General features: G+C 76.3%; 442 protein-coding genes, 1 tRNA gene, 1 pseudogene and 1 riboswitch (2 of these 445 cut by a window edge). Of the genes and pseudogenes, 218 read left to right on the top strand and 226 right to left on the bottom strand.

The features are described 5' to 3' along the window. From BUE37_RS10015 to BUE37_RS09995, 5 genes are all read left to right on the top strand, one after another. On the top strand, positions 1-377 hold the 3' portion of the coding sequence (locus BUE37_RS10015; protein ID WP_073420053.1) for a DUF6394 family protein. The gene continues 10 nt to the left of window position 1, outside the view; 377 of the gene's 387 nt are visible here — the last part of the coding sequence; its start codon lies off the left edge, out of view; its stop codon occupies positions 375-377. A 13-nt stretch (positions 378-390) separates the two neighbouring features. Next, a complete protein-coding gene (locus BUE37_RS10010; protein WP_073420052.1) occupies positions 391-2,175 on the top strand; it encodes a potassium channel family protein in 1,785 nt (594 codons plus the stop codon). A gap of 33 nt (positions 2,176-2,208) precedes the next feature. Continuing rightward, the gene (locus tag BUE37_RS10005; protein WP_073420051.1) at positions 2,209-3,417 is read left to right on the top strand and encodes a low temperature requirement protein A; all 1,209 of its coding nucleotides are present in this window, start codon (positions 2,209-2,211) and stop codon (positions 3,415-3,417) included. A 96-nt stretch (positions 3,418-3,513) separates the two neighbouring features. Next, positions 3,514-4,050 (top strand): universal stress protein, encoded by a 537-nt coding sequence (locus tag BUE37_RS10000; RefSeq protein WP_073420050.1) that lies wholly within the window; start codon positions 3,514-3,516, stop codon positions 4,048-4,050. Beyond that, on the top strand, positions 4,019-4,336 hold the full coding sequence (locus BUE37_RS09995; protein WP_073420049.1) for a hypothetical protein: 318 nt from the start codon (positions 4,019-4,021) through the stop codon (positions 4,334-4,336). Before BUE37_RS10000 ends, BUE37_RS09995 begins: the two co-directional genes overlap by 32 nt. 16 nt (positions 4,337-4,352) lie before the next feature. Here BUE37_RS09995 and BUE37_RS09990 read toward each other — a convergent pair whose 3' ends face one another. Beyond that, on the bottom strand, positions 4,353-4,880 hold the full coding sequence (locus BUE37_RS09990; protein ID WP_073420048.1) for a putative immunity protein: 528 nt from the start codon (positions 4,878-4,880) through the stop codon (positions 4,353-4,355). Positions 4,881-5,126: 246 nt separating this feature from the next. Between BUE37_RS09990 and BUE37_RS09985 the strand changes: the two genes are divergently transcribed. After that, the gene (locus BUE37_RS09985; protein ID WP_073420703.1) at positions 5,127-5,801 is read left to right on the top strand and encodes a hemerythrin domain-containing protein; all 675 of its coding nucleotides are present in this window, start codon (positions 5,127-5,129) and stop codon (positions 5,799-5,801) included. Here the strand turns inward: BUE37_RS09985 and BUE37_RS09980 are convergent. Beyond that, entirely contained in the window at positions 5,771-8,101 is a 2,331-nt protein-coding gene (locus BUE37_RS09980) for an ATP-binding protein (protein ID WP_073420047.1), read from the bottom strand. The genes BUE37_RS09985 and BUE37_RS09980 overlap by 31 nt on opposite strands. Positions 8,102-8,185: 84 nt before the next feature. On the opposite strand from BUE37_RS09980, the gene BUE37_RS09975 reads away from it, so the two are divergent. From BUE37_RS09975 to BUE37_RS09965, 3 genes are all read left to right on the top strand, one after another. After that, positions 8,186-8,578: an ArsR/SmtB family transcription factor gene (locus tag BUE37_RS09975; protein WP_073420702.1), complete on the top strand. Its 393-nt coding sequence runs from the start codon at positions 8,186-8,188 to the stop codon at positions 8,576-8,578. Then, positions 8,575-9,192, top strand: a complete 618-nt coding sequence (locus tag BUE37_RS09970) for an SRPBCC family protein (protein ID WP_073420046.1) — start codon at positions 8,575-8,577, stop codon at positions 9,190-9,192. The genes BUE37_RS09975 and BUE37_RS09970 overlap by 4 nt, the downstream gene beginning before the upstream one ends. Before the next feature lie 87 nt (positions 9,193-9,279). Beyond that, entirely contained in the window at positions 9,280-10,818 is a 1,539-nt protein-coding gene (locus BUE37_RS09965; RefSeq protein ID WP_073420045.1) for an APC family permease, read from the top strand. On the opposite strand, the gene BUE37_RS09960 is transcribed toward BUE37_RS09965, so the two are convergent. Continuing rightward, positions 10,784-11,992: a lycopene cyclase family protein gene (locus tag BUE37_RS09960; protein WP_175562835.1), complete on the bottom strand. Its 1,209-nt coding sequence runs from the start codon at positions 11,990-11,992 to the stop codon at positions 10,784-10,786. The two genes, BUE37_RS09965 and BUE37_RS09960, sit on opposite strands and share 35 nt — an antisense overlap. 81 nt (positions 11,993-12,073) lie before the next feature. After that, on the bottom strand, positions 12,074-13,495 hold the full coding sequence (locus BUE37_RS09955; protein WP_073420043.1) for a cation:dicarboxylate symporter family transporter: 1,422 nt from the start codon (positions 13,493-13,495) through the stop codon (positions 12,074-12,076). Positions 13,496-13,622: 127 nt separating this feature from the next. Between BUE37_RS09955 and BUE37_RS09950 the strand changes: the two genes are divergently transcribed. Both BUE37_RS09950 and BUE37_RS09945 read left to right on the top strand, forming a co-directional pair. Next, complete coding sequence (locus BUE37_RS09950) at positions 13,623-15,245, top strand: sensor histidine kinase (protein WP_073420042.1); 1,623 nt, start codon at positions 13,623-13,625, stop codon at positions 15,243-15,245. Continuing rightward, complete coding sequence (locus BUE37_RS09945) at positions 15,242-15,949, top strand: response regulator (RefSeq protein ID WP_073420041.1); 708 nt, start codon at positions 15,242-15,244, stop codon at positions 15,947-15,949. Before BUE37_RS09950 ends, BUE37_RS09945 begins: the two co-directional genes overlap by 4 nt. A gap of 18 nt (positions 15,950-15,967) precedes the next feature. Here the strand turns inward: BUE37_RS09945 and BUE37_RS09940 are convergent, their stop codons facing one another. Both BUE37_RS09940 and BUE37_RS09935 read right to left on the bottom strand, forming a co-directional pair. Beyond that, complete coding sequence (locus tag BUE37_RS09940; protein ID WP_073420040.1) at positions 15,968-16,351, bottom strand: YchJ family protein; 384 nt, start codon at positions 16,349-16,351, stop codon at positions 15,968-15,970. 40 nt (positions 16,352-16,391) lie between these two features. Further along, complete coding sequence (locus BUE37_RS09935) at positions 16,392-18,032, bottom strand: glycoside hydrolase family 13 protein (RefSeq protein WP_073420039.1); 1,641 nt, start codon at positions 18,030-18,032, stop codon at positions 16,392-16,394. Positions 18,033-18,233: 201 nt separating this feature from the next. On the opposite strand from BUE37_RS09935, the gene BUE37_RS09930 reads away from it, so the two are divergent. Beyond that, positions 18,234-18,422 carry a hypothetical protein gene (locus BUE37_RS09930; RefSeq protein WP_073420038.1) on the top strand — a complete coding sequence of 63 codons (189 nt, stop codon included), beginning with the start codon at positions 18,234-18,236 and terminating at the stop codon, positions 18,420-18,422. A 181-nt stretch (positions 18,423-18,603) separates the two neighbouring features. Then, positions 18,604-19,632: an LLM class flavin-dependent oxidoreductase gene (locus BUE37_RS09925; RefSeq protein WP_073420037.1), complete on the top strand. Its 1,029-nt coding sequence runs from the start codon at positions 18,604-18,606 to the stop codon at positions 19,630-19,632. A gap of 4 nt (positions 19,633-19,636) precedes the next feature. On the opposite strand, the gene BUE37_RS09920 is transcribed toward BUE37_RS09925, so the two are convergent. Beyond that, positions 19,637-20,599, bottom strand: coding sequence for a YihY/virulence factor BrkB family protein (locus BUE37_RS09920; RefSeq protein ID WP_073420036.1), 963 nt, complete (start codon positions 20,597-20,599; stop codon positions 19,637-19,639). Between the two features lie 113 nt (positions 20,600-20,712). Here BUE37_RS09920 and BUE37_RS09915 point away from each other — a divergent pair, with 113 nt between their 5' ends. Then, on the top strand, positions 20,713-21,012 hold the full coding sequence (locus BUE37_RS09915) for a PspC domain-containing protein (RefSeq protein ID WP_073420035.1): 300 nt from the start codon (positions 20,713-20,715) through the stop codon (positions 21,010-21,012). Between the two features lie 30 nt (positions 21,013-21,042). Here the strand turns inward: BUE37_RS09915 and BUE37_RS09910 are convergent, their stop codons facing one another. Then, positions 21,043-23,760 carry a LuxR family transcriptional regulator gene (locus BUE37_RS09910; protein ID WP_175562834.1) on the bottom strand — a complete coding sequence of 906 codons (2,718 nt, stop codon included), beginning with the start codon at positions 23,758-23,760 and terminating at the stop codon, positions 21,043-21,045. Between the two features lie 193 nt (positions 23,761-23,953). On the opposite strand from BUE37_RS09910, the gene BUE37_RS23780 reads away from it, so the two are divergent. Further along, the gene (locus tag BUE37_RS23780) at positions 23,954-24,481 is read left to right on the top strand and encodes a VOC family protein (RefSeq protein WP_073420034.1); all 528 of its coding nucleotides are present in this window, start codon (positions 23,954-23,956) and stop codon (positions 24,479-24,481) included. Between the two features lie 73 nt (positions 24,482-24,554). Beyond that, positions 24,555-25,415 (top strand): SGNH/GDSL hydrolase family protein, encoded by an 861-nt coding sequence (locus BUE37_RS09900; protein ID WP_073420700.1) that lies wholly within the window; start codon positions 24,555-24,557, stop codon positions 25,413-25,415. A gap of 28 nt (positions 25,416-25,443) precedes the next feature. On the opposite strand, the gene BUE37_RS09895 is transcribed toward BUE37_RS09900, so the two are convergent. Next, positions 25,444-26,619: an MFS transporter gene (locus BUE37_RS09895; RefSeq protein WP_073420033.1), complete on the bottom strand. Its 1,176-nt coding sequence runs from the start codon at positions 26,617-26,619 to the stop codon at positions 25,444-25,446. A 43-nt stretch (positions 26,620-26,662) separates the two neighbouring features. Here BUE37_RS09895 and mug point away from each other — a divergent pair, with 43 nt between their 5' ends. Then, positions 26,663-27,175: a G/U mismatch-specific DNA glycosylase gene (gene mug / locus BUE37_RS09890; protein WP_073420032.1), complete on the top strand. Its 513-nt coding sequence runs from the start codon at positions 26,663-26,665 to the stop codon at positions 27,173-27,175. A 1-nt stretch (position 27,176) separates the two neighbouring features. Here mug and BUE37_RS09885 read toward each other — a convergent pair whose 3' ends face one another. Then, positions 27,177-30,053, bottom strand: coding sequence for an AfsR/SARP family transcriptional regulator (locus tag BUE37_RS09885; RefSeq protein WP_073420031.1), 2,877 nt, complete (start codon positions 30,051-30,053; stop codon positions 27,177-27,179). 175 nt (positions 30,054-30,228) lie between these two features. Here BUE37_RS09885 and BUE37_RS09880 point away from each other — a divergent pair, with 175 nt between their 5' ends. Continuing rightward, the gene (locus tag BUE37_RS09880; protein WP_073420030.1) at positions 30,229-31,560 is read left to right on the top strand and encodes an FAD-binding oxidoreductase; all 1,332 of its coding nucleotides are present in this window, start codon (positions 30,229-30,231) and stop codon (positions 31,558-31,560) included. 45 nt (positions 31,561-31,605) lie between these two features. On the opposite strand, the gene BUE37_RS23775 is transcribed toward BUE37_RS09880, so the two are convergent. Then, a complete protein-coding gene (locus BUE37_RS23775) occupies positions 31,606-31,758 on the bottom strand; it encodes a hypothetical protein (RefSeq protein ID WP_175562833.1) in 153 nt (50 codons plus the stop codon). Between the two features lie 262 nt (positions 31,759-32,020). Between BUE37_RS23775 and BUE37_RS09875 the strand changes: the two genes are divergently transcribed. Next, complete coding sequence (locus BUE37_RS09875) at positions 32,021-32,461, top strand: DUF5709 domain-containing protein (RefSeq protein ID WP_073420029.1); 441 nt, start codon at positions 32,021-32,023, stop codon at positions 32,459-32,461. Here the strand turns inward: BUE37_RS09875 and BUE37_RS09870 are convergent. The 6 genes from BUE37_RS09870 to paaA are packed head-to-tail and all read right to left on the bottom strand — an operon-like array spanning position 32,458 to position 36,738. Next, positions 32,458-32,856, bottom strand: coding sequence for a thioesterase family protein (locus BUE37_RS09870; RefSeq protein WP_073420028.1), 399 nt, complete (start codon positions 32,854-32,856; stop codon positions 32,458-32,460). The genes BUE37_RS09875 and BUE37_RS09870 overlap by 4 nt on opposite strands. A gap of 4 nt (positions 32,857-32,860) precedes the next feature. Beyond that, the gene (paaE, locus tag BUE37_RS09865) at positions 32,861-33,937 is read right to left on the bottom strand and encodes a 1,2-phenylacetyl-CoA epoxidase subunit PaaE (protein ID WP_073420027.1); all 1,077 of its coding nucleotides are present in this window, start codon (positions 33,935-33,937) and stop codon (positions 32,861-32,863) included. Continuing rightward, positions 33,937-34,440, bottom strand: coding sequence for a 1,2-phenylacetyl-CoA epoxidase subunit PaaD (gene paaD / locus BUE37_RS09860; protein ID WP_083628525.1), 504 nt, complete (start codon positions 34,438-34,440; stop codon positions 33,937-33,939). Before paaD ends, paaE begins: the two co-directional genes overlap by 1 nt. Then, the gene (paaC, locus tag BUE37_RS09855) at positions 34,437-35,345 is read right to left on the bottom strand and encodes a 1,2-phenylacetyl-CoA epoxidase subunit PaaC (RefSeq protein ID WP_073420026.1); all 909 of its coding nucleotides are present in this window, start codon (positions 35,343-35,345) and stop codon (positions 34,437-34,439) included. Before paaC ends, paaD begins: the two co-directional genes overlap by 4 nt. A gap of 50 nt (positions 35,346-35,395) precedes the next feature. Next, entirely contained in the window at positions 35,396-35,764 is a 369-nt protein-coding gene (paaB, locus tag BUE37_RS09850; RefSeq protein WP_342742277.1) for a 1,2-phenylacetyl-CoA epoxidase subunit PaaB, read from the bottom strand. Beyond that, positions 35,761-36,738 (bottom strand): 1,2-phenylacetyl-CoA epoxidase subunit PaaA, encoded by a 978-nt coding sequence (paaA, locus tag BUE37_RS09845; protein WP_073420025.1) that lies wholly within the window; start codon positions 36,736-36,738, stop codon positions 35,761-35,763. The genes paaB and paaA overlap by 4 nt, the downstream gene beginning before the upstream one ends. Before the next feature lie 109 nt (positions 36,739-36,847). On the opposite strand from paaA, the gene paaK reads away from it, so the two are divergent. Both paaK and BUE37_RS09835 read left to right on the top strand, forming a co-directional pair. Continuing rightward, entirely contained in the window at positions 36,848-38,185 is a 1,338-nt protein-coding gene (gene paaK, locus BUE37_RS09840) for a phenylacetate--CoA ligase PaaK (RefSeq protein ID WP_073420024.1), read from the top strand. After that, complete coding sequence (locus BUE37_RS09835; RefSeq protein WP_139252917.1) at positions 38,182-38,781, top strand: TetR/AcrR family transcriptional regulator; 600 nt, start codon at positions 38,182-38,184, stop codon at positions 38,779-38,781. Before paaK ends, BUE37_RS09835 begins: the two co-directional genes overlap by 4 nt. Before the next feature lie 6 nt (positions 38,782-38,787). Here the strand turns inward: BUE37_RS09835 and BUE37_RS24810 are convergent, their stop codons facing one another. Next, complete coding sequence (locus tag BUE37_RS24810; RefSeq protein ID WP_281248075.1) at positions 38,788-38,919, bottom strand: hypothetical protein; 132 nt, start codon at positions 38,917-38,919, stop codon at positions 38,788-38,790. 120 nt (positions 38,920-39,039) lie between these two features. After that, the gene (locus tag BUE37_RS09830) at positions 39,040-41,610 is read right to left on the bottom strand and encodes an ATP-binding protein (protein WP_073420023.1); all 2,571 of its coding nucleotides are present in this window, start codon (positions 41,608-41,610) and stop codon (positions 39,040-39,042) included. 203 nt (positions 41,611-41,813) lie between these two features. Between BUE37_RS09830 and BUE37_RS09825 the strand changes: the two genes are divergently transcribed. Further along, on the top strand, positions 41,814-42,695 hold the full coding sequence (locus BUE37_RS09825) for a hypothetical protein (protein WP_083628524.1): 882 nt from the start codon (positions 41,814-41,816) through the stop codon (positions 42,693-42,695). After that, the gene (locus BUE37_RS09820; protein ID WP_073420022.1) at positions 42,692-44,419 is read left to right on the top strand and encodes an NAD(P)/FAD-dependent oxidoreductase; all 1,728 of its coding nucleotides are present in this window, start codon (positions 42,692-42,694) and stop codon (positions 44,417-44,419) included. The genes BUE37_RS09825 and BUE37_RS09820 overlap by 4 nt, the downstream gene beginning before the upstream one ends. Here the strand turns inward: BUE37_RS09820 and BUE37_RS09815 are convergent. Then, positions 44,394-44,687, bottom strand: a complete 294-nt coding sequence (locus BUE37_RS09815) for a hypothetical protein (RefSeq protein ID WP_073420021.1) — start codon at positions 44,685-44,687, stop codon at positions 44,394-44,396. The genes BUE37_RS09820 and BUE37_RS09815 overlap by 26 nt on opposite strands. Positions 44,688-44,747: 60 nt before the next feature. Here BUE37_RS09815 and BUE37_RS09810 point away from each other — a divergent pair, with 60 nt between their 5' ends. Then, the gene (locus BUE37_RS09810) at positions 44,748-46,400 is read left to right on the top strand and encodes a bifunctional 3'-5' exonuclease/DNA polymerase (protein ID WP_073420020.1); all 1,653 of its coding nucleotides are present in this window, start codon (positions 44,748-44,750) and stop codon (positions 46,398-46,400) included. A gap of 19 nt (positions 46,401-46,419) precedes the next feature. On the opposite strand, the gene BUE37_RS09805 is transcribed toward BUE37_RS09810, so the two are convergent. Genes BUE37_RS09805 through BUE37_RS09795 form a run of 3 tightly spaced genes read right to left on the bottom strand, consistent with a single transcriptional unit; the run spans position 46,420 to position 49,753 of the window. Next, positions 46,420-47,271: an SDR family NAD(P)-dependent oxidoreductase gene (locus BUE37_RS09805; RefSeq protein WP_073420019.1), complete on the bottom strand. Its 852-nt coding sequence runs from the start codon at positions 47,269-47,271 to the stop codon at positions 46,420-46,422. Continuing rightward, positions 47,268-48,233 carry an alpha/beta fold hydrolase gene (locus BUE37_RS09800; protein WP_073420018.1) on the bottom strand — a complete coding sequence of 322 codons (966 nt, stop codon included), beginning with the start codon at positions 48,231-48,233 and terminating at the stop codon, positions 47,268-47,270. Before BUE37_RS09800 ends, BUE37_RS09805 begins: the two co-directional genes overlap by 4 nt. Beyond that, entirely contained in the window at positions 48,230-49,753 is a 1,524-nt protein-coding gene (locus BUE37_RS09795; protein WP_073420017.1) for a flavin-containing monooxygenase, read from the bottom strand. Before BUE37_RS09795 ends, BUE37_RS09800 begins: the two co-directional genes overlap by 4 nt. A 116-nt stretch (positions 49,754-49,869) precedes the next feature. On the opposite strand from BUE37_RS09795, the gene BUE37_RS09790 reads away from it, so the two are divergent. Beyond that, positions 49,870-51,102 carry a PucR family transcriptional regulator gene (locus tag BUE37_RS09790; protein ID WP_245794483.1) on the top strand — a complete coding sequence of 411 codons (1,233 nt, stop codon included), beginning with the start codon at positions 49,870-49,872 and terminating at the stop codon, positions 51,100-51,102. Between the two features lie 4 nt (positions 51,103-51,106). On the opposite strand, the gene BUE37_RS09785 is transcribed toward BUE37_RS09790, so the two are convergent. Further along, complete coding sequence (locus BUE37_RS09785) at positions 51,107-51,985, bottom strand: bile acid:sodium symporter family protein (protein WP_073420016.1); 879 nt, start codon at positions 51,983-51,985, stop codon at positions 51,107-51,109. A 264-nt stretch (positions 51,986-52,249) separates the two neighbouring features. On the opposite strand from BUE37_RS09785, the gene BUE37_RS09780 reads away from it, so the two are divergent. The 4 genes from BUE37_RS09780 (at position 52,250) to BUE37_RS09765 (ending at position 56,542) form a co-directional block, all read left to right on the top strand. Further along, positions 52,250-54,031, top strand: coding sequence for a serine/threonine-protein kinase (locus tag BUE37_RS09780; RefSeq protein ID WP_073420015.1), 1,782 nt, complete (start codon positions 52,250-52,252; stop codon positions 54,029-54,031). A 25-nt stretch (positions 54,032-54,056) separates the two neighbouring features. Continuing rightward, on the top strand, positions 54,057-54,695 hold the full coding sequence (locus BUE37_RS09775; RefSeq protein ID WP_073420014.1) for a DNA-directed RNA polymerase subunit alpha C-terminal domain-containing protein: 639 nt from the start codon (positions 54,057-54,059) through the stop codon (positions 54,693-54,695). A gap of 14 nt (positions 54,696-54,709) precedes the next feature. Further along, positions 54,710-54,985, top strand: a complete 276-nt coding sequence (locus BUE37_RS23770; RefSeq protein ID WP_073420013.1) for a hypothetical protein — start codon at positions 54,710-54,712, stop codon at positions 54,983-54,985. A gap of 152 nt (positions 54,986-55,137) precedes the next feature. After that, positions 55,138-55,292: riboswitch (cyclic di-AMP (ydaO/yuaA leader) on the top strand. Between the two features lie 248 nt (positions 55,293-55,540). Next, a complete protein-coding gene (locus BUE37_RS09765) occupies positions 55,541-56,542 on the top strand; it encodes a VldE C-terminal domain-containing protein (RefSeq protein WP_245794481.1) in 1,002 nt (333 codons plus the stop codon). 18 nt (positions 56,543-56,560) lie between these two features. On the opposite strand, the gene BUE37_RS09760 is transcribed toward BUE37_RS09765, so the two are convergent. Continuing rightward, positions 56,561-57,763 (bottom strand): ROK family transcriptional regulator, encoded by a 1,203-nt coding sequence (locus tag BUE37_RS09760; protein ID WP_073420012.1) that lies wholly within the window; start codon positions 57,761-57,763, stop codon positions 56,561-56,563. A gap of 102 nt (positions 57,764-57,865) precedes the next feature. Here BUE37_RS09760 and xylA point away from each other — a divergent pair, with 102 nt between their 5' ends. Genes xylA through BUE37_RS09745 form a run of 3 tightly spaced genes read left to right on the top strand, consistent with a single transcriptional unit; the run spans position 57,866 to position 61,259 of the window. Continuing rightward, a complete protein-coding gene (xylA, locus tag BUE37_RS09755; RefSeq protein ID WP_073420011.1) occupies positions 57,866-59,053 on the top strand; it encodes a xylose isomerase in 1,188 nt (395 codons plus the stop codon). Next, entirely contained in the window at positions 59,053-60,459 is a 1,407-nt protein-coding gene (gene xylB / locus BUE37_RS09750; protein ID WP_073420010.1) for a xylulokinase, read from the top strand. Before xylA ends, xylB begins: the two co-directional genes overlap by 1 nt. Beyond that, on the top strand, positions 60,456-61,259 hold the full coding sequence (locus BUE37_RS09745) for a sulfite exporter TauE/SafE family protein (protein WP_073420009.1): 804 nt from the start codon (positions 60,456-60,458) through the stop codon (positions 61,257-61,259). The genes xylB and BUE37_RS09745 overlap by 4 nt, the downstream gene beginning before the upstream one ends. A 40-nt stretch (positions 61,260-61,299) precedes the next feature. On the opposite strand, the gene BUE37_RS09740 is transcribed toward BUE37_RS09745, so the two are convergent. Together BUE37_RS09740 and BUE37_RS09735 are read right to left on the bottom strand one after the other, a co-directional pair. Next, complete coding sequence (locus BUE37_RS09740) at positions 61,300-62,949, bottom strand: AMP-binding protein (RefSeq protein WP_073420008.1); 1,650 nt, start codon at positions 62,947-62,949, stop codon at positions 61,300-61,302. Positions 62,950-62,956: 7 nt separating this feature from the next. Further along, positions 62,957-63,925 (bottom strand): cyclase family protein, encoded by a 969-nt coding sequence (locus BUE37_RS09735; RefSeq protein ID WP_073420007.1) that lies wholly within the window; start codon positions 63,923-63,925, stop codon positions 62,957-62,959. Between the two features lie 136 nt (positions 63,926-64,061). Here BUE37_RS09735 and BUE37_RS09730 point away from each other — a divergent pair, with 136 nt between their 5' ends. Then, positions 64,062-65,336 carry a hydroxyacid-oxoacid transhydrogenase gene (locus tag BUE37_RS09730; protein WP_073420006.1) on the top strand — a complete coding sequence of 425 codons (1,275 nt, stop codon included), beginning with the start codon at positions 64,062-64,064 and terminating at the stop codon, positions 65,334-65,336. 104 nt (positions 65,337-65,440) lie between these two features. Here BUE37_RS09730 and BUE37_RS09725 read toward each other — a convergent pair whose 3' ends face one another. Genes BUE37_RS09725 through BUE37_RS24965 form a run of 3 tightly spaced genes read right to left on the bottom strand, consistent with a single transcriptional unit; the run spans position 65,441 to position 66,890 of the window. Next, entirely contained in the window at positions 65,441-65,857 is a 417-nt protein-coding gene (locus tag BUE37_RS09725) for a PaaI family thioesterase (protein WP_073420005.1), read from the bottom strand. After that, the gene (locus tag BUE37_RS09720; protein ID WP_073420004.1) at positions 65,854-66,423 is read right to left on the bottom strand and encodes a dienelactone hydrolase family protein; all 570 of its coding nucleotides are present in this window, start codon (positions 66,421-66,423) and stop codon (positions 65,854-65,856) included. Before BUE37_RS09720 ends, BUE37_RS09725 begins: the two co-directional genes overlap by 4 nt. 56 nt (positions 66,424-66,479) lie before the next feature. After that, a complete protein-coding gene (locus BUE37_RS24965; protein WP_425432415.1) occupies positions 66,480-66,890 on the bottom strand; it encodes a WhiB family transcriptional regulator in 411 nt (136 codons plus the stop codon). A gap of 301 nt (positions 66,891-67,191) precedes the next feature. Between BUE37_RS24965 and BUE37_RS09710 the strand changes: the two genes are divergently transcribed. The 3 genes from BUE37_RS09710 (at position 67,192) to BUE37_RS09700 (ending at position 69,190) form a co-directional block, all read left to right on the top strand. Further along, a complete protein-coding gene (locus BUE37_RS09710) occupies positions 67,192-67,476 on the top strand; it encodes a hypothetical protein (RefSeq protein WP_073420003.1) in 285 nt (94 codons plus the stop codon). 111 nt (positions 67,477-67,587) lie between these two features. Next, entirely contained in the window at positions 67,588-67,929 is a 342-nt protein-coding gene (locus tag BUE37_RS09705) for a YciI family protein (protein ID WP_073420002.1), read from the top strand. A 10-nt stretch (positions 67,930-67,939) separates the two neighbouring features. Then, positions 67,940-69,190, top strand: a complete 1,251-nt coding sequence (locus BUE37_RS09700) for an RNA polymerase sigma factor (RefSeq protein WP_073420001.1) — start codon at positions 67,940-67,942, stop codon at positions 69,188-69,190. 36 nt (positions 69,191-69,226) lie between these two features. Here BUE37_RS09700 and BUE37_RS09695 read toward each other — a convergent pair whose 3' ends face one another. Genes BUE37_RS09695 through BUE37_RS09675 form a run of 5 tightly spaced genes read right to left on the bottom strand, consistent with a single transcriptional unit; the run spans position 69,227 to position 72,572 of the window. Then, positions 69,227-70,498: a D-arabinono-1,4-lactone oxidase gene (locus BUE37_RS09695; protein WP_245794479.1), complete on the bottom strand. Its 1,272-nt coding sequence runs from the start codon at positions 70,496-70,498 to the stop codon at positions 69,227-69,229. Continuing rightward, complete coding sequence (locus tag BUE37_RS09690) at positions 70,495-71,532, bottom strand: App1 family protein phosphatidate phosphatase (protein WP_073420000.1); 1,038 nt, start codon at positions 71,530-71,532, stop codon at positions 70,495-70,497. The genes BUE37_RS09695 and BUE37_RS09690 overlap by 4 nt, the downstream gene beginning before the upstream one ends. Then, the gene (locus BUE37_RS09685) at positions 71,529-71,996 is read right to left on the bottom strand and encodes a heme-degrading domain-containing protein (RefSeq protein ID WP_073419999.1); all 468 of its coding nucleotides are present in this window, start codon (positions 71,994-71,996) and stop codon (positions 71,529-71,531) included. Before BUE37_RS09685 ends, BUE37_RS09690 begins: the two co-directional genes overlap by 4 nt. Continuing rightward, on the bottom strand, positions 71,993-72,274 hold the full coding sequence (locus BUE37_RS09680) for a YciI-like protein (protein WP_073419998.1): 282 nt from the start codon (positions 72,272-72,274) through the stop codon (positions 71,993-71,995). Before BUE37_RS09680 ends, BUE37_RS09685 begins: the two co-directional genes overlap by 4 nt. Positions 72,275-72,293: 19 nt before the next feature. Next, positions 72,294-72,572 carry a helix-turn-helix domain-containing protein gene (locus BUE37_RS09675; RefSeq protein WP_073419997.1) on the bottom strand — a complete coding sequence of 93 codons (279 nt, stop codon included), beginning with the start codon at positions 72,570-72,572 and terminating at the stop codon, positions 72,294-72,296. A gap of 65 nt (positions 72,573-72,637) precedes the next feature. Between BUE37_RS09675 and map the strand changes: the two genes are divergently transcribed. Further along, a complete protein-coding gene (map, locus tag BUE37_RS09670; RefSeq protein ID WP_073419996.1) occupies positions 72,638-73,408 on the top strand; it encodes a type I methionyl aminopeptidase in 771 nt (256 codons plus the stop codon). Here the strand turns inward: map and BUE37_RS09665 are convergent. Further along, a complete protein-coding gene (locus BUE37_RS09665; RefSeq protein ID WP_175562832.1) occupies positions 73,392-74,594 on the bottom strand; it encodes an MFS transporter in 1,203 nt (400 codons plus the stop codon). The two genes, map and BUE37_RS09665, sit on opposite strands and share 17 nt — an antisense overlap. A gap of 103 nt (positions 74,595-74,697) precedes the next feature. On the opposite strand from BUE37_RS09665, the gene BUE37_RS09660 reads away from it, so the two are divergent. After that, the gene (locus BUE37_RS09660; protein WP_073419995.1) at positions 74,698-75,708 is read left to right on the top strand and encodes an NAD-dependent epimerase/dehydratase family protein; all 1,011 of its coding nucleotides are present in this window, start codon (positions 74,698-74,700) and stop codon (positions 75,706-75,708) included. A 26-nt stretch (positions 75,709-75,734) separates the two neighbouring features. Continuing rightward, entirely contained in the window at positions 75,735-76,247 is a 513-nt protein-coding gene (locus BUE37_RS09655) for a cupin domain-containing protein (protein WP_073419994.1), read from the top strand. 43 nt (positions 76,248-76,290) lie between these two features. Here the strand turns inward: BUE37_RS09655 and BUE37_RS09650 are convergent, their stop codons facing one another. From BUE37_RS09650 to BUE37_RS09640, 3 genes are all read right to left on the bottom strand, one after another. Then, the gene (locus BUE37_RS09650) at positions 76,291-77,229 is read right to left on the bottom strand and encodes an alpha/beta hydrolase (protein WP_073419993.1); all 939 of its coding nucleotides are present in this window, start codon (positions 77,227-77,229) and stop codon (positions 76,291-76,293) included. Positions 77,230-77,259: 30 nt separating this feature from the next. Then, positions 77,260-78,777: a flavin-containing monooxygenase gene (locus BUE37_RS09645; protein ID WP_073419992.1), complete on the bottom strand. Its 1,518-nt coding sequence runs from the start codon at positions 78,775-78,777 to the stop codon at positions 77,260-77,262. A gap of 201 nt (positions 78,778-78,978) precedes the next feature. Further along, entirely contained in the window at positions 78,979-80,337 is a 1,359-nt protein-coding gene (locus BUE37_RS09640; RefSeq protein WP_083628521.1) for a cytochrome P450, read from the bottom strand. A gap of 178 nt (positions 80,338-80,515) precedes the next feature. On the opposite strand from BUE37_RS09640, the gene BUE37_RS09635 reads away from it, so the two are divergent. Together BUE37_RS09635 and BUE37_RS09630 are read left to right on the top strand one after the other, a co-directional pair. Then, complete coding sequence (locus tag BUE37_RS09635) at positions 80,516-81,544, top strand: aldo/keto reductase (protein ID WP_073419991.1); 1,029 nt, start codon at positions 80,516-80,518, stop codon at positions 81,542-81,544. A 74-nt stretch (positions 81,545-81,618) separates the two neighbouring features. Then, positions 81,619-82,380 carry an alpha/beta hydrolase gene (locus BUE37_RS09630; protein ID WP_245794477.1) on the top strand — a complete coding sequence of 254 codons (762 nt, stop codon included), beginning with the start codon at positions 81,619-81,621 and terminating at the stop codon, positions 82,378-82,380. Positions 82,381-82,384: 4 nt separating this feature from the next. Here BUE37_RS09630 and BUE37_RS23765 read toward each other — a convergent pair whose 3' ends face one another. Together BUE37_RS23765 and BUE37_RS09625 are read right to left on the bottom strand one after the other, a co-directional pair. Then, positions 82,385-82,552, bottom strand: a complete 168-nt coding sequence (locus tag BUE37_RS23765; protein WP_175562831.1) for a hypothetical protein — start codon at positions 82,550-82,552, stop codon at positions 82,385-82,387. A gap of 71 nt (positions 82,553-82,623) precedes the next feature. Continuing rightward, positions 82,624-83,229 (bottom strand): TetR/AcrR family transcriptional regulator, encoded by a 606-nt coding sequence (locus tag BUE37_RS09625; RefSeq protein WP_073419990.1) that lies wholly within the window; start codon positions 83,227-83,229, stop codon positions 82,624-82,626. 79 nt (positions 83,230-83,308) lie between these two features. On the opposite strand from BUE37_RS09625, the gene BUE37_RS09620 reads away from it, so the two are divergent. The 7 genes from BUE37_RS09620 to BUE37_RS09595 are packed head-to-tail and all read left to right on the top strand — an operon-like array spanning position 83,309 to position 87,487. Further along, a complete protein-coding gene (locus BUE37_RS09620; RefSeq protein WP_073419989.1) occupies positions 83,309-84,448 on the top strand; it encodes an acyl-CoA dehydrogenase family protein in 1,140 nt (379 codons plus the stop codon). Between the two features lie 4 nt (positions 84,449-84,452). Next, positions 84,453-84,821, top strand: coding sequence for a YidH family protein (locus BUE37_RS09615; protein ID WP_073419988.1), 369 nt, complete (start codon positions 84,453-84,455; stop codon positions 84,819-84,821). After that, positions 84,818-85,165, top strand: coding sequence for a DUF202 domain-containing protein (locus tag BUE37_RS09610; RefSeq protein ID WP_073419987.1), 348 nt, complete (start codon positions 84,818-84,820; stop codon positions 85,163-85,165). The genes BUE37_RS09615 and BUE37_RS09610 overlap by 4 nt, the downstream gene beginning before the upstream one ends. A gap of 51 nt (positions 85,166-85,216) precedes the next feature. Next, a complete protein-coding gene (locus BUE37_RS09605; RefSeq protein ID WP_073419986.1) occupies positions 85,217-85,657 on the top strand; it encodes a universal stress protein in 441 nt (146 codons plus the stop codon). Continuing rightward, entirely contained in the window at positions 85,654-86,685 is a 1,032-nt protein-coding gene (locus tag BUE37_RS09600) for a zinc-dependent alcohol dehydrogenase (RefSeq protein ID WP_217651200.1), read from the top strand. The genes BUE37_RS09605 and BUE37_RS09600 overlap by 4 nt, the downstream gene beginning before the upstream one ends. A gap of 50 nt (positions 86,686-86,735) precedes the next feature. Further along, entirely contained in the window at positions 86,736-86,921 is a 186-nt protein-coding gene (locus BUE37_RS24435) for an HpcH/HpaI aldolase family protein (RefSeq protein ID WP_245794475.1), read from the top strand. Continuing rightward, positions 86,906-87,487 (top strand): aldolase/citrate lyase family protein, encoded by a 582-nt coding sequence (locus BUE37_RS09595; RefSeq protein WP_245794473.1) that lies wholly within the window; start codon positions 86,906-86,908, stop codon positions 87,485-87,487. The genes BUE37_RS24435 and BUE37_RS09595 overlap by 16 nt, the downstream gene beginning before the upstream one ends. A gap of 6 nt (positions 87,488-87,493) precedes the next feature. Here BUE37_RS09595 and BUE37_RS09590 read toward each other — a convergent pair whose 3' ends face one another. Continuing rightward, on the bottom strand, positions 87,494-88,696 hold the full coding sequence (locus tag BUE37_RS09590; RefSeq protein ID WP_073419985.1) for a hypothetical protein: 1,203 nt from the start codon (positions 88,694-88,696) through the stop codon (positions 87,494-87,496). Positions 88,697-88,827: 131 nt separating this feature from the next. Here BUE37_RS09590 and BUE37_RS09585 point away from each other — a divergent pair, with 131 nt between their 5' ends. Together BUE37_RS09585 and serA are read left to right on the top strand one after the other, a co-directional pair. Beyond that, the gene (locus tag BUE37_RS09585; RefSeq protein ID WP_245794471.1) at positions 88,828-89,805 is read left to right on the top strand and encodes a site-specific integrase; all 978 of its coding nucleotides are present in this window, start codon (positions 88,828-88,830) and stop codon (positions 89,803-89,805) included. Positions 89,806-89,906: 101 nt separating this feature from the next. Further along, the gene (gene serA / locus BUE37_RS09580) at positions 89,907-91,115 is read left to right on the top strand and encodes a phosphoglycerate dehydrogenase (RefSeq protein ID WP_073419983.1); all 1,209 of its coding nucleotides are present in this window, start codon (positions 89,907-89,909) and stop codon (positions 91,113-91,115) included. 54 nt (positions 91,116-91,169) lie between these two features. Here the strand turns inward: serA and BUE37_RS09575 are convergent, their stop codons facing one another. Then, positions 91,170-92,039: an alpha/beta fold hydrolase gene (locus BUE37_RS09575; RefSeq protein ID WP_073419982.1), complete on the bottom strand. Its 870-nt coding sequence runs from the start codon at positions 92,037-92,039 to the stop codon at positions 91,170-91,172. Between the two features lie 54 nt (positions 92,040-92,093). Further along, positions 92,094-92,801 carry a DNA alkylation repair protein gene (locus BUE37_RS09570; RefSeq protein ID WP_073419981.1) on the bottom strand — a complete coding sequence of 236 codons (708 nt, stop codon included), beginning with the start codon at positions 92,799-92,801 and terminating at the stop codon, positions 92,094-92,096. A gap of 310 nt (positions 92,802-93,111) precedes the next feature. Between BUE37_RS09570 and BUE37_RS09565 the strand changes: the two genes are divergently transcribed. The 3 genes from BUE37_RS09565 (at position 93,112) to BUE37_RS09555 (ending at position 96,031) form a co-directional block, all read left to right on the top strand. After that, complete coding sequence (locus BUE37_RS09565) at positions 93,112-94,023, top strand: sugar phosphate isomerase/epimerase family protein (protein ID WP_073419980.1); 912 nt, start codon at positions 93,112-93,114, stop codon at positions 94,021-94,023. Positions 94,024-94,110: 87 nt separating this feature from the next. Then, on the top strand, positions 94,111-94,992 hold the full coding sequence (locus BUE37_RS09560) for a patatin-like phospholipase family protein (RefSeq protein WP_083628519.1): 882 nt from the start codon (positions 94,111-94,113) through the stop codon (positions 94,990-94,992). A 1-nt stretch (position 94,993) separates the two neighbouring features. Further along, positions 94,994-96,031 carry a lysophospholipid acyltransferase family protein gene (locus BUE37_RS09555; RefSeq protein ID WP_073419979.1) on the top strand — a complete coding sequence of 346 codons (1,038 nt, stop codon included), beginning with the start codon at positions 94,994-94,996 and terminating at the stop codon, positions 96,029-96,031. Positions 96,032-96,067: 36 nt separating this feature from the next. Here BUE37_RS09555 and BUE37_RS09550 read toward each other — a convergent pair whose 3' ends face one another. Beyond that, positions 96,068-98,206, bottom strand: a complete 2,139-nt coding sequence (locus BUE37_RS09550; RefSeq protein ID WP_073419978.1) for an MMPL family transporter — start codon at positions 98,204-98,206, stop codon at positions 96,068-96,070. 311 nt (positions 98,207-98,517) lie between these two features. On the opposite strand from BUE37_RS09550, the gene BUE37_RS09545 reads away from it, so the two are divergent. The 7 genes from BUE37_RS09545 to BUE37_RS09515 are packed head-to-tail and all read left to right on the top strand — an operon-like array spanning position 98,518 to position 104,676. Beyond that, entirely contained in the window at positions 98,518-99,576 is a 1,059-nt protein-coding gene (locus BUE37_RS09545) for an ABC transporter substrate-binding protein (RefSeq protein ID WP_073419977.1), read from the top strand. A gap of 23 nt (positions 99,577-99,599) precedes the next feature. Then, entirely contained in the window at positions 99,600-100,433 is an 834-nt protein-coding gene (locus BUE37_RS09540) for an ABC transporter ATP-binding protein (RefSeq protein WP_073419976.1), read from the top strand. A 2-nt stretch (positions 100,434-100,435) separates the two neighbouring features. Continuing rightward, positions 100,436-101,224 carry an ABC transporter permease gene (locus BUE37_RS09535; RefSeq protein ID WP_073419975.1) on the top strand — a complete coding sequence of 263 codons (789 nt, stop codon included), beginning with the start codon at positions 100,436-100,438 and terminating at the stop codon, positions 101,222-101,224. After that, entirely contained in the window at positions 101,200-102,066 is an 867-nt protein-coding gene (locus BUE37_RS09530) for an ABC transporter permease (protein ID WP_083628517.1), read from the top strand. Before BUE37_RS09535 ends, BUE37_RS09530 begins: the two co-directional genes overlap by 25 nt. Next, complete coding sequence (add, locus tag BUE37_RS09525) at positions 102,063-103,148, top strand: adenosine deaminase (protein ID WP_217651199.1); 1,086 nt, start codon at positions 102,063-102,065, stop codon at positions 103,146-103,148. Before BUE37_RS09530 ends, add begins: the two co-directional genes overlap by 4 nt. Next, the gene (locus tag BUE37_RS09520) at positions 103,145-104,191 is read left to right on the top strand and encodes an isopenicillin N synthase family dioxygenase (protein ID WP_073419974.1); all 1,047 of its coding nucleotides are present in this window, start codon (positions 103,145-103,147) and stop codon (positions 104,189-104,191) included. The genes add and BUE37_RS09520 overlap by 4 nt, the downstream gene beginning before the upstream one ends. Positions 104,192-104,220: 29 nt before the next feature. After that, a complete protein-coding gene (locus BUE37_RS09515) occupies positions 104,221-104,676 on the top strand; it encodes a hypothetical protein (RefSeq protein ID WP_073419973.1) in 456 nt (151 codons plus the stop codon). On the opposite strand, the gene BUE37_RS09510 is transcribed toward BUE37_RS09515, so the two are convergent. Next, entirely contained in the window at positions 104,636-105,838 is a 1,203-nt protein-coding gene (locus BUE37_RS09510) for an acyl-CoA dehydrogenase family protein (RefSeq protein ID WP_245794469.1), read from the bottom strand. The genes BUE37_RS09515 and BUE37_RS09510 overlap by 41 nt on opposite strands. Before the next feature lie 159 nt (positions 105,839-105,997). Between BUE37_RS09510 and BUE37_RS09505 the strand changes: the two genes are divergently transcribed. Then, positions 105,998-106,627, top strand: coding sequence for a sensor histidine kinase (locus tag BUE37_RS09505; RefSeq protein WP_073419972.1), 630 nt, complete (start codon positions 105,998-106,000; stop codon positions 106,625-106,627). 33 nt (positions 106,628-106,660) lie between these two features. On the opposite strand, the gene gndA is transcribed toward BUE37_RS09505, so the two are convergent. Together gndA and BUE37_RS09495 are read right to left on the bottom strand one after the other, a co-directional pair. Beyond that, positions 106,661-108,112 carry an NADP-dependent phosphogluconate dehydrogenase gene (gene gndA, locus BUE37_RS09500; RefSeq protein ID WP_073419971.1) on the bottom strand — a complete coding sequence of 484 codons (1,452 nt, stop codon included), beginning with the start codon at positions 108,110-108,112 and terminating at the stop codon, positions 106,661-106,663. Positions 108,113-108,251: 139 nt separating this feature from the next. After that, entirely contained in the window at positions 108,252-109,292 is a 1,041-nt protein-coding gene (locus BUE37_RS09495; protein ID WP_073419970.1) for an NAD(P)-dependent alcohol dehydrogenase, read from the bottom strand. 177 nt (positions 109,293-109,469) lie between these two features. Here BUE37_RS09495 and BUE37_RS09490 point away from each other — a divergent pair, with 177 nt between their 5' ends. Further along, on the top strand, positions 109,470-110,366 hold the full coding sequence (locus tag BUE37_RS09490; RefSeq protein ID WP_073419969.1) for a helix-turn-helix transcriptional regulator: 897 nt from the start codon (positions 109,470-109,472) through the stop codon (positions 110,364-110,366). A gap of 49 nt (positions 110,367-110,415) precedes the next feature. On the opposite strand, the gene BUE37_RS09485 is transcribed toward BUE37_RS09490, so the two are convergent. After that, positions 110,416-111,297, bottom strand: a complete 882-nt coding sequence (locus BUE37_RS09485) for a nucleoside hydrolase (protein ID WP_245794467.1) — start codon at positions 111,295-111,297, stop codon at positions 110,416-110,418. A 64-nt stretch (positions 111,298-111,361) separates the two neighbouring features. Beyond that, a complete protein-coding gene (locus tag BUE37_RS09480) occupies positions 111,362-112,210 on the bottom strand; it encodes a helix-turn-helix domain-containing protein (protein ID WP_073419968.1) in 849 nt (282 codons plus the stop codon). 103 nt (positions 112,211-112,313) lie between these two features. On the opposite strand from BUE37_RS09480, the gene BUE37_RS09475 reads away from it, so the two are divergent. The 3 genes from BUE37_RS09475 (at position 112,314) to BUE37_RS09465 (ending at position 117,023) form a co-directional block, all read left to right on the top strand. Further along, on the top strand, positions 112,314-113,198 hold the full coding sequence (locus tag BUE37_RS09475; protein WP_073419967.1) for an oxidoreductase: 885 nt from the start codon (positions 112,314-112,316) through the stop codon (positions 113,196-113,198). 323 nt (positions 113,199-113,521) lie between these two features. Further along, entirely contained in the window at positions 113,522-115,600 is a 2,079-nt protein-coding gene (locus BUE37_RS24170; RefSeq protein ID WP_245794465.1) for a DEAD/DEAH box helicase, read from the top strand. Between the two features lie 133 nt (positions 115,601-115,733). After that, a complete protein-coding gene (locus BUE37_RS09465; protein ID WP_073419965.1) occupies positions 115,734-117,023 on the top strand; it encodes an acyl-CoA dehydrogenase family protein in 1,290 nt (429 codons plus the stop codon). Positions 117,024-117,055: 32 nt separating this feature from the next. Here BUE37_RS09465 and BUE37_RS09460 read toward each other — a convergent pair whose 3' ends face one another. Further along, positions 117,056-117,628: a TetR family transcriptional regulator gene (locus BUE37_RS09460; RefSeq protein ID WP_073419964.1), complete on the bottom strand. Its 573-nt coding sequence runs from the start codon at positions 117,626-117,628 to the stop codon at positions 117,056-117,058. A 44-nt stretch (positions 117,629-117,672) separates the two neighbouring features. Here BUE37_RS09460 and BUE37_RS09455 point away from each other — a divergent pair, with 44 nt between their 5' ends. Next, a complete protein-coding gene (locus BUE37_RS09455; protein WP_073419963.1) occupies positions 117,673-118,638 on the top strand; it encodes an SDR family NAD(P)-dependent oxidoreductase in 966 nt (321 codons plus the stop codon). Between the two features lie 2 nt (positions 118,639-118,640). On the opposite strand, the gene BUE37_RS09450 is transcribed toward BUE37_RS09455, so the two are convergent. Continuing rightward, a complete protein-coding gene (locus BUE37_RS09450) occupies positions 118,641-119,615 on the bottom strand; it encodes a zinc-binding dehydrogenase (protein ID WP_073419962.1) in 975 nt (324 codons plus the stop codon). A gap of 201 nt (positions 119,616-119,816) precedes the next feature. On the opposite strand from BUE37_RS09450, the gene BUE37_RS09445 reads away from it, so the two are divergent. After that, the gene (locus tag BUE37_RS09445) at positions 119,817-122,150 is read left to right on the top strand and encodes a glycoside hydrolase family 65 protein (RefSeq protein ID WP_073419961.1); all 2,334 of its coding nucleotides are present in this window, start codon (positions 119,817-119,819) and stop codon (positions 122,148-122,150) included. A gap of 6 nt (positions 122,151-122,156) precedes the next feature. Here BUE37_RS09445 and BUE37_RS09440 read toward each other — a convergent pair whose 3' ends face one another. Further along, entirely contained in the window at positions 122,157-122,396 is a 240-nt protein-coding gene (locus tag BUE37_RS09440) for a hypothetical protein (RefSeq protein WP_073419960.1), read from the bottom strand. Between the two features lie 131 nt (positions 122,397-122,527). Between BUE37_RS09440 and BUE37_RS09435 the strand changes: the two genes are divergently transcribed. Both BUE37_RS09435 and BUE37_RS09430 read left to right on the top strand, forming a co-directional pair. Further along, entirely contained in the window at positions 122,528-123,676 is a 1,149-nt protein-coding gene (locus tag BUE37_RS09435; protein ID WP_083628516.1) for an EAL domain-containing protein, read from the top strand. A gap of 80 nt (positions 123,677-123,756) precedes the next feature. After that, positions 123,757-123,930, top strand: a complete 174-nt coding sequence (locus BUE37_RS09430) for a DUF1059 domain-containing protein (protein WP_083628515.1) — start codon at positions 123,757-123,759, stop codon at positions 123,928-123,930. A gap of 132 nt (positions 123,931-124,062) precedes the next feature. Here BUE37_RS09430 and BUE37_RS09425 read toward each other — a convergent pair whose 3' ends face one another. Next, complete coding sequence (locus tag BUE37_RS09425) at positions 124,063-124,905, bottom strand: NmrA family NAD(P)-binding protein (RefSeq protein ID WP_073419959.1); 843 nt, start codon at positions 124,903-124,905, stop codon at positions 124,063-124,065. A gap of 86 nt (positions 124,906-124,991) precedes the next feature. Between BUE37_RS09425 and BUE37_RS09420 the strand changes: the two genes are divergently transcribed. Further along, positions 124,992-125,408 carry a MarR family winged helix-turn-helix transcriptional regulator gene (locus BUE37_RS09420; protein ID WP_073419958.1) on the top strand — a complete coding sequence of 139 codons (417 nt, stop codon included), beginning with the start codon at positions 124,992-124,994 and terminating at the stop codon, positions 125,406-125,408. Positions 125,409-125,427: 19 nt separating this feature from the next. Here BUE37_RS09420 and BUE37_RS09415 read toward each other — a convergent pair whose 3' ends face one another. The 5 genes from BUE37_RS09415 to BUE37_RS09395 all read right to left on the bottom strand — a co-directional run bounded on the left by BUE37_RS09415 (position 125,428) and on the right by BUE37_RS09395 (position 128,724). Beyond that, positions 125,428-125,631 (bottom strand): hypothetical protein, encoded by a 204-nt coding sequence (locus BUE37_RS09415; protein ID WP_139252911.1) that lies wholly within the window; start codon positions 125,629-125,631, stop codon positions 125,428-125,430. Between the two features lie 64 nt (positions 125,632-125,695). Continuing rightward, complete coding sequence (locus BUE37_RS09410; RefSeq protein WP_139252910.1) at positions 125,696-125,971, bottom strand: STAS domain-containing protein; 276 nt, start codon at positions 125,969-125,971, stop codon at positions 125,696-125,698. Between the two features lie 79 nt (positions 125,972-126,050). Beyond that, positions 126,051-126,653, bottom strand: a complete 603-nt coding sequence (locus tag BUE37_RS09405) for a GerMN domain-containing protein (RefSeq protein ID WP_175562829.1) — start codon at positions 126,651-126,653, stop codon at positions 126,051-126,053. Then, a complete protein-coding gene (locus tag BUE37_RS09400; protein WP_073419954.1) occupies positions 126,650-128,020 on the bottom strand; it encodes a sensor histidine kinase in 1,371 nt (456 codons plus the stop codon). Before BUE37_RS09400 ends, BUE37_RS09405 begins: the two co-directional genes overlap by 4 nt. Then, on the bottom strand, positions 128,017-128,724 hold the full coding sequence (locus BUE37_RS09395; RefSeq protein ID WP_073419953.1) for a response regulator transcription factor: 708 nt from the start codon (positions 128,722-128,724) through the stop codon (positions 128,017-128,019). Before BUE37_RS09395 ends, BUE37_RS09400 begins: the two co-directional genes overlap by 4 nt. Before the next feature lie 144 nt (positions 128,725-128,868). Between BUE37_RS09395 and BUE37_RS09390 the strand changes: the two genes are divergently transcribed. Beyond that, entirely contained in the window at positions 128,869-129,225 is a 357-nt protein-coding gene (locus BUE37_RS09390) for an STAS domain-containing protein (RefSeq protein ID WP_073419952.1), read from the top strand. Positions 129,226-129,289: 64 nt separating this feature from the next. Here the strand turns inward: BUE37_RS09390 and BUE37_RS09385 are convergent, their stop codons facing one another. The 7 genes from BUE37_RS09385 to BUE37_RS09355 all read right to left on the bottom strand — a co-directional run bounded on the left by BUE37_RS09385 (position 129,290) and on the right by BUE37_RS09355 (position 133,599). Continuing rightward, positions 129,290-129,553, bottom strand: a complete 264-nt coding sequence (locus BUE37_RS09385; protein ID WP_073419951.1) for a GlsB/YeaQ/YmgE family stress response membrane protein — start codon at positions 129,551-129,553, stop codon at positions 129,290-129,292. A gap of 131 nt (positions 129,554-129,684) precedes the next feature. After that, entirely contained in the window at positions 129,685-129,855 is a 171-nt protein-coding gene (locus tag BUE37_RS09380; protein WP_073419950.1) for a CsbD family protein, read from the bottom strand. A gap of 62 nt (positions 129,856-129,917) precedes the next feature. Then, complete coding sequence (locus BUE37_RS09375; RefSeq protein ID WP_073419949.1) at positions 129,918-130,364, bottom strand: DUF5313 family protein; 447 nt, start codon at positions 130,362-130,364, stop codon at positions 129,918-129,920. Further along, on the bottom strand, positions 130,361-130,840 hold the full coding sequence (locus BUE37_RS09370; RefSeq protein ID WP_073419948.1) for a MarR family winged helix-turn-helix transcriptional regulator: 480 nt from the start codon (positions 130,838-130,840) through the stop codon (positions 130,361-130,363). Before BUE37_RS09370 ends, BUE37_RS09375 begins: the two co-directional genes overlap by 4 nt. A gap of 55 nt (positions 130,841-130,895) precedes the next feature. Then, positions 130,896-131,288, bottom strand: a complete 393-nt coding sequence (locus BUE37_RS09365) for a DUF4326 domain-containing protein (RefSeq protein ID WP_083628514.1) — start codon at positions 131,286-131,288, stop codon at positions 130,896-130,898. A 68-nt stretch (positions 131,289-131,356) separates the two neighbouring features. Continuing rightward, complete coding sequence (locus BUE37_RS09360) at positions 131,357-132,715, bottom strand: circularly permuted type 2 ATP-grasp protein (protein ID WP_139252909.1); 1,359 nt, start codon at positions 132,713-132,715, stop codon at positions 131,357-131,359. After that, the gene (locus BUE37_RS09355) at positions 132,712-133,599 is read right to left on the bottom strand and encodes an ATP-grasp domain-containing protein (RefSeq protein ID WP_073419945.1); all 888 of its coding nucleotides are present in this window, start codon (positions 133,597-133,599) and stop codon (positions 132,712-132,714) included. The genes BUE37_RS09360 and BUE37_RS09355 overlap by 4 nt, the downstream gene beginning before the upstream one ends. Before the next feature lie 112 nt (positions 133,600-133,711). Here BUE37_RS09355 and BUE37_RS09350 point away from each other — a divergent pair, with 112 nt between their 5' ends. Continuing rightward, positions 133,712-135,667, top strand: coding sequence for a glucuronyl esterase domain-containing protein (locus BUE37_RS09350; protein WP_073419944.1), 1,956 nt, complete (start codon positions 133,712-133,714; stop codon positions 135,665-135,667). A gap of 50 nt (positions 135,668-135,717) precedes the next feature. Continuing rightward, positions 135,718-136,116: a nuclear transport factor 2 family protein gene (locus BUE37_RS23760; protein ID WP_083628512.1), complete on the top strand. Its 399-nt coding sequence runs from the start codon at positions 135,718-135,720 to the stop codon at positions 136,114-136,116. A 43-nt stretch (positions 136,117-136,159) separates the two neighbouring features. On the opposite strand, the gene BUE37_RS09340 is transcribed toward BUE37_RS23760, so the two are convergent. Both BUE37_RS09340 and BUE37_RS09335 read right to left on the bottom strand, forming a co-directional pair. Continuing rightward, positions 136,160-137,014 (bottom strand): mycofactocin-coupled SDR family oxidoreductase, encoded by an 855-nt coding sequence (locus BUE37_RS09340; protein ID WP_073419943.1) that lies wholly within the window; start codon positions 137,012-137,014, stop codon positions 136,160-136,162. 17 nt (positions 137,015-137,031) lie between these two features. Continuing rightward, entirely contained in the window at positions 137,032-137,859 is an 828-nt protein-coding gene (locus BUE37_RS09335; RefSeq protein WP_073419942.1) for a mycofactocin-coupled SDR family oxidoreductase, read from the bottom strand. A 90-nt stretch (positions 137,860-137,949) separates the two neighbouring features. Here BUE37_RS09335 and BUE37_RS09330 point away from each other — a divergent pair, with 90 nt between their 5' ends. The 3 genes from BUE37_RS09330 (at position 137,950) to BUE37_RS09320 (ending at position 140,646) form a co-directional block, all read left to right on the top strand. Beyond that, complete coding sequence (locus BUE37_RS09330) at positions 137,950-138,552, top strand: acyl-CoA-like ligand-binding transcription factor (RefSeq protein ID WP_073419941.1); 603 nt, start codon at positions 137,950-137,952, stop codon at positions 138,550-138,552. A gap of 63 nt (positions 138,553-138,615) precedes the next feature. After that, the gene (locus BUE37_RS09325; protein WP_245794463.1) at positions 138,616-139,653 is read left to right on the top strand and encodes an AAA family ATPase; all 1,038 of its coding nucleotides are present in this window, start codon (positions 138,616-138,618) and stop codon (positions 139,651-139,653) included. Positions 139,654-139,887: 234 nt separating this feature from the next. Continuing rightward, positions 139,888-140,646, top strand: a complete 759-nt coding sequence (locus BUE37_RS09320; protein WP_245794461.1) for a vWA domain-containing protein — start codon at positions 139,888-139,890, stop codon at positions 140,644-140,646. 31 nt (positions 140,647-140,677) lie between these two features. On the opposite strand, the gene BUE37_RS09315 is transcribed toward BUE37_RS09320, so the two are convergent. After that, positions 140,678-141,883 carry a homogentisate 1,2-dioxygenase gene (locus tag BUE37_RS09315; protein ID WP_073419939.1) on the bottom strand — a complete coding sequence of 402 codons (1,206 nt, stop codon included), beginning with the start codon at positions 141,881-141,883 and terminating at the stop codon, positions 140,678-140,680. A gap of 46 nt (positions 141,884-141,929) precedes the next feature. Next, a complete protein-coding gene (locus BUE37_RS09310) occupies positions 141,930-142,445 on the bottom strand; it encodes an Lrp/AsnC family transcriptional regulator (protein WP_073419938.1) in 516 nt (171 codons plus the stop codon). Positions 142,446-142,607: 162 nt separating this feature from the next. On the opposite strand from BUE37_RS09310, the gene hppD reads away from it, so the two are divergent. From hppD to BUE37_RS09290, 4 genes are all read left to right on the top strand, one after another. Then, positions 142,608-143,813: a 4-hydroxyphenylpyruvate dioxygenase gene (gene hppD / locus BUE37_RS09305; RefSeq protein ID WP_073419937.1), complete on the top strand. Its 1,206-nt coding sequence runs from the start codon at positions 142,608-142,610 to the stop codon at positions 143,811-143,813. 168 nt (positions 143,814-143,981) lie between these two features. Next, entirely contained in the window at positions 143,982-145,670 is a 1,689-nt protein-coding gene (locus BUE37_RS09300; RefSeq protein ID WP_139252908.1) for a CocE/NonD family hydrolase, read from the top strand. A 47-nt stretch (positions 145,671-145,717) separates the two neighbouring features. Beyond that, on the top strand, positions 145,718-146,416 hold the full coding sequence (locus BUE37_RS09295) for a HEAT repeat domain-containing protein (RefSeq protein ID WP_073419936.1): 699 nt from the start codon (positions 145,718-145,720) through the stop codon (positions 146,414-146,416). Positions 146,417-146,426: 10 nt separating this feature from the next. Beyond that, the gene (locus tag BUE37_RS09290) at positions 146,427-147,455 is read left to right on the top strand and encodes a MerR family transcriptional regulator (protein ID WP_073419935.1); all 1,029 of its coding nucleotides are present in this window, start codon (positions 146,427-146,429) and stop codon (positions 147,453-147,455) included. Between the two features lies 1 nt (position 147,456). Here BUE37_RS09290 and BUE37_RS09285 read toward each other — a convergent pair whose 3' ends face one another. Then, positions 147,457-147,858 carry a RidA family protein gene (locus BUE37_RS09285; protein WP_073419934.1) on the bottom strand — a complete coding sequence of 134 codons (402 nt, stop codon included), beginning with the start codon at positions 147,856-147,858 and terminating at the stop codon, positions 147,457-147,459. Between the two features lie 105 nt (positions 147,859-147,963). Between BUE37_RS09285 and BUE37_RS09280 the strand changes: the two genes are divergently transcribed. Both BUE37_RS09280 and BUE37_RS09275 read left to right on the top strand, forming a co-directional pair. Continuing rightward, positions 147,964-148,953 carry a helix-turn-helix transcriptional regulator gene (locus BUE37_RS09280; RefSeq protein ID WP_073419933.1) on the top strand — a complete coding sequence of 330 codons (990 nt, stop codon included), beginning with the start codon at positions 147,964-147,966 and terminating at the stop codon, positions 148,951-148,953. 175 nt (positions 148,954-149,128) lie between these two features. Beyond that, positions 149,129-150,412: a hypothetical protein gene (locus tag BUE37_RS09275; RefSeq protein WP_139252907.1), complete on the top strand. Its 1,284-nt coding sequence runs from the start codon at positions 149,129-149,131 to the stop codon at positions 150,410-150,412. Between the two features lie 167 nt (positions 150,413-150,579). Here the strand turns inward: BUE37_RS09275 and BUE37_RS09270 are convergent, their stop codons facing one another. Both BUE37_RS09270 and BUE37_RS09260 read right to left on the bottom strand, forming a co-directional pair. Next, positions 150,580-151,278, bottom strand: coding sequence for a hypothetical protein (locus BUE37_RS09270; protein WP_073419931.1), 699 nt, complete (start codon positions 151,276-151,278; stop codon positions 150,580-150,582). Between the two features lie 1,006 nt (positions 151,279-152,284). Further along, positions 152,285-152,605 (bottom strand): hypothetical protein, encoded by a 321-nt coding sequence (locus tag BUE37_RS09260; RefSeq protein ID WP_073419929.1) that lies wholly within the window; start codon positions 152,603-152,605, stop codon positions 152,285-152,287. 57 nt (positions 152,606-152,662) lie between these two features. On the opposite strand from BUE37_RS09260, the gene BUE37_RS09255 reads away from it, so the two are divergent. Genes BUE37_RS09255 through BUE37_RS09240 form a run of 4 tightly spaced genes read left to right on the top strand, consistent with a single transcriptional unit; the run spans position 152,663 to position 155,537 of the window. Beyond that, entirely contained in the window at positions 152,663-153,604 is a 942-nt protein-coding gene (locus BUE37_RS09255; protein ID WP_073420678.1) for an NAD(P)H-binding protein, read from the top strand. Further along, positions 153,601-154,377, top strand: a complete 777-nt coding sequence (locus BUE37_RS09250) for a CPBP family intramembrane glutamic endopeptidase (protein WP_245794459.1) — start codon at positions 153,601-153,603, stop codon at positions 154,375-154,377. The genes BUE37_RS09255 and BUE37_RS09250 overlap by 4 nt, the downstream gene beginning before the upstream one ends. 42 nt (positions 154,378-154,419) lie before the next feature. Continuing rightward, positions 154,420-154,905: a MarR family transcriptional regulator gene (locus BUE37_RS09245; protein ID WP_073419928.1), complete on the top strand. Its 486-nt coding sequence runs from the start codon at positions 154,420-154,422 to the stop codon at positions 154,903-154,905. Beyond that, positions 154,902-155,537 (top strand): maleylpyruvate isomerase family mycothiol-dependent enzyme, encoded by a 636-nt coding sequence (locus BUE37_RS09240; protein WP_073419927.1) that lies wholly within the window; start codon positions 154,902-154,904, stop codon positions 155,535-155,537. The genes BUE37_RS09245 and BUE37_RS09240 overlap by 4 nt, the downstream gene beginning before the upstream one ends. Before the next feature lie 38 nt (positions 155,538-155,575). Here BUE37_RS09240 and BUE37_RS09235 read toward each other — a convergent pair whose 3' ends face one another. Then, a complete protein-coding gene (locus BUE37_RS09235; protein ID WP_073419926.1) occupies positions 155,576-156,373 on the bottom strand; it encodes a MerR family transcriptional regulator in 798 nt (265 codons plus the stop codon). Positions 156,374-156,451: 78 nt separating this feature from the next. Between BUE37_RS09235 and BUE37_RS09230 the strand changes: the two genes are divergently transcribed. Next, positions 156,452-156,805: a nuclear transport factor 2 family protein gene (locus BUE37_RS09230; protein ID WP_073419925.1), complete on the top strand. Its 354-nt coding sequence runs from the start codon at positions 156,452-156,454 to the stop codon at positions 156,803-156,805. A 17-nt stretch (positions 156,806-156,822) separates the two neighbouring features. Here the strand turns inward: BUE37_RS09230 and BUE37_RS09225 are convergent, their stop codons facing one another. Then, the gene (locus BUE37_RS09225; protein WP_073419924.1) at positions 156,823-157,473 is read right to left on the bottom strand and encodes a GntR family transcriptional regulator; all 651 of its coding nucleotides are present in this window, start codon (positions 157,471-157,473) and stop codon (positions 156,823-156,825) included. 144 nt (positions 157,474-157,617) lie between these two features. On the opposite strand from BUE37_RS09225, the gene BUE37_RS09220 reads away from it, so the two are divergent. Beyond that, the gene (locus tag BUE37_RS09220; protein WP_073419923.1) at positions 157,618-158,364 is read left to right on the top strand and encodes an alpha/beta fold hydrolase; all 747 of its coding nucleotides are present in this window, start codon (positions 157,618-157,620) and stop codon (positions 158,362-158,364) included. Between the two features lie 39 nt (positions 158,365-158,403). On the opposite strand, the gene BUE37_RS09215 is transcribed toward BUE37_RS09220, so the two are convergent. Genes BUE37_RS09215 through BUE37_RS09205 form a run of 3 tightly spaced genes read right to left on the bottom strand, consistent with a single transcriptional unit; the run spans position 158,404 to position 162,982 of the window. Next, positions 158,404-159,378 (bottom strand): NAD-dependent epimerase/dehydratase family protein, encoded by a 975-nt coding sequence (locus BUE37_RS09215; RefSeq protein WP_073419922.1) that lies wholly within the window; start codon positions 159,376-159,378, stop codon positions 158,404-158,406. Continuing rightward, positions 159,375-161,999, bottom strand: a complete 2,625-nt coding sequence (locus BUE37_RS09210) for an alpha/beta fold hydrolase (RefSeq protein ID WP_083628511.1) — start codon at positions 161,997-161,999, stop codon at positions 159,375-159,377. Before BUE37_RS09210 ends, BUE37_RS09215 begins: the two co-directional genes overlap by 4 nt. After that, a complete protein-coding gene (locus BUE37_RS09205; RefSeq protein WP_245794457.1) occupies positions 161,996-162,982 on the bottom strand; it encodes a 3-oxoacyl-ACP synthase III in 987 nt (328 codons plus the stop codon). The genes BUE37_RS09210 and BUE37_RS09205 overlap by 4 nt, the downstream gene beginning before the upstream one ends. A 186-nt stretch (positions 162,983-163,168) precedes the next feature. On the opposite strand from BUE37_RS09205, the gene BUE37_RS09200 reads away from it, so the two are divergent. Continuing rightward, positions 163,169-164,077: an NAD-dependent epimerase/dehydratase family protein gene (locus BUE37_RS09200; protein WP_073419920.1), complete on the top strand. Its 909-nt coding sequence runs from the start codon at positions 163,169-163,171 to the stop codon at positions 164,075-164,077. Positions 164,078-164,084: 7 nt separating this feature from the next. Here BUE37_RS09200 and BUE37_RS09195 read toward each other — a convergent pair whose 3' ends face one another. The 5 genes from BUE37_RS09195 to BUE37_RS09175 form a co-directional block, all read right to left on the bottom strand. Then, positions 164,085-164,417 (bottom strand): hypothetical protein, encoded by a 333-nt coding sequence (locus BUE37_RS09195; protein WP_073419919.1) that lies wholly within the window; start codon positions 164,415-164,417, stop codon positions 164,085-164,087. 1 nt (position 164,418) lies between these two features. Continuing rightward, positions 164,419-165,261 (bottom strand): hypothetical protein, encoded by an 843-nt coding sequence (locus BUE37_RS09190; RefSeq protein ID WP_073419918.1) that lies wholly within the window; start codon positions 165,259-165,261, stop codon positions 164,419-164,421. A gap of 415 nt (positions 165,262-165,676) precedes the next feature. After that, a complete protein-coding gene (locus tag BUE37_RS09185; protein WP_073419917.1) occupies positions 165,677-166,033 on the bottom strand; it encodes a hypothetical protein in 357 nt (118 codons plus the stop codon). A 43-nt stretch (positions 166,034-166,076) separates the two neighbouring features. After that, positions 166,077-166,976: a helix-turn-helix transcriptional regulator gene (locus BUE37_RS09180; protein ID WP_083628510.1), complete on the bottom strand. Its 900-nt coding sequence runs from the start codon at positions 166,974-166,976 to the stop codon at positions 166,077-166,079. A gap of 130 nt (positions 166,977-167,106) precedes the next feature. Then, a complete protein-coding gene (locus BUE37_RS09175) occupies positions 167,107-167,628 on the bottom strand; it encodes a single-stranded DNA-binding protein (RefSeq protein ID WP_073419916.1) in 522 nt (173 codons plus the stop codon). Positions 167,629-167,793: 165 nt separating this feature from the next. Between BUE37_RS09175 and recD2 the strand changes: the two genes are divergently transcribed. From recD2 to BUE37_RS09155, 4 genes are all read left to right on the top strand, one after another. Continuing rightward, a complete protein-coding gene (gene recD2, locus BUE37_RS09170; RefSeq protein WP_073419915.1) occupies positions 167,794-170,061 on the top strand; it encodes an SF1B family DNA helicase RecD2 in 2,268 nt (755 codons plus the stop codon). Positions 170,062-170,173: 112 nt separating this feature from the next. Further along, the gene (locus BUE37_RS09165; RefSeq protein WP_073419914.1) at positions 170,174-171,643 is read left to right on the top strand and encodes a DEAD/DEAH box helicase family protein; all 1,470 of its coding nucleotides are present in this window, start codon (positions 170,174-170,176) and stop codon (positions 171,641-171,643) included. Continuing rightward, positions 171,640-172,704, top strand: coding sequence for a PD-(D/E)XK nuclease family protein (locus tag BUE37_RS23315; RefSeq protein ID WP_073419913.1), 1,065 nt, complete (start codon positions 171,640-171,642; stop codon positions 172,702-172,704). The genes BUE37_RS09165 and BUE37_RS23315 overlap by 4 nt, the downstream gene beginning before the upstream one ends. Then, entirely contained in the window at positions 172,701-172,964 is a 264-nt protein-coding gene (locus BUE37_RS09155) for a hypothetical protein (RefSeq protein WP_073419912.1), read from the top strand. Before BUE37_RS23315 ends, BUE37_RS09155 begins: the two co-directional genes overlap by 4 nt. A 10-nt stretch (positions 172,965-172,974) precedes the next feature. On the opposite strand, the gene BUE37_RS09150 is transcribed toward BUE37_RS09155, so the two are convergent. Further along, positions 172,975-173,520 (bottom strand): hypothetical protein, encoded by a 546-nt coding sequence (locus BUE37_RS09150; RefSeq protein ID WP_073419911.1) that lies wholly within the window; start codon positions 173,518-173,520, stop codon positions 172,975-172,977. 158 nt (positions 173,521-173,678) lie between these two features. On the opposite strand from BUE37_RS09150, the gene BUE37_RS09145 reads away from it, so the two are divergent. After that, on the top strand, positions 173,679-174,866 hold the full coding sequence (locus BUE37_RS09145; RefSeq protein WP_073419910.1) for a YncE family protein: 1,188 nt from the start codon (positions 173,679-173,681) through the stop codon (positions 174,864-174,866). Positions 174,867-174,884: 18 nt separating this feature from the next. Here BUE37_RS09145 and BUE37_RS09140 read toward each other — a convergent pair whose 3' ends face one another. Both BUE37_RS09140 and BUE37_RS09135 read right to left on the bottom strand, forming a co-directional pair. Further along, the gene (locus tag BUE37_RS09140; RefSeq protein WP_073419909.1) at positions 174,885-175,751 is read right to left on the bottom strand and encodes an enoyl-CoA hydratase; all 867 of its coding nucleotides are present in this window, start codon (positions 175,749-175,751) and stop codon (positions 174,885-174,887) included. Next, positions 175,748-176,461: a hypothetical protein gene (locus BUE37_RS09135; RefSeq protein ID WP_073419908.1), complete on the bottom strand. Its 714-nt coding sequence runs from the start codon at positions 176,459-176,461 to the stop codon at positions 175,748-175,750. The genes BUE37_RS09140 and BUE37_RS09135 overlap by 4 nt, the downstream gene beginning before the upstream one ends. Before the next feature lie 142 nt (positions 176,462-176,603). Here BUE37_RS09135 and BUE37_RS09130 point away from each other — a divergent pair, with 142 nt between their 5' ends. Both BUE37_RS09130 and BUE37_RS09125 read left to right on the top strand, forming a co-directional pair. Beyond that, positions 176,604-177,380 carry a cyclase family protein gene (locus BUE37_RS09130; RefSeq protein WP_073419907.1) on the top strand — a complete coding sequence of 259 codons (777 nt, stop codon included), beginning with the start codon at positions 176,604-176,606 and terminating at the stop codon, positions 177,378-177,380. Beyond that, positions 177,377-179,002: a thiamine pyrophosphate-binding protein gene (locus BUE37_RS09125; RefSeq protein ID WP_073419906.1), complete on the top strand. Its 1,626-nt coding sequence runs from the start codon at positions 177,377-177,379 to the stop codon at positions 179,000-179,002. Before BUE37_RS09130 ends, BUE37_RS09125 begins: the two co-directional genes overlap by 4 nt. 8 nt (positions 179,003-179,010) lie before the next feature. Here the strand turns inward: BUE37_RS09125 and BUE37_RS09120 are convergent, their stop codons facing one another. The 4 genes from BUE37_RS09120 to BUE37_RS09105 all read right to left on the bottom strand — a co-directional run bounded on the left by BUE37_RS09120 (position 179,011) and on the right by BUE37_RS09105 (position 182,375). Beyond that, on the bottom strand, positions 179,011-180,252 hold the full coding sequence (locus BUE37_RS09120) for an MFS transporter (RefSeq protein ID WP_073419905.1): 1,242 nt from the start codon (positions 180,250-180,252) through the stop codon (positions 179,011-179,013). A 106-nt stretch (positions 180,253-180,358) separates the two neighbouring features. Beyond that, positions 180,359-181,126 (bottom strand): SDR family NAD(P)-dependent oxidoreductase, encoded by a 768-nt coding sequence (locus BUE37_RS09115; RefSeq protein ID WP_217651197.1) that lies wholly within the window; start codon positions 181,124-181,126, stop codon positions 180,359-180,361. Then, positions 181,123-181,902 (bottom strand): crotonase/enoyl-CoA hydratase family protein, encoded by a 780-nt coding sequence (locus BUE37_RS09110; RefSeq protein ID WP_217651196.1) that lies wholly within the window; start codon positions 181,900-181,902, stop codon positions 181,123-181,125. The genes BUE37_RS09115 and BUE37_RS09110 overlap by 4 nt, the downstream gene beginning before the upstream one ends. A gap of 32 nt (positions 181,903-181,934) precedes the next feature. Further along, the gene (locus BUE37_RS09105) at positions 181,935-182,375 is read right to left on the bottom strand and encodes a DoxX family protein (RefSeq protein WP_073419904.1); all 441 of its coding nucleotides are present in this window, start codon (positions 182,373-182,375) and stop codon (positions 181,935-181,937) included. 124 nt (positions 182,376-182,499) lie between these two features. On the opposite strand from BUE37_RS09105, the gene BUE37_RS09100 reads away from it, so the two are divergent. Continuing rightward, positions 182,500-183,489 (top strand): zinc-binding dehydrogenase, encoded by a 990-nt coding sequence (locus BUE37_RS09100; RefSeq protein WP_245794455.1) that lies wholly within the window; start codon positions 182,500-182,502, stop codon positions 183,487-183,489. A gap of 69 nt (positions 183,490-183,558) precedes the next feature. After that, on the top strand, positions 183,559-186,093 hold the full coding sequence (locus tag BUE37_RS09095; protein WP_073419902.1) for an excinuclease ABC subunit UvrA: 2,535 nt from the start codon (positions 183,559-183,561) through the stop codon (positions 186,091-186,093). Between the two features lie 341 nt (positions 186,094-186,434). Here BUE37_RS09095 and BUE37_RS09090 read toward each other — a convergent pair. Then, positions 186,435-186,519 (bottom strand) — tRNA-Leu (locus BUE37_RS09090). A 112-nt stretch (positions 186,520-186,631) separates the two neighbouring features. Here BUE37_RS09090 and BUE37_RS09085 point away from each other — a divergent pair. Then, positions 186,632-187,330, top strand: a complete 699-nt coding sequence (locus BUE37_RS09085; protein WP_073419901.1) for an SHOCT domain-containing protein — start codon at positions 186,632-186,634, stop codon at positions 187,328-187,330. 115 nt (positions 187,331-187,445) lie between these two features. Next, positions 187,446-188,762: a M20/M25/M40 family metallo-hydrolase gene (locus BUE37_RS09080; protein ID WP_073419900.1), complete on the top strand. Its 1,317-nt coding sequence runs from the start codon at positions 187,446-187,448 to the stop codon at positions 188,760-188,762. A gap of 3 nt (positions 188,763-188,765) precedes the next feature. Here BUE37_RS09080 and BUE37_RS09075 read toward each other — a convergent pair whose 3' ends face one another. After that, positions 188,766-189,638 (bottom strand): LysR family transcriptional regulator, encoded by an 873-nt coding sequence (locus BUE37_RS09075; protein WP_083628508.1) that lies wholly within the window; start codon positions 189,636-189,638, stop codon positions 188,766-188,768. Between the two features lie 82 nt (positions 189,639-189,720). On the opposite strand from BUE37_RS09075, the gene BUE37_RS09070 reads away from it, so the two are divergent. The 3 genes from BUE37_RS09070 to BUE37_RS09060 are packed head-to-tail and all read left to right on the top strand — an operon-like array spanning position 189,721 to position 192,231. Continuing rightward, positions 189,721-190,455, top strand: coding sequence for an aspartate/glutamate racemase family protein (locus tag BUE37_RS09070; RefSeq protein ID WP_073419898.1), 735 nt, complete (start codon positions 189,721-189,723; stop codon positions 190,453-190,455). Positions 190,456-190,462: 7 nt separating this feature from the next. Then, positions 190,463-191,269 (top strand): SDR family oxidoreductase, encoded by an 807-nt coding sequence (locus BUE37_RS09065; protein ID WP_073419897.1) that lies wholly within the window; start codon positions 190,463-190,465, stop codon positions 191,267-191,269. After that, positions 191,266-192,231, top strand: a complete 966-nt coding sequence (locus BUE37_RS09060) for an NADPH:quinone oxidoreductase family protein (RefSeq protein WP_245794453.1) — start codon at positions 191,266-191,268, stop codon at positions 192,229-192,231. The genes BUE37_RS09065 and BUE37_RS09060 overlap by 4 nt, the downstream gene beginning before the upstream one ends. Before the next feature lie 4 nt (positions 192,232-192,235). Here BUE37_RS09060 and BUE37_RS09055 read toward each other — a convergent pair whose 3' ends face one another. After that, a complete protein-coding gene (locus BUE37_RS09055) occupies positions 192,236-192,439 on the bottom strand; it encodes a DUF5703 family protein (protein WP_073419896.1) in 204 nt (67 codons plus the stop codon). Positions 192,440-192,553: 114 nt separating this feature from the next. Between BUE37_RS09055 and BUE37_RS09050 the strand changes: the two genes are divergently transcribed. From BUE37_RS09050 to BUE37_RS09035, 4 genes are read left to right on the top strand one after another with little or no spacing between them, the layout of a single operon-like run. Beyond that, positions 192,554-192,814 (top strand): hypothetical protein, encoded by a 261-nt coding sequence (locus tag BUE37_RS09050; protein WP_073419895.1) that lies wholly within the window; start codon positions 192,554-192,556, stop codon positions 192,812-192,814. Positions 192,815-192,869: 55 nt separating this feature from the next. Continuing rightward, complete coding sequence (locus BUE37_RS09045; RefSeq protein ID WP_073419894.1) at positions 192,870-193,748, top strand: NmrA family NAD(P)-binding protein; 879 nt, start codon at positions 192,870-192,872, stop codon at positions 193,746-193,748. A 39-nt stretch (positions 193,749-193,787) separates the two neighbouring features. Continuing rightward, positions 193,788-194,276 carry a hypothetical protein gene (locus BUE37_RS09040; RefSeq protein ID WP_073419893.1) on the top strand — a complete coding sequence of 163 codons (489 nt, stop codon included), beginning with the start codon at positions 193,788-193,790 and terminating at the stop codon, positions 194,274-194,276. A 60-nt stretch (positions 194,277-194,336) separates the two neighbouring features. Next, positions 194,337-195,122: a DUF2470 domain-containing protein gene (locus BUE37_RS09035; protein ID WP_073419892.1), complete on the top strand. Its 786-nt coding sequence runs from the start codon at positions 194,337-194,339 to the stop codon at positions 195,120-195,122. 26 nt (positions 195,123-195,148) lie between these two features. Here the strand turns inward: BUE37_RS09035 and BUE37_RS09030 are convergent, their stop codons facing one another. Beyond that, positions 195,149-197,137: an AAA family ATPase gene (locus tag BUE37_RS09030; protein WP_073419891.1), complete on the bottom strand. Its 1,989-nt coding sequence runs from the start codon at positions 197,135-197,137 to the stop codon at positions 195,149-195,151. Next, entirely contained in the window at positions 197,134-198,114 is a 981-nt protein-coding gene (locus BUE37_RS09025) for an aldo/keto reductase (protein ID WP_073419890.1), read from the bottom strand. Before BUE37_RS09025 ends, BUE37_RS09030 begins: the two co-directional genes overlap by 4 nt. A 181-nt stretch (positions 198,115-198,295) precedes the next feature. Between BUE37_RS09025 and BUE37_RS09020 the strand changes: the two genes are divergently transcribed. The 6 genes from BUE37_RS09020 to BUE37_RS08995 all read left to right on the top strand — a co-directional run bounded on the left by BUE37_RS09020 (position 198,296) and on the right by BUE37_RS08995 (position 202,193). After that, on the top strand, positions 198,296-199,129 hold the full coding sequence (locus BUE37_RS09020) for an undecaprenyl-diphosphate phosphatase (RefSeq protein WP_073419889.1): 834 nt from the start codon (positions 198,296-198,298) through the stop codon (positions 199,127-199,129). Positions 199,130-199,170: 41 nt separating this feature from the next. Beyond that, on the top strand, positions 199,171-199,875 hold the full coding sequence (locus BUE37_RS09015) for a histidine phosphatase family protein (protein ID WP_073419888.1): 705 nt from the start codon (positions 199,171-199,173) through the stop codon (positions 199,873-199,875). Between the two features lie 40 nt (positions 199,876-199,915). Beyond that, the gene (locus BUE37_RS09010; RefSeq protein ID WP_073419887.1) at positions 199,916-200,467 is read left to right on the top strand and encodes a DUF3090 family protein; all 552 of its coding nucleotides are present in this window, start codon (positions 199,916-199,918) and stop codon (positions 200,465-200,467) included. Between the two features lie 16 nt (positions 200,468-200,483). Beyond that, complete coding sequence (locus tag BUE37_RS09005; protein WP_073419886.1) at positions 200,484-201,230, top strand: SCO1664 family protein; 747 nt, start codon at positions 200,484-200,486, stop codon at positions 201,228-201,230. 140 nt (positions 201,231-201,370) lie between these two features. Continuing rightward, positions 201,371-201,757 carry a VOC family protein gene (locus tag BUE37_RS09000; protein ID WP_073419885.1) on the top strand — a complete coding sequence of 129 codons (387 nt, stop codon included), beginning with the start codon at positions 201,371-201,373 and terminating at the stop codon, positions 201,755-201,757. 28 nt (positions 201,758-201,785) lie between these two features. Beyond that, positions 201,786-202,193: a VOC family protein gene (locus tag BUE37_RS08995; protein ID WP_073419884.1), complete on the top strand. Its 408-nt coding sequence runs from the start codon at positions 201,786-201,788 to the stop codon at positions 202,191-202,193. Here the strand turns inward: BUE37_RS08995 and BUE37_RS08990 are convergent. Next, positions 202,190-202,906, bottom strand: coding sequence for a maleylpyruvate isomerase family mycothiol-dependent enzyme (locus tag BUE37_RS08990; protein WP_073419883.1), 717 nt, complete (start codon positions 202,904-202,906; stop codon positions 202,190-202,192). The genes BUE37_RS08995 and BUE37_RS08990 overlap by 4 nt on opposite strands. A gap of 121 nt (positions 202,907-203,027) precedes the next feature. Between BUE37_RS08990 and BUE37_RS08985 the strand changes: the two genes are divergently transcribed. From BUE37_RS08985 to BUE37_RS08970, 4 genes are all read left to right on the top strand, one after another. Beyond that, on the top strand, positions 203,028-204,773 hold the full coding sequence (locus BUE37_RS08985) for a glycerol-3-phosphate dehydrogenase/oxidase (protein WP_073419882.1): 1,746 nt from the start codon (positions 203,028-203,030) through the stop codon (positions 204,771-204,773). Between the two features lie 26 nt (positions 204,774-204,799). Beyond that, positions 204,800-206,314, top strand: a complete 1,515-nt coding sequence (gene glpK / locus BUE37_RS08980) for a glycerol kinase GlpK (RefSeq protein ID WP_073419881.1) — start codon at positions 204,800-204,802, stop codon at positions 206,312-206,314. A 61-nt stretch (positions 206,315-206,375) separates the two neighbouring features. Next, on the top strand, positions 206,376-207,653 hold the full coding sequence (gene mshC, locus BUE37_RS08975) for a cysteine--1-D-myo-inosityl 2-amino-2-deoxy-alpha-D-glucopyranoside ligase (protein WP_073419880.1): 1,278 nt from the start codon (positions 206,376-206,378) through the stop codon (positions 207,651-207,653). Further along, complete coding sequence (locus tag BUE37_RS08970; RefSeq protein WP_083628507.1) at positions 207,653-208,714, top strand: HD domain-containing protein; 1,062 nt, start codon at positions 207,653-207,655, stop codon at positions 208,712-208,714. The genes mshC and BUE37_RS08970 overlap by 1 nt, the downstream gene beginning before the upstream one ends. 448 nt (positions 208,715-209,162) lie before the next feature. On the opposite strand, the gene BUE37_RS08965 is transcribed toward BUE37_RS08970, so the two are convergent. Further along, entirely contained in the window at positions 209,163-210,026 is an 864-nt protein-coding gene (locus tag BUE37_RS08965; RefSeq protein ID WP_073419879.1) for a PAC2 family protein, read from the bottom strand. A 151-nt stretch (positions 210,027-210,177) separates the two neighbouring features. On the opposite strand from BUE37_RS08965, the gene metH reads away from it, so the two are divergent. Continuing rightward, positions 210,178-213,978: a methionine synthase gene (metH, locus tag BUE37_RS08960; protein WP_073419878.1), complete on the top strand. Its 3,801-nt coding sequence runs from the start codon at positions 210,178-210,180 to the stop codon at positions 213,976-213,978. Positions 213,979-214,032: 54 nt separating this feature from the next. Here metH and BUE37_RS08955 read toward each other — a convergent pair whose 3' ends face one another. From BUE37_RS08955 to BUE37_RS08945, 3 genes are all read right to left on the bottom strand, one after another. Further along, a complete protein-coding gene (locus tag BUE37_RS08955) occupies positions 214,033-215,232 on the bottom strand; it encodes an acetate/propionate family kinase (RefSeq protein ID WP_073419877.1) in 1,200 nt (399 codons plus the stop codon). Further along, positions 215,229-217,346: a phosphate acetyltransferase gene (gene pta, locus BUE37_RS08950; RefSeq protein WP_073419876.1), complete on the bottom strand. Its 2,118-nt coding sequence runs from the start codon at positions 217,344-217,346 to the stop codon at positions 215,229-215,231. Before pta ends, BUE37_RS08955 begins: the two co-directional genes overlap by 4 nt. Positions 217,347-217,444: 98 nt before the next feature. After that, the gene (locus BUE37_RS08945; protein ID WP_175562828.1) at positions 217,445-218,917 is read right to left on the bottom strand and encodes an AAA-type ATPase lid domain-containing protein; all 1,473 of its coding nucleotides are present in this window, start codon (positions 218,915-218,917) and stop codon (positions 217,445-217,447) included. 166 nt (positions 218,918-219,083) lie between these two features. Between BUE37_RS08945 and BUE37_RS08940 the strand changes: the two genes are divergently transcribed. From BUE37_RS08940 to BUE37_RS08930, 3 genes are read left to right on the top strand one after another with little or no spacing between them, the layout of a single operon-like run. After that, a complete protein-coding gene (locus tag BUE37_RS08940) occupies positions 219,084-220,130 on the top strand; it encodes an amidohydrolase family protein (RefSeq protein WP_073419875.1) in 1,047 nt (348 codons plus the stop codon). After that, positions 220,130-220,894: a metal-sulfur cluster assembly factor gene (locus BUE37_RS08935; protein ID WP_073419874.1), complete on the top strand. Its 765-nt coding sequence runs from the start codon at positions 220,130-220,132 to the stop codon at positions 220,892-220,894. The genes BUE37_RS08940 and BUE37_RS08935 overlap by 1 nt, the downstream gene beginning before the upstream one ends. Next, positions 220,895-221,920: an NAD(P)-dependent alcohol dehydrogenase gene (locus tag BUE37_RS08930; protein ID WP_073419873.1), complete on the top strand. Its 1,026-nt coding sequence runs from the start codon at positions 220,895-220,897 to the stop codon at positions 221,918-221,920. 36 nt (positions 221,921-221,956) lie between these two features. On the opposite strand, the gene BUE37_RS08925 is transcribed toward BUE37_RS08930, so the two are convergent. Continuing rightward, positions 221,957-222,328, bottom strand: coding sequence for a nuclear transport factor 2 family protein (locus tag BUE37_RS08925; protein ID WP_073419872.1), 372 nt, complete (start codon positions 222,326-222,328; stop codon positions 221,957-221,959). An 87-nt stretch (positions 222,329-222,415) separates the two neighbouring features. Between BUE37_RS08925 and BUE37_RS08920 the strand changes: the two genes are divergently transcribed. The 10 genes from BUE37_RS08920 to BUE37_RS08875 all read left to right on the top strand — a co-directional run bounded on the left by BUE37_RS08920 (position 222,416) and on the right by BUE37_RS08875 (position 234,771). Beyond that, positions 222,416-224,740 carry a transketolase-like TK C-terminal-containing protein gene (locus tag BUE37_RS08920; protein WP_073419871.1) on the top strand — a complete coding sequence of 775 codons (2,325 nt, stop codon included), beginning with the start codon at positions 222,416-222,418 and terminating at the stop codon, positions 224,738-224,740. A gap of 237 nt (positions 224,741-224,977) precedes the next feature. After that, positions 224,978-226,300, top strand: a complete 1,323-nt coding sequence (locus tag BUE37_RS08915) for an ATP-dependent 6-phosphofructokinase (RefSeq protein WP_217651195.1) — start codon at positions 224,978-224,980, stop codon at positions 226,298-226,300. Positions 226,301-226,406: 106 nt separating this feature from the next. Further along, the gene (locus BUE37_RS08910) at positions 226,407-226,937 is read left to right on the top strand and encodes a hypothetical protein (protein WP_073419869.1); all 531 of its coding nucleotides are present in this window, start codon (positions 226,407-226,409) and stop codon (positions 226,935-226,937) included. A gap of 85 nt (positions 226,938-227,022) precedes the next feature. Next, the gene (locus tag BUE37_RS08905; RefSeq protein ID WP_217651194.1) at positions 227,023-227,772 is read left to right on the top strand and encodes a maleate cis-trans isomerase family protein; all 750 of its coding nucleotides are present in this window, start codon (positions 227,023-227,025) and stop codon (positions 227,770-227,772) included. Positions 227,773-227,803: 31 nt separating this feature from the next. Next, a complete protein-coding gene (locus tag BUE37_RS08900; protein ID WP_073419867.1) occupies positions 227,804-228,475 on the top strand; it encodes a VOC family protein in 672 nt (223 codons plus the stop codon). Further along, a complete protein-coding gene (locus BUE37_RS08895) occupies positions 228,472-228,717 on the top strand; it encodes a hypothetical protein (protein ID WP_073419866.1) in 246 nt (81 codons plus the stop codon). Before BUE37_RS08900 ends, BUE37_RS08895 begins: the two co-directional genes overlap by 4 nt. Next, entirely contained in the window at positions 228,714-229,952 is a 1,239-nt protein-coding gene (locus BUE37_RS08890; protein ID WP_073419865.1) for an alpha/beta fold hydrolase, read from the top strand. Before BUE37_RS08895 ends, BUE37_RS08890 begins: the two co-directional genes overlap by 4 nt. A 110-nt stretch (positions 229,953-230,062) precedes the next feature. After that, positions 230,063-231,397 (top strand): MFS transporter, encoded by a 1,335-nt coding sequence (locus BUE37_RS08885; protein ID WP_175562827.1) that lies wholly within the window; start codon positions 230,063-230,065, stop codon positions 231,395-231,397. A gap of 61 nt (positions 231,398-231,458) precedes the next feature. After that, positions 231,459-233,111 (top strand): FAD-dependent monooxygenase, encoded by a 1,653-nt coding sequence (locus BUE37_RS08880; RefSeq protein WP_073419864.1) that lies wholly within the window; start codon positions 231,459-231,461, stop codon positions 233,109-233,111. Continuing rightward, positions 233,092-234,771 carry a (2,3-dihydroxybenzoyl)adenylate synthase gene (locus BUE37_RS08875; protein WP_073419863.1) on the top strand — a complete coding sequence of 560 codons (1,680 nt, stop codon included), beginning with the start codon at positions 233,092-233,094 and terminating at the stop codon, positions 234,769-234,771. Before BUE37_RS08880 ends, BUE37_RS08875 begins: the two co-directional genes overlap by 20 nt. 18 nt (positions 234,772-234,789) lie before the next feature. Here BUE37_RS08875 and BUE37_RS08870 read toward each other — a convergent pair whose 3' ends face one another. From BUE37_RS08870 to BUE37_RS08860, 3 genes are all read right to left on the bottom strand, one after another. Next, complete coding sequence (locus tag BUE37_RS08870; protein ID WP_073419862.1) at positions 234,790-235,482, bottom strand: TetR/AcrR family transcriptional regulator; 693 nt, start codon at positions 235,480-235,482, stop codon at positions 234,790-234,792. Positions 235,483-235,685: 203 nt separating this feature from the next. Next, entirely contained in the window at positions 235,686-238,016 is a 2,331-nt protein-coding gene (locus BUE37_RS08865) for a hydantoinase B/oxoprolinase family protein (protein WP_073419861.1), read from the bottom strand. Further along, positions 238,013-240,130 carry a hydantoinase/oxoprolinase family protein gene (locus BUE37_RS08860; protein WP_073420669.1) on the bottom strand — a complete coding sequence of 706 codons (2,118 nt, stop codon included), beginning with the start codon at positions 240,128-240,130 and terminating at the stop codon, positions 238,013-238,015. Before BUE37_RS08860 ends, BUE37_RS08865 begins: the two co-directional genes overlap by 4 nt. Positions 240,131-240,461: 331 nt before the next feature. On the opposite strand from BUE37_RS08860, the gene BUE37_RS23755 reads away from it, so the two are divergent. Continuing rightward, a complete protein-coding gene (locus BUE37_RS23755; RefSeq protein WP_175562826.1) occupies positions 240,462-240,620 on the top strand; it encodes a hypothetical protein in 159 nt (52 codons plus the stop codon). 21 nt (positions 240,621-240,641) lie between these two features. Here the strand turns inward: BUE37_RS23755 and BUE37_RS08855 are convergent, their stop codons facing one another. Continuing rightward, on the bottom strand, positions 240,642-242,672 hold the full coding sequence (locus BUE37_RS08855) for an ATP-binding protein (RefSeq protein WP_217651193.1): 2,031 nt from the start codon (positions 242,670-242,672) through the stop codon (positions 240,642-240,644). A gap of 184 nt (positions 242,673-242,856) precedes the next feature. Here BUE37_RS08855 and BUE37_RS08850 point away from each other — a divergent pair, with 184 nt between their 5' ends. The 4 genes from BUE37_RS08850 to BUE37_RS08835 all read left to right on the top strand — a co-directional run bounded on the left by BUE37_RS08850 (position 242,857) and on the right by BUE37_RS08835 (position 245,803). Further along, positions 242,857-243,324, top strand: a complete 468-nt coding sequence (locus BUE37_RS08850) for a cupin domain-containing protein (protein WP_073419859.1) — start codon at positions 242,857-242,859, stop codon at positions 243,322-243,324. Positions 243,325-243,350: 26 nt separating this feature from the next. After that, positions 243,351-244,292 carry an NADP-dependent oxidoreductase gene (locus BUE37_RS08845; protein WP_073419858.1) on the top strand — a complete coding sequence of 314 codons (942 nt, stop codon included), beginning with the start codon at positions 243,351-243,353 and terminating at the stop codon, positions 244,290-244,292. Positions 244,293-245,117: 825 nt separating this feature from the next. Continuing rightward, positions 245,118-245,393 (top strand): hypothetical protein, encoded by a 276-nt coding sequence (locus BUE37_RS08840; RefSeq protein ID WP_073419857.1) that lies wholly within the window; start codon positions 245,118-245,120, stop codon positions 245,391-245,393. 173 nt (positions 245,394-245,566) lie between these two features. After that, the gene (locus BUE37_RS08835) at positions 245,567-245,803 is read left to right on the top strand and encodes a hypothetical protein (protein ID WP_139252904.1); all 237 of its coding nucleotides are present in this window, start codon (positions 245,567-245,569) and stop codon (positions 245,801-245,803) included. Here BUE37_RS08835 and BUE37_RS08830 read toward each other — a convergent pair whose 3' ends face one another. Then, entirely contained in the window at positions 245,804-246,772 is a 969-nt protein-coding gene (locus tag BUE37_RS08830; protein ID WP_073419855.1) for a helix-turn-helix transcriptional regulator, read from the bottom strand. A gap of 31 nt (positions 246,773-246,803) precedes the next feature. Then, positions 246,804-247,766, bottom strand: coding sequence for an AraC family transcriptional regulator (locus tag BUE37_RS24165; protein ID WP_073419854.1), 963 nt, complete (start codon positions 247,764-247,766; stop codon positions 246,804-246,806). Between the two features lie 1,182 nt (positions 247,767-248,948). Here BUE37_RS24165 and BUE37_RS08820 point away from each other — a divergent pair. Both BUE37_RS08820 and BUE37_RS08815 read left to right on the top strand, forming a co-directional pair. Continuing rightward, a complete protein-coding gene (locus tag BUE37_RS08820; protein WP_175562825.1) occupies positions 248,949-250,058 on the top strand; it encodes a tyrosine-type recombinase/integrase in 1,110 nt (369 codons plus the stop codon). A 17-nt stretch (positions 250,059-250,075) separates the two neighbouring features. Next, positions 250,076-250,768 carry an HAD family hydrolase gene (locus tag BUE37_RS08815; RefSeq protein WP_073419852.1) on the top strand — a complete coding sequence of 231 codons (693 nt, stop codon included), beginning with the start codon at positions 250,076-250,078 and terminating at the stop codon, positions 250,766-250,768. A 4-nt stretch (positions 250,769-250,772) separates the two neighbouring features. On the opposite strand, the gene BUE37_RS08810 is transcribed toward BUE37_RS08815, so the two are convergent. Continuing rightward, positions 250,773-251,948 (bottom strand): amidohydrolase family protein, encoded by a 1,176-nt coding sequence (locus BUE37_RS08810; RefSeq protein ID WP_073419851.1) that lies wholly within the window; start codon positions 251,946-251,948, stop codon positions 250,773-250,775. Between the two features lie 78 nt (positions 251,949-252,026). Further along, positions 252,027-252,710, bottom strand: coding sequence for an ArsR/SmtB family transcription factor (locus tag BUE37_RS08805; RefSeq protein ID WP_073419850.1), 684 nt, complete (start codon positions 252,708-252,710; stop codon positions 252,027-252,029). A 64-nt stretch (positions 252,711-252,774) separates the two neighbouring features. On the opposite strand from BUE37_RS08805, the gene BUE37_RS08800 reads away from it, so the two are divergent. After that, entirely contained in the window at positions 252,775-253,395 is a 621-nt protein-coding gene (locus tag BUE37_RS08800) for a hypothetical protein (protein WP_217651192.1), read from the top strand. Further along, positions 253,392-254,177 carry an isocitrate lyase/PEP mutase family protein gene (locus BUE37_RS08795; RefSeq protein ID WP_139252903.1) on the top strand — a complete coding sequence of 262 codons (786 nt, stop codon included), beginning with the start codon at positions 253,392-253,394 and terminating at the stop codon, positions 254,175-254,177. The genes BUE37_RS08800 and BUE37_RS08795 overlap by 4 nt, the downstream gene beginning before the upstream one ends. A gap of 183 nt (positions 254,178-254,360) precedes the next feature. Here BUE37_RS08795 and BUE37_RS08790 read toward each other — a convergent pair whose 3' ends face one another. Further along, positions 254,361-255,305, bottom strand: coding sequence for a RecB family exonuclease (locus BUE37_RS08790; RefSeq protein WP_073419848.1), 945 nt, complete (start codon positions 255,303-255,305; stop codon positions 254,361-254,363). A gap of 86 nt (positions 255,306-255,391) precedes the next feature. On the opposite strand from BUE37_RS08790, the gene BUE37_RS08785 reads away from it, so the two are divergent. The 7 genes from BUE37_RS08785 to BUE37_RS08755 all read left to right on the top strand — a co-directional run bounded on the left by BUE37_RS08785 (position 255,392) and on the right by BUE37_RS08755 (position 262,814). Next, the gene (locus BUE37_RS08785) at positions 255,392-256,327 is read left to right on the top strand and encodes a tRNA (adenine-N1)-methyltransferase (protein ID WP_281248069.1); all 936 of its coding nucleotides are present in this window, start codon (positions 255,392-255,394) and stop codon (positions 256,325-256,327) included. A gap of 109 nt (positions 256,328-256,436) precedes the next feature. After that, complete coding sequence (gene arc / locus BUE37_RS08780; protein WP_073419847.1) at positions 256,437-258,218, top strand: proteasome ATPase; 1,782 nt, start codon at positions 256,437-256,439, stop codon at positions 258,216-258,218. Between the two features lie 106 nt (positions 258,219-258,324). Continuing rightward, complete coding sequence (locus tag BUE37_RS08775; protein ID WP_139252902.1) at positions 258,325-259,215, top strand: septum formation family protein; 891 nt, start codon at positions 258,325-258,327, stop codon at positions 259,213-259,215. Between the two features lie 64 nt (positions 259,216-259,279). After that, positions 259,280-260,785: a depupylase/deamidase Dop gene (gene dop / locus BUE37_RS08770; RefSeq protein ID WP_073419845.1), complete on the top strand. Its 1,506-nt coding sequence runs from the start codon at positions 259,280-259,282 to the stop codon at positions 260,783-260,785. Next, the gene (locus BUE37_RS08765) at positions 260,786-261,769 is read left to right on the top strand and encodes an acyl-CoA dehydrogenase family protein (protein ID WP_073419844.1); all 984 of its coding nucleotides are present in this window, start codon (positions 260,786-260,788) and stop codon (positions 261,767-261,769) included. Positions 261,770-261,853: 84 nt separating this feature from the next. Continuing rightward, entirely contained in the window at positions 261,854-262,063 is a 210-nt protein-coding gene (locus tag BUE37_RS08760; RefSeq protein WP_073419843.1) for a ubiquitin-like protein Pup, read from the top strand. Between the two features lie 25 nt (positions 262,064-262,088). Then, positions 262,089-262,814, top strand: a complete 726-nt coding sequence (locus BUE37_RS08755; protein ID WP_139252901.1) for an endonuclease domain-containing protein — start codon at positions 262,089-262,091, stop codon at positions 262,812-262,814. A 15-nt stretch (positions 262,815-262,829) separates the two neighbouring features. Here the strand turns inward: BUE37_RS08755 and BUE37_RS08750 are convergent, their stop codons facing one another. After that, positions 262,830-263,456, bottom strand: coding sequence for a hypothetical protein (locus BUE37_RS08750; protein ID WP_073419841.1), 627 nt, complete (start codon positions 263,454-263,456; stop codon positions 262,830-262,832). Between the two features lie 180 nt (positions 263,457-263,636). On the opposite strand from BUE37_RS08750, the gene prcB reads away from it, so the two are divergent. Together prcB and prcA are read left to right on the top strand one after the other, a co-directional pair. Beyond that, positions 263,637-264,494, top strand: a complete 858-nt coding sequence (gene prcB, locus BUE37_RS08745; protein WP_073420666.1) for a proteasome subunit beta — start codon at positions 263,637-263,639, stop codon at positions 264,492-264,494. Between the two features lie 10 nt (positions 264,495-264,504). Beyond that, positions 264,505-265,353, top strand: coding sequence for a proteasome subunit alpha (gene prcA, locus BUE37_RS08740; RefSeq protein WP_245794597.1), 849 nt, complete (start codon positions 264,505-264,507; stop codon positions 265,351-265,353). Between the two features lie 21 nt (positions 265,354-265,374). Here the strand turns inward: prcA and BUE37_RS08735 are convergent, their stop codons facing one another. Beyond that, entirely contained in the window at positions 265,375-266,616 is a 1,242-nt protein-coding gene (locus BUE37_RS08735; protein ID WP_073419839.1) for an FAD-binding domain-containing protein, read from the bottom strand. A 93-nt stretch (positions 266,617-266,709) separates the two neighbouring features. Here BUE37_RS08735 and pafA point away from each other — a divergent pair, with 93 nt between their 5' ends. After that, the gene (gene pafA, locus BUE37_RS08730; protein ID WP_073419838.1) at positions 266,710-268,068 is read left to right on the top strand and encodes a Pup--protein ligase; all 1,359 of its coding nucleotides are present in this window, start codon (positions 266,710-266,712) and stop codon (positions 268,066-268,068) included. 11 nt (positions 268,069-268,079) lie between these two features. Then, a complete protein-coding gene (locus BUE37_RS08725) occupies positions 268,080-268,847 on the top strand; it encodes an SDR family oxidoreductase (RefSeq protein WP_083628639.1) in 768 nt (255 codons plus the stop codon). 16 nt (positions 268,848-268,863) lie between these two features. On the opposite strand, the gene BUE37_RS08720 is transcribed toward BUE37_RS08725, so the two are convergent. Next, the gene (locus BUE37_RS08720) at positions 268,864-269,916 is read right to left on the bottom strand and encodes a DUF3866 family protein (RefSeq protein WP_217651191.1); all 1,053 of its coding nucleotides are present in this window, start codon (positions 269,914-269,916) and stop codon (positions 268,864-268,866) included. Positions 269,917-270,046: 130 nt separating this feature from the next. Between BUE37_RS08720 and BUE37_RS08715 the strand changes: the two genes are divergently transcribed. The 8 genes from BUE37_RS08715 (at position 270,047) to BUE37_RS08680 (ending at position 278,344) form a co-directional block, all read left to right on the top strand. After that, positions 270,047-271,030: a helix-turn-helix transcriptional regulator gene (locus BUE37_RS08715; protein WP_073419835.1), complete on the top strand. Its 984-nt coding sequence runs from the start codon at positions 270,047-270,049 to the stop codon at positions 271,028-271,030. Next, positions 271,027-271,992, top strand: a complete 966-nt coding sequence (locus tag BUE37_RS08710) for a helix-turn-helix transcriptional regulator (protein ID WP_175562824.1) — start codon at positions 271,027-271,029, stop codon at positions 271,990-271,992. Before BUE37_RS08715 ends, BUE37_RS08710 begins: the two co-directional genes overlap by 4 nt. Before the next feature lie 49 nt (positions 271,993-272,041). Beyond that, positions 272,042-272,248, top strand: a complete 207-nt coding sequence (locus tag BUE37_RS08705) for a hypothetical protein (RefSeq protein ID WP_073419834.1) — start codon at positions 272,042-272,044, stop codon at positions 272,246-272,248. Between the two features lie 85 nt (positions 272,249-272,333). Continuing rightward, complete coding sequence (tatA, locus tag BUE37_RS08700; protein ID WP_073419833.1) at positions 272,334-272,639, top strand: Sec-independent protein translocase subunit TatA; 306 nt, start codon at positions 272,334-272,336, stop codon at positions 272,637-272,639. Positions 272,640-272,659: 20 nt separating this feature from the next. Beyond that, positions 272,660-273,586, top strand: coding sequence for a twin-arginine translocase subunit TatC (tatC, locus tag BUE37_RS08695; protein ID WP_073419832.1), 927 nt, complete (start codon positions 272,660-272,662; stop codon positions 273,584-273,586). A gap of 7 nt (positions 273,587-273,593) precedes the next feature. Next, positions 273,594-274,481 (top strand): diacylglycerol kinase family protein, encoded by an 888-nt coding sequence (locus BUE37_RS08690; protein WP_073419831.1) that lies wholly within the window; start codon positions 273,594-273,596, stop codon positions 274,479-274,481. Between the two features lie 208 nt (positions 274,482-274,689). Next, a complete protein-coding gene (locus BUE37_RS08685; RefSeq protein ID WP_073419830.1) occupies positions 274,690-277,536 on the top strand; it encodes a DEAD/DEAH box helicase in 2,847 nt (948 codons plus the stop codon). 118 nt (positions 277,537-277,654) lie between these two features. Then, positions 277,655-278,344, top strand: coding sequence for a DUF4333 domain-containing protein (locus BUE37_RS08680; RefSeq protein ID WP_073419829.1), 690 nt, complete (start codon positions 277,655-277,657; stop codon positions 278,342-278,344). Between the two features lie 24 nt (positions 278,345-278,368). Here BUE37_RS08680 and BUE37_RS08675 read toward each other — a convergent pair whose 3' ends face one another. Continuing rightward, entirely contained in the window at positions 278,369-279,286 is a 918-nt protein-coding gene (locus BUE37_RS08675) for a 5'-3' exonuclease (protein ID WP_073420664.1), read from the bottom strand. Positions 279,287-279,362: 76 nt separating this feature from the next. On the opposite strand from BUE37_RS08675, the gene BUE37_RS08670 reads away from it, so the two are divergent. The 3 genes from BUE37_RS08670 to BUE37_RS08660 all read left to right on the top strand — a co-directional run bounded on the left by BUE37_RS08670 (position 279,363) and on the right by BUE37_RS08660 (position 282,244). Next, a complete protein-coding gene (locus BUE37_RS08670) occupies positions 279,363-280,502 on the top strand; it encodes a M24 family metallopeptidase (RefSeq protein WP_073419828.1) in 1,140 nt (379 codons plus the stop codon). Further along, complete coding sequence (locus BUE37_RS08665) at positions 280,477-280,956, top strand: Lrp/AsnC family transcriptional regulator (protein ID WP_073419827.1); 480 nt, start codon at positions 280,477-280,479, stop codon at positions 280,954-280,956. Before BUE37_RS08670 ends, BUE37_RS08665 begins: the two co-directional genes overlap by 26 nt. A 142-nt stretch (positions 280,957-281,098) precedes the next feature. After that, positions 281,099-282,244 (top strand): Rv2578c family radical SAM protein, encoded by a 1,146-nt coding sequence (locus tag BUE37_RS08660; RefSeq protein ID WP_245794451.1) that lies wholly within the window; start codon positions 281,099-281,101, stop codon positions 282,242-282,244. Between the two features lie 13 nt (positions 282,245-282,257). Here the strand turns inward: BUE37_RS08660 and BUE37_RS08655 are convergent, their stop codons facing one another. Then, a complete protein-coding gene (locus BUE37_RS08655) occupies positions 282,258-283,121 on the bottom strand; it encodes a hypothetical protein (protein WP_073420663.1) in 864 nt (287 codons plus the stop codon). A gap of 136 nt (positions 283,122-283,257) precedes the next feature. Here BUE37_RS08655 and BUE37_RS08650 point away from each other — a divergent pair, with 136 nt between their 5' ends. Both BUE37_RS08650 and BUE37_RS08645 read left to right on the top strand, forming a co-directional pair. Then, positions 283,258-284,391 (top strand): carboxylate-amine ligase, encoded by a 1,134-nt coding sequence (locus BUE37_RS08650; protein WP_073419826.1) that lies wholly within the window; start codon positions 283,258-283,260, stop codon positions 284,389-284,391. A 41-nt stretch (positions 284,392-284,432) separates the two neighbouring features. Continuing rightward, positions 284,433-285,359 carry a lysophospholipid acyltransferase family protein gene (locus BUE37_RS08645; RefSeq protein WP_083628501.1) on the top strand — a complete coding sequence of 309 codons (927 nt, stop codon included), beginning with the start codon at positions 284,433-284,435 and terminating at the stop codon, positions 285,357-285,359. Positions 285,360-285,363: 4 nt separating this feature from the next. On the opposite strand, the gene BUE37_RS08640 is transcribed toward BUE37_RS08645, so the two are convergent. Next, positions 285,364-285,891 carry a GNAT family N-acetyltransferase gene (locus tag BUE37_RS08640; RefSeq protein WP_073419825.1) on the bottom strand — a complete coding sequence of 176 codons (528 nt, stop codon included), beginning with the start codon at positions 285,889-285,891 and terminating at the stop codon, positions 285,364-285,366. 77 nt (positions 285,892-285,968) lie between these two features. On the opposite strand from BUE37_RS08640, the gene BUE37_RS08635 reads away from it, so the two are divergent. The 4 genes from BUE37_RS08635 to BUE37_RS08620 all read left to right on the top strand — a co-directional run bounded on the left by BUE37_RS08635 (position 285,969) and on the right by BUE37_RS08620 (position 290,675). Continuing rightward, positions 285,969-287,477 (top strand): amidohydrolase, encoded by a 1,509-nt coding sequence (locus BUE37_RS08635; RefSeq protein WP_073419824.1) that lies wholly within the window; start codon positions 285,969-285,971, stop codon positions 287,475-287,477. Between the two features lie 186 nt (positions 287,478-287,663). Then, positions 287,664-289,313, top strand: coding sequence for an apolipoprotein N-acyltransferase (gene lnt, locus BUE37_RS08630; RefSeq protein ID WP_073419823.1), 1,650 nt, complete (start codon positions 287,664-287,666; stop codon positions 289,311-289,313). Beyond that, positions 289,310-290,104 (top strand): polyprenol monophosphomannose synthase, encoded by a 795-nt coding sequence (locus BUE37_RS08625; RefSeq protein WP_073419822.1) that lies wholly within the window; start codon positions 289,310-289,312, stop codon positions 290,102-290,104. Before lnt ends, BUE37_RS08625 begins: the two co-directional genes overlap by 4 nt. A gap of 40 nt (positions 290,105-290,144) precedes the next feature. Next, complete coding sequence (locus tag BUE37_RS08620; RefSeq protein ID WP_073419821.1) at positions 290,145-290,675, top strand: FxsA family protein; 531 nt, start codon at positions 290,145-290,147, stop codon at positions 290,673-290,675. A gap of 88 nt (positions 290,676-290,763) precedes the next feature. Here the strand turns inward: BUE37_RS08620 and BUE37_RS08615 are convergent, their stop codons facing one another. From BUE37_RS08615 to BUE37_RS08595, 5 genes are all read right to left on the bottom strand, one after another. After that, positions 290,764-291,108, bottom strand: coding sequence for an RNA polymerase-binding protein RbpA (locus tag BUE37_RS08615; protein WP_073419820.1), 345 nt, complete (start codon positions 291,106-291,108; stop codon positions 290,764-290,766). Positions 291,109-291,309: 201 nt separating this feature from the next. Next, positions 291,310-292,047, bottom strand: coding sequence for a thymidine kinase (locus tag BUE37_RS08610; protein WP_073419819.1), 738 nt, complete (start codon positions 292,045-292,047; stop codon positions 291,310-291,312). Then, positions 292,044-293,393: an MFS transporter gene (locus BUE37_RS08605; protein ID WP_217651190.1), complete on the bottom strand. Its 1,350-nt coding sequence runs from the start codon at positions 293,391-293,393 to the stop codon at positions 292,044-292,046. Before BUE37_RS08605 ends, BUE37_RS08610 begins: the two co-directional genes overlap by 4 nt. Before the next feature lie 46 nt (positions 293,394-293,439). Further along, entirely contained in the window at positions 293,440-294,327 is an 888-nt protein-coding gene (locus tag BUE37_RS08600) for a lysophospholipid acyltransferase family protein (protein WP_073420660.1), read from the bottom strand. Further along, positions 294,324-295,100 (bottom strand): glycerophosphodiester phosphodiesterase family protein, encoded by a 777-nt coding sequence (locus BUE37_RS08595; RefSeq protein WP_175562823.1) that lies wholly within the window; start codon positions 295,098-295,100, stop codon positions 294,324-294,326. Before BUE37_RS08595 ends, BUE37_RS08600 begins: the two co-directional genes overlap by 4 nt. Positions 295,101-295,207: 107 nt before the next feature. Here BUE37_RS08595 and BUE37_RS08590 point away from each other — a divergent pair, with 107 nt between their 5' ends. Continuing rightward, complete coding sequence (locus tag BUE37_RS08590; protein ID WP_073419817.1) at positions 295,208-295,639, top strand: hypothetical protein; 432 nt, start codon at positions 295,208-295,210, stop codon at positions 295,637-295,639. A gap of 73 nt (positions 295,640-295,712) precedes the next feature. On the opposite strand, the gene BUE37_RS08585 is transcribed toward BUE37_RS08590, so the two are convergent. Then, positions 295,713-295,952, bottom strand: coding sequence for a hypothetical protein (locus BUE37_RS08585; RefSeq protein WP_073419816.1), 240 nt, complete (start codon positions 295,950-295,952; stop codon positions 295,713-295,715). 601 nt (positions 295,953-296,553) lie between these two features. After that, a complete protein-coding gene (locus BUE37_RS08580) occupies positions 296,554-297,501 on the bottom strand; it encodes an ABC transporter permease (RefSeq protein ID WP_175562822.1) in 948 nt (315 codons plus the stop codon). Positions 297,502-297,571: 70 nt separating this feature from the next. Between BUE37_RS08580 and BUE37_RS08575 the strand changes: the two genes are divergently transcribed. Then, the gene (locus BUE37_RS08575; protein ID WP_073419814.1) at positions 297,572-298,426 is read left to right on the top strand and encodes an ABC transporter permease; all 855 of its coding nucleotides are present in this window, start codon (positions 297,572-297,574) and stop codon (positions 298,424-298,426) included. 56 nt (positions 298,427-298,482) lie between these two features. After that, positions 298,483-298,845 carry a VOC family protein gene (locus BUE37_RS08570; RefSeq protein WP_073419813.1) on the top strand — a complete coding sequence of 121 codons (363 nt, stop codon included), beginning with the start codon at positions 298,483-298,485 and terminating at the stop codon, positions 298,843-298,845. A gap of 535 nt (positions 298,846-299,380) precedes the next feature. On the opposite strand, the gene BUE37_RS08565 is transcribed toward BUE37_RS08570, so the two are convergent. Then, a complete protein-coding gene (locus tag BUE37_RS08565) occupies positions 299,381-299,977 on the bottom strand; it encodes an antibiotic biosynthesis monooxygenase (protein ID WP_073419812.1) in 597 nt (198 codons plus the stop codon). Positions 299,978-300,164: 187 nt separating this feature from the next. On the opposite strand from BUE37_RS08565, the gene BUE37_RS08560 reads away from it, so the two are divergent. Then, positions 300,165-300,869, top strand: a complete 705-nt coding sequence (locus tag BUE37_RS08560) for a M50 family metallopeptidase (protein WP_073419811.1) — start codon at positions 300,165-300,167, stop codon at positions 300,867-300,869. On the opposite strand, the gene BUE37_RS08555 is transcribed toward BUE37_RS08560, so the two are convergent. Continuing rightward, entirely contained in the window at positions 300,775-301,818 is a 1,044-nt protein-coding gene (locus BUE37_RS08555) for a DMT family transporter (RefSeq protein ID WP_073419810.1), read from the bottom strand. The genes BUE37_RS08560 and BUE37_RS08555 overlap by 95 nt on opposite strands. A 57-nt stretch (positions 301,819-301,875) precedes the next feature. On the opposite strand from BUE37_RS08555, the gene pdxR reads away from it, so the two are divergent. Next, positions 301,876-303,339 carry a MocR-like pyridoxine biosynthesis transcription factor PdxR gene (pdxR, locus tag BUE37_RS08550; protein ID WP_073419809.1) on the top strand — a complete coding sequence of 488 codons (1,464 nt, stop codon included), beginning with the start codon at positions 301,876-301,878 and terminating at the stop codon, positions 303,337-303,339. 3 nt (positions 303,340-303,342) lie between these two features. On the opposite strand, the gene BUE37_RS08545 is transcribed toward pdxR, so the two are convergent. Continuing rightward, on the bottom strand, positions 303,343-305,715 hold the full coding sequence (locus BUE37_RS08545) for a glycoside hydrolase family 65 protein (RefSeq protein WP_073419808.1): 2,373 nt from the start codon (positions 305,713-305,715) through the stop codon (positions 303,343-303,345). Next, positions 305,712-306,446, bottom strand: a complete 735-nt coding sequence (locus BUE37_RS08540; protein ID WP_073419807.1) for an HAD family hydrolase — start codon at positions 306,444-306,446, stop codon at positions 305,712-305,714. The genes BUE37_RS08545 and BUE37_RS08540 overlap by 4 nt, the downstream gene beginning before the upstream one ends. Positions 306,447-306,610: 164 nt before the next feature. Between BUE37_RS08540 and BUE37_RS08535 the strand changes: the two genes are divergently transcribed. Both BUE37_RS08535 and BUE37_RS08530 read left to right on the top strand, forming a co-directional pair. Then, entirely contained in the window at positions 306,611-307,156 is a 546-nt protein-coding gene (locus BUE37_RS08535; RefSeq protein WP_073419806.1) for a YbhB/YbcL family Raf kinase inhibitor-like protein, read from the top strand. A gap of 73 nt (positions 307,157-307,229) precedes the next feature. Next, positions 307,230-308,123, top strand: a complete 894-nt coding sequence (locus tag BUE37_RS08530) for a serine hydrolase (RefSeq protein WP_073419805.1) — start codon at positions 307,230-307,232, stop codon at positions 308,121-308,123. 12 nt (positions 308,124-308,135) lie between these two features. On the opposite strand, the gene BUE37_RS08525 is transcribed toward BUE37_RS08530, so the two are convergent. After that, positions 308,136-308,936 (bottom strand): GNAT family N-acetyltransferase, encoded by an 801-nt coding sequence (locus BUE37_RS08525; RefSeq protein ID WP_073419804.1) that lies wholly within the window; start codon positions 308,934-308,936, stop codon positions 308,136-308,138. 113 nt (positions 308,937-309,049) lie between these two features. Here BUE37_RS08525 and coaA point away from each other — a divergent pair, with 113 nt between their 5' ends. Both coaA and BUE37_RS08515 read left to right on the top strand, forming a co-directional pair. After that, positions 309,050-310,012: a type I pantothenate kinase gene (coaA, locus tag BUE37_RS08520; protein WP_073420659.1), complete on the top strand. Its 963-nt coding sequence runs from the start codon at positions 309,050-309,052 to the stop codon at positions 310,010-310,012. Between the two features lie 247 nt (positions 310,013-310,259). Beyond that, complete coding sequence (locus BUE37_RS08515) at positions 310,260-310,463, top strand: DUF5999 family protein (protein WP_073419803.1); 204 nt, start codon at positions 310,260-310,262, stop codon at positions 310,461-310,463. Positions 310,464-310,488: 25 nt separating this feature from the next. Here BUE37_RS08515 and BUE37_RS08510 read toward each other — a convergent pair whose 3' ends face one another. Next, positions 310,489-311,424 (bottom strand): hypothetical protein, encoded by a 936-nt coding sequence (locus BUE37_RS08510; RefSeq protein WP_139252900.1) that lies wholly within the window; start codon positions 311,422-311,424, stop codon positions 310,489-310,491. Positions 311,425-311,537: 113 nt separating this feature from the next. Here BUE37_RS08510 and BUE37_RS08505 point away from each other — a divergent pair, with 113 nt between their 5' ends. Further along, complete coding sequence (locus BUE37_RS08505; protein ID WP_073419801.1) at positions 311,538-312,179, top strand: DUF5701 family protein; 642 nt, start codon at positions 311,538-311,540, stop codon at positions 312,177-312,179. Positions 312,180-312,246: 67 nt separating this feature from the next. On the opposite strand, the gene gcvP is transcribed toward BUE37_RS08505, so the two are convergent. The 15 genes from gcvP to BUE37_RS08430 form a co-directional block, all read right to left on the bottom strand. Beyond that, complete coding sequence (gene gcvP / locus BUE37_RS08500; protein ID WP_073419800.1) at positions 312,247-315,249, bottom strand: aminomethyl-transferring glycine dehydrogenase; 3,003 nt, start codon at positions 315,247-315,249, stop codon at positions 312,247-312,249. A 302-nt stretch (positions 315,250-315,551) separates the two neighbouring features. Next, on the bottom strand, positions 315,552-316,127 hold the full coding sequence (locus BUE37_RS08495; RefSeq protein WP_073419799.1) for a MerR family transcriptional regulator: 576 nt from the start codon (positions 316,125-316,127) through the stop codon (positions 315,552-315,554). Between the two features lie 256 nt (positions 316,128-316,383). Beyond that, positions 316,384-316,863: a bifunctional nuclease family protein gene (locus BUE37_RS08490; protein WP_073419798.1), complete on the bottom strand. Its 480-nt coding sequence runs from the start codon at positions 316,861-316,863 to the stop codon at positions 316,384-316,386. Between the two features lie 90 nt (positions 316,864-316,953). Beyond that, complete coding sequence (gene ftsR / locus BUE37_RS08485) at positions 316,954-317,751, bottom strand: transcriptional regulator FtsR (protein ID WP_073419797.1); 798 nt, start codon at positions 317,749-317,751, stop codon at positions 316,954-316,956. 4 nt (positions 317,752-317,755) lie between these two features. Continuing rightward, entirely contained in the window at positions 317,756-318,274 is a 519-nt protein-coding gene (gene odhI / locus BUE37_RS08480) for an oxoglutarate dehydrogenase inhibitor Odhl (RefSeq protein ID WP_175562821.1), read from the bottom strand. 259 nt (positions 318,275-318,533) lie between these two features. Then, complete coding sequence (gcvH, locus tag BUE37_RS08475; protein ID WP_073419796.1) at positions 318,534-318,929, bottom strand: glycine cleavage system protein GcvH; 396 nt, start codon at positions 318,927-318,929, stop codon at positions 318,534-318,536. Between the two features lie 42 nt (positions 318,930-318,971). Then, a complete protein-coding gene (locus BUE37_RS08470) occupies positions 318,972-319,895 on the bottom strand; it encodes a DUF881 domain-containing protein (RefSeq protein ID WP_083628499.1) in 924 nt (307 codons plus the stop codon). Then, entirely contained in the window at positions 319,892-320,224 is a 333-nt protein-coding gene (locus BUE37_RS08465; RefSeq protein WP_073419795.1) for a small basic family protein, read from the bottom strand. The genes BUE37_RS08470 and BUE37_RS08465 overlap by 4 nt, the downstream gene beginning before the upstream one ends. A gap of 3 nt (positions 320,225-320,227) precedes the next feature. Further along, positions 320,228-321,160, bottom strand: a complete 933-nt coding sequence (locus BUE37_RS08460) for a DUF881 domain-containing protein (RefSeq protein WP_245794447.1) — start codon at positions 321,158-321,160, stop codon at positions 320,228-320,230. After that, a complete protein-coding gene (gene clsA / locus BUE37_RS08455) occupies positions 321,157-321,774 on the bottom strand; it encodes a cardiolipin synthase ClsA (protein ID WP_073420655.1) in 618 nt (205 codons plus the stop codon). Before clsA ends, BUE37_RS08460 begins: the two co-directional genes overlap by 4 nt. A 214-nt stretch (positions 321,775-321,988) precedes the next feature. Next, entirely contained in the window at positions 321,989-322,333 is a 345-nt protein-coding gene (locus tag BUE37_RS08450; RefSeq protein WP_073419794.1) for a TfoX/Sxy family protein, read from the bottom strand. Positions 322,334-322,403: 70 nt separating this feature from the next. After that, on the bottom strand, positions 322,404-324,470 hold the full coding sequence (locus tag BUE37_RS08445; RefSeq protein ID WP_073419793.1) for an elongation factor G-like protein EF-G2: 2,067 nt from the start codon (positions 324,468-324,470) through the stop codon (positions 322,404-322,406). A gap of 125 nt (positions 324,471-324,595) precedes the next feature. Next, positions 324,596-325,474, bottom strand: a complete 879-nt coding sequence (locus BUE37_RS08440) for a PP2C family protein-serine/threonine phosphatase (protein WP_175562820.1) — start codon at positions 325,472-325,474, stop codon at positions 324,596-324,598. 99 nt (positions 325,475-325,573) lie between these two features. Next, positions 325,574-326,566, bottom strand: coding sequence for a zinc metalloprotease (locus tag BUE37_RS08435; RefSeq protein ID WP_073419791.1), 993 nt, complete (start codon positions 326,564-326,566; stop codon positions 325,574-325,576). Between the two features lie 125 nt (positions 326,567-326,691). Next, positions 326,692-327,546: an alpha/beta fold hydrolase gene (locus BUE37_RS08430; protein WP_073419790.1), complete on the bottom strand. Its 855-nt coding sequence runs from the start codon at positions 327,544-327,546 to the stop codon at positions 326,692-326,694. A gap of 200 nt (positions 327,547-327,746) precedes the next feature. Between BUE37_RS08430 and BUE37_RS08425 the strand changes: the two genes are divergently transcribed. Continuing rightward, positions 327,747-327,956, top strand: a complete 210-nt coding sequence (locus tag BUE37_RS08425) for a hypothetical protein (protein ID WP_073420654.1) — start codon at positions 327,747-327,749, stop codon at positions 327,954-327,956. 91 nt (positions 327,957-328,047) lie between these two features. Here the strand turns inward: BUE37_RS08425 and BUE37_RS08420 are convergent, their stop codons facing one another. Beyond that, on the bottom strand, positions 328,048-329,586 hold the full coding sequence (locus BUE37_RS08420; protein WP_073419789.1) for a sensor histidine kinase: 1,539 nt from the start codon (positions 329,584-329,586) through the stop codon (positions 328,048-328,050). Between the two features lie 123 nt (positions 329,587-329,709). On the opposite strand from BUE37_RS08420, the gene BUE37_RS08415 reads away from it, so the two are divergent. Then, positions 329,710-332,256: an HAD-IC family P-type ATPase gene (locus BUE37_RS08415; protein WP_073419788.1), complete on the top strand. Its 2,547-nt coding sequence runs from the start codon at positions 329,710-329,712 to the stop codon at positions 332,254-332,256. On the opposite strand, the gene BUE37_RS08410 is transcribed toward BUE37_RS08415, so the two are convergent. The 3 genes from BUE37_RS08410 to BUE37_RS08400 all read right to left on the bottom strand — a co-directional run bounded on the left by BUE37_RS08410 (position 332,219) and on the right by BUE37_RS08400 (position 334,565). Then, complete coding sequence (locus BUE37_RS08410; protein ID WP_083628497.1) at positions 332,219-332,809, bottom strand: AAA family ATPase; 591 nt, start codon at positions 332,807-332,809, stop codon at positions 332,219-332,221. The genes BUE37_RS08415 and BUE37_RS08410 overlap by 38 nt on opposite strands. Positions 332,810-333,003: 194 nt before the next feature. Then, a complete protein-coding gene (locus BUE37_RS08405) occupies positions 333,004-333,594 on the bottom strand; it encodes a hypothetical protein (protein ID WP_073419787.1) in 591 nt (196 codons plus the stop codon). 77 nt (positions 333,595-333,671) lie between these two features. Further along, positions 333,672-334,565, bottom strand: a complete 894-nt coding sequence (locus tag BUE37_RS08400; protein ID WP_073419786.1) for an EamA family transporter — start codon at positions 334,563-334,565, stop codon at positions 333,672-333,674. Positions 334,566-334,626: 61 nt separating this feature from the next. Here BUE37_RS08400 and BUE37_RS08395 point away from each other — a divergent pair, with 61 nt between their 5' ends. Beyond that, positions 334,627-335,484: a LysR family transcriptional regulator gene (locus BUE37_RS08395; RefSeq protein ID WP_073419785.1), complete on the top strand. Its 858-nt coding sequence runs from the start codon at positions 334,627-334,629 to the stop codon at positions 335,482-335,484. Positions 335,485-335,500: 16 nt separating this feature from the next. On the opposite strand, the gene BUE37_RS08390 is transcribed toward BUE37_RS08395, so the two are convergent. Then, positions 335,501-335,698 (bottom strand): DUF1918 domain-containing protein, encoded by a 198-nt coding sequence (locus tag BUE37_RS08390; RefSeq protein WP_073419784.1) that lies wholly within the window; start codon positions 335,696-335,698, stop codon positions 335,501-335,503. A gap of 136 nt (positions 335,699-335,834) precedes the next feature. Between BUE37_RS08390 and BUE37_RS08380 the strand changes: the two genes are divergently transcribed. The 3 genes from BUE37_RS08380 (at position 335,835) to BUE37_RS08370 (ending at position 338,225) form a co-directional block, all read left to right on the top strand. After that, entirely contained in the window at positions 335,835-336,833 is a 999-nt protein-coding gene (locus BUE37_RS08380) for a serine hydrolase (protein WP_175562819.1), read from the top strand. A 64-nt stretch (positions 336,834-336,897) separates the two neighbouring features. Further along, positions 336,898-337,374 carry a hypothetical protein gene (locus tag BUE37_RS08375; RefSeq protein WP_073419781.1) on the top strand — a complete coding sequence of 159 codons (477 nt, stop codon included), beginning with the start codon at positions 336,898-336,900 and terminating at the stop codon, positions 337,372-337,374. A 41-nt stretch (positions 337,375-337,415) separates the two neighbouring features. Beyond that, positions 337,416-338,225, top strand: a complete 810-nt coding sequence (locus BUE37_RS08370) for a PadR family transcriptional regulator (RefSeq protein ID WP_083628496.1) — start codon at positions 337,416-337,418, stop codon at positions 338,223-338,225. A gap of 96 nt (positions 338,226-338,321) precedes the next feature. Here BUE37_RS08370 and BUE37_RS08365 read toward each other — a convergent pair whose 3' ends face one another. Then, positions 338,322-339,209, bottom strand: a complete 888-nt coding sequence (locus tag BUE37_RS08365) for an alpha/beta fold hydrolase (protein ID WP_073420651.1) — start codon at positions 339,207-339,209, stop codon at positions 338,322-338,324. Between the two features lie 129 nt (positions 339,210-339,338). Here BUE37_RS08365 and BUE37_RS08360 point away from each other — a divergent pair, with 129 nt between their 5' ends. Beyond that, a complete protein-coding gene (locus BUE37_RS08360; RefSeq protein WP_073420650.1) occupies positions 339,339-339,521 on the top strand; it encodes a hypothetical protein in 183 nt (60 codons plus the stop codon). Between the two features lie 403 nt (positions 339,522-339,924). Beyond that, positions 339,925-341,586: a CocE/NonD family hydrolase gene (locus BUE37_RS08355; protein WP_073419780.1), complete on the top strand. Its 1,662-nt coding sequence runs from the start codon at positions 339,925-339,927 to the stop codon at positions 341,584-341,586. Positions 341,587-341,710: 124 nt separating this feature from the next. Here BUE37_RS08355 and BUE37_RS08350 read toward each other — a convergent pair whose 3' ends face one another. Genes BUE37_RS08350 through BUE37_RS08330 form a run of 5 tightly spaced genes read right to left on the bottom strand, consistent with a single transcriptional unit; the run spans position 341,711 to position 346,730 of the window. Further along, on the bottom strand, positions 341,711-342,958 hold the full coding sequence (locus tag BUE37_RS08350; protein ID WP_073419779.1) for an ABC transporter substrate-binding protein: 1,248 nt from the start codon (positions 342,956-342,958) through the stop codon (positions 341,711-341,713). Further along, complete coding sequence (locus BUE37_RS08345) at positions 342,955-344,193, bottom strand: branched-chain amino acid ABC transporter permease (protein ID WP_073419778.1); 1,239 nt, start codon at positions 344,191-344,193, stop codon at positions 342,955-342,957. Before BUE37_RS08345 ends, BUE37_RS08350 begins: the two co-directional genes overlap by 4 nt. Continuing rightward, positions 344,186-345,076 (bottom strand): branched-chain amino acid ABC transporter permease, encoded by an 891-nt coding sequence (locus BUE37_RS08340; protein WP_073419777.1) that lies wholly within the window; start codon positions 345,074-345,076, stop codon positions 344,186-344,188. The genes BUE37_RS08345 and BUE37_RS08340 overlap by 8 nt, the downstream gene beginning before the upstream one ends. Next, positions 345,073-345,954: an ABC transporter ATP-binding protein gene (locus BUE37_RS08335; RefSeq protein WP_245794445.1), complete on the bottom strand. Its 882-nt coding sequence runs from the start codon at positions 345,952-345,954 to the stop codon at positions 345,073-345,075. The genes BUE37_RS08340 and BUE37_RS08335 overlap by 4 nt, the downstream gene beginning before the upstream one ends. Then, complete coding sequence (locus BUE37_RS08330) at positions 345,942-346,730, bottom strand: ABC transporter ATP-binding protein (protein WP_073419776.1); 789 nt, start codon at positions 346,728-346,730, stop codon at positions 345,942-345,944. Before BUE37_RS08330 ends, BUE37_RS08335 begins: the two co-directional genes overlap by 13 nt. Positions 346,731-347,038: 308 nt before the next feature. Between BUE37_RS08330 and BUE37_RS08325 the strand changes: the two genes are divergently transcribed. Next, entirely contained in the window at positions 347,039-348,631 is a 1,593-nt protein-coding gene (locus BUE37_RS08325) for an acyl-CoA synthetase (protein ID WP_073419775.1), read from the top strand. A gap of 28 nt (positions 348,632-348,659) precedes the next feature. Then, a complete protein-coding gene (locus BUE37_RS08320; RefSeq protein ID WP_073419774.1) occupies positions 348,660-349,040 on the top strand; it encodes a hypothetical protein in 381 nt (126 codons plus the stop codon). Between the two features lie 4 nt (positions 349,041-349,044). Here BUE37_RS08320 and BUE37_RS08315 read toward each other — a convergent pair whose 3' ends face one another. After that, positions 349,045-349,254: a dodecin gene (locus tag BUE37_RS08315; protein ID WP_073420648.1), complete on the bottom strand. Its 210-nt coding sequence runs from the start codon at positions 349,252-349,254 to the stop codon at positions 349,045-349,047. 207 nt (positions 349,255-349,461) lie between these two features. Between BUE37_RS08315 and BUE37_RS08310 the strand changes: the two genes are divergently transcribed. From BUE37_RS08310 to BUE37_RS08290, 5 genes are all read left to right on the top strand, one after another. After that, positions 349,462-349,974, top strand: coding sequence for an RNA polymerase sigma factor (locus BUE37_RS08310; RefSeq protein ID WP_217651188.1), 513 nt, complete (start codon positions 349,462-349,464; stop codon positions 349,972-349,974). Further along, positions 349,958-351,085, top strand: a complete 1,128-nt coding sequence (locus BUE37_RS08305) for a hypothetical protein (protein WP_073419773.1) — start codon at positions 349,958-349,960, stop codon at positions 351,083-351,085. Before BUE37_RS08310 ends, BUE37_RS08305 begins: the two co-directional genes overlap by 17 nt. 68 nt (positions 351,086-351,153) lie before the next feature. Then, on the top strand, positions 351,154-352,050 hold the full coding sequence (locus BUE37_RS08300; protein WP_245794443.1) for an ABC transporter ATP-binding protein: 897 nt from the start codon (positions 351,154-351,156) through the stop codon (positions 352,048-352,050). Then, a complete protein-coding gene (locus BUE37_RS08295) occupies positions 352,047-352,892 on the top strand; it encodes an ABC transporter permease (RefSeq protein ID WP_073419772.1) in 846 nt (281 codons plus the stop codon). The genes BUE37_RS08300 and BUE37_RS08295 overlap by 4 nt, the downstream gene beginning before the upstream one ends. Before the next feature lie 61 nt (positions 352,893-352,953). After that, a complete protein-coding gene (locus BUE37_RS08290) occupies positions 352,954-354,267 on the top strand; it encodes an alpha-amylase family glycosyl hydrolase (protein ID WP_073419771.1) in 1,314 nt (437 codons plus the stop codon). Here BUE37_RS08290 and cydC read toward each other — a convergent pair. The 5 genes from cydC to BUE37_RS08265 all read right to left on the bottom strand — a co-directional run bounded on the left by cydC (position 354,257) and on the right by BUE37_RS08265 (position 360,523). Continuing rightward, on the bottom strand, positions 354,257-355,888 hold the full coding sequence (gene cydC, locus BUE37_RS08285) for a thiol reductant ABC exporter subunit CydC (RefSeq protein WP_073419770.1): 1,632 nt from the start codon (positions 355,886-355,888) through the stop codon (positions 354,257-354,259). The genes BUE37_RS08290 and cydC overlap by 11 nt on opposite strands. Further along, on the bottom strand, positions 355,885-357,546 hold the full coding sequence (gene cydD, locus BUE37_RS08280; protein ID WP_083628495.1) for a thiol reductant ABC exporter subunit CydD: 1,662 nt from the start codon (positions 357,544-357,546) through the stop codon (positions 355,885-355,887). The genes cydC and cydD overlap by 4 nt, the downstream gene beginning before the upstream one ends. A 10-nt stretch (positions 357,547-357,556) precedes the next feature. Then, positions 357,557-358,591, bottom strand: coding sequence for a cytochrome d ubiquinol oxidase subunit II (gene cydB, locus BUE37_RS08275; RefSeq protein ID WP_073419769.1), 1,035 nt, complete (start codon positions 358,589-358,591; stop codon positions 357,557-357,559). Positions 358,592-358,593: 2 nt separating this feature from the next. Further along, positions 358,594-360,018, bottom strand: coding sequence for a cytochrome ubiquinol oxidase subunit I (locus BUE37_RS08270; RefSeq protein ID WP_073419768.1), 1,425 nt, complete (start codon positions 360,016-360,018; stop codon positions 358,594-358,596). A 136-nt stretch (positions 360,019-360,154) separates the two neighbouring features. Continuing rightward, the gene (locus tag BUE37_RS08265; RefSeq protein ID WP_073419767.1) at positions 360,155-360,523 is read right to left on the bottom strand and encodes a DUF2784 domain-containing protein; all 369 of its coding nucleotides are present in this window, start codon (positions 360,521-360,523) and stop codon (positions 360,155-360,157) included. Between the two features lie 184 nt (positions 360,524-360,707). Between BUE37_RS08265 and BUE37_RS08260 the strand changes: the two genes are divergently transcribed. Continuing rightward, positions 360,708-362,147, top strand: a complete 1,440-nt coding sequence (locus BUE37_RS08260; protein ID WP_073419766.1) for a hypothetical protein — start codon at positions 360,708-360,710, stop codon at positions 362,145-362,147. A gap of 48 nt (positions 362,148-362,195) precedes the next feature. Here BUE37_RS08260 and BUE37_RS08255 read toward each other — a convergent pair whose 3' ends face one another. Together BUE37_RS08255 and BUE37_RS08250 are read right to left on the bottom strand one after the other, a co-directional pair. Beyond that, the gene (locus tag BUE37_RS08255; RefSeq protein WP_073420644.1) at positions 362,196-362,777 is read right to left on the bottom strand and encodes a CDP-alcohol phosphatidyltransferase family protein; all 582 of its coding nucleotides are present in this window, start codon (positions 362,775-362,777) and stop codon (positions 362,196-362,198) included. Between the two features lie 5 nt (positions 362,778-362,782). Next, the gene (locus tag BUE37_RS08250; RefSeq protein WP_073419765.1) at positions 362,783-364,195 is read right to left on the bottom strand and encodes a hypothetical protein; all 1,413 of its coding nucleotides are present in this window, start codon (positions 364,193-364,195) and stop codon (positions 362,783-362,785) included. Between the two features lie 239 nt (positions 364,196-364,434). On the opposite strand from BUE37_RS08250, the gene BUE37_RS08245 reads away from it, so the two are divergent. After that, on the top strand, positions 364,435-365,520 hold the full coding sequence (locus tag BUE37_RS08245) for a phosphatase PAP2 family protein (RefSeq protein WP_175562818.1): 1,086 nt from the start codon (positions 364,435-364,437) through the stop codon (positions 365,518-365,520). A 38-nt stretch (positions 365,521-365,558) separates the two neighbouring features. Here BUE37_RS08245 and BUE37_RS08240 read toward each other — a convergent pair whose 3' ends face one another. Continuing rightward, complete coding sequence (locus BUE37_RS08240) at positions 365,559-366,122, bottom strand: GtrA family protein (protein WP_083628493.1); 564 nt, start codon at positions 366,120-366,122, stop codon at positions 365,559-365,561. Positions 366,123-366,286: 164 nt separating this feature from the next. On the opposite strand from BUE37_RS08240, the gene BUE37_RS08235 reads away from it, so the two are divergent. The 3 genes from BUE37_RS08235 to BUE37_RS08225 all read left to right on the top strand — a co-directional run bounded on the left by BUE37_RS08235 (position 366,287) and on the right by BUE37_RS08225 (position 369,263). Next, positions 366,287-367,342, top strand: coding sequence for a hypothetical protein (locus BUE37_RS08235; protein ID WP_139252899.1), 1,056 nt, complete (start codon positions 366,287-366,289; stop codon positions 367,340-367,342). An 80-nt stretch (positions 367,343-367,422) separates the two neighbouring features. Continuing rightward, positions 367,423-368,424: an ATP-binding cassette domain-containing protein gene (locus tag BUE37_RS08230; RefSeq protein WP_073419762.1), complete on the top strand. Its 1,002-nt coding sequence runs from the start codon at positions 367,423-367,425 to the stop codon at positions 368,422-368,424. Next, entirely contained in the window at positions 368,421-369,263 is an 843-nt protein-coding gene (locus BUE37_RS08225; protein ID WP_073419761.1) for an ABC transporter permease, read from the top strand. Before BUE37_RS08230 ends, BUE37_RS08225 begins: the two co-directional genes overlap by 4 nt. 8 nt (positions 369,264-369,271) lie before the next feature. Here BUE37_RS08225 and BUE37_RS08220 read toward each other — a convergent pair whose 3' ends face one another. From BUE37_RS08220 to BUE37_RS08185, 8 genes are all read right to left on the bottom strand, one after another. Then, positions 369,272-369,490 carry a hypothetical protein gene (locus BUE37_RS08220; RefSeq protein WP_073419760.1) on the bottom strand — a complete coding sequence of 73 codons (219 nt, stop codon included), beginning with the start codon at positions 369,488-369,490 and terminating at the stop codon, positions 369,272-369,274. A gap of 26 nt (positions 369,491-369,516) precedes the next feature. After that, the gene (locus BUE37_RS08215) at positions 369,517-370,482 is read right to left on the bottom strand and encodes an NADPH:quinone oxidoreductase family protein (RefSeq protein WP_073419759.1); all 966 of its coding nucleotides are present in this window, start codon (positions 370,480-370,482) and stop codon (positions 369,517-369,519) included. 85 nt (positions 370,483-370,567) lie between these two features. Beyond that, positions 370,568-371,353, bottom strand: coding sequence for an alpha/beta fold hydrolase (locus tag BUE37_RS08210; protein WP_073419758.1), 786 nt, complete (start codon positions 371,351-371,353; stop codon positions 370,568-370,570). A 97-nt stretch (positions 371,354-371,450) separates the two neighbouring features. Then, positions 371,451-371,759, bottom strand: coding sequence for a DUF4387 domain-containing protein (locus tag BUE37_RS08205; protein ID WP_073419757.1), 309 nt, complete (start codon positions 371,757-371,759; stop codon positions 371,451-371,453). After that, on the bottom strand, positions 371,756-373,138 hold the full coding sequence (locus BUE37_RS08200; RefSeq protein ID WP_217651186.1) for an acyclic terpene utilization AtuA family protein: 1,383 nt from the start codon (positions 373,136-373,138) through the stop codon (positions 371,756-371,758). The genes BUE37_RS08205 and BUE37_RS08200 overlap by 4 nt, the downstream gene beginning before the upstream one ends. A gap of 44 nt (positions 373,139-373,182) precedes the next feature. Then, complete coding sequence (locus BUE37_RS08195) at positions 373,183-374,841, bottom strand: FAD-binding dehydrogenase (RefSeq protein ID WP_073419756.1); 1,659 nt, start codon at positions 374,839-374,841, stop codon at positions 373,183-373,185. Continuing rightward, positions 374,838-375,815, bottom strand: coding sequence for an NAD(P)-dependent oxidoreductase (locus BUE37_RS08190; protein ID WP_175562817.1), 978 nt, complete (start codon positions 375,813-375,815; stop codon positions 374,838-374,840). Before BUE37_RS08190 ends, BUE37_RS08195 begins: the two co-directional genes overlap by 4 nt. Then, positions 375,812-377,224, bottom strand: a complete 1,413-nt coding sequence (locus BUE37_RS08185; RefSeq protein WP_217651185.1) for an MFS transporter — start codon at positions 377,222-377,224, stop codon at positions 375,812-375,814. Before BUE37_RS08185 ends, BUE37_RS08190 begins: the two co-directional genes overlap by 4 nt. A 100-nt stretch (positions 377,225-377,324) precedes the next feature. On the opposite strand from BUE37_RS08185, the gene BUE37_RS08180 reads away from it, so the two are divergent. The 4 genes and pseudogenes from BUE37_RS08180 to BUE37_RS08165 all read left to right on the top strand — a co-directional run. Next, entirely contained in the window at positions 377,325-378,059 is a 735-nt protein-coding gene (locus BUE37_RS08180) for a GntR family transcriptional regulator (protein ID WP_073419754.1), read from the top strand. Beyond that, positions 378,056-379,153 (top strand): tartrate dehydrogenase, encoded by a 1,098-nt coding sequence (locus BUE37_RS08175; RefSeq protein ID WP_073419753.1) that lies wholly within the window; start codon positions 378,056-378,058, stop codon positions 379,151-379,153. Before BUE37_RS08180 ends, BUE37_RS08175 begins: the two co-directional genes overlap by 4 nt. Before the next feature lie 7 nt (positions 379,154-379,160). Continuing rightward, on the top strand, positions 379,161-380,264 hold the full coding sequence (locus BUE37_RS08170; protein ID WP_073419752.1) for a glycerate kinase: 1,104 nt from the start codon (positions 379,161-379,163) through the stop codon (positions 380,262-380,264). After that, positions 380,261-381,466, top strand: a pseudogene (locus BUE37_RS08165) (MFS transporter); the annotation flags it as partial. The gene BUE37_RS08170 and the pseudogene BUE37_RS08165, both read left to right, overlap by 4 nt. Before the next feature lie 164 nt (positions 381,467-381,630). Here BUE37_RS08165 and BUE37_RS24425 read toward each other — a convergent pair. The 26 genes from BUE37_RS24425 to BUE37_RS08035 form a co-directional block, all read right to left on the bottom strand. Further along, positions 381,631-382,818, bottom strand: a complete 1,188-nt coding sequence (locus tag BUE37_RS24425; RefSeq protein WP_083628491.1) for an MFS transporter — start codon at positions 382,816-382,818, stop codon at positions 381,631-381,633. Between the two features lie 96 nt (positions 382,819-382,914). Continuing rightward, on the bottom strand, positions 382,915-384,030 hold the full coding sequence (locus BUE37_RS08155; RefSeq protein WP_073419749.1) for an FAD-dependent oxidoreductase: 1,116 nt from the start codon (positions 384,028-384,030) through the stop codon (positions 382,915-382,917). 28 nt (positions 384,031-384,058) lie between these two features. Continuing rightward, on the bottom strand, positions 384,059-384,982 hold the full coding sequence (locus BUE37_RS08150; RefSeq protein ID WP_073419748.1) for a ThuA domain-containing protein: 924 nt from the start codon (positions 384,980-384,982) through the stop codon (positions 384,059-384,061). Continuing rightward, entirely contained in the window at positions 384,979-385,755 is a 777-nt protein-coding gene (locus BUE37_RS08145; RefSeq protein WP_073419747.1) for a TIM barrel protein, read from the bottom strand. The genes BUE37_RS08150 and BUE37_RS08145 overlap by 4 nt, the downstream gene beginning before the upstream one ends. 1 nt (position 385,756) lies before the next feature. Beyond that, entirely contained in the window at positions 385,757-386,827 is a 1,071-nt protein-coding gene (locus BUE37_RS08140; RefSeq protein ID WP_073419746.1) for a sugar phosphate isomerase/epimerase family protein, read from the bottom strand. Further along, on the bottom strand, positions 386,824-387,231 hold the full coding sequence (locus tag BUE37_RS24160; RefSeq protein WP_073419745.1) for a C-glycoside deglycosidase beta subunit domain-containing protein: 408 nt from the start codon (positions 387,229-387,231) through the stop codon (positions 386,824-386,826). Before BUE37_RS24160 ends, BUE37_RS08140 begins: the two co-directional genes overlap by 4 nt. Further along, a complete protein-coding gene (locus BUE37_RS08130; protein WP_073419744.1) occupies positions 387,231-388,208 on the bottom strand; it encodes a sugar phosphate isomerase/epimerase family protein in 978 nt (325 codons plus the stop codon). The genes BUE37_RS24160 and BUE37_RS08130 overlap by 1 nt, the downstream gene beginning before the upstream one ends. Next, positions 388,205-389,155, bottom strand: coding sequence for a sugar phosphate isomerase/epimerase family protein (locus BUE37_RS08125; RefSeq protein ID WP_245794441.1), 951 nt, complete (start codon positions 389,153-389,155; stop codon positions 388,205-388,207). The genes BUE37_RS08130 and BUE37_RS08125 overlap by 4 nt, the downstream gene beginning before the upstream one ends. Next, complete coding sequence (locus BUE37_RS08120) at positions 389,152-390,123, bottom strand: sugar phosphate isomerase/epimerase family protein (RefSeq protein ID WP_073419743.1); 972 nt, start codon at positions 390,121-390,123, stop codon at positions 389,152-389,154. The genes BUE37_RS08125 and BUE37_RS08120 overlap by 4 nt, the downstream gene beginning before the upstream one ends. After that, positions 390,120-391,088, bottom strand: coding sequence for a sugar phosphate isomerase/epimerase family protein (locus BUE37_RS08115; RefSeq protein WP_073419742.1), 969 nt, complete (start codon positions 391,086-391,088; stop codon positions 390,120-390,122). Before BUE37_RS08115 ends, BUE37_RS08120 begins: the two co-directional genes overlap by 4 nt. Before the next feature lie 104 nt (positions 391,089-391,192). Continuing rightward, positions 391,193-392,617 carry an MFS transporter gene (locus tag BUE37_RS08110; RefSeq protein WP_073419741.1) on the bottom strand — a complete coding sequence of 475 codons (1,425 nt, stop codon included), beginning with the start codon at positions 392,615-392,617 and terminating at the stop codon, positions 391,193-391,195. Next, positions 392,617-393,399 carry a nuclear transport factor 2 family protein gene (locus BUE37_RS08105; RefSeq protein WP_073419740.1) on the bottom strand — a complete coding sequence of 261 codons (783 nt, stop codon included), beginning with the start codon at positions 393,397-393,399 and terminating at the stop codon, positions 392,617-392,619. Before BUE37_RS08105 ends, BUE37_RS08110 begins: the two co-directional genes overlap by 1 nt. Positions 393,400-393,434: 35 nt before the next feature. Then, a complete protein-coding gene (locus BUE37_RS08100) occupies positions 393,435-394,961 on the bottom strand; it encodes a GMC oxidoreductase (RefSeq protein WP_073419739.1) in 1,527 nt (508 codons plus the stop codon). Continuing rightward, positions 394,958-396,580: a GMC oxidoreductase gene (locus BUE37_RS08095; RefSeq protein ID WP_083628490.1), complete on the bottom strand. Its 1,623-nt coding sequence runs from the start codon at positions 396,578-396,580 to the stop codon at positions 394,958-394,960. The genes BUE37_RS08100 and BUE37_RS08095 overlap by 4 nt, the downstream gene beginning before the upstream one ends. Beyond that, positions 396,577-397,608 (bottom strand): sugar phosphate isomerase/epimerase family protein, encoded by a 1,032-nt coding sequence (locus BUE37_RS08090; protein ID WP_073419737.1) that lies wholly within the window; start codon positions 397,606-397,608, stop codon positions 396,577-396,579. The genes BUE37_RS08095 and BUE37_RS08090 overlap by 4 nt, the downstream gene beginning before the upstream one ends. Continuing rightward, positions 397,605-398,015 carry a C-glycoside deglycosidase beta subunit domain-containing protein gene (locus BUE37_RS08085; protein WP_073419736.1) on the bottom strand — a complete coding sequence of 137 codons (411 nt, stop codon included), beginning with the start codon at positions 398,013-398,015 and terminating at the stop codon, positions 397,605-397,607. Before BUE37_RS08085 ends, BUE37_RS08090 begins: the two co-directional genes overlap by 4 nt. Before the next feature lie 11 nt (positions 398,016-398,026). Continuing rightward, positions 398,027-398,413 carry a C-glycoside deglycosidase beta subunit domain-containing protein gene (locus BUE37_RS08080; RefSeq protein WP_073419735.1) on the bottom strand — a complete coding sequence of 129 codons (387 nt, stop codon included), beginning with the start codon at positions 398,411-398,413 and terminating at the stop codon, positions 398,027-398,029. Then, a complete protein-coding gene (locus tag BUE37_RS08075) occupies positions 398,413-399,420 on the bottom strand; it encodes a sugar phosphate isomerase/epimerase family protein (RefSeq protein ID WP_073419734.1) in 1,008 nt (335 codons plus the stop codon). Before BUE37_RS08075 ends, BUE37_RS08080 begins: the two co-directional genes overlap by 1 nt. A gap of 14 nt (positions 399,421-399,434) precedes the next feature. After that, positions 399,435-400,661, bottom strand: coding sequence for an ABC transporter ATP-binding protein (locus BUE37_RS08070; protein ID WP_073419733.1), 1,227 nt, complete (start codon positions 400,659-400,661; stop codon positions 399,435-399,437). Positions 400,662-400,689: 28 nt separating this feature from the next. Continuing rightward, positions 400,690-401,589, bottom strand: a complete 900-nt coding sequence (locus BUE37_RS08065; protein WP_073419732.1) for a thioredoxin family protein — start codon at positions 401,587-401,589, stop codon at positions 400,690-400,692. Further along, positions 401,586-402,665: a Gfo/Idh/MocA family protein gene (locus tag BUE37_RS08060; protein WP_073419731.1), complete on the bottom strand. Its 1,080-nt coding sequence runs from the start codon at positions 402,663-402,665 to the stop codon at positions 401,586-401,588. The genes BUE37_RS08065 and BUE37_RS08060 overlap by 4 nt, the downstream gene beginning before the upstream one ends. Before the next feature lie 157 nt (positions 402,666-402,822). Then, positions 402,823-403,656 (bottom strand): carbohydrate ABC transporter permease, encoded by an 834-nt coding sequence (locus BUE37_RS08055; RefSeq protein ID WP_073419730.1) that lies wholly within the window; start codon positions 403,654-403,656, stop codon positions 402,823-402,825. A 12-nt stretch (positions 403,657-403,668) separates the two neighbouring features. Beyond that, the gene (locus BUE37_RS08050) at positions 403,669-404,622 is read right to left on the bottom strand and encodes a carbohydrate ABC transporter permease (RefSeq protein WP_073419729.1); all 954 of its coding nucleotides are present in this window, start codon (positions 404,620-404,622) and stop codon (positions 403,669-403,671) included. 63 nt (positions 404,623-404,685) lie between these two features. Beyond that, entirely contained in the window at positions 404,686-405,990 is a 1,305-nt protein-coding gene (locus BUE37_RS08045) for an ABC transporter substrate-binding protein (protein WP_073419728.1), read from the bottom strand. A gap of 216 nt (positions 405,991-406,206) precedes the next feature. Continuing rightward, positions 406,207-407,475 (bottom strand): ROK family transcriptional regulator, encoded by a 1,269-nt coding sequence (locus tag BUE37_RS08040; RefSeq protein WP_073419727.1) that lies wholly within the window; start codon positions 407,473-407,475, stop codon positions 406,207-406,209. A gap of 63 nt (positions 407,476-407,538) precedes the next feature. After that, a complete protein-coding gene (locus BUE37_RS08035; RefSeq protein WP_073419726.1) occupies positions 407,539-408,795 on the bottom strand; it encodes an ROK family transcriptional regulator in 1,257 nt (418 codons plus the stop codon). 235 nt (positions 408,796-409,030) lie between these two features. Between BUE37_RS08035 and BUE37_RS08030 the strand changes: the two genes are divergently transcribed. After that, complete coding sequence (locus tag BUE37_RS08030) at positions 409,031-409,891, top strand: helix-turn-helix transcriptional regulator (RefSeq protein WP_073419725.1); 861 nt, start codon at positions 409,031-409,033, stop codon at positions 409,889-409,891. A gap of 9 nt (positions 409,892-409,900) precedes the next feature. Here BUE37_RS08030 and BUE37_RS08025 read toward each other — a convergent pair whose 3' ends face one another. Then, positions 409,901-410,869 (bottom strand): EamA family transporter, encoded by a 969-nt coding sequence (locus BUE37_RS08025; RefSeq protein ID WP_073419724.1) that lies wholly within the window; start codon positions 410,867-410,869, stop codon positions 409,901-409,903. Between the two features lie 73 nt (positions 410,870-410,942). Here BUE37_RS08025 and BUE37_RS08020 point away from each other — a divergent pair, with 73 nt between their 5' ends. Then, positions 410,943-411,482, top strand: coding sequence for a CGNR zinc finger domain-containing protein (locus tag BUE37_RS08020; protein ID WP_073419723.1), 540 nt, complete (start codon positions 410,943-410,945; stop codon positions 411,480-411,482). Positions 411,483-411,584: 102 nt separating this feature from the next. On the opposite strand, the gene BUE37_RS08015 is transcribed toward BUE37_RS08020, so the two are convergent. Next, positions 411,585-412,343, bottom strand: coding sequence for an IclR family transcriptional regulator (locus BUE37_RS08015; protein ID WP_217651184.1), 759 nt, complete (start codon positions 412,341-412,343; stop codon positions 411,585-411,587). 65 nt (positions 412,344-412,408) lie between these two features. On the opposite strand from BUE37_RS08015, the gene BUE37_RS08010 reads away from it, so the two are divergent. Further along, on the top strand, positions 412,409-413,398 hold the full coding sequence (locus tag BUE37_RS08010) for a PDR/VanB family oxidoreductase (protein WP_073419721.1): 990 nt from the start codon (positions 412,409-412,411) through the stop codon (positions 413,396-413,398). 40 nt (positions 413,399-413,438) lie between these two features. Then, complete coding sequence (locus BUE37_RS08005) at positions 413,439-414,644, top strand: cytochrome P450 (protein WP_073419720.1); 1,206 nt, start codon at positions 413,439-413,441, stop codon at positions 414,642-414,644. 25 nt (positions 414,645-414,669) lie between these two features. On the opposite strand, the gene purU is transcribed toward BUE37_RS08005, so the two are convergent. Continuing rightward, complete coding sequence (purU, locus tag BUE37_RS08000) at positions 414,670-415,542, bottom strand: formyltetrahydrofolate deformylase (RefSeq protein WP_073419719.1); 873 nt, start codon at positions 415,540-415,542, stop codon at positions 414,670-414,672. Positions 415,543-415,738: 196 nt separating this feature from the next. Then, a complete protein-coding gene (locus tag BUE37_RS07995) occupies positions 415,739-417,316 on the bottom strand; it encodes a tannase/feruloyl esterase family alpha/beta hydrolase (protein WP_073419718.1) in 1,578 nt (525 codons plus the stop codon). A 239-nt stretch (positions 417,317-417,555) separates the two neighbouring features. Here BUE37_RS07995 and BUE37_RS07990 point away from each other — a divergent pair, with 239 nt between their 5' ends. Then, entirely contained in the window at positions 417,556-418,185 is a 630-nt protein-coding gene (locus BUE37_RS07990; protein WP_245794439.1) for a putative quinol monooxygenase, read from the top strand. A gap of 35 nt (positions 418,186-418,220) precedes the next feature. On the opposite strand, the gene BUE37_RS07985 is transcribed toward BUE37_RS07990, so the two are convergent. The 13 genes from BUE37_RS07985 to BUE37_RS07925 form a co-directional block, all read right to left on the bottom strand. Next, positions 418,221-419,252: an amidohydrolase family protein gene (locus BUE37_RS07985; RefSeq protein WP_073419717.1), complete on the bottom strand. Its 1,032-nt coding sequence runs from the start codon at positions 419,250-419,252 to the stop codon at positions 418,221-418,223. Further along, positions 419,249-420,031, bottom strand: coding sequence for a DUF1932 domain-containing protein (locus BUE37_RS07980; protein WP_073419716.1), 783 nt, complete (start codon positions 420,029-420,031; stop codon positions 419,249-419,251). The genes BUE37_RS07985 and BUE37_RS07980 overlap by 4 nt, the downstream gene beginning before the upstream one ends. Then, the gene (locus BUE37_RS07975; RefSeq protein WP_073419715.1) at positions 420,028-420,978 is read right to left on the bottom strand and encodes a VOC family protein; all 951 of its coding nucleotides are present in this window, start codon (positions 420,976-420,978) and stop codon (positions 420,028-420,030) included. The genes BUE37_RS07980 and BUE37_RS07975 overlap by 4 nt, the downstream gene beginning before the upstream one ends. A 27-nt stretch (positions 420,979-421,005) precedes the next feature. Further along, a complete protein-coding gene (locus tag BUE37_RS07970) occupies positions 421,006-422,100 on the bottom strand; it encodes a 4-oxalomesaconate tautomerase (RefSeq protein ID WP_245794437.1) in 1,095 nt (364 codons plus the stop codon). Then, complete coding sequence (locus tag BUE37_RS07965) at positions 422,097-422,810, bottom strand: 4-carboxy-4-hydroxy-2-oxoadipate aldolase/oxaloacetate decarboxylase (RefSeq protein WP_073419714.1); 714 nt, start codon at positions 422,808-422,810, stop codon at positions 422,097-422,099. The genes BUE37_RS07970 and BUE37_RS07965 overlap by 4 nt, the downstream gene beginning before the upstream one ends. Continuing rightward, positions 422,807-423,460: a GntR family transcriptional regulator gene (locus tag BUE37_RS07960; RefSeq protein ID WP_083628632.1), complete on the bottom strand. Its 654-nt coding sequence runs from the start codon at positions 423,458-423,460 to the stop codon at positions 422,807-422,809. The genes BUE37_RS07965 and BUE37_RS07960 overlap by 4 nt, the downstream gene beginning before the upstream one ends. A gap of 90 nt (positions 423,461-423,550) precedes the next feature. Further along, complete coding sequence (locus BUE37_RS07955; RefSeq protein ID WP_073419712.1) at positions 423,551-424,228, bottom strand: GntR family transcriptional regulator; 678 nt, start codon at positions 424,226-424,228, stop codon at positions 423,551-423,553. A 148-nt stretch (positions 424,229-424,376) separates the two neighbouring features. Continuing rightward, entirely contained in the window at positions 424,377-425,639 is a 1,263-nt protein-coding gene (locus BUE37_RS07950) for an ABC transporter substrate-binding protein (RefSeq protein ID WP_073419711.1), read from the bottom strand. After that, positions 425,636-426,742: a branched-chain amino acid ABC transporter permease gene (locus BUE37_RS07945; protein WP_073420637.1), complete on the bottom strand. Its 1,107-nt coding sequence runs from the start codon at positions 426,740-426,742 to the stop codon at positions 425,636-425,638. The genes BUE37_RS07950 and BUE37_RS07945 overlap by 4 nt, the downstream gene beginning before the upstream one ends. Then, positions 426,742-427,623, bottom strand: coding sequence for a branched-chain amino acid ABC transporter permease (locus tag BUE37_RS07940; protein ID WP_073419710.1), 882 nt, complete (start codon positions 427,621-427,623; stop codon positions 426,742-426,744). The genes BUE37_RS07945 and BUE37_RS07940 overlap by 1 nt, the downstream gene beginning before the upstream one ends. A gap of 1 nt (position 427,624) precedes the next feature. Further along, on the bottom strand, positions 427,625-428,335 hold the full coding sequence (locus BUE37_RS07935; RefSeq protein ID WP_073419709.1) for an ABC transporter ATP-binding protein: 711 nt from the start codon (positions 428,333-428,335) through the stop codon (positions 427,625-427,627). Beyond that, positions 428,322-429,080, bottom strand: coding sequence for an ABC transporter ATP-binding protein (locus BUE37_RS07930; protein WP_245794435.1), 759 nt, complete (start codon positions 429,078-429,080; stop codon positions 428,322-428,324). The genes BUE37_RS07935 and BUE37_RS07930 overlap by 14 nt, the downstream gene beginning before the upstream one ends. 189 nt (positions 429,081-429,269) lie before the next feature. After that, positions 429,270-430,490 (bottom strand): MFS transporter, encoded by a 1,221-nt coding sequence (locus tag BUE37_RS07925; RefSeq protein ID WP_175562816.1) that lies wholly within the window; start codon positions 430,488-430,490, stop codon positions 429,270-429,272. 349 nt (positions 430,491-430,839) lie between these two features. Between BUE37_RS07925 and ligM the strand changes: the two genes are divergently transcribed. Next, positions 430,840-432,240 (top strand): vanillate/3-O-methylgallate O-demethylase, encoded by a 1,401-nt coding sequence (gene ligM, locus BUE37_RS07920; protein ID WP_073419706.1) that lies wholly within the window; start codon positions 430,840-430,842, stop codon positions 432,238-432,240. Between the two features lie 287 nt (positions 432,241-432,527). Beyond that, on the top strand, positions 432,528-433,886 hold the full coding sequence (locus BUE37_RS07915) for an aminomethyltransferase family protein (protein WP_073419705.1): 1,359 nt from the start codon (positions 432,528-432,530) through the stop codon (positions 433,884-433,886). Between the two features lie 67 nt (positions 433,887-433,953). On the opposite strand, the gene BUE37_RS07910 is transcribed toward BUE37_RS07915, so the two are convergent. The 6 genes from BUE37_RS07910 to BUE37_RS07885 all read right to left on the bottom strand — a co-directional run bounded on the left by BUE37_RS07910 (position 433,954) and on the right by BUE37_RS07885 (position 438,672). Further along, a complete protein-coding gene (locus tag BUE37_RS07910) occupies positions 433,954-434,811 on the bottom strand; it encodes a class III extradiol dioxygenase family protein (protein ID WP_073419704.1) in 858 nt (285 codons plus the stop codon). Further along, positions 434,804-435,172 (bottom strand): protocatechuate 4,5-dioxygenase subunit alpha, encoded by a 369-nt coding sequence (ligA, locus tag BUE37_RS07905; RefSeq protein WP_073419703.1) that lies wholly within the window; start codon positions 435,170-435,172, stop codon positions 434,804-434,806. The genes BUE37_RS07910 and ligA overlap by 8 nt, the downstream gene beginning before the upstream one ends. A gap of 50 nt (positions 435,173-435,222) precedes the next feature. Next, a complete protein-coding gene (locus BUE37_RS07900; protein WP_073419702.1) occupies positions 435,223-435,501 on the bottom strand; it encodes a muconolactone Delta-isomerase family protein in 279 nt (92 codons plus the stop codon). A gap of 1 nt (position 435,502) precedes the next feature. Further along, positions 435,503-436,234, bottom strand: a complete 732-nt coding sequence (locus tag BUE37_RS07895; protein ID WP_073419701.1) for an alpha/beta fold hydrolase — start codon at positions 436,232-436,234, stop codon at positions 435,503-435,505. 177 nt (positions 436,235-436,411) lie between these two features. Continuing rightward, complete coding sequence (locus BUE37_RS07890) at positions 436,412-437,074, bottom strand: response regulator (RefSeq protein WP_073419700.1); 663 nt, start codon at positions 437,072-437,074, stop codon at positions 436,412-436,414. Beyond that, positions 437,071-438,672, bottom strand: coding sequence for a GAF domain-containing sensor histidine kinase (locus BUE37_RS07885; RefSeq protein WP_073419699.1), 1,602 nt, complete (start codon positions 438,670-438,672; stop codon positions 437,071-437,073). Before BUE37_RS07885 ends, BUE37_RS07890 begins: the two co-directional genes overlap by 4 nt. Positions 438,673-438,942: 270 nt before the next feature. On the opposite strand from BUE37_RS07885, the gene BUE37_RS07880 reads away from it, so the two are divergent. The 5 genes from BUE37_RS07880 (at position 438,943) to BUE37_RS07860 (ending at position 444,990) form a co-directional block, all read left to right on the top strand. Then, positions 438,943-439,806, top strand: coding sequence for a methylenetetrahydrofolate reductase (locus BUE37_RS07880; protein WP_073419698.1), 864 nt, complete (start codon positions 438,943-438,945; stop codon positions 439,804-439,806). 90 nt (positions 439,807-439,896) lie between these two features. Then, entirely contained in the window at positions 439,897-440,805 is a 909-nt protein-coding gene (folD, locus tag BUE37_RS07875) for a bifunctional methylenetetrahydrofolate dehydrogenase/methenyltetrahydrofolate cyclohydrolase FolD (protein WP_073419697.1), read from the top strand. Then, complete coding sequence (pabB, locus tag BUE37_RS07870; RefSeq protein ID WP_073419696.1) at positions 440,805-442,601, top strand: aminodeoxychorismate synthase component I; 1,797 nt, start codon at positions 440,805-440,807, stop codon at positions 442,599-442,601. The genes folD and pabB overlap by 1 nt, the downstream gene beginning before the upstream one ends. Then, on the top strand, positions 442,598-443,494 hold the full coding sequence (gene folP / locus BUE37_RS07865; RefSeq protein ID WP_245794433.1) for a dihydropteroate synthase: 897 nt from the start codon (positions 442,598-442,600) through the stop codon (positions 443,492-443,494). The genes pabB and folP overlap by 4 nt, the downstream gene beginning before the upstream one ends. Continuing rightward, complete coding sequence (locus BUE37_RS07860) at positions 443,491-444,990, top strand: aldehyde dehydrogenase family protein (protein WP_073419695.1); 1,500 nt, start codon at positions 443,491-443,493, stop codon at positions 444,988-444,990. Before folP ends, BUE37_RS07860 begins: the two co-directional genes overlap by 4 nt. A gap of 152 nt (positions 444,991-445,142) precedes the next feature. Here the strand turns inward: BUE37_RS07860 and BUE37_RS07855 are convergent, their stop codons facing one another. Beyond that, positions 445,143-445,586 carry a MarR family winged helix-turn-helix transcriptional regulator gene (locus BUE37_RS07855; protein WP_245794431.1) on the bottom strand — a complete coding sequence of 148 codons (444 nt, stop codon included), beginning with the start codon at positions 445,584-445,586 and terminating at the stop codon, positions 445,143-445,145. A gap of 108 nt (positions 445,587-445,694) precedes the next feature. On the opposite strand from BUE37_RS07855, the gene BUE37_RS07850 reads away from it, so the two are divergent. The 4 genes from BUE37_RS07850 to BUE37_RS07835 are packed head-to-tail and all read left to right on the top strand — an operon-like array spanning position 445,695 to position 449,492. Beyond that, complete coding sequence (locus BUE37_RS07850) at positions 445,695-446,603, top strand: SDR family NAD(P)-dependent oxidoreductase (RefSeq protein ID WP_073419694.1); 909 nt, start codon at positions 445,695-445,697, stop codon at positions 446,601-446,603. Continuing rightward, positions 446,600-447,496, top strand: coding sequence for an amidohydrolase family protein (locus BUE37_RS07845; RefSeq protein ID WP_073419693.1), 897 nt, complete (start codon positions 446,600-446,602; stop codon positions 447,494-447,496). Before BUE37_RS07850 ends, BUE37_RS07845 begins: the two co-directional genes overlap by 4 nt. Beyond that, positions 447,493-449,040, top strand: a complete 1,548-nt coding sequence (locus BUE37_RS07840; protein WP_073419692.1) for an acyl-CoA synthetase — start codon at positions 447,493-447,495, stop codon at positions 449,038-449,040. The genes BUE37_RS07845 and BUE37_RS07840 overlap by 4 nt, the downstream gene beginning before the upstream one ends. Then, complete coding sequence (locus BUE37_RS07835) at positions 449,037-449,492, top strand: MaoC family dehydratase (RefSeq protein WP_073419691.1); 456 nt, start codon at positions 449,037-449,039, stop codon at positions 449,490-449,492. The genes BUE37_RS07840 and BUE37_RS07835 overlap by 4 nt, the downstream gene beginning before the upstream one ends. A gap of 41 nt (positions 449,493-449,533) precedes the next feature. Here the strand turns inward: BUE37_RS07835 and BUE37_RS07830 are convergent, their stop codons facing one another. The 4 genes in view from BUE37_RS07830 to BUE37_RS07815 are tightly spaced (at most 2 nt apart) and all read right to left on the bottom strand, a layout consistent with a single transcriptional unit that may run on beyond the window. Beyond that, positions 449,534-450,778: an MFS transporter gene (locus tag BUE37_RS07830; protein WP_073419690.1), complete on the bottom strand. Its 1,245-nt coding sequence runs from the start codon at positions 450,776-450,778 to the stop codon at positions 449,534-449,536. Positions 450,779-450,780: 2 nt separating this feature from the next. Then, positions 450,781-452,016 (bottom strand): 2-hydroxyacyl-CoA dehydratase family protein, encoded by a 1,236-nt coding sequence (locus BUE37_RS07825; protein WP_073419689.1) that lies wholly within the window; start codon positions 452,014-452,016, stop codon positions 450,781-450,783. Beyond that, positions 452,013-453,164, bottom strand: coding sequence for a 2-hydroxyacyl-CoA dehydratase family protein (locus BUE37_RS07820; RefSeq protein WP_139252897.1), 1,152 nt, complete (start codon positions 453,162-453,164; stop codon positions 452,013-452,015). The genes BUE37_RS07825 and BUE37_RS07820 overlap by 4 nt, the downstream gene beginning before the upstream one ends. Beyond that, on the bottom strand, positions 453,165-453,209 hold the end of the coding sequence (locus tag BUE37_RS07815; RefSeq protein WP_073419688.1) for a CaiB/BaiF CoA transferase family protein. It continues 1,194 nt past the right edge of the window; only the last 45 of its 1,239 coding nucleotides appear in the window; its start codon lies off the right edge, out of view; its stop codon occupies positions 453,165-453,167.

The raw sequence follows: 453,209 nt of genomic DNA, 5'->3' as shown, positions 1-453,209 counted from the left end.
AGAAGGTCGTCTTCGGCTTCTTCGTGCTGCTCGCCGCCACCATCAACTTCGGGTTCTTCATCGGCGACATCGACGACCCGGCCGTGCACAACGTCTACGAGCTGTTCGCGGCGCTGGTGGTCAGCCTCATCGCCACGGTGCTCAAGTTCGGCGACCGCACGCAGATCGGCGCCGTGCACCTGGCCACCAGCCTGGTCGCGGACCTGCAGCTCATCGCCGCCACGATCACCTGGGCGTGGGCGGTGCACGTCTCCGCCGAGGGTCTGACGGCCACCGCCACGGCGAGCATGGTGTCGCTGTCGGGCGGGGCGCTGGTGGCCAACATGGTCTCGGTGGTGCTGCTGGTGATCGAGACCGTGTCCTTCCAGCGCCACTGAGCGGACGCCGACCGTGGAGACCGCGCCGCCGCCCCCGGTGACCACCCGCGGCCGCCGCGTGCGCCGCCGTCCGGTCGTGCCGCGAGCGGAGGGCTCGGCGACGGTCTTCACCGTCCTGCGGCGGATGCGCGCGCCGCTGATCACGCTGATCGTCATCTTCTTCGTCAGCGTCCTGGGCCTCTCGCTGATCCCGGGCGTCGACGCCGAGGGGCAGCCGGCCCGCCTGAGCCTCTTCGACGCCTTCTACGTCATGAGCTACACCGCGACGACGATCGGCTTCGGCGAGATCCCGTTCGCCTTCAGCTACGCCCAGCGCATGTGGACGACGGCGACGATCTACCTGACGGTCGTCGGGTGGGCGTACGCGATCGGGTCGCTGCTGGCGCTGGTGCAGGACCGGGCGTTCCGCCAGGCGCTGGCGCTGCGGCACGTGTCGCGCAAGGTCACCCGGCTGCGCGAGCCGTTCCTGCTCGTCGCCGGCTACGGGCAGGCGGGGGAGAACCTCGGCGCCTCCCTCGACGCGCTGGGCCGCCGGTTCACCGTCGTCGACATCTCCGAGACCCGCATCGACGCCCTCGAGATCGCCACCTACCGCGGGGACGTGCCGGGGATCGTCGGCGACGCCCGCGACCCGCACGTCCTCGGCGTCGCCGGCCTCGGGCACCCGTGGTGCGAGGGCGTGCTGGCGCTGACCGGCGACGACGAGGCCAACCTCGCGGTGACGATGGCGGCGGCGCTGCTGCGCCCGGAGCTGCCGGTGGTGTCGCGGACGACGTCGCCGATGGTGGCCGAGCGGATGGCCGGCTTCGGGTCGCCCACCGTCGTCAACCCCTTCGACCGCTTCGGCGACCACCTGCGCCTGGCGCTGCGGACCCCGGCGTCCTACCAGCTGATGACCTGGCTGGAGAGCGGCCCGGGCGCGGAGCTCACCCCCCGGGGCACGGCGCCGGCGCCCGGCCGGTGGGTGGTCTGCGGCTACGGGCGCTTCGGCCGGCACTTCGCCGCCGACCTCCGCGCCGAGGGCCTGGAGGTGACCACCGTCGACCCCTCGCCCGAGGAGGAGCCGACGATCGTCGGCGACGCCGCGGACCTCGACGTCATCCGGTCCGCCGACCTCGCCGGCGCCGTCGGGCTGGTCGCCGGCACCGACAACGACACCACCAACCTGTCGCTGATCGCCGAGGCCCGGCGGATCAACCCCGGCCTGTTCGTCGCCGCCCGGCAGAACCAGCCGGCCGACACCGCGCTGTTCGCCGCGATGGAGGTCGACGCGCTGCTGGTCCCCACCGAGGTGGTCGCCCACGACGCCTACGCCCGGCTGAGCACCCCGCTGCTGTGGCGCTTCCTGCGCGAGCTGCCCGGGCAGAGCGACGAGTGGTCGGCCGGCGTCGTGGACCGGCTGCTCGACGCGTGCGGCACCCACCTCGAGGCGCTCTGGAAGGTGCGCCTCACGGCGGAGGACGCGCCTGCCCTCCACCCCCGGCTGGCCCGCGGCGGGTTCCGCCTCGCCGACCTGCTGCGCGACCCCGCCGACCGCGACCGGACGCTGCTCGCCGTCCCGCTGCTGGTGCTGCGCCGGGGCGAGGCCCTCCTGACCCCGGACGGCGACCTGGAGCTCGAGCCCGGCGACGAGCTGCTGTTCGCCGGCCGCGCCGCGGTGCACCGCGAGGTGGAGGCGACCCTGTTCATCGACGGCGTGGCCGACTACCTGGTCACCGGCCACCGGGTGCCGTCGAGCTGGATCTGGCGCAAGCTCAGCCGGTCGACGCCGGCCGCGGACGCTCCCGCCGCGCCCTGAGCGCCCGGCGCCGACGTCCACGAGGGGGAACGCATGACCGAGCAGGGCCCGGGCCGGCGCCTGGTCGACCGCCTCACCGGCCGCTCCGACGCCGTCCGGCCGCCGGAGCTGCGCACCGACGACAACCGCTCGGCGTCCAAGCTGGAGCTGTTCTTCGACCTGGCCTTCGTCCTCGTCCTGACCGAGCTGGCCAAGGCGCTGCGCGAGGACGTCACGGTGCACGGCTACCTCGTCTTCGCGGGGCTCTTCGGCGCGGTCTGGTGGTCGTGGGTGAGCTCCACGCTCTACGCCAACCGCTTCGACCACGACGACGTCGTCTACCGGGTCTACAAGCTGGCCAGCATGGCCGCCGTCGTGGGGCTGGCGGCCTCGGCGTCGGAGGCCACGGGTGAGCGCGCCACCGTCTTCGTCGTCTGCCAGCTCGTGCTCCGCGGCCTGCTGCTGCTGCAGTACCGCCGCGCGCACGTGCACGTGCCCGATGCCCGGCCGATCACCCGGCTGTACCTGACCGGCGCGGCCGCCGGTGCGGCGTTCTGGGCGGTGTCGCTGGCGGTGCCGCGGCCGGCCGCCTACGCGTTCTGGCTCGCCGCGGTGCTCGTCGAGGCGCTGGTGCCGCTGCTCGCGACGCGGACCTCGGCCGAGGTGCCGGTGCACGTCGAGCACCTGCCGGAGCGGTTCGCGCTCTTCGTCATCCTCGTGCTCGGCGAGCCGGTGGCGGCCGTGGCGCACGGCCTCTACGACGCGAAGTGGACGGCGAACTCGGTCGTCGTGGCGGCGCTGGCCTTCGTGCTCGCCGCGGCGCTGTGGTGGAGCTACTTCGACCTCGCCGGGGCGCGCGCCAAGCGCCTGCTCGACGAGTCCGGGGAGCCGCGCGCCACGCACGCCCTCGACGTCTACGTGTTCGGGCACCTGCCGCTGACGCTGGCGCTGGCGACCGTGGGCGCGGGGATCGAGCTGGCCGTCGTCGAGGCCGGCGACGTGCCGCCGGGCACGCGGCTGCTCGTCGCGGGGGGCGTGGCGCTGTACCTCGCGTCGGCGAGCGTGACGGCGTCGGCGATGACCGGCGACGTGCGCCGCGGGTGGTGGTGGCCGCTGGCCGCGGCGGTGGTGGCCGGCCTCGACGCGCTGCTGGACCTGCCGGCCGTCGCCGTCATCGGCGCGCTGGCCGCGCTGGTGGTCGTCGTGGTCGTGGCCGGCTCGGTGCAGCGGGCGACGGGGCAGCTGGAGGCCGAGGAGGTCTGACCGGTGCGGCAGGGACCTCCGGCCCTGCCGCCCGCGGTCCGGGAGGGCTGCACTGGGACGGGGGCCGGACGCCGACCCGCCGGGAGGTGCGCTGCCGTGGACACGACGCCGGGGCTCGACGGCGGGATCGTCGTCGGGGTGGACGGGTCGGCCTGCGCCCGGACGGCGCTGGCCTGGGCCGGCGCGCTCGCCGCGCGGGCCGGGCTGCCGCTGCTCGTGGTGCGGGCGTGGAGCCTGACCACGGCGCCGCGGCCGGCCACCTGGGAGTGCGGCTACGTGCCGCCGGTGGCCGACTACGAGGCGGCGGTGCGGCAGGCGCTGGCCGACGACGTCGCCGCGGCCGGGGTGCCCGCGGGCGTGCCGGTGGAGGGCCGCGCGGTGCACCGGGCGCCGGTGGACGCGCTGCTGGACGCCGTGGAGGGGGCCGCGCTGCTCGTGGTCGGCGCCCGTGGCCGCGGCGCCGCGCGCGGGCGGCTCCCCGGGTCGGTGGCGACGTCGGTGCTGCGGGCGGCGGCGTGCCCGGTGACCGTCGTGCGCCCGCAGGGGACGACGCACGGGACGACGCCCGGCCCGGGACCGGGCGGCAGCAGGGAGGAGCGCCATGACCAGGTCCAGCACGCCGGGCTCGGGTGACGACCGGCGCCGGGAGATGACGGCGGAGGAGAAGCTCATCGCCCAGTGGGAGGCGCAGCACGACGTCGCCGCCCGCGGGCACCGCTGCGACCCCATGGGGCTGCAGCACCAGCTCAGCCGCGAGCGGCTGGCCGACCGGGTGCGCCCGCCGCGCCGGGAGGCGCCGCCTGCCGGGGCGACGGCGAGCGCCGCCACGGCGCCGGCCGAACCCCCGCCGGTGCCCGCGGCGCCGACGGCGCGGCGCCACCCGTGGCGGCGGTTCCACCACCACGCCTCGGAGCACTGAGCCCCCCGCGGGGCGCCTACCGCAGGGAGCCGTCCAGCTCCCGGACGAGCGCGCCGACCCGCCCGCCGCCGGCCGGGGCGGGCGGGTAGCGGCGCAGCACGCCCGCGACGACGGGCCCGGCGGTGCGCCGGGCGCGGTCGAGGACGGCGGCGGGATCGTTGCCGTCGAGCTCGGCCGCGCGGGCGGCGTGCGCGGCGGAGCCCAGGACGTGGGCGACCTGGGTGGCCCGGGCGATCGGGTGCAGGAAGGCCGCGCCGGCCGCGGCCATCGCGGACCGGGCGGCCTCGGCGGCGGCGGGCTGCCCGGCCTCCCGAGCGGCGGTCGCCGCCCGCTGCGCGGCCCAGGCGGCGTCGCGCAGCGCCGTCGTGCGCTCGGCCCCGTCGGCGAAGGCCTGCGCGGCGTCGACCGCGGCGCGGGGGCGCGGGTCGTCCGGCCGGTCCCGCTCGAAGCGGGCGAGGGCGGGACCGGCGCACGCCGCAGCGAAGCCCGCGACCGCCCGCAGCTCGGCCCGGGTCAGCGCGACCTCGGGGGCGTCCTGGCTCACGCCGCCCGTCCTCGGGTGCGGGTGCGTCGAGGTGTCGCCGTGTCGCGCTGTCGACCGGTCGCCGTGTCGGGACGTCGCCGTGTCGGGACGTCGCCGTGTCGGGACGTCGAGGTGTCGCCGGGTCGAGGTGTCGGCGGATCGAGCTGTCGCCATGTCGACCCGCCGGGGTGCCGTGGGCTGATCGTGGGTCCGCTGTGGGGGCGCTGTGGGTGGGTCGTGCCCGCCGCCGCCGACAGGCTCGACGCCATGACGCACACCGCTCCCGCCCCCGCCGTCCCGATGGCCGACGTCCGTGACATGTACGTGGTCCACCGCGCCTTCCGCCGCGAGCTGCGGCTAATCCCCGGGCTCGTGCGGGCCGTGGCGCCCGGCGACACCGCCCGCGCCGCCGTGCTCGCCGCGCACACCCGGATGTTCCTGCAGGGCCTGCACCTGCACCACACCGCCGAGGACGACCTGCTCTGGCCCACGCTGCTCGAGCGCTGCCCGCCCGACGCCGCGCTGATCGGGCGGATGGAGGAGCAGCACGCCGAGGTCGAGCGGCTGACGGAGGCGCTCGGGCCGGCGCTGGACCGCTGGGAGGCCGAGGCGCGCCCCGCCGTCGCCGAGGAGGTCGCCGGCACCGTCGACGCGCTGCGCGAGGTACTGCTCGTCCACCTCGAGGAGGAGGAGCGCGAGATCCTCCCGCTGGCCCGGCGGCACGTGACGCAGGAGGAGTGGTCGCAGCTCGGCGAGCACGGCAAGGGCCAGATGGCGGCGCGCCACCTGCCGCTGCTGTTCGGCGCGCTGCTGGAGGAGTGCGACCCCGAGGAGCGGGAGATGATGCTGCACGTCGTCCCGTGGCCGGTCCGGGTCCTGCTGCGCACCGTGTTCGCGGGCCGGTACCGCCGCTACGTCAGCCGGGTGCGCGGGACCCGCTGAGCCCCGGGCCGGCCTCCGGGCCGGGTTCCCGGGCCGAGCTCCCGGACCAGGGCCGGGACGTCCTCCGGGCGCAGCAGCCGGCCGGCGTCCCAGGCCCGCCCGAACGCCTCTGCGCCCAGCGCGGCGCGCACCTCCGGCAGCACCTGCGCGGCGAGCTCGACGTCGGGCGGGAACGCCACCGCGACCGCCGCCGCCTCCGCCGTCGCGGAGCCGGCCGCGAACAGCCGGGCCGCCAGCTCCGGGCGCCCGCGGGCGGCGGCGACGGCGGCCAGCCCGGGCAGCGTGTAGGCGAGCGTCCAGGTGGTGCGCACCTCGGCGGCGAGCACCGCGGCTTCCGTCCACCGGGCCAGCGCGCCGTCCCCGTCGCCGGCCAGCCAGGCGAGGGAGGCCTGCACGTTGAGCACCGTGGCCAGCGTGAACGGGCTGCCCAGCTCCCGGGCCAGCCCCTCGGCCCGGGCGAGCTCGGCCGTGCCCCCGCCGAGCTCGCCGGCGCGCAGCAGCAGCTGCCCGCGGGCGGTCACCGCGTGCGCCCGCGCCCACGCCTGCCCGCTCGCCTCCGCCAGCCGGAGCGCCTCGTCGAGCTCGGCCGCGGCGGCGTCGAGGTCGCCGGTGAAGACGGCGGCCGAGCCGGTGAGCACCAGCGCGAGCGAGCGCAGGTCGGGAGCGCCCGCGGTCCGGGCCGCCGCGGCGGCCGCCTCCCGCGTGCCGGGGACGTCCCCGGCTGCGTACCGGAGCGCCGCCGTCGCCAGCAGCAGCCGGGAGACGTCGTCGGGGGCGAGCCCGTCGGGGGACACCCGGCCGAGCCACCGCAGGCCCTCGGCGGCGTTGCCGCGCACCGCCCAGTACAGCCAGGTCGCCTCCATGAGCGCGGCGACGTCGGCGGCGCGGCCCGCCGCGGTCAGCCGGCCGAGGGCGACGCCGAGGGTGCCGTGCTCGCGCTCCAGCCGGTCGAGCCACGCGCCCTGCTCCGCGCCGGGCAGCCCGGTGCGCGCCCCCTCGGCCAGGGCGAGCACCGCCGCGACGGCGCGGTCGGCGACGGCGTCCGCCTCCCCGGACGCGGCCAGCCGCGCCGCGGCGTACTGGCGCACCGGCTCCAGCAGGCGGTAGCGCGCGTGCGGCCCTCCCTCGGCGACGACCAGCGACTGCTCGACCAGCCCCTCGAGCGCGACGACGGCGTCCTCCCCGCCCGACACCGCCCGTGCCAGGTCGAGGTCGAAGCCGCCGGCGAGGACCGACAGCCGGCGCAGCAGCGCCTGCTCGCCGGCGGTGAGCAGGTCGTGGCTCCAGTCGAGCGCGGCGGCCATCGTCCGCTGCCGCTCCGGCAGGTCGCGCGAGCGGCTGCGGCCGAGGGCGTCGTCGAGCCGGCCGAGCAGCGCCGACGGCGGCAGGTAGCGGGCGTGCGCGGCGGCGAGCTCCAGCGCCAGCGGCAGGCCGTCGAGGCGCCGGCAGATCGCGGCCACGTCGGCCGCGGTCCCGTCGTCCAGGGACAGCGGCCGGCCCGCGGCGGCCGCCCGGTCGAGGAAGAGCCGGGCGGCGGGGGAGGCGGCGACGGTGCCGGCGTCCGCGCGGGCGGGGACCGGCAGGGGGCCGAGCGGGTACTCGCGCTCGGCCCGCACGCGCAGCGCGGCCCGGCTGGTGGCGAGCACGGTCAGGCCGGGGCAGCGGGCCAGCAGCGCGGCGACCTCGGGCGCGGCGTCCAGCACGTGCTCGACGTTGTCCAGGACCACGAGGCAGCGCCGGTCGCCCAGGCGTGCGGCGACCGCGTCGGCCGCCGGACCGGCCGGCTGCCGGCCGCCGAGCACGCGGGCGAGCTCGGGCAGCACCGACCGCGCCTCGCGCACCGGCGCGAGCTCCACCACCGCGACGCCGCCGGGGAACCCGGGGGCCAGCGCCCGGGCCGCCGCCAGGGCCAGCGTCGTCTTCCCGACGCCGCCCGGGCCGGTGAGCGTGAGCAGCCGGGTGGTCCCCGACCGCAGCAGCGCCGTGACCTCCGGCAGCTCGGCGTCGCGCCCCACCAGCGGCACGGCGGGCACCGGCGGGCCGGGCGGCGGCGCCGGGTCCGCGGCGTCCGGCCGGGCGGCCGCGGCCAGGTCCGCGCGGTCGGCGTCGTCGAGGCCGAGCGCGTCGCCCAGTGCCCGCAGCGTGTGCGGGTGGGGGCGGCGCCGCTCGCCGCGCTCCAGCGCGCCGATCGCCTTGCCCGTCAGGCCGGCCCGCGCGGCGAGCTCCTCCTGGCTGAGCGCCGCCCGCTCGCGGAGCCGGCGCAGCAGCGCGGCCAGGGGGCCGGGGGACGGGGCGCTCACCGGCCGGGAGGGTAGCGGCGTCCCGGCCTGCCCGGATGCACATAAGCATTGACTGATATCAGTCGGCAGTGAAACAGTGTGGAGGTGCACGCGTTCGACGTCCTGGGCGACCCGGTCCGGCGGCGGATCCTCGAGCTCCTGGCCGACGGCGAGCTGTCGGCCGGGGAGGTCACCGCCGTCGTCCGCCGCGAGTTCGGCATCTCCCAGCCCGGTGTCTCCCAGCACCTGCGGGTGCTGCGGGAGAACGGCTTCGCCCGGGTCCGGGCCGAGGGCGCGCGGCGGCTCTACGCCGTCGAGCCCGCGCCGCTGCAGGACGTCGACCGGTGGCTCGAGCGGTTCCGCCGTACCTGGGACCGGCACCTCGACGCACTCGCCACCGAGCTCGCCCGGGGGAAGCGCGAGCGCCGCGCCGCGCCCCGGGACGCCCCACCCCAGGACACCCCACCCCAGGACACCCCGCCCGAGGAGGAACCGTGAGAGACCTGCTGACCGAGATCGCCGAGACCGCCCGCGCCGTCGCCCGGGAGGGCGCCGGGGACGACGAGCTGATCGCCGTCCGCCTGCGCCGCGAGTACCCGGCCGACGTCGCCGACGTGTGGGACGCCGTCACCGACCCCGCGCGGCTGGCCCGCTGGTTCGCCCCGGTCAGCGGCGACCTCCGGCAGGGCGGCAGCTTCGCCGTCGAGGGCAACGCCGACGGCGAGATCCGCGAGTGCACCCCGCCCTCCACGCTCGTGCTCACCTGGGGCGGGCCGGTCAGCGTGGTCACGGTCCGGCTCGCCGCGGCGGGGCAGGGCACCGCGCTGGAGCTGGAGCACACCGTGCCCGCCGCGTTCGCCGGCAGCGGCGCCGGCGCGCTGTTCGTCGGCCCCGGCTGGGACGTCGCGCTGCTGGGCCTCGCGCTGCACGTCGACGGCGAGGACGTCGGCGACCCGGTGGCGTGGGAGGGCAGCGAGGGGGTGCGCGCGGCCAACGCCGCCTCGATCGACGCCTGGGTGGCCACCGTGACGGCGTCGGGCACCGCCACGCCCGAGGAGGTCGCCGGCGGCGAGGCGGCGGCCCGGGCCCAGTTCGCCCCCTCGGCCGGCTGACGAGCGCGGCGCGGTCCCCGGGTCGCCGGGGACCGCGCCGTCCGCCACAGTGGAGCGCCCGCACCCCCTCCCCGGAAGGCCCCCACCGTGCGCCCCTCGGACGACGGCGACCCCCAGCTCGCGGAGTTCGGCTACCGGCAGCACCTGGACCGCAGCATCGGCCGGTTCTCCAGCTTCGCCGCCGGCGTCAGCTACATCTCGATCCTCACCGGCACGTTCCAGCTCTTCTACTTCGGCTTCGGCGCCGGGGGCCCGGCCTACGTGTGGTCCTGGCCGATGGTCTTCGCCGGCCAGCTGATGGTCGCGCTGTGCTTCGCCGAGCTGGCCGCCCGCTACCCGGTGGCCGGCTCGCTCTACAACTGGACCAAGCGCCTCGGCAGCGCGACGACGTCGTGGCTGGCCGGCTGGGTGATGCTCACCGCCTCGGTGGTCACCCTCGCCGCGACCGCGCTGGCGTACCAGATCACGCTGCCGCAGCTGTGGTCCGGCTTCCAGGTGGTCGGTGACGGCACCGGCACCTACGACGTCGCCGTCAACGCGGTGCTGCTCGGCGGGCTGCTCATCACCGTCACCACGCTCATCAACGCCTTCGGCGTGCGGCTGATGGCGCGGATCAACAGCACCGGGGTGTTCATCGAGCTCGTGGCCGCCGTGCTCATCGTCGTCGTGCTGGCGCTGGCGATCACCCGCGGCCCGCAGGACGTCCTGTTCGACACCGCCGGCCGCGGCGAGGGGCAGTCGCTGGGCTACCTCGGCGCCTTCCTCGTGGCCGCGCTCGCGTCGGGCTACGTCATGTACGGCTTCGACACCGCCAGCTCGCTCGGCGAGGAGACCATCGACCCGGGCCGCACCGCGCCGCGGGCGATCCTGCGGGCGATCACCGCCTCCTTCGTGCTCGGCGGGCTGATCCTGCTGTTCGGCCTGATGGCCGCCCCGAGCCTCGCCGACCCGCAACTGGCCAGCAGCGGGGGCGGGCTGCAGTACGTGCTGCTCTCGGTGGCCGGCACGGGGCTGGGCAAGGCGTTCCTCGTCTGCATCGTCGTCGCGGTCACCGTGTGCTGCCTCGCCGTGCACACCGCGGCGATCCGGATGACCTTCGCGATGGCGCGGGACAACGCGCTGCCGGCGTCGGCCCGCCTGGCGCACGTCGACCCGCGGCGGCGCACGCCGGTCGTCCCCGCCGTCGTCGTCGGGGTGCTGGCCATCGGCGTGCTGCTGCTCAACGTCCGCCAGCCGCAGGTCTTCACCGCCCTCACCAGCATCGCCGTGGTGATGATCTACCTGGCGTACCTGCTGGTGACCGGCCCGATGCTGGTCGCCCGCCTGCGCGGCCGGTGGCGCCCGGCGCCGGGGCGCTTCTCGCTGGGCCGCTGGGGCCTGCCGGTGAACGTGCTGGCGGTGCTGTGGGGCGCCGGGATGGCGGTCAACCTCGCCTGGCCGCGGCGGGAGGTCTACAACGCCACCGGCGAGCAGCACTGGTACCTGCAGTGGGCCGCGCCGGTGTTCATCGGCGCGATCGTCGCGGTGGGCCTGGGCTGGTACCTGCTGCGTCAGCGGCGTCGCACCGGGGTGCTCCCGGAGCACGCCGCGGTCATCGACCCGACGCCGCCGCCCGCGCCCGCCTGAGCCCCGCCACCAGCCGGGCCGCGGTCCCGCCCGCGACGCCGCGCAGCAGCCGGGCCCGCTGCGCCGGCGACAGCGCCCCGAAGACCCGGGCCATCGTCCCGGCGACGGCGGACGGCGGCGAGCCCCCGTCCAGGTAGGGCGCCCACTCCTGCTCGGGGAGCGTGAAGAAGGCACCGAAGAACGCGTCGGTGGCCGCGGCGTCCATGGGCAGCAGCACCTCCAGGCCGAGGCCCAGCAGCGCCGCGGTGGCCCGCGGGCGCGCGGCGCGCACGACCGGGCGCGGGTCGCGGCCCGCGGCCAGCGCCGCGGCCACCCGCGGGCCCAGGCGCAGCGACGCCGCCACGCTGTAGCCGGTGGCCGGGTGCACCAGCCCGGCGGCGGCGCCCAGCGGGGTGCCGGGGCCTGCCGGGCGCGGGGCGGCGTCGAGCGGGATGGCCACCCGCTCGGCCCCGCCGGCCGGCCGCAGCCCGTGCGCCGTCAGCAGGGCCGCGAGCCGCTCGCGCAGGTCCGCCAGCGGCAGCGGCGGCCGGGCGGCCAGGGAGGTGGCCTCGAGCAGCACGGTGCCGTCGTCGAGGGGCAGGCCGTAGAGGAACGCCGGGGGAGCACCGGGGGCGGCCAGCGCCGTCCAGTCCATGAACAGGGCGCCGTCGGGCGGCACCAGGTCCGGCACGGGCCCGGCGACCACCTCGCCCCACGCCCGCTGCTGCGCGGTCGCGGGCCCGCCGCCCCGCGCGTCGAGCACGGTGCGGGCGGCCAGCCGGGTGCCGTCGGCGAGGACGGCGACCTCGCCGCCGTCGTCGTCGAGCAGGCCGCGGACCCGGCCGGTCACCAGCCGCCCGCCGGCGGCGGTGAACCGGTCGAGCAGGGCGGCGTGCACGGCGTCGTTGCGCAGCCGGGCGTAGCCGCGGGTCAGCTCCCGTTCGCCGCCGGACGCCGTCCGGACGACGGTGGGGGAGTACCGGGCGGCCATGGTCGTCCGCGCCGCGGCCGGATCGAGGCCGAGCGGTCCGGCCGCGGCGTCGAGCTCGTCGGCCCACAGGCAGTAGGTGGCCGGCCAGGGCCGCACCGCGGGGGCGACCAGCGCGGTCGACAGCCCCGCAGCGGCGCACGCGGCCGCCGCCGACAGCCCGGCCGGCCCGGCGCCGGCGACGACCACGTCGAGGGGGACTGCCACCGCCGCAGACGACCACACCCCCGGCTCCGGCGCGCGGCCGGGGTCGGGGGTGGGGTCGGGGATGTGACCGGGAGGTCCCGCTCAGCGGGTCGAGGAGAGCGCCTCCTGCCGCAGCTCGGCCTGCGCGTCGCGCCGGCCGGGGCCGGCGTTGGTGGCGTCGGCGGGCAGGTCCCCGTGGTCGTCGTCGAGCATCGTCGCCTCGTCGAACGGCACCTGACCGGACAGCGCCGCCGAGAGCTGCTCGCGGTCCAGCTCGCGGGTCCAGCCGGCCACCAGGACCGTGGCGACGGCGTTGCCGGCGAAGTTGGTGACCGCGCGGGCCTCGGACATGAACCGGTCGATGCCGACGATGAGCCCGACGCCGTCGAGCAGGTCGGGGCGGTGCGCCGACAGGCCGCCGGCGAGGGTGGCCAGGCCCGCACCGGTGACCCCGGCCGCGCCCTTCGACGCGATGATCATGAAGGCCAGCAGGCCGACCTGCTCGCCGACCGACAGCGGGTCACCCAGCGCCTCGGCGATGAACAGCGAGGCCATCGTCAGGTAGATGGCGGTGCCGTCGAGGTTGAACGAGTAGCCGGTCGGCACGACGATCCCGGCCACCGGCTTGCTCACGCCGGCGTGCTCCATCTTCGCGATCAGCCGCGGCAGCGCCGTCTCCGACGACGACGTCGAGACGATGAGCAGGAACTCCCGGCCCAGGTACCTGAGCAGCGAGAAGATGTTCACCTTCGCCGCCAGCCGCAGGAGCAGCCCGAGGACGACGAAGACGAAGACGGCGCAGGTGGCGTAGAAGCCGAGCATGATCACCGCGAGGCTCTTCAGCGCGTCGACGCCGGTCTCGCCGACGACGGCCGCGATCGCGCCGAACGCACCGATCGGCGCCACCCACATGATCATCGCCAGGACGCGGAAGACCAGCTTCTGCAGGTGCCCGATGCCTCGCAGGAGCGGCTCGCCGGCGCGGCCCATCGCCTGGATGGCGAACCCGACGAGCAGCGCCACGAGGAGCGCCTGCAGCACGGAGCCGTCGGTCAGCGACGACAGCAGCGTCGTGGGGACCAGGCCGAGCAGGAAGTCGGTGGTGCCGCCGCTCTCCTCGGCGGTCTCGGCGAGCTCGGAGCCCCGGCCGCGCAGCTCGTCGGACAGCGCCAGCCCGTCGCCCGGGTGCAGCACGTTGCCGACGACGAGGCCGATGGCCAGCGCCACCGTGGACATGAGCAGGAAGTAGCCGAGCGCCAGCCCGCCGACCCGGCCCACCTTCGCCGCCTGCCGGATCGACCCGATGCCCAGGACGATCGTGCAGAAGATGACCGGCGCGATCAGCATCTTGATCAGCGCGACGAACGCCGTCCCGATCCACTTCAGGCCGACGGCGAACTCGGGGAACACCAGGCCGACGGCGATGCCGAGGGCGACGGCGGCGATGACGGCGATGTAGAGCCAGTGGGTGCGGTCGCGCCTGGTGCGCGCCGGGGTGTCGCCGGCCGCGGTGCCAGCTGCCATGTCTGCTCCTGGGGGAGACGTCGGGACGGTCGGGTACCAGTGGGCCGGACCCCGTGACCGCCGTCACCCATGTGTTCATTGCGTACGTGAGCCACGTCGCAGCCGCGGGCGCGGGACACTCTCGGGCGTGCCCCGCCTCCTGCCCCGCCGCCGCACGGGCGGCAGCCTGGCCCGGCAGCTGCTGGCGCTGCAGGCGCTGGTGCTGCTGACCGTGGTGGCGGCCGCGGCGTTCGTCGCCTGGCGCGACGCCCGCGCGGCGCTGCAGCGCGGGGCCGAGCAGCGCACCACGGCCGTGGTGGAGAGCCTGGCCGACTCCCCGCTCGTGGCCGACGCCGTCACCGGTGGGGACCCGACGGCGGTGCTGCAGCCGTTCGTGGAGCAGGTGCGCGCCGACACCGGCCTGTCCTTCGTCACCGTCATGGCGCCGGACCGCACGCGGTTCACCCACCCCGACCCGCAGGAGATCGGCCGGCCCTTCCTCGGCACGGTCGGGCCGGCGCTGGCCGGCTCGACGTTCACCGAGACCTACACCGGCACGCTCGGCCCGTCGGTCCGGGCCACCGGCCCGGTGTTCGACGCCGACGGGGACGTGGTGGCGCTGGTGTCGGCCGGGCTCACCGTCGACGTCGTGGCCGCCGACCTCGCCGACGCCGTCCCCGGCATCCTCGGCACCGCCGCGGTGACCCTCGCCGTCGGCGGCCTGGGCAGCGCCGCGGTGGCCCGGCGGCTGCGGCGCCAGACCGGCGGCCTGGACGCCGCCACGCTCGCCCGGATGCTCGAGCACCACGAGGCGGTGCTGCACGCCGTGCGGGAGGGGCTGCTGCTCGTCGACGGGCGGGGCCGGGTCGAGCTGGCCAACGACGAGGCGCGCCGCCTGCTCGGCCTGGGCGGGGACCCCGCCGGCCGCCCGGTGGCCGACCTGGGGCTGCCCGGCGAGCTGGCCGCCGCGCTCGCCGACCCGCGCCGCGGCGTCGACGAGGTGCACCTGACCGACGAGCGCGTGCTGCTCGTCAGCCGGATGCCCACCCGGACGCCCGGCCTCGGCGACGGCTCGGTGGTGACCCTGCGCGACCACACCGAGCTGCAGGCGCTGGCCGGCGAGCGCGACAGCGTGCGGGCCTTCGCCGAGTCGCTGCGGGCGCAGGCGCACGAGGCGGCCAACCGGCTGCACACCACCGTGTCGCTGGTGGAGCTCGGGCGCAGCGCCGAGGCGGTCGAGTTCGCGACCGCCTCGCTGGCCTCGGCCCAGGAGCTCACCGACCGGGTCGTCGGCGCCGTCGAGGAGCCGGTGCTCGCCGCGCTGCTGCTGGGCAAGGCGGCCACCGCAGCCGAGCGCGGCGTGGCGCTCGAGGTCGACCCCGGCACCGCGGTCGGCGTCACCGGGCTGCCCGCCGGCGACCTGGTGACGATCGTGGGCAACCTGCTGGACAACGCCATCGACGCCGCGCTGTCGGGGGAGCCGCCGCGGGAGGTGGCCGTGGGGCTGGCCGTCGACGGCGACTGCCTGGAGATCCGGGTCGAGGACAGCGGCCCGGGGCTGAGCGCGGAGGAGGCGGCCGAGGCCTTCCGGCGCGGCTACTCGACCAAGGACGACGCCGGCGCGCCCGACGGGCTCGGCCGCGGGCTGGGCCTGGCGCTGGTGCGGCAGGCGGTGCACCGGCACGGCGGCACGGTGACCGTGCGGCCCGGCCCGGGCGCGGAGTTCACCGTCTCGCTGCCGCTGGCCGTGCCCGCCGAGGTGGCCCCGTGACGGGAGCCGGGACCGGCACCCCGGGCGGGCCGGCGCCGGTGCGGGTGCTCGTGGTCGAGGACGAGCCGGTCGCGGCCGAGGCCCACCGCGCCTACGTCGAGCGCACCGCGGGGTTCACCGCCGTGGCGGTCGCGGGCACCGGCGCCGCCGCGCTCGACGCCCTGTCGCGCACCGCCGTCGACCTGGTGCTGCTCGACCTGCACCTGCCCGACGCCTCGGGCCTGGAGCTGTGCCGGCGGATCCGGGCGGCCGGTGCCGACGTCGACGTCCTCGCCGTCACCTCCGCCCGGGAGCTCGCCACCGTGCGGGCGGCGGCGGTGCACGGCGTCGTCGGGTACCTGCTCAAGCCGTTCACCTACCCGGCGCTGCGCGACCGGCTGGAGGCCTACGCCGCCTACCGCGCGCAGCTGCGGGCCGGCGGGGAGGCGGCCGGGCAGGCGGAGATCGACCGGGTGCTGGGCGCCGTGCGCCCGTCGCGGTCGGCGCCGCTGCCCAAGGGGATGGGCCGGGAGACCCTGGACGCCGTGGTGGCCGCGGTGCGCCGGGCGCCCGGGGTGTCGGCGGCGGAGACGGCGGAGCTCATCGGCGCCTCGCGGATCACCGCCCGCCGCTACCTCGAGTACCTCGCCGAGACGGGCCTGGTCGACCGGGTGCCCCGCTACGGCGGCGCCGGGCGGCCGGAGCTGGAGTACCGCTGGCGGTGACCGCCCCGGCCGGGCCGCTCAGGCCGGGTCGCCGTCGACGTACACCCAGCGGCCGTCCCGCCGGCGGAAGCGGCTGTGCTCGGCCTGCACGGTGTCCTGCCCACCGGCGCGCGCGTGCGCGCGGAAGGTGACCGTGCCCTGGGCGTCGAACAGCCCGCCGCCGGTGGTGGCGAGCACCTCCAGGCCGGTCCAGCGCACGCCCGGGTCGAGCTCGAGCGTGCGCGGCCGGGTGGCCGGGTCCCAGGTGGTGAGCAGGTAGGCGGGATCGCCGACGGCGAAGGCGCTGTAGCGCGAGCGCATGAGCTGCTCGGCGGTGGCCGCGGCCGCGCTCCCGTCGTGGACGCGGCCGCAGTCGTCCGCGTAGGGCAGGCCGGATCCGCAGGGGCAGCGCGTGGGGGTCACGCCGCCAGTCTGCGGGCCGGTCCTCGGCTCAGTCCTCGGCTCAGTCCTCGGCGATCCAGACGGCCGTGTCCGGCGGGAGCGCCACCGAGCGGGCCGAGGTGTGCACGCCCGGGCCGGACTCCAGCAGCACCCGCCCGCGGGAGCGCACCAGCACCGGCTCGCTGCCCATGTTGACCACGCAGCGGACCGTGCGGCCCTCACCGGTGCACCGGACGGTGAGCACGTCGCCGCGGCTGCTGACCGTGGCCTCGCCGGTGCCCAGCGCCGGCTGCTCGGCGCGGACCGCGAGCGCCTCGCGGTAGAGGTGCAGCATCGAGGAGGAGTCGCGGGTCTGCCGGGAGACGGCGTACTGCCGCCACTCGGCCGGCACCGGCAGCCACGGCCTCGCCGCGCGGGCGGGGGAGAAGCCGATGCCGGGGGTGGCGTTCCACGGCATGGGGACGCGGCAGCCGTCGCGGCCGGCGCGCTCGCCGTTGCTGCGGTGGAAGATCGGGTCCTGCTTGGCCTCGTCGGGGACGTGCGCCTGGGGCAGGCCCAGCTCGTCGCCGGCGTAGACGTAGGCCGAGCCGGGCAGCGACAGCAGCAGCAGGGCCGCGGCGCGGGCGCGCGCCAGGCCGGTCTCGCCGCCGCCGAAGCGGGTGACCATCCGGTCCTTGTCGTGGTTGCCGAGCACCCACGACACCGGGGCGCCGACCTTGCCGAAGGCGTCCAGGGCGCTGCCGATCGCCTCGGTGAAGGCGGTGGTCTCCCACCGGGACTTGAGCAGCCGGAACGACAGCGACTGGTGCAGCTCGTCGGGCCGGGAGTACAGGGCGACCTCGTCGAGGTCGGCCAGGCACACCTCGCCGACCAGCATGGTGTCCGGGTACTCGTCGCAGACCGCGCGCCAGCGGCGCCACACGTCGTGGACCTCGGGCTGGTTCCAGGTCATGGCCTGCTCGGGGCCGTGCCCGAACAGGGTGGGGGAGTAGGTGCCGGGGTTGTCGCGCAGCCCGGCGTCCTTGTGCAGGCCGTAGGCGACGTCGACGCGGAAGCCGCTCACGCCGCGGTCGAGCCAGAAGCGCAGGGTCCGCTCGAAGTCGTCGGCCACGACCGGGTCGCGCCAGTTGAGGTCGGGCTGCTCGGGCGCGAACAGGTGCAGGTACCAGCGGCCGTCCGGGGTGCGTGACCAGGCCGGCCCGCCGAACAGGGAGCGCCAGTTGTTCGGCGGCTCCTCCGACGGCGGCCGGAAGTGGTAGCGCGACGCCTCGGGGCAGTCCGGGTCGGCCAGCGCCGCCTGGAACCAGGGGTGCTGGTCGGAGGTGTGGTTGGGCACGACGTCGAGCACGACCCGCAGGCCGAGCTTCCGCGCGTCCGCGACCAGGGCCTCGACGTCGGACACGTCGCCGTACTCGGGGTCGACCGCCCGGTAGTCCACGACGTCGTAGCCGCCGTCCGCGCCGCCCGAGGGGTAGTGCGGGTTGATCCACAGCGCGTCGACGCCCAACCACGAGAGGTAGGGCAGGCGGGCGCGCAGGCCGGCCAGGTCGCCGATGCCGTCGCCGTTGCCGTCGGCGAACGAGCGCAGGTAGACCTGGTAGACGACGGCCGAGCGCCACCAGGGCTGCTCCTGGACGGGAGCCGGCCGGGACCACGGCTGCTGGCCGGCGGCGGTGCCGGCAGCGACGAGTCGAGCGGACATGCGGGAAGGATCGGCCCATCCGGCCGTCCGGTCGCCCACCGCTGATCACGAAGGGTGAGACGCACCTTGTCAGGTGTCGCCGAATCGGCTGGTGGCGGTGTCGTCGGGCACATCCCGGATGCCCCGGACGGGTGACGGTGTTGCACCAGCCGTCCCACGAGTCACGAGCCGCCCGACGGGGCGGCACAGGAAGAACGCGCCATGACCAGCACCCCGGCCGCTCCCGCGGCCGACCGCGCCGTCTGCCACCGCCACCCCCGGCACGTCTGGATCGCCAGCTGCCCCGACTGCACCTCCTGGCACCTCGCCGGCCTGCGGGCCGGACGGCAGGACCGCCCGGCGGTGCCGCGCCCGCGCCCGGACGACGACGCCCGCACGCACGCCGCCTGACCGCACCGCCAGCTCGACCGCACTGCCGCACCACCGCACTGCCCGACGCGCCCCTCCGGCTCCCCCGGCCGGAGGGGCGCCGTCGTCTCCGGGGAAGGTCCTTGACGCCACCCTGGTTCACTGTGGTTGAACGTTTGACGACAGCGGGGCGGGTGCCCCGCGCGACCGGAGGAGGAGCGCCGTGCACCTGGGCGTCGACAGCTTCGTGGCGGCGGTGACGGACCCGTCCACCGGGCGGGCCGTCGGGCCCGAGGAGCGCATGGCCGACCTGCTCGAGGAGATCGAGACCGCCGACCGGGTGGGCCTGTACTCCTTCGGCATCGGCGAGCACCACCGCCCCGAGTACTACGACTCCGCGCCGCCGGTCATCCTCGCCGCCGCGGCCGCCCGCACCTCGCGCATCCGGCTCGGCAGCGCCGTCACCGTGCTCTCGGCCACCGACCCGGTGCGCGTCTTCCAGCAGTTCGCCACGCTCGACCTGATCAGCCGGGGCCGCATCGACCTCGTCGTCGGCCGCGGCTCGTTCACCGAGGCCTTCCCGCTGTTCGGCCTGTCGCTGGCCGACTACGACGAGCTGTTCGACGAGAAGCTCGACCTGCTCCTGCGCATCCGCGAGTCCGAGCGGGTCACCTGGTCGGGCCGGCACCGCCCGGCGCTCACCGGCCAGGGCGTCTACCCGCGCCCGCTGCAGGACCCGCTGCCGGTGTGGGTCGGCGTCGGCGGCACCCCGACGTCCTTCGTCCGCGCCGGGCTGCTCGGCCTGCCGCTGATGGTCGCGATCATCGGCGGCGAGCCCCGCCAGTTCGCGCCGCTCGTCGACCTCTACCGCCAGGCCGGCGAGCGGGCCGGCCACGCGCCCGAGCGGCTGCAGGTGGGGCTGCATGTCTTCGGCTTCGTCGCCGACAGCACGAAGGCCGCCGCCGACACCGTGTACCCGGGCTGGCACGAGATGTTCACGAAGGTCTCCCGCGAGCGCGGCTTCGCCCCGCCGACCCGTGCCCAGTTCGACGCCACCAGCGGGCCGAACGGGGCCTTCTTCATGGGTGACCCGGACACCGTGGCCGAGAAGCTGGTGCGCATCTCCGGCCAGCTCGGCGGCGTCGACCGGGTCTCGATCCAGATGACCAACCCCCGGCTCGCCCACGCCGACCTGCTGCGCGGCATCGAGCTGCTCGGCACCGAGGTGGCCCCGCAGGTGGCCTCCTCCTGATCGCTCAGGCGTCCTCCGGGTAGGGCGGGGCGCTGTCGGCGACGACGGCGCCCCGCTCGCCCAGCGGCCGGTCGGGCCCGACGGTCGAGTCCCGCCCGGTCTGCCGCTCGGCCTCGGCGTTGACCACCGCGCCGAGCACGACCAGGAACACGCTCAGCCACAGCCACACCATGCTGATCGCCACGCCGGCCAGGGAGCCGTAGGTCGCGGTGTAGTCGCCGAGGCCCTGCACGTAGGCGAACAGCGCCAGCGACGTCGCCACCCACAGGCCGGTCGCCAGCACCGCACCCCCGCTGATCCAGCGCCACCGCGCCTGCCGCCGGTCGGGACCGACCCGGTAGAGCACCGCGCACACGACCACCATGAGCGCGGCGACGCCGGCCCAGACCAGCAGCGGCTCCAGGTCCCGCACCGCGCGGGGCGCGGCGGACAGGACCGACGCCACCAGCCCGCGCACGGCGATGGCCGCGCCCAGCAGCACCGCCCCGCCCAGCACGAGGAGGAGGCCCAGCCCGCTGCGGCGCAGCACGCCCCGGGTCTCGCGCTCGTGGTAGGCCAGCGTCAGCGCGTCCACCAGGTAGGTGGCCGCCGTCGTCGCCGTCCACAGCGCGGCCGCCAGCCCGGTGAGCCCGCGGAGGGTGAGCACCTGGCCGGACGCGGTGGTGATCGTGGTGAGCTGGTCGGCGACGAGCGGCTCGAGGTCGTCGGGCAGCACCGCGGCCATGTCCGAGAGCTGGCGCAGCGCCGAGGCGGGGGAGTTGAGGGCGCCGTAGATCGACAGCGCCGTCACCAGCACCGGCGCGATCGACAGCAGCGCGAAGAAGGCGACGGCGGACACCTGCACCATCAGCCGCTCGCCGAACGCCTGGCGCAGCGACCGGCGCAGCACCTGGAGCCAGCCCCGGGGCGGGATCCGGTGGGGGGACGAGGCGTCGTGCGCGACGCCGGTGCCGGAGGCGTCGGCCATGGACGGAGTGTCCCGTCGGGGGAGCGCCCGGGCATCCCCGGAGCGCGCGGACCCGGGTCGGTCCAGGGGATCGCCGGATACCCCGCCGGTGCGCCCGGCGGCAGGCTCGGGACATGACATCGACACCGCAGACCGCCCTCCCCCCGACCCCCCGCCGCGAGCTCCGCCGCGCCCGGTCCGGCGCGATGCTCGGCGGCGTCAGCGCCGGCCTTGCCGACTACACCGGCGTCGACACGGTGCTGTGGCGCGTCCTGTTCGTCGCGCTGACCCTCGCCGGCGGCGCCGGGATCGTCCTCTACGCCGCCCTGTGGGTGCTGACGCCGCCGGTGCCCCTGGCTCCGGGCGAGCAGCCGCGACGGGTCGACGAGGCGGTCGAGCGCCTCTCCGGCCGGCTCGGCGGGACGCCCCGCTGACCGTCCCCCGGGCACCCTCCGGCCCGGCGCTCAGCCGGGCGGGAAAAGCCGGGCCAGCTGGACGCGTGAGCGCAGGCCCCGCTTGCGGTAGACGCCGCTCAGGTGGTGCTCCACGGTCTTCGGACTGAGGAACAGCTCCGCGGCGATCTCGCGGTTGGAGGCGCCGCCGGCCGCCAGCGCGGCGATCCGCACCTCCTGCGGGGTCAGCGGCTCGTCCGGCAGCGGCCGGCGTGGCCGCGCGGTCCGCCCGGTGGCCCGCAGCTCCTCCTCCGCCCGCCGGGCCCAGGCCGTCAGCTCCATCGCCGCGAACGCGTCGGCGGCCGCGGCGAGCTCCTCGCGGGCGGCCACCCGGCGGCCGGCCCGGCGCAGCCGCTCGCCGAGCAGCAGCCGGGTGTGCGGCTCCTCGAACCGGTCGGGCCCGGCGGCGTGCGCGGCCAGCGCGTCCCGGAACAGGGCGACCGCCGCGTCGTCGTCGGGGCAGGTCAGGGCGCGGCAGCGGGTCACGAGCGCCGCGGTGGCCGGGGAGGGGGAGCGCGACACGGCGGCGTAGTCGGCGGCGAGCCCGGCGGCCTCGGCCCGCCGCCCGAGCCCCGTCCACGCCTCCACCAGCAGCGGCGCCACCCCGAGCGGCTCGCCGAGCGCGCCGCTGCCGCCGTCGGCGGCCAGCCGCTCCTCCAGCAGCCGCGCCGTCGTGACGAGGTCCCCGCGGCACAGCGCGCAGGCGGCGGCGGACAGGGCGAGGTGTGCGGCGACGCCGGCCGTCCCGGCCCGGACGACGAGCGCGCGGGCCCGCCCGAGGTGCCGCTCGGCGTCGTCGTGCCGTCCGCGGGCGGCGTACTCCCAGGCGAGCAGCTCGTGCGCCGGCGCGGCGTCCGCGACGTACCCCAGCTGCCCGGCGAGCTCGACGGACTCCCCGGCGTCGGCGAAGGCGCCCGCGTGGTCGCCGAGCAGCTGCACCCGGCCGTGCGCGGTCATCGCCAGCACCGCGACCAGGACCCCGAGCGCCCCTGCGGCCCGCGCCTCGCGCACCCGCCGCTCGACCACCGGCACGAGCGTCAGGGGGTCGGCGACCCACCCGACGGCCAGCACCAGCAGGGGGAGCAGCCGGGCCTCCGCGCGCAGCCCGGCCGTGTCCTCCATCGTGCGCACCGACCGCTGCAGCAGCGCCCGGCCGGCGTCGGGGTCCCCGCCGGACACCGCGGCGAGCCCGGCGACCCACGCGGCGAGCGCGCGCTGCAGCGGGTCGGCGTCGTCCGCGACGGCGACCGCGCGCCGGGCCGCCGCCCGGATGCCGGCGACGTCGCCCAGCCGGTGCCCGACGACGGCGAGGTCGGTGAGCGCCCAGATCGCGGTGCGGCCCTCCGCGAGCCCGGCCGCGGCCTCGAGCAGGTCGCGGGCGGCGGGCACCGAGCCGGTGTCCTGCTCGACCCGGCCGAGCACGGCCAGCACCTCGCCGCGGACGGCCGGGACGGCCGGGCCCCGCAGGACGGCGTCCCCCAGGGAGCGGGCGCGCGCCGCGTCCCCGCCGAGCGCCGCGTCCCGGACGGCCCCGGCGAGCAGCGCGGCGGCGCGGGCGGCGTCGCCGGTGAGCGCGGCGGCCCGCTCCAGGGCGGCCGAGGAGGCGGCGAAGCCGCGGCGCTCCCGCGCCCGGCCGGCCACGGCCGCGAGCTCGCCGGCCAGGGCCTCGTCGGGGCCGGTGGTGGCCAGCGCCCGGTGCCAGGTGCGGGCGACCTCGTCGCCGTCGGGAGTGGCCTCGGCGAGCAGCCGGTGCGCGCGGCGCCGCTCCGCCGGGGAGGCCCGGCCCCACGCGAGGCCGCGCAGCAGCGGGTGCCGCAGATCGAGCACCCCGCCGGACCGCACGAGGACGCCGCGCCGCTCGGCCTCGTCGAGGGCCGCGTCGGCGTCCAGCCCCGCCCGGGCCAGGGCGGCGGCCACCGTGGCGGCGCGGCCGTCCTGGGAGGCGGCCACCAGCAGCACCGCCTGCCGCGCGCCCGCGGGCAGTGCGGCCAGTTCGGGCCCGAACGCGCCGGAGAGCCCCGGGCCGGCCGGCAGCTCGGCGGGCAGCGGCTCCGCACCGGACCGCTGTGCCGGGGACAGCGCCGCGGCCACCTCCCGCAGCGCGAGCGGGTTGCCGCCGAGCCGGGCGGCGAGCCGGCGGGCGACCGGCCCGGCGACGGTGCCGGCCAGCAGGTCCGGGACGGCGGCGGGGTCGAGGTCGGTCAGGCGCAGGACGTCGTCGCCGGCGACGGGCTCCGGCCCGGGGCGCCGGGTGACGACGACGGCGACCCGGTCGGCGTGCATCCGGCGCGCGGCGAACAGGACGGCCCCGGCCGACTGCGGATCGGCCCACTGGAGGTCGTCGACGGTCACCAGCAGCGGGGCCTCCGCGGCGGCCGCGGCGAGCAGCGACAGGGTGCCCGCGGCGACGAGGTGCCGGTCGCCCGGGACGCCGGCCGGGCCCCAGCCGAGGGCGGCGGCCAGCGCGGCCGCCTGGCCGGCCGGGACCTCCCCGAGCAGCGGCCGCAGCGGCGTCAGCAGCTCGCCGAGGACGGCGTGCGGCAGCGCCGCGTCGGACTCGATGCCGCGGGCGGAGACCCGGCCGAAGCCCGTCGCTCGGGCGGTCGCGGAGCGCAGCAGGGCGGTCTTGCCGACGCCGGGCCCGCCCTCGACCACGAGCAGCCCGGCGCGGCCCGAGCGGGCGCCGTCCAGGAGCCGGTCGAGGCGGCCGACCTCCGCCGCGCGGCCCACGAGGTCGGGGGTTCTCCCCGACGCGACCGCTCGCCCGCCGGCCGCACGCTCGTCCGGCAGGAGACCCTCGGGAGGACGCCATGACCACGACACCGGGCCGGACCCTATCGCCGCTCACGCTGCAGCTGAGGTGTCTCGCGCGCCTGTTCGGGGCGCCGCTGTACCCGCTGCCGCGGCCGCCGCGGGGGTCCCGGTGACCGCCCCCGCCGTCGACCACCTGACCCTCACGGTGACCGACCTCGACGCGAGCCAGCACTTCTACGGCGAGCTGCTCGGCCTGCTCCGGCTGGCCGACTTCGGGACCGTGCGGGTGCTCGTCCACCCCGCCACCGGCTTCACGCTGTCGCTGGCCCTCAACGGGGGAGCGGGCGGCCGCTTCGACGAGCGGCGCACCGGCCTCGACCACGTCGGCCTCGCCTGCGGCTCCCTGGCGGAGCTGCGGGCGCGGGAGGCGCAGCTGGCGGCCATGGGCGCGACGTACACGCCGATCCGGGAGATGCCCTTCGGCTGGCACCTCAACCTGCGCGACCCCGACGGCATCGCGCTGGAGTTCACCGTGCCGAACGCGGTGCTCGCCGCGGCGTACGCGGAGCTGCGGGAGCCCGGGCTGACGCAGGAGCGGCTCGACGTCCGGGCGCGCGAGGTGCTGGCCGCCGCCGGTGTCGACACCGGTGTCGACACCGGGGTCGACACCGCCGGTCTCGACGCGGTCGCAGGGTGAGCGCCGTCACCCGATCGGGTCGCCGTCGTTGAGCACGGCGTCGTCGTCCCCCGGCCCCGATGGAGTGGTCCGCTTGCGCCGCCTGATCGCCGTCCTGTTCGCCGCCCTCGCCGGCGTCGTCCTCCTGGTCCCGCCCGCGGCGGCCGCCCCGCCGCCGCGCGAGCCCCTCGACTACGTCGCCCTGGGCGACTCCTACAGCGCGGCCTCCGGGGTCCTGCCGCCGGACCCCACCGCCGCGCCGCAGTGCCTGCGGTCGACCCGCAACTACCCGCACGTGCTGGCGCAGGCGATCGGCGCCCGGCTGACCGACGTCACCTGCGGCGGCGCCGACACGAACGACTACTTCGAGGCGCAGCACCCGGGCGTGCCGCCGCAGCTGGAGGCGCTGTCGGCGGAGACCGACCTGGTCACCATGACCATCGGCGGCAACGACAGCGGCGTGTTCATCCAGTCGATCCTGCGCTGCTCCGCCGCCGGGCTGCTCACGCTCGGCCAGGGCAGCCCCTGCCGCGACACCTACGGCAGCTCCTTCGAGGACACGGTGCGCTCCACCACCTACCCGGCGCTGGTGCGGGCGCTGACCGCGGTGCGCGAGGCGGCCCCGCGGGCGCGGGTGGCGATCCTCGGCTACCCGTGGATCCTCCCGGCCTCCGGCGGCTGCTTCGACCGCATGCAGGTGGCCACCGGCGACGTCCCGTACCTGCGCTCGCTGCAGGCGACCCTCAACGACGCCGTCGCGCGCGCGGCGCGCGAGACCGGCGTGACCTTCGTCGACCTCGCGCAGGTCTCCGAGGGCCGGGACGCGTGCGCGCCGCTGGGCGTGCGCTGGGTGGAGCCGGTGCTGCAGGGCACCAACGCGGTGATCGTGCACCCCAACGCCCTCGGCGAGGCCGGCATGGCGGCCCGGGCGCAGGAGGTGCTGCGGCTGCGCTGACCCGGGTCGGCCGGGACCCCGTCCGGGGTCAGCGCCGCGGGAGGGCCAGGGCCGCCACGAGCCCGGCGGCCACGACCGCGGTGCTGACCCCGAACGCCACCTGGTAGGAGGCGAGGTCGGTCAGCCAGCCGGCCACCAGCGGCCCGGCGACGGCGCCCAGGTCGGCCGACATCTGGAACACCGCCACCACCCGGCCGCCGCGGGCGGGGCTCACGTCACCCACCAGCGCCGCCGGCACGCTGGCCAGCAGCGCCGCGGCCAGGCCGTAGGTGGCCATCGAGAGCAGGAAGACGCCGGTCTGCGGGGGCAGCACCAGCAGCGCCAGCGCCGCGGTGCCGGTGGCCGACCCGAGCAGCAGCGCCGGCCGCCGTCCCCAGGTGTCGGCCAGCCGGCCCGAGCGCAGCAGCGCCAGCGCCTGTGCCGCCGAGCCCGCCAGCAGGCCCGCCCCGGCCCAGGCGGCGCCGCGGCCCAGCTCCTCGGTCACGTACAGCGGCACCAGCGAGTTGCGCACCCCGAACAGCACCCAGCCGACGCCGAGGTTGGCGACCAGCGCCGCCACGTAGGCCCGCGAGCGCAGCGCCGCGCGCAGCGGCAGGGCGTCCGGCGCGGTCGGATCGGGAGCCGGGGCGGGCGCGCCGGCCGGGGCGCGGAGCAGGACGAGCGCGACGGCGCCGGCCACCAGCAGGGCCGCCGCGTAGAGGAAGAACGGCAGCCGCGGCGACACCTCGGTGAGCAGCCCGCCGGCCGCCGGCCCCGCGATGCCGCCGAGGATGAAGCCGCCCTGGTAGGTGGCGGCGGCGCGGCCGCGGTGGGTCGGCGGCGCCACCCGCAGCAGCAGCGCCAGCGCCGCGACGGTGAACATCGCGCTGCCCACCCCGCCCGCGGCGCGCAGCACGAGGAACACCGGGAACGACGTCGCCAGGCCCGCCGCGCCGGTGGTCAGCGCGACGATCGCCAGGCCGGACGCCAGCACCACCCGCTCGCCGAGCCGCTCGACCAGCGACCCGCCGCCGAACGCCGAGACGAAGCGGAAGAAGGCGAAGGCGCTCACCGCGAGCCCGACGGCCGTCGTCCCCACGCCGAAGGCGCGGGTGAACAGCGGGATCGCCGGGGCGACGATGCCGAACCCCAGCGCCACGACGAACGCGACGACGGCCAGCACGCCCACCTCGCGCGGCAGCGCCGCGTCCCCCCGTCCCCGCACCGGGCGATGCTCGCAGGCGCCCGTGCGGGGAGACTCCCCGGGCATGGGGACCGGAGCGCGGGCCAAGCCGCTGCGCGACGTCGTCGCCCCCGGCCTCGACGTCCTGTTCTGCGGGATCAACCCGTCGCTGCTGTCGGCCGAGCGGGGCCACCACTTCGCCCGGCCGGGCAACCGGTTCTGGCCGGCGCTGCACCTGGCCGGGCTCACGCCGCGGCGGCTGGCGCCGGAGGAGGACGGCGAGCTGCCGCGGTACGGCCTCGGCGTCACCAACCTCGCCGACCGGCCCACCCGCACCGCCGCCGAGCTCACGCCCGAGGAGCTCCGCGACGGGCTGCGGTCGCTCACCGCCCTGGTGGCGGAGTACCGGCCACGGGTGCTGGCGGTCCTCGGCGTCACCGCCTGGCGGCTGGCCACCGGCCGCCCGCGCGCCGGGTGGGGCCGGCAGGAGGAGTCGCTGGCGGGGGCGCAGACCTGGGTGCTGCCCAACCCCAGCGGCCTCAACGCCCACCACCAGCTGCCCGACCTCGCCCGGCTCTACGCCGGGCTGCGCCCGTGACTCAGACGGTCGCGCCCGCCAGCCGGCCGACCAGCGCCACCGCGCCGCCCGCGTCCAGCGCCGCGCCCTCGGCCTGCGCGGCCACCAGGTCGTCGGCCGGCAGCGCCGCCTGGGTGGCGGCCACGTAGCGCTGCCCGTCCATCGGGTCCATCCGCAGCGGGTCGTAGCCGACCAGCCGGGCGTTGGCCTGCACCGCGCCGAGCAGCACCCCGCCGGCCCACGCGTCGCCGGACGCCGTGGCCGCGCCGACCGCGGCGAGCAGCCCCGCCAGGGTGCCGGTGACGTCACCCTCGCGGTGGGTCAGGTCGACCATCCGCCACAGGTCGGCCAGCGCCTCGTCCGCGCGGCCGGCGTCGGTGAGCACCTTCGCCCGGATCCACAGCACCGACGAGTGCGCCCACGAATGACCCAGCCCCAGCGCGAGCTGCTCGGCCCGGCCGAGGTGCTCCAGCGCGCCCGGGACGTCCCCGGCCACGCGGGAGAACTGGCCGAGCGTCATCGCGATCTCGGCCTGCACCCACTCGATGCCCGACGCCTGCGCGAGCTCGAGGCCGCGGGCGATGTCCTTGGGCGTCTCCCCGTCGGGGTCGGCCTGGCCGAGCAGGGCCCGCACGAAGCCGCGCAGCACCAGCGCGAGCGCCAGCACGCCGTCGGACCCGTCGTCGGCGACGTCGACGATCTCGTTGGTGCGCGCCCAGATCGAGGCGACGTCCCCGGACAGGTAGGCCAGCAGCGCGTCGCCGAGCAGCGCGCCGCTGCGCACGGACGCCGGCGCGCCCGGGGTCGCGTCCAGGGCGGCGGCCAGCCAGCGGCGGCCCTCGGCCACGTGCCCGCGGCGGTACCACCACCACGACAGCGCCGACCCGATCCGCAGCGCGGCCTCGCCCTGCCCGGTGGCCAGCGCGTGCCCGAGCGCGGCGCGCAGGGCGGGCTGCTCGGCGTCGAGCCGGCGGGCGCTGGCGGTCCACTCGGGACGGCGCAGCGTGGGCTCGAGCCGCTCGGTCAGGTCGACGGCGAAGCGGGTGAGCCGGTCGCGCAGCCGCCGGCCGGAGGCGTCGTCGAGGCCCTGCTCGGCGTACTGGCGCAGCGTCTCGAGCATCCGGTAACGCCCGGCGCCGTGGTCGAGCTCCACCAGCGACTTGGCCACCAGCACCCGCAGCAGCTCCAGCGCGCCGCCGTCGACCTCGGGACCGGCCACGGCCTCGACCAGGTCGGGCCCGAACGTGCCCGGCAGCACCGCGACGGCGCGGTAGACGGCGAGCTCGGGCGGGGAGAGCAGGTCGACGCTCCACTGCACGGTGGCAGCGAGCGTGCGCTGGTGCGGCACCGCGGTGCGCCAGCCACCGGACAGCAGGGCGAACCGGTCGTCGACGCGGCCGGCCACCTCCGCCAGCGGCAGCGTGGTCAGGCAGGCGGCGGCCAGCTCGACGGCCAGCGGCAGCCCGTCCAGGGCGGCCACCAGCTCGCGGACCTGCCGCAGGTCGTCCTCCGACGGGTCGGCCAGGTGCGGGGCGACCAGCCGGGCGCGGTCGAGGAACAGCTGCTCGGCGTCGCTCCCCGGGGCGCCGGCCGGCATGGGCCCGCAGGGCAGCACCGCCTCGCCGGGCAGGCCCAGCGGCTCCCGCGAGGTGGCCAGCACCCGCAGCTCGGGGCAGCGCGGCAGCAGCTCCGCGCAGGCGGTCGCCGCCGCCTCCACCACGTGCTCGCAGTTGTCGAGGACCAGCAGCAGCGGCCGGTCCTGCAGCGCGGTGGCGACCGCGCCGAGCGGGTCGCCGCCGGCGAGGGTGACCCCGAGGACGCCGGCCACCTGCGCGGCCACCAGGTCGGGGTCGGTGACGCCGGCCAGCTCCACCAGCACCGCCGGCGGCGCCCCGGCGGGGCGGCGGCGGGCGGCCTCCAGCGCCAGCCGCGTCTTGCCGCTGCCACCGGGTCCGACGAGCGTGACCAGCCGCGGGCCGGCCAGCGCGGCGCCGAGCTGCGCGAGCTCGCGCTCCCGGCCGACGAACGCCGTCAGCGGGACCGGCAGCGGCGGCAGCGGGCGGGCGGCGGGCCGCTCGGGGGCCGGTGCGGGCTCCGCGGCCGCGGCGGGCGCCGGCCGGACCGTGCCCGACCCGGCCAGCGCCGGGTCCTGCCGGAGGATCTGCGCGTAGAGCGACTGGAGCGGCCGGCCGGGGTCGACGCCGAGGCCGTCGGCGAGCAGCCGCCGTCCCTCCTCGTAGACCTCCAGCGCCTCCGCCTGCCGGCCGCAGCGGTACAGCGCCAGCATCAGTGAGCCGCGCAGGCCCTCGCGCAGCGGCTCGGCGCGCAGCAGCTCCCGGACGTCGTCGACGATCTCGGCGTGCCGGCCCAGCCGCAGGTCCAGCTCGGCGGCGAGCTCGCGGGCGGCCAGCCGCAGCTGCTCCAGCCGCTCGGACTCCTCGGCGGCGAACGTCGCCGACACGTCGGCGTAGGCCGGGCCCCGCCACAGCGCCAGGCCCTCGGTGACCGCCTCGCGGGCGGCCGCCGGCTCGTCGCGGGCGGCGAGGTCGCGGGCGGTGCGCAGGAGCTGCACGAACCGGACGGCGTCGACGTCCTCCGGCGCCACCTCCAGCCGGTAGCCGGGCTCCCGGGTGACCAGCACCGTCCAGCGGCCGCCGGTCACGTCGGGCTCGAGCTCGCGGCGCAGCCGGGACACGATCGACTGCAGCGTCGCCGACACCGCGGCGGGCGGGTTGCCGCTCCACACCCGGTCGACGAGCAGGTCCACCGGCACCGTGCGGCCGGGGTCGAGGAGCAGCGCGGCGAGCACCGCCCGGTGCTTGGGGGACTGGGGGGCGAGGAGGGAGCCGTCGCGCCGGACCTCCACGGGGCCGAGCACGCGGAACGAGGTCGCGGACATCGCGGCGCAGCCTAGGTTCCGGAACCCGCGCGTGGTGCCCTCCGCTGCGTCCCTCGTCCGTTCCGTGACCTCCGGGTCCGCGCCCGTGAGCAGGCACCCAAGCGCGCACCAAGGACACACCAAGGACGGCGGCCGACGCTCTCCCCGCACCGCACCCCTGCACCCTGGAGAGACAGTGACGTCCGCGACCGCCGCCCCGCCCGCCCTGCCGCCCGACCTGACCGCGACGCTGCGCTCCCGCCTGTCGCACGGCGCCCGGCTGACCGAGGGGGCCGGCGCCGCCGGCGCGATGGTCCAGGCCGCCGAGGTGTCCGACGTCGTCGCCGCCGTGCGGCTGGCCGGCCGGCACGGGGTGGCGCTCGCCGTCCGGGGGCCCGGCCGGTCCGGCGGGCCGGGCGCAGCCGGGAGGCCCGGCCGTCCCGGCGGGCCGGCGCGGCGGCTGACCGTCGATCCCGACCGGCTCGCGCAGGTCACCGTCTCCCCGGCCGGCTGGGCCCGGGTGGGGGCGGGGGTGAGCTGGCGCGAGCTCGCCGGTGAGGCCGGCCGGCACGGCCTCACGCCGCTGACCGGTGGCTCGGCCTCCGAGCGGGTGGCGGACACGGTCACCGGCGGCGGCGTCGGCCCGCTCGCGCGCACGTACGGGCTGGCCGCCGACCGCGTCCGCGCCGTCGAGGTGGTCACCGGCGACGGCGCGCTGCGCCGGGTGACGCCGGACGACGAGCCGGAGCTGTTCTGGGGCCTGCGCGGCGGCGGTGCGGCGCTGGGCGTGGTCACCGCCGTCGAGCTGGACCTGCTCGCCGCGGGGCCGCGCTACGGCGGGCAGCTGCGCTGGGCGCCCGGGGACGCCGCGCGGGTGCTCGACGCCTGGCGCGCCTGGACCGCGACGCTGCCCGCGCAGGCCGGCACCTCGCTGGTGCTGTCCCGGCCGCGGCAGGGGGAGGGCGGCGTGGCCGTGCGCTTCGCCTGGGCGGGGGACCCGGAGGACGGCGTCGCCGTGCTCGACGGGCTGCTCGGCCCGCTGGCCGCCGGGGGCCGGCCGCTGGACTCCGAGATCGCGCCGCGTGGCCCGGCCGGGCTGGCCACGCCGCAGCAGGTGACGGACCCCGGCTCCTCGCTGCTGGCTGACCGGCTGCCCGACGACGGCGCCGGCGCCGTGCTGCGGGCGGTGCGCGGCAGCCGCCCCCGCACGGTGGAGCTGCGGCTGCTCGGCGGTGCGCTCGGGTGGGTGCCCGAGCGGCCGAGCGCGGTCTGCCACCGCGACTCGCGGCTGGCGGTGCTCGTGACCGGCGGCGCCGGCAGCGAGGACCGCGCGGCCACCCGCGCCTGCACCGACGACGTCGCGGCCGCGTTCGGCGCCGACCTCGGCGGCCGGGAGCCCGCGCACGGCTTCGCCGCGGTGCCCGACGTGCTGGCCCGGACGCCGACGCCCGCCGTCCGGGATCGGCTCGCCGCACTGGCCGCCGGCGCCGATCCGCACCGGGTGCTGGAGGGCGCGGCGCCGCGCTGACGCCGGCGGCTCGGGCGGCCGGCCGCCGCCGGGTCAGGCGGCGGGTCAGGCGGTGGCGGTCGTCGCCAGCAGGCGGCGCAGCGCCTCGTCGAAGTAGTCCTCGTACAGCTCCCGCACGAGGTCCATCCGGTCCTCGGCGACGGCGGCCTCGACCCGCCGGGCGTAGTGCTCGTGCAGTTCGGTCAGCGACGTGTCCACGGGGTCTCCTGGGAGGTGGGCTCGCCTCCAGTGTCCGGCCGCGGGCGCGGTCGGTGCCGCATGCGGGGCTGCTCGCTCCGTCACACCCGCCCTCACCCGGCCTCGCACCGTGGTGCCCGACCTCGCCCCGCAGCGCGAGGTCGGGCACCGCGCGGCGAGGTCGGGGGAGTGCGACGGGCCTCCCGCCGGCGGGACCGCGCGTGGCAGGGTGGGCGCCCCCGGACAGCGCCGTCCGTCCCGACCGCACCCCGAGGAGACAGGCGTGGACCGCGAGAGCTACGGCACCGACGGCACCGACCCCGAGGAGGCCACCGGTCTGCTCGAGCGGGAGGACACGCTGGAGGACGGCGACGACCCGCTCGACACCGGCTGGTCCCCGCCCGAGCGGCCCTGGGGCGTGCAGGAGTGGGGCACCACCGACCGCGAGGAGGCCTCCGGCGAGGGCCTCGACGGCCGGCTCGCCCGCGAGCTGCCCGACGGCTCCGGTGACGACGACGGTGACGAGCTCGGCGACCTGGCCGGCGGCGACGGCGAGCTGCGCGACGACGAGGTGGGCGACGCCCGCGCCGGCCGGCTGGCCGACCTCGACGACGACGGCGTGGTCGACGGCGAGGACGAGCTCCTGGCTGACGACCTCGGCATCGACGGCGGCGCGGCATCCGCCGAGGAGGCCGCCGTCCACGTGGTGCGCGGCGACCGCTAGCCCGGCGGCCGGGTGAGGCGGGCGGCGAGGACCTCCTCGGCCAGTACCGCCTGCCCGGTGGTGCCGCGGCCGAGCTCCCGGCCCGCCGCGTCCTCCGCCCGGCAGGCGCAGGTGATCCGGTTGCCCTCCACCGCGGTGCACGTGGCGGTCACCCGCACCCGGTCGCCGGGCCAGGCCGGCGCCAGGTGCTCCACCGACACCGCCGTGCCGACCGCCGCCTCGCCCGGCTCCAGGTGACGCAGCAGGAGCACCCGGCCGGCCTCCTCGAAGTGCTTCGCCATGGAGTACGTGGCGTAGACGGGGTGCACCGGGCCCAGCCGGTCGAAGTCGACCGTCATCGCCCCGGTGACGACGACGTCGAGCACGGCGACGTCGCCGACGGCGGGCGGCCGCACGGCGTCAGGCGTCGAAGTCGACGGTGACGGCGTCGGAACGCGGCAGCGTCTGGCACGTGAGCACGTACCCGGCCTCGACCTCGCGCGGCTCCAGCGCGTAGTTGCGCCGCATCTCCACCTCGCCGTCGGTGACCCGCGCGCGGCAGGTGCCGCACACGCCGCCCTTGCAGGCGAACGGCAGGTCCGAGCGCACCCGCTGGGCGGAGTCGAGCACGGTCTCCTCCCGCGGCAGCGCCAGCGTCGTGGACCGCCCGTCGAGGACGACGGTCACCTGGCTGCTCGGCCCCTCGACCGTCTGGTCGTCGCCGCGCACCGGCTCCGGCGGGACGTCGTCGACGAAGAACAGCTCCTGGTGCACCCGCTCGGCCGGGACGCCGAGCTCGGCCAGCAGCGCGCGGGCGTCGGTGACCATCCCGTGCGGCCCGCACAGCCACCAGTGGTCCACCCGCTCCACCTCGACCAGGTTCGACACCAGGCTGCGCAGCCGGTCGCCGTCGAGCCGGCCGCTGGTCAGCTCGGCGTCGCGCGGCTCGCGGGAGAGCACGTGCACCAGCTGCAGCCGGGGGCCGTGGGCGTCCTTCAGGTCGGCGAGCTCGTCGGCGAACATGACGGTGTTGGTGCGGCGGTTGCCGTAGAAGACGGTGACGGTCGACTCGCCGTCGCGCAGCACCGTGCTCGCCAGCGACAGCGCGGGCGTGATGCCGGAGCCGGCGACGACGAAGACGTGGTCGGCCGGCGTCGACAGGTCGGCGGTGAAGGTCCCCGACGGCGGCAGCACCTCGATGGCGTCGCCGGGGCGCACCTCGTGCACCAGCCAGGAGGAGAAGAAGCCGCCGGGCACCTCCCGGACGCCGACCCGCGGCGCGGCGCCCACCGGCGCGCAGATGGAGTAGGAGCGGCGCTCGTCGCGGTCGCCGTCCACCCGCCGGAGCGTCAGCGCCTGCCCGGGCCGGAAGGCGTAGTCCTCGGCCAGCTCGGCGGGCACGTCGAAGGTGACGGCGACGGCGTCGTCGGTGAGCCGCTCGACGCCGGCGACGGTCAGCGGGTGGAACTGCGGCCGGCGGCGCGGGGGCGCGCTCATCAGATCTCCTTCACGTGCTCGAACGGCTCCCGGCAGCTGCGGCAGCGGCGCAGCGCCTTGCACGCCGTCGCCCCGAACTCGCTGATCTGCTCGGTGTCGGCCGACCCGCACAGCGGGCAGGACGCCGTCCGGCGGGGAGGCCCGAGCTGCAGCGGCACGGGCCCGGCGGTGCGCTCGGGGGCGGGGCCCGGCGGGGCGATGCCGGCCTCGGCGAGCTTGCGGCGGCCGTCGTCGCTGATCCAGTCGGTGGACCAGGCCGGCGACAGGACGGTGCGCACCTCGACGTCGTCGAACCCGGCCGAGTGCAGCGCGTGCAGCAGGTCGGCGCGCATGACGCCCATCGCCGGGCAGCCGGAGTAGGTGGGGGTGATGTCGACGACGACGGTGCCGTCGTGCACCCGGACGTCGCGGAGCACGCCCAGGTCGGCGAGCGTCAGCGCCGGCAGCTCGGGGTCGGTGACGGTCTCCGCGACGGCGCGCGGGTCGGCGATCACGGCGCTCACCAGGTCGCCGCCGGGTGCTGGCGCGCCAGGCCCTGGAGCGTGGCGAGCAGCGCCGTCAGCTCCTCGCCGTGCCGCCCCTCCCGGCCGCGCGGGGCGACGTCGTCCGGCCACGGCGGCACGGTCAGGGTGGCGCGCTCCAGCACGGTGGTGAGCACCTCGCGCACCTCGTCGCGGACGGCGGCCGGGTCGACGGCGACGCCCGCGGCGACCAGCCGGGCCTCGACGTCGGTGGCGGTGAACAGGTCGGCCATCAGCGGCCACACCGCGGCGACGCCGTCCTGCGCGCGGCGGTGCGACTCGGGCGTGCCGTCGCCCAGGCGCAGCACCCAGCGGGCGGCGTGGTCGCGGTGGTAGGCCAGCTCGTGCACGCCCTTGGCGGCGATGGCCGCGAGCACCGGGTCGCGGGACTCCCGCAGCCGGGCGAACACGGCCAGCCGCACGGTGGACGCGACCAGCAGCCGCACCATCGTCCGCGCGAAGTCGCCGTTCTCCGCCTCGACCAGGCCGGTGTTGCGGAACTCGTCGGCGTCGCGGAAGTAGGCGAGCGCGTCCTCGTCGGGGATCGACGCCGTCGCCAGCGACCGGGAGCGGCCGAGGACGCCGACCGAGCCCGCGCGGGCCAGCAGCAGCCGGGCCTGGCCGAGCAGGTCCAGGCCGGTGTTGCCGAGGGCGACCTCCTCCTCGAGCTCCGGCGCGTTGGTCATCCACTGCGTGAGCCGCTGCGCGAGCACGAGGGCGTCGTCGCCGAGCATCAGGCAGTAGACGCCGAGGTCGGCGGGGTCGACGCCGTCGGGGACGGTGGTGTCGACGCCGGCCAGCGGCTCGTCGAAGCCGGTGCCGAACGCCCAGTGCCCGGCGTCGTCGTGCGCGTTGGTCAGCGCGTCGTAGACGGTCTCCTCGTGCATGCCTGCCCTCCCTGGGGCCATTAGCGCTACAAAGGCCAACAGGGGCCCGCTCACATGTGGGGGACGTTCTCCGGGATCTCGTAGAACGTCGGGTGGCGGTAGACCTTGTCGCCGCTCGGGGCGAACATCGGGTCCTTCTCGTCGGGGCTCGAGGCGGTGATGTCGGCCGCCTTGACCACCCAGATGCTCACGCCCTCGTTGCGCCGCGTGTAGAGGTCGCGGGCGGCGTGCACGGCCATCTCGTCGTCGGGCGCGTGCAGCGAGCCGACGTGCACGTGGTTCAGGCCGCGCTTGCCGCGCACGAACACCTCGTACAGCGGCCAGTCCCGCCTCACCGCGCGCGGGCGCGGCTCGACCGGCACCTCGGGTCCGGTGGGGACGGCGCCGTGCCCGCCCTCGGCGGTGACGTCGGTGCTCACGCGACGGCCCCCGCGTGCCCCTCGGCGTGCTTCGCGGCGTAGGCCGTCGCGGCCTCGGTCACCCAGGCGTTGTCGTCGCGGGCCGCGCGGCGGCGGGCGATCCGCTCGGCGTTGCACGGGCCCTCCCCGGAGATCACCCGCTTGAACTCCGCCCAGTCGATGGGGCCGGAGCGCCAGTGCCCCGACTCCTCGTCCCACCGCAGGTCGGGGTCGGGCAGCGTCACGCCGAGCACCTGCGCCTGCGGCACCGACATGTCCACGTAGCGCTGCCGCAGCTCGTCGTTGCTGTGCCGCTTGATGCCCCACGCCATCGACTGCGCCGAGTTGGGGCTGTCGTCGTCGGGCGGGCCGAACATCATCAGCGAGGGCCACCACCAGCGGTCGACGGCGTCCTGCACCATGGCCCGCTGCTCGGGGGTGCCGCGCATCATCGTCATCAGCAGCTCGTAGCCCTGCCGCTGGTGGAACGACTCCTCCTTGCAGACGCGGATCATCGCCCGGGCGTAGGGCCCGTAGGAGGAGCGGCACAGCGGCACCTGGTTGCAGATGGCCGCGCCGTCGACCAGCCAGCCGATGACGCCGACGTCGGCGTAGGTGAGCGTCGGGTAGTTGAAGATCGAGCTGTACTTCTGCCGGCCCTCGATGAGCCTGTCGGTGAGGTCGGCCCGGTCGGCGCCGAGCGTCTCGGCCGCGGAGTACAGGTACAGCCCGTGGCCGGCCTCGTCCTGGACCTTGGCCAGCAGCACCGCCTTGCGGCGCAGGCTCGGGGCGGCCAGTAGCCAGTCGCCCTCGGGCTGCATCCCGATGATCTCCGAGTGCGCGTGCTGGGCGATCTGGCGCACCAGCGTCTTCCGGTAGCCCTCGGGCATCCAGTCGCGCGGCTCGACGCGGTGGTCGGCCGCGATCGTGGCGTCGAACTGGGCCTGCAGGGCGGTCTCGTCCACCGCGGGCCGGTCGAGCGTCGGCGCGGACATCGGGTCTCCCCTCGAGCTATTTACTGACCGTGCGGTCGGTAATAGTGTGCCGCAGCGTGCTGCACGACACAAGCGGCGCGATCGGTGCACGGCCGACGAGGAGGCAGGCATGACGACGGCGACCGGCGATCTGCGGCGGCTGGGCGAGGCCCCCGACCCCGCCACCCTCGACCCGGCCGAGCGCATGGGCGTCGACGAGCTGCGGTCGGTGCAGCTCGAGCGGCTGCGGGAGTCGCTGCGGCATGCCTACGCCAACGTGCCGCACTACCGGCGCGCGTTCGACGAGGCCGGCGTCCACCCCGACGACTGCCGCGAGCTCGCCGACCTCGCGCGGTTCCCCACCACGAGCAAGGCCGACCTGCGGGAGAACTACCCCTTCGGCATGTTCGCCGTCCCGCGCGAGCAGGTGCGCCGCGTGCACGCCTCCAGCGGCACCACCGGCCGGCCGACCGTCGTCGGCTACACCGGGCGCGACCTGGAGACCTGGGGCGCCGTCATGGCCCGGTCCATCCGCGCCGCCGGCGGGCGGCCCGGCGACGTGCTGCACAACGCCTACGGCTACGGCCTGTTCACCGGCGGCCTGGGCGCCCACTACGGCGCCGAGGCGCTGGGCTGCACCGTCGTCCCCGTGTCCGGCGGCATGACGCCCCGCCAGGTGCAGCTGATCACCGACTTCGCGCCGCGCGTGATCATGGTGACGCCCAGCTACATGCTCACCGTGATCGACGAGTTCGAGAAGCAGGGCCTCGACCCGCGCGCCTCCAGCCTGGAGATCGGCATCTTCGGCGCCGAGCCGTGGACCGAGCAGATGCGCCGGGAGATGGAGGAGCGCCTCGACATCCAGGCCGTCGACATCTACGGGCTGTCGGAGGTCATGGGCCCGGGCGTGGCGCAGGAGTGCGTGGAGACCAAGGACGGCCTGCACGTGTGGGAGGACCACTTCTACCCGGAGGTCATCGACCCGATCACCGGCGAGGTGCTGCCCGAGGGCGAGGTGGGCGAGCTGGTGTTCACCTCGCTCACCAAGGAGGCGATGCCGGTCGTGCGCTACCGCACCCGCGACCTCACCCGGCTGCTGCCCGGCACCGCGCGCCCGGGCATGCGCCGCATGGAGAAGGTCACCGGCCGCACCGACGACATGATCATCCTGCGCGGGGTGAACCTCTTCCCGACGCAGATCGAGGAGGTCGTCCTGCGCACGCCGGGGCTGGCGCCGCACTTCGCGATGGAGCTGACCACCCGCGGGCGGATGGACCACCTCGTGGTGCGCGTGGAGGCCCGCCCGGACTGCCCGCCCGAGCGCCGCGAGCAGGCCGCCGCCGAGGTCACGACGGGCGTCAAGGACACCGTCGGCACGAGCATCGAGGTGCTCGTCGTCGACCCCGAGACGCTGCCCCGCTCCATGGGCAAGCTGCAGCGGATGACCGACCGGCGGGAGCGCGCGTGACGGAGGTGCGGGTCCGCCGGGGACGGCCCGGGCACTCGCTCGACAGCCTGCTCGACGTCGCCGTCGCGGTGTTCAACGAGCGCGGCTACGACGCCACGAGCATGGAGGAGCTGGCCGCGCGGCTCGGGGTCACCAAGTCGGCGATCTACCACCACGTGCCGAGCAAGGTCGAGCTGCTGCGGATGGCGCTGGACCGGGCGCTGGACGCGCTGTTCGCGGTCACCGCGGAGCCCGGGGCGGTCACCGGGCGGGCCATCGACCGGCTCGAGCACGTGGTGCGCGGCTCGGTCCGGGTGCTCGCCGCGGAGCTGCCGTTCGTCACCCTGCTGCTGCGGGTGCGCGGCAACTCCGCGGTCGAGGAGGCGGCCCTCGCCCGGCGGCGGGAGTTCGACCGGATCGTCACCGACCTGGTCCGCGCCGCCGAGGAGGAGGGCGACGTGCGCCCCGACGTCGACCCCGCCGTCACCAGCCGGCTGCTGTTCGGCACGGTCAACTCGCTCACCGAGTGGTACCGGCCCGGCGGCAGCCTCTCGGCCGACGACCTCGCCGACGCGCTGGTGACGACGGCCTTCCGGGGGCTGCGCACGCGCCCCTGAGGGCGGTCAGCCCCGGTCGCGGCGGGGGCGGTAGGGCGCGCCCGGGTTGAACACCTCGAGCGTGTAGGCGTCGAGCCGGCGCAGCAGGGCGCGGGCTCGGGTCACGGGGGTGGCGTGCTGGGTCATCGGCGGGGTCATGGCGTCTCCAGGGGGACCTCGGGGTGGGGACGTCGTCGTCTCGGCCGCACCCCACGCTCCCCGCGGCAGGTTGCGCCGCGGACACGTCCGGGTGAACGGGCGGTGGACCGCACCGTGTCCTCAGCCACTGCCCCCCAGCGCGTCCTCCAGCGCCGCCCACCCGTCCCGCCGGGCCCCGGCCGCCCGCTCGGCGGCGGCCCGCTCCGGGCCCAGCGCGGCGTCCACGGCCGCGGCGAGCTGCGCGGCCAGCGGGCGCAGGAACGGCCACACCCGCAGGCCCAGCAGCCGCCGGGTCGCGTCGGCGGAGCCCGCGAGGCGGGCCGCCTCCTCCGGCCGGCCGGTCAGCAGTGCCACCCCGGCCAGCGCCTCCAGGCAGTTCGCGAGGCCCTCCCGGTCGGCGAGCGCCCGGTGCAGCGCGGCGGCCTCCCGCAGGTGCGCCGCGGCGCCGTCCGGGTCGCCGCCCAGCAGCGCGTCGAGGCCGAGCTGGTCCAGGACGGCGGCGGCGAGGTGGTCGTCGCGGCTCGCCCGCGCGGCGGCCAGCGCCTCGGTGTGCCGGGCGGTCGCGGCGGGCACGTCGCCGGCCAGCAGGTCGACGTCGCCGAGCGGCACGAGCGTGAAGCCGACCGCCCACGGGTCGCCGCTGGCCCGCGCCGCGGCCTCGGCCTCCTCCAGCTGCGGGCGCAGCGACGGGTCCTCCGGCGGGCGGGTCATCGCCAGCAGCGTCAGGCCCTGGGCGAGCAGCCACGGGTCGCCCAGCTCGCGCGCCTCGGCCACCAGCCCGGTCAGCTGCGGCACGGCGTCCGCCGGCCGCCCCATCGCGATCGCGGTGCTGCCGCAGGCCCAGCGCAGCGATGCCGCCGCGGCGGGGGAGAGCCGGCGGGCCGAGGGCAGCGCGGCCGTGCGGTCGGCGAGGTCGGACATGGCCGCGAGCCGGCCGCGCGCCCACCACCACCGGGCCAGCGGCGCGGCCAGGCCGACGACGAGCTCGGCGCGGTCGGCGGCCACCGCCCACTCCAGCGTGGCCTCGAGGTCGTCGGCCTCGGCCTCCAGGCGGGCCAGCCACGTCGCCCGGTCCGGCCCGGCCAGCCCCGCAGCCGCGGACTCGGCCACGCCGGTGAGGTGGCGGGCCAGCCGCTCGCGGGCCGCGTCCTCCTCCCGGAGCTCGCGCAGCCGCTCGGCGGCGAAGGCGCGCACCACGTCGAGCATGCGGAACCGCGGCTCGCCGTCGGCGGCGTCCCCGGGGGCGACGAGGCTCTGCGCCACCAGCGCCGACAGCGCCTCCACGACGTCGACGTCGCCGTCCACCGCGGCGACCGCCTCGGCGGTGTCCAGCGTGCAGCCGCCGGTGCACACCGACAGCCGGGCCAGCACCAGCCGCTCCTCGGCGCCGAGCAGCTCGTGGCTCCACTCCAGGGTGGCCCGCAGGGTCCGCTGGCGGTCGGGCAGGTCGGCCACCGGCGCCCGCAGGTCCAGCGCGCTGCGCAGCCGGCGCAGCAGCGCCCGCGGCGGCAGCACCCGCACCCGCGCCGCGGCCAGCTCGATCGCCAGCGGCAGCCCCTCCAGCCGGCGCACCAGCTCGCCGACGGCGGCCGCGTCCTCGCCCTCGGCGGTGAACGACGGGTCGGCGGCCCGGGCGCGGGCGGTGAACAGCTCCACCGCCGGCGCCGCCGGGTCCGGGGCGCCGGGGGCGGGCACCGGGAGCGGCTGCAGCGGCACGTCGGTCTCGCCGCGCAGGCCGAGCACGCTGCGGCTGGTCACCAGGAGGTCCAGCCGCGGGCAGCGCTCCAGCAGCGCGGCGAGGACCGGCGCGACGCCGGACACCTGCTCGGCGTTGTCGAGCACGAGCAGCGCCGACACCCCCGCGAGCCGCTCGGCGACGACGTCGACCAGCGGGCGGGCGCCCTCCGGCCGCACCCCGAGGACCCCGGCGACGGCGACCGGCACCCCCGCGGCGTCCCGGACCGGCGCCAGGTCGACGAACCAGACGCCGTCGCGCTCCGCCCGCACCGCTCCGGCGCCGGCCAGCGCCAGCCGCGTCTTGCCGATCCCGCCCGGGCCGGTGAGCGTCACCAGCCGCACCTCCGGAGCCCGCAGCAGCCCGGTGAGCAGGGCGAGCTCCGTCCCGCGGTCGACCAGCGGCGTCGGCGGCTCCGGCAGCCACCCCGGGGCGAGCCCGGGCACCGGCGCCCCGGGCGCCGGGCGGGCCGCGAAGCGCTCGGTGAGCAGGACGGCGAGGTCGTCGGCGACCTGCTCGCCGAGCCGCGCGGGGTCGCCGAACGGCACCGTCGAGGCCCCGCCGGTGGCCTGCATCCGCTCGACCAGCGCGGCCAGCCGGGGGTCGCGGCCGGGTGCCGGGTCGCGCACGTACAGCAGCCGCGGCAGCCCGTCGGACAGGTCGAACTCGTCCTCGATCCCCGACACCGCCATCCCGGGCGCCACCCAGCCGTAGCTGTCGCCGTACAGGCCGACGAAGACGTCGCTCTGCCGCAGGTAGGCGCGGTAGAGGTCGCGCGGGGGATGCGGGCGGGCGCCCAGCTCGAACATCACCGGGGTCAGCCGCAGCGAGGTGACCGCGGCCCGGACGGCGGCCCGCTCGGCGGCGAGCTCGGTGAGCGTCGAGGACACGAAGACCCGCAGCCGGCGGTCCGGCGTGCCGATCGGTGCGGCCGGGTCGGGACCGGGCCCGGTCATGGCGCCTCCCGCGACGGGCGGCCCCGCGGCCGCTCCCGGGACCCGGAGCCTAGGGCCGGGGGCGGTCGCGCCGACAGGCCCGGCGGGCTCGCGCGTGTCCGCCCCGGCGTGGCGCGGGCGGGCGTCCGGAATGCCGGTGACAGCCGCGCGCGGCGGTGCTCCAATGGGCGCCGCACGGGGAGGCACCGACGTCGGAGGTCCTGGTGGACCCAGCCACCACCACCGTGCGCCCGGCGGCCGACCGCCGCCGCGAGCTGCTCCCCGCCATGCGCGCCCTGCTCCGGGTGTTCTGCGTGCTGACCGCGCTGGCCGTCCTCGCCCTGCTCGTCCAGCCCGGCCGGACGGCGGACGTGTTCGCCTGGACCATCGCCCCGCCGGCCACCGCCGCCTTCCTCGGCGCGGGCTACGCCGCCGGGTTCACCCTGGTGCTGCTGTCGCTGCGCGACCCGGTGTGGGCGCGCAGCCGGGTGGCGGTGCTGACGATCCTGGTCTTCACGCTGCTGACCCTGGTCGCGACGCTCGTGCACCTCGACCGCCTGCACCTGCAGCCGGAGTTCGCCGACGCGCCGCTGCTCGCCCGCGGCGCCGCCTGGTTCTGGACCGGCGTCTACGTCCTCATCCCGGTGGCGATGGCCGTCGTCCTCGTGCTGCAGGAGCGCGCGCCGGGCACCGACCCGCCGCGCCGCGCGCCGGTCCCGGTCCCGCTTCGGGCCGCCCTCGGCGCGGAGTCGGTCGTGCTGCTCGCCGTGGGCGCGCTGCTGTCGGTCGCCCCCGCCGACACCACGGCGCTGTGGCCCTGGCCGCTGACCCCGTTCACCGCGCGGGTGGTCGGCGCCTGGCTGATCGCCTTCGGCGTCGCCACCGCGCTGGCCGCGCTCGCCGGCGACCTCGAGCGGCTGCGGACCGCCGCCGTCGCCTACACCGTCTTCGGCGTCCTGGTCCTGGCGGTCGTGGCGGTGCACGCCGGCGACGTCGGGTGGGACCGGCCTTCGGCGTGGGCGCTGGTCGTCGTCGCCGCCGCCATCGCGGGGACCGGCGCCGCCGGCTGGCGCCTGGCGCCCGCACCGGGGAGGCACCGGCCATGAGCGGCGAGCGCGAGGCCTGCCTGCTCGTCGTCACCCGCGACGACGACGTCCGCGGCACCACCACCGCCGAGCTGACCCGGCGCTACGGCGGCGACTACGAGGTGCGCTCCTGCGCCTCCCCGGAGGAGGCCGCCGCGACGCTGACCGGCGACGGGCCGCCGGTCGCCGTCCTCCTCGGCGGGTTCGGCGACGCCGACCCCGATGGCCTCGCCGAGCTGCGCGCCCTGCACACGCGCACGCCCGGCGCGGTCTCGGTCGCGCTGGTCCGGTGGGGCGCCTGGGACACCGCGCGGCCGATCTTCGACGCGCTGACCGTCGGGCAGCTCGACCGCTGGCTCACCGCGCCGCAGGTCCGCGGCGACGAGGAGTTCCACCGGCTGGTCACCGAGGTGCTCGAGGAGTGGTCCTCGCGGCGGTCCGGCGGGTTCCAGGCGGTGCGGGTGATCGGCGAGCAGTGGTCGCCGCGCTCGCAGCAGTTGCGGGACAGCTTCTCCCGCAACCGCATCCCGCTCGGCTTCCTCGACGCCGGCTCCCGGGCCGGCGCCGAGGCGCTGGCCGCGCTCGGTCTCACCGAGCCGAGGCTGCCGGTGGTGAGCATCCGGTTCACCCGCGAGCCGGTCGTCCTGCAGGACCCCACCGACCTCGAGATCGCCGACGCCTTCGGCCTGTTCACGCCGCTGGACGCCGACGTCGTCTCCGACGTCCTCGTGCTCGGCTCCGGCCCGGCCGGCCTCGGCGCGAGCGTGTACGCCGCCTCGGAGGGCCTGTCGACGCTGGTGGTGGAGGGCGAGGCGATCGGCGGGCAGGCCGGCACCAGCTCGCTGATCCGCAACTACCCCGGGTTCCCCACCGGGATCAGCGGCAGCCGGCTGGCCTTCAGCGCCTACCAGCAGGCGTGGGCCTTCGGCGCCCGGTTCCACTTCATGCGCCAGGGCAGCGGGCTGGAGACCACCGCCGACGGGCTGCACCGCGTCGCGCTCAGCGACGGGACGACGGCGTGCGCGCGCACCGTGGTGGTGGCCACCGGCGCGAGCTGGCGCCGGCTCGGGGTGCCCGAGCTCGAGGCGCTCACCGGCCGGGGCGTCTTCTACGGCGCGGCGGTCACCGAGGCGCCGGCGATGCGCGGCCGGCACGTGTTCGTCGTCGGCGGGGGCAACTCCGCCGGGCAGGCGGCGGTCTACCTGGCCGGCTACGCGGACCGGGTCACCGTGCTCGTCCGGCGGGCCACGCTCACCGAGACGATGTCGGACTACCTGATCCGCGAGCTGGAGGCGCTGCCCCGCGTCGACATCCGCTACCGGGTGCAGGTGACCGGCGGCAGCGGCACCGACTTCCTCGAGTCGGTGGTGCTGGGCGACCTCGACACCGGTGAGGAGACGACGGAGGAGGGCGTGCTGTTCGTCCTCATCGGCAGCGAGCCGCGCACGGACTGGCTCGCCGGCACGCTCGCCCGCGACCGCTGGGGCTTCCTGCTCACCGGCAGCGCGCTGCTCGCCGACGGCGTCACGCCCGCCTGGCCGCTCGAGCGCCCGCCCGCGCCGCTGGAGACCAGCACGCCCGGGGTGTTCGCCGCCGGCGACGTGCGGGCCGGCTCGGTCAAGCGGGTGGCCTCGGCGGTGGGCGAGGGCGCCCTGGTGGTGACGCTCGTGCACGCGCACCTGGCGGCGATGCGGGCCGCGGAGGGGTCCGGCGCGCAGGTCAGCGCGCCGGCAGCGCGCGGCTGACGGCGGGGGAGGGGCGCAGCGCCACCGGCCGCCCGGTCCACTCCGCCCGGTCGAGGGTGTCGGTGAGCAGCTCGCGGCCCGACGGCGACAGCGCGGTCACCGAGCGGGCGTCGACGACGTCGACCCGCACCGGCTCCCGGCCGTAGCAGCGCCAGAACGCCTCGACGGCGGCGGCGTCGACCTCGCCGGCGAGCACCAGCACCCGCCCGCCGGAGGTGTTGAGCAGGCGCACCACACCCCGGCGCAGGGCGGCGGGGACGGCGGGCACGCCGCCCAGTGTGCCCGCCGCCTCCCCGGCGGCGTCGGTGTCCTCGGCGAGACTGGGGCGGTGGACCGGGTGCTGCTGCGCCGCGACGGCGGGGACGTCGTCGCCGCTGACTGCGCACCCGACGGCACCCCCGGCCCGGCCACCCGGCTGCCCGCCGACGACCTGCCGGCCTGGGTCGCCGCCCGCGAGGGCGGGGGCGCGGTCCGCTGGGTCTGGGACGACACGACGCGCTGGTACCCGGCGCTGCTCGACGCCGGCGTGCGGGTGGAGCGCTGCACCGACCTGCGGCTGACCGGCGCCCTGCTGCGCCGCTCGCCGCTGGCCGACCCCGCGCTGCTCGCCGGCGGCGACGCGGCGGGCTGGGTGGCGCTGGAGCCCCGCACCGGCGGCGACCCGGCGCTGTTCCCGCTCGAGGACCCGGCCGACCGGCTCGACCCGGCCGCCGAGCTGCGCCGCCAGTCCGCCGCCCTCGCCGCGTCGGCGCACGGGGGCCGGCTCGGCCTACTCGCCGCCGCCGAGTCCTCCGGCGCGCTGGCCGCCGCGGAGATGACCTGGGCCGGCCTGCCCTGGCGCGCCGACGAGCACGCCCGGCTGCTCACCGGCCTGCTCGGCGACCGCCCGCCGGCCGGGCTGCGGCCGCCGGTGCTGGAGCGGCTGGCCGGCGAGGTGCGCGCCGCGCTGCGCGCGCCCGACCTCAACCCCGACTCCCCGGCCGCGGTGCTGCGCGCGCTGCAGACCGCCGGCCTGCCCGTCGAGGACACCCGCTCCTGGACGCTGGAGCGCATCGAGCACCCCGTCGTGCCGCCGCTGCTGGAGTACAAGCGGCTGGCCCGGCTGCTCGCGGCCAACGGCTGGGCGTGGCTGGACACCTGGGTGCGCGACGGGCGGTTCCGGCCGGTGTTCCTGCCCGGCGGGGTGGTCACCGGCCGCTGGGCCTCGCACGGCGGGGGCGCGCTGTCGGTGCCGGTGCAGGTGCGCCCCGCGGCCGTGGCCGACGACGGGTGGTCGCTGGTCGTGGCCGACGTCGCCCAGCTCGAGCCGCGGGTGCTCGCCGGGATGAGCCGCGACGCCGCGCTCGCCGAGGCGGCCCGCGACCGCGACCTCTACGCCGGGATGGTCGCCGCCGGCGTGGTCGCCACCCGCGCCGAGGCGAAGGTCGGGGTGCTCGGCGCGCTGTACGGCGGCACCCGCGGCGAGAGCGGGCGGATGATGCCGCGGCTGGCCCGCCGCTACCCGCGGGCGATCGGCCTGGTGGAGGACGCGGCGCGGGCCGGCGAGCGCGGCGCGGTCGTGCAGACGCTGCTCGGCCGCGGCTCCCCGCTGCCCGGCGCCGCGTGGGCGGAGCGCTTGGCCGACCTCGGCGAGGCGCCCGAGCCCGGCGGCCGCGACTCCGACCGGGCCCGCCGCGCGTGGGGCAGGTTCACCCGCAACTTCGTCGTCCAGGGCACCGGCGCGGAGTGGGCGCTGTGCTGGCTCGCCGACCTGCGCAACCGGCTGTGGCGCCTGGGGGAGGGGTCGGTGCACCAGCGCCCCCACCTGGTGTTCTTCCTGCACGACGAGGTGGTCGTGCACACGCCGGCGGACCTCGCCGACCGGGTGGCCGGCGAGGTCCGCGCCGCCGCGGCAACGGCCGGGCGGCTGCTGTTCGGGGGCTTCCCGCTGGACTTCCCGCTCGACGTCGCGGTCGTGCGGTCCTGGGCCGACGCGGGCTGAGCCGCGTGGCGGCCCTGGCTCAGCGGCTGCCGAACAGCTTGCGGTCGTACCAGGCCGCCAGCACCGGGTAGCGCGCCGGCAGCAGGCGCACCAGCCGGTCGACGAGCACGGCGTCCCTGCCCACCCGCACCCGCGGCTTCCCGGCCTCGACGCCGTCGACGACGATCCGCGCCGCCTGCTCGGCCGGCATCTTCAGCAGCTTCTCGTCGTACACCCGCTGGCGGGCGACCTCGGCGGCCGACAGCTCGATGCCCTGCGCCTGCGCCTCCCGGGCCGTCGACGAGGCGATGTTGGTCTTCACCCCGCCCGGGTGCACCACGGTCACCTGCACCGGGTGGCCGCCGGCGACCATCTCGCTGCGCACCACCTCGGTGAACCCGCGCACGGCGAACTTGCTCGCGCAGTACGCCGACAGCGTCGGCTGCGCCATGAACCCGTTGAGGCTCGACACGTTCACCACGTGCCCGTCGCCGGACGCGACGAGGTGCGGCAGGAACGCCTTCGTGCCGTGGATGACGCCGAACAGGTTGACCCCGAGCGTGCGGTCGTAGGTCTCCCAGTCGGTGTCGAGCACCGAGCGGCCGCCGCCGGAGATGCCGGCGTTGTTGTAGACCTGGTGGACCACGCCGAAGTGGGCGGCCACCGCGTCGGCGTACGCGACCACGGCATCCCGGTCGCTGACGTCGACGCGGGCGGTGTGCACCTCGGCGCCCAGCGCCTTCGCCCGGTCGGCGGTCTGGCCGAGGCCGAGCTCGTCGACGTCGGACAGCGCGAGGCGCGCGCCCCGCTTCGCCAGCTCGAAGGCCAGCTGCCGGCCGATGCCGGACCCGGCGCCGGTGACGACGGCGACCTTGCCGCGCACGCTGCTCATCGGTTCTCTCCCGTTCGCTGGGCGCCCGCACTCCGGGCGGTGTCGGTGCGGCCCGCTCCGCGGGCGAGGTCGGTGGTGAGCTCGACGAGCCGGTCGACGACCCCGGGCGCCAGGTGGTGGCCCATGCCGGGGATCTCCACGTGCCGGGCGCCGGCGATGGCCTCGGCGGTGGCCCGCCCGCCGCTGGGGTGGACCATCCGGTCGACGTCGCCGTGCACCACCAGCGTCGGGGCGGTGATGCCGGCGAGCTCCGGCGTGCGGTCGCCGGAGGCCTGGATGGCGCCGATCTGGCGGGCCACCTCCTGCGACCGGGCGCCGCCGACGCGCTCCCACACCGCGGTGGCCCAGGCGCGCTCGAGGTCGTCGTCGGGTGGGAACCCGGGACCGCCGATGTGCGCCAGCATCGCCAGGTGCCGCTCGACGGACTCCTCGACGGTGCGCGGCGCCGCCTTGGCGAGCCGCAGGATCGTGGAGCGGGCCGGCTGGCCCACCCGGCGGTGCCCGGTGGTGGAGAAGATCGACGTCAGGCTGGCCACCCGGTGCGGGTGCCGGGCCGCGACCACCTGGCTGATCATCCCGCCCATCGACATGCCGACCAGGTGCACGCGGGCGATGCCGAGGGCGTCGAGCAGGCCGACGGTGTCGGCGGCCATGTCGGTGAGGTCGTAGGCGTCGGGGCGCGGGCGGGCCAGCAGCTGGCGGGTGCGCCCGGGCGGCGGGGTGGCGATCCGGCTGGACCGGCCGGCGTCGCGGTTGTCCAGCCGGACCACGCGGAAGCCGCGGGCGGCGAACCCGTCGACCATCCGCCGCGGCCACGAGGTGAGGTCCAGCCCGAGGCCGGCGACCAGCAGCAGCGGCTCGCCGTCCTCGGGACCGTCGAGGCGGTGGCAGATCCGCGGGCCGGCCGGCAGGTCGGCGAAGCGGTCGTCCTCGGTGGCGCGGGGCGCCTCGGTGGCGGTCACGCGCCCACCGCCGCGGCCGGCCGCGGCAGGCGGTCGCGCGAGGAGGTGAGCCGGAGCTCCGGGTCGACCACGCTGTCGGCCCGGAGCAGCTTGACGTCGTCGGAGTAGTCCATCGAGGTCAGCCACGGCATGCGGTCCCCCTGGCGGGGCAGCTGGGCGACCGCGCGCTGGATGTAGCCGGCGGCGAAGTCGAGGAAGGGCCGGGTGGGCATGCCCGGGTCGGCGAGGACCGGCCGCGCGGTGTCGAGGCCGCGCTCGTCCATGTGGCGCAGCAGCCGGACGAAGTGCTCGCAGAGCAACCCGATCTTCAGCGTCCAGGACGAGTTGGTGTAGCCGATCGCGAAGGCCAGGTTGGGCACCCCGGACAGCATCATGCCCTTGTAGGCGACGGAGTCCGACAGCGTCACCGGCTCGCCGTCGACCGTGATCGCGACCCCGCCGAACGCCTGCACCGACAGGCCGGTCGCGGTGACGATCACGTCGGCGTCGAGGTGCCCGCCCGAGGCGAGCCGGATGCCGGTCTCGTCGAAGGTCGCGATCCGGTCGGTGACGACGTCCGCCTGCCCCTCGCGGATCGCGCGGAACAGGTCGCCGTTGGGGACGGCGCACAGCCGCTGGTCCCACGGGTCGTAGGGCGGGTTGAAGTGCGTGTCGACGTCGAAGCCCGCGGGGAGCTGCTTGGTGTTGACCCATCGGATCGCCTTGCGGGCGGCCTTCGGGTGCTTCTGCGCGAACCGGTAGATGGCGCGCTGCTGGGCGATGTTCTTGCGGCGGACGAGCGCGTGCGCGCGCTCGTCGCCGAACCAGCGCCGCAGCCGCGCCGCGATCGGGTCCTCGCGGGGGACGGGCAGCACGTAGGTGGGCGTGCGCTGCAGCATCGTCACGTGCGCGGCGGTGCCCGCGATGGCCGGCACGATCGTCACGGCGGTCGCGCCGCTGCCGACGACGACGACCCGCTTGCCGGTCAGGTCGAGGTCCTCGGGCCAGAACTGCGGGTGCACGATCTCGCCGCGGAACCGGTCCCGGCCCTCGAACACCGGCGTGAAGCCCTCGTCGTAGCGGTAGTAGCCGCCGGCGCAGAACACCCAGCCGGCGGTGAGCCGCAGCTGCTCGCCGGTGTCGGTGCGCTCGACGTCGACCGTCCAGCGGGCGTCGGCGCTCGACCAGGACACCGCCAGCACCCGGTGGTGGTAGCGGATCCGCTCGTCGAGGCCGTTCTCGGTGGCCGTCTCGCGCAGGTAGGCGAGGATCTTGGGGGCGTCGGCGATCGACTGCCGGTCGCGCCACGGCTTGAACTCATACCCGAACGTCGACAGGTCGGAGTCCGAGCGGATGCCGGGGTAGCGGAACAGGTCCCAAGTGCCGCCCGAGGCGCCGCGCGCCTCGAGGATCGCGAAGCTCTTCGCCGGCAGCTCCGTGGTCAGGTACCGGCCGGCGCCGATACCGGAGATCCCGGCGCCGACGATCAGCACGTCGAGGTGCTCGACCGGCGTCTGCAGCGGTGGCTGGCTGGTGGTCATGCGGTGGCTCTCCCCGGGGACGGACGTGCGCCTGGTACCGACCATCCGTGGCGCAGGCCACCGCCCGCTAGGACGACGTGCACCCCGTCATGGGCCGCGTGGTGCACGATGCACCGGTGAGCGACGACTGGCCCCGGGTGTCCGAGCGCACCCGGGAGCTCTTCCGGCGCGGTGCGGAGGCGGCGCTGGACCCCCGGGCCGAGTGGATCGAGGAGCTGCACGCGGCGGCGCTGGGCAGCGACCGGATGCGCCCGGTGGCCGAGGACCCGGTGCTCGCCGAGGCGACCCGGCGGGCGAACCTGGCCAACCTGCTGCACTGGGCGGCGGCCAACGTGCAGCACCCGGGCCGCCGGGTACCGGCCAACCTCGGCCCGGAGGTGCTCGAGGCCTCCCGCGACCTGGTGCGCCGCGGGCTGGACCAGAGCGGGCTGGACGCCTACCGGACCGCCCAGGGCGTGGCCTGGCGGCGGTGGATGGAGATCTGCTTCCAGCTCACCGCCGACCCCGCGGAGCTGCGCGAGCTGCTCGACGTCTCGGCGCTGTCGATCACCGCGTTCATCGACGACACGGTCGCCGCCGTCTCCGAGCGGATGGTCGCCGAGCGCGCCGAGCTCACCCGCGGCGGGCACGCCGAGCGCCGGGCCACGGTGGCGCTGCTGCTGGAGGGCGCCCCGATCGCCCGCGCCCGCGCGGAGGCCCAGCTCGGCTACGGGCTCACCGGCCCGCACACCGCCGCCGTCGTCTGGTCGGGATCCGGCACCGCCGGGCCCGAGGACCTGGAGGCCGCGGCCGAGGCGCTCACCCGCGCGGCCGGGGCGCCGCGGCGGCTGACCGTGGTGGCCAGCGCCGCGGCGCTCTGGGTGTGGCTGCCGGTGGGCACCGCGCCGCGGGTGGCCGACCTGACGGCGTCGCTGGCGGGGACGCCGGGCGTGCGGGTCGCCGTCGGCCGGCCCGGCCGCGACGTCGAGGGCTTCCGGCGCAGCCACCTCGACGCCGCGACCACCCAGCGGATGCTCGCCCGGCTCACCTCGCCGCAGCAGACCGCCCGCTACGAGGACGTGCAGCTCGTCGCGCTGCTCACCGCCGAGCCGGCCGCCGTCGACGAGTTCCTCGCCGACACCCTCGGCGGGCTGCTCACCGCCGACGCCGAGGTGCGCCGGACGGTGCACACCTACGTGCAGGAGCTGGGCAACGCCTCCCGCACCGCCGAGCGGCTGTGGACCCACCGCAACACCGTGCTGCGCCGGCTGGCGCGCGCCGAGGAGCTGCTGCCCCGCCCGCTGGCCGACAACGTCCTCGGCGTCGCGGCGGCGCTGGAGGTGCTGCGCTGGCGCGGCCCGGGGGGCTGACCGCTCAGGCCGGCTGCGCCTCCCGGTCGGGGGCCCGCCGGCTGACCAGCCAGCCGACCACCGCCGCCACCGGGAACATCAGCACCCCGTAGACGGCGGCCGGGATCGCGAGCTCCACGCTGCCGAGCACGCTGATCGCCACCGCGATGGCCAGCGTGCTGTTGTGCACGCCGATCTCGAAGCAGCAGGCGACCGCCTGGCGGTGGCCGATGCCCAGCGCGCGCGGCACCGCGAACCCGAGCAGCAGGCTCAGCAGGCAGAAGGCGAGCGCCACGAGGCCGACCTGGCGCAGGTAGTCGCCGACGTCCTCCCGCTCGGCGAGCACGGTGCCCACGATGACCAGCGCGAGCACGAGCGCCGACAGCACGCGCACCGGGCGGTCCATGCGGTCGGCGAAGGCCGGGGCCGCGCGCCGCACGAGCATGCCCAGCGCCACCGGCACCAGGACGACGGCGAACACCTGCAGCGTCTTGCCGAACTGCAGGCCGATCGACTCGGCGCCGGCCGGGTCGAAGACGGTGACCGCGAGGTTGGTCAGCAGCGGCAGCGTGACGACGGCGAGCAGCGAGTTGACCGCCGTCAGCGAGACGTTGAGCGCGACGTCGCCGCGGAACAGGTGGCTGAACAGGTTGGCCGTCGTGCCGCCGGGGGAGGCCGCGAGCAGCACCATGCCGACGGCGAGCACCGGCTCCAGCCCGGCGAGCGCCACCAGCCCGAAGCACAGCGCGGGCAGCACGATCACCTGCAGCCCCAGGGCGACGACGGCCGCCTTCGGGCGGCGGGTGACCCGGGCGAAGTCGTCGACGGTCAGCGACAGCCCGAGGCCGAACATGATCACCGCCAGCGCGGCGGGCAGGGCGACGGTGCCGAGTGCCGAGTCCATGGGCGACCTCCGGGACGGCCGCGGCGCCGTTGCCGCGGAACTGTGCGGATCGTGGCGGACGGAGGGCTCCGGGGCGAGCCCTCGCCCGCTCGGGCCACCCGGGTGGTCGAGGCCTGTGACCGGGGTCGGTGGTTGGGGACGGTGCGGTCCGGGCACCCCTCCTGGAGCGCTCGCGGCGGCATCGCCGTCGCCGGGCCGCTCCCGGGGGGAGTCGACGGAGGCGGGCAGCTGGCCCGCGCACGCGGACGGGACGGAGCACGGGACGTGACCTCGCTGGGCACCGGGCGGCAGACGCTGGGGGACCGCTACGAGCTGCAGGAGCCGATCGCCAGCGGCGGCATGGGCCAGGTGTGGCGCGGCCGCGACGTGCTGCTGGAGCGGCCGGTCGCGGTCAAGGTCCTGCGCAGCGAGTACGCCGACGACCCGGTGTTCCTGGAGCGCTTCCGCTGCGAGGCCCGGCACGCCGCCGCGCTGAGCCACCCGAACATCGCCGCGGTCCTCGACTACGGGGAGACCCGCGACGCCGACACCGGCGAGTCCCTCGCCTACCTGGTGATGGAGCTGGTCGAGGGGGCGCCGCTGTCGGCGCTGCTGTCGGCCGACGGCCCGCTGGAGCCCGGCGCCGCCCTGTCCGTGCTCGAGCAGACGGCGGCCGGCCTCGCCGAGGCGCACCGCGCGGGCCTCGTGCACCGCGACGTCAAGCCGGCCAACATCCTCGTGCGTCCCGACGGCGGGGTGAAGCTCACCGACTTCGGCATCGCCTGGTCGGCCGAGAGCGTGCCGCTCACCGGCACCGGGCAGGTCATCGGCACCGCGCGCTACATGTCGCCGGAGCAGGCCGCCGGCGGGCGGGTCAGCCCGGCCAGTGACGTCTACGCGCTCGGCCTGGTCGGCTACGAGTCGCTCACCGGCCACGCGCCCTTCGAGGGCACCAACCCGGTCGCCGTGGCGCTCAAGCAGGTGCGCGAGCAGCCCGAGCCGCTGCCCGAGGACGTGCCGCCGGTCGTGCGCTCCCTCATCGGCGCGGCGCTGGTGAAGGACCCCGCCGAGCGGCCGGCCGACGCCGACGCCTTCCTCACCGCGGTGCAGGAGACCATCGAGGAGACCTCCGGCTCGACCGCCGTCGGGGCGGGCCCACCGACCAGCCCGGTGCCCGCCCTCCTGCCGGCCGACGACGACGTGCGGGAGCCGCCCAGCCGGCGCCGCGGCGTCCTGCTGCTGGCGCCGGTCCTCGCGCTGGTGCTCGCCGGCCTGCTCGCCGTGGTGCTGTGGCCCGGCGGCTCCGGCGGCGGGCAGGCCCCGGCGCAGGCCGCCGAGTCCTCGACGCCGTCGGGCGGGAGCGCCGCCGCGGCGTCGTCGGTCGTGCTGACCGCCGGCGACCACGTGGGCCGGCCGGTCGAGGACGTCGCCGCCGACCTCACCGCCCTCGGCCTCACCGTCTCCCGGGAGACCGAGCAGACGACGGCGGTCGCGCCGGGCACCGTCGCGGCGCTCGACCCCGTCGGCGTCCCGCTGCGGGCCGGCGACCGCGTCACCCTGTCCGTCGCGGCCGCACCGCCCGCCGCCGGGTCCCCGGCCGGGCCGGCGCCCGCCGAGGACACCGCACCGGCGCGGGAGCCGGCGCCGTCGGACACCGCCGCTCCGGGCAGCGAGTCGGCGACCGCGCCGGCGGCCCCGTCCGCGACCACGCCGCCGGGGCCCGCCCCGTCGCAGCCGGCGGACACCGGCACCGCGCCGTCGGGGGCCGGGGAGTCCGCGCCGGCCGGGTCGGCGCCGGGGGAGTCGGCGCCCGCGCCGGAGGGGTCCGCTCCCGCCCCCTCGGACCCGGTGGAGCCCTCGCCGACCGAGCCGGAGGCCCCGGCGCCGACGGCACCGGAGTCGTCCGAGCCGGTGGAGCCCGCGCCGTCGGAGCCCGCGCCGTCGGAGCCGGATGCCCCCGCGCCGACGTCGCCGGGGTCCCCGGGCTCGTCGTCCGCCCCGTCGGCGGGCCCGTCCGGTCCGTCGTCGGCGGGTACGCCCGGCCCGGACACCGGTGCGGCCGGCTGACCGGCGCCGACTAGGGTCCTCCGCCATGCCGACCAGGTCGCCGGGCGCGCCGGCGGGGACGATCGCGACGCTGGACCTGCCCACCCGCGCGGTCACCGCGCTGACCCGCGCCGGCATCACCGACGTCGCCGCGCTCGCCGGCCTGTCCCGCCGGGAACTGGCCGCCGTGCCGGGGCTCGGGCCGGGGCTGGTGACCGCCATCCGCCGGGTCGTGCCCGAGCCGCCGGCGCAGCTGCCGCTGCCCTCCGAGGACGACGGCGGGCCCGCCTCGCCCGAGATCCCGTCCTTCGCCTCGCTGCGCGACCCCCGCCGGCGCACCGCCTTCGACCTGCTGGTGCCCGAGGCGCCGCCCGATGCCCAGGTCGAGGCCCAGGCCGATGCCCAGGTCGGGGCCCCCGTCGAGGCCCGGGGCGCGGCCGCACCGGACGCCGGGCCCGCGGGCGCCCCGGAGGACGACGCGGACCCCGGCGACGACGAGCCCGAGCCGGCCCCCGCATCCCCGCGCGCGGCGACTCCCCGGGCGGCGGCGCCCCGCCCGGCCGAGTACGCCGACCTCCTCGCCTTCGGCGTCCGGGTGGCCCGGTCCGCCGTCACGCTGCCCGCCCGGCTGGCCGTCTGGTCGGTGCGCACGCAGGCCGACTGCCTGCGCCGTCTGCTCGGCTGAACGAGGAGGATCCCGTGTCGCTGCAGCGCCGGGGGGTCGCGCGCCTGCGCGCGGCCCTGGTCGGTCTGGCCCTCGCGGCCCTCGTCCCGGTCACCGCCGCCTGTGGGGGCGAGGGCGGCGGCGGGGGCGGCGGGGACGGTGTCGAGCAGGTCGAGGACGAGGGCGGCTCCGGCGGCTCCAGCGGCGAGGACCAGAACGAGCCCGACGAGAACGAGTCGGACGAGAACGAGCCGGACGAGAACGAGCCGGACGAGAACGAGCCGGACGAGAACGAGCCCGACGAGGGCTGAGCCCGAGGGCTGGGTCCGCGGGACGCGAGGCGACACGCCGACGACGCGCGCGACACTCGTCACGCCGGACCGGCGCGAGATTGTCACGGGGCGATAACGACGTCTACCGTGGCGCCGTCCGACCGGTCGTCACGTCCCCGTCCGGGGAGTCCGGGCGGATGCCGCCGAGTCGCCCTCCGGGGCGAGCCGGGGACCCACCGCACCACTGGGGTGAATCCCGCGGGGCCGGACACCGTCCGCCCGCAGGTAGGGCTGCTTCCCGCCCGAACCCGTCAGCTGACCCGGTAGGCGGCCATCGGGAGAACGGAGAGCCGCCGGATGGCGCGCGCCCTCAGCACGACCGCACCACCCCCGCGCCGGCTCCGCCGCACCGGGGTGCGTCCCCGGATCTGACCGCCCCGGCCGTCCCCGACGCCGGTCCCGCGACCGCCCGGCCCCGCCCGGACGCCGGTCGCCGGCCGACCGCGTCCCGCGGACCGCCGGAGCCGCCCGCACATCCGCCACGCCGTGCCCGCCGCCGGGCCGCGTGGCCGCACCCCTGGAGCACAGCCCCGCATGGACGCCCCCACCGCCGAGATCCGCACGCCGGAGCCGGCCGCCCCCACCGCGGAGATCGCCGTCCCCGCCGCGCCCCGCGGCGCCGGCCGGACCGCCCGCCGCGCCGCCCGCCCCGCCGCCCGCCGCTCCGCCGTCCGCCGCCCCGGGCTGCTGCTCGGCGTCGCCGCGGCCGGCGCGCTGGCCGCCAACCTGCTGCTCACCCCCGACCCGGCCGCCGAGGCGCAGGCCGGCACGTCGGAGTCGCTGAGCGTCGCCCAGGCGCTGGGGCTGTCGGCCGCCACCGGTCCCGCCGCCACCGAGCCGCAGACGGTGCAGCCGCAGGACATCGCGGAGCTCGGCCAGGTCGCCGCGAGCCGCGGCAGCCGCGAGGCCGCCGAGACCGCCGCCCAGCAGGCGCAGGCCGGCGCCGACCAGGCCGCCCGCGACGCCCAGGCCGCCGAGGCCGCCCGGCTCGCCGCCGAGGCCGAGGCCGCCCGCGTCGCCGCCGAGGCCGCCGCCGCCGCGGAAGCCGCCGCAGCCGAGGCGGCTGCCGCCGCGGAGGCCGAGCAGGAGTCCGCCGCCGCGTCGTCGTCCGCGTCCTCGTCGACCGCCTCGTCGTCGGCGTCGTCGTCCGCCACCGGGACGACCGCCTCCCGGGTGGCCCGGATCAGCAACACCTCCGGCCCGGTGCGGTCGGTGGTGCAGGCCGCGGCCGACGCCGTGGTGAGCAACGTGCCCGGCGCCGCCTCGATCACCCTCGGCGGCACCCGGCCCAGCGCGGCCGACCCGGGCGGGCACCCGTCGGGCCTGGCGCTGGACTACATGGTCATGTCCGACGCCGCCCTCGGCGACGCGATCGTGCAGTACCACATCGACCACTGGTCCGAGCTCGGCGTCGACTACCTCATCTGGGAGCAGCGGATGCTGTCCTCGCCGGGCGGCTCGTGGTCGCGCATGGAGGACCGCGGCGGCGTGACCGCCAACCACTACGACCACGTGCACGTCAACTACCAGGGCTGAGCCCCGGGGCCGGTCCGCTCAGGCCGGCAGCCAGCGCACCGGGTCCTCGAGCACCGCGTCGAGGGCCCGGAGCGCCGCGCCCGTGGCCCCCGCGGCCGGCACCGCACCGCCGGCGTCGACCACCGGCCGCCGCCAACGGGCCGACAGCACCCGGCGTGCCAGGTGCTCCTCCAGGCGCGGGCGCAGCAGGCCGGTGAGCTCGGCGAGGTGCCCGCCGAGCACGACGGTCGGGATGTCGAGGACGTTCACCACCCCGGCCAGGGCCACGCCCAGCGCCCACGCGGCGCCGTCGACCGCCGCCCGCGCGGCCGGGTCGCCGGCCTCCGCGCGGGTGCGTAGCTCGCCGGGGCCGGCGTCGGCGGGCACCCCGGCCGCGGCGAGCAGCGCCAGCCGGCCGGCGTAGCGCTCCAGGCAGCCGGTGGACCCGCACGGGCACGCCGGTCCGGCGGGGTCGACGCAGACGTGCCCGATCTCGCCGGCCCAGCCCGAGCTGCCGGTCATCACCCGCCCACCCAGCACCGCGGCGCCGCCGATGCCGATCTGGCCGGACAGGTAGACGAAGTCGCGGTGCGGCCCGGGGCGCCCCGGCGCGTCCTCGGCGACGCTGCGCGCGGCCAGGTCGGCCTCGTTGCCCAGCGCCGGCACCAGGTCCGCCGGGAGCGCGCCGGCCAGCAGCTCGGCCGGGCACACCCGCGACCAGCGCAGGTTCGGCGCGCGCAGCAGCAGCCCGCGGCCGGCGTCGACCAGGCCGGGCAGGGCCAGCCCCGCCCCGACGACGCGGGTGCCCGCGGGCAGCGCGCCCAGCACGTCGGCGGCCAGCCCGCCCAGCAGCGACAGCGCGGCGGCCGGGTCGCTGTCGCGCAGGTCCTCCTCGTGCAGCCGCTCCGCGAGCACCCGGCCGCGCAGGTCGAGCACCCGGACGGCGACCAGGCCGGCGTCGACCTGCATGCCCAGGCCCGCGGGCCGCGAGCCGGGCGCCAGGGGGGTGGCGGGGCGGCCGCGGCGGGCGGCGGGCCCGCGCTCCACCTCGTCGAGCAGGCCGCCGGCGACGAGGTCGTCGACCAGCCGGGCCGCCGTCCCCCGGGTGGTGCCGAGGGCCGCGGCGACGCCGGCCCGGGACAGCTCGCCGGGGTCGGCGCAGACGGCGCGCAGGACCAGCCCCAGGTTGGTCGCGCGCAGGGTCGACTGCCGGGCACCGCTGGGGGTACGGCCGTCGGACACGGGTTGAGGCTAGCGGCGTCCGTCGTTTATGTTCTACGGCAGCACAAAAGCGGTGGCCCACGTCACCCGGACGAGCACCCCGTGCCCAGCGGAAGGAACCCCATGGCGAACCAGCCCACCCGCGAGGACAAGTTCAGCTTCGGTCTGTGGACCGTGGGCTGGAACGCCCGCGACCCGTTCGGCGAGGCCACCCGCCCGGCGATCGACCCGGTGGAGAGCGTCGAGAAGCTGGCCGAGATGGGCGCCTACGGCGTCACCTTCCACGACGACGACCTGATCCCCTTCGGCACCGGCGACGCCGAGCGCACGAAGATCATCGAGCGGTTCAAGCAGGCGCTGGCCGACACCGGCCTCGTCGTGCCCATGGCCACCACCAACCTGTTCACCCACCCGGTGTTCAAGGAGGGCGGCCTCACCGCCAACGACCGCGGCGTCCGCCGGTTCGCGCTGCGCAAGATCATGCGCAACATGGACCTGGCCGCCGAGCTCGGCGCCAAGACCTACGTCCTGTGGGGCGGCCGCGAGGGCGCCGAGGTCGACGGGGCCAAGGACCTCTCGGCGGCGCTGGACCGCTACCGCGAGGGCATCGACACCCTGGCCCAGTACTCCGAGGACCGCGGCTACGGCCTGCGCTTCGCCCTGGAGCCCAAGCCCAACGAGCCCCGCGGCGACATCTTCCTGCCCACCATCGGGCACGCGATCGCCTTCATCACCACCCTGCAGCACGCCGACCTGGTGGGCGTGAACCCCGAGGTCGGGCACGAGCAGATGGCCGGCCTGAACTACACGCACGGCATCGCGCAGGCGCTGTGGCAGGGCAAGCTCTTCCACATCGACCTCAACGGCCAGCACGGCATCAAGTACGACCAGGACCTGGTCTTCGGCCACGGCGACGTGCTCAGCGCCTTCGCCACCGTCGACCTGCTCGAGCACGGCGGCCCGAACGGCGGCCCGGCCTACGACGGCCCCCGCCACTTCGACTACAAGCCGCTGCGCACCGAGGACCTGAAGGGCGTCTGGGAGTCGGCCGCGGCCAACATGCGCACCTACCTGCTGCTCAAGGAGCGGGCCGCCGCGTTCCGCGCCGACCCGGAGGTGCAGGAGGCCCTCGCCGACGCCGCCGTGCCGGAGCTCGCGCAGCCGACCCTCGGCGACGGCGAGTCCTACGAGCAGCTGCTCGCCGACCGCTCGGCGTTCGAGGACTTCGACGCCGACGCCGCCGGTGCGCGCCGCGGTGGCCAGGTCCGCCTGTCGCAGCTGGCCGTCGAGCACCTCCTCGGCGCCCGCTGATGCCTCTGGTCGCGGGGGTCGACACCTCGACCCAGGCCTGCAAGGTCGTCGTCCGGGACGCCGACTCCGGCACCCTCGTCCGCGAGGGCCGGGCGCCGCACCCCGAGGGCACCGAGGTGGCCCCCGCGGCCTGGGCGGCCGCGCTGGAGCAGGCGGTGGCGCAGGCCGGCGGTCTCGACGACGTCGCCGCGGTCGCCGTCGGCGGCCAGCAGCACGGCATGGTCTGCCTCGACGAGGACGGCTCGGTCGTGCGGGACGCCCTGCTCTGGAACGACACCCGCTCCGCCGGCGCGGCCGCCGACCTCACCCGTGAGCTCGGCGGCCCGCAGGCGTGGGCCGACGCCGTCGGCCTGGTGCCGGTGGCGTCCTTCACCGTCACCAAGCTGCGCTGGCTGGCCGAGCACGAGCCGGCCAACGCGGAGCGCACCGCCGCGGTCTGCCTGCCGCACGACTGGCTGACCTGGGTGCTGGCCGGCAGGCCGGGCCTCGACGCGCTGGTCACCGACCGCGGCGACGCCAGCGGCACCGGCTACTGGTCGGCTGCGACGGGGGAGTACCGCCCCGACCTGCTGGAGCGCGCCTTCGGCCGCACCCCGGCGCTGCCGCGGGTGCTCGGGCCCGCGGAGTCCGCGGGCACGTCCACCACCGGCGCGCAGCTGGGCCCGGGCACCGGCGACAACGCCGCCGCGGCCCTGGGGCTGGCCGCCGAGCCCGGCGACGTCGTCCTGTCGGTGGGCACCTCCGGCGTCGTGTCGATCGTGTCGGAGGTCCCCGCCGCCGACGCGACCGGCGCGGTCGCCGGGTTCGCCGACGCCACCGGCCGCTACCTGCCGCTGGTGGCCACGCTCAACGCCGCCCGCGTCCTGGACGCCACCGCGCGGCTGCTGGGCGTCGGCCACGACGAGCTGTCCCGGCTCGCCCTGTCGGCCCAGGCCGGCGCCGGCGGGCTGACGCTGGTGCCCTACCTGGAGGGCGAGCGCACGCCCGACCGCCCGACGTCGACCGGCGCCCTGCACGGCCTGACGCTCGGCACCTCCACCCCGGCGCACCTCGCGCGCGCCGCGGTCGAGGGGCTGCTGTGCGGCCTGGCCGACGGACTCGACGCCGTCCGCGCCACCGGGGCGGAGGTCCGCCGGGTGCTGCTGGTCGGCGGCGGCGCCCGCTCGGAGGCGGTGCGGGCGATCGCCCCGGCCGTCCTCGGGGTGCCGGTGCTCGTGCCGCCGCCGGGGGAGTACGTGGCCGACGGCGCAGCCCGCCAGGCGGCCTGGGTGCTGTCGGGCGCCGACGCCCCGCCGGAGTGGGCGCGGCCGGGCACCGAGGTGCACGAGGCCGACGTGACGCCGGGGGTGCGCGAGCGCTACGCCGAGGTGCGGGAGATGACCGCCGAGCGCCTGCGCGCCGGGTGAGCGGGGGGTTCCTCCCGGAGGGGCTGACGCCGTCGCTGCTGGCCCTGGTGCTGGTGGCGGCGCTGGCCGCGGGGTGGGTCGACGCCGTCGTGGGCGGCGGGGGCCTCATCCAGCTGCCGGCGCTGCTGCTGGTGCCGGGGCTGGCGCCGGTGCAGGCGCTGGCCACCAACAAGCTCGCCTCGGTGTTCGGCACCACCACCAGCGCGGTCACCTACCAGCGCCGGGTGCACCCCGACCTGCGCACCGCGCTGCCCATGGCCGCGGTCGCGCTCGCCGGCTCGTTCGGCGGCGCGTCGGTGGCGGCGCTGCTGCCGGCGAGCGTGTTCAAGCCGGTGATCGTCGTCGCGCTGGTCGGGATCGCGCTGTTCACCGCGTTCCGGCCCGCGCTCGGCGAGGTGACGGCGCTGCGGCACACCGGCCGCCGGCACACCGGCACCGCGCTCGCGATCGGCGCGGTCATCGGGTTCTACGACGGCGTGCTGGGCCCCGGCACCGGCTCGTTCCTCGTGTTCGCCCTGGTCTCGCTGCTGGGCTACGACTTCCTGAACGCCAGCGCCAAGGCGAAGATCGTCAACGTCGCCACCAACCTCGGGGCGCTGGCGTTCTTCGTCCCGCACGGGTCGGTGGTGTGGGGGCTGGGCCTGTCGCTGGCCGCGGCCAACGTGGTCGGCGGCTACCTCGGCTCCCGGACGGCGACCAGCCGCGGCACCGGGTTCATCCGCGCCGTCTTCCTCGTCGTGGTCACCGCGCTCGTCGTGCGGCTGGGCTGGGACGTGTGGACGGAGAACGTGCGCGGCTGACCGGGTCCCCGCGGGCGCGCCGCGGGGACCCGGCCGCACCTCACGTCCCGCGCAGCTCGCGGCGCAGGATCTTGCCGGTGACCGTCTTCGGCAGCTCGTCGAGGAGCACGACGCTGCGCGGGTACTTGTAGGCGGCCATCCGCTCCCGGCAGTGCGCGATCAGCTCGTCGGGCGTCGCGCTCGCGCCCGGCTTGAGGCTGACGAACGCCTTGACCGTCTCCCCGCGCTTCTCGTCCGGGACGCCGACGACGGCGGACTCCCGGACGGCGGGGTGCTCGGCCAGGACGTCCTCGACCTCGCGTGGCCACACCTTGTAGCCCGACGCGTTGATCATGTCCTTCTTGCGGTCGACGATGAACACCCAGCCCTGCGGGTCCATGAAGCCGACGTCGCCGCTCTTCAGGGCCCCGCCGGGCAGGTTGGCCGCCGTCTCCTCGGGCTTGCCCCAGTAGCCGGCCACCACCTGCGGGCCGTCGGCCACGATCTCGCCGACCTCGCCCAGCGGCACGTCCGCGCCGTCGTCGTCCTGGATCCGCACGATCGTGTTCGGCGCCGGGACGCCCACCGACAGCGCGCCCGACGTCGGGTCCACCGGCGACGGCGACCCGAACGGCGTCACCGTCATCGGCGACGTCGTCTCCGTGAGGCCGTAGGCGTTGTGCACCTGACGGCCGGTGGCCTCGAGGAACCCGCGCTCGGCGGCCGGGGAGATCGCCGCGCCGCCGGAGTAGATCGACGTGAACGACTCGAAGTGCGCCTTGGTGAAACCCGGGGCGTTGAGCAGCGCGCTGAACGCGGTGATCGCCCCGATGGTGAACGCCGGCCGGTGCTCGAGGAACGCGTCGAGCACCACCTGCGGCTCGAAGCGGTAGGCGAGCACCAGCGTCTGCGGCACCAGCATGCTCACCGCGACGTGCCCGATCAGGCCGGTGATGTGGAACAGCGGAGCGATCCCGAAGATCGAGCCGTCCCGGCCGGCGTGGGTCCAGTCGCGGTAGACCTGCGCGGTGAAGCAGACGTTGCGGTGGGTGTTCATCGCCCCCTTGGGCACGCCCGTCGTCCCCGACGTGTAGGTCAGGAACGCGACGTCGTCGGGCCCGAGCGCGGCCGCGGGCGGGGTCTGCCCGCGGTGCTGCTCGACGAACTCCAGCAGGTCCGTGGTGCCCTCGTGCCGCTGCCGGGTGACCCCGGCGAACAGCCGCTCGTCGTCGCGGGTCTGCAGGTCCAGCCCGCTGGTGGTGAGCACCAGCCGGACGTCGGTGCCCGGGACGACGTCGCGCGCGACCTCGTCGTAGAGGGTGTCCAGGCACAGCAGCACCGTCGCCCCGGAGTCGGCGAGCAGGTAGGACAGCTCCCGCGTCCGGCTCATGGGGTTGATCGACACCATGACGCCGCCGGCCTTCCAGGTGGCCACCATCGCCATGACGAACTGCGGCACGTTCTGCAGGTAGACCGCCAGCCGGTCGCCGGGGGAGAACCCGTTGGCGAGCAGGCCGGCCGCCATCGCGTCGGTCGTCTCGTCGAGCTCCCGGCGGGGAACGGCGCCGTCGAAGTACTGCAGGGCGACGCCGTCGGGGTCGCGCTCCACGCCCGCGCGGAACATCGACAGCGCGTCGGCGAACTCGATGTCGTAGTCGGCCGGCTGCCCGCCGTAGAGGGACAGCCAGGGCCGGTCGTCGTAGCCGCTCACGACGGGCTCACTTGAGGACGACGGGGTTGACCGGGGAGCCACTGCCCTGGTGCACCTTGAGCGGCGCGGCGACGTAGAGGCCGTCGTACTGGCCGTCCTCGGCGCAGTCGGCGGCGAGTGCCTCGAGGTCGGCGATCTCGGTGAGCGTGACGCCGAGGTTGCGCATGAGCGCGTTGTGCAGCACCAGTGCGACGCCGTTGTTCGGGTCGGTGGTGACCTCGTTGGCGATCGTGTCGGTGACCAGGTTCGGGATCTCCATGTCCTGGAACCACTGCACGAGCTCGGGGCTGTAGACCAGGCCCGGCTCGTTGAAGCCCTCGTAGAAGCCCTCGCCCTGCTCGAAGAACAGCTGCAGGAAGTTGGTGCGGATGACCAGGATGTCCCGCTTGCGGATCTCGGTGCCCTGCGCCTGCGCGCAGGCCACGAGGTCCTCGTGGGTGAAGGTCTCGCCCTTGTCGAGCGTGGGCTTGCCGCGGAAGCGGGCCATGTCGAGCAGCACCGCCCGGCCGACGACGCCGCGCTGGGCGATCGGCTCGACGCTGGCCTTGTCCAGGCCGCCGATCGTCGTCCGCGCGTCGTAGCCGTTCCAGATCTTGCCGCCGTACCAGACGTGGCCGAGCCCGTCGTACTGCGTGGAGCCCTGCAGGAACGCGTTGATCTTGTCGTCGGCGTAGTGCAGGCCGCCGGGGTACTGCGGCGCGTCGGGGGAGTCCCAGGTGGACTCGTCGAGGATCTGGGTGCGCTCGGCCGGGGTGCGGCCGGGCCAGACCGGGTCGCCCTTCGGGTCGCCGATCAGCCGCTGCAGCGTGAAGACCTTGCCCTGCCGGACGAGCCCGACGGCGGCGAGCACCTGCTCGGGGCCGAGGTAGTTCAGCGAGCCGACCTCGTCGTCGTCGCCCCACTTGCCCCAGTTGGTGGGCGAGTCGGCGAGGAGCTCCTCGAGGGAGGGGACGGTGGTCTCGGGCTCTGCGGTCACGGCTGGCCTCCATGGGCAGACGGGGAAACGGTTGCGGGGTGCACCCGACCCCGACCCTGCCGCGCTGTGGTCCCGGCCACAAGGCGGGTGCAACGATCCCTGCAACCGGATCCGCCGCCCAGCCGAGGAGCGCGTCATGACCAGCCCCGAGTCCGTCTTCACCTACGGCGCGCCCCAGCTCAAGTTCGGCAGCGGGGCGTCCGACGAGATCGGCTACGACCTCAGCCGCTACGGCGTGCGGCGGGTGCTCGTGGTGACCGACCCGGGGGTGGCGGCCACCGGCCTGCCGCAGCGGGTGGCCGACCAGATGGGCCGCTTCGGCATCGAGGCGCGGGTGTACGACGGCGTGCACGTCGAGCCCACCGACGTCAGCCTCACCCAGGCCATCGAGGACGCCCGCTCGTCCGGGCCGTGGGACGCGTTCGTGGCCGTCGGCGGCGGCTCGAGCATCGACACCGCCAAGGCGATCAACCTGCTCACCACGAACCCCGGCGAGCTCATGGACTACGTCAACGTGCCGGTCGGGAAGGGGCAGGCACCGAGCGAGCCGCTGCGGCCGCTGGTCGCCGTCCCGACCACGACGGGCACCGGGTCGGAGAGCACGACGATCTGCGTGATGGACGTGATCGCCCAGCGGGTGAAGACCGGCATCAGCCACGCGCGGCTGCGGCCCACCCTCGCCGTCATCGACCCCGACCTGACGCTCACCCAGCCGGCCGGCGTCACGGCGGCGTCGGGGATGGACATCCTCTGCCACGCGCTGGAGAGCTACACCGCGCGCTGGTACACGACCTACGACCGCAAGGCGCCCGAGCAGCGGGTGCCCTACTGCGGGTCCAACCCGATCTCGGACATGTGGTCGGAGAAGGCCCTGTCGCTGCTGGCCGGCTCGTTCCGGCGGGCGGTGCGGCACGGCGACGACACGCAGGCCCGCGCGGACATGGCGATGGCGGCCACCTTCGCCGGCATGGGCTTCGGCAACGCCGGCGTGCACATCCCGCACGCCAACGCCTACCCGATCGCCGGGCAGGTGAAGGACTTCCACCCCAAGGACTACCCGGCCGACGAGCCGATGGTGCCGCACGGGATGTCGGTGGCGCTGACCGCGCCGGAGGCCTTCCGGTTCACCTTCGACGCCTCGCCCGAGCGGCACGTGCGCGCCGCGCAGCTGCTCGCGCCGAACGCCGGGCAGCCCGACGACCCCTCGGAGTTCCTGCCCACCGTGCTCACCGACCTGATGCGCGACATCGACATCCCGAACGGGGTGGGCGCGGTCGGCTTCGGGGAGGGCGACGTCGGCGACCTGGTCGAGGGCACGATGAAGCAGCAGCGGCTGCTGGCCACCTGCCCGAAGGAGGTCACCGAGGACGACGTCGCGGGGATCTTCCGCCGCTCGATGTCGCTGTGGTGACCGCGGCCCGCTGACCGGACCTCGCTGACCGGACCGCGCGCCGCGGTGCCCGGCCTCGCCCCGCAGCGCGAGGTCGGGCACCGCGCGGCGAGGCCGGGGCGGGCTCAGCCGGCCGGGATGACGCTCTTGGTGACCTGCGCCGAGGCGACGAGGACGCCGTCGACGGTCGCCTCGGACCGCAGGAACGCCACCGCCCGCCCGCGGCGCAGCACCGTGCCGGTGACGTCGACGCGCGCGCCCGCCGGCACCGGCCGCAGCAGCGAGGCGGTGAGGTCGTGGGTGACGGCGTGCTCGGTGTCGGCCAGCTGCGGCAGCAGCGCGAGGAACGCCGCGACGTCGAGGAAGGTGTAGACGACGCCGCCGTGCAGCAGCGCGGCCTGGTTCTGCGCGGCCGCGTCGACGGGGAACCAGATGCCGGCGGTCGGGTCGGCCGGGTCGCGCAGCCGCATGCCCAGGTGCCGGTGCAGCGGGATGCCGAGGACCGCCCGCACCCGCGCGGCGGTCGCCTCCGGGGAGGTCACCGCGCCAGCAGGTCGAGGACCCGGCGCAGGAGCAGCGTCGCGGCGTCCGGGTCGTAGGAGGGCAGCGTGCGGTCGGCGAAGTAGTGCTGGTCGCCGGGGTAGGTGAACAGCTCGGCGTCGGCCGTGGACGCGGCGAGCGCGCGTGCGGCGTCGAGGTCGCCGTCGTCGACGAACAGCGGGTCGGCGTCCATGCCGTGCACCTGCACGGGGACGCCGGCCGGCCACGCGCCGAACTCCTCGGCCGGGAGGCAGGAGTAGAGGAGCACCGCGCCACGCGCGCCGGGGCGGGTCTGCGCCAGGCTCTGCGCGGGGAGCACCCCGAGCGACATGCCGGCGTAGACGAGTTCCGCCGGGAGGTCCGCGACGGCGGCCGCCCCGCGGTCCAGCAGCTCGCCGGAGCCGGTCGCCCGGGCGTGCCCGACGCCGGCGTCGACCGTGTCGAAGGTGGCGCCGGCGTACAGGTCGGGCGTGTGCACCGTGTGCCCGGCGGCCCGCAGGTCGTCGGCGAACGCGGTGACGCCGGGGGTCAGCCCGAGCGCGTGGTGGAACAGGACGACCTCGGCCATGCGGGCATCATGCCGAGCGCCCGCGGCGGGCGCCCGGCGGTCCGGGCGGCGGACCGTCAGGCGCTGAGACGCTCGCGGCGCTCGAGGCGCACCCGGCGGCGCTCGCGCTCGGACAGGCCGCCCCAGATGCCGAAGCGCTCGTCGTTGGCGAGGGCGAACTCCAGGCACTCGGCGCGCACGGTGCAGCCGGTGCACACGCGCTTGGCCTCGCGGGTGGAGCCGCCCTTCTCCGGGAAGAAGGCCTCGGGGTCGGTCTCGGCGCACAGGGCGTCGAGGCGCCAGGCGGCCGAGCCGCCCTCGGTGGTGTCGGCCCAGAAGGACAGCGGGGACTGCTCGGCGGGGGCGTCCGCCGCGACCTCGTAGTCGTCGTACACGTCCTCGGCGTCGTAGCCGAAGTCGGCCTCGTCGTAGGCGAGGGCGGGGCCGTCGGCGACGAGGCTGAGGTGGGGGCGCGAGAAGGTGTACACGGGAAGCTCCTCGGGAGTCGGGGTGAGGCGTCGTCCGCTGTGACGGACGGGTACGCCCTGGCTGCTGACAGTGACGTTACGGAGACCCGTCCCGTGATCGCACTGGCAGAAAACTGCGGAACGTCGGCGTCCGCTTGTCGTTACCTGCCCTCGACCTGACCCTCCGGCGTGTCGCCGCCGCCCGGTACGGGCCGTGCGCTATGGCCGCGACACGCGACCCTGCGTTCCGCTGGTGGACGTATCCGGGCCCCACCATGTGCGAGCCGCGGGCGAGTGTCCCGTGCTACGGGGAGGACCCACGATGTTCGGACGCGCCTGGAGCGCCTTCTTCCGCCACAAGTTCATCAGCTCCCTGGGGATCTGTGTCCTGGGCAGTCAGCTCATCGACCTGGGCCTGGAGTCGATCGGTGGACCGCTGCTGTTCATCGGGGCCCCCTGGTTCGTGTTCGCGCTCGCTGCCGCCATCGGTGGCAGCAGCGGGCGTCAGTACCTGCCGGGCACGGTCAAGATCGACGGCGTGACCTACAGCGCCAACAGCCGCGAGGCCAGCAACGCTCAGTGGCAGGTCGACAACCGGCGGACCTGAGCAGCGGCAGCCGGGAAAGTTCTTCCGGGCGACCTGTCGATCTGGTGCGGTGCTGCGTGTCGGAGAGGTGGAGGGCCCGAGAGGCGGGCTCCCCGAGCGCAGGAGGCGCAGATGAGCCGCTACATGATCCTGATCTACGAGGACGAGGCGTCCTACGCCACGGCGACCCCCGAGGTCATGGGCGAGATCTACCAGGAGCACGACCGCTTCTCCGCCGGCGTCGAGCAGCTCGGCGCCAAGATCCTCGGCGGCGAGGCGCTGGAGCCGACGCCCACCGCCACGAGCGTCCGCGGCGGCGACGTCACCGACGGGCCCTTCGTGGAGACCAAGGAGGCGCTCGGCGGCTACTACGTCATCGACGCCCCCGACCTCGACACCGCGCTCGCCGTCGCGCGCACCGTGCCGGCCCGCTTCGGCGGCGTCGAGGTCCGGCCCGTCATGGTGTTCGACTGAGCCGACCACCGTGACCGCCGACCCGGACGCCGACGCCGTCGCCGCCGCGGTCGCCGACGCGCACCGTCGCGAGTGGGCCTTCGTGCTCGCCGCGACGGTGCGCGTCACCCGCGACCTCGACGTCGCCGAGGAGTGCGTGCAGGAGGCCTTCGCCGCCGCGCTCACGGAGTGGCGCACCGCGGGGGTGCCCGCGCGGCCGGGCGCCTGGCTCACCACCGTCGCCCGCCGCCGGGCGCTCAACGTGCTGCGGCACTCCGGCGTCGAGCGCCGGCACCTGCCGCTGCTGGTCGAGGAGGAGGTCGCCCCCGACCCCCGCGACGACGGCGCGCACGGCTATCCCGACGACCGGCTGCGGCTCGTCGTCACCTGCTGCCACCCCGCGCTCGACCGGCCGGCGCAGGTGGCGCTCACGCTGCGGCTGCTGTGCGGCCTGACCACCGCCGAGGTGGCCCGCGCCTTCCTCGTCAGCGAGCCGACGATGGCTGCCCGGCTCACCCGCGCCAAGAAGAAGATCGCCGTCGCGCGCATCCCCTACCGGGTGCCCCCGCCGGCCGAGCTGCCCGCCCGGGTCGACGCCGTCCTCGCCGTCGTCCACCTGCTCTTCACCACCGGGCACACCGTCCCGGCCGGCGAGGAGCTGGTGCGCCGCGACCTGGTCGAGCGGGCGCTGCAGCTGTGCCGGATGCTGCGCGGCCTGCTGCCCGGCGACCCCGCGGTGGCGGGCCTGCTGGCGCTGCTGCTGCTCACCGACGCCCGCCGCGACACCCGCACCGCCGACGACGGCCGGCTGCTGCTGCTCGAGGAGCAGGACCGCGCCCGGTGGGACGGCGCCGCGATCGCCGAGGGCGTGGCGCTGGTGCGGGAGGCGCTGCGGGCCCGCCCGCCGTCGCGGTACGCGCTGCAGGCCGCGATCGCCGCTGTGCACGCCGAGGCGCCCACCTGGGCCGACACCGACTGGCGCGAGATCGTGGCGCTCTACGGCGTGCTCACCTCGGTGTGGCCCTCGCCGGTGGTGGCGCTCAACCGCGCGGTCGCCGTCGGCTTCGCCTCGGGGCCGGCGGCGGGGCTCGCCGCCCTCGACGCGCTCGCCGCCGAGCCGCAGCTGGCCGGCTACGGCTACCTCCCCGCCGCCCGCGCCGACCTGCTCCGCCGCCTCGGCCGGGTCGCCGAGGCGCGCGAGGCCTACGGGGAGGCGCTGCTGCTCACCGGCAACGCGGTCGAGCGGGACTTCCTCGCCCGGCGGCTGGCCGAGCTCGACTGAGCCCGGCCGAGCGGGCTCAGCCGGGTGGGCCCGCGCTCAGCCGAGGACCGTGCGCTCCAGGTAGGCGTTGCGGAACGCGCCGCGCGGGTCGAGGCGGCCGACCAGGTCGCGGAAGTCGCCCATCCGCGGGTAGCGGTCGGCCAGCTCGGCGGCGCCGGTGGTGAACAGCTTCCCCCAGTGCGGGCGGGCGCCGAACGGGCGCAGCGCCGCCTCGATCTCCGGCAGCAGCGCGGTGACGGCCGGCTCGTCGGGCAGCCAGGTGAAGTGCAGCGCCAGGACGTCGCCGCCAGTGGCCGGGCTCAGCCAGAGGTCGTCGCCGGCGATCGTGCGGATCTCGCTGACCTGCAGCAGCGGCGCGACCCGGTCGGCGAGGGCCCGCATCGCCTCGCAGGCGGCCCGCCCGTGCTCGGCCGGCACGAAGTACTCGCTCTGCAGCTCGTCGCCGTGGCTCGGGGTGAACTCGGCGCGGAAGTGCGGCAGCCGCTCGTGCCACTCACCGGGCAGGTCGAGCTGGTCGGTGAGGTTCTCGATCGGGGTGTCGCGCAGCATGTGCGTCGGCTCGGTGGCCGCCCGCGCGCCGAAGAAGTCCTCGGGAGCGGCGGCGTCGAGCTCGTCGGTGCGCGACTTGACCCACACCGAGGTGACCCGGTGCCAGTCGGTGAACACGCTGACGCTGTAGGCGGCGCCGGTGACCCCGGGGAGGTCGGCGAACAGCCGGTCCCAGGTGAGGTCGAGGTAGACGTTGGTGCGCACGGAGAAGGTCGGCTGGAAGCGCAGCGCCACCCGGGTGACCACGCCGAGCGCGCCGAGGTGCACCACCGCGCCCGGCAGGTCGGGGGAGTCCTCGCCGAGGACGACGACCTCGCCGTCGGAGCGCACCAGCTCCAGGCCGGCGACCGAGGTGGCCAGGGACCCGTTGCGGCTGCCCGAGCCGTGGGTGCCGGTGGCGGTGGCCCCGGCGATCGTGATGTGCGGCAGCGATGCCAGGTTGTGCAGCGCCCGCCCGTGCCGGGCGAGCTCGGGCACCAGCCGGCTGTAGGGCATGCCGCCGGGCACCCACAGGACGCCGGAGCCGTCGGGCTCGGCCCGCGCGAGCTCGACGCGGACGTCGAGGTCGTCGAGCACCACGAGGTCGGCGTCGGTGTCGGCGATGTCGTTGAAGCAGTGCCGCGAGCCCAGCGCCTTCACCCGCGGGGCACCGGCGACGGCCTCCTGCAGCTCGGCGAGGGTGCGCGGCCGGTGCACCCGGGCGGCGCGGTAGGTGAGGTTGCCCGCCCAGTTGCGCAGCGGGGTGTCGAGGGCGGTCACCGGACTCCGATCGGGGAGAGGACGCCGGCCCGCTCGAGCAGGCCGGCCAGGGCGCGGCCGTCGCCGGCCCGCACGACGGGGACGTCGCCGACCCGCTCGCCGGCCCGCTCGCCGGTCTCCGGCGACGGCGTGCCGGCGGGGGCGGTGGTGCGCAGCGCGATCGCCACGACGCGGCCGGGATGGGCGGTGGCGAAGTCGCGGTAGATCTCCGGGTCGTGCTCGCCGTCGTCGCCGACGAGGAACCAGCGCACGCCCGGCAGGTCGGCGGCCACCCGCTCCAGGGAGCCGCGCTTGTGCGCCCGGCCGCTGCGGAACCACGCGCGCGGGCCGATGCCCCAGTCGGTGAGCAGCAGCGCCCCGGCGGGGAAGCCGTTGCGCTCCAGGAACGCGGTGATCGCGCCGGCCAGGTTCCACGGGCCGTTGCTCAGGTAGACGACGGGGGAGTGCGGGTGCTCCCGGGCGACCCGGGTGAGCAGTGCGGCCATCCCGGCGACGGGCCGTCGGGTCGCGCTGTTGCCGGCGAAGGTGCGCCAGGCCGCGCGGAGGGGGTGCCGGATGCCGGTGATCCAGACGGTGTCGTCGATGTCGCACACGATCCCACGGCCGGCGTCGGGGGCGGCGACGTACACCGGTGCGGCCACCGGCGGGCGCCCGCCGACGTGCAGCAGCGCGTCGGCGCGGCCGGGCGGCAGCACGGCCGGCAGCGGGACGTCGAGCAGGCCCGCCTCGTCGGCGCGGGCGCGCACCCGGCTGCCGGCGAGCTCGACGTCGATCTCGCCGAAGGGCTGCTCGAGGGTGAACAGGCGCCGCCAGCCGGGCAGGTCGCGCCGGGCCGCGGGCGCGGTGCGGGCCGGGGCGAGCAGCAGCCGCCCGCGCACCCGCGCCCGGCCGCCGGCCGCGTAGCCGGGGTAGCCGAGCGCCGTCGTCGTCCAGCCCCGGTCGCGGGCCCACGCCGACAGCGCCCGGTTGCCGCGCAGCTTGACCGCGTGCAGGGCCCCGACCAGCCGCCCCGAGGGGTCGCCCGGCGCGGTCACCGGCCGAGGTGGGCGCGCAGCGCGGCGACCACCATGCGGTGGTCCTCCAGCTGCGGCAGCCCCGACACGACGACGACGCCGACCGGGCCGACCCCGCGGACGACGAGCGGGACGGCCCCGCCGTGCGCGGCGTAGAGGCGCGGGTCCAGGCCCGAGGACTCCTCGAACGTGGTGCCGCGCTCGATCCACGTCTGCCGGACGTACAGCGAGGCGTGCCCGAAGCGGTGCACCACCCGGGCCTTGCGCTCGATCCAGTCGGCGTTGTCCGGCGTCGCGCCGGTCAGCGCGGCGGAGAACAACCGGTGCCCGTTGCGGGCGACCTCGACGGCGACCGACGCGTCGGCGCGGCGGGCCGCGGCCACCAGCGCCGACCCGAGCTCCCAGGCGTCGTCGTTGGTGAACCGGTCCAGCTGCAGCTCGTCCTCCTCCGCCGCGAGCTCCGCGACGGTCGGGAAGCCGCTCACGCCCCGGCCCCGCCGACGACCACGTTCCACGGCCGCACCGACCACGACGTCACCAGGCCCCGCAGCACGTAGGGGTCGCTCGCGGCGAAACACTCGACGGTCTCCCGGTCGGCGTCCCACACCAGCAGCGCGCGGTCGTAGGGGTCGGGCAGCGCGCCGGCCAGCAGGAGCTCGCCGCGCTCGTGGGCCGCCCGGGCCAGCGCGAGGTGCTCCTCGCGCAGCGCTGCCCGGCGTTCCAGGTAGTCGTCGGCGAGGGTGTACTCGAGCAGCAGGTGCATGCCGCCACTCTCACACGCCTCAGGCGGACAGGGCGCTCCCGCGGTCCGGGACCAGCTCCCCGGTCAGCGCGGCGGCGAGCTCGTCGAGGGGCAGGCCGACCGCGCCGGCGAGCGCGGCCACGGTGAAGAACGCCGGGGTGGGCACCCGCCCGGACTCGATCTTGCGCAGCGCCTCCAGGCTCACCCCGGACGCCGCGGCGACCTCGGCCGGCGGGCGGCTGCCACGGGCGGCGCGCAGCAGGGCGCCGAGCCGGCGGCCGCGCTCGCGCTCCTGGGGGCTCAGCGGGGGGCGGACCATGCCGTGATACTAATACCGGGATAGTCATACCGGCAGTCGCCGGGCCCCCGACGGAGGAGAGAACCGTGATCGAGCTGCGCACCCCCGGCGAGCTGGAGGCGATGCGTGCCGCGGGCGCGGTGGTGGCCGACATGCTCGCCGCCGTCCGGGCCGCCGCCGTCCCCGGCGTCCGCCTCACCCAGCTCGACCAGGTGGCCCGCGACGTGCTCGCCGACGCCGGCGCCACCTCGCCGTTCCTCGGCTACGCGCCGCTGCCGACGACCCCGCCGTTCCCCGGGGTGGTGTGCCTGTCGGTCAACGACGTCGCGCTGCACGGCATCCCGACGACGCTGCCGCTGGAGGACGGCGACCTGCTCAGCGTGGACGCCGGCGCCACCCTCGACGGCTGGGTGGGTGACGCGGCCACCACCTTCCCCGTGGGCACGCCCCGGCCGGAGGACCTCGCGCTGGTCGCCACCGCGGAGCGGGCGCTGGCCGCCGGGATCGCCGCGGCGGTGGTCGGCAACCGGGTCGGCGACGTCTCGGCCGCGATCGGCGCCGTCGGGCGGGCCGGCGGCGTCGGCATCAACACCGACCAGGGCGGACACGGCGTCGGGCGCACCATGCACGAGGCGCCGCACGTGCCCAACGAGGGGCGCGCCGGGCGCGGGGTGCGGCTCGCGGCCGGCCTCGTCATCGCCATCGAGCCGTGGTTCCTCGGCGGCGGCAGCGACGACTACCGGGTCGACGCCGACGGCTGGACGCTGCGCAGCGCCGACGGCAGCCGCGCCGCGCACGTGGAGCACACGGTGGCGGTCACCGCGGACGGCCCGCGCATCCTCACCGCTCCCCGCTGACCGCCCGGTCCTGCCGCCGCAGCTCCCGCCACAGCCAGGCGGCGATCGCCGCGGGCACGACGGCGAACGCCGACACCGCCGCGACGTCGCCGACCCCCGCGCCGATCCACGCCAGCAGCAGCGGGGTGCCGAACCCGGCGTAGGCGAAGGCGTAGAACGCGCTGTTCATCGCCCCGCGGGTCTGCGGCGGGGCGAGCCGGGCGGTCAGCGTCAGCCCGGCGGTCAGGCACAGGCCCGCCCCGGCGCCGAGCAGCACCGACGCCGGCAGCAGCAGCGGCTCGGAGCGGGTGACGATCGCCAGCACGCTCACCGCGAGCCCGGCCGAGCCCATCGCCATGCCCAGCGGCCCGCCGCGGGCGATGCCGCGCCCCACCCGGGCGGCCACCGCGCTGGCGCCCAGCGCCAGCCCGCCGATCAGGCCGGCGTAGGCCGGGCCGACGCCGCCGGGCACCACCAGCAGCGGCAGCAGGGTCGCCGCGACGGCGGGGAAGGCGAACACCCCGACGGCGGTCGGCGCGAGCAGCGCCCGGAAGGGCCGGCGCGCCTCCGGCGGCAGCCCGAGGGTCATCAGCCGGCCGGGGCGCCGCTCGGTCACCGTCTCCGGCACGGTGAGCAGCGCGGCCAGGCCGACGGCGACCACGGCCACGTGCACCAGGTAGGGCAGCGTCGTCGGGGCGGGGCCGTACTGGGCGAGCACGCCGCTCATCGCGGGGGCGATCGCGAAGCCCAGCGACGTCGACACCGCCCCGCGGGTGGCCGCCGACTGCTGCCCCTCCGGCCCGGCGAGCTCCTGCAGCCAGGCGTTGGCCACCGAGAAGACGACGCCGGAGACCACGCCCTGCAGCAGCCGGGCCAGGTAGAGCAGCGGCAGGGACCCGGCGGCGGGCAGGAACAGGAGCGACACCAGCCCGGCGACGACGGCGAACGGCAGCACCAGCGCGCGGCGCCCGAAGCGGTCCGACGCCGCGCCGGACACGGTCAGCGCGGCGATCAGGCCGATCGCGTAGCAGCCGAAGACGGCGGTCAGGTCGGCGTCGGACAGGCCCAGCGTGCGCCGGTAGACCAGCAGCAGCGGGGTCGGGATGTTCGTGCCGAGGGCGACGGTGAACAGGCCGAAGGTCAGGGCGTCGAGTCGGCGGCGGGTCTCCCGCCGCGACCCGGCCCGCTGCGTCGCGGGGTCCGGCACCCGGCGGACGCTACCGCTCCGCAGGTCACCCGGGAGGTGTGCCGCCCCGCGACGGGGTAGTCGCCGGGGCGTGGGCCGTCCGGCCCGGTCGGGAGGTGGGTCCGTGCGGTTCCTGGTGCTCGGCGGGGGCGGGTTCCTCGGCGCGGCGGTGGTCGACGCCGCCGTGGCGGCGGGCGACTCCGTGACGGTGTTCTCGCGGTCGGGCCGCCCGCCGGCCGACGGCGTCGAGGTGCTGACCGGCGACCGCCGCGGCGACCTCGGGGTGCTCGCCGGCCGGCGGTGGGACGCCGTCCTCGACACGTTCACCGACGACGAGCCGGGGGCGCCCGCGGTGGCCGCGACGGCGCGGCTGCTGTCCGGGTCGGTGGGTGCCTACGGCTACGTGTCCGGGATGAGCGTCTACGCACCGGACGGGCCGGCCGTGCCCGACGAGACCGCGCCCGTGCGCGCCGCCGGGCAGCAGCCCGACGACGACCCGCTGCAGCAGCGGTCGCTGGCCAAGCTCGCGGCCGAGCGGGCGCTCGCCGAGCACTTCGACGGGCCGGTGCTCGTGCCGCGGGTGGGGATCATGGTCGGGCCGCGCGACCCCTCCGACCGGTTCACCTGGTGGCCGGTCCGGATCGCGGAGGCACTGGCGGGCCGGCGCGACCGCCGGGTCTGCGTGCCGGGCGACCCGACCCGCCCCGTGCAGTTCTCCGACGCCCGCGACGTCGCCGGCTGGGTGGTCGCGATGCTGCGCGCCGGCCGCGGCGGGGTGTTCGACACCGTGGGCCCCGGGCGGCGGCAGACCCTGGCGAGCGTGCTCGACGCCTGCCTCGCCGCGGCGGGCGGCGGCCCCGGCGACGTGGAGTTCGTGCCGGTCGGGGAGGAGGCGCTGCGCCGCGGCCTGGCCGGCGTCGAGGAGGAGCGGCGGCCGCTCTGGTTCCCGGAGGACCAGATCCCGCAGGAGGCCGTCGACTCCTCGGCCGCCCTGGCCGCCGGCCTGACCTTCCGGCCGGTGGAGGACACCGCCCGCGACACCCTGCACTGGGTGCGACGGGACCGCGGCACCTGGCCGGACCTCGACGTCGACCTGGACGCCGCCCGCGAGCGCGCCCTGCTCGCCGCGGACTGAACCCGGCCGCCGCGGCCGCTGCCAGGATGGGCCGGCGACGGGAGGAGGGACCCCTGTCCCTGCACCGGCACCACCCGCCCGACCTGTACCGCGGCACCACCGGCGAGGCCAGCGCCTGGCTGCGGCCGGCGGACCGCCCGCCGGACACCGTCTCCGCCGCCGGCGTGACCTGCGAGTTCCTGGCCACCGGCGAGCAGACGGCCGGCCGGCTCGGGCTCTACCGGTGGACCTCCGGCGAGGAGACGTCCGGGCCCGGGCCGCACGTCCACCGGTCGATCTCCGAGCAGTTCTCCGTGCTCTCCGGCTCGGTGGAGGTCGTCGACGGCCGCTCCTGGGTCGCCGCCGGGCCGGGTGACTTCGTGTACGTACCCGAGGGCGGCGGGCACGGGTTCCGCTGCGGGGACCGCGCCTCGATGCTGCTGGTGTTCGCGCCGGGCGGCCCCCGCGAGGAGTACGTCGAGACGCTGGCGCGCGGCGAGCGGATGACGCCGGAGGAGCGGGCGGAGTCCATGCTCCGCCACGACACGTACGGGGTGTGATGCGCGGCCGGCCCGGGCCGGTGCGGCCCGGGCCGGCCGGCGGTCAGCGGTGCAGCAGCTCGCCGAAGCGGGCGCAGCTCTCCTCGATCGCGGCCTGCGCGGCGGGGGAGACGGCGCCCATGTCGAAGAAGCCGTGGATCATCCCGTCGTAGCGCAGCACGTGCGCGGTGGCGCCGGCGGCCTGCAGCGCCTCCCCGTACGCCTCGCCCTCGTCGCGCAGCGGGTCGTACTCCGCCGTGACCACCACCGCCGGCGGCAGGCCGGAGAGGTCGGCGTGGTGCAGTGGGGACATCCGGGCGTCCCGGGCGTCCTCCCACGCGCCGCGGTAGTGGCCGTAGAACCAGTCCATCGTGTCCTTCTCCAGGAAGTAGCCCTTCGCGTTCTCCACGCGCGAGGGGTAGTCGCCCTCGGCGTCGACGGCCGGGTAGATGAGGAACTGGCCGAGCAGCGGCGTCCCGTCGTCGCGCAGCGTCTGGGCGACGACGGCGGCGAGGTTGCCGCCGGCGCTGTCCCCGGCGACGGCGAGGCGGTCGTCGCCGCCGAACTCGTCGAGGTGCTGCGCCACCCACCGGGCGGAGGCGACGGCGTCCTCGGCGGCGGCCGGGAAGGGGTGCTCGGGAGCGAGCCGGTAGTCGACGGCGACGACCACCGCGCGGGCGTGCCGGCAGACGTTGCGGGCCATGTTGTCGTGGGTGTCGAGGTCGCCGATCACCCAGCCGCCGCCGTGCAGGAACACGACGGTCGGCAGTGGGCCGTCGGCACCCTCGGGGCGGTACACGCGGGCGGGCAGGTCACCCGCGGCGCCGGGGACGGTGCGGTCCTCGACGGCGCCCACCGGCACGACGGCCTCGGGCGCGCGGGCGTCGCGGGTGAGCGAGAGGTAGTAGGCGCGCCCGGCCTCGGGCGTGCCCTCGTACAGCGGCGGTGCGCCGGACTGCTCGAGCATCGTGAGCAGGGCGGCGATGGACGGGTCGACCGGCACGGGGGTCCTCCTGGTCGTGGGGTGTCGGGGTCAGCGGTAGACGAGCGAGCCGTCGTCGAGGTCGGCCTTCGGCAGCGCCTCGGCCTCCTGCGCGTGCTCGAGCATGTGGGTCCACGGCTCGCGGTCGCCCTGCCGGAAGAGCAGGTGCTGGGAGCGCATGACGTAGCCGGCGTTGAAGTTCTCCGGGTCCGACCACGGCCGGATCTGCATGCCGGCGTCCTCGGGCCGCAGCTCCGGGACGACGCTGCGGGCGCCCTTCTCCCGCATCCGCTCGAACACCCGGGTGACCAGGTCGCACACCAGGTCCACCCGCAGCGTCCAGCTGTGCCGGAAGTAGCCGAAGACGTAGGCCATGTTCGGGACGCCGCTGATCATCACGCCGCGCCAGGTGACCCGCTCCGGGAACTCGACCCGCTCGCCGTCCACGGTGAAGGCGACCCCGCCGAAGGCCGACAGGTCGAAGCCCGTGGCCGTCACCACGACGTCGGCCTCGAGCTCCTCGCCGGAGGCCAGCCGGATGCCCTTCTCGGTGAAGGTCTCGATGGTGTCGGTGACGATCGACGCCCGGCCCTCGCGGAGGGCGGCGAACAGGTCGCCCTCCGGGACGACCGCGATGCGCTGCTGCCACGGCCGGTAGCGGGGCGTGAGGTGCTTGTCGACGTCGAAGCCCTCGGGCAGGAGCGGCTTGACCGACTCCATGAGGAAGGCGTGCAGCTCGTCGGGCGCCTCGTGGGACAGCCGCGCGAGCTCGTCGAACTGGGCGGAGTACGCGCGGCGGAGGATCTCGTGCGTCCAGTCCTCGGGGATGTCCAGCGCCCGCAGGGTCACCGCCAGTTCATGGGTGAGGGGCGGCGCGAGGAAGTAGGACGGCGAGCGCTGCAGCATCGTCACGTGCGCGGCGTCCTGCGCGATCGCCGGGATGAGCGTGGCCGCCGTCGACCCGGAACCGATGACGACGACCCGCTTGCCCGTGACGTCGAGGTCCTCGGGCCAGGACTGCGGATGCACCAGCACGCCGGCGTAGTCGTCGAGGCCGGGCCAGTCCGGGCGGTAGGGCTTGGCGTGGTCGTAGTAGCCCTGGCACATCCAGAGGAAGTCGGTCGTCATCCGCACCGTCCCGCCGGCGTCCTCGCGGCTCACCTCGACCGTCCACCGGGCGTCCTCGCTCGACCAGGAGGCGGCGGTGACCCGGTGCCGGTAGCGGATGTGCGGGGCGAGGCCGTCCTCCTCGATGACCTCGTCGAGGTAGGCGAGGATCTCCCCGCCGGCGGCGATCGAGGGGCCGCGCCAGGGCTTGTGCCGGTAGCCGTAGGTGAACAGGTCGCTGTCGGAGCGCACGCCGGGGTAGCGGTGGGTCCACCAGGTGCCGCCGCGCGCGTCCTGGGTGTCCAGGAGCACGAAGCTGCGGTCGGGGAACCGCTCGCGCAGGGTGTGCGCGGCCCCGATCCCGGAGACGCCGGCACCCACGATGAGGACGTCGACGTGCTCGACGTCCTCACGCGTGGGCTGCGGGGCCTCCAGGGTCGCCGTTCCGGTCGTCGTGGTCATCGGACCTCCCCCAGGAGCTGTGATCCAGGTCACGGACGCTACCGCCGGACCGCCCCACCGCGGCAAGGGGCGGACGGGCGGCCGCGCGCGCCGCCACCAGCAGCCGGGCGCGCCGTGACAGCCGTCGGGGGAGCGGCGACCGGGCCTCGGCGGCGAGCTGGCGGGCGGCGACCACCGACGCCGGCTCCCGCGCCTCGCCGGTCATCGCGCCCGCCGGCCGAGGTCGAGCGGAAGCGCGTCCAGGCCGTGCGCGAACGACAGCCGGCGGAACGCCAGCCGCTCCGGCGGGACGGCGAGGGCGAGGTCGGGGAAGCGCCGCAGCAGCGCCGGCAGCACCGTGGTGAGCTCCAGGCGGGCGAGCTCGGCGCCCACGCAGCGGTGGATGCCGTGCCCGAAGGCGAGGTGCCCGCCGCGGGGAGCGCGGTGCGGGTCGAGGTCGTCCGGGGCGTCGCCCGCCCAGCGCGGGTCGCGGCCGGCGGCGGCGAGGGAGACCAGGACGACGTCGCCCGGCGCCACGGCGGTGCCCCCGACGACGGTGGGCCGGCGGGCGAAGCGCGGGAAGGCCACCGAGACGGCCGCGATCAGCCGCAGCAGCTCCTCGACCACCGCCGCGACGTCGGCGGGCGAACCCCCGCGGACCAGCGCGGCCGCGGCCGGGTCGCGCAGCAGCACGACCGTGCCGAGGGCGATGGTCGACGCCGTCGTCTCGAAGCCGCCGGTCACCAGCCCGTCGGCGAGGCCGGCCAGCTCGTGGTCGGTGATCGCATCGCCCTCTTCCCGGACGATCCGGCCGATCAGCCCGTCGCCGGGGGAGCGCCGCTGGGCGGCGACCGCCTCGGCCAGCAGGCGCCGCTGGGCCGACACCGCGCCGAAGGCGCCGGCCGGGCCGCCGGTGGCGTCGAAGCGGCGGGTGGCCAGCCGGGCCAGCACCTGCTCGTCGGCGCCCTCGAGGCCGAGCAGGCCGGCGATCACCGACATCGGCACCGGGGTGGCGACGTGCCGGACGAGGTCGGCCGGGGACCCGGCGGCCTCCAGGGCGTCGAGCGCGCGGTCGACGGTGCCCTCGACCACCGGGACGAGGCGCTGCAGCCGGGCGCGGGTGAACTCCGGGGCGACGAGCCGGCGCAGCCGCGTGTGGTCCGGCGGGTCGGTGAACCCCAGCCCGCCGACGTCGGCGCCGGTGACGGGGCCGTCGCCGCTGAACAGGTGGCGGACGTCGGTGCTGTAGCCGTCGGCGTCGGCCAGCACGGCGCGGGCCTCGGCCGCCCCGGTGACCAGGTGGACGGCGACGTCGAGGGGCAGCTCGAGCCGGTGCACCGGGCCGCGCGCCGCCAGGGCGGTGAGAGCGGACGCCGGGCCGACGCCGTCGCGGCGCAGGGGCACGGTCGCCGCGCGGGGCAGCACCCGCAGGGTGGCCAGGTCGATGCCGCGCCGGCGCACCCGGCGGGCCAGCAGCGCGCCCAGCCACCGGCGCACCCGCCGGGGCCGCGGCGGAAGCGGTGCGGGCGCCCGGTCCTCGGGACGGGGGCACTCGGGGAGGACCAGCTCGGCAGTGCTCATTCCGCCTTCTCTCGGGTCCGTGGCTCTCGGGGACCCGAGCCTCGCGACGGCGCCCGCCGGCGGACATCAGGTGGAACCCCCGAACCGGCCCCCGTCTGTGCGGCGGCGCGGTGGGGGACTCCCCCGAGGGGCCCGGCGGCGAGGTGCGGCGCCCGCCCGCGTGTGGCTTGCTGGGGAGGTGGAACTGCGCACCCTCGGCCGCAGCGGCTGTGCCGTCTCGGCCCTCGCCCTGGGCACGATGACCTTCGGCGCCGAGACCGACGAGGCCGGCGCCCACGAGCAGCTCGACGTCTTCACCGAGGCCGGCGGCACGCTCGTCGACACCGCCGACGTCTACTCGGCCGGCGCCTCGGAGGAGATCGTCGGGCGCTGGCTGGCCGCCCGGCCCGCCGACGTCCGGGACCGGGTCGTGCTCGCCACCAAGGGCCGCTTCCCGATGGGCGAGGACGCCAACGCGCTCGGCACCTCCCGCCGGCACCTGCGCCGCGCGCTCGACGACTCGCTGAGCCGGCTCGGCGTCGACCACGTCGACCTCTACCAGCTGCACGCCTGGGACCCGCTCACGCCGCTGGAGGAGACGCTGCGCTTCCTCGACGACGCGGTGCGCGCGGGGAAGGTCGGCTACCCGGGGCTGTCGAACTTCACCGGCTGGCAGGTGCAGCGCGCCGTCGACGTCGCCGAGCGCGAGCACCTCGCCGTCCCGGTCACCCTGCAGCCCTCCTACAGCCTGCTGGTGCGCGGCATCGAGGCCGAGATCGTGCCGGCCTGCCGCTACAACGGGCTGGGCCTGCTGCCGTGGGGACCGCTGGGCGGCGGCTGGCTCTCGGGCAAGTACACCCGCGACCAGCGGCCCGAGGGCGCCACCCGGCTCGGCGAGGACCCCGGCCGCGGCATGGAGGCCTACGACCGGGTGGCGGCGAGGGCGCGCACCTGGGACGTGCTCGAGGCGGTGCAGGACGTCGCCGAGGCGCGCGGGGCGACCATGCCGCAGGTGGCGCTGGCCTGGCTGCTCGCCCGACCGGCCGTGAGCTCGGTGATCCTGGGCGCGCGCACGACCGACCAGCTGCGCGGGAACCTCGGCGCCGCCGGCCTCGCGCTGTCGGCGGAGGAGACGGCGCGCCTGGACGCCGTCAGCGACCCCGCCGAGCCCGACTACCCCTACGGCGAGGTCGGCACGGAGCAGCGCAGCCGGGACCTCGCCGGCTGAGCGTGCGCCGGGCGCTGCGAGTGCCGCGGGCGCTCCGGGCGGCGCTGGCCGTCGCCGTCGTGTGTGCTCTGGTCGTGGGGCTGCTCTGGGCGTTCCAGCGCCGGCTGGTGTACCTGCCCGACGACGGCCCGGTGCCCGCGGCGGCCGGCGAGGTCCCCGGCGGCCGCGACGTCGAGCTGACCACCGCCGACGGGCTGACGCTGGGCGCCTGGTTCGTACCGGGCCCGGCGGGCGCGGCCACCGTGCTGGTGGCGAGCGGCAACGGCGGGCACCGCGGCATGCGCGCGCCGCTGGCCCGGGCGCTGTCCTCGGCGGGCCTCGCGGTGCTGCTGTTCGACTACCGCGGCTACGGCGGCAACCCCGGCAGCCCGAGCGAGGAGGGTCTGGCGCTGGACGTGCGGGCGGCGCGGGCCTGGCTGGTCGAGGAGGCCGGCGTCCGCGAGGACCGGCTCCTCTACTACGGCGAGAGCCTGGGCTGCGGGGTGGTCACGGGGCTGGCGCTGGAGCACCCGCCGGCCGGGCTGGTGCTGCGCTCGCCCTTCGCCGACCTGGCCGCCGCCGGCGCCCACCACTACCCGTTCCTGCCGGTGCGGCTCCTGCTGCGCGACCGCTACCCGGTGGCCGGGCAGGTGGCCCGCGTGCGGGTGCCGACGACGGTGGTCTGGGGCGCCGCCGACACGATCGTGCCGCCGGCGCAGAGCCGGGCGGTGGCCGACGCCGCCGCGTCGCTGCACCGCCGGGTCGAGGTGCCGGGCGCCGACCACAACGACCGGGTGCTGCTCGACGGCGGGCAGCTGGTGGCCGCCGTCGTCGAGCTGGCCGAGCTCACCGGCTGAGCGGTCAGGGGCCGGGGAGGACCGACCCGCGCAGGCGCCGGCCCGTCCAGTGCAGCGGCTCCCCGCCGGGGTGCCGGGGCGGCCACGGGTCCGCCGACAGGTACACCTCCCACAGGTGCACCTGCGCCCGCCAGTAGGCGCCCACCGCCCGGGGGACTCGTGCGAGGTCCATGCCCCACGGTGGGCCCCCGCGCGGCGCGGTGACAGCCCCGCGACCGCCCCGGACCGCAACGCGGCTGCCACTCAGCCGGCGCCCGGCTCCTTGGCCAGCCCGCGCAGCAGGAGGCCGGTGAGCTGCTCGTAGGCGGCGGCGTCGTCGAGGCCGGTGCTCGCGGCCACCTGCCGCTGCTGGATGCGCACCATGACGGCGGTGACGACGTCGGCGGCGAAGGCGGCGTCGACCTCGCGGAAGGCGCCCTCGGCCACGCCGTCGCGGATGATCCCCTGCACCCGCGCGGCGGCCGCCCGGGTGTTGCGCTCGTAGATCTCCCGGGCCGGCGGGAAGGCGGCGACGTCGTCGTAGAAGCGGGCCGACGCCGGCGCGAGCTCCTCGGCCACCGCCCGGAGGTAGGCGACCAGCCGGTCGGCGGGCGGGCGCGGGGGCGCCAGCGCCGCCTCCACCCGGGCGGTCGCGGCGCGGAAGAAGTGCACGACCGCCACCCGGACCAGCTCGTCCCTGCTGCCGGCCAGCGCGTAGAGGGTGCGCTTGGAGCAGTGCAGCCGGGCGGCGAGGTCGTCGAGGGTGAGCGAGGCGAAGCCCTCGGCGAGCAGCACCTGCACGAGCTGGCCGAGGAGCTCCCCGTGCCGCGCGGCGCCGCGGCGCACCGGCACCCGCGCCTCCACCGACATGCCCCGATCCTCCCGCACGCCCGAACGGCCCCGCAGCGGTACCGTGGACACCGCCGCCAGTACCGATGAGGGGATCGCCGTGGCCGTCGACCGTCTGCTGCCCACCGACGAGGCGCAGGACCTGATCGAGCTCGTCCGGGACGTCGCCGACAAGGAGCTCACGACGCGGGTCACCGAGCACGAGCGCGCCGAGACCTATCCCGAGGGACTGTTCGCCACCCTCGGCGGGCTGGGGCTGCTGGGCCTGCCCTATCCGGAGGAGATGGGCGGGGGCGGCCAGCCCTACGAGGTCTACCTGCAGGTGCTCGAGGAGCTCGGTGCCCGCTGGGCCGCCGTCGCCGTCGCCGTCTCGGTGCACGGGCTGTCCTGCCACCCGCTGGCCACCTTCGGCACCGACGCCCAGCGCGAGCGGTGGCTGCCGGCGATGCTGGCCGGCGAGCAGATCGGCGGCTACTCGCTGTCCGAGCCCCAGGCCGGCTCCGACGCGGCCGCGCTCGCCTGCCGGGCGGAGCGCACCGAGCAGGGCTACCGGGTCACCGGCACCAAGGCGTGGATCACCCACGGCGGGAAGGCCGACTTCTACGCGCTGTTCGCCCGCACCGGCGAGGGCTCCCGCGGCATCTCCTGCTTCCTCGCGCCCGGGCAGGTGGAGGGCCTGAGCTTCGGCCGGCCCGAGGAGAAGATGGGCCTCACCGCCATCCCGACCACCTCGGCGCACTGGGACGGCGCCCTGCTGGAGGCCGACCGGCTGCTCGGCGCCGAGGGCCAGGGCCTGTCGATCGCCTTCTCCGCGCTGGACTCCGGCCGCCTGGGCATCGCCGCCGTCGCCACGGGCCTCGCGCAGGCCGCCCTCGACGCCGCCGTCGGCTACGCGCAGGAGCGGACGACGTTCGGGCGCAAGATCGCCGACCACCAGGGGCTGGGCTTCCTGCTCGCCGACATGGCCGCCGCCGTCGACTCCGCCCGCGCCACCTACCTCGACGCCGCCCGCCGCCGCGACCTCGGCCGCCCCTACGGCCGGCAGGCCAGCGTGGCCAAGCTCGTCGCCACCGACGCGGCGATGAAGGTGACCACCGACGCCGTCCAGGTGCTCGGCGGCTACGGCTACACCCGCGACTTCCCGGTCGAGCGGTACATGCGGGAGGCGAAGATCATGCAGATCTTCGAGGGCACCAACCAGATCCAGCGCCTGGTGATCAGCCGCTCGCTGGCACCCTGACCCGGTGACCGCCCCCGCGCCCCGGCGCCCGCGCTCGGTCTACGGCGTGGGGGAGGAGCCGGACGCGCGGTTCAGCCTGGCCAACGAGCGCACGGCACTGGCCTGGATCCGGACGTCGCTGGCGCTGTCGGCGGCCGGCGTCGCGCTGGAGGCCCTCGACGTGCCGATCGCCGAGGGGCTGCGGCTGGCCTGCGCGCTGCTGCTCGTCGGCCTCGGCGTCCTCGCGCCGGTGCAGGCGTGGTGGGGGTGGGCGGCCACCGAGCGGGCGATGCGGCTGGGCCGGCCACTGCCGTCCCCCGTGGTCACCCCGGTGCTCGCGGCGGGGACCGCGGCGGCCGGCGTGCTGCTCGTGCTGGGCCTGCTGCTGCGGTGAGCACCGTCCCCGGGCCCGTGCCCGACGGCGGGCTGCAGGCCGAGCGCACGGCGCTGGCCTGGCGGCGGACGGCGCTGGCGATGGCCGTGGCCGCGGTCGGCGCCGGGCGCCTGGCCGCCCCCGTGCTCGGCGCGCTCGCCCTCGCGCTGGCCGGGGCCGGCCTGCTGCAGGCGGTGGCGGCCGGGGCCGGGGCGCGGCGCCGCCATCGCGAGGTCCGCGCCTCGCTGCTCACCCGCGGCGACCTCTCCGGCGTGCCCGGCGGCGGGCTCCCGGTCGCGGCGCTCGCCGCCGCCGGTGTGCTCACCGGGCTGCTCGCGCTCGCGTTCGTCCTCGGGCCGGGCTGACCCCCGGTCCCCACCCGGTGGGAGGCTGACCGCCGGCAGGGAGGGGACGGGATGCGCGGGGACGGGCCCGGGGCGGTGGTGGTCGGCGTCGACGAGTCGCCGACCTCGCTGCGCGCGCTCGACTACGCCGCCGGCCTCGCCCGCCGCCAGTCCGGCCGGCTCGTCGTCGTCCACGTCCGCTCGCTGCGCCCGGTGGGCCCCGGCCTGGACGCGCTCGCCCCCGTCGCCGTGCAGGCCGCGCTCGAGGCGCGGCAGGCGACGGAGGACGACCTGCGCGCCGAGGCGCGGCGGATCGCCGAGCAGGGCGACGTCGAGGTGACCTTCGTGCTGCGGGTGGGCGAGCCGATGCGCGAGCTGTCCGCCGTCGCCGACCAGCAGCACGCCGACGTCGTCGTCGTGGGCGCCTCCACCCGCCCGGCGCACCGGCTGGCCGGCTCGCTGGCCGCCCGCCTGGTCCGCAGCTGCGGCTGGCCGGTCACCGTGGTGCCGTGACCGGTCCGACCATGCGGGCGCACGTGCTCACCGGGCCCGGCGAGAGCGCGGTGCGGGAGGTGCCGGTGCCGGTCGCCGTGCCCGGCGAGGTGGTGGTCGACGTCGAGCGGGTCGGCGTCTGCGGCACCGACGTCGAGTTCGCCACCGGTGAGATGGCCTACCTGCACCAGGGCCACGCCGCCTACCCGATGCGGCTGGGCCACGAGTGGTGCGGTCGGGTGACGGCGGTCGGCGCGGGCGTGGACCCGGCCTGGCTCGGCCGGCGCGTCACCGGCGACACCATGCTCGGCGACGGCACCTGCCGCCGCTGCCGGCGCGGGCAGCAGCACGTGTGCGAGCGGCGCCAGGAGGTCGGCATCCGCGGCGGGCGGCCCGGCGCGCTGGCCGAGCAGCTCGCCGTCCCGGCGACCTCGCTGCACCCGCTGCCCGACGCCGTCGACCCCGTCCTCGGCGCGCTCGTGGAGCCCGGCGGCAACGCGCTGCGCGCGGCGCGGGCGGCGGCCGCCGGGCCGGGCGACCGGGCGCTGGTCCTCGGGCCAGGGACGATCGGGCTGCTCACCGCGATGTTCCTGCGCGCCGCCGGCGCCGAGGTGCACCTGCTCGGGGTGGACCCCGCGTCGCTGGCCTTCGCCCGCGCGCTCGGCTTCCCGCACACCTGGACGGCGGACACGCTGCCGGACCTGCCGTTCGACGCCGTGGTCGACGCCTCGACCGCCGCCGCCCTGCCGGCCCTCGCCCTCGAGCGGGTGGAGCCCGCCGGCCGCGTGGTCTACATCGGCCTGGCCGGGACGCCGAGCCGGATCGACACCCGCGACCTGGCGCTCGGGGACGTCACCGCCGTCGGCGTGCTGTCGGCCTCTCCGGGGCTGGCCGCCACCGTCGCCGCCTACGCGGTGGGCGAGGTCGACCCGCGCCCGCTGGTGGCCGCGACCGTCGGGCTGTCGCAGGTGGGCGCGGTGCTGGCGGGGGAGCGGCCGCCCGGTGCCGGGCCGGGGCCCAAGGTGCACGTGGACCCGCGGCTGCCCTGAGCGGCGGGCAGGATCGGCCCCGGCGGACGCGGCACGACGGGAGGACCGGGATGGCGAGCGAGGCGGACCTGCGGGCGCGGTGGGCGGAGGGCCGGGCCAGCCACGGGCTGTGGAGCCTGCTGCCCGGCGCGGTGACCGGCGAGGTGCTGGCGCGCACCGGCGCCGACCACGTCGTCGTCGACCTCCAGCACGGCGCCGGGACCGAGGCCGACCTGCCCGGGTGGCTGCAGCCGTGACGGCGGCGGGCGCGGTCCCGCTGGTGCGCACCCGCAGCCCGCACTTCGCCGACGTCGGCCGCCCGCTCGACCTCGGCGCGCGCGGGGTGATCGTGCCGAACGTCCGCGACGCCGCGCACGCCCGCGAGGTGGTCGCCGCCTGCCGGTACGCCCCGGCCGGGGGCCGGTCGATCGGGCGGCTGTCCGGCGGGGCCGACGAGCCGCTGGTCGTCGTCATGGTGGAGGCCGCGAGCGCCCTCGACGACCTCGACGCGCTGCTCGCCGTCGACGGCCTCGACGGGGTCTACGTGGGCCCGGGCGACCTCGGGCTCTCGCTCGGCCTGGCGGGGGAGGAGCACCGGGCGGAGCTGCGCGGGGTGCTGTCGTCGATCGTGGCGCGGGCCGTCGCCGCCGGGGTGCCGGTGGGCGTGCACGCCTACAGCGGCGAGGAGGCGGCCGGGTACGCGGCGGAGGGCGCCACGATCGTCACGGTCGCCGTCGACGTCGCGATGCTCGGCGCGGCGGCGGCCGGGCACCTGTCCGCGGCCCGGGGGTCGGCGCGGGGAGCGGGCGCCGGGGAGGCCTGATCCGCCTCAGCCGGCCGGCTCGCCGTCCGGCGGGTCCGGCTCCGCCGGCCGCGCGCGGAGGCCCTCGACCTCGGCGGTGAGCGCGGCGGCCCGCTCGCCCGCCCGCCGGGCGCCCGCCTCGGCGTCGGTGGCCCGGCGGGCGGCGTCCTCGGCGCGCCGCGCGGCCGCGGCGGCCTCCGCCAGCGCGTCACGGAGGTCGCGCTCGGCGAAGGCCGCCCGCGTCGTCGCCTCCGCCGCGCGGTCGCGGGCCTCGCGCTCCCCGCGCCGGGCGGCGTCCCGCTCGCGCTCCGCGTCGCGGGCCCGCTCGCCCGCGCGGGCCGCGTCGGCGAGTGCCGCGTCGCGGGCGGCGGCCGCCTCGTCCCGCTCGCCCGTCCGCTCCCGCAGGGCGGCGGTGAGGGTCTGCTCGGTGACGTCCCACCGGGCGCGGGCCTCGACCAGCTCGTCGTGCTCCCGGGCGGCCTGCGCCCGGGCCTCCTCGGCGTCTCGCCGCGCCCGCGCCGTCTCCCGCTCGGCGTCCCGGGCAGCCGACCCGGCGTCCTCGGCGCGCTGCTCCGCCGCCGTCCGCTCCTCCTCGGCCGCCCGGCGCGCGGCCTCCGCCCGGTCCCGCTGCTCCTCGGCCGCCTCGCGGGCGGCGTCGGCGGCGGCGACCCGGCCGGCGGCGTCCTCGCGGGCGGCGGTGACCGCCTCCTCGGCGGCGACCCGGGCGGCCTCGGCCGCGCTCTCGGCTGCGCGGCGGCCCTCCTCGGCCTCCGCCCGCAGCCGCTCGTCGCGGCGGGCTTGCTCCTCGGCGCGCAGCCGGGCCGCGTGCGCGCCGTCGACGTCGGCCCGCGCCTGGGCGAGCCGCGCCTCGACGGTGGCCTCGTCCCGGTACTGCGCGAGGGCCTCGGCGGCGGCGGTGAGCAGCGCGGCCTGCGCCTCCGCGGCCTCGGCGGCCTCGCGGGTCGCCTCGGCCCACCGGCCCACGAGGTGCCGGACCCGGCCCTCGGGCGGCAGCTCCTCGGCCAGCGCCGTGGCGGTCGCGGTGAGCCGGCCGTTCCGCCGCCCGGCGGCGCGGGCGCGCGCGGTGCGCGCCGTCTCGGGGTTGTGGTCGGGCCGGTCGCAGAACCGGGGCGACGGTCCGCTGCGCCCGGGGACGCGCGGCCGCGGGGGAGCGGGACAGCCCGGGAAGGCGCACCGGGTTCCGTCCTGCGCGTCGTCCTGCTCCGTCATGCCGGACGACGATAGACGGATGTGCGGTTCATGCATCCATCCGGGCAGATGTGCGGACAACGCGATGGGCGATCGCTTCCGAGAAGCACCTACTCTGCGAAGTGATGACGGAGGACCCGACGACGCGAGCGGTGATCCCTCGGACGGGCGGGGGACCGCTGCTGCCGGGCGACCTCACGGCGGTCGGCGCGTACGTCGACGCGTCGCACGCCGACTCGACGCGCGACGCCTACGCGCGCGACGTCGCCGCCTGGGAGGCGTGGTGCCGGGGCCGCTCGCTGCCCGTGGCGCCGCCCGCCGATCCGCTGGCGGTCGCGGCCTGGCTGGCCGGGATGGCCGACGAGGGGCGCAGCCCGCGCTACGTCGCCCGCCGGCTGTCCGCGCTCAACGACCTGCACCGCCGCGCCGGGCTGACCCCGCCGGGGGACAGCGAGGGCGTGCGCCGGACGCTCACCGGCATCCGCCGCACCGCCGTCCGCAGCGGCTACCGGCCGCGGCGGGCGCGGGCGGTCGACACCGCCACCGTCCGCGCGCTCGTCGAGGACCTGCCGGACACCCTCGCCGGCACCCGCGACCGTGCCCTGGTGCTCGTCGGCTTCGCCCTGGGGCTGCGGGCATCAGACCTGTGCGGGCTGCGCGTGGAGGACGTCGTCCCGGCCGGCCACGGCGGCCTCGACGTCCTGATCCGGTACTCCAAGACCGACCAGGAGGGCGCCGGGGAGACCCTCGCGCTGGCCGAGGGGGTCCGCGCGACCACCTGCCCCGTGCGCGCCGTGCGGGCCTGGCTGGCCGCCCTCGCGGGGCAGGGCATCACGTCCGGGCCGCTGTTCCGGTCGGTGGGCAAGGGGCGCGCGCCGCGGCTGGGGGAGGCGCCGCTGACCACGCGCAGCGTCGACCTCGTGCTGCGGCGCGCCGCCGAGCGGGCCGGCGTCCCCGTCGAGGGGCTGTCGCCGCACTCGCTGCGCCGCGGGTTCGCCACCACCGCCTACGCGCAGGGCGTGCCGGAGAAGGAGATCAGCCGGACTGGGCGGTGGCGGTCGCTCGTCGTCCGCTCCTACGACGCCTCCAGCCGGTGGGCCGACCCGGCCTCGGGCTCCCTCGGCCTCTGACCCCACCCACCCGACCCCGCCGACCCGGCCCCCGCGGTGACGGCGGGATACTCGTGCCGACGGAGTCCGCCGGCGGCCCCGCGTCGAGGAGGTCCCTGCACGTGCCGAGAGCCCTGCTGCTGGAGAACATCGACCCGGTGGCGGCCGACCTGCTCGGCGCGGCCGGGTACGAGGTCGAGTCGCTGCGCGGCGCGCTGGACGAGGACGACCTCGTCGCCGCCCTCGACGGCGTGGACCTCCTCGGCATCCGCTCCAAGACACAGGTGACCGCGCGCGTGTTCGCCGCCCGCCCGGGCCTGGTCGGCCTGGGGGCCTTCTGCATCGGCACCAACCAGATCGACCTGCGGGCCGCGGCCGGCGCCGGGGTGGCGGTGTTCAACGCGCCGTACTCCAACACCCGCAGCGTGGTGGAGATGGCGATCGCGGAGATCATCATCCTGGCCCGCCGGCTGGTCGACCGGGACCGCGCGCTGCATGCCGGCTCCTGGGACAAGTCGGCGTCGGGCAGCCACGAGGTGCGCGGCCGGACGCTCGGCATCGTCGGCTACGGCAACATCGGCAGCCAGCTGTCGGTGCTCGCCGAGGCGCTGGGCATGCGGGTGCTGTTCTACGACCTCGAGGACAAGCTGGCGCTGGGCAACGCCGAGCGCTGCGACACCCTCGAGGAGCTGCTCGAGCGGGCCGAGACCGTGACGCTGCACGTCGACGGGCGGGCCGGGAACGCCGGCATGTTCGGCGCCGAGCAGTTCGCGCGCATGCGCCGGCGGAGCCTGTTCCTCAACCTGTCGCGCGGCTTCGTCGTCGACCACGAGGCGCTGCGCGAGCACATCCTGTCCGGCCACATCGCCGGCGCCGCCGTCGACGTCTTCCCCGATGAGCCGCGCGAGCAGGGCGACCCGTTCACCTCGGTGCTGCGCGGCCTGCCCAACGTGATCCTCACGCCGCACGTCGGCGGGTCGACCCAGGAGGCGCAGCACGACATCGGGCGCTTTGTGGCCGGCAAGCTCGTCGACTACACCGGCGCCGGCACGACGACGCTGAGCGTCAACCTGCCCACCGTGGCCCTGCACGGCTCCTCGGCCGACCGGTTCGCGCTGCTGCACCGCAACGTGCCCGGCGTGCTGGCCCGGGTCGACGCGCTCGTCGGCGAGCACGGGCTCAACGTCGACGGGCAGGTGCTGGCCACCCGCGGCGAGCTCGGCTACGCGGTCACCGACGTCAGCGCGCAGCTGCCCGAGGAGCTCGTCAAGGCCCTCGAGGCGCTCCCCGAGAGCGTGCGGCTGACCACCTTCCGGCACAGCGGGGCCTGACCGCGCCAGGACGTCGGTCCGGCGCAGGTCACCACGTGCTGCCCGAACCGGCCCTCAGGCGGGGTGCGGCCAGAACGCGAGCAGGGTGCGGATCCCGGTGACCAGCGCGAGCGGGCGGTCGAGCATCGGGTGGTGCCCGGCGTCGGGCAGGTCGACGACCGGCAGGCCGCCGGGCACCAGGGCCGCCATCTCGGCGGCCATCCGCGGGTCCACGAGCCCCTTCTCGCAGCGGAACAGCGCCGCCGGGACGGTCAGCCGCGGCAGCAGCTCGGTGAGCAGCGGCGGGGAGCCCCACAGCTGCGGGTCGAACTTCCAGGTCCACCCGTCGCCGTCCCGGCGCAGCGAGTCGGCCGCCACGTGCTCGCGCACGTAGGGGAGCAGCACGTCCTGCGCCGGGACGGTGCGGAACCGCCCGACGGCCTCCTCGACGGTCGGGTAGGTGCGGTGCGGCCGGCGCCGGTCGCGCAGCTGCTCCTCCTCCGGCGGCCGGCGCACCAGGGGTGAGTCGATGACCGCGACGCCGGCGACGGCGTCCGGGTGCTCCACGCCGACCACGAGGGACACCCAGCCACCCATGCTGTGCCCGAGGACGACGGGCCGGGAGAGGCGCTCGGCGTCCGCCACGGCCACGACCTCCCGCGCCCACGTGCCCATGTCGTACGCGGCGCGGCGGCCGCTGTCGCCGTGGCCGCTGAGGTCCAGGGCCACCACCCGGTGCGAGTGCAGCTGCGGGGCGACGTGGTCCCACCAGCCCGAGTGGGCCGCGCCGCCGTGCACCAGCACCAGCCCGGGACGCCCGGCCTCGCCCCACGCCCGGTAGCGCACGGGCGTGCCGTCGACCTCGACCTCCCGCCGCTCGGGTGCCTGCGCGAGCGCGGCCGCGAACCAGGCGGGGGCGGCGCCGGTCTCGGTGGCGGCGGACATCGGCGGCTCCTCGGGGTGCGGCGGTCGGCCCGCCGATCATCCGGGGGGCCGCCGTCAGCCGAGCAGCCGCCCCCGCTCGGCGGCGTCGAGCTTCGCGACGGCGGTGCGCAGCGCGTGCCGCGGCATCGACCCGCGGTGCTCGGCGACGAACGCGGCCACGGCCTCCGGATCGCGCCCGCCGGCGTGCTCGAGCAGGATGCCGACCGCCTTGTGCACGAGCGGGTCGGGATCGCCGGCGAGCACGGCCGCCAGCGGGAACACCTCGGCCAGCGCGGCGTCGTCGCCCCAGCGGACGAAGGCGAGCGGCGCGGTCACGGCGGTCCGCCGGCGCAGCGGGTCGGCCGCGGCCGCCAGCCCGTGCAGCGGCGCGGGGGACCGGCCGAGCAGGTACCGGCCCACGACGCTCGGCGCGGCCCGGTCGACCATGTCCCAGGTCGTGATCCGGTCGTGCCGGCTGAGGTACAGGTCGTACAGCCGCCGGCGCTGCGCGTCGTCGGTGTCCCGCCTGCGCGCGCGGACGTCGAGCACGCAGAGGGCGCCCATCCGGGCCTCGTACAGCGGGGAGGCCAACAGGACGGCCACCTCGTCGAGCGGCATGTCCGCGGCCGCCCGGGCCAGGTCGAAGAGGTCGCGCATCCGGATGCCGACGGCGTCGTCGTCCGGGCCCAGCCGCCGCCGGAGGACGGGCAGCTCGGCCGGTGCGGCGGCCCGGTGGACCGCCGCCAGGAACTCCCCGGCGGTGGCCGGCGCACGCTCGCCCACCCGGGGCCTCCTCTCGTCGCGGATCGACGCCGGGAACGACCCCACCAGGACCCCGGACTCATCGGCGCAGCCTGGTTGTGCGCAGCCATGACGGACTTCTGCTTTCGCGAGCGCACAAGTGTCGCTAGGTTCGGTGACGTGGGGCACAGCCCCACTCGCGGACGGGGACGACACCCCGCCGCCCGGGCGCCTCGGCCGAGGTGCCCGGGTGCGCGGGACGTCGGCTCCGCGAGCGACGACGTGCACCGTTGCACCCGTCGAGAGGGATCCACCCGAGGTGAAGAGAAGTCTCCGGTCCACGGCCCGCGCCGTGCTCCTGGCCGCCCTGTCCGCCGTGCTGTTCATCGGCCTGGCCGGCACCGCCACCGCCGCGCCACCGACGACGTCGCCCGGCGCGTCCGACTGCGCCGGCCGCGGCGTGCCGCTGAGCAAGATCTCCGTCCAGCTCTACACGTTCGCCGGCTACATCGGCGGGGGCGCCGGTGAGCAGGCGCGGCACGAGGAGGTCCTGCGGCAGCTGGCCGAGATGGGCTACCGCAACGTCGAGCCGTTCACGCTCAGCGGCTGGTCCGCCGAGGAGTACCGGGCCCTGCTCGACGAGTACGGGCTCAAGGCGTCGGCCCGGCACGTCGACGTCGGCACCCACACCGCCCCGGCCGACATCGCGCGGATCCTCGAGGAGAACCGCGTCCTGGGCATCAAGTACTTCGGGTCCGGCAGCAGCGCGGGTGCCCCGTGGATGCAGCCGCTGCCGACCGAGGCCGACTGGGTCGCCTACGCGCGGTACCTCGACGCCGTGGGCGAGCAGGCGCGCAAGGCCGGCCAGACGCTGATGATCCACAACCACGACTTCGAGTTCACGCGGGTCTTCGGCGACCGCACCGCCTTCGACATCCTGATGCAGTACACGCAGAAGAAGAACGTCGTCTCGCAGCTCGACCTGTACTGGGTGGCCTACGCGGGGCTCGACCCGGTCGACGTGGTCGAGGAGTACGGCAACCGGATCCAGCTGTTCCACGTCAAGGACCTCAACGCCGAGCTGAACCGGCGGATCGAGATCGTCGGGCGCGGGGACATCGACTTCCCGTCGATCTTCGCGGCGGGCGGCGGCAGCACCCGCTACTTCGTCGTCGAGCACGACCCGCGCTTCGGTGACCCGACCTTCGACCCGTTCGAGGCGGCCGAGGAGGGCCTGGCCTACCTCACCTGCACCACCTACTGACGCACAGCACTCCGCTCGTCGGGGGCGGTCCCGGGATTCTTCGGGGCCGCCCCCTCGCGCGTCCGGGGGCGGTGGCAGCATGCGGCCGTGCCCCCTCCCGAGTCGCCGTCCGAGCGCCCGTCCGAGCGCCCGGACGAGCGGGGCGGCACCGCGTTCGTGCTGGGCGGCGGGGGAGTGCTCGGCGCCGCCGAGGTCGGCATGCTGCAGGCCCTGTTCGACGCCGGCATCCGGCCCGACCTGGTCGTCGGCACCTCGGTGGGCGCGGTCAACGGCGCGTTCGTGGCCGCCGACCCCACGCCGGACGCCGTCGGCCGCCTGCGCGCGGTCTGGGAGGAGCTGGCCTCGAAGCGGGTGTTCGCCGGGTCGGTGGTCGCCCGCGTCGGCACGCTGGTGCGCACCCGCACCCACCTGCACCCGCGCGAGCCGCTGCGCGAGCTGCTCGAGTCCTCCCTGCCGGCCGACTTCGCCGCGCTGCGGGTGCCGTTCCAGTGCGTCGCGGCCAGCATCGAGCGGGCCGCCGAGCGGTGGTTCACCGACGGCCCGCTGGTCGACGCCGTCCTCGCCTCCTGCGCCGTGCCCGGCCTGCTGCCGCCGGTGGAGATCGACGGCGAGCACCACCTCGACGGCGGGCTGGTGCACAGCATCCCCGTCGGCCGGGCCGTCGCCCTGGGCGCGCGGACGGTCTACGTGCTGCACGTCGGCCGGGTCGACCGCCCGCTGCGCCCGCCCACACGGCCCTGGGAGGTGGCCACGGTGGCCTTCGAGATCGCCCGCCGGCACCGCTACTCCGCCGACCTCGCCGCCCTGCCGCCCGGGGTGACGGTGCACGTGCTGCCCGCCGGCGACGACGCCCCGCCCGGCGCGGCCAACCTGCGCTACCGCGACTTCTCGGCGGTGCCCGAGCGCATCGAGCGGGCCCGCGCCGCCGCGGCCGGGTCCCTGGCGCGAACCACCCCCGGGGAGGCCTGACGTGCTGCCGCCGCGCCCCGTGCGCCGGGTGGCCGGCCCGGTCCTGCTCGGCCTGCTCGTCGCCGGCGTCGTCCTGCTGCCGGTGCTCGCCGTCGTCGCGCTGGTGGCCTCGTTCTTCCTGCCCGGCCGGCTGCGGGCGCTGCGGCTGCTCGCGTTCGCGCTGGTCTACCTGGCGATGGAGGTGGCCGGCCTGGCCGCCGCCGCGGTGCTGTGGGTGGCCGGTGGCGCCGGCCGGGCCGTGCGCGCCCGGGGGTGGCGGGCGGCGCACTACACCGTGCTGAGGATCCTCCTCGACGTCGTCATGCGCGCCGCGCAGCGGCTGTTCGCCCTGCGGCTGGTCACCGACGGCGAGTCCTGGTCACCCCTCGACGACGGTGTGCCCGGCTCCACCAACGCCATGGTCGTGCTGTCCCGCCACGCCGGGCCGGGCGACTCGTTCCTGCTGGTCAACACGCTGATGAACCGCGACCACCTGCGCCAGCCGCGGATCGTCCTCAAGGACACCCTCCAGCTCGACCCGCTCATCGACACCTTCCTCAACCGGCTGCCCAACTCCTTCGTCTCCGCGGGGCCGGGTGCCGGCGAGCGCGCGGAGCGGGCGATCGCCGACCTCGCCCGCGACCTGGGCGAAGAGGACGCGCTGCTGATCTTCCCGGAGGGCGCGAACGCCACCCCGGGGCGGCGGCTGCGGGCCATCCAGCGGCTGCGCGACCGCGGGCTGGTGGCGGCGGCGCGCCGCGCGGAGGCCCTGCGGCACGTGCTGCCGCCGCGTCCCGGCGGCGTCGTCGCGGCGCTGCAGGCGGCACCGCACGCCGACGTCGTCCTGGTCGCGCACACCGGCCTGGAGCACCTCGACAGCGTCCGCGACGTCTGGCGCGAGCTGCCCATGGACAAGACGCTGCACCTGCGCTGGTGGTTCGTCCCGGCCGCCGAGGTGCCGCGCGGGGAGGCCGAGCTCACCGACTGGCTCTACCGCTGGTGGGAGACCATCGACGCCTGGATCACCACCACCTCGGCGGCCGAGGACACCGGCCGCTGACCGGCCGGCGGGGGAGTCCCGCCGGCCGCCCGGGCGTCAGGTGCGCACCGGCGTGCCCGGCTCGGCCGGCACCGCCGCACCACCGGGCGGCACGTCGGCCCCGTCCGGGTGCTCGTCGGGCCGCCGCGCCAGCCGGGAGGGCCACCACATCCACCGGCCGACGTCGAGCGTGAGCGCCGTGACCAGCACCGAGCGCACGATGATCGTGTCCAGCAGCACGCCCAGCGCGACGGCGATGCCCAGCTGGGTGAGGAACGTCAGCGGCAGGGTGCCGAGCACCGCGAACGTCGCCGCCAGCACCAGCCCGGCCGAGGTGATCACCCCGCCGGTGGCCGCCAGGCCGACGAGCGCGGCGCGCCGGGTGCCGTGGTCGACGGCCTCCTCCCGCACCCGGGTCATCAGGAAGATGTTGTAGTCGATCCCGAGCGCCACGAGGAACACGAACACGAACAGCGGGAACGAGCTGTCGGTGTCGGTGACGCCGAGGACCGCGTCGAACAGCAGCGCGCTCAGGCCGAGGGCCGCGCCGAAGCTCAGCACCACGGTGGCGATGAGCAGCAGCGGCGCCACGACCGCCCGCAGCAGCACCCCGAGCACGGCGAGCACCACGAGCATGATCAGCGGGATGACCACCCGGTTGTCCCGCTGGGAGGCGGTCTGCACGTCGAGGTTGAGCGCGGTGTTGCCGCCGACGACAGCCTGCCCGTCGCCGGCGTCGTCCAGCGACACCCGCAGCCGCTCGACGGTGTCCGCGGCCGCCGGGCTGTCGAACGGATCGGCCAGCGACGCCTCGACCAGTGCGTCGTCCCGGACGACCTGCGGCTCGCGCACCTCGGCGATGCCGTCGTCGGCCGCGACGGTCTCCGCGACCTCCGGGGCGGAGTCCGCCGTCGTCACGACGTAGACGGAGTTGCCCGCGACGGCGGGGAAGTGGCGGGCGGCCGCCGCGTCGCCCTGCACCGACTCCGGCTCGCCGCGGAAGCCCTCGGCCTGGGTGAGGCCGCTGGGGTCCAGGCGGAAGACGGCGGTGCAGGCGAGCAGGAGCAGCAGGCTCGTGACCACCCAGGTGACCCGCGGCCGCGGCCGGATCGCCGCGCCCACCCGCGCCCAGAACCCGGTCGCGCTCGGCTCGGCACTGCCGAAGGTGGGCCGCACCGGCCAGAACACCCACCGCCCGCAGATGACCAGGAGCGCCGGCAGCAGCGTCATGAGCACCACGAGGGTGATCGCGACGCCGATGGCCGCCACCGGGCCGAGGCCCGCGGTGGAGTTCATCTCCGCCGCGACCAGGCACAGCATCCCGAGGACGACGGTCCCGCCGCTGGCCAGCACCGCCGGGCCGGCCCGGTGCACGGCCTCGGTCATCGCCTCGTGCCGGTCGGTGTGCAGCCGCAGCTCCTCGCGGTAGCGGGCGACCAGCAGCAGCGCGTAGTCGGTGCCCGCGCCGACCACGAGGACGGTGAGGATGCTCGCGCTCTGCGCGTTGACCGTCAGGTCGGCGTACCGGGCGAGCAGGTAGACCACGGCCTGCGAGCAGAACAGCGCGATCACCGCGGAGAAGATCGGCAGCACCCACAGCACCGGGCTGCGGTAGGTGAGCAGCAGGATCAGGACGACGACGCCGAGGGCCGCGAACAGCAGCGTCCCGTCGATGCCGGCGAAGGCCTCCGACGAGTCGGCCGCGCTGCCGGCGGGGCCGGTGACGTAGGCGTCGAGCCCGGACGGGCCGTCGGAGACCTCGGCGCGGATGCCGTCGACGACCGGCGCGATCGCCTCCCAGCCGTCGGGCCCGACGTCCAGCGGCACGACCAGCTGCAGCGCCTGGCCGTCCTCGGACGGGATCGGGCCGAGCACCTCGCCGTCGAGCGCCTCGAGCCCGCCGAGGGCCTCGACGTCGGCCTGCACGGCGGCGGCGTCCTCGGCGGTGAGCCCCGCGGCCCGCTCGTAGACGACGACGGCCGGGATGAGGTCGGGGTCCGAGCCGAGCTCGGTCTGCAGCTCCAGCGCCCGGGTCGACTCCGCCTCGGCGGGCAGCCAGGCCGCGACGTCGTTCTCCTGCTGGTCGGGGAGCAGGCCGGCCAGCGGCGCCGACACCGCGGCCAGGACCAGCCAGACGACGAGCACGACCCACTTGAGGCGCGGGTGGCTGACACGGGACGCGAACGACCTGCCCACGGGGACCCCTCCGGGAGAGCCGGGGGCCCCCGCGACCCCGGACGGCGACGGTGCGGCCCGGACGCTAGCGACGGCCGCTCCCGCCCGGCACCCGGTTTCCCGTGGTCCGCGGCGTCCGCCCGGCGCGTGTCACGGGGCGTGACCGCACCGCCGCCGGACGGTGGCCGGTCGGCCGGGACGACGCCGCAGGCAGGGTGGTGCGCGTCTTAACCGTCTCGAAACGCTCCGCGCCCGGCCGCGAAACGACCCGTTCCTAGCGTCCGTCCCGAGCGGGCGCCGGCCGGTGCGCCCCGCGACAGACGGAGAGCCGCATGCCCCTTCCCCGCCGCGCCGCACGCGCCGGAGCCCTGCTGACCGCCGCCGTCCTGGCGCTCACCGCCTGCGGGTCCGGCGACGAGCCCGCCGCGGCCGCCGGTGAGGGAGGCGGCGACCTCGGCGAGCTGACCCTGCAGCTGTCCTGGATCAAGAACGCCGAGTTCGCCGGTGAGTTCTTCGCCGACACCAACGGGCACTACACCGACGCGGGGTTCACCTCGGTGACGATGGACCCCGGCCCCGGCGCGATCGAGACCCTGGTGGCCACCGAGGACGCCGACTTCGGCCTGAGCAACGCCGTCTCCACCGCGCAGGTGATCGCCGAGGAGGACGCGCCGCTCAAGATCGTCGGCACGAAGTTCCAGAAGAACCCGTTCACCATCCTGTCGCTGGCCGACGGGGGCAACATCGCGACGCCGCAGGACCTCGTGGGCAAGCGCATCGGCGTGCAGGCCGGCGGCAACGAGACGCTGTTCGACGCCCTGCTCGAGGTCAACGGCATCGATCCGGCCGATGTCGAGAAGGTGCCGGTCGAGTACGACCCGGCGCCGCTCATCGACGGCGAGGTCGACGGCTTCCTCGCCTACCTGACCAACGAGTCGATCACCGTGCAGTCGCAGGGCATCGAGGTCACCAACCTGCCCTTCGCCGACAACGGGCTGCCCTTCGTCGCCGAGTCGGTCATCACCACCGACCGGATGATCGCCGAGGAGCCGGAGCGGGTGATGGCCTTCCTGGAGGCCGAGATCCGCGGCTGGCAGGACGCGCTGGCCGACCCGGCCGAGGGCGCCCGCCTGGCGGTCGAGGAGTACGGCGCGGACCTGCAGCTGGACATGGCCAAGGAGCTCGAGCAGTCCGAGGTCCAGGCGGGGCTGATCGTCACGCCCGACGTCGAGGCCAACGGCCTGTTCACGATCACCGACGAGCTCATCGAGCAGAACATGGCCACGCTCGAGGCCGCCGGCATCGACATCGCGGCCGAGGACCTCTTCGATCTCTCGCTCCTGGAGCAGCTGCTCGAGGAGAAGCCCGAGCTCACCGAGCTGCCCGCCTGACCGACCCGTCCGGGAGACCCGACATGACCGACGTCGTCACGACGTCGACGGGCGCCGGTGCCGGTGGGGCCGCGGGCTCCACCGGCACCGGCGTGCGGATCGACCACCTGACCAAGACCTTCCGGACCGGCCGCCGCACGGTGCAGGCCCTGGAGGACGCCACCCTGTGGACCGACCGGGGCAGCTTCCTGTCCCTGCTCGGGCCGTCGGGCTGCGGCAAGTCCACGATCCTCCGGATCCTCGCCGGCCTGGAGGAGCCGACGTCGGGCTCGGCGCTGGTCGACGGCCGCACGCCGCAGCAGCTGCGCCGCGACCACGACCTCGGCATCGCCTTCCAGGACTCCGCGCTGCTGCCCTGGCGGTCGGTGGTGTCCAACATCCGGCTGCCGTTCGAGGTCTCGGGGCAGCGGCCCGACGACGCGCTCGTCGCCGAGCTCATCCGGCTGGTCGGCCTCGAGGGGTTCGAGAAGGCCAAGCCCGCGCAGCTGTCCGGCGGCATGCGGCAGCGCGTGTCGATCGCCCGCGCGCTGGTGGTCCGGCCGTCGGTGCTGCTGCTCGACGAGCCGTTCGGGGCGCTGGACGACATGACCCGGCAGCGGCTGAACGTCGAGCTGCTGCGGATCTGGACGGAGAAGCCGGCGACCACGCTCATGGTCACCCACGGCATCTCCGAGGCGGTCTTCCTGTCCGACCGGGTCGCGGTGATGAGCGCGCGGCCCGGCCGGGTCCAGGAGGTCATCGACGTCGACCTGCCGCGCCCGCGGACGCCGGACATGATGCGCACGCCGGAGTTCCACGCCCTGCACGACCGGGCGTCGGAGCTGCTGTTCGGCGGCGCCGCGGCGGCGGGCGAGTGAGCGTGAGCCTCGCCCGCGGGCCGGCGCGGTCCCTGCTGACCGGGGCCGCCGGCATCGCCGCGCTGCTCGCGGTCTGGTGGCTGGCGGCGGTCACCGTGCTGTCGGGCGCCCGCGTGCCCACGCCCGGCGGGGTGGCCGGCGCGGCGGTCGACGGCGGCTGGCGGTTCTGGTCGCTGCACTTCGGCATGACGCTGCAGGAGGCCGCGGTCGGGTTCGGCTACGGCACGCTCGCCGGCCTCGTCGTCGCCTCGCTCGTGCTGCTGCTGCCGGTCGCCGAGCCGGTGCTCATGCAGGTCGCCGTCATGAGCTACTGCGTGCCGCTGGTGGCGGTCGCGCCGGTGCTGTTCATCGTCATCGGCAACCCCGACGAGGGGCAGCGCTCGGGCACGGCCACCGCGCTCGCGGCCCTGTCGGTCTTCTTCACCACCGTGGTGGGGGCGGTGCTCGGCCTGCGCTCGGCCGACCGCGCCAGCCTCGACGTGGTCCGCGTGTTCGGCGGCGGGAGGGTGCGCCAGCTGGTGAAGGTGCAGGCGGTCGCCGCGCTGCCGTCGCTGCTGGCCGCGCTGCGGATCGGGGCGCCGGCGGCCTTCCTCGGCGCGATCCTCGGCGAGTACGTCGGCGGCGTGCAGCGGGGCGTCGCGCTGGTGCTCAAGATCGCCCAGCAGAACGTCGACGTCGAGCAGGCGTGGGCGGTGGGCATCGGCTGCGCGCTGGTGGCCGGCGCCTTCTACGCCGCCTTCGGGCTGGTCGGCCGGCTGGTCACCCCGTGGTCGCGCGGGGCGGCAGCGTGACCGCGGTGCTGCCCGGCGCCGGTCAGGCGCCCGCGCCCGGGCGGGCCGGCTCGCTGCTGCGCGCGGTGCTGCGCCAGGTGGGCACCGCGGTGCTGGTGCTCGCCGTCGTCGTCCTGCTGTGGACGGTGCTGCTGCGGGTCTTCGACGTCTCGCCCTACGTCGGCAAGACGCCGGCGGAGGTGTGGACGACGCTGTTCGGCGAGGACGACTCCGCCGAGCTGCGCGCAGAGATCGGCGCCCTGCTCGGGCAGACCCTGCTCGACGCCGGCGTCGGCTTCGTGGCGGGGCTGCTGTCCGCCGTCGTGCTGGCCGCGGTCGTGGTGCGCTACCGGCTGCTGGAGGGCGCGGTCATGCCGGTGGCGCTGGTGCTGCAGACCGTCCCGCTCATCGCGCTGGCGCCGATCCTCATCCTCGCCGTGGGCCGCGGGTACGTCCTCGTCGCCACGATGAGCGCGATCGTGGTGCTGTTCCCGGCGCTGGTGAACATCGTGCTGGGCCTGCGCTCGGTCACCCCGCAGATGCGCGACCTGGTGCTGGTCTACGGCGGGTCGCCGTCGACGGTGCTGCGCCGGGTCGGCTTCCCCTCCGCGCTGCCGGCGCTGTTCGCCTCGGTGCGGATCGCCGTGCCCGGCGCGCTCACCGGCGCCCTGCTCGCCGAGTGGCTGGCCACCGGCAAGGGCATCGGCTACGCCGTCGTCTCGGCGGCCGGCCGCTCGCAGAACGCCCGGGTGTGGGCGCTGGTCGTCGTCGTCACGGTCACCGCGCTGGTGCTCTACCTGCTCGCGCAGCTCGTGGAGGCCGCCGTGCTCAGCCGGTTCGGCCGCGCGGAGGCCGCCCGGTGACCCTGACCGTGCACTCCACCCCGACGCCCGCCGACCCGGCGATCGACGCCATGGTGGCCGCGCTGCCCAAGGTCAGCCTGCACTGCCACCTCATCGGCAGCGTCGCGCCGGGCACCGTGCTCGACCTCGCCCGGAAGCACGGCGTGCAGCTCGGCCGCTCGGCCGAGGAGCTCTACGAGCACGGCAGCTACGAGGACCTCGGGGAGTTCCTCCGCGTCCTCGACGTCGTCGGCTCGCTCATCCGTGACCCCGACGACTTCGCCCGGGTGACCTACGAGTCGCTCACCGCCGGCGGCGCCGCGCACGGCGTCCTCCACCGCGAGGTGCACCTGAGCCCGCCCGGACACCCCGGCGTGCCCTACCCGACGATCCTCGAGGGCGTCCTCGCCGGCGCCCGCGACGCCGAGGCCGACACCGGCATCCAGGCCCGCTTCCTGGTCGGCATCTGCCGGGAGCGGTCGGGTGCGGCGGCCGTGGAACTGGTCGAGCAGGTGGTCGCGCACCGCGTGGACGAGGTGCTCGGCATCGGCCTGGACTACGCGGAGGTGAACGGGCCGCCCGGGCGGTTCGTCGAGGCCTACCGGCTCGCCGCGCGCTCGGGCCTGCGGCGCACCGCGCACTCGGAGTCCGGGCCGCCGGACCACGTCCGGGTGCTGCTCGACGAGCTCGGCTGCAGCCGGGTCGACCACGGCTACCACGTCGTCGACGACCCGGAGCTCACCGCCCGCTGCGTCGAGGAGCGGGTGCCCTTCACCTGCACCCCGGTCAGCTCCGACATCGGCCGCTACTCCGGCAGCGGCGACGGCAGCCACCGCCGGATCGCCGAGATGGTCGACGCCGGGCTGCTGGTGACGATCGACAGCGACGACCCGCCGATGTTCGGCACCGACCCGACGCACGACCACCGCGTCCTCGCGCACGCGCTCGGCTGGCGCCGCGACCGGCTGGCCGACCTCACCCGCAACGCCGTCGAGGCCTGCTGGCTCGACGACACCGACAAGGCCGCCCTCCTCGCCCGCGTCGAGGCGCAGGTGGCGGTCACCCCCGACGCGCCCCCGGCACCCCAGGAGGACCCCGCATGAGCACGCCGTTCACCGTCCCGACCGTCGACGTCTCGCCCTACGTGCGCGGCGGCACCGCGGAGGAGCGCGCCGCCGCGGCCGCCGCCTTCGACGAGGCCGCCCGGACCGTGGGCTTCGTGCAGGTGGTCGGCCACGGCGTGCCCGAGGCGGTCACCGACGCCTTCGCCGCCGCGCTCGACGAGTTCTTCGGCCTGCCGCTGGAGGTGAAGAAGCGCCACCGGACGCCGCCGGAGGTCAACCGCGGCTACGCCCCGCCCAAGACGGAGTCGCTGAGCCTGAGCCTGGGCCTGGCACCCGCCAACCGGATGCACGACTTCTTCGAGGCGTTCAACGTGGGCGCCGCCGTCTCCGACTTCCCGGGGCTGGACCTGCCCGAGGCCGACTACCCGGAGAACGTGTGGCCCGCCGAGGCGCCGTCGTTCCGCCCGGCGGTGGAGGCGTACTGCGCCGAGGCCGCCCGGGTGGCCCGCACGCTCACCACGCTGTTCGCCGACGCCCTCGGCCTGCCGGCCGGCTTCTTCGCCGGCTACACCGGCCACAGCCTCGACGTCCTGCGGATGAACAACTACGCCCTGGAGCCCGGCGCGCTCGAGCTCGACGGCGACCTGACCGGCATGGGGGAGCACACCGACTACGGCATCGTCACGGTGCTGTGGGCCGACCAGGTGGCCGGCCTGCAGGTGCTCGGGCGCGACGGCGGCTGGCACGACGTCATGCCCGCCGACGGCGCCCTGCTGATCAACCTCGGCGACCTCATGGCGCGCTGGACCAACGACCGCTGGATGTCGACCCTGCACCGGGTCAAGCCGCCGATCGTCGACGGCACGATCGCCCGCCGGCGCAGCGCCGCCTTCTTCCACGACGGCGACGTCGACGCGGTCATCGAGACGCTGCCCACCTGCGTCGGCGACGGGTCGCCCTACCCGCCGATCACGGTCGGCGAGCACATCCGCGCCAAGCTGGCCGGCTCGCGGGCCGGCGTGGCCAACCCGGAGGCCGCCCGCGAGGCGGCGCGGGTGCTCGCGGCGCAGGGCGGCGCCTGACCGGCCGGGAGGCCCTACGGTCCGGCGGCATGGCGCAGCCGGTCCCGCTCCTCGTCGTCACCGCGGTGCAGCTCGCCGCCCAGGCGGCCGGGCACGCCGTCGCGCTGCGGCGCGGGCGCGCCTTCGACGTCCCGTTCCTGACCGGCAGCCCCGGGCACCTGGTGCGCGACTGGCTGTGGTTCGGCACCGCCTACAGCGCGCCGCCGTACCTGCTCGTGCCGCAGGCGTGGGCCATCGCCCGGTTGCTGCGCGGGCCGGACGACCGGGCGCGCTGGGTGCTGCGCCGCATCGGCGCCGGCCTGACGCTGGGCTACCTGAGCGAGCGGTCCGTGCGCGCCCGCGTCCGCCCGGGCGGCCTGGACCCGGTCGAGACGCCCGTCGTCGTGGCCGGCTGGGGGTGCGCGGCGGCGATGGCGCTGCTCGCCGGGCGCCCGGGTCCGGCGGTCAGCGCAGCGGGGAGCGGCGGACCAGCTCGCGGGCGATGACGGTCCGCTGGATCTCGTTGGTGCCCTCGCCGACGATCATCAGCGGGGCGTCGCGGAAGTAGCGTTCGACGTCGAACTCGGTGGAGTAGCCGTAGCCGCCGTGCACCCGGACGGCGTCGAGCGCCACCTGCATCGCGGTCTCCGACGCGAACAGCTTGGCCATCCCGGCCTCCATGTCGGCGCGCTCGCCGGCCTCGTAGCGGCGGGCGGCGTGGAGCACCAGCTGCCGGGCGGCGGTGAGCCGGGTGACCATGTCGGCGAGCAGGTTGCCCACCGACTGGTGCTCCCAGATCGGCCGGCCGAAGCTCTCCCGCTCCTGCGCGTAGCGCACCGAGTCCTCCAGCGCGGCGCGGCCCACCCCGAGCGCGCGGGCGGCCACCTGGATCCGGCCGATCTCCAGGCCGCGCATCATCTGGGCGAACCCGCGGCCGGGCTCGCCGCCGAGGACCGCGTCGCGGGGCACCCGCATGCCGTCGAAGGACAGCTCGCAGCTCTCGACGCCCTTGTAGCCGAGCTTGGGCAGGTCGCGGGAGACGGTGAACCCCGGGCCCTTCTCCACCAGCAGCACGCTGATGCCGCGGTGCGCCGGGCTCGCGTCCGGGTCGGTGCGGCACAGCAGCGCGACCAGCCCGGACCGGCGGGCGTTGGTGATCCACGTCTTCGACCCGGTGACCACCCACTCGTCGCCGTCGGGCCGCGCGGTGGTGCGCATCGCCTGCAGGTCCGAGCCGCCGCCGGGCTCGGTGAGCGCCATCGTGGCCCGCAGCTCGCCGGTCGCCATCCGCGGCAGGTACCGCGCCCGCTGCTCGTCGGTGCCGTGCGCGAGCAGCAGCCGGGCGACGACGGTGTGCCCGCCCATCGCGCCGGCCAGGCTCATCCACCCGCGGGCGAGCTCCTCGGTGACCGCCGCGAAGCACGGCACCGACACGTCGGACCCCCCGTGCTCCTCCGGCACGAGCAGCCCGAAGACGCCGAGCTCCCGCATCCGCCCGATCAGCGCCTCCGGGTAGGTGTCGGAGTGCTCGAGCTCGCGGACGACGGGGCGCACCTCCCGGTCGACGAACCGGCGGACCACCTCCACCACCGCCGTCTCCTCGGCGTCGAGGTCGTGCAGGGCGGCGGGGTCGGGCACGGCGTCCTCCAGGTCGGCGGGCTCGGGCACATCCTGTCGGGTCGCCCGGCGCGTCGCGGAACCCTCGCCGCCGCCGGGCCCGTTGTCCGGGTGCCGGGGTGCGCCGGCGCGGGCGCGGGGGCCCCGCCGCTCGCGTCCCCCGGCCCCTCCGGGCGGCCGTCCGGGGGACCCGACGGAGAACGGAGCACCATGCCGGTCGACCTGTCCACCGCCGAGCCCGCCGACGTCCGCACCGCGTCCACCCCGCAGGGCCACGACGCGCTGGTCCGCGAGGTGGCCCTGGTGCACGCCCGGGCGCGCGCCGCCGAGTACCTGGTGCGCGAGGACCCGGTGGCGGCCGCGCGGGCGCTGCGCGGGCTGACCGTCTCCAGCGGCGCGGTGTGGGACGCGCTGCGCACCGGCGCGCCCGCGCCACGGACCGGCGCGGTGGTCGTCACCGACCTGCTCGGCGCCTTCCGCGCCGCCGGCGGGTCGGTGCACCTCGCCGCCACCGGCCCGGAGCGGCGGCTGACGCCGGACGGCGCGGCCGCGGTGCGCGCGCTGGTCGAGGAGGTGCTGGCTGCGGGCGTCGACGCGGCCGGCTCGCTGTCGGTGGCGCTCACCTGGTCGACGGCGCACCTGGACGTGCTCCTCGTGCTCGGGCCCTCCGCCGACCCGTCCGCCGCCGAGCCGGTGACCGCGGCCGACCTGCTGCGCTCGGCCGGGGCGGTGCTGGCCGCCGGCGGGACGCTGCGGGTGGAGACGCCCGCGGCCGGCGGGACCGTCGTCGCGGCGTCCCTGCCGGTGCCCGCGCCGGTCCGGGCGGCGATCGCCGGCTGACGACCGCCGCCCGGTGACCGCCGCCCCGCCCGGTCAGTGGGTGGAGGGCTCCTGCGCGACCTCGCGGCGGTCCTGCGACCACAGCGTGTGGAAGGTGCCCTCCCGGTCGACGCGCCGGTAGGTGTGCGCGCCGAAGAAGTCCCGCTGCCCCTGGATGAGCGACGCCGGCAGCCGGTCGGAGGCGAGCGAGTCGAAGTAGGCGAGCGCGGAGGAGAAGCCCGGGGCGGGGACGCCGGAGGCGGCGGCGATCCCGACGATCCGCCGCCAGGCGGCCTCGCCCCGCGCCACCGCGTCGGCGAAGTACGGGTCGACCAGCAGCGTCGGCAGCTGCGGGTCGCGCTGGTAGGCCTCGACGATCCGGTTGAGGAACTGCGCGCGGATGATGCAGCCGCCGCGCCAGATGCGGGCGATCGCGCCGAGGTCGATGTCCCAGTCGTAGGCGAGGCCGCCGGCCACGATGAGGTCGAACCCCTGCGCGTAGGCGACCACCTTCGACGCGTACAGCGCCGCGCGGACGTCGTCCTCGAAGCCCTCCGGCGCCGGGGCCGGGGCCGGGCGCTCACCGACGCTGCGCTGCACCGCCGCCCGCTGCGCCGGCTTGGACGACACGGCCCGGGCGAAGACCGCCTCGCCGATGCCGGAGACGGGGACCCCGAGGCCGACGGCGTTCTGCACGGTCCACACGCCGGTGCCCTTGGAGCCGGCCTCGTCGCGGATGACGTCGACCAGCGGGCGGCCGGTGTCGGCGTCCCGCTGCTTGAGCACCTCGGCGGTGATCTCGATCAGGTAGGACTCGAGGTCGCCGCGGTTCCACTCCTCGAAGACGCCGACGAGCGCGTCGGGCTCGTGCCCGCCGATCCGGCGCAGCAGGTCGTAGGACTCGGCGATGAGCTGCATGTCGGCGTACTCGATGCCGTTGTGGACCATCTTCACGAAGTGCCCGGCGCCGTCGGTGCCGACGTGGGTCACGCACGGCTCGCCCTCGGCGACGGCGGCGATGGACCGGAGGATCGGCCCCAGCGTCTGCCACGCCTCGTCGGAGCCGCCCGGCATGATCGACGGCCCGTTCAGGGCGCCCTCCTCGCCGCCGGAGATGCCGGTGCCGACGAAGTGCAGCCCCCGCTCCCGCAGGGCGTGCTCGCGGCGGATGGTGTCGTGGAAGTCGGCGTTGCCGCCGTCGACGATGATGTCGCCGGGCTCGAACCGCTGCGCCAGCTGCTCGATGACGGCGTCGGTGCCGCGGCCGGCCTGCACCATGACGATCGCCGTGCGCGGCCGCGCGAGGGAGGCCACGAAGGCGTCCATGTCGTGCGCCGCGACGAACCCGAGGTCCTCGTGCTCGTTGAGCAGCTGGTCGGTGCGGGCGGTGGTGCGGTTGTAGACCGCCACGGTGTTGCCCTCGCGCGAGGCGAGGTTGCGGGCCAGGTTCGACCCCATCACGGCGAGGCCGACCACCCCGATGTTCGCCACTGCCTGCTCGGTCATCGCGTTCTCCTCGTGTGCGTCGGCTGCTCGGCGTCCGCGGTGATCCTCAGCCGTGCCGGGAGCGGTGTCCACGCCCTTCCGGTCCCCGGCTCGGGGACCGGCAGGGCGGGCACCGGCCGGGGTGCGGACGTGCCGGCGGTCAGGCCAGCGTGGCGGCGTCGATGACGAACCGGTACCGGACGTCGGAGGCCAGCACCCGCGCGTAGGCCTCGTTGACCCGGTCGGCGGGGACGACCTCCACCTCGGCGCCGATGCCGTGCTCGGCGCAGAAGTCGAGCATCTCCTGGGTCGCGGCGATGCCACCGATCATGGAGCCCGCGAAGGTGCGCCGGCCGCCGATCAGCGACATCGCGTTCAGGCTCAGCGGGTCGGCGGGCGCGCCGACGTTGACCAGCGCGCCGTCGACGGCGAGCAGCGAGAGGTACGCGTCGACGTCGACGGCGGCGCTGACGGTGTTCAGGACCAGGTCGAACCGCCCGGCCAGGTGGCTGAAGGTCTCCGGGTCGCTCGTGGCGAAGTAGGCGTCGGCGCCCAGGCGCAGGCCGTCCTCCTGCTTCTTCAGCGACTGCGACAGCACGGTCACCTCCGCACCCAGGGCGTGCGCGAGCTTGACGGCCATGTGGCCCAGCCCGCCGAGGCCGACGACGGCGACCCGCCGGCCCGGGCCGGCGCCCCAGCGGCGCAGCGGCGACCAGGTGGTGATGCCGGCGCACAGCAGCGGCGCCGCGGCCGCGGGGTCGAGACCGTCGGGCACGCGCAGCACGTAGCCGGCGTCGACGACGACGTGGGTGGAGTAGCCGCCCTGGGTCGTGGTGCCGTCGCGGTCGGTGCCGGCGTAGGTGGGGACCATGCCCTGCCGGCAGTACTGCTCGTCGCCGGCGCGGCAGTTCGCGCACTCGCCGCAACTGTCGACCATGCAGCCGACGCCGACCCGGTCGCCGACGCGGTGGCCGGTCACGCCGGCCCCGACCTCGGCGACGACACCGACGATCTCGTGGCCCGGGACGACCGGGAACGGCTGCGGGCCCCAGTCGCCGTTGACGGTGTGGATGTCGGAGTGGCAGATGCCGGCGTACTCGATGGCGATGAGGACGTCGTTCGCGCCGACGTCGCGGCGCTCGATCGTGGTCGGGGCCAGGGGCTGCCCGGCGGCGGGGGCGGCGTAGGCGTTGACGCGCATGGGTGGAGTGCTCCTCGGGGTGTGCGGGTGGGTCGGTCGCCGGCGGGGGTGGGGGTGTGGTCCTCGTCGGGAACGCCCACCACGGAACGCCGTCCCGCGCAGACGTGGGAGGTCGGATCTGTCGGGGGTAGAGGCTCGACCTCCCTCCGCGGGCCGCGCGGCCTACCGTCGACGGGCGTGGACAACCGCTCCGACATCCGCGAGTTCCTCGCCACCCGGCGCGCCCGGATCACGCCCGAGCGGGCCGGCCTGCTGCCCGGCGGCGGGCGGCGGCGGGTGCCCGGGCTGCGCCGCGAGGAGGTCGCCGTCCTCGCCGGGGTGAGCACCGACTGGTACACCCGGCTGGAGAAGGGCCACATCGCCGGCGTCTCGGAGGACGTCCTGGAGGCCGTCGCCCGCGCGCTGCAGCTCGACGCGGCCGAGCGCACCCACCTGTTCAACCTGGCGCGCGCCGCCGCGCGGCCGGCGCGCACGCCGCAGCGCCGCTCCCGGCCGCGGATCGCCCCCCGGGTGCAGTGGATGCTCGACGCGATGACGGGCTCGGCCGCGCTCGTCGCGAACGGCCGGCTGGACGTCCTGGCGACCAACGCCCTCGGCTGGGCGCTGCACGCCCCGCTGTTCGACAGCCCCCGCGGACCGGCGAACTTCGCCCGGTTCCAGTTCCTCGATCCGCGATCGGGCGACTTCTACACCGACTGGGCCGGCGCGGCCAACACCACCGTGGCGCTGCTGCGGGGGGAGGCCGGGCGCCGCCCGCACGACGCGCACCTGCGGGAGCTGGTCGGGGAGCTGTCCACGGTCAGCGAGGAGTTCCGCGTCCGCTGGGCCGCGCACGACGTGCGCATCCACCACGACGGGGCCAAGCAGTTCCGCCACCCGGTGGTCGGCACGCTCGACCTGAGCTACCACACGTTCGACCTGCCGGCCGAGGACGCCGCGGACCTGCGCATGACGATCTACACCGCCGAGCCCGACACCCCGTCGGCGGACGCGCTCGCGCTGCTGGCCAGCTGGGCGGCGACCCGGGCGGTGCCCGCGCCCGGCCCTGCCCCCGCCTCGACCGACCGCCCCTGACGGCGCGGCGGGAGGGCGCGGTCGGGAGGGCGCGGTCGGGAGCGCTCGGTCAGGAGAGCGCGGACCGCCGGCGCTCGTGCAGGCGGAGGCGGGCCAGCAGGTCGCCGAACAGCAGCCGCGTGTCGACGTCGGTGTAGACCCGCCGCGCCCCGCCGCCCGGCGCGGCCGTGGTCTCCGTCCACGTGCTCGACGCGTCGTCCAGTGCGGTGACCAGCACCGGCGGGCTGTCGCCGAGCGGCCAGACCCCGCCGAGCCGGATCCAGTCCGGCAGCGGCAGCTCGAGGAACCGGGTCCACAGCCACCGGCCCACCGCGCCGCTGCCGCCGAGGTCCTGCTCGAGCTCGGCCACCGAGTACGCGCAGCGCCGGTAGGTCTCCAGCGGGAACGAGCGGACGGCGAGCTCCGACCGGCCCAGCACGGCCGCGGCGGCCGCCGGGTCGGTGTCGCGGTTGTACTCGGCAGCCCCCTCGGCCAGCGCCCCGCCGACCCACACCAGCGTCAGCCGGGTCGCGATGTCGGGCGCCTCGGCGAGCGCCGCGGCCACGTTGGTCAGCGGCCCGGCGCACACGAGGACCAGCGGCAGGTCGTCGTCGCGCCGCGCCTCCTCGACGATCGCCCGCGACGCGGCCGAGGCCGCCGACAGCGGCGCCCCGGCGTCGAACGGGTGCTCCGCCCCGGTGTGCACCGGTGGCCGGGCCGGCCCGCCGACCAGGTCGACCAGCTCCCGGGCGAGCGCAGAGCCGCGCTCCGCCGTCGACCCCAGCGGGCCGAACACCGGGTTCAGCGGCGAGCTCGTGACGGCGACGACCCGGTTGGTGGGGGAGAGCAGGTGGTGGGCGAGGGCGACCAGCCCGTCGGGGTCGCCGGCCCAGTCGTTGTCGACGACGACCCGGCACTGCTCGGCCATGCGCAGCTGCTCGGTGTGCTCCACGGTCGGAGGGTGCCGTCGCCACCCCGGCCGGCTCCACCCTGCTGCCGTTGAGCGGGACGCGGGCTCAGGCCGGCGACTGCTGCCGGGCGGGAGCCGGGGTCACCGCCGGCCGGACGAGGGCGGTGAGCAGGGCGAGCTTCTCGGCGTCCGCCGTCCCGGGCTCGGCGTGGTGGACGGCGAGCAGCTGTCCGGCGGTGCCGCTCACCGCGAGCTTCTCGCAGCGCAGGGTCAGCGCGCCGACCTGCGGGTGGTCGAAGGAGACGTGCGTGCCGACGGGGACCTTGACGTCGTGCCGCGCCCACAGCGTGCGGAACCGGTCGCTGGCCAGCGACAGCTCGCCGACCAGCTGCACGGCCCGCGGGTCGTCGGTGTCGGCGCCGATGCGCTCGCGGAACCCGGCGACCAGCCGCGCCGTGCCGCCCTCCCAGTCGGGGAACAGCGCCCGCTCGGCCGGGTCGAGGAAGACGTCGCGCAGCCGGTTGCCGCCCGGCCGGATCCGCGGCGACAGCGCGGTGGCCAGGTCGTTGGCGGCGAGCACGTCGAAGAAGCGGCCCTCCACGAACGCCGGCAACCCGAGGGTCCCGAGCAGCATCGCGACGCCCGCCGGGACGGTCTCCGGCCGCACCCGCCGGCGGTGCCGCGGCTGCGGGGTGGCCAGGGCGAGCAGGTGGTCGGTGCCCGCGTCGTCGAGGCGCAGCACCCGCGCCAGGGACTCCAGCACCTGCACCGACGGGTTGCGGTCGCGGCCCTGCTCCAGGCGCAGGTAGTAGTCGGCGCTGATCCCCGCCAGCAGCGCGACCTCCTCGCGGCGCAGCCCGGGGGTGCGCCGGACGCCGTCGACCCGCAGGCCGGCGTCCTCGGGGCGGACCAGGCCGCGGCGGGCGCGCAGGAAGGCGCCGAGCTCGGTGCTCACGCCGCCACGGTAGGCGGGCCCGGAGCGGCCCAGCCTGGTCCTGTCACCCCCAGGACCGGCGGGGGACTGCCACGCCCCCGGCCACGGGCGCAGCGTCGTCGCCATGACCTCACGTACCTCGCAGACCCTGCCCGGCGGCACGCACCGGCTGGCCGGCGACCTGACCGTTCCCCGCGTCGGCTACGGCGCCATGCAGCTCGCCGGGCCGGGCGTCTTCGGCCCGCCCCGCGACCACGAGGAGGCCCTCGCCGTCCTGCGCACCGCCGTCGACCTCGGCATCACCCACGTCGACACGGCCGACTTCTACGGCCCCCACGTCACCAACCGGCTCATCCGCGAGGCGCTGGCGCCCTACCCGGACGACCTCGTCGTCGTCACCAAGGTGGGGGCCGTCCGCGACGACGAGGGCCGGTGGCTGATGCGCCGCACCCCGGCCGACCTGCGCGCGCAGGTGGAGAGCAACCTGCGCACCCTCGGCGTCGAGGCCCTGGACGTCGTCAACCTGCGGCTGGGCGGCGTGGACGGCCCGGAGGCCGGGTCGCTCGCCGAGCCGTTCGGGGCGCTGGCCGAGATGCAGCGCGAGGGGCTCGTCCGCCACCTGGGGCTGAGCACCGTCACGGGCGAGCAGGTGGCCGAGGCGCAAGCCATCGCACCGGTCGTGTGCGTGCAGAACCGGTACAACCTCGCGCACCGGGAGGACGACGCCCTGGTCGACGCCCTCGCCGCGCAGGGCATCGCCTACGTGCCCTACTTCCCGCTCGGCGGCTTCTCGCCACTGCAGTCCGGCGCGCTGTCGGCCGTCGCCGGCCGGCTGGGCGCCTCGCCGATGGCCGTCGCCCTCGCCTGGCTGCTGCAGCGCTCCCCGAACGTCCTGCTGATCCCGGGCACCTCGTCGGTGGCGCACCTGCGGGAGAACGTGGTCGGGGCGGGGCTGGAGGTCCCCGACGACGACCTCGCCGTGCTGGACCGGATCGCCGGGGGGCGCTGACCGGCAGGGCGGGCGCGCCGGGGAATGCCGTGCCGGGCCAGGCGTTAGCATGAGCGCGCACCCGTCCCGGGACCGCGGCGGCCGTCCCCACGGCGGATCCGCCCCCGCGGGACCGCCCCCGTCGTCGCTCCCGCGACCGGCTCCGGCGGCCTCCGACGCTCCCGGCGCTGCCCGGCCGTCCGGTCCGGGCGAGCCCGGTCCGCGGGCGGTGCGGCTCGACGCCGCGGCTCCCGTGCCGCGGCATCACGGAGGAGTGGTCAGTGGCCCGACCCGGCCGGCGCCAGACGGGCGCTCGCCGCCCCGCCCCGCGCGACGCACGGCGCGTGCGCGAGGGCGGCGACGTCATCGCCGTGCTCGCGCGCGCCGTCCGCGGCCTGGAGGCCGCCGTCGGGCGCGGGCGGATGACGCCTGCCCTGCGCACGGAGTTCCAGGCCGTGGCCCTGCTGGTGCGCGAGCAGCACGCCCGGGTGCGCGCCGACGAGGGGCTCACCCCCGCCGCCCGCGCCGAGCAGCTCAAGCGCCTCGACGGCATCGGCACCATCCTCGCCAAGACCGCCGTCCGGGCGCCCGCCCTGCTCACCCTGCTCGCCGAGGACGCCGTCGTCTCCGACGCCGCCCGGTCCGCCGCGCGCGAGATCCTGCGCGAGGCCCGCGTCGAGACGCCCGAGCCGGCCGCCGAGCCGGAGCCCGAGCCCGTCGCCGCCCCGTCCGCGCCGGAGCGCCGGGTGGTCCCGCAGTCGGTGGTCTCCCGGCAGCTGGCCAACCCGTTCCTCGCCCCCGACTACTCGGCCGTGCAGCAGCGGCCGGCCCGGCCCTCGCGGCTGGCCGGCTGGGAGCTGATCGGCCCGCTGCTCACCTCCTTCGAGCGCGCCGGCGGCGGCGACGCCGCCTGCATGCCGCTGCCCCCGCCCTCGCCGGTGCGGGTGCCGGCCGGGCGCGAGCTCATGCCGCACCAGGCGCAGGTGGTCGCCGCGGCCGCCGAGGGCCACCGCACCTTCCTGCTCGCCGACGAGCCGGGCCTCGGCAAGACCGCGCAGGCGCTGCTGGCCGCCGAGGCGGCCGACGCCTACCCGCTGCTCGTCGTCGTGCCCAACGTGGTCAAGACGAACTGGGCGCGCGAGGCCGGCATCTGGGTGCCGCACCGCCCCGCGACCGTGGTGCAGGGCGACGGCGAGACCGTCGACGGGTTCGCCGACGTCGTCGTCGTGAACTACGACGTCCTCGACCGGCACGTCGGGTGGCTCGGCGACTTCGGGTTCCGCGGGATGGTCGTCGACGAGGCGCACTTCATCAAGAACAAGACCTCGCAGCGCTCGCAGCATGTGCTGCGGCTGTCCTCGCGGATCCGGGAGCGCACCGCCCGGGCCCTGCTCATGGCGCTGACCGGCACCCCGCTGATCAACGACATCGACGACTTCCGGGCCATCTGGCAGTTCCTCGGCTGGATCGACGACACCCAGCCGCTCGGCGACCTCGTCGAGGCGCTGGAGGCGACCGGGCTGACCCCCGCCGACCGCGGCTTCTACCCGGCCGCCCGGCGCTGCGTGGTCGACCTCGGCATCGTCCGGCGCCGCAAGGTCGACGTCGCCGCCGACATCCCCGCCCGCCGGATCGCCGACCTGCCCGTCGAGCTCGACGGCGCCGCCGGCCGCTCGATCCGGGCCGCCGAGGCCGACCTCGCCCGCCGGATGGTCGCCCGCTACGAGACGGCGCTGGCCGCCCGCTCCGACGTCGAGGAGCCGGCCGGCGGCATCGACCCGGCGCTGGTGCGCCGGGTGGCGCGCGCCGAGCTCAAGGACGCGACCGCGGGGGAGTCCGGCGAGAACGTGTTCAGCATGATGCGGCGCATCGGCCGGGCGAAGGCGGGGCTCGCCGCCGACTACGCCGCCCAGCTCGCCCGCAGCGCCGGCAAGGTCGTGTTCTTCGCCAAGCACGTCGACGTCATGGACGCCGCCGAGGAGACCTTCGAGCGGCAGGGCGTGCGGTTCACCTCGATCCGCGGCGACCAGACGCCACGGGCGCGCCAACAGGCGGTCGACGCGTTCGTGCAGGACCCCGACGTCGCGGTGGTGGTCTGCTCGCTGACCGCGGCCGGCGTGGGCCTGAACCTGCAGGTGGCGTCCAATGTGGTGCTGGCCGAGCTGTCGTGGACCGACGCCGAGCAGACGCAGGCCATCGACCGCAGCCACCGGATCGGGCAGACCGAGCCGGTCACCGCCTGGCGGATCATCGCCGCGCAGACCCTCGACGCCCGTATCGCCGAGCTCATCGACAGCAAGGCGGGCCTCGCCGCCCGGGCGCTCGACGGGTCCGACCAGGAGGTCTCCTCCTCGCCGGACGTGCAGCTCGAGGCGCTCGTCGCGCTGCTCACCGACGCGCTGGCCGCCCGCGCCGCCGCCTGACAGCCGCCCGACCCTCCACCCCGCTCACCCGCTCCGGCGGCCGTCCCCCGGGCGGCCGCCGGGCGCGTGGCCGGCGTCACTATGGTCGGCCGGGGCGGCCCGGAGGGGGCCCAGGAGCCGGGGAGAGCAGATCGTGCAGTTCAGCGAGCAGGGGACGGCGGCCCTCGCGGAGGTCCGCCGGTTCATGGACGACCACGTGTACCCGAACGAGCAGCTCTACGCCGAGCAGCTCGAGGAGGTCGGCCCGACCGGCTACCCGCCGGTGATGGACAAGCTGAAGGCGGCCGCGCGCGAGCGGGGGCTGTGGAACCTCTTCCTCCCGCACCTCGAGCCCGACCACCCCGGCACGAAGCTGACCAACCTCGACTACGCGCCGATCTCCGAGGAGCTGGGCAAGGTGCCCTTCGCCTCCGAGGCGCTCAACTGCAACGCGCCCGACACCGGCAACATGGAGGTGCTCAACCTCTACGGCTCGCCGGAGGTCAAGCAGCGCTGGCTGCTGCCGCTGCTGGAGGGCGAGATCCGCTCCGCGTTCTGCATGACCGAGCCGGACTCCGCGTCCTCCGACGCCACCAACATCGGCCTGCGGATCGCGCGCGACGGCGACGACTACGTGCTCAACGGCCGCAAGTGGTTCAGCTCCGGCGCGCTGGGCGAGCGCTGCCGGGTGTTCGTCGTCATGGGCAAGACCGACCCGACGGCGCCGCGCCACACCCAGCAGTCGATGATCGTCGTCCCCAAGGACACCCCCGGCGTCTCCTTCGGCCGCAGCCCCATGGTGTTCGGCTACCACGACCGCGGCGGGCACCCCGAGGTCGTCTTCGAGGACGTGCGGGTGCCGGCGGACAACCTGCTCGGGCAGGAGGGCAGCGGCTTCGCCATCTCCCAGGCGCGGCTGGGTCCCGGCCGCATCCACCACTGCATGCGCTCGATCGGCGCGGCCGAGCGGGCGCTGTCGCTGATGGTGACGCGGGCCCTGCAGCGGGAGACGTTCGGCTCGTCGGTGGCGCACAAGGGCCTGGTGCAGGACTGGATCGCCGAGTCGCGCATCGAGATCGACATGGCCCGCCGCTACGTCCTGCACACCGCGCACCTGATGGACACGGTGGGCAACAAGGCCGCCGCCACCGAGATCTCCGGCATCAAGGTGGCCGTGCCCAACATCGTGCTCAAGGTGATCGACCGGGCCATCCAGGTGCACGGCGCGGCCGGGGTCACCCAGTACACGCCGCTGGCCGAGATGTACGCCCACCAGCGGACGCTGCGCATCGCCGACGGCCCCGACGAGGTGCACAAGATGACGATCGCCCGGCGCGAGATCATGAAGCACGACCCGGACTTCCGGATGTCGGGCAGCGGCACCGCCAAGCCGTGGACGGTCACCGACCAGCGCGACGACGTCCAGGTGTTCCAGCGCCCGTAGCCGGCCCATCGCCGTCCGGCGGGCCGCGGCCCCTAGGGGACCAGGGCCCGCCGGACGACCAGGCGCAGCGCCGCCCGCCGGCGCTCGTGCTCGGCCTCGTCCTCGGCGGCCGACGCCGTGTAGGTGCCGCTGACCGGCGACCACGTGCCCGCCAGCGCGATGACGATCGAGTAGACCTCGTCCGGGCGGATGCCGCCGACGATCCGCCCCTCGGCCTGGGCGCGGGCGATCGCCTCGTGCTTCGGCCGCGCCAGCTCCGCGTGCCCGGCCAGCAGGTCGCCGGCCGGCACCCGCTCCAGCCGGTTCCAGCTGGTCAGCCGGATCAGCTCGGGGGAGGCGAGGTAGGAGTCGTAGAGGCGGACGGCGTACCCGGGCAGGTCGTCGACGTCGAGGGGCACCGTGTCGACGATGCGGTGCAGCTGCGCGTCGAAGACGGCGTCGAAGAGCCCGTCCTTGCTGCCGTACCAGGCGTACATCTGCGCCTTGTTCACCCCGGCCGAGGCGGCGATCCGGTCCACCCGCGCGCCGGCGATGCCGTACTCGGCGAACTCCGCCGTCGCGGCCGCCAGCACCCGCTCCCGGCTGCGCTCCCCGTCCCTGACCACGGCTCCACCCTACGGGTAACCAACCAGTTGGTTAGTCTCGGGGCATGGCACGCATCGAGAGCCGTTTCGGCAGCACCAGCACCGCCCTCGAGGTCGTCGAGGGCATCGACCTGACCGGCCGCCGCGCCGTGGTCACCGGCGCCTCCTCCGGGATCGGCGTCGAGACCGCGCGGGCCCTGGCCACCGCGGGGGCGGAGGTCGTCCTCGCCGTCCGCGACGTCGCCGCCGGCGAGCGCACCGCCAGCGACATCGCCCGCACCAGCGGCCGCGACGACGTGACCGTCGCCCGGCTCGACCTCGCCGACCTCGCCTCGGTCGACGCGTTCACCGCCGCGTGGTCCGGGCCGCTGCACGTCCTGGTCGCCAACGCCGGCGTCATGGACACCCCGTTCGGCCGCACCCGCCAGGGCTTCGAGACCCAGTTCGGCACCAACCACCTCGGCCACTTCGCGCTGGCCACCGGCCTGCACGGCGCCCTGGCGGCGGCCGGCGACGCGCGGGTCGTCGTCGTCTCCTCCAGCGGGCACGCCGCCTCGCCGGTGGTCTTCGACGACCTGTTCTTCGAGCGCCGCCCCTACGACCCGGGCCTGGCCTACGGGCAGTCGAAGACCGCCAACGTCCTGTTCGCCGTGGAGGCGACGCGGCGCTGGGCGGCCGACGGCGTCACCGCCAACGCGCTCATGCCCGGCGGCATCTGGACGCCGCTGCAGCGGCACTGGAGCCCCGAGCAGCGCGCGGCCGCCGAGGAGCAGGCGCGCCGGGCCGAGGGCGCGGGCCTGTTCGCCATGAAGACTCCGGAGCAGGGCGCGGCGACGTCGGTGTTCCTCGCCACCGCCCCGGAGGTCGCCGGCATCGGCGGGCGCTACTTCGAGGACTGCCGCGAGGCCGAGGTGGTCGACCGCCTGCAGGGACTGCACGGCGTCGTGCCGCACGCGCTCGACCCGGTCGCCGCCCGCCGCCTGTGGGACGTCAGCCAGGAGCTGGTCGACACCGCGCGGGCGGCCGCCTGACCTCAGGTCATGTCCACCGCGATCTTCAGCTGCCCGGGCCGGGGGCTGATCGCGGCGGTGAAGGCGGCCTCGACGTCGGCGACCGGGTGCACGTGCGTGACGTACCCCTCGCGCAGCTCGGGGTGCGCGGCGAGGAACTCGCCGGCGGCGGCGAGCACCCGGCGCCGCTCGAGGGCCACGCCCGAGCGCAGGGTCAGGTTCTTCCGGAGGAAGGTCATCATGTCGAACGGGTAGACCGGGTCGTCCGGGACGCCGAAGTAGAAGACCTGCGCGCCGGGCGCGGCGGCGTCCAGCGCCGGCTGCAGGGTGGAGACCTGGTGGCCCACGGCCTCCACGACGACCGACGGGCGGTCGGCGTCCGACAGCCGGGCCGCCCACCGCTCGGCGCGCGCGGTGACGGTCTCGTCCACGCCGAAGACGCCCGCGACGTCGCCGCGGTCGACCGGGTCGACGCCGGTCACCCGCGCGGCGCCGCGGGCCTTCAGCACCGAGCTGAACAGCAGCCCGATCGGGCCCTGGCCGATGACGGCGACCGACTGCCCCGTGACGTCGCCGAGTTGCTCGACGGCGTAGAGCACGCAGGCCAGGGGCTGCAGCAGCACGGCGGTCGACGGCGCGAGCGAGGGGTCGTACGGAGCCAGCCCCTCGCCGTCGGTGACCACCAGCTCGGCGATCGCGTCGAACATCGACGCCCAGCCGACGACGAGGTCGCCGGGGGAGTGGTCGGGGTGCCGGCTGGCCACCACCTCACCGGCGACCTCGTGCATCGGGAAGCCCGGCGCGCGGGTGGCGCCCCAGCCGTCCTCGGCCGCCGGGTGCGGCCACACGCCGCCGCGGAAGTTGGGCAGGTCGCTGCCGCAGATCGCCCCGGCCCGCGGGGCCAGCAGCACGTGCCCGGGCGGCAGCGCCGCCGGGTCGGGCGCGGCCACCTCCACCTGCTCGAAGCGGAACGGGCCGCGCAGCGTCTGCGCCCACATGGGTCCTCCTCCGTCCTGGCCGGCGGGAGCGGGCCGCCGTCCACCGGTCTGCAGGATGTCCGGGGCCGGCCCCGGCGGCCACCCCGGGGCCGGCCCCGGCGGCCACCCCGGCGGCCCCGGATCGCGCCGCCGGTCGCCGACCGGTAGGACGGGGGGCGGGGCGCCCCTCCCGCCCACCCCTCCGACACCCGCGAGGCCCCGATGAGCGCCCCCGAGCTGGACGTCGACCCGTGGCTGGTCCGCGAACCGCGCGTGGACCCCGAGACGCTCGACGTCACCGAGACCCTCTTCACCCTCACCAACGGCTACGTCGGCACCCGCGGCACCCTCGACGAGGTCGAGCCGCACGGCAGCCGAGGCACCTACCTGTCCGGCGTCTTCGAGACCCACCCGCTGTCCTATCCCGAGGGCGGCTACGGGCACCCGGAGGAGGGTCAGGCGCTCATCCCGGTCGCCGACGGCACGCCGCTGCGGTTGCTCGTCGACGGCGTGCCCCTCGACGTCCGGGAGGCCCGGCCGGAGGTGCACGAGCGCACGCTGGACCTGCGCGCGGGCACCCTCGACCGCCGGGTCCGCTGGGCGACGGCGTCGGGCACGACGGTGGAGGTCACCTCGCGCCGGCTGGTGTCCCTCGCCGAGCGGGCCGTCTGCGCGGTGCGCTACGAGGTGCGCGCCGTCGACGGGCCCGCGCACGTCGTCGTGCGCTCCGAGCTGGTCGACGGCGAGGTGACGCCCACCGGCGTGGACAACGACGACCCGCGGGTCGGGGAGGTGCTGCGCGACGCCTTCGAGCCGCTCATGCGCGACACCACCGGCCGCGGCGGCGCGCTCGCCGCGCGCACGCGGCGCTCGGGCATCACCGTCGCGGCCGCGGTGGGCCACGTGGTGGAGGGCGGCCGCGTCGACGGCGGGACCGACCGGCGGCAGGCGGTCACCACGGTGACCGCCGACCTCGGGGCGGGGGAGTGCGTGACGGTCGTCAAGGCGATCGCCCACACCTGGTCGCTGGACGCCTCGGCCGACTCCCTGGTCGGGCAGGCCGAGGCGGCCGTCGACTCGGCCCTCGACCTCGGCTGGGAGGGGCTGCTCGCCGCGCAGCGCGCCGCGCTCGACGACCTGTGGGACAGCGCCGACGTCGAGGTCGACGGCGACCCGGAGCTGCAGCAGGCGCTGCGCTACGCCGTCTTCCAGCTCACCTGCTCGGCCGCGTGCATCTCCGGGGCGCCGATCGGCGCCAAGGGCCTGACCGGCATCGGCTACAGCGGGCACACCTTCTGGGACGTCGAGGGCTTCGTGCTGCCGGCGCTCACGCTGCTGCGGCCGGCGTCGGCCGAGCGGCTGCTGCGCTGGCGCGCGAGCACCCTCGACCTCGCCCGGGAGCGGGCACAGGTGCTGGGGCTCGCGGGCGCGTCGTTCCCCTGGCGCACCATCGACGGGCGCGAGACGTCGGCGTACTGGCCCGCGAGCACCGCCGCGATGCACGTCAACGCCGACGTCTCCCGCGCCTTCTGGCTGTTCCGCAACGTCACCGGCCGCGACCACGACGGCCTCGGCGGGCTGGCGGTGCTGGTGGAGACGGCGCGGCTGTGGATGTCCCTCGGCCACGAGGACGCCGCCGGGGGCTGGCACCTGTTCGGCCTGACCGGCCCGGACGAGTACACCGGCGTCGTCGACGACAACGTCTTCACCAACCTCATGGCCAAGCGCAACCTGCTCCGCGCGGCCGAGGAGTGCGCCCGGCTGGAGACCCGGGCCGCCGAGCTCGGCGTCAACCACGCCGAGACCGCCGCGTGGCGCGCGGCGGCCGCGGCGGTGCACGTCCCGTGGGACGAGGGGCTGCGCGTGCACCCGAGCAACCAGAACTTCACCGCCTACCGGGAGTGGCCGTTCGAGGACGTGCCCGAGGACACCCCGGTGCAGGAGTACGCGCACTACGCGACCTTCTACCGGCGGCAGGTGGTCAAGCAGGCCGACCTCGTCCAGGCGCTGTGGTGGTGCCGCGAGGACTTCACCGCCGAGCAGGTGGCCCGCGACGTCGACTACTACGAGGCGCGCACCGTGCGGGACTCCTCGCTGTCCGCCGCCGTGCAGGCCGTCGGCTGCGCCGCGGCGCAGCACCCCGACCTGGCGCTGCGCTACCTGCGCGAGTCGGCGCTGGTCGACCTGCGGAACGTGCAGGGCGACACCGCCAAGGGCCTGCACATGGCCTCGGTCGCCGGCACCTGGCTCGCCCTCACCGCCGGGCTCGGCGGCCTGCGGGAGGACGGCGCGGAGCTCGAGCTGGCGCCGCTGCTGCCGTCGTCGCTGTCGCGCACCGCGTGGTCGGTGACCTGGCGCGGCCGGCAGCTGCGGGTGGAGACCACGCGGGAGGGCACCACGGTGACGCTCGTGCGCGGCGAGGGGCCGGTGACCGTCGTCGTCGACGGCCGCCCGCTGGAGGTGACGGCGCAGGCCCCGGCGACCGCCCCGCTGCGCGCCCCGGACCCGCTGCTCGCCGAGCCGCGGCAGCCGGCCCACCGGGAGCCCCGGGTCTGAGCCGCGTCAGCCGGGAGCGTCCGCGCCGGCGGCCGTCATCCGGTCGAGCACCTCGAACCAGGCGGCCCGCACGGCGGCGGGGCGCTGCCCGACCATGGCGTCGAGCCGGCCCGGCGCCGGCGCCCGGCCGGCGACGACGCCGTCGAAGGCCAGCCCGACGACGAGGTCGGCGATCTCGTCGTCGGTCAGGCCGGCGTCGACCAGGGGCTGCAGGAGCCAGCGCTGCCGGGCCGGGGGGACGCTCACGACGGGACTTCGCTCCGGCCGCCCGCCGCGGATGCCCGGCGTGGCGAGCGCCACGGTCCCGGCCGCCCCGTCCGGGTGAGGCCGCGCCGTGCCGCGCTGTCCCGGACCGCGGGACGCGCCGATGGGGGAGGGTGACCGCGACGACGCCGCTCCCGGCCTCCTTCGGCTGGACCGAGGAGCTGGCCCGCCTGCGGGACCGTCCCGACACCCTGCGCCTGGTGTTCCAGCCGATCGTCGACGTCGCCCGCGGCGTGGTCGCCGGCTACGAGGCGCTCGCGCGGTTCACCGCCGCCGACGGGTCGCCGAGCGCCGCGACCCCCGACCGCTGGTTCGCCGCGGCCGATGCCGCGGGCATCGGCGCCCGCGCCGAGGCCATGGTGGTGGAGCGCTGCCTGCGGCTGCGTCACGAGCTGCCCCCCAACTGCTTCCTGACCGTCAACGTCAGCCCGCACCTGTTGACCGACCCGGCGCTCGCCGACCTGCTGCTGGGCGCCGGGGACCTCACGCCGCTGGTGCTCGAGTTCACCGAGCACCAGGACGTCGCCGACCTGCGTCCGCTGCTCGACCTGCGCGACCGGCTGCGCGACCGGGGCGCGCTCGTCGCCCTCGACGACGCGGGCTCGGGCTACTCCGGCCTGCAGCAGCTGACCGCCGTCCGGCCGCAGCTGATCAAGCTCGACCGCGCGCTGGTGGCCGGCGCCGACACCGACGACGTCAAGCTCGCGCTCGCCCAGCTGCTGGGGGAGTTCGGCGGCAGGATCGATGCCTGGCTGCTGGCCGAGGGCGTCGAGACGTGGGCCGAGATGGAGGCCTTCGCCCGGCTCGGTGTCCCGCTGGCCCAGGGCTACCTCCTCGGCCGCCCGGCCGAGCCGTGGGCCGTCCTCGACCCGGAGATCGGGGAGCGGCTGCGCCGGTCGGCGCTGCGCGGGCGCCTCGTCGAGCACGTCGCCAGCCTGGTCGAGCCGGCCGAGCGGGTCGCCGAGGGCGCGACGCCGCTCGGGGCCGGCAGCGCCGTGCGGGTCGACCGGTTCGGCCACCCCACCGGCCTGCTGCTCGCCCACCGCCGCGACGGCGACCCCGCCGGTCACCGCGAGGCGCCGGTCAGCCTGCGCGTGCCGGCCTCGACCGCGGTCGCCGAGGTGGCGCAGCGCGTCGTCACCCGGCCCGAGGCCAGCCGGTTCGACCCCGTCGTCGTCGTCGACGACGTCGGCGCCGTCACCGGCCTGGTGCGCGTCGAGTCCCTGCTGTCCCGGCTGGCCGAGACGCAGCCGCGCGCCTGACGCACCGAGAACCCCCCGACGCGGACTGTCCGCGGCGGGTCGTGCACCACCCGAGCACCACCCGATCCGGAGGTCCACCCATGAAGAGCTTCGCCTGCGGCGACGTCGTCCCCGGCTGCGGCCGCTCGTTCACCGCCGCCGACGAGTCCGGCATCCTCGCCCAGGTCGCCGGCCACGCCGCCGCTGACCACGGGCTGACGGACGTGCCGCCCGCGCTGGTCGAGCAGGTCCGCGCGCACATCGTCCCGGCCTGACGGGTCCGTCCTCCTGGGCCCGGCTCACAGCGCCGCGATCGAGCGGGCGGGACACTCCGCGAGGAGCGCCCGCTCGGTCGCCGGCCGGCCGGCCACGCCCGTGCGCGCGGTGCTCGAGGAGATCGTCGCCGGTCAGCGCTGAGCGGCCGGCCGCAGCTCCGGTGCGGCGTCGGCTAGGAACTCCTCCAGCGACCGCGCCGGCCGGCCGGTCACCCGCTCCACCGTGTCGGTGACGGCGGCGAAGACCCCGGCCCGCACGCGGTCGAAGGTCAGTTCGGTGAGCTCCCGCTCGAAGCCCTCGAGGCCGGCGAGGGCCTCCTCGGCCGGGACGTCGCTGTGGACGACCGGGTGCCCGGTGGCGCGGGTGAGCAGTTCCGCCGTGCGCGGCAGCGTGAGCGCGTCCGGGCCGGTGATCTCGTGCACCGCGCCGTCGTGGCCCGGGTCCAGCAGGGCGGCCGCCGCCACCGCGGCGATGTCGCGGGCGTCGATCCACGCGACCCGCGCGCCGGCGCTGGGGAAGGGGAGGTCGCCGCCGGCGACCGCGTCGCGGTAGAAGCGCCGGTCGGTGAGGACCTGCATGAACCAGCTCGGCCGCAGCATGGTCCAGCTGTGCCCGCTCTCGCGGACCGCCCGCTCCCCGGCGGGCGACCACCCGTCGGGGCCCACCTGGTCGGCCGCCTGCTCCGACAGCAGCACGACGTGGGTGCCGTCCGCCAGGGTCGCCATCAGGTCCGTGAGCAGGCCCGGGGCGTCGGCGCGGTCGGGCCGGACGACGTAGACCGCGTCGACGCCGGCCGTCGCGGCCGGCCAGCCCGACGGGTCGTCCCACGAGAAGGCGGTGGGCCGCACGCCGTCGAGGGTCACCGTCGACGGGTCGCTGCTGCCGCCGAGCACCTCCACGCCCCGGGCGGCGAGCAGCCCCGCCAGCGGCACGCCGGTCTTGCCGCGGACCCCGGTCACCAGCACACGCGTCACGTCGTCTCCCCATTAGCTTGAGTGCATCAAGTACCCGTGCCGCCATCGAAGCACGGACACTTGATCGCCTCAAGTAGTCTCGTGGGGTGCCCGACAGCCCCGTCCCGCTCGACCGGCAACTGTGGGACCTGGTCTACGCCCACGACGCCGCCTGGGACCGGGCGGCCCGTACGGCGGGGCTCAGCGCCGCCCAGGCCTGCCTGCTCGACGCGCTGACCGACGGCGGCCGGTCGATGGGTGAGCTCGCGGAGCTGCTGCTGTGCGACGCCTCGAACGTCACCCAGCTGGTCGCGCGGCTGGAGGCCGGCGGGCTGGTGGCGCGCCGGGCCGACGCCGACGACCGGCGGGTCAAGCGGGTCACGATCACCCCGGCCGGCCGCCGGGTGCGCCGCGCCGTCCGGCGGGCCTTCGACTTCGCCGACGAGCGGCTCGGCCGGCTCACCGAGGCGGAGCGGCTGCGGCTGTCGGGCCTGCTGGGCAAGCTGCTCGCCCCGCCGTCCTGACGGCGGCGCCGCCATGTGCTCAGGCCGGGGCGGGGAACAGCTCGCGGCCGCAGGCGGGGCAGGCCCACTCGGCCTCGGGGCCCGGCATGCGCACGCAGCCGCCGAGGACCACCTCCCCGCGGTCGGCCGCGGCGAAGTCCTCCGGCGAGGGCAGACCGATCACGAGCGGGACGCCCCGCGGGGAGTCCGGGCAGGCGGGGCAGCGGGGGGCGCGGCGGCTCATGGTCGCGATGGTGGGGCCGCACACCGACAGGACCGCCGCGCCCCGGCCGCGCGGCCGGTCGCCGTCACCCGACGGAGGGACGGTCCTCCGCCGGTGGCCGGACGACGAGCGCGGCGCCGTCGGCGGCGAGGGACTCCTCCACGTCGCGCAGGACGAGCAGGCCCTCGGCGTCGGTCGAGCGCACGTCCCGCAGGTCCACGAGCACCCGCCGGTGACCGCCGCGGACCAGCGTCTCCACCGTGCCGCGCAGCAGGTCGGCACCCTGCGCGGTCAGGTCGCCGGTCACGCGGACGGCGCCCCGACGGACGTTGACGACCTCGGTCGTGGTTGCTCGGCTCATGCTCCCACCCTGACAGCGTCGCGCCGCCGGCCGGGCCCGCGAGCGGAGAACGTCACGGGGTCGTCATCCGCCGGCGGGCTCACCGCGGGGGAGCGGCGAGCAGCGGGCCGTAGTCCTCCGCGGTGAGCGGCCGGTCGGTCAGCTCCCCGGTGGGCAGCGGCGCCTCCAGAGGCTCACCGTCGCGGGTGAGCCGGACGGCCTCGACACCGGACAGGGTGGTGGCCGTCAGCACGATCTGCGCGACGGCCAGCCGGCTCTCCTCGCCGTCGGGCACCTCGCCGGGGCCGGTCAGGTCGACGGTGGCCGTGCCGTCCTCGACCGCCGTCACCGTGAGCCGGGTGCCCGGCGGCAGCACGGTGGTGAGGGCCGCGGCCCGCTCGCCGGCGTCGGGCCCGGCCGCGAGCCGGCCGAGCAGGTCGTCGAGGCGGGCGGGCAGGTCGGCGCCGGAGACCGGCCGCTCGCGCGGCGTCAGCAGGTCGCCGGGCCCGAGGAGGTGGATCCGCGCCCCGTCGTCCCCGGTGGGTGTGGTCTCCGCCGCCGGCGGCGTGCCCGACGCCGACAGCAGCCCGTAGGGCACCTCGGCGTCGGGGATGGCCTCGGCCGCCCCGCCGGGCAGGCCGCAGCCGGTGAGCAGGACGACGGCGACGGCGAGTCCCGCGGACCCGCGGGCGGCGCGCCTCACGCGGGCCCCGCGGGCAGCGACAGGCTGAGGCGGGCGCCGCCGGCGGGGCTGGCGGACGCCCACGCGCCGCCACCGTGCCGGGCGGCGACGTCGGCCACGATCGCCAGGCCCAGCCCCGCCCCGGGCAGCGACCCGCGGGCCGCGCGCGGGCCGCGGGCGAAGCGCTCGAACACCCGCTCACGGTCCTCCGGCGGGATGCCGGGCCCCGCATCGTCGACGGTGAGGACGACGCTGGCGCCGCGGCGCGCCACCCGCACGGCTCGGGCGCCGCCCGCGTGCCGGTCGGCGTTGTCCAGCAGGTTGCGCACCGCCCGCTCCAGCCACGCCTTGTCGCCGCGCACCACGGTGTCCTCCTCCGGGTCGGTCTCCAGCAGGCCCGCCGGGCGCCCGCTCGCGGCCAGCACCTCGCGGACCAGGCCGCCGACCGCGACCGGCTCGTCGCCGCGGGCGCCGGGGTCGTTGTCGAGCCGGGCGAGCTGCAGCAGGTCGTCGAGGGTGGCCCGGAAGCGGGCCAGCTGCTGCTCGACGAGCGTCAGCGCCTGCCGCGAGCGGTCGTCGAGCTCGCCGCGCCGGGCGCCCATCACCTCGACGGCGGTGGTCAGGCTGGTCAGCGGGCTGCGCAGCTCGTGGCTCACGTCGCCGACGAACCGGGCGTCGCGGTCGATGCGGGCCGCGAGCGCGTCGACCATGGTGTTGAAGCTGCCGACGATGGCCACGAGATCGGGGTCGTCGGTGGCCGGCAGGCGGGTGGTGAGCTCACCGGCGGCGATGCGGGTGGCCGCGCCGGCCACCTGGTCGAGCGGCTGCACCACGCGCCGGCTGGCCCACAGGCCCACCCCGGCGCCGGCGGCGCTCGCCGCGAGGGCGGCCGCGCCGAGCACCCAGCTGAGCGTGGTGAGCACCGACCGCAGCTCGCCGAGCGGGGCGACCTCGTAGACGTCCAGGCCCGCCCCGGCGACGGGGACGCCCACCACCAGCCGCGGCCCGGCCGGCGAGTCGACCCGCTCCCGGCCCGCCGAGCCGGACTCCACGATCGCGCGCAGGCCGGCCGGCACGTCGCGCGCGCCCACCTCCAGGCTCGTCGAGTACCAGGAGTCGCCGCGGCGCACGACGACGTCGCCGCCCTCGGTGGACAGCTCGGCGAGGACGTCGTCGACGCCGGTGCCCGCGGTGGCCAGCCGGCTGCGCAGGAAGTCGGCGTCGACGAACGCGGCGGCCGTGGCGGCGCTCTCGCGCTGGTCGAGGAGGTACCCGCGGGCGAGCAGGAACGTCGACCCGGCGAGGACCGCGGACACCAGCAGCGCGCCCAGGCCGAAGGCGGCGGCGACGCGGGCCCGCAGGCCGGTGGGCCGCGGCCCTGCCCTCACCGGGGGTCCAGCCGGTACCCCAGGCCCCGGACGGTCACGACGACGCGCGGGGCGCCGGGGTCGAGCTCGACCTTCGTGCGCAGCCGGCGGATGTGGACGTCGACGAGCCGCTCGTCGCCGAAGAAGCCGTGCTGCCACACCCGCTCGAGCAGCTCGGCCCGGCTGAGCACCCGCCCGGGCACGGAGGCGAGCTCGCACAGCAGCCGGAACTCCGTGACGGTCAGCGGGAGCGGGCGCTCGCCGCGCGACACCGTGCCGGCGGCCGGCCGCAGGACCAGCGGCTCGTCCGGGTGCCGGTCCAGGACCACCTCGCGCGGCCGGGCGGCGTCGGCGGGGGTGCCGCCCGCGCGGCGGCGCAGCGCCCGCAGCCGCGCGGTGATCTCCTTGACCGCGAACGGCTTGGTCACGTAGTCGTCGGCGCCGGCCTCGAGCGCCGCGACGATGTCGTGGGTGTCGGCCCGCGCGCTCACCACGATGATCGGCAGGTCGTGGGCCCGCCGGACGTGGCGGACGACGGTGTAGCCGTCGGTGCGGCCGAGCATCAGGTCCAGGACCATCACGTCGGGCGGGTCGCGGTCGACGAGCGCGCAGGCCCGGTCGCCGTCGACGGCCTCGTCCACGGTGTAGCCCTCGTCCTCCAGGGCCCACCGGAGGGCGGTGCGGATGGGGTCGTCGTCCTCGACGAGGAGCAGGCGCGGCGACACGCCCGTCCATGCTGCCACCCAGGCGCCCGCCGGCCGGCGGTGCCCGCGGATCGTCACGGGACCGCAAAGCTCCCGCACCGCGGACCGCAACGCGCCGTGGGCAGGGTGGCGGGTGCACGCCGACCGCGCCGGACGGGGGAGCCCATGACCAGCGGAGTGCCCGCGGGGGAGGACGACGAGGTCGTCGTCGTGCTCGACCCGGAGGTGCTCGCCGACGGCCTGGCCGACGCCCGCTGGTTGCTGCACGATGCGCTGCTGCGCGGCGCCCGGCGGATCGTCGTCGACCTCGCCCGGGTCGACTCCCTCGCCAGCCCGGCCCTCGCCACGTTCCTGTGGGCGCACCGGATCTGCCGCGCCCGGGGCGGCGGGGTCGTGCTGCGGGGCGCCGACGGGCGGACCTCGGACATGCTGCGCCGGACCGGCCTGTGGCGGGTGCTGCAGGTGCAGGGCGGGCGGGGCCGGCGGGGCGGCGTGCGCGGGCGGGGCGCGCCGGCGTCCTGACCCGGACACGACGGCGGCCGGGCCCCGAGGGGCCCGGCCGCGGAGGGGAGGGAAGGGGAGGGGGTCAGCGCACCGAACGGTGGCGGGAGCCGGCGATGCCCTCGGCGACGCCGATCAGCAGCACCGCGGCGATCACGGCGACGACGAAGCCGAGGACGTTGAGCTCGAAGACGTCGCCGGTGCCCAGCAGGTTGGCGATCGTGCCGCCGATGACGGAGCCGGCGAGGCCGAGCAGCAGGGTGGCGAGGATGCCGAGCCGCTGGCGGCCGGGCGTGACGAGGCGGGCGAGGGCGCCGATGACGAGGCCGGCGACGAGGAAACCGATCATGGCCGGGGCGGGTACCTGCTGGCCCGGGGCGGGAAACGGCCCGTCACGGGACCGTCATGTGGCCCCCGGACACGCGACGGGCGCCGGTCCCCGAGGGGAGCCGGCGCCCGTCGCGCAGGGGCGTGTCGGGCCTACTTGAAGGCGTCCTTGATCTTCTCGCCGGCCTGCTTGAGGTTCCCCTTCGCCTGCTGGCCCTGGCCCTCGGCCTGCAGGTCGCGGTCGCCCGTCGCGTTGCCGACGGTCTCCTTGCCGCGGCCGGCCAGCTCGTCCACCTTGTTGCTGATCTTGTCGTCGTTACTCATGCACCGGGGGTACCCGGAGCGGGCGGCGGCACCCGTGCCGTCACGGGACCGTCATGTGCGGCTCAGCGGCCGGCGCGGTCGCGGTAGCGGGCGGCCCGCTTCGCCGCGGCCTCGCGGCGCCGCCGGCGGTCGCGCTCCTCGCGCTCCTCCCACCGGGCCTCGCGGATGGCGCCCGCGGTGCCGACGGGGTAGCCGGCCTTGACCACGCGGTTCTCGGTGGCCTCGACCATGTAGGCGAGGGAGTAGACGAGGCCGAGGGCGACGCCGCCGCCGGCGACGGCGACGCGCAGCCCCCACGGGGCCGGGAGCACCACCATCACCAGGGCGATCGGCACCGCCATCTGCACGAGGCTGCGCACGACGTGGCGCGCCCACCAGGTGCCGGTGGTGGTGTCGTGCAGCACCCAGCCGCGGGAGCGCGCGGGGAGCCCGCCGCCGAGGGCGTACCAGAGCCAGCGGTGCGGGGCGGGCCGGACGACCGGCTCGCCGGAGGTGTGGGGCGCGGTCATGACGCGGCCGCCGTCCCGAGGGCCTGCTGCGACGCGGCGATGACGCGGGTGAGCGCGCCGTGCAGTTCGGTGAGCTCCTCCAGCGGCATCCCGAGGCGCTCGACGATCCCCCCGGGGATCCGCTCCGCCTGCTCGCGCAGCTCCCGGCCGCGGTCGGTCAGGGTGAGGGCGAGGGTGCGCTGGTCGCCCGGGTCCCGCTCGCGGCGCAGCAGGCCGGCGGCCTCGAGCCGCTTGAGCAGCGGCGAGAGCGTGCCCGGGTCGAGCTGGAGCAGCCCGGACAGCCGGGTCGCCGACAGGGACCCGTGCTGCCACAGCGCCAGCATCACGAGGTACTGGGGGTGGGTGAGCCCCATCGGCTCCAGCACGGGGCGGTAGACGGCGACGACGTTGCGCGCGGCCACCGACAGGGCGAAGCAGACCTGGCGGTCGAGGGCCAGCACGTCCTCGGGGAGCGCGGGGGACCCGGCGGCTGTCATGCCTCCACGGTAGACGCTTGGTGCCCCAATGGTTGGTGCACCAACGAGTCGTCGGTCACGTCCGGAGACGGACCGGGTTCGCCATCTCGAGGAGCACGTCGGCGTGGCACGGCTCGTCGACCGGGCACCAGCAGGCGAGGGAGCGGCCACGGAGCAGCCGGCGGGCCTGCTCGCGGTGCGCCTCGCCGGCCCAGCGGCGGTACCACTCGACGGCGGTGGCCCGGTCGGGGCAGCGGACGACGCGGGCGCCGTCGTCGGAGAGGCCCGGCTCGCGGTGCGTGGGCACCGGCCAGGCCGCCGGGTCGGAGGGGTCGCCGGCGGGGAACAGGTAGGTCTCGCCGACGCGGAACGGGTTGCCCCAGCGGGAGGGGCGCGCGACGACCACGGTGCCGGCCGGCTTGCGCCAGCCGCGCGCCCGGGACAGCTGCACACGACGCGGTGCGGTCATGCCTCCATGCTGGTCAGGAGGTCTGACAGGTCCCGGTGCGGTGTCCCCCGTCCGGGTGACCGGTGCCGTCAGCCGACCACCCACGTGTCCTTGCCGCCCCCGCCCTGGGAGGCGTTGACCACCAGCTCGCCCTCGGTGAGCGACACCCGGGTGAAGCCGCCGGGCAGCACGACCGTCCCGCCGTCGGTGCAGAAGGCGTAGGGCCGGTAGTCCACGTGCCGGGGCGCGAGGGCGCCGTCGACGACGGTCGGGTGGGTGGACAGCGCCACCGGCTCCTGGGCGATCCACTCCCCGGGCGCGGCCAGCACCTCGGCGCGCACGCGCTCGAGCTGCTCCCGGGTGGCCCGCGGGCCGATGAGCACGCCCCAGCCGCCCGAGCCCGACCGCGGCTTGAGCACCAGCTCGGGCAGCCGGCGCAGCGCCTCCCGGCACCGCGCCGGGTCGCCGAGGTCGTAGGCCGGCTGCGAGCGCAGCAGCGGCTCCTCGCCGGTGAAGAAGCGGACGAGGTCCTCGACGTAGGGGAAGGTGCGCTTGTCGTCGGCGACGCCGGTGCCGAAGGCGTTGACGACGGTCACCGTGCCGGCGCGCAGCGGGTCCAGCAGCAGCTCGCCGAGCTCGTTCGCCCGGCCGTCGTCGCCGGTCAGCCGCTCCTCGCTGGTGCGCCGCCACAGCAGGTCCACCCGGCGCCCGTCGGGCAGGAGCAGGTCGTCGCCGCGGGCGGTCAGCTGCGAGGGCAGCACCACCGGCGCGCCGACCATCTCGCCGAACCGGTCGATCTCCCACGGCACCGAGCTGCGCGGCCCGTCGCCCAGCACGGCCAGGACCGGGTCGGGCAGGCCGGTGGCGTCGGCGAGCATCCGCCGCATCGCGGCCTCCGCGGCCTCGCGCACCGGGGCGGGGCCCGGTTCCACGCCCAGCCGCGGGGCCACCAGGTCCCGCGCGGCCAGGGCAAAGGCCAGCAGCGAGGGCGTGCGCACGTTGTCCTCGAGGACGACGAGCCGCCCGTCGGCGCCGCGGACGAGGTCGGGGCCGGCCATGCCGATCCAGCGCCGCGGCGTCGCCAGGCCGGGCACCAGGTACCGGTTGGTGTCGACCACCTCGGCCGGCAGCACGCCGGCGCGCACGGCCTCGCGGGGGCCGTGCGCGTCGGCGACGAACGCCTCCAGCGCCCGCAGCCGCTGGTCGAGCCCCGCGGCCAGCTCCGCCCACTCCGAGCGCTCGAGCACCCGCGGCACCGGGTCGACGGCGAACAGGTGCGCCTCGCCCTCCGGGCCGTGCTCCATGCCCAGCGCGGCGACCGCCCGGGCGACGTCGGCGGCCAGCGCGGCCGGGCCGTACCGGCGGACGGCGGCCAGCGCCGCGGCCGCGTGCGCCCGGTCGGAGCCGTCGGGCAGCAGCGCCTCGTCCAGGCTGGTCCCGCCGCTCACGCGGCGGCCGTCCGGCGCGCCGCGGCCGCCCGCTCGGCGACGGCGAGCGCCGCGCGGGCCACCCACCGCCCCTGCTCCGGATCGGTGACGTCGAAGCCGAACGGCGCGTTGGCCTCCAGCGCCACGAGGCGGCCGCCGGGCTCGACCAGCACGTCGACGCCCATGAGGCCCCCGCCCAGCGCGGCGACCATCCGCTGGGCGAGGCGCGCCATCTCCGGCGGCGCCTCGTAGACCGTCGGGTAGACGGTGCCGTGGGTGACCAGGGCACCCTCCTCCCGCGACTTCTCGTAGACCAGCGAGGTGCCGGTGGGCGTGGCGAACACCCGCGCGCACGCGGGCTCGGCGATCCACTCCTGCAGCAGCGAGGTGCCGCGCCGGTGCCCGCCGGCCGCCTCGTCGGCGCGCCAGCCCTCCTCGACCCGGCGGGCGGCGTCGAGGTCGCCCACCAGCTCGATGTAGCGGGCGCCGTCGCCGAGCGAGGGCTTGAGCACCATCTGCCGGCCGGGCATCGGCCACTCGCGCAGCCGGGCCAGGTCCCAGGCGGCCGGCTGCGGCACCCCGGCGGCGGCCCAGACGGCGTGCGTCACGAGCTTGTCGGCCGACGCGACGATCGAGGTGACCGGGTTGAGCAGCGGCACGCCCGCGGCCTCGAGCAGCGTGGCCAGGGCGAAGGTCGGCGCGTAGGCCACGACCTCCTCGACCAGCACGTGCGCGACCGCCAGGTCGTAGCGCCCGGCCGGCGGGCCGGAGACCGGCCAGTCGTCGGGCACCCGGGCCAGCCGCTCGACCTCCGCGCCCTCCTCCTCCAGCGCCCGCACCCACGCCGCGGCGTAGCCGGCGTCCTCGTACCAGTCCTCGTCGGTGATCACCAGCAGCACGCGCACGCGGCCCTGATGCCCCCGCGCCGGGCCGCTCGAACCCCGTGCGCCCGATGCAGCACAGACGCAACACCGCGGACACCCGCGCGCGTGCCCCGCGGTCCTACGGTGCGGGCGCATGACGCAGGTGATGCCGGGCCGGTCCCGGGACGCGCGCACGGCCGCGGCCCGCCGCCGTCGCTACACCGCGGAGCTCGCCGGCGCGCTGCCGCCCAGCGGGCCGTTCGAGGCGTGGCGGGCCGCCGGCGGCGAGCCGGCGCCCGACTTCGCCCGCCTCCCCGCGCGCACCGGCCTGTGGTCGCCGGCCGAGGGCCTCCCGGGCGGGCGCGCCGGGGCCGCGGCGTGGCCGGCCCGCCGCGCCGTGCTGCGCGCCCGCTGGCGGCGGTGGCTGACCGGCGACCTGCCGCCTGCGCCGCGCCGCACGTCCGCCCGGGTCGCCTCGGTGCGCACCGACGGCGGCGTGGAGGCGCGCGAGATCGGAGTCGGCGACGGCTGGTCGGTGCGGGCGCGCCTGCTGCTGCCGGTGCCCGCGGCCGGCGTGCGCCGCGACGTCCCGGTCTACCTGCTGCAGTCCAGCCACGGCCCGTGGGCGGAGGCGGCGCTGGCCCGCGGCTGGGGCGCGTGCCTGGTCGCGGCCGCCGACGGCGACGACGACACCGCCGACGTCGAGCGGGCGCACCCCTCCGTCGTCGCCGGCCGCCTGGCGTGGCGGGCGTGGGCGCTGTCGCGGGTGCTCGACGCGCTGCAGGACCAGCCCGGGGTGGACGCGCGGCGGGTGCTCGTCGGCGGGCACAGCCGCAACGGCAAGACGGCGCTGCTGGCCGCTGCCTTCGACGACCGGTTCGCCGGCGTCGTCTCCAGCTCCAGCGGGGTGCTCGGGGCGATCCCCGCGCGGCTGTGCACCGACCGGCACTTCGGCGAGGGCGTGGAGCTGCTCACCCGGCACTACCCGGACTGGTACCACCCGCGGCTGCGCTGGTTCGCCGGCCGCGAGCACCGGCTGCCCACCGACGCCCACGAGCTGCTCGCGCTGGCCGCGCCGCGGCCCGTGCTGGTGTCGGTCGCCGTCGAGGACCCGGTCGAGCGCGTGCCGGCCGCCCGCGCCGCCGTCGACGCCGCGCGCGACGCGTGGGCCCTCCTCGGCCGGCCGGGCGGGCTGGAGCTGGCGCTGCGCCCCGGCGGGCACCACGCCGACGAGTCCGCCGTCGCCGCCCAGCTGGACTGGGCGCAGTCCGTGCTCGGCGGCCCGCCCCGGCGCGCCGCGCGCCCGCCGGTGGCGTCGTCGCCGGTGCCGTGGCCCGCCGACCGGGTGCGCCCGGGGCCGCGCCCGGTGCGCGGGGAGGAGTTGCGTACCGCCGTCCGCGCCGCCCTCGGTCCGCCCGGGACGACGGCGGGCGCTCCGGGCGCAGGGGAGCTGCGCACCCCGGACGGCGTCGCGGTCACCCTGCTGACCCCGCCCGGCGGGGGCGGCGGCCGCGGGCTGGTGCTCTGGCTCGGCCCGCCGTGCGCGGCGACCGGCTGGCGGGCCGGCTACGAGCAGGCCGAGCCGCTGCCCGCCCAGCTCGCCGAGGCCGGCTGGGTGGTGGCCTGCCACGACCCGGTGGGCAGCGGCGCCCGGCACGCCGAGCGGCCCGCGCCGGGCTCCTCGCCGCTGGCCCGGATGACCGCCGACGCGGCCGCGGTGGCCGCCGTGGCCGCGGCCGCCACCGGGCACGACCGGCCGTGGGTGGCCGCCTACGGCACAGGGGCCCTGGTGGCGCTGCACCTGTCCGCGCTGGGCGAGGTGACGACGGCGGGCACGGTCCTGGTCGCGCCCAGCTGCGGCGAGCCGCTGCTGCGCGCCCGGCCCGGGTACACGCTGGCCGACCTGCTCGCGACGACGGCCGGCCGCCCCGCGGTGGTGCTCGACCCCGCCTGGGACCCGGAGGCCCCGCCCGGCGCGGTGGCCGCCGCCTGCCGCGCGGCCGGCGTGCCGCGGGTGCCGCTGGCCGACTGGCACCGGCTGTCGGCCGCCACCCGCACCGCGGTGGTCGGCTGGCTCGACGCGCAGGGACCGCAGCGCGCCCGGGTGTGACGGTGCAGGATCGCGGCACCCGACATCCCGCGAGACGCCTGGAGGCACCCGTGATCGACGACGTCGTCGCCCGCTGGCACCGCTACATGGACGAGCGGACGCCGGGCGCGCTCGACGAGCTGCTCGCCGACGACGTCGTCTTCCTCTCCCCGGTGGTGTTCACGCCGCAGGAGGGCAAGGCGGTCACGAGGCGGTACCTGGAGGCGGCGGCGGTCGCGCTGGCCGGCGAGGGCCCGGGCGCTTTCCGCTACACGAAGCAGGTCGCCGCGGGGGACACCGCGGTGCTGGAGTTCGAGACCAGCGTGGGCGGCCGGTACGTCAACGGCGTCGACATCATCCGCTGTGACGACGCCGGGAGGATCGTGGAGTTCCGCGTGATGCTCCGCCCGCTGCAGGCGATCCAGGCCGTGCACGAGGCGATGGGCCGGCAGCTCACCGCCGGCTCCTGAGGCGCCGGCCCGCTTCCCGCGGCGGGGAGCGGGCCGGCGGGGCTCACCGGACCGGCGCGGTGTTCACCCCCGGCAGGACCATGTGCCCGGCGTCGACCGGGATGGTCACGCCGGTGACCTTCGCCGCCAGGTCGGAGTTGAGGTACAGCGCCGTGTCGGCGATGACCTGCGGGTCCATGAACGTCGTCCCCTTGAGCGCGTGGAAGCCGTAGCCGCCCTCGACCAGGTCGGCCTCGGTGCCGCCCTCGTGGCCGGCGAACATGTCCCACGCGCCCTGGTGGTCGGTCATCGGCGTGCGGATGGCGCCCGGGTGCACCGAGTTGCAGCGGATGCCGTGCGGGGCCAGTTCCAGCGCGATGTTCTTCATCAGCCCGACGACGCCGAACTTGGCCGCCACGTAGTGCGCGTAGTTCGCGCCGGGCTCCAGGCCGTTGACCGACGACGTGATGACGATCGACCCGGTCTGCCGCTCGATCATGTGCGGCGCGACGGCCTTCGCGGAGCGCCAGACGCCCGTGAGGTTGACGCCGATCATCTCGTCCCACGACTGGTCCGACAGTTCCCAGAACGCGCCCTGGGTCCAGATGCCGGCGTTGGCGAGCAGGATGTCGATCTGCCCGAACTCGGCCAGCCCCTGCGCCACGGCGCCGTCGAGCTGCTCCTGCGAGCGGACGTCGGCAGTGACCGCCAGCGCCCGCCGGTCCAGCGCCTCGACCTGCCGCACGGTCTCGGCGAGGTCGTCCTGGGTGGCCATCCGGTAGGGGACGGTCTCCAGCTGGTCGGCGATGTCGACCAGCACGACGTCGGCACCCTCGCGGGCGCAGGTGGTGGCGTGCGCACGACCCTGCCCGCGCGCGCCGCCGGTGATGAGCGCGACCTTCCCGTCGAGCATGCCCATGACCGTTCCTCCCTCTCTCAGAGCTGACCGCCGGCGTCCACCACGTGGGTGGTGCCGGTGACGTAGCGGCCGTCGTCGGACACGAGGTAGAGGACGGCGTTGCTGATGTCGACGGCCTCCATGGCCGGGACCGGCAGCGCGTTGAGCGTCAGCGCCGCCTCCTCGAAGTCCGCCCGCGTCGGGTGCTCCAGGTCGGGGCGGAAGAGCCGGTAGGTCGGCTCGTTGAGGATCATGTCGGTGGCCACCGTCGTCGGGTGGACGGTGTTGACCCGGATGCGGTGCGGCGCCAGCTCCTTGGCCATGACCTTGGCGAGCATGACCAGGCCGGCCTTCGCCGCCGAGTAGTGCGCGGTGTTCGGGTTGGCGTAGATGGCCGCCAGCGAGCTGGTGAGCACCACCGACCCGCCGCGCCCGCCGGCGACGACGTGCGGCACCGAGGCGCGCAGCGTCTTCCAGACGCCGGTCAGGTTGACGTCGATCATCGTCTGCCAGGTCTCCTCGTCCATCTCCAGCGTGGAGGCGGGCGTGGAGATGCCGGCGTTGGCGAGCACGATGTCGAGCCGGCCGAGCTGGGCGACGCCGTCGTCGACCGCCCGGGTCAGGCCCGTGAGGTCCCGGACGTCGACCTCGGCGGCGACGATGCGCCGGTCGAGCGCCTCCACCTGGCGCACGGTCTCGGCCAGGTCGTCGGGCGTCGCGGTCGGGTAGGGCACCGTCTCCACCTGCTTGCAGACGTCGACGGCGATGACGTCGGCACCCTCCTGCGCGAGCCGGACGGCGTGGCTGCGGCCCTGTCCGCGCGCGGCCCCGGTGATGAAGGCGACCTGGCCCTCGAGTCGTCCCACGACTGCTCCTCCCTCGTCGGTGTGATCCCCGTCGCACGTTATGGCACCGGGTGTCACAACGGAAGGGCCGCGGGCTGGCACGCTGACCGCGTGGGGAGCAGTCGGGCAACGGCGGGCGAGCGCGGCGGGCGCCCGCCGGTGAGCAGCGCGCACGAGGTCGCGGCCGTCGCGCAGCGGATCTTCGTCGAGCGCGGCTTCGACGCCACGAGCGTCGACGACGTCGCCGCGGCCGCCGGGATCAGCCGGCGCACCTTCTTCCGCTACTTCCCGACCAAGGCCGACGTGCTGTTCGTCGACTCCCCCCGGGAGGTCGAGCGGTTCCGCGCGGGGCTCGCGGCGGGCCGGACGGGGGAGTCCTGGCGGGCCCGGGTGGTGCGCGCGGTGGTCGAGGCGCTGGAGTTCCCGCCGGAGGAGCGCAGCTGGGCGTTCCACCGGGCGCAGGTCTTCTTCGCCGTCCCGGCGGTGCAGGCGCACGCCGTCCGGGTGTGGGCGGCCTGGCGGCAGCTCGCCGTCGAGCACGCGCGCACCGTGCCGCACGCCGATCCGCTGTTCCCGCTCGCCGTCGGACACGCCGTCCTCGCGGCAACCCTCGCCGCGCACGAGCACTGGACGCGGCACCCCGGCGAGGAGCTCGGCGTCCTGCTGGCCCGGATGCTGGACCTGCTGCTGCCCCCGGACGGCGCCGCCGGCTGACCGCCCGCGGGTCCACCGGCCGCGGGTTGCCCTGTGGCACCGGGTGTCACTACCGTCCGCCGGGTGGCGCCCCCGTCCTCGCCCGACGTCCTCGGTCCCGGTCCTGGTCCGTCTCCCGACCCCGGTCCCGACGACGACCCGGTGGTGACCGGCTCGCGGGTGCGGCACGACGCCGGCGCCTCGGTGCGCGAGGTGCGCCGCCGGGTGGCCGCCCACCTGGTGGGCCGGGCGCACGAGCTGGACCTGCTGCTGGCCGCCGTCGCCGCCGGGCGCGACGTCGTCCTGGAGGGCCCGCCGGGGACGTCGAAGTCGACGCTGCTGCGCGCGATCACCGCCGAGTGGGGCGTGCCGCTGGTGTTCGTGGAGGGCAACGCCGACCTCACGCCCACCCGGCTGGTCGGGCACCACGACCCGGCGCGGGTGCTGCGCGAGGACTACCGGCCGGAGAACTTCGTGCCCGGCCCGCTGGTGCAGGCGATGCGCGCGGGCGGCTTCCTGTACCTGGAGGAGTTCAACCGGGCGCCGGAGGACACGCTCAACACGCTGCTCACCGCGATGGCCGAGCGGCGGCTGGCGGTGCCGCACGTCGGCGTCGTCGAGGCGCTGCCCACCTTCCGGGTGGTCGCCTCGATGAACCCCTACGACGCGATCGGCACCACGCGGCTGTCCTCGTCGATCTCCGACCGGCTGGTGCGGCTGGCCGTCGGCTACCAGGACGCCGAGGCCGAGCGGGGCATCGTCGCCCGCCGCACCGGGCTGGGCTCACCGCGGCTGGTGGCCGACGCCGTCGCGCTCACCCGCGCCACCCGCGGCCGCGAGGACGTGCGGCAGGGCAGCAGCGTGCGCGGCGCGATCGACCTGGCGCTGGTGGCCGCCCAGCTGGCCGACATGCGCGAGGTCGCGCTGCCCGCCGAGCCGTCGGTGGCCCCGCCGCGCGGCCTGCCGGAGGACTACACGGGCACGGTGCTCGACGCGCTGCTGCTGGCGCTGTCGGGGCGGATCGCCGTCGACGAGACGGTCGAGTCCACGCCCGAGGCGGTGCTGCGCGAGATCTGGGAGGACCACTTCCTGCTCGCCCCCGCCGCCGCCGGCCCCGGTTGAAGGACCGTCGAGGCGGACTCGCCGCTGACCCGCCGCCGTGACCGGTCCGGCGCGCCGCGCGGCACCCGGCCGCTGCGCCGCAAGCCCAAGCAGCTCACCGAGGCGCCCTCGCTGTACCGCCCCGCGCCGGGCGGCAACGGGCTGGCGCTGTCCTCCGGGGACCGGCGGCGCACCCGCACCGGCGGCCCGGCCGGCGGCTCGGCGCCGGGCACCACCGACGAGCCGGCCGACCTGGTGCCGCTGGCCGACCTGACGGCCGACGCTGCCGCGGACCAGCGGACCCGCGCCCGAGCCCGGGCCATCGCCCGCCGCCTCGCGGTGCCCCGCCCGCCCGCCGACCGGCGCCCCCGCCGCGGGGTCGGGGAGCTGCGCACCCTGCCGTGGAACGGCGGCTCCGACGAGCTCGACCTCGAGCGCACCCTCGACGCGGTCGCCGGGAACCCGTTCCCGGGCGAGCGGGACGTGCTGGTGCGCGAGCGGGTGCGCCGCCGCCGGTCGGTGGTGCTCGTCGTCGACGTGTCCGGGTCGATGAAGGGCGAGCGGGTGCGCACGGCGGCCGCCGCGGTCGGGGCGCTGGCCGGCGAGCTGACCCGCGACCGGGTCGGCGTCGTCGCGTTCTGGTCCGACGCCGCGGTGCTCGTCCGGCCGGGGGAGACGGTCGCCCCGCTCGCCGTCCTCGACCTGCTGCTGCGGGTGCCCACCCAGGGGCTGACCAACGTGTCCTTCGCGCTGGAGACCGCGGCCCGGCAGCTGGCCGGGGTGCCCGCCCGGGACGCGCGGGTGCTGCTGCTGTCGGACTGCGTGCACAACGCCGGACCCGACCCGCGGCTGACCGCCGCCCGGCTGCCGCGCCTGGACGTGCTGCTCGACGTCTCCGGCGAGAAGGACGTCGACCTCGGCCGCGACCTCGCCCGGCTCGGCCGCGGCCGGGTGCGGCTGGTGCGCGACCACGCCGACGTCGCCGCCGCCCTGGGCGCGCTGTTCGCCGAGTGACCCCGGGCCGCGCCGGACCGCCCGGGATGGGTCAGGCGCCCGGCCCGCGGCCCGACCAGGTCCAGGCGTAGGCGCCGTCGTCGGCGGCGAGGCCGGCCTCGCCCAGGTCGAGCGGGCGGAAGGTGTCGACCATGACGGCCAGCTCGTCGAACGCCTCGGCGCCCAGGGAGCGCTCGACGGCGCCGGGCTGCGGGCCGTGGGAGTGCCCGCCGGGGTGCACCGACACCGAGCCGCGGCCGATGCCCGACCCCCTGCGGGCCTCGTAGTCGCCGTCGACGTAGAACATGATCTCGTCGCTGTCGACGTTGGAGTGGTAGTAGGGCACCGGCACCGCGAGCGGGTGGTAGTCGACCTTCCGCGGCACGAAGTTGCAGATCACGAAGCCGCCGCCCTCGAACACCTGGTGCACCGGCGGCGGCTGGTGCACGCGGCCGGTGATCGGCTCGAAGTCCGCGACGTCGAACGCGTAGGGGTAGAGGCAGCCGTCCCACCCGACGACGTCGAAGGGGTGCTCGGGCAGGACGTGCACGGTGCCGGCCAGGCCGCCGGGGCCGGCGCCGCGGTGCTTGACGTACACCTCGACGTCGGTGCCCTCGGCCAGCAGCGGCCCGACCGGGGCGCGCAGGTCGCGCTCGCAGTAGGGCGCGTGCTCGAGGAACTGCCCGTACCGCGAGAGGTACCGCTTCGGCGGGGCGATGTGGGAGTTGGCCTCGATGGCGTAGGTGCGCAGCGGCTCGTCGCCGGTGGGCACCCAGCGGTGCGTCGTCGTGCGCGGGAGGACGACGTAGTCGCCCTGCCCGACCTCCAGCGCGCCGAAGGTGGTCTCCACGGTGGCGGCCCCGCGCTCGACGAAGACGCACTCGTCGCCGGTGGCGTTGCGGTAGTACGGGCTGGTCCGCGAGGAGACGGCGTAGGAGATGCGGACGTCGGCGTTGCCCAGGACCAGGCGCCGGCCGGTGACCGGGTCGGTGTCCTCGTGCGCCGCGCCGGGGAACAGGTCGTGCAGCCGCAGGTGCCGGGGGACGAGCGGCGCGTTCGGGGTGAGGGTCTGGTCGGGCAGCTCCCACGGGCGGGCGTCGACGATCGCGGACGGGATGCCGCGGTGGTAGAGCAGCGCGGAGTCGGAGCTGAACCCCTCCTCGCCCACCAGCTCCTCGGAGTACAGCCCGCCGTCGGGACGGCGGAACTGCGTGTGCCGCTTGGGCGGGACCTCGCCCACCTGTCGGTAGAAGGCCATGACGGAGACTCCTTCGGCTCGGTCGGGTCGGGGGAGGGCGGGCTCGTCAGCCGGGCGGCGGGCGCATGGCCGAGCGGCCCGCGTGCGCGGCCGCGCCGGAGCGCAGCAGCGGCAGGGTGCGCCGGGGCACGAGCGTGGACAGCACGACGACGCTGGTCGAGCGGACCACCGCGGCCGACCGGTTGAGCTCGACCAGCGTGTGCTGCAGCGCCTCGTGGGAGGCCGCGGCCACCCGGCACAGGACGTCGCCGCTGCCGGTGGTCGCGTGCGCCTCGAGGACGCCGGGGATGGCCTCGAGGTCGGCCCGGACGGCGTCGATCGCGCCCTGGGCGATCTCGAGGGTGACGAACGCCTGCACCTCGAAGCCCGCGGCGGCCGGGTCGACGTCGACCCGGTAGCCGCCGATGACGCCGGCCTCCTCGAGCCGCCGCAGCCGCGCGCTCACCGTCGCCCGCGCGACGCCGGCGAGGCGGGACAGCTCCAGGGCGCCGGTGCGCGCGTCGCCGTCCAGCGCGGTGAGCAGGGCGAGGTCGAGGGCGTCCAGCGGCGTCCGGGGCTCCACGGGCGGCTCTCCCTCGCGAGGTGTGCACGCGGACCAGCCGGATGCGGGTCCCGCTCGGCAGATCGTGCCGTCTGCACACCTCTCGCGCTACCGGTTGCGCAGCCGACCCGGCGGGTCGTGGGATCCCTGCACAGGAGCCGACGACGAGCAGGAGGAGCCGCCATGTCCCTCAACCGGACGCTCACCGACGAGGAGCGCCTCGCCCGGCTCGACCTCGACCAGCTCCGTCAGCTGGTCGGCCTGGTCGAGTACGACGACTCGGCCGACCCGTTCCCGGTCTCGGGCTGGGACGCGCTGGTCTGGGTGGCCGGCAACGCCCTGCAGACGGCGCACTTCCTCCAGTCGGCCCTCGGCATGGAGCTCGTCGCCTACACCGGCCCCGAGACCGGCAACCGCGACCACCACGGCTACGTGCTGCGGTCGGGCGCGGCCCGCTTCGTCGTCACCGGGGCCTACTCGCCGTCCAGCGAGCTCGCCGACCACCACCGCCGGCACGGCGACGGCGTCCGCGACGTCGCGCTCACCGTGCCCGACGTCGACCGGTGCGTGGCGCACGCCCGCGCGCAGGGCGCCACCGTGCTGGAGGAGCCGCACGACCTCTCCGACGAGCACGGCACCGTCCGGCTGGCCGCGATCGCCACCTACGGCGAGACCCGCCACACGCTCGTCGACCGCAGCCGGTACACCGGTTCGTACCTGCCCGGGTACGTCGCGCGGACGTCGTCCCACGTCAAGCGGCCCGGCGCCCCGCGGCGGTTGTTCCAGGCCGTCGACCACGTCGTCGGCAACGTGGAGCTCGGCGCCATGGACACCTGGGTCGGCTTCTACAACCGGGTCATGGGCTTCACCAACATGGCCGAGTTCATCGGCGACGACATCGCCACCGACTACTCGGCGCTGATGAGCAAGGTCGTGGCCAACGGCAACCACCGGGTGAAGTTCCCGCTCAACGAGCCGGCGGTGGGCACGAAGCGGTCGCAGATCGACGAGTACCTCGAGTACCACGGCGGGCCCGGCGTGCAGCACGTCGCGCTGGCGACCGACGACATCGTCGGCGCGGTCGACGCCATGGTCGCCGAGGGCGTCGAGTTCCTGCCCACCCCGGACTCCTACTACGAGGACCCGGAGCTGCGGGCGCGCATCGGCGAGGTGCGCGTGCCGGTGGCGGAGCTGCAGCGGCGCGGCATCCTGGTCGACCGCGACGAGGACGGCTACCTGCTGCAGATCTTCACCCGGCCCACCGGCGACCGGCCGACCGTCTTCTTCGAGCTCATCGAGCGGCACGGCTCGCTCGGCTTCGGCAAGGGCAACTTCAAGGCGCTGTTCGAGGCGATCGAGCGCGAGCAGGAGCGCCGCGGCAACTCCTGACGCGGGCTGCCCGGGCGGGAGTCGACCGGCCGCGTCGACCGGCCGCGTCGACCGGCCGCGTTGACCGCCTGCGGACCGGCGTGTACCGGTAGGGGCGAGCACAGCGGGCCTCCCGGCCCCGGGCGGTCCGCCCCCCGGTTGGGCGCCCGCCGACGGAGGGAGCGCCCCGTGACGGGGTCCGGGTACCTGTTCCGCCCACCGCGCAGCACGCCGGAGTCGCGGGCCGGCCGCCCGCCCCGGCACCGCGTGGAGCGCCGTCCCGGCATGGTGGTCGAGCGGGACGTCGCCGTCCCCTTCGGCGACGAGGGCCACGTGCTCTACGTCGACGTCTACCGGCCCGACACCGACGTGCCGGCCGCGCCCCTGGTCAGCTGGTCGCCCTACGGCAAGCACAACCCGGCGCCGATCGGCCAGATCTACCCCGCCGCCGGCGTGCGTCCGGAGTGGACCTCGGACCTGACGACGTTCGAGGCGCCCGACCCGGAGTACTGGCTGCCCCACGGCTACGCGCTGGTGCTCGCCGACTGCCCGGGCACCTGGTACTCCGAGGGCCGGGCCACCTACCACTCGCCGGAGGAGGCCCGGGCCTTCGCCGACCTCGTCGAGTGGGCCGGGACGCAGCCGTGGAGCGCCGGCAAGGTGGGGCTCTCCGGCGTCTCCTACCTGGCCAGCCTGCAGTGGCGGGTGGCCGCGCTCGACCCGCCGCACCTGGCGGCCATCAACCCGTGGGAGGGGTGGAACGACACCTACCGGGAGGTCGCCCGGCACGGCGGGATCCCGGAGACCTCGTTCTGGCCCTACATCTGGGAGCGGTGGGGGGCGAGCACCACCGAGATCGAGGACCTGGAGGCCGAGACCGCCGCCCACCCCTTCTTCGACGAGTTCTGGGCCTCCAAGGTCCCGCCGCTGGAGGACGTCCGGGTGCCCGCCTACGTGGTCGCCAGCTGGGCCGACCAGGGGCTGCACTCGCGCGGCACGCTCGAGGGCTTCCGCCGGATCTCCTCGGAGCAGAAGTGGCTGGACGTCCACGGGCGCAAGAAGTGGGCCTACTACTACGAGCCCGAGATGGTCGAGCGACAGCGGGCCTTCTTCGACCACTTCTTGCTGGACCGGCCCGGCACCGGGATCGAGTCCTGGCCGCGGGTGCGCGCCGAGGTGCGCAGTGCGTACAACGAGGGGACCTGGCGGGATGCCCGGGAGTGGCCGCTGGAGGACGTCGAGTACCGCCGGCTGTTCCTGCGGGCCGGCGACGGCTCGCTGGGCTGGGCGGCGCCCGGCGACGAGGAGGAGGCCGGCTACGACGGGCTGGGCAGCGGGCTCGCCCCCCGCCGGGCGACCTTCGAGATCACCTTCGAGGAGGCGACCGAGATCGTCGGCCACGTGAAGGCGGCCCTGTGGGTCTCGGCCGACGAGGCCGACGACATGGACGTCTTCGTCGCGCTGTTCAAGCTCGACGCCGAGGGCCGGCAGGTCGGGTTCGCCTACTACGGGCAGTTCGAGGACGGGCCGGTCGCCAACGGCTGGCTGCGCGCCTCGCACCGCGAGCTGGACCCCGAGCGGTCGACCGACTCCATGCCGGTGCTGGCCCACCGGCGGGCGCTGCCGCTCACCCCGGGGGAGCCGACCCGGCTCGACGTCGAGGTGTGGCCCTCGGGCACCCGCTTCGAGGCGGGGGAGCGGCTGCTGCTCGTCGTCCAGGGCAGCGACGTGATGCGCTATCCGGAGCACCTCACCTTCGCCCGGCACCGAGAGACGGTGAACCGCGGCCGGCAGGTGGCGCACACCGGCGGGCGCTTCGACTCGCACCTGCTGGTCCCGGTGCTGCCGTCTCGTCCTGACGCACGCGCCGGGGCTTGACCCTGACACCGTGACAGGGTGTCGGCTGGGCCCCGGAGGTGGTCCCGATGCCCACGACGAACCCGCCCGCCGGCCCGTCCGCCGGTCTGGCGGAGGCCCTCGGCGCCCCGGACCCGTCGGTCCGGCTGCGCGCGGCCCTGGCTGCCGGCTCCTCGCCCGGCCCCGGGTTGCTGGAGGTGCTCGTGCGGCGGTGCGCGGCGGAGCCCGACCCGTTCGTGCGGGACATGCTCACCTGGTCGCTGACCCGGCTGCCGGCCGACGAGACCCTGCCCCGGCTGCGCCGCGAGCTCGGCTCCCCGGTGCCGCGCGCCCGCGCGCAGGCGCTGCACACCCTGTCCAAGCTCGGCGACGCCCGCGCCTGGGCCTGGGTGTCCGGCGACCTGCTGCGTGACCCCGACGACGACGTCGCGCGCACCGCGTGGCGGACGGCGGTCGCGCTCGCGCCCGACGGCGAGCGGGCCGGGCTGGCCGCCGCGCTGGCGTCGCAGCTCGGCCGGGGTGGCCGCGACGTGCGGCTGAGCCTCAGCCGGGCGCTGGTCGCCCTCGGCGACGCCGTCGCACCCGCCCTCGCCGGCGCCGCGGCCGGGCCCGACCCGGAGGCAGCCGCGCACGCCCGCGCCACCGAGGCGCTCGCGCGCGACCCGGAGGCCGGGTTCGACGCGGCGCTCGCCGACGCCCGGCGCCTGGCAGCCCTCGGTCCCGAGCGGGCGGCGGCCGCGGCCGCCGGGCAGGGCGCGGGATCGTGATCGGCCCCGCGTGCTGATCGGGGAGGTGGCCCGCCGGTCGGGGGTGAGCGCCCGGATGCTGCGGCACTACGACGCACTCGGGCTGGTCTCGCCGAGCGGGCGCACCGTGGGCGGCTACCGCGAGTACTCCGCCGACGACGTCCGCCGGATCTTCGCCGTCGAGGGCCTGCGCTCGCTCGGCCTGTCGCTCGAGCAGGTGGGCCGGGCGCTCGCCGACCCGGCCTTCGCGCCCGCCGCCCTGGTGGCCGACCTGGTCCGGGCGGCCGAGGAGCGCCTCGCGCGGGAGCGCGAGCTGCTCGAGCGGCTGCGCGCCGTCGAGGGGTCCGCGCCGGCCGACTGGCCGGACGTGCTGCGCGTCGTCGGGCTCCTGCAGGAGCTCGCCGCGCCCAGCGCCGCGCGCCGGCAGCGGGCGGCCCTCGCCGACGACCTGCCGGTGCCCGCCGGGGTGCTCGCCGGCGCGGCGCTCGCCGAGGACGACCCGAACGTCGCCGGGGCGCTGCGCTGGGCGCTCGCCCGGTCCGGGGACGGCGGCCTCCCGGCCCTCGCCGGCGGCCTGCGCTCCGACGACGCCGCGGTCCGCCGGCGCGCGGTGCGGGCGGTCGCCGCGCAGGCCGGGACGCCGGGCGCCGACGACCTCCTGCGCGGGGCGCTGGCCGACCCGGACGCGGCGGTCCGCGGGGACGCGGCCCTGGCGCTCGGCCGGCGCGGCGAGACCGCCGCCGTGCCCGCGCTCGTCGCCATGGTGGTCGCGGGCACCGCCGACGTCGACGCCGCGGAGGCGCTCGGGGCGCTGTCCCGGGACCCCGCGGACGCCGGCGCGGTGCTCGGCGCCCTCGTCGCCGAGCTCGGGGCCCCGGGCGCCGGACCGGCGGTGCGCATCCGGCTGGCCCAGGCGCTGGTCGAGGTGCCCGGGCCGGCCGCCCGGGAGGCGCTGCGGCGCCTGGCCGCCGACGCCGACCCCGGTGTCGCCCTCGTCGCCGCGGCCCTGGCCGGGATGCCGGAGCTGCCCGCCGGGGACCCCCGCGACGAGGACGGCTGAGTCACCCGACGGCCGTGGCCTGCAGCTCCACGAGCAGCTCGGGCATCGCCAGCCGGCTCACCCCGAGCATCGTCGTGGCCGGCGCGACCCCGGCCGCGCCGAGGCGCCCGGCCAGCACGCCGTAGGACTCCAGCAGCCGGTCGACGTCGGTGGTGAGGACCTCCAGTCGGACGACGTCGGCCAGCGCCATGCCGGCCCCGCCGAGCACGGCCTCCAGGTTGTCCAGCGCCAGCGCCAGCTGCGCGGCCACGTCGTCCGGGTGCTGCGGCTTCCCCTCGCCGTCGGTCGCCGTCTGCCCGCTGCACCACAGCGTCCGGGACTGCCCGGTGACCACCACACCCTGCGAGAACCCCAGTGCCGCCGACCACGTCCACGGGTCGACCGCCGACCTCTGCACCGCCATCGCTGCTCCCTCCGTCCCGGGCGCGGACCCTCGTCCGCCCCGTGCGGGGGAGCCTGGCGGCGAACCACGACACCTCCTGTCACGTTTCCCGGCAGGATCCCGCGCGTGCGCGCCGACCGGCTGGTCTCCCTGGTGCTGCTGCTGCGCCAGCGCGGCCGGCTGACCGCGGCCGAGCTCGCCCGCGAGCTGGAGGTGTCGACGCGCACCGTGCTGCGCGACGTCGAGGCGCTGTCGACGGCGGGGGTCCCCGTCTACGCCGAGCGCGGGCGGCACGGCGGGTTCGCGCTGCTGCCCGGGTTCCGCGCCGAGCTGACCGGGCTCACCTCCGACGAGGCGCTCGGCCTGCTCGTCGGCGGGCGCGGGTTCGGCCTCGGCCCCGCGCGGGCGGCGGCGCTGCGCAAGGTGGCCGACGCGCTGCCCGAGGGACACCGGGCCACCGCCGGTGACGCGGCGCGGCGGCTGCTGGCCGACCCGGCGGAGGACCTGGTCGCCCAGCGGCCGGTCGCCGACGAGGTGCCCGGACCCGCGGTCGCCGTCGTGCGCCGCGCGGTGCTGGCCGGCCACCGGCTGCGCCTGCACTACGTGCCGCCCTCGGGCGATCCCGGCTGGCGGACCGTCGACCCGATCGGCCTGGTCACCGTGCGGGGCCGCGGCTACCTGCTGGCCACCCGCGGTGGCGAGGACCGCACCTACCGGCTGGCCCGCGTGCTGGACGCCGCGGAGCTGCCGGAGCCCGCGCGGCGGCCCGCCGACGTCGACCTGGACCGGCTGTGGCGCGAGCGCGTCGCGCGGTTCCGGACCGGCGGCGAGCAGGTCGCCGTCCGGGTGCGCGTGGACCCCGCGCGGCGGGAGGAGCTGGGCGCCACCGCGCTCGCCGTCCGAGCGGTCGGGGACGACGGCAGCGACGGGGACGGCGGCGGGGACGGCGGCGGGGACGGCCGGCCGCTGCTGGAGGTCGACTTCTCCGACCGGCGGCACGCTGAGTGGGCGCTGTGGCGGGCCGGGGCGGCCGCCGAGGTGCTGTCCCCGGACTGGCTGCGCGCCGCCCTGCACGACCGGGCCGCCGCGATCGCCGCCCGCTACGCCCGGTCCTGACCGCGTCCTTGGATCTGCCCTGCGTACTTGCGGGCCGCCACCCCTGTCTCTGAAGGCGGCTTATGGGCTACGGCAGCCTCGCGACACCTCGTTAGGGCCATGCCCGGTCGAGGACGCTCGTTCTTGCATGGCCGGCATCGCATGCTGCTGGCTTCTAGTAGCGAATGTGAGGAATGTGGCCGTGGCGGTGTCTGTCGACGTCAAGCGCATCAAGGCGGCGCTTAGACACGACTATGGGCTGTGGGTGCTCGTCAGCGCCTCGACTTCCGGTGCGCTGGTTGACGCGCTGGCCTCTTGGGTGGCGGAGGCGGAGCCTCGACTCGGACAGCGGCCAGACCTGCAAGGCGTGCAGCTGCTCGGGCCGCTGCTCCTACCTGACGGGACGTCCCTACTGCGCCTGGTGAACTACGGCAACAGCACGCATCTGGTGGCGGTGGTAACCGACCTGTCCGCAACGCTGGAAGCCGCCGGGCTGGACGCTCGCATCGGCGTTCCGCGAGATATCTGGAACCCTCTCGCCCTCGCGGCGCCGCGCTACCCCGACGACGTCGCCGGGTTGACCGCGCTCACGGCGGTATCGGTGACCCTGCCGTGGCGGGCTGATGCAGTGGGTCGCCGGCAGCGGCGCAGGGCTTTCGGGGCTCCTAACGGACTGCGCGGGTGGGTCCGCAGCGACGTGCAGGACGAGGCGTGGACCGCCGTCGTCGATACTGCGTTGGCCTGGTGTCAGGAGCTGCGCAGTGGCGCCACCGGCGCGCGGTATGTGGCGCACGGGGTGTCGAGCCTGCAGCCGGATCCGGCGCAGTGGGAGGCCACCGCCCGCCTGGCTCTCGGAAGCGAGCATCTACCGGTTCAGGCCAGCGTGGTGGACTGGCCGGGGGAGGCGCGCGACGTCAGCTTCGGCTACCAGCCTGGCAGGGTGCTATTCAATCTCCAGGAGGAGACTTTCGGGTCGCCGGAGTCGACCGTCTCCTGGGCTCGGGAGCTCATCGAGCGTTTGCTGCCACACATCACCTCCGCTTTCGTGGTGCAAGCCGTCACGCGCGGCCCCGCTCTCGTCACTGAACACCTGCTGCGACGTTCCGAGAAGACAACAGCGCCGTCGTCGCAGCCCCAGGAGCGGGCGCCGGCGTCGCAGCTGCACGAGCTGGCTCCGATGGACGACCGGCGGATCATCGACGCGTTCGGCGTCATGTATCTGGGCCCCGGCTTCCGCGGCCTAGCTGATGATCCGCAGCTCTATCGGGTCGAGCAGCTCGGTCCGGGCCGGCTGTTGACCGCGAACAACCTTGACGCGTGGTTCAGATCGGACCCGTGGTTGTGGGTCGACAAGCGGCTGCCCAAGCCCCTGATCTTGGAGGCGGCACGAGCCGATCTCGCCGGCACCATCGCCACCTACGACGAGTACCGACGGGCCAAGCGTTCCAACGGGCAGGACGTACCTCAGGTTCTCGGCTGACCGTCCGGACGGGAGCCTGTGTCCCATAGTGGGCCGCTCAGGGACACCGGCCGGCTCGCCGTGAAGGCGGCCCATAGCGAACTGGTCTCCGCCATCGGATCGCGAGTGTGCCGGGCCGCCGCTTGCGGAGGCCTGGCCCAGCGCTGGCTAGCGGTACTGACCCCTCGTTACTCCGTCCAGGGAGTGCGGGCCTTCAATACGTCGATGCTGGGCCGCATGCCCCGAACCTCCATCACGCGCACGGAGGTCAGGTTGGGTAGTTCGAGAACAGGCCCGTAGTCCAGGTCGTCAGCAGCGATGGAGTGCAGCAGCAGGGAGCGCAACTGCGGCATCTGCCGAAGGAAACTGAACGACTCGACGTGCACGATGCGCGGTGTCATCCAGTCGCCACCAAGTTCAAGGTCCCTGACGCCACGCATGTCCCCGATGGGCGACAGGTCCCGCACGCGTCGGAGTCCCTCGATGAGCAGATCCTCGACGCGGTGCAGACCGGCCAGCGGCTGAAGGTTTCCGACAGAGGAGGCGCCGCTGAGCTGCAACTTTCGTAGGTGAGCCATCCCGGCGACCGGCGTCAGATCGGCAAAGTCGCCCCACTTCACCGCCAGCGCTTCAAGTTGCGTCTGCCCGCGCAGTGCCTCGAAGAGTCGCCTTGGGGTTCGGCTGACGAACCTCAAGGCGCGGATCGGGGAAGGGCCGGAGCTGAAGAACTCCGCCCACTCGTCAACGATGCGCCGCGCTTGGGACTGGCTGTACTCGGTTCCGAGTTGAGTCGCCGCGACGACGACTTGGGCCTCGCCCTGGTACTCGTCCAAGCGTGTGATCTGGTCGGGCTTGACGCGACCCTTGCCACCCGACAGCCATCCCACGCACCGACGATAGATCGCTCCCGCTCCGTCACCGGGCCAGTGCCTCATCCGACGGCTTTGCGCCCAAGCCGCTGTCGGGCTGGTCGCCCTTAGTGGGCCGCTCAGGGACAGCCGCCGGCTCACTGTTAGAGCGGCGCCAGGACATCCGCCACCGCAGGCGGGAGTGGGTCGCAGGCTCCTGTCCGCACGAGCTAGCGTCCGGCCGTGAGGCTGTTCTGAAGGCGACCAGTGAGGGTGTCGCTGGAGGCCATCACCGCGGCCTGGGCTCAAGCCTCTTACGACTGCGGCTGTCCAGACCTGTACTACTGTCCCGCCTCGACCGAGATCGAGTGCCCACGGCATAGCGGCTTCGACGTCTGCTGTGACCGCCTCGCGGACCATGCCTCCGTGCCCGCCCGGGTGAGGGCAAGCGGCCCCCGTCCGCCGCTCCCACCAGTGGAGCAGGACGAGGCATGAATGTCCCTCAGTGGGCCGCTCAGGGACACCAGTCGGTGAAGCAGGCGGAGAAGCTGCGCCACTCGCCATGGGGTGTCGCGGTGGCGGAGTGACGCCGCTCGACGGTCAGGTTCGGACAGACTGCCGCTGTGGAGGTTCTCCTCGTCCTCGCCATCGTGGCGTATGCGGGCACCGCGATCTCCGTGGTCCTGGGGCCCCCGGTAGCCATGGCACGTCGACGTCGATGGCCCTCGGTCGCCGTCGCGACATGGGCGGGGGCTCTCCTGCTACTGGGAGCATCGCTGGTAGCCACCTACCGGTCCGGCGTCCAGGCCGACGCCGACGAGAGCCCCCGCAATGCTCTGTCTGACTGGTGGTGGCTGGCCGCGGCCGCCGGGTGCGCAGCCGTCGCGGTCACTGTGACTCGCCGCAGGAGCATCTGAGCAGCGCTCGCGCTCGGTGATCTGGCGCGCTTCCGGTCACCCACGCCCTGTCCCACAGTCGGCCGTGGGGGCACCGGCAGCAGTCGCTGCCTTCGACGATCCGCAGGACCGGCCCTGGCCCGCCGCCCTCACGGCAGCCGGGCGAGCAGCGCCCGGGCGAACGCCTCCGCCGCCGGGTCGACCGGCTCCCGCGCCGCCGCGTGCAGCCAGGCCGCGAGCGGCGCCGCCAGCGCGGGGGACAGCGCCGCGATCCAGGCACCGGTCCCGGCCCGGGCCTCCGCCACGTGCTCGGTGCCGCCGCCGGGGGCGTGCGCGACCACCTCGGGCCGGCTGGCCAGCAGCCCGGCGACCCGCCAGTCGCCGGGCGTCGTCCGGGCCGCGAGCGCCTCCAGCCGCCCGGCCGCGGTCCGCAGGAGGTCCGCGCCGTCCCGGGGAGGTGCGCCGTCCACGGGTCGATGGTGCCCGACCGGGTCGCGCCCGGCGCCCGGCCGGGGAAGGCTGGGGGCGTGAGAGTCCTGGTCACCGGTGCGTCGGGGTTCGTGGGCGGCCGGCTGGCCACTGCGCTGGAGGAGGCGGGCCACGAGGTCCGGGGGATGACCCGCCGGCCGGAGCGCTACGACGGGGCCGGCACGCCCGTCGCGGGCGACGTGGGCGACGAGGCGTCGCTGCGCGAGGCGCTCGAGGGCTGCGGGGCCGCCTACTACCTCGTGCACTCCCTCGGCGACGAGGACTTCGAGCGCAAGGACGCCGACGCCGCGAGGGCCTTCGCCCGCGCCGCCGCCGCGGCCGGTGTGCGCCGGATCGTCTACCTCGGCGGGCTGGGCCGCGACGGCGACCGGCTCTCGCGGCACCTGCGCAGCCGCCGCGAGGTCGAGCGGCTGCTGGGGGAGACCGGCGTGCCGGTGACCGTGCTGCGCGCCGGGATCGTCGTCGGGCACGGCGGGGTGTCGTGGGAGATGACCCGCCAGCTGGTGGCGCACCTGCCGGCGATGGTCACCCCGCGCTGGGTGAACACGCGGACCCAGCCGATCGCCGTCGCCGACGTCGTCCGGTACCTCGTCGGCGTCCTCGAGGCGCCGGAGGCCGAGGGACGGGTGTTCGAGGTCGGCGGCCCCGAGGTGCTCACCTACCTGCAGATGCTCACCCGCGTCGCCGACATCCAGAACCGGCACCTGTTCGTCGTGCCCGTGCCGCTGCTCAGCCCGCAGCTGTCCTCCCGCTGGCTGTCGCTCGTCACCGACGTCGACATCACCACCGGCCGCTCGCTCATCGACTCGATGACCAACGAGGTCGTCGTCACCGACGACGCGATCCGCCGGGTGGTCCCCTTCGACCCGATGGACTACGACCAGATGGTGCTCACCGCCCTCCTGGAACGCGCCCGCGAACGCCGGCGAGCGGCCGGGGAGCGGCGCGGCGGGTGGCTCGCCCGGGGAGCGCGGCGGTGACCCGGGGGCGGGCCGTCCGCGCGCTGGAGGCCCGGGTCCGCCGGGTCGCCGGGCCGCTGCTGCGCAGCGTGCCCCGAGACCACTGGGAGACCGACGCGGCGTTCCGGCGCCGCCGGCGGGTCACCGGTGTCGTCGCGGTGGCCGGGGCATCGCTGCTGGGGGTGTCCCTGTCGACGCCGCCGGGCTCGCCCCGCTTCTACGGGCTGACCCTCGGCGTGGCCGGCACCTGGGTGGCCGGGGGGCTGGCCTCCGGCCCGCTGCACCTGGGGCGGATGTTCGGCCCCGGCGACCGGCTGCAGCGGCCGCTGCTGACCCCGATCGTCTCGGGCGTCGGGGCCTTCGGCGCGTTCTACGCCGCGGCGCTGGTGGCCCGCCGGATCCCGGTGCTGGAGCGGGCGATCGGCTCGGTGCTGCGCTACGCCGACCAGGGCTCGGCGCCGCTGGTCGCCGCCACGACGCTCGCCAACGGGGTGGCCGAGGAGGTCTTCTTCCGCGGCGCGCTGTACGCGGCGGCGGGGACGCAGCGGCCGGTGGTGGTGTCGACGGCGGTGTACGGCCTGGCCACCGTGGCCACCCGCAACCCGGCGCTGGTGCTCGCCAGCCTGCCGATGGGGCTGATGTTCGGCATCCAGCGCAAGATGACCGGCGGCATCCAGGCGCCGGTGCTCACCCACGTGGTCTGGTCGAGCCTGATGCTGCGCTTCCTGCCGCCGCTGTTCGCCGACCGCCTCGAGGTCGAGGAGCACCGGGCGCCGGAGCAGTCGGGGAGCTGACCGGCTGGTGCCGCCGCACCCTGACATGACATCGTTGGTGTCATGTCGCGGGGAGAGGCGGTCTACGAGGTCCTGCGCCGGGCGCGCCCGCTGGTGCTCGACTCGGCTCGCGTGGTCGAGGCGCGGGTCCGCGACCGGGGCTGGACCGTCGGGTCCCGGGCCGTGGTCGAGGTCCTCGCCGAGAGCGGGCCCGCGACCGTCCCGCAGGTGGCCCGCGCGCTGTCCCTGGCGCGCCAGAACGTGCAGCGCCACGTCGACGACCTCCTCCGGCTCGGCCACGCGCGCCGCAGCGCGAACCCCGGGCACCGGCGGTCGGTGCTGGTCGAGCTCACCGGGGACGGACGGCGGGCGTTCGAGGACCTGCGGGCCGGGGAGCTGGCCGACCTCGGCCGCCTCGCCCCCGGCTGCTCCGCCGCCGACCTGGCGACCGCCGCCGCCGTCCTGGCCGCGCTCGGGCGCGACGTCCGCGCCCGGGCGGCATCGGCAGAGGGGGAGACCGAGCGGGACACCGAGGGGGTCCGGCCGTGAACCGCGACGACGTGCACGCCCGCACGGCCCGCAACCGGCGGCGGCTGGCCGACGTGCTCGAGGGCCTCGGGCCCGCGCAGTGGGAGGCCGGGACCCTCTGCGAGGGCTGGACGGTCCGGGTCCTCGCCGGGCACCTGCTGCAGCCGATGCTGGTCGGCTTCGGCCGCTTCCTCCTCGCCTCGCTCCGCCACCGCGGGGACACCGCCGCGACCGTCGACTCCCTCGCCCGGCGGCTGGCCCGGCCCGGGCCCGCCGAGCTCGTCGCGCTCCTGCGCCGGCACGCCGGCGACCGCGTCGACCCGCCCCGGGTGGGCCCGATGGGGCCCTTCGCCGAGACCTGCGTGCACCTGAGGGACCTCGCCCGCCCCCTCGGGCTGGACGCCGACGTCCCGCGCGAGGACTGGGTGCTGCTGCTGGACCACCTCGTGTCGCCGGGCGTCGCGCCGGGGCTGACGACGCCGGCCCGCGCCGGCGGCCTCACCCTCCGCGCCACCGACGCCGGGTGGCGGCACGGCACCGGCCCCGCGGTTGCCGGGACGGTGGAGGCCCTCGCGATGGCCCTCACCGGCCGCCGCGCCGCGCTCGCCGACCTCGACGGTCCGGGACGCGAGGTGCTGGCCCGTCGGCCGTGAGCCGGAGCCGCCCCCCGGCGGACCCGGCCCGCCGGGGGTCAGCGCGCGGCCATCGGGAACACCGGCCAGCCGATCTCGGTGCGCCACGCCGCCGGGTCGTCGGTGTCCCGCGGGCCCACCGGGTAGCTCTCCCGCACCGGCCCGGCTACCGCGAGCCCGTTCGCGACCACCCAGGCGCCCAGCTCGCCGTAGGTGACGTCGATGTCGTCGTGCGGCCCGGCGTGGGTGGTCACCGCCAGCTCCACCGCCGGCAGCGTCACGGGGTGCACCCGCCCGCCGGCCGTGGGGCCCGCCGTCCGCCGGTACACGAGCACGTGCCCGCGGCCGGTCTCGAACAGAGCGTTGTCGTAGAGCCCGCCCGGCGGCCCCTCCGGCTCGGCGACGACCGCGTCGAGCTCCGCCATGGCCCCCGCGTACCAGGCGAGGACGCCGTCGAGGTCCACGACGCCCGCGACCGCGGCCACCGGCGTCGCCGGCACCGCCCGCAGCCGAACCTGCAGCGGGGGCGGGTCGGGGTGCAGCAGGCGGCGCAGCGACGCGACGGCCTCCCGGGTGGCGGCCAGCTGGTCCTCCAGCCGCCGCAGGTGGCCGGCCACGAGCTCGGCGCGGTCGCCGGGGTCGGGGGAGCGCACGATGCGGGCGACGTCGGGCAGCGGGACGTCGAGCTCGCGCAGGCGGTGGATCACCTGGGCGGTCGGGATCTGGTCGGCGCTGTAGTACCGGTAGCCGCTCGCCGGGTCGACGGTCGCGGGCTCGAGCAGGCCCGCGTCGTGGTACCGGCGCAGCGTGCGCACGCTCAGGTGGGTCAGCCGGGAGAACTCGCCGATCGCCAGCACGGGCGCACTCTGCACCCTCCCCCGGGGAGAGGGTCCAGCGGTGGACCCTCCCGGACGGGGACGGCGCACGGTGGCGGCATGAGCGCACCGACCGTCATCGACCCCGCCGAGCTCCCAGCCCCCGTCCGCGGCTACCTCGCCGCGCACACCGCCCGCGACGTCGAGACCGCCGTCCGGGCCTTCACCCCCAACGCCGTCGTCACCGACGAGGGCCACACCCACCGCGGCACCGAGGAGGTCCGCCGGTGGTTGACCGAGGCCGGCACCGCCTTCACGTTCACGACCGAGCTGGTCGGCGCCCGGCGCGTCGACGCGACGCGGTGGATCGCCGTCCAGCGGCTGGAGGGCGACTTCCCCGGCGGCGTCGCCGAGCTGCAGTACCGGTTCACGATGGCCGGCGACCTCGTCGCCGAGCTCGTGATCGCACCCTGAGACACGGGCGCCGGGCGTCACGGCTCCTCGCTCGGCAGGCTGTGCCAGGTGTCGTAGGCGACGCCGGCGGCACCCTCGGCGTCGCCGGCGTCGCACAGCCGGATCAGTTCGTCGTGCCGGGTGACCGACGTCCGGCCGCGCAGCGAGCCGAAGCGCAGCCGCTCCGCGCGCCGGACGGTGGGCGTGAACTGCTCGAGCACCGTGGCGAGCGCGCGGTTGCCGCAGACGCGCACCGGCACGCCGTGCAGCTCGTCGTCGACGCGGAGGGCCGTCTCGACGTCGCCGGCCGCCACGGCCTCGGCGAACCGCCGGTTGGCGTCCCGCATGGCGGCCAGGTCCGCCTCGCCGAGGACCGGCACGGCCTCGCGGACGGCGACCTCGTGCATCGCCGCCACGACGTCACGGGCGTCGCGCACGTCCCGGGCGCAGAGCGTGCTGACCACCGTGGACCGCCCCGGCCGGGCGGAGACCAGCCCCCCGTGCGCGAGGCGCAGCAGTGCCTCGCGCACGGGGGTCCGGCTCACGCCCAGCCAGGCCGCCAGCTCGAGGTCCCGTAGCTGCTCGCCGGGGGCGAAGGTGCCGTCGACGATCGCGTCGCGCAGGCGGCGGTAGACGTCGTCGCGCAGGAGGCTGCGGTCGACGCCGGGGGACGTCGGGGGGATCGGCACAGGTGGACCTCGTCTCGGTGCGGGCGGCGACCAGGGAGGGCTTCCCCGGACCGCTGCTGTTGTGCAATATATCGCATACCGGGGGCGTTCGAGGGACATCCGGGCGGACCGACCGGCCCGCCCGCCGATCGAGAGGGAGATCCGATGACCGAGAGCACGCGGCAGGACCGCACCGACGCCGGGCCCACGGTGGTGCTGGTGCACGGGGCCTTCGCCGATTCGTCGAGCTGGAACGGCGTCGTCGCCCGGCTCCTCCGCGACGGCCACCCGGTGGTGGCGATGGCCAACCCGCTCCGCAGCCTGTCCGGCGACGCCGACCTCCTGCGCGACCTCCTCGACGGGCTGGACGGGCCGATCGTCCTGGCCGGCCACTCCTACGGCGGCAGCGTGATGAGCGAGGCGGCCGAGGGGCACCCGCGGGTCCGGGCGCTGGTCTACGTCGCCAGCTTCCTGCTCGAGGAGGGCGAGAGCACCGGCGAGCTGGCCGGCCGCTTCCCGGGCAACGAGCTCGGCGGGGCGCTGCGGCCGGTGCCCGTGCGCGGGCCCGGCGGGCAGCCCGTCGACGACCTCTACATCGAGCAGGAGCGGTTCGGGCCGGTCTTCGCCGCTGACGTGCCGGCCGACGCCGCCGCCCTGATGGCCGTCACCCAGCGGCCGATCATCGGTGACGCCCTGGCCGACAAGGCGACGCGGGCGGCCTGGCGGACCATCCCGTCCTGGACCCTCGTCACCCGCCAGGACCTGGCGGTGCCGGCCGAGGCGCAGCGGTTCATGGCGGAGCGGGCCGGGTCGCACGTCGTCGAGGTGGACGCGTCCCACGCCGTGACCGTGTCGCAGCCGGACGTCGTCGCCGAGCTCATCGAGGAGGCCGTGCGGGCCACCGCCGGCTGACGGCGGCTCGGACCTCAGGCCGCCCCGGCGGCTCGGTCCTCAGGCCGCCGAGGCGGCGTACCAGGCGGCCAGGCGGGCGAAGCCCTCCTCCAGGCGCACCCGCGGGGCCCAGCCCAGGGCCTCGCGGGTGCGGCGCTGGTCGAACCAGTGCGCGGTGGCCAGCTGCTCGGCGAGGAAGCGGGTCACCGGCGGGGTCGAGCGGCGGCCGGTGACCGCCCAGGCCCCCTCGACGACGGCGCCGGCGAGCCAGGCCGCCCGGAAGGGGACCCGCCGCCGCGGGCCGGGCGCGCCCGCCGCCCGGCACAGCCGGTCGATCACCTCGCCGACCGGGCGCGGCTCGCCGTTGGACACGACGAGCGCCTCGCCGTGCACCGGCCCGCACGCGTCGACCGCGGCGACGAGCGCGGCCGCGGCGTTGTCGACGTAGGTGGTGTCGACCAGCGCCGCGCCGGACCCGATCGTCGGCAGCCGGCCGGCGCGGGCGCGCGCGACGATCCGCCCGACGAGCTGCGTGTCGCCCGGGCCCCACACGAGGTGCGGTCGCACGGCGAGGACGGCCAGGGACGCCGAGTCCGCGGCCAGCGCGTCGAGCTCGGCGACGGCCTTGGTCCGCGAGTAGTGCCCGCGGGCGTGCGCCGGGTCGGCCGGCTCGGCGCCGACCCCGGCCAGCGCCGCGCCGGCGTGGGCGACCGACGGCGAGGAGACGTGCACCAGGCGGCCGACGCCCTGCCCGCGGCAGGCGTCGACGACCGCGCGGGTGCCCGCGACGTTGGCCCGCTCGTACTCGGCCCGGGGGCCGGTGACGTCGACCTTCGCCGCTAGGTGCACGACGGCGTCCTGCCGGCGGGCGGCCCGCGCGACGGCGTCCGGGTCGGCGACGTCGCCCAGCACCTCCGCGCAGGGCAGCCTCGACGGCCGGCGCTGCAGCACGGTGACGTCGTCCCCGCGGGCGAGCAGCGCCTCCGCCGTCGTCCGCCCGAGCATGCCGCTGGCCCCGGTGACCAGGACCCTCACGAGCGGCGCCCGCCCGGCCGCCCGGCGAGGAACCGGGCCGCCCGCGCGGCCACCTGCCGGCGGTCGACCTTGGACTGGTGGCGGATGTCGACGGGCAGCCGGGCAGCGGTGAGCACCGCCGCCACCTCGACGCCGGCCGCGGCCCGGACGGCGTCGGCCAGGTCCGGCCCGGCGACCCGCAGGCGCCGCGACCGGCCCCCGGCGCCCTCCGGGACGACGACCACGACGACGACCTGCCCGCCGGCGGGACCGACCCCGACGGCGGCGGCGGCCGCCACGCCGGGCACCCGCTCGGCCCGCTGCTCGATCCCGACGGGCGTGACGGGCCCGGCGGCGGTGGTCACCACGTGCGGCAGCCGGCCCTCGATCCAGAGCCGCCCCTCGGCGTCGAGGTGCCCGACGTCGCCGGTGCGGTGCCAGCCGGGCGGGCGGGAGGCCGCGCGGTCGGTGGCCCACAGGGCGTCGTAGCGGTCCCGCACGTGGGCGGCGCGCACGCACACCTCCCCGGTCACCCCGGGTGCGCCGGTCAGGTCGCCGTCGGCTCCGCCGTCCGCGCGGAGCGGGCTGATCCGCACGTCCACCCCGGCCAGCGGCCGCCCCACGCAGACGCCCTCGCCCTCCCCGGCGGCGGCCACCTCGGCGGCCGAGACGTCGGTGACCGGCAGCGCCTCGGTCATCCCGTAGGGCGTGTGGGCCTCCGCCGAGGGCAGGACGTCGCGCAGCGCCTCGAGCAGGGCGGCGGGCACGGGCGCGCCGGCCGACATGAGCAGCCGGACGCCGCCGAGCGCCGTCCGCTGCGCGGCGGTGAGGTCGGCGGCGGTGGCCACGACCCGGCGCAGCGCGGCGGGGGAGGCGAACACGACCGTGGCGCCGACGGCGGAGACCGCCTCCGCCAGGTCGCGCGCGGTGAGGGAGCCGGGCGCGGTGATGTCGATGTCCGGCACCGCGGTGCCGATGCCCAGCGCCGGGCCGAGCAGCGCGAAGGGCGCGAACGCGGCGACCAGCCGGTCCTCCGGGGTGAGCCGGTAGGTGCCGCGCACCAGCGCGAGCTGCGCGGCGGCCTGGCGCCGGGTGTAGACGACGCCCTTGGCCGGGCCGGTGGCGCCGGAGGTGAACAGGACCGCGCAGTCGGCGTCGCCGGGCGGGACCACCGGGGCCGGGGCACCGCGGCCGGCGTCCTCGACCTCCGCCAGCGTGCGGACGGCGCCGAGCGCCCGCCGGGGGAGCGCGGGCACCGAGCCGGTGGCGATGCGGGAGGCGGGCAGGCCCATCAGGCGGGCGGCGGCGAGCCCCGCGGTGCTGCAGACGACGTGGTCGACCGCGGCGCTGCGCAGCGCCCGCCGCATGCCGCGCAGGCCCAGGCCCTTGTCGGCGACGACGATGACCGCGCCCGCCCGCCACACGGCGTAGACCGCGGCCGTGAGGTCGGCGGACGGCTCGACGAGCAGGCCCACCCGCTGACCGGGCCGGACGCCGGACGCGGCGAGTCCCGCGGCGAGGTGCTCGACCCGCCGGTGCAGCTGCGCCCAGCTCACCGTCTCCCCGCCGACCTCCACGACGGCGGGGGACTCGTCGCCGGCCCGCTCGGTCAGCGACGCCCAGAGCGGGGGCGGGTCGTCGTCGGAGGCCGCGGGCGGGGCCGGCTCGACGGTGCCGGAACCGGGGAGCTCGGTGACCCACTGCGCGACGGCGTCGGCGTACTGCGGGGCGTCCTCGGGGAGCAGGTGCGAGGCGCCCTCGTAGCGGTGCAGCGCGGCGTGCGGCAGCCGCTCGCGCAGGTCGGCCAGGTACCGCTCGCCGAACACCGGGTCGCGGGGCCCCCACAGCAGCAGCGCCGGCACGTCGAGCGTGCGGACGCCCTCCGCGATCGCCTCCTGCACCGGCCGCGAGGGGTGGCCGGGGGAGAAGGGGATGTCGGCGACGAAGTCGCCGACCGCGCGCCGGCGCGCCGCCGTGGCGTACGGGGCGGCGAACGCGTCGCGCACGGCGCGCGGCAGCGGCGGGCGGGAGAGCGCCGTCGTCGCCCGGACGAAGACCGGGGTGCCGACGGTGACGGCCGTGCGGACGCCGGGGGCGTCGGCGGCGCGGATGAGGACCGGGCCCCAGTCGCCCTCGGGCATGGCGACGGCGGTGTTGCACAGCACGACGCCGCGCAGGTCCGCCCGGTGCGCGAGCGCCCAGCCGAGCGAGATGACGCCGCCCCAGTCGTGCCCCACGGTGACGACGGGGCCGGTGACGCCCAGCGCCGCGGTCAGGTCGCCGAGGTCGGCGACCCGCTGCTCCAGCGTGCGGGGCGCGTCCAGCCGCTGCGACCAGCCCATGCCGAGGTGGTCGGGGGCGACCACCCGCCACCCGGGCGGCGCGGCGGCGACCAGCAGGCGCCACAGGTAGGACCACGTGGGGTTGCCGTGGACGCACAGCAGCGTGCCGACGGGGTCCGCGACGCCGTTGTCGAGGACGTGCCACTCGTGCCGCGCGCCGGTGGAGTCGGCGACGGTCACGGTGCGCGACCACGCCGGGTCCAGGCCGGGGAACGGGGGCAGCGCCGGGATGCGGGCCGCCGTGCCGGCGCCCGTCCCCGTGCCCGGAGCCGTCCCGGTGTCCGTCCGGGTGGCGGTCACCAGGCGATCTCGAGGCAGGACACGTTCAGGCCCGAGCCGACGCCCATGAGCAGCACCCGGTCGCCGTCGGCGAGGGTGTCCTGCTGGCCGGCGAGGGTGAACGGGACCGACGCCGGCCCCAGGTTGCCGCGGGTCGGGAACGTCGTCGGCACCAGCGCGGGGTCGATGGAGAACCGGTCGCACATCGCCTTGGTGTGCACCTTGGACACCTGGTGGACGATGTACCGGTCCATGCCGCCGGCCCAGTCGAACTCCTCGGCGGCGTCGGCCCACATGTCCTCGGACAGCGCGAGGCCCGCGTCGAGGAGCCCCTTGAGGTCGGTGCGCATCATCTCGTTGTCGCCGACGCACAGCTCGTGGTGCTCGGAGCCCGACCGGCTCACCGACCCGACGAGGCGGTGGCCCTCCGGGTGCAGGTCGGAGCGGCCCAGCAGCATCGCGACCGCGCCCGACCCGAGGGTCAGTGTGGCGAACTGCGCCAGCACGTCCTTGGACACCGTCTCGGGCCGGTTGAGCTGGTCGATGGTGCGCTCCTGGACGATCCGGGAGTCCTCGCCGTTGACGACCAGCGCGTGGTCGACCATGCCCGACTCGATCATCGCGGCGGCCAGCTCCATGCCGTTGACGAAGCCGAGGCAGGCGTTGGTCACGTCGAAGTTCTGGCACGACCGCGGCAGGCCGAGCTCGTGGTGCACCGCCACCGCGGTCGAGGGCTCGAGGTAGCGGCGGCTGACCGAGGTGTTGATCATCACGCCGATGCGCGCGGGGTCGACCCCGCTCTCGCTGATCGCCTTGGCTCCCGCGGTGGCGGCGCCGTTGACGAACGTCGTCCCCTCGGCCCACCACCGGCGCTCCCGGATGCCGGCGAGCCGCTCGAGCAGGCCGGTGCGCAGGCCCACCCGCTGGTAGGTCTCGCGCAGCCGCTCGTCGATCTCGTCGGAGGTGACGACCTGGGACGCGTCCGCCGTCTCGATGGACAGCACGGACGTGTTGGTGAAGCGGTGTGTCGTGTTGCCCGTCATGTGCGCCGTACCCAGCTCTGAGTCGGGCCGACGCTCCACTGGCCGCCCGGTTCCGGTCGCCCTACCCCCGAACCTCCCCGCCCTACCCATCCGTGACCGGCGGCACCTCCCGGGGCGGGGCCGGGGAGCCGCTGGCAGGGTGGGGGCATGGCCGCCTCCCCTCCCGTCGTCGTGGTGACCGGTGCGAACGGACTGGTGGGCGCCGCGGTGTGCCGGGCGCTCGTCGCGCGCTCGGCGCAGGTGCGCGCCGTCGTCCGCCGGGCCGGCAGCGCGCCCGCGCTCGACGGCGTGACCGAGCACGTCGGCCAGTTCGCCGAGGACGCCTTCGCCCGCGAGGTCACCGCCGGCGCCGACGCGGTGGTGACGACGGTCCACCCGATGGGCTCGCCGCGGGAGGCGCAGCTCCGGGTGGCCGTCGAGGAGACCCCGGCCCTCGCCCGCGCCGCGCGCGACGCCGGCGTCGCCCGGTTCGTGCACCTGTCCACGGCCGGGGTGTACGACCGCTCGCCCGGCGTCGGGGACATCGCCGAGGACGGCCCGCTCCTGCCCGAGGGCAGCGGCGCCTACCCCGACACCAAGAACGCCGCCGACGCCGCGCTCGCGGAGATCGGCGGGCTCACGACGGTGCTGGTCCGCCCGCCGGCCGTCCTCGGCGCCGGGGAGACGTCGGTGTGGAACACGCTGCGCCCGCGCGCGGTCGCCGACGGGGACCGCCGCACCAACCCGGCGCAGACCTGGGCCTGGGTGCACGTCGACGACCTGGCCGCCTTCGTGGCCGACGTCGCCACCGGCGCGGTCGCCACCGCCGACGACCCCGAGCAGGGGCCCGTGCCCGGCCGCGCGACCCCGGTGAACGTGGCCGGGGAGCCGGCGACCTGGCGGGACTACCTCGGCACGGTCACCGGCGCGCTGGGCGTCGAGCCGGAGTGGACCGACGAGCCGGTGTGGACCGGCCGGCTGCTGACCGACCGCGCGCGGCGCTGGGGCTGGGCTCCGCGGGTGTCCCTCGCCGAGGCGCTGGGGGAGCTGCGGGAGGGCCTCGCCCCGCGCGGCTGACCCGCCGTCAGAGCTGCAGGACCCGCGTGGCGGAGAGGTAGGCGGCCGCGACCGCCTCCCGGTCGGACAGGTCGCCGGGGTCGTCGCCGGCCGCACGCGCGAGGGCGCGCACCGCCGCGCCCGGGTCCGGGTCCGCGAGCGCCGCGCACAGCCCCTCGACGACGGCCGCGGTGTCCGCGTCGTCCAGGTCGTCGAGCACGAGCCCGTCGTGCAGCAGCCCGGCCGCCTCGGCGAACACCTCGCGCGCCGCGTCCGCGTCGACGTCGGGCCGCTCCCGGGCGACCGCCTCGGCGGCGGCCCGGAAGCGGGCGAGCAGCAGGTCGCGCGTCAGGTCGGGCACGTCACCGGCCGTCCCTGTGACGGCTGCGGTCCGCCCGGTCCCTGCGGTCCCGGTCCCGGTCGGTGCGGGCGGACTCGCGGTCCTGCCGCGCCGCGACGCGGTCCCGCTCGGCCGCGAGCCGGTCGGCGGCGTCGGCCGCCCGGTCGGCGGAGGCCCGTGCGCGGTCGTCGTCGGCCCACGCCCGGTGGCTCGCGTCGACCTCGCGGTCGATGGCGTCCTGCTCGTCGTCCTCCGGCGCCCCGGCGGCCCGCTCCCCCCATCGCACCCGCCCGGCCGTGCGCTCGTCTGCGGAGGCCTGTCGCTGCTCGGCGGCGGCGGCCCGCTCCCGCGCCTGCCGGTCCCGCTCGTCCGCTGCGTCGTCGCGCTGGTGGGCCGCCTGGTCGCGGTACAGCGCCGCCGCGTCCCGCCGGCGGGCGGCCTGCTCGCCGCGCCGCGCCGCGTCGTCCAGGGCGCGTCCGGCCGAGGCGCGCCGGCCCTCGGCGTCGGCCACCTCCGCGGCGGCCACCTCCGCGGCGGCCAAGGCGGCCTCCGACCGCCACCGGGCGGCCCGCAGCCGCTCGTGCTCGACGGCATGCAGCGCCGCGGCGGCCTCGCTGAGCAGTCCCAGCGCGTCCTCCAGGCGCCCCTCGTGGAGCGCCCGCTCGGCCAGGGTCAGGTGCGTGGCCGCGACGCCGCTCTCGGTGCCGGCCACCGCCTCGGCGTCGCGGCCCAGTCGGCGCCGGAGGTGGTCGACGCGGCGGCGCAGGCGCTCGGAGGTCTGCTCGGCCCGGCGGCGTTGCGCCTGACGGAGGGTCTCCCCGGCCGGCGCGCGACCGTCGGCGTCCTGCTCACCGGTCCGGTCCATGCGCCGAGCGTCCCGCCGCCGGGACCGGGGGACAAGAGCCGGCGGTCGGCCATGTCGCGGTAGCCGGCGGGGACGCCGTCGAGGTCGGTCGTGACGTCGGAGACCCGGCCCGGCTCGATGGTGCCGTCCAGGACGTCGGGCAGCGGCTCTTCGACGTAGGCGCGCGTCGGGGCGGGGCCGCCGGCCAGCCGCACGTCGTGTCGCCCGGCCCGCCCGCCGAGCCCTCCCGCCGGCGCGACGTCGAGCTGCCCGCCTCGGTGCAGTGGCTGCTGGACTCGATGACGACGTCGGCCGCGTTCGTCCGCGACTGCCGCCTGGACGCTGGCGAGCCTGGCGGCGACCCGCTCCCGCCCGGCCGAGCCTCTCGACCGGCCGAGCTGACCCGCAGGTCTCCTGCGGCACCGGCCGCGCGGGGCTACCGGCGCGCGGACGCGGCGGCGAAGGGGCTGAGGACGTCCCGGTCCTCGCCCGTCGTCCCGACCACGATCGGCAGGACCGACCGGTACGCCTCCGGGAACACGAGCACGACGACGGTGGGTGCCTCCAGGCCGGCCGCGACCGAGTCGAGCGGCAACTCGTCGAGGTGCCGGCGGGCCGCGTCGTCGTCGCCCCACACCTCGATGCCGAGCACCCGCGACCCGGACGGCCAGGTGCGGCGGTGCAGGCACGGGCCCTCGCGCAGCAGGCGGACCGGCGGCAGCAGCCGCTGGAGGCGAGCGAGCTCCTCGGGACCGGCGTCGGTCCAGCACAGGTGGATGACCAGCAGCGACATGACGTCCTCCCCGGGAGCGCCTCCGGCGTCGACGGTCGGGACGTTAGGGACGACCGGGCACGGGCGTCTGTACGCACTTCTCCCCGGGCGCCGGGGTCCCGTGGGTGTGGTCCGCCGGGCGCGGGGAGGGGATGCGCGGGCGCGGGCGGCGCTCCCCGGCCCGCGGTACGAGCCCGGTGGGCGGAGCGAGCAGTCCCGCGTCACGGGCGCGCTGGACCGCCATGAGCCGGTCCCGGACGCCGAGCTTCCGGTACAGGTGCTCCAGGTGTTTGTGCACCGTGCGCGGCGAGGTGCGCAAGCGGTGGCCGATCGCCTGCGCGGTGAGGCCCGCACCCAGGAGCCGGAGGACGGCGAGTTCCCGCTCGGTCAGGCCGAGGTCCCGGGCGCGCCCGGACTGCTCGTCCGGCACGCCGTGCAGCACCCGGTGCTGGGCCAGCAGGCAGGCGAGCGCGGGGAGGACCAGGCCGGCCAGCTCGACGTCGGCGTCGCCGAAGTCGTCCTCGGGGCGGCTGACCACGTAGGCCTCGATCCCTTCGCCCACCCGCAGCGGCAGCGAGAGCTGGTGCGTGATCCCGAAGGAACGGGCGAACCCGGCCCACTCGGCCGTCATCCCGGCCGGCGCCACCTCGCGGGGGACGCGGCCGAGCACCTGTGGCGCGGAGCGGCGCGTCACCGCGTACCAGCGGATCAGCGGGTGGGTCGTGGCGTCGGGGAGGACGTCGAGCGCCGGCACCTCCGGCAGGTAGTCGTCCGGCCAGCCGCCCACGACGTGGTCGACCCAGCGGGAGTCGACCGCGTTGAGCGAGCAGCAGGCCGCGTCGAAGGACTCGCGCAGCAGGTCCGCCACCTGCGCGTGGGGGAACTCCCGCGCCAGGGTCTGGCCCTGCAGGAGCTCGCCGACGAGAGCGAGCCAGGCGGCGTGGCATGTCGTGGTGCGCGACACCTTGCTGAGCGTATTGCGACCGTCGCCGATGGTGCAGGGACCTTGGACACCGTCAGCCCGCCGCCCCGGAGCGGTCCGGGGCCACCGCGCGACGCCGTGGCCCCGGACCGGATCGCCGTCAGTGCCGCCGTCAGAAGGGCGGCTCCTCGTCGCGGCCGCCACCGACGGCGGCCGTCGCCCACGGGTCGGCCGGGGCGTCCTGCCCCGCGCCGCCGGCGCCGCTCCGGCTCCCGGAGCCGTTCGCGGAGCCATTCGCGGCGCCGTTCGCGGAGCCGAAGCCGCCGGAGCGGGAGACCTTCGCGACCGTCGCGGTCGCGTAGCGGAGCGAGGCGCCGATCTCGTCGACGTCCAGCTCGACGACGGTGCGCTTCTCGCCCTCCTTCGTCTCGAAGGAGCGCTGCTTGAGGCGGCCCTGCGCCACCACGCGCGACCCCCGCGTCAGCGACTCCGCGACGTTCTCCGCCGCCTCCCGCCACACGCTGCAGCGCAGGAACAGCGACTCGCCGTCCTTCCACTCCTGGGTCTGGCGGTCCAGCGTGCGCGGCGTGGACGCGATGGTGAAGGTGGCAACCGCAGCGCCCGAGGGCGTCCAGCGCAGCTCGGGCTCGCTGGTCAGGTTGCCGATGACGGTGATGACAGTGTCGCCGGCCATGATCCGGTCCTCCGTGTTGTCGGTGCATCGCTCAGGTGAGCACCCGGAGGCTAGGGAGACCCGCCGACAGTTCCGGCTCGCGGCGGCCGGCAACGCGGACTGTCCCCGCCCGCTGGGACGCTCGGTCGTCGGAGGACGGACGACGCGCGAGCGGGGGGACGGCAGGTGGGGGAGACGCGGGCGGGCCAGGTCCTGGAGGCCACCCTGGAGCGGATCACCTACGCCAACCCGCAGACCGGCTACACGGTGGCCCGCGTGGACACCGGCCGCGGCGGCGACCTGGTCACCGTCGTCGGCCCGCTGCTCGGCGCGCAGCCGGGGGAGACGCTGCGCCTGCGCGGGCGCTGGGGCGCCCACCCGCAGCACGGCCGGCAGTTCCACGTCGAGGACCACACGACCGTGCTGCCGGCGACGGTGCAGGGGATCCGCCGCTACCTCGGCTCGGGCCTGGTCCCGGGCATCGGCCCGCGCCTGGCCGAGCGGATCGTCGACCACCTCGGCGCCGACGCGCTGCGGGTGATCGAGGAGGAGCCGGGGCGGCTGACCGAGGTCCCGGGCCTGGGTCCGCAGCGGGCCGGCCGGATCACCGCCGCCTGGGCGGAGCAGCGCGCCGTCAAGGAGGTGGTGCTCCTCCTGCAGGAGCTGGGCGTGTCGACCTCGCTGGCCGTCCGCGTCCACCGCGAGTACGGCGACGCCTCCGTCCGCGTCGTCCGGACCCAGCCCTACCGCCTGGCCGCGGAGGTGTGGGGCATCGGCTTCCGGACGGCCGACACCGTCGCCGCCGCCGTCGGCATCCCGCACGACAGCACCGAGCGGGTCGAGGCCGGCCTGCGGCACGTGCTGTCCGAGGCGACCGGGCAGGGCCACTGCTTCCTGCCCGAGGCCGACCTGGTGGCCCGCGCCGTCGAGCTGCTGGAGGTCCCGGCCCGGCTGGTCACCATCTGCCTCACCCTGCTGGTCGCCGACGCCGCCGTCGTCCGCGAGGAGTACCCGGCCGCCGACGGCGGGCCGCCCACGGTGGGCTACCACCTCGTCCCCCTGCACCGCGCGGAGGTGTCGCTGGCCGCGGGCGTGCGGAGGCTCATGGCCGCCGACGCCGACCGGCTGCCGGCCTTCGCGGACGCCGACTGGGACGACGCGACCTCCTGGCTGCAGCGGCACACCGGCATGGCGCTGGCGCCCGGCCAGCGCGAGGCCGTGCGCCTGGCGCTGACCGAGAAGGTCGCCGTCCTCACCGGCGGCCCGGGGTGCGGCAAGAGCAGCACGGTCCGCTCGATCGTCGCGCTGGCGGCGGCCGAGGGCGCCCGCGTCGTCCTGACGGCGCCCACCGGCCGGGCGGCCCGGCGGCTCACCGAGCTGACCGGCACCCAGGCGGTCACCGTGCACCGGCTCCTGCAGCTGCGGCCCGGTGGCGACGCCGGCTTCGACCGCGACCGGCCGCTGGACGCCGACCTGGTCGTCGTCGACGAGGCCTCGATGCTGGACCTGCTGCTGGCCAACAAGCTGGTGCGGGCCGTGCCGCCGGGGGCGCACCTGCTGCTGGTCGGCGACGCCGACCAGCTGCCCTCGGTCGGCCCCGGCGAGGTGCTGCGCGACCTGCTCGCCGAGAGCTCGCCGGTGCCGTCGGTGCGCCTGACACAGGTCTTCCGCCAGGCCAGCCGGTCGGGTGTGGTCGCCAACGCGCACCGGATCAACGCCGGCACCCCGCCGCAGGTGCAGGGCCACGACGACTTCTTCCTGTTCGCCACCGAGGACGCCGAGGAGACCGCGCGGCTCACCGTCGACGTCGTCGCCCGCCGCATCCCGGCCCGGTTCGGCCTCGACCCCCGCCGCGACGTGCAGGTGCTCACCCCCGTGCACGGCGGGCCCGCCGGCGCCGCCGCGCTCAACCAGCTGCTGCAGGAGGCGCTCACGCCGGCGCGTCCCGACGGCGCCGAGAAGCGCCACGGCGGGCGGGTGTTCCGCGTCGGCGACAAGGTCAGCCAGGTCCGCAACGACTACGACAAGGGCCGCACCGGCGTCTTCAACGGCACCCAGGGCGTCGTCACCGCCGTCGACCCGGCCGCGCAGGTGCTCACCGTGGTCACCGACGAGGACGAGACGATCCCCTACGGCTTCGCGGAGCTCGACGAGCTCGTGCACGCCTACGCCGTCACCGTGCACCGCGCGCAGGGCAGCGAGTACCCGTGCGTCGTCGTCCCGCTGACCACCGGCGCCTGGTCGATGCTGCAGCGCAACCTGCTCTACACCGCGGTCACCCGGGCGAAGCGGCTCGTCGTCCTCGTCGGCTCGCCGCGGGCGCTGGCCCAGGCCGTGCGCACCACGGGGTCCGGACTGCGGCACACCGGCCTCGCCGCCCGGCTCCGCGGCCGGCCGCCGCAGCGGGACGGTTACGCCGACGGCGAACACCGACACGCCGAGCCGGCCGCCTGACCTGCGCGTTCCCACCGAGCGGGTGAAAGGCTTGCGGAACGGCACCGGATGTGTCAGACCCCGCTCGTAGCGTCCGGGTCGACATCTTCCCCGTGTCGGCAAGGAGCACACCATGGCCATCTCCGGCCTCCCCACCCGCAAGCCCACCGGCCGCGTCCCGTGGCCGTGCGTCCTCCTCGAGGGCGAGGAGAAGGCGGGCAAGAGCTGGGCACTGGCCCAGCTGAGCACCAGCGACCGGATCGGTCCGCTCTACTGGATCGACCTCAACGAGGGCGCCGGCGACGAGTACGGCGCCATCCCCGGCGCCCGCTACGAGCTCGTCGAGCACGACGGCTCGTACGCCCAGGTGCTGGCCGCCGTCCAGGCGGTCAAGGCCGAGGCACGGCGCGCGGCCGACGCCGGCGAGAAGCCGGTCGTCCTCGGCATCGACACCGGCTCGGCCATCTGGGACGGGCTCAAGGACTGGGCGAGCGCGCGCGCCGCGAGGTCGTCCCGCAACCGCGAGCTGCTCAAGCGCGACCCCAACGCCGAGATCACCATCAGCCAGAACCTGTGGAACGACGCCGGCTCCCGCTGGCGCAAGCTGCAGACCGAGCTGCTGACCTTCCCGGGCATCGTCGTGGTGACCGCCCGCGGCAAGGAGGTCACCGAGGTCGACGCCAACGGCCGTCCCATCGAGGGCCAGAAGACCTGGTCGGTGCAGATGCACCGGGAGTTCCCCTACGCCGCCAGCGTGTGGGTGCGGCTGCGCCGGGGGCGCCGTCCGCTGATCGTCGGCGCGCGCAGCGTGCACGTGGGCATCAAGCCCAACGACGACCCGGCCCGCGAGGTGACCGACAAGAAGGCCGACGGGCGGCTGCTCGAGTGGCTGGTCTTCGACGCGCTCCGGTGCGACCCGGGCACCGCGCACGTGCGCGACCTCGTCGCCTTCCACGGCGGCGGGCTGCTCGAGCACGAGCGGGAGGACGAGGCGCGCACCGCGCGGGCCGAGCGCCGCACCGGCACCGGCACCGAGCCGGACGTCGCCGCGCTGGTGTCCCGCATCGAGGACGCCGCCGACGACGACGCCCTGCGCGACGTGTGGGGCGAGGCCAACCGGGCCGCGCTGCTCGGCGTCGAGGTCCCGACCGACGGCGGCTCCTACACCGTCGCCGAGCTGATCCAGGCGCGCCACGAGCAGTTCCTCGAGGCGTCGATGGCCAAGCACCCCGCCGGCCGCCGCCGGGTCGCCGCGCAGGCGCACACGACGCCGGCCCCGACCACGCCGGCCGCGGTGGTCGAGGCCGCCCGGGCCGCCGCCGCGGCGATGGCGCCGCGCACCGAGGAGGCCCCCGCGCCGGTCAACCCGCTGCTGGAGCCCTCGCCGACCCCGGACGAGCCGGGCGAGCGCCGGCTCACCGCCGCCCGCCGCGGCGTGCTCGCCAGCCTGGAGAGCCTCGGCGTCACCGACGGGCAGATCGCCGAGCGGTTCGGCCGGCCGGTCGAGCACGTGGCCACCAAGCGGCTGACCGCGCTGGTCCGCGACGTCATCGCCACCCAGCGCAGCGGCCAGTCGGTCGGGCAGCAGGAGATCCCCGCATGACGGCGGTGCTGCCCGCCCGCCCGACCACGGCCGAGCGGCGGGCGGCCCCGAGCCTGGCGGCGGCGGTCCGCGACCTCGACCGCCGCCGGGCCCGGTCCCGCCAGCGGATGATCGGCGCCTCCGAGCTCGGCGAGTGCCGGCGCCGGGCGGCTTACCGGGTCGCCCGGCGACGGCCCACCAACACCCGCACCGGCCTGCAGGCGTTCCTCGGCACCGAGCTGCACCGCGGGGTGCTCCGGGCGCTGCGCCGCCAGTACGGCGGGCTGACGGAGGTGGCGCTGCGCGGCGAGCAGGTCAAGGGCCGCTGCGACTGGTGGCACGCCCCGGTGGTCGAGGACCTCAAGACCACCTCCCGCTTCGGCTTCGAGCGGGTGCTCACCCGGGGCGTGCCCACCAAGCACTGGTTCCAGGTCGCCGTCTACGCCTGGCTGCTGCGCACCGGCCAGACCGCCGACCGGCGGCTCGAGGCCGGCACCGCGCAGGACGTCGACGGGCTGCGCGTGCGGTACCTGTCCCGCGACTCGGGCGAGGACGTCGTCTTCGAGGCCGAGCACGACCCGACGCTCACCGCCGAGGCCATCGTGTGGCTCAGCGACGTCTACGCCACCGTCGAGGACGAGGGCGTCGACGCCGTCCCGCGCGACGGGTTCGGCCCCGGCGTGGACACCATGTGCGACTGGTGCCCGTTCCTCGACGCCTGCTGGGGCCCGCCGGTCGACCCGGAGACCGAGGGCGACGTCTCCCGCCAGTCCCGGCTCACGGTCACCGACCGCGACTACGTCGGGGCCGTGCACGACTACGACGCCTGGCGGGCGGCGGAGAACGAGGCCCGGCGGCACAAGGAGTACGCGCGCGAGCGGCTGCGGGGCCGGTCCGGGCCGGCCGACGACCTGCACTGCGAGTGGTCCGGGGGCGTCCTGCGCGAGCAGGTCGACAAGGACGCCGCCGTCGAGCGGCTGACCGAGCTCGGCGAGGTCGTGCCCACCCGCCGGGTCCGCAGCCCGCGCACCATCCGGGTCACCCGCGACCCCACCCGGCCGGAGCAGGAGGCGCGACCGTGACCACCGTCCCGACGAACGCCCTGGCCGCCGGCGAGGCGGTCCTCACCGGCGACGTCGTCGGCACCGACTTCGGCCTGCCCCTGGTCCGGCCGTCCCGGAGCGGGCGCGAGGGCCGGGTGCGCGTCGTGCGGGCGCGCTGCCGGACCTCCGGCGGGGTCGTCGTCTGGTTCACCGACGGCACCAAGACCCCGCCGCTGCACGGCCGGACCGGCTGGGTCCCGGCCGACCCGGGAGCCGCGGCCACCCGCCCAGGCGGGTGACCGGGCGGCGTCAGGACGCCCCGCGGCGCTCCTGCCGGTCCTCCTCGGCCACGGAGCGGTGGAGCTCCTCCGCCGCCTGGGCCTCCACGTCGAGCCCGTCGAGGGTCGCCTCGACCTCCTCCAGCCGCTCCCACCAGACGCGCACCGCGTCGAGGTCGGCGAGGTCCGCCGGCTCGAGGGCGAGCAGCCCCCGGATCGACACGTCGGCCGCCTGGAGGACGCCGGAGTCGTCGTCGGGCGAGCGGGCCCGCGAGGCCCAGAACACCTCCGCCCACAGCGAGGCGATGCCCGAGGCGCCGGCCGGCGGCACCTGGAGCGGGAACGCCCGGCGCCGGGCCCGGGCGACGGCGACCAGGCGCAGGGTGAGCAGCTGCCGCACCGGCCGCAGGAAACCCGGCGCCAGCGCCACGCGGTCCCGCGCCGAGCGGGCGGCCACGAGACGCTCGCCGGCCGCGGTCACCCGCTGACCCGCCCGCCGCGTGTGCTCCCACAGCTCGTACGCCGTCAGCTGCGCGGGATCGCCGGGCGGGTCCTCGGCGTCCGGCCCGTCGCTCACGCCCAGGGAGGGTAGAGCGTCCCGCCGACAGGTCGCGGCAGCCGCGCTCCGCCGGCACCGGAGTCGCGCGCGTCGCACCTGCCGGGAGCCGACCCCTTGCCGCGGACCCCGGGCGCGCCCACCATGCTCTCCCGGGAAGCGGACGGGAACGAGTCGGAATGGACCTCCACCACACGGTCGCCCACGGACGGCACCGCCGCAGGCGCACCCGCCTGCGGGGCGTCGCGTTCGGCCTCGCGCTCGCGCTCCTCACCGGGGTCGCCGTCGCCGCGTTCCTCTGGCCCAGCGGCCCGGCCTCCCCGGGTCAGGCGGAGGCGGCCCCCACCTCGGCCGGCGCGGGCGGCGACGGGCACGAGGGGCACGAGGGGCACTCCTCCGCCCCGTCGGACCCGGCCCGCGCGTCCTCCCTCGGCGCCCCGGCACCGGCGTCGAGCGCCGCGAGCCCCGGCCCGGGTCGCGCGGTCCCCGTCGGTCGCGCGCCGCACCATGCGGCGATCGCGCCCGACGGCCGGTTCGCCTACGTCGCCGATCCCGCCGCCGGTGCGGTCATCCGTTTCGACACCGCCCTGGGCGCGGCCGTCGCGGCGATCCCCGTTCCCGAGGCGCCGCCGCAGCTGGTCACCTTCGCCCCGGACGGCTCGCGGGCCTACGTGTCCGCCTACGACGAGGGCTTCATCGTCAACGCCGTCGTCACCATCGACACCCGCAGCGACACCAGGGTCGGCGCCGTGCCGGTCGGACGGGGCCCGTACGCCGCGGCCACCACCCCCGACGGGCGGCTCCTCTACGTGCCGTACTTCGACGAGGACCACCTCGACGTCCTCGACACGACGACGGGCGCGCTGGTCGACCGCATCGAGGTCCCGCCGTCCCCGCACTGGGTCGCCTTCCCCCCGGACCAGGGGTCCGTCTACGTCACGAACCACTTCTCCGACGTGGTGACGGTGCTGGAGCTCGGGAGCCACCGGGTGGTGGCGTCGATCCCGGTGGGCGACGGCCCGCACAGCCTGGAGGTCTCCCCGGACGGGACGCGCATCGCGCTGGTCGACTACATCAGCGACGACGTCGTGCTCATCGACCCCGCCACGAACGCCGTGGTCGGCACCGTGCCCGCGGTGGGCGCCGGGCCGCAGGACGTGACCTGGGCCCCGGACGGCCGTCACCTCTACACGGCCAACGTCGACGACGGCACCGTCGCGGTCGTGGACGTGCGCTCCGGCGTCGTCACCGCGCGGATCCCGACCGGCGCCGACCCGACGAGCGTGTCGGTCACCCCCGACGGGCGACGGCTGCTCGTCACCAACTTCGGCGACGGGACCGTCCGGCTGCTCGACGCCGCGGGCTGACGGGGCGCCGCCCCGTGCCTAGGCGGGAGCGCCCCCGCCGAACACCGGGTCGCGCTTCTCGATGAAGGCGCGGGCGGCCTCCGCGTGGTCGGCCGTGGCGAAGGTGGCGAGGTGGTGGGTCACCTCCACGTCCATGTACTCGTCGAGCGGGGCGGTCAGCGCCAGCGCGACGTTCTCCTTCATCGACGCCAGCGCCGTGCGCGGCCCGTCGGCCAGCCGGCGCGCCACCGCCATCGCCTCGCGCTCGAGCGCGTCCGGTGGCAGCACGGCGTTGACCAGCCCGAGCCGCAGGGCCTCGTCGGCCGACAGCCGCGGCGAGAGGTACAGCAGCTCACGGGCGCGCGCCGGGCCCACGAGCCGCACGAGGAACCACGCGCTGCCGTAGTCGCCGGCCAGCGCCACCCTGGCGAAGGCCGTGGTGAGCACCGCCGACGACGCCGCGTAGCGCAGGTCGCAGGCCAGCGCGAGGGACAGGCCCGCCCCCGCCGCGGGCCCGGGCAGCACCGCCACGGTGGGCTTGGGCATCCGCCACAGGCGCCCGCTGGTGGCGCGCTGGCTCGTGCGCTGCCGCCGCTCCGCCGCCGCGCCGGGCGCGCCGGGTGAGCGCTCGGCGAAGCCCTTGACGTCGCCGCCCGCGCAGAACGCGCCGCCCGCGCCGGTGAGCACCACGGCGCCGACCGCGTCGTCCTCCTCGACCCGCGCGAGCGTCGCGGCGAGGGCGGTGAGCATCTCCTCGGACAGCGCGTTCCGCCGCTCGGGGCGGTTGAGCGTGAGGACGGCGACCCCGTCCTCCACCCGGGCGAGCAGGTGGTCGGTCCCGGTCTCGATGCCGGTCCCGGTGCCGGTCTCGGTGCCGGTCCCGGTGTCCGCTCTGGTGTCCGTCACGTCTCCTCCTCCAGCGGGACGACCTCGAGGCGCACGCCGCCGAGGTCGGTGGTGCGGGGTGTGGCGCCCGGCAGCGCCAGGCGCGCCGCGGTCACCGCGGCGACGTCGCCCGCCCCGGCGACGAAGACCAGCTGCTGGCGGCCGCCGTCGAGCCGCAGCCGGGCGCCGTCGTCCGCGGGCACCTCCAGCAGGTCCGCCCAGCGGCGGGCCACCGCGGCCGGGTCGGGGACGGCGACGGTGACCTCGCGCAGCCCGCCCGCGCACGCCGGGCTCCGCCCGGTCCAGGCGGGGCCCGCCCACCGCCACGACCCGGCCGGGGCGACGGTGTCGAGGGCGAGGAGCACGCCGCCGGTGTCCCGGGGGTGCAGGTGCACGTCGACGACGTCGGGCAGCTCGGCGCGGTGCACCTCCCGCACGCCCAGCGCGGCCAGGCGGGCGGCGGCCGGGAGCCCCGGCGGGCCGTCGGCCATGAGCATGTAGCCGCCGTCGCCGCCGTGCCGCGCGAGCCACCGGCCGGCCGCCGTGCCGGGCTCCGCGGGCGAGACCACCTCGACGAAGTCGCAGCCCGCCGCGAGGACGGCGTTGGTGAGGCCGAACGCGCCGACGTCGGGGTCGTGGTGCGGCTCGGGTGCGGCGAGCAGCTCGCGCAGTGCCTGCTCCAGCGGTGCCCGCTCCGCCGCGGCGAGCACGAGCTGGCGCAGGCGGACCACGCGGCCAGTCCAGCACGCGGGGGAACCGGCGACAAACCCGGCAACGCGGCGGCGACCAGCGGCGGCGACCAGCGGCGACGCGCCGCCGCCGTCCGGCGTCGCGGGTGGTTGGCTGGGCCCCCACCTGCGAGAAGGGTCCGAGATGTCGCTCCTGTCCAGCTTCGCCGAGGCACTGGCCTCCGGCTCCCTCGAGGTCGTCGACCTCACCGCGCCGCTGTCGTCGACGACGCCGGTCATCCAGCTGCCGCCGCCGTTCGCGCAGACGGCGCGGTTCGAGCTGGAGGAGCTCAGCCGCTACGACGACCGCGGCCCGGCCTGGTACTGGAACAACTTCCGCACGGGCGAGCACACCGGCACCCACTTCGACGCGCCCAACCACTGGGTCACCGGCCGCGACGGCGACGACGTCGCCTCGGTGCCGGTGCGCCGGCTCGTGGGCCCCGCCGCCGTCCTGGACTTCTCCGACCGGGTGGCGCAGGACCCCGACTTCCTCCTCGAGGTCGAGCACGTGCGCGAGTGGGAGGCGGCTCACGGGCCGCTGCCCGAGGGCGGCTGGCTGCTGTACCGCACCGGCTGGGACACCCGGGCCTTCTCGCAGGAGGACTTCCTCAACGCCGACGAGAGCGGCCCGCACACCCCCGGGATCTCGCCCGGCTGCGCCCGGTGGCTGGCCGAGGAGGCGCCGGTGATCGGCCTTGGGGTGGAGACCGTCGGCACCGACGCCGGCGCCGCGCACTCCTTCGACCCGCCGTTCCCCTGCCACGCGGCCCTCATGGGCAGCGGCAAGTACGGGCTGACGCAGCTGCAGAACCTCGACCGGCTGCCGCCGACCGGGGCGCTGCTGGTGGCCGCACCGCTCCCGATCGTCTCGGGGTCCGGCTCGCCGGCGCGGGTGCTGGCCCTGGTCGAGCGCGGGTGAACGTCGCCCAGGCGGTCGGGGAGACGCTCGTCCGCTGCGGCGTCGGCACGGTCGTCGGCGTGGTGGGGTCGGGCAACTTCCACGCCACCAATGCGATGGTCGCGGCCGGCGCCCGCTACGTCGCGGCCCGGCACGAGGGCGGCGCGGCCACGATGGCCGACGCGTACGCCCGGATGAGCGGCACCGTGGCGGCGGTGAGCCTGCACCAGGGCTGCGGGCTCACCAACGCGCTGACCGGCATCACCGAGGCGGCCAAGAGCCGAACCCCGCTGGTGGTGGTGACGGCGGAGGCGACCTCGCCGCGGTCGAACTTCGCCGTCGACCAGACCGCGCTCGCCGAGGCGGTCGGGGCGGTGCCGATGCGGGTGACCGCGGCGCGGGACGCGATCGCGGTGGCGACCCGGGCGTTCGCCACCGCGCGGGACGACCGCCGCGTCGTCGTGCTCAACCTGCCGCTGGACGTGCAGGCCGAGGAGGCCCCCGACGGGCCCGGGACCGCGCCGGAGGTCCCGGCCGTGCCCGCGCCGGCACCGGCGGACGTCGCGGCCCTGGCCGCGGCCCTCGGGCGGGCCCGGCGCCCGGTCTTCGTCGCCGGCCGCGGCGCGCGCGGGTACCGGGCCGAGCTGGCCGAGCTGGCCGGCCGGTGCGGCGCCCTGCTCGCCACGTCGGCGGTGGCCCGCGGGCTGTTCCGCGGCGACCCGTGGGACCTCGACGTCTCCGGCGGCTTCGCCACCCCGGTCGCCGCCGAGCTGATCGCCGGGGCCGACCTCGTCGTCGGCTGGGGCTGCGCGCTGAACATGTGGACCACGCGCCACGGCCGGCTGATCGCCGACGGCGCCGTCGTCGTCCAGGTGGACCTCGAGGCCGGGGCGCTCGGGGCGCAGCGCCCGGTCGACCTCGGGGTCGTCGGCGACGTCGGGGCGGTGGCCCGGGCGGTGGGCGCCGCCGTCGACGGCGGGGCGGCCGGCTACCGCACCGACGACGTGCGCCGGGCGCTGGGCGCGCGCCGCCGCTGGCGCGACGAGCCCTACGACGACGCCGGTGGCGACGGGCTGGTCGACCCGCGGACGCTCACCGCCGCCTTGGACGACCTGCTGCCGGCCGAGCGCGTCGTCGCCGTCGACTCCGGCAACTTCATGGGCTACCCGAGCATGTTCCTCGACGTCCCCGACGAGCGCGGGTTCTGCTTCACCCAGGCGTTCCAGTCGGTGGGGCTGGGCCTGGCCACCGCGATCGGCGCGGCGCTGGCCCGGCCCGACCGGCTGCCGGTCGCCGCCCTCGGCGACGGCGGCGCGCTCATGGGCGCCTCGGAGCTGGAGACCGTCGTCCGGCTCGGCCTGCCCATGGTCGTCGTCGTGTACGACGACGCCGGCTACGGCGCCGAGGTCCACCACTTCGGGCCCGACGGGCACCCGCTGGACACCGTGCGGTTCCCCGAGACCGACTTCGCGGCGATCGCCCGCGGCCACGGGTTCGCGGCGGTGACCGTCCGGGAGGCCGGCGACCTGGCCGGGGTGGGGGAGTGGCTCGCCGGGCCGCGGGACACCCCGCTGCTCGTCGACGCGAAGGTGGCCCGGGACCGGCCGTCGTGGTGGCTGGAGGAGGCCTTCCGCGGCCACTGACCCCGCCGTCAGGCCGGGAGGGGCTCCGGCCGGGGGGAGCGCTGCGCCGCCGCGGCGGAGGCCAGCGCGCTGCCGAGCACGACGGCGGCGGCGAGGGCGGGCAGCGCCAGCGCGGCCTGCGCGCCGAACCGCTCGACGACGCCGCCGGTGAGCGCCGACGCGGTGGCCTGCCCGACGACGACCGCCGAGCCGAGCATCGTCATCGTGGTGGTCGACCGGCCGGCCGGGCTCAGCTGCGCGGCGAGGCTGTACTGGCTGACCAGGGTGGGGCCGACGCCGAGGCCGAGCACCGCCAGCGCGGCGAGCAGCACGGGCACCGAGTCCGCGGAGGCGTAGAGCAGCGTGCCGGCCAGCAGCAGCCCGCCGAAGACGATCCACCGGGCGCGCAGCGAGAAGCGCGCCGGCAGGGCGGCGGAGCCGAGCGCCAGCGCCGCCGAGCCGATGCCCATGACGCCGTAGAGCAGGCCGGCGCGGTCGCCGTCGCCGTCGGCGGCGAGGAAGCCGGTGAGCGAGGTGAGCGTCGCGCCGAAGAACAGGCCGATGCCGAGCGCGCCGGCGACGACGGTGACCAGCGGGACGCGGGCCAGCTCGCGGGCGGGCGCCGGGGCGACCGCCGTCTCCCGCGCGGCGTCGTCGACCCGGCCGGTGGGGTGCAGCGCGAACCAGGTCACGAACACCAGCGTCAGCACCGCCGCGGCGGTGACGGCCAGCGACGGCGCCACCGCGGTGGCCAGCAGGCCGACGACGAAGGGCCCGACGATGAAGACCACCTCGTCGGCCGCGGACTCGTAGGCCATCGTGCCGGTGAGCACCTTCTCGCGGCGGCTCGCGGCGACGGCCCGCCGGATGATGGCGACGAGGCGGGTGCGCGACATCGGCGCGACCTGCGGCGCGGAGACGCCGATCAGCACGGCGAGCGCGAGGACGGCGGCGTCCGGGGCGCTGCCGCCGACGACCGGCGGGAGGGCCGCGAGCAGGGCCGCGTTGACCACCCCGACCGGGACGAGCACGCGGCGCTGCCCGAGGCGGTCGGCGGCCGCGCCCAGCAGCGGGCCGGCCAGCGCGGTGCCGAGGCCGGCGACGGCGGAGGTGAGGCCGCCGAGGACGACCGAGCCGCGCTCGGCGACGACCAGGGTGAGCAGGCCGACGGTGATCATCGCGAACGGCAGCCGGGCGGCGAACGCGACGGGGAAGTAGGAGACGCCGGCGTGCTGGAGCAGCGCGCTGCCGGGACGGCGGGTGTGGAACATGACCTCTGCTGGGGTGTTCGAGCGCGCCGCCTTGCTCGAACAGCAGGTAGTTGCACGGGTTCCCGGGGGAACCGCACGAGCATACCCGCCGGCCCGCGCGGGCCGGTCAGAAGACCGCGTAGCCGCCGTCGACGAGGACCGTGGTGCCGGTCTGGTAGCTGGACGCGTCGGCGGCGAGGTAGACGGCGATGCCCCCGAACTCCTCGGGCCGGCCCCAGCGGCCCATCGGCACGCGGGAGATGACCCGGTCGGTGAACACCTGCGAGGACTGGGCCGCGGCGGTCATGTCGGTGGCCGTCCACCCGGGCAGGACGCCGTTGACGCGGATGCCGTGCCGGGCCAGCTCCACGGCGGCCGACCGCACGAACGCCGTCAGCCCCGCCTTGCTCGCGCCGTAGGCGTGGTTGCGGGCGGTGCCGCTGATGGCGGCGAGGCTGGCCACCGCGATGACCGACCCGCCGGTGCCCTGCTCCACCATCGCCCGGGCGGTCTCGCGCAGCGTCCAGAAGGCGCCGTCGAGGTTGGTGGCCATGACGGTCCGGTAGTCGGCGGCCGTCGTCTCGACCAGGGGCGTGAGCGGGACACCGAGGCCGGCGTTGACCACGACGACGTCGAGGCCGCCGAGCAGCGCCACCGTCTCCCGCACGCCCGCGGCGACGGCCGCCTCGTCGGAGACGTCGACCTGCTGGGCGTGCGCCACGGCGCCGTCGGCGGCGAGTGCGTCGGCCGCGGCGCGCACCCGCTCGGCCCGCCGTCCCCACAGCGCCACCGACGCCCCGTGGCCGGCGAGCGCCCGGGCCATGGCCAGCCCGATGCCGGACCCGCCCCCGGTGACGAGCGCGCGGCGGCCGGTTAGGTCGAACAGGGCGCTCACGCGAGCCGCCGCCGGACGACGGCGACCTGCTCCGGGGAGCCGATGAGCGCGCCGATCTCGTCCTGCTCGGCCTGCAGCCCCTCGGCCAGTGGCACCCGGCCGGCGAGGTCGAGCAGCCGCTTGGTGGCCCGGGTGGCGCTGCGGCTGTGCCCGGCGATCCCCGCGGCGAGGGCCTGCGCCTCGGCGAGCGGGTCGGCCGCCTCCCGGGTGGCCAGGCCCAGCCGCGCCGCCTCGCTGCCGCTCACCCGGCGCCCGGTGAGTGCCAGCTCCTTGGCGACGTCGCGGCCGACCAGCTCGGGCAGGATCTGGGTGCCGCACATGTCGGGCACCAGGCCCCACTGCACCTCCATGACCGACAGCTGCGCGTCGGGGGCGACGAGGCGGATGTCGGCGCCGAGCGCGACCTGCAGGCCGCCGCCGAAGGCGAACCCGTGCACGGCGGCGATCACCGGGGCGGGCACCAGCGACCAGACGTGCACGGCCTGCTGGCCCAGCGCCCGGGCGGCGCCGAGCGGCTCGCGGGGGACGACGACCCGGCTGCCGTCGGCCATCGCGGCGAAGGAGGCGAGGTCCAGGCCGGCGCAGAACGCCCGGCCGGCGCCGGTGAGCACGACCGCGCCGACGTCGTCGCGGTCGACCAGCGCGGTTCCGGCGGCGACCAGCGCCTCGAACATCGCCGGGTCCAGGGCGTTGAGCTTCTCCGGCCGGTCCAGCCGGACCGTCGCCACGCCGTCGGTCACCTCGAGCGCCACCCGGCGCGAGACGTCGTCGTCCACCCGGCCTGTCTAGGGGCGGGGTGACACGGGTGTCAACGACGGAGGTCCTCTGCCGGCCGCGGCGGGCGGCCCCGGCGTCCTCGTCCCCGCGCCGGCCAGCCACCGCCGAACAGGGCGAGCAGCACCAGCACGGGCTGGAAGAAGAGGCGGACGAGCCGCGCCCGGTCGGTGTCGAGGCCGAAGGCGTCGGTGCCCTCGACGTACTGGGCGACGTTGCCCGGGAAGACCACCACGAGGAACGCCGCCAGCAGCGCTCCGACGAGCCGCCGCCTGCGGGGGAGCGCGACGAAGGCCGCCCCCAGGGCGATCTCGGCGACGCCGGAGACCACGACCGTCAGGTCCGGGTCGGCGGGGAACCAGCCCGGCATCTGCGCCTGGAACTCCTGCCGCAGGGTCGTCAGGTGGAGCACGCCCGCGCCGACCATCGCCGTCCCGAGCAGGAGGCGGACGGCGGTGCGGGCGGCGGAGGACATGCCCGCACGGTAGGCGGGCCTCCCGCGCCGGTCCCTCGTCGGCGGGGCCCCGCGCGGCTGGCAGCCTGGGGCGGTGCGCGCGGTGGTGATCGACTCGGTCCGGGCCCGGCCTCTCGTCCGGGAGGTGCCCGGACCCGCGGCCCCGCCCGGCGGCGTGGTGCTGCGGGTGACGGCCACCGGGGTGTGCCGCAGCGACTGGCACGCCTGGGCGGGGCACGACGACGACGTGGTGTTCCCGCACGTGCCGGGCCACGAGCTCGCCGGCGTCGTGGCCGAGGTCGGGACCGGCGTCACCCGCTGGCGCGCCGGCGACCGGGTGACCGTCCCGTTCGTCTGCGGCTGCGGGCGCTGCGCGTGGTGCCTCGCCGGGGAGGCCCAGGTCTGCCCGGACCAGCAGCAGCCGGGGTTCACGCACTGGGGCTCCTTCGCCGAGCACGTGGCCCTGCACGCAGCCGACGCCAACCTGGTGCGCATCCCGGACGCCGTCGACGACACCGCCGCGGCCGCGCTGGGGTGCCGGTTCGCCACCGCCTACCGCGCCCTGGTCGGCCGCGCGCGGGTCCGCGCGGGGGAGTGGGTCACCGTGGTGGGCGCCGGCGGGGTGGGGCTGAGCGCCGTCATGGTCGCCCGCGCGCTGGGGGCGCGGGTGGTGGCGGTGGACCGCAACCCCGGGGCCCTCGCCGTGGCCGCCGACCTGGGCGCCGAGCACACGGTGCCCGCCGACGGCCGCGACGTCCCGGCGGCCGTCGCGGACCTGACCGGCGGCGGGAGCGCCGTCGCCGTCGACGCGGTGGGCAGCGAGCAGACCTGCGCCGACTCGATCCTTAGCCTGCGCCGGCGGGGGCGGCACGTGCAGGTCGGGTTGCTGCCGCCGGTTGACGGGCACCCGCGGGTGCCGATGGCGCGGGCGATCGCCTGGGAACTGGACCTGCTGGGCAGCCACGGGATGGCCGCGGCGGACTACCCGGAGATGCTGGCGCTGGTCGAGCGCGGGGTGCTGCAGCCGCAGCGGCTGGTCGAGCGCACGATCGGCCTCGAGGAGGCGGCCGCGCTGCTGCCGGTGTTCGACCGGGCGACGGTCGCCGGCATGATCGTGGTCGACCCCGCCCGCTGACGCCGGCCGGCCCGGCCGGGTGGGTGCCCCGCGTGCCTCTCCCGCCCGGGCGGAGGTCAGGCTGGAGCCGTGATCGACGAACCGGGCCGCGCGTCCTCGCCGACGGACCCGTTCGTCCGGGTGCGCGGCGCCCGCGAGCACAACCTGCGCGACGTCGACGTCTCCGTGCCGCGGGACGCCCTGGTCGTCTTCACCGGCGTCTCCGGATCCGGGAAGTCCTCGTTGGCCTTCGGCACGATCTACGCGGAGGCGCAACGCCGGTACCTCGAGTCCGTGGCCCCGTACGCCCGGCGGCTCATCCACCAGGTCGGCGCACCCGCCGTCGACGAGATCACCGGACTGCCGCCGGCGGTGGCGCTGCAGCAGAGCCGGGGCACTCCCAGCAGCCGGTCGACCGTCGGCACCGTGACGACGCTGTCCAACTCGCTGCGGATGCTGTTCTCGCGCGCCGGCACCCACCCGCCGGGGTCGACCGGCCGGCTGGACTCCGACGCCTTCTCGCCCAACACCGCCGCGGGCGCCTGCCCCGAGTGCTCCGGTCTGGGCAGGGTGCACCTGGTGACCGAGGACAGCCTGGTCCCCGACGCATCGCTCAGCATCCGGGACGGCGCGATCGCCGCCTGGCCGGGGGCCTGGCACGGCAAGAACCTGCGCGACATCCTGGTCGAGCTCGGCCACGACATCGACCGGCCGTGGCGGGACCTGCCGCGAGCCGAGCGCGACTGGATCCTGTTCACCGACGAGCAGCCGGAGGTCACCGTGCGCCCCGTCCGCGGGGTGGGTCAGATCCAGCGCGACTACCAGGGCCGGTACACCGGCGCACGGGCCTACGTGCTGCACACCCTGGCCACCACCAAGAGCGCGACCATCCGGCAGCGGGTCCTGCGGTTCGTGCAGACGTCGACCTGCCCGGTCTGCTCGGGCAGCCGGCTGCGGCCCGAGTCCCTGGCCGTCACCGTCGGTGGCCGCAACATCGCCGAACTGGCCGCCCTGCCGCTGACCGCGCTCGTCGAGACGCTCCGCCGGGCACCGCAGGCGACCGACGTCGCGGCGCGGATCACGGCGGACCTCCTCGGCCGGATCGAGGTCCTCACCACGTTGGGCCTCGGCTACCTCAGCCTGGACCGCACGACCCCGACCCTGTCACCGGGCGAGCTGCAACGGCTGCGGATCGCGACCCAGCTGCGGTCGGGGCTGTTCGGCGTGGTGTACGTCCTGGACGAGCCGTCCGCGGGGCTGCACCCGGCCGACGCCGAACCGCTGCTGGAGGTCCTGGACCAGCTGGTCGCGGCCGGCAACTCGCTGTTCGTCATCGAGCACGACATGGCGCTGGCCCGCCGCGCCGACTGGATCGTCGACGTCGGGCCGCTGGCAGGGGAGCAGGGCGGCCGCGTCCTGTACAGCGGGCCCGTCGCCGGCCTGTCCCACGTCGAGACCTCGGTGACCCGGCGCTTCCTCGTCGACCGGGAGCCGCCGGTCGGGCGGCCGCGACGGCAGCCCACGGGGCACCTGCGGCTGGGTGGCATCGACCGGCACAACCTGCGCGACGTCGAGGCGGGGTTCCCGCTCGGGGTCCTCACCGCGGTCACCGGCGTCTCCGGCTCGGGCAAGTCGACGCTGGTCAGCCAGGTGCTGGCCGACGTCGTCTCCCGGCGGCTCGGCTTCCCCGCGACGGCCGGGGACGGCGCCGACGACGCCGGGAACGACCCGACCGCCGATGCGGACGAGCTCGTCCAGGACACCGCGGGGGTGACGGTGCAGGTCGAGGGGCCCGCGGCCGTCGACCGTCTGGTGCGCGTCGACCAGAGGGCCATCGGCCGGACCCCCCGGTCCAACCTGGCCACCTACACCGGGCTCTTCGACGCGGTGCGCAAGCTCTTCGCGGCCACCGAGGAGGCCCGCAGGCGCGGCTACGGCGCCGGGCGGTTCTCCTTCAACGTGGCCGAGGGGCGCTGCCCCACGTGCCAGGGCGAGGGCTTCGTGACCGTGGAGCTGCTCTTCCTCCCCGGGACGTACTCGCCCTGCCCGACCTGCCACGGTGCGCGGTACGACCCCGAGACGCTGGAGGTCACGCACCGCGGCAAGAACATCGCCGAGGTGCTCGACCTGACCGTCGACGCGGCCACGGAGTTCCTCGCCGACCTCGCGCCGGTGGCCAGGAGCCTGCGCGTGCTGCAGGAGGTCGGTCTGGGCTACCTGCGCCTCGGACAGCCGGCGACGGAGCTGTCCGGCGGCGAGGCGCAGCGGGTGAAGCTGGCCAGCGAGCTGCAACGGGCCCGGCGGGGGCACACGCTGTACGTCCTCGACGAGCCGACCACCGGGCTGCACCCCGCTGACGTGGAGCTGCTGGTGCGCCAGCTCCACCAGCTCGTCGACGCGGGCAACACCGTGGTGGTGGTGGAACACGACATGGACGTCGTCGCCGACGCCGACTGGGTCATCGACCTCGGGCCCGGTGCCGGTGACCAGGGCGGCAGGATCGTGGCCGCCGGCACGCCGGAACGGGTGGCTGCCGCGCCGGGGAGCCGGACCGCCCGCTTCCTCGCCCCTCGGCTACCGGTGGCGGAGGTCCCTCCGTCGTCGGGCCGCTCGGCGGTCCGGTGAGACGGCCTCCGGCCTGACCCGGCCGGTGACGACGGGGCCAGCCGGCCGGTGGCCGTCGACCTGTTCCGGGACGCGACGCCGAGCGAGAGGTCACGCGCGTGGCAGTCGCCCTGCCGGTCAGGGCGTCTCCGAGCGTGTCGGGCACACCGACGTCACCATCACGCTCACGGTCCACCCGCACGTGCACCCCGGCATGGTGCGAGGAACCGCCGACCGCTCCGTCGCGCCCCTCGACGGCTGACCGGACCGCGGAGCGTCAAGCCGGTGTCACGGGGCCTTCCCGCCCTCGGACATGGAAGCGCCCCGGGCTCCTGACCTGCAGGAACACCGGGGCGATGCTGTGTCCGAGGGGGGACTTGAACCCCCACGCCCGATAAAGGGCACTAGCACCTCAAGCTAGCGCGTCTGCCATTCCGCCACCCGGACGAGTGCGAGACAGAGACTACCCGACGGGTCCCGACCGCCCGCAGGGGCACCCCGTCGTGTCGGGGGCCGGACCCCCTCCCGCGGGGACGCCCACGCCCCTAGCCTGCCCGCCGTGCCCCCGCCGGACGCCCCGCCCACCTGGTCCGCGCGCCGTGCCACCGGGGCCGTCGTCCTCGGGGTCGGCGTCGCCGCCGGGGCCGCGGCGGTCACCCTGCTCTGGCGCCTCATGCGGTCGGTCACCGCCGTCGGCGGGTCGTGCGCCGACGGCGGCCCGTACGTCTCCGCCCAGCCCTGCCCCGACGGCACGGGCGCCACGATCGGCCTGCTGTTCGTCCTCGTGCCGCTGTTCCTCGGCGGCACCTGGTGGGGGGCCCTGCGCGCGCAGGCGCCGAACCCGGTCCTGCTCGGCTGGCCGGCGCTGTTCCTCACCCTCGGCTGGCAGTTCCTCCGCGACGGCGTCGACCCGCCCGCGGGCGCCGGCGACATCAGCCTCGGCTACCTGATCTGCGGCGTCGTCTTCGTGCTCATGGGCGCCGCGCCGCTGCTCCTCCTGCTGAGCGCCTGGCGCGGGTCCCGCCGCACCCGCCGCGCACAGGCCGGGCCGCCGCCCGTCGTCACGACCTTCCCGCACCTGCGGGACCACCGCCCGTCCCGGGGAAGCGCCGAGCCCGACCTGCCCGGCGGCGACGACCCCCGCGACCTCACCGGACGGCTCGAGCGCCTCGCCGCCCTGCACGCCTCCGGCGCGCTCACCGACGCCGAGTTCCGCGCGGCGAAGGCCGCCACCCTGGGCGAGGGGGCCGGCCGGTGACCCGCCGGGCGTGGTGGTGGGCGGGCTACGCCGTCTGCGCGGCGGCGGGTGTGCTCGGCGGCGACGCCCTGTTCGACCTGCTCGCCGGCTGAGCCGGGCCCGTAGGCTCGCGCGGGTGGAGCGAGGACCCGAGCAGGCGCAGTCCGAGGTCGCCGAGCTGCTCGGCGAGCTGATCCGGATCGACACCACCAACACCGGCGACACCTCGACCAGCGCCGGTGAGCGCGCGGCCGCGGAGTGGGTCGCGGGCAAGCTCGACGAGGTCGGCATCGGCTCGCAGATCCTGGAGTCCGAGCGGGGGCGGGCCAGCCTGGTCGCCCGCATCCCCGGGACCGACGGCAGCCGCCCGCCGCTGCTGGTGCACGGCCACCTCGACGTCGTCCCGGCCGACCCGGCCGAGTGGAGCGTGCACCCGTTCTCCGGCGAGGAGCGCGACGGCTACGTCTGGGGCCGGGGTGCGGTCGACATGAAGGACATGGACGCGATGGTCCTGGCGCTGGTGCGCGACTGGGCCCGCACCGGCGTGCGGCCGCCGCGCGACATCGTGCTCGCCTTCGTCGCCGACGAGGAGGCCGGCGGCAAGCTCGGCGCCCGCTGGCTGGTCGACGAGCACCCCGACCTGTTCGCCGACTGCACCGAGGCGATCAGCGAGGTCGGCGGGTTCTCCATCACCGTCCGCGACGACCTGCGCCTCTACCTCGTCCAGACCGCCGAGAAGGGCCTGGCCTGGATGCGGCTGACCGCCGGCGGGAAGCCCGGGCACGGCTCGTTCGTCCACGACGACAACGCCGTCATTCGACTGTGCCAGGCCGTCGCGCGGCTCGGCTCCACCCGGCTGCCCACCGTGCTCACGCCGCCGATGCGCCAGTTCCTCGCCGCCGTCGAGGACGCCTACGGCATCGAGATCGACCCGGACCAGCCGGAGGAGGCGCTCGCCCGGCTGGGCAGCATCAGCCGGATGATCGGCGCGGCGCTGCGCAACACCGCCAACCCCACGATGCTCGACGCCGGCTACAAGACCAACGTCATCCCCGGCACCGCCAGCGCCACCGTCGACGGCCGCTTCCTGCACGGGCAGGAGGAGGAGTTCGAGCGCCAGCTCGCGGGCCTGATCGGCGAGGGCATCCAGCGCGAGTGGATCGTCCACGACCAGGCCGTGGAGACGACGTTCGACGGCCCGCTCGTCGACCTCATGGTCTCCGCCCTCAAGGCCGAGGACGACGGCGCCCGCCCCGTCCCGTTCACCATGAGCGGCGGCACCGACGCCAAGAGCTTCGAGCGCCTCGGCATGCGCTGCTTCGGCTTCTCCCCGCTGCGGCTGCCCGCCGACCTCGACTTCGCCTCGCTCTTCCACGGCATCGACGAGCGGGTGCCGGTGGAGTCGCTGCGCTTCGGCGTCCGGGTGCTCGACCGGTTCCTGCGCGGCGCCTGACCCTCAGCAGGCCGCCCGCAGCGCCTCCAGCGCCGCGGCCACGGCGGGCACCCGCCGGGCGTCGGGCCGCACCAGGGTCTCCACCACCCGCCCGTCGACGTCGGGGAGGTCGACGGCGGCCACGCCCGGCTGCGCGCTGACCGCCAGGGCCCAGCTCGGCAGCAGCGCCACCCCGAGCCCGCGCGCGACCAGCCGCTGCACCACCACGTGGTCGTCGGTGGCGAACCGGACGTCGGGGGCGAACCCGGCCCGCCGCGCGCACCGCAGCAGGTGCCGGCGGCAGCGCGCGCAGCCGGCGATCCACGGCTCCTCCCGCAGGTCGGCCAGTGACGCCGGCACCGGCGACCCGGCCGGGACGACGGCCTGCACCGGGTGGCGGGTGAGCGGCTCGCGCAGCAGGTCGCCGGGGACGTCGTCGCCGTCGTCCTCGTGCCGGAAGACGACGGCGAGGTCGGCGGCGCCCTCGCGCACCGCGGCCTCGGCCTCCGGCGGTTCGAACTCGGCGAAGTGCACCTCCAGGGCGGGCGCCCGTTCGCGCAGCGCGGCCAGCGCCGGCGGCACGAGCACCGCGGCCGCGGTGGGGAAGGCGGCGATCCGCACCGTCCCGCCGGCCAGCCCGGTGAGCGCGGCCATGTCCTGCTCGGCGGCCGCCAGCCGGTCGGCGATCGCCTCGGCGTGCCGCAGCAGCCGCCGGCCGGCCTCGGTGAGCGCCACGCCGCGGCCCTCGCGCACCACGAGCGGCGTGCCGGTCTCGGCCTCCAGCCGCCTCACCTGCTGGCTCACCGCCGGCTGGGTCCAGCCCAGTGCCCGGGCGGCGCCGGACAGGGAGCCGGCGTGCGCGACCTCGCGGAAGACGAGCAGGCGGCGGGAGTCCACGGGCGACATCCAAGCAGCGCTTGGGTCCGGTGGTCGATCCCGCGGTCTGGTGGGGGAGGTCGCCGGCCGCCAGCCTGGGCGCATGAGGACGATCGGACTGCTCGGCGGGATGAGCTGGGAGTCGACGGCGCTGTACTACCGGGTGGCCAACGAGCTGGTCCGCGACCGGCTCGGCGGCCTGGCCAGCGCTTCGCTGCTGGTGCGCAGCCTCGACTTCCGCGCCGTGCGCGCCTGCCAGGTGGAGGACCGCTGGGACGACGCCGCGGCGCTGCTGGCCGCCGAGGCGCGGGCGCTGGAGGCGGCCGGCGCCGGCCTGGTGCTGCTGTGCACGAACTACATGCACAAGGTGGCCCCGGCGCTGGAGGCCGTGCTCACCGTCCCGTTCCTGCACATCGCCGACGCGGTGGCCGCCGCCGCCCCCGGGCCGGTGGTCGGCCTGCTCGGCGCCGCCGGCACCGTGCGCGAGCCCTTCTACCGGGACCGGCTGGCCGCGCACGGGCTGACCGTGCTCACCCCGCCGGACGACGACGTCGAGCGGGTCGACGCCGCGATCTTCGGCGAGCTGTGCCGCGGCGTGCTGTCCGACGGCACCCGGGCCGAACTGCGCGCGGTGGTGGCGCGGCTCGCCGACCGCGGCGCGCAGGCCATCGCGCTGAGCTGCACCGAGCTGGAGCTGCTGCTCGGTCCCGACGACTCCCCGGTGCCGCTGCTGCCCTCGGCCCGGCTGCACGTCACCGCCGCCGTCGACCGCGCGCTGGCGCTCCCGGCGGGCGTCCCGGGAGGCGTCGGAGGAGGCATCCGGGAGGGCATGGTGTGATGCCGGGGTGACCTCTCCCACACCTCCCGGCCCGGGTTCCGTCGCGCTGATCACCGGGGGCACCGGCGGCTTCGGCCGCGCCCTCACGACCAAGCTGCGCGACCGCGGCGTCACCGTCGTCGCCGCCGATCTCGACACCGAGCGCAACCGGGCGGTGGCGCAGGAGCTGGGCGCGTCCTTCGTCGCCCTCGACGTCGCCGACCGGGCGGCCAACGAGGCCGTCGTCGCGCAGGTGGAGGCCGAGCACGGCCGGCTCGACGCCGCCTACCTCAACGCCGGCATCTCCGCGGCCAAGAGCGACGACGCCCTCGACCTCGACGAGTTCATGCGCGTGGTGGAGATCGACCTGTTCGGCGTCGTCTACGGCGTGCAGGCCGCCCGCCCGGCGATCGCGCGCGCCGGCGGCGGCGCCATCGTGGTGACCGCCTCGCTCGCGGGTCTCTCGCCCATGGCCACCGACCCCGGCTACAGCGTCGCCAAGGGCGGGGCGATCGCCTTCGTCCGGTCGATGGCGCCGCGGCTGACCCGCGACGGCATCACCATCACCGCGATCTGCCCCGGCTTCGCCGACACCGCGATCATCGACCGCATCCGCCACGAGTTCGAGGCCGCGAGCTTCCCGGTGATCCCCGCCGCCGAGGTCGCCGACGCGATGGTCATGGCCTGGACCGACGGCGAGCCCGGCGCCGCCTACGTCATCCAGCCCGGCGTCGGCACGGTGCCCTACCGCTTCAAGGGCGTGCCCAGCGCCAAGACGCCGACCGGCGAGACCGCCGTCGTCCCGGAGGCCCTCCGGCCGCCGTCGATGCGGTGACCGGGCGCATGCGCGCCTGGCGGGTGCACGAGCTCGGCGAGCCCGCCGACGTCCTGCGGCTGGAGGACGTCGAGCGGCCGGTGCCGGGCGAGGGGCAGCTGCTGGTCCGCGTCCGCGCCGCCGCCGTGAACTTCCCCGACGTCCTCATGGCGCAGGGGAGGTACCAGGAGCGCCCGCCGCTGCCGTACACGGCGGGCATGGAGCTGTGCGGGGAGACCGACGACGGACGGCGGGTGATCGGACCGCCGGCCGGCGGCCCGGGCGCCTTCGCGGAGTACGCGCTCATGGACGCCCGCGACGCCCTGCCGGTGCCCGACGCGCTGTCGGACGAGAAGGCCGCGGCGATGTGGATCACCTACCAGACGGGGCACGTCGGCCTGCACCACCGCGCGCACCTGCAGCCGGGGGAGGTGCTCCTCGTGCACGCCGGCGCGGGCGGCGTCGGGTCCGCGGCGATCCAGCTCGGCAAGGCCGCCGGGGCCACGGTCATCGCCACCGCGGGCGGCGCGCACAAGGCCGAGGTGTGCCGCGAGCTCGGCGCCGACCACGTGGTCGACTACACCGCCGAGGACTTCGTGGCGGTGGTCAAGGAGCTCACCGGCGGCGCGGGCGCCGACGTCGTCTACGACCCGGTGGGCGGCGACGTGTTCGACCGGTCGCGGCGCTGCATCGCCTTCGAGGGACGGCTGCTGGTCGTCGGGTTCACCAGCGGCCGCATCCCCGAGGCGCCGGCCAACCACGCGCTGGTCAAGAACTACAGCGTCGTCGGCCTGCACTGGGCGCTGTACCGGCGGAGGGCCCCGGCGGTCGTCGCCCGCGCGCACGACGAGCTGGTGCGGCTCGTCGGCGAGGGCGCCGTCGACCCGCTGATCGGGCAGGTGCTGCCGCTGGAGGAGGCGCCGCGGGCGCTCGCCGCCATCGCCTCCCGCGGCACGGTCGGCAAGGTGGTGCTGGTGCCCTGAGGGCTCAGGTGACCGGCATCGGCAGGTAGGACAGCCGCGCGCGGCGCCGCAGCACGGCCTGGCGGGTGCCGTCGGCGTGCAGCTGCAGGCGCGCGAGCTCCCACCCGCCGACGTCGGCCTGGAGGCTCAGCATGGTCGCCGCTGCGGAACGGGACGTGCCCGGCGGGATCCGCAGCGGCGCGTACTCCCAGTCGGCGACCGCGCTCACCCGACCGATGTTGCCACGCCGACACCTGCCGGTCACCAGCTCGCCGCCGGGGCTGCCGCTCCGGGTGGCGCGCGGCAGGATGGGCGGCGACCCACCCGGAACCGAGGAGGACCCGTGACCGACCCCGGCAGCGCCAGCGACGCCGACCGCGCCGAGCAGGAGGCCCTCCTCGAGCCGGCGGGCCCCGCGGGGGCGGGCGACGCCGGACCGGTGGGCGACGTCGACGCGAACGAGGCCGACGCGCTCGAGCAGCAGCTGGCCACCGCGCCCGGTCAGGCGGGCAGCCCCCGTTCGGTGGGCGACCTCGACGCCAACGAGGCCGACGTGCTCGAGCAGGAGGCCGACGTCCCCTACGACGACGACGACCGCGTCTGACGGCGTCCGTTCCCCGCCGCGCCGACCTGTCGGTGCCGCCCGGTAGACCCCGGTCATGACGATCGTGGTGACCACGCCCACCGGGAACGTCGGCGCGCACGTGACCCGGCTGCTCGTGCAGGCCGGCGTCCGCCCGCGCGTGCTGCTGCGCGACCCCGCCCGCCTGCCTGAGGGCCTGCGGCCGCTGGTCGACGCCGTCCCCACCGACCTCGCCGAGCCCGGCGCCCTGCTGCGCGGCACCGAGGGCGCCACCGCGCTGTACCTGGTCGTGCCGCCCACCGGCGCCGACGACCCGGTGGCCGCGGCCGCCGCGCTGGGGGAGGAGGCCGCCCGCGCGGTCCGCGAGCACGGGATCGGGCGCACGGTCTTCCAGAGCAGCGTCGGCGCCGAGCTGCGCGGCGGGGCGGGCGACATCGACGGCCTCGCCCGCGTCGAGGAGGCGCTGGACGCCACCGGCGCGACCGTCCTGCACCTGCGCTGCGGCTACTTCACCACCAACCTGCTCATGGACGTCGACGCGCTGCGCGACGGAGGAGTGCTGACGACGCCGTTCCCGCTCGACCGGCCGATGCCCTGGGTCGACCCGCGCGACGTCGCCGAGGTCGCCGCCGCCCGCCTGCTCGCCGACGGCTGGACCGGACGGCAGGTGCAGGCCGTGCACGGCCCGGCCGACCTCACCTGGACCGAGGTGGCAGCGGTCGTCGGCGCGGCGGTCGGCCGGGAGGTCCGCGCCGAGCACGTCTCCGCCGACGACCTTCGCGGGATGCTGCTCGGCGCCGGGCTGACGCCCCGGCAGGCCGACGCCGTCGTCGGGATGTCGCAGGGCCTGTCCGGCGGGTTCGTCCCCGAGCAACCGCGCACCGCGCTCACCACCACGCCCGGCACCCTCGCCGGCTGGGCGCACGCGCACCTGCGCCCGCTGCTCGCCGGCTGACCGGGCCGGGCGGCGCCGGGCACCCGTCATGATCGTCGGGTGCCCCTCGCCCTCGTGCTGCTCCTGCTCGTCGCGCTCGCCCTGCCGCTGCTGGCCTGGTCGCTGGCCGGGCGCCGGTTCTGGGCCGACCTGCGCGGGCCGGCCGGCCGCGACCTGCGCGCCGAGGTGGTGGCCCGCCACCGGCTCGCCCCGGCCGACGCCGACGTGGTGCAGCAGGCGGTGACCCGCGGCCGGCCCGCGCCGGCGCCGCTGCGCCCGGCCGCCGCCGACTGGGCCGGCAGCACCCTGGCCACCGTCGACGAGCAGCACGCCCGCCACGCCGGCCGCGACCGCGCCGCCGCCGTCGTCCTGGCGCTGGCCGGGCTGTGCGTGCTGGCCGGCGTCGTCCTCGCGCTGGTGCTCGACGCCGGGCCCGTGTCGTTCCTGCTCCTGCTGCTGGCGGCCGGCGCGGTGGGCAACGTGGCGCTGCTCCCGCTGCTCGTGCGGCGCAACCTCCGGCGCGCGGTGGCGGCGAACTCCCGCGGGTGACGACTGTCCACGCGGGTGCGGATGTGGTTAGGCTGCCCTAACTCGACCCGAGGGGGAGCCATGACCACCACGCACGGTCCGCAGGCGCCGTCCGTCGCCGCCGCTCCCGAGCGCGCCCGCACGGTGGCCACCCGCGCCGCGGCCGCCGTGTGCGTGGCCGGCCGCGACCCGAGCCGCCCGATCGCGCACGCCACCACCGCCGCCGGGCAGGTGCTCGTCCTCGTGCCGGGCGACGGCGAGGTCGCCGCGGCGCTCGAGGCCGCCCCCGACCGCGACGTCAGCGCGCTGCTCATGGTCAGCGACCGGGCGCCGGTGCCGCTACGCGACCCGGTGCGCGCGACCCTGTGGCTCTCGGGCTGGCTGACCCCCGTCCCCGAGGCCGACCGGCGCGCGGCCGCCGTCGCCTTCGCCGACGTGCGCCCCGAGGAGGCGCTGCTCGACGTCGGCGGCGCGGCCACCCTGCTGCGGCTCGACCTCGCCGAGGTGGTGCTGCGCGAGGGCGGCGGGTGCGCCGAGATCTCGCCCGCCGACTACGCCGCGGCGCGCCCCGACCCGGTGGCCGCCGTCGAGGACCGGATGCTGCGCCACCTCGACGTCGACCACCCGGAGGTGCTGGCCCTGCTCGGCAGCGCCGTCGCCCGCAGCGGCGTGCCGGTCGCGGCGGGGGAGCGGGTGCGGCCGCTGGGCCTCGACCGCTTCGGCTACCGGCTGCGCATCGAGGGCGCGTCCGGGCACCGCGACGTCCGGGTGCCCTTCCCCCGTCCGCTCACCTGCGCCGGGCAGGTGCAACCGGCCACCGCGCAGCTCCTCTGCGCGCTGCGGGCGGGCCTGGTCCGCCGCGACTGAGGGGCCAAAAGCGCTACAAAGGCCCCTCAGGCGCCGAGGTTCTCCTGGAGCAGCGGGGCCAGGCGGGTGCGGCGCGGGCGGACGTCGACCTCCCGCACCGCCCGGGCCAGCGCCGCGCCGGAGGCGTGCACGATCGACAGGTGCGACTGCGCGCGGGTGAGCGCGGTGTAGACCAGCGGCCGCGACAGCATCCCGCCGGCCTCCGGCGGCAGCACCACGACGACGCCCGGCCACTCCGACCCCTGCGCCCGGTGCACCGTGATCGCCCAGCCGTGCTTGAGGTCGGGCAGCGCGTCGCCGGTGACGGTGACCGGGCCGGAGGAGAAGTCGACGGTCAGCGAGCCCTCGCCGGTGCCGGTGACCACGCCGACCTCGCCGTTGGCGAACCCGATCGGCTCGAGGTCGAGGTGGTTGGCGGTGGCCACGACGCGGTCGCCGACGTCGAAGCCGAGCACCGTGCCGTCGCCGGGGTTGAGCCGCTCCTTGAGGGCGCGGTTCAGCTCGATCGTGCCGGCCGGCCCGCGGTGCACCGGCGTCACCACCTGCACGTTGCGCGGGTCGATGCCCAGCGCGCGGGGGATCGAGTCGGTGACCAGCTGCACCACCCGCCGGGCCGCCTCGCCGCTGCCCGACGCCGGCACCACGACGACCTCGCGGTCGGGGGAGTCGACCGGCGGCAGCTCGCCGGTGCGCACCGCCGAGGCCAGCCGGGCGATCGCGCCGCCCTCGGCCTGCCGGTACAGCGTCGTCAGCTCGGTGACCGGGACGACGCCGGAGTCGATGAGGTCGCCGAGCACGTGGCCCGGCCCGATCGAGGGCAGCTGCGCCGGGTCGCCCACCAGCAGCAGGTGCGTGCCGTCGGGGCAGGCCTCCAGCAGCGCGGCGGTGAGCTCGACGTCGAGCATCGAGGCCTCGTCGACCACCACCACGTCGGCGTCGAGCGGCCACTCCTCGTTGCGGGCGAACCCGCCGCCGAAGCCCTGCGCCTGCAGCAGCCGGTGCACCGTCACCGCCGGGTGGTCGGTGAGCTCCTCGAGCCGCTTGGCCGCGCGCCCGGTGGGGGCGGCCAGCGCCACCTCGGTCCCCTTGGCCCGCAGCAGCCGGACGACGGCGGCCACGGTGCGGCTCTTGCCGGTGCCCGGGCCGCCGGTGAGCAGCGAGACGCCGGCGCCGAGCACCTGCGCCACGGCCTGCTTCTGCGCCTCGTCGAGGCCCTTGCTCACCGAGCGGACGGCGGCCGGGTCGGCGATCCGCTCGGCGGTGGCCGCCAGCCGCGCCACGCCCTCGGCCACGGCCTCCTCGGCCATGCCGAAGCGGCTCAGCGACAGCATCCGCAGCGCGGGGTCGGGCTCCGGCGGCTCAGCGTCAGGATCACCGTCGGAGTCCTCGTCCCACTCGGGCTCCGGCGGCTCGTGGTCGAGCACGTCGCCGCTCTCGACCGCCGCGACGATCGCCGCCGCCGGGTCGGCCACGCCCTCGGCCCGCAGCGAGGCGACGACGAGGTCGGCCGGCAGCACGGTGTGCCCGTCGCGCGACGCCGTCCGCAGGGTCATGACGACGATCGCCCGGCCGCGGCGGGAGTCCTGCCGGTCGGCGCCGGGCAGCAGCGAGATCGCCAGCCGGTCGGCGTCGTGCAGCTTGACCCCGTGCAGGCCCAGCAGCGCCCACGGGTCGTCGCGCAGCCGGCGGGCCGCGTCGTCGCCCAGCGCGTCGGCGGCCGAGGACGCGAGCTTGGCGTCCAGGCCGGCCTTCACCAGAAGCTCCACGACGGAGTAGGTGGGCTGCGCGGACAGGAACGAGGAGAACAGCCGCTCGGCGCGCTGCTTGCCGACCCGCGGCATCTTCAGCAGCTTCGCCGCGGTGACGTCGTCGGGGGAGGTGATGCCGGCGCCGGGCAGCTCGGCCACCGCGCGCTTGCCGAGGCCCGGCCACAGGCCGGCGGTGCAGAACGCGCCGAAGACGGGGTCGGGCCAGGCAGGGGCGGCGGGGGCGGCGTTGGTCGCGGAGGAGGTCACCGGGCGGCTCGCTGGTCGGGGTAGGAGAAGTGCGGCGCCGAGACGTCCTCGAGCGCGGTACGGATGGCGGCGGGCAGCCGGACGGCGTCGGCGTCGAGGGACTCCTGCAGCTGCGCGGCGGTGCGGGCACCCACCACGGGGGCGACGACGCCCGGCCGGTCGCGCACCCAGGCCAGCGCCACCGCCAGCGGAGTGGTGCCCAGACCGTCGGCGGCGGTGACCACGGCCTCCACGATGCGGTCGGCGGTGGCCGAGCGCAGGTCGTCGATGAAGCCGGCCCACTGCGGGGAGGCGCCGCGGGAGCCCTCCGGCGTCGCCGTGCGGTATTTGCCGGTGAGCAGCCCCCGGCCCAGCGGCGACCACGGCAGCACGCCCAGGCCCAGTGCCTCGGCGGCCGGCACCACCTCCCGCTCCACGCCGCGCTGCAGCAGCGAGTACTCGACCTGCGTGCTCACCAGCGGCGAGCGGCCCGGCCAGGCGCGCTGCCAGGTGGCGGCCTGCGCGGTCTGCCAGCCGGTGTAGTTGCTCACCCCGACGTAGCGGACCCGCCCCGAGGCGACGGCGGCGTCGCAGGCTGCGAGCGTCTCCTCCAGCGGCGTGACGTCGTCCCAGGCGTGCAGCTGCCACAGGTCGACGTGGTCGACGCCGAGGCGGCGCAGCGACCCGTCGAGGGCGGCGAGCAGGTGCCCGCGGGAGGCGCCGCGGCCGAGCGGGCCCGGGCCGGTGCGGCCGACGGCCTTGGTGGCCAGCAGCACCTCCGACCGCGGCACGACGTCGGACAGCAGCCGGCCCAGCAGGCGCTCGCTGTCGCCGTCGCAGTAGACGTCGGCCGTGTCGACCAGGGTGCCGCCGGCGTCGACGAAGGCGGTGAGCTGCATCGCGGCCTCGTCCTCGTCGGTGTCCCGGCCCCAGGTCATGGTGCCCAGCGCGAGCCGGGAGACGACCAGGCCGCTGCGCCCCAGCGCCCGTTGTTCCACGACCGGCCAACCTACCGCCGGACACCGACAGCGGCCGGGGGCGCACGGGGTGTCGCGGGCGTGTGGCGGAGCGCTCGCGGGTCGCAGCCCGGGCCCGGAGGGGGCCGGACCTAGGCTGTCCTCCCGTGCCGCCGCTTCCCTCCGCCGCCCGCCGTCCCTCCGGATCCCGGGGCTAGCGGCCGTGGGGTGGTTCGAGGCGATCGTCCTGGGGCTGGTGCAGGGGCTCACGGAGTTCCTGCCGATCTCCTCCAGCGCGCACCTGCGCGTCGTCGGCGAGGCCGCCGGCTGGGGCGACCCGGGCGCGGCGTTCACCGCGATCACGCAGATCGGCACCGAGGCCGCGGTGCTCCTCTACTTCCGCAGGGACATCGCGCGGATCGTCGTCGCCTGGGTCAAGGCGCTGTTCGACCGGTCGCTGCGCAGCGACCCCGACGCCCGCATGGGCTGGCTGATCATCGTCGGCAGCATCCCGATCGTCGTCCTCGGCCTGCTGTTCCAGGACGACATCGAGACGACGTTCCGCGACCTGCGGATCGTCGCGATCATGCTGGTCGCCTTCTCCCTCGTCCTCTACGCGGCCGACCGGGTGGGCCGCAAGCAGCGGGAGCTGCGCCAGCTCACCGTCCGCGACGGGCTGCTGTTCGGTCTCGCCCAGGCCATGGCGCTCGTGCCCGGCGTCTCCCGCTCCGGCGGCACGATCACCATGGGCCTGTTCCTCGGCTACACCCGCGCCGCGGCCGCCCGGTACTCGTTCCTGCTGGCCATCCCGGCGGTGCTCGGCTCGGGCTTCTTCCAGGTCTACGAGACGCTGACCGGCGACGTCGCCGGGGAGACGATCTCCTGGGGGCCGACGCTGCTCGCCACGGTCATCGCCTTCGGCGTCGGCCTGTCGGTGATCGCCTGGCTGCTGCGCTACCTCGACCGCGGCACCTTCACGCCGTTCGTCGTCTACCGGGTGGTGCTGGGCCTCGCGCTGCTCGCGCTGGTCGGCGCCGGGGTGCTGGCCGCCAACTGAGGGGACGGCGTCGTCCGCGGGGCCCGCCTAGTCTCGGCGCCGTGACCACCGTCATCCTCCTCCGGCACGGCCGGACGACGGCCAACGCCGGCGGCGTCCTCGCCGGCTGGAGCCCCGGCGTCGAGCTGGACGAGACCGGGCGGTCGCAGGCGGCCGCCGTCGCCCAGCGGCTCGCGCCCGTGCCGCTCGCGGCGGTGGTCAGCAGCCCGCTCGAGCGCTGCCGGCAGACCGCCGGCGCGGTGCTCGACGGGCGCGACGCCGAACTGCAGACCGACGACCGGCTCGGCGAGGCCCGCTACGGCGACTGGACCGGGCGCCCGCTCAAGGAGCTGGTCAAGGAGCCGCTGTGGAAGGTCGTGCAGCAGCACCCCTCCGCCGCGGTGTTCCCCGGCCCCGAGGGCGAGGGCCTGGCGCAGACCCAGGCCCGCGCGGTGGCCGCCGTCCGCGAGTGGAACGCCCGCCTCGGCCCCGACGCCGTGTGGCTGGCCTGCTCGCACGGCGACGTCATCAAGGCCGTCCTCGCCGACGCGCTCGGCCTGCACCTGGACGCCTTCCAGCGCATCGTCGTCGACCCGGCGTCGATCTCGGTGGTCACCTACACCGAGACCCGGCCCTTCGTCGTGCGGATGAACGACACCGGCGGCGACGTCGCCGCGCTCGTCCCGCCGAAGAAGCGGCCCCGGCGGCGGAAGGGGCGGGACTCCGACGCCGTCGTGGGCGGCGGCGCGGGCGCGGCGTCCTCCTGACTCCGGCGCCGCCGTCCGTACCGCCGCGTAACCTGGCACCGTGCCGCGCCAGGTCTTCCGTTTCGAGCGTCCGACCCGGTTCGTCGCCGGCACGGTGGGCCAGCCGGGGGACCGCACGTTCTTCCTGCAGGCCTCCGACGACGACGGCCGGGTGGTGAGCGTCGCCCTGGAGAAGTCGCAGGTGCAGGTGCTCGCCGAGCGCATGGACGAGCTGCTCGACGAGATCGCCACGCGCCCGGGCACCGTGGTGCCGGCGGCCGCCGACGTCGACGACCTCGAGCCGCTCACCGCGCCCGTCGACGAGGAGTTCCGCGTCGCGGCCATGGGCCTGGCGTGGGACGGCGAGGCGCAGGCCGTCGTCGTGGAGGCCGTCGCCGCCACCGACGAGCCGGTCGACGAGGAGGCGATCCTCTCCGACGCCGAGGAGGGCCCCGACGCGCTGCGCGTGACGATCACCCCCGGCGCCGCCCGCTCGTTCGTCGCCCGCGCCCGCCGCGTCGTCGCCGCCGGCCGGCCCTCGTGCCCGCTGTGCTCGCTGCCGCTGGACCCGACCGGGCACGTCTGCCCCCGGCAGAACGGCTACCGCCGCTGACCGCCGGCCCGCTGCGATGAGCGAGCAGCCCGCGGGGGAGCTGCGCGCGCCGGCCACCGACGCCGAGACGCGCGCGCTGCTGCTCGAGGGGGAGATCGACCTCGAGGGCCGGATGCTCGACGCCAGCAACGTGACGCTGGTGGGCACCATCCGCACGCCCGAGCTCGAGGCCGAGTGCGTGTACAAGCCGGTCGCCGGCGAGCGCCCGCTGTGGGACTTCCCCGACGGCACGCTGGCCGGGCGCGAGGTGTCCGCGGCGCTGGTCTCGGAGGCCACCGGCTGGGACGTCGTGCCGCCCACCGTGCTGCGCGAGGGCCCGTTCGGCCCCGGCATGGTGCAGCTGTGGATCGACGGCGACCCCGACGTCGACCTGGTCGCGTTCGTCCGCTCGAACGACCCGGGGCTGCGGCGCATGGCGGTGTTCGACGCGGTGGTGAACAACGCCGACCGCAAGGGCGGGCACATCATCCCGACGACGTCGGGGCACGTGTACGGCGTCGACCACGGGATCTGCTTCTCGCCGGACCCGAAGCTGCGCACGCTGCTGTGGCGCTGGGCCGGCAAGCCGCTGCCCCTGGAGGCGCTGGCGGTGCTGGAGCGGCTCGCCGACGACCTGCGCGGCGACCTCGGCGAGGCCCTGCACGAGCACCTGACCCGGCGTGAGGTCCGGTGCACGCAGCAGCGGGTGGCCGAGCTGCTGCGCACGCAGCTGCACCCCGAGCCGTCGGGGGAGTGGCCGGCCCTGCCCTGGCCGCCGTTCTGAGCTGAGCCGGCGCTCGCGGCGGACCGCTGGACCCGGGTGGCCCGCAACCGGCGCCGGAGCGGGCCGCCGGGGTACGAGCGTGTGCGCCGGCGCCGCAGGACGGCCCCCGGAACACGGCTCCGGCGCACACACTCGGTGCCATGCCGCACCGCAGCCGCCTCGCCGTCCTGCTGCTCGACCTGCCGCCGGAGGTGCACGCCGCCGGCACCGACTTCTGGTCGGCGGCCACCGGCAACCCCGTCGAGCCGGACATGACCGACCCCGCCTGGCACCGCCTCGGGATGCTCGGCGGCGGCCTGTCGTTCGAGGTGCAGCGCACGGGGGAGGGGACGCCGCCGCGCTGGCACGTCGACGTCGAGACCGACGACATCCCCGCCGAGGTCGCCCGGCTCGAGGCCCTGGGCGCCACGCGGACGGCCGACATGGGGTCGTTCTGGCAGATGACCGACCCGGCCGGGCTGGTCTTCTGCGTCGTCGGGGTGCAGACCGGCGAGGCGTTCGAGCGGCACGCCCGCACCTGGGAGTAGCGCCGCCCGTCCGGGGCAGGACCCGTCCGTGCCCCACCGCAGCCGCGTGGCGATCCTCCTGCTCGACCTCCCGCCGCACCTCCACCGGCCGGGCGCGGACTTCTGGGCCGGCGTCACCGGCCGCGAGGCGACACCGTCGCCCGCCGACGACGCCTGGATCCCGCTGGGCGCCGTCGCCGGGGACCTCCGGCTGGAGGTGCAGCGCACGGGGGAGGGGACGCCGCCGCGCTGGCACCTCGACGTGGAGACCGACGACGTCGAGGCCGAGGTGACCCGCCTCGAGGCGCTCGGTGCCCGGCGGCTGCGCCACGTCGAGGCCGCCGACCCGCAGGGCCGGGGCCTGTGGCAGATGACCGACCCGGCCGGGCTGGTCTTCTGCGTGGTCGCCGTGCAGGACGACGAGGCGTTCGAGCGCTCCGCCCGGACCTGGCCCTAGGACAGGTCGACCGCTGCCAGCATCGCCGCCGCCTGGAGCCCGTCGCCGTCGACGGTGAGCACCTCCAGCGGCACCCGCCGCCAGCAGGCGAGCAGCAGGTCGCCGGCCGTGCCGCGCAGCGTGGCCACCGGGTGCGGGCGGCTGCCGGCGAACAGCGTCCGCTCCACCCCGGCGTCGATCGCGTGCAGCACCACCGGGTGCGCGTCCGGCGGCGGACCGTCCGGCAGCGCCCCGGGCACCATGACCTCCAGCCACTCGTCGAGGCCGTCGAGTCCGACGTCGGCGGGGATCGGGCGCACGTCGCCCAGGACCTGCTCGACGTCGACGGTGTGCACCACCGCCTCGTGGCACTGCCGGCGGACGACGAAGGCGACGTCGCGCTGCGGCGCCCACGTCCACACCGAATCGCCCGGGTCGGCGGCGGCCAGCACGGTCTCCAGCTCCGCCGACTGCCCGGCCGACCAGCCCAGCAGCTCGTCGTCGGGACGGCGGGCGGGCTCGACGTAGCCCTCCGGCGAGGTCGCGCGGGTGCGGACCACCCACGACCAGAAGTGCTGGACCTCGCCGAGGTGCCAGACCAGGTCGGCGAGCGTCCAGCCGGGGCAGCCCGGCACCGGGGCGCGCCAGCCGGTGGCGAGGACGGCCTCGGCGGTGGCGTCGGCGAAGCGGGCGTCGGTGCGGCGCAGCGCCGCGAGGTGCGCGGACGGGTCCACGGGCGGCCTCCTCCCGGTCGGGCGCGACGCTAGCGGAACGCGCGGGTCGCGGACCGTCGTCCCGGCAGGGGAAGCTTGCGGTGTCGCCCGGCCGGTCCCGTCCCCGCAGGAGTGCTCCCCGGTGTCCACCGCCCTCTCGCCCGAGGTCCGCACGGCCGCCCTGGCCCGCATGTCCGCCGACGTGCTCGACGTCCTGGTCATCGGCGGCGGGGTCACCGGCGCGGGCGCCGCCCTCGACGCGGCCAGCCGCGGCCTGTCGGTGGGCCTGGTCGAGCAGCGCGACTGGGCCTCGGGCACCTCCAGCCGGGCCAGCAAGCTCGTCCACGGCGGGCTGCGCTACCTGGAGATGCTCGACTTCGCCCTGGTCCGCGAGGCGCTGCACGAGCGCGGCCTGCTCGTCGGCCGGCTCGCCCCGCACCTGGTGCACCCGGTGCCGTTCCTCTACCCGCTGCGCCACCGCGTGTGGGAGCGCGCCTACACCGGCGCGGGCATCGCCCTCTACGACACCCTCGGCGGGCTGCTCGGCCGCGTCGGCGGGCACGGGGTCCCGCTGCACCGGCACGTGTCGAAGAAGGAGCTGCGCCGGATCGCGCCGTCGCTCAAGGACGACGTCGCCGTCGGCGCCATCCGCTACTGGGACGCCAAGGTCGACGACGCCCGGCTCGTGCAGGTGCTCGTGCGCACCGCCGTCGGCCACGGGGCGCTGGCCGCCAGCCGCACCCAGGTCGTCGGCTACCTGGAGGAGGACGGCCGGGTCGCGGGCGTGCGCGCGGTCGACCTGGAGACCGGCCGGGAGCTGGAGATCCGCGCCCGCCACGTCGTCGGCGCCACCGGCGTGTGGACCGACCAGACCCAGGAGCTCTTCGCCGCCCAGGGCCTCACCGTGCGGGCCTCCAAGGGCGTGCACATCGCCGTGCCGCGCGAGGTGATCGCCGGCGAGGACGGGTTCATCCTGCGCACCGAGAAGAGCGTGCTGTTCATCATCCCGTGGCCCACCCACTGGGTGATCGGCACGACCGACACCCCCTGGGACCTCGCGAAGGACCACCCGGTCGCCTCCGCCGCCGACGTCGACTACCTGCTGGAGCACGCCAACGCGGTGCTCGAGCGGCCGCTCACCCGCGACGACGTCCTCGGCGTCTACACCGGCCTGCGCCCGCTGCTGCAGCCCGTGGGGGAGGACGGCGAGGCGACGACGCGGGTGTCGCGCGAGCACACCGTCGCCACCGTGCGCCCGGGCCTCACCGTGATCGCCGGCGGCAAGTACACGACCTACCGCGTCATGGCCCGTGACGTCGTCGACATGGCGCTGGCCGACCGGGCGCCCGGCGAGGACCCCGACGCGCCGGTCCCGGCCTCGCTCACCGAGGAGCTGCCGCTGGCCGGCGCCGACGGCTACCGGGTGCGCTGGAACCGCAAGGCCCACCTCGCCCGCGCGCACGGCTGGACCGAGACGCGCGTGGAGCACCTGCTCGACCGCTACGGCAGCCTCGTCGACGAGCTGCTCGCCCTCGTCGACGCCGACCCCGAGCTCGGCCGACCGCTGGAGGGCGCGCCGGACTACGTCCGCGCCGAGGTCGTCTACGCCGTCACCGCCGAGGGCGCGCTGCACCTGGAGGACGTGCTCACCCGCCGCACCCGGCTGTCCTACGAGCAGTCCGACCGGGGGACGGCGTCGGCCCGCCCCGCCGCCGAGCTCATGGCCGGTCTCCTCGGCTGGGACGACGGGCAGACCGAGCGCGAGGTCGCCACCTACCTCGCCCGCGTGGAGGCCGAGCGGGCCGCGGAGGCCATGCCCGACGACACCTCCGCCGAGCGCGCCCGCCTGCAGGCCCCCGAGATCCGGCCGTTCGCGCCGGTCGCCTGAGCCGTCCCCCGACTGGAAGGTCCCCGTTGACCCGGTACGTCGCCGCCATCGACCAGGGCACCACCAGCACCCGCTGCATCCTCTTCGACCCCGCCGGCGCGGTGGTCGCGAGCGCCCAGGAGGAGCACCGCCAGCTGTTCCCGCGCGCCGGCTGGGTGGAGCACGACCCGGTGGAGATCTGGACCAACACCCGCGAGGTCGTCGGGCTGGCGCTGGCCCGGGCGAACGCCGTCGCCGGCGACCTGGCCGCCGTCGGGCTGACCAACCAGCGCGAGACCGCCGTCGTCTGGGACCGGCACACCGGCGAGCCGGTGTACAACGCGATCGTCTGGCAGGACACCCGCACCGACGCGATCTGCCAGCAACTCGGTGAGCTCGGCGGCGGCGCCGACCGCTACAAGGACCGCACCGGCCTGCCGCTGGCCACCTACTTCGCGGGCCCCAAGGTCACCTGGGTGCTCGACAACGTCGACGGCGCCCGCGAGCGGGCCGAGCGCGGCGACCTGCTCATGGGCACGATCGACAGCTGGCTGCTGTGGAACCTCACCGGCGGCCCCGACGGCGGCCTGCACCTCACCGACGTCACCAACGCCTCGCGCACCCTGCTCATGGACCTGCACACCCTGCAGTGGGACGAGTCGATCGCCGGCGACCTGCGCATCCCGACGTCGATGCTGCCGGAGATCCGCTCCAACTCCGAGGTCTACGGCGAGGGACGCAAGGCCGGCGCGCTGGCCGGGGTGCCGGTGGCCGGCTCGCTCGGCGACCAGCAGGCCGCCACCTTCGGGCAGGTCTGCTTCACCCCGGGGACGGCGAAGAACACCTACGGCACCGGCAACTTCCTGCTGCTCAACACCGGGGAGACGGCGGTCCGCTCGGAGAACGGCCTGCTCACCACCGTCTGCTACCGGCTGGGCGAGGAGCAGCCGGTGTACGCGCTCGAGGGGTCGATCGCGGTCACCGGCTCGCTGGTGCAGTGGCTGCGCGACAACCTGCGGGTCATCGGCGGCGCCGGCGAGATCGAGGCGGTCGCCCGCTCGGTGGAGGACAACGGCGGCGCCTACTTCGTGCCCGCCTTCTCCGGCCTGTTCGCCCCGCACTGGCGCTCCGACGCCCGCGGCGCGCTCGTCGGGCTCACCCGCTACGTCGACCGCGGCCACCTCGCGCGCGCGGTGCTGGAGTCCACCGCCTACCAGACCCGCGAGGTGGTGGAGGCCATGGACGCCGACAGCGGCGTGCCGCTGCGGGAGCTGCGGGTCGACGGCGGGATGGTGGTCAACGAGCTGCTCATGCAGTTCCAGGCCGACGTGCTCGGCGTCGACGTCGTCCGGCCGCGGATCGCCGAGACCACCGCGCTGGGCGCCGCCTACGCCGCGGGCCTCGCCGTCGGCTTCTGGTCCGGCCTCGACGAGCTCACCGCCCAGTGGGCCGAGGACCGCCGGTGGACGCCGTCGATGCCGGTCGAGCAGCGCGAGCGCTACTACCGCAAGTGGCAGAAGGCGGTCGCCCGCACGCTGGACTGGGTGGACGAGGACGACTGACGGCGTCCACAGGCCGGTCGCCGGCGGGGGTGAGGGCGGGCACGCAACTAGGCTCGGCGTCGTGCTCGCCTGGCCCGCCCCGCTCCTCCCGACCATCCCGGGCCCCGGCCCCGTCCTGCGGCTGTTCGACACCGCCCGCGGGGAGGTCGTGGCCACCGAGCCCGGCCCGGTCGCGCGGATGTACGTCTGCGGCATCACGCCCTACGACGCCACCCACCTCGGGCACGCGGCCACCTACCTGGCCTTCGACCTGGTGAACCGGCTCTGGCGCGACGCCGGGCACGCCGTCCACTACGTGCAGAACGTCACCGACATCGACGACCCGCTGCTCGAGCGCGCGGACCGCGACGGCGAGGACTGGATCGTGCTCGGCATGCGGGAGACCGCGCTGTTCCGCGAGGACATGACGGCGCTGCGGGTGCTCCCGCCGGACGACTACGTCGGCGCGGTGGCCGCCATCCCGCTGATCGTCGCCCACGTGGAGACGCTGCTCGACGAGGGCCTGGCCTACGTCCTCGACGACGGCACCGGCGACGTCTACCACGACGTCGCGCAGGCGCCCGGGTTCGGCGAGGAGTCCGGCTACGACGAGACAACGATGCTGGCGCTGTCGGCCGAGCGCGGCGGCGACCCCGACCGCCCGGGCAAGCGCAACCGGCTCGACCCGCTGCTGTGGCGCGGCGCCCGCGAGGGCGAGCCGTCCTGGGCGGGGCCGCGCGGCACCGCCGGCCGCCCCGGCTGGCACATCGAGTGCGCCGCGATCGCGCTGGACACCATCGGCATGGGCTTCGACGTCCAGGGCGGCGGCAGCGACCTGGTCTTCCCGCACCACGAGTACTCCGCCGTGCACGCCGAGGCGCTCACCGCGGCGGCGACGGGGGAGAAGCTGCCGTTCGCCCGGGCCTACGTGCACGCGGCGATGATCGGCCTGGACGGCGAGAAGATGAGCAAGAGCCGCGGCAACCTGGTCTTCGTCTCCAAGCTGCGCGGCGAGGGCGTCGACCCGATGGCGATCCGGCTGGCGCTGCTGTCGGGCCACTACCGCACCGACCGCGCCTGGACGCCGGACCTGCTCGCCGACGCCGAGCAGCGGCTGGCCACCTGGCGCCGCGCGGTGGCCCGCGCCGCCGGTGCCCCGGCCGCGCCGCTGCTCTCGGCGCTGCGCGAGCGGCTCGCCGACGACCTCGACAGCCCCGGCGCCATCGCCGCCGTCGACGCCTGGGCGGCCGCCACGCTGGCCGGGGAGGGGGAGACCGACGAGGGCGCCCCCGCGGTGGTGGCCGACGCCGTCGACGCGCTCCTCGGCATCGAGGTCGACCCCGCGCTGCAGGACGGCTGATGGCCGGCGGCGGCTCCCCGGGTGGCCCCGCCGCCGGGGGGTTCATGCTCACCGACCGCACCGCGCGCGAGGCGGAGGAGTCCGGGCTCGCCCCGGCGGCCACCCGCTCGGCGGCCACCCGCGGCCGCGCCGTCGCCGAGCCCGAGGACGCGCTGCGCACCGCCTTCGAGCGCGACCGCGACCGGATCCTGCACGCCAAGGCCTTCCGCCGGCTCAAGCACAAGACGCAGGTCTTCCTGAACCCCGACGGCGACCACTTCGTCACCCGACTCACCCACACGCTGCAGGTCACCCAGGTGGCCCGGGCGATCGCCCGCGCGCTCGGGCTCAACGAGACGCTGGCCGAGGCGATCGCGCTCGGCCACGACGTCGGGCACTCGCCGTTCGGGCACATCGGTGAGGACGCCTTCGACCCCTACGTCCCCGGCGGCTGGCACCACGCGGCGCAGGGCGTGCGGATCGTGGAGGTGCTCGAGCACCTCAACCTCACGTGGGAGGTGCGCGACGGGATCCGCGCGCACAGCTGGAAGATCGCCCCGCCGCCGGCCACGCGCGAGGGGGAGTGCGTGCGCTACGCCGACCGGATCGCCTACCTCTCGCACGACGCGCTCGACGCCGTCCGGGCCGGGGTGCTGCAGCCCGGCGACCTGCCCGCCGTCGCGCGGGCCGCGTTCGGGGAGCCCGGCAGCGCGATGGTGGGGGCGATGGTCGACGCCGTCGTCGAGGGGGCCCTCGCCGACGGCGGCGCGGTGGTGATGGCGCCCGGGCCGCTGGCCGCGATGCACGAGCTGCGCGCGTTCATGTTCGAGCGGGTGTACCTGTCGGAGACCGCGGCCGGGCAGAAGCAGCTCGCCGTCGACGTCATCCGCCGGCTGGTCGACCACCACCTGGCCCACCCCGAGCTGATCCCGGCCACCTACCGCGACACCGAGGCCGACCTGGTCACCCAGGTGGTCGACCACGTCTCCGGGATGACCGACCGGTTCGCGCTGCGGCTGCACGACCGGCTCTTCGACGACGACGCCGCCGCGCGGATGGCCCCGCTCCTGCGCCAGCAGTAGCCGTCGTCGAGTGGTCGCCCCGGTGCGCCGTGCCGGAGGGAGCGTTCGACCTCGAGGTGTGGGCCGACGTGTAGGCCGCGTCGACAGCGGCCGGCGGTGAGCGGGCGGTTCTCAGCCCGACCGCGCCCTGCTCGGCCCCGGCGACGAGGTCAGGCTCACGGCACGTCACCTCGGCGTACGCCGGCGGCTGAACAGCTGGATCACCGAGTACGACCGCTCGGTCCGCCCCGCTCCTGGGGTGGTCCACGGTTCACCGGGGCGCTGGAGGACCCCGGGGGATCGGAAAGCACCCCAGGAGTGGGGGATTGCCGGGGTTGCTCGTGCATCGCCGGTCCTGCAGCACCGGCAACGGACGAGGAAGGCCGTCACTAGCGCCGGTTCGGCCGTTATCCCTAACTACAAGCCGCGTGACGGTCCGCCTCCCGCGGCGGGGAGGCGGACCGGGCCGTCAGTTGGGGGAGGAGCCCCGCCGGCGCAGGTAGCGCTCGAACTCGCGGGCGATCTGGTCGCCGTTGGCCTGCGAGAGGTCGGTCTCGGTGGCGCGCTCCTCCAGCGAGCGCACGTACTCGACCACCTCGGCGTCCTCCTGGGCCATCTCGTCGACCGTCTTGACCCACTCGTCGGCCTGCTGGGGGAGGGCGCCGAGCGGCACCGTCAGCTCGAGCACCTCCTCCACCCGCTGCAGCAGCGCGACGGTGGCGCGCGGCGACGGCGGCTGCGAGACGTAGTGGGGGACGGCGGCCCAGAAGCTGATCGCCGGCAGCCCGGCCTGCACGCACGCGTCCTGGAAGATCCCGAGGATGCCGGTGGGCCCCTCGTAGCGGGAGGTCTCCAGGCCCCAGCGCTCGGCGGACTCGGCGTCGTAGGCCGAGCCGGTCACCGGGGTGGGCCGGGTGTGCGGCGTGTCGGCGAGCAGGGCGCCGAGCGCGACGACGGTCTCCACCTCGAGCTCCTGGCACAGCTCGATCAGCTCGGCGCAGAACCCGCGCCAGCGCATGTTCGGCTCGATGCCGCGGATCAGCACGACGTCGCGGTCGCTGCCGGGCGGGCGGGCCACCGAGACGCGGGTGGTGGGCCACTCGACGCGCCGGCTCACGCCCCCGACCAGGGAGACCGACGGCCGGTTGACCTGGAAGTCGTAGTAGTCCTCGGGGTCCAGCGCCGCGAGCGGGGTGGCGTCCCAGATCAGCTCGAGGTGCTCGAGCGCGCCCGTGGCGGCGTCCCCGGCGTCGTTCCAGCCCTCGAAGGCGACCACCGCCACCGGCCGGTTCAGCTGGGGCAGGTCGTCGGGAGCGGACTGCGGGTCGGTCACTCTCCGAGCCTACGTCGGTCGCGCTCCCCGTCCCGGTCGATCGGGGATGGGAGGATGACGTCGGCCCGCCGGGACGTCCCGGGAACACCGGCGCGCCGGCGGCTGCTGCTGCAGCACAGGCCCCGCCCGCCCCGCGACCCCGAGGACGCCCGTGACCGAGACCCCGCAGCTCCGCCCCGACGCCACCGCGGAGCTCACCGCCCTGCTCGAGCAGCGGATCCTCGTGCTCGACGGCGCGATGGGGACGGCCATCCAGCGCGACCGGCCCAGCGAGGCGGGCTACCGCGGCGAGCGGTTCGCCGACTGGCCGAGCGACCTGCAGGGCAACAACGACCTGCTGGTGCTCACCCGGCCCGAGATCATCGCCGGCATCCACCGCGAGTACCTCGACGCCGGCGCCGACGTCATCGAGACCAACACCTTCAACGCCAACGCCGTGTCCCTCGCCGACTACGGCATGGCCGAGCTGTCCCGGGAGATCAACGAGGCCGCCGCCCGGCTGGCCCGCCGCGAGGCCGACGCCGCCACCGCGCGCACCCCGGACAGGCCGCGCTACGTCGCCGGCGCGATCGGCCCCACCACCCGGACGGCGTCGATCTCGCCCGACGTGAACGACCCGGGCGCCCGCAACGTCAGCTTCGACGAGCTGGTCGAGGCCTACCTCGAGCAGGCGAACGGGCTGGTGGACGGCGGCGCGGACGCGCTGATGGTCGAGACGGTCTTCGACACGCTCAACGCCAAGGCGGCCATCTTCGCCCTGGAGACGCTGTTCGAGGAGCGCGGCCGCCGCTGGCCGGTGATCGTCTCCGGCACGATCACCGACGCGTCGGGGCGCACGCTGTCCGGCCAGGTCACCGAGGCCTTCTGGAACTCGATCCGGCACGTCCGGCCGCTGCTCGTGGGCCTCAACTGCGCCCTCGGGGCGAAGGAGATGCGGCCCTACGTCGCCGAGATGGCGCGGGTGGCCGACACGTTCGTGTCCTGCTACCCGAACGCCGGCCTGCCCAACGCCTTCGGCGAGTACGACGAGTCGCCCGAGGAGACCGCGGCGGTGCTCGAGGAGTTCGCCGACAGCGGGTTCGTCAACCTCGTCGGCGGCTGCTGCGGCACCACCCCGGCGCACATCGCCGCGATCGCCGCCGCCGTGGAGGGCAAGCGCCCGCGCACGCCGGTCGAGGCGCGGCCCGCGCTGCGGCTGTCGGGTCTCGAGCCGCTCGTCGTCACCGAGGACTCGCTGTTCGTCAACGTCGGCGAGCGCACCAACATCACCGGCTCCGCGCGCTTCCGCAATCTCATCAAGGCCGGCGACTACCCGGCGGCCCTGGCCGTGGCGCGCCAGCAGGTCGAGGCCGGCGCGCAGGTCATCGACGTCAACATGGACGAGGGGATGATCGACGGCGTCGCGGCGATGGACCGCTTCACCAAGCTGATCGCCTCCGAGCCCGACATCTCCCGCGTGCCCGTCATGGTCGACTCCTCCAAGTGGGAGGTCATGGAGGCCGGCCTCAAGAACATCCAGGGCAAGGCGATCGTCAACTCCATCTCGCTGAAGAACGGCGAGGAGGAGTTCGTCCACCACGCGCGGCTGTGCCGCAAGTACGGCGCCGCGGTCGTCGTCATGGCCTTCGACGAGGACGGGCAGGGCGACAACCTGGAGCGCCGCACGCAGATCTGCAAGCGCGCCTACGACGTCCTCGTGGACCAGGTCGGGTTCCCGGCCGAGGACGTCATCTTCGACCCGAACATCTTCGCCGTCGCCACGGGCATCGAGGAGCACGCGAACTACGGGCTGGACTTCATCGAGTCGACCCGCTGGATCAAGCAGAACCTGCCCGGCGCGCTGGTCTCCGGCGGCGTCTCGAACGTGTCGTTCTCCTTCCGGGGCAACAACCCCGTGCGGGAGGCCATCCACTCGGTCTTCCTCTACCACGCGATCGCCGCGGGGCTGGACATGGCGATCGTCAACGCCGGCCAGCTCGAGGTGTACAGCGAGGTGCCCGAGCTGCTGCGCGAGCGCATCGAGGACGTGGTGCTCAACCGCCGTCCCGACAGCACCGAGCGCCTGCTCGAGATCGCCGGGGACTACGCCGGCGACGGCGCGGTCAAGGAGGTGGCCACCGAGGAGTGGCGGTCGCTGCCGGCGGGGGAGCGGATCACCCACGCGCTGGTCAAGGGCATCGACGCGTTCGTCGAGGACGACACCGAGGAGCTGCGCGTCGAGATCGCCGCGCGCGGCGGCCGGCCCATCGAGGTCATCGAGGGCCCGCTCATGGACGGCATGAACGTCGTCGGCGACCTGTTCGGCGCCGGCAAGATGTTCCTGCCGCAGGTGGTCAAGTCCGCCCGCGTGATGAAGAAGGCCGTCGCCCACCTCATCCCGCACATCGAGGCCGAGAAGCAGCCCGGGGACGCCGAGCGGACCAACGGCAAGGTCGTCATGGCGACGGCGAAGGGCGACGTCCACGACATCGGCAAGAACATCGTCGGCGTCGTGCTGCAGTGCAACAACTACGACGTCGTCGACCTCGGCGTGATGGTGCCGCCGCAGAAGATCCTCGACGCCGCCAAGGCCGAGGGCGCCGACGTCATCGGCCTGTCCGGGCTGATCACGCCGTCCCTGGACGAGATGGTCACGCTGGCCTCGGAGATGGAGCGGCAGGGCTTCGAGGTCCCGCTGCTCATCGGCGGCGCGACGACGTCCCGGGCGCACACCGCCGTCAAGATCGCGCAGCGGTACCACGGGCCGGTCATCTGGGTGAAGGACGCCTCGCGGTCGGTGCCCGTCGTCGCGGCGCTGCTCTCCGACGAGCAGCGGCCCGCGCTGCTGGCCCAGACCGACGCGGAGTACGCGGCGCTGCGCGAGCGGCACGCCGCCCGCCAGGACACCCGGGCGCTGCTGCCGATCGATGCCGCGCGCGCCGCGGCCACGCCGATCGACTGGAGCGCCTACACCCCGCCGCGCCCCCGCATGCTGCAGCAGCAGGCGATGGACGCCTGCGCCGGGCCGGCGTGCGACCACGTCCGGCACGTGGCCACCCAGTTCGTCCGCACCCTGCCCGACTACCCGTTGGAGGAGCTGCGCGGCTACATCGACTGGCAGCCGTTCTTCAACGCCTGGGAGATGCGCGGCCGGTTCCCCGACATCCTGCACAGCCCGACCACCGGGGAGGCCGCGCGCCGGCTCTACGAGGACGCGCAGGAGATGCTCGACCGGATCGTCGCGGAGCGGTGGCTGACCGCCAACGGGGTCTTCGGCCTGTTCCCGGCCAACCAGGTCGGCGGTGACGACCTGGAGGTCTACACCGACGAGTCACGCCGCGAGGTCCTGACGACCCTGCACCAGCTGCGCCAGCAGACCGAGGGGCGGGACGGGTCTCCCCGCAAGTCGCTGGCCGACTTCGTCGCGCCCCGCTCGACCGGCCTGCGCGACTACGTCGGGGCCTTCGCGGTGACCGCCGGCATCGGCTCGGCGGAGCGGGTCACGGCCTTCAAGGCGGCGAACGACGACTACAGCGCGATCATGCTGGAGGCGCTCGCCGACCGGCTCGCCGAGGCCTTCGCCGAGCGGCTGCACGAGCGGGTGCGCACGGAGTACTGGGGCTACGCCCCCGACGAGCACCTCGACGCCGACGCCCTCATCGCGGAGAAGTACCACGGCATCCGCCCGGCGCCGGGCTACCCCGCCTGCCCGGAGCACACCGAGAAGCTCACCATCTGGTCGCTGCTCGACGTCGAGTCGACCGCCGGCATCCAGCTCACCGAGAGCATGGCCATGTGGCCGGGCGCGGCGGTGAGCGGGCTGTACTTCTCCCACCCCGCGTCGCGGTACTTCAACCTGGGCCGGGTCGGCCGCGACCAGGTCGAGGACTACGCCCGCCGCAAGGGCTGGACGCTCGCGGAGGCCGAGCGCTGGCTCGCGCCGAACCTGGGCTACCGCACCGACGACGACTGAGTGACCCGGGTCCGCCGTCCCCCGGGGACGGCGGACCCGTGGGCACTTGTCGTGCTAATGGCCCTCCAGGAGGGCGACGGCCTGGCGGGCCATCTCCAGCTCCTCGTCGGTGGGGACCACCAGGACGGCGACCGGGCCGTCCCCGGCCGAGATCCGCCGGGCGCCCGGGACCCGCTCGGCGTTGGCCTCCTCGTCGAGCCGGATGCCCAGCGGCTCCAACCCGGCCAGCGACCGCGACCGCACCACCGGGTCGTTCTCGCCGATGCCCCCGGTGAACGCGATCGCGTCGGTGCGGCCCAGCACCGCCAGGTAGGCACCCACGTACTTCCGTACCCGGTGGCAGAACACGTCGAGCGCCAGGGCGGCGGAGGCGTCGCCCTCGGCGATGCGGCGGTGCACCTCGCGCAGGTCGTTGGTGCCGGCCAGCGCCAGCATGCCGCTGGAGGAGTTGAGCGCCCGGTCGACGTCGTCGGGCCCTAGCCCGGCCACCCGGTGCAGGTGCGCCACGACGGCGGGGTCGACGTCCCCGGAGCGGGTGCCCATCACCAGTCCCTCCAGCGGCGTCATGCCCATCGAGGTGTCCACGCTGCGGCCGCCGGCGACGGCGGTGGCGCTCGCCCCGTTGCCCAGGTGCAGCACGACGGTGTTCACCTCCTCCGGCGGGCGCCCGAGCAGCTCCGCGGCGGCGCGGGAGACGTAGGCGTGCGAGGTGCCGTGGAAGCCGTAACGCCGCACGCCGTGGTCCCGCGCCCACTGCGGCGGGACGGCGTAGGTGTACGCCTCCGGCGGCAGCGTCGCGTGGAAGGCGGTGTCGAAGACCGCTACGTGCGGCAGGCCCGGGAAGGCACGGCGCGCCACCTCGATGCCGGTGGCGTTGACCGGGTTGTGCAGCGGCGCCAGCGTGGCGAGCTCGCGGACCGCCCGCAGCACGTCGTCGTCGACGCGCACCGGCGCGGAGAACCGGTCGCCGCCGTGCACCACCCGGTGCGCCACGGCGACGAGCCCGGCGTCGGCCAGCCGGGGACCCGAGCGGTCGAACGCCTCCAGCGCCGCGCCCAGCGCCACCCCGTGGTCGGGCAGCGGCCGCTCCACCACGTCGGGCTCCCGGCCGGGCAGGGAGTGGGTGAGCCGCCCGGAGGGCTGCCCCACCCGCTCGGCCAGCCCCCAGGCCAGCGCCTCCCCGGCGGCGACGTCGACCAGCCGGTACTTCAGCGACGACGAGCCCGCGTTGACGACGAGCACCCGCCCGCTCACGAGATCCCCTGCGCCGTGCCGTCGAGCGCCGGGTCCTGCGCGGTGCCGTCGAGCGCCGGGTCCTGCGCCTGGATGGCGGTGATGGCCACCGTGTTCACGATGTCCTGCACCGTGGCACCGCGGGACAGGTCGTTGACCGGCTTGCGCAGGCCCTGCAGCACCGGGCCGACCGCCACCGCGCCCGCGCTGCGCTGCACCGCCTTGTAGGTGTTGTTGCCGGTGTTCAGGTCGGGGAAGACGAACACCGTCGCCCGGCCGGCCACCGCGCTCCCGGGCAGCTTGGTGCGCGCCACCCCGGCGTCGACGGCGGCGTCGTACTGGATCGGCCCCTCCACCGACAGGTCCGGCGCCCGCCCGCGCACCAGCTCGGTGGCGGCGCGCACCCGGTCGACGTCGGCGCCGCTGCCGGACTCCCCGGTGGAGTAGGACAGCATCGCCACCCGCGGCTCGACGCCGAAGCGGGCCGCCGTGCCCGCCGAGGTCACCGCGATCTCGGCCAGCTGCTCGGCGTCCGGGTGCACGTTGACCGCGCAGTCGCCGTAGACCAGCACCCGGTCGACCAGGCACATGAAGAACACGCTGGACACGATCGACACGCCCTCGGTGGTGCGGATCAGCTCCAGCGCCGGGCGGATCGTCTGCGCGGTCGTGTGCGTCGCCCCGGACACCATGCCGTCGGCCATGCCGAGCGCCACCATCAGCGTGCCCGCGTAGGACACGTCGACGACGACGTCGCGGGCGGCGTCCATGGTCACGCCGCGGTGCGCGCGCCGGCGGGCGTACTCGACGGCGAGCTCCTCGCGCAGCGCCGGGTCGCAGGGGTCGAGCACCCGCGCCGCGGACACGTCGGCCCCGGCGCGGACGGCGGCGGCCCGCACCTCGGCGGGGTCGCCGAGCAGGGTCAGGTCGACGACGCCGCGACGCAGCAGCCGGTCGGCGGCCTGCAGCACCCGCTCGTCGGTGCCCTCGGGCAGCACGACGTGCCGGCGGTCGGCGCGTGCCCGGTCCAGCAGCCCGTGCTCGAACATCAGCGGCGTGGTCACCCGGGCGCGGTGCACCTCGGCCCGGTCGAGCAGCGCCGCGCCGTCGACGTGCTCCTCGAACAGCGCCAGCGCGACGTCGACCTTGCGCGGCGCCTCGGCGTTCAGCCACCCGGGCACGGTGTCGGCCACCGTCGTCGTCGCGTGGGTGTCGAGGTCGGTGAGCACCACGGGCACGACCGTGGGCAGGCGCCGCACCAGCTCCAGCACGCTCGCCGCGGGCTCGAGGCCGCCGGTGAGCACCAGGCCCGCGGGCTGCGGCAGGGCGTCGGACAGGTGCGCGGCGAGGACGCCGAGCAGCACGTCGGCCCGGTCGCCCGGGGTGATCACCACGACGTCGTCGACGAGCCGGTCGAGCAGGTTCGGCACGGTCATCGCTGCCACCAGCACGCCGGAGGTCTCCCGGCGCAGGGCAGCGGCGTCGCCGACGAGCACCCGGGCGTCGCAGGCGCGGGCGATCTCGGCCATCGTCGGCGCGGTCAGCGCGGGCACGTCGGGCAGCGCCCAGGCGGCGGGCTCCCGCCCGGCCAGGGACTGCCGGACGGCGGCGTGCTCGCCAGGGGCGACCCGGTTGACGACGACCGCCACGACGTCGCAGCCGGCCCGGCGCAGCGCATCGGTGCCCACGTCGACGGCGCGGTCCACCTCGGCGGCGTCGCGGCCGTGCCCGGAGACCGTGCACACCACCGGCAGGCCGAGGTTCACCGCGATCCGCGCGTTGAGGGAGAGCTCGCGGGCCGCGCCCGCCTCGCCGAAGTCGGTGCCGACGACCAGCACCCGGTCGCACCGGGCCGCCAGCGCGCGGTACCGCGCGACCACCTCCGACAGCGCCCGGTCCTCGTCGGCGAGCACCTCGGCGTAGGTGACGCCCAGCGAGGCCTCGTACGGCGGGGACCCCGGCGCCCGGGGGAGCAGCAGGTCGACCACCCGGTCGGGCTCGTCGCGGCTGCGCACCACCGGCCGGAAGACCCCGAGCCGGCCCACGCGCCGGGCCAACAGGTCGAACAGGCCGAGGGCGACCGCCGACTTCCCCGTCGCCGGCTCGCTGCCCGTGATGTAGAGCCCGTCCGACACCGCCCCACCTCCTGCGCCCGACCCTAGGGCGGCCGGGACGCCACGGCCCCCGGAGCGGGACGACGGACGGGCCGAGCGGTCCGGCTCGGCGGGCGGCCTCAGCGGTCGGGGACGGTGATCCGGTACTGGGCGATCTTGCGGTAGAGGGTGGCCCGGCCGATGCCGAGCTCCTCGGCCACGCGGGTCATCGTCGTCCCGGGCTCGGTCAGGCACCGCACGATCTCGTCGCGCTCGAGCCGCTCCAGGCGGGTCAGCGCCCGGCCGCCGCCGTCGAGCACCTCCGGCGCCAGGTGGGACACGTCGACGACGTCGGCACGGGTCACCGCCTCGCGCACCACCCGGCGCAGCTGCGCGACGTTGCCCGGCCACGCGTAGCCGGTCAGCGCCCGCGCGGCGCGGGGGGTGAAGGCCACCTCGCGGTGCCGCTCCCGGCGCGCGGTCCACGACGCCAGCGGCAGCACGTCGTCGGCCCGGTCGCGCAGCGCGGGCGCCTCGACGACGGCGTCGACCAGCCGGGCCACCGGGTCCGGCAGCGCGCCGTAGTCCGGCGCGGTGAGCACGAACGGCTGCGGCCGCCCGGCGCGCCGCACCGCCGCGAGCACGTGCGCGAGCTCCCCGGCCGCCCACGCCGGCAGCCGGTGCAGCCCGGAGACGATCACGCAGGTGTCGGCGTCGCGCAGCTCCGGCGTCCACAGCTCCAGCCACGGCGCGACGTCGCCGGCCTCCGGCGCGCGGGCGTGCAGCAGCCGCTGCCGTCCGGCCAGGCGCCGCCGGGCGAGCGCGGCCAGGGTCGCCTTGCCGGCGCCGGGCTCGCCGACGACGACCGTCCCGGCCCCGGAGGAGACCGCGACCGCGGCCCGGTCGACGGCGGTGCGCCAGGCGGGGGTGACGCACGGGTCGCCGCCGTCGGGGGCCAGCGACCCGCCGACCACGCGGAACACCTCCCCGCGCGGCGCCGGGCGCACGAGGCGGCCGCCGCTGCGCACCGCCATGAGCGCGCTGGTGGCGCTGGCCGCCGTCTGCGCGAGGCCCAGCAGCAGCTCGGAGGAGGAGTCCGACCAGGTGGTGAGGTTGATGCTGCCCGCGAGCTCCCCGGTGCCGGGCTCGAGCACGGGCGCCGCGGCGCAGGTGTAGCCGCGCAGGTCGGTCACCCAGTGGTCGGCGGCGCGCACCAGCGTCGGCGCCCGGTCGGCCAGCGACAGCCCCAGGCCGTTGGTGCCGGCGTACCGCTCGCTGTAGGAGAAGCCCGGCGCCAGGTGCACCCGGTCCAGCGCCCGGGAGATCGAGGCGTCGTCGCCGAGGCGGGCCAGCACGAACCCGGCGGGGTCGGCGACCATCAGGCTCACGGGCTCGTTGGCGATCGTCGTCTGCAGGTCGCTGAGCACCCGGTGGGCGCACTCGTAGAGCAGGGAGCCGGTGTCCGGGGAGCCGCTGAACACCGGCACCACCTCGTCCGGCGGCACCCCGTAGCCCTGGCTGCGCCGCCAGGACGCGCGGACCCGGGGCGCCGTCCCGCGGTGCCGCGCGAGGGCGGGGTCGGGCAGCGGCGCGGGTCCGGCCGGCTCGTCCACGGTCGCCTCCCGCTGTGGCCTGTGTCACGGCAATGTACGCGGCGGGGCGGGTGCCGAGGTGTCTCAGAGTGAGACGGCCGGAGGGGGTGCACGGCGGAGCGGCCGCCCTAGCGTCGCCGGCGAGCACGTGACCCAGCTCACGACCGGAGCCGACGGAGGCCGACGGATGTACACCAAGGACGGCGAGCAGTACTACGTGGTGGACGCGCACATCGCGCTGTGGGACGCGCGGCCGGAGAACCAGCGCAACGTCCACGGCAAGCAGTTCATCGACTGCTTCTACGACTACCACCGCAACCTGTCCCCGGAGTCCGAGGTCTGGGGCTACGAGGAGTACCTCTACCAGGGCGGCGAGCGGCTGATGCGCGACGTGTTCGCCGACGGCATCGTCGACCACGCGGTCTTCCAGCCGGCCCGGCTCGCGGAGTTCTACCACCGGGGCTTCGGCCAGACCGAGGAGGCGTTCGCCCTCGCGCAGGCCCACCCGGACAAGCTCACCTACAACCACTACTGGGACCCGCGCGACGGCGAGAACGGCCTCGACGCGCTGCGCGCCGCCGCCGAGCGCATGCACCTCACCGGCGTGAAGCTCTACACCGCCGACTGGCACGGCGAGTCCCGCGGCTGGAAGCTCACCGACCCGATGGCCCAGCGCTACCTGGAGCTGTCGCAGGAACTCGGCATCAGGAACATCCACATCCACAAGGGCCCGACGATCCGCCCGCTGGACCGGGACGCCTTCGACGTGGCCGACGTCGACCACGTGGCCACCGACTTCCCGGACCTCACGTTCGTCGTCGAGCACTGCGGCCTGCCGCGCCTCGAGGACTTCTGCTGGATCGCCACCCAGGAGCCCAACGTCGTCGCCGGCCTGGCCGTGGCCATCCCGTTCATCCACACCCGCCCGCGGTACTTCGCGCAGATCATGGGCGAGCTCCTCTACTGGCTCGGCGAGGACCGGATCCTGTTCTCCAGCGACTACGCGCTCTGGACGCCGAGGTGGCTGGTCGAGAAGTTCGTGGACTTCCAGATCCCCGAGGACATGAGCCCGGAGTACGCGCCCATCACCGTCGCGCAGAAGAAGAAGGTGCTCGGCCTCAACGCCGCCCGCCTCTACGACCTCCCCGTGCCCGAGCACCTGCGACTGCCGGAGGCCGACGAGACGGAGACGGGCCCGCGCGAGCCCGCCGCGGCCGACCTGGCGAGCGTCTGATGACGGCGGTCCTGCCCCGCCCCGCGACCCGGGTCGACGAGGCGGCGGTGCGCGCGGCGCTGGGCACCGTCGTCGACCCCGAGCTCGACGAGCCGATCACCGACCTGGGGTTCGTCCGCTCGGTGGCCGTCGAGGACTCCCCGGACGGCGGCGCCGTCGAGGTGCACCTGCGGCTGCCCACCTCGTTCTGCGCGCCGAACTTCGCCTGGCTCATGGTGTCCGACGCGCACGACGCCGTCTCCGCCGTCCCGGGGGTCGGGCGGGTGGTGGTGGAGCTCGACGACCACTCCGACTCCGACCTGATCAACCGCGGGCTGGCCGCCGGGCTCGGCTACCGCGGCACCTTCGGGCACGAGGCCGAGGAGTCGCTGGACGAGCTGCGGGCGACCTTCGTCCGCAAGGCGCACACCGCGGCCATGGAGCGGGCGCTCACCGCGCTGCTGCGCGCCGACCCGTCGGCCGACGTCCGGGCGGTCACCCTCGCCGACCTCCCGGCCGACGCCGCCGAGGGCCTGCGCCGCCGGCGGGCGGCCCTCGGGCTGCCGGCCGGCGACGCCGACCCGGTGCTGCTCCGCGAGGACGGCACCCGCCCCGACGCCGCCGACGCGCCGACGGTGCTGCGGCGGGCCCGCTCGGTGCGCATCTCGGTCGACGGCAACGCGCACTTCTGCCGCGGCCTGCTCACCACCCGCTACCCGGGGTCGGAGGCCGACCAGACCCCCCGCCCCGACGACCGTCCGCTCATCCCCCTGGAGGTGCGCTAGATGAAGGCCGTGCGCGTGCACGAGTACCACGCCGACCCCTCGCTCGACGACATCCCGGAGCCGCAACTGCGGGGGCCGCTCGACGTGATCGTCAAGATCGGCGGCGCCGGGGTGTGCCGCACCGACCTGCACATCCTCGAGGGCCAGTGGGCCGACCTCCAGAACCCGGACCTGCCCTATGTCATCGGCCACGAGAACGCCGGCTGGGTGCACGCGGTGGGGGAGGGGGTCACCAACGTCGCCGTCGGCGACACCGTGATCCTGCACCCGCAGCCCAGCTGCGGACTCTGCTCCGCCTGCCGCGCCGGGCGGGACATGCAGTGCGAGAACGCGTTCTTCCCGGGGCTCTCGAACGACGACGGGGGGATGGCCGAGTACCTGCGCACCACCGCCCGCGCCTGCGTGAAGCTCGACCCGTCGACGAACCCGGCCGACGTCGCCGCGCTCGCCGACGCCGGGATCACCGCCTACCACGCCGTCCGCAAGGCGCTGCCGCTGCTGCACCCCGGGACGACCGCGGTCGTGCAGGGCGCCGGCGGGCTCGGGCACATCGGCGTCCAGTGCCTGGCGGCGCTGTCGGGCACTCGCGTCGTCGTGGTGGACCGCAACCCCGACGCGCTCGAGCTCGCCCGGCAGATCGGCGCCGACGAGACCGTGGTGGCCGACGGCGACCAGGTGCGGGCGGTGCAGGAGCTCACCGGCGGCGGCGCCGACGTCGTCTTCGACTTCGTCGCCGAGCAGGGCGCGGAGATGGACGGCTGGCGGATGACCGGCCCGGCGGGCTCGCTCTACGTCATCGGCTACGGCGGCGAGCTGCGCATCCCGACGCTGGAGTTCGTCGCCGGCGAGAAGAACGTCGTCGGCAACATCGTCGGCACCTACACCGACCTCGCCGAGCTCATGGTGCTCGCCCAGGCCGGGAAGGTCACCCTGCACACCCAGCAGTACCCGCTCGACCGCGCCGTGGACGCCATCCGCGACCTCGACGCCGGCAAGGTGCGTGGGCGCGCGATCCTCGTGCCGTGACCGGCCGGGTGCCCCCGGCCCCGGCGCCGGGGGCACCTACCGCTCGGTGCCCGTCCGTTCGACGTCCATCCGGGTCACCAGGCCGTCGCCGTCGAACCGGTACACGTGCCGCACCGTCTCCCGGGACAGCACCGTCCCGCCCGGGTCGCGGACGGTGAGGGCCACGCTCACCGCGACCGAGCCGTCCGGCCGGGCGTCGAACCCGGTCGGGCGCACCAGTGGCCGGATCTGCGCCCACTGGCGCTCCCAGTAGCCGCGGACGCCGTCGTGGCCGTGCACGCGGCCGCCCTCCCAGCCGTTGGGCCAGTCGACGGCGGGGGACATGGCGGCCAACACCGCGTCGATCTCGCGGGCGTTGAACGCCGCGTACAGCGAGCGCAGCAGGGCCGTGCGGTCCGGGGCGGTCACGGGGGAGCACGCTGGCACACCGGGCCGCGCGGTGGGGGACCCCCGGTCCCGCGTCATGCTGGCCCTCCACCCACCGACGGGAGACCCATGACGCTCGCCGCCCCGCGCCCGCCCGCCACCGGCGCCGACGACGCCGCCCTGCGCGAGATCGAGCAGCGCGTGCTGTGGCTCGCCACGGCGGTCGTCGACCACGCCAACCGGGTGCGCCCGAACCCGACCGGGCTCAAGGTCGGCGGCCACCAGGCCTCCAGCGCCTCGATGGTCACGATCATGACCGCGCTGTGGCTGGAGCAGCTGTCCGCCGAGGACCGGGTGTCGGTGAAGCCGCACGCCTCCCCGGTGCTGCACGCGCTGGAGTTCCTGCTCGGGCAGCTCGACGCCTCCTGGCTGACGACGCTGCGCGCGTTCGGCGGGCTGCAGTCCTACCCGTCGCGCCTCAAGGACCCCGTCCCGGCCGACTACTCCACCGGCTCGGTCGGCATCGGCGCCACCGCGCCGATCTGGGGCGCGCTGGCCCGCCGCTACGTCAATACCCAGTTCGGCGCCGGGGGCACCGGGCGGCAGTGGTCGCTGGTCGGTGACGCCGAGCTCGACGAGGGCGCGGTCTGGGAGGCCGTGCTCGACCCGATGGTGGCCGAGCTCGGCGAGGTGAACTGGATCGTCGACCTCAACCGGCAGTCGCTGGACCGCGTCGTCCCCACCATGGGCGCCACCCGGCTGCAGGGCATGTTCACCGCGGCCGGCTGGCAGGTGCTCACCGTCAAGTACGGCGCGCTCCTCGAGGAGCTCTACACCCGCCCCGGCGGCCCGGAGCTGCGCGACCGCATCGACGGCATGAGCAACGCCGAGTACCAGCGGCTGCTGCGCCGCACCGCCGAGGAGGTCCGCCGCGAGCTGCCGGGGGGCGGGCCGGGGGCGGCCGCGATCGCCGGCCTCGTCGACGGGGTGGCCGACGCCGACCTGCTCGCCGCGGTGCGCAACCTCGGCGGCCACGACCTCAGCGCGCTGCGGACGGCGTTCGCGCAGATCGACGACACCCGCCCCACCGTCGTCATCGCCTACACGCTCAAGGGCTACGGCCTGGCCACCGAGGGCCACCCGCAGAACCACTCCGCGCTGCTCACCGAGGCCCAGTTGCACGAGCTCGCCGCGCGCGTCGATGTCGACCCAGCGCAGCCCTGGGCCGGCTTCCCGGCCGGCAGCCGGCCCGCGGAGCTGCTGGCCGCCGCGGCCGCCCGGCTCGCCCGCCCGGCGGCCGGCAGCGCGCCCGCGCCCGACGTCCCCGCCGACCTCGGCCGCACCCCCTCGGGCACGGCCACCACGCAGGCGGCGCTCGGCCGCACCCTGCTCGACCTCAACCGCGCCGCGCCCGAGGTGGGCCGCCGGGTGGTCACCGTCAGCCCCGACGTGTCGAGCTCGACCAACCTCGGCGGCTGGGTGAACAAGGTCGGCGTCTGGTCGCACGAGGACCGCCGCGACTGGTTCGCCGACGACGCCGAGACGATCCTGCACTGGCGCGAGCGGCCCTCGGGCCAGCACGTCGAGCTCGGCATCGCCGAGACCAACCTGGTGGGCGCGATCGGCGAGCTCGGCGCCACCTGGTCGCGCTGGGGCCAGCCGCTGCTGCCCATCGGCGTCCTCTACGACCCGTTCGTGGAGCGGGCGCTGGAGCCGTGGTCGTTCACCATCTACGCCGGCGGGCAGTCGCTGCTGGTGGGGACGCCGTCGGGCGTGACGCTCGCCCCGGAGGGCGGGGCGCACCAGTCGATCACCACGCCGTCGATCGGCCTGGAACAGCCCGGCTGCCTGACCTACGAACCGGCCTTCGCCCTCGACACCGAGTGGTGCGTGCTCGCCGCGCTCGGGCAGATGGGCCGCCCGGGCGGGCAGTCGGCCTACCTGCGGCTGTCCACCCGGCCGGTGGACCAGGCGCTGGCCGCGGTGCCGGCCGACGGCGCGGCCCGCGAGCGGCGCCGCCGTCAGGTGGTGGCCGGGGCCTACCCGCTGCGGCGGGTGCCCCGCCCGGCGGTCACGCTGGCCGCGATGGGGGCGCTCGTCCCCGAGGCGCTGGCCGCCGCCGAGCGGCTCGACGGGCTCGGGTTCCCGGCCGACGTCGTCGTGGTGACCAGCCCCGGGCTGCTGTTCCGCGCCGCCCAGGCGCGCCGCGGCCTCGACGACGCCTCGCCGTGGGTGCTCGACAGCGTCTTCCCGGCCGACCGGGCCAACCCGCTGGTCACCGTCCTCGACGGCCACCCGCACACGCTGGCGTTCCTCGCCGGCCTGCGCGGGGTGCCGGCCGCGCACCTGGGCGTGACGCGCTTCGGGCAGAGCGGCGACCTCGACAGCGTGTACCGGTACCACGGCCTCGACGTCGACTCGGTGGTCGGCGCGGCCCTCGACCTCGTCGACTGACGGAGGACCCCCGGTCCCGCCCGCAGTCGCGCCGTCGTGCCCCGCCGTCCTCGCGGCGTGGTGCCCGACCTCGCCCCGCAGCGCGAGGTCGGGCACCACGGGCCGCGGTCGGTGGGGTCAGGGTGCGGCACCGGGACGGCGCCGCCGCGGCGCCCCATACGGGCGAATCGACATGACGTCCTGATGACCGGGGTGCCGCGCGCGGTGCGGGCGCCCCGGTGTGGGAGCGTTCTCCTCGTGATCGGACACGAGGACCTCGCGGTGCGGACGCTCGGCCCGTGCCGCATCGACTCGCCCCTGGCCGAGCGGCTCGCGGCCCGCGAGACGACGCAGCACTCGGTGCAGGAGGGGGACCGGGTCCTCTTCGACGACACCCTGTCGATGGCCGGCGCACGCGACGTGCCTGTCAGCGAGCTGCCGAGCCTGGAGCCCGGCGGGCCGCGCCAGCGCATCTACTTCGACCCGGCCAAGACCCGCGTCGGCATCGTCACCTGCGGCGGGCTGTGCCCCGGCCTCAACGACGTCATCCGCGGGCTGGTGCTCGAGCTGTGCCGCCACTACGGCGTGCGCCGGATCGTCGGGTTCCGCAACGGCTACCGCGGCTTCATCCCGCGCTACGGCGAGGACGTCGTCGACCTGTCGCCGGACGTCGTGCAGCACATCGACGACGAGGGCGGCACCATCCTCGGCACCTCGCGCGGCATGCAGGACCCCGAGGAGATTGTCGACGCCCTCGAGCGGCTGGCGATCAACATCCTGTTCGTCATCGGCGGCGACGGCACGATCCGCGGGGCGATGGAGGTCGTCCGCGTGGTCCAGGAGCGCGGCCTGAAGATCGCCGTCGTCGGCGTGCCGAAGACGATCGACAACGACATCCCCTACATCGACCAGAGCTTCGGCTTCCAGACGGCGATGTCGGAGGCGACCAAGTCCATCCACGCCGCGAGCGTCGAGGCGCGCTCGGCGCCCGGCGGGGTCGGGCTGGTCAAGCTCATGGGCCGGCACTCGGGCTTCATCGCCTGCTACTCCACGCTGGCCAAGGACGACGCCGACTACGTGCTCATCCCGGAGGTGCCCTTCGCGCTGCACGGGGAGGGTGGCTTCCTCGAGCACCTGCGCCGCCGGGTGGAGGACCGCGGGCACGCCGTCGTCGTGGTGGCCGAGGGCGCCGGGCAGGAGCACATCGAGGAGCACGAGCCCGGCCGGGACGCGTCGGGCAACGTCCGGCTCGGCGACATCGGCCGGCTGATGCGGCGGCTGATCAGCGAGCACCTGGACAAGGCCGGGGTGGAGAACAACGTCCGCTACTTCGACCCGAGCTACGCCATCCGCAGCGTGCCGGCCAATCCCTACGACAGCGCCTACTGTCTGCGGCTGGCGCACGCCGCGGTGCACGCGGCGATGGCCGGGCGCACCGAGGTGATCGTGGCGCGGCGCAGGCGGCGGTTCGTGCACATCCCGATGGCGCTGGCCGTCAGCCGGCGCAACCACGTCGACCCGCTGGGCGACCTGTGGATGTCGGTGCTCGAGGCGACGGGGCAGCCGGTCCGCTTCGGCTGAGCCACCCGCGCGGGTGAGGGGCGGCGGTCCGGCTGCAGGACCGCCGCCGTCCTGCCGATGCCGTCTGCGTCAGGTGGAACAGCCGGCCAGACGACGGGACACCGCCATGCCGCGGCACGGACGCAGGACCTCCTCGCGGACCCCGGTCCGCCTGCTGGCGACGGCGGCGATCGCCGTCCTCGTCGCGCTGGTTCCCGGTGCCGCCGCCGCGGCGCCCAACCGCTCCGACCCGCCCGACGTCGTCCCCGTCCTGGACTGCGTCCTCACCCGCGCCGACGGCAGCTGGACGGCGGTCTTCGGCTACGACAACCGGACCGGCACGACCGTGACCATCCCGGTCGGCCCGGCCAACCAGGTCACGCCGACCCGGTACGGCACGCCGCAGCCCACGACCTTCGAGCCCGGCCTCCGGCGGGGCGTGTTCGCGGTGACCGTCACCGGCGGCGGCGGACCCATGTGGCACCTGGGCAGCACGAACCTGGCGGCGCGCCAGGGCGACGCGGCGTGCCCGCCGTCGACCCAGATGCCCGCGGACGGCAACGGCGCCGGCCTGCCGATCGTGCTCGCCGCCGCCGGGGGAGCCGCCGCGCTCCTGCTCGCCCGCGCCCGCCGGAGGGCCGTCGCACCGAGCGCCTGAGAGGTCGTCCGACCGGGTTGACACTGTCGTCGCTGACGTCGAATAATCGTCGTCAGCGTCAACAACCCGGGAGGACCGTGTGGCCGTGCACCGCATCGGGCTCGTCGTGCCGAGCTCGAACGTGACCGTGGAGACCGAGATGCCGGCGCTGCTGGCCCGGCACCCCGACGCGTCGTTCTCGTTCCACTCCAGCCGGATGCGCATGACGGCGGTCAGTCCCGCCCAGCTGCGGGCGATGAACGCCCAGCGCGAGCGCTGCGTCCTCGAGCTCGGTGACGCAGGTCCCGAGGCGATCCTCTACGCGTGCCTGGTGGCGCTCATGGCCGGCGGCCCCGGTGAGCACCAGCGCGTCGAGGCCGCCGTGGCCGAGCAGCTGGCGACCGGGGGCTCGGAGGCCCGCGTGCGCTCCAGCGCCGGCGCGCTGGTCGAGGCCCTGCGCGGTCTGGGGGCCCGTCGGGTCGCCCTGGTGATGCCCTACACGCGGCCGCTCGCGGAGCAGGTGGTCGCCTACCTGGAGGCCGAGGGTCTGACGGTCGCCGACTGGCGGGCGCTCGAGGTGGCCGACAACGCCGAGGTGGGCTGCATCCCCGGCGACCGGGTGATGGCAGCGGCCCGCGAGCTGGACCTGTCCGCTGTCGACGCCCTCGTCCTGTCCTGCTGCGTGCAGATGCCGTCCCTGTCCCTGGTCGAGCCGGCCGAGCAGGAGTTCGGCATCCCGGTGCTGTCGGCCGCCACCGCCGGCGCCTACAGCCTGCTGCGCGCCCTCGGTCTGCCCGTCGACCTCCCCGGTGCCGGCAGCCTCCTGCGGGCCGACCGCGTCCCCGTCCCCGCCTGACCGCACCCCAGCCGAACCCGAGGAGGATCCCGTGAGCGAACTCCCGCACCGGGTCCGCGGCGTCGACCACGTCGCCTACCCGACCTTCGACCCCGCCGGCACGGTGCGCTTCTACCGTGACGTCCTGGGCTTCCCCGTCGTCCACTCCATCTGTGCCGCCGGCTGGGGCCCGGAGCGGCACCCGGACTTCATCCACTTCTTCTTCGACATCGGCAACGGCGACCGCCTCGCCTTCTTCTACTACTTCGGCCTCGAGCCGTTCGGAGGCGGCCCCCAGGGCGACGCGTACTCCCGCTTCGCCGAGGACGTCCCGGTCTACTTCATCCGGTCCCGCCACCTCGCCATCCACGTCGACAGCGAGGAGGACCTCCTCGAGTACCGCCGGCGGCTGGACGGCAGCGAGTGGCCGGTGGAGATGCAGATCCAGCACGAGACGATCGAGTCGATCTACACGCACGACCCGAACGGCTACATGATCGAGATCACGCGGGCACTGAGGCCGGTGACCCCGCAGGAGGACCTCGACGCGGCCCTGACGATCGACGCGCTCGTCGACGTCGTGTCCGGGCCTGACCCCAGCATGGCGGCGCTGCTCACCCGCAAGGCCGAGCTGATCGTCGAGCGGGCCGCGGCGTGGGAGGAGCAGCACGCCGCGCGGGCCACCGCCGAACAGGCGTCGGTCCCGGAGGTGGCGCGGCCGTGACCACGTTCTACGTCCTCGACGTCCCGGAGAACGTCTCCGTGGCCACGGTGGCCGGGCAGGGACCCGACGTCACCGTCGCGCGGGTGGGGCCCTACTTCGAGATCAGCGCACCGGGCGCGATCGTCGTCGACCGCCGGGCCACCGGGTGCCGGCACGCCGTCTGGTACTCCTGCGTCGCCGGGTTGCGCGGTGCTCGCGTGACGCAGCAGGACAAGGACGCGCTCCGCGTGGAGCCGGTGTGACCGGCACCGCCGAGCGGCTCGGGGCCGGGCGCTGGATCGCCGCGGCCGAGCCCCCGGCCGCCACCGTCACCACCGCGCACGAGCTGCGGACCGCCGACGGCGCGACCGTGACCGGGCTCCTGCGGACCGTCCCCGGCGCGCGCACCGTCGTCTGCCTCGCCCACCCCCGGCAGGACGTGTCCCACCACGTGCTCGTCCCCGAGCTCCTGGCCCGCGGCTTCGCGGTGTGGACGCAGGGCAGCCGGTCGGTCAACAACGACCTGGCGCTGGTGCACGAGCAGACGGTCCTCGACATCGGCGCCGGCCAGGTCTTCCTGCGCCGGGCGGGCTTCCACGACGTCGTCGTCCTCGGCCACTCCGGCGGCGGGACGCTGTTCGCGCTGTACGCCCAGCAAGCCGGTCTGGCGCCGGCCGGGCGGATCTCCGCAACCCCCACCGGACGGCCGGTGCCGCTGGCCGACGCCGACCTCCCGGTTCCTGACGGGGTGGTCTTCATGGCGCCTCACCCCGGCCAGGGTGCGCTGCTGGCCCGGCTCGTCGACCCCTCCGTCACCGACGAGCGCGACCCCCTGTCGGTCGACCCGGCCCTCGACCCCTACGACCCGGACAACGGCTTCGCGCCACCCGGGGAGACCTCGAGCTACGCGCCGGAGTTCGTAGCCCGCTACCGGGAGGCGCAGGCGGCGCGGATCGCGCGCCTGGACGCAGTCGCCCGCGGGCTGGCGGACGAGGCGGACGCAGCCCGCCGGCGGTCGCGGAGCTCGGAGGACCCGCGCGACCGGCGTGCCGCCCTGGCGCCTCGGTTGCTCACGGTGTTCCGCACCGACGCCGACCTGCGCTCGGTCGACCTCTCCCTGGATCCCAACGACCGGCCGTACGGGTCACTGTTCGGCCGGCGGCCCGACCTGACCAACTACGGCCTGCTCGGCTTCGGCCGGCTCAGCACCCCCGACGCCTGGCTGTCCACCTGGTCGGCGACCACCACCCGTGCCGACTTCCTCCGCTGCGCCCCGGACGTGTCGGCGCGCACGCTGCTGGTCGAGCTGACCGGCGACCAGGCCTGCTTCCCGCGTGACGTCGACGCCATGACCGCCGCGCTCGGCGCCGACGACCTCACCGTGCGGTCCGTGCGCGGCACCCACTTCGGCGGTGCCGTCGCCGACGGCGAACCGACCGGCGCGAGCCTGGCCGCCGCGGAGATCGGCGGCTGGCTCGAGGAGCGCTTCTCCCGCTGAGCCCGGCGGTCCCACCCGGCCCGCCCTCCCGCCCCCGGCCTCGCCGGGCAGGCGGCGCGTCCCCCTGCACCGGCCCGGCAGTCGCGGGCCCCGTCTTCGATGGAGAAGGCATGTCCGCACATCCCGCGAGCCCCCGGACCGGGGCGTCGGCGACCGTCGTCGCGCTGTGCTTCCTGGCGCTCGTCCTCGAGGGCTACGACCTCCTGATGTACGGGACGGTCGTGCCCGCCCTGCTCGCCCACGGGCCGTGGGGCCTGGACGCGCCTGCGGTGGGCGTCCTCGGCTCGCTGGCAGCCTTCGGCATGCTCGTGGGTGCGCTGGCCGCGGCGGCCGTCGGGGACCGGTGGGGCCGCCGCCGGACCATCCTGGTCAGCGTCTGCACGTTCTCCCTGGCCATGGCGGGGTGCGCGCTGTCGCCGACCCCGGAGGTCTTCGGCGTCTCGCGCTTCCTGATCGGTCTCGGCGCCGGAGCGCTCATGCCCACGGCGGTGGCCATCCTCGTCGAGTTCTCCACCCCGGGCCGGCGTACCCGGACCGCGGCGCTGGGCTTCGCGGGCGTCGGCGTGGGTGGCATGCTCGCCGGCCTGCTCGCGCTCTGGCTGGTGCCCGCGTTCGGCTTCCGGGGCATGTTCGCCGCCGGGGCGGTGCCGCTGCTCGTGGTGCTGCCGCTGATGCTGCGGTACCTGCCCGAGTCGCCGGCCTTCCTGCTCGCCTCGGGGCGCCGGGAGGAGGCGGCCCACGTCGCCGCGCGGTACGGCGTCCCCCTGGTACCGCCCGGTCCGGACGCGGCAGGGACCGCGGCGGCCCGCGGTGGACTGCGGGCGCTGTTCTCGGACGGGCGCGCCGCGATGACGGTGTCGTTCTGGGTCGCCACGTTCTTCTGCCTGCTGGTGCTCTTCGGCGTCGCGTCGTGGCTGCCGGCGCTCATGACCGCCGCCGGCTACGGCCTGCAGTCCTCGCTGTCGTTCGTCCTGGTCCTCAACGGCGGCACCGTCGTGGGGGCGCTCGGGGCCTCCGCGCTGGCCGACCGCTGGGGTGCCAAGCCCGTCACGGTCGCCGCCTTCGGGGCGGCGGCGGTGTCGCTGGCTCTGCTGAGCCTCGCGCCGCCGACGTGGGCGGTGTACCTGCTCGTGGCCGTGGCCGGCTTCGGCACCACCGGCACGCAGATCCTGCTCAACGCCTTCGTGGCCGTCTCCTATCCGGCCGCTGTGCGCACGACGGGACTCGGCATGTCGCTCGGCGTCGGCCGGGTGGGCGCCATCCTCGGCCCGACCTACGGCGGGCTGCTGGTCGCGGCGGGTCTCGGCCTGTCGTGGCAGTTCCACGCGTTCGCGCTGCCCGCGGCCCTCGGCGGCGTGGCCGCGGCCCTGGTGCCCGCGCGTCGGGCGGCCGGCCGGGTCCGCTCCACCGAGGCAGCGGTGCCGGCGGCAGGAGCGGTGCGTTGACAGTGTCATCGGCAACGTCGAATACTCGACTTGCGCGTCAACACGTCTCGGGGAGGTCAGGGTGGAGCTGAGGAGGGTCGCCGTCCTCGGCGGCGGGCCCGGTGGGCTGTACGCCGCCCGGCTGCTCAAGCTCGCGCAGCCGGGGTGCGAGGTCGTCGTCCACGAGCAGGGCGTGCCGCACGAGACCTTCGGCTTCGGCGTCGGGCTCGCCGCGGGCACGCAACGCAACCTCGAGGCCGCCGACCCGGCCAGCCTGCGCGACATCGTCGCCGGCGGGCACCGCCACGACATGCAGATGCGCGTGCGCGGGCAGGCCACCACGGTCGGCAACGACGCCCTGATCGGCATCGCGCGGACGCGGCTGCTCGCCGTCCTGCAGCGGCACGCCGAGGAGTCCGGCGTCGTCCTGCGGTTCGGGGAGCGGGTGCGGGCCGACGAGCTCGACGCCGACCTGGTGATCGCCGCCGACGGCGTCAACAGCGCCACCCGCACGGCCCGCGCGGAGGAGTTCGGGGCCACGGTGGAGACGGGCGCAGGCCTCTACCTGTGGGCGGCCACCGACTTCGCGCTCGACCACGCCCTGTTCGAGCCGGTGGAGACCGAGGCCGGCACCTTCGTCACGCACGCCTACCCCTACCAGGACGACCGCAGCACGTTCCTCGTCGAGACCGACGAGCGGACCTGGCGGCGGGCCGGCCTGGACGCCGGCGCGCGGGGCCTGGCGCGGGACGCCAACGACGAGGCCAGCCTGCGCCACCTCGAGGGTGTCTTCGCCGCGTCGCTGCGCGGTCACCCTCTCATCGGCAACCGCACCCAGTGGCTCCGCTTCCGCAGGGTCACCGCGCGACGGTGGCACAGCGGCACCGTGGTGCTGCTCGGCGACGCCGCCCACACCGCGCACTACTCGATCGGCTCGGGGACCAAGCTGGCCATGGAGGACGCCATCGCGCTCGTCGACGCCCTGGGTGCGTCGGGCGACGTGCCCTCCGCGTTCACCGCCTACGAGGCGGTGCGGCGCCCCGCCGTCGAGCGGCTCCAGGGCCTCGCCCGGCGCAGCCAGCTGTGGTGGGAGAGCTTCCCCGACCGGCTCGACGAGCCGGTCGACCGGCTGATGGTGGCCTACATGTCGCGGGCGGGGAACGTGCCGCTGTCCCGCTTCGCGACGAGCAGCCCCGACGTCGTCGCCCGCGCGCTCGCCGACTACGCGGGCTCCCCGGCCGAGGGGCTCCCCGCCGCCGGCCTCGACGAGTGGGTGCTGGACCGGCCGCTGGAGCGGGCCGGCCGGGTCCTCGCCTCCCGGCGGGCCGACCCCGCCGAGCTGCCCGAGGTCGTCGACGGCGACGACGCCCCGCCCGGCACCCTGGCCCGGCTCGTGGCCCCACCCGGCAGCGCGTGGTCGTCGGCGGGGGACGCGCTGGCCCGGCGCGCCGGCGAGCTGGCCGCCCGCGGGTGCGCCGGTCTGTGGCTCACCGGCCCGGCCGGGCGGGAGGCCGTGCTCGACCGCCTCGACCTCGCCGAGCGGGTCCGGCGGGTGACCGGCCTGCTGACGGTCGTCTCCGTGCCCGCCGAGCTGCGCGCCGACGCGGCCGCCGCGCTGGTCAGCGGCCGCACCGACCTCGTCGACCTCACCGACGGTGAGGCCGCCTCCCCCCGCACCCTGCAGCCCGTGCTGTCCGGCTCCCGAGGAGAGACCGATGTCCGTCCCGGCGCCTGAGCGGCCCCGCTCGACCCTGCGCGCGGGCGTCGTCCCGTACCCGGACGACGCCGTCCGGCGGTACCGGGAGGCCGGCCTGTGGGGCGACCGGACCCTGGTGCAGGAGTTCCAGCGGGTCGCCGCCGCACACCCGCAGGTCGTCGCGCTGGTCACCGACGCGGGCACGCTCACCTACGCGGAGCTCGACGCCCGCACCGACCTCATCGCCTGCGGGCTGGGCGAGCTGGGGCTGCGCCCCGGTGACCCGGTGGTGTTCCAGGTGACCAACCGGCAGGAGACGGTGCTCGCCTGGTACGCCACCCTGAAGGCCGGCCTGCTGCCGGTCTGCGCGCTGGCGCACCACCGCGGACACGAGATCTCGCAGATCAGCCGGCTCGTCGGCGCGGTGGGGCACCTGGTGGAGGCGGGGACGCGGGGCTTCGACCTCGTCGCCTTCGGCCGTGAGCAGGCGCAGGACCATCCCACCCTGCGCCACCTGCTCACCGTCGGCGCCGCCGCGGACGCCGGCACCGTCCGCCTGGAGGACCTGGGCCGGGACGCCGACCCCACGGTGGCGCGGGCCCGGGTCGACGCCGTGCAGGCGGGCATCGGTCCCGACGACGTCGCCGTCCTCCAGCTGTCCGGCGGCACCACCGGGGTGCCCAAGGTGATCCCCCGGCTGCACGCCGAGTACTGGTACAACGCCCTCGCCTACGCCTCCGCGTGGGGCTGGAACGCCTCCAGCCGAGTCGCCCACCTCATCCCGGTCGTGCACAACGCCGGCATCGTCTGCGGGCTGCACGGCCCGCACAGCGTCGGCGGCACCCTGGTCCTGGCCTCTCCCGACCTGGACCGGGCCCTGCCGCTCATGGCGGCGGCGGGGGTGACCGACGTGCTGTTCGGGCACGGCCACTACGGCGTCATCGACCACCCGGGCCTGGCCGCCGTCGTGCCGACGCTGCGCACCGTCGTCCTGAGCGGGGCGAAGGTGAGCGCGGAGCTGTTCGACCGCTTCGAGGCGCTCGGCCTGTGGACCGGGCAGCTGTTCGGCATGGGGGAGGGGATGTTCGCCGTCACCTTCCCCGGCGCGCCCCGCCGGGCGCGCAACGAGACGGTCGGGACGCCGCTGTCCCCGCTCGACGAGGTCCGCGTCCTGCGGCCGGACTCCGAGGACGAGGTGCCACCGGGCGAGGTGGGGGAGCTCTGCGCGCGCGGGCCCTACACGATCCGCGGCTACCTCGCCGCCCCGGAGCACGACGCGCGGGCGTTCACCGGCGACGGCTTCTACCGCACCGGCGACCTCGCCCGGCTGGTGGACATCGACGGTGGCCGCTACCTGGCCGTCGAGGGCCGGATCAAGGACGTCATCAACCGCGGCGGCGAGAAGGTCAACGCCGAGGAGGTCGAGCAGCTGCTCGTGCGGCACCCGGCGGTCGCGGCCGCCGCGGTGGTGGCGGTGCCCGACGAGCGGCTGGGCGAGCGGGCCTGCGCGGTGCTCGTGGCCGACGGTGACCCGGTGGACCTCGCCGAGCTCCGGCGGCACCTCGAGGCGCTGGGCGTCGCGAAGTACAAGTGGCCCGAACGGCTGGAGTGGCGCACGGAGCTGCCCCGGACGCAGGTCGGCAAGCTGGACAAGAAGCGCCTGCGGGCCGAGGTGGCCGGCGGCCCGCCGCCCGGCTGACGCCGGCGGCCACCGATCTCAGCCGCCGAGCAGCCGCTCGAGGTAGTCGAGGTCCTGGCGCAGCAGCGACAGTGCGCGCGCCGGGCCCTCGCCCTCCCCGGCCCGGGAGTCGGCCTCGGCCAGTGAGGCGACGGCCATGTCCGCGATCTGCCCGGCCACCGCCTCGTCCTGCTGGCCGGGCCGGTGCCACCAGGCCACCCAGTTGCACATGCCGATGACGCCGAGGGCGGCGACACGGGCGTCGACCGGGCGCAGCCGGCCGGCGGCGATGCCGTCCTCGATCACCGCCGTGAACTCGCGGAGCACCCGGCGCCGGCCACGCGCGTAGACGTCGGCGAGTGACTCCGGCAGCTCCGCCTCCGACCGGATGAGCAGCCGGAACCGCTCCGGGGAGCGCGCCATCCGCAGCGCGACGGCGTGGGCCATGTCGCGCAGCCGCTCCAGCGGCGGGCGGTCGGCGTCGGCGTTGATGCGGTGCAGCTCCTCGGCCGGGCCCTCGGTGAGCTCCTGCACGAGCCGGGACAGCAGGTCGTCCTTGTTGCGGACGTAGTGGTAGAGCGCCGGCCGGGTCAGGCCCGTGGCCTCGGCGATGTCCTGCAGGCTGGTGGCGGCGAAGCCGCGTTCGGCGAACAACCGGGTCGCCTGCTCGAGGATCTGGGCCTCGACGAGGTCGCGCCGGGCGTTGGGCCGTCCTTCGGGTGCGCTGCTCACCGGCAGCTGCCTCCTCCGCGTCGTCCGGGCGCAGTGTCGTCCGGCTGCAGGTGTCGTCGGGGTGCGGGTGTCGTGCGGGTACGGACCGCACCTGCGCGACCCGACGCCGGGAGCCTAGTGGCGGGTGCCGCCCGCCCCCGTCACACACCGCGGGGCCGTGCGCGCCCGGGTACCCCGGACGCGCACGGCCCCGCGGCCGGACGTCAGCCGGCCGATGGCGCCGCCGTCAGCAGGCGGGCCAGGTCGAGTGCGTGGTCCTCGTGGTCGGCCGGGACGACGCCCGACCACACCGCGGTCCAGCAGCCCGGGCAGCAGAACTGCCGGAACACGACCTCGTCGTCGACGTAGAGCGCGGGGTCCGACGTCACCTGCGGACCGGCCGCCGACGACGGCCCGTCGAAGCGGGCCAGCCGCAGCCGGCCCTCCGCGCGGGCGTCCCCGAGCACCTGCCCGCAGTGGGCGCAGCCCACCACCGGCGCTCCGTCGTGCCGGGCCTCGACGAGGTTGTCGTCGAGGCGGCGGGCGCCGGCGAGGTCGACGGTCGCCTGCGGCCCGGGCCCGGCCGGCGCTGCCCGGTGCCGTCGACCCGCGCGCAGCTCCTCACGGCGGGCCCGGGTGGCCTCCTGGTCGACCCGCCCACCGCTGAGGACGACGCCGTACACCTCCTGCGCCCCGTGCTCGGTGACCTTGTACTCGCGGACGTCCCGCGCCACGGCCTCCGGGTCGCGCAGCAGGGGGTCGCCGTACCCGCCGCCACCCTGCCAGTGCATGTAGAACACCTCGCCGGGCGCCAGGTGGCTCTCGGCGTAGCAGGCGCCGAACTCCTGCTGCCCGCCGACCTCCGCCAGCGTCGTGGGGAGCTCGCCGGCGGCCAGCCGCTCGGCCATGCCGGCGCCCCGCGCCAGCACCTCGACCCCGGTGTTGCCCGGCAGACCGCCGGCGAGGCCGTTGTTCTGCGCCACCGACTTGCCCGCCGAGGCCAGCACCAGGCCCATCGGGACGCTCGTGCCGTAGGGCGTGACCGCCATCGACGCGCTGACACCGCCGCGGTGCCGGCCCGGGCCGCCGGAGTCCGGCTCCTCCCGCCGCCACAGGGTCAGCAGCGGGTAGAGGAACTCGGTCATCTCGGTGTCGGGGATGCGGCCCATCGGGATGCAGAACAGTCCACCGGTGTCCATGCCGTCGGCGCCCGGGCGGGCGCCGTAACCGCCGGCCATCGGCTCCATGAGCAGGTTGAGGAAGGGCACCGGCTGGGAGCCGCGCTCGTCGAGCCCGGCGAGCACCGCGGTGTCCCAGGTGCCGCAGCAGGTCGCCTGCACGCTGCGCTCGTGGTCGACCGAGCGGTCGAGCATCTGCGACAGGCACTCCGCCACCAGCGAGCCGGTCAGCCAGGCCGGGCCGATCGGGCCCCGGCTGACCGCGGCCGGGAAGGTCGCGTTGTTGAGGGTGCCCTCCTCGGACACCAGGTCGAAGCAGCGCATGAGCCCGCCGGCCGCCCAGGGGATGTCCCCGGCGAGCAGCGGCAGCACCGCCGACACGACGCCGCCGCGCATGCCGGCGTAGGTGCAGTTGACGACGCCGGACTGCGGGCCGGTGCCGGTGAAGTCGAACGTCAGGTGGTCGTCCCGCTTGGTCATGGCCACGGTGATCCGGTGCAGGCTGCGGTCGCCGGCGTGCGACTGGTCCTGGTAGCCGCTGGCCCGCCACGTGCCGTCGGGCAGGCGGCGCAGCTTGTCGCGCAGCCGCTGCTCGGCGTCGGCCATCATCCGCTTCATCACGGCCTTGACCGTGTCGGCGCCGTACTGCTCGATGACGCTGAGGAGGCGCTGCCGGCCGATGGAGTTGGCGCCGATCTTCGCCCGCAGGTCCAGCCCGACGAGCATGGGCACCCGGGAGCGGCGGACCCACAGGTCGGCGACGTCGTCCTGCAGCTGGAAGCCGCGGACCACCTTCACCGGCGGGGTGGGCAGCGCCTCGGAGAAGACGTCGGTGGCGCTGGGGGAGAACGACCCCAGGCCGACGCCGCCCAGGTCGGGCTCGTGGGCGATGGCGCTGGTCCAGGCGAACAGCTGCCCGTCGTGGAAGACCGGCTGGTAGACGATCACGTCGTTCTGGTGGAGCCCGCCGCCGACCCACGGGTCGTTGCACAGGAACATGTCGCCCTCGGCGATGCCGGGGTTGGCGGCCCGGTGCCGCAGCGTCCAGTACACGGCGAGGTCGACGGCCCCGACGAGCATCGTGTTGTAGAGCCCGACCTGCACCTCCTGGCCGAGCTCGTCGCCGATGGCGAAGTCGAAGTCGTTGGCGTCGGTGACGATCGGCGACCCGGACATGCGCTTGAGCGCCTCGCCCATCTCGTCGGTGACCGACCACAGGCGGTGCCGGACCACCTCGTAGGTGAGCGGGTCCAGGGCGTCGATCTGCTCCTGGCTGACGGTGTGCAGGGGCAGTGACGCCGGGAGCGAGGCCGCGAGCTCGTCCGGGTCCACGGGCCGGCTGCTGAACCGCTCGGAGCCGGGGATCGGCATGGTCATCGGGAGGACTCCTGACGGGGCGTGATGGACAGGTTGCCGAGCCGGTCGACGGTGCCGGTGCGCCCGGCGGGGACGACGACGGTGGTGGTGGGGACCTCGACGATCGCCGGGCCCTCCAGGACGTGGCCGGCGCGCAGGGCGCGGTAGTCGTAGACGGGGGTGTCCACCGGGCCGGCGCCGTCGGCCAGGTCCACCGGCCGGCTGCCGGTGCGGGCTGCCGACGGGTCCGCCGACCCCGCCCGCGCCAGCTCCGGCAGGCGGGGGGAGAAGGGCAGCACGCCGGTGCCGCGCACGCGGAAGGTGATCGCCTGGATGCCGGCCGCGGCGAAGCCGCTGCCCTCGCCGTACAGCTCGGCGTAGCGGCGCTCGAAGGCGCGGCCGGCCTGTGCGACGACGGCGTCGTCGACCGGGCCGCCGGGCACCGGCACGGCGAGCTCGGCCAGCTGCATGGTGAAACGCATGTCGATCTCGCGGTCGAGGGAGACGGCGGTGTACCGGACGCCCTGCCGGTCCAGTGCCTCGCGCACCTGGGTCTCGAGGTCGGCGAAGGCCTTCTCCACACGCACCGGGTCCAGCGGCATGGCCGCGGGGTCGGACAACTCGGCAGCGACGACGATGTCGGAGGAGGCCAGCCCGTAGGCGGAGAACGCCGACGCCACGGGGCCGAGCGGCACCACGACCTCGGCCACCCCGACCTCGGCGGCGTAGGCCGCGCAGTGGGCGGGGCCGGCACCACCGAAGGCGTAGAGCACGAAGTCCCGCGGGTCGTGCCCGGCCTCGACGACGGTCTTGCGCAGCAGGTCGCCGGTCTGGGCGTTCTGCACGGCGTGGATGGCCGCGGCGGCGTCCTCCACCGACAGGCCCAGCGGCTCGGCGATGCGGGTGCGGATCGCCTCCCGCGCCCGCTCGAGCGACAGCGGCTTGCGCCCGCCCAGCAACCCCCGCTCGGGCAGGATGCCGAGCACGAGGTTGGCGTCGGTGTTGGTCGGCTCGGTGCCGCCCTGGTCGTAGCAGGCGGGGCCGGGGACGGCCTGCGCGCTGTGCGGCCCGACCTGCAGGTTGCCGCCGGCGTCGAGCCAGGCGATGGCGCCGCCACCCGAGCCGATGGCGTGCACCTCGAGGGTGGGCACGTTGACCGGGTGGTGGTTGATGACCGTCGTCGTCGCCCGCACCGGCTCGCCGTCGACGACCAGGCCGACGAGGAAGGTGGTGCCGCCGACGTCGGTGGAGATGACGTTGCGGTGGCCGAGCTGCTGTCCCAGGGCCACCGAGCCGACGACCCCGCCGGTGAGGACCGATCCCACGGTGCTGATGGCGGTGGCCGGCGCCTGCCGGGCGGCCACCGCGCCGCCGTTGCTCTGCATGACCAGCAGCGGCCCGCGCAGCCCGCGCTCGCGCAGTCCGTCCTCCAGGGTGCCCAGGTAGTCGCGGAGACCCGGGCCGATCTGGGTGCTCATGATCGTCGTCGCGTTGCGGGCGTACTCCCGGATGCGCGGGCTGACCTCGCTGGAGAGGGAGACGAACACCTCCGGGTCCATCTCGTGGACCAGCTCGCGCAGGCGCCGCTCGTGCGCCGGGTTGCGGAAGGACCACAGGAGCGAGACCGCGATGGCGCGCAGGCCGTCGTCCAGCAGCGCCCGGATCGCCGCGCGTGCCTGGTCCTCGTCGAGCGGGACGACGACCTCGCCGTCGCGGTCGATGCGCTCGGTCACCTCGAGCGCGTGCCGCTTGGGCAGCAGGCCGTGCGACTTGGTCTGGCCGAGGACGTGCTGCAGCTCGTGCGGCGAGCTGCCGAGGTACCGGCCCTCGACGTTCATGATGTAGATGGAGTCGCGGTGGCCGCGGGTGGTGAGGAAGCCGACCGGCGGCACGTTCCCCATCACCAGCGCGTTGAGCGACGACGTCGTGCCGTGCGCGATGTGGTGGGTGTCGGTCAGCACGTCCTCCAGCGGGCGGCCGAGCTGCTCGGCCAGGACGCCGAGGACGTCGAGCACGCCGCGGGAGTAGTCCGGCGGCGTCGAGGGTGCCTTCGCCGCGATGATCGTCCCGGCGTCGTCGTCCAGTACGGCGTCGGTGAACGTCCCCCCGACGTCCACCCCGATCACATAGGCCACGGTCGGCTCCTTCGCTCGGACCTGCGTCGGGGCGGCGAGCACCGTCCCGTTTGACGAATGCGTAGATTTTTCGACGTGCGCTTCGTCACGTCAAGGGGGGATCGTCCGCGACCGCCAGGACGTCCGTCCCGCCGAGGTGGCTGCGACGCCGGCACCGACGTCGCCGGGCGGGGCGTCACCGGCGGGTACCCGTCCAGCGCGGGACCGCCGCGGAACACGTGGCCCTGGGGGTGCGCGGCGGTCCCGCGCGCCGTCCGGTCGATCTCGACGGAGGCGTCGAGACTTGGACGAGTGAGTTGAGAACCGGCTGCATCGCGGGCAGGCTCGCAGCATGACGACAGCACGCGACCTGCTCGAGCTCATCTCGGAGTACGTGACGGCGAAGGACGAGGACGCGCCCGCCGACCGGCTGCAGTCGATCGCGCAGCGCTTCGACGTGGCGCTGGGAGAGGTGCTCCTCGACCGGACGTCGCTCCCGATGGAGGGCTGACCCGCCCGGTCCGCGGCGCGCTCAGGAGCGGGGCGCCCCCGTGCGGCGGCGCAGTTCCGCGACCAGCCGCTCGCGGCCCAGCGCGAGGTGGCGCCGGTAGGTGCCGTAGGGCACGCCGAGCCGGCGGGCGGCCGCCTTGTGGGTGCGGGAGGCGGAGATGAACGTGGTGGTGAGCGCCTCGTGCGCGCGCACGCCGGCCGGGTCGCTGGGCAGCGCGTCGAGAGCGGTGGTGAGCGCGGCGCGCAGGTCGGCGACGGGGTCGGGGGAGTCCGCCGGCACCAGGGGCGAGCCGAGCAGGGGGTTGGTGGCGAACTCGCGCGGCGCGTGCCAGGTGCGCAGTGCCTCCAGGACGGCCGCCTCGAACGCGGCGCCGGTCAGGACGTCGCCGTCGTCCCCCGGTGGGCGCCCCGCCGGTGCGGCGGTCACGGGCGCGGCCGCCGCCCGGGCCCGCAGCTCCACCCACCGCTCGACCGGCTCGCGGCGCCAGTCGCGGCCGAAGACGTGCTGGCGGCGGCCGCCGACGTCCACGGCCGCCACCTCCGCCAGCCGCGCGGCGGCCAGGTAGGCGCCCCAGCGGCCGGCGTCCTCGAAGACGGTGGCGGTCACCGCCCGCCCGCGCGCCCGCATCTCGTCGGCGATCGTCCGCCGGCCGATGAGGTCCATGACCGGCGAGGGCTGCTGGTGCCAGGCCGGCTGCACGGCGAACCGGCGGATCGCCAGGTGCTCGCCGGGCCCCAGGGGCGCGGTGTCCGCCACGTGCGCCCAGAGCGCGGCCATCACCGGGTCCGCGGCGAGGTCCTCCGGATCGGGCTCCTCCATCCGCAGCACCGCCATGAACGCGACGGGCCGCGCGGAGCCGGCGTACCGGTAGACGCGGAACCCGTCCGGCCGGCGCCGCAGCCAGTGCTCCGCGATGCGCGCGGACTCCGGGCCCTCCGCCTCCGCGGCCATGCGCAGCACGTCGGGGACGTCGGTGGGGGTCAGCGCGGTGTCCTCGACGTGCGGGTGGGCGCGCCAGTCGTAGAGCTCGTCGACGCCGGTCTGGTCGCGGAACAGGAACATCCACTCGGCGACGCGGAGCAGGGCGTCGTCGTGGGAGGCCGCGCGCACCGCGTCCAGCAGGGCGGCCGAGACGCGCACCCGGACGTCGTCGTAGCGCGCCGGGTCCCGCCAGCGCAGGTCGGCCTCCAGGGTGGCCCGCACGGCGTCGTGCGGGTGCAGGCCCTCGGCGGTGGCCTCGACGTAGGGGAGCTGGCGCAGCCACGCGAACAGCTCCGCGGTGTCCTCCCCGCCCAGCACCGCGCGCAGCAGCGACTCCCGCGTCACGTACGCCTGGGCGACCACCTCCAGTGCCCGCCGGTGGGCGGGCCCCGGCACGTCGCCCACCAGCCGTTCGACCAGCGTGGTCAGCACGTCGCCGGTGGGCTCCCACGGCGCGCCCGTCGCGGGGCTCCCGGCGGAGACGGTGGCCGCGAGCGACAGGGCGAGCGGGCTGCCGCCGGCGAACGCGGTCAGCCGGGACCGCTGCGCCGGGGCGACGCCGCGGGAGGCGAGCAGGGCGGAGGACTCGGCCGGCTCCAGCGGCCGCACGGGCAGCTCGCAGAACAGCGACGACCAGCCCGGGTCCAGCGACCACTCCGGATCGGGGGTGCCCCGCCCGGCGATGACCACGAGCGCGTCGTCGGCCAGCCGGAGCAGGAACGTGTCGCGCAGCCACGGCTCCAGCGGCCGGCAGTGCTCGAAGGAGTCCAGCAGCAGGACGGTGCCCGGCTGCACGCACGCCAGCGCGGCGGCCTCCTCGAAGCGCCGCGGCTCGGCGTCGAGGAAGCGGACGTCGAGGTGCACCACCGGGCGCCCCGCCCGCTCCGCCTGCCGGGCGGCGTGGCGCAGCAGCGTCGACTTGCCGATGCCGCCGGGCCCGTGCAGGTAGACGACGACCGGGGCGCCGTCGCTGCCGGCCACCGCGGCGTCGATCACGGCGCGCTCGCGGTCGCGGCCCACGAGCGCCTCCGCCCGCGCCGCGGCCAGCCTGCTGCCCAGTCCCGTGCTCACCCGGCTCCTCTCGCCGCCGTCCATGATCGCGCGCCGGGGTCCGGGTCCGGGAGGACGCACCCGGACGGGGTGGGCACCGGTGGGCACGGGTGGGCACCCGCGGGCGTGGCGACCGGGCAGCGGCGCGGCGCAGGGTCGGTCCCAGCAGGACGGCGTCGCCGTCCTCCCGACCCGGGGAGCACCCGTGACCGTCCCGTTCCTCGCCCCGCGGCAGGACCAGCAGCAGCTCGAGTGGATCGGCGGCAGCACGGTGAGCGTGCTGCTCGACGCCGCGGCGACCGGCGGCGCGCTCACCGTCGCCCGCCTCGACGTCGAGCGGGACGACGCCTCGCCGTTCCACCTGCACACCCGCGAGGACGAGGTGTTCGTCGTCGTCTCCGGCGAGGCCCTGGTGTGGGCCGGCGAGGAGCGGCACGAGCTCGGCGAGGGCGGCGCGGTCTTCCTGCCGCGCGGCATCCCGCACGGCTACCGGATCACCTCCGACTCCGCCGACCTGCTGCTCGTCGCCACCCCCGGCGGGCTGGAGCAGATGTTCCGCCACGCCGGCCGCGACCGGCGCGAGCCCCGCCCCGACGGCTTCGCCATCCCCCCGGAGCTGCTCGCCGAGGCCGCCGACCTGAGCGGCAACGTCGTCCTCGGCCCGCCCCGCTGACCTCGTCCGACCCGAGAGGAAGACCCATGAAGGCAGTCCGTTTCCACGAGTTCGGCGGTCCCGGCGTGCTCCGCCACGAGGACGCCGAGCAGCCCGTCCCCGGCCCGGGGCAGGTGCGCATCCGGGTCGCCGGCACGTCGTTCAACGGCGTCGACGCGAACATCCGCGGCGGGAACATGCAGGGCCCCATCCCGGTGACGCTCCCGCACACGCCGGGCATCGACGTCGCCGGCACCGTCGACGCGCTCGGCGAGGGGGTCACCGGCCCCGCCGTCGGCGACGCCGTCGTCGGGTTCCTGCCCATGACCGAGGACGGCGCCGCGGCCGAGTACGTCCTGGCCCCGGCCGACGTGCTCGCCGCCGCACCGACGACGGTCCCGCTCGCCGACGCCGCCGCGCTGCCCATCGTCGGGCTCACCGCGTACCAGGCGCTGTTCGAGCACGCCGGCCTGCAGCCGGGGCAGCGGGTGCTGGTCAACGGCGCGGGCGGCGCGGTCGGCGGCTACGCCGTCCAGCTCGCCCGGGCGGCCGGCGCGCACGTGATCGCCACGGCGAGCCCGCGCAGCGCCGACCGGGTGCGGGCCGACGGCGCCTCCGAGATCGTCGACCACACCGCCGGCGACGTCGCGGCCGCGGTTCCCGAGCCGGTCGACGTGGTGCTCAACCTGGCGCCGGTGGAGCCGGAGCAGCTCGCCGCGCTCGCCGGGCTGGTCCGGGACGGCGGCGTCCTGGTCAACACCACCGTCTGGATGCCGGCGCCGTCGGACGAGGCGCGCGGGGTCCGCGGGATCGACCTGTTCGTCCGCAGCGACGCCGCCCAGCTGGCCGAGCTGGTCGCCCGGGTGGACCGCGGCGAGCTGCGGGTCGACGTCGCCGAGCGGGTGCCGCTGGCCGGGCTCGCCGACCTGCACGCCCGGGCCGCCGACGGCGGGATCAGCGGCAAGGCCGTCGTCGTCCCGGGCTCCTGAGGCGGGCCGGCCGGGCGCGCGTGCCCCGTCTCACGGGGGCGACCGCGGGGGTGCGCGCCCGGCCGGCTGGGACACTCGTCGGGGAGACGCCCAGCCCGAGGAGAGCCGCACACCCCATGCCCACCGACCTCGCCGCCGTCCTGTTCGACATGAACGGGACACGGCGTGTCGGCTGTTGACTGTCGTCAACGAAACTGCAGGTCAGCGCCCTAGTCGCTGATTGATCCGGGCGTGTCGTGACGGGTCATTTCGCGTCCTGATGTGTACCCGATGTGTACCCAAGATCGTTGAGGCGGGGCTGGCGCGGCCCGGTTCTCCTCCGGTTGATGCCACCGAGTTCGATGGCACCTGTGCGGCATGACGTCCCGGCGCGGTCGGGTCGGGACCGATGATGCTGGTCGTCAATCCAGCGTTCGACATCCCGACGACGCGGCACCACACGCTCCGGTCGCTGGACTGGCACTCCTCCGGTCGTCCTCCGGTCGTCCTGCGGTCGCTGAGTACACCGCCGAGTCTCGGCAGCACGACTCGGTCGTCATCGACACCAGGACCACGCGCGCGTAGCAGCGGTGCGGGATCGGTGCCCGAGCCTGCGCCGGTCCCTCGTCGCCGGCGGCACAACGCCCCGTCACGAGTCACGCTGATGGTGCCCACGCCACACTCGGAGGGCTCATCGAGGCCGGCTGAGCGCAGGGCCGGCCTCTCGTCTATGGCGGGTCGTCACAGCGGTCGGGTCCGGTCGCCACTTCGTTCGTGGGCGAGTCGCCCGGTCGACGGTTCGCTCGAGGCCTAGCCAACCGCCGGGCGCCTGTTGACGCTCGGGGCATGACGGTGGCGGCGGACCGCGGGCTGACGGCCGAGCGGCGGGCCGCGGCCGTGCGTCGCTCCGCTGAAGCGCTGCGACAGGCTGCTGCCACACTGCAGCTGGTGGCGTACAGCTACGACGAGGTCGCGGCCGCCGCGGGCGTCGCCGCGGACGGTCAGTCGCGCGGGCCCGATCGGGACCGGGCGGCTTCGGCGCGCGTGCGCGCTGATGCTGCACGCTGCCTGGCGCGGCGGATGTGGGCGAGAGCCTGCGCACCCACGTCCGACCCGCACTGACCCGCACTGACGAGCAGATCCCCGGTAGGCGAACCGACACCCCCTCGGGGCGCAGTGGCGATGCGGTTCTTCCAGCGGGGCTCCCGACCTGCCTGTTGGCTCCATCCGGGTGGCCGCGCGCGGTCCTGTCCCGGACGGGCGGGGTGCCGCTGAGCAGAGGCGAGGTGCGCGCGGTGCCCTTCGACGAGGCAGCGAGGGCACCGGTGGGCGGAACGGCCGACGACGTGAGCGACGCGCGGACCACGGTGCCGACGGACCGGTATGAAGCGGCGGCGCGACGCGCCGCCGCGGCGGCGCGGGCCCGCCGCATCGCGGCCGAACTCGCCGCCGATGCCAGCGCCTGTCAGCGGCGGGCGGAGGCACTGCGCCGGGACCTGGAGGCCCGCCGGCTGCAGACCGCACGGATGTGATCAGGTGCGCAGGGTGTGGCTGGGCAGCACCCCGTAGGCGGCGCGGTAGTGCTCGGTGAACCTGCTGGGGGTGAAGCCCCAGCGCGCGGCGACGGCGGTGACGGTGACCCCGTCGCCGGAGGTGGCGTCGCGTAGCTGGCGGTGTGCCTCGGCGAGGCGGGCCCGGCGCAGGTAGGCGGTCGGCGTCGTCCCGAGGTGGCGGCGGAACGCCAGCTGCACCGCGCGGGGGGTCACGCAGGCGGCCCGGGCGATGTCGGCGACGGAGAGGTCGAGGTCGGGGTTGGCCTCGATGTAGGCCACTGCTCGGCGCAGTGTGCCGGGGTGGGCGTCCACCCGGTCGGCCGGCGCCTGTGCCGGTTGCAGGGTGTGGGGGAAGGCGGTCACGGCGGTCGCGGCGAGCAGCCGGCCCGCAGGACCGAGGAGCAGCGGGGATGCGGCCGTCTCGGGTCCGGCGAGCAGGTCGTCGACGAAGCGGGCGACGTGCCGCCATCGGGCAGCTCCGCCGGGGGTGGCCTGCGTGGCGGTGAACCGCCACGGCTCGTTCGTGGTGGGAGTGCCCCGGGCGACGTCCGTGAGCAGTGACCGGGGAAGGGTGACGCTGAGGGTCCGGGCCTCATGACTGTCGGCGACGGCTCGGGTGTCGGGGTCATTGGCGATGAACACGTCGCCGGGCACATACCGCTCGAGCTCGTGCCCGCGGTCGTACCCGATGGCACCGGCGAGGACCACGGAGACGAGGACGTCGTCCTGGCCGGCCAGGTCGAACGTGAGGTCGGCGGGCACCGTGACATCGCTGATGCTGAACGCACCCGCGTCCAGCATCTTGACGCTGGCCTCCCACCTGGTGTCCGGGGATGCCTTGAGCTGCAGCCGGCCGCCGAAGAGGCTGTCGATGAGCTCTCGCGCCTCGCCCGGGTCGGACGTGGCGAACTGGGTGCGCCGGGGCGCTGTAGTGGTCCGGGCGGTCATACCTGTCCTCCGGAAGCCAGGGGCGGCGGTCTCAGGTACGCAGGGTGTGGCTAGGGAGCACTCCGTAGGTGGCGCGGTAGTGGGCGGCGAACCGGTCCGGCTTGGCGAAACCCCACCGGCCCGCGATCACCGCGACGGTGTCCCCGGCCGTGGGGTCGGCGGCCTGCAGTTCCCGGTGCGCGCCTTCCAGCCGTACCCGCCGCATGTAGCCCGTGGGGCTGAGTCCGAGGTGGCGGGCGAAGGCGAGCTGCAGTGCCCGCGGGCCGACCCCGGCGGCGCGGGCGACGTCGGTGACGGTGATCGGCAGCGAGGCGTGCGCGTCGATGAACGCCACAGCCCGGCGCACCACCGCCGGTGCGACCGATCCGGCGCGGGGCAGGCGGGCCGAGGTCATCGTGGTGTTCGGGAACGTCGCCAGCGCGGTCGCGGCCACCAGCTCGGTCAGCTGCGCGGCGACCAGCGGCTCGGCCAGCCCGCTCACCGGATCGGCCATCTGCTGGTGCACGAATCGCATCAGGCCCAGCCAGGTGCGGCGCATCGATCCGGACACCGGGCTCATCCCGTCGAACCGGACGTCGGCGGGGGGCACGCCCAGCCGCTCCTCGGCCACCCGCTCGACCACCGCCAGCGGCAACCGCACGATGCTCACGTCCATGTCGTCCCACTCACCGCTGAACGCCAGACCGATCGGGTGCCGGAACACCACGCCCGGCCGCGTGATGATCTCGTCCCGGCCGGCCACGTACCGGCACTCACCGCTCACCGGACTGACCACCACCAGATCGCTCAGCGGAGCGATCACGCAGCGCATGCCTGCTGTGAACCGCAGCCGGTCCGCGCCCAGGCGACCGGCCGTCGCCGACCGGAGCTCGCAGATGAACGACCTGCGGACGCCGGAGAACGCGTGTGGGCGCTCTGAGCGGTAGAGCTCGGTAAGCACGGCCTGGGCGACATCCGGCTCCCGAATGGACAAGTCGACGACCTCGACCGGCATGACGCGACTCCGGGGTGCGCGGATATGGGGCCGTGGCTGGGCCGTCACCGGCAGCGCCGGCCCGGCCGACCGTAGTCGCTGCCACCCGCCATGCGAAGCCCTTCGCCCATAGGCGTAGGGGCCGACTCGAGCGCGCATGACAGTCACTCACCGCACTGGAGCTCGACAGAACCGAGGCGACACACCTCATGCACTCCGGGCCGGCGAACTCGTGGTGACGGGTTTCGCCGGGGCGCGACCTCGACGGCTCGGCGGTGGAGCCGGTGACCGGTGGGGGTGCTGCTCCACCTCCACCACGGCTGGAGACACCACGTCGGACGCGGCATGACTTGCGTCATGCCGCCCGGGGCGGACCCGTGTACTCCGGGCCCGCAGTGTTCACCTGCGGCGGCACGACCGACGTCGCCGACCGGCCTCTTGGTGGACCCGGCTCCGCAGACACTGCAGGTCCGCGTCCGCGCGAGCCTGGTGCGCCCGGGCGCGGGCTGCCGCGCACCGGTCACGGACGGACACGGCACGGGCGCGCGTGCGGAACGCCGCCTGTCTGAGAGCCTCCCGTGAGTGGCGGTTCATGGCCTGCGACTCCTCTGTTCACATGGGCCGAGCGGCTGCTGCGCAGGTGTTCGGATCGATCGCCTCGCCTGCCGGGTCGTCGTGACCGGACGTGTGGCGTGGTGACATCGTCCCGTCGCCGTGCCTCCCTCGCGATGCACGTGGGATCACTGAGGGTCTGCGGAGGTGGAGACGTGCGCACTTCGTGACTCGACGACGAACCACGGCGACAGGCGACTCGTCCTGAGCTCCAACGCCACAGGAGCGAGCCGGCCCCGGCGGCCAGGCGCTGCCGTTGCCGGGTGGGCTTGACCGCGAGCGCTTCAGCTTCCGGTGCAGGCCGATGTGCTCAACGACGGTGGGCTCACCGTCCGCGTCCGCCAGGACCTCCGGCGGCTCCTCGACCTGCACGAGGGAGAGCGGGCGGCTCACCGACCACGCCGATCTGTACCGCCAGGTCGTGCATGGACGGAGGGGCTGTGCTCACGGTGCGGCCGCACGCCGCGTCCGCCGGTGCCACATGCTGCTGGGTCCGGCCGACCGGAAAGGACCAGGAGGACTCCTGCCGCCCTGCCGGAGATGTCCGCGCTCGGTGGGACGGTGAGTGAACACCCACCTGTGGGAGGGACCATGGCCAGCCTCGAGCGGCGCAGTCGTGCAGGCAGGGCGCGTTGGTACGCCCGCTTCCGTGACCCATCCGGAGTGCAGGTGGTCAAGGTGTTCGACCGGAAGGTCGACGCCGAGCGCTACCTTGCCACCATGGAGGCGTCGAAGCTCACCGGCAGCTACATCGACGCCAGGCGTGCTGCGGTCACCTTCGCGCAGTTCGCAGAGGAGCACTGGGCGGCGCATGCACCACTGCTGGCCGCGGACACCACTCGGCTGGTCAAACGGTCCCGGCTGGACCGGCACGTCCTCCCGGCGCTGGGGCGGCATCCGGTGGGCGCCCTCCGGCCCAGCCACGTGGCGGCGGCCGTCGGACGGTGGTCGCAGACACTCGCGCCGGGCACGGTCGGGCAGGTGCTGCGGCAGGTCCGGCAGGTCCTCGACGCCGCCGTCGCTGACGGACTGCTCGCCTCCAACCCCGCCAAGGCCGTCAGGGCGCCGGCGGCGCCGCGCCGGCGCGACGTGCACCTGACCGACGAGGACGTCGCCGCGGTCCTCGCCGCGACACCGGACCACTACCGCCCCCTGGTCATCGCGCTCGTCGGGCTGGGGTTGCGGATCAGCGAGGCCTGCGGACTGCGGGTGGAGGACGTCGACTTCCTGCGCCGCACCGTGCGCATCCGCCAGCAGCGACGCCCCGGAGGCGAACTCGGGCAGCTCAAGACCGGCTCCTCCCGGCGGGACGTCCCCGCCGACGACGTCGTCCTGCAGGCGCTGGCCGAGCAGATCCGCCAGCACCCTCGCGCCGACGGTCTCGTGTTCTCCAGTCGTACTGGAGGAGCGCTCACCAAGTCGGTGGCCGGCCACCTCTTCGACGACATCGAGCGGGCCGTCGGGTTCACCGTCTCGCCGCACTCGCTGCGGCACTTCTTCGGCGCGAGCCTCGTGTCTCGGGGGGTCTCCGTCGTCGCCGTCTCCCGCTGGCTGGGACACTCGGGACCGGAGATCACCTACCGCGTGTACGCGTATCTGAAGCCCGATGACGAGCTCGCGACGCGCGCGGCGATGGCCGACATCCTGTCCAAGATCAATCCTGATGTGTACCCGTTGTGTACCCGGGAGCCGTCCAGTTAGGGAAAACCGCAGGCCAGATGCCGAATAGCCTTGCTGCAGTCCTGTTCGACATGGACGGCACGCTCGTGGAGACCGAGCAGCACTGGGGAGCGGCGCTGTTCGGGCTCGCCCGCCGCCTGGGCGGGGAGCTGAGCCCCGCCGCCCGCGAGGCCACCGTGGGCACCAGCATGCGCACCGCGCTGGGCATCCTCTACGCCGACCTCGGCGTCGACCGCGAGCACGTGTGGGAGGCCGACGCCGCCGACGTCGAGGCCACCGTCGCGGGCCTGCTCGCCGGGGACGTGCCGTGGCGGCCGGGGGCCCGCGAGCTGCTGACCGAGGTCCGCGCCGCCGCGCTGCCCACCGCGCTGGTGACGACGACGCCGCGCGCGCTGGCCGACCTGGTCATCGCCCGGATCTCCGCCGACCTCGACGTCCCGCCCTTCGACCTCACCGTGTGCGGCGACGAGGTGCCCGCCCGCAAGCCCGACCCGGCGCCCTACCTGCAGGCCACCGCGGCGCTCGGCGTCGACCCGGCCGCGTGCGTCGTCGTCGAGGACTCCGCGGCCGGCGTGGCCGCCGGGCTCGCCGCCGGCGCCGCCGTGCTCGGCGTGCCCTCGCTGCAGCCCCTGGCCCCGGCCGACGGCCTGGTCCTGCGCGACACCCTCGCCGGCGTCGGGCTCGCCGACCTCGAGCGCCTGGTGCTCGACCGGGACGCCGCCCGCCGCTGACCGCTCAGGCCGGGACCGGCTCCCGGCCGCGGGAGACGACCAGCCGCACCCGCGCCAGCGCCGCGACGTCGCGGGTGGGGTCGCCGTCGACGAGCAGCAGGTCGGCGTCCAGGCCCGGCGCGAGCCGCCCGGTGCGGTGCCCCAACCCGCAGGCGCGGGCGGCGCCGGCGGTCGCCGTCGCCAGCGCGTCGGCGGCCGGCACCCCGGCGGCGGCCAGCGAGGCGACCGCCCGCGCCACGATCCCGTGCGGCTTGCCCGGCGCGATGCCGGAGTCGACCCCGCTGACCAGCCGGACGCCGGCCGCGTGCAGCCGCGCCGCCTCGGCCGCCCGCGCCTCCTCGGTGAGGCCCAGCCGGTCGATCAGCGCCTGCACCCGGGGCGGCGGCACGGCGCCCTCGGCCAGCCCGAGCGTCGGGCCGACGACGACGCCCGCCCGGGCCAGCTGCCCGGCCAGCCCCGGCGGGGCGCCCCAGCCGGTCGCCGTCAGGCAGGTGCAGTGCTCGATGCCGTCGACGCCGGCGGCGAGCACCTGCCGGACGGCGGGCAGGGCGTGCGCGTGGGCGGTCACCGGCAGGCCCAGCCGGTGCGCCTCGTCGACGACGGCGCGCACCTCGGCGGCGGTGAACTGGCAGGCTGCCATGTCGGTGCCCGGCGTCATCGCCCCGCCGCTGGCCATCAGCTTGACCACCCCGGCGCCCCGCGCGGCCCGCTCGCGCACCGCGTCCCGCAGCGGCCCGGTGCCCCGCACCTGCCCGCCCATGCCGGCGCAGTGCCCGCCGTGCGAGGTGAGCGGCGGCCCCGAGGCCACCACGGTCGGCCCGTCCTCCGGCGCCCGCTCCACCACCGCCCAGCCGACGTCGCCCAGGTCGCGCACCGCCGTCACCCCGGCGGCGAGGTGCTGCCGCAGGGAGTCGGCCACGGTGGCGTCCACCTCGGCCGGTGAGAGCTCCGGCAGCCGGTCGAGCGCGCGCGGGCCGCTGTCGCCGCACAGGTGCACGTGGGTGTCGACCAGGCCGGGCAGCAGCGTCGTCCCGGGCAGCGCGGTGACCGGCACGCCGTCGGGTGCGGCCGCCGACGCGGGCTGCACGGCCACGATGCGGCCGTCCTCGACCAGCACCAGCGCGCCGTCGCGCAGCACGCGCTCGCCGTCGAAGGCGCGGTCGGCCCGGTAGCCCCGCATGGCGGCTCCCTCCGGGAGGAGGCGGCCGACGCTAGGGCGGGGGAAGCGCCGCCGTCGACGGGACCCGGCGCGTCTCGCTCATCCCGCGACGGCGGCCGGGCCGGTCAGCGCGAGCGCGCCCTCCGGCGTCACGGCCAGCGCGCGGGGGAGGCCCGGCACCGGCATGACCCACCGCTCCTCGAGGGCCGTGCGCAGCAGCGCCGCGCCGAGGGCGCCGCCGAGGTGGGGACGCCGCTCGGTCCAGTCGAGGCAGGCCCGCACGGGCGGGCGGCTCCCCGACGGCGCCGGGCCGCAGACCTCGGCGAACCAGCGCCGCCCGGCCGGGGTCACCGCCAGGCCGGCGGTGGTGTCCAGCAGCCCCCGGGCGGCCAGCGACCCGAGGACCGCGACGCCGAGGCGGCCGGCGAGGTGGTCGTAGCAGGTGCGCGCCTCGGCCAGGCGGGCGTCGGCCCGGACGGTCCGCAGCGACGTCGGGCGCTCGCGCTCGCCGGCCAGCGCCCCGAGGTCCTCCAGGGCAGCGGCCACCTCCGGCCCGGCCAGCTCGACGTAGCGGGCCCGCCCCTGGCGCCGCTCGGTCAGCACGCCCGCGCCCACGAGGACGGTGAGGTGCTCGCTGGCGGTGGAGCGGGCGACGCCGGCGTGCCGGGCCAGCTCGCCCGCCGTCCAGGCCCGGCCGTCGAGCAGTGCCAGGCACATCGACGCCCGGCTGCGGTCGGCGAGCAGCCCGGCGAAGCGGGCGAGGGAGGCAGCGGACACCGGCACGCGGACATCCTGGCGCACCGACGGTTCGGTCCCCGCCGAACACCGGCGCGGCCAGGCTCGCCCCGTGCTGACCCCTGTGGTGACCTCCGCCGTCCTCGAGGACCCCCGCTACCGCGTCCCGGCCGCGCCGCCCGCCGCGTCCGGGCTGGCCTGGCTGCGCTCGCGGGCGCCGCGCTTCTGCGACGGGCCGGAGCACGCCCGCCGCCGGGCGGTGCTCGACGACCTCCTCACCGCTACGACCGTTATCCCCAACTCAGCCGCCGATCCGGCGGTGGTGCTGCTCGGCGGGCTCGGCCTGCCGGCCGAGCGGGCGGGTGACGTGGCCCGGGTGGCAGCCGCCTACCAGCCGCACGCGCCGCAGTCCGCCGGGGCCGACGCCGCGCTGGAGCGGCTCGTGGCGGCCTGCGGCGGGCGCAGCGACGCCACGGCGGCCCGGCTGTGCCTGCTCGTCCAGGCGTACGCCGGCCTCTCCGCGCTGGCCCGGCAGCGCCGGGAGGGGCGGGCGGGACCGCCCGTGCCGACCACCCGGCGGGTCGCGCCGGGCGGCACCGAGGTGGAGGTGGACCTGACCGACGCGCCGTTCGGCCGGGGCCCGCACGCCTGCCCGGGCCGGGCGCTGGCCGAGGCGTGGTCGGCGGCGTGGCGGGAGGGGTGCCCGGAGGCGTGGCCGGCGGTGCTCGCGTGACCGCCGACCCGCACGGCCGGGCCGCGTTCCGCGCCCTGCACGCCGGCCCGGCGCCGCTGCTGCTGCCCAACGCGTGGGACGTCGCCTCGGCGCTGGCGCTCGTGGCCGACGGGCACCCCGCGGTCGGCACGACGAGCCTCGGGGTCGCGGCCGCCGCCGGGCTCCCCGACGCCACACGGGCGGCCCGCGCCGCGACCGCGGGGCTCGCCGGGCGGCTGGCCGGGCTGCCGGTCCCGGTCACCGTCGACCTCGAGGACGGGTACTCCGACGACCCGGCGGAGGTGGCCGCCCTCGCCGCCGCGCTGCCCGCCGCCGGGGTGAACCTGGAGGACTCGACCGGCGGGCGCCTGGCCGATCCGGGGCGGCACGCGGACAGGGTCGCCGCCGTCACGGCCGTGGCGCCCGGGCTGTTCGTCAACGCCCGGGTGGACACGTACTGGCTGGGGGAGCGCGCCGACCTGGCGACCACGCTGGCGCGGGCGCGGCGCTACGTGGCCGCGGGCGCCGACGGGGTCTTCGTGCCCGGCCGGCTGACCGCGGCCGAGATCGCCGTCCTCGCCGCGGAGCTGCCCGTGCCGCTCAACGTGCTCGCCGGGCCCGACCACCCGCTGCCCCGGCTGGCCGAGCTGGGGGCGCGCCGGGTGAGCACCGGCTCGCTGCTGGTCCGCGCGGCGCTCGACGCCGCCGTCGCGGTGGCCCGGCGCCTGCGCGACGGGGAGCCCGCCCCGCCGGCCACGCCGTACGCCGAGGTCGACGCCCGCACCGCGGCCCTCGGCGCCTGAGCCCCCGGGCAGCGCTCCGGTGGCGGTGCCCCCGCGATCATGGAGCCCGCGTGGCGACATCCCGACGCCGTCCGGCGTGTCGCCACCGCAGCTCCATGATCGCGGCCGGGGACGGGACGAGCGCTCGCGGTCGGCTCCGGACGCGGACCCGGACGGGGAGCGCGCGGACCGTGCCGGCGCGCGTCAGTCGCGCTCGACGACCGGCAGCGTGCTCCAGCCCGCCGCGGCCGCGGCCTCGGCCGGGAACGGCGGGGGAGTGCCGCCGAAGGAGGGGCACAGCGCCTGGTGGTCGCACCAGCCGCACAGCCGCGTGCGGTTGGGCCGGAAGTCGCCGGTGGCCACCGCCCGCTCGATCGCCGCCCAGATGGCCAGCAGCGTCCGCTCGAAGCGCAGCAGCTCGGCCTCCTCGGGGGCGTAGGTGAGCGCGTCGCCGTCGCCGAGGTAGATGAGCTTGAGCTGGGAGGCCACCACGCCGCGGGTGCGCCACAACACCAGCGCGTAGAACTTCATCTGGAACAGCGCCTTGGACTCGAACGCCTCGCGCGGCATCGACCCGGTCTTGTAGTCGACCACCCGCAGCGCGCCGTTGCGGGCGACGTCGAGCCGGTCGACGTACCCGCGCAGCAGCAGCCCGTCGGGCAGCGTCACCTCGACCAGCTGCTCGCGGCCCTCGGGCTGGATGCGGGTCGGGTCCTCCAGGCGGAAGTAGGTCTCCACCAGCTCCCCGGCCGAGGCGAGCCAGGAGTCCAGCGACGGCGGCTCGGCGCCGTCCTCACCCGGGGCGAAGAGCGCGGCCACCTCCGGGTCGGCCTGCAGCTCCGTCCACGCCGGACCCACCAGCCCGCGCGCGGCCTCGACGGTGCGCTCGGCCTGCGGCAGGTCGTAGAGCCGCTCGAGGACGGCGTGCACGAGCGTGCCGCGCACCGCCGCCGCGCTCTTCTTCTCCGGCAGCCGGTCGATGGTGCGGAAGCGGTAGAGCAGCGGGCAGGTCTTGAAGTCGGCCGCGCGGCTGGGCGACAGCGACGGGCGGCGCGGCGCCCGCGCCGCCTCGGGAGCCTGCCCGGCGCCGTCGGACGGGGTGCCGGACGGGGCGCCGGGCGCGGTGTCGGGGGAGAACACGGCCGTCATGTCATCGAGGCTAGGTCGCCCCACCGACAGTCCCGCGTCCCCGCGCCGGGACGGGCGCCCGCGGCGCTCGCCTAGGCTGGCCGCCCGTGACCGAGCAGCCCGAGCCCAGCCAGACCGCCGAGAGCGCCGCCCCGGCACCCGCCGCCGAGCCGTCGGCCGCGGGGGAGGAGCAGCCGGCGCCGGTGGAGCGGATCCCGGTCCCGGGCGCGTTCGCCGTCGGCGACCGGGTGCAGCTCACCGACCCCAAGGGCCGGCTGCACACCGTCGTCCTCGAGCCCGGCAAGCAGTTCCACACCCACCGCGGCGCCATCGCCCACGACGACCTCATCGGCGCTCCCGAGGGCTCGGTCGTGCACTCCACCGCCAACACCGGCTACCTGGCGCTGCGCCCGCTGCTCGCCGACTTCGTCCTGTCCATGCCGCGCGGCGCGCAGGTCATCTACCCCAAGGACGCCGCCCAGATCGTCGGCAGCGGCGACGTCGGCCCCGGCATGCGGGTGCTGGAGGCCGGCGCCGGCTCCGGCGCGCTCACCTGCTCGCTGCTGCGCGCCGTCGGCGAGTCCGGCCGGGTCACCAGCTACGAGCGGCGCGAGGACTTCGCCGACGTCGCGCGCGGCAACGTCGGCGCCTTCTTCGGCGGCGTGCCGGAGAACTGGGACCTGCGCCTGGGCGACCTCGCCGAACACCCCGCCGAGGAGGTCGTCGACCGCGTCGTCCTGGACATGCTCGAGCCCTGGGCGGTGCTGCCCACCGTGGCCGCCGCGCTGCGCCCGGGCGGCGTCCTCGTCGGCTACGTCGCCACCGTCACCCAGCTGTCCACGTACGTGGAGGCGCTGCGCGCGCAGGGCTGCTGGACCGAGCCCTACGCCTGGGAGTCGCTGGTCCGCCCGTGGCACGCGGTGGGCCTGGCCGTGCGGCCGGAGCACCGGATGGTGGCCCACACGGCGTTCCTGGTGACCGCCCGCCGGCTCGCCGAGGGCGTCGTCGCGCCGGTGCGCCAGCGCCGCGCGCAGAAGGGCTGAGCGCCGGTCCCTACACCACCCGGAGGCCCCCCGCGAGCCACGGGCAGGACGTCGGCAGGCGTGTATAGATTTGCGTCCTGGCTCCCCCTGATGTGTGCGGAGGTGCGCGATGGGCCCCGGCCTTGGCAATGGTCCCGACGAGTTCCGAGCGCGGCGCGAGCGTGACGTCTCCGCCCTGCTCGCCCAGATCTCCTACCTCGAGGAGGAGATCGGCCTGCTGCGCCGCAAGGTGTCCGAGAGCCCGCGCCAGGTGCGTGCGCTGGAGGAGCGGATCGCCGAGGCGGAGGGCCGCGCGGCCTTCCTCTCCGACCGCAACGACAAGCTGGCCGGCACCCTGCGCGACGCCCGCGAGCAGCTGGTCACGCTCAAGGAGGAGATCGACCGGCTCGGCCAGCCGCCGTCGGGCTACGGCGTCTTCCTGGGCCGGCACGACGACGGCAGCGTCGACGTCTTCACCGGCGGCCGGAAGCTGCGGGTGTCGGTGTCGCCGGCCGTCGAGCTCGACGGCCTGCGCCCCGGCCAGGAGGTCATGCTCAACGAGGCGATGAACGTCGTCGAGGCGCTCGGCTACGAGAAGCAGGGCGACGTCGTCATGCTCAAGGAGCTGCTCGAGCCCGTCGACGGCGTCACCCAGCGCGCGCTGGTCATCGGCCACACCGACGAGGAGCGGGTCGTCTACCTGGCCGACTCCCTCGCCGGGCAGCCGCTGCGGGTCGGCGACTCGCTGCTGCTGGAGTCGCGGTCGGGCTACGTGTACGAGCGGATCCCCAAGAGCGAGGTCGAGGAGCTCGTCCTCGAGGAGGTCCCCGACATCGACTACTCCGACATCGGCGGCCTCTCCCGGCAGATCGAGCAGATCCGCGACGCCGTGGAGCTGCCGTTCCTGCACGCCGACCTGTTCCGCGAGTACGAGCTGCGCCCGCCCAAGGGCATCCTGCTCTACGGCCCGCCCGGCTGCGGCAAGACGCTCATCGCCAAGGCGGTCGCCAACTCGCTGGCCAAGAAGGTGTCCGCGGTGAAGGGGGAGGGGCAGGCCAAGTCCTACTTCCTCAACATCAAGGGCCCCGAGCTGCTCAACAAGTACGTCGGCGAGACCGAGCGGCACATCCGGCTGGTGTTCCAGCGCGCCCGCGAGAAGGCGAGCGAGGGCACGCCGGTCATCGTCTTCTTCGACGAGATGGACTCGATCTTCCGCACCCGCGGGTCGGGCGTGAGCTCCGACGTCGAGTCGACGATCGTCCCGCAGCTGCTCAGCGAGATCGACGGCGTCGAGGGGCTGGAGAACGTCATCGTCATCGGCGCCTCCAACCGCGAGGACATGATCGACCCGGCGATCCTGCGGCCCGGCCGGCTCGACGTGAAGATCAAGATCGAGCGCCCGGACGCCGAGGCCGCGCGCGACATCTTCAGCAAGTACCTGCGGCCCTCGCTGCCGATCCACCCCGACGACCTCGCCGAGAACGGCGGCAGCCGCGAGGCCACCATCCAGGGGATGATCCAGCGCACCGTCGAGCGGATGTACACCGAGAGCGAGGAGAACCGCTTCCTCGAGGTGACCTACGCCAACGGTGACAAGGAGGTCCTGTACTTCAAGGACTTCAACTCCGGGGCGATGCTGCAGAACATCGTCGACCGCGCCAAGAAGATGGCCATCAAGGACAGCCTGGACTTCGGGTCCAGCGGTCTGCGGGTCGGCCACCTCATGCAGGCCTGCGTCGACGAGTTCAAGGAGAACGAGGACCTGCCCAACACGACCAACCCCGACGACTGGGCGCGGATCTCGGGCAAGAAGGGCGAGCGGATCGTCTACATCCGCACGCTCATCAGCGGCAAGGGCAGCGACTCCGGCCGCGCCATCGACACCGCCACCAACACCGGCCAGTACCTCTGAGCCGGCCCGGCCGTCCCGTCCGCGGACGGGACGGCCGGGACCCGCGGGCCTCTACCCTGTGCCCGGGCGCGCCCCGGACGGGGCCGCCGGACGGGAGGGCGGGCTCATGCGCACCGGGCACCGCGCCGGCCGCTGGGTGCCGGTCGCCCTGGTGGCCGCGCTCGCGCTCGCCGGGTGCAGCAGCACCGTCGACGGCGAGGCGTTCTACGCCGGCCTCGAGGTCGCCAAGCCGACCGTGCCGCCCGCCGAGGGCACCCTCGACCCCGCCGAGGCGCCGGTGGTGGGCACCTGCTCGACGATCGCCGACGGGCAGCAGAGCGCCCCGCTCGACCCGCCGCCGCCGGTCGAGTGCTCCGGTGACCACAACGCCGAGACCGCGGTGGTGGGCGACAGCGGCCTCGCCGACGACGCGCCGCACCCTGCCCAGGCCGACCTCGACGACCCCGACAGCCGGATCAGCCGGGCGCTGGCCGACCTGTGCGACCTCGACGTCGTCCGCGAGTACCTCGGCGGGGACTCCCTCGACGACCCCTACGCCTGGTACGCCGCCTACCTGCCGACGGCGGAGCAGTGGGCCGCGGGCGCCCGGTGGATCCGCTGCGACGTCTTCTACGGCTACTTGGTGCCCGAGCCCGCGCCCGGGATCCTCGCCGGCGCGCTGGCCGGGTCCGACCCGGCGCGGCACCGCACCTGCTTCGTCGGCTCGCCCGCCGACTACGGCGTCGCGCCCTGCTCGGAGCCGCACGAGGCCGAGCCGGTGGGCACCGAGGTGGCCGCCCTGCCCGAGGGCGGGCCCTATCCCGACGAGCCGACCCGCCGGTCGGTGGTCGGCTCGTGCGCGAACGTCGCCGAGGACTACGGCGGCGGCGAGGTGCCCAACGGCTACGTCGTCGACGTGTGGGTGGACACCGCCGAGGAGTGGCCGGACTACTCCTACGGGCGGTGCGTGCTGGTGCCCGCCGGAGGTGGCCGGACGACGACGACGGTCCGCGGCTGACCGGCCCGCGCGCCCTCCCGGCGGTCCGGGGAACCCGTGCGCGGCGGGGCCTAGTCTCGGTTGCATGAGCGTCAGGCGGGTGATGGGGACCGAGGTCGAGTACGGCATATCGGTCCCCGGGCAGCCCACGGCCAACCCGACCACCCTCTCCAGCCAGGTGGTGAACGCCTGGGCGGTGGCCGACGCGCCGACCCGCCGCCGTCCGCGGTGGGACTTCGAGGAGGAGTCCCCGCTGCGCGACGCCCGCGGCTTCGACCTCTCCCCGGCGCAGGCGCTCGACCACAACGACCTCGACGAGGACTCGGGGATGGCGAACGTCATCCTCACGAACGGCGCGCGGCTCTACGTCGACCACGCCCACCCGGAGTACTCGACGCCGGAGGTCACCAACCCGCGCGACATCGTGCTGTGGGACAAGGCCGGAGAGCGGGTGATGGCCGAGGCCGCCCGGCGCGCCGCCCGCATCCCCGGCACCCAGCCGATCCAGCTGTACAAGAACAACACCGACGGCAAGGGCGCCAGCTACGGCGCCCACGAGAACTACCTGATGGACCGGCGGACGCCGTTCATCGAGATCATCCGCGGGCTCGTCCCGTTCTTCGTCACCCGCCAGGTGTTCGCCGGCGCCGGCCGCGTCGGCATCGGCACCGAGGGCCGCACCCAGGGCTTCCAGATCTCCCAGCGCGCCGACTTCTTCGAGGTCGAGGTGGGCCTGGAGACGACGCTCAAGCGGCCGATCATCAACACCCGCGACGAGCCGCACGCCAACCCCGACGAGTACCGGCGGCTGCACGTGATCATCGGCGACGCCAACCTCGCCGAGCTGTCCACCTACCTGAAGGTCGGGACGACGGCGCTCGTGCTCGACATGATCGAGGCGCGGGCCCTCACCGAGGACCTGTCGATCGAGGAGCCGGTGGCGGCGCTGCAGGCGGTCAGCCACGACCCCTCGCTCACCCACCTGGTGCGGCTGCGCAACGGCCGCCGCATGACCGCCGTCGACGTGCAGCGCGCCTACCTCGACCAGGCGGTGGCCTTCGTCGAGCGCTCCGGCGGCGCCGACGAGCAGACCGCCGACGTGCTGCGCCGGTGGGCCGAGGTGCTCGACGACCTCGCCGTCGACCCGATGCGCCTGGCCGACCGCCTCGACTGGCCGGCCAAGCTGCGCCTGCTGGAGGGCTACCGGTCCCGCGACGGGCTCGGCTGGGGCGACTCGCGGCTGCACCTGGTCGACCTGCAGTACTCCGACGTGCGCCCGGACAAGGGGCTGTACCACCGGCTGGTGGCCCGCGGGTCGATGCAGCGGCTGCTCACCGACGACGAGGTGACGCGGGCGATGGTGACGCCGCCGAGCGACACCCGGGCGTTCTTCCGCGGCGAGTGCCTGCGGCGCTTCCCGGCGCAGGTGGCCGCGGCGTCCTGGGACTCGGTGGTGTTCGACCTGGGCCGGGAGAACCTGGTGCGGATCCCCACGATGGAGCCGCTCAAGGGCACCCGCGACCACGTCGGGCTGCTGTTCGAGTCGACGTCGAGCGCGCAGGAGCTGGTCGACACCATCACCGGGGGCTGAGTGCCCGCGCCGGTGGAGGCCGCCCGGGCGCTGGCGGCCGGCGTGCTGGCGCCCGCGGCCGCCGGGGTCGACGCCACCGGGGTCCTGCCGCGCACGCACCTCGACGCGCTGGCCGCGGCCGGGCTCTACGGCGTGGTCGGGCCGGCGTCCGCCGGGGGCCTGGACGGCGACGGCGCGACGCTGGCGGCGGTGGTGGAGGAGCTGGCCGCCGGCGACCTCGCGACGGCGTTCGTGTACCTGCAGCACCACGGCGTCGTCGGGCGGCTGGCCGCGTCCGGGGCGCATCCGGGGCTGCTGGCGGACCTGTGCGCCGGGCGGGTGCGGGCGGGCATCGCGCTGCAGGCCGCGACCCGGCCGGACGCCGGGCCGGTGACGCTGCGGCGCGACGGTGGGGAGCTGGTGCTCGACGGCACCGTGCCGTGGGTGACCGGGTGGGGCCTGGTCGACGTGCTGGTGGTGGCCGCCCGCGACGGCGAGGACGTCGCGTTCGTGCTCGCCGACGCGGTCGGGGGCCCGACGCTGGAGGCGGTGCCGCAGCCGCTGGTGGCCGTGCAGGCGAGCGCCACGGTGGAGCTGCGCCTGCGCGGGCACCGCGTGCCGGTCGGCCGGCTGCTGGGCACGACGCCGCTGGCGCAGGTCCGGGCGGGCGACGCGGCCGGGCTGCGGGTCAACGGCTCGCTGGCGCTGGGCCTGGTCCGGCGGTGTGCGGCGCTGGTGGGGCCCTCGCCGCTGGACGCCGCGCTGGTGGCGGCGCGGGCGCGGCTGGACGCGGCCGGGCCGGAGGACCTGTCCGCCGCGCGGGCGGAGGCGGCGGCGCTGGCCCACCGGGCGGCCGGCGCGCTGGTGGTGGCCTCCGGGAGCGCCGCGGCCCGGGCCGGCAGCGTGGCCGAGCGGACGGCGCGCGAGGCGGTGTTCCTGCTCGTCTTCGGCTCGCGGCCGGCCATCCGCGCGCACCTGCTGGACCGGTTCGGCGCGGGCGGCTGAGGCCCGCGTTCCGCCGCCCGCATGTCGGTACCTGCGGGTAGTTTCGGCAGCAGCACGCACTCGGCGCGCACCAGGGGAGGGCACATGGCCACCAGGGACACCGGCGGGCAGCAGCGCGCCACGCGCTCGCGCGAGGAGACCGACGAGGTCGAGGCCTCGGCCGACACCGAGGTCGCCGAGCGCCACAAGGAGATGTCCGAGGACGTCGACGCCATCCTCGACGAGATCGACGACGTCCTAGAGGAGAACGCCGAGGAGTTCGTTCGGTCGTACGTGCAGAAGGGCGGCGAGTAGTCGCCCAGCTGCGGAAGGTGACGTGATGGACAAGCGCTGCCCCTCGTGCGGTGAGCACAAGCCGGCGGCGCAGTTCGGGCGCAACCGCTCCCTGTCCGACGGGCTCTCTTTCTACTGCCTCTCCTGCAACCGGGAACGGAACAACCGCTGGTACCGCGAGAGCCGGCGCAGGCAGGGAAAGGAAGTCCGCGACCTGTCCTGGGTGCCCGAGGGCTCTCGCTGGTGTCCGGTCTGCCGGCAGGCGGTGGCGCACGAGGACTACGTGCGCAGCAGCCGGACGGCCTCCGGCTTCGGCAGCCGGTGCAAGTCCTGCCACAACGCGACGAACAAGGCCGCCTACCGGCAGCGCCAGTACGGCATGTCCGACGCGGAGGTCCACGATCTGCGGGTCGCGCAGGCGAACTGCTGTGCGATCTGCAGCGAAGCCGATCCACGACACCTGGACCACGATCACCGGACCGGTGTGGTCCGCGGCTGGCTCTGCCAGCGGTGCAACCACGGGCTCGGCCTGTTCCGCGACCACCCGACCGTCCTCCGCGACGCCGCCCGATACGTCGAGCGCCATCGCGAGGGGCCGGCCCCCGACCCGGGCCCCCGAGAGGGGACACCGCGACGGCACCGGCGGTCCCCGCCCCCGACGGCGCCCGCGGTCCGGCGCAGGAGCGCCGGCTGCCCTGTCCACGAGAGGCGTGAGATCGTGCGTGCTCGGGCGGCGGCGCTGTTCGGCTGGTCCGGAGCGCCGGGCCGCTGAGGGCCGGCGGCCGGCTCAGGCCAGCAGGATGCCCGCCGCCACCGCGGCGGCCGAGCCCGCGTGCGTGAGGCCCGCCAGCACCTGCTCGACGCGGTCGCGGGGGAGCGGCCCCGTCGCGTCGGCGCCGGGCAGGGCGGGGAGGTCCCAGGCCGCGCAGACCAGCGCCGGCAGCACGAGCGCCCGCTGCTCCTGGCGCAGCGCCAGCAGCCGGCGCACCTCCGCCAGGTCGGGCATCGCCTGCAGCTGCGTCCACGGCACCACCGCGCACCCGCCGTCGTCGGCCAGCCCCAGAGCCACGACGCGGCGCGACTCGGCGTCCCACGACACGGCCGCGGCGTGCACCCGGGTGAGGTCCACCCCGTGCCGCCCGAGCGGCGTCCGCCCGGTCAACACCGTCCCCTCCAGCACGGGCCGGGTCACCACCTCGCGCCGGACCCGGCTCCACAGCCGCAGCGCGACCACGAGCAGCACCGCGGAGACGGCCGCGGCGACCGCCACGCCGTCGGTGTCCAGGGTCGCCCGGCCCCAGGCCGCGGCCAGCCCGCACACCGCCACCAGCAGCAGCCCCGCGCCCGCGGTGGCCAGCCGCCGCCGGCCGGCGGGCACGCGCGGCACCCCGCCCGGGTGGAGTCGGTCGGTCACGGGGTCCCCCTCCGGTCGGTCGCGGCCGGCGCACGCTAGCCACGACCGGCCCCGCCCACCAGGCCTCCCGGCGCCCCGGGTGGGGGACCGGCCCCGCCGGTAGGGTCGACGGCGAGCTGCCGCGGGTCGCCCGCGGCACGTCGATGAGCACCCCGGAGGGGCGCGGAGAGGGTGGACGGGTTGACCCAGTCGCACACCGGCCGGAGCGGCTTCCCGCCCGCCTACCTGGACCGCGTGGGCTCCTCGTTCACCGACTTCCTCGCCACGGCGGCGCCCGACCTGCTGCCCAGCAGGCGCCAGGTGCCGTCGGTGAACGCCGGCGACCTCACCCCGCACGGCACCACGATCGTCGCCGTCACCTACGCCGGCGGCGTCCTCATGGGCGGCGACCGCCGCGCCACCATGGGCAACCTGATCTCCAGCCGCGACATCGAGAAGGTGTACCCGGCCGACACCTGGTCGGTCATCGGCATCGCGGGCGCGGCCGGCATCGCCATCGAGATGGTCAAGCTCTACCAGGTCGAGCTCGAGCACTACGAGAAGATCGAGGGCCTCACCCTCAGCCTCGACGGCAAGGCCAACCGCCTCGCGCAGATGATCCGCGGCAACCTCGGCGCCGCCCTGCAGGGCCTCGCCGTCGTCCCGCTGTTCGCGGGCTTCGACCTCGACGCCGCCGCCGGCACCACCCCGGGCCGGATCTTCAGCTACGACGTCACCGGCGGGAACTACGAGGAGCGCGGCTACGCCGCCGTCGGCTCGGGCTCGCTGTTCGCCAAGAACTCGCTGAAGAAGACCTGGCGGTCGGGCCTCGACGGCGACGCCGCCACCCGCACCGTCGTCGAGGCGCTCTACGACGCCGCCGACGACGACTCCGCCACCGGCGGCCCCGACCCGGTGCGGCGGCTGTACCCGATCGTCTACCGCGTCGACGCCGAGGGCGCGGTGCGCCTGACCGACGCCGAGGTGGCCGGGATCGCCGACACCATCGTCGGCGAGCGCGCCGCCGCCGACCGCGAGAACGTCGACCGGGGGTTCTGACGCCGTGACCATGCCCTACTACGCCTCGGCCGAGCAGGTCATGCGCGACCGCTCGGAGTACGCCCGCAAGGGCATCTCCCGCGGCCGCAGCGTCGCCGTCCTCACCTACGCCGACGGCGTCCTGTTCATCGCCGAGAACCCCAGCTCCACGCTGCACAAGGTCGGCGAGATCTACGACCGCATCGGCTTCGCCGCCGTCGGCCGGTACAGCGAGTTCGAGAGCCTGCGGGTGGCCGGGGTGCGCCTGGCCGACGTCCGCGGCTACTCCTACAACCGCCGCGACGTCACCGGCCGGGTCATCGCCAACGCCTACGCGCAGACCCTCGGCGCGATCTTCACCGAGCAGATGAAGCCCTACGAGGTCGAGCTGTGCGTGGCCGAGGTGGGCGACAGCAGCGAGTCCGACCAGCTCTACCGGCTGACCTTCGACGGCTCGGTCGTCGACGAGCCGGACTTCGTCGTCATGGGCGGGCAGGCCGAGGCGGTCACCGCCCGGCTGCGGGAGGACTTCCGCGCCGGCCTGCCGCTGTCCGAGGCGCTCATGGTCGGCGTGCGGGCGCTCTCGGCGTCCAGCCCGGCCATGCCGGGCAACGGGAGCGGCGACGGGCTGCTGCCGGCCGCGCAGCTGGAGGTCGCCGTGCTCGACCGGCGGCGCCCCAAGCGGGCCTTCCGCCGGGTGGTCGGCGCGGCGCTGGGCAGCCTGCTCGGCGACGGCGGCGGGCCCGCCCCGGAGGCCGCCACCCACGCGCACGCGCCGAGCGCCCCGCAGCCGGGCACCCCGGCGGGCCTGGGCGACCCGGCCGCGCCGGACACCGCCGGCGGCGCCGTCGACGGGCCCGCGGACGCCGGCGAGAGCTGACCGCCGGGCGGTGCCGGGCGCCTAGCCCGGCACCGCCCGGCCGGCGTCCCGCCGCCAGGAGCTGAACGAGCGCACCGACGTGGTGCCGGGCCGCACGAGCCAGGGCCACGGGTGCCGCTCGACGACGTCGAGCCGCGCGGCCCGCTGGCGCCAGCCGGGGACCGGCGTCCACGTCGCGGCCAGCCGGAAGTCGGCCAGCTCAGCGGGCACCACGCCGCGGCGCACCTCCAGCGGCCGGGTGGCCGCGAGCTCCCCGAGCGTCTCGGCGAGGAACACCAGCCGCTTGCCCGACAGCCGCAGCCGGGCCAGCAGCGGCTCGTCGAAGACGAACACCGCCGGGCGGTCCGGGTCGGCGGCCAGCGCCGGGTCGGCCGAGCCGAGGGACTCCGCGGTCAGCCACACGAGCTCGCCCCCGCCCGTCCCCTCGGGCTCCGCCGGGCCGGCCGGCACCGGGCCCCGGCCCAGGTCGGGGCCGTCCACCCGCGGGCCGGACGACGCCTCCGGCCACTGCTGCACCGGGCAGGCGCGGCGCAGGGCGCAGCCGGCGCACAGCTCGGGCGCCCGCTTCTCCACCTGCCAGCGGCTGAACCCGTACGGCTTGCCGCTGCCGGTGCCCACCGTCCACTGCCAGCCGAGCCCGTTGGCCGCCCGCGACCCGTCGAGCAGGTGCCGGTAGGTCTCGGCCTCGCCGTCGCGCCAGTCGGCCCCCGCGCGCACCGCCCACTGCGAGGCCAGCCACATGCGGGTCTGGTTGACCAGCCACCCGTCGCGGTGCAGCTCCGTCACGACGGTGTCCATGCAGTTCATCCGCCGCGGCCACGGCTCGCCGTCCCAGGGCTCCGCGCGTGGCTGGTCGAACCGCAGCGGCCGCCGGATCCCGCGGCCCACCCGGGCGTAGAGGTGCCGCGCGTACTCCTGCCAGAGCAGCTCGTCGCGGTAGCGGCCCCGGTCGCGGGACGGGGCGCCCGCGACGGCGTCCCACAGGCGCGGCAGCGGGAGCAGGCCGTGCCGCACGTAGGGCGAGACCCGGGTGGCGCCGCGCCGGTCGACCGGCAGCACGGTGCTGCGGTCGCGCGCGTAGCCGGTGACGTCCAGCCCGGCGAGCGCCGCGTCGGCCGCGGACTGGCCACCGCGGGCCACCCCGGGCGCGACGCCGTCCGGGCCCTCCAGCGTCAGGTCGCCCAGGTGGGCGGCCACCCAGGAGGCGGCGTCGGCCGGTGTGGCGCCGTCGGCGGGGGAGGGCGGCGGGGGCAGGAGGGGCACCTCCCCACTGTGCGGGCGGGGGACGACAGCACGCGCGTCGGCGCGGGCCGCCGGGAACCGGCCGGAGTCGCATCCGGCGCCTAGGCTCGGTCCGTGGACCGACGGATCTTCGGGATCGAGACCGAGTACGGCGTCACGTGCACCTTCCGCGGGCAGCGCCGGCTGTCCCCGGACGAGGTCGCCCGCTACCTGTTCCGCCGGGTGGTGTCCTGGGGGCGCAGCTCCAACGTGTTCCTGCGCAACGGGTCGCGGCTGTACCTCGACGTCGGCAGCCACCCGGAGTACGCCACCGCCGAGTGCGACGACCTGACCGAGCTGGTCGTGCACGACAAGGCCGGCGAGCGGATCCTGGAGGGCCTGCTGGTCGACGCCGAGCAGCGGCTGGCCGAGGAGGGCGTCACCGGCGACATCTACCTGTTCAAGAACAACACCGACTCGGCGGGCAACAGCTACGGCTGCCACGAGAACTACCTGGTGGGCCGGCACGGGGAGTTCTCCCGGCTGGCCGACGTGCTCATCCCGTTCCTGGTCAGCCGCCAGCTGGTGGTGGGTGCCGGCAAGGTGCTGCAGACCCCGCGCGGGGCGATCTACTGCGTCAGCCAGCGCGCCGAGCACATCTGGGAGGGCGTCTCCAGCGCCACCACCCGCTCCCGGCCGATCATCAACACCCGCGACGAGCCGCACGCCGACGCCGAGCGCTACCGGCGGCTGCACGTGATCGTCGGCGACTCGAACATGAACGAGACGACGACGCTGCTCAAGGTCACCATCACCGACCTGGTGCTGCGGATGATCGAGGCCGGCGTGCCGATCCGGGACATGGCGCTGGAGAACCCGATCCGCGCGATCCGGGAGATCAGCCACGACATCACCGGCCGCCGCAAGGTGCGCCTGGCCAGCGGCCGGGAGATGAGCGCGCTGGAGATCCAGGCCGAGTACCACTCCCGCGCCGCGGAGTTCGTCGACCGGGAGGGCTTCGGCCCGGTGCACCGGCAGATGCTCGAGCTGTGGGGGCGGGTGCTCAAGGCCGTCGACACCGAGGACCTCTCGCTGATCGACCGCGAGATCGACTGGGCCACCAAGCTCAACCTGCTGGAGCGCTACCGGGCCAAGCACGACCTGACGATGTCCAGCCCGCGGATCGCCCAGATGGACCTCGCCTACCACGACATCTCCCGCAAGCGGGGCCTGTACTACCTGCTGGAGCGCCGCGGGCAGGTGCAGCGGGTGGCCCACGAGCCGCGGGTGTTCGAGGCCAAGAACGTGCCGCCGCAGACCACCCGCGCCAAGCTGCGCGGGGAGTTCATCCGCAAGGCCCAGGAGAAGCGGCGCGACTTCACCGTCGACTGGGTGCACCTCAAGCTCAACGACCAGGCCCAGCGCACCGTGCTGTGCAAGGACCCGTTCAAGAGCGTCGACGAGCGCGTCGAGAAGCTCATCGCCTCCATGTGACCCGCCTCGATGTGACCCGCCTCGATGTGACCCCGGCGGGGACGGCGCTGGTCACCGGCGTCAGCCGGCGGGCCGGCATCGGGTACGCGGTCGCCCGCCGGCTGCTCGACCGCGGCGACCGGGTGGTCGTGCACTCCTGGTCGCCGCACGACGCCGGGCAGCCGTGGGGTGCCGACGACGTCGACGCCGTCGTGGCGGCCCTGGGGTCCCCGCCGCACCTGCCCGCCGACCTCGGGGACCCGGACGCGCCGGCCGCCCTGGTGGCCGCGGCCCGGGCGGCGGCGGGCCCGCTGACGACGCTGGTGGTCAACCACGCCCGCAGCGCCCTCGGCCGCCTCGAGGAGGTCACCGCCGACGAGCTCGACCGCTCCTTCGCCGTCAACGCCCGGGCGGCGGTGCTGCTCACCCGGGCCTTCGCCGCCCAGTACGAGCCCGCGGCCGGCCCCGGCTCGGTCGTGCTGTTCACCTCCGGCCAGCACCGCGGCCCCATGCCCGGCGAGATCCCCTACGCGCTGAGCAAGGGCGCCGTCCAGCAGGTCACCGCCACCCTCGCCGACGCCGTCGCCGGCCGGGGGATCACCGTCAACTGCGTGAACCCCGGCCCCACCGACACCGGCTGGGCCGGTCCCGCCGTCGACGAGCAGGTGGCCGCCGCGATGGCCCGCGGCCGGTGGAACACCCCGGAGGAGGCGGCCGCCGTCGTCGCCTGGCTGACCGGGCCCGACGCCCGGTCGGTCACCGGCGCCACCATCGACGCCGAGGGCGGCTTCCGCCGCTGATCCCGGCCCGGGGTGGTCAGTCGGGGAGGGGCACCCGCAGGGCGGCGTAGCGGCCGGCGGCCGCGGCGGCCAGGAAGTAGGCCCGCTCCTCGGGCCAGCCGCGGCCCATCGTCGACAGCGTCACCGGCGAGAGCTGCAGCGCCTCGTCGAGGCCGTCGACGTCGACCCACACCACCCGGTTGCGCTCGGGCTGCCCGGCCAGGTCCTCCTCGACCTGCTGCCCGAGCTCCGAGCCCAGCCCGCGCGGCGCCACCAGGGTCACCCCGGCCAGCGCCACCCGGCCGAAGGCGGTCAGCGAGTGGTGGGAGACCCCGCGGTGGCGGGGGCGCGGGTCGGCGTCGGAGATCCGCAGCGCCCCGATCGGTTCGCCGCCCAGCACGCTGACGGCGTTGCACGCCTCCCCGGCGGCCACCCCGGAGAAGCCCCACGGGGTGCCGGTGCCGAGGTTGCCGGGGCCCTGGGTGACGACGGCGACGTCGGCGCCGAGCACGTGCTTCGCCGCGAGCAGCCCGGTGTGCAGCGTGACCGCCTCCAGGTCCCCGCCGAACGCCTGCCCCACGGTGACCACGCCGGTCAGCGACGGCGCCAGGGTGTGCAGCGTGCGCGAGAAGCCGGCCACCAGCGCGCCGCCGTCGGTCATGACGTAGGCGACCTTGAGGTCGGGGTCGGTGGCGAACACCCCGATCAGCGCCGCCGGCAGGGCCGAGTGCAGGTCGGCGACGACGACCGGCATGCCGCCGAGGTCCTCGGCCTCGGCGATCGCGTCGTGGTGCTCGGTGTCCTGCTCGTCGACGCCCTGCACGCTCACCTGCAGCGGCGTGTACCGCGCCTTGACCAGGTGTCCCGGGCCGGTCGGGTCCGGCGGCAGCCGGTCGGGGACGGCGACGACGAGCGCGTAGCCGCCGGTGCCCAGCCGCTGCGCCCAGGCGGTGGTGTTGAGCAGGACGTCGTCGCCGACCTCGGGCACGCCGACCAGCGACGGGTGGGCCAGCGAGCGCACCTCGCCGTCGCCGGGCACGTCGACGGTGAGCTCCAGGGCGTCCCGCCAGCTGCGCCCGGTCGCGGTCACCCGCCCGCGTCGCCAGCGGATGCGTTGCTGCGTCGTCCGTTGCTCCCCCACAGGGCGAGGCTAGCCAGGGACCCGGGGGTCCGCGGCCCGGACGGGGTGCCGCGGGCCCGGGCTGGCTAGCCTGTGCGGCGTGTCGGCGAAGCGGGCGGAACGACTGGTCAACCTGGTCATCGCGCTGCTGGGCACCCGCCAGTACGTGACGGCGGCCCGCATCCGCGCCACCGTGCCCGGCTACGAGCCCGACGACGGCACCGCCCGCGCCGACGAGGCGTTCAAGCGGATGTTCGAGCGCGACAAGGCCGAGCTGCGCGAGATGGGCGTGCCGCTGGAGACCGGCCGCACCAGCGTCTTCGACACCGAGGACGGCTACCGCATCGCCCGCGCCGACTACGAGCTGCCCGAGATCACGCTCACGGGCGAGGAGGCCGCCGCGGTGGGCCTGGCGCTGCGGCTGTGGGAGTCCGCGCAGCTGGCCGGGGCCGCGCAGAGCGCGCTGGTGAAGCTGCGCGCGGCGGGCGTCGACGTCGACCCCGGCCGCACGCTGCCGGTGCAGCCGCGGCTGGACTCCGACGAGCCGGCGTTCGAGCCCTGCTACGCGGCGGCCCGCGACCGGCGGGTGCTCACCTTCGGCTACCGGCGCCCCGACGAGGACACCCCCGCCCGGCGCCGGGTGCAGCCGTGGGGCGTCGTCGCCTGGCACGGCCGCTGGTACCTCGTCGGCCTCGACCTCGACCGGCAGGCCCCGCGGGTGTTCCGGCTGTCCCGGGTGGTCGGCACCCCGAAGGCCACCGGCCCGGAGAACGCGTTCGAGCCGCCGCCGGACGTCGACCTCGCGGGGATCGTCGCCCGCCAGTCCGGCGGTGGGGGAGAGGAGCACCTCGTCGTGGTGCGCGCCCGCCCGGGCACCGCCGTCGGCCTGCGCCGCTGGGCCACCCCGCTGGGCGCCGGCCCCGACGGGGACGACCGGCTGCAGCTGCGCACCACCGACACCGGCCGGCTGGCCGACCAGCTCGCCGCGCTCGGCCCCGACGTGCTCGTGGAGTCGCCGCAGTCCGTGCGCGACGCCGTCGTCGAGCGGCTACGCCGGCTGGCCGCGATGGGAGCCCGCTCGTGACCACGCCCGCCACCAACGAGCGGATGACGCGGCTGCTGTCGCTCGTCCCGTACCTCACCGCCCGCCCCGACGGTGTGCCGCTGCCGGAGGTGGCGCGCGACTTCGGCGTCCCCGAGCGGCAGCTGCGCCGCGACCTCGAGCTGCTGTGGATGTGCGGCCTGCCCGGCTACGGCCCCGGCGACCTCATCGACCTGTCCTTCGAGGGCGACCGGGTGCGGGTCACCTTCACCGCCGGCATGGTCCGCCCGCTGCGGCTGACCACCGACGAGGCGGTCGCGCTGGTCGTCGCGCTGCGCACCCTGCTGGACCTGCCGGGCCTCGCCGAGCAGGAGGCGGTCAGCCGCGCGCTGGCCAAGGTGTCCGCCGCCGCCGGGCACGCCGCCGAGCGGGTCACCCCGGTGGCGGTCAGCGTCGACGCCCGCGAGCAGGCCCTCGCCGTCGTCCGGCAGGCCCTCGAGGACCGGCGGGCGCTGCACCTGCACTACTACGTCCCCACCCGCGACGAGCGCACCGAGCGCACCGTCGACCCGATGCGGCTGCTGCTCGTCGACGGCCGCTGGTACCTGGAGGCGTGGTCGCGGGAGGTGGCCGGCGTCCGGCTGTTCCGCCTGGACCGCATCGACGACGTCGAGGTGCTCGACGAGGCCGCCGCCCCGCCGCCGCAGGCCGCGCCGCGCGACCTCGACCAGGGCCTCTACCAGCCGGCGCCCGGCTCGCCGGTGGTCCGGCTGCGGCTGGCCCGCACCGCCCGCTGGGTGGCCGAGTACTACCCGGTCGAGGACGTCCGCGAGGTCGACGAGCCCTCCGGCGGGCTGCTGGTGACCCTGCGCACCGGCGACCCGGCCTGGGCGCGCCGGCTGGTCGCCTCCCTCGGCGGGGCGGCGACCGTCGACGAGCCGGCCGAGCTCGCCGACGCGGTGGCCGCCGACGCCCGCGCGGCACTGGCCCGATACGGCGCCTGAACCGGCGCCTGAGCCGCGGCGCCCGGGTCCCGGCGCATAGGGTCTCCCCGTGCTGTGGGTCGTGTGGATCGCCGTCGTCGTGCTGTCCCTGGTCGTGCTCGGCGCGGTCGTGTCCGGCCTGCTGGGCGCCCGGCAGCGGCTGGTCCGCGAGCTCGAGGCCGCCGAGCGCGACGTGCGGCCGTTCCTCGAGCAGGCGCAGGCCACCGCCGCGCGGGCCGCCGCGCTCGCGGAGGAACGCCGCTCCAACGACGGGTGAACGCCGCCGGTACGTCCGCTGCGGGACCGGGGGACGAACACCCCCCGGCGTAGCATCGGCCCCGCCCCCGCGACCTGGAGGACGCATGAACCTCGGCCCGCTCGAGATCGGCCTGATCATCCTGGCCGTCCTGCTGCTGTTCGGCTACAAGAAGCTGCCCGACGCCTCGCGCTCGCTCGGCCGCTCGCTGCGCATCTTCAAGGGCGAGATGAAGGGCATGAAGGACGACGACCGCGGCCCCGGAGCGGCTCCTGCCGCCGGCCCGGCCGCGCTCGACGCCGCCGACCGCGACCGCCGGGCCCAGCTGGAGGCCGAGGCGGCCGCCGCCGAGGCCCGCGCCGCCGAGCTGCGGGCGCGCGCCGCCCGGCCCGGCGTCGCCGACCCCCGCTGAGCACCTCCCGGAGCAGCGACGTGGCCGGACCCGTCGCACGCAGGGGACGCCGCCGCCGGCCGCCGCGGGACGCCGAGGCGACGATGACCCTCGTCGCCCACCTCACCGAGCTGCGCAACCGCGTCGCCAAGGCGCTGCTGGCGCTGCTGGTGGCCTCCGCCGTCGCGTTCTGGTGGTACGAGCACGGCCTCGGGGACTTCATCCGCGCGCCGTACTGCGGCCTGCCCGGTGAGCTGCGCTACGGCGGCAGCGTCGACGGCGGCTGCGGGCTGCTCATCACCGACGTCTTCGGCGGGGTGTTCATCCGCCTGAAGGTGAGCCTGCTGGCCGGCGCGGTGCTGTCGGCGCCGGTGTGGCTCTACCAGTTGTGGGCGTTCATCACCCCGGGGCTCCGGCGCAACGAGAAGCGCTACGGCATCACGTTCGTGCTGGTGTCCACGACGCTGTTCGCCCTCGGCGCGGTGCTCGCCTACGTCTCCCTGTCGGCGGGCCTGGAGCTGCTGCTGTCCCTCGCCGGCGACGGCGTGGTGATCGCGCTGACCGCGCAGGACTACATCGGCTTCGTGCTCTCGCTGCTGGTGGCCTTCGGCGTCAGCTTCGAGGTGCCGCTGGTGGCGGTGGCGCTCAACGCCGTCGGGGTGCTGTCCTACGACGTCCTGCGGCGCAGCCGGCGGTGGATCTTCTTCCTCACCATCGTCTTCGCCGCCTTCGTCACGCCGACGCAGGACCCGTTCACCATGCTGCTCATGGCCGGGCCCATGATCGTGCTGTTCGAGCTGGCCATCCAGATCGCCCGGGTGGTCGACAAGCGGCGGGCCAGGCGCGACGCCGCCGAGCACTTCCACGCGCTCTCCGACGACGAGGCGTCGCCGCTGGACGCCGGTCCCTCGGCGCTCGACACCACCCCCTCCCGGCTCGACGGCGACCGCGCGCCCACCCGCGGCTGAGCCCGGGGTGGACGTCGCCGTCCTGGTCAGCGCCGCCGCCGGCCGCGGGCGGGCCCGCACCGCCGCGGCCGCCGTCCTCGACGCGCTGCGCGCCGGCGGGCTGACCCCGCAGGTGCTCGCCACTCCGACCCGGGCGGACGCGGAGCGGGCCGCGGCGCGCGCCGTCGCCGCCGGCACCGGGGCGGTGGTGGCCGTCGGCGGGGACGGCGCCGCGCACGCCGGCCTGCAGGCCGTCGCGGGCACCGGAACCCCGCTGGCCGTCGTCCCGGCGGGCACCGGCAACGACCTGGCCCTCGCGCTCGGCGTGCCGCCCGAGCCGGTCGCCGCCGCCACCGCGGCCGCCGCCGACCTGCGGGAGGGGGCGCTGCGCCCGGTCGACGCCGGCCGTACCGCCGGGCGCTGGTGGGCCACCGTGCTGTGCTGCGGCTTCGACTCCGCCGTCACCGACCGGGCCAACCGGCTGCGCTGGCCCCGGGGGCCGCGCCGCTACGACGTCGCCATCCTCGCGGAGCTCGCCCGGCTGCGGCCCCGCGAGGTGGTGCTCACCCTCGACGGCGAGGCGCGGACGCTGCCGGTCACGCTGGTCGCCGTCGGCAACACGCCCTGGTACGGCGGGGGCATGCGGGTCTGCCCGACCGCCGACCCCGCCGACGGCCTGCTCGACGTCACCGTCGTCGGGCCGGTGAGCCGCCGCGAGCTGGTGCGCACCCGGCCGCGGCTGACCGAGGGCACCCACGTGGCGCACCCGGCCGTCACGGTGCACCGCGCGGCCCGGGTGGAGCTCGCCGGCGCCGGGCTGACCACCTACGCCGACGGCGAGCCCGTGGCGGCGCTGCCGGTGGTCGTCGAGGCGGTGCCGGGGGCGCTGCGCGTGGTGGGCTCGGCCCGCACCTGAGCACGATCAGGCCGCCTGGTCGTGGCGCGTCCTGGCTCACCGCCGACCGTGAGCCAGGACGCGCTCCGGTGAGCCAGGACGGCGTTCACGCACGTCGAACCGTTATCCCTAACTGCCCAGCCCACGCACATGGTGGTCACCCGCCGCGGGGGAGGAGCGCCGACGCTCCGATCTGAGCCCCGCCGCGCGAGCGCCTAACGTGGATCGCATGTCCAGTCCCGCCGAGCGGTACGCGGCTGCCCGGCGGCGCAGCGCGCACCCGACCCTCGCCGACTTCACCGCCGACCTCGGCTTCTCCCTCGACCCCTTCCAGGTCGAGGCCTGCGAGGCGCTCGACGAGGGCTCCGGCGTGCTGGTGTGCGCGCCCACCGGCGCCGGCAAGACCGTCGTCGGCGAGTTCGCGGTGCACAAGGCGCTGGCCGAGGGCCGCAAGGCCTTCTACACGACGCCGATCAAGGCGCTGTCGAACCAGAAGTACAACGACCTCGTCGACCGCTACGGCGAGGACCGGGTCGGCCTGCTCACCGGCGACAACGCCATCAACGGCGACGCCCCGGTGGTCGTGATGACCACCGAGGTGCTGCGCAACATGCTGTACGCGGAGTCCCCGGCCATCGCCGGCCTCGGCTACGTCGTCATGGACGAGGTGCACTACCTGGCCGACCGGTTCCGCGGCGCGGTCTGGGAGGAGGTGATCATCCACCTCCCGCCGTCGGTGACCCTGGTGTCGCTGTCGGCGACGGTGAGCAACGCCGAGGAGTTCGGCGACTGGCTGGTCACCGTCCGCGGGCACACGAGGGTCGTCGTCAGCGAGGTGCGCCCCATCCCGCTGTGGCAGCACATGCTCGTGGGCAGCCGGGTGTTCGACCTGTTCAGCCTGCGCCCGGCCGCGCACGCCGCCGAGCAGGGCGAGACGCCCCGCACGCTGTCCACCCGCGACCGCGGCGCCAGCGTCGTCGACCCCGAGCTGGTGCGCTACGTCCGCGAGCACGAGCGGCGCCTGGACAGCTGGGGCGGCGGCAACGGCGGCTCCCGCCGCGAGCGGGACTGGCACAAGCCGCGGTACCGCCCGCCGGCCCGGCCCGAGGTGGTCGAGCGGCTCGACCGCGCCGGGCTGCTGCCGGCGATCACGTTCATCTTCAGCCGGAACGGCTGCGACGCCGCCGTCGCCCAGTGCCTGCAGTCGGGCCTGCGGCTCACCGACGAGGCCGAGCGCGCCGAGATCGCCCGCATCGTCGACGAGCGCACCGGCAGCCTGCCGGACGAGGACCTGCACGTCCTCGGCTTCTGGGAGTGGCGCGAGGGCCTGCTCGCCGGCATCGCCGCCCACCACGCCGGGCTCGTGCCGGCGTTCAAGGAAACCGTCGAGGAGTGCTTCGTCCGCGGCCTGGTCAAGGCGGTGTTCGCCACCGAGACCCTGGCCCTGGGCATCAACATGCCCGCCCGCACCGTGGTGCTCGAGCGGCTGGTCAAGTGGAACGGCGAGGCGCACGTCGACGTGACGCCGGGGGAGTACACCCAGCTCACCGGCCGCGCCGGCCGCCGCGGGATCGACGTCGAGGGGCACGCCGTCGTCGTCTGGGCCCCCGGGGTGGACCCGGCCGTGGTGGCCGGGCTGGCCAGCACCCGCACCTACCCGCTGCGCTCGAGCTTCCGGCCCAGCTACAACATGGCCGTCAACCTCGTCGGCTCCTTCGGCCGGGCCCGCGCCCGCGAGCTGCTCGCCTCCTCCTTCGCCCAGTTCCAGGCCGACCGGTCGGTCGTGGGGCTGGCCCGGCAGGCGGCCCGCTCGGAGCGGGACGCCGAGCAGTTCGCCGCGGAGATGAGCACCGAGGGCGGCGACGTGCTCGCCTACGCCCGCCTGCGCCGCGAGATCGCCGACCGGGAGAAGGAGCTCTCCCGCGACTCGGCGGCCAAGCGCCGCATCGAGGCCGCCGACGCGCTCGGTGCACTGCGGCCCGGCGACGTCATCCGGGTGCCCTCCGGGCGGCGCCAGGGCCTCGCCGTCGTCCTCGACCCCGGCGTCACCGACCTCGCCGACCCGCGGCCGCTGGTGCTCACCGAGGACAAGTGGGCCGGCCGGCTGGCCAGCATCGACTTCCCGACGCCGGTCACCGCGCTCGCGCGGGTGCGGGTGCCCAAGAACTTCAACCACCGCAGCCCGCACGCCCGCCGCGACCTCGCCGCCACGCTGCGCACCGCCCGGCTGGAGAACGACCTGGGCGCCCGGCGCACCAAGCAGCGCTCCGCCGCCGCCGACGACCCGGTGCTGCACGACCTGCGCCGCGCGGTGCGCAACCACCCGGTACACGGCCTGCCCGACCGGGAGGAGCGGGTGCGCTTCGCCGAGCGGTACCTGCGCGCGGTCGCCGACGCCGAGGCCACCCACCGCAAGATGGCCGAGCGCACCGGCTCGCTCACCCGCCAGTTCGACCGCACCTGCGACGTCCTCGAGGAGCTGGGCTACCTGGTGCCGGAGGTCGTGCCGCTGGTGCCGGCCGACACCGAGGAGCCCACGCCCGTCGACGACGTCCCGCGGGTCACCGACGAGGGACGCCGGCTGGCGCGGATCTGGTCGGAGGGCGACCTGCTCATCGCCGAGTGCCTGCGCGCCGGCGCCTGGCGCGGGCTCACCCCGCCCGAGCTCGCCGCGGTGGTGTCCACGCTGGTGTTCGAGGCGCGGCGGGAGACCCCCGGGCAGCCGGCGGTCCCCGCCGGGCAGGTGGCCGCGGCGATCGGCGAGATGCGCCGGATCCGCGCCCGCCTGCAGGACGTCGAACTCGACCGCGGCATCCCCGCCACCCGCGACCTCGACCTCGGCTTCGCCTGGGCGGCCTACCGGTGGGCCGACGGCCAGACCCTCGACCGGGTCCTCGCCGGCGCCGAGCAGGCCGGCACGGAGCTCTCCGGCGGCGACTTCGTCCGCTGGGCGCGGCAGCTCCTCGACGTCCTGGACCAGCTGGCCAAGGTCGCCGACGAGGCGGTGGCCGGGGTGGCCCGGGCGGCGGTCGGCCGCATCCGCCGCGGCGTGGTGGCCGTCGCGGTCAGCGGGTGACCCGGGCGGGGCGCGCGCACGGCGCGCGCGGGCCGCGACCGGGCCGGGGTGGTGCACAATCGCCCCGCTCCCGTGACGCACGGTCAGGGGAACGGCGCGCGATCGACCAGGAGCGACGATGACCAACCCACCGCAGGGTGGCCAGCCGGGCCAGTACGGGCAGCCGGGGCAGTACGGCGGCCAGCAGCCCGGGCAGCCGGGCCAGTACGGGCAGCCCGGCCAGTACGGCCAGCCGGGTGGGCAGTACGGCCAGCCGGGCCAGTACGGCGGTCAGCCGCAGGGCCAGCCCGGGCAGTACGGGCAGCCGGGCCAGTACGGCCAGCCGGGTGGGCAGTACGGCCAGCCGCAGGGGCAGCCCGGCCAGTACGGGCAGCCGGGGCAGTACGGCGGTCAGCAGTACGGGCAGCAGCCCTACGGCCAGCAGTACGGGCAGCCGGGCCAGTACGGGCAGCAGGGTCCCTACGGGCAGCCCGGCGGGTTCGGCCAGCCGCCGGCGAAGAAGTCCCGCACCGGGCTGGTCATCGGCCTGGTGGCCCTCGCCGTCGTCGTCATCGCCGCGGCGATCATCCTGCCGCTGGTGCTCGGCAAGGACGTCCTCGACGCCGGCCGGGCCGAGCGGGACATCGCCGAGCAGTTCACCGAGACCTTCGGCGTCGGCATCGAGGTCACCTGCGACCAGGAGATGGTCGTGGAGAACGGCGCCACCTACGAGTGCAGCGGCGTCACCGAGGACGACGAGGACGTGACGCTGCAGGTCGCGATCACCGACGCCGACTCCGCCGCCTACACCTGGGACGTCACGTCCTGACCGGCTGAGGGCCGGCCGGCGGACTCAGTCGAGGACGTCGGCCGGCCAGCCCAGGGCCGCGCCCAGCCGGCCCAGCGACGAGCGCAGCCCGTGCGCGTCGGCCAGCGACGCCAGCGCCGCCGGGTCGGCGGGCCGGGAGGGCAGCGCCCCCTCGACGGCGGGCATGTCGATGTCGCGGGCCAGCGCCACCACCACGGGCGCCGCGTCGAGGTAGTCCGCGCCCGCGGCCAGCCGCTTGAGCACCGCCGCCGTCAGCGGCGCCCTCGGCACGACCGTGCGGGCCGCGGCCGCGCGGATGCCGGCCAGGTCGCCGAACTCCGTCACCAGCGCCGCCGCCGTCTTCGCCCCGACCCCGGCCACCCCGGGCAGCCCGTCGCTCGGGTCGCCGCGCAGCACCGCGAAGTCGGCGTAGGCCCGCCCCGGGATGCCGTACCTCGCCGTCACCGCCGCCTCGTCGACCACCTCGATGTCGGCGATGCCCCGGGCGGTGTAGAGCACCCGCACGCCGCGGGCGTCGTCGACGAGCTGGAACAGGTCGCGGTCGCCGGTGACGACGTCGACCGGGCCCCGGGCGCGGGTGGCCAGCGTGCCGATCACGTCGTCGGCTTCGTAGCCCGGCGCCCCGACCCGTGCGATGCCGGCCGCGGCCAGCACGTCGACCAGCACCGGCACCTGCGGGCCGAGCTCGTCGGGCGTCTCCTCCCCGCCCTCGGGCGACAGCCGGTGCGCCTTGTACGACGGCAGGGCCTCGACGCGGAACGCCGGCCGCCAGTCGTCGTCCCAGCAGGCCACCAGCCGGGTGGGGGAGTGCGCGGTCAGCAGCCGGGCGGTCATGTCGAGGAACCCGCGGACGGCGTTGACCGGCCGCCCGTCGGGTGCGGTCACGCTGGTCGGGACGCCGTAGAACGCGCGGAAGTAGAGGCTCGCGGCGTCGAGCAGCATCGTCGTCACGGCCGGGACGGTAACGGTCCGGGAAACCCCGTCCGGTCCTGCCGGTGCCCGGGGTTAGTGTCCGGACGTGGGAGACAGCGCGGGGGCCCTCGTCAGCATCGACCGCGTGCACGCCGCGCGCGCCGTCGCGGAGGAGCTCGGCATCGACGCCGTGGTGCTCACCCCGGGGTCGGACCTGCGCTACCTGTGCGGCTACGCCGCGCACGCCATGGAGCGGCTGACCGCGCTGGTCGTGCCCCGCGCCGGGGAGCCGCTGCTGGTCGTGCCGCGCCTCGAGGCACCGATGGTCGACGCGTCCCCGGCCGGCGCGCTGGGCCTCGAGGTGCACGCCTGGGACGAGACCGACGACCCGTTCGCCGTCGTCGCCCGGGAGGTCACCGCCCGGCTGGGGACGGCGCCCCGCCGGGTCGCCGTCGGCGCCCGCACGTGGGCCGAGCACGCCCTCGGGGTGCACCGGGCGCTGCCAGGGTCGGCGCTGGAGCTCGCGACGCCGGTGCTCGACCGGCTGCGCATGGTCAAGACGCCGGCCGAGGTGGAGGAGCTCGCCCTCGCCGGCGCCGCCATCGACCGGGTGCACGCGCGGATGGGGGAGTGGCTGCGGGTGGGCCGCACCGAGGCCGCCGTGGGCGCCGACATCGCCGCGGCGATCCTCGCCGACGGGCACGTGGCCGTCGACTTCACCATCGTGGGCTCGGGCCCCAACGGCGCCAGCCCGCACCACGAGCTCTCCGACCGGGTGGTGCAGGCCGGCGACGTCGTCGTCGTCGACATCGGCGGGGAGACGCCCACCGGCTACCGGTCGGACTGCACCCGCACCTACGTCGTCGGCGGCGAGCCCGACGCGGAGACCGCCGGGTGGTACGCCGTGCTGCAGGACGCGCAGGAGGCCGCCGTGGCCGCCGTCCGCCCCGGCGTGACCGCCGAGCAGGTCGACGCCGTCGCCCGCGACCGGATCGCCGCGGCCGGCTGGGGCGAGCACTTCATCCACCGCACCGGGCACGGCATCGGCCTGGACACCCACGAGGCGCCCTACATCGTCGCCGGCAACGACCTGCCGCTGGAGGCCGGCATGGCGTTCTCCGTGGAGCCCGGCATCTACCTCGCCGGGCGCGCGGGCGCGCGCATCGAGGACATCGTGGTCTGCACCGACGAGGGCGTCCGCGTCCTGAACAACGGTCCCCGTGGGCTCGTCGTCCTCCCCGGCTGAGGCGGGCGGGGAGCCGGCCCCCGACGTCGACCGCCGGCTGCTGGCCGCCCTCGCCCGCGACGGGCGCGCCAGCTACACCGAGCTGGCCGAGCGGGTGGGCCTGTCGGTGTCCGCGGTGCACCAGCGCGTGCGCCGCCTGGAGCAGCGCGGGCTGATCACCGGCTACCGCGCCACCGTCGACGCGCGGCTGCTCGGGCGGGGGCTGACGGCGTTCGTGGCCATCACCCCGCTGGACCAGGCGCAGGCCGACGACGCCCCGGGGAAGCTGGTGCACCTCGACGCGATCGAGGCCTGCTACTCGGTGGCGGGGGTGGAGAGCTACCTGCTCAAGGTGCGGGTGGCCTCACCGGAGGCGCTGGAGCAGCTGCTGCGCGACATCCGCACGACGGCGAACGTCAGCACCCGCACCACCGTCGTGCTGTCCACCTTCTACGAGGACCGCCCGCCCGTCTGAGCTCCCGGTGGTGGTCGCCGACGCCGTTGCTCTCCGTACAACCGTTATCCCCAACATCGGGCCGACTTCGTCGATGCGGGGGAAAACGCGCTTGCCGGGGGAGGGGCGCGCCGACTGGCACCTGCGTCGAACGTGTGTTCGCATGGGTCCCGTGCGGTGGGAGGGGCAGCGGCTCGACGCCGACGACGGCGGGCTGCTCCCGGGTATGCCGAGCACGCGGGGCCTGCTGCGCAGCGTCCAGGTGCCGGAGTTCCCGGGTGTGACGCTGCACGAGGTGCTGTCCCGGTCGGCGCTGAACAAGGTGCCCGACGGTTCGCGGATGCCCTTCGGCTACACGATCAACCCGTATCGGGGCTGCCTTCATCAGTGTGTTTACTGCTTCGCTCGCAAGACGCACGAGTGGCTGGACCTGGACAGCGGCCGCGACTTCGACACCCAGATCGTCGTCAAGACCAACCTCGTCGAGGTGCTGCGCCGGGAGCTGGCGAAGCCCTCGTGGCGGCGCGAGCACGTGGCGCTGGGGACCAACACCGACCCCTACCAGCGGGCCGAGGGCCGCTACCGGCTCATGCCCGGGGTCATCCGGGCCCTGGCCGACTCCGGGACGCCGTTCTCGGTCCTCACCAAGGGCACGCTGGCCCGCCGCGACGTCCCGCTGCTGGCCTCCGCCGCGCGCGACGTGCCCGTGGGCTTCGGCGTCTCGCTGGCCATCTGGGACGACGACCTGCACGCGAGCCTCGAGCCGGGCGTCCCCTCGCCGCGGGCGCGCCTCGACCTGGTGCGCGCCGTCACCGACGCCGGCCTGCCGTGCGGGGTGTTCCTCGCGCCCGTGCTGCCCGGCCTCACCGACCGGCTGGCCGACCTCGACGCCGCCCTGGAGGCCGTGGCCGCCGCCGGCGCCACCGGGGTGACCGTCGTGCCGCTGCACCTGCGCCCCGGCGCCCGGGAGTGGTTCTCGGCCTGGCTGGCCCGCGAGCACCCAGCGCTCGTCCCGCGCTACCGGCAGCTCTACCGCGGCGGCGCCTACGTGCCCGCGGAGTACCGGACGTGGCTGGCCGAGCGGGTGGCGCCGCTGCTGCGCCGGCACGGCCTCGACGGGCACTCGGGCGGCCGGGCGCGCGGCGTGCCGGGGGAGGCGCCGTCCGGGGTCCCCGGCGACGACGAGGCGAGCTTCCCGGCCGGCAGCCTGCCCGCCGCCCGCCCCGCGGCACCCGCGCCCGCCCGGCGGGGGAGGGGACGGGCGCCCGCGCGCGACGACGCCGTTCCCGGGCAGCTCGCCCTGATCTGACGCCCGGCGCGGCTCAGCGCCCGGGCGCCGGCGGGGCCGCGGCGGCCTTGTTCGCCCGAGCGGCCCGCTCGGCGCGCACCGCGCCGCGGGCGGCCACCGGCTCGGCGCCCCCGGCGAGCGCCAGGCGGCGGAAGGAGTCGTAGGACAGCGTCTCGTAGACGGCGGCCAGCGCGTCCGCCCGCGCTCGCCCGCCGCCCGTCGTCGTCCCGCGCAGGTGCAGCGCGGTACGGACGGCGTGCTTGGCGAAGGTCACCTGCAGCGCCTGGCTGGACAGCCGGCCGCCCACCTCGGAGGAGAACCCGGGGCCGCGGCGCAGGGCAGGCAGCACCCACGGGCTGCGCTCCAGGGCCGGGAACCGGTTGCGGACGTCCTCCCAGGCGTGCCAGGCCCGCAGCGCCCCGGGCACCGACCACTCGCCGTCCTCGGTGCGCACCACCAGCCGGCGGGCGGTCGGGTGCACCTGCTCGCGGCGCAGGTCGCGGAACGTGCCCACCGGAGCCGGCCAGTGCAGGGCGATCGCGCACCAGACGACCGTGCGCAGGTGCTCGGGCTGCTCGCCGCGCACCTCGCACAGGGGCCTCAGGTCGAGCGTGCGGGGATCGGGCTCCGGCGTCGGCGGGGTGGGCAGCGGGACGCCGCCGTAGCGGGCCACCTTGCTGTACAGCGTCACGGTCGCGGGCTTCCACCCGCGCGCCGCGGCCACGTCGTCCATGCCGCCGGTGGCAAGCTCCTCCGGGCCCAGTCCCAGCTCCAGCGCGGCATCCACCAGGCGGCGCCACTGGACGGCGTAGCCCTCGGGCGGCACCAGCCGCTGCCACGCACGGGCCGCCGGGACCGACGGCATCTCGGGGAGCGGGCCCTGCCAGGTGCGGCTCACGACGACCATCCTACTCCGTTATCCCTAACAAAATAAATGCCTACTTTGGTGGTCGGACCCGCAGCGGCGCCTCCGGCGCCGAGAGCAACGACGACACCGGGGAGCGAGGGCGACCGGGCGCGGTGAGGATGTCCCGGTGCGCACGGTCGGGGTCGAGGAGGAGCTGCTGGTCGTCGACCCGTCGGGGAGGCCGGTGCCGCGGGGACCCGAGGCGCTCGCGGTCGCCTCCCGCCGGGGGGAGGGGCAGACGCCCGAGGAGCACGACCGCGACGACGGCCCGGGAGAGCGGCCCGGCCACCTGGTGCCCGAGCTCAAGCAGGAGCAGGTGGAGCTCGGCACCCGGGTGTGCACCGGCCTCGACGAGGTGACGCGGGAGCTGCGCTTCTGGCGCGGCCGGGCCGACGCGGCGGCGCGCGCGGTGGGCGCCCGGGTCGCGGCGCTGGCGAGCTCCCCGGTCGCCGTCGACCCCGAGCCGACGCCGGGCGAGCGCTACGCCGAGATGGAGGAGCGCTTCGGGCTCATCGCCACCGACCAGCTCACCTGCGGCTGCCACGTGCACGTGTCGGTCGACGGCGACGAGGAGGGCGTCGCCGTCCTCGACCGGATCCGCGTGTGGCTGCCGGTGCTCACGGCGCTCACCGCCAACTCCCCGTTCTGGCTGGGGCGTGACAGCGGCTACGCCAGCTACCGCTCGCAGGCCTGGGACCGGTGGCCCTCCTCGGGTCCCACGGAGCTGTTCGGCGACGCCGCGACCTACGCCCGCGTCGTCGACGACCTGGTGGCCACCCGCACGATCGTCGACGCCGGCCAGGTCTACTTCGCCGCCCGCCTCTCCCGCAGCTGGCCCACGGTGGAGGTCCGGGTCGCCGACGTGGCGCTGCGGGTGGAGGACGCCGTCACGCACGCCGGGCTGGTGCGGGCGCTGGTGGACACCGCCGCGGCCGAGTGGCGCGCCGGGCGGCCGGCCCCGGCGGTGCGCGGCGAGGTGCTGCGGGTGGCGGCCTGGCGCGCCGGCCGCTCGGGCACCACCGGCGAGCTGGTCTCCCCGCTCACCGGGCGGCCGGCGCCCGCCGCGGACGTCGTCGCCGCGCTGCTGGCGCACGTCGGGGAGGCCCTCGATGCCTCCGGGGACCGGCGGCGGGTCGAGGAGGGCGTGCACGCGGTGCTGGAGCGCGGGACCGGCGCCGACCTGCAGCGCCGCGTCCACCGCGAGACCGGGGACCTCGCCGCGGTGGTGCGGGCGGCGGCGGACCTGACCGTCGTCCGCTGACCGCCCAGGTACCGCCCAGGGGCGCCGGTTATCGTCCCGCCATGTACACCGCGAGCTGGCGTGACGTCGTCCGGCGCGACCTGTTCGGCCCCCGGCCGGAGCGCGGCGACGGGCCCTACCGCCTGGTCGTCCGCGTCACCCTGGTCATCTTCCGGCTGCTGCGGCTGCGGTTCGACGTCCGGGGCTCCGAGCACGTGCCCACCTCCGGCGGCGCGGTGATCTGCAGCAACCACGTCAGCTACCTGGACTTCACCTTCCTCGGCCTCGGCGCGCTGCCGCGGCACCGGCTGGTGCGCTTCATGGCCAAGGCGTCGGTGTTCGGCCACTGGTTCGCCGGGCCGTTCATGCGCGCCATGCGGCACATCCCGGTCGACCGCAAGGCCGGCGCCGCGGCCTTCGACGCCGCCGTCCGGTCGCTCCGGGACGGACAGGTGGTCGGCGTCTTCCCGGAGGCCACGATCAGCCAGAGCTTCACCGTGAAGGAGCTCAAGGCCGGCGCCGCCCGCATGGCCCTCGACGCGCAGGTGCCGATCCTCCCGGCCGCGGTGTGGGGCGGGCACCGGGTGGCCACCAAGAAGCGCCCCGTCGACCTCACCCGCGGCCGCGCGGTCACCGTGCTGTTCGGCGAGCCGGTCGTGCCCGAGCCCGGGGAGACGCCCCCGGCGCTGCTGGCCCGCACCAAGGTGGCCATGGAGGCGCTGCTGGACGAGGCGCAGCGCACCTATCCGCAGCAGCCCGACGGCCCCGACGACACGTGGTGGGTGCCGGCCCACCTGGGCGGCACCGCGCCCACGCCGCAGGAGGCCGCCGAGCGCGACAGCGCCGACGCCGCCGGGGCCCGGGTGCGGGCCCGCACGTCGCGCCGCGCCCGGCTGCTGGCCCGCCTGCCCGGGCGCCGCCGGCCGCGCGCCGCGGGGTCGGCGGCACCCGGGCGCCCGTCGCCGGAGCGGCCGGACCGGGCCGCCTGAGCGGCTAGTCGACCACCGGCGGGGCCATGAGCCGGAAGGCCTCGAGCTCGACGTCGTACCAGCGGCGCATCCGGCCCAGCGGCGCCATGCCCAGCCGGCGGCACACCGCCAGCGACGGCTCGTTGCCGGGCCGGACGACGGCGTAGACCTCGGGCAGCCCGGCGCCGAAGGCCCGTTCGACGACGGCGCGCGCGGCCTCGGTGGCGTACCCGCGGCCCCAGCACTCGGGGTGCAGGTGCCAGCCGACCTCCACCTCGCCGACGCCGTCGGGCAGCGGCTTGAGCAGCACGGTGCCGGCGACGACGGGCGGGTCGGCGCGCACCTCCACCGCCCAGCACCCGAAGCGCGGGTCGGCGCGGCTGACCTCCGCCCACCGGGCGACCAGCTCCACCGGCCCCACCGACGGGCTGCCGCCGAGCCAGCGGGTCACCTCGGGGCGGCCGTAGATGTCGGTGAGCCGGGCCAGGTCGTCGCGGCGGGTGGTCCAGGCGCGCAGCCGCAGCCGGGGGGTGAGCAGCTCCCCGTCCGCCATCGGTCCTGCCTACCGCCGCGGCCGGTGCGCGGCCACCCGGGAACGGGCGGGCCGGGGGGCGCCGTCATGCTGCTGCCGTGGACCTGTTGATCACCGACGTGACCGTCGGCGACCGCCCCGGCCGCGCGGTGGCCGTCGCCGACGGCGCGATCGCCTGGCTCGGCGACACCGGCGACGCGCCGCGGGCCGACCGGGTGCTCGCCGGGGACGGCGCCCTGCTGACCCCGGCGTTCGTCGACGCGCACGTGCACGCGACGGCGACCGGCCTCGCGCTCACCGGTCTCGACCTCCACTCGAGGTCGAGCCTCGCGGCGGCGGTCGCGGCCGTCGCGGCCGCGCACCGCGCCGCCCCGTCCGGGGTGCTGCTCGGCACCGGCTGGGACGAGACCGGCTGGCCGGAGGGCCGGGGGCTGACCCGCGCCGACCTGGACGCCGTCGTCGGGGACCGCCCGGTGTACCTGGCGCGGGTCGACGTGCACTCGGCCACCGTGTCCACCGCGCTGCTCGACCGGGTGCCCGGGGTCCGGGACCTGCCCGGCTTCGCCGCGGACGGGCAGCTGCGCCTCGACGCCCACCACGCCGCCCGGCAGGCCGCCTACGGTGCGGTGAGCGCCCCGCAGCGGGCGGCGGCGCAGGCCGCCACCCTGGACGCGGCCGCCCGCCTGGGCATCGGCACGGTGCACGAGATGGCCGGGCCGGAGGTGTCCGGTGCCGAGGACCTGCGCGCCCTGCTCGCACTGGCCGCCGGGCGGCCCGGCCCGCGCGTGCTGGGCTACTGGGGGGAGCTGGCCGAGCGCGGCGGGCTGGACCTGGTGCGGGAGCTCGGGCTGGCCGGGGCCGGCGGCGACCTGTTCTGCGACGGCGCTCTCGGCTCGCACACCGCCGCGCTGTCGGCGCCCTACCGCGACCGGCCCGACACCTCCGGGGCGCTGCGCTTCGAGACCGCGCAGCTGGTGGAGCACGTGCGCGCCTGCACCGCCGCCGGGATCCAGGCCGGGTTCCACGTCATCGGCGACGCCGCCGTCGACCAGGTGCTCGACGCCGTCGGCGCGGTCGTCGACGAGCTCGGCGTCGCCGCCGTGCGGGCGTGCCGGCACCGCCTGGAGCACGTGGAGATGACCGGGCCGGAGGCGGTCGAGCGGATGCGCGCGTGGGGGATGGTGGCCAGCGTGCAGCCGGCCTTCGACGCCGCCTGGGGCGGGGACGCCGGGATGTACGCCGAGCGCCTCGGCGTGGAGCGGGCGCTGGGCGCCAACCCGTTCGCCGACCTCGCCGACGCCGGGGTGGCCCTGGCGTTGGGCAGCGACGCCCCGGTGACGCCGATGGACCCGTGGGGCGGGGTGCACGCCGCCGTCGACCACCACGAGCGCGCCTCGGGGCTGCGCCCGTTCGACGCCTTCGACGCGGCCACCCACGGCGGCTGGCACGCCGTGCGGGCCGAGCACCCCGCCGGCCCGCTGGCTCCGGGCGCGCCCGCGGATCTCGCGCTCTGGGCCACCGCGGACACGCTCTCGGCCGTGCTGGCCGGCCGGGCCCGTCCCGGCTGCTCCGGCCTGGTGGTGGCCGGCCGGGTGCTGCCGCTGTAACGGGCCGGGGCCCGCGCGGGTGCGGTCGCCGCACCGGCGGGGGACACCGCGGGCGGGGCGGCCGGTCCCGCCGCCGGGGGTGGGAGACTGTCCGGCGGGCCACGTCGTGGTCCGCGCACGCACAGCCGCGGGCGCCCACTGCAGCCCGGACCCGGTCCGCGGCGCGACGTCGCGGGGAGGCCGGCGGTGCCACCAGCAGCCGCGACGGACACGCTCGACGCGGTCCCCGACGCCGCCGGGCGGCCGTCCGGGAGCCGGTCCCGGCAGTGGTCCCGGCGGCTGCCCTGGCGGACGGCGCTGGCCGCCGCGGGCGGGTTCGCGCTGTTGTCCGCCTTCCCCGGGTGGTCGCTGACCGGGCTGGCCGTCCTCGGCCCCGCTGCCCTCGCCCTCGCCGTCCACGGGCAGCGCGCCCGCTCCGGGGCGTGGCTGGGGCTGGTGCTCGGCCTGGCGTTCTTCGTGCCGCTGCTGTCGTGGAGCGGCACCTACGTCGGCGCGTTCCCGTGGCTGGCGCTGGCGGTCTCCCAGGCGCTGTTCCTCGCCGCCCTCGGCGCGGCCACCGCGGCGGTCTCCCGGCTGCGCCTGTGGCCGCTGTGGACCGCGGCGCTGTGGGTGCTCGACGAGGCGCTGCGCGGCCGGCTGCCGCTGGGCGGGTTCCCGTGGGGCCGGCTGGGGTTCAGCCAGACCGACGGGCCGTTCCTGTCGCTGGCCGCCTACGGCGGGGTGCCGCTGGTCGGCTTCGCCGTCGCCCTCACCGGCGCGCTGCTGGCGGCCGCCGTCCTCGCGCTCGTGCGGGCCCGACGGTCGGCGTCCCCCGGGGGACCGTCCCCGAGGGCGGCGTCCCCGAAGGCAGCGGCCGCGCTGGTCGCCGGCGCGCTCGCTGTCCCGCTGGCCGGCGCCGCCGCGTGGCTGCCCCTGCCGGGGTCCTCGCTCACCGACGGCGGGCCGGCCGTCACCGTCGCCGTCGTGCAGGGCGACGTCCCCGAGGCGGGCCTGGAGTTCAACGCCCGCCGCCGCGCGGTCCTGGACAACCACGTGCAGCAGACCCTCGACCTGGCCGCCCGGGTGGCGGCCGGCGACGAGGCGCAGCCGGACCTCGTGGTGTGGCCGGAGAACAGCTCCGACATCGATCCCTACACCAACGACGACGCCGCCCGGGCGATCAGCCGGGCCGCCGGGGCGATCGGCGCGCCGATCCTGGTGGGCGCCGTGGTCGAGGGGCCCGGGGAGTACCTCAGCAACACCGGCATCGTCTGGGACCCCGAGAGCGGCCCCGGCGACACGTACGTCAAGCGCCACCCGGTGCCGCTGGCCGAGTACGTGCCGGCGCGCGCCTTCTTCCGGTTCTTCAGCGACAAGGTCGACCTCGTCCGCCGCGACTTCACCCACGGCACCGAGGTCGGCGTGCTCGACATGGGCGGCGCCCGGGTCGGCGACGTCATCTGCTTCGAGGTGGTCTACGACTCCCTGGTGGCCGACACCGTCGACGCCGGCGCGGAGCTGCTCGTGGTGCAGACCAACAACGCCACCTTCGGCTACACCGACGAGAGCGCCCAGCAGGTGGCCGCCGCCCAGGTGCGCGCGGTCGAGTTCGGCCGGTCGGTGGCGCTGGCCTCCACCAGCGGCATCTCCGCCGTCATCGCCCCCGACGGCTCCCTGGTGCGCTCCTCGGGGCTGTTCACCTCCGCGGTGTTCGTCGAGGAGATCGCCCGGCGCGACGGCGCCACCCTCGCCCAGCGGCTGGGCGCCGGCCCCGAGTGGGCGCTGTCCGCCGTGGCCGCCGGTGCCGTGCTCGCCGTCGCCGTCCCCGCCCTGCGCGCCCGCCGGAGCCGGCGGTGAGCGCGGGGCAGCGGGTCCTCGTCGTCATCCCCACCTACGACGAGGTGGAGAACCTCGAGCCGATCCTCGACCGGCTGCACGCCGCCGTCCCCGACGCGCACGCCCTGGTGGTCGACGACGGCTCCCCGGACGGCACCGGCGAGCTGGCCGAGAAGATCGCCGCCCAGGACCCGCGGGTGCACGTGCTGCGGCGCACGGAGAAGTCCGGCCTGGGCCCGGCGTACGTCGCCGGGTTCCGATGGGGCCGCGCGCACGGCTACGACGTACTGGTCGAGATGGACGCCGACGGCTCGCACCACCCCGAGCAGCTGCCGCTGCTGCTGGCCGGGCTCGAGGACGCCGACCTGGTGCTCGGGTCGCGGTGGGTGCCCGGCGGCCGGGTGGAGGACTGGCCGCGGCGCCGGCTGCTGCTGTCCCGCCTGGGCAACCGGTACACCCGCTGGGCGCTGCGTCTGCCCCTGGCCGACGCCACCGGCGGGTTCCGGGCCGTCCGCGGGGAGCTGGTCGACCGGCTGCCCTTCGACGAGGTGGCCAGCCAGGGCTACTGCTTCCAGGTCGACTGGGCCTGGCGGGCGGTCCGCGCCGGCGCCCGGGTGGCCGAGGTGCCGATCACCTTCAGCGAACGCGAGTTCGGCAGGAGCAAGATGACCGCCTCGATCGTTGAAGAGGCGTTGGTGCGGGTCACGTGGTGGGGCCTGCAGGACCGGCTGGCCGACCGCCTGCCGGGCCGGGTCCCCCGCGCCGTGCCAGGACGGGTCCGCGACGGCGGGCGGTCCAGCGAGGTCCGGTAGGCGGACCCGGGCCGCCCGCGTGGCCGGACCGGGGAGAGCTGTGGGTCGACGCATCCGGGTGCTGGCAGGGCTGTGGGCCCTCGCCGAGATCGCCGTGTTCGTGCTGGTGGCGAGCTGGATCGGCGTGGGTGCCACCGTGCTGGCGGCGCTGGCCACCACCGTGCTGGGCTGGGCGCTCATGGCGCGCCAGGGCACGCGCGCGCTGGAGGCCCTGCGGGAGCGGGCCGTGGCGCACCGGCCGCCGGGGCGCGCCGCGTCCAACGCGGGCCTGGGCGCGGTCGGCGGGGCGCTGATGGTGCTGCCGGGCTTCGTGTCCGACGCCGTCGGGCTGCTGTGCCTGCTGCCGCCCACCCGGCCACTGGTGCGCGCCGCCGTGGGCCGCGGGCTGGCCGCCCGGCTGGGGCTCTCGGCCGCCGGCCCGGTGCGGGTGCACAGCACCCGGGTGCCCGGCGCCCCGTCCGGTGCCACCGCGTCCCGTGCCTCCGCGTCCGGGGCCTTCGGCGCCCCGGTGCGGGTCATCGAGGGCGAGGTGGCCGGCGACGTGGTCGACAGCGGCCCGCGCCCGTCCTGAGCACCCCGGGGGCCGGCGTCCCCGGCCCCGGACGCGGAACGGCCCCGGTGGGGGAGTCCCACCGGGGCCGTCCTGCTGCGTGCTGGGGTCAGCTGGCGCGGGTGCGCCGGCCGCGGAGCACCTCGAGGCGCTCGGCCAGGACCTCCTCGAGGTCCTCGACGGAGCGGCGCTCCAGGAGCATGTCCCAGTGCGTCCGCGGGGGCTTCACCTTCTTGGGAGCCGGCTCGGCGCCGCCGACCAGCTTCGCCGCCGCGCCGTCGAACTTGCACTCCCAGGTGTCGGGCACCTCGGCGTCGTCCGCGAACGGCACGGTGAACTGGTGACCCGAGGGGCACTTGTACTCGACGTACTGCCGCTCGATCGGCGCGGTGTTCCGCTCGGTCTCGTAGCTCACGCTGCCCAGTCGGCTGCCGCGCAGGGAACGCTCGCCCATGGCACACCGTCCTCTCGTGCTGGTGGTGTCGGTCAGGACTCCTCGCTGCAGGGGGTACCCACTGCAGGAGGGAGTCAAGGAGACCAACGGCGGATTTCGCGGAGAGATTCCGCTGAGTCGGTTCCCCATCATCGCATGGAGTGGTATCGGGGCGCCCGCCGCCCCTCCCAGGGGTGAGCGACGCCACCCCGGCGGGGGAGGTCAGGGCAGGGCGAGCTGCCCGGGACCGGCCGCCCCGGGACCGAGCAGGCCCAGGACGTGGTGCCGCCGGCACAGCACCTGGTAGTGCGTCTCCGGCACCGTCGTCGACGCGTCGGGGGCGACGCTGTCCGGCGCGGGGGTGGGGGCGGTGTCGGCGACGACGACGGTGGCGCCCTCGCGCACCATCTGCCCGTCGACGACGCGGGCGTTGAGCAGCCCGGGCGCCCCGCACCAGCACAGCACCTCCACCTGGATGCGCTGCACGTCGTCGGCGACCTCCAGCAGCCGCTGGGTGCCCGGGAACAGGCGGGCGCGGAAGTCGGTGGTCAGCCCGAAGGCGTAGACGTCGACGTGCGACGCGTCGACGAGCTCGGCGAGCTGGTCGACCTGGCCCGGGGTGAGGAACTGCGCCTCGTCGACGATCAGGTAGTCCACCCGGGTGCCGTCGGCCCACCGGGTGCGCACCAGCAGCAGCAGGTCGGTGCCGGCGTCGACCTCGACCGCCTCGCGGGCCAGCCCGACGCGGGAGGTGATCCGCGGCCGGGCCGACCGGTCGCCCTGGGTGAGCAGCAGCCCCGAGCGGCCCTGCCGGCTCTGGTTGTGGTCGACCTGCAGCGCCAGCGTGGACTTGCCGCAGTCCATCGGGCCGTGGAAGAAGCGCAGGTGCGCCGGTGCCGGGGCGCGGCGCCGGTCGCCGGCCGCGGGCACCGAGGCCGGCAGCCCCTCCGCGTCGCTCACAGCCGCTCCGGCGGGGTGTTGCCGGCCGCGACCACCGCCCGCCGCATGGGCAGGCGCAGCAGCAGCAGGAACCCGGCGACGAAGAACACGACCAGGCTGATGATCGCGTACCGGTAGGACCCGGTGAGCTGGTAGGTCAGGCCGAAGGCCAGCGGCCCGAGCCAGCTGGTCCCGCGGTCGCTGATCTCGTAGAAGCTGTAGTACTCCGCCTCCCGGCCGGCCGGGATGAGGTGGCTGAACAGCGACCGCGACAGCGCCTGGGTGCCGCCCTGCACCAGGCCGATGACGGCGGCCAGCGCGTAGAACTGCGCGACGGCGCCCTCCTGCAGCGTGTAGGCGGCCACGAGCACCGCCGTCCAGGCCACCAGGCAGCCGAGCACGGTGCGCTTGGCGCCGTAGCGGGCGGCCACCCGGCCCAGCCCCAGGGCGCCGAAGACGGCGACCACCTGGACCATGAGGATCGCGCCGGTGAGCACCGACTGCGACAGGCCCAGCTCCTCGCTGGCGTAGGTGGCCGACAGCGAGATGACGGTCTGCACGCCGTCGTTGAACAGCAGGTAGGCGCCGAGGAACCACAGCGTCAGCGGGAACGCCCGCATCCCCTTGAGCGTCGACCACAGCTGCCGGAACCCGCTCGTGCCGGCGCCGTGCGCGGCCACCGGCGGCCGGTCCCGCAGCAGCGTGACCGTGACCAGGGTGAACAGGCCCCACCACAGGCCCGCCGTCGCCAGGCAGATGCGCACCGCCTCGCCCTCGGTGAGCCCCAGGGACTCCGCCCCGAGGAACAGCCCCAGGTGGACGGCGAGCAGCAGCGCACCGCCGACGTAGCCGAAGGCCCACCCGCGGCTGGAGACCGCGTCGCGCTCGTCGGGGCCGGCGAGGTCGGGCAGCCACGAGTAGTAGACGACGGTGGCCGCGCCGAAGGCGACGTTCGCGACGACGAACAGCGCCGCGCCGAGCAGGTAGCGGCCGTCGGCGACGAAGAACAGGCAGGTGGCGGCCAGCGCGCCGAGCAGCGCGAGCGCCCCGAGCAGCTGCTTCTTGCGCCCGCTGCGGTCGGCCACGGCGCCGGTGAGCGGCAGCACGACGACCTGCACGACCACGGAGAACGACAGGACGTAGGAGAACCAGCTGCCCGGCGGGATGGACAGGCCGAGGAACGGCAGCCGGCCGTCGGCGCCGGCGGCGTCCTGGGCGACGCTGGTCAGGTAGGGCCCGAGGAAGACCGTGGTGACGCTGGTGTTGAACACCGACATCGCCCAGTCGTAGGAGTACCAGCCGAAGCGCTCGTGGCGCAGCGCGCGGTCGGCGGGGCCGGGAGCGGCCTGGAGGTCGGGCGCAGTCACGGCCGCAGGGTGCCAGCCGCGGGTCGGCACTTCCAGCACCGGCCCGTCACGGGATGTCCTCGGGGACCACGCCGCCGGGGAACGCCGCCGCGCCCGTCGTCGGCCGGGTGGGGTCGGGACGCAGCGGGGCGGCGGCCGCGCGCAGCGGCACCAGCCCGCGGGTGATCGCCGCGGCGATCCGCATCCGCGCCCGGTTGGCGTCGCCGACCCGGCCCGGCCGCAGGTCCTCCAGGTACACCGGCGGGCCGACGTGCACCCGCAGCACCGGCCGCCGCACCAGGGAGCGGGCGAGGGTGCGCAGCTTGCCCCAGTCGTTGCCGTACTGCAGCACGTCCTGGGCGCCCCACTGGCTGACCGGGATCACCGGCACGCCGACGCCGAGCGCCAGCCGGGCCAGCCCGGTGCGGCCGCGCTCGGGCCACCAGTCCGGTGACAGCCCGACCCGGCCCTCGGGATAGGCGACGACGTGGCCGCCGTGCACCAGGGCCACCTCGGTCACCCGCACCGCGTGCCGGGCGACCTCGGTGCCCCGCTCCACCCGGATGCCGCCGGCCCGCTCGAGCACCGGCCCGGCGACCGGCGCGGACATGATCCCGCCGGTGGCCATGATCCGCGGGACGACGCCGAGGCGGTGCAGGGCGACGGCGATGAGGAACGGGTCGAAGTCGCCGACGTGGTTGGCGGCCAGCAGCAGCGGGCCGCGGCGCAGCTCGTCGGGGATCCCGCCGGTGATCTCCACCCGGCCGAACAGGTCGACCAGCCAGGACAGCCGCCGCAGCGCGAGCAGCCAGCCGTCCCACGGCGGCGCCGCGGCGATGGCCAGCTCGCGGGCGAACCACTCGGGGTCGGTGTCGCGCAGCACCGGCTCGAGGTGGTCGGGCAGCGGCGGGGGAGCCGGCCGCCACTCGCGCAGCCGCCGTACCCGGTCTCTCACCGGCCGGCCCACTGGCCCCGGGCCTCGAGGATCTCCTTCAGCATCGCCGGCCGGTCGGTCATGATGCCGTCCACGCCGAGGTCGAGCATCGCCGTCGCCTCCTCGGCCGTGTCGACGGTCCACACGTGCACCTGCAGCCCGCGGGCGTGCGCGGCGGTGACGAACCGCTCGTCGACCAGCGCGCGGCCCCCCAGCTGCAGCGGCACCTGCGCGCAGCCGGCCTGCATCCGCACCAGCCCGGCCGCCCGCGGCGAGTACGACGACAGCCGCAGCGCCGCGACCCCGCGCGGGCCCAGGGAGGTGCACACCGTGGGGCCGAGCAGCCGGCGGGCGGCGGCGACCCGGGCGTCGGAGAACGAGCCGAGGCAGACCCGGTCCAGGACGTCCATGCGGCGCAGCACCCGCACCAGCGGCGCGAGGACGCCGGCGGCCTTGATGTCGAGGTTGAACCGGACGTCGGGCCAGGCGCCGAGCAGCTCCTCCAGCCGCAGGACCGGCTCCCGCCCGCCGATGCGCGCCTCGGCGACCTCCGCCCACGGCAGCTGCTCGATCCGCCCGGTGCGGTCGGTGACCCGGTCGAGGGTGGGGTCGTGGAAGACGACCGGCACGCCGTCGGCGGTCACCCGCACGTCGGTCTCCAGGTAGCTGTAGCCCATCGCCACGCAGGCCGCGAAGGCCGGCATGGTGTTCTCGAGGTGCTCGATCGCGCCGCCCCGGTGGGCCATCGCGAGAGGAGTCGGCCCCTCGAGGAAGGCGAACCGGGCGGGGGGCACGGGCGACACGCTAGTGCGGGCTCCCGACACGCCGACCGGCCCCGTCACGAGGCGCCTCCCGGGCGTGTCTCGCCGGACTGTCGGTGGGGGCGTCTAGCGTCGCGGCCGTGGCAGAGCAGCAGGTCCGCGGCGCCGCCGCGGGAACGGTCGAGAGGGCGGTCAGGACGTCGGGGAAGCGCAACACCGGCGAGCAGGGGAGCGGCACCGAGCGCCGGTGCGGCTGGTGCCGGCGGGTGCTCCCGCAGGCCGGGTCCGTCGGCCGTCCGCGCCTGTACTGCGGTCAGGCGTGCCGGCAGCGTGCCTACGAGCAACGCTCGGCGACGGCCAAGGCCGGCCTGTCCGACGACGTCGTCCTCGTCAAGCGCGCCGAGCTCGACGGGCTGCAGGACCGGCTGTTCCAGCTGCGCTGTGCCCTCGAGGACGTGCAGACGCTGCTCGGCGAACGGCACACCAAGGCCGAGCTCGAGCAGATGCTGGCCGACGTGGTGCGCTCGACGGGGCGGCTCGACCGGCTCTGGGTCACCGAGCGCGCCGGCTGACGCGTGCGCCGGGTCCGGTCGCCGTCCCCGGGTCCCGGCGTCCGGCTCGCGCTGTCCGGTCCCGGGCGGGAGGTCAGTCCGGGTCCTGCGTGTCGTCGTCCTGGTCCTCGGGCGCGCCCGGGTCCGGGTTGCTGTTGTCCGGCAGGTTGTCCTGCGACTCCCCCGAGGGGTCGTTGCCGCTGGAGTTCTCGCTGTCGTCGGTCGTGCCGTCGTTCTGGGTGTCGCCGGCCGCGTTGCAGGCCGTGAGCGTGGCGCCGCCTCCGAACAGCGCCAGCGCGGTCAGGAGTGCTGCGATCGGACGTCGGAGTTCCATGCGTCGACCCTAGGCAGGCACCGGGCGGGCCGCCCGTCGAAGCACGGACACCAATGTTCTAACGTCACAGTGACGGAAAGACGGTGGTGTCGCGGGCCTCGGGGAGGGGCGGACGGTCGGCGGCAGGAGCGGCTCGGCGGCGCCGTCGATGATCACGGCGACTCGGGGGACAGCCGGGCGAGACGGGCCGGGTGGCGTTCCGGCGCCGGGTGGCGTCCCGGCGGCGATCCAGCAGGGTCCCGGTGGGCGGGGGCCGGCGACCGGGTGCCGGGCCGCCCGGTCGCCGGAGGGACCGCTGGTGGACCGAGGAGGCGTCGGAACGGCTCGGGTGACGCAGAACGCCGCGGTGCCCGAACCCGGGTCGGCCGACGACCCGACGAGCGCCGGCGAGGATCTGCCGCGGGTCGCCGGCGCCCGGCGCGTGCGTCGTCGTCGAGCGGTCCGAGGTGATCGTCGGGTGCTGACCCGCGCGGAGCCCGATGACGAGCCGGATCAGCCCCTTCCCACGCCCGGATCTAGTGCGCCGATAATGCACATTATGTCAACTAGTCGGGAGAGGACCCGCTCCCGCACCGTTGACGAGTCCCTCGCGGGTTCGTCCTCAGGGACGCACCCGCACCCGTGGGTCGACCGCCGCGGCCGCGACGTCGGCGAGCGCGTTGGCCACGATGACCGCCGCGATGACGACCGTCGTCAGGCCGACCAGCATCGCCCGGTCCCGCCCCTGGATCGCCCCGAGGATCGCACCGCCGACGCCCGGCATGCCGAAGACGCCCTCGACGACGATGAGCCCGACGAACAACTGGCCCAGGTTCGCCGCCACGTAGGTCACCACCGGCGTCAGCGCCGGGCGCAGCGCGTGCACGCCGACCACCCGCCACGGTGGCAGGCCGCGGCCCCGGGCGGCCAGCACGAACGGCGAGCGCAGCGTCTCCCCCACCTCCACCCGCGCGATGAGCGCGACGTAGCCGGTCGACAGGGCGGCCAGGGCCAGCACCGGCAGCAGATAGGCCGCGGGCTCCCCGGTGCGCCCGTTGACCGGCGCCCACCCGAGCTCGGAGACGAAGACGAACCGCAGCAGGTAGGCCGCCACCACGACCGGCGTGCCCACCAGCAGCGTCGCGACGGCGTACACGCCCGTGCCGGTCCACCGCCCACCCGTGGCGAGCGCGCCGGCCACCACGCCGACGACCAGCTGCACCAGCACCGCGCCGCCGAGCAGGACCGCGCTCACCGGGGCGGTGACCGCGACGACGTCCAGGACGGCCGGCCCGGGCACCACCGCGTCCCCGCGCAGGCTCGGCAGGCCGCGGCCCCAGTCGCCGGTGAGCAGGTCGCGCAGGTACCGCCCGTACTGGACGGCCACCGGCTCGTCGAGGGAGTAGTCGCTGCGGATGCGGGCGTAGAGCTCCGGGGGCGGCGGGCGGAAGCCGAACAGCGCCCGCACCGGGTCGCCCGGCAGTTGCGTCACGGCGACGAAGACCAGGGTCACCGCCGCCCAGATGCTGACCAGTGCCTGCCCGGACCGGCGGACGGCGAAGGCGAGCACGCGGCCCATCGTGGCAGGACGGTGATCACTCCGGTCGACGGCGCCGTCCGGCCTCGGGCACACTCCGCCCGTGCCGCCGCCCCTGCCGTCCGCGGACACCCCGACCGGGCGGCGCCGGTGGAACGCCCCGCTCGTCGTGGCCACGCTGCTGCTCGCCCTGTTCGCGGCGATGGCGCTGGTGCCGGCCGCGCTCGCCCCGGCCGACCCCCGCGCCTGCGACCTGGCCGACTCGCTCGTCCCGCCGTCGTGGGCGCACCCATTGGGCTTCGACCTCTTCGGCTGCGACCTGGCCGCCAAGGTCGTGTACGGCGCCCGGACGTCCCTGCTGCTCGTCGTGGCCGTCGTCGCCATCGCCGGGCCCGCCGCGCTGCTGCTCGGCACCCTCGCGGCCTACGCCGGCGGCTGGGTGGACGCGCTGGTCACCCGGGTCACCGACGTCTGGTCGGGCATCCCGCTGGTCCTGGGCGGCGTCATCCTGCTCAGCGCGACCGACCGGCGCGGCGTCGCGCAGGTGGTGGTCGTCCTGGCCGCCTTCAGCTGGCCGCCCATGGTACGGATCGTCCGGGCGAGCACCCGCCAGGTGCTGGCCCTCGACCACGTGACGGCGGCCCGGGCGCTCGGCGCCGGCCCCGTGCGGCTGCTCGGGCGCCACGTCCTGCCGTCGGCGGTGCGGCCACTGCTCGTGTTCACCAGCGCCTACGCGGGCTTCCTGGTCTCCGCCGAGGCCATCCTGACCTTCGCCGGCGTCGGCCTGCAGCGCCCCACCGACTCCTGGGGGATCCTGCTCGAGCAGGGCGGCGACGCGGCCTCGCGGGCGCCGCACGCGCTGGTGGCGCCGAGCGTCGTGCTGGTCGTGGCGGTGGCCGCCTTCGTCCTCCTCGGCGAGGGCCTGCGCGCCGCCGGCCGCGACGACGGGTCCCGATGAGTCCCGGCCGCCCGGCCGGTCGGGAGGACGTCGCCGCCGAACTCCGGAGGTCCCCCGTGCCGAGCACCGTCCAGCCGATCCTGGCCACCCGCGACGTCACGCGCCTGGTGCGCTTCTACGCGGGCGTCGCCGGCGCCGTCCCCACCCTGCGCGTGCCCGACGACGGTCCCGTCTTCTTCCAGGGCCTGCGGATCGGCGACTCCGACCTCGGGATCGTCGCCGACGACGGCATCGCGCCCGGCTCCCCCGGCCGAGTCCTGGTGGGCATCGAGGTCGACGACGTCGACGTCGCCCTCCCCCGGGTCGAGGAGCTGGGCGGCACGGTGACCGGCCCGGCGAACGACATGCCCTGGGGGCAGCGGGTGGCCCACGTCCAGGACCCCGACGGCTACCGGGTGGACCTGACCCCCACCCGGTAGCTGTTGCCTTTCCACCTTGGGAGGTGACCACCGTCTTGCCGTTCATTTGTTGGGGATAACGGACACAGGAGATCCGGAGCGACGACGACGACGTGCCGCCCGGCGTCAGTTCGTACCGTGCCCGCCGTCCCTGGCGAGTGCCGCCACGCCGTCCAGGTGGCAGCCCGGTGCGCGGACGAAGTCGGGCCGGCCGCGCCGGGGCGTCCGACACCCCCATCGGCCACGAGCCGGCGGCGGACCGGGTCGATCACCGCGACGAGCGCGCGCCCGGCGGCCGGGGCGGGCGCTCACGCCGGTCGTCGAGACGGAGCCCGAGTTGCTCACCGGGCTCCCGGTCGGCTCCGCCCGCGGCGGCTCGGCCGGACGGGTCCCTCGCCGTCGCCGTGGCGGCCGAGCGCACCGCCGCCACGTCCGACCACCCCTCCTCCGGGCACGCGGGGCGGGGTGCCCGCGCGCCCCACCCTCCCCTGCTGGTGTTGTTTTCCCGTCCGCCTTCGCTACTAAAAGGTTGTTCGGGATAACGGGGATGCGGAGGTCAGCGGTCCCGCCAGGAGCGGCCGGCGAGCCACCACTGCAGGCGCCGGGTGATCCACGGGAGCAGCAGGTACGTCATCAGGGGCGTGAGGGTGAGCGTCACGACCGCCACCCGCAGGGCGACGGGCAGGCCGCCCAGCCACACCCCGAGCGTCACCGTGGCCAGCAGGTTGAGCGGGTAGAAGACCAGCCAGATCGTCGTCGCCTGCTTCCACCGCGGCGGCGCCGCCGGCCCCGCCGGGGTGACCACCTCGGTCGCGGCCGGCTCGTCGAACCAGCCCTCGATGCCGGTGCGCCGCTCGGTGCGGGTCACCTCGGCCAGGCCCTCGGCCGAGCGCAGCCACCAGGCCCGCTCCGCCGACGCCTCCCACGCCTCGAGCGCCACCTGGTCGGTGAACCGGCAGAGCATGTGCCACTCGTCGGAGCCGCCGCGCGGGCGCACCCACCCCGCGCCGAGGAAGCCGGGGAACGACTCGGCCATCGTCAATCCGGCGCGGATCCAGGCGGTCATCTCGCGGGTGTGCGCGGGGTCGGCGCGCCGGGTGAAGGAGACCGTGACCGGCAGCTCCCGGGCGTCGACAGCGGGCGTCGTCGTCACGCCGTCCAGGATGAGCGGGCGGCCCGGGCCTCCGCAGCCGCGGGCGGCGTGATCCTCCCCGCTCTCGCTGCTCTTCTCCCCCGGGACGCGACCACCGGTCGGCTTGTACGTAAGTTGGGGATAACGGACGACACGGGGTCCTCCCGCATCCGGGCCGCTCCCAGACGCGTGCGGTTGACTCGCGGCGATGGACGTCGTGGAGCGCCTCTGGACCCGGGCCACCGCCGAGGCCCCGCTGCCGCCGGGCGTGCTCGCCGGAGCTGCCGTCGTCGCCCTGCTCGTGGTGGCCACCCCCGCGCTGTGGCGGCCGGCCCGCACGGTGGTGACGATCGCCCACGAGGGCGCCCACGGGCTCGCGGCGCTGGCCGCGGGACGCCGGTTGTCGGGCATCCGGCTGCACTCGGACACCTCCGGCCTGACCGTCTCCCGCGGCCGCCCCACCGGGCCGGGCATGGTCCTCACCTGCGCGGCGGGTTATCCCGGCCCGGCCTTGTTCGGGCTCGGAGCCGCGGCGCTGCTGGCGACCGGGCACGCCGCCGGGGTGCTGTGGGCGGTGCTCGCGCTGCTGGCGCTGCTGCTCCTGCAGATCCGCAACTTCTACGGACTCTGGGCGGTGCTGGTCACCGGCGCGGTGGTCGCGGGCGTCACCGCCTGGCTGCCCCCGGCCGGGCAGGCCGCCTTCGCCGCGGCCGTCACCTGGTTCCTGCTGCTCGCCGCCCCGCGGACGGTGCTCGAGCTGCAGCGGGCCCGCCGCCGGCGGACGGCGCCGGACTCCGACGCCGACCAGCTGGCCCGGCTCACCGGCCTGCCGGCACTCGGCTGGGTCGGGCTGTTCCTGCTGCTGGACGCCGGCGCGCTGGCCCTCGCCGGGTCCTGGCTGCTGCTCCCCTGAGCCCGGGACCCCCCGTCCCGCCGGCGGTCCCGCCCGTCATGCCGCACGCCAGCCCGGCGGCCACCAGGGCGATGCCCGCCCAGACCCCCGGCGCCGGCGGCGGGCCGCCCAGCGCGACGCCGGCCGCGGCCGCCGCCACGGGGGCGAGGCCGGTGAGCAGCCCCGCGCGCCCGGGCCCCATCCGGCCGACGGTGGCGTACCAGAGGACGAACGCGGCGGCGGTGACCGCCAGCGCGAGGTAGGCGACGGCGAGCAGGTCGCCGGCGTCCAGCCGCAGGAGGGTGCCGGGTCCCTCGGTGGTCAGGCCGAGGACGGTGAACCCGGCGGCGGCCAGCCAGGTGGTGTGCACCGAGACGCCCCACGCCCCGTGCCGGGCGAGCACGGGGACGGCGAGCAGCGTGAAGGCCGCCTCGCAGAGCAGCACCACGAGCGCCCACAGCAGCCCGGTGCCGTCGGTGCGCCCCAGCCCCTGCACCGCCGCGGCGCCCGCGGTGACCACGACCGCGGCCAGCAGCACCCGCGGCGCCGGGCGCTGCCCCTGCAGCAGCGGGCCGGCGGTGGCCAGCAGCAGGGGGACGCTCGCGACGGCGACCCCCAGCACCGCGGGCTCGGCGTGCGCGGCGCCCTCGACGAGGGCCACGTTGAACAGCACCAGCCCGGCGCCGGCGACGCCCGCGAGCCACGCCCACTCGGCGCCGCGGGGCCGCAGCACCGGCCGCCCGCCGGCCCGCGCCAGCAGCACGAGGACGGCGCAGGCGGCGGTGTAGCGCAGGGCCTGCGCGGTGGCGTCCGCGCCGCCGGGGAGCAGGCCGGAGACGGCGACGCTGCCGCCGACGAAGACCATCGCCAGGGCGCCGGGCAGGGCGGTCCGGAGCGCGCCGGGGGCGACGGCGGGCGGAGCGCCGGGGACGGCGGGCGGGGGGACGGGGGTGGCGGGTCCGGCGGGCACGGTGCGACCCTGACCGTCGAGCGGACCGGTGGACAGGTCCGATGAGGAGCAGATCCAGTGGACCGATCCGCCGGGGCCGACTTCCTGCAGCTGCGCCGCGACGAGGCACCGCCCCACGGCCTGACCGCGTGGCTGGTCGAGCGGGTGCGCGCGGCGGTCGCCGAGGGCCGCCTGGCGCCCGGCGCGGCGCTGCCCCCGACCCGGGTGCTCGCCCGCGACCTCGGCGCCTCCCGGGGCGTCGTCGTCGAGGCGTGGCGGCGGCTGGCCGACGAGGGGCTGGTGGTCGCCCGCACCGGCGCGGGCACGGTGGTCGCGGGCACGGTGGTCGCCGGCACGGTGCCGGCCTCCCCCGCGCCGCACCCGGCGCCCCTGGTGGCGGTGAGCCCGCTGCCGCCGGCCGACGTCCCCCGGCTGCCGGCGCCGGTGCCGGAGGGCGTCGACCTCGACCTCTCCCCCGGCGTCCCCGACCTCGCCGCGTTCCCGCGGGCCGCCTGGCTGCGGGCCGAGCGGGCGGTGCTGGCCGGCGCGAGCGACGCCGACCTCGGCTACGGCGACCCGCGCGGCCACCCGCGGCTGCGGACGGTGCTCGCCGCGTGGCTGGCCCGCACCCGCGGGCTGCGCGCCGACGCCGACGCCCTGGTGGTCGTGGCCGGGGTGGCCCAGACGCTGGCGCTGCTCGGCCCGCTGCTCGACGCGGCGTCCGGCGCCGGCACGGCGGTCGCCGTCGAGGACCCCGGGTCGCGCGGCGCCCGCGAGGCGCTGGCCCACCGGGGCGTCCCGACCGTCCCGGTGCCGGTCGACGGCGAGGGCCTGGTCGCCGCCGCGCTGTCCGGCAGCGGCGCGGGCGCGGTGCTGCTCACCCCGGCGCACCAGTTCCCCACCGGCGTCGTCCTCTCCCCCGCGCGGCGCCGCGCCGTGCTGGCCTGGGCGCGGGACACCGGGGGGCTGGTGGTGGAGGACGACTACGACGCCGAGCACCGCTACGACCGGCCGCCGGTGGCCGCGCTGCAGGCCGCCGCCCCCGGGTCGGTGCTGCACACCGGGAGCGTGTCCAAGAGCCTGGCGCCCGGGCTGCGGCTGGGCTGGGCGGTGCCGCCGCCGCACCTGCACGCCGAGCTGGTCGCCGCCCGGCACGCCGCCGACCTCGGCGGCCCGGTGCTGCCCCAGCTGGTGCTGGCCGAGCTGCTGGCCTCCGGCGCGCACGACCGGCACCTGCGCCGCGTGCGCACCCGCCAGCGGGCCCGCCGCGACACCGTCGTCGCCGCCGTGCGGGCGCACCTGCCCGGGGCGCGGGTCGAGGGGGTGGCGGCGGGCCTGCACCTGCTGCTCACCTTCCCCGGGCGGCCGGGGCTCGACGACACCGTGCTGGCCCGCCGGGCGCGGGAGGCCGGGGTGCTGGTGCACCCGCTGTCCTGGCACCGGGTGCGCCCCGGCCCGGCCGGGCTGGTGCTCGGCTACGCCGCGTCCCCGCCCGGCCGGCTCCAGGAGGCGGTCGCCCGCCTGGGCCGGGTGCTCGGCTGACCGCTAGTCGCGCCGGCCGTTGCCGCGGCGGCGGGGGGACGCGCCCGGCGGCTGGCGCACCGGCTCCACCTCCGGCGCGGGCGGGTTGTCCAGCGTCAGCTCGGCCTCGTCGACGGTGACCCGGCGGCCGTGGTGGTGCACGTCGAGCGGCTCGCCGTCGAGCAGCCGGTAGGTGGTCCGCTCCTTCTCGATCGCCACCTCCACGGTGCGCCCCTGGTAGGCCAGCCGGAACCGCAGCCGGCTGATCCGGGAGGGCAGCCGCGGCGCGAACAGCAGCCGGCCGTCGTGGTCGCGCATGCCGCCGAACCCGGCGACGGCCACCGTCCAGCCGCCGGCCAGGGAGGCGATGTGCAGGCCGTGACCCGCGTTGCCGTGCAGGTTCTGCAGGTCGGTGAGCGCGGCCTCGCCCCAGTAGTCGTAGGCGAGCTCGAGGTGCCCGGTCTCGGCGGCGACGACGGCCTGCTGCGCCGCCGACAGCGACGAGTCGCGCACCGTGCGGGCCTCGTAGTAGGCGAAGTCGGCGACCTTCTCCTCGTGGGTGAAGGCGTCCCCGCGCAGGTGCAGCGCCATCACCAGGTCGGCCTGCTTGACCACCTGCTTGCGGTAGATCTCGAAGTAGGGGTAGTGCAGCAGCAGCGGGTAGTGCGAGGCCGGCGTCCCGGCGAAGTCCCACTCCTCGTGGTGGGTGAACGCCTCGGACTGCATGTGCACCCCGAGCCGGGAGTCCCACGGCACCCGCATGAGCCGCGCGGCCCGGTGCCAGTACGCGACCTCCTCCTCGGTGACCTGCAGCCGCCCGGCGACGTCGGGCTGCCGCTCGACCGCCCGCGCCGCCTCGCGCAGGTTCCGCTGCGCCATGAGGTTCGTGTAGACGTTGTTGTCGACCACCGCGGTGTACTCGTCGGGGCCGGTCACCCCGTCGATGCGGAAGCCGTCCTCGGCGTCGAAGTGCCCGAGCGAGGCCCACAGCCGGGCGGTCTCGATGAGCAGCTCGGTGCCGAAGTCGCGGTCGAACTCGTCGTCGCCGGTGGCGTGCCAGTAGCGGACGACGGCGTCGGCGATGTCGGCGTTGATGTGGAAGGCCGCCGTCCCCGCCGGCCAGTAGCCGCTGGTCTCCTCGCCGCGGATGGTCCGCCACGGGAACGCCGCCCCCTGCCGGCCGAGCTCGCTGGCCCGTGCCCGGGCCAGGTCGAGGGTGGAGTGGCGCCAGCGCAGCGCGTCGCGGACCGCGTCGGGGGCGATGTAGGTGAGCACGGGGAGCACGTAGGTCTCGGTGTCCCAGAAGGTGTGCCCGTCGTAGCCGGGGCCGGTGAGCCCCTTGGCCGGGACGGGCTGGCGCTCGGCGCGCAGCGAGGCCTGCAGCACGTGGAAGACGCCGACGCGCACCGCCTGCTGCAGCTCGTCGTCGCCCTCGATCTCGACGTCGGCCAGCGCCCAGTGGGAGTCGAGGACCTCCTTCTGCTCGCGCAGCAGCCGCTCGAAGCCGGCGAGCTTCGCCGTCGCCAGGGCGCCCTCCACCTGGTCGCGCAGCGCGGCGGCCGAGCGGCGGGAGCTCCAGCCGTAGGCGAGGTACTTGACCAGCTTCAGCGACGAGCCCTGGGGCAGGCGGGCGGCGAGGGTGAAGCGGGCGAGGTCCTCGCCGGCCTCCATGTCCTCGGTGGCGCTGTCGGGCACGTCGACGACGTGGTCCATGCCGGCGGCCATGAGCAGCCTGCTGCGGCGGGTGCGGTGCACCAGGACCGCCCGCTGGCCGCGGCCGACGGCGAGCTCGTTGACCAGCGGGCGGCGCAGCGCGGCGGCGGCGCGCGGGTCGTCGCTCTCGCTACCGCTGTCGACCGGCTCGTTGGCCAGCAGGTCCGACTGCAGCGCCACGTACAGGTCGCCGCGGTTGTCGGTGCACTCGACGGAGTACTCGATGGCGGCGATCGAGCGGCGCCGCAGCGACACCAGCCGGGTGCTGGTGACCTTGACCGTGCGCCCGTTGGGCGAGCGCCACTCGGTGACCCGGCGCAGCACGCCGCGGCGCAGGTCGAGGGTGCGCCGGTGCTCGACGATCTCGCCGTAGTCGAGGTCGAGCGGGGTGTCGCCGACCAGCAGCCGCACCAGCTTGCCGTCGGTGACGTTGACGACCGTCTGCCCCTGCTCGGGGAAGCCGTAGCCGGCCTCGGCGTAGGGCAGCGGCCGCTCCTCGAAGAAGCCGTTGAGGTAGGTGCCGGGGACGACGATCGGCTCGCCCTCCTCGAACGAGCCGCGCATGCCGATGTGCCCGTTGGCGAGGGCGAACACCGACTCGTGCACGCCGAGGGAGGCGTGGTCCAGGCCGATCTCGGTGAGCGCCCACGGTTCGACCGGGAAGTCCGGCCGTCCCTCGGTCACCGGGCCTCCCCGCCCAGCAGCTGGTCCAGGTCGGTGACGACGACGTCGGCGCCGTTCTCGCGCAGCGCGTCGGCCTGGCCCACCCGGTCGACGCCGACGACGAGGCCGAAGTCGCCCGCCCGACCGGCGGCCACACCGGCCAGCGCGTCCTCGAAGACGGCGGCCTCGCCGGGCTCCACGCCGAGCGCGCGGGCGCCGGCGAGGAAGGTGTCGGGCGCGGGCTTGCCGCGCAGGCCCTGCACGGCGGTGACCACGCCGTCGACGCGGGCGTCGATGAGGTCGGCGAACCCGCCGGCGGCGATCACCTGCTCGCCGTTGGCCGAGGCGGTGACGACGGCGGTGGCCAGGCCCGCCTCCTTCACCGCGCGCAGGTAGGTCATCGACGCCGGGTAGACCTCGACGCCGTTCTCCGCCAGCTCGGCGAGCAGCAGCTCGTTCTTGCGGCTGCCGATGCCGTGCACCGTGGCGGCGTCGGGCGGGTCCTCCGGCGTGCCCTCGGGCAGGGTGATGCCGCGGCTGGCGAGGAAGTCGCGCACGCCGTCGGCGCGGGGCTTGCCGTCGACGTAGCGGTTGTAGTCGAGCTGGGTGAACTCGACGGCCCGCGGGTCGGTGGAGCGCAGGTACTCGTCGAAGGTGCGCTTCCAGGCGGCCATGTGGACCGTCGCCGTCCGGGTGAGGACGCCGTCCATGTCGAAGAGGCAGGCGCGGATGCGGTCCGGGAGTCCGAGCACGCGACGACGCTACCCACGGCGGCGGCGGACCGGCGCGTCGAGATCACCCGCGCGATCACCCACGCGGCGGTCGCAGGGCGCCGGGGACGGCGGCTGCCTAGGGTCGGCGCGGGGTTGCGCGTCCGCGCGCCCCGCCCGCCCGAGCGCCCGAGGAGAGGACCGCCATGGCCGACCGGCCCGTCCCGCCCGACCCGTACGACTTCCTGCCGCCCGTGCCGTCGTTCACGGTGACGAGCACCGACCTCACCGACGGCGAGGTCATGCCGATGCCGCACGTCAGCGGCGTGATGGGCGCCGGCGGCGAGGACCGCTCGCCCCAGCTGTCGTGGTCGGGCGCGCCCGAGGGGACGCGGGGCTACGCCGTCACCGTCTACGACCCCGACGCCCCCACCGCCAGCGGCTTCTGGCACTGGGTCGTCACCGGCATCCCCGGGTCGGTCACCGAGCTGCCCTCGGGTGCCGGCGACCAGGAGGGGTCGGGCCTGCCCGGGGGCGCCCGCCAGCTGCGCAACGACGGCGGCTTCCCCGGCTACGTCGGTGCCGCTCCGCCGGCCGGGCACGGCCCGCACCGCTACTTCGTCGTGGTGCACGCGCTCGACACCGAGGACATGGGCGTGCCGGCCGACGCCACCCCGGCCTTCCACGGCTTCAACCTCTTCGGGCACACGCTGGCCCGGGCGACGCTGGTGGTCACCTACACGCAGGAGTAGCCCCGGCACAGCCGGAACGACACCGTCCGCCCCGGACGGGTGCGCGCGGCCCGGCGCCGGGTACCCCGGGTCCATGAGCGCTCAAGCAGTGGCGCCACCCCGTGCCGGCCGGCCGGCGCGCGCGCTGCTGGTCCCGGCCGCCGTCCTGCTGCTCCTGGGGTCCCTGCTGGGCGCCCCGGGGCGGGCGGCGGCCGGGCCGCCGGCGGCCGAGGTCGTCCCCGCGGTCGCCGGCGCGTGGACGGTGCCCGGCACGCTGGCGGTCGCGCTGACCGTCCAGGCCGAGCCCGCGGCGGGCCTCACCCGGCGCGCCCTGGACGCCGGGGACGCCCGGACGGGCCGGCGCACCGCCGACAACGGCGCGGCCGCCGACCGCCCGTTCCCCACCGCCTCGATGGTCAAGCTGTTCCTCGCCGAGGACCTGCTGCACCGTGCCCGGGCAGGCTCCGTGGCCCTCGACGGCCGCGACTGGCGGCTGCTGCAGGAGATGATCCGCAGCTCCGACGACCCCGCCGCCTCGGAGCTGTGGGTGCGCTTCGACGGCCCGCGCATGGTGCGCGACGTCGCCGCCCGCTACGGCCTGACCGGCACCGCCCCGCCGGCCGACCCGTCGCAGTGGGGCGAGACGACGACCACCGCCCGCGACCTCGCCCGCTTCCTCGCCGAGCTGCCCCGGGTGGCCGCCCCCGCCGACGCCGCCACCCTGCTCGCCTGGATGCGCACCGCCACGCCGCTGGCCGCCGACGGCTTCGACCAACGCTTCGGCGCCTTCGGCACGCTGCCCGGGATGCCCGCGGTCAAGCAGGGCTGGATGTGCTGCGTGGACGGCCAGCGGCACCTGCACTCGGTCGCGGTGAGCGGCGACCGGGTGGTGGTGCTGCTCAGCGAGGTGCCGCGGTCGGTGTCCTACGACCAGGCCCGCGCGGCGCTGTCGGCCGCCGCGGCCGCGCTGCCGCCGCCCCGCGCCTGAGCTCCCGGCGGCTCAGGGACCCGGCGGGCGGGCCGCGACGCCGGTGGCGCCGAGCCAGGCGAAGCCGACCCGCTCGTACACCCGCGCGACGTCGTCGTCCCCGGCGGTGAGGAAGACCAACTCGGCGGTCTCCCGGGCCTGCGCGACCAGGGCGGAGGCCAGCGCCGCGCCCACGCCCCGGCCGCGGCGGCGCGGGGAGCTCGCCACCCCGACGATCTCGGTGATCTCGGTGCCGTCGACGTCGACCGGCGAGTGCGAGCCCACCCCCACCGGCTGCCCGTCCTCCAGGGCCACCATCACGACGGTGCGGCCGGTGGCCACCCGCTCGCGCAGCACCTCGGCCCGCGCGGCCGAGGGGCCCTCGAGGTCGTCGGGGTGGGCGTCGTCGGCGTGCGGGGCGAAGCCGGTCTCCAGCAGGTGCTGGTAGTGCGGCAGGGCCGGGTCCTCGGAGCCCACGAGGTAGAGCCGCACCCCGGGGGGCAGCAGCAGCTCCACCGGGTCGTCGACCACCAGCAGCGGGAACTCCGACACCACGAGGCCCGCCTCGCGGGCGGCGGCCCCGAGCGACGGCGTCCGCTGGGTCACCCACTCGACGGCGGCCGGCAGCCCGGCCTCCTCCTGCAGCTCGACGGCGGCGCGGACGTCGGCGGCGGTCACCCGGCCGACCCCGCGGCGCGGGCGGGCCGGGTGGGGCCAGGCCGCCGAGCCGACCGGCACGTCGAGCCCGCCGACCGGGACGACGCGCGTGTCGGGCAGCGGCGCGGCGGCGGCGTACCGCTCGACGCAGTCGAGCAGCCCTCGGCGGGTCGGCACACCGGAACCCTAGACGCGGCGGCCCGTCCCGGCCCCCGGCGGACCCGGGATCACACCCCGGTGCGCCCGGGCGGGTGACCCGCCGGTCGGGGCACCGGCCCACGGGCGGCACGATGGGCCGCGTGACGGCAGGGACCCGGCCCCAGATCTCGCCCTACGCGGCATTCGACCGCGAGGCGTGGCGCGCCCTCGCCGGCTCCGGCACCCTCCCGCTCGACGAGGCCGAGCTGCGCGCGCTGCGCAGCCTCGGCGACCGCATCGACCTCGACGAGGTCGCCACCGTCTACCTGCCGCTGGCCGAGCTCCTGCGCCTGCACGTCACCGCCAGCCAGCGCCTGTGGGCCGCGCAGAGCCGGTTCCTCGGCGACACCACGGCCAAGGTCCCCTACGTCATCGCCGTCGCCGGCAGCGTCGCCGTCGGCAAGTCCACCACCGCCCGGCTGCTGCAGACCCTGCTCGCCGCCGGGCCGGACTCCCCCCGCGTCGACCTGGTGACCACCGACGGGTTCCTCTGGCCCAACGCCGTCCTCGAGCAGCGCGGGCTGATGTCGCGCAAGGGCTTCCCGGAGAGCTACGACCGGCGGGCGCTGATCCGCTTCCTCGCCGACCTCAAGTCCGGCCGCGGCGAGGTGAGCGCGCCGGTCTACAGCCACCAGTCCTACGACGTGCTGCCCGGGCAGCGGCAGCTGGTCGACCGGCCCGACATCCTCGTGCTCGAGGGGCTCAACGTGCTGCAGGCCGGCCGCCGCGACGACGGCCGGGTGCCGGAGGTGTTCCTGTCGGACTTCTTCGACTTCTCCGTCTACGTCGACGCCGGCGAGTCCGACATCCAGCAGTGGTACGTCGAGCGGTTCCTCGCCCTGCGGCGCACCGCCTTCGCCGACACCTCGGCCTACTTCCACCGCTACGCCGACCTCAGCGACGACGACGCCCGCGCCACCGCGCTGTCGATCTGGGCGGCGGTGAACGGGCCGAACCTGCGGCAGAACATCGCGCCGACGCGCTCGCGGGCCCGGCTGGTGCTGCAGAAGTCCGCCGACCACTCGGTGCGACGCATCCTGCTCCGCAAGCTCTGACCCCTCCCCCTCGCTGCCCGTCCCGTTCTCGCGGCGGTGTCGGCCGCAAGTTGGGGATAACGGACTGAGCGGGCCGTCGGCGGGGCGTGCGGGCATGGCGAGGTGTGACGACCCGGGCGGGTGACGTCGTGAGTTCCGTCACCTGACGGGCGGGGGGAGCGGGCGCACACTCGAAGACGTCCGGTCACCGGACGACCACGAACCGTCACACCGCCGCCGTCCGCGGCGGACAGATCGGGAGCCTCCGATGTGCGTACACCCCACCCCCTGCCCCGACGCGACCAGCGACGCCCGTGACCTCGCGGCCGTCGTGAGCGGCCACCCCGAGCAGGGCTGGAGCCTGCTGTGCAACGGCGTCGTCCTCTTCGACGACGACGGCGAGCTGCTGCCCGACGGCCGCGCGGTCGCCGACCACCACCAGTGGCGGACGGCGGGCCTCGTCAGCGCCTGACCCTCCCCGGGGCCGGCGCGGGAGGTCAGCCGAACGCCGCGCCGGCCGCGTCGGTCAGCAAGGCGGTGAACGCCGCCGGGTCGGGGTCGGCCGCGTCCGGCGCCGCCGACTGGGCCAGCAGCAGCCCCCGCGTGCCGTCGAGGACGACGCCGACGAGCACGCTGCGCGGGTCCCTTCCCTCCGCGTCGACCGTCACCCGGACGGCGGCGCTCTGCTCCCCCAGCGCGGGCGCGTCGAGGGCGGCCACCTCGGCCGTCGCGCTCCAGCCCCACGGCCCGCTGGTGGTGACCGACGCGCAGTCGGCCAGCAGCCGGTCGAGCGGGAGCTGCAGGTCCGCCAGGGCCGGGGACTCCCCGATCGCCTCCACCGTCTGCGTCGACGGCGTCCGGGCCACCTGGGCGGCCACGCTGAGCGAGTCCTCGAGGCCGTCGAGCGCGGGCAGCGCGTCCAGCGCGGCGGCGCACTCCGGCGGCTCCACGGTCACCGCGTCGGACCACTCGTCCCACCGGTCGCCGTCGCCGTCCCCGTCGGTGTCGCTGTCGTCGTCGTGCCAGGGGCCGTACCAGCCGCCGTACCAGCCGCCGCCCCAGCCTCCCCACCCTCCCCAGCCGCCGCCGGCGGTGCCGAGCTGGTCGGTGGTGACGGTGACGACGGTGGCGTCCGCGCCGAACGCCTCCGCCGGGAGCAGCCGGTCACGCAGCTCGCCGCCGCCGGCCGGCTCCTCGGCCGGGCTCGGGGACGGCGTCGGTGAGGGGGCGGGCGCGGTCTCGGACGGCGTCGGGGACGGCGTCGCGGACGGTGTCGCGGAGGGTGTCGGCTCCTCGGTGGCCGCTGCCGGGGCGAGCGGCCCCGGGTCCCGGGCGCCGACGCCGGCGCAGCCCGCCGTCAGCAGGGCACCCGCGGCCAGCGCCGCCCCCGCCGCCCGGACCCGCCGCCTGCTGCTCGACCGCGACACTCCCATGGGCCGATGGTCCTCCCGGCCGACGGCGGCGTCACCGGCCACAGGTCGGAACCGGACCGCGCCTCTGGTCGTTGCCGGACGGTCCGCCGCCGCTCCCTCCCCCGGAGGTCCCCGTGCCGACCACCTCGCTCTCCCTCCCCCCGGTTCCCGCCCAGGCCGACCGGCTGGTCGCCCTCGGCCTGCACGAGCGCGCCGGGCTCACGGCCGCCGAGCTGCGGTCGGCGGCCGGAGCGGCCGGGGACGACGCGCTGCTGGTGCTCGACCCCGCGTCGGTGCCGCCGTCGGCGCTGGTGCCCGAGGTGCGGTGGCGGGACCGGCCGGCGTTCGTCGTGGTCGACATGACCGACCTCGACGACTTCGCGCCGGTCCCGGGCGCCGAGCCACCGCCGGGCCCCGCCTACCTGCTGTGCGGGCCCGACCGCGGCGACGAGTACCTGGACGTGACACCGGACGAGGCGCTGCCGCGGATCCGGGCGGCCGGGCGCTCGCCGCTCACGCTGGCGGAGGGCCTCACCTGGCTGCTGCAGTGCCCCGACGTGCTCGAGCGCAACGCCTGCACGATGACCGTCGGCTCGCGGCTGCGGCGGGCGAACGGCTCCCTCGACGCACGCACCCCGGCGCTGTGGATCAGCAACGGCACCGGCCGCGACGGCCGGGAGCGCCGCAACGCGCCCAAGGTCGGCTGGTGCTGGGCGGGCAACCGGCACACCTGGCTCGGCATCGCCTCGGCGTCCGGGCGGGTCCCCGTGACGTGATGGAACGGCCCCGCTGCAGGGCCCCGCGCCGAGCGTGCGAGGCGTGGGGGGGCAGCGGGGTCCTCCATCAGGCCGGGGCGCCCACCACGTCGGCGGCGGTGCCGAGGTCGTCGGGGGCGCCCTCACCGCGGTCGGGCACGTGCGTCCGCGGCGCGGAGGCGGGCTCCGGCTCGGCGAAGGCCTCCGGCGGCGGGCAGGAGCAGACCAGGTTGCGGTCACCGAAGGCCTGGTCGATCCGACGCACCGGCGCCAGGTAGCCGCGGGTGGTCAGCGAGGACACCGGGAACACCGCCGTCGACCGCGGGTAGGGCCGCTCCCACTCCCCGGCGAGCATCTTCAGCGTGTGGGGGGCGTTGCGCAGCGGGTTGTCCTCGCGGTCGTACTCCCCGCTGGCGACCCGCTCGATCTCGCCGCGGATGGTCACCATCGCCGCGACGAACCGGTCGAGCTCGTCCTTGTCCTCGCTCTCGGTGGGCTCGACCATCAGCGTGCCGGCCACCGGGAAGCTCATCGTCGGGGCGTGGAAGCCGAAGTCGACCAGCCGCTTGGCGACGTCGTCGTTGGTGATGCCGGTGGCCCGGGTGAGCGGCCGGATGTCGAGGATGCACTCGTGGGCGACCAGCCCGTTCTCCCCGGCGTAGAGCACGGGGAAGTGCTCGCGCAGCCGGGCGGCGAGGTAGTTGGCGCCCAGCACCGCGTGCTCGGTGGCGCGCTGGAGCCCGTCGGGGCCCATCAGCCGCAGGTAGGCCCACGAGATGGGCAGGATCCCGGCCGACCCGAACGGCGCCCCCGACACCGCCGGGCCCTGCCCGCCGGTCTCCACCAGCGGGTGCCCGGGGAGGAAGGGCACCAGGTGCTCCCGGACGCCGATCGGGCCGACACCGGGGCCGCCGCCGCCGTGCGGGATGCAGAACGTCTTGTGGAGGTTGAGGTGGCTGACGTCGGAGCCGAACCGGCCCGGCCGCGCCAGCCCCACCATCGCGTTGAGGTTGGCGCCGTCGACGTAGACCTGGCCGCCGGCGTCGTGCACCGCGGCGCAGATCTCCCGGATCTCGGTCTCGAACACCCCGTGCGTCGACGGGTAGGTGATCATGATCGCCGCGAGCCGGTCGGCGTGCTGGTCGATCTTCGCGCGCAGGTCGGCGACGTCGACGTTGCCGGCCTCGTCGCAGGCCACCACGACCACCCGCATCCCGGCCATGACGGCGCTGGCGGCGTTCGTGCCGTGCGCGGAGCTCGGGATGAGGCAGACGTCGCGGTGGGGCTCGCCGCGGGAGGCGTGGTAGCCGCGGATGGCCAGCAGGCCGGCGAACTCGCCCTGCGAGCCGGCGTTGGGCTGCACGCTGACGGCGGCGTAGCCGGTGATCTCCGCGAGCCAGGTGCACAGCTCGTCGATCAGCTGCCGGTAGCCGCGGGCCCGGTCGGCCGGGGCGAAGGGGTGCAGCCCGGCGAACTCCGGCCAGGTGATCGCGGCCATCTCGACGGCGGAGTTGAGCTTCATCGTGCAGGAGCCCAGCGGGATCATCGTGCGGTCCAGCGCGAGGTCCTTGTCCGACAGCGAGCGCAGGTAGCGCATCATCGCCGTCTCCGAGCGGTGCGCGGAGAAGACCGGGTGCGTGAGGAACGGGGTGCGCCGGCGCAGCTCGTCGGGCAGCGCGTCGGGGCCGTCGTCGTCCAGGGCCGCGTCCACGTCGACGAGGTCCGCCGCCACCCCGAAGGCCTCGGCGACCAGGCGCAGCACGTCCGGCGTCGTCGTCTCGTCGCAGGCGACGGCCACGGTGTCGGCGTCGACCAGGCGCAGGTCCACGTCGCGCTCGGCGGCTGCGGCGACCACCCCGGCGGCGCGGCCGGGGACGCGGGCCTGCACGGTGTCGAAGAACGACCCGTGCACGACCTCGACGCCGCCGGCGCGCAGCCACGAGGCCAGCGCCAGGGCGCTGCGGTGCACGCGGGCGGCGATCGCGGTGAGCCCCTCGGGCCCGTGGTAGACGGCGTAGGCGCCGGCCATCACGGCCAGCAGCACCTGCGCGGTGCAGATGTTGCTCGTCGCCTTCTCGCGGCGGATGTGCTGCTCGCGGGTCTGCAGCGCCAGCCGGTAGGCGACGTCGCCGTCGGCGTCGACCGAGACGCCGACCAGCCGTCCGGGCAGCTGGCGGGCCAGGCCCTCGCGGACCGACAGGTAGCCGGCGTGCGGGCCGCCGTAGCCGAGGGGGACGCCGAAGCGCTGGGTGCTGCCGCAGGCGACGTCGGCGCCCCACTCGCCCGGCGCCTCCAGCAGGGTGAGGGCGAGGACGTCGGCGGCGACGACGACCGAGGCGCCGGCGGCGTGCGCGGCCTCGGCGAGGGCGCGGTGGTCGCGGACGGCGCCGCTGGCCCCGGGGTAGGACACGAGGACGCCGAACGCGCCGGCCTCGGGCAGGTCGGTGGGCCAGCCCAGGCTCAGGTCGGCGACGTGCAGGCCGATGCCGAGGGGCTCGGCGCGGGTCTCGAGGACGGCGAGGGTCTGCGGGAGCGTGTCGGCGTCGACGACGAAGACCGCGCCCGCCTTCGCCCGGCCGGCGCGGCGGACCAGCGTCATGGCCTCGGCGGCGGCGGTGGCCTCGTCGAGCATGGAGGCGCCGGCGACGGGCAGGCCGGTGAGGTCGGCGACCATCGTCTGGAAGTTCAGCAGCGCCTCGAGCCGGCCCTGGCTGATCTCGGGCTGGTAGGGCGTGTAGGCGGTGTACCAGGCGGGGTTCTCGAGGATGTTCCGCTGGATGACCGCCGGGGTGACGGTGCCGGAGTAGCCGAGGCCGATCATCGGGACGGTCACCCGGTTGGCCGCGGCCCGCTCGCGCAGCTCGGCGAGGACGGCGGCCTCGTCGGCGGCGGCGGGGAGGCTCAGCGCGTCGCGGTCGCGGACGGTCTCGGGGACGGTCGCGTCGACCAGCGACTGCAGCGAGTCGTACCCGACCGCCTCGAGCATCGCGGCGGTCTCGTCGGCGCGTGGGCCGATGTGACGGGCCGCGAACGAGCTCGCGGGGCTCAGCGACCGGAGTGACGGGAGAGGGCCAGCGACTGCGTCCGCCATTGTCACGACGCTACCAGCGGCTCTCGGACACCCGTCCCGCCGTGGCCGCGACGCATGTCGCGTGTGGGGGTCTCCGGCCCAGGCCCCCGGGGCGTCCTCCGGCGGCGGTCCGGACGAGCGGGGGCCCGGAGGGTCCCCCGAGTCGGGACGGGACGCAGGACGAGGACCGCGGGACGCGAGCCGCCCTGCGAGGTCGGCGAGCCGAGCGGGGGCCGGAGGCCTCCCGAGGCACGCCGAGGAACGGCTCCGCGCCTGTGGGGCACGGCACCGGGCCGCGGTGCGGTCCGGAGGACCGCGATGTGTCAGGCGGGCTGGGCGCGGCGCCGGCGACGCATCGCCAGCTCGTCGTCGGCGGCCACCAGCGGGGCGCCGTCGAGCCGCTCGGCCGGGAGCTCGGCGAGCTCCCCCGACAGCTCGCGCAGCGCACCAGACACGGCGATGCCGAAGACGCCCTGCCCGCCGGCGAGCAGGTCGACGACCTCCTCGGCGGAGGTGCACTCGTAGACCGTGGCCCCGTCGCTGAACAGCGTGACGTTGGCGAGGTCCTTGATGCCGCGGTTGCGCAGGTGGTCGACGGCCTTGCGGATGTTCTGCAGCGACACCCCGGTGTCGAGCAGCCGCTTGACCACCTTCAGCACCAGGATGTCCCGGAACGAGTACAGCCGCTGCGTCCCCGAGCCGGTCGCACTGCGGACCGACGGGGCGACCAGGCCGGTACGGGCCCAGTAGTCCAGCTGGCGGTAGGTGATCCCGGCGGCGGCACACGCCGTCGGGCCGCGGTACCCGACGAGGTCGGTGTCGACCTCGTCGTAGTCCGTCACCCCCACGGCGGCGTCGCTGAAGAGCTGACCCTGGGAGCCCTCGCTCTGGTCGCTCACGACAGCGGTCCTCCTTCGCGTGCCGTCGCGGGCGCGACGGCCACTCCGGTCCGATCCGCTTCCCCTCGGATCACACCGGTGTCGTCCGCGACCGTAAGCCGGGCCACCAGGGCGGTCAACTGACGCGGGCGGCGTGTCGCCGCAACCACCCCGGTCGGGGGGTATCGGCAGGTGCGTGCGGCTGCTGTAGCCGGCGCGGTGCGGGTGGGACCCGTGTGACGGGCGAGGCGCCCGGGGTCCCACCCGTCCCGCGCGCTCAGGCCGACCCGGAGCCGGCGCCGAAGTCCTCGGGCGAGATCTGGTCGAGGAACTCGCGGAACTTCTCGACCTCGTCCTCCTGCTCGTCGGGGATCTCGATCCCCACCTCGTCGAGCAGGTCCTCGGCCCCGTAGATGGGCGCGCCGGTGCGGACGGCGAGGGCGACGGCGTCCGACGGGCGGGCGCTGACGACGCGGTCGTCGCCGAAGACGAGCTCGGCGATGTAGATGCCGTCGCGCATCTCGGTGATGTTGACCGCCTCGAGGGTGGCGCCCAGCGTGCGGACGACCTCGCGGAGCAGGTCGTGCGTCATGGGCCGCGCCGGCCGGACACCCTGCTGCTCGAACGCGATGGCCGCGGCCTCGACGGCGCCGATCCAGATGGGCAGGTAGCGCTCGCCCTGCGTCTCCTTGAGCAGCAGGATCGGCTGGTTGCCGGGCAGCTCGACCCGGACCCCGACGACTCTGAGTTCCTGCACGGTGGGGCTCCCTCAGCTGCGGCGGTACGGGTGGTCACCGGTGCGGCGCGGACGGGCGGGCCTCCCGGGCCTGTCCACCGTACGCCGGACTCAGGAGGGCAGGAGACCCCGGAGGCGCGCCTCCAGCAGCCCCCGGTGCAGCTGCACGGACAGCGCCGAGAGCTCCGCCAGCTTGGCCGCCGCGCGGTCGCGGGCGTCCTCCGCGCGGGAGCGCAGGACGGGGGCGAGCAGCTGCTCGACGAGGTCCGCCTCGCGCTCCGCGGCGGTGCGGAAGAAGCGCAGGTGACGGGCCTCGATGCCGTGCCGGGCGAGCCCTGCGGCGGCGCGGGCGACCGGCAGGTCGGCCGCCGGGTGGCGGCCCTCGGCGTCGGGCACGAGCAGGCCGTACTGGACGCAGTCGGCGAGCTGGCCCGGGTCGAGGCCGGCCGCCGCGGCGAAGGCGTCGGCGTCCATCGGGCCGGACATGCCGCCGTCACCCGCCGGGCCGGCCGCCTGCGAAGGCGACGGCGCGGGCGGCGGGCCGGGCGACGGCTCGGGCGGCGGGGCCGCGGCCCCGGGGGCGGCCGGCGGCGGGCTGCCGGCACCGGGTGCCGGCAGCCCGCGGTCGAGCGCCTCGAGGTGCTCCTTGATGACCTTGAGCGGCAGGTAGTGGTCCCGCTGGGCGGTGAGCACGTACCGCAGCCGCTCGACGTCGGCGCGGGAGAACTTCCGGTACCCCGAGGCGGTGCGCTCCGGGGACACCAGGCCCTCCGCCTCGAGGAACCGGATCTTGCTGATGGTGACGTCGGGGAAGTCGTCGCGCAGCGCGGTCAGCACCGCCCCGATGGCCAGGCGCGGCGTGCGCGCGTCGGCGCCGTCCCGGGACGCACCGGCGGGCGCTCCGGGCACGGGGTCAGCGGGCCGCGGGCTCGCCGGTGCGCGGGCCGGTGAGGTAGACGAGGCGGAACTTGCCGATCTGCACCTCGTCACCCCCGGCCAGGGTCGCGACGTCGACCGGCTCGCGGTTGACGTAGGTGCCGTTGAGGCTGCCGACGTCGTGCACCGAGAAGCCGCCGCCCTCGCGGTGGAACTCGACGTGCCGGCGGCTGACGGTCACGTCGTCGAGGAAGATGTCGCTGTCGGGGTGCCGGCCGGCGGTGGTGACGTCCTGGTCGAGCAGGAACCGGCTGCCGGCGTTCGGGCCGCGCTTGACGACCAGCAGCGCCGACCCGGCGGGCAGCGACTCGACGGCGCCCGCGTGGGCGTCCGCGGCGGGCTCGCTCACCTCGGGGACGTCGGTGGTGTCCTCGCCGCCGACCTTCGGGATGACGCTGGTCGACTCGCCGACGCGCTCCTGGGAGAGGGCGGCGCCGCACTGCGCACAGAAGCGACTGCCCTCGGGGTTGTCGTGGCCACAGCGAGTGCAGTGCACGTCTGTTCTCCTCCGGTGCAGGGCGGCACCGCCGCGAGCGAGTCCGCGGGCGGCCGGCGGACGACGGTCCGGTCGGTGCCGTCGTGGGTCGGCTGCCGTGCGGCGCACGGCGGGCCGTTGGTCATGGAACCAGCGGTCGGACCGAGGGTCAACCGGACGTCGGGGCGACGTCACACCTGTCCCAGCGGCCCGGCCGAGGGCCGGTTCCCGGGGGCAGCATAGTGATCGCCCCGGGGAGGCCGGCCTCGGCGGGGGGCGGTCAGGACGCGTCGACCAGCGCCTGGTAGGCGGCCGCGTCGAGCAGGTCGGCGGTGGCGTCGGCGGCGTCGCCGGCCACGGTGATCTCGACCAGCCAGCCCGCCCCGTAGGGGTCGGCGTTGATGGTCTCGGGCGCGTCGCCGAGCGCCTCGTTGACCGCCGAGACGGTGCCGGGCACCGGCGAGTAGACGTCGGAGACCGACTTGGTCGACTCCACCTCGCCGATCGGGTTGCCGGGGCCGACCTCCTCCCCCACCTCGGGCAGCTGGACGAACACGATGTCGCCGAGCGCGTCCTGCGCGTGGTCGGTGATGCCCACGCGGACGACGGTGCCGTCCTGGACCAGCGCCCACTCGTGCTGGTCGGTGTAGCGGCGGTCGTCCGGTGTGGTCGTCATGCGGCGGGTCTCCTGGGGTCGGTGCGGAACGGGACCACCGGCCTAGTCGCCGGGGTCCGGCTGAGCGTATTGAGGCTCGTCGAGCGGCCGCAACGCGTCCACCACGACCCGGTCGCGCTGCTCGATGTCGACGCTGCCGCCCTGCCGGCCGACCCGGTCGACGACGCCGCCGGGGATGCTCATCGCCGTCCGGAGGTCCTGCGCCGAGCCGATGACGACCACCTCGTAGGGCGCCTCCACGGGCCGCCCGTCGATCCGCAGGGCGCCCGGGGTGCCGGTGACGGCGGTGGAGACGCCGATCCGGACGCCGTCGATCTGCATGGTCTCCGCGCCGGCGCCGCGCAGCTCCTGGACGGCGTCGAGGAGGTCAGCGACGCGCACCTGGCCCTCGGGGTCGCGGATGGTGACCACCAGCCCGGGCCCCTCCGCGGCGACGGTGCCGTTGAGGATCGCGAGGGAGTCGGCGCGGGAGGTGGCGTCCTCGAGGGCGGCGGCCGCCTGGCTGTCGCTGTCGGACAGCTCGCGCAGGTCGGCCCGCTGGTCGGCGATCTGGGCGCGCAGCCGCTCCTCCTGCGCGTCGAGGTCGTCGAGGATGCCGATCAGGTCCTCCTCGCGCACGCCCTCGAGCGCCTCGCCGGTGTCGGTGCTGCGCACCTGGACGGCGATCGCGAAGCCGAGCAGCACGGTGAGCACCGCGATGAGGGAGGCGGCCACCAGCGACGAGCGCCGTCGCCGGGGCGGCGTCGCCCGTGCCGCGACGGGCTCCGCCGGGGACTCCGGCACGTCGTTGCGGGGCTCCGGCGCCGCGTCCTCCGGCACCGCGTCCTCCGGCACCGCGCCCTCCGGCGCCGTCTCCTCGGGCGCCGTCTCCTCGGGCACCGCGCCCTCCGGCGCCGCGTCCTCCGGCGCCGTCTCCTCGGGCACCGCGCCCTCCGGCCGGTCGCCGGGACGCCCGTCGCCGCTCATGCCCGGAACAGGTGCCGGCGGATGGCCGCGGCGTTGCCGAAGATGCGGATGCCGAGGACCACGACGACGGCCGTGGACAGCTGCGCGCCGACGCCGAGCTGGTCGCCGAGGAAGACGATCAGGCCGGCGACGACGACGTTGGACACGAACGAGATCACGAAGACCTTCGCGTCGAAGACGCCGTCGAGCCGGGCGCGGGCGCCGCCGAACACCGCGTCGAGCGCGGCGACGACGGCGATCGGCAGGTAGGGCTGCAGCCACAGCGGGACGGTCGGGTCGAGGACGAGGCCGAGCGCGATGCCGACGGCCAGGCCGATCACGGGGATCACGGCTCAGCCCCCCGTCCCGCCGGCGGCGGCCTCGGCCGGCACCCCGGTGTAGGGGTCGGCGGATCGCAGTTCGGGGACTCCCCCGGCGGGCACGGACAGCTCGTCCTCCTGGGCGAACTCGAAACGCAGGCCGAACGACTCGGAGATGACCGCGAGGGCGTTCACCTCGGGGCTGCCCAGGAACCGGGGCCGGAGCTCGTCCGGGTCGCCGATCGCGCTGACGAGGTAGGGGTTGGTGACGGGGCGGAAGTCGACGAGGACCGCCTCGCCGGCGAAGCGGATCGCGGTGGTGGGGCCCAGGCGCTGGCCGTTGATGCTGACCGCCTCGGCGCCGGCGGCCCACAGGGCGTTGACCACCAGCTGCAGGTCACCGTCCTGGACGCGGCCGCGCTCGTCCTCGGTGGCCGAGCCCCCGACCGGGTCGGCGTCGGCGTCGGGCTCGGCGTTGGCCAGGGTGACCACCAGGCCCGGCCCGCTCACCGCGTCCAGGCCGGCGGCGAGCTCCGCGGCGTCGAGGTCGTCGAGGGCGCGCTGGCCGACGGCGCTGGCGGCCAGCGCGTCGGCGCGGGCGCCGGTGACCTCGCCGCGCAGGCGCTCGAGCTCGGCGGCGAGCTCGTCGGTGGAGGCCGAGCGGGCCTGGATGTCCTCGATGAGCGCCGCCCGCCGCTCCTCCCGGCCCTCGGCGCCGGAGGCGGCCTGGTCGTAGGTGACGGAGAACAGCAGGCCGGCCGCGGCCATCGTCGTGGCGACGGCGAGCGGGCCGAGCCGGCGCCGCCACGGCGGGCGGTCGGGCGCGCCGTCGGCGGCGCGGGCGGCTCGCGCGGCGGCGGCCTGCGCGTAGGCGGGGTCGAGGGTCTCGGCGAGGACCTGGTCGAGCAGCGAGGCGCCCATCGACCGCGGCCCGCTGCCGCGGGGCCGGGGCCCGGGCGCGGTCACGGCCCCGGCCGGGGTCCGGTGCCCGCGGGGGACGCCCCGGCGCGCTCGGCGCGCAACAGGCCGACGACCTGGACGACGTAGAGCAGCCCGGCGAGCACGTACAGGGCGCTGCCCCAGATCGTCAGCGCCCAGGCGAACGGCGCCACCCACGACCAGCCGCCGCCCCCGCTGGCCAGCAGCAGCAGCGGGAAGGCGTAGAGCAGCAGGAAGGTGGCCGCCTTGCCGAGGTAGTGCACCTGCAGCGGCGGGTAGCCGGCGCGGCGCAGCAGTACCAGCATCCCCCCGAGGACGAGCTCCCGGCCGACGAGCACCGCGACCAGCCACAGCGGGACGACGTCGCGCAGCACGAAGGCGACCAGCGTCGCGACGATGTAGAGGCGGTCGGCGGCCGGGTCGAGCAGGGCGCCGAGCCGGCTGGACTGGCCGAGCAGGCGGGCGAGCTTGCCGTCGGCCCAGTCGGTGACGCCGGAGACCATGAGGACGACGACCGCCCAGCCGTCCTCCTCCGGGCCGAGCAGCAGCCACAGGAACAGCGGCACGCCGAGCAGCCGCAGCACCGACAGCGCGTTGGGGACCGTCCACACCCGGTCGGGCAGCTCGTTGCGGTCGGACACGGTGGACCCCGCCCCGGCGTCCGGGACGGGACGGCCCGGGGACGCCGGGACTGCGGCCGACGGCCCCTGCGACGACGTCACTGCTCCTCCACCCCGCTGCACACCGTTGCCGAGGCTAGTGTCCCGCGGCGACATCCCCGGACGCGGCGCACCGGCGGTCCCGCCGCCCCTGCCCGGCCGGGAGGCCCGCCCGGGGGCTCGGCGGTCGCCCGGGTCAGCGGCGCCGGCCGCTCCCGGCGTCGCGCTCCAGGACGGCCTCGACCCAGGAGCGCAGGTCCTCCTCGGCGGCCAGCGCGGCGTCGTCGACGGCGATCCACCCCTCCCCCATCGACCGGCCCGCGCCCATCTCCGCCCGCCGCGCCCCCGGCCGGGCGAGGTACTCGGCGTCGCGCTCCGCGGGGACCCGCGCCAGCAGGGCGCCCCCGCCGGTGGAGACGCAGGCGGCCATGGCGCCGTCGACCATGAACGCCAGACCGCCGAACATGGCGACCTCCCGGACCTCCCGCCCCTCCGGGAGGGCGCGGCGGACGCGCTCGGCCAGCTCGGCGTCGTGGGGCATGCACCGTCTCCTCCGTGCGGGACCGGGTCCGCCACCGATCATGGCGGAACCGGCCCCGGACGGGGAGGGGTCAGGCCGGGACGAGCAGCGACGCCGGGGCCGGCTCGTGGCCCAGCGGCCGGCGGGTGAACGAGCCGGTGCCGTGGCTGACCGAGCGCAGGGCGCCCGCGTAGCCGAGCAGCTCGATCTCGGGCACCTCGGCGCGGACGGTGGTGCGGTCGCGCTCGGGGTCGGCGTCGCTGCCGGTGACCCGGGCCCGCCGGGAGGACAGGTCGCTCATCACCGCGCCGACGTGCTCGCCGGGCACCACGACGGCCACCTCGCACCACGGCTCGAGCACCCGGGTGCCGGCCGCGGCGGCGAGCTCGCGCACGGCCAGCGCGCCCGCGGACTGGAACGCCGCGTCGGAGGAGTCGACCGAGTGCGCCTTGCCGTCGACGAGCACGAAGCGGACGTCGACCAGCGGCCGGTCCCCCTCGATGCCCTTGGCGCACTGCGCGCGGATCCCCTTCTCCACGCTGCCGTGGTACTGGTTGGGCACCGCCCCACCCACGACGCGCTGCTCGAAGGAGATGCCCGAGCCCGGCTCCCCGGGCTCGGCCTCCACCACGACGACGGCGTACTGCCCGTGCCCGCCGGACTGCTTGACCAGCCGCCCGGTGGCCCGCGCCGGCCCGGCGAGGGTCTCCACCATCGGCACGCGCACCGGGACGGTGGTGACCGCGACGCCGTGCCGGGTGCGCAGCCGCTCGAGCAGCACCTCGCCGTGCGCCTCGCCGACGCACCACAGCAGCAGCTGCCCGGTGTCGCGGGAGCGCTCCACCCGCAGCGTGGGGTCCTCGGCGGCCAGCCGGGTCAGCGCCGGGCCGAGCCGGTCCTCGTCGGCGCGGGAGGCGGCCTCGACGGCGACCGGGTGCTGGGGCACCGGCAGCGTCCAGGGCGGCACCAGGCGGGGGTCGCCGGGTGAGGACAGGGTGTCGCCCGTCTCGGCGGAGGCGAGCCGGGTGACCGCGCAGACGTCGCCGGCCGGGCAGGCGGGGACCGGGCGCAGCGCGGCGCCCAGCGGGGAGGAGATGGCGCCGACGCGCTCGTCGGCGTCGTGGTCGGGATGGCCGCGGTCGGCGCCGCCGTGGCCGGAGACGTGCACCGGGGTGTCGGGGGTGAGCGTCCCGGAAAACACCCGCAGCAGGGAGACCCGGCCGAGGTAGGGGTCGGTCGTCGTCTTGACCACCTCGGCCACCAGCGGGCCGTCGGGGTCGCAGGCCAGCGCCGGCGCCGGGGACCCGTCGGGGCGGGTGACCGGCGGGCAGCCGTGCTCGAACGGGCACGGGAAGGCGTTGACCAGCAGGTAGAGCAGCGCGTCGAGGCCGATGCCCTGCAGCGGTGCCGCGCACAGCACGGGGTGGAAGTGCGCGCGGGCGACGGCGGTCTCCAGGTCGCTGATCAGGTCGCCCTGCACCAGCTCGTCGCCGGCGAGGTAGCGCTCCATGAGCGCCTCGTCCTCGCTCTCGCCGATGATCCCCTCGATCAGCTCGCCGCGGAGGCGGTCGGCGTCGGGGGCCTGCGCGCCGGGCTGCAGGAGGTTGACCACGCCCTGCACGGCGCCGTCGGGGCCGCGGTCGACCAGGTGCACGGGGTAGACGCCGTCGCCGAGCAGCGTCTGGCACAGCCGGACGGTCTCCTCGACGTCGGCGCGCGCCCGGTCGAGCTGGGTGACCACGACTGCGCGGGGCATGCCGACGGCGGCGCACTCCTCCCACAGCTGCACGGTGGTGGCGTCGACGCCGCCGACGGCGGAGACGACGAACAGGGCCGAGTCGGCGGCGCGCAGGCCGGCCCGCAGCTCGCCGACGAAGTCGGGGCTGCCCGGGGTGTCGAGCAGCGTGATGCGGGTGCCGTCGTGCTCGACGGTGGCGACGCCCAGGGTGACCGAGCGCTGCTGGCGGACCTCGACCTCGTCGCTGTCCAGGCAGGTGGTCCCGTCCTCCACCCGCCCGGCGCGCGGCACCGCGCCGGTGGCGGCGAGCAGCGCCTCGGCGAGGGTGGTCTTGCCGGCGCCGGCGTGGCCGACGAGCGCCACGTTGCGTACCCGGGCGGCCTCGCGCGGAGCGGGCGCCGCGGCGACGTCCCTACCCACGGGGGCCCCCGGGCCGGTCGCCGTCCTGGTCGGTGTCGGGCACGGTGACCTCCCGGGGTCGGCAGGGTGTGGTCTGGGTCACAACCCTGCCCCGGGGAGGCGCCGCCGGGCAAGACCCCCGGGGCTCAGGCGGGGCCGGCCGCCCCCACCAGGACCGGGCCGGCGGTGGTGGACCAGCCGGCGGGGGTGACATCGGCGACGGCGGCGGTCACGTCGTCGCGGGTGCCGGCGGCCAGCGCGGCCAGCACCAGCCGGGAGGCGGCGGCCGCCGGGCGCCGCTCGGCCGAGAGCACGCGGGTGAGCGTGCCGGCGGGGACGACGCCGGAGAGGCCGTCGGAGCAGACCAGCAGCCGGTCACCGGGCCGGGCGGCGACGGCGATCAGGTCGGCGGGGCCGGGGTCCTGCGATCCCCCGAGGGCGCGCAGCAGGATCGACCGCATCGGGGAGGCCGCGGCCTCCTCCGGCGTCAGGTCCCCGGAGGCCACCAGCGACTGCACGAGGCTGTGGTCGGTGGTGAGCCGGGTGAGCACGCCGTCGCGGTACAGGTGCGCGCGGCTGTCGCCGACGTGCGCGACGACGACCCGGCCGTCGCGGGTGAGCACCGCGGCGGTGCAGGTGGTGGCCATGCCACGCAGCGCGGGGTCGGCCGCGGCGGCGGCCCGCACGGCGGCGTCGGCCGCGGCGAGCGCGGCGGCGAGGCCGGCGTCGGGCAGCGCGTCCTCCCCCGCGGCCCGGCCCGCGGCGAGGCGTGCGGTGACCTCGGCGACGGCCAGCCGCGCGGCGGTGGCGCCGCCGTTGCCACCGCCGACGCCGTCGGCCACCACCAGCGCGTCGGGGCCGGCGTACCCGGCGTCCTGGTCCTCGCCCCGGGGGCCGGCCAGCGAGGCGGCGGCCGGGTCGAGCACGAGCCGGTCGAGCCCGGGGCCCGCGGGCCGCGGGGCGGGCGGGCCGCCCGGCGCGTGTGCCGCGGGGAACCACGGCAGCGGCACGGAGGGGGCGGTCACGGGCGACAGCATGGACCGCCGCGGCCGCCCGGGGACAGGAACGGCACGCGCCGCCCGCGGGGTGCGTCCCCGCGGGCGGCGCGACCTGCGGAGAACGGGTCAGACCACCGGGGCCCGGTAGGCCTCCCACGCGTTGCTCATCCGGGCGACCTGGCCGGCCGAGAACGTGTTCATGCAGAAGTCCTCGGTGTAGTCCATGAAGTTGGTGATCGGGTCGAGGCCCGGGTCGCGGGGGCAGCTGTCGCGGCCGGCGTCGGCCTCGCACTCGAACGCGGGGCCGGCCTCGGCCGGGGTGTCGGGCACATAGTCGCCGGGGCCGGTGCAGCCGCCCTGGAAGGTGTGGAACAGCCCGAGCCAGTGGCCGACCTCGTGGGTGCCGGTGTCGCCCTCGGCGTAGGGCGCGGCGGTGCCGCCGGGCATCGACTCGTCGAGGATGACGACGCCGTCGCGCCACAGCTGGCCGCCCTTGGCCGACTGCGGGAACGTCGCGTAGCCGAGCAGCCCGCCGCCGATCGGGGCGACGTAGACGTTGAGGGTGGCCGGACCGCCCTCGCGCAGCGCCGTCTTGGCGGCCCGCTCCTCACGGCTGCCCGGCTCCAGCGCGGCCCAGGCCGGGTTGGCGACGTAGTCGGTGTCGGCGGGGTCGTACACGAAGCGGAACGGGCTGTCGGGGGACGCCGCGGCGGCGCCGGTGCCCGCGTAGGCGTCGTTGAGCACGGCGACCTGGGCGGCGATCTGCCGATCGCGCAGCGCCTTCTGCTCCGGGGACAGCGGCGCGGGGGTGATCACGTGGAAGACGGTCTCGATCGTCACCGAGCCCGCCGGCAGGACCGGGCGGGTCTTCGGCTTGCCGAGGGCGGCGGCCTGGTCGGCGGAGACGGCGTTGGGCTCGCCTCGGGTGGCGCCGGGACGGACCCGCGCCTCCTCGGGACCGTGCGAGACGTCGTCGGCGTGCACGTCACCGGCGTGCGGGTCGGTGCACGGGGCGACGTCGGCGGGCAGGGCGGCGACCGTGCCGGCCGCCGGGGCGGTCGTCAGGGCCAGCGCCACCGCGGCGCCGAGGGTGAGGGCGGTCCGGCGCAACCGGGTCATGGGTTCCTCCGCAGGGGGTGGGACGGGTGCGCGGAGCCAAGCACAGGCGGAACCGGCCGGTTCCGCCGGGCGTGTCGCAGATCACCCGATCCGTCACCGTGCGTGACGGTCGCGGCCCCCCGTCGTCAGCCCGCGTCGGCGGCCGCGGTGTGCGCGGCGACCGCCGCGGCCAGCGGTCCGTGCACCGCCGGCGGCAGCGCGTGCCCCATCCCGGGCACCGTGACCAGCCCGGCACCGCCGACCACCGCGGCGAGGTGCGCGGCGTGCGGCGGCGGGTTGACCGGGTCCTCGGGCGCCTCGACGACGAGAGTGGGCACCGTGACGGCGGCGAGCTCGGCGCCTCGGTCCAGGCCGGACTGGTCGGCCAGCGCGTGCGCCACCGGCCCGCGGACGCTGCCGGCGTGGTCCATCGCCCGCTCCTCCAGGGCGCGGAACCAGCCGGCGTCGACGGGCAGCACGCCGCCGCTCAGCAGGCGCCAGTGCTCCACCCGCCAGTCGAGCTCGGCCGCCCGGTCGCGGTCGCCACCCATGGTCTGCCAGTACGCGAGCAGCTCGGGCGCGGGACCGGGGAGCTCCCCCGTCCCGGCGACGTCGGCGAGGCCGGCGCCGAGTGCGGAGGTGCACAACACGGTGGCGCTGCGGAGCCGGTGCGGGGCGTCGAGCAGGAGCAGCTGGATGAGGGTGCCGCCCATCGACATGCCCACGACGTGCGCACGCTCGATCCCGAGGGCGTCGAGGACGGCGACGGCGTCGCGCGCGAGGTCGGCGATCGCGTAGGGCACCCGGTCGAAGACGGCGGAGCTGCGGCCGGTGTCGCGGTGGTCGTAGCGGATGACCCGGTGCCCGGCGGCCAGCAGGTCGACCAGCTCCTCGGGCCACAGGACGCCGCTGGCGTTGGCGCCCATGACCAGCAGCAGTGGCGGCGCGGCCGGGTCGCCGCGCTCCTCGGCCCACAGCTGCACGCCCTCGCCTGCGGTCACCCGGTGCTCCGTCGTCCTCACGGCCTGCAGCGTGCCCCGGGGCGGGAGCCGCTGTCGCGCCGATTCGGTCGTTGAGTTAGGGATAACGGTCGAGTGCCCGTGTGCCGCCGGGAGGTCGACCTCGCCGCGCGGTGCCCGACCTCGCGCTGCGGGGCGAGGTCGGGCACCGCGGGGTGCGGCCGGGCCGGGAGACTGGGCCGGTGACGAGCGCGGGGAGCGGCCACGCGGCCGGCCGGGACCAGGAGAGCAGCACGGCGCACGCCGTCCCGCGGGAGGCCGCCGACGGCCCGCCGCCGTGGGTGGCGGTGTGCGGCACCCCGGTCGCCGTCGTCCAGGGCGCGTGGGGCGGCCGGCGCGGGCTCGGCTCCGGCGACGTCTGCCCGCGCTGCCGCGAGCTCGCCCCCGCCTGAGCCGGGGCCGGGCGGGCGTCCTGGCTCACCGCCGCGCGTCCTGGCTCACCGCCGGCCGTGAGCCAGGACGCCGCACGATCAGGCGGCCTGGTCATGCGCGGGCGGGCGCCGGCTCCTCGTCGTCGTCCGGCTCGGCCACCGTGGCGCCGGGCAGCCGGACGGTGAACACCGTCGCCCCCGGGCGGCTGGCCACCGACACCGTCCCGCCGTGCCCCTCCACCACCGCGGTCACGATCGCCAGCCCCAGCCCCGTGCTGCCGGCGGCGCGCGAGCGGGAGGAGTCGCCGCGGGCGAACCGCTCGAACACCCCGGCCTGCAGCCCCTCGGGGACGCCCGGCCCGTCGTCGGCCACCTCGAGCACCGCGTCGGTCCCCTGCGTGCGCAGCCGGGTCGTCGCCGTCGTGCCGGGCGGGGTGTGGGTGCGCACGTTGGCCAGCAGGTTGGCGAGCACCTGGTGCAGCCGCGCGGCGTCGCCGGGCACCAGCACCGCCCCCGGCGGCAGGTCCACCCGCCAGCGGTGTCCCGGCCCCGCGGCGTGGGCGTCGCTGACGACGTCGAGGACCAGCCCGGTCAGGTCGACGTCGTCGCGGGCGAGCTCCCGGCCGGCACCGGCACCGGCGCCCGCGCCGGCGTCGAGGCGGGCGAGCAGCAGCAGGTCGTCGACCAGGCCCGACATCCGCACCGCCTCGGCCTCCACCCGGCGCAGCGAGGCGTCGACCTCCTCGGGCAGTCCCCCGCGGCGGCGCACCAGCTCGGTGTAGCCGCGGATCGAGGTGACCGGCGTGCGCAGCTCGTGGCTGGCGTCGGCGGCGAAGCGGCGCAGCCGGGTCTCCGACGCCTGCCGGGCGGCGATGCCGGACTCCACCGAGTCGAGCAGCCGGTTGAGCGCGGCGCCGACCCGGCCGACCTCGGTGCGCGGGTCGGTGTCGGCGGCCGGCACCCGGTCGGGCAGCCGCACCTCGCCGCTGGACAGGGGCAGCTGTGCCACCCGCCCGGCGGTGGCCGCCACCCGGTGCAGCGGCCGCAGCGTCCGGCCGATCACCGCCGAGCCGACGACGCCCGCCGCCAGCAGCCCGAGCAGGCCCGCGGCCACCTCGACGACGACCAGCCGCAGCAGCGCCGCCCGCACCGACGCCAGCGGCAGGCCGGTGACGAGCACCTCGCCGGCCACCTCCCCGGCGTCCCCGGTGGCCACGACGCGGTAGGCGCCGAGCGGGCCGAGGTCGACCGTGCGCGGCTCGCCGTCGGCGGGGACGCGGGCCAGCGCGGCGGCCTCGGCGGCGGTCAGCGCCTCGCCGTCGCCCTCCTTGCCGATGACGGCGGCCTCGGTGACCACGCCGTCGACGACCCGGGCGCCGAGCGTGCCGTCGCCCTGGCCGGGGGTGAGCAGGAACCCCGGCCCGGTCCCGTCCCGGCCGGGCCCGTCCCCGGGGTCGTCGTCGGCCTGGGTGTCGTCGGCCTGGGTGGAGCGGGCGACGGCGGCGGCGAGCCGGTCGTCCACCTGCCCGAGCAGCTCCCCGCGCACCGCGGTGGTGGCCGCGACCCCGACGACGGCCAGCACGACCGCGAGCGGGACCAGGAAGGCGCACAGCAGCCGGGTGCGCAGCGACCGCGGCCGACGGAGGTCCATGGCAGCCACGGTGCGCGCCGATCCTGCACGCCCGCTGGGCGCCGGGCGGGAGTCGGCTGGACGGCGACCGCTCCGACCCGGCGGCGGGCTGCCGGGTGCCGGGCCGGGTGTCATCGTCGGGCCGTGCAGACGGAGACGGAGGCCGGGACCGCACCTGGCGGCACCCCCGCCGGCCTGACCGCCACCGAGGCCCGGGAGCGGCACCGGCGCGGCGAGGGCAACGTCGCGGTCAGCGCGTCCGCCCGCGGCTACGCCCGCATCCTGCGGACCAACGTCCTCTCCTTCTTCAACGTCGTGCTGTTCACCATCGGCGCGGCGCTGCTGGCGCTGGGCCGCTACAGCGACGCGTTCACCAGCGTCGGCCTCGGCCTGGTCAACGCCGCGATCAGCGCGGTCCAGGAGATCCGGGCCAAGCGCAAGCTCGACCGGCTGCAGCTGCTGGCCCGCGGCACGGTCACCGTGGTCCGCGACGGCGTCGCCGCCGAGGTGCCGCCGGAGGAGGTGGTGCGCGGCGACGTGCTGCGGCTGCGCCCGGGCGCGCAGGTCGTCGTCGACGGGCCGGTGCTCGCCGGGCGGCTGGAGGTCGACGAGTCGCTGCTCACCGGCGAGTCCGAGGCGCTGCCGAAGGAGCCCGGCGACGCGCTGCTGTCGGGCTCCTTCGTCGTCGGCGGCGGGGGGACGATGCTCGCCCGCGACGTCGGCGCGGCCTCCTACGCCGGCCGGCTGACCGCCGAGGCGCGGCGGGAGTCCACCGACCGCACACCCCTGCAGCGGCGCATCGGCTTCGTCGTCCGGCTGGTCATGCTCCTGGTGGCGCTGATGAGCGTGACGATCCTGGCCCAGGCCGCGCTGGAGGGCTTCACGCTGGTGCGCACGGTGCAGACCACCGCCGTGCTCTCGGGCCTGGTGCCCTACGGGCTGTTCTTCCTCGTCGCGGTCGCCTACACCGTCGGGGCCGCGCGCAGCGCCGGGCGCGGGGCGCTGGTGCAGCAGGTGAACGCGGTGGAGTCGGTGAGCAACGTCGACGTCGTCTGCACCGACAAGACCGGCACCCTGACCACCGGCCGGCTCTCGCTCGCCGAGGTGCGCCCGGCCGGGCCGCTCGACGACGCCGCCGTCCGCCGGGTGCTCGGCACGCTCGCCGCCAGCACCCCCGCCTCCAACCTGACGACGACGGCGCTGGCCGCGGCGCTGCCCGGGCAGCCGGTGCCGGTGATCGAGGACGTGCCGTTCTCCTCGGCGCTGCGGTGGAGCGCGCTGCGCACCGCCGACGCCGTGCTGGTGCTGGGCGCGCCGGACACCCTGGCCCCGCGGCTGTCGGGACCGCCGCTGGGCGGGCCGGTACGCGAGCTCGCCGGCCGGGGCCTGCGGGTGCTGGTGCTCGCCCGCGCGGCCGCGGACGCGCCGCTGCGCGACGGCGCCGGCCGCCCACTTCTGCCGGCGCTGGAGCCGCTGGCCGTGGTGGCACTGGCCGACGAGCTGCGCCCCGGCGTGCCGGAGACCCTCGCCCGGCTCACCGCCGACGGGATCGCGGTGAAGGTGGTGTCCGGGGACGACCCGCGCACCGTCGCCGCCCTCGCCCGCCAGGCCGGCCTCGAGCCCGGCGAGCCGGTGGCCGGCCCCGCGCTGGAGGGGCTGTCGGAGGCGCAGCTCGACGACGTCGTCGCGCGCACCACGGTGTTCGGCCGGGTGGCGCCGGAGCAGAAGGAGCGGCTGGTCGACGCGCTGCGCCGGCGGGGCCGCTACGTGGCGATGGTCGGCGACGGGGTCAACGACGCGCGTGCGCTCAAGCGGGCCCAGGTCGGGGTGGCGATGGCCAGCGGGAGCGCCGTCACCCGCGACGTCGCCGACATCGTGCTCACCGGCGACTCGCTGGCCGCGCTGCTGCCCGCGGCCCACGAGGGCCGGCGGATCATCGCCGGGATCGGCACCTCGATGCAGGTGTTCCTCGCCCGGGTCGGCACGCAGGGGCTGGTGATCCTCGCCGTCACGATGCTCGGCCTGGGGTTCCCCTACTCCCCCGCCAACGTCGGGCTGACGCTGCTCACCGTCGGCCTGCCCACGCTGTTCCTCACCGCCTGGGCGCGCCCGGCGCGGCCGGACCCGCACCTGCTCACCACGCTGTGGCGGTTCGTGGTCCCGGCGATGCTCGTGACGGCGGCCGGCGGCGTCGCCGTCTACGCCCGGCACTACCGGCAGCTGCTCACCGACTTCACCGACTCGACGCCGCCGTCGTCCGTCGTCGCCGCGTTCGAGGACTACACGGGCCTGTCCTCCGACGACGTCGGTTTCGCCGAGGCGGCGGCGACGATCGGGGCGCAGACCGCGCTGTCGACGTTCGTGTCGTACGCGGCGTTCCTGCTCATCCTGTTCATCGCGCCGCCGAACCGCTGGTTCGCCGCCTGGACCCGGCCCTCGGGCGACCGCCGCCCGGCGCTGCTGGTGCTGGCGCTGGTCGCCGTCTTCTCCGCGGGGCTCTTCTGGCCGGCGTTCACCGACTACTTCGGGCTCACCGACGCCGCCGAGCCGGTGTTCCAGACGGTGCTGCCGGCGCTGCTGCTGTGGTTCGCCGTGCTCACCGCGGTCTACCGGCTGCGGCTGCTCGAGCGGGCGCTGGGCCTGACCGGCGCGCTCAGCCCGCCGGGCGCCCCAGCAGGTCGGCCAGGGTGAGCCGGTCGGCCCGCGCGCGGTCGACGACGAGCACGTCCCCGGTGCCGGCGCCGGGCAGGTAGCGCTCCCAGCGGCCGGCGTGCCGGCGCATCCGGCCCTCGGGGATGCGCCGCCCGCGGATGCGCTGGCCGTCGGCGGCGTCGGCGGCCGACACGTCGAGCAGGACCAGCCGCACCCCGCGGCCGGCCAGGGCGGCGGCCCGCAGCACGACCGGCCGCCACGAGCGGCTGGTCCACGGGTCGGTGAGCACGACCGCCGGCGCCGGGCCGACGACCGCCGCGAGCACCCGCAGGCGGTGCGCGGCGTGCACCAGCGGCCGCACGTAGCGGTAGGGCACCAGCTGACCGGTGCGCCAGCGGGCGGCGACGTCCTCGGAGTCGACGGCGGTGACGCCGTCCACCCCCGGGCCGAGCAGGCGGCGGACCAGCGTGGTCTTGCCGCTGCCGGGCAGCCCGCCGACGACGACGAGCGTGCGGGCGGGCGGCGCGGCGAGCGCCCCGGGGCCGGGAGCGGTCCCGGGGGCGGGCACGGGGGCGGTCATGGCGGTGGTCACGGGTCCCTCCTCGGGCGCCGGCGTCGGGCGCGGCCCGTCCGGCGTGGCGGGGGACGGTACCGCCGCGGCCCGGCCGGCAGCCGGTCCGCGGACGCGGCGTCTGCCTGCACCAACGCGCAGCGGGGCCCGCGCGTCCCCGGCGACGCCGCGGCGCCGTCCCCCCGGGGGAGGACGGCGCCGCGGGCGGTGCGGGGTCAGTCGTCGGTGTCGTCCGCGCCCGGGCCGCCGCGGCCGCCGAACCCGCCGGAGCCGCCAGGGGCGCCGAGGTCGGTGGACTCGACCAGCTCGGCGATGCGGCTCTCCAGGTCGGCGGCGCGCTCGTCGGCCTCCTCCTGGGTGAGCCGGCCGTCGGCGACGGCCTCGTCGAGCCGCTCCTGCGCGGCCTGCACGAGGGCGGCGGTGAGGTCCTCGACGGCGACGCCCTGGTCGGCGGCGACGGTGGCCAGGCTCGCGTCGTCGGCCTCCAGCGCGGTGCGCAGCTCGTCCTCGGACAGCCCGAGGGTCTCCGCGGCGACGGACAGGCCGGCGCCGAAGCCAGGACCGCCGTGCCCGCCCCGCCCGCCGACGCCGGCGTCGCTGAGCGTCGTGGCCACCTCGTCGGCCTGCTCGGCGGTGATCGAGCCGTCGTCGACCAGCCCGGTGAGCGCGCCGCGGATGCGCTCCTCGGCGGAGGTGACGGCGGCCGTCGGGGGATCGTCGTCGGCGGCCATGGCGGGGGCGGCGAGGCCCAGGCCGCCGACGGCCAGGGCGCCGGCCGCGGTGGCGAGCACGATCTTCTTGCGCACGGGGAGCTCCTCGGGCGGGTGGCCGGCAGGTCCGGCCCTCGTCGTCGAGGCTCGGCGCGGTTCCTGTGCCGGACCTGTCAGGCGCCCGTGGCGGGACTGTGGACCCGGGAGCCGAGCACGGCCGCGGTGTTGGCCAGCACGACCACCCCGATGCCCGCCCACTCGTGCAGGTGCAGGGCCTGGCCGAGCAGCACGGTGCCGGCGAGGGCGGCCCACACCGGGTGGGCGCTGCACAGCACGGCGAAGGCGCGCGGCGTCACCCAGCGCAGCGCCACCAGGTCGGCGGCGTAGGGCACCGCCGAGGCGAGCACCCCCGCGGCGACGGCGTAGGCCAGCGGCGCGCCGGTCAGCCGCTCCTGCACGACGAGCACGACGACGACGGGCGTGACCGCCAGCGCGCACAGCGCCGTGGCCACCGCGGGTGCCTGCAGGCCGGGCAGCCGGGCGCCGGCGACCCGGTTGAGCCGGATGTAGGCCGCCCAGCAGGCGGCGGCCGCGAGTCCCAGGCCGATGCCGGTCCAGTCGCCGGCGCCGCCGGGCAGCACGAGCAGCCAGACGCCGGCGGCCGCGGTGAGCGCCACCGCCAGGTCGCGGCGCGAGCGCGAGGCGGCCAGCGCGACGGCGAGCGGGCCGAGGAACTCCAGCGTCACCGCCAGGCCCAGGCCGATCCGCTCGATCGCCGAGTACAGCGCCAGGTTCATGCCGCCGAAGACGGCCGCGAGCGCCAGCACCGGCCACCACTGCGCCCAGGTCATCCGGTGCAGGGCGGGGCGGGCCAGCGGCACCAGCACCGCCGCGGCCACCCACTGCCGCACCGCGACGACGCCCGCCGGGCCGACCGCCGGGAAGGCGGACGCGCCCAGCGCCGCGCCGACCTGGTTGCTCAGCGAGCTGGCGAGCAGCGTCGCGGTGCCGCGGGCGGTGCGGGCGCGCGGGGCGGCGGTCGGGGCGGGCGCGGTCACCTGTCCCATCCTGGGCACGCCGCCGGCCCGGGGGAAATGCCGGTGTCGCGCCCGGCGATACGGTCGGCGTATGGATCCGGAGGTGCGGCAGCTGAGGGCGCTGCTCGCCGTCGTCGACACCGGGACCTTCACCGCGGCCGCCGACGCGCTGTCCACCACGCAGGCGTCGGTGTCGCGCACGGTGGCCGCGCTGGAGCGGGCGCTGGGCGTGCGGGTGCTGCACCGCACCACCCGCGAGGTCGCGCTCACCCCCGCCGGGCACGGCGTGGTGGCGCACGCCCGCCGGGTGCTGGAGGAGGTCGCGGCCATCCGCCGGGCGGCCGAGCGGGCACGCGGCGAGCTGCGGGTGGGCTACGCCTGGGCGGCGCTGGGCCGGCACACCACCGCCGTGCAGCGGGCCTGGGCCGCCGCCTCGCCCGGGGCCGCGCTGGTGTTCGTGCAGTCCAACACCCCCACCGCCGGGCTCACCGAGGGCCTGGCCGACGTCGCGGTGCTGCGCCGCCCGGCGGCCGACCCGCGGCTGCGCACCGCCCGGCTCGGCGAGGAGCGGCGGTTCGCCGCGCTCGCCGCCGACGACCCGCTGGCCCGCCGCCGCAGCCTGCTGCTCGCCGACCTCGCCGGCCGGGTGCTCGCCTCCGACGGCACCACCGGCACGACGACGGCGTCGCTGTGGACCGCGCCGCACGAGCCGGCCGCCATCCGCGACGTCCGCGGCGTCGACCCGTGGCTCACCGCGATCGCCGCGGGCCAGGTCGCCGGGGTGACCGCCGAGGCCACCGCCCGCCAGCACCCGCGGCCCGGGGTGGCCTACCGGCCGCTGCGCGACGCGCCCCCGGTGCCGGTGGACCTCGCGTGGTGGGCCGATGCCCCGCCGCCGGGGCTGCCGCGGCTGCTGGACCTCGCCCGCGCCCGCTACGCCCGCGGCTGACCGCCCAGCCGTCCGCTCAGCCGGCCGCGGGCTCGGGCAGCACCGTGCAGGTGCCGGCCGGGACGAAGACGGCGGTGTGCCCGTCGGCGTCCCAGCGGACGACGTAGGGCGGCCCGCCGCGCTCCCCGCGGACCTCGAGCACGGTGCCGGTGCGCTCCGGCTCTCCCTGGTGGGTGGACCGGACGCAGATCCGGTCCCCGACGCGTGCCTCCACGGCGACCTCCAGCGGTGCGGACCAGCCGTGCCCCGAGCGTGCTCCCGCCACCGCGGACGGGCAAGGCCCGCCGCCGCGACCCGTCCGGCAACACGGCGTTCACGCAACTGCCAGGAACGCGGCGCAGGCTGCGGCCGTGAGCGCCGTCCGCCGCCCCGGGCCGGGCGCCCGCGCGCGCCGGCCGGCCGCACCGCCGGTGGCCCTGCTGGTCGCGCTGCCGGTCGTCGTGGCGCTGCTCGGCGGCAGCGCGGCGACGCGCGTGGACACCGCCTCGTCCTCCCCCGCCGGGACCACGACGGCGACGAGCAGCACGACGACCGGCACGACGGCGACCAGCAGTACGGCGACCACCGCGACGACGGCACCCGACCCGGCCGGGCCGCCGACGCGGGCCGCCGTCCAGGACCGGGTGGTGCCCGTGGACACCGGCGCCGTGCTCGCGGCGGTCGACGCGGCGGCCGCGACGGCCCGCGGCTCGGTGGCCCTGGCCGTCGTCGGCCCCGGCGGCGAGGACGTCGTCACCGGGCCCGCGGCCGGTGAGGCCGTGCCCACCGCCTCGCTGGTCAAGCTGCTCGTCGTCGGCCGGCTGCTGCAGCTCGGCGCCGAGGGCGCGGTGACGCTGACCGGCACCGACCTCGGCCGCATGGAGCGGGCGGTCGTGCGCTCCGACGACACCGCGATGAGCCTGCTGTGGGACCGCTTCGGCGGCGCCGCGCTCGTGACCGACGCCGCCGCGGCGGCCGGCCTGTCCGCCACCGCTCCCCCGGCCGAGGCGGGGCAGTGGGGCGAGGCGACCACCAGCGCGGCCGACGTCGCCCGGCTGCTGGCCGGCCTCGAGACCACCTTCGGGGCGGGGCCGGCGCAGACGCTGCTCGGCTGGATGCGGGCCACCTCGGCGACCGCGGCCGACGGCTTCTCCCAGGCCTTCGGGCTGCTCGCCGGGACCTCCGGGGTGGCGGCCAAGCAGGGGTGGATGTGCTGCGTCGGCGGCACCCGCCAGCTGCACTCGGCCGGCGTGCTCGCCGACGGCACCGTCGTCGTGCTGCTCGGCGACTTCCCGGCCTCGACGTCGTGGGGCCGCGCCCGCACCGCCCTGGACACCGCCGCCGCGGCGGTGCTCGCCGCGCTCGCCTGACCGGCAGGCGGCTCCCCGCCGGCACCCAGGTCGCCCCCAGGGACGGCGGCGAGGGTGCGAGGGCATGGACGCGGACCGGCCCGCCTGGCTCTTCGACCCCTCCGCCACGCGCACCCTCGTGCTCACCCGGCGCCCGCCCGGCGGCCGCGCCGTCGACGACGTGGTGTCCGACCTCGTGTGGACCGAGGTGGTGCGCCTGCTCCGCTGGGCGACCGCCGGGTCCACCGGGCCGGCGCACCTGCGCACCGGCGCGCTGTGGCGGCTGGCGGCCGAGGGCGCGGCGCTGCTGCGCCGGATGCCGGTGCTGTGCGCGGAGACCGGGCAGCCCTGGTCGGTGCTGCCGCCCACCCCGCCGGCCCCGGGCACCCCGCCGGCGCGGCAGGTCGAGGTGGTCGCCGGCCGCCTGGCCCGGCTGCTCGCCGCCTCCGGCCCGGCCCCGGTGACGCTGCCCGCGCTGGCCGCGGAGGTGGACGCGCTGGGCGAGGCGGCCGTGCAGGCGATCGCGGCGTCCTCCTTCGCCACTGGCAGTGCCTTCATGTAACGATGTATCGTTACCGTCATCCGATACGTCAGGAGGACGCAATGAACTCGCACCCCTTCGAGCCCCCCGAGGGCTCCGCTCCCTGGCCCGGCCGGCACCCCGGCTGGGGCGGTCGCCGGCGCGGCCGTGAGGACTGGGCCGCCCGGTGGGGCGGCATGCCGGCCGGCGGCCCGTTCGGCGGCCCGTTCGGCGGCCCGTTCGGCTTCGGCCCCGGCGGGCCGGGCCGGGGCGGGGACCCCGAGGCCGGCCCCGGCCCCCGCCACGGGCACGGCCGCGGACACCGCGGCGGCCCCGGCTTCGGCTTCGGCGGTCCCGAGGGCCCCGGCTTCGGCCCCGGCTTCGGGCCCGGCGCTCGCGGCCGGCGCGGGCGCGCCCCGCGCGGCGACGTCCGCGCCGCCGTGCTCATCCTGCTCGCCGAGCAGCCCATGCACGGCTACCAGCTGATGCAGGCCATCGGCGAGCGCAGCGGCGGGCGCTGGACCCCCAGCCCCGGCGCGATCTACCCGACGCTCGCCCAGCTCGAGGACGAGGGCCTGGTCAGCGTGACCGCCGACGCCGGCCGCAAGCTCGCCACCCTCACCGACACCGGCCGCGCGGCGGTCGAGCAGCTGCGCGGCACCGGCGCCGACCCGTTCGCCGGTGTCCAGGCCGCCGCCCCCGGCACCGACCTGCGCGGGCTGCTCGAGCAGGTGCACGGCGCGGTCCGCCAGGTCACCCGCACCGGCAGCGAGGCCCAGCTCGCCGCCGCGGCCGACGTCCTCGCCCAGGCCCGCCGCGCGCTGTACCTGCTGCTCGCCGAGGGGCCGGAGACCGCGGGCGACGACGGCGACCCGCAGGCGCCCGACGCCTGACCCGCCCGGTCCCCGCCGCCCCGGGCGCGCCGTGTGCACGCACCGCGCCCGGGGCGGCCCTCCCGCCGCGCCGTGTGCACACGGCGCGCGCCGGGGTCACGCGGCGCCGTCGAGGACCTCCCGCAGCCGGGCCGCGAAGGCCTCCGGCTCGCCGGTCTGGCCGTACTCGCCGCCGAGGAACCCCGCGTGCCCGCCGGGGAAGACCACCGGCTCGGTGCCCAGCCGCGCGGCCATGCCCTCGCCGCCCCGGTGCGCGAGCTCCCCGGCCGACTCCTCCCCCACCGCCAGCACGATCCGCACGGGCGCCGCGCGCAGCGCCTCGACGTCGTGCTCGTGGTGGCTGCTGGCGACCAGGTTCTGGCCGAGCATGACGTCGTCGCGCGAGCCGTCGTCGCCGGCCGGCAGGCCGAACGCGGCCGGGTCGGGCATCGGCCCGAGGTCGGCCGGCACCGGGCCGCGGTGCGAGACCAGCCGGATGAACCCCGCCATGCCGGCGCCGAAGCCGTCGCGGGCGTAGGCGTCGGCCACCGCGTGGGTGGCCGCCGAGGCCTCCGCGCGGTCGGGCAGCACCGGGATCGACGGCGGCTCGTGCGCCACGAGCGTGCGCACTAGCTCCGGGCGGTGGACGACCAGCTCGAGGGCGTTGACGGCGCCGCCGCTGCTGGCGAAGACGTCGACCGGGCCGCCGCCGGCCGCCTCGATGACGGCGGCCAGGTCGCCCGCGTGCTCCTGCGGCGTGCTGCTCGTCGCGCCGTCGGTGCGGCGGCTGCGCTCGGAGCCGCGCGGGTCGTAGGTGACGACGGTGCGGTCGGGGAAGGAGCCGGACAGCGTGCCGAAGCCGGCGGCCGCCATCGGCGAGCCGACGAGGAGCAGCGGCGGGGCGGGCATGCTGCCGGGGGCGGCGGGGCGCACGTCCCAGGCGAGCTCGGCGCCGGGGACGGTCAGGGTCGCGCTGCGGATCTCGCGGGTCGGGGTGGTGGTCACGGGGGCCTCCGGGTGCCGGGACGTGGGGTGGTGCAGCAGAGACGCCCGGCGCGGCCGCATCTCATCGGTCCTGCGCGTCATCGGTCCGTGCGGACCTGCCGCGCCGCGGCCGCCGTGCCACGCTCCGGCATGGCCTTCGACCTCCACCGCGCCGACGGCGAGGTGCTCCGCTTCGACGACGCCGCCCGCTTCAGCTTCACCGCCACCGGCCACCTCGTCGTCTACGACTCGCACGGCAACAAGACGCTGTTCAGCCACCACAGCTGGAACTGGCTGGAGGAGCCGGTCGCGCCGCCCCGCCCTCGCGGCTGAGGCGCCGGCGCACACCGTCGGACCCGGGTGACCCGTCCCGGCCCCCGTTCCGGGCCACCGGCGTCCACCGGTCCCCGGTGATGTGCGGTTCCGGCGCATCCGCGCACCGGAACGCGCCCCGAGGGCACATCACCCCGCCCCGCCGGCCGAGCGGGTGCGCGGACGCCGCGCTCCCGGCCCCGGGATGCGGCGCCGGCGCACACCGTCGGACCCGCGCGGCCCGTCCCGGCGCCCGTTCCGGGCCACCGGCGTCCACCGGTCCCCGGTGATGTGCGGTTGCGGCGCATCCGGCCGCCGGAACGCGCCGCGACCGCACATCACCCGGCCCGGGACCGGGAACGCGGCCCGGCGCGGGGTCCGGCAGAGTGGCCCGCGTCGGGTCGGCGACCGGGAGGACGGCGGGATGAGCGCAGCGGCACGCCTGGGCGGGCTCCTCGCGGACGCGGCCCTGGGGCTGCCGCTGCGGGCCACCCGCTACACCGTCGAGCGCGGCGTCGCCGTTCCCGTGCCCGACGGCGTCACGTTGCTCGGCGACCACTACCGCCCCGCCGCGGCGTCCGGCCCGCTGCCGGTCGTGCTCATCCGGCTGCCCTACGGCCGCGCCGGGCTGCTGGCGCACGCCCTGGCCGCGCCCTTCGCCCGGCGCGGGTTCCAGGTCTTCGTGCAGTCGACCCGCGGCACCTTCGGCTCGGGCGGGCACTTCCGGCCGTTCACCACCGAGCGCGAGGACGGCCTGGCCACCCTGGCGTGGCTGCGCGCGCAGGACTGGTGCGACGGCCGGGTGGCCATGACCGGCGCCAGCTACTTCGGCCACACCCAGTGGGCGGTGGCCCCCTACGCCGACCCGCCGCTGGTCGCGGTCTCCCCGCACGTGACCGCCGCGCGGATCACCACCGCCTTCTACGACCACGGGGCGCCCGGCCTGGAGAACGCGCTGCGCTGGTCGGTGGCCATCGGGCGGCAGGAGGCCGGCGGGCTGCCCGGCCCGCTGAACCCGCGCCTGCGGGCGCGGGTGGACCGGGCGCTGCGGCTGCTCCCGCTGCAGGCCGCCGACACCGCCGCCGTCGGCGCGCCCGTGCCGTTCTGGCGCGACTTCACCGGCCACGCCGCCCCCGGCGACCCGTTCTGGGCCGTCGCCGACCACGACGGCGCCGACCTCTCCCGCATGCCGCCGGCCAACATGGTCACCGGCTGGTGGGACCTGTTCGCCGCCGCCCAGCTCACCGACGTCACCCGCCTGCAGGCCGCGGGCGTCCCGGTCCGCCTCACCGTCGGGCCCTGGCTGCACGGCGACCCGGCGGAGCTGCGGGAGGCGGTGCGCACCGACGTCGCCTGGCTGCGCCACCACCTCCAGGGCGGCCCGGCGCCCTCGGGCGCGCCGGTGCGGCTGTACCTGCAGCAGGCCGGCACCTGGCTGGAGACGACGTCGTGGCCGCCGCCGGGCACCCGCGCCGAGGTGCTGCACCTGCGCGCCGACGGCACCCTCACCGGCGGCGCCGGGACGCCGGGCGAGGCGCCGCGCACCTTCACCCACGACCCCGCCGACCCGACGCCGACCGTCGGCGGCCCGCTGCTGGAGCGGCCCGGCAAGCAGGCCGACAACCGCGCCGTCGAGGCCCGCGACGACGTGCTCGTGTGGACCGGGCCGGTGCTGGAACGCGACCTCGACGTCGTCGGGCACGTCCGCGCGCGGGTCTCGGTGCGCCCGGAGCTGGCGCACGCCGACCTGGTCGTGCGGCTGTGCGACGTCGACCCGGCCGGGGTGTCGCGCAACGTCGTCGACGGCATCCGGCGGCTGGACCCGCGCTCGGTGCCGGCCGCCGACGTCGCCGTGGGCACCGACGGGGCGCTCGCCGTCGACGTGGAGCTCTTCCCCACCGCCTACCGGTTCCGCGCCGGGCACCGGCTGCGGGTGCAGGTGGCCGGCGGCGCGTTCCCGCGGTTCGCCCGCAACCTCGGCACCGGCGACCCGTTCGCGGTGCCGGCGTCGGGCCGCCCGTGCCGGTTCGAGGTCCTCGGCGACGCCGCGCACCCCTCGCGGATCGAGCTGCCCGTCCTGGGCTGAGCGGCCCCGGACACGCCACCGGCGCCCCCTCCCGTGTCGGGAGGGGGCGCCAGGTGACGTGCTGGAACGGCCCCCGTGCAGGGGCCCGGCCCGAGCGTCAGCGAGGGCCGGGGGGACGGGGGTCCTAGCCCGCGAGCTCGCCGGCCAGCTCGCCCTCGAACGCGTCCTGCACGACCTCGGCGCCGCCGGGGACGTCGGCCGGCCGCAGGATGAAGCTCTGCGTGCTCGGCGAGACGCCGGTCTCGAAGGCGTCGATCGGCACCAGCAGGCCGCTGGTGTCGACGTCGCTCAGCTCGCCGAACGCGGCGGTGACGCCCTCGCGGGTGAGGTCGCCGCTCTCGCAGGCCGCGGTGAGCACCTGGTTCATCACGTCGCCCATCGCGTACCCGAAGACCGCGCCGAGGCTCGGCGTCGTGTTCGGGTAGGCCGCCTGGTACTGCTCGAGCAGCTCGGGCTGGGCGTCCCACGCGGTGATCGGCGAGGCCACGTACAGGTGGTCCTTGAGCCACTGCGCCGACGGGCCCTGCAGCAGGCCCGGCGCGAACACCGGGTTGCTGCCGAGGATCGGCACGTCGAGCCCGGCCGCCTGCGCCACCGCGGCCGCCGAGGCGGTCTGCGCCGGCGCGACGGTCAGCACGATCGCGTTGACGCCCTCGGAGGCGAACTGCGTGATCTGCGCCGACATGTCCTGGTCGGAGGACTTGATCTGCGCCTCGACCACCTCCAGGCCGCGGGCCTCGGCCACCGCGCGGGTGCCGGCGAGACCGTTCTCGCCGTACTCGCCCTCGAAGTAGATGTGGCCGACCTTGTCGCCGTCGGCCAGCAGGCCCTGGTCGAACAGGTACTGGTAGCCGTTGGCCAGCTCGACGTCGTAGGTGGCGCCGAGGACGCCGGTGCCCGGGATCTCGGTGAGGGTCCGCGCCCACGCCGACGGGAAGTTGACCATCGAGTCGGCCTCGTACTCCGGCGCCAGCGCGGTGTTGATCGGCGAGCCGATCGTCTGCTGCATGGCCAGGACGTTGTCCTTCATGCCGCTGTAGAGCTGCACGCCCTGCTGCGGCACGTAGCCGGTGTCCTGGACGTCGAGCTCGACGTCGTAGGTGTCGCAGACCTGGTTGTCCTGCCAGTACAGCGTGTTGCCGTTGGTGATGTCGGTGCCGAGCGCGGCGAACACACCGGTCAGGTCGGTGAGGACGCCGAGGCGGATGGTGGTGCCCTCGACGCCGACGTCGGTGGTCACCTCGCTGGCCGAACCGCCGCCACCGCCGCCGCCCCCGCCGCTGTCCGGCGCCTTGGTGCTGCAGCCGGTGACGGCGACGACCGCCGCCGCCGTCAGGACGGTGGCCCCCCGCAGACGCGTACCTGCTCTCATCTGGTGCTGCTCCCTTGCGCTGGTGGATCGGACGGGTCGGTGTCGGTGGGACGGTCGGCCGCCGAGGCCGGGGAGGCGCTCGGGGATCCGCGGCCGGGGGCTCGCCCTCGGCGGCGGAAGCGGTTGGCGAAGCCGGCGAGGCCGCCGGGCTCGAAGAGGACGACGAGGATGACCGCGGCGCCGAACAGGTAGCGGGCGGCGATGCCCGCGGCGATGCCGCCCTCGCCCGGGGAGCTGACCAGCGGCAGCACGTCGGCGAACTGCTGGAACACCAGCGGCAGGGCGGTGACGAACGCCGCGCCGAGGGCCGCACCGGCCACCGAGCCGAGCCCGCCCAGCACGATCATCGCCAGGTACAGGATCGACACGGTCAGGCCGAAGGACTCCGGCGCGATGCTGCCGATGCTCAGCGCGTACATCACCCCGGACAGCCCGGCGTACATCGAGCTGACCAGGAACACCCGGGCCTTGTAGGCCTGGACGTTGACGCCCATGACCGACGCCGCGACCTCGCTGTCGCGCAGCGTCTGCAGCGCCCGGCCGGGCCGGCTGCGCAGCAGGTTGCGGGCGAAGACGTAGGCGGCGAGCGCGAGGACCAGGCCGAGGTACCAGAGGCGCTCGGCCTCGCGGAACGGCACGCCCAGGACGAACAGCTGCGGGTCGTCGTTGCCGAAGCTGAACCCGAACAGCGAGAACTCCGGCACCGAGCGGCCGTTGAACCCGCCGGTCACCGGCGTCCAGGTGTTGAGCACGTGGACGCCGATGAACACCAGGCCGAGCGAGGCGACGCCGAGGTAGATGCCGCGCAGCCGGGCCGCGATCGGGCTGAACAGCAGCCCCGCGAGGCCGGCGAGCAGCACGCCGACGACCATGCCGACGATCGGCGGCAGCCCGAGCCCGCGCAGCACCGCCCGGGTGCCCAGGCCGCCGGACTCCCCGGAGATGAACGTGTAGCTGACCGCGCCGACCGCCAGGAAGAACGCGTGCGCCAGCGACAGCTGGCCGGTGGTGCCCACCAGCAGGTTCAGCCCGATCGCGCCCACGATCGCCCCGGCGACGGCGAAACCGGTGCGCAGCCAGAACTCCTCCACGTACAGCGGGAGGACCAGCAGGAGGGCGAGCAGCGCGAGCAGCAGCAGCGGCTTGAGGAACCGCATCGGCGAGCGGGCCGCGCGGGCCGGCGCCGCGGCGCCGGTGCGGGTGGCGCCGGCCGGGGCGGAGAGGGTGTCAGACACGTGTCAGCTCCTTGGTCCCGAACAGGCCGGAGGGGCGGACCAGCAGCACGATGATCATCACGACGTAGGGGGCGACCTCGCCGAAGCCGCGGCCGAGGAAGGACAGCTGCTCCTGGTAGCCCGCGGCCATCGCCTCGGTGATCCCGATGAGCAGCCCGCCGACCAGCGCGCCGCCGGTGGAGTCCAGGCCGCCGAGGATCGCCGCGGGGAAGGCGCGCAGCGCCACCGTGTAGGCCGCGGCGCTCACGCCGGGCGTCGGGGCGCCGACGAGGAACAGCGCCGCCACCGCGGCGAGCACGCCGGCGACGATCCAGGCCAGCGCCGAGACCCGGCCCTGGCGGATGCCCATGAGCGCGGCCGCCTCGCCGTCCTCGGCCGAGGCGCGCATGGCCACGCCCCAGCTGGAGTACTTGAAGGCGACGAAGAAGGCGACGATGAGGATGCCGGCCACACCCATGGCGATGAGCCGGTTCTCGCTGATGCCGACGCCGCCGATGCGCACGGAGTCCCCGCCCCACGGGTGGGGCACGTTGAGGATGTCCGGGCCGATCTGCCGGATGAGCTCGGTGAGCAGGATGATGTCGACGCCGATGGTGACGATGGCGAGGCTGATCACCGGGGCGCCGCGCAGCCGGTTGATGATCAGCCGCTCCACCAGGAACGCCGCGAACGCGGTGATCAGTACGCCGACGAGCACGGCGGGCAGGAAGCCGAGGGGCTCCGACAGCCGGGCGATCGAGTAGGCGCCGAGCAGCAGCAGCGACCCGTGGGTGAAGCTGACGACCTCGCTGGCCTTGAAGATGATCACGAAGCCGAGCGCGATGAGCGCGTAGATGGCGCCCAGCGAGATGCCGTTGAGCAGCAGGGACAGGAACTGGGTCACGCCGGGCTCCCCGTGGCGTCGGTGGTGTGGGCGGCGGCCGCCTCGGCCGGGTCGGTCTCGGTGCCGGAGCCCAGGTAGGCGCGGATGACCTCGGGGTCGGACTGGACCTGCGCGGGGGTGCCGTCGGCGATGCGCCGGCCGAAGTCGAGGACGGTCACCCGGTCGGCCAGCGACATGACCATCCCCATGTCGTGCTCGACGAGGATCACCGAGATGCCCAGCGCCGCCCGGATCTCCCGGATCGCCCCCGCCATCCGCTCGGTCTCCTGGGCGTTCATGCCGGCCACCGGCTCGTCGAGCAGCAGCAGCCGCGGCTCGATGCACAGGGCGCGGGCCACCTCGACCCGCTTCTGGTCGCCGTAGGAGAGCACGCCGACGGGGGTGTGCAGCTTGTCGCCGAGGTCGAGGAACTCGGCGATCTCCCGGATCCGCTCGCCGTGCACCCGGCCCTCCCGGGTGGCGCGCGGGAGCCGCAGCCCGGAGGAGAGGAAGCCCGCCTTCGTCAGGTGGTGGCGGCCGAGCATGAGGTTCTCGGCGACGGTCTGCGCGCCCGACAGCGCGATGTTCTGGAAGGCGCGGGCCACGCCGACGCCGGCGATCTGGAACGGCCGCATGGAGCTCAGCACCGCGTCGCCGAAGCGCACCTCGCCGGAGGTGGCCCGGTAGACGCCGGACAGGACGTTGAACAGCGTCGACTTGCCGGCGCCGTTGGGGCCGATGACGGCGTGGATGGAGCCGGGCGCGACGGTGAAGGAGACGTCGTTCAGCGCCTTGATCGCGCCGAAGGCGACGCTGACGCCGTCGACCTCGACCGGCGGGACGTCGTCCCGGGTGGTGTCCCGGGTGCTGCCGGGCGCGGCGGCGCTCACGCCGTCCACCGCGAGAGGGTGCGGCGCGGGGCGGTGTCCTCCCGGCGGACCGGGGCGTCGCCGGTGTGGCCGAGGTAGAGGCGCTGCACCTCGTCGGTGGCGGCGAGCTCGCGGGCGTCGCCGGACAGCGAGACCCGGCCGACGTCGAGGACGTAGGCGCGGTCGGCGACGCCGAGGGCCATGGTGGCGTTCTGCTCGACCAGCAGCACCGCCGTCCCCTGGCGGTTGATCTCGGCGATGACCTCGCCGATCTGGCCGATGACGCGCGGCGCGAGGCCGAGCGAGGGCTCGTCGAGCAGCAGCAGGCGGGGGCTGGCCATCAGCGCGCGGCCGATGGCGAGCATCTGCTGCTCACCGCCGGACAGCAGGCCGGCCCGCTGCCCGGCGCGCTCGCGCAGCACCGGGAACAGGTCGTGCACGCGGGCGACGGCCTTCGCCTTGGCGGCGCGGTCGCGGTTGCCCATGCCGCCGGCGCGCAGGTTCTCCTCGACGGTGAGCCGGCCGAAGATGCGCCGCCCCTCGGGCACCTGCACCACGCCGCGGCGCACGATCTGGCCGGCGTCGCGCCGGGTGAGATCGGTGTCCTCGAAGCGCACCGTGCCGGCGTCGACCCGGCCGCGGTGCAGCCGCAGCGTGCCGGAGATGGTCCGCAGCAGCGTGCTCTTGCCGGCGCCGTTGCTGCCGAGCACCGCGACGACGGAGCGGTCGGGCACCTCCATCGAGACGCCGCGGACGGCCTCGACGGCGCCGCCGTAGGTCACGCGCAGCGAGTCGACGGTCAGCACGGCGCCTCCGCGGGCGGCTGTCCCGGACGTGAGATGGGCCACATGGCGCGGAACGATAGGGCGCAGGTCAAGGCGCGTCGGGCAGGAACGACAGGACTGTGACCTGTCGGTGATACGGCTCCGACCAGTTCCTCTGGGGATCGCGCCGGAGTGTGCCGTGGCACCACATCCGGGGCCGGTGATGCGGCGGCCGGCGACATTGCCCGGAGTCCGCGCCCGTGTCAGGGCCGTCGGCTCCCTCGACGCCGGGTGTCCGCTGCTGCTACACCCGGCGGGTCCCGGGACCGACGGCGGCGGAGGAGCCCCCAGTGTTCGACGAGCAGCTCACCGCGACCACCACGAGGGCGCGCCGGCACGCCCTCGCCGACCTGCTGCGCCGCTCCGCCGCCCGCGCACCGGGCCGCACGGCGCTGCGCTTCCGCGACCGCTCCCACACCTACGCCGAGCTCGACACCGTCGTCGACCGGACCGCGAACGCCCTCACCGCCCGCGGCGTGGCGAGGGGCGACCGGGTGGCGCTGCTGTCGCACAACGAGGACGGCTACGTGGTGCTCACCTTCGCCCTCGCCCGCCTCGGCGCGATCGCCGTCCCGGTCAACTTCATGCTCCAGGCCGGCGAGGTCGCCTACATCCTCGAGCACTCCGGGGCCACCGGCGTCGTCGCCGAGGCCGCCCTGCTCCCGGTGGCGCAGGAGGCGCTGGCCCTGTCCGGCCGCGACGGCGACGTCGTGCTGCGCGGCGTGCTCGGCGGCGGGGGCGGCGCGCCCGAGGGGTGGGAGCCCTACGAGGCGTGGGCCGCGCACGGGGACGCCACTCCCGTCGACGTCCCCGTCGCCGACGACGAGGTGCTGCAGCTGATGTACACCAGCGGCACCGAGTCGCGGCCCAAGGGCGTGATGATGACCAGCCGCAGCCTGGTCACCCAGTACGTCAGCTGCATCGTCGACGGCCGCTACTCCCCCGACGACGTCGCCCTGCACGCGCTGCCGCTGTTCCACGTCGCCGCCCAGCACGTGTTCCTCATGCCGGCGCTCTACCTCGGCGGCACCAACGTCGTCCTCGACGCGCCCGACCCCGCCCGCGTGCTGGAGACCATCGAGCGGGAGCGGATCACCAGCCTGTTCTGCCCGCCGACGGTGTGGATCGGCCTGCTGCGGCACCCCGACTTCGACCGGCGCGACCTGTCGTCGCTGGCCAAGGGCTACTACGGCGCCTCGATCATGCCGGTGGCCACCGTGGAGGAGCTGTCCCGCCGGCTGCCGGGGATGGCGCTGTTCAACTTCTACGGGCAGACCGAGATGTCGGCGCTGGCGCTCGTCCTGTCCCCGGAGGACCAGCTGCGCAAGCCGGGCTCCGCCGGCACCGCCTGCCTCAACGGCGAGACCCGCCTGGTCGACGACCTCGGGCAGCCGGTCGGGCCCGGCGTCGAGGGCGAGATCGTGCACCGCAGCCCGCACGCCACGGCCGGCTACTGGAACGACCCGGAGAAGACCGCCGAGGCGTTCCGCGACGGCTGGTTCCACAGCGGCGACCTCGGCGTCATGGACGCCGACGGCTACGTCACCGTCGTCGACCGCAAGAAGGACGTCATCAAGACCGGCGGGGAGAACGTGGCCAGCCGCGAGGTCGAGGAGGTGCTCTACCAGCACCCGGCCGTCGCCGAGGTCGCCGTCTTCGGCATCCCGCACCCGCGCTGGATCGAGGCGGTCACCGCCGTCGTCGTCCCCCGGGACGGGCAGCCGGTCGACCCCGGCGAGCTGGTCGCCTTCTGCCGGGAGCGGCTGGCCGGGTTCAAGACGCCGCGGCACGTGGCGCTCGCCGACGCGCTGCCGAAGAACGCCAGCGGCAAGATCCTCAAGCGCGAGCTGCGCACCACCTACGCCGGGCTCGCGGACGGGTGATGTCGGTGGCGCCGGGGAGGATGCCGGCGTGCCGACGTTCTTCCTCCCCCGCGCCACCGACGACGACCAGGCCGAGCGGCTCTACGAGGCCCTCGCGGAGTTCGCCGGGGTCGAGCCCGCCCCGCCGGGCGAGCGGGTCCGTTCCGTCACCTGGATCCACGAGGGCGCGCGCTGGGTGGCCGAGGTGGGCGCGGAGCTGCGCGGGGAGCGGACGACGTCGTTCCTCCGCCGGGGGGAGCTCGTCGAGCACACCGAGACGCTGACCGACCCGGCCCGCGTGCTGGCCGTCTATCCGGGCACGCCGCACAGCGTCGTCACCGACGCGCAGCCCATCACCGGCACCGCCTCGCAGTGGCCCAACCCGATCCCGGTCCGGCCCGACGCGGTGGTGCCGTTCGACCCCCGCTGAGCCGTCAGTCCTCCACGCGGAAGCCGATCTTCATCGCGACCTGGAAGTAGGCGACCTCGCCGTCGACGACCTGGCCCCGCACCTGGGTGACCTCGAACCACTCGACGTTGCGCACCGTCTGCGCCGCCTTGGCGATGCCGGTGCGGATGGCGTCGTCGACGCCGGCGGGGCTGCTGCCGACGATCTCGCTGAGCCGGTAGACGTGGTTGCTCACGGCGACCTCCTGGACCCGGGCCCGGCGGGCGCCGGGACGCCCGCCCATCCTGTCGCCTCGTGCTCCCGTCCGGGCGGCGTGTCACATCCGCGGCGCCGGCGGTGCTGTAGGGATGTGGACGTCGTGAGGCAGGCACCGGCCGCCGCCCTCCGGACCGCGTCGGTACGGGGCGCCGTGCGGGAGCGAGGCAGGCGGGGGGACGCAGCCGTGGCAGGAGCGCCGGGCGCCGTCCGGGCCGACCTGGAGCAGGTCTTCCGCACCGGCTACCCGGCGGTCGTCTCCGTCGCGGCCCGGGTGCTCGGCTCGCGGGACGAGGCGGAGGACGTCGCCCAGGAGGTGTTCCTGTCCTTCGCCCGCTCGGCGGTGCCCGCCGCCGAGGCGCCCGGCTGGCTCGCCGTCGCCGCCGCCCACACCGCCCTCAACCACCTCCGCTCGGGCCGCCGCCGCGCCGCCCGGGAGGAGGCGGCCGCCGACGGTCCCCTGTCCGCCCCCGACGTCGCCGACACCGTCGTCTCACGCGAGGAGTCCGGCCGCGTCCGCGCCGCCCTCGCCCGGCTGCCGCGCAAGCAGGCCGTGGCCCTGGTGCTGCGGCACAGCGGCCTGAGCTACGCCGACGTCGCCGCCGCCCTCGGCCTGTCCCCCGGCAGCGTCGGCACCACCGTCCGACGCGCCGAGTCCGCCCTTCGCGAGGAGTTGACCTCTCATGCGCCTGTTCGCTGACCGCCACCCGACCGACGGCACGCTGCGCCGCCTCGTCGACGAGCCGGCCGGCGTGGCCGACGCCGACCGCGCGCACGTCGCCGGCTGCGACGTCTGCCTGGCCGGCCTCGCCCGGGCCCGCGCCGACGCCGACGCCGTCGGGGCCGCCCTGTCCCCCGCCGCCCTCACCCTCGCCGGCACCACCGGGGCCGCCGGCACCGACGCCGCCTGGCACCGGCTGTCGGCCGCCGTCGCCGCGCAGGCCCGCCCGGCCCTGGTCCCGGCCCCCGCGCCGGCCCGGGCGAGCCGCTGGCGCGGCGCGCTGCGCAGCCCCGTCGTCGCCGCCATGGGCGTGGTCGTCGTCCTCGGCGGCGCCGGTGCCGCAGCCGCCGCCGACTGGCTGCAGGTGTTCCGCACCGAGGAGGTGGCCGCCGTCCCGGTGAGCACCACCGACCTGGTCGGCCTGCCCGACCTCACCGCCTACGGCGACGTGACGTTCGTGTCCGAGCCCGACGTGCGCGAGGTGGCCGACGCCGCCGCCGCGGAGGACGCCACCGGCCTCGAGGCCCCGGAGGTCGCCGAGCTGCCCACCGGGGTCACCGGGGAGCCGGCCTGGACCGTCGGCGGCCGGGCGGTCGCGGAGTTCACCTTCTCCGCCGACCGGGCCGCGCAGGCCGCCGCGGCGGCCGGCGAGACGCTGCCGCCGCCCCCGGCCGGGCTCGACGGCGCCACCTTCCGGCTCGAGGCCGGCCCCGGCGTCGCCGCCGTGTGGTCGGAGGCCCGCGGGGTGCCGGCGCTGGTGGTCGGCCGGGTCACCGCGCCGGTCGCCTACTCGTCCGGCGTCCCGTTCGAGACCGCGCGGGACTACCTGCTCGGCCTGCCGGGCCTGCCCGACGAGCTCGCCGCCCAGCTGCGCACCTTCACCGGCGACGGGACCACGCTGCCGCTGCCGGTCCCGGCCGAGCTCGCCACCGTCTCCACCGCCGACGTCGACGGCACCGAGGCCACGGTGCTCGCCACCCGCGACGGCACCCTGCACGGCGTCGTCTGGGTCGAGGACGGCGTGGTCACCGGCGTGGCCGGGTCGCTGTCCGAGGACGAGGTCCTCGCCGTCGCCCGGGACCTCGGCTGACCGCCGGTCGCACCGCCGCCGCCGGGGACGCCGCAGCGCTGCTCGAGCAGCTGCCGCCGTCCCCGGCGGTGTGGTGCTCGGGGCTGCGCAAGCGGTACGGGAAGCGCACCGCCGTCGACGGCGTCTCCTTCAGCGTCGGCCGCGGCGAGGTGGTCGGCCTGCTCGGCCCCAACGGCGCCGGCAAGACCAGCGTCATCAAGATGCTGCTCGGCCTGGTGCGGCCCGACGACGGCGAGGTGCTGCTGCTCGGGCGCCCCGGCCGCGACCCGCGCGCCCGCGAGCGGGTCGGGTACCTGCCCGAGCTCTTCCGCTACCAGCCGTGGCTGACCGCCGCCGAGGTGCTCACGCTGCACGTGCGCCTGTCCGGGGCGCGGGTGCCGGCCGCCGAGCAGGCCGACGTGCTGGCCCGGGTCGGGCTGGCCGCGCGCAGCGGCGACCGGGTGGGCGGGTTCTCCAAGGGCATGCAGCAGCGCCTCGGCCTGGCCGTCGCGCTGGTGGCCCGCCCGGAGCTGGTGGTCCTCGACGAGCCCACCAGCGCGCTGGACCCGCTGGGCCGGGTCGACGTCCGCGACGTGGTGCTCGACCTGCGCGAGCGCGGCGTGGCCGTGCTGCTCAACTCGCACCTGATCGGCGAGGTGGAGCGGGTCTGCGACCGAGTGGTGATCCTCGACCGCGGTCGGGTCGCCGCCTCCGGCACGCTCGCCGAGCTGCTCGGCCAGCGCGAGCTGCGGCTACGCCTGGATGGGCTCACCCCCGCCGCGGAGGCACGCATGGCGGCGGTCGGCGCGGTCACCCGCACCGGCCGCGAGGTCACCGTGGCGCTGCCGGCCGGCGAGGAGGACGCCGTCGTGCCCGCGCTGGTGGCCGACCTGGTGGGCCTGGGCGTGCGGGTGCACGCCGTCGAGCCGGTGCGGATCAGCCTCGAGGAGCGGCTGCTCGGCATCCTGCGGGAGGAGCACGCATGAGCACGGCGCTCACCTTCGCGGGCCTCACCCTGCGCGAGGCCGCCCGCCGCAAGGTGCTGCGGGCCCTGGGCCTGCTCACCCTCGCGCTGCTGGGCCTGTCGGCGTGGGGCTTCGCCAAGCTCGCCACGGTCGACCCGGAGTTCGGCGCGCTCACCAGCGGCGAGGCCCGGCTGTTCGCCTCCCAGCTGCTCAACCTGGTGATGTTCGGCTACAGCCTCATCGCGGCGCTGGGCACCGCCTTCCTCGCCGGGCCGACGCTGTCCGGGGAGGTCGAGTCGGGGCAGGCGCTGTCGATCCTGGCCCGGCCGGTGCGCCGCGCCACCGTGCTCGCCGGCAAGTGGCTCGGGCTGGTCGCCTTCGGCACCGGGTACGTGTTCGCCGCGGGGCTCGCGCAGTTCGCCGTCGTGTACTGGGCGGTGGGCTTCTGGCCGCCGGACCCGGTGGTCGGGCTGCTGCTGCTCGCCGCGCAGACGACGGTGCTCATGACGCTGGCGCTGCTGCTGGCCACCGCCGTCTCCCCGATGGCCTCGGGCATCGTCGCCGTCGGCCTGTTCGGCGCGACCTGGGTGGCCGGGGTCGTCGGCAGCGTCGGCGAGCTGATCGGCAACGACGGCGTGGCGCGGGTCGGCGAGGTCTCGCGGATGCTGCTGCCCACCGACGGGCTGTGGCGCGGGGCCATGCACGCCTTCCAGGACACGACGTCGCTGGCCGCGGCCGGCTTCGAGGGATCGCCGTTCCTGGCGATCGCCCCGCTCAGCGGCGGCTACCTGGTGTGGGTGGCCGTCTGGCTGGTGCTGATCGGCGGGCTGGCCGCGCTGTCCTTCGGCCGCCGCGACGTCTGAGGCGGCCGCCGGGGAGACTGTCCCGGCGGCCGGCCGGTCGCGCGCGAGCGAGAGGGGACCCGTGCCGACCTGGGCGTCCGACGCGATCTGGTGGCAGGTGCACCCCCTGTCCTTCACCGGCGCCGAGCGGGAGGCCCTGCCGCCCGGGGAGGTCCGGCACCGGCTGCCGCACCTGCAGCGGTGGCTGGACCACCTGCTCGCCCTCGGCTGCAACGGCCTGGCCCTGGGGCCGATCGCGGCCAGCTCCACCCACGGCTACGACACCGTCGACCACTTCCGGGTCGACCCGCGCCTGGGCGACGACGCCGACGTCGACGCGCTGTTCGCCGCGGCCCGCGAGCGGGGCATCCGGGTGCTGCTCGACGGGGTGTTCAACCACGTCGGTCGCGAGCACCCCGCCTTCCGCGCCGTGGTCGAGCAGGGCCCAGGCGCCCCGACGGCGGAGCTGTTCCGGCTGTCCTGGCCGGAGGGCTGGACGCCGGGCACCGCGCCGCGCGCCGACGTCTTCGAGGGCCACGACATCCTCGTCGAGCTCGACCACTCCTCCCCCGCCGTCGCCGACCTGGTCACCCGGGTGATGACGCACTGGCTCGACCGCGGCGCCGACGGGTGGCGCCTGGACGCCGCCTACGCCGTGCCGCCGTCGTTCTGGGCGCGGGTGCTGCCCGCCGTGCGCGCCGCGCACCCCGGCGCCTACGTCGTCGGCGAGGTCATCCACGGCGACTACCCGCGGATCGTCGCCGAGGGCGGGCTGGACTCGGTCACCCAGTACGAGCTGTGGCAGGCGGTCTGGCACGGGCTCGCCGAGCGCAACCTGTTCGAGCTGGCCTGGTCGCTGCAGCGGCACGGGGAGTTCCTGCGCTCCTTCGTCCCGTGGACCTTCGTGGGCAACCACGACGTCACCCGCATCGCCAGCGCCGTCGGCGACCCGCGGCACCTGCCGCACGCGCTGGCGGTGCTGTTCACCGTGGGCGGCACCCCGGCGGTGTGGGCCGGCGACGACCACGCGTTCACCGGCGTCAAGGAGCACCGCGCCGGGGGCGACGACGCCGTCCGGCCGCCGTTCCCGGCCGACCCCACCGGGCTGTCCCCGCTCGGCGCCCCGACGTTCGCCGTGCACCAGGAACTCATCGGGCTGCGCCGCCGGCACCGCTGGCTGCACACCGCCGCGTCCGAGCAGGTGCACGTGGCCAACGAGCAGCTGGTCTACGCGGTCGCCGGCGACGGGCAGCGGCTGCTGGTGGCGCTCAACCTCGGCGACGCCGCGGCCCGCGTGCCCGCGCCCCGCGCGGGGACGGTCCTCGCCGGGGCCGCCACGGTCCGGCGCGACGCCGTCGAGCTGCCGCCGCACGGCTGGGCGGTGCTCACCGGCTGAGCGGCGCGGGCGCGCCGAGCCCGACGATCCGCCAGCGGTCGTCGAGGGTGGCCACGTCGTGCGTGACCAGCAGCACGGCCCGCGGGTCGCGGGCCAGCAGGCCGAGCACCCGCTCCGCGGTGGCCGGGTCGAGGTGCGCGGTGGGCTCGTCCAGCAGCAGCACGTCCGCCGGGCTCAGCAGCACGCGCGCCAGCGCCACCCGGGCCCGCTCCCCCGCCGACAGCCGCGACCCGCCCTCGCCCACCCAGCCGCCCAGACCCGGCGACACCGCGAGCGCCCCCAGCCCGAGGTCGGCGAGGACGGCGCGCAGCTCGTCGTCGGTCGCGTCCTGCCGGCCGAGGCGCAGGTTGGCCGCCAGGGTGCTGCCGAGCACCTGCGGTTCCTGCGCGCTCCACAGCACCCGCGACCGGACGCCGTCGAGCGGGAGCCGGCGCAGGTCGGTGCCGCCGAGGGTGACCCGGCCGGCGTCGGGGTCGCGGACGCGGGCGGCCAGCGCCAGCACCGTGCTCTTGCCCGCCCCGCTCGGCCCGGTGAGCGCGACCTTCGCACCCGCGGGGAGGTCGAGGTCCAGCCCGGCGAGGACCGGGGCGGGCGCGCCCGGGTGGACCACGGTCACGTCCTCGAGGCGCAGGACGGAGCCGGCCGGCGGGGGCAGCGGGTCCAGCGGGTCGGCCACCGCCGGACGGCGGTTCCCCAGCTCGGCCACCCGCCGCGCGGCCGCCGTGATGCCGCCGGCCGCGCTCCAGGCGGCGCCCAGGCCGCCGACCGCCTCGAAGGCGCCGAGCACGCCGAGCGCGCAGGCGGCCAGGAGCGGCGCGCCGGTGTCCCCGCGGGCGACGTCCTGCCCGACGATCCACAGCGCCGCCACCAGGCCGAGGCCGGGGACGCCCTCCCGGCACAGGGTGGTGACGGCGGCCAGCCGCGCGGCCGCCCGCTCGGCCTCCTCCTGCCGCTGCAGGTGCCCGTCGAGCGCGCGGAGGGCGGTCGCCCCGCCGTCGGCGGTGAGGTGGTCGGTCAGGCCCCGGACCAGGTCGAGGGTGTCGGCGGTGACGTCGGCGTCGGCCCGGGCGGCGGCCACGGCGGCGCGGCGCCCGGCCCGCGCGGCGGCCGCCGGGACGGCGACCCCGAGCACGAGTAGCAGTCCCGCGAGGACGGCCGCGGTGGGCGGGGACACCAGGGCGGTGAGCGTGACGGCGGCCCCGCCGGCCAGCACGGCGACGCCGGCCGGCGCGACCAGCCGGACGACGACGCCCTGCAGCTCGTCGACGTCGGCGCGCACCCGGGCCAGCAGCTCCCCGCCGCGGACCCCGACGAGGGCCGCGGGCGCCAGCGGCACGAGGCGCTCGAGCACGCGCTCGCGCACCGCGGCGACCGCCCGCAGCGTGACGTCGTGGGTGACCAGCCGCTCGGCGTAGCGCAGCGCCGCCCGCGCGACGCCGAACAGCCGCACGCCGGTGATCAGCGGCATGAGCACCAGCAGGGTGCGGGGGCGCTGCGCCGCCCCGGTGATGAGCGCGCCGGAGGTGGCCAGCAGCGCCGCCCCGGCGAGGACGGTGAGCGCGCCGAGGACGACGGCCAGGCCGGCGCGGGGCCCGCGGACCAGCGCCAGGACCTCCCTCACCCGGGCACCGCCGGCTCCCGCAGCCGCCCGCCGTCGAGGCCGACCACGCGGTCGTGCAGGGCCAGCGGGGCGGCGCGGTGCGTGACGGTGACCAGGGTGCGGCCGCGCGCGAGCTCGTCGAGGGCGGCGAGCACCTGCTGCTCGGTGGCGGCGTCGAGCTGGCCGGTCGGCTCGTCGAGCACGAGCAGCGCGGCGTCGGCGACGAGGGCGCGGGCGATCGCCAGCCGGACCCGCTCGCCGCCGGACAGCCGCGCCCCGTCCTCCCCCAGCGGGGTGTCCGCGCCCCGGGGCAGGCCGCGCACGAGGGCGGTGAGCCCGGCCCGGTCGAGCGCCCGGGCGACGTCGGCGTCGGAGGCACCGGGGCGGCCGAGCCGCACGTTGTCGGCGACGGTGCCCGGCAGCAGCCACGGCCGCTCGGGGACGTACGCCACGCGGGCGCGCCAGGCCGCGGGGTCGAGCTCGGCGAGCGGGACGCCGTCGACCAGCACGGTGCCGGCGTCGGGCTGCGCGAGGCCGAGCAGCAGCCGCACCAGCGTGGTCTTGCCGGCGCCGCTGGGCCCGACGAGCGCGGTGCGGGAGCCCGGCGGCAGGTCCAGGTCGACGCCGTCGAGCGCGGTGCGGGTGCCGTACCGGACGGTGACGCCGCGCAGCGCCAGCGCCGGGACACCGGCGGGCGCGGGGCGGGTGCCGCGGGGCGGCGCCGGGGTGTCGAGCAGCGCGAACACGCGCTCGGCGGCCGGGCGGCCCTCCAGGCTCGCGTGCCGGTCGGCGCCCAGGGCCCGCAGCGGCGCGAAGAACTCGGGGGTGAGCAGCAGCACCAGCAGCGCCCGCTCGAGCTGCAGGTCGCCCTCGAACAGCCGCACGCCGACGGTGACGGCCACCAGCGCCGTGCACAGCACCGCGCCGAACTCGAGCACGAAGCCGGACAGGAAGGCGGTGCGCAGCAGCCGCATCGTGCCCGCGCGGTGCGCCTCGCTCACGCCGGCGAGCCACCGGGTGCTGCCCCGCGCCCGGCCGTGCGCGACCAGCGTCGGCAGCACGCGCACGGTGTCGGCCAGCACCGCGCCGAGCCGGCCGAGGGTCTCCCACGACGAGCGGGCGGCCCGCGCGGCGAAGGTGCCGGTGAGCCACAGGAAGAACACCAGCAGCGGGCCGGTGAGCAGCAGCAGGCCGCCGCTGGCCGGGTCGAGCACGAGGACGGTGACCGCGACCAGCGGCGGGACGACCGCCGCGGCCGCGGCGCCCGGCGCCAGCCGGCCGACGACGCCGTCGAGCTTCGCCACGCCCTCGGTGACGGTGGTGGCCAGCTCACCGGCGCGCTCGCCGGCGGCGTGCGCGGGGCCGAGGTCGAGCAGCCGGCGCAGCAGCGCGGCGCGCAGCTCCCGGCGCACACGGGCCGAGGTGCGGGCGGCCGCGCGGTCGCGCAGGCCGAGCAGCGCGGCGCGCGCCAACCAGGCGGCGAGCACGCCGGCCAGGGCGCCGGTCAGCTCCGCCGGGGCCGCGCGGCCGAGGGCCACCCGGGAGACGACGGCGGCCACGAGCGCCCACTGCACGACCAGCAGCGCCCAGGTCAGCACGCCCGCGGCCGCGCAGCCGGCCAGCAGCCGGCGAGGACCGGGCAGGGCGAGCAGCCGCCGCGTCGGGCTCGGGTCGCTCACGGGCGGCGCGTCAGTAGCCGTGGGTCAGGGCGCCCTCGTCGGGCCGCACCCGCTCCCGGAACACGTAGTAGTTCCAGATCTGGTAGCCGATGATCAGCGGCAGGAAGATCCCGCCCACCCAGGTCATCAGCACCAGCGTGTAGTGCTGGCTGGCCGACTCCCGCAGCGTGAGCCCGTAGGCGGGGTCGAGCGTGGAGGGCAGCACCTCGCCGCGGGTGAACAGGGCGAGGAACACCGTGACGGTGGCGAACAGGATGGTCAGCCCGCTCATCGTGAACGCCAGGGTGTCGCGGCGCCGCGACAGCGCCAGCCAGATGGTGGCCAGGGTGAGGAACGCCAGCACCGGGAACACCCACGGCACGACGCCGAAGCTCTCGAACAGGCCCTCGGTCACGTAGCCCATGACGACGAACGCCACGATCGCCACGGTGGCCAGCGCGCCCCAGCGCAGCGCCGCGGTGCGCGCCCTGTTGTAGAGCACGGTGTCGGTGTGCAGCCGCAGGAGCAGGAAGTTCGCCCCGTGCAGCATGAACAGCAGCAGCGTCGTCACCCCGCCCACCAGCGAGAACGGGGTGAACATCGCGGCGAACCCGCCCTCGACGCGGGACTCGGCGTTCACCGGCAGGCCCTCGATGAGCTTCGCCATGATCACGCCCCACAGGAACGAGGGGACGACGCTGCCGCCGAAGGACATCCAGTCCCAGAACGCCCGCCAGCGCGCGCTGTCGACCTGGTTGCGGTACTCGAAGGAGACCCCGCGCAGCAGCAGCGCCAGCAGGATGAGCACGAACAGCGGGTACATGCCGCTGAACACCGCGCCGTACCAGACGGGGAACGTCGAGAACATCAGCCCGGCGGCGGCGATGACCCACACCTCGTTGCCGTCCCAGAACGGGCCGATGGTGCCGGTGAGCGCGCGCTCCTCGGCCTCGGTGCGGGCCAGCGTCGGCCGCAGGATGTCGACGCCGAAGTCGAAGCCCTCGAGGAAGAAGTAGAGGGTGAACGTCAGCGCGATGAGCCAGAACCAGAGCGTGACGAGGTCCACCGTCAGTTCCGCCTCTCGTACCCCTGGAAGCCGGCGTCCTCGTAGTCCGGCGCGGGCGCGGCGACCAGCTGGGCCTCCGGCTTGCGGTGGATGCCGGCCCGGGCGGTGACGCTGAGCAGGTAGATGTCCAGGCCGATCAGCGCGAGGTACACCGCCCACAGCCCGACCAGGCCGGCGAGGACCTCCCCGGCGGTGTTGGCGCTGACGCCCTCGGCGACGGTGAGCTCGCCGTAGACCATGAACGGCTGGCGGCCCATCTCGGTGACCATCCAGCCGGTGAAGTTGGCGATCCACGGCAGCGGGATGAACCAGACCAGCGCGCGCAGGAACCAGCGGGTGGTGTCCAGGCCGCCCTTGCGCCGCCACCAGAGGAACAGGCCGAGGAACGCCGTCGCCAGCAGCAGCGAGCCGATGGCGACCATGATCCGGAAGGACCAGTACACCCAGGCCACCGGCGGGGTGTAGTCGTCCTCGCCGTAGGCGGCGTCGTACTGCTCCTCGATCTGGTTGATGCCGTCGTAGCGGCCCTCGAGGCTGTTGTAGGCGAGGATCGAGCCCACGTAGGGGATCTCGATGCTCCACCGGTTCTCCCGGGCGTCCTGGTCGATGAGCGCGACCAGCGACCACGGGGCGGGTGACTCCGAGGTCTCCCACTGCGCCTCCATCGCCGCGAACTTCATCGGCTGGTCCTCGCGGGCGACCTGGGCCTCGGTGTGCCCGCTGACCACGGAGAAGACGGTGCCGACGGCGGCGAAGACCAGACCGATGCGCAGCGACCGGGAGTAGACGTCGGTGTCCTGGCGGCGCAGCAGGTGGAAGGCGCTGATGCCGAGGACGAAGAACGCGGCGACCACCCAGGCGCTGCCCTGGACGTGGGCGAAGTACAGCCAGGCCTTGTAGTTGAAGACGACGGCGCCGAAGTCGGTGAGCCGCGCCTGGCCGTCGACCACCTCGTAGCCGACCGGGTGGTGCATCCAGGCGTTGGCCAGCACGATCCAGAACGCGCTGATCTGGGTGCCGATGGCGACCAGCCAGATGCTGGCCAGGCGCATCCACGGCTTGAGCCGGTCCTTCCCGAACCACCACAGCCCGATGAAGGTGCTCTCGAGGAAGAACGCCATCAGCACCTCGAGCGCCAGCGGGACGCCGAAGATGTTGCCGACGAAGTCGGAGTACTCGCTCCAGTTCATCCCGAACTGGAACTCCTGCACGATCCCGGTGACGACGCCGACGGCGAAGTTGATGAGGAACAGGTGGCCGAAGAAGCCGGTGGCCTTGCCGTACACCTCGCGCCGGTCCTTGCGGACGTAGGCGATCGTCTCCATGACCGCGATGAGGAAGGCCAGTCCCACGGTCAGCGAGACGAAGAAGAAGTGGAAGATGCTGGTCGAGGCGAACTGGAACCGGCTGAGGTCGACCACGTCCACGGGCGCACCACCTCGTCCGGAGGCCGGGCGCGGGGAGAGGCGCGGTGCTGCGCCGAGGTCGCCGGGCGTCCGGGGACGAGGGTTGCACGCAACCGGCTGGGGCGCAGCACGGACGCCCGTCCCGGCCGCGCCCCCGTCAGCGGGCGGCGCGCCGGTGCCGCCGCAGCGCCAGGACGTAGGAGGTGACCGCGATGCCCGTCGAGGTCAGCCAGGCCGCCGTCTCGAACCGCGCCGGGAACAGGACGCCGTGCAGGTGGTGGGCGATGAAGCTGCCCTCGTAGGGCACCCGCCCGCCCGCCTCGAGCAGCGCCTTCTCGAGGGTGGTGAGCGGGCACGTGAAACCGGCCAGGGTGATGACGGCGGCGTAGACGGTGGTCGCCATGCTGGGCCACAGCCAGGCCAGCCCGCGCAACGCCAGGAAGCCGCCGAAGACGACGTAGCCGAGGAACGCCAGGTGCACGACGGCGACCGCCGCCGCGGCCACCAGGGCCGGCCCGCTCCCCACGCGGGGAGGATAGGGGCGCGGGGACCCGCCGCGCCGGTCCGGCCGGACGCCGCAGGAGCGGGCGGGTGCCGGCCGGTGGTCCGCGGTTGTATGGGGCGTAGCCTCGCCCGCGGTCCCGGACCTCGCGCCCGCCTCGTCGCCCGGGAGTCCGGCGGGGCGGTTCCTCGTCCCGCTCTGCCTGGTCGTGGCCCTCGTGCGAGCGAGCTACGTGCTGCGGCCGCTGCGCAACGACGAGGGCGGCTACCTGCTGGTGGCGCGGCAGTGGCACACCGGCGGCGAGTTCCTCTACGGCGACTACTTCGTCGACCGCCCGCCGCTGCTCATGGCCCTCTTCCGGATCGCGTCGCTGACCGGGTGGGACCAGGCCATCCGGGCCCTCGCCGTCCCCTTCGTCCTCGTGTTCGTCCTCGCCGGCTGGCGGGCCGGCGTGCTGCTGGCAGGGCCGGCCGGCGGCCGGTGGGCCGCCGTCGTGGCCGCCGCGATCACGTGCTCGCCGGCGCTGGCCGCGGAGCAGGCGGACGGCGAGCTGTTCGGGGCCGTCCTGGTCATGGCGGCGCTCGCGCTCGCGCTGACCGCGTGGCACACCGCCTCTCCCGGGCGCCGGGTCGGCTGGGCCGTCGCCGCCGGCGCAGTCGCCGCCGCCGCGCCGCTGGTGAAGCAGAGCCTGGTGGAGGGCCTGCTGCTGCTCGCCGGCCTTGTCCTCCTGGGGTGGTGGGGACGCGACGCGGACCGCCGCCGCGCCCTCCATCTGGCAGGAGGCGGCCTCCTGGGCGCGCTGCTGCCCACCGCGCTGCTCGGGCTGTGGCTGGTGGCCGCCCGGATCGACCCGGCCGACGCCTGGTACGACCTCGTCGGCTCCCGCGGCGTCGCGTTCGACGTCCTCTGGTCGACCAGTCCCGGCGACTCGGTCCGCCGGGCGGGGCAGCTGCTGGTGCTGGGCACGGTGACCGGCCTCCTGCCGGTCGTGGTCACCTGGCTCGTCACCGGCCGCCGCGCGCCGCGGACGGAGCCGGCCGGCGTGCGGCTGATCACCCCGCTCCTGGTGTACGGCGTCGCCGGCATCGCGTCGGGTGGCGCCTACTGGCCCCCCTACCTGCTGCAGCTCGCGCCGGCCGCCGTCCTCGCCGCCGGCGTGCTGGCGCCGTCGATCGCCCGCTCCGGCGCCTGGATGCGCGGCTGCTGCCGGCTGGCCGTGGCCGCCGCACTCGTGGGCACCCTGGCCTCCACCCTGGTCCACGCCACGGCCCCGTCGGCGTGGGCCGGCCAGCGGACCGGCGAGTGGCTGGCCGACTCGAAGGCAGCGGGCGACACCGGCTTCGTGGCCTACGGCCTCCCCTCCGTGCTGGAGGCCGCGGACCTGCCGTCGCCCTATCCGCACCTGTGGAGCGCGGCGATGCGCACCCTCGACCCCGACCAGGCCCGGCTGCGGGCCACCCTGGCGGGACCGGAGGCGCCGGCGTGGATCGTCCAGGTCAACGGCCTGGACGCGTGGGGCATCGACGAGGGGTCCCGGCTGCGGGACCTGCTGCGCGAGCGCTACCGGGTCGTGGCCGAGGTCTGCGGCCACCCGGTGTGGCTGCGCGCGGACCTCACCCGCGAGCTCGCCCCGGCCCCGCGGTGCTGAGCTGCCCGGTGGTGCCGAGCCGCCCTGCCTGCCGCGGCCGGACCCTGCTCACGGGCCGGCGGGCGCCCCGGGAACGGTCGAGGACCCCAGGCCGGGCGCCGGGGCCCTGGTGAGCGCCAGCGCCTTGACGCCGTAGTCCAGGCCGGTCAGGACGGTCCACAGCACCGTCGTGGTGACCAGTACCGTCAGCACCACCGTCCAGCCGGGCGCCGCCAGCGCGAGGACGATCACGACCGTCTGCGCCACCGTCTTGAGCTTGCCGCCGCGGCTGGCCGGGATGACCCCGTGGCGCACGACCGCGAGGCGCACGACCGTGACGGCGGCCTCGCGGGCGAGGACCACCACGGTCGCCCACCACGGGAGCAGGTCCCGGGCGGACAGGCAGACCAGCACCGTGGCGACCAGGGCCTTGTCGGCGATGGGGTCGACGAGGGCGCCGAAGTCGGTGCACTGGCCGCGGCGCCGCGCGAGCCAGCCGTCCGCGACGTCGGTGACGGACGCGGCCACGAACAGCGCGAGGGCCGCCCACCGGCCGCCGGGGGTGTCCCCCTCGAGGACGAGGACCGCCCCCAGGAAGGGGACGGCGAGCAGGCGCAGCCCGGTGAGGCCGTTGGGCAGCGTCCACGCCATGCCGGTCACCGCCGGAACGCCATGAGGGTGTAGCCGCAGGAGTCGCCGCGCCCGGTCGCCACGAACGCCAGGCGGTAGGCCGACATGGCCGGGTGGTCGAAGATCGCCTGCTCCGTCGGGTAGTAGCCCACGAACCGCCCGGCGTCCCGGCTGGCGAGCACGAGGACGTCGGGGGCGCGCCCGTGCACCAGGTCCGCCCGTTCGGCGACGGGCAGCCGGCCGGTCTCCTGGATCAGCGGCTCGTTGAGGAAGAAGTCGTCCACCACGTGCCGCCCTCCGGCACGGGCCGGGACCAGACCCGCGTCGGAGATGGCGAACGAGGTGTCCGGCGGGGTGGTGGCCAGCCAGCCGAGGACGGACTCGCGGGCACCGACCCGGCAGTCGGTGTAGCGCTGCTGCCAGTCGTGCACGCTCCGGAGGCCGGCCGGGGGCAGGAGGAGCAGGAGCAGGCCCACGGTGACGGCGGCGACCGCGGCGGGGCGGCCCCCGCCGCGGTGCCGGGCCAGGCGCTCCGCGGCGCGCACCGTCGCGACCGCGGCGAGCAGCGCGACCAGCGGCCACACCGGCTGGAAGAACCGGCTGTAGGCGTTGGCGCTGTCGAGGGTCCCGATCGACCCCAGGGCGTACAGCACGGGCGGCACCGCGAGCAGCCGCGCGCGGCCGGTCAGCAGCACCGCGCCCGCCGTCGCCAGCAGGAGCGGCAGCAGCGCCTGGTCGAGGAACTTCTGCAGGACCGTGAGGGCGTCCCCGGCGCCGGACTTGTAGAGCACCGAGTTGGGGAGCAGGTGCCCGTAGATCCCCAGCCGCGCCGCCTCCAGGACGAGCTGCGAGCCGAGCGGGACGCCGCCGAGCACCGCGATGCGGCGGATCGCCCGCCGGCGGGTCGCGGTCCGGAACACCCCCGGGAGCTCCCCCAGCGCCACCACGGCCGCCGCCACCGCGAGCCCCTCCGGGCGCAGCCACGGCAGCACCGCGAACGCCGCGGCCGCGCGGAGGACCCGGCCGCCGTCCCGGCGGGCGACCTCGAGGGTGCCCGCCGTGACGGCGGCGGCCACGAGGAGCGTCTCCAGGCCGCCCACCGCCCAGAGGGCGAAGGGTGCGCCGCAGGCGGTGAGGACGGTGGCCACCCGGGCGGTGGACTCCCCGACGACCGCCCGGCCGCCGAGGTGGACCAGCACCAGGCACGCCAGACCGCCGGCGATCCCCAGGACACGGGCCGCGGCGGGAGCCGACCAGCCGGCCCACGAGGCGAGCGCCTCCAGGGCGACCAGCAGGGGGTTGCTGAAGCCCTCGACGCGGGGGCCGCCCGGGTTCCAGACGAAGCCCTCGCCGGCCGCCAGGTTCTCCGCGTAGCGCACCGAGATCCAGGCGTCGTCGGTGAGGAACCCCCGGAGGACCCAGCACAGCGCCAGGTGCACGACCGCCGCCAGCCCGAGGACGGCCCACCCGGAACGGGACCCGGACCCGCGGTCCCCCGGCCGGAGGGCCGGACCCTGCAGGGCCGGTAGGGTCAACGTCCCCACGACGCTCCGTTCCGGGTGGCCTGGACGGCGATCGGGGCGACGACGTGTTCTTGCCGACGATCCAGAGAAGATAGCCGCGCATGGTCCCACCCGCCGCTCGTGGAAGTCGCGACCACACCGCCTACGCGATGGCCGTGGCCGTCGCCCTCGTCACCGGTGCCGTGGCGGTCGTCTGCGCCGTGGCGCTCGGCCAGCCGGTGCGCGACCCCGACGGGTTCCTCGGCCCCACCTACGTCCGCCTGCCGCTGATCGCGGCGCTGCTGCTGGGGCTGGACGTGCTGCCGCGGGCCGCGCTGCGCGCGCGGACGTCCCGGGCCCCGGCGCGGGAGGTCGTCGCCGTCGCGCGGGAGCGCTGGCCCTGGCGCCGGCTCCGCCCGGTGCTGGTGGGGCTCGCGGCCTTCTACGTCACGTACGTGGCCTACCGGAACCTCAAGCACTACCTTCCGCTCCTGCGGCCCGGTGTGGTCGACGACGAGCTCGAGGCGACGGACCGCGCGCTGACCGGCGGGGCCGCGCCGGCGGAGCTGCTGCACGACCTGCTCGGCACCGACGTCGCCGCGCACGTCCTGTCGTCGGTGTACCTGGCCTTCCTGGTGTTCGTGCCCGCCTCGCTCGGGCTCGCCCTCGTGGCGCGGGGTCGCTCTCGTGACGCCAGTTGGTACGTGACCGCGCTGTGCCTCAACTGGGCGCTCGGCACGGCCAGCTACTACGTCCTGCCGTCGCGGGGACCGGTCTACGCGCAGTGGCAGCTGTTCCGTGATCTCGCCGAGACCGGTACCTCGCGGCTGCAGGACAGCCTGCTGCGGTCGCGCCTGCTGGTCCTCGCCGATCCGGAGGGGACCGAGCGCCTCAACAGCATCGCCGCGTTCGCGTCGCTGCACGTGTCGATCGTGTTCACCGCGGCGCTCATCGCCCAGTTCACGCTCCGGTCCGTGGCGGTGCGCGCGGCGCTGTGGGTGTTCTTCGCGCTGACCGTCGTCGCGACGGTGTACTTCGGGTGGCACTACATCGTGGACGACGTCGCCGGACTGGCGATCGGCGCGGCGTCGGTCCTGCTCGCCGCCTGGGGGACGGGCCGCTTCCGCGGCCGGGCGGAGCGGGCCCGGGCGGACGGCACGGAACAGGACGGCGCGGAACAGGACGGCGCAGAGGTGGACGCGGTCGCCCGGCTCCGGCGCGCGCTCCGGCGCCGCCCGCAGGTCTCCCCCTCCGGCTCCTGAGACGGAGGACGCCGCCTGGCGTCCGGCGCCGCCGGGCATCAGGCCGTGCGCTCTTCCGGGAACACGAAGCGCCGGTAGGTCACGAAGCGGAAGAGGCTGCCCAGGACCAGGCCGACGACGTTCGCGGAGACGTTGTCGGCCACCGGGCTCCGCAGGTCGAGGACGTAGCGCGAGGCCCACAGGCAGAGCAGGGAGATCACGAGGGCGACCGAGCTGAGCGCCATGTACAGCACGTACTCGCGCGCGAGCCGGCCCCGCGGCCGGTCGCGGTAGGTCCAGAAGCGGTTGCCGACGTAGGCGACGGAGGTCCCGGCGACCAGGGAGAGCGTCTTGGCGACGAGCGGCTGGTCGTCCAGCACGCCGTTGCCGCCCAGGTGCACCAGCAGGTTGTAGCCCCCGATGTCGACGAGCAGGCCGACCGCGCCCACCACCGCGAAGCCGGACGCCTCCCGTCCGAGTGCCCGGCCGCGCCCGTGCGACGGCGGCACGGGCCCGTCGGCAGCGGGCCGGCGGCCGTCCGGAGGACGTCCCTCCTCCCCGCCGGGGGTGGACACGGGACCGGCGGCCCCCTCGTGCGAGACCTCGGCCGGCGTGCCCCTCATCCACCCATCCCCTCCCCGTGGCCGCCCCGTGGCGAGGTGACGGGGACCCGTCGTCCCGGTGTCGGCCGGGCACCAGCATGGCGTCCGGACGGCGAACACGCTGGCCGGGACGGGACCGCCGCGCTCGGATCGCGCTTCCGCCCCTCCCGGCCGAGGATCGGCGCGTGGGGGCTGCGCCGCGCCACGCCCTGGTGGCGACCCGCCCGCGGGCCGATCTCGTCGACCGGCTCGCCGGGCGGCTGGAGCGGGTCTCCCTCGAGGGCGTCCTCGCCGACCCCGGCCGGGCCGCCGAGGCGTGCGCGGTCCCGGCCGCCGCCGCGGGCGGCGGCCTCACCTGGGACGAGGCCGACCGCGACGACCCGGTGTGGTGGCCGCAGGGCATCGCGAGCCTGCCCTCGGGAGGCGTGCTGCTGGTCAGCTGGTACGGGCGGCGGCGCCGGTCCCTCCGCGGGCCGGGGACGCGGATCTCCGTCGTCGACCGCACGGACCCCGACCGCCCCCGGTACCGGCACGTCCTGCTGGTCCGGCCCCGCCGTCGTCTCGGGATCCTGACCGCGGGCGCCGTCCGGGTGCACGCCGGGGGCATCGCGGTCCACCGCGGGCTGCTCTACGTCGCCGACACCGTGTCCGGCGTCCGGGTCTTCCGTCTCGCCGACGTCATGCGCGCGCCCCGGCGGCGGGGCGGCCGGGGACGCCGTGCGTCGCGCGGCCACGAGCACGTCCTCCCCCAGTACGTGGCCTACCGGGTGCCGCTGCGCTCGGCGCTCCGGGGCCTGCGCCACTCGTTCCTCTCCGTCGGGACGGTCGACGGCCGGCCCGAGCTCGTCGTCGGGGAGTACCGCCGCAACGGTCAGGCGGCCCCCCGGCTGGTCCGCTTCCCCCTGGACCCCGTCACCGGGCTGCCGGCCGCCGACTCCCGCGGGACGGTGGCCCCGCGTGCGGTGTACGAGGACCAGCCGAGACGCATGCAGGGGGTGGCCGTCCACGGCTCGACGTGGTTCGTCACGGCCAGCGCGGGCCCGGAGGTCGGCGGGGACCTGTACGTCGGTGCGCCGGGGAGGTGGCGCCGCCACCGCCGGGTGCTGCCGGCCGGGCCGGAGGACCTGGCCTGGTCCGTACCCGGCGAGGAGCTCTGGTGCGTCTCCGAGTGGCCGGGCCGCCGGTGGGTGTTCCCGGTGGCGGCGGACCGCTGGCGGGGACCCGAGCCGGAAAAGCGTTGACCTCACGTCCACTGGAGGTCCCATCCTGACCACGTGACCACGCTCACCGACCCCGTGGCCCCGACCTCCCGGGAAGCGGCGTGACCGCGCCCCCGGCGGTGGAGGCCGTCGACCTGTCCAAGCACTTCGGGGAGCACCGCGCCGTCGACGGCGTGAGCTTCGTCGTCCCCACCGGCACCGTGCTGGGCCTGCTCGGGCCCAACGGCGCCGGCAAGACCACGCTGGTGCGGATGCTGACCACCCTCAGCGTGCCGACCGCCGGCACCGGCCGGGTGGCCGGCTTCGACGTCCGCGAGCAGCCCGACCTGGTGCGCCGCAGCATCGGCCTCACCGGCCAGGCCGCCACCGTGGACGAGATCCTCACCGGCCGGGAGAACCTGCGCCTGATCGGCAGCCTGTACGGCCTGTCCCGCGCCCACGTCCGGCGGGCCGGCGACGAGCTGCTCGAGCGCTTCGACCTCGCCGACGCCGCCGACCGCCCGGTCAAGGGCTACTCGGGCGGCATGCGCCGCCGGCTCGACCTCGCGGTCAGCCTGCTCGCCGTCCCGCCGATCCTCTTCCTCGACGAGCCGACGACCGGGCTGGACCCGCAGAGCCGCTCCGGCCTGTGGGACGTGCTGCGCGACCTCGTCGCCGAGGGCACCACGCTGGTGCTCACCACCCAGTACCTGGAGGAGGCCGACCACCTCGCCGACGAGATCGTCGTCGTCGACCGGGGGCGGGTGATCGCCGCCGGCACGCCCACGCAGCTCAAGGACCGGGCCGGGCGGGCGAGCGTCGTCGTCACCCTGACGCACGCCGCCGACCTCGACGCCGCGGCCGCGCTCATGCGCGACCACTCCCCCGAGGTGCACGTCGAGCCGGGCAGCCGGCGGCTCACCGCCCAGGCCGGCGGGCTGCGCGACATGACCCGGATCGCCGCGGTCTTCGACGACAGCGGCATCGAGCTCGACGACCTGGGCCTGGCCCGGCCCAGCCTCGACGACGTCTTCCTGCACCTCACCGGGCACCGGGCCGAGCCCGGCACCGCCCCCGGGACCGACCCCGAGTCCGCCCCCGCCACCGAGGGAGCCGCGCCGTGACCGTCACCCAGACCCCGCCCCGGGCCCCCGTCCGGCCGGAGATCCGCCCGCCGTCGCTGCTGCGGGCGTCGTCGGCGATCGTCTGGCGCAACCTGGTGCACATCCGCCGGATGCCGGAGATGCTGCTCGACGTCACGGTGCAGTCGGTGATGTTCGTGCTGCTGTTCGCCTACGTCTTCGGCGGCGCGATCGCGGTGGCCGGCGCCAGCTACAAGGAGTTCCTGCTCCCCGGGATCATGGTGCAGACGATGGTCTTCGCCTCGGCCGTCGTGGCGATGGGGCTGACCAGCGACCTGCAGAAGGGCATCGTCGACCGGTTCCGCTCGCTGCCGGTGCCCCGCTCGTCGGTGCTGGTCGGGCGCAGCATCTCCAGCCTCATCCACTCGAGCATCGGCGTCGCGGTCATGGCCGTCACCGGGCTGCTCATCGGCTGGCGGGTCCGCAACGGCGTCGTCGACGGCGTCCTGGCGTTCGCGCTCCTGCTGCTGTTCGGCTTCGCGATGATCTGGCTGGGCATCTGGGTCGGCTCGCTCATGCGGACCGTCGAGGCCGTGCAGGGGTTCATGTTCACCGTCATGTTCCCGCTGACGTTCGTGGCCAACACGTTCGCGCCGCCGGAGAGCATGCCCGCCTGGCTGCGGACCATCGCCGAGTGGAACCCGGTCTCGGCACTCACCCAGGCCTGCCGGGAGCTGTGGGGCAACGGCCTGCCGGCGCCCGCAGACGCCGCGTGGCCGCTGCAGCACCCGGTGCTGGTGTCGGTGGGCTGGTCGCTGCTGCTGACCGCGGTGTTCGCGCCGCTCGCCGTCGCCGCGTTCCGCCGCCGCTCGCGGGACTGACCGCTCCCTCAGGCGCCGGGGGTGCCCTCCAGGTCGGTGCGGCGCTGCACCCGCACCGCGCGCACCGGCAGGCCGTGCGCGCCGGGGGTGGCCCACTCGACGGTGACCACCTGCCCGGCCCGCAGCGGCTCGCCCTCGACGACGGCCGCGTCGGCCCAGCAGTCGCCGGGCGCGCCGGGCACCTCGAGGACCGCGCCGGTGCCGCTGTCGCTCGGGGTGCCGGTCATGCCCCGAGGCTGCCCGACCGCGCGGGTCAGCGCACCCGCAGCAGCACCTTGCCGGTGGCGCGGCGCTCGTCGAGCTCGGTGACGGCGGCCGCGGCGTCGGCCAGGTCGTGCACGGTGCCGAGGACCGGCTGCAGGGCGCCCCGCTCCAGCAGCGGCAGCAGGTCGGCCCACTGCTCCTGCACGAAGGACGGCTCGCCGGACCAGAAGGCGCCCCAGCCGACGCCGACCACGGACACGTTGTTGAGCAGCAGCCGGTTGACCTTCACGGTCGGGATCTCGCCGCCGGTGAAGCCGAGCACCAGCAGCCGGCCCTCGCGGGCGAGGCTGCGCAGCGAGTCGGTGAACCGGTCGCCGCCCACCGGGTCGGCGACGACGTCGACGCCGCGGCCCCCGGTCAGCTCCTTGACCCGCTCGCGGAAGCCCTCGGCGAGGACGACGTCGTCGGCACCCGCGGCGCGGGCCGCCTCGGCCTTGTCCTCGCTGGAGACCACGCCGATCACCCGGGCGCCGTACGCCTTCGCGAGCTGGATGCCCGCGGTGCCGAGGCCCCCGGCCGCGCCGTGCACGAGCACCGTCTCGCCCTCGCGCAGCTGCCCGCGCCGGCGCAGCGCGAAGTGCATGGTCAGGTAGTTCATCGGCAGCGCGGCACCCTGCTCGTAGGAGACGGCGTCGGGCAGCGGGAAGACGAAGCCCGGGTCGGCCGCGGCGACCTCGGCGAAGCCGCCGAAGCCGGGGAAGGCGGCCACCCGCTGGCCGGCGGTGAACCCGCTGCCCTCGGGGGCGCTGCGCACCACGCCGGCCACCTCGCTGCCGGGCACGAACGGCGGCTGCGGCTTGAGCTGGTACTCGCCGCGGCTGAGCAGCACCTCGGGGAAGGTCACCCCGGCCACGTGCACGTCGACGACGACCTTCCCCGCGCTGTCGGGCTCGGGGACGTCGACGACGGCGATGGCTGAGGGGCCGTCGAGGGTGGCGATCTGGGCGGCGCGCACGGGTCCTCCTGGACGCTCGGGGACGGTCCGGCCGAGTCTGTCAGTGCAGGTGACCGGGGTCGCACGGCGGTGCCCGGGCCCGGTCTCAGCGGCCGGGCGGGAAGCCCGCCAGCAGGTCGGCCATCGCCCGGGGCTCCCAGGTGTGCTGGGCGCCGTCGACCTCGGCGCGCCCGGCCCGCGGCAGCGCGGCGGCCAGCGAGGCGGCCGCGGCCGGCATCTCGTCGAGGGCGTCCCGGCCGACGACGAGCAGCACCGGCAGGTCCAGCCCGCCGAACAGCTCGGCGTGCGGCGCGGACATCGCCCACTCCAGCGCCTGCGCGTCGGCCCGCAGGCTCTCGGCGTGCCGGACGAACGGCTCCCACAGCGGGGACTCCCGCAGGCCGGCGAGCACGTCGAGCGGGATGTCGCGCATGTAGTGGTCCACCGCGCCGGGGCGGTCGCCGGCGTCGAGGAGGCGGTACAGCTCCGCCGTCCACTGCGCCACCCCGGGGGTGCGCGGGTCGAGCGGGGCCTCGAAGAGCACCAGCCCGTCGACCGGCAGGCCCTCGGCGGCCGCCCGCAGCGCGATGGCGCAGCCGGAGGAGTGGCCGCACAGCACCGCCCGGCCGCCGGCGGCGTCGACCAGCGCGGCGACCGCGGCGAGCTCGTCGTCGAGGTCGACCCGGCCCGCGCGCCAGGAGTCGCCGCGGCCGACGCGGTCGTGCACCACGGTGGTGCGCCCCCGCCCGGCCAGCAGCTCGGCGGTCGCGGTGGTCTGCGGGTCGACGGCCCGGAACGGCCCGGCCCCCGCGATGAACACGACGGCCGGGCCGCTGCCCCGCCGGTCGAAGCCGATCCGGTCGCCGGCTGACGTGGTCGCGTACTCGGTCATGCCGCCCGCCCTCCCCTGCGTCGTGGTGCAGGGGTGACCGCGCGGGGCCGCCCGGCTCATCGGTGCCGGCGCCGCCCGTGCGCGGGCGGCCCCGCGGTCAGGCGCCCGGCACCAGCGAGGCGAGCGGCACGTGGTGCTGGCCGGCGTGCAGGTCCCGGTCGGCCAGGCTGCCCTGCGGCACCGGCCGGGGGAAGGACACCTTGACCACGTGCAGCGCGGGGATGCGGAACACCCGCACGGTGGCCGGGTCGACGGCGTACAAGCGGGCGACGACCTGCTCGTCGACGGCGGCCGCGGCGATCGCGTAGCCCTCGGCGTCGCGCAGGAACACCTCCATCGTCACCCAGAACGGGCCGGCGTTCTTGGAGCGGACCTCGAGGGCGAGGTCGCCGAGGGTGGCGCTCACGCGGGGCTCCCGTCGATCACGGTGCGGAACATGCTGGTGGGGTCGTCGACGTCGACGACGTGGTGCAGGACGAACTCGTAGGACGGGCCGCGCTCGGTCTCGGCCGGGGAGGTGGGGAAGGCGAAGCTCGGCAGGTGCTGCATCCCGCGGGTGGGCAGGTGCAGCATCAGCGGGTTCGCCACCTTGGCGACGGCGGTCGCGGTGGCCTGGTCGGCGGCCTGCACGAGCAGCATCACGCCGACCTCCCGGGGTGGCGCGGTCGGCCGCTCCAGGTGCCCGAGGACGGCGTCGTGGCCGTAGAGCCGGAGGTCGACGGCGTACTGCGGCGGCTCCAGGCCGAGCGTCTGCTGCACCCGGTCGGTGAGCACCTCGCGCAGGAACGCCGCCCAGTCGTCGATCTCGGCGAGGACCAGCGGGTCGCGGATGCCGGTGAACGACATGGTCGTGTAGCCGGCGACGCGGGCGCCCTCGAGCTTGATGGTCTTCTGCGCGGCGGGCACGAACCGGGAGCCCTCCACGCGGACCCGGCGGTCGTCGAGGGCGGTGTAGGTGGCGTCGGTGACGTCGATCCAGCCGTCGGGCTCGCGCATGGTGAACGGGTCCACCGTCTCGTAGAGCATGTGCGCCGCCACCGACGTCGGCGTGCAGGCGGTGGCCTCGCCGAGCGGCTCGACGGTGAAGCCGGTGGCGTCGACCGTCACGAAGACCTCGCGCTCGCGCGGGTTGGTGGTGCACTGCCCGCCGCACTCGACGATCTTGGCCGCGTGCCAGCTCGGCCCGGCCGGCATGCCGCGCATCAGCGGGACGGCGGCGGCGAGGGCGGTGTCGGTGGCGCGGCCGGCCAGCACGACGTCGGCGCCGGCCTCCAGCGCCGCGACGATCGGCTCGTGCCCCATGACGCCGACGACGTGGGTGCAGCTCTCCAGCGTGTCGGCGTCGAGCTCGCCGAGCGGGGGCAGCGGGGAGATGCGGCCCTCGTTGAGCCGCTCCTTGAGGTCGGCGGCGTCCTGCTCGCTGTAGACGCGGGCGACGGTGAGGTCCAGTTCCTCCTCGCGCAGGACGGTCGCGGCGATGCCGGCCACCCAGTCGACGCCGGAGTCGGTGCCGCTGGTGCCGCACGACCCGACGATCAGCGGGATGCGGGCGGTGGCGGCGGCCCGCAGCAGGTACCGCAGGTCGCGGGCCACGGCGGCCGCCGTCGTCTTCGGCGTGCCCGACCCCAGGTAGTGGGGGCCGGAGTCGGTGGAGCCGCCGTCGACGGTGATGGCGTCGGCGCCCATCGCCAGGCCGCGCTCGATCGCCGCGGGGTCGAAGCCGCTGCCGAGCATGCCGGAGGGGACGAGGACGCGGACGGCGTCCGGAGGGGTCGTTGCGGTCACGGAGTGCTCGTTCCTGTCGTCGGTGGACGTCCCGGGCGGGGTGGTCATGCCGTCGCCTCGGCGACGGCGCGGCCGGCCTGTCGGCCGGAGAAGAGGCACCCGCCGAGGAACGTGCCCTCGAGCGAGCGGTAGCCGTGCATGCCGCCGCCGCCGAAGCCGCTGGCCTCGCCGGCGGCCCACAACCCGTCGACGGGCTCGCCGCCGGCGCCGAGAACGCGTCCGGACAGGTCGGTGTGCAGGCCGCCGAGGGTCTTGCGGGTCAGCACGTGCAGCCGGACGGCGATGAGCGGTCCCGCCGCCGGGTCGAGGATCCTGTGCGGCGCGGCGGTGCGCATCAGCCTGTCCCCGCGGTAGCGCCGCGCGTTGCGGATGGCGGCGACCTGCAGGTCCTTGGTGAACGGGTGGTCGACCTCCCGGTCGCGGGCCTCCACCTCGCGGCGGATGTCCGCGACGTCGAGCGGCGCCTCCGGGGTCAGGGCGTTCATGCCCTCGACCAGCTCCTCCAGGGTGTCCGCGACGACGAAGTCCTCGCCCTTCTCCGTGAAGGCCTCGACCGGCGGCGCCGCGCCCGGCCGCACCCGGCCGAGCACCTGGCGGACGCTCTTCCCGGTCAGGTCGGGGTTCTGCTCCGACCCCGAGAGGGCGAACTCCTTCTCGATGATCCGCTGGGTGAGGACGAACCAGCTGTGGTCGTGCCCGGTGGCGCGCAGGTGGGCGAGGGTGCCGAGGGTGTCGAAGCCGGGGAACAGCGGCACCGGCAGCCGCCGGCCCAGCGCGTCGAACCACAGCGACGACGGCCCGGGCAGGATCCGGATGCCGTGCCCGGGCCAGATCGGGTCCCAGTTCTGCACGCCCTCGACGTAGTGCCACATGCGGTCGGGGTTGACCACCGCTCCCCCGGCCGCCTGCGCGATCGCCAGCATCCGGCCGTCCACGTGCGCCGGGACGCCGGTGACCATCCGCGCGGGCGGGGTGCCCAGCCGCTCGGGCCAGTGGGCGCGGACCAGGTCGTGGTTGCCGCCGATGCCGCCCGAGGTCACGACGACGGCCTGGGCGCCGAACTCGAACCCGCCGACGACGGTGCGCGACGTCGTCGCCCCGCGCGGTGCGTCGCTGGGCTCGAGCACGCTGCCGCGCACACCGGTCACCCGGCCGGCGGTGACGACGAGCTCGTCGACCCGGTGGCGGCAGGCCAGCCGCACCCGGCCGCGCGCGATCCCCGCGAGGACGCGACGCAGGAACGGCTCGAGCACGCCCGGGCCGGTGCCCCAGGTGATGTGGAAGCGCGGCACCGAGTTGCCGGGACCGGTGGCGGTGTGGCCCCCGCGCTCGGCCCAGCCGACGAGGGGGAAGAACCGCACGCCCATCCCGTGCAGCCAGGCGCGCTTCTCACCCGCCGCGAAGTCGACGTAGGCCTCGGCCCACGCGCGGGGCCAGCCGTCCTCGGGCCGGTCGAAGCCGGCGGTGCCGAGCCAGTCCTGCCAGGCCAGCTCCTGCGAGTCGCGGACGCCCATGCGCCGCTGCTCCGGGGAGTCGACGAGGAAGAGCCCGCCGAAGGACCAGGAGGCCTGGCCGCCGAGGCTCTGCTCCGGCTCCTGGTCGACCAGCACGACGCGGCGGCCGGCGTCCACCAGCTCGGCGGTCGCGGCGAGGCCGGCGAGGCCCGCCCCCACGACGACGACGTCGGCGTTCTCGGTGCTCACGGGGTCCTCCCGATCAGGTGGGCGTTGAGGGAGTGCCGCGGCTCGCCGCGGAGGGCGGCCAGCAGCTCGCGGGCGCCCTCCAGGCCGGCGGCGCGGCGCGCCTCGGCGGTCTGGCCGGCGAGGTGCGAGGTGACGGTGATGCCGTCGACGCCGCGCAGCGGGCTGTCAGCAGGGAGCGGTTCGGTGGCGGTCACGTCGAGGGCGGCCCCGGCGAGCCGGCCGGCGCGGACGGCGTCGGCGAGCGCGGCCTCGTCGACGACCGCCCCGCGCGCGGTGTTGACCAGGTGGGCCGTCGGCTTCATCCGGGCGAGCGCGGCGGCGTCGAGCAGGCCCCGGGTGCGGGGCGTGAGCGCGGTGTGCACGGAGACGAGGTCGGAGGTGGCGAGCAGCTCGTCGAGCTCCACGAACCGGACGCCGGGGACGTCGCGCTCCGCGGGCGGGACCCCGGTCGTGCAGACGACGCGCATCCCGAACGCCTGCGCCAGGGGGACGACGGCCCGCGCGGCGGCGCCCAGGCCGACGAGGCCGAGGGTCTTCCCCCGCAGCTCGGTGCCGCCCTCCCGGGGCCAGCCGCCCGCCGCGACCGCGGTGGCCACCGGCACCAGCCGGCGGGCCTGCGCCAGCAGCAGCGCGAGGGTGTACTCGGCCACCGCGCCCGCGTTGACGCCCGGCAGGTTGCTGACCGAGACGCCGGCGGCGGTCGCGGCGTCGACGTCCACGGAGTCGTACCCGACCCCGGTGCGCACGACGGCCCGCAGCCGCGGCGCCCGGGCGAGGACCGCGGCGGTCACCGGCTCGTTGGCGATGAGCGCGCCGGCCGCGCCGTCCAGCGCGGCGACGAGGTCGTCCTCCGTCCGCGCGCCTCGCAGCGGCCGGTGCCGCGTGCTCCAGCCGGCCTCGCGCAGCAGCACGTCGACCTCGTCGCCGGGGACCAGGTGGTCGGTGGTGACCAGCACCGTGCCCGTCGTCGTCACAGGGCGACGACCTCCTCGCCGGCCGCGGCGCGCCGCCGGTGCCGGCGCGCGAGCCGCAGCAGCACCGCCAGGGCCAGCGCGGCGAGCACGGCGGTGTGCAGCAGCAGGAGGTCCCAGGTGGTGAGGTCGATGAGCAGCCCGAGCAGCGCCGGGCCGAGGAAACCGCCGGAGACCCAGGCGACGGTGTAGATGCCGGTGTAGGCGCCGAGCACCCGCGAGGTGGGCGCCAGGTTCCACAGCACGACGACGGCGTTGACGATGAACCCGGCGGCGCCGGCCGCGCCCAGGCACAGCGCGACGACGGTCACCGTCGGCGTGCGGACGAGCAGGCCGAGCACCATCGCCGCGGCGAAGACGGTGACGCCGGCGGCCATGATCCGCAGCCGGCCGACCCGCTCGGCGAACAGCGCCGCGGGGTAGGCGGCGAGGATGAACGCGATGCCGCTGGGCAGCGTCAGCCCGCCGGCGGCGCCGTCGGACAGGCCCAGCGCGGTGACGCCGTAGGGCGTCATCAGCGAGCGCACGCCGGCCCAGGCGCCGCCGAAGGCGAGGACGGCGACCAGCAGCAGGACCCGGCTGCGGTCCGGGGAGCGCATCAGCTCCCCGACGACGGCCCGCAGCGGCAGGCCGACCCCGGCGCCGCCGGAGCTGAGCGTCGCGGCGTCCTCCTCCGCCGCCTGGGCGGCCCGGCCCTGCGCGTCCCGTTCCCGCTGCTCCCCTCCCGGACCGCCGCCGGCCGCGCGCCGGTCCTCGGCGAGCGCGGCCTGGTAGGCCGGGGAGCGGCTGTCGCGGACCCGCCACACCAGCACGCCGGCCGCCACGAGCATGAGCGCCGAGGGGACGGCGAACGCGAGCCTCGGGTGGTCGTCGACGAGCAGCAGGCTGACCAGCGCGGCGACGATCGTCGTCAGCGCGGAGGCGATCTTCACCGCGGCGTTGGCCCGGCTGCGCCGCTCGGGGGCGATGAAGTCCGGCATCAGTGACTCGCTGATCGGCTTGAAGGAGTTCATGACCAGCGCGTAGGCGAAGATCACCACGATCAGCCAGCCCAGCGAGGGCGCGTGCGGGATGAGCAGGAACAGCACCGCGGCCAGCGGCATCATCACCGCCAGGTACGGGATGCGCCGGCCCCACCGGGTGCGGGTGTTGTCCGACCGGTTGCCGATCCAGGGCTGGATGACGATGCCGAGCAGGTTGTCCATGCCCATGAGCAGGCCGATGACCGCCACGCTGGGCACGAGCTCGCGCAGCAGCTCCGGCACCCGGTTGTCGTAGAAGTTCCAGGTCGACTCCTGCGCGAAGACCGCGAGGGCGACGTAGAAGGTGATCCGGCGGGTGCCGGCGCGCTGGGCGACCCGGGGGTCGGCGGCCGGGGCGTCGGCGGTGCGCGCTGCCATGCGATCTGCCATGCGGTCCTCCTCGACTGTGGCTGCGGTCACCGTAGTTGCTATGGCAAATGCGTCAAGGGGTGTCATGTGCGGATGCCATGGAGGGCGGTACGGTGACGCCATGACGCTGTCGGGAGGGCCGGGGACGGCCGAGGAGACGGGGACGACGCGCGCCGAGCTCGTGTACCGCGCCGTCCGGGGACGGATCGGCTCCGGGGAGCTGCGGCCCGGGCAGAAGGTCACCGAGCGCGGCCTGGCCGAGGAGCTCGCGGTGAGCCCGACCCCGGTGCGCGAGGCCATCCGGCGGCTCGAGCAGGACGGGCTGATCCAGCGCCTCGGGCCGCGCACCGTCGTCGTCACCGACCTGCACGACCGCGCGATCGACGACCTCGCGGAGGTCGAGGTCGCCCTGCGGGGCCTGGTGGCCCGCTTCGCGGCCCGGCACGCGACGCCCGAGCAGCTCGACCGGCTCGACGCGGTCCTCGACCGGGCCGACGACGCGCTCATCGTGCTGACCACCCGCTACCGCCAGGGCGAGGACGTCGAGCGGCACGTGACGGCGCTGCTGGACCTCATGCAGGAGTTCAACGACACCCTCGAGGCGTGCGCGAACAACCCGGTGCTGGTCCGGCTGCTCGAGCAGTCGCGGGTGTTCTCCCGCCCCGAGCGCCGGGCGCGGCTGCTGGAGCTGATCGCCGCCGACGGCAGCTTCGGCCTCGACCGCTACGGCAGCCACCGCGCGCTGGTCCGCGCGCTGCGGGCCGGGGACGCCGCGGCAGCCGAGCGGATCGACACCGCCGACGCCCAGGGCGGGCTCGACGCGCTGCGGGCGCGCCGGCGGGAGGAGCGGCCGTGAGCGCCTCCCGCATCGCCGTCGTGCCGGGCGACGGGATCGGCACCGAGGTGGTGCCGCAGGGCCTCGCGGTGCTCGACGCCGTGGCCGGCACGCACGGGCTGGACCTCGCCTTCGACGAGTACGGCTTCGCCAGCGCCGCGCACTGGCAGCGGCACGGCACCATGCTCCCGCCGGACTGGGAGCAGACCCTGCGCCCCTACGACGCGATCTTCTTCGGCGCCGTCGGCTGGCCCGACGTCGTCCCCGACCACGTCTCGCTGTGGGGCAGCCTGCTGCAGTTCCGCCGCACCTTCGACCAGTACGTCAACCTGCGGCCCTGCCGCCTGATGCCGGGGGTGCGCAGCCCGCTGGCCGGCCGCGAGCCCGGCGAGGTCGACTTCCTGGTGGTGCGGGAGAACACCGAGGGCGAGTACTCGAGCATCGGCGGGCGGATCTTCGAGGGCACCGAGCGGGAGACGGTGCTGCAGGAGACGGTCATGACCCGCGTCGGCGTCGACCGGGTGCTCCGGTACGCCTTCGAGGTCGCCGAGGGGCGCCCCGCCCGGCACCTGACCTCGGCGACCAAGAGCAACGGCATCTCGATCTCCATGCCGTACTGGGACGAGCGGGTCGAGGCGGTGGCGGCGCGGTTCCCCGGCGTCCGCTGGGACAAGCAGCACATCGACGCCCTGGCCGCGGCCTTCGTGCTGCACCCTGACCGGTTCGACGTCGTGGTGGCGAGCAACCTGTTCGGCGACATCCTGTCCGACCTCGGGCCGGCCTGCACCGGCACGATCGGCATCGCACCGAGCGCGAACATCAACCCCGACCGCACCTCCCCCAGCCTGTTCGAGCCGGTGCACGGCTCGGCGCCCGACATCGCCGGGCGCGGCGTCGCCAACCCGGTCGGCCAGATCTGGTGCGCCTCGATGATGCTCGACCACCTCGGCGCCCCCGCGGCCGCCGCTGCGGTGCTCACCGCGATCGAGGACGTGCTGGCCGCCGGGCCCGGCGGCGCCCCGCTCACCCCCGACCTGCACGGCCGCGGGACGACGGCGGAGCTCGGCGGCGCGATCGCCGACCGGGTCCGCGAGCTCGGCGCCCCGGGCGCGTGAGCCCGGCATGAGCACCGCGGGGCCGCTGCGCGTGCTGGTCGCGCCGGACTCGTTCAAGGGGACGGCGACCGCCGCCGAGGTGGCCGCCGCGGTCCGCGACGGGTGGCTGGCGGCGCGGCCCGCCGACCGGGTGGCCCTCGCGCCCATGGCCGACGGCGGCGAGGGCACGCTCGACGCCTTCACCTCGGCGGTGCCCGGGGCCCGGCGGGTGCCGGTGGAGGTCGACGGCCCCGACGGCCGCCGGGTGCGGGCCGGGTGGGTGCTGCTGCCCGACGGCACCGGCGTGGTGGAGCTCGCGGCCTGCTCCGGGCTGCCGCTGATGGGCCGCCCGGCGCCGTTCGCCGCGCACACCCTCGGCCTCGGGCAGGCGGTCGCGGCCGCGCTGGACGCCGGGGTGGACCGGCTGCTGCTCGGCATCGGCGGCAGCGCGAGCACCGACGGCGGCACCGGGCTGCTCACCGCGCTCGGCGCCCGGTTCCTCGACGCCGCGGGGCGGCCGGTCCCCCTCGGCGCCGCGGGGCTGACCGCGCTCGACCGGGTCGACCTCGCCGCGCTGCGGCCGCTGCCCCCGGGCGGCGCGACCGTGCTCTCCGACGTCGACGCGCCGCTGCTCGGGCCCCGGGGGGCGGCCGCCGTCTTCGGCCCGCAGAAGGGCGCCGGCCCGGACGACGTGCCCGCGCTCGAGGCCGGGCTGCGGCGGCTGGCCGCGCGGGCCGGCGGCGACCCCGGCGAGCCCGGGGCGGGGGCGGCCGGCGGGACCGGCTACGGCCTGCGGCTCTGGGGCGCCACGCTGTCGCCGGGCGCGGCCGCGGTGGCCGCGGCGCTGGACCTGCCGCGGTCGGTGGCCGGGGCCGACGTCGTGGTCACCGGCGAGGGCCGCTACGACGACCAGACCGCCGGCGGCAAGGTGCCCGCGCACGTGCTGGCGCTGGCCCGCGCCGCCGGCGTCCCGGTGCTGCTCGTCGCCGGGAGCGTGGCGGCGCCGACGACGCCGTTCGCCGACGCCGTCGCGCTGGCCGACGTCGCGGGCGGCGCGGGGCCCGCGCTCGCCGACCCCGTCCGCTGGCTGCGGGTCGCCGCCGGCGACCTGGCCCGGCGCCGGGCGCCGTGAGCCGCTCCCCCGCCGGCCCGCGCTTCGACCGCCGGCTGGTCGCGCCGCTGGTGCTCGGGGCGGTGCTCAACCCGGTCAACTCGTCGGTCATCGCGGTGTCGCTGGTGCCGATCGGCGCGGCCCTGGGTGCCCCGCCGGCGCAGACGGCGTGGCTGGTGTCCTCGCTGTACCTCGCCACCGCGATCGGGCAGCCCGTGGTCGGCCGGCTGGTCGACCGGCACGGCCCCCGCCCGCTCTACCTCGCCGGGGCGGTGCTGGTGGCCGCCGGCGGGGTGCTCGGCACGCTGGCGCCGTCGCTGCCGGTGCTGGTGGCCGCGCGGGTGGTCATCGGGCTCGGCACGTGCGCCGGCTACCCCGCCGCCATGGCGCTGGTCCGCAAAGAGGGCCGGCGCACCGGCGTCGACCGGCCGCAGGGGGTGCTGACCGTGCTGGCCGTGTCGGCGCAGACGGTCGCCGTCCTCGGGCCGCCGCTGGGCGGGCTGCTGGTCGCGGTGGGCGGCTGGCGGGCGACCTTCGCCGTCAACGTCCCGCTCGCCGCCGCCTGCCTGGTCCTCGGGTGGCTGTTCCTGCCGCGGGAGCGCCCCGCGGCCGGCGCGCGGGGGCGGCTCGACGTCGCCGGCGTCGTCCTGTTCACCGCGGTGCTGGTCCCGCTGCTGTTCGCGCTCACGGCCCCGGCCGCGGGGCTGTGGTGGCTCGCCGTGCCGTCGGCGGTCGCCCTGGCCGGCTTCGCCTGGCGGGAGCTGCGGGCCGCCGACCCCTTCGTCGACCTCCGGCTGCTGGCGCGCACGCCGTCGCTGCTGGCGACCTACGGGCGGGCGCTGCTGGCGCAGTGCGCGGCCTACGTCTTCTTCTACGGGTTCACCCAGTGGCTGCAGGACGGCCGCGGCCTGTCCGCTGGCCAGGCGGGGCTGCTGCTGGCGCCGATGTTCGCCACGGCGATCGGGGTCTCGGCGCTCACCGGCCGGCGGCGGCGCGTGGCGGGCAAGCTCGTCGTCGGGGCGCTGGGCCAGGCGGCGGTCGCCGGGCTGCTGCTCCTGCTCGCGCCCGGCAGCCCCGTCTGGCTGCTCGTGGCGGTGACCGTCCTCGCCGGTCTGCCGCTCGGGCTCGTCGGGCTGGCCAACCAGACGGCGGTGTACGTGCAGTCCGACCCGGCGCGCACCGCGTCGTCGGCCGGGCTGCTGCGGACGTTCTCCTACCTGGGCGCGATCGTCGCGACCGGCGCGATCGCGCTGGCCTTCCCGCAGCGGGCCGGCACCGGCGGGCTGCACGCGCTGGCGTGGGGGGTGCTGGGCCTCGCGGGGGCGCTGCTGGTGCTCACCGCAGCCGACCGCGGGCTGCGCCGCATCGGCCGGGACGCCGCGCCGGGTCAGGCCGCCACGCCGTCGCGCCGGCGGCGTCGCGCCCGCACGACGTCGACGCTCAGCGCGGCCCCGGCGGCCGCCACCGCGCCGGCGAGCACGAACGGCAGCAGGAACCCGCCCGCCGTCTCCGCGAGCCAGCCGCCCAGCGGCGGGCCGGCGAGCTGAGCGAGGCCGAACGCGAGCGTGCAGCGGCCGAAGGCGCCGGCGAACTCCCGCGGGGTGAGGGTGTCCGACAGGTGCGCGGCGATGACCGCGGGCAGCCCGGACATCGTCAGCCCGAACAGCAGCGCCGACGCCGAGGCCGGCGGCTCCGTGCCCAGCGGCACGAGCAGGATCGCCGCGGCCATGAGGGCGTAGCCGCCGACCAGCGTCGGTCCGCGGCCCCACCGGTCCGACAGCGGGCCGAACACGATGCCGCCGGCGACCAGGCCCACGCCGACGAGCGTGTAGACCGCCGACGCGTGGCCGGCGGAGAACCCGGCGTCGTCCTCGAGCGCGGTGACCAGGTAGCTGGTGTAGATCGAGTAGGCCAGGCCGTACGCGGCGTAGCCGCCGGTCAGGCCGATCCAGCCGGGCACGCGGCGCAGGGCGCCGGTGCGCACGGGGGCGTCGTCGTCGCGGCGCGGGGCCGGGCGGAGCAGCAGCACGCACGCCACGAGGACGACGACGGCGACCGCCGTCTCCACCAGGTAGACGGTGCGCCAGGACGCGTCCCCGGCCTGCGCGTGCAGCGTCCAGGTCAGCGCGCTGGCCAGCACGATCCCGCCGCCGATGCCGGAGCCCGCGACGCCGATCGCCGCGCCGCGGCGGGAGGGGCGGACGACGGAGCCGGCGAGCCCCGGCGCCGGCACCCAGATGAACGCCCCGCCCACGCCGGTGAGGGTGAGCCCGGCGGCCAGGCTGCCGGCGCCGCCGGCGGCCGACAGCAGGCCGAGCCCCAGGGCGCTGCAGGCCAGGCCGGCCTTGATCAGCGCGGCCGGCCGGGCGCGGCGGGACAGCGCGCTGACCGCCACGGTGCCGAGCAGGTAGGCGGCGACGTTGGCCGTGGCGACCAGGCCGGCCAGCGCGTAGGAGCCGAGCAGGTCCCGGTCGATCGAGGGCAGCAGCAGCGCGTAGGAGAACCGCCCGAACGCCTGCGCGACGGCGGAGGCCAGCGCCACGAGCAGGACAAGCCCGCGTGGACGCACCCGCACGCCGCCACCTCCGCACCGCCGACGGACGGCGCCCGACGGCGCCGGGGCGAGTCCACCACCCCGGCGCCGCCGGCGCTCGCCCGTCGGGCCTCGCCGTCAGGCCGGACGGGCCAGCTCGGCCAGCGCCTCTCCCATGAGCCGTCCCGGCAGCGACGGGTCGGCCGGCGAGCGGCGCTCCCACTCCCCCAGCTGCACCGACGTCTCGACGACGAGCCGGCAGCGGTCGAACCGGCGCTCGCCGAAGCGGCGCAGCGCGGCGGGCACGTCCTGCGATGGCACGTCCGCCAGCACGTCGGCGAGGACGACCGCGTCCTCGATCGCCATGCCCACCCCGTAGGCCAGGTGCGGGGTGGCCGTGTGCACGGCGTCCCCGACGAGCACGCCCCGTCCGCGGGACCACGGCAGCGGGACCAGCAGGGACTGCAACGACCGGACGTCGACGTCCGCGACCCCCTCGGCCGCCCGCGGCACGTCGCCACCGAAGGGGCGCAGCCGCTCGCGGAACGCCTCGGCCTCACGGCCGGCGGGCGGGCGCGGCGCGCCGTGGTCGGGCTCCAGCAGCCAGACGTACAGGGAGTCCGCCGAGACGGGCACCACCCCGGCCCGGCCGAGCGCGGGTCCGCCGTCGAGCATCGAGTAGCGGGTGACCGCCGGCGGCCGCGGCGCGGGCGCGCGCCAGATCACCTGGCCGGTGGGACGCGGGGACGGCGCGCCGGGCAGCACCAGCCCGCGGGTGGCCGAGTGGAGCCCGTCGGCACCGACGACGACGTCGACGCCCTCCACGGCGCCGCCGGACAGCCGGACGTCCACGCGGTCCGGCCGGTCCACGACCGCCGTCACCGTCGTCCCGAGGCGCAGCTCGATGCCGGCGGCCGTCACCGCGCCGGCGAGCACCTCCCCCAGCGCGGCGCGCGAGAGCGCGACCGAGGCCGGCCGCCCGGGGAGCAGCGGTGGCGGGGCGAGCACCGTGCGGACCGTCCCGGCGGCGTCGCACAGGTCGATCTCCTCGTGCGGGTACGCCCGCTCGAGGCAGGCGTCGAGCAGCTCCAGGCTGTCGAGGGCCCGCATCGGTGCGCCCTGCAGCACGAGGCCGGGGCCCGCCGGCCGGACGGCGTCCTCCGCCTCGACGAGCACGACGTCGGCACCCCGGCGGGCGAGCGCGACCGCCGCGGTGCACCCGGCCGGTCCGGCACCGACGACGAGGACCCTCACGGCGCCTCCCCCCGTGCCGTCACGGGTCTCAGTGCCTCGCGGCGGCCTCGGCCGCCGGCGTGGACCGGTCGAAGCGGGACGTGTCCCCGTCGTAGTACGGCCACACCCGCCACCGCGCCGCGCCCGTGCGCTCGGGCGGGCCCAGCGTGACCTCCCCCGTGGCGGCCCACTCGACGGCCCGTACGAGCACGGTCATGAACGGCACCTTGCGGAACGTGTCCCAGTCGTGCCCGAGGACGATGCTCGCGCTGCGGCCCGCGCCCCACTCGTTGACCCAGGCCAGCGGCTGGTCGGTGTCCATCCCGGGGAGCTCGCCGATCCCGCCGGGCGGGACGTCGACCGGGGTGTGGGCGTTCGGCCAGCCGGCCCGGCGGTAGGTCTCCGAGTCGTCGAACACGGTGAGCAGCACGGTCGCCGAGGGGTCCATCCGGGCGCCGGTGAGCACGTCGTCGTTCACCACGGCCCACTCGGCCGGCAGCCCCTCGGTGATCGGGTGCCGCGGCTCCGGGAAGCGCACCGTGACCTCCGCCTGGGGTCGCGGCCGCAGGCCGGTGCGCCGGCTCAGGGTCGCGCCCCGCATCCGGTCGAACTCCTCGGGGAAGCCCCACTCCGGCTCCTGCACCGACGAGCCGTGGAACCACAGGACGCCGCGCCCCCGCTCCCGGACGAAGCGGAGGAGCGCCTGCTCCGTGGTCTCCCCCAGCCGCTCGGCGACCGAGTGGTAGTCGTCGCGGCCCTCGTACATCACCAGGGCGACGTCGAAGCGGTCCAGCAGCTCGTCGCCGATCCCCCGGAACTCCTCGAGCACCCGCACCCGGAACCGCCCGGTCGACTCCAGGAGCGTGGTGAGCATCGAGGTGTGCAGGCGGAAGCTGCGGTGCTCGTTGTCGTGCTCGACGCTGACCCGCCCGGTCGCGACCAGGACGTCGAGCTTCCCCGTCGGCTCGGTCACGCGTCCGCCGCGACCGACCGGATGTACCCGACCGACGCCGCCGACTCGACGGCCGGGAAGTACTCCAGGCCGATCGGGCCGTCGTAGCCGGACGCGCGGACCACGGCCAGCTGTGCCGGCCAGTCGACGTCGCCGCTGCCGGGCTCGTGCCGGCCGGGGGCGTCGGCGAGCTGCACGTACTTCACGAGGCCCGCGGCGCCGGCCAGCTCGGTCGCCGGGTCCTCGCCCTGCACGATCGAGTGGTAGAGGTCGTAGAGGATCCCGAACCGGTCGGTGCCCATCGCCCGGGCGATGTCCACGGCGTCCTCGGTGCGGTCGGTGAGCGCACCGGGGTGGTCCACCCGCGAGTTGACCGGCTCCAGGATGAAGTCGACGTCGGCACCGCGGTTCCGCTCGAGGGCCTCCCCGAACATGTCGACCAGGAACTGGTGGTTCCGCTGCCGGCTCATCCCCGGGAAGCCCATGCCGGAGGCGAGGACGATGCGCGGGCAGCCGAGCCGGCGGGCGTGCTCGACGGCGAGGTCGAGGCCCTGGTGGAACGGCGCGAGGTCGGTGCCCGGGTACGTGTAGGTCATCCGGGGCCCGGCGAGCATGGAGGTGAGCTGCACGCCGGTGTCGGCGAGCGCCTTCTCCAGCGAGTCGAGGTCCTTGTCGGTGGAGAACCACATCTCGACGGCGTCGAAGCCGGCAGCGGCCGCGGCGCGGACCCGGTCACCGGCGTCGTCGCCGGCCTCGGTGAAGAGCAGTTCGATGTTGGCGGAGAGCTGGTACACGTCAGGCGTCCTTGTCCTCGGAGGGGGCGGCCAGGGCGGTCGCGATGGACCGGCGGATGAGGTCGTGCTGCTTGCGGACGAGGTCCACGGGGTCGGCCTCGTCGAGGTCGGCGAAGGCGTGGCCCTCCCACTCGCTGGAGAAGAAGCCCGACCAGCCGGCGCGGACGAACTCGCGGACGATCGCCGGGTAGTCGATGGCGGGCTCGTCGCCGTGCTCGTCGATGTCGTAGAACTTGGCGTGCACGTGCTTGACGAGCGGCATGATGTCGGCCCACTCGGCCGGGTCGACGTGGCCGTGCATGGTGAACGCCAGCCGCGCGAACGAGCCGAGCGACTCCGGGGCGATCCCGCGGGAGTGCAGGTACTCGACGAACTCGCCGTGCCGGGCGTCGATGTCGGCATCGGTCGCCCAGATCTCCTGGAGCTTCCGCAGCTCGTCGGCGCCGAGGCCCGTCCTCGCGAGCTTGCGCAGGATCGTGGGCGACATCGCGCGCATCGTCGCGCTGAAGTCGGCGACGAAACCGAGCCGCGGCGAGTCGATCTCGGCGTAGGTCTCGCGGATCTCCAGCACCTTCGGCGAGTTCGGGCCGAGCGGCGCGTGCAGCTCCCAGCCCATGGTCAGGTCGAGTTCCTCGGCCACCGGCAGCAGCCGGCGGATCAGCGACGGCTTGGCGCTCTGGATGCGCACCAGCGGGAAGCCGAGCGCGTGCGCGCTGCGGAACTGCGGAACGGTGAACTCGTACTCCTCGTCCTCGGTCATGTCCCGGTCGCGGCGGCGGCCCATGTCGAGGTTGCAGCCGAACGAGCTCGGGACGAAGCCGTGCCGGTCGACGGCGTCGCGCCAGTCGCGGACGAACTCGTCGGTGACGTCCGGGTAGGTGCGGATCGTCTGCGAGGCGACGATCTCGACGCCGGGGCCGATGCCGGCGGAGTGGACGACGTCGAGCAGGCCCGCGAGGTCGTAGCGGCCGGCCGCCCACTCGCTGGTGAGGGAGTACAGCGTCAGGCCCAGCCTGATCCCGCTGCCCGGGACGGCCGGCTCGGCGACGCGGGTCGGAGCGGTGGCGGTCATCGCGTGCTCCCCACGGTCAGCGACCGGCGGTCGCTCGCGTGGTTGGTCACGTAGACCCGCGGGGCGATCTGCATGTAGGGCAGCCGCAGGTCCACGGTCACCTCGACGTCGACCGCCCGGCCCTCGGTGGGCGGCTCGTCGAGCGGCACGACCACGACGAGCCGGTCCTGGACGAACCAGAGGACGTCCCACTGGTCGGGCAGCTCGTCGACCCGGTGGGTCCGCTCCCCCAGCTCGACCCGCAGGTCGTCCCTCGCGATCTCGCGACCCGCCACGGAGACGGTGATGTCGGTGACGCTGGACAGCCAGAGGCTGCGGTACCAGGGCACCGTCAGCGCGATGCCCAGTCCCCCGGGGCGGGCGATGAGGCTGTCGTCGGTGAGGACGGTGTCGCCGGTGGCCATCAGGCGGGCTCCTCCTCGACGAGGGGACGCAGCTCGCGCTGCACGTGGTAGCCGGCGAGCAGGGCGCTGGCCGCCGGGTGCGGGCTCTGGTCGCTCTCGACGACGATCCAGCCGGAGTACCCCGCGCCGAGCAGGGCCCGGGTGACGGCCGGGAAGTCGACGAGACCGCCGTCGGCGCCGGGCTCGGCGAACCAGCGCGGGACCTCCCGGGCGCCGCCGCGGACCCGCACGGTCCAGTGCGCGTGCGGCTGGAGGTACTCCCCGGCGTCGTCGACGGCGAGGGCGTCCTTGAACTGCACGTGCCAGATCCGGTCGCCGCTGCGCTCGATCACCCCCAGGGGGTCGATGCCCCCGGCGGTCAGCTCGCCGGTGTCGAGCGCGAGGCCCACCAGGGCGGGGTCGGTGCGGTCGAGCAGGGCGGGCACGTGGTCGCGGCGCAGCGCGGACAGGAAGTCCACGTGCAGGGCCAGCCGGATCCCGTGCTCCGCCGTCGTGCGGCCGGCCGCGTCCCAGCAGGCGGCGACCCGGGCGAGGGCGTCGTCGTCGAGCGGCTCGACGTCCCCGGCGCCCGGGACGGGGCGCACGAGCAGCACGGACCCGCCGAGCTCGGCGAGCGCCCCGGCGAGCAGGCCGGCCCGCTGCGCGATGGCGGGGGCGTCGGCCTCCGCCAGCGGGGACAGCGGCCCGGTGAGGTCCTCCATCGAGCGCTCCGCCGGGTCCCAGTACCAGCTGCTGACCGCGTCGACGGCGCAGCTGCGCAGGAACTCCCCGAAGCCCGCGACGGAGCCGAAGTTGGCGGCCAGCTGCTGCGGGTTGCCCAGCGGCTCCCACCGGCCGGTGCCGTAGGTCAGCTCGACGCCCTCGAAGCCGGCGATCGAGATGGTCTTCAGCGCGCGCTCGTGCTGCTCGCGGCGGACGAAGTCGTCGAACTGGGGCTTCCACTGGTTGATCGCGTAGGCCCAACGGATGCCGCTCACCGGTAGATCTCCTCGAGGACGTTCTTCGCGTACCAGCGGGAGATCGCGGTGCTCTCGGAGTAGTCGCCGCCCTCCTTGTTGGCCTTGTCGTGCTCGACGGAGATCCAGCCGCGGTAGCCGTTGTCGCGGACCGCCCGCATCATCGCCTCGAAGTCGACGAGGCCCTGGTCGGTGCCCATCTCGTAGAACCACTTGCCGGTGGTCGGCGCCATGATCTCGGAGTCGGGCCGGTGCCGGTGGTCGTCGCCGGTGGCCACGTGGCGGGTGTCCTTGAAGTGGAACCCGCTGACCCGGTGCGCGTGCCGGTCGTAGAGCGCCACCGGGTCGAGCCCGGCGATGCAGTGCTGGGCGGTGTCGACGAACAGGTTCACGTACCGCGGGTCGGTGTAGGAGTAGAAGGTCTCGATGTCGGGCTCGCTCTGGATGCCGCAGAAGAACTCGTGGTGGCAGGTGAGCTTCACCCCGAAGCCGGCGGTGATCTCACCGACCTTGTTCCAGCACTCCGCCGAGTACTTCAGCTTGTCCTCGGTGATCGGCTCCATGTCGTAGAAGAGCGTCGCCGGCATCACGATGATGTTGTCGAGCCGGATCTCCGACCAGCGGCCCATCGTGACGCGGAAGTCCTCGAAGACGGCCTCGTGCGTCTCCGGGACGTGCGGCGCGTAGTTCCGGACGTCGTAGTCGGCGGCGTGGAACGTGTTCACGATCCGCTCCAGGCCGTGGTCCTGCACCATCTCCTGGTACTTGGCCGGGCCGCCGTAGTCGCCGTACATCTGCCAGATGCGGAAGTCGAACGTGTCGATCGCGTCGAAGCCCACGGCCTTCACCTGCTTGAGGAAGGCCGACATCGTCTTCCGCGAGTGCCACTGGTCGACGGGCCCGGAGGGGCCGTTGCTCCGCCAGTGGTCCATGTACGACCACTTGATGGCGCGCTCGGGGGCGGTCACTTCGCGATCCCGAGCTCGTGCTGCAGGTACCAGCTGTTGAGCATCGCGAGCTCGGCCGGGTTGCCGCCGTGGTCGCTCTCGACGACGACCCATCCCGGGTAGTCGTGCTCGCGCAGCGCCGCGACGAACCCGGGGACGTCGACCAGCCCGCCCTCGGTGCCGAGCTCGAAGAACCAGCGCTCGATCCGCCGGCCGGCGCCGCCCTTCAGCATGGTCGACTCCGCCCCGGGCATCCGGTACTCCTCGCCGGTGTCCGCGTGACGGGTGTCCTTGAGGTGCACGTGCGCGACCCGGTCGGCGTGCGCCCGGTAGAAGGCCACCGGGTCGATGCCGCCGACCGTCAGCTCGGCCGTGTCGAGCGCGAAGCCGACGCGCGCCGGGTCGGTGGCGTCGAGCAGGCCGGTCAGCTCCGCCTCGGTGTGCACGGCGCCCAGGCAGTCGTAGTGCACGGCCAGACCGATCCCGGCGGCCGAGGTGAGTTCGCCGACCCGGTTCCACACGTCGCCGACGCGCTTGATCCCGTCGGCGTCCAGCGGCGGCGTCATCCAGGCCGACCCGACCGGGCGGACGACGAGCTGCTCGGCGCCCACGCCGGCCACGAAGTCGACGAACGGCCGCGACCACTCGACGATCGCGTCGGCGTCGTCCGGGTCCGCCGTCGACCGGAAGGCGTAGCCCTCCTCCTCCTCCGCGGGCGCCTGCGGGTCCCAGAACATGCTGGAGACGCCCTGCACCCGCGCCCGGCGCAGGAAGTCGAGGAAGCCGGCGTGGCTGCCGTGGTTGGTCAGGATGACCTCGGGCCGGCTGATGTTGTCCCAGCGGCCGGTACCGGACGCGAGCTCGATCGTGTCGAACCCGCAGGCGGACACGGTCTTGAGCGCCCGCTGCTGGTCCTCGTGCCGGACGAAGACGTCGAGCCGGACGTTCCACTGGTTGAGCGCGTAGGCCCAGCGCAGGGTGTCCCTCATCGCGCACTCCCCAGCTCGGCGCGCGCCTCGGCCTCGGCCTCGGCGAGCACGTTGTCGATGTACCACTTCGCGACGGCGGTGGCCTCGGCGTAGCTGCCGCCGCCGAGCTCGGCCTTGTCGTGCTCGACCGTGAGCCAGCCGTCGTAGCCGCTGGCGACGATCTCCTTCATCAGCGCCGGGAAGTCGACCAGGCCGCCCTCGCCCATCTCGTAGAACCAGCGCGTCACCTGGGGCGCCATGAGCTCCGGGTCCGGCGGCGTGCGGTAGGCCTCGTGCTCGTCGACGTCCTTCGTGTCCTTGAAGTGGAACCCCGTGCAGCGGTCGGCGTAGTCGCGGAAGAGCTGGACCGGGTCGACGCCGGCGATGGTGTGCTGCGCGGTGTCGCAGAAGAAGCGGACGAGCTCCGGGTCGGTGTGGGCCAGGAACGTGTCGACCTGCTCGCGCGTGCGGATGGCGCCCCAGAACTCGAAGTGGCAGGTCGTCGTCATGCCGTGCCGGCGGGTCAGCTCCCCGACCCGGTTCCACAGGTCGGCCACGACCTTGATCGTGTCGTCGGTGACCGGCTCGGTCTGCCAGTACGTCGACGTCGGCATGACGATGAAGTTCTCGACGCCGGTGAGCCCCTCGCACATGCGCAGCGTGTTCGTGCAGTCGGCGACGATCCGGTCGTGGGTCTCCCGGACGTGCGGTGCCGCGTACTTCGTCGCGGAGGGGTACGCGGAGAAGATGCCGGTGATCTTCTCGAACCCGTTGTCCTGCAGGAACCGCTCGAAGCCCGGCACGCCGCCGTACATCCCGGCGTAGAGGGGCAGGTAGAAGAAGAAGGTGTCGAAGCCCGTGAAGCCCAGGGCGGACAGCTCCTTGACGTACCGGTCCATGTAGGCGCGGTTGAACGACGGGGGCTGCGGCCCCTGCGGCGTCTCCGTCACCCAGTGGTCCATGTAGGACCACTTGGTCCAAGCCATGCTGGCCTCGCTTCCTGCGACGTCGTCTGGTGGTTGTCGTGGGGGGATCCCGCCGCCGGTGAGGCCACCGGCGCACCGTGCGGCCCCACTCGCCCGGGCGGGGATCAGGCCGGGTGGTGGGTCCGGCGGGGCAGTGCGGAGCCGCCCAGGCAGGCAGCGACCTGGAGCCCGGCACCGGCGAGCAGCCCGGTCCCGAACCCCTGGGTGAGCGCCTCGGCCCCCCCACCGGCCGATGCCGTCCCCGTGCTGGCGACGGCGACGAGCGCGGCCAGGCCGACGGCGCTGCCCACCTGGCGCGACATGGACAGCAGCCCGGAGGCGAGCCCCGCGCGCTCGGGCCCGAGTCCGGTGGTGGCGGTGACCGTCAGCGGGAGCCCGGCCGCCCCGAAGCCGGCCATGGCCAGGACGCTGGGTGCCAGGACGTCGGTCCAGTAGGACCCGCCGACCTCCAGCCGGGACAGCCAGAACAGCGACGCGGCGGCCACCAGGGTGCCGAGCTGGAAGAGCCGGGCCGGCCCGAGGCGCTCGATGGTGCGCGAGGCGACCTGGGCGCCGAGCGCGATCCCGACCGCCGCCGGCGCCAGGGCGAGCCCGGCCGTGAGCGGGTCCAGGCCGAGCACCTGCTGCAGGTACAGGACGAGGAAGAACATCATCGCGGGGAGCACGCCGCCGGTCAGCGCCGACAGGGAGTTGGCGACGGTCACCGGCCGCACCCGCAGCACCGACAGCGGGACGACGGGGTGCTCGGCACGCCGCTCGGCGGCCACGAACGCCGTGAACGACGCTCCGGCGCCCACGAGGCAGGCCAGGGCCGGACCCGATGACCAGCCCCGCTCCTCGCCGAGGATCACCGCCGCCACGAGCAGCGCCGTCCCGGCGGTCACCGTGGCCGAGCCGGGCAGGTCCAGCCGGCCCCGGACGGAGCCGGGCTGCCGGCCGGTGAGCGCCCACAGGGCCGCGACGACGAGCACCGCGCCCAGCGGCACGTTGACGAAGAACACCCACCGCCAGCTGAGCAGGCCGGTGAGCAGTCCGCCGACCACCCCTCCCAGGGCGCTGCCCGACGCAGCGGCCGCGGTGAGCAGGCCGAGCGCGCGGGCGCGCGCCCCGGGTTCGGTGAACCCGGTCGTGATGAGGCTGAGCGTCGTGGGCACGAGGACCGCGCCGCCGACGCCCTGCACGAAGCGCGCCGCGACCAGTTGCCAGCCCTCCTGGGCCAGGCCGCCGGCCAGGCTCGCGAGGGCGAACAGCGCCAGGCCCCCGAGGAACGCGCGCCTGCGCCCCCACAGGTCGCCGATCCGCCCGCCGAGCAGGAGGAAGCCGGCGAACGTGAGCGTGTAGCTGCTCACCACCCACTGCAGGCCGGTGGCCGAGAGCCCGAGGCTGTCCTGCATCGGGGGCAGGGCCACGTTGACGATCGAGGTGTCCAGGACGCAGATGAACTGCGCGGCGCAGGCGATCGCGAGCAGTGCGCCCGGCCGCCGCGGCGGGGCGGCGGCCCGCCCCGCCGCGGGAACCGTGGTGTCCACTACTTGAACGTGTCCTCGAAGTCGGTGTAGGGCACCGGCGGGAGGGGCTCGAGGGTCTGCGCCCGGTCGTTGGCGTAGGGGTGGTAGTCGGTCTCCACCGGCTCGTCGACCGGCGGCAGGAACACCGGCACCCCGTCGTCACCGAACCAGGCGAGCTGCGAGTCGTGGCTCTCCTGGTTGTCCTTCGCGAAGGAGATCCAGTCCCGGTTGAACGGCGCGCGGGCGACCTCATAGCAGCGGAAGTGCCAGATGCGCCACTCGCCGTCCTGCTTGACGAAGTCGACGCCGTACTTGCACCACACCCAGTGCGCCCACACCGGCTTGCCGTCGACGTCGCCGCCCGACAGCACCCACGGGGGGACGTTCCTCGCGACCTCGGGGTCCATGAGCCCGGACTCGAGGCCGGCCATGATCCAGATCCCCTTGGCCGTCCGACCGTCGGCGCCGACCTCGATGACCGGCGTCGTCGCGTAGTGGAAGAGCAGCTTGCCGACCGGACGCGGACGGCCGCGGTGGTAGGCGGTCACCGACTCGTAGGTCGTGTAGCGGCCGACGTTGTTGTAGCGCGACCACATCCCGGGGGTGCCCGGCGCGGCCCAGAGCTCGGCGATGATCCGCTCGTCCTCGTAGGCGTTGTGGTAGTGCATGTAGCGGTTGAAGACGTTGTCGACCGCGCCGCGGTCGGCAGCGCGGGTGGCCTCGAGCCGCGTCGTCTCGAGCTGTTGCTGCAGCTCGTCGACGCGGCGGGCGAGCGCCTCGATCGAGATCTCCGTGGTCGTCATGGGGGCTCCTGTCGGGGGTGGGGTGGGTCGGGTCGTCACTCGGCCGCTGCGCCGGCCACGGCGGGCAGGGCGGCGAGGTCGGCGGCGAGCGCGCGGGCGGCCCGGATCGCCAGGGCCACGCTGGTGAGCGTCGGGTTGCACGAGTTGGCGGTGGGGATGAGCCCGTTGCCGGCGAGCACGAGGCCGGGAACGCCCCACACGCGCGAGTCCGGGTCGCAGACGCTCGTCCCGTCGTCGGCCGGACCCATGCGGACCGTGCCCATGTAGTGCAGGGACGAGCCGGCGGGCATCACCCGGGGCATGCCGTCGAGGAACTCGCCGAGAGCAGCGGCGGCCCGGGCCTGGTGGACGCGGGCCCTGGCGAACTCCGCCTCCTCGCGCTCGGTGAGCTCGTAGGCGATGCGGATGCCGGGGAGCCCGTGCTCGTCGGGCCGGTCGTCCTCGAACGTGAGCCGGTCCTCGGGGCGCGGCCACTTCCGGATCCCCCAGCCCATGCCGACGTAGCCGGCCGGGTTGTCGCGGAAGCGGCTGCCCTCCGGCAGCGGTGCCGGGGACACCGGGTTCCACATGAGCTGCGCGTGGTAGGGGTGCCGCTCCTCGTCGAAGCCGACCGAGACGATCGCCCGGATGGGGTCGACCGGCGCCCCGGGGTCCTCCCGCTCGGGCAGCAGGTCCGGCCGCACCGCCACCACGGCGAACAGCAGCGGGTGCTCCGTGAGGTACCGGCCGAGCGCGTCGGGCCGGATGCCCGAGGCCCACAGCAACTGGGGCGTGCGCAGGGCGTCGGCGGCCACGACGACGGCGTCGGCGCGGACCTCCTCCTCGGCGCCGGTGCGCAGGTCGCGCAGCACCGCGCCGACCACCCGGTCGCCCTCGCGCACCAGCCGCACGCAGAGGGTCTCCGTGCGCAGGGTGAAGCGCTCGTCGTCGGGGACGCCGTCGAGGACGACGTCGGTGCCGCTCCAGCGCAGCGAGCCGTCCGGCCGGGGGTCGGCGGCCACGGGCAGGGGCCGGACCGTGATGCCGTCGGGCGCGAACTCGGCGCGGACGGTCTCGAGGATGGCCGCGGCCTGCGGGGACCCCTCGAAGCTCGGCCGGTGGACGTGCAGCAGCTCCTCGGCCTCGGCGACCAGCGCGTCCCACTCGCCGGCGTCGAGGAACGGGATGCGCTCGCTGCCCACGGGCCGGGGCGTGGCGCACGTCCAGTGCACGCCCTGTCCCCCGACGCACGTGGCGCCGGCGGCGGCGGGCATCCCCGGGGAGCCGTCGGCGGCCGTGCCGATGAGGTGCGTGCCCTGCCGGGCGGTGACGGTCCCCTCGACGACGACGCCGCCGGGGATCCCGGACACCCCGCTCTCGCTGGACCGCCCCTGCGAGGCCAGGCGCGCCGCGGCCTGCCCCTCGGCGTCGGGGACGTTCTTGACGTTCATGCCGGCCGGCCGGGTGACCAGCGGCCCGGCCTCCACCATGAGCACCGAGACGTCGGTCAGCCGCTCGAGCAGCACCCGGGCGTGGGTGGCCCCGGTCGGCCCGCTGCCGACGATCAGGATCCGGGCGGTCATGCGTGCGCCTCCTCGGCGACGGGGGACGGGGCCGGCTGGGCGGCCGCCGGGGTGGCCGGCGGGGTGGCCGGCTGGATGGCCGGCTGCGCGGCCAGTTGCGCGGCCAGTTGCGCGGCCACGGCCCGGGCGGTGAGCACGCCGAGCGCGACGGCGGTGAGGGTGGGGTTGCAGGCCGTCGCGGTCGGGATGACGTTGTTGCCGCCGACGTAGAGGTTCTCGGTGCCCCAGACCCGCCCGGCCGGGTCGCAGACGCTGGTGCCGTCGTCGGCGCGGCCCATCCGGGTGGTGCCGAGGTAGTGCAGGGAGCTGCCGGGCGGCATGACGAACGGCTCCCCGAGCGGCCGCCCGAGGGCGCGTGCCGCGGCACCCACCTCCTCGACGGCCGCGGCGACGGAGGCCCGGTCGGCGTCGCTGAGGGCGTAGGCGATGCGGATCGCCGGCAGCCCGTGCTCGTCGGCGGCGTCCTCGTCGAACCACACGCGGTTGTCCGGGGAGAGCTCCTTGCGGCAGAACCAGCCCAGCCCGACGACCTGCCCGGGGCGGACGGCCACCCCGGGGTCGAGGGGGACCGGGGAGGCGTCCATCTGCATGACCTGGCCGTGGAAGGGGCGGTCCGCGGCGTAGGGCACCCAGGAGACACCGGAGACGGGGACGATCGCCCCTCCCCCGGGGGCGGCGGCGGCCGTGACCGGGAGGTCGGCGTCGACCGGGGCGTCCGCGGGGACGTGCCGCTCGTCGAGCAGCGAGGCGGCCATGACCTGCGGGTGCTCGGTGAGGTACCGGCCGAGCGCGCCGGGGCGGATGCCGGAGGCCCACAGCAGCTGCGGCGTCCGGAACGCGTCGGCGGCGACCACCACGGCGCGGGCACCGATCGCGTACCGCCGGCCGGAGGACAGGTCGACGGCCTCGACGCCGGTCACCCGGTCGCCGTCGCGCAGGAGGCGCCGGGCCAGCGTGCCGGTGCGCAACTCGACGTCGGGGCGGTCCCACAGGTCGCCGGCGACGATCGCCGGGCCGGTCCAGTGCAGGGAGCCGTCCTCGCCGACCGTCACCGCCACGGGCATCGGCCCGGCCGGCCGGCGCTGCGGCCGGTCGAACAGCTCGCCGAGCACCTGCTGCACCGCGCCGGTCAGCGGCGCCCGGTCGAAGGCGTGCGTGGTGACCGCGAGCAGCTGCTCGGCGCGGGTGAGCGCCTCGTCGAGCACGGCGGGGTCGACGCAGCCGGGCACCTCGTCGTCGGCCGGGCGCGGGCAGGCCGCGGTCCAGTGCGCGCCCATCCCGCCGACGTTGGTGGACACCGCGGCGTTGGGCATGTCCGGGGCGCCGACCAGGGTCGTGCCCGGCCGGGCGGGCGTGCCGCCGGGCAGCGGGCCGGGGCCGGTGGCCAGCGCCGCGAGGACGGCGTCGCGGGCCGCCGCGTCGGCGATGTTCTTCACGTGGCCGCCGGCGGGCTCGCCCAGCGGCTGCCCCGCCTCGAGCACGAGGACCCGCACGCCGCTGCCGCCGTCGGCCAGCTCCCGCGCGACGGCGGTGCCGACCGGGCCGGAGCCGACCACGACGACGTCGACGACGTCGGCCACACCGGGGACGGCGACGTCGGGACCGGGGGACGTGCTCATCGCGCGGCCACCGCGGGCTCGGCCTCGAGCAGCCGCTTGAGCATGTCGTGCTGGGCGCGGATCTGGTCGAAGGCGCTGTACCGGTCGCTGTAGGCGTGCGCCTCGTACTCGCTGGAGACGACGCCGTCGTACCCCTGCTCGCGCAGGACGCGGGCGACGGCCGGCCAGTCGATCGAGGGGTCGGTGAGCCCGTCGGGCCCCTCGACGATCCCGTAGAACTTGCCGTGCACGTGCACGACGTGCGGGAAGAAGTCGGCCCACCGCTCGGGCGCCATCCGCCCGTGCATGGTGAACAGCATCTTCAGGTTGCCGACCTGGGGCGGGGTGGCGCCGGCCTCGGCCGCCCGCCGCTCCAGCTCCGGGAACTTCGCCATCGTGGGGCCGGGCTCGGCCCACAGCTGCTTGGTGAGCGCGGTGAGCTCCGGTGCGATGCCGGCGACGCGGTGGGCGTCGTCGACGGCGTCCGGGACCGCCCGCATGCTCGCGCTCATGTCGGGGACGAACCCCAGCCAGGGGGTGTCCAGCCGCGTGAAGAGCTCCTTGAGCGCGGCCACCGGCGCGGCCTCGATGGTGAGCGGGGCGTGGATCTCGACGCCGACCTTCACGCCGAGCTGCTCGGCGAGCGGCAGCAGCCGCTCGAGGATCGCCGGGCCGGTCTCCACCCCCACGCGGGCGACGGGGAAGCCGAGCGCGGCCGCCCCGCGCAGCTGGACGGCGACGTACTCGTAGGACTCGTCGTCGGAGAGCAGCCGGCCCGGGTAGAGGCCGAGGTCGTTGTTGATCGCCAGGCACGACGGGGTGAGCCCCGAGGAGTCGAGGACGCCGCGGACCTCCCGCTCCTGCTCCGGGGACAGCCGGGGCCAGCCGCGCAGGCTCTGGAAGGCGACCATCTCCAGGCCGGGCCCGAGGTCGCGTGCGGCCACCTCGCGGACGAGGCCCGCGAGGTCCCCGCCGGCGCGGCGCTGCTCCAGCGTGAGGCTGAACAGGGTGGTGCCGAGGCGGGGCAGCCCCGGCGCGGTGTCGGTCACGTGCGTGCTCCCGCCGCGGTGAGGGTCTTGTCGGTGGCGCTGGGCGCCACGAGGGGCACCCGGTCCGGGCCGGTGAGGATGTAGGGGATCGACAGGCCCAGCAGCAGCTGGACGCGGTGCTCCCGGCCGGGGGCGGTCTCCACCGGCGTGTGCAGGACCAGCGGGTCGGTGGTGAACCAGTACTCGTCCCCGGCCCCGGCCACCTCGGACAGCGGGCGGCGGGTGCCGTTGACGGTGACCGACAGCTCGGCCGGGTCGATGCGGCGCCCGTCGACGGTGAGGTCGACGCGGGCCAGCGACGGCAGCGGCAGGGCGCGGTACCAGTGCGACCAGACGGCGATCTCCAGGCCGTCGGGGCCGGCGGTGAGCGAGTCGGCGCGCACCACCTGGTCGTCGAGGGGTCCCATGTCCGGTCCTCTCAGGCGGCCAGCGTGAGGCGCTTGCTGTCGCGCCCCCCGCTGGGGACGGGCATGTAGGAGATGCGCAGCCGCACGGCGACGGCGACCTCGTGCTCGCCGGGGGCGAGCGGCTCGTCGGTCTCGAAGGCGAGCTGGGCCCGCTCCCCCATCTCCCACCGGTCGTCGGTGGTCCGCGGCAGCTGGTCGAAGCGGTAGGTGTTGCCGTGCACGGTGAAGCTGGTGCGGGCGGGCGGCACGGGCCGGCCGTCGACGACGAGGTCGACGGCCTCGACCATCGACAGCGCGAGGCCGCGGTAGTACGGCATCCGGACCTCCACGACGCCGCCGGTGCGGCCGTCGTCGAGGGCGCGGAAGCCCTCCTCGCAGACGATGTACCTGTCGAACATCAGGCGTCCTCTCCGGGGGTCTCGCCGAGCAGGCGGGCGAACATGGCGTGCTGGCGGCGGACCTGCTCGACGCTGTCCACGGGGTGCACGTCCTGGATGTGGCGGTTGCCCTCGTACTCGCTGGACAGGTGGCCGTCGAAGCCGCCCTCGAGGAGCACGGGCACGATCCGGTCGTAGGGGATCGAGTACTCGACGCCCTCGTCGGTCATCTCGTAGAACTTCGCCTGGATGTGCCCGATGAGGGGCATGTGCTCGAGCATCGCCTTGGGCTCGGACCAGATGTAGTGGGTCGCCTGGCGGGCCAGGCCGAAGTCCACCGGGCCGCCGCCGCGGTAGTTGACGATGTCCATGAGCGCGTGGGTGTCGCCGTGGTCGTCGTAGGTCTGCACGACCAGGTCGACCAGCTCCGGCCGGGCGCCGTCGCGCAGGGCGCGCTCGCTGACCACCCGGGGGAAGCGCTCGACGTAGGTGCCCATGTCGGGCATGAGGCCCAGTGCCGGCGACCCCGTGCGGTACATGACCTCGAGGTGCTCGAGGATCCACGGGTGCTCGTAGTGGAAGGGCGCGTGGACCTCGAGGAGCAGGCGGACGCCCTTCTCCTCGGCGTAGGGCGCCGCCTCCTCCATGACCTCCGGCGGGGTGTTGATGATCGCCCGGACGATGCCGGCGCCGAGCCGGACGGCGATGTCGACGTCGCGGCAGACGGAGGCGACCTGCTCCTCCTGGGTCAGCCACCGGTCGGGGTGGAGCTTGGTGTCGAGGAACAGGTCGGTGGCGACCGGCCGGGTCCCGTACCGCTCCATCCAGGCGAACCACTGCTGCACGAACTCGTCGGTCACCGTGGGGAAGCCGGGGATCATCTGCTCGGGGATGAGCTCGATGCCCGTGGCGCCGATCTCGCCGGCGACCCGGATGCAGTCCTCGAGGGACAGGGTGCGGAGGAAGTACTCCTCCTGGAACGAGTAGAGGCTGACGCCCCGCTTGATCTGGTGTGCCGGTGTGGTCACGGGATCCCTCCCGGTCAGGCGGTCGCCGCGGCCAGGCGCGGCGACTGCGGGGCGATGGCCTGCCCGGTGGACAGGTCGAAGAAGTGCAGGGCCGACGGCGGGACGGCGAACTGCGCGCGGGTCCCCTCGCGGACCGGCGTCGTCCCGGGCAGGCGGGCGTGCAGGACCGATCCCCGGCCGAGCGCGCGCAGGTCCTCGGCGGCGGCCTGGTCGACGTCGGCGGCGAGCTCCAGGGTCGCCTCGGTGACCACCGGCTCGGCGTCCAGGCGCAGGTGCACGAGCTTCTCCGGCGGCAGGTTCTCCACCAGCTCGACGTCGGCGAGCAGCCGCGGCCAGGACGGGTCGGCGCCGGCGGCGTCCCGCAGCGCCTCGGGGCGCAGGCCGAGGGCGACCGGGGTGGCGTCGGCGCCGGCCAGCTCCGGGTAGGCGTCCAGCGCACCGGCCGGCAGGACCAGCCGCTGCGAGCCGAGCAGCAGCTCGGAGCCGGAGCCCGCGCGGGTCACCGTCGCGCTCAGGACGTTCATCGGCGGGGAGCCGATGAACTCGGCGACGAAGAGGTTCGCCGGGGACTCGTAGAGCTCCTCCGGGGTCCCGAGCTGCTGCAGCACGCCCTTGCGCAGCACGGCGATGCGGTCGCCCATCGTCATGGCCTCGACCTGGTCGTGGGTGACGTAGAGCGTGGTGGTGCGGTACTCGCGCTGCAGGTTGCGGATCTCGGCGCGCATCTGCCCGCGCAGCTTGGCGTCGAGGTTGGACAGCGGCTCGTCCATGAGGAAGGCCTGCGGCTGCCGGACGATGGCCCGGCCCATGGCCACCCGCTGCCGCTGGCCGCCCGACAGGGCCTTCGGCCTGCGCTCGAGCAGCTCGGTGAGGCCCAGCGCGTCCGCGGCGCGGTCCACCCGCTCGCGCACCTCGGCCTTCGCCAGGCCCGCGCACTGCAGCGGGAAGGCGATGTTCTCGCGCACCGACATGTGCGGGTAGAGCGCGTAGCTCTGGAACACCATCGCGATGTCGCGCTGCGAGGGGTGCACCTCGTTGACCACGCGGTCACCGATGAGCAGCCGGCCCTCGGAGATCTCCTCCAGGCCGGCCGCCATGCGCAGCGCGGTCGTCTTGCCGCACCCCGAGGGGCCGACGAGGACGAGGAACTCGCCGTCCCGGATGGCGAGGTCGAGCTCGGAGACGGCCTGCGTCCCGTCCGGGTACCGCTTGGTGATGCGGTCGAAGGTGATCGATGCCATGACTGCTCCTGCTGCGGGTGGTGGTCGGTCAGGACGGGCTGTCGGCGGGCGCCGGTCGGCGGGGGTCGACCCAGTGCGGGAGGTCCCAGGGCCGGGCGAGGGCGGTGCGCAGGCGGTCGGCGAGGCCGGCCGGCTCCGGCAGCGGCGAGCTGCGCCCGTCGGCCCGCGGGTAGACGCGGCAGGTGAGGGCGGGGGGCGCGTCGACCGGGTAGAGGTCACGCCGGCCGACGGCGAACGTCGGCGAGCCCGGGAAGCCGAGACGCGCCGCCTCCTCGCGGGTGCGGACCTCGCGCTCGGCGACTCGGACGTCGCCCCGGCCGAGGCCGGCGAGCGTGTCGCGCAGCAGCGCGGCGGCGCCGTCGTGCGACGGGCAGCCGGCCCACCACAGCAGCTCGACCCGCCACTTGATCGAGCAGCCCGCCGGAGAGGTCACCGGCCGGGCGACCTCACGGCCGGCGAGGACGTCGTCGAGGGCCGCGCGCAGCCAGGCGGCGTCCTGCGCCGGGTCGTCGTGGTCGGCGTCGGGGGCGCCGTGGTAGCGGACCACCCCGGTCGGGTCGACGACGAAGACCTCCGGGGTGGCGGTGGCGCCGTAGGCCTGGGCGACGGACTGCTCGGCGTCGCGGAGGAACGGCCCGGCGAGCTCCCCGGCGTCGACCCGGCGGCGCATGCCGTCGAGCGAGTCCTCCGGGTGGTCGGTGTCGTCGTTGCTGACCACCTGCAGCACCGCCACGCCGCGGGCGGCGTACCGGCGGGCGACGTCCTGGACCCGGTCGTGCCAGGCGAGGGCGAAGGGGCAGCCGTCGGCGGTGAAGACGACGACCGTGGCGGCGTGCGCCGCGGGGTCGAGCCGGACCTGCTCCCCCGCGGTGTCGGGGAGCGCGAACGCCGGGGCGGGGTCGCCCACGGTCAGCCGGGTGCCGGTCACGCGGCGACCTCCACCCAGGTCCGCGCGGCCGCCGACTCGAGGACGGCGGCGGTGACGCGGGCGGCGCGCACGCCGTCGGCGAAGGTCGGCAGGCCGTCGGGCGCGGAGCCGGCGACGGCGGCGTGGGTGTCGGCGACGAACGCGTCGAAGCAGTCCTGGTAGCCCTGCGGGTGGCCGGCCGGGACGACGGAGTAGCGCTCGGCGGCCGGGTGCCCGCCGCTGCCGCGCAGCAGCTGCCGGTTGACCTCGCGGCCCCCGATCCACAGCGAGTCGGGGTTCTCCTGGTCGAAGCACAGGCTCTCGGTGGCGCCGTCGACGGAGAACCAGAGCCGGTTCTTCCGGCCCGGGGTCACCTGGCTGACCGTCACGTTCCCGGCGGCGCCGCGGTCGGTCTCGAAGAGCACGACGGCGGCGTCCTCGGTGGTGACGGGGCGCCCGCCCCGCTCGGGGTGGACGGTGAGCGTGCGGGCGGCCAGCCGGGTGATCCGGTGGCCGGAGACGAACTCGACCAGGTCGCACCAGTGCACGCCGATGTCGGCGAAGGCCCGGGAGGCCCCGCCGGCCGCGGCGTCGACCCGCCAGTCGTCGTCGGTGGCGTCGGCCAGCCAGTCCTGCAGGTAGGAGCCGTGCAACAGCCGCACGGGGCCGGCGCTGCCGTCGGCCACCCGGGCGCGGGCCTCGCGGACCGTCGGGTAGAAGCGGTAGACGAAGGGCACGGTGGCGGTGACGCCGGCGGCGGTGGCGAGGTCCAGCAGCTCCTGGGCCTCGGCGGCGTCGACGGCGAGCGGCTTCTCGCACACCACGGACTTGCCGGCCGCGATCGCCGCACGCACCAGCGGCGCGTGGGTGGCGTTCGGCGTGCACACGTGGACGACGTCCACGTCGTCGGCGGCGATCAGCTCGTCGACCGACTCGGTAGCCGACTCCGCCCCGATGCGCTCCCGGCCCGCGGCCGACGACTCCGGCGTCGAGCCGGCGACCCGGGTGACCACGCCGCCGCTGCGGCGGATCGCCCGGGCGTGCACCGTGCCCATGAAGCCGGTCCCGACGATGCCGGCGCGGATCCGATCGGCCACGGGTCCTCCTTCGGGTCTCGGTCACGTCCGTGACCTGGGATACACACTTCCTCCGACAACCGGAGGAAGTCAATGACGCGGGTGCCTGTCCGTGCTGATGGGGGTCATCGGCGCGGTGGATGGGGGCGGACCTCCGCCGGGGAGGCCCGCGCCGGCGCTACTTGATGCCGCCGGCGAAGCCCTGGATGAAGCGCTTCTGCGCGAAGAGGTAGAAGGCCAGGATCGGGACCATCGAGATGAGCACGATGGCGAAGATCTTGTTCCAGGCGGAGACGAGCGAGCCGACGTAGTAGTACATGGACACCGGCAGCGTCTGGTTGTCCGAGCCGCCGAGGAAGATCAGCGCGGAGAAGAAGTCGTTCCAGACGATGAGGCCGGCCAGGATCGCCACGGTCCCGGTGGCCGGCGCCATGAGCGGCAGCACGACGCGGAAGAACACCCGGGCGGGGCCGGCCCCGTCGAGCGCCGCCGCCTCCTCGTAGTCACGCGGCAGGTTGCGGAAGAACCCGGCGTAGAGGAAGACCGCCAGCGGCATGAGCGTGCCGACGTACAGGACGATCATGCCCCACAGCGACCCGACCAGCCCGAGCTGGCGGGCGCCGATGTAGAGCGGGATCAGGCCGAGCTGCGTCGGCAGCACGATCGCCACGAGGAAGAGGTAGAAGGCGACGCTCCCCCACCGCGCCGTCGTCCGGGCGAGCACGTAGGCGGCCAGCGAGCCGAAGGCCACCAGGCCGGCGATGCTCCCCACGGTGATCACCGCGCTGTGCAGCAGCCCCAGCAGGATGTTGGAGTCCCCGGTCGCCGTCAGCACCTCGGTGAAGTTCTCCACCGTCGGCCGGCTGGGCGGGGTCGAGGAGCCCGTGGTGAGCAGCTCCTCGTCCGGCTTGAGGGCGTTGATCACCAGGAAGTAGAACGGGAGCAGGGTCAGCAGGGCGAAGGCCCAGACCAGCACCTCGCGCAGCGCGGTCGCCTTGGTGTAGCGGAACATGGCACGGATCCCTTACGACCGGTCCCTGGTGGCAGCCTGCTGCAGCACCGAGAAGACGAGCATGATGAGGGTCAGGAGGAGCGCGAGCGCGGCGCCGAAGCCGAAGTTGCTCAACGCGAACGTCTCCTTGTAGACCTGCGTGGCCAGCGTCTCGGTGGCGCCGGCGGGGCCGCCTCCGGTCAGGGCCATGACCTGGTCGAAGACGCGCAGACCCTGGATGAGCATGAGGGTCGAGGCGATCGCCAGCGACGGGCGGATCGACGGCAGCGTGATGTACCGGAACCTCCGCCAGGTGCTGGCCCCGTCGAGCGCCGCGGCCTCCTCGATCTCGGCCGGCACGGTGGCCAGGCCGGCGAGGTAGATGACCATGACCATGCCGGTGGTCTGCCAGGCCATGACGACCAGGACCGCCCACAGCGCGAGGGTCGGGTCGGCGAGCCAGGTCTTCGGCGCCGCACCGAACCAGGCGAGCACGTCGTTGAGCGGCCCGTTGAAGTCGAAGATGAACTTCCAGATGTAGGACACCGCCAGCGGGCTGAGCACCACCGGCATGAAGAACAGCACCCGGAGCAGGTAGCGCGTCCTGAGCGTGCGGTTGAGCGCGAGGGCCAGCAGCAGCCCCACGACGTTGGTCGCGATCAGGAAGCCGAAGGCGAGGAACAGCGTGTTCTCGAGCGACCCGATGAGGGCGGGGTCGTCGAGGATGCGGCGGAAGTTGTCCAGCCCGACCCAGTCGAAGTCGCCGATGCCGGTCCAGTTCGTGAAGGCGTAGAGCGCCCCGCCGGCCGTGGCGACGTAGTGGATGAGCAGGACCGCGAGGATGGCGGGCAGCGCCCACCACCAGCGGCCGTAGGTGATGAGCGGCCGGCTGCGCCGGGGGCGGGCGGGCTGCCCGCCCCCGGCGGCCGGGACCGTGCCCCGGACGAGCGGACCGGTGTCCTGCGGGGTGCCCATGGTTGCGGTCATCGTCAGTCCCTCGGTGCGTCCGGAGGTGCGGTCGGGGGGTGGCGCCGGGTCAGCCGGCCCCGGTCACTGGTCCCAGGCCTGGTCGATCGACTCGAGCACCGACGCGATGTCGCCCTGGCCGGCGAGCAGCCCCTGGACGCCCGTCGACAGCGCGTCGTAGACGCCGGGGTTCGGCCAGGTCAGGTTCGGCAGCGGCGCGTAGTCCCCGGACTCGAGCAGGTCGGCGACCGGCTCGTAGACCGGCGAGAGGTTCTCGTCGGGTCCGGTGATGGCGACCCCGCCCTGCAGCTCGACGAAGCGAGCGGCGTTCTCCGGCTCGGCCATCCAGGCCAGGAACTCGCGCGCCGCCTCCTTGGCGCCGTCCTCGGCCGAGGCGTTGATGGACAGCGCGTAGTTCGGGCTGGCGAGCATGAAGGGGTCACCGCCGTCGGCCGGCGGGAACGGCTGCACCTGCAGGTTCAGGCCCGGGCTGGCGTTGGCGAGCTCGGTGGCCGCCGCGCCCGGCACGAAGGCCGCCAGCGACGTGCCCTGCGTGAGGCCCTGGGTGATGGCGTCGAAGCCACCGCCGGCGGCGCCCTGCTGGAAGCAGCCGGCCTCGTTCATGTCCACGACGGTCTGCAGGGTGGCCTGCCAGCCCTCGCTGTCGGCGAAGCTGACGTCACCGGCCGCGCGCTGCTCGTTCCAGTCCGGCGTCTCGGCGTAGACCCGGGTGGCGGAGATGGCCATGGCCATCAACCCCATGTTGGGCGGGGCCGAGCCCGCGACCGCGAGGAAGGACTTGCCCTCGCCCGCGAGGGTGCCGCACGCGTCGAGCATCGCCGACTCGTCCGCGGGGACGTCCACCCCGCCGTCGGAGGCGGCGGCGGAGTTCCACGCCATGCCGACCGGGATGATGCTCGTCGGCTGGGCGTAGACCTCGCCGTCGATCTCGAACAGCGACTCGTTGCCGGCCGGGACCAGGGACGCGGACTCCTCCCCGAGCGCCTCGATGTAGCCGGCCTCGGCCAGGGGCAGGACCGCGTTGGAGTTGCCCGCGCCCGGCGAGAACATCATGACGTCGGGGGCGCTGCCGCCCTGCAGCTGCGTGCGCATCGACAGGCCGTAGCTGTCCGGCGGCAGGCCCTGGGTCTCGATCTCGACGCCGGTCTCCTCGGCGTACTGGTCGGCGAGCAGCTGCCAGGGGTTCTCCTGACCGCCCGAGGCGTTCTCGAAGGCGAAGGAGAAGCCGTCGGCCGCGCCGGACCCGCCGGACCCGCCGGACCCGCCGTCGTCGCCACCGCCGCATGCGGCGAGCGTCAGCGCGCTCAGGGCCGGGACGGCGACGAGGACACCGATGCGGCGGATCCCCCTCGAACGGTGCTGGGTCATCTGTTGCCTCTCTCCACGTGTCCGGCGACCGGACGACGACTGCGACGGTGGTTCCGAGCGCCGCGTCGGGTCCGCTCAGGATCCCGTCCGCGTGATGGCAACCACATACTTCTGCCAGTCGACGGAGGAAGTCAATGCAACAGGGACGTAACCGTGGTGATGCCCGACATCAGCGCTGCTGATGACGCAGGCCACAGCAGCGGCCCGCGCCCGGCGTCAGACGAGCGCGGGCTCGGCGTCGGGCGCGAGATCCGGCCGTCCGGCCGGGGAGCCCGACGGCAACCACCGGGACAGCCGGCCGGGCGCGAACAGCGCGTCGAGCGCAAGGTGCACGGCGCCCGCCAGGCCGGCTGCCTCACCGAGCAGCGACGGCTCGATGCGCAGCGTGCGGGTGGCCAGCGGGAGCGACCGCCGGTAGACCGACTCGCGGATGGCGGCGAGGACGTGGTCGCCGGCGTGCACGACGCCGCCGCCGAGGACGACCAGTCCCGGGTTGTAGAAGCTCACGAGGGTGGCCAGCGTGCCACCGACGAGCCGGCCGGCACGGGCGAGCATCGCGGTGGCGGCGGGGTCGCCGCGCTCGGCGGCGGCTGTCACGTCCGCCGCGGTGAGCCCGCCGCGGTGGGCCAGGATCTCGGCCATCACCGCGCTGCCGCCGCTCTCGGCCAGCCGGCGTCCGTCCCGGGCCAGAGCTGCGCCGCCGGCGACGGCCTCCAGACAGCCGACGTTCCCGCACCGGCAGATGACCGAGTCGGCCTCGGTCACCGCCACGTGCCCGATGTCCCCGGCGCAGCCGTTGACCCCGCGGTGCACCCGCCCCCCGGAGACGAGGCCCGCGCCGATGCCCGTGCCGATCTTGAGGTAGAGCAGGTCGCCCGCCGCGGCCGCGGCCGGGTTGGTGCGCAGCTCCCCGAGGGCCAAGACGTTGACGTCGTTGTCCACCCAGACGGGGACGGCGAAGCGGCCCGACAGCCGCTCCCGGATCGGATAGCCGTCCCAGCCGGGCATGATCGGCGGCGCGACGGGGCGCGAGGTGGCGAACTCGACCGGGCCCGGGACCCCGACGCCGACCCCCCAGAGCGGCGGCGCGCCCGGCAGGCCCTCGACCAGGCGCGCGACGAGCTCCTCCACGCGACCGAGGACCGGGTCGGGCCCGTCGGCCACGTCGACGGGCTCGTGCACCGTCGCGAGCACCCGCCCCGACAGGTCGGCCACACCGACGGCCATCCCCGTGGCCCCGACGTCCGCGCCGGCGACCAAGCCGGCCCCGGCCCGCAACCGCAGCCTCCGCGGGGCGCGTCCGCCGCTGGACGGCGCGCGTCCGTCCTGGACCACGAGGCCGGCCGCCTCCAGCTGGGCGACCCGCTGGGCGACGACCGTGCGGCCCAGGTCGAGGCGCTGCACCAGCTGCGGCTGGGTGACCCCGTCGGCGTTCCGGATGGCGTCGAGGACGGCGACCAGCCCGTCGGGGGTGCCCGTGCTCACCCGCGCAGCCTAGCCGGACTTATGCCTCTCCGCGGAGGAAGTGAGCCGACTCCGTGACGGAAGTCAGGCCGGCATGTCCTCGTCCAGCGACCGGACGCGGTCGCGGGCGTCGAGGACGGCGGGCAGGTGCTCGGGGCTGAACAGCTCCCCGAGGGCGAACTCGACCGCGCCGGTGATGCCGGCGATCTCCTGGTCGAAGGCCGACGGCTCGATCCGCAGGTCGCGGGTGGCCGCCGGCAGGGCCGACCGGTAGATCTCCTCCCGGATGGCGGCCAGCACGTGCGCCCGGGCACGGGCGATGCCGCCGCCGACCACCACCAGGTCGGGGTCGAAGACGTTGACCAGCGTGGAGAGGCTCCGCCCGATCAGCGTGGCGCTGCGGTGCAGGAGGGCGCGGGCGGCGGTGTCCCCCCGGCCGGCCGCCTCGGTGACGTCGACCGGGCGGATGCGGCCCGTGCGCTCGAGGACCTCGGCGAGCGCCGGGCTCTGCCGCGTCTCGGCCAGCAGCCGGCCGTCGCGCACGAGGGCGGCGCGGCCGGCGACCGCCTCGAGGCAGCCGGTGCGGCCGCAGTGGCAGACGACGTCGCCGACGCCCGGCACCGGCACGTGGTCGATGGCGCCGGCCAGGCCGTGGGCCCCACGGTGGATGCGGCCGTCCACCACCACCGCCGCACCGATCCCGTAGCCGCCACCCAGGTAGACCATGTGCCGGGACGCCGCGGCGACGGGGTTGACCCGCCGCTCACCCAGAGCGGAGAGGTTGGTCCTGTTGTCGATCCAGACCGGGACGCCGAACCGTTCGGCCAGCTGCGCCCGGGTGGGGTGCCGGCTCCAGTCCGGCAGGGTCGGCATGGCCGCCGGCGCGCCGCTGTCCCAGGCCACCGGGCCGGGCATCCCCACGCCGAAGGACCACAGGCTGTCGGCGGCGCCGGCCTCCTCGACGAGCTCGGCGGCCAGCCGCTCGAGGTGCCCGAGGACGGCCTCGGGACCGGCGACGACCTCGACCTCACGGTGCCGGGTGGCCAGGAGCCTGCCGCCGAGGTCGGCGATGCCCACGACGAGCTCGTTGGTGGCGATGTCGGCGCCGAGGACGTGGCCGGCCTCGGCGTGCAGGCGCAGCCGGCGCGGCGCGCGCCCTCCGGTCGAGGGCCCGAAGCCGTCGGACACGACCAGCCCGGCGGCCTCCAGCTCGGCCACCCGCTGGGCGACGACGCTGCGGCCCAGCCCCACCCGCTCGACGATCTGCGGCTGGGTGCTGTCCTCGGAGTTCCGGATGGCGGCCAGCACCGCGGCGAGGCCGGTGTAGCGGTCGCTCGGCACGGCCGGGCCTCCTCCTGCGTCGTGTCCCTGTCCCGGGTGCGGGGACCGATCCGTTGTCCTACAGCACCGCGGCTCCGGGGACATCATCCCGCGGAGGGGCATCCGGTACACGTCCGTCCGCGATCCGGTCACGAGGGAGGGACCGGCGGTCCGTGGATGAGCGCCGCCGGCACCGGTAGGAACGACGGCGGGACCCGTGCCGCGACCCGCGCCGGGACCCGCGAGTGGAGGCGACGTGATCGACCGGGCCGGGCTGGCGGACTTCCTGCGACGACGGCGGGAGGCGCTGCAGCCGGAGGACGTCGGCCTCCCCCGCGGGCCGCGCCGGCGCACGAGCGGGCTGCGGCGGGAGGAGCTCGCCGTCCTCTGCCACATGTCGACCGACTACTACACGCGGCTTGAGCAGGAGCGCGGGCCGCACCCGTCGGAGCAGATGGTCGCCGCCATCGCGCAGGGCCTGCACCTGTCCCTCGACGAGCGCGACCACCTGTTCCGGCTGGCCGGGCACCGGCCACCCGCCCGCGGCACGGAGGGCGAGCACGTGAGCCCCGGCCTGCTGCGCATCCTCGACCGCCTCGGCGACACCCCGGCGGAGATCGTCACCGAGCTGGGCGAGACGCTGCGGCAGACGCCGCTCGGCGTCGCGCTCACCGGCGACGCCACCGAGCGCACGGGGCCGGCGCGCAGCCTCGGCTACCGCTGGTTCACCGACCCGGCCACCCGTGCGCTCTACGCCCCGGAGGAGCACGCGTTCCTCTCCCGGCTCTACGCCTCGGGCCTGCGCGAGCTGGTCACCCTGCGCGGCCCCCGCTCACGCGCGGCGCGGCTCGCCGAGCTGACCCTCGCCGAGAGCGAGGAGCTGCGGCGGCTGTGGGACGCGCACGAGGTCGGCCTCCGCCCGCGCGACGTCAAGCGCTTCGTGCACCCCGTCGTCGGCCCGCTGGAGCTCTCCTGCCAGTCGCTGGTCGACCCCGACCAGTCGCACCGGCTGCTCGTCTACACCGCCGTCCCCGGCAGCGAGACCGCCGAGCGCCTGCAGCTGCTGGCGGTCCTGGGCGCGCAGGCGGCGCCGGAGCAGCGCGCCGTCCCGGGCTGAGCGGTGCGCTCACCCCCGCGCCCGCGGGGCCGCCGGGACCGGGTCCGGGGACGGGGCCGGCGCCGCGGGCGGCCGCTCCCCCACCCGCACGAGCACGATCCCGGCCAGCACGACGACGCCGCCGACGAGCTGCACCGCCCCCGGCTGCTGCCCCAGGGCCAGCCAGGCGGCCGCGACGGCGAACAGCACCTCGCTCAGGCCGACGAAGGACGCCACCCGCGACCCGAGCCGGCGGACGGCGGCGATGCCGGTGACGTAGGCGAGGGCCGCCGCCACGAGCGACAGGCCGAGGACCGGCACGAGCCAGCTGGTGGACCACCCGGCGAGCTCCACCCCGGCGGCCGACGTCCGCCACGGCACGACGCCGACCAGCGCGGCTGCCCCGACCACCAGTGCCCCGACGGCCAGGCCGGCCCACGCGCTGACCAGCGGCGGGAGCGCGCCCTCGGTGCGGGCGGAGAGCAGGAAGTACGCGGCCAGCCCGCACGCGGCGACGAGCCCCCACAGGACGCCGAGCGGGTCGAGGCGGGCTCCGGAGACGACGTCGAGCACGAGCACCAGGCCGGCCAGCGCGACAACCACGCCGGCGCCGGTCAGCGCGGAGGGCCGCTGGCCGTGCAGGGCCCACGTCCACAGCACCACGACCACGACGGCCGAGTACTCGAGCAGCAGGGCCACCCCCACCGACAGCCGGCCGACGGCGAGGAAGTAGGCCAGCTGCGGCAGCGCGACGGCCAGCGCGCCGTAGCGCAGGACGCCGAGGACGTCGGCCCGCAACAGGTGCCAGCGGCCGCGCAGCGCGACGACGGCGGGCACGGTCATGACGAGCGCGGCGATGCCGAGGCGGGCGGTGACCGCCGCCCCGGCGCTCCATCCGGCGTCCATCAGGGCGGTGGCGAACACCCCGCTCGTGCCGAAGGCGGCCGCCGAGAGCAGCGCCAGCAGCAGTCCGACCGCTCCCGTCCGGCGTCCGGGCACGACGACCTCCTCCCGTCAGGAGCGATCGTCCGTACACTCCTGACGCCGAGACCGTAGCGTAGTCAGGACCGACATGCTCTTCGCTCATGACACGGAGGTGGCGCTCGCCGCCGCCGCCGCGCTGGTGAACACCTCCGCGGACGGCACCGAGCGCCTGCCCGACCCGCCGGCGCTGGCCGCGTTCCTCGACGAGTGGCAGTTCACCGGCAGCCGCGTCGGCGACGACGCGGAGCTCGCCGCCGTGCACCGGCTGCGCGCCGTCCTCGCCGGCGCCTGGACCGCCGGGGAGGACGAGGTCGTCGAGGTGGTCAACCGGCTGCTGCGCGAGGGGCAGGCGCTGCCGCAGCTGGTCCGCCACGACGGGTGGCCCTACCACCTGCACGCGACCGAGCCGACCGCCTCCGTGGCCGACCGGATGGGCGTGGAGGCGGCGCTGGCGGTCGCCGACGTCGTCCGCTCGGGCGCCCTCGACCGGCTGCGCCGCTGCGCGGCCACCGGCTGCGACGACGTGCTGGTCGACCTCACCAAGAACGCCGGCCGGCGCTTCTGCGGCACCGCCTGCGCGAACCGGTCGCACGCGGCCGCCTACCGCGCCCGCCGCGCGACCGGCTGACCGCAGCGGGGACTCCTCTTCGCCGGGTGTCGACCTGTGGTCGCCTCCCGGTGCCGGAGACGACCGCAGGTCGACACCGGGTGCGAGACGCGGCCCGGCGGGTCAGGGCCGGGCGACCACCGGCAGGGACCGGCCGATGCCGCGCGCGGCGGCGAGCAGCACCGGCACGGCGGACGCCGCCCGGTCGTCGTTCGGGACGATGACCGACAGCGCCGCCACCACCTCCCCGAGCCCGTCGCGCACCGGGACGGCGACCCCGGTGGCGTCGGCGTGCACGAAGCCCGGGAGCAGCGCCCACCCCTGCCGGCGCACCTGCGCCAGCAGCGCGCGCAACTGCGCCGGGGAGCTCACCGTGGCGGCGGTGAGCCGCTCGAGCGGCCGCGCCAGCACGCGCTCCTGCACCTCGGCCGGGGCGTGCGCGAGCAGCACCACCCCCGACGACGAGACGTGCACCGGCAGCCGCCCGGCGATGCGGGAGAAGTTGACCACCGCGTCCCGGGCCGAGAGCCGCTCGACGAACAGCACGTCGTCCCCGTCCCGGACGGCCAGCTGCGCGTGGTGCCCGACGACCGCGTGCAGGTCCTCCAGGTAGGGCATCGCGGCGTCGCGCAGGGAACGGGTCGGCGAGGCGCGGGCCGCCAGCTCCCACATTCGCACGCCGATGCGCACCCGCCGGTCGGGCGTGCGCTCGAGCAGGCCGTGGTCGGCGAGCCGGGCGACGATGCGCGACGCCGTCGCCACGTGCAGCCCGGCGCGGCGGGCCACCTCGGTGACGCCGAGCTCCGGCCGGTCCGGCGTGAAGGCCTCGAGCACCCGGACGGCGCGGTCCAGCGACGACTCACCCGTCGCGACCCGAGGCACGTCCGGACTCTCGTCCATTGAGACGGCGTTGTCCACGTCACAGCCGGGCCCGTCACCCTGCCGGTGTGACCGCCTCCGTCTCCGCGCCCGCGCTCGCCTCCGCGCCTGCCTCAGCCGACGTCGCCACGCTGCGCGTCGTCGACAAGCAGGTGCGGGCCGACGGCGTCGTGACCCTCGACCTGGCGTCCCCCTCGGGCGGGCGGCTGCGGGACTGGACGCCCGGGGCGCACGTCGACCTGGTCCTGCCCGGCGGCCTGACCCGGCAGTACTCGCTGTGCGGCGACCGCTTCGACCCCGCGACCTACCGGGTCGGGGTGCTGCTGGAGCCGGGCAGCCGCGGCGGGTCGGCGTACGTGCACCGGGAGCTCGCGGTGGGCGACCTCGTGGGCGTCGGCGGCCCGCGCAACAACTTCCCGCTGGTCCCCTCGGAGCGCTACCTGTTCGTGGCCGGCGGGATCGGGATCACCCCGCTGCTGCCGATGGTGCGCCAGGCCGAGGCCCTCGGCGCGGACTGGCGGCTGCTCTACGGCGGGCGGGAGCGGCGCTCGATGGCGTTCCTCGACGAGCTGGCCGCGTTCGGCGACCGCGTGCTCGTCCGGCCGCAGGACGAGACCGGGCTGCTGGACCTCGCCGGCTTCCTCGGGCGGCCGCGCCCCGGTGTCCGCGTCTACTCCTGCGGCCCGGCGCCCCTGCTCGCGGCGATGGAGCGGGCCTGCGCGGACTGGCCGCCGTACACGCTGCGCACCGAGCGGTTCGTGGCGGTGGACGGCGGCGCCCCGGCGCGCACCGCGCCGTTCGAGGTCGAGCTCGCCCGCACCGGGACGACGGTCGTCGTCGACCCCGGCAGCACCGTGCTCGACGCCCTGGGCCGGGTCGGCGTGGAGGTGCTGTCCTCCTGCCGCCGCGGCGTCTGCGGCACCTGCGAGACGACGGTCCTGGCCGGGCGGCCCGACCACCGCGACGCGCTGCTCGACGACGACGAGCGCGCCGCGAACGACTGCATGTACGTCTGCGTGTCCCGCTCCCGCGACGAGCGCCTCGTCCTCGACCTGTGAGCACCGAGCTCTGAGGACCGATCACCGACCGGAGTCCGCCATGACCGCCACCGTCCCCACGACGATCCCCACCAGCGACGTCGACCCGTTCGCGCACGAGGTGCTCGAGGACCCGCTGCCGATGCACGCCGCCCTGCGCGAGGCGGGCCCGGTCGTGCACCTGTCCCGCCACGACGTCTACGCGATGGCCCGCTACGCGGAGGTGCACGCGGCTCTCACCGACTGGCAGGGCTTCCAGTCCGCCGCCGGCGTGGGCCTGTCCAACTTCCGGTACGAGGAGCCGTGGCGGCCGCCGAGCCTGCTGCTCGAGGCCGACCCGCCCCGGCACGACGCGCCCCGCCGGGTGCTGCAGAAGGTCCTCGGGCCCCGGGCGCTGCGCCGGCTGCACGAGCACTGGCGGGCCGACGCCGAGGCCCTCGTCGACGAGGTGCTCGCCGCCGGGACGGAGTTCGACGCCGTCCCCGTGCTCACCGAGGTGTTCCCGCTGCGCGTCTTCCCCGACGCCGTGGGCATCCCGGACGACGGCCGGGAGAACCTGCTGCCCTACGGCGACCACGCCTTCAACGCGTTCGGCCCGGCCAACGACCTGGTCGCGAAGGGCGCGCCCCGGGTGGCCGAGCTGTCGGGGTGGGTCGCCGCGCAGTGCCGCCGCGAGGTGCTCGCCCCCGGCGGGTTCGGCGCCGAGATCTGGGCGGCCAGCGACCGCGGCGAGATCACCCCGGAGCAGGCGCCGCTGGTCGTGCGCTCGCTGCTCACCGCCGGGGTGGACACCACCGTGCACGCGCTGTCGGCGATCCTGCACGCCTTCGCCACCCACCCCGCGCAGTGGGACCGGCTGCGCGCCGAGCCGTCGCTGGCCCGCGTCGCCTTCGACGAGGCGGTGCGCTGGGAGTCCCCGGTGCAGACCTTCTTCCGCACCGCCACCACCGACGTGCGGGTCGGCGACGTCGTCGTCCCCGAGGGGCGCAAGATCCTCATGTTCCTGGGCGCGGCCAACCGCGACCCGCGCCGCTGGGCGGACCCCGACGCCTTCGACCTGTCCCGCGACCCCTCCGGGCACGTCGGGTTCGGCATGGGCATCCACCAGTGCGTGGGCCAGCACGTCGCGCGCCTGGAGGCCGAGGCGCTGCTCACCGCGCTGGCCCGGCGGGTGCGCGCGATCGCGCCCGCCGGCACGCCCGTGCGGCACCACAACAACACGCTGCGCGCGTGGGAGAGCCTCCCGGTCCGGCTGACCCCCGCCTGATCCCGGCGGGGATTGCCGGACCGGCTCACTCGAAGACGACGGTCCGGTTCCCCCGGATCAGCACCCGGTTCTCGGTGTGCCAGCGCACCGCGTGCGCGAGCGCGCGGGTCTCGGCCTCCCGGCCGCGGGCGGCGAGCTCCTCGGGGGTCAGCGCGTGGTCCACGCGCAGCATCTCCTGCTCGATGATCGGGCCCTCGTCGAGGTCGGCGGTGACGTAGTGCGCCGTCGCCCCGATGAACTTGACCCCGCGCGCGTGCGCCTGGTGGTAGGGCCGCGCGCCCTTGAAGCTCGGCAGCATCGAGTGGTGGATGTTGATCGCCCGGCCCTCGAGTTCCTTGCACAGCCCGTCGGACAGGATCTGCATGTAGCGGGCGAGCACCACGAGGTCGATCCGCTCCGCGCGCACCATCTCCAGCAGCGCTGCCTCGGCCTCGGGCTTGGTCTCCGGGGTGACCGGCACGTGCCGGAAGGGGACGCCGTAGAACTCGGCGGTGCCGGCGAGGTCGGGGTGGTTGGAGACGACGGCGACGACGTCGAGGTCGAGCTCGCCGATCGAGTTGCGGAACAGCAGGTCGTTGAGGCAGTGCGCGTACCTGCTGACCAGGATGAGCACCCGCGGCCGCTGCGCGGAGTCGACCATCCGCCAGTCCATCGCGAACCGCTGTGCGGTCTCCTCGAAGGCGGCGCGCAGCGCGTCGACGTCCAGCGGTGAGCCGTCGACGTGGGCGAACTCGACCCGCATGTAGAACATGCCGCTGGTCGGGCTGTCGAACTGGTGGCTCTCCAGGATGGTGCACCGCTCCTGCAGGAGCAGGCCGGACACCGCGTGCACGATGCCGGGCGCGTCCTCGCAGGACAGCACCAGGACGCCGTGCTGGGCGTCGACGGGCCGGGTCATCGGACCTCCTCCGCGAGTGGTGGGCGCCGGGCGTTCGCCGGCCGCCGTGCGGCGAACCTATGGCCGGTCGCCGGTGTGCCGCACGCCACAGATGACGTCTCTCCGTCGGCGGAAGACCGCACCCGGGGCGCGACAATCGACGCAGGCCGGGACGGCGCAGGCCGGGGACGCGCGTCCCCGGCCTGCGCCGTCGTCGTCACGGCTGCCGCAGCTCCATGCGCGTCGCCGGGACGCAGCGGTACGTGGCGCCGTCGGCCGGGTCGCCCCGGCCCGTCCACCGCGCCACCGTCGGGTAGGCGCAGATCGGGCGGGTGGCCCCGTCGGCGGTCACGCCGTCGAGGGTGCGCGGCACCTGCCCGCCCTCCACCCACGCGACCAGCGCGCCGAACGGGTCGACCGGCTGGGCGCCGGCCCCACCGCGGCAGTGGCCCACGCCGGGCGCCAGGAACAGTCGCGCGAACTGCTGCGTGTGGCCCGGGCCGAGCTCCTCGAGGACCCGCTCGTGGTAGTCGACGGTGCCCTGCACGGTGACCCCGAAGTCGGCGAGGCCGTGCCACATCAGCAGCTTCCCGCCGCTGTCGCGGAACGCTGACAGGTCCGGGTCGCTCGCGCCCATCATGTCGCCGTACCGCTCGACGGCCAGGTCGAACAGGCCCTCGAACTCCTCGTAGCCGATGGTGCGCCAGTCGAAATCGGGGTCGTCGGTCAGGAAGTACCGGATCCACCAGATGTCGTAGAGGAACGGGTTGCCCACCAGCCGCCCGGACTCGTCGAGCGTGACGTCGTGCAGGCCGGCGTAGGGGGCGCCGTAGGGCAGGCCGTACCAGAGGAACCGGCCGTCGGTGCCGCGCGGGCCCTCGTGGATGCGCTGCATCACCGCGACGTCCTCGGCGGTGATGGTCCCGCAGGGGGTCACCGTGCCGATGAGCGTGGTGAGGTCGAAGTCGCAGGCGAACGGGTCGCCGATGACGCCGTCGACCACGCCGTCGCCCACGGTGTCGCAGGCCTCGACCGCGGCGGCCAGGGCGGCCTCGAACTCGCACGCGGGGATCGGGGCGTCCTCCTGCAGCATGACGACCTGGCCCCAGATCTGGCCGGTCTGCATCTCCGGGAAGTTGACCACCGGGGCGCCGGCGAGGACGCCGTCGTAGTCGTCGGGGTACCGCTGCGCCTCCATGAGCCCCTGGCGGCCGCCGGTGGAGCAACCGTTCCAGTACGAGTAGGCCGGGTCGCGCCCGTAGTACTCGGCGACGACGGCCTTCGCGGTGACGGTCATGTCGTGCACGCCCTCATGACCGAAGTCCTCGCGGGCGGCCTGGTCGGGGGTGCCGTCGGGGCGCAGGCCGAAGGTGCCCGAGGGCCCCACGTGACCGGCGTCGGTGGCCGCCGCGGCGTAGCCGTCGCGCAGCGGCGCCTCGAGGCTGCCGGCGCTGCCGCCGGAGAAGCCCCCGCCGCCGACGGCCTGGAACCGGCCGTTCCACGTCTCCTCGGGCAGGGCCACCCAGACGGTCACCACGCCGCCGTCCTCGGGGTCCTCCACCCGCAGGGTGACCCGGCACGACGCCGGCGTCCGGTCGTCGCCGCGGTGCTCCTCGACGGCGGTCACCGTCGTGCCCGGGCGGGTGAAGCCCGCCATCTCCCCGCAGTCGGCCACGGGCAGCAGCGGCCCGGGATCGGGCGGTGGTGGCGCGGCCTGCGCGGTCGGCGCGGCGAGCACCGCGGCGGCGGTGGCCGCCAGCACCGAGAGGACGGCGAGTCGTGGACGTGTCCGCATGGGCGGTTCCCCCTGGGGTCGGGCCGGCCGCCGGACGGATCGGGACGCGGGCCGGCCTCCCGATCCTCGGCGCGGGTGACCGGGGTCACAGCCCCTCCCCGTCGCGCTCCGGCCGCGACGATTGACTCGGTTGCCCGGGCGCGGGCGCGGCGGGCACGCTGGGCCGGGCCGGCACCCGCCCGGGACCCCGCCGGCCCGACCGGGCCAGACCCCGGCCCGAGACCCCGACGGGAGGCCGCGTGGCCGAGATCCGTGCCCGGTCCACCGAGGTCGCCGGGACCCCGGCGTCCGTGGCGGCGGCGGTCGCGCACGCCCGCGACGAGGTGCTCCCGGCGGTGCAGCGGATGCCCGGGTGCCTGGGCCTGTCGGTCCTCGCCGACCCGCGGGGCGGCCGCTGCATCGTGACCACGTCGTGGCGCGACGGGCAGGCGCTGGCCGACAGCCGCGAGGAGGTCCGCCCCTTCGCCGAGCGGACCGCCGCGCTGCTGGGTGGGGAGCCGGAGGTCCGGGAGTGGGAGGTCGCGGCCATGCACCGCGTCCTGGACGCCGGCGACGGCGCCCGCGCCCGCGTCACCTGGCTCCGCACGCCGCCGGACGCCGTGGACCGCGCCGTGGACGCCGTCCGGCTGTCGCTGATGCCCAAGCTCGACGACCTGCCCGGCTTCTGCAGCGTGAGCGTGCTGGTCCGCCGGGACGAGGGGCTCACCGTGGCCGCGGTGTCCTACGGCAGCCGGGAGGACGCCGAGGCGGCCGCCGACGGCGCGCGGGAGTTCCGCGAGGGCCTCGCCCCGGCGATGGGCCTCGAGGTGCTCGACACCGCCGAGTTCGACGTCGCCGTCGCCCACCTGCGGGTCCCCGAGACGACCTGACCCCAGCGGTCCGGAGACGCCCGGGGACCCTCCGGTCAGCGCGCGGCGGCCGCCAGCGCCGGCCCGAGCCGCGGGTAGACCCGCCGCACGTTGCCCTCGAACACCGCGGCCCGCGCCTCGCCGGAGAGCGCCCCCCGCGCCGCGGCCGCCTCGACGTAGCGCCGGGTGTCGTCGAAGTGGTGCCCGGTCCGCGGGTCGATGCCGCGGACGGCGCCCACCATCTCCGACCCGAACAGCACGTTGGCGGTGTCGACGACGTCGAGCAGCAGGTCGATGCCCGGCTGGTGGTAGACGCAGGTGTCGAAGAAGACGTTGGTCATCACGGTGGTCTCCACCGGCGGCCGGCCGAGCATGTCCGCCAGCCCCCGGTAGCGGCCCCAGTGGTAGGGCACCGCTCCCCCGCCGTGCGGGATCACCAGCCGCAGGTCCGGCAGGTCGCCGAACAGGTCGCCCTGCACGAGCTGCATGAACGCCGTCGTGTCGGCGTTGATGTAGTACGCCCCGGTCGCGTGGAACACCGGGGTCGCCGACGCCGAGACGTGCACCATCGCCGGCACGTCGAGCTCGACCATCGCCTCGTAGACCGGGTACCAGCTGCGGTCGGTCAGCGGCGGGGAGGACCAGGACCCGCCGCTGGGGTCGGGGTTGAGGTTGCAGCCGACGAACCCGAGCTCCTCCACGCAGCGGCGCAGCTCGGCGACCGAGGCGGTGAGGTCCGCCCCGGGCGACTGGGGCAGCTGGGCGACCGGGACGAAGCGGCCCGGGTAGAGGGCGGCCACCCGGTGCACGAGGTCGTTGCTGCGGCGGGACCACTCCAGGCTCACGGCCGCGTCGCCCACGTGCGGGGCCATCGCCGAGGCGCGGGGGGAGAACAGCGTGACGTCGATGCCGCGCTCGTCCATCAGCCGCAGCTGGCTGCCCTCGATCGTCTCGCGGATCTCGTCGTCGCTGATCGCCGGGTAGGGCGGCGGCGTCGTCCCGGCCTCCCAGGCCGCCACCTGCTGCTCGCGCCAGGCGGTGTGCGCGGCCGGGGCGGTCGTGTAGTGGCCGTGGCAGTCGATGATCACGCGGTCCCTCCCGGGGCGGCGTCGCGCAGCTCCACGAGCAGGTCGCGGGCGGCCGGGGCGATGCGCGCCGGCACCCCCAGTTCCTCCAGCTGCTCGGTGGCGGCGGCCATCTCGTCGGCCCGCCGGCGGGCGTGCACGCGGGTGCCCTCGACCAGCCGGTCGAGCGTGCGCTCGTCGAACCCGGCCAGCTCGGCGGCGACGTTGCCGCGCAGCCAGTCCTCGCAGCCGGCGGCCTCGGCGCCCCGCAGCGCCTCGGTGACGGCGGCGGCCAGGCCCTTGTAGAAGACGCTGCGCAGCAGCTTGCGGGAGATGGCGGTGCCGACCGGGCCCTCCTGCACCCGGGCGTCCGCGCCGAGCCCGGTGACGAGCCCGACGTAGCGGCCGGCCGCCTCCCCCGACACCAGCATCGGGGTGCGCAGGCCCTTGCCCGGCACCGGCGACATGAGCGCCACGTCGACGACGTCGACCCCGGCCGGCGCGGCCCGCTCGGCCAGGGCCGCCTTGAGTCCCGGGCTCGCGGTGTTGAGGTCGGCCCACAGCGTGCCGGGCCGCAGCGCCGGCAGCGCGTTGTCCAGGGCGACCGCGGCGTCGTGCGAGCTGTTCACGCTGAGCACCAGGTCGGCGTCGGCCACCGCCTCGGCCTCGCTGCCCCGCGTGGCGACGCCGTCGACGGCGAGGCCCTTGGGGTCGTAGCCGCGCACGTCGGCGCCGGCCGCCACGAGGTCCCGGGCGATCTCCGAGCCCGCCTCCCCGAGGCCCAGGACGGCGATGCGCGTCACTGCTGGACCGGGGGCGTGCCGTGGGTGTGGAAGGTCGAGATGGTCTGCAGGCCCCAGGCCTGCCCCTTGGCGCGCTCGGCCTCCGACCAGTCGACCGGCTCCCAGTCGGGGGCGAACACGAGGCGGGCGGCCGGGTTGTCCAGCTCGATCCGGTTGCCGGCCGGCTCCCAGACGTAGAGGAAGAAGCTCTGCTGGATCGTGTGCTTGTGCGGCCCGGTCTCGATGTGGACGCCGTGCTCGAGGGCGAGGTCGGCCGCGCGGATGATGTCGTCCCGGCTGTCCACGGCGAACGAGACGTGGTGCAGCCGGCCGGAGGTGCCCGTGCGGTCCTTCGTCCAGACCGCGTTGTAGCCCTGGTTGGTGAAGGTGGTCCAGGTGCCGGCGATCTCGCCGCTGTCGAGGACGATCTGCTCGGTGGTCATCGCCCCGAGGGTGTCGACGAAGAAGTCGCGGTTCGCCCGCGGGTCCACGCCGAGGTAGTTGATGTGGTCGATCCGCCGGACGCTGACCCCGCGGCCCGGGTAGGCCTGCGCCTGGTTCTTGAGCGCGGGCACGAGGTCGCCCTGCGGGCGGTACCACTCCGTCTCGTAGTAGACGCCCATCTCGTGGCCGTCGGGATCGGTGAAGACGTAGACCGGCCCGTAGCCGGGGTCCCCGTCCTGCCAGCCCCTCCCGAGCCCGGTCGCCTCGATCGCGGCCACCCGGCGCTGCAGGGCCTCCGGGGTGGCGGCGCGGAAGTTCGTCCGGCCGACGCCCGACTGCGCGGCCGCCGTCAGCTTGATCGTGGTGTTCTCGTAGTCGTCCCACGCGCGCAGGAACACCGAGTCCCCGGACGAGCCGTTCTCCGTCATCCCGAGGTAGCGCACGAAGAAGTCGAGGCTCTCCTCCGGCTTGTGGGTGAGCAGCTCGACGTGGGCCAGGTGCGCGATCTCGTGGAGCGGCGGCACGGGACTCTCCTCTGGGGGCGAAGGGGTTCAGGCGCGCGGGAAGGCGGTGCCGTCGAAGAGCTTGCGGGCGGTGCGGACGACGCCGGAGCGGACCACCCGGGGCGGCGAGGCGGCGGTGTCGACGACGACGTCGACGAGCAGGTGCCCGGTCGGGTGTTCGACGTCGACCTGCGAGGTGCCCGCCGGCCAGTCCGCGGTGAGCTCGTGGCCGACGGCGCCCGGCAGCAGCATCCCGGTGACGACGCTGACCGCGCCGAGGACGCCGATCGAGGTGTGCGGCTGCACCGGGATGAACGAGCGGGTGCTCACCTGCCCGCCGTCGCGGGCCGGGGCGAGCAGCACCGTCTTGGGCACCGACGCCTGCGACACGTCGCCCATGCCCATGAGGTCGGCGGCCTTGCGGCGGAAGGCGTCGACCCGGGCGAGCAGCGCGGCGTCGGCCGCGAGCTCCTCGTGCGTCTCGTACCCGGTGAGCCCGAACGACGAGGCGAGCGCCAGCACGACCGGCATGCCGTTGTCGACGCAGGTGACCTCGACGCCCTCGACCGTGTCGCGGACGTGCCCGGTCGGCAGCAGCGCGCCGGTGGCCGACCCCTCGGTGTCGGCGAAGTCGAGGACGATCCCGGCGGCCCGCCCGGGCACCCCGGCGATCTCGACGTTCCCGCGGTACTCGACCCGCCCGCCGGGCGTGGGGAAGGTGGCGACGGCGACGCTGCCGGAGTTGACCATCCGGATCCGCACGCTGGTCTCCTCGCCGGCGGCGGGCACCAGCCCGCGCTCGACGGCGAACGGCCCGACGCCGGCCAGGATGTTGCCGCAGTTCTGCCGGTCGCTGACGGTGGCCTCGTCGACGCCGAGCTGCAGGAACAGGTAGTCGACGTCGACCTCCGGGTCCTCCGACGGCGAGACGACGGCGACCTTGCTGGTCAGCGTGGTCGACCCGCCCAGGCCGTCGATCTGCCGGGGGTCGGGGGTGCCCATGAGGCGCAGCAGGAGGTCGTCGCGCTCGGCCGGGTCGGCGGGCAGGTCGCGGGCCTCGAGGTAGAGGCCGCGGGACGTGCCGGACCGCAGCATCGTGGTTCGGACGCCGGTGTCGTCGTAGCTCGTGCCGCCGTGGCTCACCGCTCCCCCGCCTCCTCGGCGTGCTCGTCGGCGTGGCTGACGTACTCGATGCCGAAGGCGGGGAGCTTGCCCCGCAGGCCGTAGCGGTCGAGCCCGAGCTCGCCCCGGCGGAAGGCCTCGCGGGTGGCCTCCTCCTTCTCGGCGCGCGCCCGGGACGCGGTGAGCGCGCGCGGCACGTCGGCGCGCGGCACGACCATCACGCCGTCGTCGTCGGCCACCATCACGTCGCCGGGGCAGATCCGCTGGCCGCCCAGGACGACCGGCACGTTGACCGCCCCGGCGGTGGCCTTCACCGACCCCTGCGCGCTCACCGCGGTCGACCAGGCGGGGAAGCCCATCCCCCGGAGCTCGGCGACGTCGCGCACCCCGCTGCCCAGCACGACCCCGCGGACCCCTCGGTGGGCCAGCGCCGTGGCGAACAGCTCGCCGAACAGGCCGTCGCTGGAGGGCGAGGCGGTGGCGACGACGAGCACGTCGCCGGGCCGGCACTGCTCCACGGCGACGTGGATCATCAGGTTGTCCCCGGGCCAGCACAGCACCGTGACGGCGGTGCCGCCGATGCGCGCCCCGGCCCAGGCCGGGCGGAACTGCGGGCCGAGGTAGCCGACCCGCCCCAGCGCCTCGTGCACGGTGGCGACGCCGAACCCCCCGAGCGTCTCGGCGTCGGCCGCGTCGGCGCGCGGCGGGTCGGTGACGACGACGGTCCTCATGCGGGTCCTCCCAGGTCGGGGGTCGGTTCGGAGAGCGCCGCGATCACCCCGCGCAGGTGGGTGGCGACGGCGGCCTCGGCGCGTGCCGGGTCCCGCGCGGTGAGCGCCTCCACGAGCTCGGTGAAGCCGGCGAGGCTCACGCGGGGCCGGCCGGGGCGCAGCGACAGGCGGAACTGGTGGCGGACGAGCTGGGCCTGCAGGCGGCCGACCAGGTCCGCGGCGATGGGGTGCCGCGCGACCTCGCCGACCATGGCGTAGAGCTGCTGGATGAGCTCGGAGTACTTCCGGACGTCGCCGGAGCCGACGGCGTCGGTCATCGTCTCCAGGTGGGCGCGCAGCCGCCCGATCTCGGCGTCGGTGACCCGCTCGGCCGCCTTGCGGGCGAGCAGCGCCTCCAGCGGCAGCCGCACCTCGGTGATCGCGACGGCCTCCTCGGTGGTGACCACCCGCACCCGCGCCCCGCGGTTGGGGATGCGCTCGACCAGGCCCTCGGCGACCAGCGCGTCGATCGCCAGCCGGACGGCGCCGCGGCTCACCCCGGTGCGCGAGACCAGCTCGGCCTCGACCAGCCGGTAGCCGGGCGGCATGTCCCCGCGCGCGATGGCGAGGCGCAGGGCGCGCTCGGCCGTCTCCTGCGCGCCGGACACCATGGCGGCACGGTAGCCCACGTCCGCAGGATTGCCAACGATCCTGTGAGCGATCCGGTCCGACGTCCGCGCGGGTCCTCCGCGGGCCCGGCGTCAGCCCTCCGGGGACTCCGCGGCGAGGGCGTCGATGCCGCTCTGCACGTGCGCCCGGGCGGCCCGGTCGGCGTCGGCGGGGCGGCCGCCGGCGACGGCGTCGACGACGTCGGCCAGCTCCGCGAGGGCCTGCTGCGCCCGCCCGGGGCGCAGCAGGAGCTGGAACTGCGAGCGCGCCACGCGCCCCTGCAGGCGGGCGACGAGCGAGGAGGCGAGGGGCTGGCGGGCCGCGTCGGCGACCAGCCGGTGGTGCTCCTGGAGAAGGTCCCAGCACTCCAGCAGCTCGTGGTCGGCGACGGCCCGCCGCAGGCGCTCGAGCGTTGCGCGCAGGCGCTCGACCTGGGCGCCGGTGGCGTGCTCGGCGGCCTTCGCCGCGAGCAGCCCGTCGAGGACCTGGCGGCACTCCAGCACGGCGACCGCCTCGGCGCCGGACATCACCCGGACCCGCGCCCCCCGGTTGGGGATGCGCTCCACCAGGCCCTCGGCGATCAGGGCGTCCAGCGCCAGCCGGGCGCTGTTGCGGGTGACGCCGTAGCGCTCGCCGAGCTCGGGCTCGACCAGCCGCTGCCCGGGGACGACGACCCCCCGGGTGATCTCCTCGCGCAGGCGCCGCTCGGCGGTGCGCCGGGCCTGCACGCCGGTCAGCAGGCGCGCACCCTCACCGGTCCCCTGGGGCATCCGGTCACCGTAGGCAGCGGCCGGAGCGCGGGTCGAGCGCCCCGGGGGTCCCGGGCGCCGGGATCCCCCGGGAGGGTCACGCCGGGTACCCGACGCGCGCGGGGGCGGCCCGGGTCGACCCGGACCGCCCCCGCTCGTCATGCCGGGCTCAGCCGAAGGACTCGACGGTGTCGTAGCCCCGGCCGTTGTACTTCTGCACCACGACGCTGGACACCGCGGGCTGCCCGTCCTGCGTGGTGTCGACCGACGTGCCCGGCAGCATCAGCGGCGCCTCGTAGCCCTGGATGCCGCGCAGCGCCTCCATGAAGCTGTCCCGGGTCGGCTCCTCCATCTGCGTGAAGGCCTGCTCGAGGGTGGCACCGACCATCCAGCTCCACTGGCAGTGCGGGAACGCCGGGGGCTCCGGGTAGTCGCCGTACTCCGCGAGGGCCGACAGGTAGGTCTGCACGTCCTCGTCCTCGGCGAAGGCCGGGCTGGCCGGCGCCTTGGCGAAGGACACCGAGTAGATGCCGGGGAACGCCCCGCCGCCGCCGGGCTCGAGGACCGCGCCGGGGCTGGAGGTGTTCGAGGGCAGGAACCAGCTCGGCGTCCAGCCGAGCTGCTGCGCCTTCTGCAGCGCGCCGACCACGAGCGGCACGAGCGACATGGCGTTGAAGATGACGTCCGCGCCGCTGTTGGCCAGCTCGGTGATCTGCGCGTCGACCGAGGTGTCGGTCGCCTCGTAGGTGAGCTCGTCGACGATCTCGATGTTGTCCGCGCCCTCGACGGCGGCCTTGAAGCCCTCGACGTAGCCCTCGCCGTAGTCGTCGTTCTGGGACAGGATCGCGACCCGGTGCTGCTGCCCGGAGGCGGCCAGCAGCTCGCCGAACGCCTCGCCCTCGTTCTGGTAGATCGGCACGAAGCCCAGCTGCCAGGGGCTCTGCTCGGTGTCGCTGAAGATCGGGTCGCCGGTCATGATCAGCGCCTGCGGCACCTCGTCGGCGATCGCCGCGTCGCGCCAGGCGCGGTTGGTCGGCGTGCCCAGCCCCGCGGTCATCGCGAAGACCTCGTTCTTGAGCTGGTCGTAATTCGCCGCCGCCTGCTGCGGGTCGTAGGTGTCGTCGAGCGCCTCGATCTCGACCGTGCGGGTCTGCCCGTCGCCGAACTCGATCCCGCCCTCCGCGTTGCGCATGCCGAAGTAGGCCCGGACGCCGGCGACCGTGCAGGTGCCCGGGCCGGCCGTCGAGCCGCTGAGCGGGGTGGTGATGCCGAGCGTCACCGAGTCGTCGGTGATCCCCGGGCTGGGCGCCCCCTCGGCGGTGTCGCCACCGCGACCGGCGTCGGTGGCACCGCCACAGGCGCTGAGCGTGACCGCGAGCGCCGACGCCACGGCGATGCCGAGCGTCCTCCGCGACCGGACGTGTCCGTTCATGCGTGCCCTTGCCTCTCTGTCTGGGGTCGCTCCGCCGCGGTGGCCGACCCGGGGGTCGACGACGGAGGGGTCGGTGGCGCGGCGGAGCCGCGGCCGGCGGGAGAGCGCCGCAGCCGGCGCGCGAGCGCACGGGGCAGCGACACGAGGCCACCGGGGAGCAGGAACAGCACCAGCAGCAGGAGCGCGCCCTGCAGCAGCGACGTCAGGCTGGGGTCGACGGCGTTGGTGAGGTCCGGGACGACGACGTAGAACACGCCGCCGAGCAGCGACCCGGCGATGCTGCCGGCGCCGCCGATGACCATCGCGACGAGCAGCTCGATCGAGTGCCCGAAGCTCATGGTCTCCGGCGACGTGTACTGGACGACGACCATGTACAGGAACCCGCTGACCCCGCCGATGAGCGACGCGATGGTGAAGGCGAGCACCTTGTACCGGTAGGGCGAGATCCCCATGGACGACGCCACGTTCTCGTTGTCCTTGACGATGGCGAAGGCCCGGCCGTACTTGCCGCGGACCAGGCAGGCGGTCAGCAGGAACACCACGCCGCCGATGCCGAGCACCAGGTACAGCTGGAACTGGTCGTCGTAGAGACCGCTGCCCTCGGGCGCGTCGGTGAAGCGCGCGGACAGGCCCTGCGAGCCGCCGGTGAACTCGCTGAGCCGCTTGGCCAGGGGCACGCCGACGATGGGCAGGGCGATCGTGACCATCGCGATGGCCAGGCCGCCCAGGCGGGCGGCGGCCAGCGCCACGAGCAGGCCGGCGACCGCGGGGAGCAGGCAGGCGAGCACGAAGACGAGGACGACGTTCCAGCCCTGCTGGACCCCGTAGGCGGTGACGTAGGCGCCGAGGCCGAGGAAGAAGATCTGCCCCAGCGAGACCTGGCCGGTGTAGCCCATGACCACGTTGAGCCCGAGCACGGCCACGGCGAAGACCCCGATGCGCGCCAGCGTGTCGTTGAACGACTCCGTGCCCACCAGGGGCAGCACGGCGAGCGCGGCGACCAGCAGCAGCGGTGCTCCCCAGCGCACCCACGGCGTCTGCCGGAGGGACCGCGCCGGCGGGGGCGGGGTGGAGGGGGTCGGGGTGTCCAGGACTCGGGCCATCACACACGCACCACGGTCTTCCGGCCGAACAGGCCCTGGGGTCGGACGAGGAGGACGACGAAGATCAGGATGAACGGCACGGCGACCTTGAGGTCGAAGCCGATGAAGCCGACGTAGACCGCGGCGAGGTTCTCGAGGACGCCGATGATCCACGCCGCGACGACGACGCCGACCGGGCTCGTGAGACCGCCCAGGATGACGGCGGCCAGCGCGTAGACCAGGGCGTTGTCGAGCATGCCGGGCGTCAGCGTGAGCTGGGGCGCCACGAGGGTGCCGGCGACCGCGCCGAGCGCCGCCGCGAGCCCCCAGCCGACCATGAGCAGCCGGCCGACCGGGAGGCCGCTGAAGGCCGCCGACTGCGGGTTGATCGCGACCGCCCGCAGCGCGAGGCCGATCTTCGTGCGGACGAAGAGGACCTGCAGCAGCACCATCGCCACGACGATCACCGCGGTCGTGCCGAGGGAGCGGATGCTCACCGAGACGCCCAGCAGCGACACCGTGTCGAGGGGGAACAGCGAGGGGAACTGCTGGTTGTTGTAGCCCCAGATCCAGCCGGCGACGCCGGTGACCAGGGTGAGCAGGCCGATCGTGACGACCACGGCGGTGTCGGGGTCACCGCGCTCGAAGCGCCGGATGAGGTAGCGCTCCACCACCGCGCCCAGCACGAACGAGACCAGGATCGCCGCGACGATCGCGAGGCCCACCGGGAGCCCCTGGTTGGTGAGCACCCAGGCCACGTACGCGGCCAGGACGGCCAGGCCGCCCTGCGCGAAGTTGATCAGGCCGGTCGCGGAGTGGACGAGCACGATGGCCAGCGCGAGCGCGGCGTACACCGAGCCGGTCGACAGGCCGTCGACGACGAGCTGGACGAACTTCTCCATGTCAGCCTCCCAGGTAGGCGCGACGGATCTCGTCCATGCCCTTGAGCTCGGCGGACGTGCCCGTGAGGACGGTCCGCCCGGTCTCGAGCACCGCGGCGGTGTCGACGAGGGTGAAGGCGAGGTTGGCGTTCTGCTCGACCACGAGCATCGCGATGCCGGACTCCACGCGCAGGCGCCGGATCGCGTCGTAGACGGTCTTCGCGGTGCTGGGTGCCAGCCCCAGGGACGCCTCGTCGAGCAGCATCAGCCGCGGCTTGGACATGATCGCCCGACCGACTGCCAGCATCTGCTGCTCGCCGCCGGACAGGGCGGAGGCGTTCGACCGGATCCGCGCCTGCAGGTTGGGGAACAGGTCGAGGCAGTAGTCGATGTCGCGCTCGACGCCCTTGGCGTCCTTGCGGAGGTAGGCGCCGACCCGGAGGTTCTCCCGGACCGTGAGGTCGCCGAGCGTGCCGCGCCCCTCGGGCACGTGCGCGATGCCGAGGGCGGCGACCTGGTCGGGGCGCAGGCCGCGGACGTCGCGGCCGTCGAAGACGATCCGCCCGCCGGCGCGGACGGTGCCGCTGATCGCGCGCAGCGTGGTGGTCTTGCCGGCGCCGTTGGCGCCGAGGATGCCCACGGCGCCGCCGTCCGGGACGGTCAGCGAGACGTCCTCGAGCACCTGCACCGGGCCGTAGGCCGCGGTGACCCCCTCGAGCTCAAGCAGCGTCATCGGCGGCGGCGTCCTTCCCGATGTAGGCCTCGATCACGCGGGGGTCGGACTGCGCCTCGGCGGCCGTGCCCTCCATGAGCTTCGCGCCGTGGTCGAGGACGACGACGCGGTCGGTGAGCGCGGCGATGAGACCCATGTGGTGCTCGACGACCACGACGGTGATGTCGTCGTCGGTGCGCAGCCGACGGACGGTGGTGATGAGCTGCTCGACCTCGCCGTGCGAGAGGCCGGCGGCCGGCTCGTCGAGGAGCAGCAGGCTCGGCCGCATCAGCAGCGCCCGGCACAGCTCCACGCCCTTGTGCAGGCCGTGCGAGAGCTCGTCGGCCGGCAGGTGCGCCGCCCAGCCGAGGCCGTTGCGCTCGAGCAGCGCGAGGGCCTCCGCGCGCAGCTCCCGCTCGGCCCGCCGGGTGCGCGGCGTGCGGAAGGCCCACTCCAGCGCCCCGCCGGGCAGCCGCGTGTGCGCCCCCAGCAGCACGTTCTCCAGCACCGTCGCGCGCAGCTGCAGCGCGGGGTGCTGGAACGTGCGGGCCAGGCCGTGCTTGGCCAGCGTGGCCGGGCGCGCGCCCTGCACCTCGGCGCCGTCGATGAGCACCCGCCCCGACGTCGGCCGGTAGTGCCCGCTGATGCAGTTGAACAGCGACGTCTTGCCCGCGCCGTTGGGCCCGACGAGCCCGAGGATCTGGCCCGGCTCGACCGCGAAGCCCACGTCCTGGAGCACCGTGACACCGCCGAACCGCAGGCTCACGTCCTGCAGCGTCAGCCCACCCGCCATACCCGCATCTCCCGCCATTGGGTGTTGCTCCGGTGCGTGCGCCGCAACGTACGGACGGCCTCGGGGGATTGTCAACGATCTGATCTGAAGGTCGTGTCCACGGTCGTGTCGCGCCGGCCCGGCCCCTCCCGCGGGCGCACGCGACCCCGCGCGACCCCGCGCTCAGGTCGCCCGCGGGCCCCGCGGCAGCAGGGACGCGCCGGTCGCGACCAGGCCGGACACGCCCACGAGCACCGCCGCCTGCGGCGCGCCGGAGCCCAGGCCCGCCCCCACCGCGACCACCAGCGGCGGCCCCAGCAGCTGCCCCACCGCGGACCCCTGGGTCACCAGGCCGATGGCGGCGCCGGCGGACCGGGTGCCCCCCGACACCGCCGCGAGCCCGGCGAACAGCGCGGCCGGGACCACCCCGGAGACCCCGGAGAAGGCGACCGCCGCGGCGATCCGCACGCCCACCGGCAGCCCCGGGTCGAGCACCCCCCACACGGCCAGCGCCATGCCCGCGCACCCGCCGGCGACCACCCACCGCAGCGGCACGCCCCGGTGCAGCAGGTAGGCGCCGAGGACGTTGGCGGGCGCGTTGACGAGGAAGACCAGCGCGCCCACCCACCCGGCGTCGGCGACCGAGAACCCGGCGTCGGCGACGAGCGCCGCCGGGAACAGCCCGACCACGGCGAGGTACTGGGCCGCGTAGAGGGCGAAGACCGCCGCGGTGAGCACCACGGTCGGCGAGCGCAGGGCACCGAGCAGCCCCGCGGACGACGGCCGCCGGCGCTCCCCGACCGACGGCACCCAGCGGGCGACCACCGCGAGCGCGACCGCCGCGACGCACCCGTCGGCCACCGACGCCCCCCGCCAGCCGACCAGCCCGATCGCGACGGGCACGAGCAGGGCGGCCAGGCCCGACCCGACGGGCATGTACGCGCCCCACGTGCCGGCCACGAGGCGCCGCTGCCCGGGCGCGGCCACCTCCGCGAGCAGCGGCGGCGCGGCCAGGATGACCAGGACCAGCCCCAGGCCCTCCCCCACCCGGGCCACCATCAGCCCCGCCAGCGAGTCGACCAGCGCGCCGCCGAGGTCCGCGGCGACGATCGCCGCGAGGCCGAGCCGGACCTGCCGGCCGAAGCCCAGGCCCTGGCCGAGCCACCCGAGCAGCGCCCCGCCCGCGGCCCCGAGCGCGCTGACCGTCGACAGGTACCAGGCCGCGGTGCCGGGCCCGAGCCCGAAGGAGTCCGTGAGCACCGGCAGCGCGGCCGCCGCCCCGCCGATCTGCGCGGCGGCGACCACCCCGGCCCCGAGCAGGGCCGCCACGGCGGCCCAGGAGGTCCGGCCGGGACCGGGAGCGGCTCCCGGCGGCTCCCGGCGGCCGAGCGGCCGACGCGTCACGGGCTGCTCCCTCCACGGGCCGGTCCCCTCCGGTCCGGTCCCGCTGCGGTCCGGACCCGCGCCAGCCTCACCCACCACCCGCGCCCGCGCCGGGCCGGGGGCACCGACGCGCGGGCGGGTACGTCAAATGACGCGGGCCCCCGGCCATCCGACGCACGACGCTCCCGCCGGATCGGCCGGGGCCGGGTGACGGATGACTGTGTGCTGGGCCACAGCAGGCGGCCTAGGCTCGACCCGCGACGGTGCCGGGACCGCGGTCCCGCGCGTCCAGGGGCGCCCGCGGGGACACCGGGCACGGCCCGGCCCTCCGCCGGCCCGCGGCAGGAACAACCGACGAGAACGGACCGAGATGACTGCGAAGAACCTCCAGGAGCTCCTGGACCAGAGCGGCGACACCGTGGGCCTGCTGCGCAACTCCCAGCTGGGGGCCTACATCTACCCGGTCGTCCCCTCCGAGTTCACCAACTGGCGGCGGGAGCAGAAGGCGTGGCAGGAGACCGCCGTGCTCTTCGACCAGTCGCACCACATGTTCAACCTGTTCATGCGCGGCCCGGACGCGCTCAAGCTGATCTCCGACAGCGGCATCAACAGCGTGGCCAACTTCCCGGTGGACATGGCCAAGCAGTTCGTGCCCGTGACGCCCGCCGGCAACGTCATCGGCGACGGCATCCTCTTCCACCTGGCCGAGGAGGAGTTCGTCTACGTCGGCCGCGCGCCGGGCGCGAACTGGCTGCAGTTCCGTGGGGAGACCGGCGGCTACGACGTCGAGATCCGCAACGACCCGCGGTCGCCGTCGCGGCCCTACGGCAAGGCCGTCACCCGCGACCTCTGGCGCTTCCAGATCCAGGGGCCCAACGCCTGGCCGATCATCGAGAAGCTGAACGGCGGCACCGTCGAGCAGCTCAAGTTCTTCCGCATGAGCACGATGACGATCGCCGGCGAGACGGTGCGCACGCTGCGCCACGGCATGGCCGGCGCGCCGGGCCTGGAGATCTGGGGCCCGTACGAGAGCTACGACCGGGTCCGGGAGGCCATCCTCGAGGCCGGCCGCGAGTTCGGCATGGAGCCGGTGGGCTCGCGCGCCTACTCGACCAACACCCTCGAGTCGGGCTGGATCCCCTCGCCGCTCCCGGCGATCTACACCGGCGAGGAGCTGCGCCCCTACCGCGAGTGGCTCGGGGCCGACAGCTACGAGGCGACGAACGCCATCGCGGGCAGCTTCGTGTCCTCCGACATCGAGGACTACTACACCAACCCGTGGGAGCTCGGGTACGGCTCCTTCGTCAAGTTCGACCACGACTTCGTCGGCCGGGACGCCCTCGAGGCCCTGGACAAGGACGCGCAGCGCCGCAAGGTCACCCTCGAGTGGAACTCCGAGGACCTGGCCAAGCTCCTCGCCAACCAGGTGGAGGACGCCCGCTACCAGTTCTTCGACCTGCCCAACGCCAACTACGGGTCGTCGAACTTCGACTCCGTCCTCGACGCGGACGGCACCGTCCTCGGGGTCTCGATGTTCACCGGCATCTCGGCCAACGAGAAGAAGGGCCTGTCGCTGGCGACCGTCAGCCCGGACGTCCCGCACGGCGCCGAGGTCCGCGTGGTCTGGGGCGAGCCCGACGGCGGCAGCCGCAAGACCACCGTCGAGCCGCACGAGCAGTTCGAGGTGCGCGCCATCGTCAGCCCGGTCCCCTACGCGAAGATGGCCCGGGAGACCTACCAGGGCGGCTGGCGCACCAGCGGGCGCGCCTGACCCGCACCCCGCACCGACCGGCGTGGCCGGGTGACGATCCCGTCGTCACCCGGCCACGGCCGTCTCCGGACCCCGGCAGGGCGAGGCGAGGCAGGGTGGGGTGACGGCTACGTCACATGTCGCGGCGCGGACGGGCCGGGGTGGACGCCGGACAGCGTCATCGGAGTGATCCGCTGCACACCCGCGCTCCCTAGCGTGGGCTGCGCCGCAGGAGGTGGGCCGGAGAGGCTCCGCGGCACCCCGGGCAGGAGCATTCCTGCCGTCCCGCGACGAGAGGGTCCCCCGTCATGTCCACCGAGAGTCTGGCCGCGGCGCTCGCCCGCGCCGGCAGCCCGGTCGAGCTGCTGCGCAACCTGGCCTTCCCGCCGAGCACCTTCCCGGTCCGGCCGGAGTTCACCAACTGGCGGTCCGAGCAGCGGTCCTGGCTGGAGACCTGCGCGCTGCTCGACCAGTCGCACCACATGACCGACCTGTTCATCGAGGGCCCCGACGCGCTGCGGCTGCTCAGCGACCTCGCCGTCAACACGTTCGCGAACTTCGGCGTCGGCCGGGCCAAGCAGTTCGTCGCCGTCGCCCCCGACGGCCACCTCATCGGCGACGCCATCCTCTTCCACCTCGAGGAGGAGCTGTTCGACCTCGTGGGCCACCCGATGGTCATCGACTGGGTCACCTTCCACGTCGAGCGCGGCGGCTACGACGCGAAGGTCGAGCGGGACGACAACTCGATCGTGCGCCGGTCCGGCCCGCCGCGGTTCTACCGCTACGAGCTGCAGGGCCCGACCGCCCCCGCCCTGATGGAGGCGGTGCTCGGCACCACGGTGCCGGAGGTGCGCTTCTTCTCGATGACCGAGTTCACCGTTGCCGGCCGGCGCGTCCACGGCCTGCGGCACGGCATGGCCGGCCAGCCCGGCTTCGAGCTCTTCGGCCCCTGGGAGGACGGCGAGGCCGTCCTCGACGCCCTGCTGCGCGCCGGGGAGGACCACGGGCTCGTCCGGGTCGGGTCGAAGGCCTACTCCACCGCCAACCTCGGCTCGGGCTGGGTCCCCGCCCCGCTGCCGGCCGTCTTCGGCGACGACCCGCTGCTCGCCGAGTACCGCGATTGGCTCCCCGTCACGAGCGTGGGCTCCCTCGGCGGCAGCCTCGACTCCCCCGACATCGCCGACTACTACCTGACGCCCTACGACGTCGGCTACGGCAAGACCGTCAAGTTCGACCACGACTTCGTCGGCCGCGAGGCCCTCGAGCGCCTGGCGGAGGCGGCCCCGCCGCGCACGAAGGTGACGCTGGTCTGGGACGCCGAGGACGTCACCGCGGCGGTCGGCTCGCTCTACCGGCCCGGGCCCGGCGCCAAGTACATCGAGATGCCCAAGGCCCGCTACGCCACCCACCACGAGGACGTGGTGCTCAAGGACGGGCAGCGAGTCGGCATCTCGCTGGACTGCGGTTACCTCGCCAACGAGCGCGAGATGGTCTCCCTGGCCACCGTCGACACCGCGCTCGCCGAGCCGGGCACCGAGGTCGTCGTCGTCTGGGGCGAGCGGCCGGTGTCGGCGAAGCCCGCGGTCGAGGACCACGTGCAGGTCGAGATCCGCGCGACGGTGGCCCCGTGCCCGTACGACGCGCGGGACACCTACCGGTCGCGCTGACGGCACACGCGCGGAGGCCCCCCGGGACGTCGTCCCGGGGGGCCTCCGCGTGTCAGGGGCGCGGCGGTCAGGCCGGCCGCGGCGCCCGGTTCTCGAACAGCGCGATGCCGGCCGCGGTGTTGGACGCCGGCACGAAGTAGTCCGAGTGGACCTTCGTGATCTGTTCGTCCATCGCCCCGCGCATGACCAGCCACATGATCAGCTCGATGCCCTCGGAGCCCGCCTGCCGGATGAGCTCCTCCCGGGACATGGCCGCCAGCCGCGCCGGGTCGGTCTCGATCGCCTGCATCCACAGCGCGTCGAACTCGGGGTTGATGAACCCCGCCCGGGCGCCGGCCAGCTGGTGGGACATCCCGCCGGTGCCGAGGACGCCGACCGTGAGGTCCTCGGGGAAGCTGCGGATGGCCCGCCCGAGCGCCTGGCCGAGCGCGTAGCAGCGGGCCGCCGTCGGCTGCGGGTACTGGATGACGTTGACCAGCAGCGGCACCACCGGGCAGGGCCAGGCGTCGCCCGGGTCGGGGGTCCACACCGACAGCGGCACGGTGAAGCCGTGGTCGACCTGCAGCTCCTGGAAGACGGTGAGGTCGAACTCCTCGTCGACCAGGCTCTCCACCAGGTGCAGCGACAGCTCGGGGTGCCCGACGACGTCGGGGACCGGGCGCCGACCGAAGCCCTCGTCGGCGACCTCGTAGCGCTCGGCGGTGCCCAGCCCGAACGTCGGCACGAAGTCGAGGTCGATGCCGTTGGCGTGGTCGTTGTAGACGACGATCGCGACGTCGGGCCGGTGCTCGGCCAGCCAGGCGCGCGCCGGGGCGTACCCGTCGAAGAGCGCCTTCCAGTTCGGGTCGTCGGTCTTCCCGCGGTCCATCGCGGCGCCGATCGAGGGCACGTGCGAGGTCGCCAGGCCCCAGATCACCTCAGCCATCGCGGCGGCCTCCCGCGCGCATCGCGGCGAGGAAGTCCTCCTCGCCCATGCCGGTGAACACCCCACCGAGGTACTGCATCGACAGGCCGTCGATCATCGCCAGCTTGTAGACGTAGAAGATGCTGCCGCCGAGGTCGATCATCGCCTGCCAGTCGCGGTCGAGCACGGCCCGCTCCTGCTCGGCGCTCAGGCCGAACTCCCGGCAGTAGGCGGCCTCGTCGGCGGCGAACCGCTCCCGCGCCTCGGCGTGGCGCAGGCTCATGAACAGCCGGTTCATGCGCAGTCCCCGCCGGCTGCTGTCGCCGTCGAAGACCGGCGTCCCCGGCAGGTCCCGGCGTCCCGGGCCGGCGGTGGTGCCCATGGCCGTCGTTCCTCTCTCCCGTACCGGTGCCCGCGTCGCGGGCGCCTGCGTCACGTCCGCTCCTGGGGGTGGGTGGCCAGCGCCTCGACGGAGACGTCGAGCCACGGGGCCATCGGCAGCGACATGAGCGCGTCGTGCAGGGCCGCCGGGTCCTCGGCCTCGTACAGGCCGATGGTCGCGTTGCGCCCGGGGACCCGCCACAGCCGCTTGAGGACGCCGGCGGCGCGCAGCTCCATCGCGCGGGCGCGCTCCCCCGCCCGCAGCTCCTCCCGCCGCTGCGCCGGGGTGTCGGCCGGCAGCCGGTTCTCCGACCGGACCAGGAACTCCACGTCAGCCTCCTCCGCTGCCGCCCGGCACGCTGCCGGCGATCTCCGTGAGCACCGCCGCCAGCTCGCCGGGCGCGGTCACCATCGCCTCGTGGCCGGTCGCGATCTCGTGCACCGGCCACCCGAGCGCGCGGGCGCGGTCGGCCTGGGCGGCGAAGACACGCATCCAGTCGGTGCACTCGACGAAGGCCGCGGGCACGGCGTCGGCCGCGCCGGTGAGCCGCAGCGGGTCGGTGTAGGTCTTCCACGGGTGCGGGGTGAGCCGGGGGGTGAGCCAGTCGACGTCGGCCTGCTCGGTCACGCCGAGCACCGACAGCTTCCGGACCGGCACCAGCCAGCCGAAGCCCTGCTCGGCGGCCGACTGCGCCCAGTGGTGCTCGACCGTCTCCGGGAGCAGGTCGCGGGCGGCCTCGCCGTCGGCGCCCACGAAGGCGTCGAGGTGGACGCGCCGCGCGACGGCGTCCGGCCGGCGGTCGGCGACCGCGGTGACGACCTGGCCGGCGTAGCTGTGCCCGACGAGGACGACGTTGGTCAGCCCGAGCACGTCGATCAGCCGGACGACGTCCTCCACGTGCGTCTCCAGGCCCACGAGCGGGGAGAGCAGGTGCGCCCGCTCCGACAGCCCGGTCAGCGTGGGGGCGTGCACCTCGTGGCCGGCCGCGCGCAGCGGGCGGGCCACCCGGTCCCAGCACCAGCCGCCGTGCCAGGCGCCGTGGACGAGCACGAACGTGGCCACGCTGCCCCTCCTCGTCGAGGTCGTCCGGGGGCCGGATGTCCCCTGCCGCGTCCCGGCGGCACCCCACGCTAGGCACCCGGGGGCCGGGACGGATCCGTCCGATGTCACGGCCGCGCCACCGCCGCGGCGGGTGCGCGCTACGTCATCCGTCCCGGTGCCCCCTCAGCGCGGCTGGACTCAGCGCGGCTGGACGAGGCCCTCCTTCACCGCGAGCAGCGCGGCCTGGGTGCGGGAGGTGAGGCCCATCTTGGTGAGCAGGTGGCTGACGTGCGTGCGCGCGGTCCGCTCGCTGATCACCAGGTGCCGGGCGATGTCCTTGTTGGACCGGCCCTCGGCCACGAGGACGAGCACCTCCTTCTCCCGCGAGGTGAGCGCCCCGAGGCCGCTGCGGGGCGCCCGCATCTCCTGGGTGAGCCGGCGGGTGACCGCGGCGTCGAGGAACACCTCGTCGCGGACGGCCGCGCGCAGCGCCGCGTCGACCTCGGCCGGCCCGGCGTCCTTGAGCAGGTAGCCCGAGGCGCCGCTCTCCAGGGCCGCGTGCACGCGCTCGGTCTCCCCGAAGCTGGTCAGGATCACGACCTTGAGCTCGGGGAACCGGCGCAGCACCTCGCCGGTCGCGGTCACGCCGTCCATGCCCGGCATCTGCAGGTCCATGAGGACGACGTGCGGCAGCTCGCCGTGCGCCGCGGCGCGGGCCAGCTGGTCGAGCGCCTCCTGCCCGTCGCCGGCCTCGGCGGCGACCTCGACGTCCTCGAGCGCCTCGAGGTAGGCCACCACGCCGCGGCGCACGACGGCGTGGTCGTCGACGACGAGGACGCGGATGGGGTGCGGCGCGGTCACGGGGCGACCGTACGGTCGCCGGCCGGCGACGCGGGCAGCGAGGTCCGCAGGGGCAGGGTCAGCCGCACGGTCGTGCCCCCGGCCGCGGGGCGGCGCACCCGGACGGCGCCGCCCCACCGGTCCGCGCGCTCGCGCATGACCGTCATGCCGTAGCCGCTCGACGCGGAGTCGCCCGCGCCGGTCGGCACGGCGGCGCCGCCGGCGGCGTCCGCGTCGGTCATCCCCCGGCCGTCGTCGGTCACGTCGGCGACCAGCCGCCGCCGGCGGCCGCGGGGGCCGACCACCAGCCGGACGGTGATCGTCGAGGCGTCGGCGTGCTTGACGCTGTTGTGCAGCGCCTCGGCGAGCACCCGGTAGACGTCCTCCAGGAGGTCGCCGTCCTGCGCGGACAGCTCGTCGTCGGGGTCGTGCACGTCGAGCGCCACGGCCACCCCGGTGCGGGCGGTCGTGGTGTCGACCAGCGACTGCAGCGCCGAGTGCAGGCCGTCGCCGGTGGTGGCCGCCGGCCGCAGCTCCACGACCATGCCCCGGAGGTCGGCCAGCACGGCCTCGGCGCTCGTGCTGAGGTCGTCGGCCACCTGGGCCACCCGGTCCGGCGTGGGCGGCAGCCCCCGCTCCACCAGCACCCCGAGCGAGCGGGCCTGCATCATCATCGAGAAGACCTGCTGCACCACCGAGTCGTGCAGGTCGCGGGCGAGCTTCTGGCGCTCCTCCCGGCGGGCGACGTCGCGCTCGCGCTGGCGCTGCGCGGCGTGGTCGACGGCCATCGCCGCCTGCTCGGCCATCGCCAGCAGGAACTCCAGCTCGGTGTCGCCGACCACCTGCCCCGGCGCGTAGAAGGCGTTGAGGATGCCCACCGGCTCCCCGCGGGCGAGCAGCGGCACGCTGACGAACCAGTCCCAGCGCGGGTGGCGCAGCAGCTCGTGCAGGGGCGCCCAGGCCGGGTCCCGCATCGTCTGCTCGTACCGGTCGGGCACCACGAGCGGCTCGCGCCGGCGCAGCGCCTCGAGCATCTTGAGCTCGGCGCCCAGGGCGTGGCACTCCATGAGCCGGTCGAAGAAGTCGGCCGCCCGCCCGAAGCCCGCGGCGCCCATGACGTGCAGCCGGTCGCCGGAGGAGTTGACGGTGAGGACCTGGACGCCGGCGAGCGCGTCGGTGCCCGCCACCTCCTGCGCGAGCGCCTCGAGGGTGCCCACCAGCGAGCGCTTGGACGCCACGCTCGACGCCGCCTTGGCGATGGCCGCGAGGCGCCGCTCCCGCAGCCGGCTCAGGGTCACGTCCCGGAAGGAGACGACCCAGCGGTCCTCCCCGGGCACCGGGGCGAGCACGTAGGCGAACTCGCGCCGCTGCCCGGGCCCGGGCTCCCAGGCCACGGTCAGCTCCCCCGGCCGGGCGGCGGCGGGGTCGTCCGGCACCGGGAACGGCGACGGGGAGCCGGCGACGGCGTCGGGGTCCAGCCCGCACAGCAGCACCGCCGCGGGGTTGGCCTCCACGAAGCGGGCCCGGCCGTCGACCACCGCGAGGCCGTCGGGGGCGCGCCGCACCAGCTCCTCCGCGGAGGTGACCGTGCCGGGCGCGGCCGGTCCTCCTCGTCGCACGTGTCGCTCCTCCCCGGCCGCACCTCCCGGGCCGTCCGTGACGCGGCTCACCACGGGGGAATGCTGACACGCCGGCACCCGGCCGTCGCCGCCCGCGGCGCGGCATACCCGCACCGCCACCCGTCCGGGCCCGCCGACCGCGACGATTGACCCATCCGCTGCTGCCGATCCGGCCCCCGAGGTGCCGTCATGGCACCGTGCCCGGAGGGGCGTGGCGCAGGTCACGATGGACGACGGCAGGTTCCGCCCCACCGTCGGAGGAGAGACCACGTGAAGCGCTCGCTGGCCGTCCGGGACACGACCACCCGGGCCACGCTGCGGCACGCCTTCCAGGGCCTCGGCTACGAGGTGATCCCGTTCAAGAAGACCGAGCAGTCGGTCCTCGCGCACGTCCCGAAGGACGTCCGCCTGACCGTGACGGCCTCGCCGGCCAAGGGCCAGGACGCCACCATCGACCTCGCCGTCGCGCTCGCCGCGCACGGCTACTCGGTGGCCCCGCACCTGTCGGCGCGCCAGGTCCGCGACCGCGCGCACCTCGCCGACGTCGTCGACCGCTGCCGCGAGGCCGGCATCACCGACGTCTTCGTCGTCGGCGGGGACCCCACCGAGGACCCCACGGAGTTCCGGCACGCCCACGACCTGCTGGTCGCCCTGCACGAGCTCGACCACGGCTTCACCGACATCGGCATCGGCGGGCACCCCGAGGGCCACCCGAGCGCGGCCGAGGACGTCATGTTCCAGGCGCTCGTGGACAAGGCGCCGCTGGCCACGCACATCGTCACCCAGATCGTGTTCGACCCGGCGGCCATCCTGCGCTGGGCGCGGGAGCTCAGGACCCGCGGCATCGACCTGCCCGTGCACGTCGGCGTCCCCGGCGCGGTGCACCGGCAGAAGCTGATCCGGGTCTCCGGCGGCCTGGGCATCGGCGAGTCGGCCAAGTTCCTCAAGAAGCAGCAGAACCTGCTCTGGCGCTTCTTCGTCCCCGGCGGCTACAGCCCCGACAAGATCATCAAGGGGCTGGCCCCGCACATCGGGAAGCCGGACAACGCCATCGAGGGCTTCCACGTCTTCACCTTCAACGACCTCGAGCCGACCGAGGCGTGGCGCCGGCGGACGCTGGCCGACCTCGCCTGACGACCTCGCCGCACCTCATCGCCTGAGACGGCGGTCCACGACGCACGCGCCGGCGCGTCCCGCGCGGCCGACCCCCTGGAGGACAGCACGGTGACCGCACGGGTGATCGACGGCAAGGCGGTGGCGCGGCGGGTCCGCGAGGAGGTCGCGGCCGGGGTGGCGGAGCTGGTCGCCGCGGGCGGCACCGCCCCGGGACTCGCGACCGTGCTGGTCGGGGACGACCCCGCGTCGGAGGTCTACGTCCGCAACAAGCGCCGGCTGTCGGTCGAGGCGGGCATGCGCGACCTGCACCGGCACCTGCCCGCCGACGCCGGCCAGGAGACCGTGGCCGCGCTCGTCGACGAGCTGGCCGCCGACCCGGCGGTGTCCGGGATCCTCCTGCAGCTGCCGTTGCCGGCCCACCTCGACGCCGACGCCCTCGTCGCCCGCATCCCCGCGGCGAAGGACGTCGACGGCCTGACGACGGACAACGCCGGCCTGCTCGCCCAGGGCCGGCCGGGGCTGCGCCCGTGCACGCCGGCCGGGGTGATGGCGCTGCTCGACGAGTACGAGGTCCCCCTCGCGGGCGCCGAGGCCGTCGTCGTCGGCCGGTCGGTGCTGGTCGGCCGGCCCATGGCGCAGCTGCTGCTGGCCCGCGACGCGACCGTGACGATCTGCCACTCGCGCACGCGCGACCTCGCCGAGGTGTGCCGGCGCGCGGACGTGCTCGTCGTCGCGGCGGGCATCCCCGGCCTGGTCGGCGCGGACGCCGTCAAGCCCGGGGCGGTCGTCGTCGACGTGGGCATCCACCGCGGCGAGGACGGGCTGCGCGGCGACGTCGACCACGACCCGGCCGCGGAGGTGGCGGGCGCGCTCACGCCGGTGCCCGGCGGCGTCGGGCCGATGACGATCGCGATGCTGCTCGCCAACACGCTGGCCGCGGCGCGGGCGCAGCAGGACGTCGAGCAGGGCGCCGAGCAGGGCGTCGAGCAGGAGGTCCCGCGGGAGGTCCCGGCCTGATGGCCGCCCCCTGGGCACGGTTCGACGACCTGCGCGCCGGGGAGGCGCTGCTGTGCCCGCCGCCGTCCCGGGTGCTCACCGCGGTGCACCCCGACGAGGTCGCCGGGGTGCTCCGGGAGGTGCACGACGCCACGGAGGCCGGGAGCTGGGCCTACGGGTACGTCGCCTACGAGGCCGCCTCCGGCCTGGACCCCCGGCTGCCGGGCGGCCCGACGCCGCCGGGGCAGCCGCCGCTGGTGTGGTTCGGCCTGTGCGGCGAGCCCACCCGCGTCGAGCCGGTGCGCCCGCCCGCGGCCGCCGCTCCCCCGGGCCCGGCGTGGCGCCCCGACCGGACCGACGCCGAGCACGCGCACGCGGTCGCGGTCGTCCGCGAGCGGATCGCCGCGGGCGAGACCTACCAGTGCAACCTCACCGACCGGCTCCGCTCCCCCGCCGCCGGCGACCCCGGGGCCCTCTACGCCCGCCTCGCCCTCGCCCAGCGCGGCGCGCACAACGCCTACCTCGACCTCGGCCGGCACGTGGTCGCCGGCGCCAGCCCGGAGCTGTTCTTCGAGTGGGCGGGCGACGTCGTCCGGACCCGCCCGATGAAGGGCACCGCCCCCCGCGGCCGCACCACCGCCGAGGACACCGAGCGCAGCCGCGCCCTGCTCGCGAGCGCCAAGGAGCGGGCCGAGAACCTGATGATCGTCGACCTGCTCCGCAACGACCTGGGCCGGGTGGCGGAGGTGGGCAGCGTGGTGGTCGACGAGCTGTTCGCGCTCGAGCGCTACCCCACCGTCTGGCAGCTGACCTCGCAGGTGAGCGCCCGGGTGCCGGCCGGGACCACGCTGCTGGACCTGTTCACCGCGCTGTTCCCGTGCGGCTCGGTCACCGGCGCCCCGAAGCGGGCCACCATGCGGCTGATCGGGGAGCTGGAGCCGGCGCCGCGCGGGGTGTACTGCGGCGCCGTCGGCCTGGTCGGGCCGCCGTCGGCCCCGGTCCGGGCGCGCTTCTCCGTCGCCATCCGCACCGCCGTCGTCGACCGCGCCACCGGCGGGGCCGTCTACGGCGCGGGCGGCGGCATCACCTGGGACTCCGACCCCGCCCGCGAGCGGGCCGAGCTGCACGCGAAGGCCGTCGTCCTCACGCACGACGTCACCGAGCACCGGCTGCTCGAGACCCTGGCCCTCACCGCCGGCGGGGAGCTCCGCCACGCCGCCCGGCACCTGGCCCGGATGGGCGACTCGGCCCACTGGGCCGGCTTCCGGTTCGACGCGGCGGCGGCCCTCGCGGCGCTGCACCGCGCGGTCGCGGGGTGCGCCGGGCCGGCCCGGGTCCGGCTCCTGCTGTCCCGCGACGGCGACCTCGACGTCGAGGTCGGGCCCGCGCCCCCTCCGCCGGCCGGGCCCGTGCGGCTCGCGCTCAGCGACGACCCCGTGGACGACGCCGACCCGTGGCTGCAGCACAAGAGCACCCGCCGCGACGTCTACCTGACCCGGGCGCTGGCCCACCCGGAGGCAGACGACGTCGTGCTGGTCAACCGGCGGGGCGAGCTCACCGAGACCACCACGGCGAACGTGGCCCTCCGGCTCGGCGGCCGGTGGTGGACCCCGCCGACCTCCTCCGGCTGCCTCCCCGGCGTCGAGCGGGCGCGGCTGCTGGAGCATGGGCTGCTGGCCGAGCGGGTGCTCACCGTCGCCGACCTTCACGCCGCCGAGGAGGTCGCGGTGCTCAACTCGCTGCGCGGCCGGCGCCCGGCGCACCTCGTCCCCGCCCGCGAGCCGGTGGTGGCCGCGTCCCCGGGTGGCGGCCCGTGACCGCCGGCCGCTGCGTCGTCATGGGGGTCCTCAACGTCACGCCGGACTCGTTCTCCGACGGCGGCCGCCACGCCACCGCCGAGGCCGCGGTCGCGCACGGGCTCGCGCTGGCCGCCGACGGCGCCGACTGGGTGGACGTCGGCGGGGAGTCCACGCGGCCCGGCGCCGGGAGGGTGGACGCCGGGGAGGAGTGCCGCCGCGTCCTGCCGGTGGTCGCCGCCCTCGCGCGGGCGGGCGTCGCGGTCAGCGTCGACACGACCCGCGCCGCGGTGGCCACGGCGGCCCTCGGGGCGGGGGCAGCGATGGTCAACGACGTCAGCGGGGGCCTCGCGGACCCGGACATGGCCCGCGTGGTCGCCGACGCCGGCGTGCCCTGGGTGCTCATGCACCGGCGGGGCGGGAGCCGCGACATGTACGCCGAGGCCGCCTACGGGGACGTGGTGGCCGACGTGCGGCGGGAGCTGTGCCGGCGCGTCGACGCGGCCATGGCGGCGGGCGTGGCGGCCGACCGGATCGTCGTCGACCCCGGGCTGGGGTTCGCGAAGCTGCCCGGGCACGACCTCGCGCTGCTGGCCGGCCTGGACCGGATCGCCGACCTCGGCTTCCCCGTCCTGGTCGGCGCCTCCCGCAAGCGCTTCCTCGGCGCCGTGCTGGCGCCACCCGGCGAGCCTCCCCCGCCGCCCGCCCGGCGCGACGCCGCGACCCTGGCCACCACCGTGCTGGCCGCCCGCGCCGGCGCCTGGGGCGTGCGGGTGCACGACGTCGCCGGCAGCGCGGACGCGGTCCGCCTCCTCGCGGCCGTCGACAGGACCGTGGACGCGGGGCGCCCGCTTCCCGATGCTCGACCGCACAGCACCCACCACGCAGGAGAAGGAAGGGATCGATCCGCATGACGAGCACGATCGACACGGCGGCCCCGGTCACCACGGGGCTCTACATCGGTGGCGAGGCACGGACCACGGCGGAGGTGCTCGAGGTCGTCGACCCGGCCCGGCCGGGCGTCGTCGTCGGCACGGCGGCGGCGGCCACCGCCGACGACGTCGCCGACGCCGTCGCAGCCGCCCGGTCGGCCTACCCCGCCTGGTCGGCGATGCCCGCGACCGAGCGTGCCGCCGCCATGGCCGCCGCGATCGAGGGCCTGGCCGACGAGCGCGACGAGGACGCCCGGGTCCTCTCGCTGGAGAACGGCAAGATCGTCCACGAGGCCTGGGTGGACGCCCTGGTCTTCGAGATCCGGTGGCAGCTCGCGCTCTCCCTCGCCGACGAGGTGGAGGCCACCAAGGTGCTGCCGCCCGCGCCGGGGATCCCCGTGCAGACCACCGTCGCCCACCAGCCGCTCGGCGTGGTGACGATCATCGTGCCGTTCAACTGGCCGATCGCCATCCTCGCCGCGTCGCTCCCGCACGCGCTGCTGGCCGGCAACACCGTCATCGTCAAGCCACCGCCGTCGACGCCGCTGGCCACCACCCGGCTGGTGCAGCGCGTGGCGGAGAAGCTGCCGCCCGGCGTGGTCAACGTGGTCACCGGCCGGGACAGCGAGATGGCCGGGCTGATCGAGAACCCCGCCGTCGCCAAGGTCTGCTTCACCGGCAGCGTCAACGGCGGCAAGAAGATCATGGAGATGGCCTCGCGGAGCCTCACCCGGGTCACCCTCGAGCTCGGCGGCAACGACCCGGCGATCGTCCGGGCCGACGCCGTCCTCGACGACGAGCACCTGGACCGGCTGTTCAGCGCCGTCTACGACACCACCGGCCAGATCTGCATGAACGCCAAGCGGATCTACGTGCACCGGTCGCGGATGGACGAGCTGGTGGCCGGCCTGTCGGCCCGGCTCGAGCGGACCGTCCTTGGCCACGGGCTGGCCGAGGGCACCACGATGGGCCCGCTGCACCAGCCGGCGCAGAAGGCCTTCGTCGCGGAGATCATCGAGGAGGCGAAGGACTCCGGGGCGACCGTGCTGGAGTTCGGCGAGCTCCCCGGCGGCGAGTTCGCCGAGGGCAACTTCCTGCGCCCGGCCGTCGTCGTCGACCCCGACCCGTCGCTGCGCGTCGTCACCCAGGAGCAGTTCGGCCCGGTCATCCCGGTGCTGCCCTTCGACGACGACGACGAGGCGGTCCGGCTGGCCAACGACACGTGGGCGGGCCTGTGCGCCTCGGTCTGGACCGCGGACGCCGATGCCGCCAACCGGCTGGGCGGGCGGCTCGAGTGCGGCTACGTCTGGGTCAACGACCACGGCGCGGCGCGGCTGGACCTGCGGGCGCCGTTCGGCGGCATGAAGTCCTCGGGCATGGGCCGGGAGCAGGGCATCGAGGGCGTCCGGGCGTTCCAGGACACCCGGTCGATCGCCCACGGCGCGGACGAGACCCGCGAGGCGGGGGCCGCGCACTGAGTCCCGCCGGGCCGGCGGCGCGCACGCCCGCCGGCCCGGCGTCGACACCGCCGGGTGTCGACTCGTTGCTGCCTCCCGGGCCGGGAGACGGCAGCAGGTCGACACCCGGGCGCACGGACAGGACCAACCGGACCGCGCCGGCGGTTCCCGCCTCAGTCGCCGCGGGAGCCGGCCTCGGTCACCACCCGGGCAAGCAGGGCGCGCAGCGTCTCCTGCTCGGCACCGGTCAGCGCGCCCAGTTGCCGTCGCACGTCGGCCCGCGCGCCCTCGGCCGCCGCCGCCCGGACCTCGCACCCCCGCGCCGTCGCCACGACCAGCCGGGTGCGCCGGTCGCCCGGTGACGGCCGCCGGTCGACCAGGCCCGCGGCCTGCAGCTCGTCGACGAGCCCGACCACCTGGCTGGGGTCGAGGCCGAGCGCCCCGGCGAGGTCGCGCTGGGAGATCCCGTCGGCCGCGTCGACGGCGAGGGACAGCACCGAGTACTGCCGGACGCGCAGCCCGTGCTCGGCCAGGACCGCGTTGGCGCCGCGGACGACGAGACCGCTGGCGCGGGACAGCAGGAAGCCGGCGTCGTCGGCCAGCGAGCCCAGGTTCATGCACTCCTCAATCGTTGACAACCTCCACGATATCGCCCTAGCGTGGCCCGTGTCACGCCGCGCGGCCGACCGGCCCGGCGTCCTCCCCATCGTCGCCCGAGGAGTCCCGTGGACCTGACCGGCAAGGTCGCCATCGTCACCGGCAGCGGGCGGGGCCTCGGCCTCGCCTACGCCACCGAGCTCGCCCGCTGCGGCGCCGCCGTCGTGGTCAACGACGTCGACGCCGCCGTCGCCGAGGCCGCCGTGAAGACCATCACCGGCGCGGGCGGCAGCGCCGTCGCCGAGGTCGTGCCGGTGGGCACCTCCGAGGCCGCGCAGGCGCTGGTCGACCGCGCGGTCGACGAGTTCGGCCGGCTCGACGTGCTGGTCAACAACGCCGGCATCCTGCGCGACACCACGCTGTGGAAGATGACCGACGAGCAGTTCGACGCCGTCGTCACCACCCACCTGCGCGGCACCTTCACCTGCACCCGCGCCGCGGCCGTCCGCATGCGCGAGCAGGGCGAGGGCGGGCGGGTCATCGGCGTCGGCTCCCCCACCGGGCAGGTCGGCAACTTCGGCCAGACCAACTACGCCGCGGCCAAGGCCGGCATCGTCGGGATGGTCCGCACCTGGGCGATGGAGCTCGCGCGGGCGGAGATCACCGTCAACGCGGTCGTGCCGGTGGCCGCCACCGCGATGACCGAGACCGTGCCCTTCCTCAAGCCGTACGTCGACGCGCTGGCCGCCGGCGAGCCCCTGCCCGCCTTCGCCCGCCAGCAGCTCGGCTTCGGCTCGCCGGAGGACGCCGCCGGGCTGGTCGCCTTCCTCGCCTCCGACGCCGCCGCCGGGATCACCGGGCAGGCCATCGGCATCGGCGGCGACCGGCTGGCCCTGTGGAGCCACCCGGCGGAGGTCGTCGTCGAGTTCGCCGACGGCACCGGCTGGTCCCCCGACGCCATCGCCGGCATCTGGGCCGAGCGGTTCGCCCCCTCTCAGCAGACGGTGGGCCAGCAGCTCCCGGAGCCCCCGAAGTGAGCACCCCGACCGGACTCGACCTCGACGCGCTGGTCGCGATCGACGTGCACACCCACGTGCACGCCGACGCGCACGGCCACAAGGCGCTGGACGACGAGCTGGGCGCCGCGGCGGCGCAGTACTTCAAGGGCGACCCGTACGACCCCACCGTGCACGACATCGCCGCCGACTACCGCGAGAAGGGGATGGCGGCGGTCGTCTTCACCGTCGACGCCGAGGCGGCGACCGGCCAGATGACGCTGTCCAACGAGGAGATCGCCGAGGCCGCCGCCCAGCACCCCGACGTGCTCATCCCGTTCGGCTCGGTCGACCCCGCACGCGGCCGGGCCGGCATCCGCACCGCCCGCCGGCTGGTCGAGTCGCACGGCGTGCGGGGCTTCAAGTTCCACCCCAGCTTCCAGGACTTCGAGCCGAACGACCGCCGGCACTACCCGCTCTACGAGGAGCTGGAGAGCCTCGGCGTCCCGGCGCTGTTCCACACCGGGCAGACCGGCATCGGGGCCGGCCTGCCCGGCGGGCGCGGCATCAAGCTGCGCTACTCCGACCCGATGCTGCTCGACGACGTCGCCGCCGACTTCCCCGGCCTCACGATCATCATGGCCCACCCGTCGGTGCCCTGGCAGGACGCCGCCATCTCGGTGGCCACCCACAAGGCCAACGTCTACATCGACCTGTCCGGCTGGTCGCCGAAGTACTTCCCGCCGCAGCTGGTGAAGGCGGCCAACGGGCTCCTGAAGAGGAAGGTGCTCTTCGGCTCGGACTACCCGCTCATCCGCCCCGAGCGGTGGATCCGCGACTTCGAGACCCTCGAGATCAAGGACGAGGTCCGGCCGCTGATCATGAAGGAGAACGCGATCCGCGCGCTGAACCTCGCCCCGGCCGCCCAGCGGTGAGGAACGCGGGCCTGGGCAGCTGGCCCGAGCGCCGGCTGCGCATCTCGCCGCGCAAGCCGGCGATCTGGTTCGAGGGGACCACGACCACCCACGGCGAGTTCGCGCACCGGGTCCGCCGGGCGGCCGCGGCGCTGGACGCCCTCGGCGTGGCGCGGGGCGACCGGGTCGCCTGGTTCGGCGCCAACCACCCGGCCGCGCTGGAGACGCTCTACGCCTGCGGCCAGCTCGGGGCGATCTGGGTGCCGGTCAACGCCCGGTTCACCGCTCCCGAGGCCCGGTACGTGCTCGAGCACTCCGGCGCGACCGTCGTCGTCCACGGGCGGGAGCACGGGACGACGGCGGACACGCTGCGGGCGCAGGTGCCCGCCGTCCGCCACTGGGCGGCCGCGGAGCCCCCGCTCGAGGGGGGCGCGGACTCCCTCGACTGGCAGCGCCTGCTGGCCGACGCCGAGCCGGTGCTGCGCGACGAGCCGGTCACCCTCGACGACGTCTGCCTGATCATGTATACGTCCGGCACGACCGGCCGGCCCAAGGGCGCCACGCTGACCCACGGCAACATGACGTGGTCCTGCATGAACCAGATACTCGGGTTCGACTTCACGCCGGACGAGCGCACGCTGGGGCTGGCGCCGCTGTTCCACATCGGCGGGCTCAACGGCACGCTCAACCCGACGCTGCTGCGCGGCGGGTGCGTCGTCCTGGTCCGCGGCTTCGACCCGCCGGCGACGCTCCGGGTGGTCGTCGAGCAGCGGGTCACGTCGTTCTTCGCCGTCCCGACGATGCTCGACGCGATCAGCCGGCAGCCGGACTTCCACACCGTCGACCTGTCCGCGCTGCGCACCATCGGCGCGGCCGGCGCCCCGCTCCCGCTGCCGCTCCTGCGCACGTGGCTGGACCGTGGGATCACCGTGCAGCAGGCGTACGGGATGACCGAGTCGGCACCGGCCGGCACCGCCCTGGACAGCGCCGACGCCGTGGCCAAGGTCGGCTCGGCCGGCCGGTCGCAGTTCTTCGTCGACGTGCGGGTCGTCCGCCCCGACGGGACCGAGTGCGACCCGGGTGAGATCGGGGAGGTCGTGCTGTCCGGGCCCAACATCATGGCCGGCTACTGGAACGCCCCCGAGGCGACGGCGGCCGCGATCGTCGACGGCTGGTACCACTCCGGGGACGCCGGCTCGACCGACGAGGACGGCTACCTCTACATCCGCGACCGTTACAAGGACATGATCATCTCGGGCGGGGAGAACGTGTACCCCGCCGAGGTGGAGTCGGCCCTCCTCGAGCTGCCCGACGTGCTCGAGGCCGCCGTCATCGGCGTCCCCGACGCGCGGTGGGGCGAGGTCGGCCTCGCCGTCGTCGTCCCGGCACCCGGATCGGCCGAGGACCCCGAGGCGATCCGCACCGCACTCCGCGCCCGGCTGGCCGGCTTCAAGGTGCCGCGCCACGTCGAGTTCGTCGCCGAGCTGCCCAAGACCGCCACCGGCAAGATCCGCAAACCCGACCTGCGCGACCGCTACGTCACCCCCGAGGAGACCCCCGCATGACCACCACCACGACCCTCGCCGAGCTGCCCGGCCTCAAGGGCACCGAGCTCGGCACCAGCGACTGGATCGAGGTCACCCAGGACCGCGTCAACACGTTCGCCGACGCCACCGGTGACCACCAGTGGATCCACGTCGACGTCGAGCGCGCGAACGCCGAGAGCCCCTTCGGCGGCCCGATCGGCCACGGCTACCTGACGCTGTCGCTGCTCATCCCGATGTGGTCGCAGGTCCTCACGGTGACCGACACGGCCATGGCGGTGAACTACGGGCTCAACAAGGTCCGGTTCCCCGCGCCCGTGCCCGTCGGCTCCAAGGTGCGCCTCACCGCCACCCTCGCCGACGTCGAGGAGGTCCGGGGCGGCTACCAGCTCACCGTCTCCGCGATCATCGAGCGCGAGGGCGGCGACAAGCCGGTCTGCATCGCCGAGCCGGTCTTCCGCTTCCTCGGCTGACGGTCCCCCCGGCCGGCCGTCCCCTCGGCCGGCCGGCGCCCTCACGCGCCGGCGCGGTCGGCCGCCACGGCTCCCGGGCCGACCGGGACACCCGCGGCGACCGACCGCCGGACGAGCACGAGGGCCACCGCGCAGAGGGCGCAGACGACCGCACCCACGCCCATGGCGACCCGGGCGCTCGACGCGTCGACCAGCGCCCCCACGAGCAGGGCGCCGACGGGGGCCGTGCCGACGCTGCCGAGGGTGAGCAGCGCCGTCACCCGGCCCAGCAGGACGGCCGGGGCCAGGGACTGGGCGGCACCGTTGACGGCGCCCTGGTAGGCGCCGAGCCCCAGGCCGAGCAGGGGCGCGGCGAGCAGGAACAGCGTCACCGACGGGGCGGCCGCGTTGACCGCGAGCGCACACCCGTACCCCGCGCAGGACACCCCGAGGGCCGTGAGGCCGACCTGCCGGCGGGAGGACACGGCGAGCCCGCCGGCCACCGCGCCCACCGCGTTGAGGGCGTGGGCCGCCCCCAGCACCTCCGCGTCCCCGCCGAGGGTGAGCGAGACCATCGCGGTGATCACCACCATGAGGTTCAGCGCGCCGACGGTCACCGCCGTGTTGACGGCGAGGACGGCGACCAGCGGCCGGTTCCCGCGGATCTCCCGCAGCGCCGCCCGGAGGCCCGGTGGCGCCGCGCCGTCTCCCCGCCGGGAGGTCAGCGCGGTGCGGTCGATCCGCGCCAGGCACCCGGCGATGACCAGGTAGGACGCGGTGTTGACGAGCAGGCAGGCGACGCCGCCGGCCGCGCCGTAGGCCACGCCGGCCAGCGCCGGCCCGACCGAGCGCGCCGAGGACACCGCCACGGTGTTCAGCGCGACGCCGTTGGCCAGCCGCTCCGGCCCGACCAGCTCGTAGACGAAGGCCTGCGCCGCCACCCGCTCGAAGGCCTGCGCCGCCCCGAGGACCGCCACCAGGCCGAGCACCAGCGGCAGCCGCAGCGGGTCCCGCGACACGACCCACGCCAGGCCCGCGACCGCCACCGCCGACGCGAGGGAGGTCGCGAGCAGGATCCGCCGGACGTCGCGCCGGTCGGCCAGCGTCCCGGCGTACATCCCGACCAGCAGGAGCGGGGTGAACTGGCAGACCGTCACCAGCGCCAGCGCGCTCGCCCGGCCGGTCTCCTCCAGGACGATGAGGGACAGCGTCAGGTTCTGGAACCAGGTGCCGGTGTTCGAGACGACCTGTCCCGCGAAGAAGAGCCGGAAGTTGCCGATGCGCAGGGAGGACGGCGGCCGGCGCACGCTCAGCTGAGCCGGCCGTCGATGAAGCCGGTGATCGCGGCGGTGAGCGCGTCCGGGTCGCTGGCCCGCGGGTCGGCGTTGTCGGCCCGGATCTCGAGGACCGGGATGCCGGCGTCCTCCAGCGCCCGGGTCGTGAACGAGCTGGCCGGCACGTCGTCGGCCACGAGGTGCACCACCCCGTCGACGCCGTGCGCGCGGGCCTCCTTCACGTACCACTCCCCCGACCACGGCGGGGTGTAGAGCTGGTCGGTGAAGCCGGCGAACCGCGCCGCGAGGGCCCGGACCGGGTCGTCGCCGTGGCGCGGGTAGCCGTCGGCGGCGATGGCCAGGTACATCGACCAGACGAACACCGCGCCGTGGCTCTCCTGGAAGCGCCGGTACAGGTCGAGGTCGAACCAGAGGCCCCGGCCGATCCACATCAGCCGGACGCGCTCGTCCGGGCACAGCGCGGCGCCGGACGAGGCGAGCTCCGCGACCTCCTCGTACAGGCGGCGGGCCGCGTCCACGGCCCACTCGGTCCCGCGGTGCCACTGCGGGACCATCACGCCCGGGATGGTGTCGTTCACCGCCACCGGCGTCGGCCGGGTCGCCGCGAGGAGGTCGCGGGTCCGGCGGTTCCACTCCGCCTGCTCGTTGACCAGGTCCATCACGCGCCGCAGCCGGCCGACGTCGAGGGTCCTGCCGGTGCGCTCCTCGAGGAAGCTCACGAGCTCCTCGATCTCGGCGACCATCAGGTCCAGCCGCTCGCTGCCGTAGGCCTCCTCCCAGCGGTGCGGGACCAGCTCCCACCACCGGGCGGGCGCGGTGACCGCCGACGACCGCTCGAAGGGGAAGAAGTCGACGCCGGGCCGCTCGGCCCACAGGTCGAACACCTTGCGCGCCGCGTCCCCGCTGGTCTCGGCGATCACGATGCTCGGCTCCGGGAGGCCGCCCCACGGCGCCGTCTCCGGCGGGAGGCTCGTCGAGCCGAGGGAGATCGCGTCGTACTGCCGGCTGTGGTCGGGGAACCCCCGGTCGCGCAGCACCTGCAGGCTCGCGTCGGCCTGCCGCTTGGCGGAGACGACCGACGCCCACCACTGGTTGACCACGTACGGGATGTCCATCGCCTTGAGCACCTCCTGCGGTGCGTCGGCGTTGACCAGCGCGAGCGGCTCGCCCGCGGCGACCCGCTCCTGGATCGAGCGGAACCACTGCTTCTGGTGCGCGGTCGCGGCGGTGGCCGAGGCCAGGCGGCTCATGCGGACTCCCTCGTCGCGGCGGACGCCGTCGCGAGCACCGCGCGGACGTCGGAGGTGCGGCTGACGTACGGCTGGCGCAGCAGCGCCGCCGTCCCGATCCCGAGCGCCGCGGCCCGCTCCCGCTGGACGGGCAGGTCCCAGGCCGGCGCCTCGTCGTGCTCCCGGACCACGGCGAGCAGGAGGTCGGCGCGGCACGCGGCCGCCTCCGCCGCGGTCCACTCGGCGTGCGCGCGGATCGAGGAGGTGGCCGCCGCCGGCCCGCGGTGCTGGTAGGCGCGGGCGATCTCGTCCGTGCCGGCCCACCCGGGGACGTCGACGGTCAGGGCGAGGTCCCCCCGGTCGTGGTCCTCCCCCACCACGTGCCAGCCCTCGTCCTCGACCGCGACGTAGAGCCGGTCGTGGTCCTGGGCGCTCCCGGTCAGGAACAGGCGCGGGCGCGCGGGCAGCGCGGGGCCCGCGGCCGCGGCGGCCAGCAGCTCGCCGAGCCGCTCGGCCGCCTCCGCCCCGGGCATCGCGGTCACGGCGCCGTGGACGTGCAGGGCCGTGGTCCCCGACAGCCCGGGACGGTCGGCGCGGCGCAGCCGCTGGGCGTCCCGCAGCAGCGACCGCACCCGCCGGGCGCCCGCGACCGCGCGGGCCAGCCCGTCACCGGTCACCGCGGTGCCCGTCCACCCCGCGAGCACCTCCGCGAGCTGCGCCACCCGGGCGGCGTCGTAGCGGGTGGTGGACGCCCGGGGCAGGTGCAGGAGGTCGAGCAGGTGGACCGGCGGCAACTGCAGCCCCGGCTCGAGCCGGCGCAGCTCCCGGAGCACGTAGAACAGCGCGAGCGACGCCTGGCTGTCCCGGGACACGACCAGCCCGGTGAGGAACCGCCAGTCGCCGTCGAGGAGCTGCGCCAGGACCGAGGACACCGCGGGGTCGACCGCGGCGCCCAGCAGGCGGTCCGCCTCGGCCGAGGTCCGCCCGGGGATCCCGGACAACCGGACCGGGCAGGCCCCGGCCGCCTCCACGAGCTCTCCCGGCACGTCGGCGCCGACGTACCCGACCACGGGCACCCCGCCGGCGGCCCGCTCCCGGGCCCGGTCCCGGCGGCCGTCGACGGCGTCCCGCCACCAGGTGGGGTCGGAGCCGGCTCCGGTGTCCAGCACTCAGAGCACCCCGGCCTTGAGGAGGTCCTCGATCCGGTCCTCGCC

It is taken from the genome of Geodermatophilus nigrescens (assembly GCF_900129495.1).
In the GTDB taxonomy this organism is placed as follows: Bacteria; Actinomycetota; Actinomycetes; order Mycobacteriales; family Geodermatophilaceae; genus Geodermatophilus; species Geodermatophilus nigrescens.
Note: the sequence above shows the minus strand (reverse complement) of the source record. Positions and strands in the feature narration are given on the sequence as shown.

Excerpts from the sequence above, each read along its gene's own strand:
- BUE37_RS09285 (WP_073419934.1), bottom strand. The coding sequence starts at position 147,858 with ATGGCGGTGCAGAGGTCGGCGGTCGACCCGTGGACGTGGTCGGCGGCA.
- xylB (WP_073420010.1), top strand. The coding sequence starts at position 59,053 with ATGCCTCTGGTCGCGGGGGTCGACACCTCGACCCAGGCCTGCAAGGTC.
- BUE37_RS07835 (WP_073419691.1), top strand. The coding sequence starts at position 449,037 with ATGACCACCACCACGACCCTCGCCGAGCTGCCCGGCCTCAAGGGCACC.
- tatA (WP_073419833.1), top strand. The coding sequence starts at position 272,334 with ATGAACCTCGGCCCGCTCGAGATCGGCCTGATCATCCTGGCCGTCCTG.
- BUE37_RS07910 (WP_073419704.1), bottom strand. The coding sequence starts at position 434,811 with ATGGCTGAGGTGATCTGGGGCCTGGCGACCTCGCACGTGCCCTCGATC.
- BUE37_RS08370 (WP_083628496.1), top strand. The coding sequence starts at position 337,416 with ATGAACTCGCACCCCTTCGAGCCCCCCGAGGGCTCCGCTCCCTGGCCC.
- purU (WP_073419719.1), bottom strand. The coding sequence starts at position 415,542 with ATGACCCGGCCCGTCGACGCCCAGCACGGCGTCCTGGTGCTGTCCTGC.
- BUE37_RS09640 (WP_083628521.1), bottom strand. The coding sequence starts at position 80,337 with ATGAGCACTGCCGAGCTGGTCCTCCCCGAGTGCCCCCGTCCCGAGGAC.
- BUE37_RS23765 (WP_175562831.1), bottom strand. The coding sequence starts at position 82,552 with ATGGACCTCGCACGAGTCCCCCGGGCGGTGGGCGCCTACTGGCGGGCG.
- BUE37_RS08350 (WP_073419779.1), bottom strand. The coding sequence starts at position 342,958 with ATGAGAGCAGGTACGCGTCTGCGGGGGGCCACCGTCCTGACGGCGGCG.
- BUE37_RS07955 (WP_073419712.1), bottom strand. The coding sequence starts at position 424,228 with ATGCCCCAGGGGACCGGTGAGGGTGCGCGCCTGCTGACCGGCGTGCAG.
- BUE37_RS08420 (WP_073419789.1), bottom strand. The coding sequence starts at position 329,586 with ATGGACCTCCGTCGGCCGCGGTCGCTGCGCACCCGGCTGCTGTGCGCC.
- BUE37_RS09795 (WP_073420017.1), bottom strand. The coding sequence starts at position 49,753 with ATGACCACCAGCCAGCCACCGCTGCAGACGCCGGTCGAGCACCTCGAC.
- BUE37_RS08080 (WP_073419735.1), bottom strand. The coding sequence starts at position 398,413 with ATGTTCGACAGGTACATCGTCTGCGAGGAGGGCTTCCGCGCCCTCGAC.
- BUE37_RS08100 (WP_073419739.1), bottom strand. The coding sequence starts at position 394,961 with ATGACCGCCCGGATCCTGATCGTCGGCAGCGGGCCGACCGGGGCCACC.
- BUE37_RS09200 (WP_073419920.1), top strand. The coding sequence starts at position 163,169 with ATGGCCGCCTCCCCTCCCGTCGTCGTGGTGACCGGTGCGAACGGACTG.
- BUE37_RS08360 (WP_073420650.1), top strand. The coding sequence starts at position 339,339 with ATGGCCTTCGACCTCCACCGCGCCGACGGCGAGGTGCTCCGCTTCGAC.
- BUE37_RS08530 (WP_073419805.1), top strand. The coding sequence starts at position 307,230 with ATGAGCGCTCAAGCAGTGGCGCCACCCCGTGCCGGCCGGCCGGCGCGC.
- BUE37_RS09385 (WP_073419951.1), bottom strand. The coding sequence starts at position 129,553 with ATGATCGGTTTCCTCGTCGCCGGCCTCGTCATCGGCGCCCTCGCCCGC.
- paaC (WP_073420026.1), bottom strand. The coding sequence starts at position 35,345 with ATGCACGAGGAGACCGTCTACGACGCGCTGACCAACGCGCACGACGAC.
- prcA (WP_245794597.1), top strand. The coding sequence starts at position 264,505 with ATGCCCTACTACGCCTCGGCCGAGCAGGTCATGCGCGACCGCTCGGAG.
- BUE37_RS07965 (WP_073419714.1), bottom strand. The coding sequence starts at position 422,810 with ATGAGGACCGTCGTCGTCACCGACCCGCCGCGCGCCGACGCGGCCGAC.
- BUE37_RS09190 (WP_073419918.1), bottom strand. The coding sequence starts at position 165,261 with ATGGACCGGACCGGTGAGCAGGACGCCGACGGTCGCGCGCCGGCCGGG.
- BUE37_RS08585 (WP_073419816.1), bottom strand. The coding sequence starts at position 295,952 with ATGGAACTCCGACGTCCGATCGCAGCACTCCTGACCGCGCTGGCGCTG.
- BUE37_RS09720 (WP_073420004.1), bottom strand. The coding sequence starts at position 66,423 with ATGGCCGAGGTCGTCCTGTTCCACCACGCGCTCGGGCTGACCCCCGGC.
- BUE37_RS08240 (WP_083628493.1), bottom strand. The coding sequence starts at position 366,122 with ATGAGGGGCACGCCGGCCGAGGTCTCGCACGAGGGGGCCGCCGGTCCC.
- BUE37_RS08120 (WP_073419743.1), bottom strand. The coding sequence starts at position 390,123 with ATGAGGGACACCCTGCGCTGGGCCTACGCGCTCAACCAGTGGAACGTC.
- BUE37_RS08045 (WP_073419728.1), bottom strand. The coding sequence starts at position 405,990 with ATGACCCAGCACCGTTCGAGGGGGATCCGCCGCATCGGTGTCCTCGTC.
- BUE37_RS09655 (WP_073419994.1), top strand. The coding sequence starts at position 75,735 with ATGGGCCGGCGACGGGAGGAGGGACCCCTGTCCCTGCACCGGCACCAC.
- BUE37_RS09520 (WP_073419974.1), top strand. The coding sequence starts at position 103,145 with ATGAGCACGCCGTTCACCGTCCCGACCGTCGACGTCTCGCCCTACGTG.
- BUE37_RS09130 (WP_073419907.1), top strand. The coding sequence starts at position 176,604 with ATGTCGCTCCTGTCCAGCTTCGCCGAGGCACTGGCCTCCGGCTCCCTC.
- BUE37_RS07945 (WP_073420637.1), bottom strand. The coding sequence starts at position 426,742 with ATGGCCCGAGTCCTGGACACCCCGACCCCCTCCACCCCGCCCCCGCCG.
- BUE37_RS09045 (WP_073419894.1), top strand. The coding sequence starts at position 192,870 with ATGACGATCGTGGTGACCACGCCCACCGGGAACGTCGGCGCGCACGTG.
- gcvP (WP_073419800.1), bottom strand. The coding sequence starts at position 315,249 with ATGGCGGACGCAGTCGCTGGCCCTCTCCCGTCACTCCGGTCGCTGAGC.
- BUE37_RS08085 (WP_073419736.1), bottom strand. The coding sequence starts at position 398,015 with ATGGGACCCCTCGACGACCAGGTGGTGCGCGCCGACTCGCTCACCGCC.
- BUE37_RS08185 (WP_217651185.1), bottom strand. The coding sequence starts at position 377,224 with ATGGCAGATCGCATGGCAGCGCGCACCGCCGACGCCCCGGCCGCCGAC.
- BUE37_RS09295 (WP_073419936.1), top strand. The coding sequence starts at position 145,718 with ATGCCCACGACGAACCCGCCCGCCGGCCCGTCCGCCGGTCTGGCGGAG.
- pabB (WP_073419696.1), top strand. The coding sequence starts at position 440,805 with ATGGCCGCCCCCTGGGCACGGTTCGACGACCTGCGCGCCGGGGAGGCG.
- BUE37_RS08535 (WP_073419806.1), top strand. The coding sequence starts at position 306,611 with ATGGCCGACCGGCCCGTCCCGCCCGACCCGTACGACTTCCTGCCGCCC.
- BUE37_RS07940 (WP_073419710.1), bottom strand. The coding sequence starts at position 427,623 with ATGGAGAAGTTCGTCCAGCTCGTCGTCGACGGCCTGTCGACCGGCTCG.
- BUE37_RS07950 (WP_073419711.1), bottom strand. The coding sequence starts at position 425,639 with ATGAACGGACACGTCCGGTCGCGGAGGACGCTCGGCATCGCCGTGGCG.
- BUE37_RS09915 (WP_073420035.1), top strand. The coding sequence starts at position 20,713 with ATGACATCGACACCGCAGACCGCCCTCCCCCCGACCCCCCGCCGCGAG.
- arc (WP_073419847.1), top strand. The coding sequence starts at position 256,437 with ATGGGCCCCGGCCTTGGCAATGGTCCCGACGAGTTCCGAGCGCGGCGC.
- BUE37_RS08375 (WP_073419781.1), top strand. The coding sequence starts at position 336,898 with ATGGACGCGGACCGGCCCGCCTGGCTCTTCGACCCCTCCGCCACGCGC.
- BUE37_RS09350 (WP_073419944.1), top strand. The coding sequence starts at position 133,712 with ATGACGCAGGTGATGCCGGGCCGGTCCCGGGACGCGCGCACGGCCGCG.
- BUE37_RS09785 (WP_073420016.1), bottom strand. The coding sequence starts at position 51,985 with ATGGACTCGGCACTCGGCACCGTCGCCCTGCCCGCCGCGCTGGCGGTG.
- BUE37_RS08515 (WP_073419803.1), top strand. The coding sequence starts at position 310,260 with ATGTGCGTACACCCCACCCCCTGCCCCGACGCGACCAGCGACGCCCGT.
- BUE37_RS08005 (WP_073419720.1), top strand. The coding sequence starts at position 413,439 with ATGACCGCCACCGTCCCCACGACGATCCCCACCAGCGACGTCGACCCG.
- BUE37_RS24165 (WP_073419854.1), bottom strand. The coding sequence starts at position 247,766 with ATGCCGGTCGAGGTCGTCGACTTGTCCATTCGGGAGCCGGATGTCGCC.
- BUE37_RS08675 (WP_073420664.1), bottom strand. The coding sequence starts at position 279,286 with ATGCTGCTCGACGCCGCGAGCCTCTACTTCCGCGCGTTCTACGGCGTC.
- BUE37_RS08095 (WP_083628490.1), bottom strand. The coding sequence starts at position 396,580 with ATGAGCACGTCCCCCGGTCCCGACGTCGCCGTCCCCGGTGTGGCCGAC.
- BUE37_RS08450 (WP_073419794.1), bottom strand. The coding sequence starts at position 322,333 with ATGCCCCACGACGCCGAGCTGGCCGAGCGCGTCCGCCGCGCCCTCCCG.
- BUE37_RS08615 (WP_073419820.1), bottom strand. The coding sequence starts at position 291,108 with ATGGGCGAGCGTTCCCTGCGCGGCAGCCGACTGGGCAGCGTGAGCTAC.
- BUE37_RS09450 (WP_073419962.1), bottom strand. The coding sequence starts at position 119,615 with ATGTGGGCGCAGACGCTGCGCGGCCCGTTCCGCTTCGAGCAGGTGGAG.
- BUE37_RS09035 (WP_073419892.1), top strand. The coding sequence starts at position 194,337 with ATGACCACCACGCACGGTCCGCAGGCGCCGTCCGTCGCCGCCGCTCCC.
- BUE37_RS09230 (WP_073419925.1), top strand. The coding sequence starts at position 156,452 with ATGAGCGCACCGACCGTCATCGACCCCGCCGAGCTCCCAGCCCCCGTC.
- BUE37_RS09675 (WP_073419997.1), bottom strand. The coding sequence starts at position 72,572 with ATGGTCCGCCCCCCGCTGAGCCCCCAGGAGCGCGAGCGCGGCCGCCGG.
- BUE37_RS07855 (WP_245794431.1), bottom strand. The coding sequence starts at position 445,586 with ATGAACCTGGGCTCGCTGGCCGACGACGCCGGCTTCCTGCTGTCCCGC.
- BUE37_RS09935 (WP_073420039.1), bottom strand. The coding sequence starts at position 18,032 with ATGTCCGCTCGACTCGTCGCTGCCGGCACCGCCGCCGGCCAGCAGCCG.
- BUE37_RS08840 (WP_073419857.1), top strand. The coding sequence starts at position 245,118 with ATGACGGTGGCGGCGGACCGCGGGCTGACGGCCGAGCGGCGGGCCGCG.
- BUE37_RS09710 (WP_073420003.1), top strand. The coding sequence starts at position 67,192 with ATGTTCGGACGCGCCTGGAGCGCCTTCTTCCGCCACAAGTTCATCAGC.
- BUE37_RS09505 (WP_073419972.1), top strand. The coding sequence starts at position 105,998 with ATGCCGGTCGACCTGTCCACCGCCGAGCCCGCCGACGTCCGCACCGCG.
- BUE37_RS08050 (WP_073419729.1), bottom strand. The coding sequence starts at position 404,622 with ATGACCGCAACCATGGGCACCCCGCAGGACACCGGTCCGCTCGTCCGG.
- BUE37_RS09245 (WP_073419928.1), top strand. The coding sequence starts at position 154,420 with ATGTCGCGGGGAGAGGCGGTCTACGAGGTCCTGCGCCGGGCGCGCCCG.
- BUE37_RS08220 (WP_073419760.1), bottom strand. The coding sequence starts at position 369,490 with ATGACCGGCACCCCGAGCGACAGCGGCACCGGCGCGGTCCTCGAGGTG.
- BUE37_RS10005 (WP_073420051.1), top strand. The coding sequence starts at position 2,209 with ATGACCGAGCAGGGCCCGGGCCGGCGCCTGGTCGACCGCCTCACCGGC.
- paaA (WP_073420025.1), bottom strand. The coding sequence starts at position 36,738 with ATGTCCGCGCCGACGCTCGACCGGCCCGCGGTGGACGAGACCGCCCTG.
- BUE37_RS08255 (WP_073420644.1), bottom strand. The coding sequence starts at position 362,777 with ATGGCGTGGACGCTGCCCAACGGCCTCACCGGGCTGCGCCTGCTCGCC.
- BUE37_RS09775 (WP_073420014.1), top strand. The coding sequence starts at position 54,057 with ATGCCGACCAGGTCGCCGGGCGCGCCGGCGGGGACGATCGCGACGCTG.
- gndA (WP_073419971.1), bottom strand. The coding sequence starts at position 108,112 with ATGACCGAGCAGGCAGTGGCGAACATCGGGGTGGTCGGCCTCGCCGTG.
- BUE37_RS08560 (WP_073419811.1), top strand. The coding sequence starts at position 300,165 with ATGGACGTCGTGGAGCGCCTCTGGACCCGGGCCACCGCCGAGGCCCCG.
- BUE37_RS08845 (WP_073419858.1), top strand. The coding sequence starts at position 243,351 with ATGAAGGCAGTCCGTTTCCACGAGTTCGGCGGTCCCGGCGTGCTCCGC.
- BUE37_RS08055 (WP_073419730.1), bottom strand. The coding sequence starts at position 403,656 with ATGTTCCGCTACACCAAGGCGACCGCGCTGCGCGAGGTGCTGGTCTGG.
- BUE37_RS08105 (WP_073419740.1), bottom strand. The coding sequence starts at position 393,399 with ATGACGACCACGGAGATCTCGATCGAGGCGCTCGCCCGCCGCGTCGAC.
- BUE37_RS09830 (WP_073420023.1), bottom strand. The coding sequence starts at position 41,610 with ATGACCGGGCCCGGTCCCGACCCGGCCGCACCGATCGGCACGCCGGAC.
- BUE37_RS09375 (WP_073419949.1), bottom strand. The coding sequence starts at position 130,364 with ATGACCGCGCCCCACACCTCCGGCGAGCCGGTCGTCCGGCCCGCCCCG.
- BUE37_RS09165 (WP_073419914.1), top strand. The coding sequence starts at position 170,174 with ATGGCCATCTCCGGCCTCCCCACCCGCAAGCCCACCGGCCGCGTCCCG.
- ligM (WP_073419706.1), top strand. The coding sequence starts at position 430,840 with ATGACTGCGAAGAACCTCCAGGAGCTCCTGGACCAGAGCGGCGACACC.
- BUE37_RS09515 (WP_073419973.1), top strand. The coding sequence starts at position 104,221 with ATGGCGCAGCCGGTCCCGCTCCTCGTCGTCACCGCGGTGCAGCTCGCC.
- BUE37_RS08875 (WP_073419863.1), top strand. The coding sequence starts at position 233,092 with ATGTCCGTCCCGGCGCCTGAGCGGCCCCGCTCGACCCTGCGCGCGGGC.
- BUE37_RS08815 (WP_073419852.1), top strand. The coding sequence starts at position 250,076 with ATGCCGAATAGCCTTGCTGCAGTCCTGTTCGACATGGACGGCACGCTC.
- BUE37_RS09705 (WP_073420002.1), top strand. The coding sequence starts at position 67,588 with ATGAGCCGCTACATGATCCTGATCTACGAGGACGAGGCGTCCTACGCC.
- BUE37_RS09605 (WP_073419986.1), top strand. The coding sequence starts at position 85,217 with ATGCGCGGGGACGGGCCCGGGGCGGTGGTGGTCGGCGTCGACGAGTCG.
- BUE37_RS08395 (WP_073419785.1), top strand. The coding sequence starts at position 334,627 with ATGGATCCGGAGGTGCGGCAGCTGAGGGCGCTGCTCGCCGTCGTCGAC.
- BUE37_RS07915 (WP_073419705.1), top strand. The coding sequence starts at position 432,528 with ATGTCCACCGAGAGTCTGGCCGCGGCGCTCGCCCGCGCCGGCAGCCCG.
- BUE37_RS08970 (WP_083628507.1), top strand. The coding sequence starts at position 207,653 with ATGGCCGGCGGCGGCTCCCCGGGTGGCCCCGCCGCCGGGGGGTTCATG.
- BUE37_RS09805 (WP_073420019.1), bottom strand. The coding sequence starts at position 47,271 with ATGAGCAGCGTGCGCGGCAAGGTCGCCGTCGTCACCGGCGCCGGGTCC.
- BUE37_RS09145 (WP_073419910.1), top strand. The coding sequence starts at position 173,679 with ATGGACCTCCACCACACGGTCGCCCACGGACGGCACCGCCGCAGGCGC.
- BUE37_RS08645 (WP_083628501.1), top strand. The coding sequence starts at position 284,433 with ATGTACACCGCGAGCTGGCGTGACGTCGTCCGGCGCGACCTGTTCGGC.
- BUE37_RS08435 (WP_073419791.1), bottom strand. The coding sequence starts at position 326,566 with ATGACCCGGTTGCGCCGGACCGCCCTCACCCTCGGCGCCGCGGTGGCG.
- BUE37_RS09000 (WP_073419885.1), top strand. The coding sequence starts at position 201,371 with ATGCCGCACCGCAGCCGCCTCGCCGTCCTGCTGCTCGACCTGCCGCCG.
- paaK (WP_073420024.1), top strand. The coding sequence starts at position 36,848 with ATGACGACGGCGACCGGCGATCTGCGGCGGCTGGGCGAGGCCCCCGAC.
- BUE37_RS09185 (WP_073419917.1), bottom strand. The coding sequence starts at position 166,033 with ATGTCGCTGCTGGTCATCCACCTGTGCTGGACCGACGCCGGTCCCGAG.
- BUE37_RS09590 (WP_073419985.1), bottom strand. The coding sequence starts at position 88,696 with ATGACGGAGCAGGACGACGCGCAGGACGGAACCCGGTGCGCCTTCCCG.
- BUE37_RS09105 (WP_073419904.1), bottom strand. The coding sequence starts at position 182,375 with ATGTCCTCCGCCGCCCGCACCGCCGTCCGCCTCCTGCTCGGGACGGCG.
- BUE37_RS08885 (WP_175562827.1), top strand. The coding sequence starts at position 230,063 with ATGTCCGCACATCCCGCGAGCCCCCGGACCGGGGCGTCGGCGACCGTC.
- BUE37_RS08295 (WP_073419772.1), top strand. The coding sequence starts at position 352,047 with ATGAGCACGGCGCTCACCTTCGCGGGCCTCACCCTGCGCGAGGCCGCC.
- BUE37_RS09475 (WP_073419967.1), top strand. The coding sequence starts at position 112,314 with ATGACCTCACGTACCTCGCAGACCCTGCCCGGCGGCACGCACCGGCTG.
- BUE37_RS08020 (WP_073419723.1), top strand. The coding sequence starts at position 410,943 with ATGCTCTTCGCTCATGACACGGAGGTGGCGCTCGCCGCCGCCGCCGCG.
- BUE37_RS07860 (WP_073419695.1), top strand. The coding sequence starts at position 443,491 with ATGACGAGCACGATCGACACGGCGGCCCCGGTCACCACGGGGCTCTAC.
- BUE37_RS23315 (WP_073419913.1), top strand. The coding sequence starts at position 171,640 with ATGACGGCGGTGCTGCCCGCCCGCCCGACCACGGCCGAGCGGCGGGCG.
- BUE37_RS23755 (WP_175562826.1), top strand. The coding sequence starts at position 240,462 with ATGACGACAGCACGCGACCTGCTCGAGCTCATCTCGGAGTACGTGACG.
- BUE37_RS09920 (WP_073420036.1), bottom strand. The coding sequence starts at position 20,599 with ATGGCCGACGCCTCCGGCACCGGCGTCGCGCACGACGCCTCGTCCCCC.
- BUE37_RS08790 (WP_073419848.1), bottom strand. The coding sequence starts at position 255,305 with ATGACGGCCGTGTTCTCCCCCGACACCGCGCCCGGCGCCCCGTCCGGC.
- BUE37_RS09645 (WP_073419992.1), bottom strand. The coding sequence starts at position 78,777 with ATGACCACGACGACCGGAACGGCGACCCTGGAGGCCCCGCAGCCCACG.
- BUE37_RS09410 (WP_139252910.1), bottom strand. The coding sequence starts at position 125,971 with ATGAGCCGAGCAACCACGACCGAGGTCGTCAACGTCCGTCGGGGCGCC.
- BUE37_RS09365 (WP_083628514.1), bottom strand. The coding sequence starts at position 131,288 with ATGACCGCACCGCGTCGTGTGCAGCTGTCCCGGGCGCGCGGCTGGCGC.
- BUE37_RS09540 (WP_073419976.1), top strand. The coding sequence starts at position 99,600 with ATGACCGACGTCGTCACGACGTCGACGGGCGCCGGTGCCGGTGGGGCC.
- BUE37_RS09175 (WP_073419916.1), bottom strand. The coding sequence starts at position 167,628 with ATGGCCGGCGACACTGTCATCACCGTCATCGGCAACCTGACCAGCGAG.
- paaE (WP_073420027.1), bottom strand. The coding sequence starts at position 33,937 with ATGAGCGCGCCCCCGCGCCGCCGGCCGCAGTTCCACCCGCTGACCGTC.
- BUE37_RS24810 (WP_281248075.1), bottom strand. The coding sequence starts at position 38,919 with ATGACCCCGCCGATGACCCAGCACGCCACCCCCGTGACCCGAGCCCGC.
- coaA (WP_073420659.1), top strand. The coding sequence starts at position 309,050 with ATGGGCCGCGTGACGGCAGGGACCCGGCCCCAGATCTCGCCCTACGCG.
- BUE37_RS09070 (WP_073419898.1), top strand. The coding sequence starts at position 189,721 with ATGAGGACGATCGGACTGCTCGGCGGGATGAGCTGGGAGTCGACGGCG.
- BUE37_RS08810 (WP_073419851.1), bottom strand. The coding sequence starts at position 251,948 with ATGCGGGGCTACCGGGCCGACCGCGCCTTCGACGGCGAGCGCGTGCTG.
- BUE37_RS09545 (WP_073419977.1), top strand. The coding sequence starts at position 98,518 with ATGCCCCTTCCCCGCCGCGCCGCACGCGCCGGAGCCCTGCTGACCGCC.
- BUE37_RS08170 (WP_073419752.1), top strand. The coding sequence starts at position 379,161 with ATGAGCACCGCGGGGCCGCTGCGCGTGCTGGTCGCGCCGGACTCGTTC.
- BUE37_RS07935 (WP_073419709.1), bottom strand. The coding sequence starts at position 428,335 with ATGACGCTGCTTGAGCTCGAGGGGGTCACCGCGGCCTACGGCCCGGTG.
- BUE37_RS09985 (WP_073420703.1), top strand. The coding sequence starts at position 5,127 with ATGACGCACACCGCTCCCGCCCCCGCCGTCCCGATGGCCGACGTCCGT.
- BUE37_RS08355 (WP_073419780.1), top strand. The coding sequence starts at position 339,925 with ATGAGCGCAGCGGCACGCCTGGGCGGGCTCCTCGCGGACGCGGCCCTG.
- BUE37_RS09370 (WP_073419948.1), bottom strand. The coding sequence starts at position 130,840 with ATGACAGCCGCCGGGTCCCCCGCGCTCCCCGAGGACGTGCTGGCCCTC.
- hppD (WP_073419937.1), top strand. The coding sequence starts at position 142,608 with ATGTCCCTCAACCGGACGCTCACCGACGAGGAGCGCCTCGCCCGGCTC.
- BUE37_RS08920 (WP_073419871.1), top strand. The coding sequence starts at position 222,416 with ATGACGCTCGCCGCCCCGCGCCCGCCCGCCACCGGCGCCGACGACGCC.
- BUE37_RS08930 (WP_073419873.1), top strand. The coding sequence starts at position 220,895 with ATGAAGGCCGTGCGCGTGCACGAGTACCACGCCGACCCCTCGCTCGAC.
- BUE37_RS08775 (WP_139252902.1), top strand. The coding sequence starts at position 258,325 with ATGCGCACCGGGCACCGCGCCGGCCGCTGGGTGCCGGTCGCCCTGGTG.
- BUE37_RS08910 (WP_073419869.1), top strand. The coding sequence starts at position 226,407 with ATGCCGCGGCACGGACGCAGGACCTCCTCGCGGACCCCGGTCCGCCTG.
- BUE37_RS09730 (WP_073420006.1), top strand. The coding sequence starts at position 64,062 with ATGACCAGCCCCGAGTCCGTCTTCACCTACGGCGCGCCCCAGCTCAAG.
- BUE37_RS08680 (WP_073419829.1), top strand. The coding sequence starts at position 277,655 with ATGACCAACCCACCGCAGGGTGGCCAGCCGGGCCAGTACGGGCAGCCG.
- BUE37_RS08305 (WP_073419773.1), top strand. The coding sequence starts at position 349,958 with ATGCGCCTGTTCGCTGACCGCCACCCGACCGACGGCACGCTGCGCCGC.
- BUE37_RS08070 (WP_073419733.1), bottom strand. The coding sequence starts at position 400,661 with ATGGCATCGATCACCTTCGACCGCATCACCAAGCGGTACCCGGACGGG.
- BUE37_RS08660 (WP_245794451.1), top strand. The coding sequence starts at position 281,099 with ATGGGTCCCGTGCGGTGGGAGGGGCAGCGGCTCGACGCCGACGACGGC.
- BUE37_RS09575 (WP_073419982.1), bottom strand. The coding sequence starts at position 92,039 with ATGTCCGCCGCCACCGAGACCGGCGCCGCCCCCGCCTGGTTCGCGGCC.
- BUE37_RS09955 (WP_073420043.1), bottom strand. The coding sequence starts at position 13,495 with ATGGCAGCTGGCACCGCGGCCGGCGACACCCCGGCGCGCACCAGGCGC.
- BUE37_RS09495 (WP_073419970.1), bottom strand. The coding sequence starts at position 109,292 with ATGCGCGTCAACGCCTACGCCGCCCCCGCCGCCGGGCAGCCCCTGGCC.
- BUE37_RS09220 (WP_073419923.1), top strand. The coding sequence starts at position 157,618 with ATGACCGAGAGCACGCGGCAGGACCGCACCGACGCCGGGCCCACGGTG.
- ligA (WP_073419703.1), bottom strand. The coding sequence starts at position 435,172 with ATGGGCACCACCGCCGGCCCGGGACGCCGGGACCTGCCGGGGACGCCG.
- BUE37_RS09415 (WP_139252911.1), bottom strand. The coding sequence starts at position 125,631 with ATGAGCCGCCGCGCCCCCCGCTGCCCCGCCTGCCCGGACTCCCCGCGG.
- BUE37_RS09885 (WP_073420031.1), bottom strand. The coding sequence starts at position 30,053 with ATGTCCGCGACCTCGTTCCGCGTGCTCGGCCCCGTGGAGGTCCGGCGC.
- BUE37_RS08685 (WP_073419830.1), top strand. The coding sequence starts at position 274,690 with ATGTCCAGTCCCGCCGAGCGGTACGCGGCTGCCCGGCGGCGCAGCGCG.
- BUE37_RS08210 (WP_073419758.1), bottom strand. The coding sequence starts at position 371,353 with ATGACCGAGTACGCGACCACGTCAGCCGGCGACCGGATCGGCTTCGAC.
- BUE37_RS09120 (WP_073419905.1), bottom strand. The coding sequence starts at position 180,252 with ATGTTCCACACCCGCCGTCCCGGCAGCGCGCTGCTCCAGCACGCCGGC.
- BUE37_RS09340 (WP_073419943.1), bottom strand. The coding sequence starts at position 137,014 with ATGGGCATGCTCGACGGGAAGGTCGCGCTCATCACCGGCGGCGCGCGC.
- BUE37_RS09820 (WP_073420022.1), top strand. The coding sequence starts at position 42,692 with ATGAGCGGCGAGCGCGAGGCCTGCCTGCTCGTCGTCACCCGCGACGAC.
- BUE37_RS24160 (WP_073419745.1), bottom strand. The coding sequence starts at position 387,231 with ATGGCCACCGGCGACACCGTCCTCACCGACGACAGCCTCATCGCCCGC.
- BUE37_RS09930 (WP_073420038.1), top strand. The coding sequence starts at position 18,234 with ATGACCAGCACCCCGGCCGCTCCCGCGGCCGACCGCGCCGTCTGCCAC.
- xylA (WP_073420011.1), top strand. The coding sequence starts at position 57,866 with ATGGCGAACCAGCCCACCCGCGAGGACAAGTTCAGCTTCGGTCTGTGG.
- BUE37_RS09445 (WP_073419961.1), top strand. The coding sequence starts at position 119,817 with ATGAGCGCCCCCGAGCTGGACGTCGACCCGTGGCTGGTCCGCGAACCG.
- gcvH (WP_073419796.1), bottom strand. The coding sequence starts at position 318,929 with ATGACGACCACACCGGACGACCGCCGCTACACCGACCAGCACGAGTGG.
- BUE37_RS07825 (WP_073419689.1), bottom strand. The coding sequence starts at position 452,016 with ATGAGCCGCCTGGCCTCGGCCACCGCCGCGACCGCGCACCAGAAGCAG.
- BUE37_RS08140 (WP_073419746.1), bottom strand. The coding sequence starts at position 386,827 with ATGACCGCCACCGCTCCGACCCGCGTCGCCGAGCCGGCCGTCCCGGGC.
- BUE37_RS09680 (WP_073419998.1), bottom strand. The coding sequence starts at position 72,274 with ATGCACCTGCTGCTCGAGTACACCCTCGCCGACGACTACCTGGAACGC.
- BUE37_RS08470 (WP_083628499.1), bottom strand. The coding sequence starts at position 319,895 with ATGAGCGGCGACGGGCGTCCCGGCGACCGGCCGGAGGGCGCGGTGCCC.
- BUE37_RS08865 (WP_073419861.1), bottom strand. The coding sequence starts at position 238,016 with ATGACCATGCCGATCCCCGGCTCCGAGCGGTTCAGCAGCCGGCCCGTG.
- BUE37_RS09380 (WP_073419950.1), bottom strand. The coding sequence starts at position 129,855 with ATGAGTAACGACGACAAGATCAGCAACAAGGTGGACGAGCTGGCCGGC.
- BUE37_RS08830 (WP_073419855.1), bottom strand. The coding sequence starts at position 246,772 with ATGACCGCCCGGACCACTACAGCGCCCCGGCGCACCCAGTTCGCCACG.
- BUE37_RS08510 (WP_139252900.1), bottom strand. The coding sequence starts at position 311,424 with ATGGGAGTGTCGCGGTCGAGCAGCAGGCGGCGGGTCCGGGCGGCGGGG.
- BUE37_RS07960 (WP_083628632.1), bottom strand. The coding sequence starts at position 423,460 with ATGGTGTCCGGCGCGCAGGAGACGGCCGAGCGCGCCCTGCGCCTCGCC.
- BUE37_RS09430 (WP_083628515.1), top strand. The coding sequence starts at position 123,757 with ATGAAGAGCTTCGCCTGCGGCGACGTCGTCCCCGGCTGCGGCCGCTCG.
- BUE37_RS08935 (WP_073419874.1), top strand. The coding sequence starts at position 220,130 with ATGACGGCGGTCCTGCCCCGCCCCGCGACCCGGGTCGACGAGGCGGCG.
- BUE37_RS08115 (WP_073419742.1), bottom strand. The coding sequence starts at position 391,088 with ATGGCTTGGACCAAGTGGTCCTACATGGACCACTGGGTGACGGAGACG.
- BUE37_RS08755 (WP_139252901.1), top strand. The coding sequence starts at position 262,089 with ATGGACAAGCGCTGCCCCTCGTGCGGTGAGCACAAGCCGGCGGCGCAG.
- BUE37_RS09625 (WP_073419990.1), bottom strand. The coding sequence starts at position 83,229 with ATGTCGGTGGAGGCGCGGGTGCCGGTGCGCCGCGGCGCCGCGCGGCAC.
- BUE37_RS09390 (WP_073419952.1), top strand. The coding sequence starts at position 128,869 with ATGACCAGCGGAGTGCCCGCGGGGGAGGACGACGAGGTCGTCGTCGTG.
- BUE37_RS24435 (WP_245794475.1), top strand. The coding sequence starts at position 86,736 with ATGGCGAGCGAGGCGGACCTGCGGGCGCGGTGGGCGGAGGGCCGGGCC.
- BUE37_RS09995 (WP_073420049.1), top strand. The coding sequence starts at position 4,019 with ATGACCAGGTCCAGCACGCCGGGCTCGGGTGACGACCGGCGCCGGGAG.
- BUE37_RS08180 (WP_073419754.1), top strand. The coding sequence starts at position 377,325 with ATGACGCTGTCGGGAGGGCCGGGGACGGCCGAGGAGACGGGGACGACG.
- BUE37_RS08400 (WP_073419786.1), bottom strand. The coding sequence starts at position 334,565 with ATGGGACAGGTGACCGCGCCCGCCCCGACCGCCGCCCCGCGCGCCCGC.
- dop (WP_073419845.1), top strand. The coding sequence starts at position 259,280 with ATGAGCGTCAGGCGGGTGATGGGGACCGAGGTCGAGTACGGCATATCG.
- BUE37_RS09455 (WP_073419963.1), top strand. The coding sequence starts at position 117,673 with ATGGCACGCATCGAGAGCCGTTTCGGCAGCACCAGCACCGCCCTCGAG.
- BUE37_RS07995 (WP_073419718.1), bottom strand. The coding sequence starts at position 417,316 with ATGCGGACACGTCCACGACTCGCCGTCCTCTCGGTGCTGGCGGCCACC.
- BUE37_RS08760 (WP_073419843.1), top strand. The coding sequence starts at position 261,854 with ATGGCCACCAGGGACACCGGCGGGCAGCAGCGCGCCACGCGCTCGCGC.
- BUE37_RS08940 (WP_073419875.1), top strand. The coding sequence starts at position 219,084 with ATGTACACCAAGGACGGCGAGCAGTACTACGTGGTGGACGCGCACATC.
- BUE37_RS08820 (WP_175562825.1), top strand. The coding sequence starts at position 248,949 with ATGGCCAGCCTCGAGCGGCGCAGTCGTGCAGGCAGGGCGCGTTGGTAC.
- mug (WP_073420032.1), top strand. The coding sequence starts at position 26,663 with ATGGGGACCGGAGCGCGGGCCAAGCCGCTGCGCGACGTCGTCGCCCCC.
- BUE37_RS09765 (WP_245794481.1), top strand. The coding sequence starts at position 55,541 with ATGGACGCCCCCACCGCCGAGATCCGCACGCCGGAGCCGGCCGCCCCC.
- BUE37_RS09005 (WP_073419886.1), top strand. The coding sequence starts at position 200,484 with ATGAGCGAGCAGCCCGCGGGGGAGCTGCGCGCGCCGGCCACCGACGCC.
- BUE37_RS09315 (WP_073419939.1), bottom strand. The coding sequence starts at position 141,883 with ATGGCCTTCTACCGACAGGTGGGCGAGGTCCCGCCCAAGCGGCACACG.
- BUE37_RS08640 (WP_073419825.1), bottom strand. The coding sequence starts at position 285,891 with ATGGCGGACGGGGAGCTGCTCACCCCCCGGCTGCGGCTGCGCGCCTGG.